Source organism: Flavobacterium johnsoniae, from assembly GCF_030388325.1.
Classification (GTDB): domain Bacteria; phylum Bacteroidota; class Bacteroidia; order Flavobacteriales; family Flavobacteriaceae; genus Flavobacterium; species Flavobacterium johnsoniae_C.
Map to the genome: position 1 here is coordinate 1 of NZ_CP103794.1, position 461,373 is coordinate 461,373.

434 protein-coding genes, 11 tRNA genes, 3 rRNA genes and 1 riboswitch (1 of these 449 only partly in view) are annotated in these 461,373 nt (G+C 32.5%); of the genes, 193 read left to right on the forward strand and 255 right to left on the reverse strand.

Annotated features, from left to right (window positions below; all coding sequences use genetic code 11):
- From dnaA to scpA, 11 genes are all read left to right on the forward strand, one after another.
- Positions 1 to 1,428, forward strand: coding sequence for a chromosomal replication initiator protein DnaA (dnaA, locus tag NYQ10_RS00005; RefSeq protein WP_057116951.1), 1,428 nt, complete (start codon positions 1 to 3; stop codon positions 1,426 to 1,428).
- Positions 1,429 to 1,436: 8 nt separating this feature from the next.
- Positions 1,437 to 1,904 (forward strand): low molecular weight protein-tyrosine-phosphatase, encoded by a 468-nt coding sequence (locus NYQ10_RS00010; protein WP_289878355.1) that lies wholly within the window; start codon positions 1,437 to 1,439, stop codon positions 1,902 to 1,904.
- 60 nt (positions 1,905 to 1,964) lie between these two features.
- Positions 1,965 to 2,678 carry an SAM-dependent methyltransferase gene (locus tag NYQ10_RS00015; RefSeq protein ID WP_289878356.1) on the forward strand — a complete coding sequence of 238 codons (714 nt, stop codon included), beginning with the start codon at positions 1,965 to 1,967 and terminating at the stop codon, positions 2,676 to 2,678.
- A 19-nt stretch (positions 2,679 to 2,697) separates the two neighbouring features.
- Positions 2,698 to 3,141, forward strand: a complete 444-nt coding sequence (locus tag NYQ10_RS00020) for an energy transducer TonB (RefSeq protein WP_289878357.1) — start codon at positions 2,698 to 2,700, stop codon at positions 3,139 to 3,141.
- Between the two features lie 147 nt (positions 3,142 to 3,288).
- Positions 3,289 to 3,747, forward strand: coding sequence for an energy transducer TonB (locus NYQ10_RS00025; RefSeq protein ID WP_289878358.1), 459 nt, complete (start codon positions 3,289 to 3,291; stop codon positions 3,745 to 3,747).
- 58 nt (positions 3,748 to 3,805) lie between these two features.
- Complete coding sequence (locus tag NYQ10_RS00030) at positions 3,806 to 4,933, forward strand: methionine aminotransferase (protein WP_289878359.1); 1,128 nt, start codon at positions 3,806 to 3,808, stop codon at positions 4,931 to 4,933.
- A gap of 76 nt (positions 4,934 to 5,009) precedes the next feature.
- A complete protein-coding gene (locus tag NYQ10_RS00035) occupies positions 5,010 to 5,891 on the forward strand; it encodes an SDR family oxidoreductase (protein WP_289878360.1) in 882 nt (293 codons plus the stop codon).
- 249 nt (positions 5,892 to 6,140) lie between these two features.
- Entirely contained in the window at positions 6,141 to 6,749 is a 609-nt protein-coding gene (udk, locus tag NYQ10_RS00040) for a uridine kinase (RefSeq protein ID WP_289878361.1), read from the forward strand.
- 107 nt (positions 6,750 to 6,856) lie between these two features.
- Entirely contained in the window at positions 6,857 to 7,189 is a 333-nt protein-coding gene (locus NYQ10_RS00045) for an FtsB family cell division protein (RefSeq protein ID WP_289878362.1), read from the forward strand.
- 14 nt (positions 7,190 to 7,203) lie between these two features.
- Entirely contained in the window at positions 7,204 to 8,568 is a 1,365-nt protein-coding gene (locus NYQ10_RS00050; protein WP_289878363.1) for a methylmalonyl-CoA mutase subunit beta, read from the forward strand.
- 221 nt (positions 8,569 to 8,789) lie between these two features.
- Positions 8,790 to 10,922: a methylmalonyl-CoA mutase gene (scpA, locus tag NYQ10_RS00055; protein ID WP_289878364.1), complete on the forward strand. Its 2,133-nt coding sequence runs from the start codon at positions 8,790 to 8,792 to the stop codon at positions 10,920 to 10,922.
- A gap of 122 nt (positions 10,923 to 11,044) precedes the next feature.
- On the opposite strand, the gene NYQ10_RS00060 is transcribed toward scpA, so the two are convergent.
- From NYQ10_RS00060 to dapF, 4 genes are all read right to left on the reverse strand, one after another.
- Complete coding sequence (locus NYQ10_RS00060; protein ID WP_289878365.1) at positions 11,045 to 11,683, reverse strand: peptidoglycan-binding protein LysM; 639 nt, start codon at positions 11,681 to 11,683, stop codon at positions 11,045 to 11,047.
- Positions 11,684 to 12,167: 484 nt separating this feature from the next.
- Positions 12,168 to 13,208, reverse strand: a complete 1,041-nt coding sequence (gene mltG / locus NYQ10_RS00065; protein ID WP_289878366.1) for an endolytic transglycosylase MltG — start codon at positions 13,206 to 13,208, stop codon at positions 12,168 to 12,170.
- A gap of 10 nt (positions 13,209 to 13,218) precedes the next feature.
- Positions 13,219 to 13,752: a GNAT family N-acetyltransferase gene (locus NYQ10_RS00070; RefSeq protein WP_289878367.1), complete on the reverse strand. Its 534-nt coding sequence runs from the start codon at positions 13,750 to 13,752 to the stop codon at positions 13,219 to 13,221.
- Between the two features lie 35 nt (positions 13,753 to 13,787).
- Positions 13,788 to 14,570 carry a diaminopimelate epimerase gene (dapF, locus tag NYQ10_RS00075; protein WP_289878368.1) on the reverse strand — a complete coding sequence of 261 codons (783 nt, stop codon included), beginning with the start codon at positions 14,568 to 14,570 and terminating at the stop codon, positions 13,788 to 13,790.
- A 157-nt stretch (positions 14,571 to 14,727) separates the two neighbouring features.
- Here dapF and NYQ10_RS00080 point away from each other — a divergent pair, with 157 nt between their 5' ends.
- Together NYQ10_RS00080 and NYQ10_RS00085 are read left to right on the forward strand one after the other, a co-directional pair.
- Positions 14,728 to 16,128, forward strand: coding sequence for a trypsin-like peptidase domain-containing protein (locus NYQ10_RS00080; protein WP_289878369.1), 1,401 nt, complete (start codon positions 14,728 to 14,730; stop codon positions 16,126 to 16,128).
- Positions 16,129 to 16,339: 211 nt separating this feature from the next.
- On the forward strand, positions 16,340 to 17,788 hold the full coding sequence (locus NYQ10_RS00085; RefSeq protein ID WP_289878370.1) for a glyceraldehyde-3-phosphate dehydrogenase: 1,449 nt from the start codon (positions 16,340 to 16,342) through the stop codon (positions 17,786 to 17,788).
- Between the two features lie 60 nt (positions 17,789 to 17,848).
- Here the strand turns inward: NYQ10_RS00085 and NYQ10_RS00090 are convergent, their stop codons facing one another.
- Positions 17,849 to 18,307 carry an Lrp/AsnC family transcriptional regulator gene (locus NYQ10_RS00090; protein ID WP_053474073.1) on the reverse strand — a complete coding sequence of 153 codons (459 nt, stop codon included), beginning with the start codon at positions 18,305 to 18,307 and terminating at the stop codon, positions 17,849 to 17,851.
- Positions 18,308 to 18,508: 201 nt separating this feature from the next.
- Here NYQ10_RS00090 and ald point away from each other — a divergent pair, with 201 nt between their 5' ends.
- Complete coding sequence (gene ald, locus NYQ10_RS00095; protein WP_289878371.1) at positions 18,509 to 19,627, forward strand: alanine dehydrogenase; 1,119 nt, start codon at positions 18,509 to 18,511, stop codon at positions 19,625 to 19,627.
- A gap of 127 nt (positions 19,628 to 19,754) precedes the next feature.
- On the opposite strand, the gene pafA is transcribed toward ald, so the two are convergent.
- The 6 genes from pafA to NYQ10_RS00125 form a co-directional block, all read right to left on the reverse strand.
- Positions 19,755 to 21,374, reverse strand: a complete 1,620-nt coding sequence (gene pafA / locus NYQ10_RS00100; protein ID WP_289878372.1) for an alkaline phosphatase PafA — start codon at positions 21,372 to 21,374, stop codon at positions 19,755 to 19,757.
- Between the two features lie 181 nt (positions 21,375 to 21,555).
- Positions 21,556 to 21,665, reverse strand: a 5S ribosomal RNA gene (gene rrf / locus NYQ10_RS00105).
- 146 nt (positions 21,666 to 21,811) lie between these two features.
- Positions 21,812 to 24,693 (reverse strand): 23S ribosomal RNA (locus NYQ10_RS00110).
- Between the two features lie 129 nt (positions 24,694 to 24,822).
- Positions 24,823 to 24,896: transfer RNA gene (locus NYQ10_RS00115), tRNA-Ala, on the reverse strand.
- Positions 24,897 to 25,003: 107 nt separating this feature from the next.
- A tRNA-Ile gene (locus tag NYQ10_RS00120) sits at positions 25,004 to 25,077 on the reverse strand.
- A gap of 125 nt (positions 25,078 to 25,202) precedes the next feature.
- A 16S ribosomal RNA gene (locus tag NYQ10_RS00125) occupies positions 25,203 to 26,716 on the reverse strand.
- The 16S, 23S and 5S rRNA genes sit together here with 2 tRNA genes alongside, the layout of an rRNA operon.
- Before the next feature lie 1,104 nt (positions 26,717 to 27,820).
- On the opposite strand from NYQ10_RS00125, the gene thrS reads away from it, so the two are divergent.
- The 12 genes from thrS (at position 27,821) to NYQ10_RS00185 (ending at position 39,674) form a co-directional block, all read left to right on the forward strand.
- Positions 27,821 to 29,767 (forward strand): threonine--tRNA ligase, encoded by a 1,947-nt coding sequence (gene thrS, locus NYQ10_RS00130; protein WP_289878373.1) that lies wholly within the window; start codon positions 27,821 to 27,823, stop codon positions 29,765 to 29,767.
- A gap of 22 nt (positions 29,768 to 29,789) precedes the next feature.
- Positions 29,790 to 30,341 carry a translation initiation factor IF-3 gene (infC, locus tag NYQ10_RS00135; protein ID WP_317207159.1) on the forward strand — a complete coding sequence of 184 codons (552 nt, stop codon included), beginning with the start codon at positions 29,790 to 29,792 and terminating at the stop codon, positions 30,339 to 30,341.
- A 115-nt stretch (positions 30,342 to 30,456) separates the two neighbouring features.
- On the forward strand, positions 30,457 to 30,654 hold the full coding sequence (rpmI, locus tag NYQ10_RS00140; RefSeq protein WP_026727505.1) for a 50S ribosomal protein L35: 198 nt from the start codon (positions 30,457 to 30,459) through the stop codon (positions 30,652 to 30,654).
- A 173-nt stretch (positions 30,655 to 30,827) separates the two neighbouring features.
- Entirely contained in the window at positions 30,828 to 31,172 is a 345-nt protein-coding gene (gene rplT, locus NYQ10_RS00145; protein ID WP_008464948.1) for a 50S ribosomal protein L20, read from the forward strand.
- A gap of 140 nt (positions 31,173 to 31,312) precedes the next feature.
- Positions 31,313 to 31,885 carry a Crp/Fnr family transcriptional regulator gene (locus NYQ10_RS00150; RefSeq protein ID WP_289878374.1) on the forward strand — a complete coding sequence of 191 codons (573 nt, stop codon included), beginning with the start codon at positions 31,313 to 31,315 and terminating at the stop codon, positions 31,883 to 31,885.
- Positions 31,886 to 31,964: 79 nt separating this feature from the next.
- Positions 31,965 to 32,399, forward strand: coding sequence for a carboxymuconolactone decarboxylase family protein (locus tag NYQ10_RS00155; RefSeq protein WP_289878375.1), 435 nt, complete (start codon positions 31,965 to 31,967; stop codon positions 32,397 to 32,399).
- A 168-nt stretch (positions 32,400 to 32,567) separates the two neighbouring features.
- The gene (locus tag NYQ10_RS00160; protein ID WP_289878376.1) at positions 32,568 to 34,292 is read left to right on the forward strand and encodes a tetratricopeptide repeat-containing sensor histidine kinase; all 1,725 of its coding nucleotides are present in this window, start codon (positions 32,568 to 32,570) and stop codon (positions 34,290 to 34,292) included.
- A 29-nt stretch (positions 34,293 to 34,321) separates the two neighbouring features.
- Positions 34,322 to 36,061 carry an ATP-binding protein gene (locus tag NYQ10_RS00165; RefSeq protein WP_289878377.1) on the forward strand — a complete coding sequence of 580 codons (1,740 nt, stop codon included), beginning with the start codon at positions 34,322 to 34,324 and terminating at the stop codon, positions 36,059 to 36,061.
- Positions 36,062 to 36,067: 6 nt separating this feature from the next.
- Entirely contained in the window at positions 36,068 to 37,816 is a 1,749-nt protein-coding gene (locus tag NYQ10_RS00170; protein ID WP_289878378.1) for a hypothetical protein, read from the forward strand.
- 9 nt (positions 37,817 to 37,825) lie between these two features.
- Entirely contained in the window at positions 37,826 to 38,494 is a 669-nt protein-coding gene (locus NYQ10_RS00175; protein WP_289878379.1) for a response regulator, read from the forward strand.
- A 141-nt stretch (positions 38,495 to 38,635) separates the two neighbouring features.
- Positions 38,636 to 38,803, forward strand: coding sequence for a hypothetical protein (locus NYQ10_RS00180; protein ID WP_162789231.1), 168 nt, complete (start codon positions 38,636 to 38,638; stop codon positions 38,801 to 38,803).
- Between the two features lie 67 nt (positions 38,804 to 38,870).
- Complete coding sequence (locus tag NYQ10_RS00185; protein WP_289878380.1) at positions 38,871 to 39,674, forward strand: endonuclease/exonuclease/phosphatase family protein; 804 nt, start codon at positions 38,871 to 38,873, stop codon at positions 39,672 to 39,674.
- 1 nt (position 39,675) lies between these two features.
- On the opposite strand, the gene NYQ10_RS00190 is transcribed toward NYQ10_RS00185, so the two are convergent.
- From NYQ10_RS00190 to tgt, 10 genes are all read right to left on the reverse strand, one after another.
- The gene (locus tag NYQ10_RS00190) at positions 39,676 to 40,935 is read right to left on the reverse strand and encodes an asparagine synthetase B (protein ID WP_289878381.1); all 1,260 of its coding nucleotides are present in this window, start codon (positions 40,933 to 40,935) and stop codon (positions 39,676 to 39,678) included.
- A gap of 350 nt (positions 40,936 to 41,285) precedes the next feature.
- Entirely contained in the window at positions 41,286 to 41,951 is a 666-nt protein-coding gene (locus NYQ10_RS00195) for a response regulator transcription factor (RefSeq protein ID WP_289878382.1), read from the reverse strand.
- 117 nt (positions 41,952 to 42,068) lie between these two features.
- On the reverse strand, positions 42,069 to 42,860 hold the full coding sequence (locus tag NYQ10_RS00200) for a sensor histidine kinase (protein WP_289878383.1): 792 nt from the start codon (positions 42,858 to 42,860) through the stop codon (positions 42,069 to 42,071).
- A gap of 30 nt (positions 42,861 to 42,890) precedes the next feature.
- Entirely contained in the window at positions 42,891 to 43,508 is a 618-nt protein-coding gene (locus NYQ10_RS00205) for a hypothetical protein (protein ID WP_289878384.1), read from the reverse strand.
- Positions 43,509 to 43,510: 2 nt separating this feature from the next.
- Entirely contained in the window at positions 43,511 to 43,897 is a 387-nt protein-coding gene (locus NYQ10_RS00210) for a hypothetical protein (protein ID WP_289878385.1), read from the reverse strand.
- Between the two features lie 134 nt (positions 43,898 to 44,031).
- Positions 44,032 to 45,576, reverse strand: coding sequence for a replicative DNA helicase (gene dnaB / locus NYQ10_RS00215; protein WP_289878386.1), 1,545 nt, complete (start codon positions 45,574 to 45,576; stop codon positions 44,032 to 44,034).
- A 140-nt stretch (positions 45,577 to 45,716) separates the two neighbouring features.
- Positions 45,717 to 46,670, reverse strand: a complete 954-nt coding sequence (locus NYQ10_RS00220; RefSeq protein WP_289878387.1) for an acetyl-CoA carboxylase carboxyltransferase subunit alpha — start codon at positions 46,668 to 46,670, stop codon at positions 45,717 to 45,719.
- Between the two features lie 112 nt (positions 46,671 to 46,782).
- Complete coding sequence (locus tag NYQ10_RS00225) at positions 46,783 to 47,673, reverse strand: DMT family transporter (RefSeq protein ID WP_289878388.1); 891 nt, start codon at positions 47,671 to 47,673, stop codon at positions 46,783 to 46,785.
- Entirely contained in the window at positions 47,660 to 48,748 is a 1,089-nt protein-coding gene (locus tag NYQ10_RS00230; protein ID WP_276172382.1) for an LptF/LptG family permease, read from the reverse strand. The genes NYQ10_RS00225 and NYQ10_RS00230 overlap by 14 nt, the downstream gene beginning before the upstream one ends.
- Positions 48,749 to 48,835: 87 nt before the next feature.
- Entirely contained in the window at positions 48,836 to 49,966 is a 1,131-nt protein-coding gene (gene tgt / locus NYQ10_RS00235) for a tRNA guanosine(34) transglycosylase Tgt (RefSeq protein WP_179006428.1), read from the reverse strand.
- A 267-nt stretch (positions 49,967 to 50,233) separates the two neighbouring features.
- Between tgt and NYQ10_RS00240 the strand changes: the two genes are divergently transcribed.
- From NYQ10_RS00240 to NYQ10_RS00250, 3 genes are all read left to right on the forward strand, one after another.
- Positions 50,234 to 50,536 (forward strand): hypothetical protein, encoded by a 303-nt coding sequence (locus NYQ10_RS00240; RefSeq protein WP_289878389.1) that lies wholly within the window; start codon positions 50,234 to 50,236, stop codon positions 50,534 to 50,536.
- A 232-nt stretch (positions 50,537 to 50,768) separates the two neighbouring features.
- Positions 50,769 to 51,617, forward strand: coding sequence for a transketolase (locus tag NYQ10_RS00245; RefSeq protein ID WP_276172380.1), 849 nt, complete (start codon positions 50,769 to 50,771; stop codon positions 51,615 to 51,617).
- A gap of 73 nt (positions 51,618 to 51,690) precedes the next feature.
- Positions 51,691 to 52,644 carry a transketolase family protein gene (locus NYQ10_RS00250; RefSeq protein WP_289878390.1) on the forward strand — a complete coding sequence of 318 codons (954 nt, stop codon included), beginning with the start codon at positions 51,691 to 51,693 and terminating at the stop codon, positions 52,642 to 52,644.
- 138 nt (positions 52,645 to 52,782) lie between these two features.
- Here the strand turns inward: NYQ10_RS00250 and NYQ10_RS00255 are convergent, their stop codons facing one another.
- Positions 52,783 to 53,931, reverse strand: a complete 1,149-nt coding sequence (locus NYQ10_RS00255) for an FKBP-type peptidyl-prolyl cis-trans isomerase (RefSeq protein WP_289878391.1) — start codon at positions 53,929 to 53,931, stop codon at positions 52,783 to 52,785.
- A gap of 79 nt (positions 53,932 to 54,010) precedes the next feature.
- Between NYQ10_RS00255 and NYQ10_RS00260 the strand changes: the two genes are divergently transcribed.
- Positions 54,011 to 54,406 (forward strand): RNA-binding S4 domain-containing protein, encoded by a 396-nt coding sequence (locus NYQ10_RS00260; protein ID WP_289878393.1) that lies wholly within the window; start codon positions 54,011 to 54,013, stop codon positions 54,404 to 54,406.
- A 67-nt stretch (positions 54,407 to 54,473) separates the two neighbouring features.
- A complete protein-coding gene (locus NYQ10_RS00265; RefSeq protein WP_289878394.1) occupies positions 54,474 to 54,974 on the forward strand; it encodes a phosphoribosyltransferase domain-containing protein in 501 nt (166 codons plus the stop codon).
- Here the strand turns inward: NYQ10_RS00265 and NYQ10_RS00270 are convergent.
- Entirely contained in the window at positions 54,966 to 55,484 is a 519-nt protein-coding gene (locus NYQ10_RS00270; RefSeq protein ID WP_289878395.1) for a shikimate kinase, read from the reverse strand. The genes NYQ10_RS00265 and NYQ10_RS00270 overlap by 9 nt on opposite strands.
- A gap of 126 nt (positions 55,485 to 55,610) precedes the next feature.
- Here NYQ10_RS00270 and NYQ10_RS00275 point away from each other — a divergent pair.
- The 11 genes from NYQ10_RS00275 (at position 55,611) to NYQ10_RS00325 (ending at position 63,118) form a co-directional block, all read left to right on the forward strand.
- Positions 55,611 to 55,683 (forward strand) — tRNA-Lys (locus NYQ10_RS00275).
- 40 nt (positions 55,684 to 55,723) lie between these two features.
- Positions 55,724 to 55,796 (forward strand) — tRNA-Lys (locus NYQ10_RS00280).
- A 42-nt stretch (positions 55,797 to 55,838) separates the two neighbouring features.
- Positions 55,839 to 55,921 (forward strand) — tRNA-Leu (locus NYQ10_RS00285).
- A gap of 307 nt (positions 55,922 to 56,228) precedes the next feature.
- Positions 56,229 to 56,301, forward strand: a tRNA-Lys gene (locus tag NYQ10_RS00290).
- Between the two features lie 168 nt (positions 56,302 to 56,469).
- Positions 56,470 to 56,970, forward strand: coding sequence for a tetratricopeptide repeat protein (locus tag NYQ10_RS00295; protein ID WP_289878396.1), 501 nt, complete (start codon positions 56,470 to 56,472; stop codon positions 56,968 to 56,970).
- 220 nt (positions 56,971 to 57,190) lie between these two features.
- Positions 57,191 to 58,090, forward strand: a complete 900-nt coding sequence (locus NYQ10_RS00300; protein WP_289878397.1) for a MerR family transcriptional regulator — start codon at positions 57,191 to 57,193, stop codon at positions 58,088 to 58,090.
- A 39-nt stretch (positions 58,091 to 58,129) separates the two neighbouring features.
- On the forward strand, positions 58,130 to 59,596 hold the full coding sequence (locus NYQ10_RS00305) for a phytoene desaturase family protein (RefSeq protein ID WP_289878398.1): 1,467 nt from the start codon (positions 58,130 to 58,132) through the stop codon (positions 59,594 to 59,596).
- 3 nt (positions 59,597 to 59,599) lie between these two features.
- Positions 59,600 to 60,439: a phytoene/squalene synthase family protein gene (locus NYQ10_RS00310; RefSeq protein ID WP_289878399.1), complete on the forward strand. Its 840-nt coding sequence runs from the start codon at positions 59,600 to 59,602 to the stop codon at positions 60,437 to 60,439.
- A 270-nt stretch (positions 60,440 to 60,709) separates the two neighbouring features.
- On the forward strand, positions 60,710 to 61,150 hold the full coding sequence (locus NYQ10_RS00315; RefSeq protein WP_289878400.1) for a sterol desaturase family protein: 441 nt from the start codon (positions 60,710 to 60,712) through the stop codon (positions 61,148 to 61,150).
- A 43-nt stretch (positions 61,151 to 61,193) separates the two neighbouring features.
- Positions 61,194 to 61,664 carry an SRPBCC family protein gene (locus NYQ10_RS00320; protein ID WP_289878401.1) on the forward strand — a complete coding sequence of 157 codons (471 nt, stop codon included), beginning with the start codon at positions 61,194 to 61,196 and terminating at the stop codon, positions 61,662 to 61,664.
- A 158-nt stretch (positions 61,665 to 61,822) separates the two neighbouring features.
- The gene (locus NYQ10_RS00325) at positions 61,823 to 63,118 is read left to right on the forward strand and encodes a cryptochrome/photolyase family protein (RefSeq protein WP_289878403.1); all 1,296 of its coding nucleotides are present in this window, start codon (positions 61,823 to 61,825) and stop codon (positions 63,116 to 63,118) included.
- A gap of 301 nt (positions 63,119 to 63,419) precedes the next feature.
- Here NYQ10_RS00325 and NYQ10_RS00330 read toward each other — a convergent pair whose 3' ends face one another.
- Positions 63,420 to 64,724 (reverse strand): ABC1 kinase family protein, encoded by a 1,305-nt coding sequence (locus tag NYQ10_RS00330; protein WP_289878404.1) that lies wholly within the window; start codon positions 64,722 to 64,724, stop codon positions 63,420 to 63,422.
- Positions 64,724 to 65,383, reverse strand: a complete 660-nt coding sequence (locus NYQ10_RS00335; RefSeq protein ID WP_289878405.1) for a TetR family transcriptional regulator C-terminal domain-containing protein — start codon at positions 65,381 to 65,383, stop codon at positions 64,724 to 64,726. Before NYQ10_RS00335 ends, NYQ10_RS00330 begins: the two co-directional genes overlap by 1 nt.
- A gap of 98 nt (positions 65,384 to 65,481) precedes the next feature.
- Between NYQ10_RS00335 and NYQ10_RS00340 the strand changes: the two genes are divergently transcribed.
- Positions 65,482 to 66,393, forward strand: coding sequence for a TIGR01777 family oxidoreductase (locus tag NYQ10_RS00340; protein ID WP_289878406.1), 912 nt, complete (start codon positions 65,482 to 65,484; stop codon positions 66,391 to 66,393).
- Here the strand turns inward: NYQ10_RS00340 and NYQ10_RS00345 are convergent, their stop codons facing one another.
- The 4 genes from NYQ10_RS00345 to rmuC all read right to left on the reverse strand — a co-directional run bounded on the left by NYQ10_RS00345 (position 66,394) and on the right by rmuC (position 69,687).
- Complete coding sequence (locus NYQ10_RS00345) at positions 66,394 to 66,963, reverse strand: YceI family protein (protein WP_289878407.1); 570 nt, start codon at positions 66,961 to 66,963, stop codon at positions 66,394 to 66,396.
- A gap of 196 nt (positions 66,964 to 67,159) precedes the next feature.
- The gene (locus NYQ10_RS00350) at positions 67,160 to 67,555 is read right to left on the reverse strand and encodes a VOC family protein (protein WP_289878408.1); all 396 of its coding nucleotides are present in this window, start codon (positions 67,553 to 67,555) and stop codon (positions 67,160 to 67,162) included.
- Between the two features lie 41 nt (positions 67,556 to 67,596).
- On the reverse strand, positions 67,597 to 68,145 hold the full coding sequence (locus tag NYQ10_RS00355; protein ID WP_184167200.1) for an acyl-CoA thioesterase: 549 nt from the start codon (positions 68,143 to 68,145) through the stop codon (positions 67,597 to 67,599).
- 168 nt (positions 68,146 to 68,313) lie between these two features.
- Entirely contained in the window at positions 68,314 to 69,687 is a 1,374-nt protein-coding gene (gene rmuC, locus NYQ10_RS00360) for a DNA recombination protein RmuC (RefSeq protein ID WP_289878410.1), read from the reverse strand.
- A 185-nt stretch (positions 69,688 to 69,872) separates the two neighbouring features.
- Here rmuC and NYQ10_RS00365 point away from each other — a divergent pair, with 185 nt between their 5' ends.
- From NYQ10_RS00365 to NYQ10_RS00385, 5 genes are read left to right on the forward strand one after another with little or no spacing between them, the layout of a single operon-like run.
- Positions 69,873 to 70,748 carry a protease complex subunit PrcB family protein gene (locus NYQ10_RS00365; RefSeq protein WP_289878411.1) on the forward strand — a complete coding sequence of 292 codons (876 nt, stop codon included), beginning with the start codon at positions 69,873 to 69,875 and terminating at the stop codon, positions 70,746 to 70,748.
- A 7-nt stretch (positions 70,749 to 70,755) separates the two neighbouring features.
- The gene (locus NYQ10_RS00370) at positions 70,756 to 71,154 is read left to right on the forward strand and encodes a hypothetical protein (RefSeq protein ID WP_289878412.1); all 399 of its coding nucleotides are present in this window, start codon (positions 70,756 to 70,758) and stop codon (positions 71,152 to 71,154) included.
- 51 nt (positions 71,155 to 71,205) lie between these two features.
- Positions 71,206 to 71,757: an RNA polymerase sigma factor gene (locus tag NYQ10_RS00375; protein WP_184167212.1), complete on the forward strand. Its 552-nt coding sequence runs from the start codon at positions 71,206 to 71,208 to the stop codon at positions 71,755 to 71,757.
- Positions 71,754 to 73,379, forward strand: a complete 1,626-nt coding sequence (locus NYQ10_RS00380) for a hypothetical protein (RefSeq protein WP_289878414.1) — start codon at positions 71,754 to 71,756, stop codon at positions 73,377 to 73,379. Before NYQ10_RS00375 ends, NYQ10_RS00380 begins: the two co-directional genes overlap by 4 nt.
- Positions 73,380 to 73,427: 48 nt before the next feature.
- Positions 73,428 to 73,952: a MepB family protein gene (locus NYQ10_RS00385; protein WP_289878415.1), complete on the forward strand. Its 525-nt coding sequence runs from the start codon at positions 73,428 to 73,430 to the stop codon at positions 73,950 to 73,952.
- Positions 73,953 to 74,006: 54 nt separating this feature from the next.
- Here the strand turns inward: NYQ10_RS00385 and NYQ10_RS00390 are convergent, their stop codons facing one another.
- The 3 genes from NYQ10_RS00390 to NYQ10_RS00400 form a co-directional block, all read right to left on the reverse strand.
- The gene (locus NYQ10_RS00390) at positions 74,007 to 77,423 is read right to left on the reverse strand and encodes a T9SS type A sorting domain-containing protein (protein WP_289878416.1); all 3,417 of its coding nucleotides are present in this window, start codon (positions 77,421 to 77,423) and stop codon (positions 74,007 to 74,009) included.
- Positions 77,424 to 77,729: 306 nt separating this feature from the next.
- Positions 77,730 to 78,482, reverse strand: a complete 753-nt coding sequence (locus NYQ10_RS00395) for an SDR family NAD(P)-dependent oxidoreductase (RefSeq protein ID WP_289878417.1) — start codon at positions 78,480 to 78,482, stop codon at positions 77,730 to 77,732.
- A 155-nt stretch (positions 78,483 to 78,637) separates the two neighbouring features.
- The gene (locus NYQ10_RS00400) at positions 78,638 to 79,012 is read right to left on the reverse strand and encodes a hypothetical protein (protein WP_289878418.1); all 375 of its coding nucleotides are present in this window, start codon (positions 79,010 to 79,012) and stop codon (positions 78,638 to 78,640) included.
- Between the two features lie 152 nt (positions 79,013 to 79,164).
- Between NYQ10_RS00400 and NYQ10_RS00405 the strand changes: the two genes are divergently transcribed.
- The 4 genes from NYQ10_RS00405 to NYQ10_RS00420 all read left to right on the forward strand — a co-directional run bounded on the left by NYQ10_RS00405 (position 79,165) and on the right by NYQ10_RS00420 (position 81,135).
- Positions 79,165 to 79,371, forward strand: a complete 207-nt coding sequence (locus NYQ10_RS00405; RefSeq protein ID WP_289878419.1) for a hypothetical protein — start codon at positions 79,165 to 79,167, stop codon at positions 79,369 to 79,371.
- Positions 79,372 to 79,416: 45 nt separating this feature from the next.
- Positions 79,417 to 79,989 (forward strand): pseudouridine synthase, encoded by a 573-nt coding sequence (locus NYQ10_RS00410; protein WP_289878420.1) that lies wholly within the window; start codon positions 79,417 to 79,419, stop codon positions 79,987 to 79,989.
- A 68-nt stretch (positions 79,990 to 80,057) separates the two neighbouring features.
- Positions 80,058 to 80,516, forward strand: coding sequence for a tRNA (cytidine(34)-2'-O)-methyltransferase (locus NYQ10_RS00415; RefSeq protein WP_289878421.1), 459 nt, complete (start codon positions 80,058 to 80,060; stop codon positions 80,514 to 80,516).
- Between the two features lie 31 nt (positions 80,517 to 80,547).
- Positions 80,548 to 81,135 (forward strand): hypothetical protein, encoded by a 588-nt coding sequence (locus NYQ10_RS00420; RefSeq protein ID WP_289878423.1) that lies wholly within the window; start codon positions 80,548 to 80,550, stop codon positions 81,133 to 81,135.
- Here NYQ10_RS00420 and NYQ10_RS00425 read toward each other — a convergent pair.
- Genes NYQ10_RS00425 through NYQ10_RS00435 form a run of 3 tightly spaced genes read right to left on the reverse strand, consistent with a single transcriptional unit; the run spans position 81,122 to position 84,125 of the window.
- The gene (locus NYQ10_RS00425; protein WP_289878424.1) at positions 81,122 to 81,898 is read right to left on the reverse strand and encodes an ABC transporter ATP-binding protein; all 777 of its coding nucleotides are present in this window, start codon (positions 81,896 to 81,898) and stop codon (positions 81,122 to 81,124) included. The genes NYQ10_RS00420 and NYQ10_RS00425 overlap by 14 nt on opposite strands.
- 54 nt (positions 81,899 to 81,952) lie before the next feature.
- Entirely contained in the window at positions 81,953 to 82,981 is a 1,029-nt protein-coding gene (locus tag NYQ10_RS00430) for a FecCD family ABC transporter permease (protein ID WP_436836300.1), read from the reverse strand.
- Position 82,982: 1 nt separating this feature from the next.
- The gene (locus tag NYQ10_RS00435) at positions 82,983 to 84,125 is read right to left on the reverse strand and encodes an ABC transporter substrate-binding protein (protein WP_289878425.1); all 1,143 of its coding nucleotides are present in this window, start codon (positions 84,123 to 84,125) and stop codon (positions 82,983 to 82,985) included.
- A 94-nt stretch (positions 84,126 to 84,219) separates the two neighbouring features.
- On the opposite strand from NYQ10_RS00435, the gene NYQ10_RS00440 reads away from it, so the two are divergent.
- From NYQ10_RS00440 to NYQ10_RS00470, 7 genes are all read left to right on the forward strand, one after another.
- Positions 84,220 to 84,582 carry a DUF5522 domain-containing protein gene (locus NYQ10_RS00440; protein WP_289878426.1) on the forward strand — a complete coding sequence of 121 codons (363 nt, stop codon included), beginning with the start codon at positions 84,220 to 84,222 and terminating at the stop codon, positions 84,580 to 84,582.
- Positions 84,583 to 84,679: 97 nt separating this feature from the next.
- Positions 84,680 to 85,189 carry a bifunctional adenosylcobinamide kinase/adenosylcobinamide-phosphate guanylyltransferase gene (gene cobU, locus NYQ10_RS00445; RefSeq protein WP_289878427.1) on the forward strand — a complete coding sequence of 170 codons (510 nt, stop codon included), beginning with the start codon at positions 84,680 to 84,682 and terminating at the stop codon, positions 85,187 to 85,189.
- 129 nt (positions 85,190 to 85,318) lie between these two features.
- Entirely contained in the window at positions 85,319 to 86,998 is a 1,680-nt protein-coding gene (gene cobT, locus NYQ10_RS00450; protein WP_289878428.1) for a nicotinate-nucleotide--dimethylbenzimidazole phosphoribosyltransferase, read from the forward strand.
- Between the two features lie 64 nt (positions 86,999 to 87,062).
- The gene (locus tag NYQ10_RS00455) at positions 87,063 to 87,860 is read left to right on the forward strand and encodes an adenosylcobinamide-GDP ribazoletransferase (RefSeq protein ID WP_289878429.1); all 798 of its coding nucleotides are present in this window, start codon (positions 87,063 to 87,065) and stop codon (positions 87,858 to 87,860) included.
- A complete protein-coding gene (cobC, locus tag NYQ10_RS00460) occupies positions 87,845 to 88,378 on the forward strand; it encodes an alpha-ribazole phosphatase (protein WP_289878430.1) in 534 nt (177 codons plus the stop codon). The genes NYQ10_RS00455 and cobC overlap by 16 nt, the downstream gene beginning before the upstream one ends.
- Positions 88,379 to 88,447: 69 nt before the next feature.
- A riboswitch (cobalamin riboswitch) is annotated at positions 88,448 to 88,649 on the forward strand.
- A 28-nt stretch (positions 88,650 to 88,677) separates the two neighbouring features.
- Positions 88,678 to 90,513, forward strand: a complete 1,836-nt coding sequence (locus tag NYQ10_RS00465; protein ID WP_289878431.1) for a TonB-dependent receptor plug domain-containing protein — start codon at positions 88,678 to 88,680, stop codon at positions 90,511 to 90,513.
- 4 nt (positions 90,514 to 90,517) lie between these two features.
- Positions 90,518 to 91,549 carry a DUF5074 domain-containing protein gene (locus NYQ10_RS00470; protein WP_289878432.1) on the forward strand — a complete coding sequence of 344 codons (1,032 nt, stop codon included), beginning with the start codon at positions 90,518 to 90,520 and terminating at the stop codon, positions 91,547 to 91,549.
- 70 nt (positions 91,550 to 91,619) lie between these two features.
- On the opposite strand, the gene NYQ10_RS00475 is transcribed toward NYQ10_RS00470, so the two are convergent.
- On the reverse strand, positions 91,620 to 93,065 hold the full coding sequence (locus NYQ10_RS00475) for a S41 family peptidase (RefSeq protein ID WP_289878433.1): 1,446 nt from the start codon (positions 93,063 to 93,065) through the stop codon (positions 91,620 to 91,622).
- A 163-nt stretch (positions 93,066 to 93,228) separates the two neighbouring features.
- On the opposite strand from NYQ10_RS00475, the gene NYQ10_RS00480 reads away from it, so the two are divergent.
- From NYQ10_RS00480 to NYQ10_RS00495, 4 genes are read left to right on the forward strand one after another with little or no spacing between them, the layout of a single operon-like run.
- On the forward strand, positions 93,229 to 93,738 hold the full coding sequence (locus NYQ10_RS00480) for an RNA polymerase sigma factor (RefSeq protein ID WP_289878434.1): 510 nt from the start codon (positions 93,229 to 93,231) through the stop codon (positions 93,736 to 93,738).
- Complete coding sequence (locus tag NYQ10_RS00485; protein ID WP_289878435.1) at positions 93,725 to 94,198, forward strand: hypothetical protein; 474 nt, start codon at positions 93,725 to 93,727, stop codon at positions 94,196 to 94,198. The genes NYQ10_RS00480 and NYQ10_RS00485 overlap by 14 nt, the downstream gene beginning before the upstream one ends.
- Positions 94,199 to 94,214: 16 nt before the next feature.
- Entirely contained in the window at positions 94,215 to 94,742 is a 528-nt protein-coding gene (locus NYQ10_RS00490) for a DUF4252 domain-containing protein (protein WP_289878436.1), read from the forward strand.
- Position 94,743: 1 nt separating this feature from the next.
- Positions 94,744 to 95,283: a DUF4252 domain-containing protein gene (locus tag NYQ10_RS00495; RefSeq protein WP_289878437.1), complete on the forward strand. Its 540-nt coding sequence runs from the start codon at positions 94,744 to 94,746 to the stop codon at positions 95,281 to 95,283.
- 68 nt (positions 95,284 to 95,351) lie between these two features.
- Here the strand turns inward: NYQ10_RS00495 and carB are convergent, their stop codons facing one another.
- Both carB and rpmH read right to left on the reverse strand, forming a co-directional pair.
- Positions 95,352 to 98,207 (reverse strand): carbamoyl-phosphate synthase large subunit, encoded by a 2,856-nt coding sequence (gene carB / locus NYQ10_RS00500; RefSeq protein WP_289878438.1) that lies wholly within the window; start codon positions 98,205 to 98,207, stop codon positions 95,352 to 95,354.
- Positions 98,208 to 98,352: 145 nt separating this feature from the next.
- Entirely contained in the window at positions 98,353 to 98,514 is a 162-nt protein-coding gene (gene rpmH / locus NYQ10_RS00505) for a 50S ribosomal protein L34 (protein ID WP_008464848.1), read from the reverse strand.
- A gap of 168 nt (positions 98,515 to 98,682) precedes the next feature.
- On the opposite strand from rpmH, the gene NYQ10_RS00510 reads away from it, so the two are divergent.
- Entirely contained in the window at positions 98,683 to 99,198 is a 516-nt protein-coding gene (locus NYQ10_RS00510) for a DUF2892 domain-containing protein (RefSeq protein WP_289878439.1), read from the forward strand.
- Positions 99,199 to 99,456: 258 nt separating this feature from the next.
- Here NYQ10_RS00510 and NYQ10_RS00515 read toward each other — a convergent pair whose 3' ends face one another.
- Positions 99,457 to 100,116 carry an alpha/beta hydrolase gene (locus tag NYQ10_RS00515; RefSeq protein ID WP_289878440.1) on the reverse strand — a complete coding sequence of 220 codons (660 nt, stop codon included), beginning with the start codon at positions 100,114 to 100,116 and terminating at the stop codon, positions 99,457 to 99,459.
- 291 nt (positions 100,117 to 100,407) lie between these two features.
- Between NYQ10_RS00515 and NYQ10_RS00520 the strand changes: the two genes are divergently transcribed.
- Positions 100,408 to 100,710 carry a GNAT family N-acetyltransferase gene (locus tag NYQ10_RS00520; RefSeq protein ID WP_276172331.1) on the forward strand — a complete coding sequence of 101 codons (303 nt, stop codon included), beginning with the start codon at positions 100,408 to 100,410 and terminating at the stop codon, positions 100,708 to 100,710.
- Here the strand turns inward: NYQ10_RS00520 and NYQ10_RS00525 are convergent.
- From NYQ10_RS00525 to abc-f, 3 genes are all read right to left on the reverse strand, one after another.
- Positions 100,707 to 102,137 (reverse strand): anion permease, encoded by a 1,431-nt coding sequence (locus tag NYQ10_RS00525; RefSeq protein WP_289878441.1) that lies wholly within the window; start codon positions 102,135 to 102,137, stop codon positions 100,707 to 100,709. The two genes, NYQ10_RS00520 and NYQ10_RS00525, sit on opposite strands and share 4 nt — an antisense overlap.
- A 21-nt stretch (positions 102,138 to 102,158) precedes the next feature.
- A complete protein-coding gene (locus NYQ10_RS00530; protein ID WP_289878442.1) occupies positions 102,159 to 103,310 on the reverse strand; it encodes a porin in 1,152 nt (383 codons plus the stop codon).
- A 231-nt stretch (positions 103,311 to 103,541) separates the two neighbouring features.
- Positions 103,542 to 105,176, reverse strand: coding sequence for a ribosomal protection-like ABC-F family protein (abc-f, locus tag NYQ10_RS00535; RefSeq protein WP_289878443.1), 1,635 nt, complete (start codon positions 105,174 to 105,176; stop codon positions 103,542 to 103,544).
- A gap of 245 nt (positions 105,177 to 105,421) precedes the next feature.
- Here abc-f and NYQ10_RS00540 point away from each other — a divergent pair, with 245 nt between their 5' ends.
- Positions 105,422 to 105,865 (forward strand): PepSY-like domain-containing protein, encoded by a 444-nt coding sequence (locus tag NYQ10_RS00540; RefSeq protein ID WP_289878444.1) that lies wholly within the window; start codon positions 105,422 to 105,424, stop codon positions 105,863 to 105,865.
- 166 nt (positions 105,866 to 106,031) lie between these two features.
- Here the strand turns inward: NYQ10_RS00540 and NYQ10_RS00545 are convergent, their stop codons facing one another.
- Together NYQ10_RS00545 and NYQ10_RS00550 are read right to left on the reverse strand one after the other, a co-directional pair.
- On the reverse strand, positions 106,032 to 107,207 hold the full coding sequence (locus NYQ10_RS00545; RefSeq protein ID WP_289878445.1) for a GlmU family protein: 1,176 nt from the start codon (positions 107,205 to 107,207) through the stop codon (positions 106,032 to 106,034).
- A gap of 307 nt (positions 107,208 to 107,514) precedes the next feature.
- Complete coding sequence (locus tag NYQ10_RS00550; protein ID WP_007804523.1) at positions 107,515 to 107,769, reverse strand: type B 50S ribosomal protein L31; 255 nt, start codon at positions 107,767 to 107,769, stop codon at positions 107,515 to 107,517.
- Positions 107,770 to 108,019: 250 nt separating this feature from the next.
- Between NYQ10_RS00550 and NYQ10_RS00555 the strand changes: the two genes are divergently transcribed.
- From NYQ10_RS00555 to NYQ10_RS00575, 5 genes are all read left to right on the forward strand, one after another.
- Entirely contained in the window at positions 108,020 to 108,550 is a 531-nt protein-coding gene (locus NYQ10_RS00555; RefSeq protein WP_289878446.1) for a DUF4199 domain-containing protein, read from the forward strand.
- Positions 108,551 to 108,559: 9 nt separating this feature from the next.
- Positions 108,560 to 109,516, forward strand: coding sequence for a glycosyltransferase family 2 protein (locus NYQ10_RS00560; RefSeq protein ID WP_057117759.1), 957 nt, complete (start codon positions 108,560 to 108,562; stop codon positions 109,514 to 109,516).
- Positions 109,517 to 109,603: 87 nt separating this feature from the next.
- Positions 109,604 to 111,331 carry a phospho-sugar mutase gene (locus NYQ10_RS00565; RefSeq protein ID WP_289878447.1) on the forward strand — a complete coding sequence of 576 codons (1,728 nt, stop codon included), beginning with the start codon at positions 109,604 to 109,606 and terminating at the stop codon, positions 111,329 to 111,331.
- Positions 111,332 to 111,524: 193 nt separating this feature from the next.
- Positions 111,525 to 113,354, forward strand: coding sequence for an ABC transporter ATP-binding protein (locus NYQ10_RS00570; protein WP_289878448.1), 1,830 nt, complete (start codon positions 111,525 to 111,527; stop codon positions 113,352 to 113,354).
- 126 nt (positions 113,355 to 113,480) lie between these two features.
- Complete coding sequence (locus NYQ10_RS00575; RefSeq protein ID WP_276172320.1) at positions 113,481 to 114,182, forward strand: DUF2971 domain-containing protein; 702 nt, start codon at positions 113,481 to 113,483, stop codon at positions 114,180 to 114,182.
- A gap of 179 nt (positions 114,183 to 114,361) precedes the next feature.
- On the opposite strand, the gene NYQ10_RS00580 is transcribed toward NYQ10_RS00575, so the two are convergent.
- From NYQ10_RS00580 to NYQ10_RS00595, 4 genes are read right to left on the reverse strand one after another with little or no spacing between them, the layout of a single operon-like run.
- On the reverse strand, positions 114,362 to 115,081 hold the full coding sequence (locus NYQ10_RS00580; protein WP_289878449.1) for a hypothetical protein: 720 nt from the start codon (positions 115,079 to 115,081) through the stop codon (positions 114,362 to 114,364).
- Positions 115,082 to 115,112: 31 nt separating this feature from the next.
- Entirely contained in the window at positions 115,113 to 115,763 is a 651-nt protein-coding gene (locus tag NYQ10_RS00585; protein ID WP_289878450.1) for a hypothetical protein, read from the reverse strand.
- Complete coding sequence (locus NYQ10_RS00590; protein WP_289878451.1) at positions 115,760 to 118,225, reverse strand: TonB-dependent receptor; 2,466 nt, start codon at positions 118,223 to 118,225, stop codon at positions 115,760 to 115,762. Before NYQ10_RS00590 ends, NYQ10_RS00585 begins: the two co-directional genes overlap by 4 nt.
- 24 nt (positions 118,226 to 118,249) lie before the next feature.
- Positions 118,250 to 119,917, reverse strand: a complete 1,668-nt coding sequence (locus NYQ10_RS00595) for a M23 family metallopeptidase (RefSeq protein WP_289878452.1) — start codon at positions 119,915 to 119,917, stop codon at positions 118,250 to 118,252.
- Between the two features lie 180 nt (positions 119,918 to 120,097).
- Between NYQ10_RS00595 and NYQ10_RS00600 the strand changes: the two genes are divergently transcribed.
- The 3 genes from NYQ10_RS00600 (at position 120,098) to rny (ending at position 122,455) form a co-directional block, all read left to right on the forward strand.
- Positions 120,098 to 120,388 (forward strand): hypothetical protein, encoded by a 291-nt coding sequence (locus NYQ10_RS00600; protein ID WP_229355455.1) that lies wholly within the window; start codon positions 120,098 to 120,100, stop codon positions 120,386 to 120,388.
- A gap of 4 nt (positions 120,389 to 120,392) precedes the next feature.
- Positions 120,393 to 120,686, forward strand: coding sequence for a cell division protein ZapA (locus NYQ10_RS00605; RefSeq protein WP_095952165.1), 294 nt, complete (start codon positions 120,393 to 120,395; stop codon positions 120,684 to 120,686).
- Between the two features lie 209 nt (positions 120,687 to 120,895).
- A complete protein-coding gene (gene rny / locus NYQ10_RS00610) occupies positions 120,896 to 122,455 on the forward strand; it encodes a ribonuclease Y (RefSeq protein WP_091497308.1) in 1,560 nt (519 codons plus the stop codon).
- A gap of 70 nt (positions 122,456 to 122,525) precedes the next feature.
- On the opposite strand, the gene NYQ10_RS00615 is transcribed toward rny, so the two are convergent.
- The 5 genes from NYQ10_RS00615 to NYQ10_RS00635 all read right to left on the reverse strand — a co-directional run bounded on the left by NYQ10_RS00615 (position 122,526) and on the right by NYQ10_RS00635 (position 127,246).
- Positions 122,526 to 123,974 carry a sensor histidine kinase gene (locus NYQ10_RS00615; RefSeq protein ID WP_289878453.1) on the reverse strand — a complete coding sequence of 483 codons (1,449 nt, stop codon included), beginning with the start codon at positions 123,972 to 123,974 and terminating at the stop codon, positions 122,526 to 122,528.
- Positions 123,975 to 124,195: 221 nt separating this feature from the next.
- Positions 124,196 to 125,092, reverse strand: coding sequence for a site-specific tyrosine recombinase XerD (gene xerD, locus NYQ10_RS00620; RefSeq protein ID WP_289878454.1), 897 nt, complete (start codon positions 125,090 to 125,092; stop codon positions 124,196 to 124,198).
- Positions 125,093 to 125,196: 104 nt separating this feature from the next.
- Positions 125,197 to 125,778, reverse strand: a complete 582-nt coding sequence (locus NYQ10_RS00625; RefSeq protein ID WP_289878455.1) for a porin family protein — start codon at positions 125,776 to 125,778, stop codon at positions 125,197 to 125,199.
- A gap of 142 nt (positions 125,779 to 125,920) precedes the next feature.
- Positions 125,921 to 126,490 (reverse strand): porin family protein, encoded by a 570-nt coding sequence (locus NYQ10_RS00630; protein WP_289878456.1) that lies wholly within the window; start codon positions 126,488 to 126,490, stop codon positions 125,921 to 125,923.
- Between the two features lie 201 nt (positions 126,491 to 126,691).
- Positions 126,692 to 127,246: an outer membrane beta-barrel protein gene (locus NYQ10_RS00635; protein WP_289878457.1), complete on the reverse strand. Its 555-nt coding sequence runs from the start codon at positions 127,244 to 127,246 to the stop codon at positions 126,692 to 126,694.
- A 283-nt stretch (positions 127,247 to 127,529) separates the two neighbouring features.
- Between NYQ10_RS00635 and NYQ10_RS00640 the strand changes: the two genes are divergently transcribed.
- The 3 genes from NYQ10_RS00640 (at position 127,530) to NYQ10_RS00650 (ending at position 131,272) form a co-directional block, all read left to right on the forward strand.
- Positions 127,530 to 128,087 carry a porin family protein gene (locus tag NYQ10_RS00640; protein WP_289878458.1) on the forward strand — a complete coding sequence of 186 codons (558 nt, stop codon included), beginning with the start codon at positions 127,530 to 127,532 and terminating at the stop codon, positions 128,085 to 128,087.
- 123 nt (positions 128,088 to 128,210) lie between these two features.
- Entirely contained in the window at positions 128,211 to 128,624 is a 414-nt protein-coding gene (aroQ, locus tag NYQ10_RS00645) for a type II 3-dehydroquinate dehydratase (RefSeq protein WP_289878459.1), read from the forward strand.
- Between the two features lie 158 nt (positions 128,625 to 128,782).
- The gene (locus NYQ10_RS00650; RefSeq protein ID WP_289878460.1) at positions 128,783 to 131,272 is read left to right on the forward strand and encodes a DUF5686 and carboxypeptidase regulatory-like domain-containing protein; all 2,490 of its coding nucleotides are present in this window, start codon (positions 128,783 to 128,785) and stop codon (positions 131,270 to 131,272) included.
- A gap of 174 nt (positions 131,273 to 131,446) precedes the next feature.
- On the opposite strand, the gene NYQ10_RS00655 is transcribed toward NYQ10_RS00650, so the two are convergent.
- From NYQ10_RS00655 to NYQ10_RS00670, 4 genes are all read right to left on the reverse strand, one after another.
- A complete protein-coding gene (locus NYQ10_RS00655) occupies positions 131,447 to 132,325 on the reverse strand; it encodes a cation diffusion facilitator family transporter (protein WP_289878461.1) in 879 nt (292 codons plus the stop codon).
- Positions 132,326 to 132,412: 87 nt separating this feature from the next.
- Positions 132,413 to 133,726 carry a UDP-N-acetylglucosamine 1-carboxyvinyltransferase gene (gene murA, locus NYQ10_RS00660; protein ID WP_289878463.1) on the reverse strand — a complete coding sequence of 438 codons (1,314 nt, stop codon included), beginning with the start codon at positions 133,724 to 133,726 and terminating at the stop codon, positions 132,413 to 132,415.
- A gap of 103 nt (positions 133,727 to 133,829) precedes the next feature.
- On the reverse strand, positions 133,830 to 134,555 hold the full coding sequence (locus NYQ10_RS00665) for a DUF4290 domain-containing protein (RefSeq protein WP_289878464.1): 726 nt from the start codon (positions 134,553 to 134,555) through the stop codon (positions 133,830 to 133,832).
- 4 nt (positions 134,556 to 134,559) lie between these two features.
- Positions 134,560 to 134,856: a DUF493 family protein gene (locus tag NYQ10_RS00670; RefSeq protein WP_035649758.1), complete on the reverse strand. Its 297-nt coding sequence runs from the start codon at positions 134,854 to 134,856 to the stop codon at positions 134,560 to 134,562.
- A 264-nt stretch (positions 134,857 to 135,120) separates the two neighbouring features.
- On the opposite strand from NYQ10_RS00670, the gene NYQ10_RS00675 reads away from it, so the two are divergent.
- The 6 genes from NYQ10_RS00675 to NYQ10_RS00700 all read left to right on the forward strand — a co-directional run bounded on the left by NYQ10_RS00675 (position 135,121) and on the right by NYQ10_RS00700 (position 141,100).
- Positions 135,121 to 136,032 carry an alpha/beta hydrolase family protein gene (locus NYQ10_RS00675; protein WP_289878465.1) on the forward strand — a complete coding sequence of 304 codons (912 nt, stop codon included), beginning with the start codon at positions 135,121 to 135,123 and terminating at the stop codon, positions 136,030 to 136,032.
- A gap of 485 nt (positions 136,033 to 136,517) precedes the next feature.
- Positions 136,518 to 137,051: an ATP-binding protein gene (locus NYQ10_RS00680; protein ID WP_289878466.1), complete on the forward strand. Its 534-nt coding sequence runs from the start codon at positions 136,518 to 136,520 to the stop codon at positions 137,049 to 137,051.
- Between the two features lie 64 nt (positions 137,052 to 137,115).
- Positions 137,116 to 139,011, forward strand: a complete 1,896-nt coding sequence (locus NYQ10_RS00685; protein ID WP_289878467.1) for a RecQ family ATP-dependent DNA helicase — start codon at positions 137,116 to 137,118, stop codon at positions 139,009 to 139,011.
- Complete coding sequence (gene fmt / locus NYQ10_RS00690) at positions 139,011 to 139,958, forward strand: methionyl-tRNA formyltransferase (protein WP_289878468.1); 948 nt, start codon at positions 139,011 to 139,013, stop codon at positions 139,956 to 139,958. The genes NYQ10_RS00685 and fmt overlap by 1 nt, the downstream gene beginning before the upstream one ends.
- Positions 139,959 to 140,138: 180 nt before the next feature.
- Entirely contained in the window at positions 140,139 to 140,411 is a 273-nt protein-coding gene (locus NYQ10_RS00695; RefSeq protein ID WP_008464760.1) for an HU family DNA-binding protein, read from the forward strand.
- Positions 140,412 to 140,539: 128 nt separating this feature from the next.
- Positions 140,540 to 141,100: a YqgE/AlgH family protein gene (locus NYQ10_RS00700; protein WP_184167397.1), complete on the forward strand. Its 561-nt coding sequence runs from the start codon at positions 140,540 to 140,542 to the stop codon at positions 141,098 to 141,100.
- Here NYQ10_RS00700 and NYQ10_RS00705 read toward each other — a convergent pair.
- The gene (locus tag NYQ10_RS00705; RefSeq protein WP_289878469.1) at positions 141,097 to 141,933 is read right to left on the reverse strand and encodes an aminotransferase class IV; all 837 of its coding nucleotides are present in this window, start codon (positions 141,931 to 141,933) and stop codon (positions 141,097 to 141,099) included. The two genes, NYQ10_RS00700 and NYQ10_RS00705, sit on opposite strands and share 4 nt — an antisense overlap.
- 54 nt (positions 141,934 to 141,987) lie before the next feature.
- On the reverse strand, positions 141,988 to 142,380 hold the full coding sequence (locus NYQ10_RS00710) for an START-like domain-containing protein (RefSeq protein WP_184167403.1): 393 nt from the start codon (positions 142,378 to 142,380) through the stop codon (positions 141,988 to 141,990).
- A gap of 155 nt (positions 142,381 to 142,535) precedes the next feature.
- Between NYQ10_RS00710 and NYQ10_RS00715 the strand changes: the two genes are divergently transcribed.
- From NYQ10_RS00715 to NYQ10_RS00750, 8 genes are all read left to right on the forward strand, one after another.
- Positions 142,536 to 142,609, forward strand: a tRNA-Met gene (locus NYQ10_RS00715).
- Positions 142,610 to 142,702: 93 nt separating this feature from the next.
- The gene (locus NYQ10_RS00720) at positions 142,703 to 142,981 is read left to right on the forward strand and encodes a hypothetical protein (RefSeq protein WP_289878470.1); all 279 of its coding nucleotides are present in this window, start codon (positions 142,703 to 142,705) and stop codon (positions 142,979 to 142,981) included.
- A 100-nt stretch (positions 142,982 to 143,081) separates the two neighbouring features.
- Positions 143,082 to 143,798 (forward strand): type 1 glutamine amidotransferase, encoded by a 717-nt coding sequence (locus NYQ10_RS00725; RefSeq protein ID WP_289878471.1) that lies wholly within the window; start codon positions 143,082 to 143,084, stop codon positions 143,796 to 143,798.
- A gap of 225 nt (positions 143,799 to 144,023) precedes the next feature.
- The gene (locus NYQ10_RS00730; RefSeq protein WP_289878472.1) at positions 144,024 to 144,542 is read left to right on the forward strand and encodes an RNA polymerase sigma factor; all 519 of its coding nucleotides are present in this window, start codon (positions 144,024 to 144,026) and stop codon (positions 144,540 to 144,542) included.
- A gap of 46 nt (positions 144,543 to 144,588) precedes the next feature.
- Complete coding sequence (locus NYQ10_RS00735) at positions 144,589 to 144,798, forward strand: hypothetical protein (RefSeq protein WP_223709135.1); 210 nt, start codon at positions 144,589 to 144,591, stop codon at positions 144,796 to 144,798.
- Positions 144,799 to 144,807: 9 nt separating this feature from the next.
- Positions 144,808 to 145,650, forward strand: a complete 843-nt coding sequence (locus tag NYQ10_RS00740; RefSeq protein ID WP_289878473.1) for a FecR family protein — start codon at positions 144,808 to 144,810, stop codon at positions 145,648 to 145,650.
- Between the two features lie 101 nt (positions 145,651 to 145,751).
- Complete coding sequence (locus NYQ10_RS00745; protein WP_436836301.1) at positions 145,752 to 148,370, forward strand: TonB-dependent receptor; 2,619 nt, start codon at positions 145,752 to 145,754, stop codon at positions 148,368 to 148,370.
- A gap of 4 nt (positions 148,371 to 148,374) precedes the next feature.
- Positions 148,375 to 149,214, forward strand: coding sequence for a DUF4249 domain-containing protein (locus tag NYQ10_RS00750; RefSeq protein ID WP_289878475.1), 840 nt, complete (start codon positions 148,375 to 148,377; stop codon positions 149,212 to 149,214).
- Positions 149,215 to 149,292: 78 nt separating this feature from the next.
- On the opposite strand, the gene NYQ10_RS00755 is transcribed toward NYQ10_RS00750, so the two are convergent.
- The 7 genes from NYQ10_RS00755 to NYQ10_RS00785 form a co-directional block, all read right to left on the reverse strand.
- On the reverse strand, positions 149,293 to 151,098 hold the full coding sequence (locus NYQ10_RS00755) for a glycoside hydrolase family 2 protein (RefSeq protein WP_289878477.1): 1,806 nt from the start codon (positions 151,096 to 151,098) through the stop codon (positions 149,293 to 149,295).
- Between the two features lie 256 nt (positions 151,099 to 151,354).
- Positions 151,355 to 152,773 (reverse strand): hypothetical protein, encoded by a 1,419-nt coding sequence (locus tag NYQ10_RS00760; protein WP_289878478.1) that lies wholly within the window; start codon positions 152,771 to 152,773, stop codon positions 151,355 to 151,357.
- Between the two features lie 184 nt (positions 152,774 to 152,957).
- Complete coding sequence (locus NYQ10_RS00765; RefSeq protein WP_289878480.1) at positions 152,958 to 153,857, reverse strand: PKD domain-containing protein; 900 nt, start codon at positions 153,855 to 153,857, stop codon at positions 152,958 to 152,960.
- A gap of 119 nt (positions 153,858 to 153,976) precedes the next feature.
- Positions 153,977 to 155,068, reverse strand: coding sequence for an endo-1,4-beta-xylanase (locus NYQ10_RS00770; RefSeq protein ID WP_289878481.1), 1,092 nt, complete (start codon positions 155,066 to 155,068; stop codon positions 153,977 to 153,979).
- 87 nt (positions 155,069 to 155,155) lie between these two features.
- Positions 155,156 to 156,745 carry a RagB/SusD family nutrient uptake outer membrane protein gene (locus NYQ10_RS00775; protein ID WP_289878482.1) on the reverse strand — a complete coding sequence of 530 codons (1,590 nt, stop codon included), beginning with the start codon at positions 156,743 to 156,745 and terminating at the stop codon, positions 155,156 to 155,158.
- Positions 156,746 to 156,789: 44 nt separating this feature from the next.
- Positions 156,790 to 159,816 carry a SusC/RagA family TonB-linked outer membrane protein gene (locus tag NYQ10_RS00780; RefSeq protein WP_289878483.1) on the reverse strand — a complete coding sequence of 1,009 codons (3,027 nt, stop codon included), beginning with the start codon at positions 159,814 to 159,816 and terminating at the stop codon, positions 156,790 to 156,792.
- A 325-nt stretch (positions 159,817 to 160,141) separates the two neighbouring features.
- Positions 160,142 to 164,266 (reverse strand): hybrid sensor histidine kinase/response regulator transcription factor, encoded by a 4,125-nt coding sequence (locus tag NYQ10_RS00785; RefSeq protein WP_289878484.1) that lies wholly within the window; start codon positions 164,264 to 164,266, stop codon positions 160,142 to 160,144.
- A 320-nt stretch (positions 164,267 to 164,586) separates the two neighbouring features.
- Between NYQ10_RS00785 and NYQ10_RS00790 the strand changes: the two genes are divergently transcribed.
- Entirely contained in the window at positions 164,587 to 165,135 is a 549-nt protein-coding gene (locus NYQ10_RS00790) for an REP-associated tyrosine transposase (RefSeq protein WP_289878485.1), read from the forward strand.
- Positions 165,136 to 165,270: 135 nt separating this feature from the next.
- On the opposite strand, the gene NYQ10_RS00795 is transcribed toward NYQ10_RS00790, so the two are convergent.
- Positions 165,271 to 165,876, reverse strand: coding sequence for a phosphorylase family protein (locus NYQ10_RS00795; protein WP_289878486.1), 606 nt, complete (start codon positions 165,874 to 165,876; stop codon positions 165,271 to 165,273).
- A 180-nt stretch (positions 165,877 to 166,056) separates the two neighbouring features.
- Between NYQ10_RS00795 and NYQ10_RS00800 the strand changes: the two genes are divergently transcribed.
- The 4 genes from NYQ10_RS00800 (at position 166,057) to NYQ10_RS00815 (ending at position 168,408) form a co-directional block, all read left to right on the forward strand.
- The gene (locus tag NYQ10_RS00800) at positions 166,057 to 166,620 is read left to right on the forward strand and encodes a DUF6642 family protein (protein WP_289878487.1); all 564 of its coding nucleotides are present in this window, start codon (positions 166,057 to 166,059) and stop codon (positions 166,618 to 166,620) included.
- Positions 166,621 to 166,622: 2 nt separating this feature from the next.
- Positions 166,623 to 167,543: an AraC family transcriptional regulator gene (locus NYQ10_RS00805; RefSeq protein WP_289878488.1), complete on the forward strand. Its 921-nt coding sequence runs from the start codon at positions 166,623 to 166,625 to the stop codon at positions 167,541 to 167,543.
- Positions 167,544 to 167,613: 70 nt separating this feature from the next.
- Complete coding sequence (locus NYQ10_RS00810) at positions 167,614 to 167,814, forward strand: hypothetical protein (protein WP_289878489.1); 201 nt, start codon at positions 167,614 to 167,616, stop codon at positions 167,812 to 167,814.
- 21 nt (positions 167,815 to 167,835) lie between these two features.
- Positions 167,836 to 168,408, forward strand: coding sequence for a pentapeptide repeat-containing protein (locus tag NYQ10_RS00815; RefSeq protein ID WP_289878490.1), 573 nt, complete (start codon positions 167,836 to 167,838; stop codon positions 168,406 to 168,408).
- Between the two features lie 128 nt (positions 168,409 to 168,536).
- On the opposite strand, the gene NYQ10_RS00820 is transcribed toward NYQ10_RS00815, so the two are convergent.
- The 4 genes from NYQ10_RS00820 to NYQ10_RS00835 all read right to left on the reverse strand — a co-directional run bounded on the left by NYQ10_RS00820 (position 168,537) and on the right by NYQ10_RS00835 (position 176,951).
- Entirely contained in the window at positions 168,537 to 170,105 is a 1,569-nt protein-coding gene (locus NYQ10_RS00820; RefSeq protein ID WP_289878491.1) for a DUF5123 domain-containing protein, read from the reverse strand.
- Positions 170,106 to 170,141: 36 nt separating this feature from the next.
- Positions 170,142 to 171,923, reverse strand: a complete 1,782-nt coding sequence (locus tag NYQ10_RS00825) for a RagB/SusD family nutrient uptake outer membrane protein (protein WP_289878492.1) — start codon at positions 171,921 to 171,923, stop codon at positions 170,142 to 170,144.
- A 16-nt stretch (positions 171,924 to 171,939) separates the two neighbouring features.
- Positions 171,940 to 175,155: a SusC/RagA family TonB-linked outer membrane protein gene (locus tag NYQ10_RS00830; RefSeq protein ID WP_289878494.1), complete on the reverse strand. Its 3,216-nt coding sequence runs from the start codon at positions 175,153 to 175,155 to the stop codon at positions 171,940 to 171,942.
- Between the two features lie 629 nt (positions 175,156 to 175,784).
- Positions 175,785 to 176,951 (reverse strand): MFS transporter, encoded by a 1,167-nt coding sequence (locus NYQ10_RS00835; RefSeq protein WP_289878495.1) that lies wholly within the window; start codon positions 176,949 to 176,951, stop codon positions 175,785 to 175,787.
- A 102-nt stretch (positions 176,952 to 177,053) separates the two neighbouring features.
- On the opposite strand from NYQ10_RS00835, the gene NYQ10_RS00840 reads away from it, so the two are divergent.
- The 7 genes from NYQ10_RS00840 to NYQ10_RS00870 all read left to right on the forward strand — a co-directional run bounded on the left by NYQ10_RS00840 (position 177,054) and on the right by NYQ10_RS00870 (position 185,050).
- Positions 177,054 to 177,887, forward strand: coding sequence for an AraC family transcriptional regulator (locus tag NYQ10_RS00840; protein ID WP_276172277.1), 834 nt, complete (start codon positions 177,054 to 177,056; stop codon positions 177,885 to 177,887).
- 70 nt (positions 177,888 to 177,957) lie between these two features.
- On the forward strand, positions 177,958 to 178,317 hold the full coding sequence (locus NYQ10_RS00845) for a hypothetical protein (protein WP_289878497.1): 360 nt from the start codon (positions 177,958 to 177,960) through the stop codon (positions 178,315 to 178,317).
- Between the two features lie 100 nt (positions 178,318 to 178,417).
- Positions 178,418 to 178,945 carry a DUF3347 domain-containing protein gene (locus NYQ10_RS00850; RefSeq protein WP_289878498.1) on the forward strand — a complete coding sequence of 176 codons (528 nt, stop codon included), beginning with the start codon at positions 178,418 to 178,420 and terminating at the stop codon, positions 178,943 to 178,945.
- Between the two features lies 1 nt (position 178,946).
- Entirely contained in the window at positions 178,947 to 179,507 is a 561-nt protein-coding gene (locus NYQ10_RS00855; protein ID WP_289878499.1) for a helix-turn-helix domain-containing protein, read from the forward strand.
- Positions 179,508 to 179,974: 467 nt separating this feature from the next.
- Positions 179,975 to 182,506 (forward strand): heavy metal translocating P-type ATPase, encoded by a 2,532-nt coding sequence (locus NYQ10_RS00860; RefSeq protein WP_289878500.1) that lies wholly within the window; start codon positions 179,975 to 179,977, stop codon positions 182,504 to 182,506.
- A 7-nt stretch (positions 182,507 to 182,513) separates the two neighbouring features.
- On the forward strand, positions 182,514 to 184,754 hold the full coding sequence (locus NYQ10_RS00865) for a multicopper oxidase family protein (protein WP_289880986.1): 2,241 nt from the start codon (positions 182,514 to 182,516) through the stop codon (positions 184,752 to 184,754).
- A 137-nt stretch (positions 184,755 to 184,891) separates the two neighbouring features.
- Positions 184,892 to 185,050, forward strand: coding sequence for a hypothetical protein (locus NYQ10_RS00870; RefSeq protein WP_289878501.1), 159 nt, complete (start codon positions 184,892 to 184,894; stop codon positions 185,048 to 185,050).
- Between the two features lie 140 nt (positions 185,051 to 185,190).
- On the opposite strand, the gene NYQ10_RS00875 is transcribed toward NYQ10_RS00870, so the two are convergent.
- On the reverse strand, positions 185,191 to 185,643 hold the full coding sequence (locus NYQ10_RS00875) for a DUF4442 domain-containing protein (protein ID WP_289878502.1): 453 nt from the start codon (positions 185,641 to 185,643) through the stop codon (positions 185,191 to 185,193).
- 255 nt (positions 185,644 to 185,898) lie between these two features.
- On the opposite strand from NYQ10_RS00875, the gene NYQ10_RS00880 reads away from it, so the two are divergent.
- From NYQ10_RS00880 to NYQ10_RS00900, 5 genes are all read left to right on the forward strand, one after another.
- A complete protein-coding gene (locus NYQ10_RS00880; protein ID WP_289878503.1) occupies positions 185,899 to 186,354 on the forward strand; it encodes a DUF4870 domain-containing protein in 456 nt (151 codons plus the stop codon).
- Positions 186,355 to 186,472: 118 nt separating this feature from the next.
- Positions 186,473 to 186,805: a PadR family transcriptional regulator gene (locus NYQ10_RS00885; RefSeq protein ID WP_008464689.1), complete on the forward strand. Its 333-nt coding sequence runs from the start codon at positions 186,473 to 186,475 to the stop codon at positions 186,803 to 186,805.
- Between the two features lie 3 nt (positions 186,806 to 186,808).
- Complete coding sequence (locus tag NYQ10_RS00890; protein ID WP_289878505.1) at positions 186,809 to 188,536, forward strand: PspC domain-containing protein; 1,728 nt, start codon at positions 186,809 to 186,811, stop codon at positions 188,534 to 188,536.
- Positions 188,537 to 188,550: 14 nt separating this feature from the next.
- Positions 188,551 to 189,285: a head GIN domain-containing protein gene (locus tag NYQ10_RS00895; protein ID WP_289878506.1), complete on the forward strand. Its 735-nt coding sequence runs from the start codon at positions 188,551 to 188,553 to the stop codon at positions 189,283 to 189,285.
- A gap of 85 nt (positions 189,286 to 189,370) precedes the next feature.
- A complete protein-coding gene (locus NYQ10_RS00900; RefSeq protein WP_289878507.1) occupies positions 189,371 to 190,204 on the forward strand; it encodes a GIN domain-containing protein in 834 nt (277 codons plus the stop codon).
- A 152-nt stretch (positions 190,205 to 190,356) separates the two neighbouring features.
- Here the strand turns inward: NYQ10_RS00900 and trxB are convergent, their stop codons facing one another.
- Positions 190,357 to 191,304 carry a thioredoxin-disulfide reductase gene (gene trxB, locus NYQ10_RS00905; protein WP_289878508.1) on the reverse strand — a complete coding sequence of 316 codons (948 nt, stop codon included), beginning with the start codon at positions 191,302 to 191,304 and terminating at the stop codon, positions 190,357 to 190,359.
- Positions 191,305 to 191,559: 255 nt separating this feature from the next.
- Between trxB and NYQ10_RS00910 the strand changes: the two genes are divergently transcribed.
- A tRNA-Pro gene (locus NYQ10_RS00910) sits at positions 191,560 to 191,634 on the forward strand.
- 16 nt (positions 191,635 to 191,650) lie between these two features.
- Positions 191,651 to 191,935 (forward strand): GIY-YIG nuclease family protein, encoded by a 285-nt coding sequence (locus NYQ10_RS00915; RefSeq protein ID WP_289878509.1) that lies wholly within the window; start codon positions 191,651 to 191,653, stop codon positions 191,933 to 191,935.
- A 232-nt stretch (positions 191,936 to 192,167) separates the two neighbouring features.
- Here NYQ10_RS00915 and NYQ10_RS00920 read toward each other — a convergent pair whose 3' ends face one another.
- A complete protein-coding gene (locus NYQ10_RS00920; protein WP_289878510.1) occupies positions 192,168 to 194,330 on the reverse strand; it encodes a hypothetical protein in 2,163 nt (720 codons plus the stop codon).
- 229 nt (positions 194,331 to 194,559) lie between these two features.
- On the opposite strand from NYQ10_RS00920, the gene NYQ10_RS00925 reads away from it, so the two are divergent.
- From NYQ10_RS00925 to NYQ10_RS00955, 7 genes are all read left to right on the forward strand, one after another.
- Positions 194,560 to 194,964 (forward strand): septal ring lytic transglycosylase RlpA family protein, encoded by a 405-nt coding sequence (locus NYQ10_RS00925; RefSeq protein ID WP_289878511.1) that lies wholly within the window; start codon positions 194,560 to 194,562, stop codon positions 194,962 to 194,964.
- A gap of 208 nt (positions 194,965 to 195,172) precedes the next feature.
- Positions 195,173 to 195,940, forward strand: a complete 768-nt coding sequence (locus NYQ10_RS00930) for a ParA family protein (RefSeq protein ID WP_289878512.1) — start codon at positions 195,173 to 195,175, stop codon at positions 195,938 to 195,940.
- A 5-nt stretch (positions 195,941 to 195,945) separates the two neighbouring features.
- Positions 195,946 to 196,848, forward strand: a complete 903-nt coding sequence (locus NYQ10_RS00935; RefSeq protein WP_289878513.1) for a ParB/RepB/Spo0J family partition protein — start codon at positions 195,946 to 195,948, stop codon at positions 196,846 to 196,848.
- A complete protein-coding gene (locus NYQ10_RS00940) occupies positions 196,848 to 197,408 on the forward strand; it encodes a DUF5683 domain-containing protein (protein WP_289878514.1) in 561 nt (186 codons plus the stop codon). The genes NYQ10_RS00935 and NYQ10_RS00940 overlap by 1 nt, the downstream gene beginning before the upstream one ends.
- 41 nt (positions 197,409 to 197,449) lie before the next feature.
- A complete protein-coding gene (gene dapB, locus NYQ10_RS00945; protein WP_276172259.1) occupies positions 197,450 to 198,151 on the forward strand; it encodes a 4-hydroxy-tetrahydrodipicolinate reductase in 702 nt (233 codons plus the stop codon).
- 55 nt (positions 198,152 to 198,206) lie between these two features.
- Complete coding sequence (lepB, locus tag NYQ10_RS00950; RefSeq protein ID WP_289878515.1) at positions 198,207 to 199,787, forward strand: signal peptidase I; 1,581 nt, start codon at positions 198,207 to 198,209, stop codon at positions 199,785 to 199,787.
- Between the two features lie 101 nt (positions 199,788 to 199,888).
- Positions 199,889 to 200,503 (forward strand): WbqC family protein, encoded by a 615-nt coding sequence (locus NYQ10_RS00955; protein ID WP_289878516.1) that lies wholly within the window; start codon positions 199,889 to 199,891, stop codon positions 200,501 to 200,503.
- Between the two features lie 89 nt (positions 200,504 to 200,592).
- On the opposite strand, the gene NYQ10_RS00960 is transcribed toward NYQ10_RS00955, so the two are convergent.
- The 6 genes from NYQ10_RS00960 to NYQ10_RS00985 all read right to left on the reverse strand — a co-directional run bounded on the left by NYQ10_RS00960 (position 200,593) and on the right by NYQ10_RS00985 (position 206,842).
- Positions 200,593 to 201,609: an endonuclease/exonuclease/phosphatase family protein gene (locus NYQ10_RS00960; RefSeq protein WP_289880989.1), complete on the reverse strand. Its 1,017-nt coding sequence runs from the start codon at positions 201,607 to 201,609 to the stop codon at positions 200,593 to 200,595.
- A 45-nt stretch (positions 201,610 to 201,654) separates the two neighbouring features.
- Positions 201,655 to 202,518 (reverse strand): rhomboid family intramembrane serine protease, encoded by an 864-nt coding sequence (locus tag NYQ10_RS00965; protein ID WP_289878517.1) that lies wholly within the window; start codon positions 202,516 to 202,518, stop codon positions 201,655 to 201,657.
- Between the two features lie 44 nt (positions 202,519 to 202,562).
- Entirely contained in the window at positions 202,563 to 203,312 is a 750-nt protein-coding gene (locus NYQ10_RS00970; RefSeq protein ID WP_276172255.1) for a rhomboid family intramembrane serine protease, read from the reverse strand.
- Positions 203,309 to 205,243: a DNA mismatch repair endonuclease MutL gene (gene mutL / locus NYQ10_RS00975; protein WP_289878518.1), complete on the reverse strand. Its 1,935-nt coding sequence runs from the start codon at positions 205,241 to 205,243 to the stop codon at positions 203,309 to 203,311. Before mutL ends, NYQ10_RS00970 begins: the two co-directional genes overlap by 4 nt.
- A gap of 165 nt (positions 205,244 to 205,408) precedes the next feature.
- A complete protein-coding gene (gene ribH, locus NYQ10_RS00980; RefSeq protein ID WP_276172253.1) occupies positions 205,409 to 205,981 on the reverse strand; it encodes a 6,7-dimethyl-8-ribityllumazine synthase in 573 nt (190 codons plus the stop codon).
- Positions 205,982 to 206,062: 81 nt separating this feature from the next.
- Positions 206,063 to 206,842: a tetratricopeptide repeat protein gene (locus tag NYQ10_RS00985; RefSeq protein ID WP_289878519.1), complete on the reverse strand. Its 780-nt coding sequence runs from the start codon at positions 206,840 to 206,842 to the stop codon at positions 206,063 to 206,065.
- 241 nt (positions 206,843 to 207,083) lie between these two features.
- Between NYQ10_RS00985 and recF the strand changes: the two genes are divergently transcribed.
- From recF to NYQ10_RS01040, 11 genes are all read left to right on the forward strand, one after another.
- Complete coding sequence (gene recF, locus NYQ10_RS00990) at positions 207,084 to 208,163, forward strand: DNA replication/repair protein RecF (protein ID WP_289878520.1); 1,080 nt, start codon at positions 207,084 to 207,086, stop codon at positions 208,161 to 208,163.
- Positions 208,164 to 208,286: 123 nt separating this feature from the next.
- Positions 208,287 to 208,964 (forward strand): DUF2461 domain-containing protein, encoded by a 678-nt coding sequence (locus NYQ10_RS00995; protein ID WP_289878521.1) that lies wholly within the window; start codon positions 208,287 to 208,289, stop codon positions 208,962 to 208,964.
- 99 nt (positions 208,965 to 209,063) lie between these two features.
- Positions 209,064 to 210,122 (forward strand): glycosyltransferase, encoded by a 1,059-nt coding sequence (locus NYQ10_RS01000; protein ID WP_289878522.1) that lies wholly within the window; start codon positions 209,064 to 209,066, stop codon positions 210,120 to 210,122.
- A 3-nt stretch (positions 210,123 to 210,125) separates the two neighbouring features.
- Positions 210,126 to 210,548, forward strand: a complete 423-nt coding sequence (locus tag NYQ10_RS01005) for a hypothetical protein (protein ID WP_289878523.1) — start codon at positions 210,126 to 210,128, stop codon at positions 210,546 to 210,548.
- 121 nt (positions 210,549 to 210,669) lie between these two features.
- Entirely contained in the window at positions 210,670 to 211,683 is a 1,014-nt protein-coding gene (murB, locus tag NYQ10_RS01010; protein WP_289878524.1) for a UDP-N-acetylmuramate dehydrogenase, read from the forward strand.
- 73 nt (positions 211,684 to 211,756) lie between these two features.
- A complete protein-coding gene (locus NYQ10_RS01015) occupies positions 211,757 to 212,371 on the forward strand; it encodes an FMN-binding negative transcriptional regulator (RefSeq protein WP_289878525.1) in 615 nt (204 codons plus the stop codon).
- Positions 212,372 to 212,457: 86 nt separating this feature from the next.
- Positions 212,458 to 213,564 (forward strand): glycosyltransferase, encoded by a 1,107-nt coding sequence (locus NYQ10_RS01020; RefSeq protein ID WP_276172246.1) that lies wholly within the window; start codon positions 212,458 to 212,460, stop codon positions 213,562 to 213,564.
- Positions 213,555 to 214,106, forward strand: coding sequence for an RNA polymerase sigma factor (locus tag NYQ10_RS01025; protein WP_289878526.1), 552 nt, complete (start codon positions 213,555 to 213,557; stop codon positions 214,104 to 214,106). The genes NYQ10_RS01020 and NYQ10_RS01025 overlap by 10 nt, the downstream gene beginning before the upstream one ends.
- 156 nt (positions 214,107 to 214,262) lie before the next feature.
- Positions 214,263 to 215,099 (forward strand): energy transducer TonB, encoded by an 837-nt coding sequence (locus NYQ10_RS01030; protein ID WP_289878528.1) that lies wholly within the window; start codon positions 214,263 to 214,265, stop codon positions 215,097 to 215,099.
- Between the two features lie 95 nt (positions 215,100 to 215,194).
- Positions 215,195 to 215,932 carry a DUF4184 family protein gene (locus NYQ10_RS01035; RefSeq protein ID WP_289878529.1) on the forward strand — a complete coding sequence of 246 codons (738 nt, stop codon included), beginning with the start codon at positions 215,195 to 215,197 and terminating at the stop codon, positions 215,930 to 215,932.
- A 61-nt stretch (positions 215,933 to 215,993) separates the two neighbouring features.
- Complete coding sequence (locus NYQ10_RS01040) at positions 215,994 to 216,374, forward strand: PH domain-containing protein (RefSeq protein WP_184165795.1); 381 nt, start codon at positions 215,994 to 215,996, stop codon at positions 216,372 to 216,374.
- A gap of 60 nt (positions 216,375 to 216,434) precedes the next feature.
- Here the strand turns inward: NYQ10_RS01040 and NYQ10_RS01045 are convergent, their stop codons facing one another.
- Entirely contained in the window at positions 216,435 to 217,310 is an 876-nt protein-coding gene (locus NYQ10_RS01045; protein ID WP_289878530.1) for a M48 family metalloprotease, read from the reverse strand.
- Between the two features lie 325 nt (positions 217,311 to 217,635).
- Here NYQ10_RS01045 and lipA point away from each other — a divergent pair, with 325 nt between their 5' ends.
- The 3 genes from lipA (at position 217,636) to NYQ10_RS01060 (ending at position 221,774) form a co-directional block, all read left to right on the forward strand.
- Positions 217,636 to 218,502, forward strand: a complete 867-nt coding sequence (lipA, locus tag NYQ10_RS01050; RefSeq protein WP_289878531.1) for a lipoyl synthase — start codon at positions 217,636 to 217,638, stop codon at positions 218,500 to 218,502.
- A gap of 75 nt (positions 218,503 to 218,577) precedes the next feature.
- Positions 218,578 to 219,576: a type I glyceraldehyde-3-phosphate dehydrogenase gene (gene gap / locus NYQ10_RS01055; RefSeq protein ID WP_289878532.1), complete on the forward strand. Its 999-nt coding sequence runs from the start codon at positions 218,578 to 218,580 to the stop codon at positions 219,574 to 219,576.
- 26 nt (positions 219,577 to 219,602) lie between these two features.
- Positions 219,603 to 221,774, forward strand: coding sequence for a tetratricopeptide repeat-containing hybrid sensor histidine kinase/response regulator (locus NYQ10_RS01060; RefSeq protein ID WP_289878533.1), 2,172 nt, complete (start codon positions 219,603 to 219,605; stop codon positions 221,772 to 221,774).
- Between the two features lie 24 nt (positions 221,775 to 221,798).
- Here the strand turns inward: NYQ10_RS01060 and lpxK are convergent, their stop codons facing one another.
- Entirely contained in the window at positions 221,799 to 222,821 is a 1,023-nt protein-coding gene (gene lpxK / locus NYQ10_RS01065; RefSeq protein ID WP_289878534.1) for a tetraacyldisaccharide 4'-kinase, read from the reverse strand.
- 115 nt (positions 222,822 to 222,936) lie between these two features.
- Here lpxK and NYQ10_RS01070 point away from each other — a divergent pair, with 115 nt between their 5' ends.
- From NYQ10_RS01070 to rluF, 5 genes are all read left to right on the forward strand, one after another.
- Positions 222,937 to 224,031, forward strand: a complete 1,095-nt coding sequence (locus NYQ10_RS01070) for a Nif3-like dinuclear metal center hexameric protein (protein WP_289878535.1) — start codon at positions 222,937 to 222,939, stop codon at positions 224,029 to 224,031.
- A gap of 3 nt (positions 224,032 to 224,034) precedes the next feature.
- A complete protein-coding gene (locus NYQ10_RS01075) occupies positions 224,035 to 224,814 on the forward strand; it encodes a zinc ribbon domain-containing protein (protein ID WP_276172236.1) in 780 nt (259 codons plus the stop codon).
- Positions 224,815 to 225,006: 192 nt separating this feature from the next.
- Entirely contained in the window at positions 225,007 to 225,870 is an 864-nt protein-coding gene (locus NYQ10_RS01080; RefSeq protein WP_289878536.1) for an alpha/beta fold hydrolase, read from the forward strand.
- An 80-nt stretch (positions 225,871 to 225,950) separates the two neighbouring features.
- Positions 225,951 to 226,295 (forward strand): antibiotic biosynthesis monooxygenase family protein, encoded by a 345-nt coding sequence (locus NYQ10_RS01085; protein WP_289878537.1) that lies wholly within the window; start codon positions 225,951 to 225,953, stop codon positions 226,293 to 226,295.
- A gap of 212 nt (positions 226,296 to 226,507) precedes the next feature.
- Entirely contained in the window at positions 226,508 to 227,347 is an 840-nt protein-coding gene (rluF, locus tag NYQ10_RS01090) for a 23S rRNA pseudouridine(2604) synthase RluF (RefSeq protein WP_289878538.1), read from the forward strand.
- A gap of 37 nt (positions 227,348 to 227,384) precedes the next feature.
- On the opposite strand, the gene NYQ10_RS01095 is transcribed toward rluF, so the two are convergent.
- The 11 genes from NYQ10_RS01095 to NYQ10_RS01145 form a co-directional block, all read right to left on the reverse strand.
- Positions 227,385 to 228,776 carry a DUF4153 domain-containing protein gene (locus NYQ10_RS01095; RefSeq protein WP_289878539.1) on the reverse strand — a complete coding sequence of 464 codons (1,392 nt, stop codon included), beginning with the start codon at positions 228,774 to 228,776 and terminating at the stop codon, positions 227,385 to 227,387.
- A 58-nt stretch (positions 228,777 to 228,834) separates the two neighbouring features.
- Positions 228,835 to 229,125: a winged helix-turn-helix domain-containing protein gene (locus NYQ10_RS01100; protein WP_008464519.1), complete on the reverse strand. Its 291-nt coding sequence runs from the start codon at positions 229,123 to 229,125 to the stop codon at positions 228,835 to 228,837.
- 4 nt (positions 229,126 to 229,129) lie between these two features.
- Positions 229,130 to 229,744: a hypothetical protein gene (locus tag NYQ10_RS01105; protein WP_289878540.1), complete on the reverse strand. Its 615-nt coding sequence runs from the start codon at positions 229,742 to 229,744 to the stop codon at positions 229,130 to 229,132.
- Between the two features lie 312 nt (positions 229,745 to 230,056).
- A complete protein-coding gene (locus NYQ10_RS01110; RefSeq protein WP_289878541.1) occupies positions 230,057 to 230,983 on the reverse strand; it encodes a magnesium transporter CorA family protein in 927 nt (308 codons plus the stop codon).
- Between the two features lie 221 nt (positions 230,984 to 231,204).
- On the reverse strand, positions 231,205 to 232,092 hold the full coding sequence (locus NYQ10_RS01115; protein WP_289878542.1) for a bifunctional 5,10-methylenetetrahydrofolate dehydrogenase/5,10-methenyltetrahydrofolate cyclohydrolase: 888 nt from the start codon (positions 232,090 to 232,092) through the stop codon (positions 231,205 to 231,207).
- 166 nt (positions 232,093 to 232,258) lie between these two features.
- Positions 232,259 to 233,623 carry a signal recognition particle protein gene (gene ffh, locus NYQ10_RS01120; RefSeq protein ID WP_289878543.1) on the reverse strand — a complete coding sequence of 455 codons (1,365 nt, stop codon included), beginning with the start codon at positions 233,621 to 233,623 and terminating at the stop codon, positions 232,259 to 232,261.
- Between the two features lie 258 nt (positions 233,624 to 233,881).
- On the reverse strand, positions 233,882 to 235,564 hold the full coding sequence (locus NYQ10_RS01125) for an MBOAT family O-acyltransferase (RefSeq protein WP_289878544.1): 1,683 nt from the start codon (positions 235,562 to 235,564) through the stop codon (positions 233,882 to 233,884).
- Between the two features lies 1 nt (position 235,565).
- Entirely contained in the window at positions 235,566 to 236,894 is a 1,329-nt protein-coding gene (locus NYQ10_RS01130; protein ID WP_289878545.1) for a GDSL-type esterase/lipase family protein, read from the reverse strand.
- 89 nt (positions 236,895 to 236,983) lie between these two features.
- Positions 236,984 to 238,462 (reverse strand): SGNH/GDSL hydrolase family protein, encoded by a 1,479-nt coding sequence (locus NYQ10_RS01135; RefSeq protein ID WP_289878546.1) that lies wholly within the window; start codon positions 238,460 to 238,462, stop codon positions 236,984 to 236,986.
- A 278-nt stretch (positions 238,463 to 238,740) separates the two neighbouring features.
- A complete protein-coding gene (locus NYQ10_RS01140; protein WP_289878547.1) occupies positions 238,741 to 239,820 on the reverse strand; it encodes an HmuY family protein in 1,080 nt (359 codons plus the stop codon).
- 16 nt (positions 239,821 to 239,836) lie between these two features.
- Entirely contained in the window at positions 239,837 to 241,951 is a 2,115-nt protein-coding gene (locus NYQ10_RS01145; RefSeq protein WP_289878548.1) for a TonB-dependent receptor plug domain-containing protein, read from the reverse strand.
- Positions 241,952 to 242,056: 105 nt separating this feature from the next.
- On the opposite strand from NYQ10_RS01145, the gene NYQ10_RS01150 reads away from it, so the two are divergent.
- Positions 242,057 to 242,959, forward strand: a complete 903-nt coding sequence (locus NYQ10_RS01150; RefSeq protein WP_289878549.1) for a DUF6607 family protein — start codon at positions 242,057 to 242,059, stop codon at positions 242,957 to 242,959.
- Positions 242,960 to 243,103: 144 nt separating this feature from the next.
- On the opposite strand, the gene NYQ10_RS01155 is transcribed toward NYQ10_RS01150, so the two are convergent.
- The 3 genes from NYQ10_RS01155 to argS form a co-directional block, all read right to left on the reverse strand.
- A complete protein-coding gene (locus NYQ10_RS01155; RefSeq protein WP_289878550.1) occupies positions 243,104 to 244,603 on the reverse strand; it encodes a SusD/RagB family nutrient-binding outer membrane lipoprotein in 1,500 nt (499 codons plus the stop codon).
- Positions 244,549 to 247,740, reverse strand: coding sequence for a SusC/RagA family TonB-linked outer membrane protein (locus tag NYQ10_RS01160; RefSeq protein WP_289878551.1), 3,192 nt, complete (start codon positions 247,738 to 247,740; stop codon positions 244,549 to 244,551). The genes NYQ10_RS01155 and NYQ10_RS01160 overlap by 55 nt, the downstream gene beginning before the upstream one ends.
- Positions 247,741 to 248,105: 365 nt before the next feature.
- Positions 248,106 to 249,884 (reverse strand): arginine--tRNA ligase, encoded by a 1,779-nt coding sequence (argS, locus tag NYQ10_RS01165; protein ID WP_289878552.1) that lies wholly within the window; start codon positions 249,882 to 249,884, stop codon positions 248,106 to 248,108.
- A 335-nt stretch (positions 249,885 to 250,219) separates the two neighbouring features.
- Between argS and NYQ10_RS01170 the strand changes: the two genes are divergently transcribed.
- Complete coding sequence (locus tag NYQ10_RS01170; RefSeq protein ID WP_289878553.1) at positions 250,220 to 252,640, forward strand: TonB-dependent receptor domain-containing protein; 2,421 nt, start codon at positions 250,220 to 250,222, stop codon at positions 252,638 to 252,640.
- Between the two features lie 95 nt (positions 252,641 to 252,735).
- On the opposite strand, the gene NYQ10_RS01175 is transcribed toward NYQ10_RS01170, so the two are convergent.
- Positions 252,736 to 253,407, reverse strand: coding sequence for a copper homeostasis protein CutC (locus NYQ10_RS01175; protein WP_289878554.1), 672 nt, complete (start codon positions 253,405 to 253,407; stop codon positions 252,736 to 252,738).
- Positions 253,408 to 253,536: 129 nt separating this feature from the next.
- On the reverse strand, positions 253,537 to 254,544 hold the full coding sequence (locus NYQ10_RS01180) for a 3-oxoacyl-ACP synthase III family protein (protein WP_289878555.1): 1,008 nt from the start codon (positions 254,542 to 254,544) through the stop codon (positions 253,537 to 253,539).
- A 261-nt stretch (positions 254,545 to 254,805) separates the two neighbouring features.
- On the opposite strand from NYQ10_RS01180, the gene NYQ10_RS01185 reads away from it, so the two are divergent.
- Positions 254,806 to 257,217, forward strand: coding sequence for a S9 family peptidase (locus NYQ10_RS01185; protein ID WP_289878556.1), 2,412 nt, complete (start codon positions 254,806 to 254,808; stop codon positions 257,215 to 257,217).
- A gap of 52 nt (positions 257,218 to 257,269) precedes the next feature.
- On the opposite strand, the gene NYQ10_RS01190 is transcribed toward NYQ10_RS01185, so the two are convergent.
- From NYQ10_RS01190 to NYQ10_RS01200, 3 genes are all read right to left on the reverse strand, one after another.
- Positions 257,270 to 258,220 (reverse strand): ABC transporter ATP-binding protein, encoded by a 951-nt coding sequence (locus NYQ10_RS01190; protein WP_289878557.1) that lies wholly within the window; start codon positions 258,218 to 258,220, stop codon positions 257,270 to 257,272.
- Between the two features lie 106 nt (positions 258,221 to 258,326).
- Positions 258,327 to 259,022, reverse strand: a complete 696-nt coding sequence (locus NYQ10_RS01195; protein WP_276172194.1) for an OmpA family protein — start codon at positions 259,020 to 259,022, stop codon at positions 258,327 to 258,329.
- 19 nt (positions 259,023 to 259,041) lie between these two features.
- Positions 259,042 to 259,542, reverse strand: coding sequence for a lipocalin family protein (locus NYQ10_RS01200; protein ID WP_289878559.1), 501 nt, complete (start codon positions 259,540 to 259,542; stop codon positions 259,042 to 259,044).
- A gap of 202 nt (positions 259,543 to 259,744) precedes the next feature.
- Here NYQ10_RS01200 and htpG point away from each other — a divergent pair, with 202 nt between their 5' ends.
- The 4 genes from htpG to NYQ10_RS01220 all read left to right on the forward strand — a co-directional run bounded on the left by htpG (position 259,745) and on the right by NYQ10_RS01220 (position 264,884).
- On the forward strand, positions 259,745 to 261,628 hold the full coding sequence (gene htpG / locus NYQ10_RS01205) for a molecular chaperone HtpG (protein ID WP_289878560.1): 1,884 nt from the start codon (positions 259,745 to 259,747) through the stop codon (positions 261,626 to 261,628).
- Positions 261,629 to 261,790: 162 nt separating this feature from the next.
- Positions 261,791 to 263,056, forward strand: coding sequence for a patatin-like phospholipase family protein (locus NYQ10_RS01210; RefSeq protein WP_289878561.1), 1,266 nt, complete (start codon positions 261,791 to 261,793; stop codon positions 263,054 to 263,056).
- A 126-nt stretch (positions 263,057 to 263,182) separates the two neighbouring features.
- Complete coding sequence (locus NYQ10_RS01215) at positions 263,183 to 264,019, forward strand: hypothetical protein (RefSeq protein ID WP_289878562.1); 837 nt, start codon at positions 263,183 to 263,185, stop codon at positions 264,017 to 264,019.
- A 130-nt stretch (positions 264,020 to 264,149) separates the two neighbouring features.
- Complete coding sequence (locus NYQ10_RS01220; RefSeq protein WP_289878563.1) at positions 264,150 to 264,884, forward strand: DUF4369 domain-containing protein; 735 nt, start codon at positions 264,150 to 264,152, stop codon at positions 264,882 to 264,884.
- A gap of 68 nt (positions 264,885 to 264,952) precedes the next feature.
- Here the strand turns inward: NYQ10_RS01220 and NYQ10_RS01225 are convergent, their stop codons facing one another.
- From NYQ10_RS01225 to idi, 8 genes are all read right to left on the reverse strand, one after another.
- On the reverse strand, positions 264,953 to 265,411 hold the full coding sequence (locus tag NYQ10_RS01225; protein WP_289878564.1) for a DUF5362 family protein: 459 nt from the start codon (positions 265,409 to 265,411) through the stop codon (positions 264,953 to 264,955).
- Positions 265,412 to 265,604: 193 nt separating this feature from the next.
- A tRNA-Thr gene (locus tag NYQ10_RS01230) sits at positions 265,605 to 265,678 on the reverse strand.
- A gap of 104 nt (positions 265,679 to 265,782) precedes the next feature.
- Positions 265,783 to 265,856: transfer RNA gene (locus NYQ10_RS01235), tRNA-Thr, on the reverse strand.
- Positions 265,857 to 265,932: 76 nt separating this feature from the next.
- Positions 265,933 to 266,199, reverse strand: coding sequence for a hypothetical protein (locus NYQ10_RS01240; protein ID WP_289878565.1), 267 nt, complete (start codon positions 266,197 to 266,199; stop codon positions 265,933 to 265,935).
- A gap of 57 nt (positions 266,200 to 266,256) precedes the next feature.
- Positions 266,257 to 267,225, reverse strand: coding sequence for a type I phosphomannose isomerase catalytic subunit (locus tag NYQ10_RS01245; RefSeq protein WP_289878566.1), 969 nt, complete (start codon positions 267,223 to 267,225; stop codon positions 266,257 to 266,259).
- 53 nt (positions 267,226 to 267,278) lie between these two features.
- A complete protein-coding gene (locus NYQ10_RS01250; protein WP_289878567.1) occupies positions 267,279 to 267,737 on the reverse strand; it encodes a peroxiredoxin in 459 nt (152 codons plus the stop codon).
- 3 nt (positions 267,738 to 267,740) lie between these two features.
- Positions 267,741 to 268,151, reverse strand: coding sequence for a 6-carboxytetrahydropterin synthase (locus NYQ10_RS01255; RefSeq protein WP_248728184.1), 411 nt, complete (start codon positions 268,149 to 268,151; stop codon positions 267,741 to 267,743).
- A gap of 22 nt (positions 268,152 to 268,173) precedes the next feature.
- The gene (gene idi, locus NYQ10_RS01260) at positions 268,174 to 268,701 is read right to left on the reverse strand and encodes an isopentenyl-diphosphate Delta-isomerase (protein ID WP_289878568.1); all 528 of its coding nucleotides are present in this window, start codon (positions 268,699 to 268,701) and stop codon (positions 268,174 to 268,176) included.
- A gap of 333 nt (positions 268,702 to 269,034) precedes the next feature.
- Here idi and msrB point away from each other — a divergent pair, with 333 nt between their 5' ends.
- Both msrB and msrA read left to right on the forward strand, forming a co-directional pair.
- Positions 269,035 to 269,589 carry a peptide-methionine (R)-S-oxide reductase MsrB gene (gene msrB / locus NYQ10_RS01265; protein WP_289878569.1) on the forward strand — a complete coding sequence of 185 codons (555 nt, stop codon included), beginning with the start codon at positions 269,035 to 269,037 and terminating at the stop codon, positions 269,587 to 269,589.
- A gap of 8 nt (positions 269,590 to 269,597) precedes the next feature.
- On the forward strand, positions 269,598 to 270,206 hold the full coding sequence (msrA, locus tag NYQ10_RS01270; protein ID WP_289878570.1) for a peptide-methionine (S)-S-oxide reductase MsrA: 609 nt from the start codon (positions 269,598 to 269,600) through the stop codon (positions 270,204 to 270,206).
- Positions 270,207 to 270,431: 225 nt separating this feature from the next.
- On the opposite strand, the gene NYQ10_RS01275 is transcribed toward msrA, so the two are convergent.
- Positions 270,432 to 270,869: an META domain-containing protein gene (locus NYQ10_RS01275; protein ID WP_276172174.1), complete on the reverse strand. Its 438-nt coding sequence runs from the start codon at positions 270,867 to 270,869 to the stop codon at positions 270,432 to 270,434.
- A gap of 250 nt (positions 270,870 to 271,119) precedes the next feature.
- On the opposite strand from NYQ10_RS01275, the gene NYQ10_RS01280 reads away from it, so the two are divergent.
- On the forward strand, positions 271,120 to 271,773 hold the full coding sequence (locus NYQ10_RS01280) for a hypothetical protein (protein ID WP_289878571.1): 654 nt from the start codon (positions 271,120 to 271,122) through the stop codon (positions 271,771 to 271,773).
- 42 nt (positions 271,774 to 271,815) lie between these two features.
- Here NYQ10_RS01280 and NYQ10_RS01285 read toward each other — a convergent pair whose 3' ends face one another.
- Positions 271,816 to 272,904, reverse strand: a complete 1,089-nt coding sequence (locus tag NYQ10_RS01285) for a DUF6630 family protein (protein WP_289878572.1) — start codon at positions 272,902 to 272,904, stop codon at positions 271,816 to 271,818.
- Positions 272,905 to 272,990: 86 nt separating this feature from the next.
- Positions 272,991 to 274,550 carry an NAD(P)/FAD-dependent oxidoreductase gene (locus tag NYQ10_RS01290; RefSeq protein ID WP_289878573.1) on the reverse strand — a complete coding sequence of 520 codons (1,560 nt, stop codon included), beginning with the start codon at positions 274,548 to 274,550 and terminating at the stop codon, positions 272,991 to 272,993.
- Positions 274,551 to 274,834: 284 nt separating this feature from the next.
- Here NYQ10_RS01290 and NYQ10_RS01295 point away from each other — a divergent pair, with 284 nt between their 5' ends.
- Positions 274,835 to 275,071 (forward strand): hypothetical protein, encoded by a 237-nt coding sequence (locus tag NYQ10_RS01295; RefSeq protein ID WP_289878574.1) that lies wholly within the window; start codon positions 274,835 to 274,837, stop codon positions 275,069 to 275,071.
- 91 nt (positions 275,072 to 275,162) lie between these two features.
- Here NYQ10_RS01295 and recQ read toward each other — a convergent pair whose 3' ends face one another.
- Complete coding sequence (recQ, locus tag NYQ10_RS01300; RefSeq protein WP_289878575.1) at positions 275,163 to 277,358, reverse strand: DNA helicase RecQ; 2,196 nt, start codon at positions 277,356 to 277,358, stop codon at positions 275,163 to 275,165.
- Between the two features lie 86 nt (positions 277,359 to 277,444).
- Between recQ and NYQ10_RS01305 the strand changes: the two genes are divergently transcribed.
- The 4 genes from NYQ10_RS01305 to lptB all read left to right on the forward strand — a co-directional run bounded on the left by NYQ10_RS01305 (position 277,445) and on the right by lptB (position 280,453).
- Positions 277,445 to 278,410 carry a KpsF/GutQ family sugar-phosphate isomerase gene (locus NYQ10_RS01305; RefSeq protein WP_289878576.1) on the forward strand — a complete coding sequence of 322 codons (966 nt, stop codon included), beginning with the start codon at positions 277,445 to 277,447 and terminating at the stop codon, positions 278,408 to 278,410.
- The gene (gene tatC, locus NYQ10_RS01310) at positions 278,410 to 279,225 is read left to right on the forward strand and encodes a twin-arginine translocase subunit TatC (protein ID WP_289878577.1); all 816 of its coding nucleotides are present in this window, start codon (positions 278,410 to 278,412) and stop codon (positions 279,223 to 279,225) included. The genes NYQ10_RS01305 and tatC overlap by 1 nt, the downstream gene beginning before the upstream one ends.
- A complete protein-coding gene (locus tag NYQ10_RS01315; protein ID WP_289878578.1) occupies positions 279,218 to 279,568 on the forward strand; it encodes a carboxymuconolactone decarboxylase family protein in 351 nt (116 codons plus the stop codon). The genes tatC and NYQ10_RS01315 overlap by 8 nt, the downstream gene beginning before the upstream one ends.
- Before the next feature lie 144 nt (positions 279,569 to 279,712).
- Positions 279,713 to 280,453, forward strand: a complete 741-nt coding sequence (gene lptB / locus NYQ10_RS01320) for an LPS export ABC transporter ATP-binding protein (protein WP_031455966.1) — start codon at positions 279,713 to 279,715, stop codon at positions 280,451 to 280,453.
- 64 nt (positions 280,454 to 280,517) lie between these two features.
- Here the strand turns inward: lptB and NYQ10_RS01325 are convergent, their stop codons facing one another.
- Together NYQ10_RS01325 and NYQ10_RS01330 are read right to left on the reverse strand one after the other, a co-directional pair.
- The gene (locus tag NYQ10_RS01325; protein ID WP_289878579.1) at positions 280,518 to 281,372 is read right to left on the reverse strand and encodes a glycoside hydrolase family 25 protein; all 855 of its coding nucleotides are present in this window, start codon (positions 281,370 to 281,372) and stop codon (positions 280,518 to 280,520) included.
- A 9-nt stretch (positions 281,373 to 281,381) separates the two neighbouring features.
- A complete protein-coding gene (locus NYQ10_RS01330) occupies positions 281,382 to 282,092 on the reverse strand; it encodes a CDP-alcohol phosphatidyltransferase family protein (RefSeq protein WP_289878580.1) in 711 nt (236 codons plus the stop codon).
- 275 nt (positions 282,093 to 282,367) lie between these two features.
- Here NYQ10_RS01330 and NYQ10_RS01335 point away from each other — a divergent pair, with 275 nt between their 5' ends.
- Both NYQ10_RS01335 and NYQ10_RS01340 read left to right on the forward strand, forming a co-directional pair.
- A complete protein-coding gene (locus NYQ10_RS01335; RefSeq protein ID WP_276175664.1) occupies positions 282,368 to 283,351 on the forward strand; it encodes a PorV/PorQ family protein in 984 nt (327 codons plus the stop codon).
- Positions 283,352 to 283,386: 35 nt separating this feature from the next.
- Positions 283,387 to 284,523 carry a lipoprotein N-acyltransferase Lnb domain-containing protein gene (locus NYQ10_RS01340; RefSeq protein ID WP_289878581.1) on the forward strand — a complete coding sequence of 379 codons (1,137 nt, stop codon included), beginning with the start codon at positions 283,387 to 283,389 and terminating at the stop codon, positions 284,521 to 284,523.
- Here NYQ10_RS01340 and NYQ10_RS01345 read toward each other — a convergent pair whose 3' ends face one another.
- The 74 genes from NYQ10_RS01345 to NYQ10_RS01710 form a co-directional block, all read right to left on the reverse strand.
- Positions 284,524 to 285,918: a sugar transferase gene (locus NYQ10_RS01345; protein WP_289878582.1), complete on the reverse strand. Its 1,395-nt coding sequence runs from the start codon at positions 285,916 to 285,918 to the stop codon at positions 284,524 to 284,526.
- A 59-nt stretch (positions 285,919 to 285,977) separates the two neighbouring features.
- The gene (locus NYQ10_RS01350) at positions 285,978 to 287,327 is read right to left on the reverse strand and encodes an O-antigen ligase family protein (protein ID WP_289878583.1); all 1,350 of its coding nucleotides are present in this window, start codon (positions 287,325 to 287,327) and stop codon (positions 285,978 to 285,980) included.
- 12 nt (positions 287,328 to 287,339) lie between these two features.
- Positions 287,340 to 288,428 (reverse strand): glycosyltransferase family 4 protein, encoded by a 1,089-nt coding sequence (locus NYQ10_RS01355; RefSeq protein WP_289878584.1) that lies wholly within the window; start codon positions 288,426 to 288,428, stop codon positions 287,340 to 287,342.
- Positions 288,425 to 289,543 (reverse strand): glycosyltransferase, encoded by a 1,119-nt coding sequence (locus tag NYQ10_RS01360; RefSeq protein ID WP_289878585.1) that lies wholly within the window; start codon positions 289,541 to 289,543, stop codon positions 288,425 to 288,427. The genes NYQ10_RS01355 and NYQ10_RS01360 overlap by 4 nt, the downstream gene beginning before the upstream one ends.
- Before the next feature lie 13 nt (positions 289,544 to 289,556).
- Complete coding sequence (locus NYQ10_RS01365; protein ID WP_289878586.1) at positions 289,557 to 290,555, reverse strand: hypothetical protein; 999 nt, start codon at positions 290,553 to 290,555, stop codon at positions 289,557 to 289,559.
- Positions 290,552 to 291,583, reverse strand: a complete 1,032-nt coding sequence (locus tag NYQ10_RS01370) for a glycosyltransferase family 2 protein (RefSeq protein WP_289878587.1) — start codon at positions 291,581 to 291,583, stop codon at positions 290,552 to 290,554. The genes NYQ10_RS01365 and NYQ10_RS01370 overlap by 4 nt, the downstream gene beginning before the upstream one ends.
- Positions 291,584 to 291,587: 4 nt before the next feature.
- Entirely contained in the window at positions 291,588 to 292,457 is an 870-nt protein-coding gene (locus NYQ10_RS01375; protein ID WP_289878588.1) for a hypothetical protein, read from the reverse strand.
- Positions 292,458 to 292,463: 6 nt separating this feature from the next.
- Positions 292,464 to 294,077: a hypothetical protein gene (locus NYQ10_RS01380; RefSeq protein WP_289878589.1), complete on the reverse strand. Its 1,614-nt coding sequence runs from the start codon at positions 294,075 to 294,077 to the stop codon at positions 292,464 to 292,466.
- 4 nt (positions 294,078 to 294,081) lie between these two features.
- On the reverse strand, positions 294,082 to 295,611 hold the full coding sequence (locus tag NYQ10_RS01385) for a glycosyltransferase family 2 protein (RefSeq protein ID WP_289878590.1): 1,530 nt from the start codon (positions 295,609 to 295,611) through the stop codon (positions 294,082 to 294,084).
- The gene (locus tag NYQ10_RS01390) at positions 295,611 to 296,771 is read right to left on the reverse strand and encodes a glycosyltransferase family 4 protein (RefSeq protein WP_289878591.1); all 1,161 of its coding nucleotides are present in this window, start codon (positions 296,769 to 296,771) and stop codon (positions 295,611 to 295,613) included. The genes NYQ10_RS01385 and NYQ10_RS01390 overlap by 1 nt, the downstream gene beginning before the upstream one ends.
- Before the next feature lies 1 nt (position 296,772).
- A complete protein-coding gene (locus NYQ10_RS01395; RefSeq protein ID WP_289878592.1) occupies positions 296,773 to 297,654 on the reverse strand; it encodes a hypothetical protein in 882 nt (293 codons plus the stop codon).
- Positions 297,654 to 299,087: an MBOAT family O-acyltransferase gene (locus NYQ10_RS01400; RefSeq protein WP_289878593.1), complete on the reverse strand. Its 1,434-nt coding sequence runs from the start codon at positions 299,085 to 299,087 to the stop codon at positions 297,654 to 297,656. Before NYQ10_RS01400 ends, NYQ10_RS01395 begins: the two co-directional genes overlap by 1 nt.
- Positions 299,088 to 299,090: 3 nt before the next feature.
- Complete coding sequence (locus NYQ10_RS01405; RefSeq protein WP_289878594.1) at positions 299,091 to 300,053, reverse strand: hypothetical protein; 963 nt, start codon at positions 300,051 to 300,053, stop codon at positions 299,091 to 299,093.
- A 14-nt stretch (positions 300,054 to 300,067) separates the two neighbouring features.
- Positions 300,068 to 301,495 (reverse strand): MBOAT family O-acyltransferase, encoded by a 1,428-nt coding sequence (locus tag NYQ10_RS01410; RefSeq protein WP_289878595.1) that lies wholly within the window; start codon positions 301,493 to 301,495, stop codon positions 300,068 to 300,070.
- Between the two features lie 22 nt (positions 301,496 to 301,517).
- Positions 301,518 to 302,915 carry a UDP-glycosyltransferase gene (locus NYQ10_RS01415; RefSeq protein WP_289878596.1) on the reverse strand — a complete coding sequence of 466 codons (1,398 nt, stop codon included), beginning with the start codon at positions 302,913 to 302,915 and terminating at the stop codon, positions 301,518 to 301,520.
- On the reverse strand, positions 302,908 to 304,035 hold the full coding sequence (gene neuC, locus NYQ10_RS01420; protein ID WP_289878597.1) for a UDP-N-acetylglucosamine 2-epimerase: 1,128 nt from the start codon (positions 304,033 to 304,035) through the stop codon (positions 302,908 to 302,910). Before neuC ends, NYQ10_RS01415 begins: the two co-directional genes overlap by 8 nt.
- 10 nt (positions 304,036 to 304,045) lie before the next feature.
- Complete coding sequence (gene neuB, locus NYQ10_RS01425; RefSeq protein ID WP_289878598.1) at positions 304,046 to 305,086, reverse strand: N-acetylneuraminate synthase; 1,041 nt, start codon at positions 305,084 to 305,086, stop codon at positions 304,046 to 304,048.
- A gap of 46 nt (positions 305,087 to 305,132) precedes the next feature.
- Positions 305,133 to 305,930: an SDR family oxidoreductase gene (locus NYQ10_RS01430; RefSeq protein WP_289878599.1), complete on the reverse strand. Its 798-nt coding sequence runs from the start codon at positions 305,928 to 305,930 to the stop codon at positions 305,133 to 305,135.
- Positions 305,920 to 306,612, reverse strand: a complete 693-nt coding sequence (locus NYQ10_RS01435) for a cytidylyltransferase domain-containing protein (RefSeq protein WP_289878600.1) — start codon at positions 306,610 to 306,612, stop codon at positions 305,920 to 305,922. Before NYQ10_RS01435 ends, NYQ10_RS01430 begins: the two co-directional genes overlap by 11 nt.
- A 3-nt stretch (positions 306,613 to 306,615) precedes the next feature.
- Positions 306,616 to 307,596 carry a Gfo/Idh/MocA family protein gene (locus NYQ10_RS01440; protein ID WP_289878601.1) on the reverse strand — a complete coding sequence of 327 codons (981 nt, stop codon included), beginning with the start codon at positions 307,594 to 307,596 and terminating at the stop codon, positions 306,616 to 306,618.
- Positions 307,597 to 307,618: 22 nt separating this feature from the next.
- Positions 307,619 to 308,713 (reverse strand): glycosyltransferase family 4 protein, encoded by a 1,095-nt coding sequence (locus NYQ10_RS01445; RefSeq protein WP_289878602.1) that lies wholly within the window; start codon positions 308,711 to 308,713, stop codon positions 307,619 to 307,621.
- Between the two features lie 42 nt (positions 308,714 to 308,755).
- The gene (locus NYQ10_RS01450) at positions 308,756 to 309,832 is read right to left on the reverse strand and encodes a glycosyltransferase family 2 protein (protein WP_289878603.1); all 1,077 of its coding nucleotides are present in this window, start codon (positions 309,830 to 309,832) and stop codon (positions 308,756 to 308,758) included.
- A gap of 41 nt (positions 309,833 to 309,873) precedes the next feature.
- Entirely contained in the window at positions 309,874 to 310,623 is a 750-nt protein-coding gene (locus NYQ10_RS01455; RefSeq protein ID WP_289878604.1) for a glycosyltransferase family 2 protein, read from the reverse strand.
- 48 nt (positions 310,624 to 310,671) lie between these two features.
- Entirely contained in the window at positions 310,672 to 311,694 is a 1,023-nt protein-coding gene (locus NYQ10_RS01460; RefSeq protein ID WP_289878605.1) for a glycosyltransferase family 2 protein, read from the reverse strand.
- Complete coding sequence (locus NYQ10_RS01465) at positions 311,685 to 312,827, reverse strand: glycosyltransferase (protein ID WP_289878606.1); 1,143 nt, start codon at positions 312,825 to 312,827, stop codon at positions 311,685 to 311,687. The genes NYQ10_RS01460 and NYQ10_RS01465 overlap by 10 nt, the downstream gene beginning before the upstream one ends.
- Positions 312,827 to 313,672: a glycosyltransferase family 2 protein gene (locus NYQ10_RS01470; RefSeq protein ID WP_289878607.1), complete on the reverse strand. Its 846-nt coding sequence runs from the start codon at positions 313,670 to 313,672 to the stop codon at positions 312,827 to 312,829. The genes NYQ10_RS01465 and NYQ10_RS01470 overlap by 1 nt, the downstream gene beginning before the upstream one ends.
- Before the next feature lie 54 nt (positions 313,673 to 313,726).
- On the reverse strand, positions 313,727 to 314,587 hold the full coding sequence (locus NYQ10_RS01475) for a hypothetical protein (RefSeq protein ID WP_289878608.1): 861 nt from the start codon (positions 314,585 to 314,587) through the stop codon (positions 313,727 to 313,729).
- 22 nt (positions 314,588 to 314,609) lie between these two features.
- On the reverse strand, positions 314,610 to 315,548 hold the full coding sequence (locus NYQ10_RS01480) for a glycosyltransferase family 2 protein (protein ID WP_289878609.1): 939 nt from the start codon (positions 315,546 to 315,548) through the stop codon (positions 314,610 to 314,612).
- A 6-nt stretch (positions 315,549 to 315,554) separates the two neighbouring features.
- Positions 315,555 to 316,631: a glycosyltransferase family 2 protein gene (locus NYQ10_RS01485; RefSeq protein WP_289878610.1), complete on the reverse strand. Its 1,077-nt coding sequence runs from the start codon at positions 316,629 to 316,631 to the stop codon at positions 315,555 to 315,557.
- Between the two features lie 67 nt (positions 316,632 to 316,698).
- On the reverse strand, positions 316,699 to 317,730 hold the full coding sequence (locus tag NYQ10_RS01490; RefSeq protein WP_289878611.1) for a glycosyltransferase family 2 protein: 1,032 nt from the start codon (positions 317,728 to 317,730) through the stop codon (positions 316,699 to 316,701).
- Complete coding sequence (locus NYQ10_RS01495) at positions 317,715 to 318,596, reverse strand: alpha-1,2-fucosyltransferase (protein ID WP_289878612.1); 882 nt, start codon at positions 318,594 to 318,596, stop codon at positions 317,715 to 317,717. Before NYQ10_RS01495 ends, NYQ10_RS01490 begins: the two co-directional genes overlap by 16 nt.
- On the reverse strand, positions 318,587 to 319,339 hold the full coding sequence (locus NYQ10_RS01500) for a methyltransferase domain-containing protein (RefSeq protein WP_289878613.1): 753 nt from the start codon (positions 319,337 to 319,339) through the stop codon (positions 318,587 to 318,589). The genes NYQ10_RS01495 and NYQ10_RS01500 overlap by 10 nt, the downstream gene beginning before the upstream one ends.
- Before the next feature lie 33 nt (positions 319,340 to 319,372).
- The gene (locus tag NYQ10_RS01505) at positions 319,373 to 320,089 is read right to left on the reverse strand and encodes an FkbM family methyltransferase (RefSeq protein ID WP_289878614.1); all 717 of its coding nucleotides are present in this window, start codon (positions 320,087 to 320,089) and stop codon (positions 319,373 to 319,375) included.
- A gap of 2 nt (positions 320,090 to 320,091) precedes the next feature.
- Positions 320,092 to 320,856 (reverse strand): FkbM family methyltransferase, encoded by a 765-nt coding sequence (locus NYQ10_RS01510; RefSeq protein WP_289878615.1) that lies wholly within the window; start codon positions 320,854 to 320,856, stop codon positions 320,092 to 320,094.
- Positions 320,849 to 322,123 (reverse strand): ABC transporter ATP-binding protein, encoded by a 1,275-nt coding sequence (locus NYQ10_RS01515; RefSeq protein WP_289878616.1) that lies wholly within the window; start codon positions 322,121 to 322,123, stop codon positions 320,849 to 320,851. Before NYQ10_RS01515 ends, NYQ10_RS01510 begins: the two co-directional genes overlap by 8 nt.
- A 61-nt stretch (positions 322,124 to 322,184) precedes the next feature.
- On the reverse strand, positions 322,185 to 323,204 hold the full coding sequence (locus tag NYQ10_RS01520; protein ID WP_289878617.1) for a glycosyltransferase family 4 protein: 1,020 nt from the start codon (positions 323,202 to 323,204) through the stop codon (positions 322,185 to 322,187).
- Between the two features lie 113 nt (positions 323,205 to 323,317).
- Positions 323,318 to 324,256, reverse strand: coding sequence for an FkbM family methyltransferase (locus NYQ10_RS01525; protein ID WP_289878618.1), 939 nt, complete (start codon positions 324,254 to 324,256; stop codon positions 323,318 to 323,320).
- A 56-nt stretch (positions 324,257 to 324,312) separates the two neighbouring features.
- The gene (locus NYQ10_RS01530; protein ID WP_289878619.1) at positions 324,313 to 325,182 is read right to left on the reverse strand and encodes an ABC transporter permease; all 870 of its coding nucleotides are present in this window, start codon (positions 325,180 to 325,182) and stop codon (positions 324,313 to 324,315) included.
- Positions 325,183 to 325,323: 141 nt separating this feature from the next.
- Complete coding sequence (locus NYQ10_RS01535) at positions 325,324 to 327,291, reverse strand: polysaccharide biosynthesis protein (protein ID WP_289878620.1); 1,968 nt, start codon at positions 327,289 to 327,291, stop codon at positions 325,324 to 325,326.
- An 86-nt stretch (positions 327,292 to 327,377) separates the two neighbouring features.
- Positions 327,378 to 328,262, reverse strand: a complete 885-nt coding sequence (gene rfbA, locus NYQ10_RS01540; RefSeq protein WP_289878621.1) for a glucose-1-phosphate thymidylyltransferase RfbA — start codon at positions 328,260 to 328,262, stop codon at positions 327,378 to 327,380.
- Positions 328,263 to 328,312: 50 nt separating this feature from the next.
- Positions 328,313 to 329,158 (reverse strand): dTDP-4-dehydrorhamnose reductase, encoded by an 846-nt coding sequence (rfbD, locus tag NYQ10_RS01545; protein WP_289878622.1) that lies wholly within the window; start codon positions 329,156 to 329,158, stop codon positions 328,313 to 328,315.
- Positions 329,158 to 329,706, reverse strand: coding sequence for a dTDP-4-dehydrorhamnose 3,5-epimerase (rfbC, locus tag NYQ10_RS01550; RefSeq protein ID WP_289878623.1), 549 nt, complete (start codon positions 329,704 to 329,706; stop codon positions 329,158 to 329,160). Before rfbC ends, rfbD begins: the two co-directional genes overlap by 1 nt.
- Positions 329,707 to 329,722: 16 nt before the next feature.
- Positions 329,723 to 330,856, reverse strand: a complete 1,134-nt coding sequence (locus NYQ10_RS01555; protein WP_289878624.1) for a DegT/DnrJ/EryC1/StrS family aminotransferase — start codon at positions 330,854 to 330,856, stop codon at positions 329,723 to 329,725.
- The gene (locus NYQ10_RS01560; RefSeq protein ID WP_289878625.1) at positions 330,849 to 331,286 is read right to left on the reverse strand and encodes a WxcM-like domain-containing protein; all 438 of its coding nucleotides are present in this window, start codon (positions 331,284 to 331,286) and stop codon (positions 330,849 to 330,851) included. The genes NYQ10_RS01555 and NYQ10_RS01560 overlap by 8 nt, the downstream gene beginning before the upstream one ends.
- Before the next feature lie 39 nt (positions 331,287 to 331,325).
- Positions 331,326 to 332,486 (reverse strand): DegT/DnrJ/EryC1/StrS family aminotransferase, encoded by a 1,161-nt coding sequence (locus NYQ10_RS01565; RefSeq protein ID WP_289878626.1) that lies wholly within the window; start codon positions 332,484 to 332,486, stop codon positions 331,326 to 331,328.
- Positions 332,483 to 333,073, reverse strand: a complete 591-nt coding sequence (locus NYQ10_RS01570) for a sugar transferase (RefSeq protein WP_289878627.1) — start codon at positions 333,071 to 333,073, stop codon at positions 332,483 to 332,485. The genes NYQ10_RS01565 and NYQ10_RS01570 overlap by 4 nt, the downstream gene beginning before the upstream one ends.
- Positions 333,057 to 333,668, reverse strand: coding sequence for a GNAT family N-acetyltransferase (locus tag NYQ10_RS01575; protein ID WP_289878628.1), 612 nt, complete (start codon positions 333,666 to 333,668; stop codon positions 333,057 to 333,059). Before NYQ10_RS01575 ends, NYQ10_RS01570 begins: the two co-directional genes overlap by 17 nt.
- Before the next feature lie 92 nt (positions 333,669 to 333,760).
- On the reverse strand, positions 333,761 to 334,888 hold the full coding sequence (locus NYQ10_RS01580; protein WP_289878629.1) for an N-acetyl sugar amidotransferase: 1,128 nt from the start codon (positions 334,886 to 334,888) through the stop codon (positions 333,761 to 333,763).
- Positions 334,889 to 334,906: 18 nt separating this feature from the next.
- Positions 334,907 to 335,668 carry an AglZ/HisF2 family acetamidino modification protein gene (locus NYQ10_RS01585; RefSeq protein WP_289878630.1) on the reverse strand — a complete coding sequence of 254 codons (762 nt, stop codon included), beginning with the start codon at positions 335,666 to 335,668 and terminating at the stop codon, positions 334,907 to 334,909.
- Entirely contained in the window at positions 335,668 to 336,300 is a 633-nt protein-coding gene (gene hisH / locus NYQ10_RS01590; protein ID WP_289878631.1) for an imidazole glycerol phosphate synthase subunit HisH, read from the reverse strand. Before hisH ends, NYQ10_RS01585 begins: the two co-directional genes overlap by 1 nt.
- Positions 336,301 to 336,311: 11 nt before the next feature.
- Positions 336,312 to 337,556 (reverse strand): glycosyltransferase family 4 protein, encoded by a 1,245-nt coding sequence (locus NYQ10_RS01595; protein ID WP_289878632.1) that lies wholly within the window; start codon positions 337,554 to 337,556, stop codon positions 336,312 to 336,314.
- Complete coding sequence (locus NYQ10_RS01600; protein ID WP_289878633.1) at positions 337,556 to 338,659, reverse strand: DegT/DnrJ/EryC1/StrS family aminotransferase; 1,104 nt, start codon at positions 338,657 to 338,659, stop codon at positions 337,556 to 337,558. The genes NYQ10_RS01595 and NYQ10_RS01600 overlap by 1 nt, the downstream gene beginning before the upstream one ends.
- A gap of 1 nt (position 338,660) precedes the next feature.
- On the reverse strand, positions 338,661 to 339,116 hold the full coding sequence (locus NYQ10_RS01605) for an acyltransferase (protein ID WP_289878634.1): 456 nt from the start codon (positions 339,114 to 339,116) through the stop codon (positions 338,661 to 338,663).
- Positions 339,117 to 339,530, reverse strand: a complete 414-nt coding sequence (locus NYQ10_RS01610) for a sugar 3,4-ketoisomerase (protein WP_289878635.1) — start codon at positions 339,528 to 339,530, stop codon at positions 339,117 to 339,119. It abuts the gene before it with no gap.
- A 1-nt stretch (position 339,531) separates the two neighbouring features.
- Positions 339,532 to 339,939: a sugar 3,4-ketoisomerase gene (locus tag NYQ10_RS01615; RefSeq protein WP_289878636.1), complete on the reverse strand. Its 408-nt coding sequence runs from the start codon at positions 339,937 to 339,939 to the stop codon at positions 339,532 to 339,534.
- Between the two features lie 6 nt (positions 339,940 to 339,945).
- Positions 339,946 to 341,157 (reverse strand): glycosyltransferase family 4 protein, encoded by a 1,212-nt coding sequence (locus tag NYQ10_RS01620; protein WP_289878637.1) that lies wholly within the window; start codon positions 341,155 to 341,157, stop codon positions 339,946 to 339,948.
- Positions 341,158 to 341,209: 52 nt separating this feature from the next.
- Positions 341,210 to 342,337, reverse strand: a complete 1,128-nt coding sequence (gene wecB, locus NYQ10_RS01625) for a non-hydrolyzing UDP-N-acetylglucosamine 2-epimerase (protein WP_289878638.1) — start codon at positions 342,335 to 342,337, stop codon at positions 341,210 to 341,212.
- A 9-nt stretch (positions 342,338 to 342,346) separates the two neighbouring features.
- Positions 342,347 to 343,204, reverse strand: coding sequence for an SDR family oxidoreductase (locus NYQ10_RS01630; protein WP_289878639.1), 858 nt, complete (start codon positions 343,202 to 343,204; stop codon positions 342,347 to 342,349).
- A 6-nt stretch (positions 343,205 to 343,210) separates the two neighbouring features.
- Entirely contained in the window at positions 343,211 to 344,254 is a 1,044-nt protein-coding gene (locus tag NYQ10_RS01635; RefSeq protein WP_289878640.1) for a polysaccharide biosynthesis protein, read from the reverse strand.
- A gap of 19 nt (positions 344,255 to 344,273) precedes the next feature.
- Positions 344,274 to 345,572: a glycosyltransferase family 2 protein gene (locus NYQ10_RS01640; protein ID WP_289878641.1), complete on the reverse strand. Its 1,299-nt coding sequence runs from the start codon at positions 345,570 to 345,572 to the stop codon at positions 344,274 to 344,276.
- Between the two features lie 46 nt (positions 345,573 to 345,618).
- Positions 345,619 to 346,917, reverse strand: coding sequence for an O-antigen polymerase (locus NYQ10_RS01645; protein WP_289878642.1), 1,299 nt, complete (start codon positions 346,915 to 346,917; stop codon positions 345,619 to 345,621).
- Entirely contained in the window at positions 346,914 to 348,455 is a 1,542-nt protein-coding gene (locus NYQ10_RS01650; protein ID WP_289878643.1) for a lipopolysaccharide biosynthesis protein, read from the reverse strand. The genes NYQ10_RS01645 and NYQ10_RS01650 overlap by 4 nt, the downstream gene beginning before the upstream one ends.
- Positions 348,456 to 348,647: 192 nt before the next feature.
- Entirely contained in the window at positions 348,648 to 349,718 is a 1,071-nt protein-coding gene (locus NYQ10_RS01655) for a Wzz/FepE/Etk N-terminal domain-containing protein (RefSeq protein ID WP_289878644.1), read from the reverse strand.
- Positions 349,719 to 349,727: 9 nt separating this feature from the next.
- Positions 349,728 to 352,160 carry an SLBB domain-containing protein gene (locus tag NYQ10_RS01660; protein ID WP_289878645.1) on the reverse strand — a complete coding sequence of 811 codons (2,433 nt, stop codon included), beginning with the start codon at positions 352,158 to 352,160 and terminating at the stop codon, positions 349,728 to 349,730.
- Between the two features lie 60 nt (positions 352,161 to 352,220).
- Positions 352,221 to 353,267 carry a dTDP-glucose 4,6-dehydratase gene (rfbB, locus tag NYQ10_RS01665; protein WP_289878646.1) on the reverse strand — a complete coding sequence of 349 codons (1,047 nt, stop codon included), beginning with the start codon at positions 353,265 to 353,267 and terminating at the stop codon, positions 352,221 to 352,223.
- 10 nt (positions 353,268 to 353,277) lie between these two features.
- The gene (locus NYQ10_RS01670; RefSeq protein WP_289878647.1) at positions 353,278 to 354,285 is read right to left on the reverse strand and encodes a mannose-1-phosphate guanylyltransferase; all 1,008 of its coding nucleotides are present in this window, start codon (positions 354,283 to 354,285) and stop codon (positions 353,278 to 353,280) included.
- Positions 354,286 to 354,314: 29 nt separating this feature from the next.
- Complete coding sequence (locus NYQ10_RS01675; RefSeq protein WP_289878648.1) at positions 354,315 to 355,595, reverse strand: nucleotide sugar dehydrogenase; 1,281 nt, start codon at positions 355,593 to 355,595, stop codon at positions 354,315 to 354,317.
- Between the two features lie 284 nt (positions 355,596 to 355,879).
- Complete coding sequence (locus tag NYQ10_RS01680; RefSeq protein WP_289878649.1) at positions 355,880 to 356,344, reverse strand: UpxY family transcription antiterminator; 465 nt, start codon at positions 356,342 to 356,344, stop codon at positions 355,880 to 355,882.
- Between the two features lie 86 nt (positions 356,345 to 356,430).
- Complete coding sequence (locus tag NYQ10_RS01685; protein ID WP_289878650.1) at positions 356,431 to 357,822, reverse strand: UDP-glucose 6-dehydrogenase; 1,392 nt, start codon at positions 357,820 to 357,822, stop codon at positions 356,431 to 356,433.
- Between the two features lie 28 nt (positions 357,823 to 357,850).
- Positions 357,851 to 358,834, reverse strand: a complete 984-nt coding sequence (locus tag NYQ10_RS01690) for an SDR family oxidoreductase (RefSeq protein ID WP_289878651.1) — start codon at positions 358,832 to 358,834, stop codon at positions 357,851 to 357,853.
- 11 nt (positions 358,835 to 358,845) lie between these two features.
- Positions 358,846 to 361,299 (reverse strand): GumC family protein, encoded by a 2,454-nt coding sequence (locus tag NYQ10_RS01695; protein ID WP_289878652.1) that lies wholly within the window; start codon positions 361,297 to 361,299, stop codon positions 358,846 to 358,848.
- 13 nt (positions 361,300 to 361,312) lie between these two features.
- Positions 361,313 to 362,104, reverse strand: coding sequence for a polysaccharide biosynthesis/export family protein (locus NYQ10_RS01700; protein ID WP_289878653.1), 792 nt, complete (start codon positions 362,102 to 362,104; stop codon positions 361,313 to 361,315).
- Positions 362,105 to 362,176: 72 nt separating this feature from the next.
- Positions 362,177 to 362,797 (reverse strand): recombination mediator RecR, encoded by a 621-nt coding sequence (gene recR, locus NYQ10_RS01705; protein WP_289878654.1) that lies wholly within the window; start codon positions 362,795 to 362,797, stop codon positions 362,177 to 362,179.
- A 138-nt stretch (positions 362,798 to 362,935) separates the two neighbouring features.
- The gene (locus NYQ10_RS01710) at positions 362,936 to 363,301 is read right to left on the reverse strand and encodes a CoA-binding protein (RefSeq protein ID WP_289878655.1); all 366 of its coding nucleotides are present in this window, start codon (positions 363,299 to 363,301) and stop codon (positions 362,936 to 362,938) included.
- Between the two features lie 152 nt (positions 363,302 to 363,453).
- Between NYQ10_RS01710 and NYQ10_RS01715 the strand changes: the two genes are divergently transcribed.
- Positions 363,454 to 364,080 carry a MarC family NAAT transporter gene (locus NYQ10_RS01715; protein WP_179002214.1) on the forward strand — a complete coding sequence of 209 codons (627 nt, stop codon included), beginning with the start codon at positions 363,454 to 363,456 and terminating at the stop codon, positions 364,078 to 364,080.
- A 78-nt stretch (positions 364,081 to 364,158) separates the two neighbouring features.
- On the opposite strand, the gene ctlX is transcribed toward NYQ10_RS01715, so the two are convergent.
- The 37 genes from ctlX to rpsL form a co-directional block, all read right to left on the reverse strand.
- Positions 364,159 to 365,094 carry a citrulline utilization hydrolase CtlX gene (ctlX, locus tag NYQ10_RS01720; protein ID WP_289878656.1) on the reverse strand — a complete coding sequence of 312 codons (936 nt, stop codon included), beginning with the start codon at positions 365,092 to 365,094 and terminating at the stop codon, positions 364,159 to 364,161.
- Between the two features lie 95 nt (positions 365,095 to 365,189).
- Positions 365,190 to 366,104 (reverse strand): dimethylarginine dimethylaminohydrolase family protein, encoded by a 915-nt coding sequence (locus tag NYQ10_RS01725; protein WP_289878657.1) that lies wholly within the window; start codon positions 366,102 to 366,104, stop codon positions 365,190 to 365,192.
- A 62-nt stretch (positions 366,105 to 366,166) separates the two neighbouring features.
- The gene (locus tag NYQ10_RS01730; RefSeq protein WP_289878658.1) at positions 366,167 to 367,444 is read right to left on the reverse strand and encodes a citrate synthase; all 1,278 of its coding nucleotides are present in this window, start codon (positions 367,442 to 367,444) and stop codon (positions 366,167 to 366,169) included.
- Between the two features lie 153 nt (positions 367,445 to 367,597).
- The gene (gene eno / locus NYQ10_RS01735; protein ID WP_229354983.1) at positions 367,598 to 368,890 is read right to left on the reverse strand and encodes a phosphopyruvate hydratase; all 1,293 of its coding nucleotides are present in this window, start codon (positions 368,888 to 368,890) and stop codon (positions 367,598 to 367,600) included.
- A gap of 111 nt (positions 368,891 to 369,001) precedes the next feature.
- A complete protein-coding gene (carA, locus tag NYQ10_RS01740; RefSeq protein ID WP_289878659.1) occupies positions 369,002 to 370,111 on the reverse strand; it encodes a glutamine-hydrolyzing carbamoyl-phosphate synthase small subunit in 1,110 nt (369 codons plus the stop codon).
- Between the two features lie 247 nt (positions 370,112 to 370,358).
- Positions 370,359 to 370,850 carry a 50S ribosomal protein L17 gene (rplQ, locus tag NYQ10_RS01745; protein ID WP_095931493.1) on the reverse strand — a complete coding sequence of 164 codons (492 nt, stop codon included), beginning with the start codon at positions 370,848 to 370,850 and terminating at the stop codon, positions 370,359 to 370,361.
- Between the two features lie 62 nt (positions 370,851 to 370,912).
- Positions 370,913 to 371,905, reverse strand: a complete 993-nt coding sequence (locus NYQ10_RS01750) for a DNA-directed RNA polymerase subunit alpha (protein ID WP_008464329.1) — start codon at positions 371,903 to 371,905, stop codon at positions 370,913 to 370,915.
- 21 nt (positions 371,906 to 371,926) lie between these two features.
- Positions 371,927 to 372,532, reverse strand: a complete 606-nt coding sequence (rpsD, locus tag NYQ10_RS01755) for a 30S ribosomal protein S4 (protein WP_008464326.1) — start codon at positions 372,530 to 372,532, stop codon at positions 371,927 to 371,929.
- 92 nt (positions 372,533 to 372,624) lie between these two features.
- Positions 372,625 to 373,008, reverse strand: a complete 384-nt coding sequence (gene rpsK / locus NYQ10_RS01760) for a 30S ribosomal protein S11 (RefSeq protein ID WP_026727866.1) — start codon at positions 373,006 to 373,008, stop codon at positions 372,625 to 372,627.
- A gap of 8 nt (positions 373,009 to 373,016) precedes the next feature.
- The gene (rpsM, locus tag NYQ10_RS01765) at positions 373,017 to 373,391 is read right to left on the reverse strand and encodes a 30S ribosomal protein S13 (protein ID WP_229354985.1); all 375 of its coding nucleotides are present in this window, start codon (positions 373,389 to 373,391) and stop codon (positions 373,017 to 373,019) included.
- A gap of 2 nt (positions 373,392 to 373,393) precedes the next feature.
- Complete coding sequence (gene ykgO / locus NYQ10_RS01770; RefSeq protein WP_002987490.1) at positions 373,394 to 373,510, reverse strand: type B 50S ribosomal protein L36; 117 nt, start codon at positions 373,508 to 373,510, stop codon at positions 373,394 to 373,396.
- Positions 373,511 to 373,522: 12 nt separating this feature from the next.
- Entirely contained in the window at positions 373,523 to 373,738 is a 216-nt protein-coding gene (gene infA, locus NYQ10_RS01775; protein WP_007136545.1) for a translation initiation factor IF-1, read from the reverse strand.
- Between the two features lie 7 nt (positions 373,739 to 373,745).
- Positions 373,746 to 375,092 (reverse strand): preprotein translocase subunit SecY, encoded by a 1,347-nt coding sequence (secY, locus tag NYQ10_RS01780; RefSeq protein ID WP_007803669.1) that lies wholly within the window; start codon positions 375,090 to 375,092, stop codon positions 373,746 to 373,748.
- A gap of 13 nt (positions 375,093 to 375,105) precedes the next feature.
- Positions 375,106 to 375,558 (reverse strand): 50S ribosomal protein L15, encoded by a 453-nt coding sequence (rplO, locus tag NYQ10_RS01785; protein ID WP_109190654.1) that lies wholly within the window; start codon positions 375,556 to 375,558, stop codon positions 375,106 to 375,108.
- 11 nt (positions 375,559 to 375,569) lie between these two features.
- Positions 375,570 to 375,752, reverse strand: coding sequence for a 50S ribosomal protein L30 (gene rpmD, locus NYQ10_RS01790; protein ID WP_008464315.1), 183 nt, complete (start codon positions 375,750 to 375,752; stop codon positions 375,570 to 375,572).
- A gap of 10 nt (positions 375,753 to 375,762) precedes the next feature.
- Positions 375,763 to 376,287 carry a 30S ribosomal protein S5 gene (rpsE, locus tag NYQ10_RS01795; protein WP_085949269.1) on the reverse strand — a complete coding sequence of 175 codons (525 nt, stop codon included), beginning with the start codon at positions 376,285 to 376,287 and terminating at the stop codon, positions 375,763 to 375,765.
- A gap of 3 nt (positions 376,288 to 376,290) precedes the next feature.
- The gene (rplR, locus tag NYQ10_RS01800) at positions 376,291 to 376,641 is read right to left on the reverse strand and encodes a 50S ribosomal protein L18 (protein ID WP_109190655.1); all 351 of its coding nucleotides are present in this window, start codon (positions 376,639 to 376,641) and stop codon (positions 376,291 to 376,293) included.
- Between the two features lie 11 nt (positions 376,642 to 376,652).
- The gene (gene rplF / locus NYQ10_RS01805) at positions 376,653 to 377,195 is read right to left on the reverse strand and encodes a 50S ribosomal protein L6 (protein WP_276172072.1); all 543 of its coding nucleotides are present in this window, start codon (positions 377,193 to 377,195) and stop codon (positions 376,653 to 376,655) included.
- An 18-nt stretch (positions 377,196 to 377,213) separates the two neighbouring features.
- The gene (gene rpsH / locus NYQ10_RS01810; protein ID WP_008464306.1) at positions 377,214 to 377,612 is read right to left on the reverse strand and encodes a 30S ribosomal protein S8; all 399 of its coding nucleotides are present in this window, start codon (positions 377,610 to 377,612) and stop codon (positions 377,214 to 377,216) included.
- A gap of 105 nt (positions 377,613 to 377,717) precedes the next feature.
- The gene (rpsN, locus tag NYQ10_RS01815) at positions 377,718 to 377,987 is read right to left on the reverse strand and encodes a 30S ribosomal protein S14 (RefSeq protein WP_008464305.1); all 270 of its coding nucleotides are present in this window, start codon (positions 377,985 to 377,987) and stop codon (positions 377,718 to 377,720) included.
- 3 nt (positions 377,988 to 377,990) lie between these two features.
- Positions 377,991 to 378,542, reverse strand: coding sequence for a 50S ribosomal protein L5 (gene rplE / locus NYQ10_RS01820; RefSeq protein WP_012022484.1), 552 nt, complete (start codon positions 378,540 to 378,542; stop codon positions 377,991 to 377,993).
- A gap of 2 nt (positions 378,543 to 378,544) precedes the next feature.
- Entirely contained in the window at positions 378,545 to 378,859 is a 315-nt protein-coding gene (gene rplX / locus NYQ10_RS01825) for a 50S ribosomal protein L24 (RefSeq protein WP_007803650.1), read from the reverse strand.
- Between the two features lie 12 nt (positions 378,860 to 378,871).
- Positions 378,872 to 379,240 (reverse strand): 50S ribosomal protein L14, encoded by a 369-nt coding sequence (gene rplN / locus NYQ10_RS01830; RefSeq protein ID WP_007803649.1) that lies wholly within the window; start codon positions 379,238 to 379,240, stop codon positions 378,872 to 378,874.
- Between the two features lie 2 nt (positions 379,241 to 379,242).
- Complete coding sequence (gene rpsQ / locus NYQ10_RS01835) at positions 379,243 to 379,503, reverse strand: 30S ribosomal protein S17 (RefSeq protein WP_012022485.1); 261 nt, start codon at positions 379,501 to 379,503, stop codon at positions 379,243 to 379,245.
- A 17-nt stretch (positions 379,504 to 379,520) separates the two neighbouring features.
- Positions 379,521 to 379,712 carry a 50S ribosomal protein L29 gene (gene rpmC / locus NYQ10_RS01840; RefSeq protein WP_008464297.1) on the reverse strand — a complete coding sequence of 64 codons (192 nt, stop codon included), beginning with the start codon at positions 379,710 to 379,712 and terminating at the stop codon, positions 379,521 to 379,523.
- A gap of 12 nt (positions 379,713 to 379,724) precedes the next feature.
- Entirely contained in the window at positions 379,725 to 380,150 is a 426-nt protein-coding gene (rplP, locus tag NYQ10_RS01845) for a 50S ribosomal protein L16 (RefSeq protein ID WP_017495016.1), read from the reverse strand.
- 19 nt (positions 380,151 to 380,169) lie between these two features.
- Entirely contained in the window at positions 380,170 to 380,928 is a 759-nt protein-coding gene (gene rpsC / locus NYQ10_RS01850; RefSeq protein ID WP_008464292.1) for a 30S ribosomal protein S3, read from the reverse strand.
- 5 nt (positions 380,929 to 380,933) lie between these two features.
- Positions 380,934 to 381,347: a 50S ribosomal protein L22 gene (rplV, locus tag NYQ10_RS01855; protein ID WP_007803631.1), complete on the reverse strand. Its 414-nt coding sequence runs from the start codon at positions 381,345 to 381,347 to the stop codon at positions 380,934 to 380,936.
- Between the two features lie 8 nt (positions 381,348 to 381,355).
- Positions 381,356 to 381,634, reverse strand: a complete 279-nt coding sequence (gene rpsS, locus NYQ10_RS01860) for a 30S ribosomal protein S19 (protein WP_008464288.1) — start codon at positions 381,632 to 381,634, stop codon at positions 381,356 to 381,358.
- A gap of 6 nt (positions 381,635 to 381,640) precedes the next feature.
- Entirely contained in the window at positions 381,641 to 382,465 is an 825-nt protein-coding gene (gene rplB / locus NYQ10_RS01865; protein ID WP_008464287.1) for a 50S ribosomal protein L2, read from the reverse strand.
- A gap of 9 nt (positions 382,466 to 382,474) precedes the next feature.
- Complete coding sequence (gene rplW, locus NYQ10_RS01870) at positions 382,475 to 382,765, reverse strand: 50S ribosomal protein L23 (protein ID WP_289878660.1); 291 nt, start codon at positions 382,763 to 382,765, stop codon at positions 382,475 to 382,477.
- A gap of 7 nt (positions 382,766 to 382,772) precedes the next feature.
- Complete coding sequence (rplD, locus tag NYQ10_RS01875; protein WP_132989111.1) at positions 382,773 to 383,402, reverse strand: 50S ribosomal protein L4; 630 nt, start codon at positions 383,400 to 383,402, stop codon at positions 382,773 to 382,775.
- A complete protein-coding gene (rplC, locus tag NYQ10_RS01880) occupies positions 383,402 to 384,019 on the reverse strand; it encodes a 50S ribosomal protein L3 (protein WP_091496656.1) in 618 nt (205 codons plus the stop codon). Before rplC ends, rplD begins: the two co-directional genes overlap by 1 nt.
- A 405-nt stretch (positions 384,020 to 384,424) precedes the next feature.
- On the reverse strand, positions 384,425 to 384,730 hold the full coding sequence (gene rpsJ, locus NYQ10_RS01885) for a 30S ribosomal protein S10 (RefSeq protein ID WP_007803605.1): 306 nt from the start codon (positions 384,728 to 384,730) through the stop codon (positions 384,425 to 384,427).
- 10 nt (positions 384,731 to 384,740) lie between these two features.
- Complete coding sequence (fusA, locus tag NYQ10_RS01890) at positions 384,741 to 386,897, reverse strand: elongation factor G (RefSeq protein ID WP_276172067.1); 2,157 nt, start codon at positions 386,895 to 386,897, stop codon at positions 384,741 to 384,743.
- 11 nt (positions 386,898 to 386,908) lie between these two features.
- Positions 386,909 to 387,385 (reverse strand): 30S ribosomal protein S7, encoded by a 477-nt coding sequence (gene rpsG / locus NYQ10_RS01895; protein WP_026727879.1) that lies wholly within the window; start codon positions 387,383 to 387,385, stop codon positions 386,909 to 386,911.
- Positions 387,386 to 387,409: 24 nt separating this feature from the next.
- Positions 387,410 to 387,793, reverse strand: coding sequence for a 30S ribosomal protein S12 (rpsL, locus tag NYQ10_RS01900; protein WP_007136570.1), 384 nt, complete (start codon positions 387,791 to 387,793; stop codon positions 387,410 to 387,412).
- A gap of 176 nt (positions 387,794 to 387,969) precedes the next feature.
- Between rpsL and NYQ10_RS01905 the strand changes: the two genes are divergently transcribed.
- The 5 genes from NYQ10_RS01905 (at position 387,970) to NYQ10_RS01925 (ending at position 396,096) form a co-directional block, all read left to right on the forward strand.
- A complete protein-coding gene (locus NYQ10_RS01905) occupies positions 387,970 to 389,670 on the forward strand; it encodes a hypothetical protein (RefSeq protein WP_289878661.1) in 1,701 nt (566 codons plus the stop codon).
- A 291-nt stretch (positions 389,671 to 389,961) separates the two neighbouring features.
- On the forward strand, positions 389,962 to 393,027 hold the full coding sequence (locus tag NYQ10_RS01910) for a SusC/RagA family TonB-linked outer membrane protein (RefSeq protein WP_289878662.1): 3,066 nt from the start codon (positions 389,962 to 389,964) through the stop codon (positions 393,025 to 393,027).
- Positions 393,028 to 393,044: 17 nt separating this feature from the next.
- Positions 393,045 to 394,421, forward strand: a complete 1,377-nt coding sequence (locus tag NYQ10_RS01915) for a SusD/RagB family nutrient-binding outer membrane lipoprotein (protein WP_289878663.1) — start codon at positions 393,045 to 393,047, stop codon at positions 394,419 to 394,421.
- Between the two features lie 85 nt (positions 394,422 to 394,506).
- Entirely contained in the window at positions 394,507 to 395,241 is a 735-nt protein-coding gene (gene rlmB, locus NYQ10_RS01920; protein ID WP_289878664.1) for a 23S rRNA (guanosine(2251)-2'-O)-methyltransferase RlmB, read from the forward strand.
- Positions 395,242 to 395,289: 48 nt separating this feature from the next.
- Positions 395,290 to 396,096: a DUF2490 domain-containing protein gene (locus NYQ10_RS01925; RefSeq protein ID WP_289878665.1), complete on the forward strand. Its 807-nt coding sequence runs from the start codon at positions 395,290 to 395,292 to the stop codon at positions 396,094 to 396,096.
- A 1-nt stretch (position 396,097) separates the two neighbouring features.
- On the opposite strand, the gene NYQ10_RS01930 is transcribed toward NYQ10_RS01925, so the two are convergent.
- Positions 396,098 to 396,604, reverse strand: a complete 507-nt coding sequence (locus tag NYQ10_RS01930) for a hypothetical protein (RefSeq protein WP_289878666.1) — start codon at positions 396,602 to 396,604, stop codon at positions 396,098 to 396,100.
- A 64-nt stretch (positions 396,605 to 396,668) separates the two neighbouring features.
- The gene (locus NYQ10_RS01935; protein WP_289878667.1) at positions 396,669 to 397,433 is read right to left on the reverse strand and encodes a rhomboid family intramembrane serine protease; all 765 of its coding nucleotides are present in this window, start codon (positions 397,431 to 397,433) and stop codon (positions 396,669 to 396,671) included.
- A 168-nt stretch (positions 397,434 to 397,601) separates the two neighbouring features.
- On the opposite strand from NYQ10_RS01935, the gene NYQ10_RS01940 reads away from it, so the two are divergent.
- Positions 397,602 to 398,879, forward strand: a complete 1,278-nt coding sequence (locus NYQ10_RS01940; protein WP_289878668.1) for a replication-associated recombination protein A — start codon at positions 397,602 to 397,604, stop codon at positions 398,877 to 398,879.
- Between the two features lie 14 nt (positions 398,880 to 398,893).
- Here NYQ10_RS01940 and NYQ10_RS01945 read toward each other — a convergent pair whose 3' ends face one another.
- Genes NYQ10_RS01945 through radC form a run of 3 tightly spaced genes read right to left on the reverse strand, consistent with a single transcriptional unit; the run spans position 398,894 to position 401,064 of the window.
- Positions 398,894 to 399,682 carry a hypothetical protein gene (locus NYQ10_RS01945; protein WP_289880992.1) on the reverse strand — a complete coding sequence of 263 codons (789 nt, stop codon included), beginning with the start codon at positions 399,680 to 399,682 and terminating at the stop codon, positions 398,894 to 398,896.
- A 2-nt stretch (positions 399,683 to 399,684) separates the two neighbouring features.
- Positions 399,685 to 400,371: a YjjG family noncanonical pyrimidine nucleotidase gene (locus NYQ10_RS01950; protein WP_289878669.1), complete on the reverse strand. Its 687-nt coding sequence runs from the start codon at positions 400,369 to 400,371 to the stop codon at positions 399,685 to 399,687.
- Positions 400,372 to 400,374: 3 nt separating this feature from the next.
- Positions 400,375 to 401,064, reverse strand: coding sequence for a RadC family protein (gene radC / locus NYQ10_RS01955; protein ID WP_289878670.1), 690 nt, complete (start codon positions 401,062 to 401,064; stop codon positions 400,375 to 400,377).
- Between the two features lie 106 nt (positions 401,065 to 401,170).
- Here radC and NYQ10_RS01960 point away from each other — a divergent pair, with 106 nt between their 5' ends.
- A complete protein-coding gene (locus NYQ10_RS01960; RefSeq protein ID WP_289878671.1) occupies positions 401,171 to 401,800 on the forward strand; it encodes a DUF1287 domain-containing protein in 630 nt (209 codons plus the stop codon).
- Between the two features lie 92 nt (positions 401,801 to 401,892).
- Here the strand turns inward: NYQ10_RS01960 and NYQ10_RS01965 are convergent, their stop codons facing one another.
- From NYQ10_RS01965 to hpt, 6 genes are all read right to left on the reverse strand, one after another.
- Positions 401,893 to 403,248 carry a UDP-N-acetylmuramate--L-alanine ligase gene (locus NYQ10_RS01965; protein WP_289878672.1) on the reverse strand — a complete coding sequence of 452 codons (1,356 nt, stop codon included), beginning with the start codon at positions 403,246 to 403,248 and terminating at the stop codon, positions 401,893 to 401,895.
- Positions 403,249 to 403,447: 199 nt separating this feature from the next.
- On the reverse strand, positions 403,448 to 405,592 hold the full coding sequence (locus tag NYQ10_RS01970; protein ID WP_289878673.1) for a S46 family peptidase: 2,145 nt from the start codon (positions 405,590 to 405,592) through the stop codon (positions 403,448 to 403,450).
- Between the two features lie 231 nt (positions 405,593 to 405,823).
- Positions 405,824 to 406,825, reverse strand: a complete 1,002-nt coding sequence (gene obgE / locus NYQ10_RS01975; protein ID WP_289878674.1) for a GTPase ObgE — start codon at positions 406,823 to 406,825, stop codon at positions 405,824 to 405,826.
- Positions 406,826 to 406,927: 102 nt separating this feature from the next.
- Complete coding sequence (locus tag NYQ10_RS01980; protein WP_436836302.1) at positions 406,928 to 408,202, reverse strand: hemolysin family protein; 1,275 nt, start codon at positions 408,200 to 408,202, stop codon at positions 406,928 to 406,930.
- A 209-nt stretch (positions 408,203 to 408,411) separates the two neighbouring features.
- The gene (locus NYQ10_RS01985) at positions 408,412 to 408,984 is read right to left on the reverse strand and encodes an adenylate kinase (protein ID WP_289878676.1); all 573 of its coding nucleotides are present in this window, start codon (positions 408,982 to 408,984) and stop codon (positions 408,412 to 408,414) included.
- Positions 408,985 to 409,050: 66 nt separating this feature from the next.
- On the reverse strand, positions 409,051 to 409,581 hold the full coding sequence (gene hpt / locus NYQ10_RS01990) for a hypoxanthine phosphoribosyltransferase (protein ID WP_289878677.1): 531 nt from the start codon (positions 409,579 to 409,581) through the stop codon (positions 409,051 to 409,053).
- Positions 409,582 to 409,767: 186 nt separating this feature from the next.
- Between hpt and NYQ10_RS01995 the strand changes: the two genes are divergently transcribed.
- The 9 genes from NYQ10_RS01995 (at position 409,768) to NYQ10_RS02035 (ending at position 420,826) form a co-directional block, all read left to right on the forward strand.
- On the forward strand, positions 409,768 to 411,048 hold the full coding sequence (locus NYQ10_RS01995; RefSeq protein WP_289878678.1) for a PQQ-dependent sugar dehydrogenase: 1,281 nt from the start codon (positions 409,768 to 409,770) through the stop codon (positions 411,046 to 411,048).
- Positions 411,049 to 411,289: 241 nt separating this feature from the next.
- A complete protein-coding gene (locus tag NYQ10_RS02000; RefSeq protein WP_289878679.1) occupies positions 411,290 to 413,380 on the forward strand; it encodes a TonB-dependent receptor in 2,091 nt (696 codons plus the stop codon).
- Between the two features lie 26 nt (positions 413,381 to 413,406).
- A complete protein-coding gene (locus NYQ10_RS02005; RefSeq protein ID WP_289878680.1) occupies positions 413,407 to 413,958 on the forward strand; it encodes a hypothetical protein in 552 nt (183 codons plus the stop codon).
- Positions 413,959 to 414,176: 218 nt separating this feature from the next.
- Positions 414,177 to 415,334: a 5-(carboxyamino)imidazole ribonucleotide synthase gene (locus NYQ10_RS02010; RefSeq protein ID WP_289878681.1), complete on the forward strand. Its 1,158-nt coding sequence runs from the start codon at positions 414,177 to 414,179 to the stop codon at positions 415,332 to 415,334.
- Between the two features lie 74 nt (positions 415,335 to 415,408).
- Positions 415,409 to 416,713, forward strand: a complete 1,305-nt coding sequence (locus NYQ10_RS02015) for an AAA family ATPase (RefSeq protein ID WP_289878682.1) — start codon at positions 415,409 to 415,411, stop codon at positions 416,711 to 416,713.
- Between the two features lie 2 nt (positions 416,714 to 416,715).
- Positions 416,716 to 417,291 carry a hypothetical protein gene (locus NYQ10_RS02020; RefSeq protein ID WP_289878683.1) on the forward strand — a complete coding sequence of 192 codons (576 nt, stop codon included), beginning with the start codon at positions 416,716 to 416,718 and terminating at the stop codon, positions 417,289 to 417,291.
- 87 nt (positions 417,292 to 417,378) lie between these two features.
- Positions 417,379 to 417,861: a 5-(carboxyamino)imidazole ribonucleotide mutase gene (gene purE, locus NYQ10_RS02025; protein ID WP_008464237.1), complete on the forward strand. Its 483-nt coding sequence runs from the start codon at positions 417,379 to 417,381 to the stop codon at positions 417,859 to 417,861.
- A 128-nt stretch (positions 417,862 to 417,989) separates the two neighbouring features.
- Entirely contained in the window at positions 417,990 to 420,017 is a 2,028-nt protein-coding gene (locus tag NYQ10_RS02030; protein ID WP_289878684.1) for a M3 family metallopeptidase, read from the forward strand.
- A 149-nt stretch (positions 420,018 to 420,166) separates the two neighbouring features.
- A complete protein-coding gene (locus tag NYQ10_RS02035) occupies positions 420,167 to 420,826 on the forward strand; it encodes a SanA/YdcF family protein (RefSeq protein ID WP_289878685.1) in 660 nt (219 codons plus the stop codon).
- 194 nt (positions 420,827 to 421,020) lie between these two features.
- On the opposite strand, the gene NYQ10_RS02040 is transcribed toward NYQ10_RS02035, so the two are convergent.
- Complete coding sequence (locus NYQ10_RS02040) at positions 421,021 to 422,283, reverse strand: cation:proton antiporter (protein WP_289878686.1); 1,263 nt, start codon at positions 422,281 to 422,283, stop codon at positions 421,021 to 421,023.
- Between the two features lie 137 nt (positions 422,284 to 422,420).
- On the opposite strand from NYQ10_RS02040, the gene NYQ10_RS02045 reads away from it, so the two are divergent.
- The 7 genes from NYQ10_RS02045 to NYQ10_RS02075 all read left to right on the forward strand — a co-directional run bounded on the left by NYQ10_RS02045 (position 422,421) and on the right by NYQ10_RS02075 (position 426,827).
- The gene (locus NYQ10_RS02045) at positions 422,421 to 422,924 is read left to right on the forward strand and encodes a GbsR/MarR family transcriptional regulator (protein WP_289878687.1); all 504 of its coding nucleotides are present in this window, start codon (positions 422,421 to 422,423) and stop codon (positions 422,922 to 422,924) included.
- Between the two features lie 68 nt (positions 422,925 to 422,992).
- Positions 422,993 to 423,328 (forward strand): hypothetical protein, encoded by a 336-nt coding sequence (locus NYQ10_RS02050; protein WP_289878688.1) that lies wholly within the window; start codon positions 422,993 to 422,995, stop codon positions 423,326 to 423,328.
- Entirely contained in the window at positions 423,325 to 424,065 is a 741-nt protein-coding gene (locus tag NYQ10_RS02055) for a YqjF family protein (RefSeq protein WP_289878689.1), read from the forward strand. Before NYQ10_RS02050 ends, NYQ10_RS02055 begins: the two co-directional genes overlap by 4 nt.
- A 27-nt stretch (positions 424,066 to 424,092) precedes the next feature.
- Positions 424,093 to 424,911 (forward strand): hypothetical protein, encoded by an 819-nt coding sequence (locus tag NYQ10_RS02060; RefSeq protein WP_289878690.1) that lies wholly within the window; start codon positions 424,093 to 424,095, stop codon positions 424,909 to 424,911.
- A 39-nt stretch (positions 424,912 to 424,950) separates the two neighbouring features.
- Positions 424,951 to 425,859, forward strand: a complete 909-nt coding sequence (locus NYQ10_RS02065) for a TIGR01777 family oxidoreductase (RefSeq protein ID WP_289878691.1) — start codon at positions 424,951 to 424,953, stop codon at positions 425,857 to 425,859.
- Positions 425,860 to 425,907: 48 nt separating this feature from the next.
- Positions 425,908 to 426,363, forward strand: a complete 456-nt coding sequence (locus NYQ10_RS02070; protein ID WP_289878692.1) for an SRPBCC family protein — start codon at positions 425,908 to 425,910, stop codon at positions 426,361 to 426,363.
- 68 nt (positions 426,364 to 426,431) lie between these two features.
- The gene (locus tag NYQ10_RS02075; RefSeq protein WP_289878693.1) at positions 426,432 to 426,827 is read left to right on the forward strand and encodes a DUF1090 family protein; all 396 of its coding nucleotides are present in this window, start codon (positions 426,432 to 426,434) and stop codon (positions 426,825 to 426,827) included.
- Between the two features lie 200 nt (positions 426,828 to 427,027).
- Here NYQ10_RS02075 and NYQ10_RS02080 read toward each other — a convergent pair whose 3' ends face one another.
- Positions 427,028 to 427,840 carry a hypothetical protein gene (locus NYQ10_RS02080; protein WP_289878694.1) on the reverse strand — a complete coding sequence of 271 codons (813 nt, stop codon included), beginning with the start codon at positions 427,838 to 427,840 and terminating at the stop codon, positions 427,028 to 427,030.
- 223 nt (positions 427,841 to 428,063) lie between these two features.
- Between NYQ10_RS02080 and gcvP the strand changes: the two genes are divergently transcribed.
- From gcvP to NYQ10_RS02110, 6 genes are all read left to right on the forward strand, one after another.
- Positions 428,064 to 430,913, forward strand: a complete 2,850-nt coding sequence (gene gcvP, locus NYQ10_RS02085; protein ID WP_289878695.1) for an aminomethyl-transferring glycine dehydrogenase — start codon at positions 428,064 to 428,066, stop codon at positions 430,911 to 430,913.
- 404 nt (positions 430,914 to 431,317) lie between these two features.
- Positions 431,318 to 432,376, forward strand: a complete 1,059-nt coding sequence (locus NYQ10_RS02090) for a 3-oxoacyl-ACP synthase III family protein (protein ID WP_289878696.1) — start codon at positions 431,318 to 431,320, stop codon at positions 432,374 to 432,376.
- A 236-nt stretch (positions 432,377 to 432,612) separates the two neighbouring features.
- Positions 432,613 to 433,140: a methyltransferase gene (locus NYQ10_RS02095; RefSeq protein WP_289878697.1), complete on the forward strand. Its 528-nt coding sequence runs from the start codon at positions 432,613 to 432,615 to the stop codon at positions 433,138 to 433,140.
- A 94-nt stretch (positions 433,141 to 433,234) separates the two neighbouring features.
- The gene (locus NYQ10_RS02100) at positions 433,235 to 434,083 is read left to right on the forward strand and encodes a glycosyltransferase (RefSeq protein ID WP_289878698.1); all 849 of its coding nucleotides are present in this window, start codon (positions 433,235 to 433,237) and stop codon (positions 434,081 to 434,083) included.
- A gap of 79 nt (positions 434,084 to 434,162) precedes the next feature.
- Positions 434,163 to 434,909: an MlaE family ABC transporter permease gene (locus NYQ10_RS02105; protein ID WP_229355045.1), complete on the forward strand. Its 747-nt coding sequence runs from the start codon at positions 434,163 to 434,165 to the stop codon at positions 434,907 to 434,909.
- Positions 434,909 to 435,676 carry an ABC transporter ATP-binding protein gene (locus NYQ10_RS02110; protein WP_276172017.1) on the forward strand — a complete coding sequence of 256 codons (768 nt, stop codon included), beginning with the start codon at positions 434,909 to 434,911 and terminating at the stop codon, positions 435,674 to 435,676. The genes NYQ10_RS02105 and NYQ10_RS02110 overlap by 1 nt, the downstream gene beginning before the upstream one ends.
- Positions 435,677 to 435,756: 80 nt before the next feature.
- Here NYQ10_RS02110 and NYQ10_RS02115 read toward each other — a convergent pair whose 3' ends face one another.
- The 5 genes from NYQ10_RS02115 to NYQ10_RS02135 form a co-directional block, all read right to left on the reverse strand.
- Positions 435,757 to 436,359, reverse strand: coding sequence for a SprT-like domain-containing protein (locus NYQ10_RS02115; protein WP_289878699.1), 603 nt, complete (start codon positions 436,357 to 436,359; stop codon positions 435,757 to 435,759).
- 45 nt (positions 436,360 to 436,404) lie between these two features.
- Positions 436,405 to 437,658: a hypothetical protein gene (locus NYQ10_RS02120; protein ID WP_289878700.1), complete on the reverse strand. Its 1,254-nt coding sequence runs from the start codon at positions 437,656 to 437,658 to the stop codon at positions 436,405 to 436,407.
- Between the two features lie 44 nt (positions 437,659 to 437,702).
- Positions 437,703 to 438,380, reverse strand: coding sequence for an SDR family NAD(P)-dependent oxidoreductase (locus tag NYQ10_RS02125; RefSeq protein ID WP_289878701.1), 678 nt, complete (start codon positions 438,378 to 438,380; stop codon positions 437,703 to 437,705).
- A 25-nt stretch (positions 438,381 to 438,405) separates the two neighbouring features.
- Positions 438,406 to 439,383: a M28 family peptidase gene (locus NYQ10_RS02130; protein WP_289878702.1), complete on the reverse strand. Its 978-nt coding sequence runs from the start codon at positions 439,381 to 439,383 to the stop codon at positions 438,406 to 438,408.
- Between the two features lie 139 nt (positions 439,384 to 439,522).
- A complete protein-coding gene (locus tag NYQ10_RS02135) occupies positions 439,523 to 440,665 on the reverse strand; it encodes an acyl-CoA dehydrogenase (RefSeq protein WP_289878703.1) in 1,143 nt (380 codons plus the stop codon).
- Between the two features lie 485 nt (positions 440,666 to 441,150).
- Between NYQ10_RS02135 and NYQ10_RS02140 the strand changes: the two genes are divergently transcribed.
- From NYQ10_RS02140 to NYQ10_RS02150, 3 genes are all read left to right on the forward strand, one after another.
- Positions 441,151 to 441,726, forward strand: coding sequence for a chalcone isomerase family protein (locus NYQ10_RS02140; protein WP_276172009.1), 576 nt, complete (start codon positions 441,151 to 441,153; stop codon positions 441,724 to 441,726).
- Positions 441,727 to 441,868: 142 nt separating this feature from the next.
- Positions 441,869 to 443,095, forward strand: coding sequence for a Glu/Leu/Phe/Val dehydrogenase dimerization domain-containing protein (locus NYQ10_RS02145; RefSeq protein WP_289878704.1), 1,227 nt, complete (start codon positions 441,869 to 441,871; stop codon positions 443,093 to 443,095).
- 528 nt (positions 443,096 to 443,623) lie between these two features.
- Complete coding sequence (locus tag NYQ10_RS02150) at positions 443,624 to 444,529, forward strand: energy transducer TonB (protein ID WP_289878705.1); 906 nt, start codon at positions 443,624 to 443,626, stop codon at positions 444,527 to 444,529.
- Positions 444,530 to 444,783: 254 nt separating this feature from the next.
- On the opposite strand, the gene NYQ10_RS02155 is transcribed toward NYQ10_RS02150, so the two are convergent.
- Both NYQ10_RS02155 and NYQ10_RS02160 read right to left on the reverse strand, forming a co-directional pair.
- Positions 444,784 to 445,179, reverse strand: coding sequence for an ExbD/TolR family protein (locus tag NYQ10_RS02155; protein WP_229355061.1), 396 nt, complete (start codon positions 445,177 to 445,179; stop codon positions 444,784 to 444,786).
- A gap of 3 nt (positions 445,180 to 445,182) precedes the next feature.
- Complete coding sequence (locus tag NYQ10_RS02160) at positions 445,183 to 445,875, reverse strand: MotA/TolQ/ExbB proton channel family protein (protein WP_276172006.1); 693 nt, start codon at positions 445,873 to 445,875, stop codon at positions 445,183 to 445,185.
- Between the two features lie 130 nt (positions 445,876 to 446,005).
- Here NYQ10_RS02160 and NYQ10_RS02165 point away from each other — a divergent pair, with 130 nt between their 5' ends.
- The 3 genes from NYQ10_RS02165 to NYQ10_RS02175 all read left to right on the forward strand — a co-directional run bounded on the left by NYQ10_RS02165 (position 446,006) and on the right by NYQ10_RS02175 (position 447,981).
- On the forward strand, positions 446,006 to 447,229 hold the full coding sequence (locus tag NYQ10_RS02165; protein WP_289878706.1) for a bifunctional folylpolyglutamate synthase/dihydrofolate synthase: 1,224 nt from the start codon (positions 446,006 to 446,008) through the stop codon (positions 447,227 to 447,229).
- A 178-nt stretch (positions 447,230 to 447,407) separates the two neighbouring features.
- A tRNA-Val gene (locus NYQ10_RS02170) sits at positions 447,408 to 447,482 on the forward strand.
- A gap of 79 nt (positions 447,483 to 447,561) precedes the next feature.
- On the forward strand, positions 447,562 to 447,981 hold the full coding sequence (locus NYQ10_RS02175) for an NUDIX domain-containing protein (RefSeq protein ID WP_289878707.1): 420 nt from the start codon (positions 447,562 to 447,564) through the stop codon (positions 447,979 to 447,981).
- Positions 447,982 to 448,073: 92 nt separating this feature from the next.
- Here the strand turns inward: NYQ10_RS02175 and NYQ10_RS02180 are convergent, their stop codons facing one another.
- The 8 genes from NYQ10_RS02180 to mobA form a co-directional block, all read right to left on the reverse strand.
- Positions 448,074 to 448,433: a MerR family transcriptional regulator gene (locus NYQ10_RS02180; protein WP_289878708.1), complete on the reverse strand. Its 360-nt coding sequence runs from the start codon at positions 448,431 to 448,433 to the stop codon at positions 448,074 to 448,076.
- A 254-nt stretch (positions 448,434 to 448,687) separates the two neighbouring features.
- Positions 448,688 to 449,776 (reverse strand): acyltransferase family protein, encoded by a 1,089-nt coding sequence (locus NYQ10_RS02185; protein ID WP_289878709.1) that lies wholly within the window; start codon positions 449,774 to 449,776, stop codon positions 448,688 to 448,690.
- Between the two features lie 741 nt (positions 449,777 to 450,517).
- The gene (locus NYQ10_RS02190) at positions 450,518 to 451,729 is read right to left on the reverse strand and encodes a GIY-YIG nuclease family protein (RefSeq protein WP_289878710.1); all 1,212 of its coding nucleotides are present in this window, start codon (positions 451,727 to 451,729) and stop codon (positions 450,518 to 450,520) included.
- Complete coding sequence (locus tag NYQ10_RS02195) at positions 451,722 to 453,689, reverse strand: DEAD/DEAH box helicase (RefSeq protein ID WP_289878711.1); 1,968 nt, start codon at positions 453,687 to 453,689, stop codon at positions 451,722 to 451,724. Before NYQ10_RS02195 ends, NYQ10_RS02190 begins: the two co-directional genes overlap by 8 nt.
- Positions 453,690 to 453,788: 99 nt before the next feature.
- Entirely contained in the window at positions 453,789 to 456,494 is a 2,706-nt protein-coding gene (locus tag NYQ10_RS02200; protein WP_289878712.1) for a class I SAM-dependent DNA methyltransferase, read from the reverse strand.
- Positions 456,494 to 456,700: a helix-turn-helix transcriptional regulator gene (locus tag NYQ10_RS02205; protein WP_289878713.1), complete on the reverse strand. Its 207-nt coding sequence runs from the start codon at positions 456,698 to 456,700 to the stop codon at positions 456,494 to 456,496. Before NYQ10_RS02205 ends, NYQ10_RS02200 begins: the two co-directional genes overlap by 1 nt.
- A gap of 220 nt (positions 456,701 to 456,920) precedes the next feature.
- Positions 456,921 to 458,183 carry a conjugal transfer protein MobB gene (gene mobB, locus NYQ10_RS02210; RefSeq protein ID WP_289878714.1) on the reverse strand — a complete coding sequence of 421 codons (1,263 nt, stop codon included), beginning with the start codon at positions 458,181 to 458,183 and terminating at the stop codon, positions 456,921 to 456,923.
- 4 nt (positions 458,184 to 458,187) lie between these two features.
- Complete coding sequence (gene mobA, locus NYQ10_RS02215; RefSeq protein ID WP_289878715.1) at positions 458,188 to 458,613, reverse strand: conjugal transfer protein MobA; 426 nt, start codon at positions 458,611 to 458,613, stop codon at positions 458,188 to 458,190.
- Between the two features lie 545 nt (positions 458,614 to 459,158).
- Between mobA and NYQ10_RS02220 the strand changes: the two genes are divergently transcribed.
- From NYQ10_RS02220 to NYQ10_RS02235, 4 genes are all read left to right on the forward strand, one after another.
- Positions 459,159 to 459,650 (forward strand): DUF3408 domain-containing protein, encoded by a 492-nt coding sequence (locus NYQ10_RS02220; RefSeq protein ID WP_289878716.1) that lies wholly within the window; start codon positions 459,159 to 459,161, stop codon positions 459,648 to 459,650.
- Between the two features lie 57 nt (positions 459,651 to 459,707).
- A complete protein-coding gene (locus tag NYQ10_RS02225) occupies positions 459,708 to 460,025 on the forward strand; it encodes a DUF6922 domain-containing protein (protein ID WP_289878717.1) in 318 nt (105 codons plus the stop codon).
- 698 nt (positions 460,026 to 460,723) lie between these two features.
- On the forward strand, positions 460,724 to 461,020 hold the full coding sequence (locus NYQ10_RS02230; protein ID WP_289878718.1) for a helix-turn-helix domain-containing protein: 297 nt from the start codon (positions 460,724 to 460,726) through the stop codon (positions 461,018 to 461,020).
- A complete protein-coding gene (locus tag NYQ10_RS02235; RefSeq protein WP_289878719.1) occupies positions 461,017 to 461,316 on the forward strand; it encodes a helix-turn-helix domain-containing protein in 300 nt (99 codons plus the stop codon). The genes NYQ10_RS02230 and NYQ10_RS02235 overlap by 4 nt, the downstream gene beginning before the upstream one ends.
- Here NYQ10_RS02235 and NYQ10_RS02240 read toward each other — a convergent pair.
- Positions 461,297 to 461,373: the end of a hypothetical protein gene (locus NYQ10_RS02240; RefSeq protein WP_289878720.1), read on the reverse strand. 3,700 nt of this gene lie beyond the right edge of the window; 77 of the gene's 3,777 nt are visible here — the last part of the coding sequence; the start codon falls outside the window, past its right edge; its stop codon occupies positions 461,297 to 461,299. The genes NYQ10_RS02235 and NYQ10_RS02240 overlap by 20 nt on opposite strands.

Here is a 461,373-nt window from a genome sequence, read left to right on the forward strand (position 1 = left end):
ATGACTAAAACTGCTCAATCGGTATGGGAAAACTGTTTGTCCTTTATAAAGGATAATATTCAAGATCAAGCATACAAAACTTGGTTTGAACCAATCAAATCAGTTGAGCTAACCGATAACGCGTTATATATTCAAGTTCCAAGTAAATTTTTCTACGAATGGCTCGAAGAGCATTACGTAAAATTGTTGAAAGTTGCGCTTACCAAAGAACTGGGAAAAAACGCAAAGTTACTCTATAAAATTAAAATGGAGAACACTTATGGAAATAAACAGCCGTTTACCGAGCAGCTGCCAAGTTCTAACAGAGTTCCGATGAAACCGCAAGAAGTTGACGCTCCATTTAAAAATTTAAATCCTGAATTAAAAAATCCATTTGTAATTCCTGGAATCAGAAATTTAAAAATTGAGTCTCAATTAAACCCGAACTATAGTTTTGATAATTTCTTAGAAGGAGATTCTAACCGTTTGGCTCGTTCTGCGGGTATGGCTGTTGCCAACAAACCAGGAGGAACTTCATTTAATCCGTTATTGATTTTTGGAGGAGTTGGTTTAGGAAAAACGCACTTAGCGCATGCTATAGGCGTAGAAGTAAAAGATAAGTATCCGGAAAAGACCGTTTTATATATTTCTGCTGAGATTTTTACACAACAATATATTGATTCTGTAAAAAAGAATAACCGTAACGATTTTATTCACTTTTACCAATTAATTGATGTTTTAATTATTGATGATGTTCAATTTTTATCTGGAAAATCAGGAACACAAGATGTATTCTTCCATATTTTCAATTATTTACATCAAAACGGAAAGCAAGTAATCTTAACTTCAGATAAAGCTCCTGTTGACATGCAGGATATTGAGCAAAGATTATTGTCTCGTTTTAAATGGGGATTATCAGCAGAATTGCATCAGCCTGATTACGAAACTCGTATTTCGATCTTAAAAAATATCTTATATCGCGATGGTGTTGAAATGCCAGAAGATATCTTAGAATATGTTGCTCGTAACATTAAAACAAATGTTAGAGAACTTGAAGGCGCTATTATTTCTTTAATTGCTCAATCTTCTTTCAACAAAAAAGAAGTTACAATCGAGTTAGCAAAAAGCGTTGTAGAGAAATTTGTTAAAAACGTAAAGAGAGAAATCTCAATCGATTATATTCAAAAAATCGTTTCAGATTATTTCCAGTTAGATATTGAAACGCTTCAATCTAAAACTCGAAAGAGGCACGTTGTTCAAGCAAGACAATTAGCCATGTTTTTTGCCAAGAAATTCACAAAAGCTTCTTTAGCCAATATTGGTTCACAAATTGGAGATCGCGATCACGCAACTGTTCTTCATGCTTGCAAAACAGTCGATAACTTAGTTTCTACCGACAAACAATTTAAAAAGTTTGTTGAAGACATCAATAAAAAACTAACGCTTTAATAAACCCAATGCCTGTAAAAATCTTAATGGTTTGTTTAGGAAATATCTGTAGATCTCCTTTAGCCGAAGGAATTTTAGCATCGAAATTACCTAAAGATAAATTCTTTGTTGATTCCGCAGGAACAGGCTCTTGGCATGTTGGTCATTGCCCTGACAAACGTTCGATTGAAGTTGCCAAAAAAAATGGAATTGACATTAGCTCTCAAAAAGGCAGACAAATTAAAGTGGCTGATTTTGACGAATTTGATTACATCTTTGTAATGGACAATTCTAATTTTCACGATGTTAATCTACTTGCTCAAACACCCGAACACAAGCAAAAAATTCATTTGATTTTAAATGAATTATTTCCAGACGAAAATGTCGACGTTCCAGATCCTTATTTCGGAGCATCAAACGGATTCAAGAATGTATATCAAATGCTTGATGAAGTGACCGATTTGATCGCAGAAAAACTTATCAAGAAACACTCATAATCTAATTCAATTATTTCAGTAAATGAAATGATTGAATTTTTTAATTTTAAATACTTACACATGAAACTTCTCGGAAAACTATATTTAATTCCAACTACAATGGGCGAAAGCGATCCGATGGATGTTTTACCTCAAACCGTTAGAAGAACGATAGAAGTTATCGACCATTATATTGTTGAAAATGATAAAACGGCGAGAAAATCAATAAAAGCTGTTTATCCTGAGAAAAAACAATCAGAATTAGTGCTTTTTACATTAAATAAACGAACAGAACCAAGCGAACATTTAGATTTCATAAAACCTTTATTAGAAGGGAAAAATATGGGATTAATGAGTGAAGCAGGCTGTCCAGGAGTTGCAGATCCAGGTGCTGTGATTGTAAAATTGGCACATGAAAAAGGGATTCAAGTTGTTCCTTTAGTCGGACCTTCTTCTATTCTATTGGCAATGATGGCTTCAGGAATGAACGGTCAGAGTTTTACTTTCAACGGTTATTTACCAATTGACAAAGATGAAAAAAAATCGGCAATTCGTCATTTTGAGAAATTATCTTACGATAAAAATCAATCGCAATTATTCATTGAAACTCCATACAGGAACAATAAACTGATTGAAGATCTTTTGCAGATTTTAAGTCCTGCAACTCATCTTTGTATCGCTACAGATATAACTTTACCAACAGAATTTATTAAAACTTTGAAAGTAGCTGATTGGAAAAAATTAAAAATAGACATTGACAAACGTCCAACTATTTTTATTATTCATAAAATGTAAACCTACTATTTAAATGCACATGAAAAAGTTAAAAATTCTGATTTTAATTTGTTTCGCACAAACAATTTGCGCACAAACTGCCAAAACAACAACCACAAAACCAGCCGTAAATAAAGAATCTCAAAATGTAGATAAAAATAAAGTCTACAATATAGATGTTGTAAATGTAAAACCTGAATTTGAGGGAGGGTTAAAGAAATTTCAAAAATTTATCAGCAATAATACGAGGTATCCAGATGAAGAACTTCAGGTAAAAGGAACAGTTGAAGTAAATTATATAGTAGAAAAAGATGGTACATTAAGCAACATAAAAGTTACCAAAGATGTTGGTTACGATACAGGAGCAGAAGCAGTTCGTGTTTTGAAAAAATCTCCAAAATGGATTCCAGGAACCCATAACCACAGACTTGTAAGAGTACTTTATTATTTATCGATACCTATACCTGCAAATAATCCAAACTAAATTTCTGTTTTTTAATTCCTAAAAAAAAAAAAAAAAAAACACTCAATAAACTTTTTTTAGGCTAGCAAGTTTCAAAATTTAATGACAAACTGTTTTTACAACGACTACAAAAATGGCAACTGGGTTTAATATTCATATCTGATAATCATGAAAAAGTTTTTAATTCTGATTTTAATTTGTCTTGTTCAAAGTGTATTTTCTCAATCTAAAAAAAACCAGGTAACTCCAGATAACTTAAAAGATAATTTAGAAAATTACAAAAGTGAAGAAGTTATTATTGATGAAAATCAGATCTATAATACTGCCGGACTAGAAATTCTTCCTTCTTTTCCCGGAGGAAAAGATGCCCTTGATCGTTTTATTAAAGAAAATTATAAAAACCCAAAAGATAAAACGCTTAAAGGAAACGTATATCTTACTTTTATAATAGAAAAAGATGGTTCTTTAAGTGACATCAAAGTACTAAGAGATATCGGTTTTGGAACTGGAGCTGAAGCTATTAGAGTCTTAAAAACATCACCTAAATGGATTCCTGGAAAACAAAACAACATAGTGGTTAGAACTTTGTATTCATTACCAATTTCTATAAATAATTTCTTAAAGTAATTATTCAATAAAATTTGCCTTAAATTGTATTCACAAGTTCTACAAATCAAGCTTTATCATGAGTAAACTCCCAAATGTAACCACAAGCATTTTTACGGTAATGTCAAAAATGGCAGTAGAATACAATGCGATAAATCTTTCGCAGGGATTTCCAAATTTTCCTGTTGATGAAAGATTGACTGATATTGTTGCAAGATTGTCAAAAGAAAACGTGCATCAATATACACCAATGGCAGGTTATCCGCCGTTGATGAACAAAATTGCTAAACTAATTCTGGATTCTTATCATAGAAAGATCAATCCCGAAACAGAACTTTTGGTTACTGCTGGAGCAACTCAGGGAATTTTTACTACAATTCTGGCTTTGGTAAAAGAAAATGACGAAGTAATTATTCTCGATCCGAGTTACGATTCTTATGAATCTCCCGTTTTACTTTGCAAAGCAAAACCTGTTCGTGTGGCTCTGAACGATGATTATACGCCAAATTGGGAAACAATTGAAAAAGCGTGTTCTGGTAAAACCAGAATGGTGATTATTAATAATCCGCATAATCCAACAGGGAAAATTTTAACTGAAAATGATTTTGTTCAGCTAAAAAACCTTCTTGAAAAATATCCTGACATTATCATTTTATCTGATGAAGTTTATGAATATATTACTTTCGAAGAAAAACATATTTCGGCGCATACTAAAGATTTCCTTTTAGATCGTTGTGTTATGGTTTCTTCTTTCGGAAAATCATTTCATATTACAGGCTGGAAAATTGGATACACTATTGCCCCTGAACATTTAATGAAAGAGATTAAAAAAGTACATCAATTTTTAGTTTTCAGTGTAAATAGTATTTCGCAATTTGCAATAAGTGAATATTTAGATGTTGTTGATGTCAATTTACTTGGAAAATTCTATCAGGAAAAAAGAGATTATTTCCAAAAACTCCTTAAAAACAGCCGATTTGAATTAAAACCTTGCGAAGGAACTTATTTTCAAGTCGCTTCTTATGCTAATATTTCAAACGAAGACGATGTTACTTTCTGCAAAAACCTAATTATCAATCACGGCGTTGCTGCAATTCCTATTTCTACGTTTTATTCCGATCATAAAGACCAGAAACTAATCCGTTTTTGCTTTGCTAAAGATGACTTTACATTAGAGTCAGCAGCAAAAAAATTATGCCATATATAAAGTTTTTTAAAATTTTACAACAATATTATGCATGCATCCTATTTTATTTAATTAATATTGCAAAAAAAGAAAAAGTATGAGCTACACAGATAAAATGTTACGTGACGATGCTTTAAAAGGCAAAGTCATTGTCGTTACAGGCGGCGGAAGTGGTTTAGGTAAAGCTATGACCAAATATTTTCTCGAATTAGGAGCTCAAGTAGCGATAACTTCTAGAGATTTAGAAAAGTTAAAAACTACAGCTGCTGAACTGGAAAGCCAGACTGGAGGTAAATGTCTTCCACTACAATGTGATGTACGTCATTATGAAGAGGTCGAAAATATGCTTCAGGAAACTTTAAAAGCTTTCGGAAAAGTAGACGTTCTTTTGAATAATGCGGCAGGGAATTTCATTTCGCCAACAGAAAGATTGTCTGCAAATGCTTTTGATACTGTTATAGATATTGTATTAAAAGGTTCTAAAAACTGTACACTTGCGTTTGGAAAACATTGGATTGACACGAAACAAACTTCGGCAACAATTCTAAATATAGTAACTACTTATGCTTGGACAGGATCGGCATATGTTGTTCCTAGTGCTACAGCAAAAGCAGGAGTTTTAGCAATGACCAGAAGTCTTGCTGTAGAATGGGCTAAATACGGAATTCGTTCTAACGCAATTGCACCAGGACCATTCCCTACAAAAGGAGCTTGGGACAGATTATTGCCTGGAGATCTTTCAGAAAAATTCGACATGGCTAAAAAAGTGCCATTAAAAAGAGTTGGAGATCACCAAGAATTGGCAAACTTAGCTGCTTATTTAGTTTCAGATTTCTCTTCATATATTAATGGAGATGTAATTACAATTGACGGAGGAGAATGGCTGAAAGGCGCTGGACAATTCAATTTATTAGAAGCAATTCCAGAAGAACTTTGGGATCAGCTTGAAATGATGATAAAAGCAAAAAAGAATAAATAATTACAAGTGCTTACTAAATTCAGAATATTTTTTTAAACTATACTGATTGCACGAAATCCCGAAGGTTTACTTTCGGGATTTTTTTTTATTTTAACCATATAAGTGATATAAACTCAGTTAAGTAGTGTTTTACTTAAATATTTCGTCGCTTAAATTTACTTACATTACTTATATGGTTAAATAAATTAATATGTTTAGCAATTCAGTTAAATTATTATTTTTGCGAAACAAATATCAAACAAAAATTTTATGCTCATTATAGGAATTGCAGGAGGAACTGGAAGCGGAAAAACAACGGTAGTACACCAAATCATGAACGAATTGCCACATACAGAAGTTGGAGTTATTTCTCAAGATTCGTACTATAAAGAAACAAGCAATTTATCTTTTGACGAAAGAGCATTAATCAATTTTGATCACCCCAGAGCGATTGATTTTGAGTTATTGGTAAAACATTTAAAAGCGCTAAAAGCTGGAGAAACAATTGATCAGCCAGTTTATTCTTTTATTCAGCATAACAGAACAGATGATACTATTTCAACTCATCCTAGAAAAGTAATGATTGTGGAAGGAATTTTAATTTTGACTAATCCAGAATTACGCGATATGTTCGACATTAAAGTTTTTGTGCACGCAGATTCTGACGAAAGATTAATTCGTCGTTTAAAAAGAGATATTTCAGAACGCGGACGTGATATTGATGAAGTTTTAAACCGTTACCAAACGACTTTAAAGCCTATGCACGAGCAATTTATTGAACCATCTAAAGCTTTTGCAGACATTATTATTCCAAATGACAAATACAATACGGTAGCAATTGATGTAGTTCGCGCTGTAATTAATCAGAGAATTTCATAATTTTTATCGTAAATTTAAACCATAGAATTATAAGATCCCGACCATTTGTCGGGATTGATTTCTATCACGTCTAAAAAAACAACACAATTCAAAAGAAATTATCTTATATGAAATTTAAAAATCCATACAAAGACAAAAAATGGTTTAAATACCTAGGCAACAAATACGTTTGGGTTTTGCTGTTTTTTATTGTTTGGATGTTATTTTTAGACAATTACTCCTATTTTGATCATCGCTTTTTAGACGAACAAATTCATGAACTTGAGGATAACAAAACGTATTATCAGGAAGAAATAAAAAAAGATCAGGAACAGATTAAACAATTAAAAAATCCTGAACAAATTGAGAAATACGCCCGCGAGAAATATTTCATGAAAAAAGACAGCGAAGATATCTATATCATTCAATTTGAAGGAGACACCATTCAAGAAAAAGAATAATCAAACAAAATAAAATGGCCACTAACCTATTCGACGATTTTAATCCGATTTCATCCAAACAATGGAAACAAAAAATTCAGTTTGAATTAGATGGAGCCGATTACAATCAGACTGTTATTTGGAATTCGCCAGAAGATATTCAGGTAAAACCTTTTTATCATATTGATGAATTTACAAAAGCAACAAATGTAAATACTCAAGCCTCCGATTTTAAAATCTGCCAAAATATTTTTGTTTTCGATGTAGAAAAATCTATCGAACGTGCTTTGAATACTTTAGAACGAGGTGCAGAAAGTCTTCGTTTTACAATTCAGAATGACAAAACTGATGTTCAAAAATTACTAGAGAATCTTCCTTTAGAGAACAAAATCGTTTACTTTAATTTCAATTTTATCTCAATCGATTTCGTTAAAAAATTAGACACAATTTCGATTCAGAAAAAAGCTCAATTTTATTGTAATTTTGATCCAATTGGTCAATTGGCAAAAGATGGAAATTGGTTTACGACTTCAGAGAAAAATAACTTTGAAACTTTAGATTTGCTTTTTAAAAACACCAAAAATTTAAATTTTCTTAGTGTAGATTTAGGTTTATACCAAAATTCTGGTGCCAATATTACACAGCAAATAGCTTACAGTTTAGCGCATGCAAACGAATATCTAAATCGTTTTTATGCCGAAACAAAATCAATTGTTTTTCAAATTTCTGTTGGAACCAATTATTTCTTCGAAATTGCTAAACTTCGTGCACTTAGAATGCTATTTGATTTAATTGCTAAAGAATATAATCCAGAAATAAAATGTCATTTTTTGGTAACGCCAACAAAACGAAATAAAACTATTTACGATTATAATGTCAATATGCTCCGCACTACAACCGAATGTATGTCGGCAATTTTAGGCGGTGCAGATGTAATTGCTAATTTACCTTATGATGCATTATATCACAAAGACAACGAATTTGGAGATCGAATTGCACGAAATCAACTTTTGATTTTAAAACACGAAAGTTATTTTGATAAAGTAAATAATCCATCTGACGGAAGTTATTATATAGAAAGCTTAACAACACAATTGGCTGAAAAAAGTTTGACTTTATTTAAAGAGATTGAAGCGAATGGAGGTTTTCTGAAACTTCTAAACGAAGGTACAATCAAAAAGAAGATTCAAGAAAGTGCCAATAAAGAGCAAGAATTATTTGATTCGAAGAAAGAAATTCTTTTAGGCACAAATAAATATCCTAACAAAGAAGACAGAATGAAACATGATTTAGAATTGTTTCCTTTCGTAAAAATCAAACCAAGAAAAACATTAATTACACCAATTATCGAAAAGAGATTGGCGGAGAAAATGGAACAAGAAAGATTAGAGCAAGAATAGATGGGATTTTATTTCATTATTTTTTGGATCTTATCATTAGTGATGATAGTCACTTGTCTAATTTTTTTCATAATTGGAATTACATATAAAAACTATAAACAGATTTTGATAGCGATTTCAGCCATGCTTTTAGCCGTATTGTTTTATTATTTACCTTTCTATTTAATATTGAACGATATGATTAATTCACTTAAAAATCTTCATTAGTCATTTGATATAAAATGAGAAAAGACCTTAAACATATAAACCTGCAAAATCAAAAGTCGAAAATCGAAAGTCAAGAATTAGAAAACTTGGCAGATAACTTTACGACCGCGGAAGGAATCGAAATCAAAAAAAATTATTCAGAGAAAGATATCGAAGATTTAGAATTTCTTGATTTTGGAGCTGGTTTTGCCCCCAATTTACGTGGACCTTACGCTACAATGTACGTGAGACGTCCATGGACAATTCGTCAATATGCAGGATTTTCGACAGCAGAAGAAAGCAACGCTTTTTACAGAAAAAATTTAGCCGCGGGTCAAAAAGGGCTTTCAATTGCTTTTGATTTACCAACTCATCGTGGTTACGATTCAGATCATGAAAGAGTTGTTGGTGATGTTGGAAAAGCTGGAGTTGCAATTGATTCAGTTGAAGACATGAAAGTGCTTTTTGATCAGATTCCGCTAGATGAAATGTCCGTTTCCATGACAATGAACGGAGCTGTTTTACCGATTATGGCTTTTTACATAGTTGCTGCAGAAGAACAAGGCGTTAGTCCAGAAAAATTAGCAGGAACAATTCAGAATGATATTTTAAAGGAGTTTATGGTGCGAAATACCTATATATATCCGCCAACTCCTTCCATGAAAATAATTGCCGATATTTTTGAATTTACGAGCAAAAAAATGCCAAAATTCAACTCTATTTCTATTTCTGGTTATCATATGCAGGAAGCTGGAGCAACTGCCGATATCGAATTGGCTTATACTTTAGCCGATGGTTTAGAATATATTAGAACTGGCTTATCAACAGGAATGACAATTGACGAATTTGCTCCTCGCCTATCTTTCTTTTGGGCAATCGGAATGAATCATTTTATGGAAATTGCTAAAATGAGAGCTGGTCGAATGATTTGGGCAAAATTATTACAGCAATTTAATCCAAAAAGTGATAAATCTTTGGCTTTACGAACGCATTGTCAAACCAGCGGATGGAGTTTAACAGAACAAGATCCTTTTAATAACGTGGCGAGAACTTGCATTGAAGCTTCGGCAGCTGTTTTTGGCGGAACACAATCTCTTCATACAAATGCTTTAGACGAAGCAATTGCGCTTCCGACAGATTTTTCAGCGAGAATTGCTAGAAATACTCAAATATTTCTTCAAGAAGAAACGAAGATTACTAAAACTGTAGATCCTTGGGCGGGAAGTTATTATGTAGAAAGCCTGACAAATGAAATTGTCGAAAAAACTTGGAAATTAATTGAAGAAGTCGAAGAATTAGGCGGAATGACAAAAGCTATTGAAGCTGGAATTCCGAAACTCAGAATTGAAGAAGCCGCAGCAAGAAAGCAAGCACGAATTGACAGCGGACAAGATATTATTGTTGGCGTTAACAAATATCGTTTAGAGAAAGAAGACCCGCTAGACATTTTAGATGTTGATAATCAATTAGTACGTAAGCAGCAAGTCGAACGTCTCGAAAAAATAAAACAAACAAGAGATTCTAAAAAAGTAAATAGTTCACTAGAAAAATTAATCCTTTGTGCAAAAACTGGAGAAGGCAATTTATTAGAAATTGCAATTGACGCTGCTAGAAACAGAGCAACACTTGGCGAAATTAGTGATGCCTTAGAAACTGTTTTTGGTCGTTTTAAAGCACAAATTAAATCTTTTAGCGGAGTGTATAGTGCAGCAATAAAAAACGATGAGAATTTTGAGCGTGCCAAACAATTAGCTGATAATTTTGCTCAACAAGAAGGAAGACGCCCAAGAATTATGATCGCCAAAATGGGACAAGATGGTCACGATCGAGGTGCAAAAGTAGTAGCAACAGGTTATGCCGATGTAGGTTTTGATGTTGATATTGGTCCATTATTTCAAACTCCAGCAGAAGCAGCTAAACAAGCGGTCGAAAATGATGTCCATATTTTAGGTGTTTCTTCACTTGCAGCGGGACATAAAACATTGGTTCCACAAGTTATTGAAGAATTAAAAAAACATGGTCGAGATGATATAATGGTAATTGTAGGCGGTGTAATTCCGTCGCAAGACTATCAATTTTTGTTTGACGCTGGCGCTGCGGCTGTTTTTGGACCTGGAACTAAAATAAGCGAAGCGGCTATAAAAATTTTAGAAGCCTTAATTGATTAAGTTTGCAGTCACAGTCTCGGTTTTCAGTCATTAGAGTTTTTGAGATAGCGTTTAAATTCATGAAAGAACATAAAAAATAGAAAAAGAGGTTGTTTCACAATTGTGAAACAACCTCTTTTAATTTAGTCGTTTACTGTTGCGTTATCATCTGCTTCTATAAAAGAAAGATCATAACCTGCAAAATCTTTCATATAGCTTTTTAAAGAAGTTCCGAAAGCATCTCTAAAATGTCTGCTTCCGTTGTTTTTAAAAAAGTTCTTTACAGAACCAGCACCACCTAAATGCGCAGCTGCTAAAATTCCAGATTCGGTAATTTCGATACCATTGATGATTTTACCGTTGTACTTTTGAATTTCGTAACGTAAAATCCATTTGTTTTTGGCTAACAAAGCCATAAAAGCTTTTTCTTGTAGAGCAGGATCTTTTAAAAAGGCTTTATTATCATTAATTCCGATTGCTCTTAAAGCTTTAGAACCAAATTGATATTTACCCATGTAACCAAGAGAATTAACTAATCTGTATTTCCCTTGTGATTCTTTAAAAGCTACAGCTTCTTTAAATCCTATAAGATGATTTCCTGTGTATGGGACGTTGGTGTTTGGATAATCATTCTTTTGTTCTGATGGAAAAATGTATTCTGATCCATCTGTTTTTTCAACTAAAAACCAAGGTTTGGCTTCGTGATTTGAGGGAATAAATCCCAAACTTAAAAATGTAATAATAACGACTAAACTCGCATAAAAATACCATTTCTTTATCATAAATTGTTTTTCTTCAAAACGCTGTCACCCTCTTGAAATTTCTACGGTGCAAAGATAAGACATTTTCAAAATATGCTATAAACCAGCGTTTTAACATTTTCAAACAAAAAGTTAGATTCGCTTTAATCCTAGATATAGTAATGGATTCCGAAAGATTTTGATAACGATTTTTTAACCTTAAAAATGAAAAAATTAGGTCGAAAAAAAATCAATTTTATATTAATTTTAAGCAAATTCATTAAAAAAGAAAGAAAAAGACTACAGTAAAATAGCCATTTTTATGCCAATTTTGAAAATCAGTTTTTGAATTTTATAAAATTTGCCACTAAAAATTATGTAAATTTTTAAAGCTTTCTACTCAAAAATTATTCAAAATATTAATTCAATAAAATTTAAAGCTAAAAATAATTTCGAGTTACAATAGACACAAAAAAAACCGAAGTTAAATTAAATTCGGTTTCTTCATTTTTATTTTGAAAGTAAATTATCTCGTTACGCCTTGACTTGCGATCCAGTCAGAATATTTTTTTGCATTTACATTATGTTCTGCCAAAGTTGCCGCAAATTCATGATATCCGAAACGATCTACACTTGCACAGAAATAGATAAAATCATTTTTCTCAGGATTTAAAACCGCTTCCAAAGCCGTAATATCAGGCATTGCAATTGGTCCTGGAGGAAGCCCTTTATTTACGTAAGTATTATATGGAGATCTCATTACCAAATCGTTATAAAAAACTCTTTTTATAACTTGATCAAAATTATTGTCTCGTAATTTTAAAGCATAAATTACCGTTGGATCTGCTTGTAAAGGCATTTCTAAACGTAAACGATTCAAATAAACGCCTGCAATACGAGGTCTTTCGTCTTTTTTAACAGATTCTTTATGAACAATTGAAGCCAAAATTGTTGCTTGAACTGGAGTTAAACCTTGTTTTTTTGCTTTCTCAATTCTTTCTGTTGTCCAGAAATTATGATATTCTTTTATCATTTTATCTCTGAATTTTTCTGCCGATGTATTCCAATAAATCTCATACGTATTTGGAATAAACATTGCAAAAACGTTCTCTTCATTAAATCCGTTTGCAGCTAGAAACGTAGAATCTTTAATGGCTTTTAATAAAGATAAACTATCAGCTTCTATTTCAGAACCAATTCTTCCAGCAAAGTTTTCCAAACGCTCCTGATTATTAAATACCAATTTAACGGGAACATTAGATCGCATTGCTCGCACTAAGTCAATATTATTCATGCCTTTCTTTAAAAGAAAACGGCCCGATTTTACATTTTCAGGATAGTCACGTTTTTCTGCGACCAATTCAAAGTTGTCAAAGTTTTTTACATAAGGAGCCAATATCTTTTTAACATCGGCATAATTAGCGTCTGTTGGCACATAAACATAGACTTCTTTTTCTTCGAATTTTGTATTTGCACCAAAAATTCGGCTTATTAATATAAAACCATAAATCAATAAAACTGAAATTATGGCTACGGCACTTATCGTGATTATTTTTTTTAGACTCAAAGCTTAAAATTTAAATTTGTTTATTAATTAGCTGGTAAATTGCTTCATCTTGATAGTGGTTATGATACAAAATCCAGTCTTTTTTTATTCCGATTTTCTTAAAACCAAATTTAGTAAAAAGTGCGACACTGGCTACATTTTGCACACCAATATTTGCATATAATTGATGGAGATTTAAATTGTAAAAAGAATATTTTATTAAAAGCTCTAAAGCCTCAGAACCAATATTTTTGCCTTGGTTTTCTTCTTTTTGAACAACAATTCCAATTCCTGCCCTATTATTTCTCGGATCAAAATCAAACAAATCTATCAATCCGATAGCAGGAAAATCTTCATACTTACAGATTGCCAAACGAAGTTGTTTTGCTTCATAAATATCCTGATGAGCATTTTCTAAATATTGTTTAATCAAAAAACGACTGTAAGGAGTTTGCGTATTGCTGACTTCCCAGATATTTTCGTCATTTTCTATAGAATAAATAAATTCTAAATCTTGGGGTTCAAGTGCACGCAAATAAATTGAATCTCCTTTTAATGTTATCATTTTACAATTTTAGATTTTGATTGTAGATTTTAGATTTAAATCTCAATTGTGCCTTTAAATACGAATTTGGCAGGACCTGTTAAGAAAACATTTGTATAACCATCATTATTTTTATCGAAAGAAACGACAAGTTTTCCGCCTTCCACATTTAAATTAATTGAAGTTTTATCTGTTTCTCCAATCGCATTCATAGCAATTGCAACGGCTGTAGCTCCAGTTCCGCAAGCAAGAGTTTCGTCTTCAACTCCTCTTTCATAAGTTCTTAAAGAAAAAGTGTCGTTATCTACTTTTTTTACGAAATTGATATTGCTTCCTTTTTCTCCATATAATTCTCCGTAACGAATGGCAGCGCCATTTTCTTTTACATTATAATGTTCTAAATCCTCAACGATTTGAACATGATGAGGAGAACCTGTATTTAAGAAAGTATAAGAATCTTTTTTCTGTATTTCATTCACATCAATCATTTGCAAAGAAACAATTGAATCGTTGTTTACTGAAGCATGATGCAATCCGTCGGTTGCAATAAAAGTAGTTTTGTCATCAATTACTCCTAATTGATTGGCAAAAGCAACAAGGCAACGGCCACCATTTCCGCACATCGAACTTTGATTTCCGTCTGAGTTATAATACACCATTCTGAAGTCGGTTTCAGAATCATTTTCTAAAAGTATTAATCCATCAGCTCCAATTCCAAAACGCCTGTCACACAAGCGTTCAATAAGTTTTACATCTTCTTTTGGAAAGAAATTTGAGCGATTATCAATCATTACAAAATCATTTCCTGTTCCTTGATATTTATAAAATTCTATTTGCATTTTTTAGTCATTAGAAGTACAAAAGTACGAACTATTAATTAATGAAATGTTAATCATTGTTAAAGAGCGTTAAACCATTTTTACGAATAATTTTTTGAAGTAAATTTACGTTAAATAACATGACATAAATTCTAATAACTTAATTACAAATTCTGATATGAAAAGATTTTCATCCTTATTTTTAGTTTCACTTTTAAGTGGTGCTATTACTCTTGGTGCTTACAAGTTATTATTTGAAAGCAACAATTCTATTTTTGGAAAAGGAAATTCTGTAGTAACTCTTGCCCCTAACTCATATGGAAAAAATGTTGGCTTAGGAGCGGAAACAGTTGATTTTACCGAAGCCGCAGACAAGACAATTCATACCGTTGTTCACGTAAAAAATGTTTCTAGAAGAACCGTAAGCAATCCAATGCTTGAGTTTTTCTATGGATATGGCGGACAACAGCAACAAGAACAAGTAGGGACTGGTTCTGGAGTCATTATTTCTGAAGACGGATATATTGTCACTAACAATCACGTAATTAAAGATGCTACAGAAATCGAAATTACTTTAAACAATAAAAAATCATACAAAGCGAAGTTAATTGGTACAGATTCTAAAATGGATATTGCCCTTTTAAAAATCAATACCGACGAAAAATTGCCTTACACTGCTTTTGCAAATTCAGATAATGTAAAAGTTGGTGAATGGGTGTTGGCAGTCGGAAATCCGTACAACTTGACTTCTACTGTAACGGCAGGAATTGTTTCCGCGAAAGCGAGAAATTTAGATCAAAGCGGAATTCAATCTTTCATTCAAACTGATGCTGCTGTAAATCCAGGTAATAGCGGTGGAGCGTTAGTAAATGCAAGAGGAGAATTAATCGGAATAAATACTATGATTTCTTCTATGACGGGTTCTTATGTTGGATATTCTTTCGCAGTTCCTTCAAATATCGCTCGAAAAATTATTGAGGATATTATGGAATACGGAAATGTTCAAAGAGGTATTTTGGGCGTTGAAGGCCGTGAATTAAATAGTAATGCTTCTAAAGTATTAGGTATCTCTGAAACACAAGGTTTTTATATAGATAAAGTTTCTAGAAATTCAGGAGCTGAAAAAGCGACACTTACAAAAGGAGATATTATTGTAAAATTGGATGATCAGAATATTTCAACTTTTGCAGATCTTTCCGGTTATATCAACACTAAACGTCCAAATGATGTTGTAAAAGTAACTTATATTAAAGACGGAAAAACTAAAACTGTTCCTGTAACTTTAAGTAAAAATGAATTTTACAGCGCTGAATTTAAAGGAATTGAATTAGAAAATATTGATGCTGTAGACAAAAAGAAATTCAGAATTGATTATGGTGTTAAAATCAAAAACATTACAAATGAGAATTTAATGCAATATCAAAACGAATTGCAAGGAAATATCATTTTAAGTATTGATAATGTAAAAGCAACAAATGTTGAAACTGTTTCTAAACTTTTAAGTAAAAAAGACGAAGGTCAAAGCGTTCGAATTGAAATGATCAATAGAAACGGAGAGATTTTTAGAATTATTATTTAAGTCTCAGTTTTCGGTGACAGTTTCCAATTACTAAAAACTGTAAACTGAGACTGCGACTGAAAACTAAAAAAAAAGCCATCTTAAGAAATTAAGGTGGCTTTTTCTTTTTAAAAAATAAATGCTAAAATAGTTTACGAAATCGATTGAAATAGATACTTTTGCGCCAAATTATAAAATAAGTGAGCGTTTTATTATTTCAATTTAATCCATTATGAATAACAAATCATTGTACCAAAAAGAGGTATCATTACAAGTCGACCGAAGAAGAGCTGGGGTCGAATTAATCAAAATTATAAGCGATTTATGGTATGACAAATCTATCGAGATGGTTTTATTTAAAAATCAATTATTAGATAAAAATGTCAGCGACATAATTAATTTGCATCAATATGCAGGAGAATTTGTTGGAAAACCAGTCACTATTTTTGATTCAGTAGAAATTGCAAAAGTCGTTTTAACCTTAGATCTTCCGCCTGCAAAAATAGATTTAGGCAAACTAACTTATGAATATCAGTTAGAAGATGAAAAATATCCTGATGCGAGATATTTTGTAATCGAAAAATTAAAAAAATCAAAATCTTCCAAAGAAATTCAACCAAAAGATGTTGTTTTATATGGTTTTGGAAGAATCGGAAGATTATTGGCAAGAGAGTTAATGTCTAAAACTGGAAAAGGAAGTCAATTGCGTTTGAGAGCCATTGTAACCCGAGATAAAAATGACGCTGTAACTTTAGAGAAACGTGCTTCTTTATTGCGCTATGATTCGATTCACGGGGATTTTCATGGTTCTGTAATTGCCGATTCTAAAAATAATGCTTTAATTATCAACGGAACTACAGTTCATGTTATTACAGCAAATTTACCAGAAGAAATAGATTATACGCAATTTGAAATTAATGACGCTTTAGTTATTGATAATACTGGCGCATTTACAACCGAAGAAGCTCTAAAAAGACATTTAAAGTCAATTGGAGTTAGTAAAGTTTTATTGACAGCACCAGGAAAAGGAGTTCCAAATATTGTACATGGCGTAAATCAGAACGATTTTAATCCCGATGAACTTGATATTTTTTCTGCGGCATCTTGCACAACAAATGCTATTACTCCAGTTTTAAAAGTTATAGAAGAAACATTTGGAGTTGCAAAAGGACATTTAGAAACGATTCATGCTTACACAAACGACCAAAATTTGGTAGACAATATGCATAAAAAATACCGTCGCGGAAGAGCTGCGGCTTTAAATATGGTCATTACAGAAACTGGAGCTGGAAGTGCTGTTTCAAAAGCAATTCCATCCCTAGAAGGAAAACTAACTTCAAATGCCATTAGAGTTCCTGTTCCAAATGGATCTTTGGCGGTTTTAAATTTAGAAGTTAAAAAAGCAACTTCAATTGCTGGAATAAATAAAGCGATGAAAAAATATGCTTTGGAAGGCGAATTGGTCGAACAGATAAAATATTCTTTGAATAATGAATTAGTTTCTTCTGATATTGTTGGCACATCTGCTCCATCAATTTATGATAGTAATGCAACAATTGTTTCAAAAGACGGAAAAAATATTGTACTCTATATTTGGTATGATAACGAATACGGTTACAGTCATCAAGTAATTCGCTTAGCAAAATATATTGCCAAAGTAAGACGTTATACTTATTATTAATTCAACCAAACTAACTTTTTTTCTTTAAACCATCGAGATTTATCTTGATGGTTTTTTGTTTTAAATTGGTAAAACTGTTGTGCTTTTTACTTCAGAAATAACAAAAACAGTATTAATTAAAGAAACCTCAGGCAAAACAGATAATTTTTTCTGATGAAAATGATGATAACTTTCCATGTCTGGAATTATAATTTTAAGCATATAATCGAAATTACCTGAAACATAATTACATTCTACAACTTCAGGCAAATTCAAAATCGACTGATTAAAACCTTCAGATGTATCATAAGTTTGTTTTGTGAGTGTAACTTGACAATAAACTGTGAGATTATTTCCGAGTTTTTTCTTGTCTAAAATCGTTACATATTTTTCTATAATACCATCTTTCTCAAGACGTTTCACTCGATCATGAACTGGAGTTAAAGACAAATTTATTTTGTTTGCAATGTCTTTTAAAGTATAATGCGCATCTTCCTGCAAAAGACGTAAGATTTTTTTGTCAATTTCATCTAAAGCCATAACGAAAACGTTTTATTAGATTAATAATTTTTAGTCTTTTTTTCTTTTTGAAGATTAAATTTCAATTCAAAACAGAATATTTTTCTGTAAAAATAAAAAATAAAATAATATTTTCTTATTTAAGTATCGTTAAACCATAATTTATTCTCTCTCTGTAGATTTGTAATAACAAATTTCTATAAAAACAAAAAATATAAAAAGATGATAATAGGTGTTCCAAAAGAAATAAAAAATAACGAAAACAGAGTTGCATTAACTCCTGCGGGTGTTTCAGAAATGAAAAAACATGGACATACAGTTTATGTTCAATCTACGGCAGGTTTAGGAAGTGGTTTTGCTGATGAAGAATATGCTGAAGCTGGTGCGGTAATTTTACCAACTATTGAAGAAGTTTATGCTATTGCCGAAATGATTATTAAAGTAAAAGAACCAATTGCTTCTGAATATCCTTTAATTAAAAAAGATCAATTATTATTCACTTATTTTCACTTTGCATCTTCAGAAGAATTAACTCATGCAATGTTAGAAAAAGGAGCTGTTTGTTTAGCTTACGAAACTGTTGAAAAAACAGACAGAAGCTTACCATTATTAGTTCCAATGTCTGAAGTTGCAGGTCGTATGGCAATTCAACAAGGAGCAAAATACCTTGAAAAACCATTAAAAGGTAGAGGAATTCTTTTAGGTGGTGTTCCAGGTGTTCCACCTGCAAAAGTTTTAGTTTTAGGTGGAGGAATCGTAGGAACTCAAGCTGCAAAAATGGCTGCAGGTTTAGGTGCTCAAGTAACTATCATGGATTTAAGTTTACCACGTTTACGTCAATTAGATGACATTATGCCCGCTAACGTAAATACAGAAATGTCTAATCACTACAATATTACAAAAGCAATTAAAGATGCTGATTTAATTGTTGGGGCAGTTTTAATTCCAGGAGCAAAAGCGCCTCACTTGATTACTCGTGACATGCTTAAATTAATGCGTCCAGGAACTGTTGTTGTTGACGTAGCTGTAGATCAAGGTGGTTGTATCGAAACTTGTACTCCAACAACTCACGAAAACCCAACTTTCATCATTGATGATATCGTTCATTACTGTGTAGCTAATATGCCAGGAGCCGTTCCTTATACTTCTACTTTAGCTTTAACAAACGCAACTTTACCATATGCAGTACAATTAGCTAACAAAGGATGGGAAAAAGCATGTGCTGAAAACGAAGAATTGAAAAAAGGATTAAATGTTGCTAACGGAAAAATCCTTTACAAAGGAGTTGCTGAAGCTTGGAATCTTCCTTTTAACGAAGAAATAGTATTAGCAAACGCATAGTGCTATTACTTAAATAAGTGCTTACTATTATTATAAGTCACTATAAAAAGGCTTTTCTTTATTGAAAAGCCTTTTTTATGCATAAAAAAACCTGTACTTTTCAGTACAGGTTTTTAGTTCTATTATTTTACTTTTTAGCATCTAAAACCTCTTGCAATACTTTTGCTTCAGTTCCATTAGGAAAAGTAACTTTTATTTTTTGAGCTATTGTTGGTGCAATTTCAGTAATAGACTTTTTATCATAAGATTCACCTTTTTTAATATGCCATCCATAAAAAATGGCTGGAACATGAGTATCATAAGTATAAATCGTTCCGTGTGAAGTCCCCGTAGTTGAATATTCAATATCTCCAGGTTTATCTACAATTACTAAATCTCCATTTTGAGTAACATCATATCCTTTTGCAACAAAATTTAAAGAATAGTCATTTCCTGCATTAGCCAAAATTTCTTCTTCCGTGTAGACTTTTTTAACTTGTGGCTGTGAGATTAGAAACTCTTTAAAAGCTTGTTTTACCTTAGTTAATTCTAAACCTTTGTCTTTAATAATTTGTCTGTTAAAGAAAACATTGAAATTAGAATAATTTTGAATTATATCAACTCCAAAAGTTTTAGTTGAAAAGTCTTGTAAGCTTTTCTTAACTTCCTTTGAAGGATAATTGTCAACATTATACTTACGATCTTTCAAATAAATCACATTTTCCGCACCAGCATGATCAGCTGTTAAGAATAGTAAGTAATTACCTTTTCCTACTGTTTTATCAAGATAAGCTAAAAAATCAGCAATTGTTTGATCTAATCTTAAATAAGTGTCCTGAAGTTCCATTGATCTTGGCCCTAATAAATGACCAACATAGTCTGTAGAAGAAAAACTAACTGTTAAGAAATCGGTAATATTATCTTTTCCAAGTTCCTCTTTTTCTATTGCTCTCTTTGCAAATTCTGCTAATAAATCATTTCCAAAAGGAGTTGCACGGATAATTCCAGCATCATTCTTTTCATACATAGTTTTTAAATCGTATGGAAAAACTGGTGCTGCACTGCCATATAATTTACCTTCGTAAGGATTGTTGTCTGGAAGACTTTCGTTATATACAGAAGCTGGCTTATATAAATCCCAGCCTTTATTGATATATTTTAAGTAGTTTTTTTCATTGTTGAATTCAGAAACCCATTCTGGCAGTTTTTCGCCGTAAAATGTACTAGAAATAAACGAACCCGTTTTACTGTACCAAAATGCCCAGTTTGCAAAATGACCAGCTGGAAGAATCGCACCACGATCTTTAAGGCTCATTCCGATTACTTTACCAGTAAAGTTTGTAGCCATTCTTACTTCATCTGTAATTGTTGTACTTTGAAGGTTTTTAGGAGACATTGCACCTTCTTCTGCTGTGCCATCACCAATTGTTTTCACACCGGCATCATCTGTACAATACATTTCTTTTCCAAGACTTCTACTGAACCATTCGTTCCCAACAATTCCATGTGTAGCTGGGGTTGTTCCAGTATAAATTGAAGCATGTCCAGGAGCAGTGTAAGTTGGCATATAGTTATAGTGCATATTCTGGAAAGTAAAACCATCATTCATTAATCTTTTAAAGCCGTTTGGAGAAAAATCATCTGAAAAACGGTATAAATACTCCATTTTCATTTGATCGACAACTATACCTACAACTAATTTGGGACGTTGTTGTGCACTTAAATTTGTGATAACAAAAAGTGCAAACAGTAAAATACTTTTCTTCATGTTTAATAAATAATTTAAACACAAAAATACTCATTCAAATTCTAAAATTCTAAAGTATTGAACCATAAGACCGACAATTGACCATAATTTAACAAAAATTGAATGTTAGAAATAAGCATTCAAATTTCCGAAAATCTATAAAAACAGAAAACCCCATCCGATTAGGATAGGGTTTTCAAAAGAAAGGCGACGACATACTCTCCCACATGACTGCAGTACCATCTGCGCAGGCGGGCTTAACTTCTCTGTTCGGGATGGGAAGAGGTGAGCCCCGCCGCAATAACCACCTTAAGGTCATTCGCTGCAAGCAGCTTTTTAATTAATAATTGATAATTGACAATTAATAATTAAAACAATATTTTAACATACTGAGATAAAGAAACAAATAAGTGTTTTTAGAAAGTTCTCTCCTCCCGATTGCTCGGGAGGAAAAGGGTGTGCATAAGCTTACGGATTATTAGTACTACTCGACTGTGACATTACTGCCTTTACATCTGTAGCCTATCAACGTGGTCATCTTCCACGATCCTTAAAAGAAATCTCATCTTGTGGTGGGTTTCGCGCTTATATGCTTTCAGCGCTTATCCCTTCCCAACGTAGCTACTCTGCGGTGCCCCTGGCGGGACAACAGATACACTAGAGGTTAGTCCAATTCGGTCCTCTCGTACTAGAATCAGATCCACTCAAATTTCTAACGCCCGCAGTAGATAGAGACCGAACTGTCTCACGACGTTCTGAACCCAGCTCGCGTGCCACTTTAATGGGCGAACAGCCCAACCCTTGGGACCTTCTCCAGCCCCAGGATGTGACGAGCCGACATCGAGGTGCCAAACCCCCCGTCGATATGAGCTCTTGGGGGAGATCAGCCTGTTATCCCCGGCGTACCTTTTATCCTTTGAGCGATGGCCCTTCCATGCGGAACCACCGGATCACTATGCTCTACTTTCGTACCTGATCGACCTGTATGTCTCTCAGTCAAGCTCCCTTATGCCATTGCACTCTACGCACGGTTACCAAGCGTACTGAGGGAACCTTTAGAAGCCTCCGTTACTCTTTTGGAGGCGACCACCCCAGTCAAACTACCCACCAAGCACTGTCCCCCACATCGCGGGGTTAGGCCTCAGATAAACAAAGGGTTGTATTTCAACAATGACTCCACAACGCCTGGCGACGCCGCTTCAAAGTCTCCAACCTATCCTACACATCATTTATCCAAGGTCAATACTAAGCTATAGTAAAGGTGCACAGGGTCTTTTCGTCCCACTGCGGGTAAACGGCATCTTCACCGTTACTACAATTTCACCGAGCTCATGGCTGAGACAGTGTCCAGATCGTTACACCATTCGTGCAGGTCGGAACTTACCCGACAAGGAATTTCGCTACCTTAGGACCGTTATAGTTACGGCCGCCGTTTACTGGGGCTTCAATTCAATGCTTCTCCGAAGATAACATCTCCTCTTAACCTTCCAGCACCGGGCAGGTGTCAGGCCCTATACTTCATCTTACGATTTTGCAGAGCCCTGTGTTTTTGATAAACAGTCGCCTGGACCTCTTCACTGCGGCCCCGATTGCTCGGGGCGACCTTTCTCCCGAAGTTACAGGTCTATTTTGCCTAATTCCTTAGCCATGAATCTCTCGAGCACCTTAGGATTCTCTCCTCAACTACCTGTGTCGGTTTACGGTACTGGTTCTTATTGCCTGAAGTTTAGAGGTTTTTCTTGGAAGCCCTTAGGCGCACTATCTCTTTGTCCGAAGACTCCGAGTACTATCGCATTTCACCAAACTCTCCGGATTTGCCTAGAGAGCCTATAGCTAGGTGCTTTAACGAACTATTCCGTCAGTTCGCGGCGCTTTCATCACTCCGTCACCCCATCACAGCAATAAGAAGTACGGGAATATTAACCCGTTGGCCATCGACTGTCCCTTTCGGGTTCGCCTTAGGACCAGACTAACCCACAGCTGATTAGCATAGCTGTGGAAACCTTAGTTTTTCGGTGTGCGGGTTTCTCGCCCGCATTATCGTTACTTATGCCTACATTTTCTTTTCTGACCGGTCCAGCATACCTTACGATACACCTTCTGCCCTGTCAGAATGCTCCCCTACCACTTTGCATTGCTGCAAAATCCATAGCTTCGGTAATATGTTTATGCCCGATTATTATCCATGCTCGTCCGCTCGACTAGTGAGCTGTTACGCACTCTTTAAATGAATGGCTGCTTCCAAGCCAACATCCTAGCTGTCTGGGCAGACAAACCTCGTTCTTTCAACTTAACATATATTTGGGGACCTTAGCTGATGGTCTGGGTTCTTTCCCTCTCGGACTTGGACCTTAGCACCCAAGCCCTCACTGCTGTGAAACATTATATAGCATTCGGAGTTTGTCAGGAATTGGTAGGCGGTGAAGCCCCCGCATCCAATCAGTAGCTCTACCTCTATATAACTGTCATCAGCGCTGCACCTAAATGCATTTCGGGGAGTACGAGCTATTTCCGAGTTTGATTGGCCTTTCACCCCTACCCACAGGTCATCCGAAGACTTTTCAACGTCAACCGGTTCGGTCCTCCACTGTGTGTTACCACAGCTTCAACCTGCCCATGGGTAGATCACACGGTTTCGCGTCTAACACTGCCGACTAAAGCGCCCTATTCAGACTCGCTTTCGCTGCGGATCCATGGCTTAACCACTTATCCTTGCCGGCAACGTTAACTCGTAGGCTCATTATGCAAAAGGCACGCCGTCACCCCACGAAAGGGCTCCGACCGCTTGTAAGCGCATGGTTTCAGGATCTATTTCACTCCGTTATTCACGGTTCTTTTCACCTTTCCCTCACGGTACTGGTTCACTATCGGTCTCTCAGGAGTATTTAGCCTTAGCGGATGGTCCCGCCAAATTCAGACAGGGTTTCACGTGCCCCGCCCTACTCAGGATACCACTATCTATTATGCTCGTTACCCATACGGGGCTGTCACCCTCTATGGCGCTCCTTTCCAGAAGCTTCCGGTTCCTTGCACATAAAATGCCGTGGTCCTACAACCCCAGCTATGCCGTAACATAACTGGTTTGGGCTAATCCGCGTTCGCTCGCCACTACTTACGGAATCACTTTTGTTTTCTTCTCCTCCGCCTACTTAGATGTTTCAGTTCAGCGGGTTTGCCCACCTATCGGTGTGCTATGCCTTCAGCATAGCGGGTTGCCCCATTCGGATATCTGCGGATCGATCTGTGTGTGCCAGTCCCCGCAGCTTTTCGCAGCTTATCACGTCCTTCTTCGCCTCTGAGAGCCTAGGCATTCCCCATGCGCCCTTATTTTGCTTATTGCACCAATCATAAAATCAATTATGACCGTTTTTTTTGTTTTTCCTATCTGTTAGAATCAGAAAAACGCTTTCTACTTTCTTATTATTTTCTTATCTCAATATGTCAATGAACTTTTTTCCTTTCGGAACTGTGGAGAATAACGGAGTCGAACCGTTGACCTCCTGCGTGCAAGGCAGGCGCTCTAGCCAGCTGAGCTAATCCCCCATTTTGAATCTTAGATTTTAGAATTCAGATTTTAGATTTCTAATTCTTCTCTAATTTCCTTTGGTGAATCCCAGCTTCCAGAATTTCCTTCAAATCAAGCCAAATAGTAGTCCCGGGCAGACTCGAACTGCCGACCCCTACATTATCAGTGTAGTACTCTAACCAGCTGAGCTACGAGACTCTGTTTTACTTAATTTTCATCATTTTTTTAAATTAACAGCAAGAGTAATGCAATCACGATTCCAAACCTACCGTCCGGCATCTTATTTCCCAATCGTGCCTTGCGGCTAACGGATTGGGCTCTAGAAAGGAGGTGTTCCAGCCGCACCTTCCGGTACGGCTACCTTGTTACGACTTAGCCCTAGTTACCAGTTTTACCCTAGGCAGCTCCTTGCGGTCACCGACTTCAGGCACCCCCAGCTTCCATGGCTTGACGGGCGGTGTGTACAAGGCCCGGGAACGTATTCACCGGATCATGGCTGATATCCGATTACTAGCGATTCCAGCTTCACGGAGTCGAGTTGCAGACTCCGATCCGAACTGTGACCGGCTTTATAGATTCGCTCCTGGTCGCCCAGTGGCTGCTCTCTGTACCGGCCATTGTAGCACGTGTGTAGCCCAAGGCGTAAGGGCCGTGATGATTTGACGTCATCCCCACCTTCCTCACAGTTTGCACTGGCAGTCTTGTTAGAGTTCCCGACATGACTCGCTGGCAACTAACAACAGGGGTTGCGCTCGTTATAGGACTTAACCTGACACCTCACGGCACGAGCTGACGACAACCATGCAGCACCTTGTAAACTGTCTTGCGAAAGATCTGTTTCCAAATCGGTCAGTCTGCATTTAAGCCTTGGTAAGGTTCCTCGCGTATCATCGAATTAAACCACATGCTCCACCGCTTGTGCGGGCCCCCGTCAATTCCTTTGAGTTTCAAACTTGCGTTCGTACTCCCCAGGTGGGATACTTATCACTTTCGCTTAGCCACTGAAGTTGCCCCCAACAGCTAGTATCCATCGTTTACGGCGTGGACTACCAGGGTATCTAATCCTGTTCGCTACCCACGCTTTCGTCCATCAGCGTCAATCGATTGGTAGTAACCTGCCTTCGCAATTGGTATTCCATGTAATCTCTAAGCATTTCACCGCTACACTACATATTCTAGTTACTTCCCAATAATTCAAGTCCTGCAGTATCAATGGCCGTTCCACCGTTGAGCGATGGGCTTTCACCACTGACTTACAAGACCGCCTACGGACCCTTTAAACCCAATGATTCCGGATAACGCTTGGATCCTCCGTATTACCGCGGCTGCTGGCACGGAGTTAGCCGATCCTTATTCTTACGGTACCGTCAAGCTCCTTCACGAAGGAGTGTTTCTTCCCGTACAAAAGCAGTTTACAATCCATAGGACCGTCATCCTGCACGCGGCATGGCTGGTTCAGGCTTGCGCCCATTGACCAATATTCCTCACTGCTGCCTCCCGTAGGAGTCTGGTCCGTGTCTCAGTACCAGTGTGGGGGATCTCCCTCTCAGGACCCCTACCCATCGTCGCCTTGGTAAGCCGTTACCTTACCAACTAGCTAATGGGACGCATGCTCATCTTTCACCGTTGTGACTTTAATTATAAGATGATGCCATCCTATAATGCTATGAGGTATTAATCCAAATTTCTCTGGGCTATCCCTCTGTGAAAGGCAGATTGCATACGCGTTACGCACCCGTGCGCCGGTCTCAGATTCCGAAGAATCCTACCCCTCGACTTGCATGTGTTAAGCCTGCCGCTAGCGTTCATCCTGAGCCAGGATCAAACTCTTCATCGTATATTTTTATATTATTATGCGATGCTTTTCCAGTCGGTTCTTTTCGAATCTCTCGATTCCATTACTCTTATTTTTTCTGTTTTGAAATCTCTTTCAAAACGGCTGTCAATTCAATATGTCTACGAACGTGTCTTCTTTTGTTTTTCGCTTATCTCTCAAAGCGGGTGCAAAACTAAAACTTCTTTTTATTTCCTGCAAGAAAAAATTCAAAAAATTTGAAACTTTTTTTTCGTTTCCATTTTCCCATTTTCCCTTCCAATCTATCAATGAACCTTCCCTGTTTTGCGGGGTGCAAATGTAAAACCCTTTTTCTTTTCCTGCAAGCTTTTCCGAATCTTTTTTTTCGAAAATCTCTTTTCTTTCGATTCTTATCCCTTTGCAGTATTTCGATGAGCATCTTGCTGATTGCGGGTGCAAAAGTAGAACCTTTTTCCAGTTATACAACACTTTTGCACCTCTTTTTTTCGCCTTTTCTCAAATTATTTTTTAACTTATTGATAACGGCTTCTTTACGTTTCGAAGTTTTTCCATCCTTTGTGGCGTTTTTCTGAATCCGCATGCGTTTTTGGTTATTTTCCGGGTTTTCCCGACAGCGGTTCTGGGGATTTCCCAACCTTTAAGGCTCTTTTATTGGAAAAGCCTAAATCCTGAAATGCGCTTTTAATCCCTATCTGCTCCCGAAATGGATCTTCAAGCCTCTTTTTCCGCTGATGTATCTTCCCAAGACGCGATCCATAGCCCCGATAGGAGCGGAAATCCTTTTTATGGCGGGGTTCGCCATAAAAAGATTGGAGCGGATAGCGGGAAACAGCTCCTTATAAACATTAAACCAATCAAAATCTTTCCTTTTCTGTTTTCCATATGCTTTGCGCATAAGACGCACTGCGGTGCGCCTCTACGGAAAATCGGGATTTAATTTCTTCCTTATATATATGTGTAAAAACAAACCCGACAGGTTTTCAAAATCTGTCGGGCTGTGCAAGCAAGAAACCACTCATATATACAACATCTTTTCAGCACTCATATAATAAAGCAATCTTATACATATATATATTGTATGTATTTTTGTAATCATGTATATTTGCATTCACAAAATTATAAACAATGATTAAGATTACTTTACCCGATGGGTCAATTAGAGAGTTCGCTTCGGGCGTAACTCCAATGGAGGTCGCTAAAAACATTAGCGAAGGTTTTGCTAGAAACGTGATTTCAGCATCTTTTAATGGTACAACTATTGAAACCGAAACTCCATTGACGACCAATGGTAATCTTATACTATATACTTGGAATGATGCTGAAGGTAAAAAAGCTTTTTGGCATTCTACTTCGCACGTAATGGCACAAGCTCTTGAGGAATTGTATCCTGGAATTAAATTAACTCTTGGACCTGCAATTGCTAATGGATTCTATTATGATGTAGATTTTGAAGATCAGAAAATTTCTGAAGCGGACTTTAAAAAGATCGAAGATCGTATTCTTGAAATTTCAAGAGGAAAGTATGATTTCAAAATGCGTCCTGTAAGCAAAGCAGAAGCTTTAGAAATGTACAAAGACAATGTTTACAAAACAGAATTGATTTCTAACCTTGAGGACGGAACGATTACTTTTTGTGACCATGCCACTTTTACTGATTTATGCCGTGGGGGACATATTCCGAATACTGGAATTATCAAAGCTGTAAAAATCATGAGTGTTGCTGGTGCTTATTGGAGAGGTGACGAGAAAAACAAACAGTTGACTCGCGTTTATGGAACTTCTTTCCCTAAACAAAAAGATTTAACTGAATACCTTGAACTTCTTGAAGAGGCAAAACGTCGTGATCACCGTAAATTAGGAAAAGAACTTGAATTGTTCGCTTTTTCTCAAAAGGTTGGTCAAGGTTTACCTTTATGGTTGCCAAAAGGCGCGGCGCTAAGAGAGCGTTTAGAGCAATTTTTGAAGAAAGCTCAAAAGAAAGCGGGTTACGAACAAGTTGTAAGTCCACATATTGGTCAGAAAGAATTATATGTTACTTCTGGTCACTATGCTAAATATGGTGCTGATAGTTTTCAGCCAATTCATACTCCAGCAGAAGGTGAAGAATTTTTATTGAAACCAATGAACTGCCCGCACCACTGTGAGATTTACAATGTTAGACCTTGGTCATATAAAGATTTACCTAAGCGTTATGCTGAATTTGGAACTGTATATAGATATGAGCAATCTGGTGAATTGCACGGTTTAACTCGTGTTAGAGGGTTTACTCAGGATGACGCACATATTTTCTGTACTCCAGAACAATTGGACGAAGAGTTTAAAAAAGTAATTGACCTTGTACTATACGTATTTGGTTCATTAGGCTTTGAAAACTTTACTGCTCAAATTTCTTTAAGAGATCAAGAAGACAGAGAAAAATATATTGGAACAGATGAAAACTGGGAGAAAGCTGAAAATGCCATCATCAACGCGGCAAGAGACAAAGGTCTTAATACTGTTGTTGAATATGGTGAAGCCGCATTCTACGGTCCGAAACTAGATTTCATGGTAAAAGACGCTTTAGGAAGACAATGGCAATTAGGAACAATTCAGGTAGATTACAACTTACCAGAACGTTTTGATTTGACTTACAAAGGCGCTGATAATGAATTACATCGTCCTGTAATGATCCACAGAGCTCCTTTTGGATCTATGGAACGTTTTATAGCAATTTTACTAGAGCACACAGCAGGAAATTTCCCACTTTGGCTAATGCCTGAACAGGCTATTATCTTGTCTTTGAGCGAGAAATACGAAAATTATGCTAAAAAAGTTTTAGATTTGCTAGAAAATCACGAAATTCGCGCCCTAATTGACAATCGAAATGAAACAATTGGCAAGAAAATTAGAGATGCAGAAATGCAAAAAATCCCATTTATGCTGATTGTAGGCGAAGAAGAAGAAAAAAACAACACAATTTCTATTCGTCGCCACGGGCAAGAAGGAAAAGGTAACATTACCGTTTCTATCGAAGAATTTGCTTCGATTGTAGACGAAGAAATAAAAAAGACATTAAAAGTATTTACAGTTTAACTTAAATTAGAAAGTCATAGCAATAAGAAGCAACAGAGGTTTTCAACCTCGAGTAGAAAAAAAAGATGCACACAGAATAAACAACCTTATTCGTGGCGTACAAGAAGTAAGATTAGTAGGTGAGAACATCGAACCAGGTGTTTTTAAGCTTGCTGATGCTTTACGATTGGCAGATCAATTTGAATTGGATTTGGTTGAAATTTCACCAAATGCTGAACCGCCAGTTTGTAAAATTATGGATTACAAGAAATTTGTTTACGAACAAAAGAAAAGAGATAAAGCATTAAAAGCTAAATCTTCTCAAGTTGTTGTAAAAGAAATTAGATTTGGTCCTCAAACTGACGAGCATGATTACGAATTTAAAAGAAAGAATGCTGAAAAATTCTTAAAAGAAGGAGCTAAATTAAAAGCTTTCGTATTCTTTAAAGGTCGTTCTATCATTTATAAAGATCAAGGTCAGATTTTATTGTTGCGTCTTGCTCAAGATTTAGAAGAACACGGTAAAGTTGAAGCTATGCCTGTTTTGGAAGGAAAGAGAATGATTATGTTCATTGCTCCGAAGAAAAAGAAATAAGTCGAAAGCTTAAAGTCTTAAAGTCGAAAGTCATAAACTGACTTTTGACTTTTGACTTTTAAACTTTAAGACTAAAGATATAAGTAAGTAAGAATAAATTAAAACACTAGGAAAAATGCCTAAAATGAAAACAAAATCTAGCGCTAAGAAACGTTTTAAAGTTACTGGCTCTGGAAAGATTAAAAGAAAGCATGCTTTTAAAAGTCACATCTTGACTAAAAAATCTAAAAAACGTAAATTAGCTTTGACACACTCAGCGCTAGTTCACCAAACAGATATGAAAAGCATCAAACAACAATTAAGAATTATCTAATAAGTCCAAAGTTAGAAAGTCATAAAGTCCAAAGTAATTTCTTTCGACATTTGACCTTCGACATTTGACTAATAATTCTTTAGGTTAAAAAATTATTTATATAACCTTGGAGTATGGCTTTGAAGTTCCTTTGATTTAATTCAGGACGCCTGCTACAAAAACACATTAAAATTATGCCAAGATCGGTAAATTCAGTTGCTAAAAGAGCAAGAAGAAAAAAAATAATGAAGCAAGCCAAAGGTTTCTTTGGAAGACGTAAAAACGTTTGGACAGTTGCTAAGAATGCAGTAGAGAAAGCGATGAGCTACGCTTACCGCGATAGAAAACAAAATAAAAGAAATTTCCGTTCATTATGGATTCAACGTATTAACGCTGGAGCTAGATTAGAAGGAATGTCTTATTCTCAATTCATGGGGAAAGTTAAAGCTAACGGAATCGAATTGAACCGTAAAGTTCTTGCAGATTTAGCTATGAACCACCCAGAAGCTTTCAAAGCTATTCTTAATAAAGTAAAATAAACGTTTTATAAACTCAATTTAAGATTACTTACTTATTATAAAGAAACCATTCGTTAATTCGGATGGTTTTTTGTTTTTATAACTTTTTCAAAATAACTATAGCATTAAAAGAATTACATTTACATAAAGTAAATTAGCAAATGCAAGACACTATACTAAAACACATTCAAAAGTTTATTGATCTCGAACCTTCAGAAATTGATATATTAGAATCTGCACTTAGCATTTCAAAAGTAAAAAAGAAAGATCATGTTTTACAAGAAGGTCAAATATGCAATACAATGTATTTTATTGTAAAAGGCTGTATGCGCCAATATATTATTAATTCTAAAGGAACTGAGCAAACTCTTCAATTTGGTGTAGAAAATTGGTGGATAACCGATTATTTAAGTTACCACAACCACACTCCTTCTCACTTCTATATTCAAGCCGTTGAAACAACCGAAGTTATTGCGCTAGAAAAATCAGTTTTAGAATCTATATTAATTCAAATTCCAAGTCTTGAAAAATACTTTAGAATTGTTGCTCAAAAGGCATTTGGTGCTGCTCAAATGAGAATTAAATTTTTGTTTACGATGTCGGCCGAAGAACGATACAATCATTTTAAAAACCAACAGCCCGACTTTGTGCAACGTGTCCCACAATATATGCTTGCCTCCTATTTGGATTTTTCTGCAGAATTTATGAGCAAAATTAGAGCTGGAAAAGTCTAATTTGTATTTCTTGAAGTAGTTCAAGTTTTTAGAAGTATTGATTACTGACCTTTGTAATGAACTTTTAAAACATATAAAAATGAAATCAAGAATTGTTATCCCGAATGTTGCCCCAGAAGCATATCAAGCTTTAATGAATTTAGAAAAGTATATTTCTTCAACTTCATTAACTCCGGTTCATAAAGAATTAATTAAAATCCGCGCTTCGCAAATTAATGGTTGTGCATTTTGTATCAATATGCATACTGCAGATGCCAGAAAACATGGTATTTCTGAACAAAGAATTTACTTGATAAGTGCATGGCGTGAAGCCGATGTTTATACTGAAGAAGAAAAAGCAATTTTAGCTTTGACTGAACAAGTAACCTTAATTGGAAATCATGTTTCTGATGAAGTTTATCAAAATGCAGCACAATTATTTGACGAAAAATATCTTGCTGAAATCATTCTTGCCATTATCACAATTAACTCTTGGAACAGACTTGCAATTACAACTGGATTGAGAGCTGTATAATTTTATAAGGATAAATTCTACAACTTCATAATGCTCTAAAGCCCTTATTTATAAAGGGCTTTTTGTATTTATCTATAAATGAGAATCAAAAAATTCTTGTTTTAAAAATAATTAAAAATACCGTATTTATACTCTTTTGAGATTTCTGGAAATATTTATTTTTGGCGCATGATACCAAAAAGAATACCGTTTTCCTTATACTTACTAGTCACATTTTTAGTACTTTTCTCTTGTGGGAAGAAGAAAAATATTTCGGAAATAAAGAATACCAATAAAACTGAAATTACTAGACTAATAGCTATTGCGGATACTTTATTTCATAAAAATAAATTTGACAGTGCTTTTTACTACTATAATGAGGTTACAACGATATGTTCACCTTCAAAAGATCCTGAAAATTATATAAGTTCTCTAAACCGAATGGCGATTATCCAAGAAACGCATGGAGATTATGCCGGAAGTGAAGCCACCATTACCAAAGCACTTCCTTACACCAAATTGGTCAAAAACCAAATACATATTTGGAATCTGTATACTACATTAGGACTTAATTACTTAAATACATTTGATTATAAAAATGCCATTTTATACCATCAGAAAGCATTGGAATTGAATGTAAAACCATGGAAAAAATTAGCTTCTAAAAACAATCTTGCTATTACATTAATTCAAAGTGAAAATTATAACAAAGCTCTTGATCTTCTGCTGCCTTTAGAAAATAAAGACGAAGTTATTAAAGATCAAGAATTTTATGGTGCTTTATTGGATAACATCGGAATTTGTTATCTACATATGAATAACTATGAAATCGCTTTAGATTATATGATGAGAGGTTTAGAGATTAGAAAGAAGCTAAAAAATCCGTTTGAAATGGGAAAAAGCTATATTCATCTTGCAGAATTGCATGAATTCAAAAATCCTTCTCTAGCAAAAAAATATATGATTTTGAGTTATAAAGAATTCAATAAAATAAATCATACTGAAGGACGATTATCTGCATTAAAGATGATAATTAAAAATAGTTCTGGTACTGAACTTAAAACCAACTCCGATATTTATATCAACTTAATTGATAGTACTTTTGAAATTACTCAAAAAGCTAAAAATCAATTTGCGCGAATAAAATACGATTCTAAACGAGAAAAAGAGGAAAATCTTAGATTAAAAACTTATAAAGCAGAGAATGAATTAAAACTTGAAAGACAAAAAAACAGAAATATTGTTTCTTACATTATCATTGTTATTAGTCTATGCTTGATTTTAATCTTATATTATTATCTGACTTCTAAAGCAAACCGCGAAAAAATCGAAGCCGAGTATAATAGTGAAACTAGAATTTCTAAAAAACTGCACGACGAATTAGCAAACGATATCTATCATACAATGGCTTTTGCCGAAAATAGAAATTTGTCAATTAGCGAAAACAAAGAACAATTACTAAATAATTTGGATGCGATTTACTCTCGAACTAGAGATATTTCGAAAGAAAGCTGTACAATTATAACAGATCAAAATTATATTTCTTCTTTAAAAGAAATGATTTCTGGTTTCAGCACTTTAAATATTAATTTGATTTTAAACGGTCTTGATACTATTTCTTGGGATAAAATAAATAAACATAAAAAGATTACTATTTACAGAGTTTTACAAGAACTGCTTGTTAATATGCGCAAATACAGCGAAGCTTCGTTGGTCGGCATTAGTTTTAAACAAACCGAAAAAAACATTTTAGTTAATTATACGGATAATGGAAAAGGTATTAATAGCGAAAAAATTATATTCAAAAATGGTCTTTATAATGTAGAAAATCGCATTCATAAAATAAAAGGGCAAATTGATATTGTTTCCAGTCCTCATCAAGGATTTAAAGTTTTTATCAAACTTCCTTTATAATTTACAGAATTACTTTTCAAAATCCCCAAATGAAAATTTCTCCTTTAATCAAAATTTTGTTCTTTTTAGTGACATTACTTTTTCTTATCGCCTCGTGCGAAAAGAAAAAACACGTCTATTCTAAAAATACAGAAAACACGGCTGAAATATATCAATGGGTAAAAAAAGGCGAAAGATTAAGCAATACTTTTCAGGACGATAGTGCTGTTTTTTGTTTTAATAAAGCGCTTTCGCTTTGCGTTCCTAAAAAAGATTATGCCAATCAATACGTTTATATTTTAACACAGAAAGGATATATTTATAATAGAATCGAAGATTATTACACAAGTGAAAGCATTGTTTCGAAAGCACTTCCGTATCTAAAATACACTTCAAGACCGCGATTTTCCCAGATGATTTACAAGTTAATTGCTGATAATTATTATGGCATGTATGATTATGACAATGCTTTAATATATCATCAAAAAGCTCTAGAGACTGCTATTTCACAATTTAGAAAAGCACAAATAAAATGTGATATCGCGTTTATTTATCTTCAACAAAAAAAATATTCAAAGGCAATAAATCTGCTAGAAGAACTAGCGAAGAAAAAAACAGAAGACAAAACTGATTCTTTAAATACTGAGTATCAACATGCATTCGTATTATACGATCTAGGACTTTGCTACCTGAGAACTGACAAACCCAAAGAAGCTTTGGAAAATCTCACTAAAAGCTTAAATATAAATCTGAAAGCGAATGATGAATCTTTCCTTGTCGGTAATTATCATTCTCTTTATTTGTATTACAAAAAATACAACAATCCTAAACTCAAAAAGTTTTATGCACAGAAAGGATATTTTTCTGCAAGCAAAGCAAAGTCATACGAATTAAATGCTCTAGCCGAATTAATTGAAGCAGAAGAAGGCAAAAACTTAAAAAAATATATAAATCTGTATATCAAACTTACCGACAGCATAACTATAAGTAAGAGAAAAGCAAAAAACCAATTTGCCACTAAAATATATGATTCACAAAAAGACAAAGAAGAAAATTTACAACTAAAAAAAGAAAAAGCAGAAAACGAATTACAATTGGCAAGACAAAAAAACAGAAGTAAAATATTATATATCGTCATTTTTGTTAGCCTTTTTGCGTTGCTTTTTTTGATTATTCATATCCGATTAAAAGTTAAAAGAGAAAAAAACGAGATTATTCTTAAAAGTGAAATTCGAATTTCGAACAAATTACAAGAGGAACTTTCAAAAAATGTTTATCAAACTTTTCTATTGGCAAAAAATAATGATTTGGAAAATGCTGATAATAAAGAAAAATTTATTTCAAGCTTAAATGACATCTATTCAAAAACAAGAAATATTTCTAAAGAAAACAGTAAAATCTCGACAGATGAAAAATATCTTTCTTCTTTAAAAGAAATGATTTCAGAATACAAAACACGAGATGTAAATATTTTACTGAATGGTTTTGATAATGTTTCTTGGAATACCATAAATAAGAATAAAAAAATAGTTCTATTTAGAATTTTACAGGAACTTTTTCTGAATATGAAAACTCATAATACTGCAACTTTGGTGAGTATCTCGGTAAAATCACAAGATAAAAATTTAGATCTGGTTTACATTGATAATGGAAACGGAATAAAAAGCAACAGTAGATTTTTAAAAAAAGGTTTACAAAATATAGAAAATCGCATTAAATCAGTCAAAGGACAAATAGACATCCACTCTTTAGACAACAGTTTTAAAGTTTTTATTAAACTACCGATGTAAAATAAAATGAAAATTTTGCTTATTATTAAAATTTCGCTTCTTTCTATACTCCTTCTTATCACATCTTGTGAAAAGAAGAAGGAAAAAAGTGCCGTAAAAATTGATAATACAGCCGAAATAAAAAGATTAACAGCTATTGCCGATGCTGATTTTGACAAAAATGAATATGAAAAAGCATATAAAAACTACCAAAAAATAATACAACTTTCTGATCCAGAAAAAAACAGAATCGATTATGTCGATGCGTTAGTTTCAATCGCGCTTATTCAACAATTTGAAGGCAATTATCTTAAAAGCGAAATCACCGCTACAAAAATATTACCTCACCTAAAATATTTTAAAAAACCAAGATTTGCTTGGGAAACTTATAAAATCTTCGCAGATAATTATTTAGCAACAAAAGATTATGACAACGCTCTTATATATGCAAAAAAAGCTTACGCATTAAACGCAAGCCCAAGAAGAGAAGCAAATGCATTGGCTAATATTGCATTGGTTTATATGCATAAAGGCGAGCACAAAAAAGCTATAGAAATCTATAAAAAAGTTACAACTACCGGATATTATGGCGACAAGAAAAAAGCAAAAACTTTAGAAAGTTTTGAATTAATGGATTATGCTATAATGACAAGCAACATTGGCGTTTCTTATTTTGAATTACGTGATCCAAGAACTATAGATTATTTTAATGAAGCTTTAAAAATTAGACTTAAAGTAAATGATCGACAAGCATTACCCGATAGTTACTCCAATCTTTCTGACTATTATTTTGACAAAAATCCACGTTTAGCTAAAAAATATGCCGAAACAGCCTATAAACTTGCCTGCGATGTAAATACTTATAGTCAAAAAAGATATGCCATGCTGTGCTTAATACGAACAAGCACCGGAAAAGATTTAAAGAGATATACTAATCTTTATATCAAATTTTCTGATAGTATTGCTAAAACAAGATTAATAGAAAAAAATCAATTTGCTAATATAAGATATAATTTCAAAAAAGACAGAGACGAAAATTTAGAACTCAAAAAGCAAAAAGCTGAAAATGAATTACAATTAGAAAGACAAAAAAGCAGGAGTTATATTTTATACTTCATCATATTTCTAAGCATTTTTAGTTTAGTTTTTATAGTTTTTCATATCACTGCGAAAGGAAAAAGAGAAAAAAATCATGTTGCCTTTAGGAGCGAATTGCGAATTTCTCAAAAACTCCATACCGAATTAACCAATGAGGTTTTTAAGTTGTTTTCTAAAATTCAAAATTCCGATATCGAAACCCCTGGCAACAAAGAAGAAATATTAACTGGTTTAGATCATATTTATATCAAAACTCGAAAGATTTCTAAAGAAAACAGTACTATCCTAACTAATCAAAATTATGTTGAAGGCTTAAAAGAAATGATTTCTGATTATGCCAATGCCAATTTAAATATAATTATAAATGGTATAAACAGCATTTCGTGGTCAAAGATAGATCGAATTAAAAAAATTACAGTTTTCAGAATCTTTCAAGAATTGTTTGAAAACATTCAAAAGAATAATAATGCCACTTTAGTAAGTATTAGTTTTAAAAAAGATCAAAAAAATATTCAGATAATTTACATTTACAACGGCACAGAAATCAAGGAAGAATCTATCAATTTAAAAAAAAGACTACAAAATGTGGAAAACCGTATTAAAACAATTAAAGGAACTCTTAATTTTGAATCAAATCAAGAGAGTGGTTTTAAAATAAGTTTCACATTCCCATTATAAGACAATAATATGTTTAAGAAAGTTTTAGTTGCAGAAGATTTAGACAGTATAAGTATTGCAGTGGTACAAGTACTAGAAGACTTAAAAGTTCCAGTAATACACCATGTAAAATACTGCGACGAAGGTTTGCTCAAAATAAAGAAAGCGGCACAAGAAAATGAGCCTTATGATTTACTAATTACAGATTTATCATTCAAACAAGATCATAGAAAAGCCAATCTTACAAGTGGAGATGAGCTTATTGAAGCTGTAAACAAAGTGCAACCTGATTTAAAAAAGATTGTTTTTTCTATTGAAGACAAAAGTTACCGCATTAAATCTCTATTTAATGATTTGGGTATCAATGCATATGTTTCTAAAGGAAGAAATAGCATTACAGAATTAAAGAATGCAATTGAATCAACATTCAACAACGAAGAAAAAATACTTTCTTCAGATTTATCTTTTTCATTTAATGATAAAACTTTAATTGAAATAGAATCTTATGATATCTCAATCTTGAAACTTTTGTCACAAGGATATATTTTAGAAAGCATTTCAAAAGAGTTTAAAAATTTATCGATTACCCCAAACGGAACAAGCAGTATAGAAAAAAGAATTAATAAATTAAAAATATATTTCAAAGCTAATAACAATGTCCATTTAATTGCCATTGCAAAAGATTTTGGACTAGTATAATAACATTCCTTACGGGTTTCCGTAAGGAATTGCAATTCAATAATTTTAATTTTGATCAAATCTATTAACCTACTAATGAGACCAAAAACTAAAACGGCAATTTTTTTGTCGAAGATTAACACAACCCAAAATAAAATAATTATGAAAACAATGTTTCTTTGTCTTTTTTTATCTATCAGTTTTGCTTTTGTATCAGAAAAAACGGGCTGGCTTGAAATCGATTGGAAAATAATTTTTATTCCAGCGCTATTAGTTTTACAAATTATAATTATCGGAACTGCCTTAAAAAACAGATACAAAAAGCACTAATTAATTCTAATTAGACTGAAATTGCTGGAACGAAAATTGCTTATATTTGACCTTTTTAAAATATTGCATGAAAAACGTTCTAAGCCTTCTTTTTCTATTAATTACATTTTTATCTTTTGCACAAACCAAAGTTTTATCTTGGAATTTGCAAAATTTTGGTAAATCGAAATCAGCCGTTACTTTAGATTATATCGCCAAAAAATCTTCGGATTATGATATAATTGCGATACAAGAAGTTGTTGCTGGCGACGGCGGTGCTCAATCTGTTGCTAAACTTGCGCAAATATTAAATGAAAAAGGTTTTAAATGGGATTATAAAATTAGTGATCCTACTACAAGCAGCAGTTACAAAACTGAACGCTACGCCTTTATTTGGAAAACAAGTAAAGTCAAATTAAAAAACAAACCTTGGCTTGAAAGAAAATACAATTTAGAAATTGATCGAGAGCCTTATTTGGCAACCTTTGAGGTCAATAAAAAGAGTATTACACTGGTCAATTTTCATGCGATTACGAAAAGCAAACAACCAGAAACTGAAATTAAATATTTTAAGTTTTTCCCTTCTGAATATCCAGATTTAAACTTAGTTTTTTTAGGAGATTTTAATTGTCCTGAAAAACATACTGTTTTTAATCCACTTAAAAAAATGGGTTTTGTACCTGTTTTGAAAAATCAAAAAACCACTTTAAAACAAAAATGCAAAAACAATATTTGTCTTGCATCTGAATTTGACAATATATTTTACAAAACTTCTAACCTAAAAGTTCTTAATTCTGGCGTAATTAAATTTTACGAAGATTTTGATTCCCTTCAAGAAGCTCGAAAAATCTCAGATCATATTCCAATCTGGTTCGAATTCTCTTTAAATTAAGCTATGTTTTAAGCTTCTTTTTTCTTGCAGCAGGAAATAAAACATTATTCAAAATCAATCGATAACCTGGTGAATTGGGGTGTAAATCTAAAACAGTCGGCGGATCTCCAACTTGGTGCTGAAAATCTTCAGGATCATGTCCTCCAAAAAAGGTAAACATTCCTTTTCCTTTTTCTCCATGAATATAGCGAGATTCACCATTCAACTCGCAAGTTCCCATAATAAGAACATTAGATTTTATCAGCGAAGTATCAAATGAAGTAGTTTGCCCCATAAAACCTTTTACTAATTGTGTATGATTTTGACAAAGCATACTTGGAATTGGATCCCATTTTGCAGAAAATTCCATTAATGTAAAATAATCTTTTTCCATAGCGACACGCCTTTTAGTCGTCATATCGATATCTGAAAATTCATAAACTTCAGGTCTTCTTTCTAATGTAAAGTTTTTAAACGCAAAAGAATTATTAAAATTCAATTTTGACTGATAATTAGATTCACTAGGATCTCCATCAAACATTGTTTCGCATATATCTACTCCGTCTGCAGAAAGTGCTATATCAAAACTATCTGTAGCAGAACACATTGCAAACATAAAACCTCCGCCAACTACAAAATCTCTAATTTTTTTTGCCACAGCTCCTTTTTCTTGAGAAACTTTTGCATATCCCAATTTTGAAGCCAATGCTTCTGAATCTCTTTTTTGATCAATATACCAAGGAGTATTTTTATACGCTGCGTAGAATTTTCCGTATTGTCCTGTAAAATCTTCATGATGCAAATGCAGCCAATCGTACATAAGTAATTGATCGCTTAAAACTTCTTCATCGTAAATTGGCGTAAACGGAATTTCAGCATAAGTTAAAACCAAAGTTACAGCATCGTCCCAAGGCTGTTTCCCTTTTGGCGTATAAACGGCAATTTTAGGAGCTTTCTCTAGAATTACAGATTCCATATTCTGCGAAGGGCTCGAAATTTCATTTAAGATTTCTGCTTGTTCGCTATCAGAAATAACCTCAAAACTAACACCTCGTATTTTACATTCTTTTCTAATTTCTTCAGCATCAGGAAGCAAGAAAGAACCACCTCTATAATTTAAAAGCCAGCTTGCTTTATAATCACGACTTAAACACCAATATGTTATGCCATAAGCTTTTAGGTGATTTTGCTGTGTTGTTTCGTCCATCGGAAGTAAAATAAACGATGCGCGAACATTAAATGTAATTAAAAGTATAAAAATGTAGAATAAACTCTTATTCATCCGAAAAAATATTTTAGTAAAGATATAAAGGAAGAATCTAAAAAAAGAATTGCAAGAATCTTTTCTGACATAATAGAATGTTAAATATAAAAACAGGGGTAAATACCTGATTTACAATACTTCAAAAAACAGGTAAAAACACCTATAGTGTCATTAAATATTCTATCTACATTTGCTATCCCAGGTCATCAAACTAATCAATGTAAAAAAACAACCACCATGAAGTTTAATGATAGTAATAATCAAGATAAGGGTATGAATGTAATTCAGAAAATAGGTTTATGCGTTTTAGTGTTAACAATTATAGTTTATTATGTATTGTCAATCCAGTTTTTGACAGCATAAAAAAATTAAATTGTTAAATCGGCTAGTTCATTTTGAATGGCATAGACAACTAAACCAGCGATATTTCGCGATTCTGTTTTAAGCAGAAGATTATTTCTGTGCCCTTCAATAGTTCTAGGACTTAAAAAAAGCAGTTCTGCAATTTCGGCAGTAGTTTTCTGCTGGCAGATTAACTGAAGAATTTCAATTTCTCTAGGCGAAAGAAAATTAGTTTCTAATCCGCCTCTTGAGTTTTTTGGAGACACTATGGTTTCCTGAATTGTTTTTAGAACATTATCGTTATAATAGAAACCTTTAGCCGCTACTTCATTGATAGTAAGCACTAAATCTTTTGGAGTAGTATTCTTTATCAGATAAGCTACAGCACCAACCTGAATCATATTGGCTATAAATGACTTCGTATCATAACTTGTCAATGCAATAATCTTTATCTCTGGGAACGATTTTCTAATAATTTTTGTGGCCTCGACACCGTTTAAAACAGGCATCTTCAAATCCATAATAATTATATCTGGTTTTATTTCATTATTACTAATCTGAGTAATAAGTTCTTCACCATTTGAAGATTCGAAGAGAACATCTATATTTTCTTCTCTTTGCAATAAAAAAGAGATTCCTTTTCGAAACAAAATTTCATCATCGACTAGTGCAATTTTAATAGCGGGATTCATCTTATTTGATTTTGGTCGTTTGTTTTGGTCTGCCGAATTTACGAAATTATGGTTTACAAAATACTCGATCAGCTTATTTTATTGACTAAACACTTGTTAAAAATCACTTGGCTTAAATTAAAAGGTGAAATTAACTGCAATTCCATTATCAATTTCTGAAGTAATTTTGATAGTTCCCTCCAAAAACGATATACGGCTGTCAATATTTTTCATTCCAAGACCTTTTTGATTTTCAGCATTTGTACTATCAAAACCAATTCCATTATCCTCATAATTACACGTATTTACGCCATCTTTTTCAGCAAAAGAAATCCAGACTTCGGTTGCTTTTCCGTGTCTCAGAGAATTATTCATCAACTCTTGCAAAATTCTAAAAACATGCAAGTGTCTGTCGATATCTTTTTGGTCAAAATCGATATCATTTTTATAATGTGTTTTAACCGATTTACTGGTTTCAAATTCTTCGCAAAGCTCTTCTATTCCAGCATTTAATCCAAATTTTTCAAAAACTGGAGGCAACAAGTTATGTGCTATTTTTCTAGAATTATCTAACGCTTTTGTTGTTAAATTGATTATGTTCTCTGTTATTTCTGCCGTTTCTGCTTCTGTAAGATTTGGAGCAGTAAGCAAATGACTATTTAGAGAAACGATATTTAACTTCGAACTAATATCGTCATGCAGATCCTGTGCAATTCTCTTACGTTCTTCTTCTTGCGTAAAAACAATGGCATGCAATTGTTCTTTTTGATATTGTAATATTAAATCTTTCTTTTCTAATTCTTTCTGAATAATTTTCTTTCTAGAAAAATAAAAGAACACAATTAAGACTACCGACAAAATCATTAAAAAAAGCGAAGTGTACAAAATAATTGCAACAATTTCTTTTTCTGGTAATGAATGTACATCCATATGTTTTTGAAATAATTCTAAGTATTCGGTTTATTTTGAAAAACTCTTTTTCCATTCATACAAAATGAAAAAGTAATAAATGATAATTAAAAACGCATTAAGCTCCCAACTCAAAAATTTAAATTCATTACTCAAATTATGAGTTAAATTACCAATAAAATAAAGCACTGTACTTGCCAACAAGTAAAATACCACCCCGATACTTGCGTAATAATAGCTTTTAGTTTCAGTTAGCATATTGTAGAAATGAATTAGCGCATACACCACAATCAGCAATGATGTCAATGCAATCGCAAACAGATTAAAACGTAAAAATTGGCTCCAATCCATCATAAATTGTATTGCTAACACAAGTAATGCAGCACTCAGACTAATTCCGACAAATCTTTTTTGGCTTTTTAATGTAAATAGCGAATTATAAAACAACCCCAATAAAATCAGCTGACCGATAATAAATACATTCGACAAAAATAAATTACTCTTGTGCAGGTGATACATTACCTCCATTGAATATTGCATTAAAGCCGAAAATGCAAGATAGCATACAAAAAGACCATTTACATTTTTCTTTCTAAAAAAGCTAAATGAATAGAAAATCAGGTTAATTAATAAAATTAAATAACCTGAATATATCAAAAAATCAGACATTCTTATGGATTTAAAGGACTTTCTGGATCTCCATAAGGTGGAACTGGACGAGTACCATCATAAACTAAAGGATCATCATCATCACCATCTTCAACTCCATCTCCTTTTTTATCTTTGAACACATCAACATAGATTTGTTTTTCAGCGTCCCATTTTGCTCCAACAAGTATTAGAGTTTGTTCTCCAGCTTTATTGATTCCTTTGTAAGCACGGACAGCTTGAATATCCTGATCCATAACTAACTTTAAAGATTCTAAAGGAATTAAATAACCATCAACCTGTTTTTTTCTTCCTTCTTCAGTTTGAATGGATTTACGGTATTTGTCTGCCCACACAATACCTTCTGACAACGGGATTTCAACACTTCCTAAATCTAATTTTTCACTCATAATTAATTTTGTTATTGGTTAATAATTTAAAAATTTGTCGGTTCAAAATTTGGTTACGCTAAACTAGTCATTTTTATTAAAGAATTAACTTTCAAACAAAAAAAAAGCCTTAAAAATAAGGCTTTTATAATTTATTAAAATGGAACATCGCTGTCGTCATCGTCATCGTTAAGATTACTTCCAAAAGCCTCGTTAGCCGATGGTAAATTTTTTGTTATGAATGGGTTATCATCATGATTCATTTTCGAAGGCAAATCGTCATAACCACCTGTAAAGTCTTCTAGATTATCAAATTTACCTAGATGTCCTAAGAATTTCAAACGAATATTTTCTAGTCCACCGTTACGGTGTTTTGCAATAATAAACTCTGCTTGACCTGCTGTCGAAGAAGCCTCATCATCATCCCATTCTTCAATTTTATAGTATTCAGGACGATAAATAAACGATACAATATCGGCATCCTGCTCAATCGCTCCAGATTCACGAAGATCCGAAAGAAGCGGACGTTTACTAGATCCACGGGTTTCTACGGCACGCGATAACTGAGAAAGTGCAATTACGGGAACGTTCAACTCTTTTGCCAAAGCTTTTAAGTTTCGGGAAATTGTCGAAATCTCTTGCTCACGGTTTCCTCCTCCTTTTCCGCTTCCTCCCGCAGTCATTAACTGCAAGTAGTCAATAATAATCAATTTAATTCCGTGCTGAGAAGCCAAACGACGACATTTTGCACGTAAATCGAAAATCGAAAGCGAAGGTGTATCATCAATAAATAATGGTGCTTTTTCTAAGTTTTTAACTTTTGTACTTAATTGCTCCCATTCGTGTTTTTCTAATTTACCCGTTCTTAACTTTTCTGAAGACAAACCTGTTTCAGAAGAAATAAGCCTCGTAATTAACTGAACTGAAGCCATCTCCAGAGAGAAAATCGCTACTGCATGTCCAAACTGAATACTCACGTTTCTTGCCATCGAAAGTACGAAGGCTGTTTTACCCATACCAGGACGAGCCGCAATAATAATCAAATCCGAAGGTTGCCATCCAGAAGTTACTTCATCCAGTTTTTCAAATCCGGTTGCAACTCCACTCAAACCTTCTTTACCCGCAATTTCTTCAATACGTTTTTTCGCCTGGAGAACCAAACTCTGAGCAGTCTCAGAACTACGCTTGATATTTCCCTGAGTTACTTCGTATAATTTAGATTCGGCTTTGTCCAACAAATCGAAAACGTCTGTTGTTTCATCATAAGACTCTTCGATAATTTCAGAAGAAATTCTAATCAAACTTCTTTGAATGAATTTTTGAAGAATAATACGCGAGTGAAATTCGATGTGCGCAGAAGATGCAATTTTTTGCGTCAGCTGAATTAAATAAAAATCTCCTCCTGCCAAATCTAATTTTCCGTTCTTTTTCAACTGAGTCGAAACGGTCAATATATCGATTGGCTGTGTTTCTGTAAAAAGCTGTAAAATAGCTTCAAAAATATGTTTGTGTGCGTCTTTGTAAAAAGCATCAGGCTGCAAAATATCAATTACATCATCTACCCCTTTCTTATCAATCATCATCGCACCAAGTACAGCCTCTTCCAAGTCAATTACTTGAGGAGGGAGCTTACCTTTTTCTAGATTGATAATTGTGGTTTTGTCGACCTTTACAGGGCTAAAGTTTTTGAAATTTTCCATAAAGCGAAAGTAGCAAAATTTAAAAAAAATATGCTATCGAGTTATAACTAAAAATTGTTTATAAATAATATTATTTTGTTGATAACCAAAAAAAAATCCGAAACTGTAAGGCTTCGGATTGTAAGTTGTTTTTTATGAATTTACTCTTTATACTCGCCCATATTACTGTATTTGTCCATTCTTTGGGCAATTAAGTCGGCTGTTGATAAGTCTTTCAATTCATTATATCCTTTAGTGATGTATTCTGCTACTGTTTTAAAAGTAGTTTCTCTGTCATAGTGCGCTCCGCCTAGTGGTTCAGGGATAACATCATCAACTAATTTTTGTTTTTTCATGTCAGAAGAAGTCAATTTTAAAGCTTCTGCTGCACGCTCTTTATATTCCCAGCTTTTCCATAAAATAGAAGAGCAAGATTCTGGAGAAATTACAGAATACCAAGTGTTTTCTAACATATATACTTTATCTCCAACACCAATTCCTAAAGCTCCTCCCGAAGCACCTTCACCAACAATAATAGTGATAATTGGCACTTGCAAACGAACCATTTCGAAAATATTTCTAGCAATCGCTTCTCCTTGTCCTCTTTCTTCTGCTTCCAATCCTGGATATGCACCCGGAGTATCTACTAAAGTTAAAACTGGAATTCCGAATTTCTCTGCCATTTTCATCAAACGAAGAGCTTTACGGTATCCTTCTGGATTAGCCATACCAAAATTACGGTACTGACGTGTTTTTGTATTGAAACCTTTTTGCTGACCGATAATCATAAACGATTGACCGTTTATTTTACCAAGACCACCAATCATCGCTTTATCATCTTTAAAACCTCTGTCTCCATGAAGTTCTAAAAAAGTATCTCCGCAAATTGCTTTAATATAATCTAAAGTATAAGGTCTATTTGGATGTCTTGACAATTGTACACGCTGCCAAGCTGTAAGGTTTTTGTATATTTCTTTTTTAGTTTCAACTAATTTTTTGTTGATTTCCTTGCAGGTTGGGGTTACATCAACATCAGATTCTTTCCCAATAACAACACACTTTTCTAACTGTTCTTCAAGTTCTTTAATGGGAAGCTCAAAATCTAAATATTCCATGGATTTTTGAATTTTGTTTGTAAATCGAACCGCAAATATAAAAATATTATATCATTGGCGAAGTTAATTGTTATTTAAAGTATAAAAATGCATTTTAAAAATAAGGAAACTATTACAAGTTCTCTTTCTTATTCTGATAATGTTTAAAAACACCATTTAGAATAACTGTGATAATAATTATGACTGCTCCTATATAAAATTCGACGCTCATTTTCTCTTTCCCGCCTAAGATAAAATATGCCAAAACGATTCCGTAAACAGGCTCTAAATTAGTGGTTAACATTACTGTATAAGGCGTTAATCGCTGCATCACTTTTACCGAAGCGGTAAACGCATACGCCGTACAAATTGAAGCTAGAATCAATAATAAAATCCAGTTATTTAGCGACATTTCGAAGAAATCTGCCGTAAATTTTCCTTGAAACAAAAAATAAATTGTAATAAAAAAAACTCCCGCGCCAAACTCATAAAACGTAATGACAGAAGGTTCATGATCTGAAATTAATTTCCCATTCATTAAAGTAAATAAAACTCCTAAAATAATGGCAGCTAAAGCGTAATAAACTCCTGTAAGATATTTAATTTCCACCTGAAGAATTAATCCTAAACCAGCTATAATTATAAGCCCGAAGAAAACTTCGTACCAAAGTACTTTTCTTCCGTAAAATAATGGCTCTAACAAAGAAGCAAAAAATGCTCCCAAAGAAAAAATGGAAAGCGTAATTGAAACGTTGGAAACATGAATGGCTTTAAAGAAGAAAATCCAGTGAAGCGCAATCAGCAATCCCACAAAAATTAGTTTGAAAAGCTCTTTTACAGGAACCTTAAAAGATTGTTTTTTAAAAGCAATAAATCCGCCAAGAAAAACCATGGCGATCAACATTCTATACCAAACCAAATTATCGGCATCAATAGTGATTAAAGCGCCTAAAATGGCTGTAAAACCCCAGATAAAAACAATTAAATGAAGATTTAAATAACTTTTTAAATTATCGTTTCGCATTACGTAGTAGGTAAACTGCTAAAATTCCGAAAACAATGTTCGGGAACCAAACAGCTAATAAAGGTGAAAAGGTAGATTTTTCGGCAAGGGTACCAAATATTTTATCAAAAAACACAAATGAGAAAGCAATTGCAATACCAATTGCCAAGTTCATTCCCATTCCTCCGCGTCGTTTCATAGAAGAAACTGCAACGGCAATTATAGTTAAAATAAATGCTGAAACTGGCACACTATATTTTTTGTAAAGAACAACTAAATAAGTATTGATATTTCCTGAACCTCTTTTTCTTTCTTTTTCAATAAAATCAATTAATTTTCCTAAAGTCAAAGTTTCGGCGATATAAACTACTGGCGTCAAATCGGCCAATTCAAATTTAAAGGCTACATTTTTTTCTGGGACTTTTTCTATTACATCATTTAATTCGCCAAGAGTTCTCTTTGTGTAATCATATAAAACGTAAACTTTTTTCTTAGGATCCCATTTAATACGGCTTGCAGTGATTTTATAGGTCATTTTCTCTTTCTCAAAATGCTCTAATGAAAAATTGAAAGCGGTTTTGGATTCTTCATTAAAACTATTTACGAAGATAAAATCATTATCATTAATTTGTCTGTAAACATTAGTATTCTCGCCTCGCATGAGTTCCTTTCCGTTTCCTTTTAAATAAGTGTATCGAAAATTATTGTATCCTTCACTTGCCGCAGGAACAATAAAAAATCCCATTAACAATACAAAAAGCGAAACAATTGTTGCTCCAATAATATAAGGACGCAGGAATCTAGTATATGAAATTCCTGAACTCAAAATCGCAATAATCTCGGTATTGTTAGCCAATTTCGAAGTAAACCAAATTACCGACAAAAACAAAAATATCGGAAAAAGAGAATTGATAAAATAGATGGTGAAATTGTAATAATAGAACGCAATATCTCCAAACGGAATCTTGTTTTCTAGCATTTTATTTACTTTTTCAGAAACGTCAATAACAATCCCGATCGGTGCAAATAAAAGCAACATCACAGAAAAAGTTCCGAGATATCTTTTTAAGATGTATTTATCTATTATTGAAAGCATATAGTTTTTTTGTTTTTATTGTTTCAGGTTTCAAGTTTCACGTTCTGCAGAGAACTTGAAACCTGAAGCCTGAAACTTGAAACTTTTTTATAGTCTTTGACTCATATTTTTAACCATCATTTCTTTCCATGGTCTAAAATCTCCGGCTAAGATATGTTTTCTCGCTTCACGAACCAACCACATGTAGAATCCTAGATTATGAATTGTTGCAATTTGTTTTCCTAAATATTCATTAGCCGCAAATAAGTGACGTAAATATGCTTTAGAATATTCTGTATCAACAAAAGTGTGTGCCATTTCATCTATCGGAGAAAAATCAGCTTCCCATTTTTTATTCTTTATATTGATAGTTCCGTTTGCTGTAAATAACATTCCGTTTCTTGCATTACGAGTTGGCATAACGCAGTCGAACATATCAATTCCTAACGCAATATTTTCTAAAATATTAATTGGAGTTCCAACACCCATTAAATAACGAGGTTTATCTTCCGGAAGAATTTCACAAACAACCTCAGTCATTGCGTACATTTCTTCAGCTGGCTCTCCAACAGAAAGTCCACCAATTGCATTTCCTTGCTGTCCAGAATTTGCTATATATTCAGCCGACTGGCGACGTAAATCTTTATAAGTACTTCCTTGAACAATCGGGAAAAAAGTCTGCTCATAACCATATTTATAAGGAACTTTTTCTAAGTGATTAATACAACGATCTAACCAACGATGTGTCATGTGCATCGAACGTTGTGCATATCTATAATCGCAAGGATAAGGCGTACACTCATCAAAAGCCATAATAATATCGGCTCCAATGGTACGCTGAATTTCCATTACATTTTCTGGAGTGAAAAAGTGGTAAGAACCGTCAATATGAGATTTGAACTTTACACCTTCTTCTTTAATTTTTCTGTTTGAAGAAAGAGAATAAACTTGGTATCCTCCAGAATCAGTCAAAATATTACGATCCCAATTCATGAATTTATGCAATCCTCCAGCTTTTTCAAGAATTTCTGTTTGCGGACGTAAATATAAATGGTAAGTATTTCCAAGAATAATATCTGGATTAATCTCTTCTTTAAGCTCACGCTGATGCACTCCTTTTACAGAAGCAACCGTTCCAACCGGCATAAAAATTGGCGTTTCAATTACGCCGTGATCAGTAGTTATACTTCCCGCTCTTGCTTTAGATTGCGGATCTTTTTGTAATAAATCGAACTTCATTTGTTTCTTTTTTCAGAGCGCAAAGATAGTTTAATTTCAGGGAAATTTTATTAATTAGAAAATTTGTCAATTGAAAATTAGCTAATGTTTTCTTAATATTTAATTTTCGATTTCTGATGTTATATTTCGAAATTGAATTTCTTATTTAAAATCAAATGTAAAAACTACAAGATCAGACCAACAAAGTGTAACATAACACAATATGAAGTTTCGTAATTTTAGATAAATCAAAATGAAAACATTTTCACAATTAAAATTATAGAAATCATGATAAATGCAGAAGAAAAATTAGATCAAATCAAAGATGACCAAATTGAAAAAAATCTTGAAAACATGGATTATCCAGCAAACGAAGATATTTACAATCAAGACAATAAACTAGAAGATATCAACCCTGAAGAAATTTCAGGCGAACGCATTATCAACCAGAACAATCACGAATGGAAACAAAACAGCGACAAAATCGGAAACGACCTCGATGTTCCAGGTTCTGAATTAGATGATGAACAAGAAGAAATTGGTTCGGAAGACGAAGAAAATAATTTTTACAGCGAAAGCGATACTAATTAAAACACAGTCACTTTTATAAATTAAAGAATAAGCCCTTTTTATTAAGGGCTTTTTTTTTATTTTAAAACTAAATCATTTTTATCTAAAAAAGCCTCAACCTGATTTATTTTTCTCATTTCTTTAAAAAAAAGAGTAAAAAATTTAACAATTGAAGCAAACTAAAGCAAAAAATGATTTGTCTTCCCGCAAAATAACCTTTACTTTTGCTTCAGTTTAAACTTTTACATATAAAATGAAGCCTAACACACAACAATTAAGCGATTTAACGATCCAAGTAAGAAGAGATATTCTTAGAATGGTACATGCTGTAAACTCTGGACACCCAGGTGGTTCATTAGGTTGTACTGAATTTTTGGTAACACTATATCAAAATATTATGGACCGAAAAGAAGGTTTTGATATGGACGGAATTGGAGAAGATTTATTCTTCCTTTCAAACGGACACATTTCACCTGTATTTTATAGCGTTTTAGCAAGAAGCGGTTATTTTCCAGTTTCAGAATTGGCTACTTTCAGATTATTAGATTCTCGTTTACAAGGACACCCAACAACTCACGAAGGTTTACCTGGAGTTCGTATTGCATCTGGTTCATTAGGACAAGGTTTATCTGTAGCTCTTGGAGCAGCGCAAGCTAAAAAATTAAACGGAGACAATCACTTAATCTACACTTTGCACGGTGACGGAGAATTGCAAGAAGGTCAAAACTGGGAAGCAATTATGTACGCATCTGCTAAAAAAGTAGACAATATTATTGCAACTATCGACCTTAACGGAAAACAAATTGACGGAACAACTGACGAAGTTTTACCAATGGGAAGCCTACGCGCTAAATTTGAAGCTTTTGATTGGGATGTTTTAGAAATTAAAGAAGGAAACAGTATCGACGCTATTCTTGCTGGTTTAAATGATGCTAAATCAAGAACAGGAAAAGGAAAACCAGTTTGTATTTTATTACATACAGAAATGGGTAACGGTGTAGATTTTATGATGCACACTCATGCTTGGCACGGTAAAGCGCCAAACAATGATCAGTTGGCAGCTGCTTTAGCTCAAAACGTTTCAACTTTAGCCGATTATTAAAAAATGCTTTAAGCTTTAAGCAGTAAGCTTTATGCCTATTGCCTACAGCCTATTGCATATAGCAAAATATACAATGAAAAAATACGAAAATACAGGAAGTAAAGATACTCGTTCAGGTTTTGGAGCGGGAATGACTGAACTAGGTCAAAAAAATGAGAATGTTGTAGCATTATGTGCTGATTTAATTGGTTCATTAAAATTTGATGAATTCAAAAAAAATCACCCAGAGCGTTTTTTCCAAATCGGAATCGCAGAAGCTAACATGATCGGAATTGCTGCAGGTTTAACAATTGGAGGAAAAATTCCTTTTACAGGAACTTTTGCAAACTTCTCTACAGGAAGAGTTTACGATCAAATTCGTCAATCTGTTGCTTATTCAGATAAAAACGTAAAAATCTGTGCTTCTCACGCTGGTTTAACTTTAGGAGAAGATGGAGCAACTCACCAGATTTTAGAAGATATTGGTTTAATGAAAATGCTTCCAGGAATGACTGTAATCAATACTTGTGATTACAACCAGACTAAAGCAGCAACTATTGCATTGGCAGATCATCACGGACCTGCTTATTTACGTTTCGGACGTCCAGTTGTACCTAACTTTACTCCTGCTGACGAACCATTCGTAATTGGAAAAGCAATTTTATTAAACGAAGGAACAGATGTTACTATCGTTGCTACAGGTCACTTAGTTTGGGAAGCTCTTATCGCCGCTGAAGCTTTAGAAGCAAAAGGAATTTCTGCTGAAGTAATCAACATTCACACAATCAAACCTCTTGATGAAGAAGCTATCCTTAAATCGGTTGCTAAAACAAAATGTGTAGTTACTGCCGAAGAGCACAACTACCTTGGAGGTCTTGGAGAAAGTGTTTCTGGAGTATTAGCTTTAAACAATCCAGCTCCTCAAGAATTTGTTGCTGTAAAAGATAGTTTTGGTGAATCTGGAACTCCTGAGCAATTAATGGAGAAATACAAATTGAACAATCAAGCAATTGTTGAAGCCGTAGAAAGAGTTATTAAAAGAAAATAATTTTTACATCTTCCTACTTATAGAAAAACCTCGAAAAGCAATTTTCGAGGTTTTTTATTTGAATTAAAAAATCGTCCGAACAGAAAATCCAAGACAAAAAAACCTCGAAGTTTTAATTCGAGGTTTTCTTTATTTCAACTATTTCTTTTGATAAGGATAAGTATTATCCAAATGAATTCTTTTTCTACCTGGCGCTGTATAATCTTCAGGAACAAATGCGCGAGGATTCGTAATTGACTCAGGCTGACTTTCATCTTTAAGCTTACCTGTTGGTCTTCTAGGAACTCCCCATATTTCCGTTTCGTCTACATTTGGGGTAGCTGGATTATCGCCAATTGGATCCCAAGGATAATACAAGCTTATGCCTGTCACTGGAGCTCCTGCTGGTTTTGTAACCTCATATCTAGTTGCAAAACCATCTCCATCGTCATCAAAGTCGACAAAATCAGCAATACCATCACCGTCTGTATCATCAATCAATTCTTTTGGAGGGTTTGGATATTTAGTTGTGTTTCTAAAGTCATACAAATAGCCATCTCCATTAATATCTTCCAAATAATCAGGAATACCATCACCAACAAATACCGCTCCATTGCCACTTACATTATACTCATTATCCATTCTCTGCAGATCGAACAATTTAAAAGTAAAATATATTGGAGTGTATGCAGGAATACTCCCTTTACCTGTATAATATGCCATTCCAGAAGGCAAAAACATTACTCCAGCACCATAATCCTTATAAGTGATCACACCAAATTCATCTGCCGGCGAAGAAATCCCAGTTTTAAATTTTGGAAAAATCTCTGACCAGCCCTGAATTACCGTATTTGAATTTGCATATGGAAATAAATTAGCAGTAAATGGAGTTCCGTAAGATGAGTCCGAAAGTGTACCATCTAGAAGATAACAACTGTAAGCGGTAGAAATCTTATCCGTATTAGTAGGAGATTGACCAGAACCTTCTCTTAAAACTAAATAATAAACCTTATAAGTAATAGCATCACTATAAATATCTCTGCTCAATAATTTGTAAGTTTGCTGATCCCAAATAGAAGTTTGTGTGCCACCAACAGGAATTTTTGATATCTTAATATCAAAATCAGCTGTAACATTCTCAATATAATTAGTTTTCAAAAATTTTACAATTGAATCATTATCTGCGTTAAACTGCTCTTGATAGTCTCTCAGTGGAGTTACCACTGCACCGTCATCATCCTTTTTACTACAAGAAACGATGGCAATACCAGCAAGCAATAAAACAAAATAATATTTAAATTTATTCATTATTATCTTTTTTTTAGGTGCGCAAGATACAATATTGATTTATTTTTGTAAAGAATTTAACTTCTATTTTAGAAAAATTATGAGAATCGATAAATACTTATGGTGCGTTCGATATTACAAGACCAGAAACATGGTTACAGAAGCTTGTAAAAAGAATCACATCACTGTAAATGGGCAGATTGCAAAACCATCAAAAGAAGTTTTCCCTACAGACAAAATTACTTTTAGAAAAGATCAAATTACGCAGATAATTACAGTTTTAGACATTCCAGAAAGTCGTGTTGGTGCAAAACTCGTAGATATTTATCGCAAAAACGAAACTCCGCCAGAAGCATACGCACATTTAGAATTATTAAAACTATCTAAAGAACACTATCGCAAAAGCGGAACTGGTCGCCCAACAAAGAAAGACAGAAGAGATATTGATGAATATGGAAATGAAATTTTTGATGAAGACGAAGAAAACGAAATCTAAATTTTAAAAATCTATTATTCTAAAAGTCTAAATATCTAAATTTGTACATTAGCAAAAAAAATACATTATGAGCAGCAATACTATCCTTACCCATCAAGAAATCGAACATAAAATAAAGCGTATAGCTTATCAAATCTACGAGACTTTTGTTGACGAAGAAGAAGTTGTTATTGCAGGAATCGCTTCTAACGGATTTGTTTTTGCCGAAAAAATCGCTTCAGCACTAAGCAGTATATCAACTTTAAAAGTTTCTATTTGCGAAGTCACAGTAAACAAACAAAATCCGCAAGAAGCAATACAGACATCATTAAGCCCAGAAGAATACAAAAACAAAGGATTAGTTTTGGTTGATGATGTTTTAAATTCAGGCACGACATTAATCTATGCTGTTCGTCATTTCTTAGATGTTCCGCTTAAGAAATTCAAAACAGCAGTACTTGTTGACAGAAATCACAAAAAATACCCTGTAAAAGCAGATTTTAAAGGAATTTCTCTTTCAACATCATTATTAGAACATGTACAAGTTGTTTTTAATTCCGAAAATGGTGATTCCGCTTCTTTAAGCTAAAATCTCCAAAATATCCTGAACCGTTTCTTCGACAGATTTATCATCCACCACAACTTTATATTGTGCTTGATTGTAATAAAAACTTCTGTCGAATAAATGCTTCGCGATAAATTCTCTCATTTCTTCTTCATTCATATTTGCAATCAATGGACGTTTACTTTTATTGTAGACTAATCTACTATATAAAGTATCAATAGACGCTTTTAAATATATTGAAGCAACATTCTCGCCTTTCAGCAATTCGTGATTATTAGCATAACATGGGGTTCCTCCGCCCAATCCGATAATTATATTTTCTGGAGAGTTTAGTAATTCTACAAACATTTCATGTTCTAATTTTCTAAAATACACCTCACCATGTTGAGAAAAAATCTCATTTATAGATAAATTTGCTCTTTTTTCGATGCAATGATCCAAATCCAAAAACGGAATTTTGGTAATTTTTGACAAATTTTGGGCGATTGTAGACTTTCCGCAACCCATATAACCTAACAAGACAATTTTTCTCATATTAATAAAACCTTATAAACTAAGCAATTGGAGATTTTTCCAAAAAAAAGACAAATTTATGATAAAATTGCTTGGAAACTTCAAAAAAAACTCCTTATATTTGCACCCGCATTCAAGAAATTAAATGACTCGATAGCTCAGTCGGTAGAGCACATCACTTTTAATGATGGGGTCCTGGGTTCGAGCCCCAGTCGGGTCACAAATTTTGTGATTAACAAATTAAATTTCTTGAAAGCAATGACTCGATAGCTCAGTCGGTAGAGCACATCACTTTTAATGATGGGGTCCTGGGTTCGAGCCCCAGTCGGGTCACAAAAGGTCGAGTAATTTAATTACTTGACCTTTTTTATTTTCGGCCATGTGGAGAAACGGTAGACTCGCCATCTTGAGGGGGTGGTGCTCGCAAGGGCGTGAGGGTTCAAATCCCTCCATGGTCACAAAAAAACCTGCAAAATAGATTTTTTGCAGGTTTTTTTTTATGGTTTCAAAATTTCTTTACCTCTCGAACTTCAAGCATTTTCTTTCACAATTGATCAAAAATGGAGGTATTTATTGGATAGTATTCTTTAAATTCTAAATCTTCCAGTACTTACTTTGGATTTTTCGCACAAAAACAAAAACACTTATTACGTTGTGATATAGACCTTTATCATTTTTCTTTCAATTTATTGCAAAAATCATTTGAAAAAAGAGGCTACAAGCTAAATAAAGTCCTTATATTTGCACCCTCATTGAAGAAATGAAGACTCGATAGCTCAGTCGGTAGAGCACATCACTTTTAATGATGGGGTCCTGGGTTCGAGCCCCAGTCGGGTCACAAAGGTCAGGTAATTTTTTACTTGACCTTTTTTTTATTTCAAAACTTATCTTCATACAATTATTTTTTCGATTTGCTAACTTTAATTTTATCGAGAAGATTCTCTTACAAAACAAAACTTTCTTAAATTCGTTTGGAAATAATTAATCACTAATCCCAAATTAGTTTATGAAAAACCTACTACTGGCATCTCTAATGATGCTTACGTGTTCTATCTGGGCACAATCTGCAACTGGCTATTTTGATAGAGCCATGAAAAAAGCTGAAGCTGGAAATACCAAAGGCGCTATAGCCGATTACACCAAAGCCATCAGTATGAATTCTAAATTTGTAGAGGCTTACCAAAATCGTGGCGTTGCCAAATACAAACTAAACGACTTAAAAGGAGCTCAAGCCGATTTCAGCAAAACTATCGAATTGGACAACATGAATTCTGATGCTTTTACGGGCAGAGCCAATGTTTATTACAAACTGAAAAACTATCAAGGAGCGATTGAAGATTGCACAGCATCTTTAGGTTTAAATCCGAAAGATTATATCGCTTACAATTTAAGAGGTTTAGCATATAACGACAACGGCGACAAAAAAAATGCTTGCAAAGATTTTACAAAAGCAATAGAATTAGGAAGTCAAAGCGCTATTAAAAACAAAGCTACTTTTTGCAAATAGTTTCTATTAATTAAAAATAAAAACAGTCTGTATCGATTTTAATTCTTATAGACTGTTTTGTTTTTTTATCAAAGTAATAATTTTCCTAAAAAAACATACCCTTTTTTTATCTTAAAAATATATTTTAAATACTAAAACAACCAAATCCCTATCTTTTTAATGTAGTTTTAAGGATACATCTCAGATTTTGTTTTACATTTGTTGACCTTAATTGCAAAAAATGATAAACAATATTAAAACTGTTTTCAGTATTAAAGATCTGGAGAACTTATCTGGAATTAAAGCACATACCATTCGCATCTGGGAAAAGAGATATAATATCCTTGAGCCAATGCGTACTGATACTAATATCCGATTCTATAATCTTCAGAATCTACAGAAACTTTTAAATATTACATTGTTGCATGAATATGGTTATAAGATTTCTAAAATAGCAACATACCCTGAAGAAAAAATACCGCAATTAGTACGTGAAATAATTTCTAAAAAGAATTCTCAAAACTATGCCATCACCTCTTTTAAAATGGCAATGATGAATTTTGACCAAGAATTATTCTTCAACACTTTTGATTGGCTTATTTCTGAGAAAACTTTTAAAGAAGTTTTTAAAGAACATTTTTTGCCGCTTTTAAAAGAACTAGGATTATTATGGCAGTCTGAAACAATCACGCCGGCAAATGAACATTTTATGAGTCATTTGATTAAACAAAAAATCCTGATTTATACGGAAGCCCTTCAAATTAGAAAACCAACTAAAACAGATCGCATTTTTGTATTATCACTTCCGTTAAACGAAATTCATCAAATTGGATTATTGTATCTGCAATACGAAATTCTGGACAAAGGATATAAAACCATTTATTTGGGAGAAAGTATGCCAATTGAGAATTTACAAGATTTAACGAGACATTTTGAAAACATCACATTCGTTTCTTTCATGACAATTCAGCCAGACAGAAGCGTAATCAACCAGTATGTAAAATCGATGGGACAGAAATTATTGCAAAAAAATAATGAAATCTGGCTTATGGGACAAATGGTTGAACACATCGACCAAAAAGCTTTAAACGAAAGAATCCGAATTTTCGATTCGATGGAAGAAACTATTAACATGATCTAATTTTATTTTGTTTAAGTTTTTCTTATATTTGTTAAACAAATGAGAAAAACTATCCAAATAATAGGTTCTGGCTTCTCTTCTTTAGCAGCCGCGTGTTACCTTGCTAAACAAGGAAACGATGTTACTATCTACGAAAAAAACCAAACAATAGGAGGTCGTGCAAGACAATTTAAAAAGGACGGTTTTACTTTTGACATGGGACCAAGCTGGTACTGGATGCCAGATGTTTTTGAACGTTTTTTTCAAGACTTCAACAAAAAACCTTCTGATTATTATGAGCTTATAAAATTAAATCCAGCTTACAGAGTATATTTTGGAATTAATGATTTTATTAGCATCTACGATAATCTTGAAGAAATAAAATACACATTTGAAACCATCGAAAAAGGAAGCGGTCAAAAACTGCAAAACTTTATCGATCAAGCCAAAAGCAATTATGATATTGCGATTAAAGATTTGGTATATCGTCCTGGGGTTTCTCCTCTCGAATTAATTACTAAAGAAACAGCCTTAAAACTCAATCAGTTTTTTAGTAATGTTAGTTCTGATATACGCAAGAATTTCAAAAACGAACGTTTAATTCAGATTTTAGAGTTTCCCGTTTTATTTCTTGGTGCAAAACCAAGCAAAACTCCCTCTTTTTATAATTTTATGAATTATGCCGATTTTGGTTTAGGAACTTGGCATCCGAAAACCGGAATGTTTGATGTTGTTCGAGGAATCGAGAAATTAGCTCTAGAACTTGGCGTAACAATTAAAACCAATTCATTAATTGAAAAAATAATCGTTGAGAACAAAACCGCAAAAGGAATTGTTATTAACGGCGAAACCATAAAAGCAGATATCGTTTTAAGCGGTGCCGATTATCAGCATTCTGAAACTTTACTCGAAAAAGAACACAGAATGTACGGAGAAAAATATTGGGAAAGCAGAATTTTTGCTCCATCTTCTCTCCTATTTTTTGTTGGTTTTGATAAAAAAGTAGAAAACATTTCGCATCACGCTTTGTTTTTTGATGTCGATTTTAATCAGCATGCTGTTGATATTTATGACAATCCAAAATGGCCCGACTCTCCTTTGTTTTATGCCAATTTTCCGTCGAAAACGGATAAAACTGCTGCTCCAGACGGAATGGAATCTGGATTTTTCCTAATTCCGCTTGCGCCCGGAATTGAAGATAACGAAACAATAAGAGAAGAATATTTTGAAAAGATAATTACTCGTTTTGAACAACTTACACAGCAAAAAATAAAAAATAACATTATCTTTAAGAGAGCATTCTGTAAAAATGATTTTGTGACAGATTATAATGCCTACAAAGGAAATGCTTACGGAATGGCGAATACATTAATGCAAACGGCTTTTTTAAGACCAAAATTAAAAAGCAAAAAAGTCAAGAATCTGTTTTTTACAGGACAATTAACGGTTCCTGGACCAGGTGTTCCGCCTGCTTTAATTTCAGGAAAACTAGCAGCTGAATTAATTCAAAAATCATTAAGATCTTAAAAAATGAAATCACTATTCGACGCCGTTTCTTTCAAATGCAGCAAACTTGTTACTAAAAGTTACAGTACTTCATTTTCACTTGCTGTAAAAATGCTTTCGCCAAGTATTCGTGATGCTATTTACAGTATTTACGGGTTTGTACGTTTTGCAGATGAAATTGTTGATTCATTTCATGATTATGAAAAAGAATATCTAATCGATGATTTCGAAAAAGAATATTATAAAGCAATGGAATTGGGCATTAGCTTAAACCCAATTCTAAATTCTTTTCAGCATACTGTAAAAGAATACAATATAACAGATGATTTAATTCAGGCATTTTTAAAAAGCATGAAAATGGATCTCATAAAATCAAATTATCAAACGCAAACAGAATATATTGATTATATCTACGGTTCTGCTGATGTTGTCGGATTAATGTGTTTGAAAGTTTTTGTTTCTGGAAAAGAACATAAATACGAACAATTAAAAAACGAAGCCATGCGTTTGGGTTCTGCTTTTCAGAAAGTAAATTTTCTTAGAGATTTAAAAGATGACAATACGATCTTAAACCGAACTTATTTTCCTGGAATTAATTTGAACAATTTCAACGAAGATTCTAAAAATCAAATCATTAAAGAAATCGAAGAAGATTTCCGAATTGCATATCAAGGAATTGTAAAATTGCCGATCGAAGCAAAATTTGGTGTTTACACGGCTTATGTTTATTATAGAAAATTACTCAAAAAACTAAAAAACACACCATATTATGAAATCGGAAATTCGAGAATTCGGGTTTCTAATTATACAAAAGCGGGACTTTTAGCGCAGTCTTTTGTGACTTATAAATTGAAGTTGGTATAAATTAATTCACTTTTGCCATTTCTATTACGCCAAGAATTTCACCGCGGTAAAAGCAACAGTTTGTCATTCCGAGGAACGAGGAATCTTCGCGAGAAGCTCGACAAAGATTATCACCTAAGATTACGGAGTTACTTGTGAAGATTCCTCGTTCCTCGGAATGACAAGATTGGAGAAAACCAAATAAAAAAATCTTTAGAGTCAAAATCTTTTAATCTAAAGCTAAACTCAAAAACAATTAAATAATACTTTTAATAATTCAACATATATAAAATGATTTCTTTTTTAATCTTTTTAGGCGTTTTTCTTTTTATGGAATGTGTTACGTGGCTGACGCACAAATATGTCATGCACGGATTTATGTGGTATTTTCACGCCGATCATCATCAACCGAAATACGAAAATACTTTTGAGCGAAACGATATTTTCTTTGTCATTTTTGCCACTCCGAGTATTATCCTATTTTATTTTGGAGTTCAAGGCGGATTTAATTATTTGTTTTTTATAGCCTGCGGAATTACACTTTACGGTATTTGTTATTTCTTAATTCACGACGTATTGATTCATCAGCGTTTTAAATGGTTTAAAAACACCAAAAACAAATACCTCATCGGACTTAGAAAAGCGCATAAAATCCATCATAAACATTTACAGAAAGAAAAAGGAGAATGTTTTGGAATGTTGTTCGTGCCTTTTAAATATTATAGGATGTAAAACTATTTGTGTTTATCGTCTAAAAACAATTGACTTTACAAAGATGAAATTATATAAAATAGTAACCATACAACATATTAATGCAAGTGTAGAAGACTGTTGGGACTTTTTTTCTAGTCCAAAAAATCTGCAAACCATTACGCTTGATAACATGAATTTCGAAATTCAGGATTATGATGATAAACGAATGTATCAAGGACAGATTATTACGTATACTTTAAAACCGCTTTTCGGAATAAAAATTTCATGGGTTACCGAAATTACCGCCTGCCAAGAAAATGAGTATTTTGTAGATATTCAGCAATTTGGACCTTATAAATTATGGCATCATAAACACTTTTTTGAACGCACTGAAGATGGCGGAACCAAAATGACAGACATTGTTCATTACGCACTTCCATTCGGATTTCTTGGAAGAATTATGAATAGATTAGTTGTTAAAAACAAACTAAAAAGCATTTTCGATTATCGATACAATAAAATCGAGGAATTATTTAATTCTAAAAACGCTTAAAAATTCAAACACATAGAAACATAGATTGTAAATCTATAAAAGGCGTTTCACTTGCATACAAACACATAGCTATGTGTAAAGAAACTAGTTTCTTTTTAATTAACTTCTAAAGAAAACAAAATCTATGTCTCTATGTGTTTAAAAAATTATAACCAACAATGACAAAACAAAAAGTTACCTTTTTCTGGTTTAGACGCGATTTGCGTTTAGAAGACAATACCGGATTATTTCATGCGCTACAATCAGATTTTCCAGTAATTCCAGTATTCATTTTTGATGAAGATATTCTGGAACATCTTCCTAAAAATGATGCAAGAGTAACTTTTATTTATGATTCGTTAGAAAAAATAAATTCTGAATTAAAGAAATTTGATTCTTCAATCTTGATTAAAAAAGGAAAAACAAAAGACGTTTGGAAATCGCTTATTGACGAATTTGACATTCAAAACGTATTTTTTAATAAAGATTACGAACCTTTTGCTATAAAACGCGATGAAATAATTTCAGATTTATTAAAAGAAAACAACATCGAATCTTTTTCATTTAAAGATCATGTAATCTTCGAAGAAAAAGAAATTACAAAAGCAGACGGACTTTCGTACACGGTTTATACGCCTTATAAAAATAAATGGTTAGAAAAATATCGTTTTTCAGGTTCGATTCCAGAAAATGATTCGACCTCATTTCAAACAAATTTTGCAAAAAATAATTTCAAATTTCCTGATTTATCTGAAATCGGTTTTGAGAGAAGTTTGATTAAAGTTCAGCCACATAATTTAACGCAAATTGCCAATTATAAAGAAACAAGAGATTTTCCTGCTTTAGACAGCACGTCTTATCTTTCACCACATTTGCGTTTTGGTACAGTCAGCATTCGAAAATTAGTGAATTGGGCAAACAGAAAAAATCAGACTTTTTTAAGCGAATTGATTTGGAGAGAATTCTTTATTCAAATATTATTCAGTTTTCCGAATTGTGTTAATCATAATTTCAAATCTAGTTATGACGGAATTCAATGGCGAAATAACGAAGAAGATTTTAAACGCTGGTGTTCAGGAACAACTGGATATCCAATGGTCGATGCTGGAATGCGTCAACTAAATGAAACGGGTTATATGCACAATCGTGTTCGTATGGTCGTTGCAAGTTTTTTATGCAAACATTTACTAATTAACTGGCAATGGGGCGAAGCGTATTTTGCCGAAAAATTATTAGATTTTGAATTGGCTTCTAATGTCGGAAACTGGCAATGGGCAGCAGGAACGGGTTGCGACGCGGCGCCGTATTTCAGAGTTTTTAATCCAGAAATTCAGCAAAAGAAATTTGACGAAAAAGGAGAATACATTCGCAAATGGATTCCAGAATTTGATTTCGGATATGCAGAGCCTATGGTCGATCATGCTTTTGCAAGAGATCGAGCGATTGCAACTTACAAAAAAGGGATTTTGAAATAAAGTTTTTTGTTTCAGGTTTCAGGTTTCAGGTTTCAGGTTTCAGGTTTCAGGTTTTTACTGGATGCTTAATTATTGTTTCACGCAGATTTATGCACAAACTTGTCATCCTGAGGAACGAAGGATCTTCGCAAGTAGCTCCTCAATCAGAATCGACAATCTTTGTCGAGTTACTTGTGGAGATTCCTCGTTCCTCGGAATGACAAACTGGACGAAAAAAAAACTTTGTCAAAGTTTTAAACTTTGACAAAGCTCTATACATAAAGTTGAACCAACTTGAAACTTGAAACCTGAAACAAAAACCTTAATATTTCAAATAAGCGTCAACAACGATTTTAGCTTTCAAGTCGAACATTAAATTATAAAGTCCGAAGAAAGTACGGTTCATGTAGATGAAGTGCTTAGAACCACGATTTCCATTCATTTTTTTCAAGTTTGTATCTGCTGAGAAACGTTTTCCTAATTCGGCAATTGCGTTAAAGAATTCTTCATCAGCAAAATCGAAAGTTTCATTTTGGAAAGGTTTCGTAAAAAGTGATAATAATTCATGAAACATTTCGGTAAAATATTCAATTTCCGCAGGCGTATCATCTGGACGAAGAATTTCTAATTCGAATAATTTATCGTTGAAAAGCTTTGCGTCGGTAATTACATTTTTATTAATTAATTCGAAATATGGCGTATAAAATTCTTCAGGAATTTGTTTCATACAACCAAAATCTAACGCAATTAATTGATTTTGATCATCAACCAAAAAATTTCCAGGATGTGGATCTGCGTGTACTTTTCGCAAAACATGAATTTGATACATATAAAAATCCCAAAGTGCCTGACCTAACTTATCGCCAACTTCTTGATCTGTATTTTTTGCAGTAAATTCAGAGAGATGAATTCCCGTCATCCAATCCATTGTAATGATTTTCTCTGATGAAAATTCTGGATAGTAATTTGGAAAAGTAATATTTTCAATTTTACCGCAAGCGTCAACAACTTCTTGACTTTGTTTTAATTCTAACAAATAGTTAGTTTCTTCAATCAGTTTGTCTTCAACTTCTTTAAAATATTTATCAGAATCTTTTCCTTGCAGGTTAAACATTCTAATGGCAATTGGTTTTACCAAAGCTAAGTCTGAAGAAATACTATTGGCGACACCCGGATATTGAATTTTAACAGCCAGTTTTTTGCCATTTTTCTTTGCCAAATGAACCTGACCGATACTCGCCGCATTTACCGAATTCGGATTAAACTCATCAAAAATTTCGTAGGGCGTTTTACCAAAATTAGTTTTGAATGTTTTTAAAACCAAAGGAGCCGAAAGCGGCGGAACAGAGAACTGCGAAAGCGAAAATTTCTCCACATAAGCCTGCGGAAGAAAATTCTTGTCCATACTCAGCATTTGCGCTACTTTTAGTGCGCTTCCTTTTAAACTTTTTAGTCCGTCGTAAATATCTTCTGCGTTATTTTCGTTCAATTTATCACGGCTCAAGTCTGGATTTACAACTTTCTCAGCATAATGTTTTATGTAATTTACGCCAATTTTTGCTCCAGTTTGAACCAATTTTCCTGCTCTTTCTATTTTTGAGGTCGGAATATAATCGATTGTTTTCATTATCTGCTGTGTATTTTTTCTTTAAATAGAAATTTTCCAAAATCTATTAAATGATTCATTGGTGCAACATTCATCAATTCAAATGAAGCGTTAACCGATTTTTCGATAAAAATATCTGTTTTTTCAAAAGCTGCAGATTCATCTTCCATCCAGAATTTAATTGTTAGCATTAACTGCAACCAGGAAGATTCTTGAATAGCTTTTTCCTGAAATTTCTGAAATCTTTCTTGTTCTAATCTGTAATCGTCAGTTAAAATTTCAGCAACATATTCTTTAAAACTATTTCTAAGCGTAGTTAATTGCACCAAGTTTTTCAGCGGATTTCTATCGATTTTTAGTGTTTGCAAAACATAACTTCTATTTGCAGTAAGAATTTCGAAGAAAGTAAAATAAAAACTTAGCATTTTATTTTTCATATCATATCCCTGATATTCTTCATTTTTGTGAAGAAGATTGACTGTGTTTTCAAAAAACAATCGAAATATTTCTTTTTCTAAACCTTCCAATGTTCCAAAAAAAGAATAAAACTCAGCTTCAGTAAAATCATTTTCTTTAGCAAAATGATAAACCGATTTTGGTTTTTGACCTTTTTCTAAAACCTCATCCATATATTTTGAAACGATATCATCTTTGGTAATTACCTTTTTTTTAGTCGTCATTTTATTAAAATTTAGAATTTGGTATAAAGGTAAACATTGTTTAACTACCTTTACTCATAACCAAACGCAATACACTGTTAAATATATTATAAACTATTATGTCTCAAAACGTTCTATTAACTGGAGGAAGCGGCTTCATTGGAAAATATCTAACAGATATTTTAATTGAAGCTGGATTTTCTGTATCCGTTTTGAGTCGTTCTGATAAAGAAGATACTGCAAGAGTAACCTTTTATAAATGGGATTTAAAGAAGAATTATATTGACGAAAATGCAGTTTTAAACGCAGATTATATTATTCATCTTGCCGGCGAAGGAATTGTAGATAAAAGATGGACGAATAAAAGAAAAAAAGCAATTTTAGAAAGCCGCACAAAACCGGTCGATTTAATTTTTTCTGTTTTAGAAAAACACAATAAAAAACTCGAAGCTTTTGTTTCAGCATCTGCTGTTGGAATTTACGGCGCTTTTACTAGTCATAAAATTTGCAAAGAAGAAACGCCTCCAGCAAATGATTTTTTAGGAACCGTTTGCCAAAAATGGGAAAGCGCCGCAGATAAAATTGGTTCATTAAATATCAGAACCGTTAAAATAAGAACTGGCATCGTTTTAGGAAAAGACGAAGGTTTCTTAAAAAAAATGACTCCATCTTTTAAATCTGGTTTTGGTGCCATTTTAGGTTCGGGCAAACAATACCTTCCTTGGATTCATGTTGAAGATTTATGCCATATTTATTTAAAAAGCCTTCAAGACACACAGCTTGAAGGCCCCTATAATGCTTGTATTACAGACAATACAACAAACTCTAGGCTTTCTAAAATCATTGCCAGAATTTATGGATATTCAATCTGGCTTCCTAAAGTTCCTCCTTTTGTACTAAAAATTCTTTTAGGAGAAATGAGCATCGTAATTCTGACTGGACAAAGAGTTTCTTCAGAAAAAATTCAGCAAATTGGTTTTGAATTTCAAGACTCCGATTTAGAAAAGACTTTAATAAATTGTTTGAAATAGTTATTTTAAAACCGCAAAACGTACCTCATCGCTATGCACAATTCCCGTTAATGCGGTATTTGCCGTTTTAGAGATTTTAGCCGCGATAGAAGCTGGAATACGAATATTAAAATCGGAAAAAGAAATTGGAAAATCTGAAATTACCTGAATTCCTTCTGGAACACGTTTAATTAAAGCATTTACTATAATCTCTTTTGATTTTCCTTTTAAGTTTAATTTCCCTTTAATTTGATAAGGCTTTTCAATTTCATTGATATCTTTCAAATCAAATTTTTCTATTTTGCCTTTAAAAACCGCTTTAGGATAGCGATTACTTTCCATATAATTTTCGTTAAAATGCTCTTGCATTAAATCTAGCTTAAAACGAAAATCTTTGATGGCAACAGTACAGATAAAAGTACTGGATTTAGGTTCTAAAAGAATAGAAACCTGTCTGTTTACAGCTTTTACTTCTTCAAATAACGGAACAGAAGCTTCGAAATTTACAGTTCCCGAATTGGTAAAAAATTTGTCTTGGGCAAGGACAGAAATAGCGGTAAAAAATAAAAGTAAAAAGGTAGTTGTTTTCATAATCGTCTACAGTTAAACAATTATGTCATTCTATTTGTTTTCATTAAATGAATTTAAAAAAAATAGAACGGCAGTACTCAGTGAAAAAATTCCGTAACCCAATTGTTATACTTAAAGTTACGGAATTTTTGCTTGCAAAGTTTTGAAACTAATGCTAAATATTTGTGAATATTTTTTGAGTGAAATGTTTCTCTAACTAACCTTTTACTTCTGTACAAATCTCAATTAAAAAACCATTTAAATCTCTCACATAAGCCACAACTTGTCCCCAAGGTTTTTCTACAGGTTCTGAAACAATTACTGCTCCAAATGAAGTTGCTTTCTGTAAAACTTCTGGAACATTTTCTACAATAAAACCTATTTCTATTGCAAAAGGTTTATCTTCTAAACTGCTTTCGATAAAACCATCTTTAAAATTGCTTTCTGCTAGTTTTTTTGAAGCAAAAGAAAGTGATGTTTCTCCAGTTATCAATTCGCCATAATCATTGTCTGGCGAGATAAATTTTCTCGAAAAACCAAAAGCATTTTCATAAAATGAAATCGATTCTTCGACATCTTCAACGTATAAAATTGTATATCCAAACTTTATCATAATTTCTAGTCTTTAATGTGTTTCACATAAATATAAGAAATTTAACTGATTTCTAGTAGCACATTATACTTTTCTAAACTTGCTAAATCTTCGATAGAATTAATACTCGCCAATTTTTCGTGTTCTTCGACTTCCTTTCTAACTTCGATATGCTTAATTGCTTTTCTAAAACGGCGAACTTCTTGTAAATTAGATAAAATCAGTCCAGGAACTTGCACACTTTTTCCTTCTTTGTCTTTGGCAACCATTGTAAAATAAGACGAATTACAATGCTTAATCACACCTGTTTGAATGTTTTCTGCTTCAACACGAATTCCGACAACCATAGAACTTCTTCCGACATAATTTACAGAAGCTTTCATGGTTACTAATTCTCCAACTTCAATTGGTTTTAGAAAATTTACCGTATCTACCGATGCCGTTACGCAATAATTACCACTAAACTTAGATGCCGAGGCAAAAGCAATTTGATCTAGCAATTGCAAAATATATCCTCCGTGAATTTTTCCGCTAAAGTTAGTGTGCGACGGAAGCATTAATTCTGATATGCTCACTTTTGATGAAGAAACGGGTTTAAAATCTGTACTCATGTTTTTGTTTTTTTGGTGTGTAGTTATTTTTAAACACATAGAATCATAGCTTTTCTATACCATTAAAGGCGTTTCAATTGTATTAACAAACATAGCTATGTGTTAGAAACTAGTTTCTTTTTTAATTCTTTAACAGAAAAAACATCTACGTTTCTATGTGTTTAAATTTTAATTTAATAATTCATTTTCATCTGAATTTATGGCTCTTGCAATAATATTTTCAGGAAGCGATTTTTTTGCCTTTGCTCCCATTTTTTTCAATCTTTCTACGCTCGAAATCAGATTTCCTTTCCCGTCAACCAATTTGTTCATCGCGCTTTCGTATTCTGTTTTAGTGTCTTTAATTTTATTTCCAATACGAACTAAATCAGACACAAAACCTTCAAATTTATCGTATAATGCGCCGGCTTGTCTTGCAATCTCAAAAGCATTTTCCTGTTGTTTTTGATTCGTCCACATACTGTCAATCGTTCTTAAAGTTGCTAAAAGTGTACTTGGCGTGACAATAACAATATTTCTATCGAAAGCTTTTGTGTATAAAGCGGGATCTTCGTTTAAAGCAATGGCAAATGCAGGTTCCATCGGGATAAAAAGCAGAACAAAATCTGGACTTTCTATTTGATATAAATCGTGATAATTTTTGCTTCCAAGCTGTTCTACGTGTCTTTTTATAGAAATTACGTGTTCTTTTAATAATTCTATTTTTAATAATTCCGATTCTTCATTTACCCATCTTTCATACGCAACAAGCGAAACTTTCGAATCGACAATCATTTTTTTACCGTCTGGAAGATTGATTACAACATCTGGAAAAACGCGATTTCCTTCGGCATTGGTAAAACTTTGCTGTACTTCGTATTCTCTTCCCTTTTCTAAACCAGATTTTTCAAGAACACGTTCCAGAACTAATTCGCCCCAATTTCCTTGCATTTTAGTATCGCCTTTTAATGCTTTTGTTAGATTTAAGGTTTCTTTGCTCATTTGAGCGTTCATTTCGCTCAAACCAATAATCTGCTGACGAAGCGCGGCGTGATAATCGATACTTTCTTTATGAGTTTGATCGACTTTTTGTTCGAAAATGTGAATTTTGTCTTGAAGTGGCAACAGAATATTTTTCATATTCTCGCTGTTTTGTTCGGTAAATTTTGCCGATTTTTCTTCGAGAATCTTGTTGGCTAAATTTTCAAATTCTTTGGTAAATTTTTCCTGAAGTTCGTTGATTTCGTTTTTTTGCTCTTTATGTCTTTCCCATAAATTTTCAAAATCAACTTCTTTTTTAGAAAGCTGAATTGCTAAACTGTCTTTTTCTGTTCTAATGTTTTCTTTTTCAGTATTATTTAATTGCAATTGTTTCTGAAAATTATTTTTTTCATTCTCAAATTGCTCTTTTAGCATTAACAATTGATTGTTTAATGCCTGTAATCTTTCTTCAGAAATTGCCTTTTCTGATTGGTTTTTAGACGCAGAAAGCAACTTTCCTACGTACATTCCGATGAATAACGCAATTACAAAACCCAACAAAAACGGTAGATAATCTAACATAACTAAGTTTATTTTACGTAAAAGTACGCAATAATACGTAGTACTTAGTTTTTAAAATAGAAATTTCACGAATTAAGAATTAATCCAAACTAAATCAACAATTTATTTTTCAAAAAAAATTATTCCGCAACGCAACCTTTTTTCAAAACGCTTATCTACAAGATATAACCTATTACAAAAGATTCATGAAAAAATTAATGCTTGGCTTATTTGTAGCCTTTGGAATTAGTGCTTGCTCTCTTGGAGATGACGCTAAATATGCAGATTGTGGTGACAATACAATTGTAGAGTTTACAGGATTTCCTTTATTGTGTAACTATAATGTAAAAACACCACCGCCTACTGCTGCAGTAGCTGTAGTTAATACTCAAAAACAAATGGACGCTCTTTTTGAAAAACACGACAATAGCTGTGCTGTTAGCAGTGATCCAAATATAGATTTTACAAAAAACTTTTTAGTTGGTGTTTTTGCAGGTCCAAAGCCTACAACAGGTTTTGCTTTAAAAATCATTTCTATTATAGAAAACAATTGCCAAATCATAGTTAATTATTATGAAAAATCGCCTGCTCCAGGAGAAAACGTGTCACAAACAACAACAAATCCGTTTGATGTCGTTTTAATTCCAAAAACATCAAAACCATTTATTTTTATTAAATCAACTGAAAGTCCTGACAATATGATTATTGGAAATTACTCTAATCAATGTACTGGTGCAGATTGTCAAAAATTCTTCCAAATAAATGATTATAACACTTTGAAATTCTTAAACGTTGCAGCTGGACAATACGATTTTAGCCAATACAAATACACTCCAACTATCAAAAAAGGTGAATATACTTTATTGTTAAAAGATGTTCCTGGAGAAATTCTAGCACTTAAAGGACAAACTAAAACATACGGTAATCCAAATGAGTCTGCTCAAGGCGGTGTTTATTTTGAGTTGAATCAAAGCGCTGTTATTACGAGAGTTTATATTGATAATGCAGATACTGCAGATCAGAGCGCAGCAATTAAAGCTTTCAAAAAAGTAATCCAAGATAAAATAACTAGCTTAAAATAATCCAATTATGAAAAAACTTTTTATATCATTTATCGTCTGTTTTCTTTTTACAACAGTATATTCTTTAGATGCTTCTAAAGTGGCTTCAGGATCAATAGTAAATACTTGGACTTGGGAAAAATCTATCGGCGGAAATGAAAACCCGTATGTGGCAACTCCAAAAACGATTGGATTTAATAAGAAAATCATCTTTACATCTGAAGGAAGGGTAATTACTTATAAAAATAATGTTGAAATTAGAAATAGTGCTTATCAAGTAGAAAAAGGAATTGGTATTTCGGATCAGTCAGAACATGATCTAATTTCGTTCGAGGGTAAAACTTATGTAATAGAAAACCTTGACAATCAAAACCTAACAATTGTGTCAAACGATCAAGATGGTGCTCGAACTATTTTTAAAAGATAGTTTTGTAAACTATTATAAACTATTTTTGCAAAATCAAATTTGAACCATTTCTTGAAAGACGACGTAGAAAAATATATCAAACTGTGCATGAAAAATGACAGAGAGGGACAACTGAAAATATATCAGTTGTTCTCTCCTGTTTTGTATGGAATATGTTTGAAATACATGAAAAATGAAGACGATGCCAAAGACGTTTTTCAAGAAGCTTTTGTAATTGTTTTTCAGAAAATAAGCCAATATAAATTTGAAGGAAGTTTTGAGGGTTGGATGAAACGAATTTTCATTAACAAACTGATCGAAACTTTGAACAAAAAGAAAAAAGAAAGTTTTTTTCTGGATGTTTTTGATCCTGATACCGATTTTGTCGAAGAGGAAGAACTAGAAGTTATTCCGATGGAACAAGAAAAGTTACTGGAATATATACGGGATTTGCCAGATCAATATCGAACGGTTTTTAACTTGTATGTTTTTGAAAAAATGAAACACAAGGAAATAGCCGAATTACTGAAAATCTCAGAAGGAACATCAAAATCAAATCTAAACCGCGCCAAACATATTTTACAAAAGCGAATTTTGAGTATCAAAAATTTTAAGACAGCATGAAGAAGCACAAAATAGAAGATATTTTTTCATCAATGGAAGACTTTTCGAGTGTTCCGCCGCCAGAATTATGGGGGCAGATTGAAGAAAAATTAAACAAACCTAAAAAGAAGAAGAGAGCAATTCTTTGGTGGTCGGCTGCTGCATGCTTATTATTGGGGCTGCTTCTGCCTTCAATTTTACATTTTACTGGTTCACCTCAAAATAATAACCTAAATAATGGCGGTTTCGAAAATAATAGTGTAGTTCTTGACAACAATAAAAATCAGAATAACAAAAAAACATCTGATGAAAATGCTGACAAAACTTTAGATACAACAGCAAATGAGGTTTTATCGACAAAAAAACAATTAGATAATAAACAGCTTAATCAAAACCAAGAAACTGCTGTTGCTCATTCGGATTCAAAAAATAAGGAAAAAAATAGCAATTCTAAATCAGAAGATAAAATCAATAGAAATACTCCAAATCAAAATTTCTCAAATCAGAATTTTATCGCTTCAGAAGAAAAGTCAACTGCCAATTCTTCTGCAAAATCTCCTTTAGAAAAAAACAAAAAAACTGCTGCTAAGGGAATTTCTGAAGAAAGAATTGCTTTTGGAAAACCTAGTAAATTTAATTCGACAACACCGAAACAGCTTCCAAATTCGATTTTTGAAGAACAATTGGCTTCAAAAAACAACAAAAATTTTACTCTTAATAGCAATAATGCTTTTGCAAGCAACAATGCTGCTAACCAGAATTTGAATAATCTTAAAAACAATGCTGCTGATAAAACTGTAAACGGTATTATAAAAGAAAATTCAAAATTTGGAATGCCTTTAACCAAACAAGATTCTGTACAGCTTGCAGAACTTCAAAACTTAGAAAAAGGAATTTTGCCTTTGGAAGAGAAAAAGGACAAGAAGGACAAAAAAGATAAAAAACTGAATTTAAACGAAAGATGGGCCGTGGCTGTTTTTGCTGGTGTTGCTAGTTCTGAAAACACTAGAAATGAAAAAACTTTAGGTAACGTAAATGATTCTAAACAATCGAATTCATACGGAGTTAAAACGAAATATAACATTAGCAATAAATGGGCGGTTAGCTCGGGACTTAAGTTTAATGAGTTAGGACAAAGTGTTGCCAACGTTTCTTATGTAAGTGCTAAAAACAATACTCTTTTTGTACCAGATGCAAGCGCTACAAGTTACACTAATGCTGCGCCAGCGGGAACAAATTCAGAGTATATTTTAATCTCAAACAGTACCAAAGAAGCTTTAAAAAGTGATAATGTGCAAAGCGGAAAATTAGATCAGAATTTAAGATATATCGAAATGCCTCTTGAGGTTTCTTATTCTATTTTTAATAGAAATAAAGCGAGCATAAATTTAAATACTGGAGGTTTTGTTGGAAGGTTAATTTCGAACAATGTTGCTTTAGATGGTCATAATATTGGACAAAATACAACTGCAAACGATTATGTTTATGGTTCTACTTTGAGCAGTACGGTTCAATACCGTGTCTACAAAAAAACCAATGTTTTTGTTGAACCTGCGGTGAATTATTATATTAATCCATTAAACAATCAGTCTTTCAACCAGTTTCAGTGGGGTTTAAATTTTGGTTTAAATGTTTCTTTCTAAACTTAATTTGTAGTACTTTTCAGAAAAAAAAAATAAAATTCATTTTTCATGGACTTTACAATTTCTGAAATAAATTCAAAATCAATTTCAAAAGACTTATTTAATGCTAAAGAAGTTGTTTTTGATAAAGCAAGTTTAGAATTGGCTAATCTTCAAAAAGAAGACGAAAGTGACGAATATAGTGCCTTTCGCTTTTCTTTAAACAATAAAAAAATCTGTTATAGAGAAGCCAAAATAACGCCAACTAAAACAGGGCAATTTGTTACTTTATGGAAAAGAAATAAAACAGGAATTATCGAACCTTTTGATTTTTCTGATGCAATAGATTTTGTAATTGTAAGTGTTCGAAAAGGAGAGAATTGGGGACAATTTATTTTCCCTAAAAAAACTTTACTAGAAAAAGGTATTTTTTCAACAGAAAAGAAAGAAGGAATTAGAGCAACACGCGTTTATCCATCTTGGGACGAAACGACAAGCAAACAAGCTCAAAAAACACAAAAATGGCAATTGGATCACTTTTTTGATTTTAGAAATGAAGTTGATTTCGATAGACTAAAAAAAATATTCGCATAAAAAAAGGCAGTCTTAAAATGACTGCCTTTCTTTTTTATCCTAAATCAGAGATTATTATTTTTTGATAATCTTATCTTTAAAAATTACTTTGTTATTTTCGGTAACTGTGTAAATATAAAATCCAGAAACTAAATTATGAACAGACATTACCGCTGTACTGATTTCAGATTCGTTTGTAACATTAATTGGACTTCCAATTACGTGTCCGTTAATATCGTAAAGTTTGATTTTTAAATCTCTTCCTTGTGTCGTTGGCACATCAAAATTAACAACATCTGTTGCAGGATTTGGATAAGCACGCACGACATATTTGTTTTTACCTCCAAAATCAGGAACAGCCAGAACATCTTGTTTCAATTCAAAACGCGCAATTACAGGTCCGTGATCTGACGTTGTTGTGGTATAACTTGCAATATCATTACGAGGATCATAAACCGCAGTTGAATTTGCAATATAATCGTCTAACAATTCATTAGAAATTGTAATGTGATCTAAGAATCCGCCTGAACTTAAGAAACTGTAAGCACCAGCTTGGCTGATTTCTAAAGTAAGGGCTTTGTAATTATTAGTATCATTTACAAAAGCTTCATAAGAAGAAGGTTGTCCGGCAATTACAGAAGCTTTTACATCGTCATTATAATCTCCTAAAAGAATAATATTTGAGTTTGCATAATGTGCATCTAAACTGTCTTTAAGAACTTGTGTATCGTATTTACGCATGTTATAACGAGAAATATCTGTTCCGCTGTTGGCACGTGCGTGAAGATCAATTAACTGAATTTCATTTTTAACTCCATTAAGATTCGTTTCTAAAGTTACCATATAAGGCAAACGTCCAGATGAGAAGAAACTGCTGTTTGTACCTCCAGGATAATTCGCAAGCGTTTTTGTTCCAGCGCGCAACTCATCATAAAAACCTTTAAACATTACTCGAGTTTTCTTTAATGTTGTTGTTTTTGTATTATAAAGAACAACTAATTTTTGTGGTGGAAAAGTTGGATCTGAAGTTGGATCCCAAGAATACGACCAAGAAGTTGAAACCGTTTTTTCGAACGTTTTTCCGTTTACGTTTATTTTCGTAATTAAAGCATCAATCTGAGCATCGCTAGAAACCTCTTGAACAACATAAACATCTGCGTCTAATTTATTCATCACCTTAGCTACGTTTTCTAACTGTAATGTTTTGTCGGCTGGACCGTAAGCTGCTGTTGGCGCACCAAAGAATTCTAAATTATAAGTAACAACATCAAAAGTATCTGCTTTTGGTAAAGAAGAACCTGTTAGTGAACCAATTTGTTTACTTAAAGAAGTTCCTGTCACGGTAAGTGTTCCAGCAATTTTTAATTCTTTTGTAGTTGGAATAAATCTTGCATAAAGAGTTGTTCCTGCTGCAGCGTTTGCAGACGAAATTAGTATACTTGAAGCAAAAGAAATATTATCTAATGATAGTTGATATGAAGCTGGAGCTGTTAATGTTAAATCTCCGTAACCATCTGCTTTAAAAGCAAAAGATTGGCTTGTAGAAACTGTATTCTGAGCTACATCGCCAAAATCTAAAACAGGATTTGAAGCCACGTAACCCGATTCGTTGGTAATGGCAAAATCGTCAAAAGACCATTCAGAAGCATTATTAGTTCCGCCAGCTGTAGTTTCGTAAACCCAAGCCAAATAAGTATGATCTGTTTTATAATTTCCTAAATTGATAAACTCAGATTTCACATAACTTCCTGTAACCGTTGGGAAATTTCCATCAATTTCTGTCCAAGTTGCTAAAGCAGGATCACTTACACCATCATAATTTGTAGAAACCATTAATTTTAAAGATGGTCCAGCATAAAATTTACGAGAATAGAAAGACAATAATGGGAATTGCCCAAAGCTGTCTAAACGCATTTTTGGAGAAATCAACCAATCTTTACTTGGTACATTCGTATCTGAGAAACCATTTACAAGAACTGCACCAGTTCCTGAATTTACATTTCGTGTTACATTTGTGTATGTCCATTTATTTAAAGGTCCAGAAACATTATATTGTGTCCATCCGCTGTTTGAAAGCACATTTGGATCGTCAAAATTTTGAATGTAAGGATTGGTTCCAATTCCAGAAACAGCAACCGTTTTACTTAAAGCACCAGTTGTTTCTTGAGTTATTGTTCCTGATAAAATACCAGCAGCACTTGGCTTAAAACGTACATATACTGTTGGAGTTGCATTTGAAGCAAAATCTACAGCATCATAAGAAACAGAAGACTGAAAAGTATTATTATCTTTTGAAACTGTATAATTAGCCGTTGCTGTTACAATTACTGGAGCATTAATATTTGTTCCTTTAATTTGATAATTTAAACTAGCCGAATCTAAATTTTGTTCTACACTTCCAAAGTTAAGCGTTGCACTCGTAGTTCTTATAGATGGTATTAAAATACTTGCCGTTGTTACATCTAATTTATTAACTGTCGCTTGAAGATTTTCAGAAGCATCTTTAGAAACAGAATAAACTGTATAAGCTGTATTTAAAGTTAAACCTGTAAAGATTTTAGAATATTCTAAAGATTTATCTGCAATATTCAGAGATCCAGACTGTAAAGCCACAGCTCCAGTTGCATCTAAACCAGCTTTTACTTGCGCCACAGTTGGTTGTGCGCTTCCAGAAGCAGTTAAAACGAAATAGGTTTTACCTGTTTCATTTAATTTACTAACAAAGTCAAAACCATCAGATAAAACTTCAGCAATTTTCGGATAACCAGATTCGTTAACTGGAGGAGTTGTATCTCCTCCAACTTTAATATTATCAATTGCAAAAGATGGTCTAGAACCTGCACCAGAATCTTGCCTTGAAATCCATCTGATTTGAACCACTTGCTGATTATCACAATCCGCAGGCAATGTAATTTTAATAGTTTTTAAATTTTGAGGTGTAGTAATCGCAGTAATCTGCTGATCGACAGTATTACTGTAAACCGTTTCTGCTATAGAAGTAAAAGCAGCTGTTGTTCCTACACGGTATTGTAATACCAATTCGTTAATACGGCTAGAAACAGGGCTTCCAGGCAATCCATAAGGATTACGAATTGTCATCGCATCATACTGAACCTGAACAGCAGTTTGTCCTGTAGTAGAAAATGCTAAAGCAATAGTTAAATCTAAAGAGCTACTATTTAAGAATCCAATTTTACCATCATAATTATGAAAATTTCCACTTGTAGTTGCAGCGGTACTGCTCGCATTAAGTTGTCTGTCTGCTCCAGGCGTAGCACTTGTATTGAAGCTAGCGCTAGGACTTGTAGAAGCTGTCCATCCTCTAAATCCAACTGGCAAAGCCGTAGCCGTCGCTAGCAATCCAGTAAAGTTTTGAGAATAAGGTAATGTTTGAACTTCTGGCATGGTTCCCTGAGCAAAAATATTTCCAGAAAAGCAACCTATCAAACATAAAAAAGCCAAGAGTTGGCGCGAAAAGTAAAGTTTTTTCATACTGTTAAGGAATAGAGTTTTTAGAAGTCAAATTTATCGCCTTTAAAGTTAAGCCAACATTATAAAACTATAAACTTAATGCATACTGTTTTATCAATATTATCTAAAAAAGCTTAACACTATATTAAAGATACTAAAATAAAATCAACCAAAAAGCCTATAAACCAAATAATATTCAAAACAGCACAACTACCAAACCTTTCGTAATGATTCCGTTTTTCTTACAAAAAGACAAACCTCTATTCAATAAAAAAGCAGTAAACTTTTGCTTACTGCCTTCTCACTTTGTTATGTAGTCTAAAAAAATTACACTGCTGTATAACCTCCGTCGGCTATAATATAACTTCCAGTTGTAAATGATGATTTATCAGAGTTTAAGAAAACTACCAATTCGGCAATTTCTTCGGCAGTTCCTAAACGGTTCATTGCCGATTTCGCCGCAACGGCATTCATCATATCTTTATTTAAATTGTCTTTTAAAAGCGCTGTTTCAATATAACCGGGTCCAACGGCATTACATCGAATATTTTTTTGAGCATATTCGACTGCAATATTTTTTGTCAAACCCACAACACCATGCTTACTTGCTGTATAAGCAACACTATTTGGAGCTGCAACTTGTCCGTGAATAGATGCGATGTTCACAATGCTTCCTCCTCCATTTTTTTCCATTTGTTCTAATTGGTAACGGCAAGCATAAAAAACACCGCTTAAATTAAGCGCTATTACTTTATCCCAAGCTTCTGGCTCATATTCTCCGGTTGGTTTCGCTGGCCCGCCCATTCCAGCGTTGTTACACGCAATGTCAAGTCGCCCATATTTTGAAACCGTAACCTCAACCATATGCTTATTATCTGCTGCGCTCGACGAATCTCCTTTTACAAAAAAAGCTTCTCCGCCTTTGTCTTTTATATTTTTTACGGTTTCTTCACCGTGCTCTACATTAATATCAGATACCACAACTTTTGCTCCTTCTCGAGCGTATGCTTCTGCAACTGCGCGTCCGATTCCTGAACCGCCGCCAGATACAAATGCTACTTTGTTTTCTAAAAGTGACATATTCTTAAAATTTAAATTGTTCCCTCTAATTTACGAAGATTTAAAGGGATACTGAAGTCTTAAGAAGAGTTTACAATAAGATTAACGCTTACCGCTAATGTTATGTTATTTGATATTAAAATGACCTGATTTTGATGAAAATTTCGTATTGTATATTAATCCTCTTCATCCAATTTCATATTCCCTCTGTCTTTATGACTTTCTGGATTTGAATTCGGATATCGATTTGGTGTTATATCAGAATTTCGATCTTTGTTTTCTACAGTCTTCTTGGCTTCTTCTTCTGTAGAAACACCTCGATTTGCATTTGGATTTTGAGAATCCGTTTTTGATATTTTTGATTTAATATCTTCGTTTTCGTTTCTTGCCCTTTCTACAATTTTTTTATCGCCGTCTTTATCGCTAACCAATTCTTTATTCAGTTTTGCGTCTTTTAAATCTTCATCGTGCGAAACGTTTTTTCCTTTAGATTCATCTATATTTTTTTGCGTTCCGTTTATCTTTTTCGTTCCTAATTTATTTGTTTCCATGGCATTATTCTTTTGAGTTTCTTACATAATATTACGAATTAAAATTTTTAAAACTAAGTGCTTTAACATTGCTTTTAGTTTATAATGGCTCGTTTTTCATAATTCACTATCTTTATTTACAACATTTTACGATTTAACCTAAATCTTAACTTATGAATTTCTTCCAAATCAAAACCAGCTGGTCAAATGCCGAATTCATTCTAATCAAAATTTGTATGGCTTCTATCTACATTTTTGTTGGAAGTTATTTTCATGAATTCTTCCAAAATTATTATTGGGCTTTAATCGAAATTTTTGCTTTTACAGCAATTTGGTTTGTTTATCAATGGATAAAGAAAATGAAATCTCAAAAGCAGTAATTCGTTTTAATTTGAGAAACCAACTATCTTTGCAAAAAATTAAAAATGCACAGACACTTCATTCTTTTTAAACCTTACGGCTATTTAAGCCAATTTATTTATGAATTAAAAAGAAAGAAAAAGCTTTTGGGCGAATTACACGATTTCCCGGAAGGAACAATGGCAATTGGAAGATTAGACGAAGATTCTGAAGGTTTGCTCTTACTGACGACTGACGGAAATATGAGTGAACTTGTTCGAAGCAAAAAAGTCGACAAAGAATATTATGTTCAAGTTGACGGCATTATTACTCCCGAAGCAATTGAAGAATTGCAAAAAGGTGTAAAAATCGGACTTGACGGAGGAAAATACAAAACAAAACCCTGCAAGGCCTTTATTGTAACAGAAATTCCTGATTTTGGAGCAAGAGCCAAAAAAATTAGAGACGAACGTCATGGTCCAACTTCTTGGGCATCGATCACAGTTAGAGAAGGAAAATTTCGTCAAGTTAGAAAAATGACCGCCGCAGTTGGTTTTCCCACACTTCGCTTGGTTCGCGTACGAATAGGAAATGTATATTTGCAAAACTTAAAAGCCGGAGAAGTTCTTGAAGTTTCCGATTTTAAATTAGATAATTAGAAAATGTGCCTATTTAGATAATTTTTGAAACTTGAAACCTAAAACTTGAAACCTAAAAACTCAAAAAAATGCTAAACGTAGTTCTTGTAGAACCTGAAATACCAAATAATACTGGAAATATTGGAAGATTGTGCGTAGGTACAGAAAGCCGACTTCACTTAATTCATCCGTTCGGATTTGTTATTAATGATAAAAATCTAAAACGTTCTGGATTGGATTATTGGGTGCATCTTGATGTAACCGAATATCAAAATGTAGAAGAATGGATTGCGCAGATTCCTGATCATTCTCGCGTGTTTTTAATGAGTTCGCATTCTGATAAATCCTATTTAGAAAATGAATTTCAGGATGGAGATTGGTTAGTTTTCGGAAAAGAAAGCGTTGGTTTAAGCAAGGAATTCATGGCGAGATTCGAAAATCATTTAACGATTCCGATGTCGCCGCTAATTCGCTCTTTTAATATTGCTAATTCTGTTGCTTTTGTAGTTGGCGAAGCGAAGAGACAAATTGGATTGAAAAAGATTTAATTGTTTAATCGAGAATAATAAACTTTATATCATGATTCAAACATTATTGTTTAGCTTGGAATTTATATTAGTAGATTTTTTTTCTACTTATGGAATAATTATTATCATTTGCTTACTTCTTTCAATATTTATTAAAAATCCAATTCTTCAAAAAATTAATGATCAATCAAAGCGTTTCATTACATTTATTGGAATTGCTTATTTAATTGTCTTCCTTCTCGCAACAATTATTGAATTAAACATTTCAGATGAGGAAAGTAATTTTTTTTTGCTAAACAGAATGTTTGGTAAATATTGGTTTGGATTTTGGCTTCAACCGTTACTTTGGTTCTCTATGAGCCAACTTCTTAGAATTAAATCAATCCAAAAAAGTATTCTTTTAAAACTAATTTTCAGCTTTTTCTTTATTATATCAATTGAGAAAATAGTAATCATTGTCACATCTTTCCATAGAGACTACTTGCCAAGCTCCTGGACCATGTCTACATATTCTTATTCTTCAAATCTATTTCTTGAGCTATTAATTAAATTTTCAATCTTTCTGATTTCTGCTGTTTTTTTTATGATGATTACTCAAAAAATCAATGATTGGAAAACAATAAAAACTAACTCACAATAAACTTCCCTTTTTCAGCATCAAAAACAATATTTTCATCTTTAAATAAATTGCTGAAACTTCCATTAGAAATTAAATTACAAGGCTGATCTTGTGTAATATTTTCTGGCGTCATCATAATCATTTCATCACTTAATTGAATGGCAAGATCAATATCGTGCGTAGAAAACAAAATGCATTTTTGAGTTTCTTGCGTTAGCTTTTTCAATAATTTGAACAAAGAAACTTTATGAAGTAAATCTAAATGTGTTGTTGGTTCATCTAAAATAATTAGCGGCGTATCTTGTGCCAAAGCTCTTGCAATTAGCACTTTTTGTAATTGTCCGTCGCTAATTTGAAAATGCTTCTTTGAAGCTAAATGTTCAATTTGGGTTAATCGCATTGCTTCTTGAACTTTTGCAACATCTTCTTCAGATAATTTGTCAACCCAATTTGTGTAAGGCTGACGACCAAGTGCCACTAATTCAAAAACCGAAAGATTACTTGGAGGCAGTTTTTCTGTTAAAACCAAACTTAAATTTTGTGCTAATTCTAAAGGTTTATAATTCGAAATCTCTTTTTCATTCAAATAAACATTTCCTGATAATGTTTTTTGAATTCCGGTAATGGTTCGCAATAAAGTTGATTTTCCAATTCCGTTTGCTCCGATTAATGTAATTAGTTTTCCCGAAGCTAAACTTAGATTCAGATTCTCAGCAATAGTCGTAACACCTTTCTTGGATTTGTATCCGATATTTAGATGCGACGTAGTTAGAATTGATTTCATTTTAAAGGTGCTAAGGTTCTGGGATGCTAAAGTTCTAAATTTTTATTTATCTAATTATTGAAAATTTCTCTTTCTAACCAAAAGCCAAATAACAACAGGCGCCCCAATAATAGACGTTATCGCGTTAATTGGAAGCGTAACATCGAATCCTGGCATTTGTGAAACAATATCACAAAACAACATGATAATTGATCCGAAAAATAAAGTACTCCAAAACAATATAGTATGATTACTGGTTTGAAAAGTCAGTTTTGCGATATGCGGAACTGCTAATCCGATAAAAGCAATTGGTCCAGCAAATGCCGTTATCGCTCCAGATAAAATACTTGTTGCAAATATGATTATTAATCGAGCTTGTTTAAAATTTAATCCCATGCTTTTTGCATAGTTTTCTCCTAAAAGTAAAGCATTTAATGGTTTAATGCTTTTCGCGCTCAAAAGCAATCCGATTAAAACGCAGAAAGTCAGAATTCCGATTGTCGACCACGAAAGATTTCCTAAACTTCCCATTGACCAAAATGTAAATTTCTGAAGCTGTTCTGCCGTGCTAAAATAAGTTAAAACACTTACAATCGCGGTTGTAAAACTTCCAAACATTAATCCAACAATCAAGATTGCCATTGTGTCGCGTAATCGCTGCGAAACGACTAAAACCAAAAGCAATACCAAAGTACTTCCGAAAGTAGAAGCCAGAACAATTCCGTACGATGATAATGCAATTACACTTAAAAACGAAGGCAGAAATCCTGCGCCCAAAATAACAAAAGCAACTCCTAAACTCGCGCCCGAACTTAATCCTAAAACATAAGGTCCAGCAAGCGGATTTCGGAATAAAGTCTGCATTAAAAGTCCGCTTATTGAAAGTCCGCTTCCGACTAAAACAGCCGTAATCGCTTTTGGCAAACGATAATTAATGATAATATATTCCCAAGTTGATTTTGTTGCTTGCCCTCCAGTTAAACTGACAAAAACATCTTTTAGCGGAATCGTAACAGAACCTAAACTAATGCTCGCAAAAAACATCAGCAAAAGACCTAAAGTCAAAACAGCAAATAAAATGGTATTTCGTTTTTTATTTGCCAAATTAATTCAGTTTTGATGCAAAAGTAAATTCGTAACTTGACAATAAATCAGGATGAAAAATTTTGATATAATCTTTCAAAACTAGATCTGGACGGCTTGGTGCTAATTCGTAATAAACCGTTCCGCCAGTTGCGCCCAATTTACCTTCAAAATTGTAAACGCTTTTATTTTTAAAAGCATCAAATTCTCCATAATGCGGATTCGCTTTTTGCAATTCATCTAAACTTTTAAATGAACCAGAAGCAATCCAAACATTGGCAGTTTTAGCTTTATCCAATACTTTTTCAAAAGACAAACCTTCACTTCCACTTCCTTTTAAATCTGCCCATAAATAATTTGCCTGAGCATCTTTCATAAATTGTGCAACCCAACTATTTCCTTTTGCAACATACCAAACATCTTCATACATAGAGCCGTATAATACTTTTGAAGTCGCAGGTTTATCTTTAACTAACTTTAAAGCTTGATTATAACTTTCTACAATTTTATCAAAAAGCTCTTTTGCTTTGTCTTCTTTTCCAAATAAAGCCCCGTAAAGCTTGATCCATTCTGCTTTTCCAAGTGGAGATTGCTCCATCCAATCGCCTTGAATTAAAACATTTAAGCCGCTTTTTTTCAGATTATCCAACATCGGATTGTTATTATCAACTCCAAAAGTCACTATCAAATTTGGTGCTAATTCTATTAATTGCTCGATATTCAATTTTTCATTTTGTCCAACATTTTTCACAGAACCTTTGTCAATTAAAGCTCTTGTTTTTTCTGAAGAAATATAGTCTGTGTGCGGAAAACCAACTAATTTGTTTTCTACTTCAAGCATTTCTAAAAACGGAATATTTGTCGTAGAAGTTACTACGACAGATTCTAGTGGAACTTGAATAGAAGTGTAAGACAGAAGACTATCTGGAACTTTTGCATCTTTTTCTTTTAAAATATACTTGAAATCTTTATCTGAATTAGGCCATGGATTTGAGACTGTTACAACAGAATAATCATCATATTTTAAAATTGAAAGTCCTGATGCATATTCAATACTATTTTTAGTATTCTCTATTTTTACGGTTTCAACTTTTTCATTCTTCTTACATCCAATAAGGATAAAAAAAGTTGCTGTAAAAATCATTTTAGGAAAAAAATATCTCATGGTTTCGGTTTTGGATGGCACAAAGGTAAAGTATTTTTATATTTTTTTTGTTTACCTTTATTCTTACAAATTTAAACAATTGTATCTTTGCGATATGAATACCACAAAAAAGAAAATTTGCTCAAGCTGTGATTCTGAATTCAGCTGCGGAGATATATCTATAGTAAATAAATGTTGGTGTAATGATTATCCACCAATATTTAATCTTTCTGAAGGAGGCGACTGTCTCTGTCCAAGTTGTTTTAAAGAGGCTTGCGAAGATAAAATTGATGCCTATGTCGAAACTCTTTCTAAAGAAAAAGCACTTCAAAACAAAGCCAAAGATCTACCCAAAACAGAAATCTTAATTGAAGGAATCGATTATTATCTTGAAAATGGAAATATGGTTTTTAAAACTTGGTACCATTTAAAAAGAGGAACTTGTTGCGGAAATAATTGCCGACATTGCCCTTATTAATTGTTAATTATAAATTGTTAATTATAAATTGTTAATTATAAATTGTTAGTTGTTAATTATTAACTTGGCTGCCACAATCTAACAATTAATAATTACAATGCTTCACTTAATCATTGGCGGTGAGCGTTCTGGAAAAAGTAGTTATGCCCAAAAACTTGCTTTAGAACTTTCTAATTCACCTTTATATATTGCAACGGCTCGAAAATGGGATTCTGATTTTCAAACCCGAATTGATCGTCATCAAAACGAACGCGACGAACGCTGGACCAATATTGAAGAAGAAAAACATCTGAGTAAAATTGATTTTTCTGGAAAAACAGCATTAATTGACTGCGTTACACTTTGGTTGACAAACTTTTTTGTAGACAACAAAAATGACGTTGCTTTGAGTTTGGAAGAAGCTAAAAAAGAATTTCTTGCTATTGCGAAAAATCAAAACTCCAATATCATCATTGTAACAAACGAAATCGGAATGGGCGTTCATGCAGAAACTCATATCGGCAGAAAATTTGTTGAACTTCAAGGTTGGATGAATCAATTTCTTGCCGAAAATGCTGACGAGGTTGTTTTGATGGTTTCGGGAATTCCGGTAAAAATTAAAGGATAACCAAATTCAATGTCAATCACAATTACAATATCAAAAAACAAATTCTAAACTTTTAAATTCTAAATTCCAATATCGTGAAGTATCTTTACATAAAGAGCAAATTGATATTGATTTTTGAAATTGAAAATTATGAGCAATCTAGACGATATATTAAAATCCCGCCGCGATACCCGACATTTTACAACCGATGAAGTTCCTGATGAAGTAATTCAGAAAGCTTTACAGGCTGGACATTGGGCGCCTTCTGTCGGGTTAACTGACGCGACTAGATATTTCCTCATTAAATCGGATGAAGTTAAAAGTTCTATAAAAAATCTGTTTTTAGATTACAACAAAAAAGCAGCTGAACTTACTGATAACGAAGAACAAAAAGAACTATATAATTCGCTAAAACTAGAAGCAATCGAAGAAGCTCCAATCGGACTTATTATTGCTTATGACCGTTCTGTTTTAAACCAATTTACAATTGGAACGATTGGAAGCAATGAAGCCGTGAAATTCAGTTCGGTTTGTGCGGCGCAGAATATCTGGCTTTCGCTTACAGAACAAGGTTACGGAATGGGATGGGTTTCTATTTTGAATTATTATCAGTTTAAAAAAATCCTCGATTTACCCGAAAATATTGAACCGTTGGGTTATTTCTGTATCGGAAAACCAGCAACAAATTATAACAATCAGCCAATGCTTCAGCAATTGCATTGGAAACAGAAATCGGAAGCTCCAATTTGTAAAGAGATTAACGAAATTCATAAAATAAATATTCCTGATTTTACAGTTAAATCTGAAAATGAAATCGCCGACAAATCTGATTTTTGTAAACTTTTGCAAGAAAAAATAGATTCGAAAACAAAACCTGTTGGTTCTTTGGGAACTCTTGAAACTTTAGCTTTTCAAATGGCTACTGTTTTCGAAACTTTAAATCCGAAAATTACAAATCCGAATATTGTAGTTTTTGCGGCAGATCACGGAATTGCAAATCATGACGTAAGCGATTATCCGCAAGATGTTACACGCCAAATGGTTACTAATTTTCTGGATGGTGGAGCCGCAATAAATGTTTTCTGCAAACAAAACGATATTGAATTATCTATTGTAGATGCTGGCGTAAATTACGATTTCCCAACCAATGCAAAATTGATTAATTCGAAAATTGCTAAAGGAACTCAGTCATTTTTACACGTTCCAGCAATGAGCGAAACTGAAGTTCAATTATGTTTTGAAAAAGGAAAATCGATTGTTGATACTATTGCAAAATCAGGCGCAAACTGCATCGGTTTTGGCGAAATGGGAATTGGAAATACTTCTACAGCTTCTGTTTTAATGAGTCTTTTAACTGGTTTTTCTATTGAAGAATGTGTCGGAAAAGGAACTGGAGTTTCTGATGAAAAGCTCATTCAAAAACAAAATATTTTAAAAAAAGCTATCGAAAATTATTCTGGCAAAACCGATTTAATGTCACAGCTTGCTTATTTTGGAGGTTTTGAAATTCTACAAATGGCGGGCGGAATGCTTTCTGCTTTTGAAAACAAAATGCTGATTTTAGTTGATGGTTTTATTTGCACTGTCGCCTTTTTAATCGCTTCAAAAATAAATCCGAATATTTCAAAAAATGCTATTTTTTGTCATTGTTCTGCCGAAAAAGCACATCAAAAATTATTAAATTATTTAGATGCAAAAACAATTTTAAATTTAGATTTACGCTTAGGCGAAGGAACAGGCTGCGCGGTTGCTTTTCCAATTTTAAAATCGGCTGAGGCTTTTTTGAATGAAATGGCTAGTTTTGAGAGCGCGGGAATAAGTCGAAAGTAGTATTTAGTCTCAGTCACAGTTTTCAGTTTTGCACCAATAAGTCTTGATTAATCAATCATATTAAATGAAAAAAGAACTACACATTTTCTTTACCTGTTTAATGTTCTACACCAGAATTCCCTGTCCAAAAAACATTACGCATGATCCGGATTATTTAAATAAAGCTACAAGATATTTTCCTTTTATTGGATGGATTGTTGGTAGTATTTCTTTTATAGCTTATTCTCTATTTGCTCAATTTCTTTATACAGAAACAGCCGTGATTTGTTCGATCGTGATTTCCGTTTTAACAACTGGGGCTTTTCACGAAGACGGTTTTGCAGATGTTTGCGATGGTTTTGGCGGAGGCTGGACAAAAGAAAAAATCTTGATGATAATGAAAGACAGTGTAATTGGCGCTTATGGAGCAATTGGATTGGTTTTGCTTTTTTTATTAAAATTCAGATTGTTATCAGAATCTATTATAATATTTCAAGTTTATGATGACATGGCAGTTTTTAAAATTTTCCTCTTATTTATTTCTGCGCATTCTATAAGTCGATTGGCAGCGATCAGCATTATTTTCACGCATGAATATTCTCGCGAAGACGCTTCAAGCAAAAGCAAGCCAATTGCCAAACAATTTACTTGGAAAGAAGTTTTTGGCTCTTTCTTTTTTGGTCTAGTTCCTTTAATTGTATTTTCTCTTTTTGATTTTAGATTAATTCTAGCCGTAATTCCTGTTTTTATAACGAGATATTTTTTAGCTCGATATTTCCAAAAATGGATTGACGGTTATACAGGAGATTGTCTAGGAGCGACGCAGCAAGTTTGCGAAATTATATTTTACCTAAGTATTCTACTTATATGGAAATTTATCTAGTTCGTCATACCGAAACCATTTGCGAAAAAGGAATTTGTTACGGACAGTCAGACGTAAATATTGCAGAACCTTTTGATGAAATTTTCGATAAAATTATTTCCGAATTACCATCCGAAGCTGTTATTTTTTCGAGTCCGTTAAAGCGTTGTGTAATTTTAGCAAAACATATTCAAGAAAACATAAATGCAATTTCTTATCAAGAAGACGATCGCTTAAAAGAAATGAATTTTGGCGATTGGGAATTGAAAACTTGGAATGAAATTCCGCCTGAAGAACTCAATCCGTGGATGGAAGATTTTGTAAATATTAAAGTTTCAAACGGCGAATCTTTTACAGAACTTCATGAAAGAGTTGGTGATTTTTTAACGAATGAAATTTCAAAAATAAAAGAACCCATTATTATCGTTGCTCATGCAGGAATAATTAGGAGTATTTTGTGCCATCAAACTTCACTTCCTTTAAAAGATGCATTTAATAACAAAGTTGATTTTGGCGAAGTTATCAGAATTGAATTATAAATCTGATGTTTGTTTGATTATTAAGCCTTAAAAGTGAAACAAATTTGAAAATTCAATATTTTTAACTTTATCTTTGCAGCAAATTAAGGTTGTGTTTAAACAAACACATTAAAAGGGAATCAAGTAAATTCTTGAGCTGTACCCGCAACTGTAAGCTTAGTTCTTAAACGAATGCTTGTTGTAAACTGCAAAACCACTGCCACGCACTGCGTGATGGGAAGGTAAACAACAAGACGCAAGCCAGGAGACCTGCCTTTGTAACAAATTATCGAGCTCTCGGGAAAAAGAGTGTAGAAATTATGACTATAAAACTAAGGTTTGCTTTTTGTTTACTGTTGTTGTGCCAGATTATTTCGGCGCAGAATGATTCTATTAATAAATTGAAAGAGGTTGTCGTTTCTGATAACAATCTTAAGAATTTCTCCAATACACAATCGATACAAAGGTTAAGCGATTCTATTATAAGCAAAAACCAATCTTCATTAACTTCTCTTTTAAATTATAATACTATAATCTATTTTAAAGAAAATGGATTAGGAATGACTTCTTCGCCTTCCTTTAGAGGAACTACTTCTCAACAGACTGTAGTAGTCTGGAATGGAATAAATATCAACTCTCAGTTATTAGGACAAGCAGATTTTAATACTATTTCAACACGAGGTTTTAATTCGATAGATGTAAAAGCAGGCGGAGGAAGTGTTGTTTACGGAAGCGGTGCAATTGGAGGAACTATTCATTTAAATAATGATTTGAAATTTACAGATACATTCAAAAACGATTTTCAAATTTATTATGGAGAATTTAATACTGTAAGTGCAATTTATGGCATTACGGCAGCAACCAAGAAATGGAGTTTTGATGCCAGTTTTACTAGAAATAGCTCTGATAATGATTTTAAATTTGTCGGTCAAGAAGTTTGGAACAAAAACGGACAATACTACAATAATACTCTTGATGCAGCAATTGGTTATAAAATAAATGACAAAAACAGCATCAAATTTTATAGCGAAATTTATGATGGCGAACGTCACTTTTCTCTAACATCGCCAAATGCAACCAAAACAAAATACCAAGATTACAACACTCGTAATTTATTAACATGGAGCAGTTCTTTTAGTAATTTCAATTCAAATGTGAGACTTGCTTACATAACAGAACATTACAATTATTTTGAAGACATCAATCTAGACGGATATACTTCTGGTGGAGTAAAAAGTTTCATTGGAAAATATGATCTTGATTACACGATTTCTTCTACAATGAAAATAAGTACCATTTTAGATTACACTAAAAATGACGGTTTAGGCTCTGGTATTGGAAGAAGTACACGTCAAATTGGTGGCGCAAGTTTATTATGGAAACATACGCTTACAGAAAAATGGAATTATGAAATGAGCGCTAGAAAAGAAGTTTCAGATGTCTACAAAAGTCCTGTTCTTTTCTCTGTTGGCTCACGCTACAATTTTTCAGATTTCTATAAGCTTAAATTTAACTTTTCGAGAAATTTCAGAATTCCAACTTTTAATGATTTGTATTGGGAAGGAAGCGGAAATCCGGATTTAAAACCCGAAAGTTCGTTTCAGGCAGAAATTGGAAATGAATTTACTTATAAAGATTTTCGAATGACCATTACGGCATACGGAATGAAGATTAAAGACATGATTCGTTGGTTACCAAACAATACCGGAAATTGGTCTCCAGAAAATACAGACAGAGTTACTATTTATGGCGCTGAAGCACTTTTAGGATGGAAAAAAAGTTTTGGCAAAAACACTTTCGATTTTAGCGGTACTTATGCTTACACCGTTTCATTGGACGACAGAACAGATAAACAGCTTTTTTACGTGCCTTATCATAAACTAACTGGTTCTTTATCTTATTATTATAAGAAACTTTCTGCCTATTATCAAATTATGTATACGGGCGAAATTTTTACAACATCAGATAATAATCCAAAATATATACTTGACGCTTACAATGTTTCGAACATTGGTGTTGATTACAATTTTAGCAAGAAAAACATTTTCAAATTGGGAGTTAAAGCCGCTAATCTTTGGAATGAAAAATATGAAGCTCTACCTAGCCGATTTATGCCTGGGCGAAATTTAACTATTTATTTAAACCTTAATTATTAAAAACATGAAATTAAAAAATCTTTATTTAGGAATTATTGCCTCTGCATTTTTATTTGCTTCTTGTAGCAGTGATGATGACGACAACGACGTTCCGTTGGGAGTTTATGACAATGGTGTGCTTATTTTAAATGAAGGAAATTTTGGAACGCCTAATGCATCAGTTTCTTACGTTTCAAATGATTTGGCTACTTTTCAAAATGATATTTTCAAATTGGTAAATACTCCAATGATTCTTGGAGATGTTGCTCAATCAATGTCTTTTAGCAATGAAAAAGCTTTTATTGTTGTAAACAATTCTAATGAGGTAGAAGTTGTAAACCGTTATACTTTTAAAAGTTTGGGAACAATTACAGAAAAACTTCAAAACCCACGTTACAGTGTTGTTGTAAATGACAAATTATATGTAACAAATTCAATTTCTCAAGCTGTTACCGTTTATGATGCAAAAACTTATGCTTACATAACTTCAATTTCATTAGGAAAAACTGCTGAAAAAATTATTGCTGCAAACGGAAAAATTTATGTAACAAATGCAGCTTACGGAAGCGGAAGTGAAGTGACTGTTATTAGCCCTTCAACAAATACTGTAACTAAAACAATCACACTAGAAAATGGTATTAATTCGATTGAAGAAAATAATGGATCTGTATATGTATTAGCAGGAACTAGCACTAAAAGTAAATTATTCAAAATTAACACTTCTACAGATACTGCAACATCTTTCGAATCGACTACAGTAAAAAATGCTATAAACATGGATATTGATGGAGATAAAATCTATTACACTCAAGGAACTGGTGTTTATGCAATTAACTTATCTGCAACAGCTTTTTCAGACAAAGCTTTATTTTCTGTAAAAGATAGCAGCTGGTCTACTTTTTATGGTTTTGGAGTAATCGATGGCAGAATATATTCTGGTGATGCAAATGCATTTACTTCAGACGGAACTGTTACTGTATATTCTTCAACTGGAACAGTATTAAAAACATTAACTGTTGGCGTAGGACCAAATGGTTTTTATTCTAACAATAATTAGAATTTATTTTTTTTTTTGGAATAAAAAAGGCTTTCATTTCTGAAAGCCTTTTTTAATATATTTAATTTTCTTAGAATACTTTTGGTGCAGTTTTAAGATACATTCCGTGTCTTAATCCGTTTAAGATTTTTGAGTCTGTTACATAAGGACGTAAAGGCTCAGAATCTGTTTGGATTTTCTTAGCTGCATTTCCAGTTATTTTCGAAATTGCATTACTAAGCAAAGGTTCTGTAGTTTCTCCTAAAACACCATAATTAAGAACCGATTCAAACTGTTGGTAAGTTGGCACTAAACCTTGTGTATAATCTCCAAAATTAACAGAGTTTGTAATTTTAAGAACCAAAGGCTGCATTGCATATTTATGATTTGGGTTGATTCCTTTTTTAGTCGTCAGAGTTTCTGAATCATAAACTGTAAACGATCCAACATTTTTTCCAACTGTAGTTTCTCCGATTTGAACAACATTAATGTACGGTTTTAATCCGTTGATAATTAATTCACTTGCAGAAGCTGTACTTGCAGTTGTAATAACATAAACAGTAGTCATATTCAAGCTGTTTAAGTTTTTAACGAATCTAACGTTTAAATCCTCCAAATCAGCTGTACTAAGACCTTGCATTTGTTTGCTATTAAAAGTCATTTTTGAGAAGATTTGTGTATCGAATTGTCCAGTAATCATACTAGCCAGTTTCGCAGATGTTGCAATAGATCCTCCTCCATTATAACGAAGATCTAAAATAAAATCTGTAACTCCTTGTCCTTTCAATGTACCAAAAGCTTGATTCAATCTATCATCATAATCAGCATAGAAACCGTTGTACATTAAATAACCTATTTTATGGCTTCCAGAAGTAATTACTTTATTGATGAAAATTGGATTTTCTTCTAAAACCGTTTTCGTTAAAGAAACCGATTTTCCATTCAAAACAAAAGCACTTCCGTTATAATCAGCTAAATTTAATGTGTAAGTATCTTTGCCTATTAACTCTTGATAATTAGAAACAGTAAGTTTGGTTCCGTTAATGCTTGTAAACAAATCACCACGTTTAATAGCTTTTGTTGAAGCATCAGAATTTGGAATAATATAGCGAACATAACCAACCAAATCATTTGATCCTGAAGCAACTCGGCTTAATCTAAAATCTACTCCATTGTTTTTTGAGATTCCGCTTAATTCTTGTTCCAAAACAGTATAATCATCAACAATCCAGCTAAAACGGTCAATTGCATCTCCGTTTGGATATTTGCTTTCTGGTTTATTCAATAAATCTTGAAACAAATCTTCTGGTTTTGCATAACCTTTTAAGAAATTATTAAAGTCATTTTCAGTTGCAAAACGGTTATCGGCTAAATTCGGAACATCGGCTTGCCATAAATAAACTTCATTTAATCCTTTCCAGATAAAACTATTAATCTGTACGTCTGCTGGAGCGGCAACATCGTCATTATCTTCACATGACTGCAAAGAGAAAGCGAATAAAAAAAGAAAAAGAGCACTCTTTAAAATTGTTTTCATATCATTTAAGTATCTTAGTAGTATAGTGTAAAAGTAGCATCTTTAATATTAGCTTGGTCATAAAAGCAATATTTTTTTTACATAAAAAAAAATTATTTTTTGTTGTAACAAATCTAATTGTGCTTCGTCTTGAATATATAAGCTAACGATTAACCATCAGATAATGAACCAAGTTGTATTTATAGAATTAATAAATCCTTTTAAAGACAAAGTTTTTCGTCTGGCAAAAAGATTGCTTACAAGTACTGAAGAAGCCGAAGATGCAACTCAGGAAGTAATGGTGAAATTATGGAACAAAAAAGAAAGTCTGGAAAGTTACAATAGTGTTGAAGCGCTTGCAATGACAATGACTAAAAATTATTGCTTGGATCAGTTAAAATCTAAACGAGCCAGTAATCTTCAAATTGTTCATAATAATTTTACTGACCGACAGCCGCAATTGGACAAAAAATTAGAAGATGAAAACAGTTTAGAATGGGTTGAAAAAATAATAAATCAAATGCCAGAACAAATGCAAATGTTAATTCAGCTTCGAGATGTAGAACAATATGAGTTTGACGAAATAGCCAAAATCGTTAATATGAATGAAACGGCAATACGAGTTGCACTTTCGAGAGCAAGAAAAAAAATTAGAGAATCAATGACAAATACACACCTTTATGGAACCAAATAAAATAGAAGATATATTAGAAAAATACTTTGAGGGAGAAACTTCTGTTGCCGAAGAAAATCAATTAAGAGAATACTTTTCTTCACCAAATGTTGCGCAGCATTTGGAACAGTACAAACCAATGTTTGGTTATTTCTCTCAAGCAAAAGAACAGAAGTCGACGCACGAGATTCCACTACTCCCGAAGTCTCGGGATAAAAAACGCAACGTAGCGTGGTTATCTATTGCAGCTTCAGCTGTTGTTTTAATGGGAATTGGAACTTACTTTTTCGTTAGCGAACAAAAAGAGACTACTGCAGTAGCTTCGCAAACAGAATTAGGAACTTACCAAGATCCCGAAGAAGCGCTAAAAGCAACTCAAAAGGCTTTAGCATTATTATCAAACAATGTTAATGTAGGTATCGAAAGTGTACAGTACATTAAAGAATACGAACAATCAAAAAACAAAATTTTTAAACAGTAATTAAATTCAAATAAAAATGAAAAATTTCATCATAACTTTAGTATTCGCATTCGTTACAAACGTTTTTTATGCACAAGGTGCTTTTGACAAATTTGACGGTCAAGACGATGTAACTTCTGTAATTGTAAACAAGAAAATGTTCGATTTAATGAGCAAAGTAAACGCTGACAATTCAGACAAAGAAACGCAGCAATATATCAAACTAATTAAAAAATTAGATTACTTAAAAGTCTTTACAACCAAAAATCCTAAAATCGAAGCCGAAATGAAAGCTTCTGCAGATAAATACATAAAAACTGCTGGTCTTGAAGAATTAATGAGAGTAAATGACAGCGGTAAAAATGTCAAAATTATGGTTAAATCTGGTGCAAGCGACACACAAATTAAAGAATTATTAATGTTTGTAGACGGCGCAAAAAATGACGAAACTGTTCTTTTGTCTCTAACTGGTAATTTTGATTTGAACGAAATCTCTGTTTTAACAGATAAAATGAATCTTCCTGGTGGTACAGATTTAAAGAAAGCTTCTAAAAACAAAAAATAAAATGAAAGCAACTGTTTTTATCTCAACCCTATTCTTCTTACTGACTTTGGTAAGTTGCAATTCTGAACCTTCACTTCAAAAATATTTTGTTGAGAATTCGGAGAAAAAAGACTTTATTGCCTTAGATGTTTCGCCAAACATTCTAAATGTTGACAAAGCAAAATTATCCGCAGAACAAAACGAAGCTTTAAATTCTTTTGATAAAATGAATATTCTGGCTTTTAAAGCAGATCAAAAAAATCAGACTGAGTTTGAAATTGAAAGAAATAAGGTAAAAGCCATTTTAAAAGATTCGAAATATCAGGAATTAATGAAATTTGGTTCTGGTAAAGACGGCGCTTCAGTAAGCTATGTTGGAAGTGACGACAATATTAAAGAGTTTGTCATTTTCGCCAACAGAAAAGAAAACGGTTTTGCTGTAGTTCGTGTTTTAGGCGAAGATATGAATCCGAACAATATTATTACTTTAATGTCTGTTTTACAAAAATCAAAAATAGATATGGAGCAACTAAAACCTTTACAAGAATTACTTAAAAAATAATACATCTTACTTTTATACTTAAAAAAGCTCCAGAATTGGAGCTTTTCTTTTATAATACAAGTCTGAGATTATTTACTCAAATACATTTTTCTTCTAGAGTACAATTCGTAGAATTGATCGTCTTTTAAATCATCAATAAACAAGATGCTTTCTCCTGTTGATTTCATTTCTGGTCCTAACGCTTTGTTTACGTTCGGGAATTTGCTGAAAGAGAAAACTGGTTGTTTGATTGCATATCCGTTTAACTGTGGGTTGAAATCAAAATCAGTTACTTTATTATGACCTAACATTACTTTTGTAGCGTAATTTACGTAAGGTTCTCCGTAAGCTTTTGCAATAAACGGAACCGTTCTAGAAGCTCTTGGGTTTGCTTCGATGATGTAAACTGTATCATCTTTAATTGCAAACTGAATGTTGATTAAACCAACCGTTTTTAAAGCTCTTGCAATTTTATGCGTATGATCTTTAATTTGCTGCATTACAAATTCTCCTAAGTTGAAAGGAGGCAATGTTGCGTTACTATCTCCAGAGTGAACACCGCAAGGCTCGATGTGCTCCATAATTCCGATGATGTAAACATTTCCATCAGCATCACAAATTGCATCAGCTTCAGCTTCGATTGCTCCAGCCAAATAGTGATCTAGTAATAATTTGTTTCCTGGAATTGCTTTCAACAAATCGATTACGTGCTCTTCAAGCTCTTTTTTATTGATTACAATTTTCATTCCCTGACCTCCTAATACATATGAAGGACGAATTAAAAGTGGGAAATCTAGAGTATCAGCCAATTTTGAAGCTTCGTCTGCCGTTTCAGCGATTCCGAATCTTGGGAAAGGAATATTTAATTCAGTTAATAAATCTGAGAATCTTCCTCTGTCTTCTGCTAAGTCAAGTGCGTCAAAACTAGTTCCGATGATTTTCACACCGTATTTAGATAATTTATCTGCTAATTTAAGAGCCGTCTGACCACCAAGCTGAACGATTACACCTTCTGGTTTTTCGTGTTGGATAATATCATAAATATGCTCCCAGAAAACTGGTTCAAAGTATAGTTTATCAGCAGTATCAAAGTCTGTAGAAACTGTTTCAGGATTACAGTTAATCATGATTGTTTCGTAACCGCATTCTTTAGCAGCTAAAACTCCGTGTACACAAGAGTAATCAAACTCGATTCCTTGTCCGATTCTGTTTGGTCCAGAACCTAAAACAATCACTTTCTTTCTATCTGTTACGATACTTTCGTTATCTACATAACGTTCTCCGTTTGCTTTTTCAATTTGAGCTTCGAATGTTGAGTAGTAATAAGGCGTTTTTGCTTTAAACTCTGCTGCACAAGTATCTACCAATTTAAACACACGGTTGATTTTTTGATCCATACGTAAAGTGTGTACTTCACTTTCTAAACAACTCATCATATGCGCTAATTGTCTGTCTGCAAAACCTTTTTGTTTTGCTTCAAGCAATAATTCTTTAGGAAGATCAGAAACTTTGTAGTTTGAAATTTCTTTTTCTAAAGTATAAAGTTCTTCGTATTGTTTTAAGAACCACATATCGATTCTTGTAATTTCGTGAATTGTGCTCAACGGAATTCCCATTGCGATAGCATCGTAGATTACGAAAACACGATCCCAACTTGCGAAAGTTAGTTTTTCAATGATTTGCTCGTAATCCTTGTATCCTTTTCCATCAGCGCCTAAACCATTTCTCTTAATTTCAAGAGATTGAGTTGCTTTATGAAGCGCTTCTTGGAAAGAACGTCCGATTCCCATAACCTCACCTACAGATTTCATCTGAAGTCCTAAAGTTCTGTCTGAACCTTCAAATTTATCGAAGTTCCAACGTGGTATTTTTACGATAACATAATCTAAAGTTGGTTCAAAAAGAGCCGAAGTAGATTTTGTAATTTGATTTTGTAATTCATCTAAGTTGTATCCTAAGGCTAGTTTCGAAGCGATTTTAGCGATTGGATATCCAGTTGCTTTTGATGCTAAAGCAGAAGAACGAGATACACGAGGGTTAATCTCGATTGCTACGATATCTTCTTTTTCGTCTGGCGAAACTGCGAATTGTACGTTACATCCTCCAGCAAAATTTCCGATACTTCTCATCATTAAGATAGCGTAGTCACGTAATTTTTGGAAAGTTGTATCAGATAAAGTCATCGCTGGCGCAACTGTAATCGAATCTCCAGTGTGGATTCCCATTGGATCCATATTTTCGATAGAACAGATAATTACAACGTTGTCATTTTTATCTCTTAAAAGCTCTAATTCGTATTCTTTCCATCCCATTAAAGCTTTGTCGATCAAAACTTCGTGAATTGGAGAAGCTTCTAGTCCGCGAGTTAAAAGCTCATCAAAATCTTCTTTTTTGTAAACCACAGCTGCTCCAGTTCCTCCAAGTGTAAACGAAGGACGAATAACAAGCGGAAAACCAAATTCTTGAGCAATTTCTTTTCCTTCTAAATAAGAAGTAGCTGTTTTTGCTGGTGCCGTTGGTACATTTATTCTTTCTAAAAGCTGTTTAAATTGCTCTCTATCCTCAGTAATATTAATTGCATTAACATCAACACCGATTAATTTTACTCCGAAATCTTGCCAGATTCCTTTTTCTTCAGCTTCCAAACACAAGTTCAAAGCTGTTTGTCCTCCCATTGTTGGTAAAACAGCATCAATTTGTGGATGTTCCTTAAGAATTTCAATAATCGATTTTGTAGTTAAAGGTTTCAAATAAATATGATCGGCCATAGATGGGTCGGTCATAATAGTCGCTGGGTTTGAGTTAATCAAGATAACCTCAATTCCTTCTTCACGGATCGAACGAGCAGATTGTGATCCTGCATAATCGAATTCGCAAGCTTGGCCAATAACAATAGGTCCTGAACCTATAATTAAAACTGATTTTATTGATGTGTCTTTAGGCATTTTGTATGTATTGTGTAGTTATTTAAGATTTTAAAAAACTTTTCTAGTGTACTAAAAACTAGAAAGTTGAGAAAATTTTTACCGACAAGGTATAAAAAAAGGCGATACTAAAAAAGTAATCGCCTTATGTATGTTTATACAAACATTATTTTTTGTGTCTAGGCTCGCTAGAAACAGTTAATTTATGTCTTCCTTTTGCTCTTCTACGCGCTAGAACTTTTCTTCCATTCGCAGAAGCCATTCTGTCCATAAATCCGTGCTTATTTCTTCTTTTTCTTTTCGATGGTTGAAATGTTCTTTTGCTCATTGCTTTGTATCTTTAAAAATGGTATCTAATTAACTCTTTATTGGTTTTGGATATCGTTATTCAAAAACCGAGTGCAAATATACAAAGACTTTTTTTTCTGGCAAGTACTTTTATAAAAATATTTTTAATTCCTTTTACTATCTTTGCAATCACAAATTTACATTAATTATGTTTCACAAAAATATTAAACTTATTTTAGCCGGACTTCTAGTAGTGGCGGGCATTTGGCAATTTACAGAAAGTAATATCGGAAACGGAATTTTCCTTATTTTATTGACTGCAATTCCAATTTTTCTTTATTTTAAAAATGAATGCATCCTTTTGGCTTTCCTTAAATTAAGAAAACAAGACTTTGCAGGAGCCAGTAAATGGTTATCATATATTAAAAATCCAGAAGGTGCTTTAGTTAGAAAACAACAAGGATACTTAAATTACTTACAAGGTATTATGCTTTCTCAAACAAATATCAATCAAGCTGAGAAACATTTCAAAAAAGCGATCGAACTTGGACTATCAATGGATATGGATTTGGCTGTAGCTAAATTAAACCTTGCTGGTGTTGCAATGTCACGCAGAAGAAAACTAGAAGCGACGAATTTATTAAACGAAGCTAAAAAGTTAGATAAACAAGGTATGCTGAAAGAGCAAATCACAATGATGAAAGAACAAATGAAGAAAATCTAAACTTTCTTTAAATATTAAAATATTAAAATCCCAAATTCTAAAAAGAGTTTGGGATTTTTTTATTTTAGATTGTTGAGTTTAGATTTTGCTCATTTTATGTCTTCCTGAGCGAAGTCGAAGGACACATAGTAAAGACACACTGAATGGATTTAGCATGCGATCCTTCGACTTCGCTCAGGAGGACAAAACTTTGTGGTTACTTTTTGTAAATCTTTGTCAAAGTTCGAACCTTTGATTTTGGAGTTTCTAAATTGGAATTTAATCTTCTAAAATAATAGAAGGCAAATTCTCATTCAGCCATTTGTATTTGTTGAGAATCATAATATGAGTTCCTCCTTTTACCAAAATGCATTTATCAATATATTTAATCGGAAAAACATCATCTTTATCTCCGTGAATGTGTACAACATTTTCGTCGATTTTATCTCTTTCCCAAAGAATTACACTTTCTACAGCCCATTGCAAATATCCTAAATCACGAACAGACAAAAACTTTTCATATAATTTGATTCTTTTGTTGACCTTTTCTCCAAAAGAAAATTTAGCCAATTTCTCTACATTCAAAATCAATTGCATCGGAATGAGTTTATAGGCCTTTGTTCTCTTCCCTATTTTCATTCTTCTCGGGAATTCCAAATTACTTCGAACACTCGATATAATAATGACTTTTCGTGTTTTTATATGTTTGGAAATTTCCTGCACCAGAATTCCTCCAAAAGAAACGCCTATTAAAACTGGATTTTCATCTTTTATTTTTTCACTAATTCGAATTGCGTAATCAGATAAGGATTCTTTTTGTTTTGGAATTTCCCATTCTAAAAGATGTGTTTCAAAAATAGTTTCATCCAATTTTATTCTTTCAAAAATAGATGAACTTGCTGCCAGACCCGGCATAAAATAAACTGGAATTTTACTCATAACATTTAAATGAAATTACCATTGCGATATTTATTTAAAAAAAAATAAAGTTACTTTTTTTAATCTCATGATAATCAAATTTCAGACCGAATTGTACTACCAAACCAAAAAAATCAAATTAGAAATAATTGTTTAAAACACACATCTTAAAAAAAATAATTCGATATTGAAAATCAAATGATTACCTTTGTATTTCGGAATTTTTCTGTTTTAAAATGTTATAAAGAATTTTCTCTCAGAATATTTCGTTTCCCAAATTCACCATTTACCAATAATCTTAAGAAACAAATTATGGAAGCTTCTGCAACTATGGAAATCAAAGACAACACTTTTGCGCGCCAATTTGAAACTGTGATTCCTGAAGGAATGCTGGCAGTTGAATATTCATTTCAAGAAAAGAAAATCTTTTTGACAAAAATCAATAAACCCGAATCATACGAAAATGAAGAAATAATAAATACTTTACTTAAAAATGTTCTGGATTTAAGTGCAGAGAAAAACTATAGAGTTGTTCCAATTCATCCAAAAATTGTTTCGTTTTTCAAAAAAAATCCTAGATACAAAGAACTTCTTCCTCCGGGAATTAGAATTTAAAAATCTCCAATAACACGGAGCCACAATCCTCCTATTACCATATAAATAAAGAGCATAACCAATCCTGTTATAAGTCCTTTTACCCACCAGCTCTTTAAATCTACGTAACCGCTCCCAAAAAATACAGGTGCCGGACCGTGACCATAATGCGTTAAAGTTCCGTACAAAGAACCTATAAATCCTAGCATAAAAGCCAACAATAAACCTGGAATTCCGAGTGAAACTCCAACACCAAGAAGTGCTGCGTACATTGCAGCTACGTGCGCAGTTGCACTCGCAAAAAGGTAGTGACTAAAGAAATAAACCAAAACTATTATCGGAAAAGCCATTTGCCAGCTTAATCCGCCAATTTTTGCTTTTACCAAATCACTAAACCACGCAATAAAACCCAATTCGTTGAGCGAACTTGCCATCATCACTAAAACTGAAAACCAAACTATTGTGTCCCAAGCTCCTTTTTCAGCTTTTACATCATCCCAAGTTAAAACTGAAGTTAAAAGCAAAATCACTAATCCGATGAATGCTGTTGTGGTTGCATCAATAGAAAATAAATCGCCAGTCATCCAAAGAAAAAGCAAAATGAAGAATGTCAAAAGCATCATCCATTCGTTTCTCGTTATTGCTCCCATTTCTTTTAATTTTTGGGCTGCAATCTGCGGAGCATCTCCAGTTTTCTTTAATTCTGGCGGATAAATTTTATACAACACAAACGGAATTACAAAAAATGCACATAATCCTGGCACAATTGCCGCTGCCGCCCAAGACATCCAAGTGATTTTAATGCCTAAATTCAAAGCAAATTTTTGACACATCGGATTACTTGCTGTTCCGGTTAAAAACATTGAAGATGCAATCAAATTCATATTATAACTATTTAGAGTTAAATACGAACCTAATTTTCTATGTGTTTCGGGCTGATCTGGCATCGAACCAAAACTCATCGACATGGATTTCATAATCGGGTAAATAATCCCTCCTCCTCTTGCTGTATTACTCGGAACAGCTGGCGCTAGAACTAAATCTGCCAATCCTAACCCATAAGCTAACCCTAAAGAGCTTTTTCCGAATATTCTAATAAATAAAAATGCGATTCTGTTTCCTAAACCCGTCTTTATAAAACCTCTGGCGATAAAAAAAGAAATTCCTATAAGCCAGATTACTTTATCTCCAAATCCTTTTAACGCCAATGTTATTGATTTACCTGGATCTCCTGGCGCTAAAACTTGCGTAAAAGCCGTTAAAGCAATTGCAATCATACACATGGTTCCCATCGGAGCTGCCTTTAAAATAATTCCAAGAATTGTTGCAACAAAAATGGCAAACAAGTGCCAAGCTTCTGCAACAACACCATTTGGAGCTGGAATAAGCCAAATTGCAATTCCAACAGCAAGCGTAATCAAGGTTTGAGGAATCTGTACTTCTTTCATAATAAATGGTTTTATATTAAATTAAAGTCGGAGCTGTAATTGAATTAAAAATAATTCGTCATTGTAGGTTGACGAATCAGGCACATTTCTATCAAATCGATCAATTTCAAATCCCATCTCGATTCGACCTGTGTAAGCTTTACCAAATTCTAAACTGATCATTGGCGTATAAGTCTGCCTTACATTTGAATTTACTTTATAACTTGGATCGAAGGTTTCATAACGACATGACAATTCAAACGCCGTTAATTTTTTATAATTCACCATATATCTTAGATTAGGCAAAAAATAAATTCCTCGCATTTGATAATTAGAAACATCTCCAACTCTGTTTGCAGCAGGAAGAGAAAAATACAAATTATGATTTGTTCCTTGTTTATATTCGATTTGAAGATCAAAACTCATTCGGTCTGTCAACTTAAAATCACTTGTTATATCGGCTCCAACCGCAAATACGTCTTCTTTAAAAACTTTTCCAAAACCACCGTTTAAACCTAGATTTATTTTATGCACTTTAGACAATTCGAAAACCCAGCGTGTTGAATATTGCTTACCGTTATCTTTGTCCATTTCTACATTTTTTCCATTTCCATTTAAAACAGAAATCGCATAATTGACTGGAATTTTTCCAATATCGAAAGCTCCGGTTGCAGAAGCTCCGATCTGGAAACTAGTCCAGCCATTTTTTCCGAATTCATAATATTGATTCGAGAAATCGAAAGATTTAATGATATCTACAGGAACAAGTTCTTCTATACCGAAAGCTGGACGAAACTGACCTCCTGTTAAAGCAATGTATTTACTAAAAGTATATTTTCCGTAGGCATTTTCGAGAACTTTACCTTTGGTATCCGATTTAAAATCGGCTAAGTTGACTAAGATTACAACTTCTGTGGCTTCGCTCAATTTTGTATTCAATCCAACGCGCATTCTTTTAATATCGAAAGACTGTTGAGTAACATCTCCAGTTGAATGATGCACTCCCAATACATCAACATTATCGCCAAAGCTTTCTAGATATCTCGCTTGCAGCAGACCTTTTATTTGATATTGAGGATATTTAACTTCAGCTTCTTCCGTTTTTTCTCCTGCATTTACGTCGCCTTGAGCATGGAGAAAAACTGGAGTTAAAAGAAAGAAAAAAACAATCGGAATTAGTAGAATTTTACTCATAGACTTCAAATAGATAAAAGGTTATTTTTATATAACTGAATTCAAAATCGGTATTCCACTTTTTGAAAACCAAAAAGCAACTACTTATAGTCAATGCGAAATGGGATTACTAAAATAACAAAAAAATGCTTGAACTGTAAAAAAAATTGCATTAAAATTCTGTTATCAAAATACAGAAAACAAAAAAGGCACAAGAATTAACTTGTGCCTTTTCAAATATTTATGCAAAAATTATTTTTCGATTTCTCTCATCGAATCCATTTTCTTATGAGCAAGGAAACCTGCAACATCTTCAAAATGTTCTTTTACTCTTTTGTTTCCAAATTCAAAAACTTTAGTTGCTAATCCGTCAAGGAAATCACGGTCGTGAGAAACCAAGATTAAAGTTCCGTCAAAATCACGTAAAGCATCTTTGATAATGTCCTTAGTTTTCATATCTAAGTGGTTCGAAGGCTCATCCAGAATCAACAAGTTAACTGGTTCTAACAATAATTTGATCATTGCCAAACGAGTTTTTTCTCCTCCAGAAAGCACTTTTACTTTTTTAGTAATATCGTCTCCTTGAAACATGAAAGCTCCTAAAATATTTTTTATCTGCGTTCTAATATCTCCAACCGCAATACCGTCAATAGTTTCAAAAATAGTTGCATTTTCATCTAATAACGCTGCTTGATTTTGAGCGAAATATCCAATTTGTGCATTATGTCCGATTTCAACACTTCCAGAATCAACGCCGATTTCTTTCATAATTGCTTTAATCATCGTTGATTTACCTTCACCATTTTTTCCAACAAATGCTACTTTCTGACCGCGTTCGATTACAATATTCGCATCTTTAAAAACTACATGATCACCATACGATTTAGACATTTCTTTTACAACAACAGGATATTGCCCAGAACGTGCCGCTGGTGGGAATTTTAAACGCAATGCAGATGTATCTACTTCATCAACTTGAACAATTTCTAATTTTTCAAGCATTTTTACACGAGATTGAACTGCATCTGTTTTTGAAAAAGTTCCTTTAAAACGCTCAATAAAAGCACGGTTTTCAGCAATCATTTTTTGCTGTTCATCGTAAGCTTTCTGTTGGTGAATACGACGATCTTTTCTCAATTCTAAATAATGAGTGTATTTTGCTTTATAATCATAGATTCTACCCATTGTAACTTCAATAGTACGGTTTGTAATATTATCTACAAACGCTCTATCGTGAGAAATAACCACAACTGCCTTGGCTTGATTCAACAAGAAATCTTCTAACCATTGAATACTTTCAATATCCATGTGGTTTGTTGGCTCATCCAGCAAAATTAAATCTGGTTTTCTCAATAAAATCTTAGCCAATTCGATACGCATTCTCCAACCTCCAGAAAATTCTGAAGTCTGACGCGTAAAATCTTCACGTTCAAAACCTAAACCAACTAATATTTTTTCAACTTCAGCTTCGTAATTTATTTCTTCGATAGCATAAAATTTTTCGCTTAAGTCTGAAACTCTTTCGATTAATTTCATGTATTCGTCACTTTCGTAATCCGTACGAACAGTTAATTGCTCATTGATTTCGTCAATTTCAGCTTTCATTTTAAAAACTTCACTAAAAGCTTTAGATGCTTCTTCCATAACAGTTGCGCCATCTTCAGTAAGCAAATGTTGTGGCAAATAAGCAATTACAGCTTCTTTTGGAGCAGAAATACTTCCAGTTGAAGGTTTATTTACACCAGCAATTATTTTTAAAAGTGTAGATTTTCCTGCACCATTTTTACCCATAAGGGCAATTTTATCATTTTCATTAATAGCAAAAGAAACATCGCTAAAAAGTGTAGTTCCACCAAACTGAACCGAAATATCGTTAACTGTAATCATTTGTTTTTGTGAATTTTGTTTTATCGGTTAATCGTTAAGCTGACTACCCATTTTTTTTGTGGTGCAAAGATAGATTTAATTAGATAATGTGCCAATTTGAAAATTAGATAATTTTGAGAATCTGTTAATTTGAAAATGTGACGATTAGATAATTATTCAAACCCGCAGAAAATGAAACCTGACTGATTATATTCTATTTCCAAATTTTAATATTAACTTGTACAATAATTCAAAAATCAGCAAATATGAAAGCGAACTTAAATCTAACCTTTTATTTAATTGCAGGATTACTATTTGGACTTTCTGCAAATGCACAAAAAACTGTAATTAAAAAAGAAGCGCTTCCAGCAAACGCACAAACATTCTTAAAAACTCATTTTGGATCGAAAAAACCGAGTTATATATTAGAAGAAAAAGAATTTCTTTCTACAGAATACAACGTTCAATTTGACAAACAGCTTGAAATTGAATTTGACAAGAAAGGAAACTGGAAAGAAGTCGATGGCAAAAATTCCAGAATTCCAAAATCTATTATTCCTAAAAAAATTGCTTCTTACATCAAAATAAATTTCCCTAAAGAAAAAGTTACCAAAATAGAAATTGAAAGTTCAGGTTACGAGACAAAACTTAGTAACGGTTTAGAATTGAAATTCAACTTAAAAGAAGATTTTATTAAGATTGACAAATAATATTAGCCACAGATTAAAGGATTAAAAAGATTTTTTTTCAAGGCTTAAAAATAACAATCCGTGAAAATCCTTTTAATCTTTGGCAAAAAAAAATAAACCCAACAGGTTTTAAAAACCTGTCGAGTTTGCAATAATTATCTAATTTTCAAATTGACTAATTATCTAATTAATCTTTTCTCCATTTTTTAGTTTCTTCAAAAATGTGCTCCATAATAGCTTGTTCAGTTGCATCGAATTCAATATTTCTTCGACTCATAACTAATCTAGCCGTTTCAAAAGCTTTTTTGGTTACATAAGTTGTAAATCCTGCAGCACCGCCCCAAGAGAAACTCGGAACAAAGTTTCTAGGAAATCCAGAACCGAAAATATTAGCACTTACGCCAACAACGGTTCCTGTATTAAACATCGTATTGATTCCGCATTTACTATGATCTCCCATCATTAAACCACAAAACTGAAGTCCAGTTTTTGCAAAACCTTCTGTTTCATAGCTCCATAATTTAACTTCTTCGTAATTGTTTTTTAGGTTCGAATTATTAGAATCTGCTCCAATATTACACCATTCACCTAAAACAGAATCACCTAAAAATCCTTCATGCCCTTTATTTGAATTAGCAAAAAGAACTGAATTTTTTACTTCGCCGCCAATTCGAGATCCAGGACCGACAGTTGTTGCCCCATAAACCTTAGCAGACATTTTTACCATTGCATTTTCACATAAAGCAAAAGGCCCGCGAATTACAGTTCCTTCCATTATTTCAGTATTCTTACCTATATATATAGGACCGTTTGATGCATTTAGAGTTACAAACTCTAATTTTGCACCTTCTTCGATAAAAATATTTTCTGGCGCAATTACATTTACACTTTTAGGAATTGGTTGCGATTTTCTGTCTTCGGTTAAATAAGCAAAATCCTGACGGATTGCCGCATCATTTTTAGAGAAAATATCCCAAGTATGCTCAATCGTAATACAATTGTCGTTGTAATGAATAATTTCGTAAGAATCAAAATCGACTTCTTCCTGATTTTCGCTTGCAAAAAATGCAATTACATCTTCACCTTTAAAAATGGCTTGATTTTCTGTCAGATTAGAAACCATCTCTGCAAGAGTATCATTTGGCAAATACGCTGCATTGATCATCACATTTTCTTCCATTTCAACCATCGGAAATTTTTCAGACAAATATTCCTCGGTGATAGTAGTAATTGTAGATCCTAAACGTCTTTCCCATTTTTGACGAATAGTCATAATTCCAACCAAAATATCAGCCACAGGCCTTGTAAAAGTAAATGGTAATAAAGCATTCCGAACGGGACCGTCGAAAAGAATGTAGTTCATAAATATTTGAGTGTTTATTAAAAATTGATTTGGTTACCTAGCCCCAAAGTTACAAATATTTATGCGTTACATTAAAATATGTTTTTTCTTATAACCATAAATTAACGCATTTTTCTCTTCGAAGAAGAAAACATAGCCATCGATTTCAAGCGCTGGAACACCATACACCGCTTATCAAACATACGTTCCACGTGATTGAAAACACGGACTATATTTAAAATCAGGCTCTTTTCTTTTTTTACAATAAAATTAATGCATAAAAAAAGCCTCCCGAAGTGGAAGGCTTTTGTATAATTTAAAACAGCTATTATTTTTTAGCGTGTTTAGCGTATTTAGTTTTGAATTTATCAATACGTCCTGCAGTATCGATAAGTTTAGATTTACCAGTATAAAAAGGGTGAGATGTTCTAGAAATCTCCATTTTTACAACTGGATACTCAACTCCGTCAACTTCAATTGTTTCTTTTGTATCTGCAGTAGATTTAGTGATAAAAACGTCATCATTAGACATGTCTTTAAATGCAACTAATCTGTAATTTTCTGGGTGAACTCCTTTTTTCATCTTTTCTTTTTATTTATTGTTTAAAGCACTTTCATTTTGAAGCTTTTTCATGGTTAGAAAAAGGTATAAACAAACAATGCTCTTTTTTGTTTAAAATTTTAATTATTTTTGAGTGTGCAAATTTACAATTCTTTTTTAATAAACAAACAGTTAGCCTATTTTTTTTTAGTTTATTTCGAAAAGCTTTTTTTATATCCGTATATAGTGGGAATTACTATATTTGTGGATTAATTTTAAAACATATAAAAATATGATTAATGAAGTTATAAAAAAGAATGGAGTTACGTATGGCATAATGATCGGAGTTGCATCAGCTTTGGTGACCGCTACAATCTATGCAATTGATTTAAACCTGTTTACAGCTTGGTGGATGGGAATTATAGGAATCGTAATAAGCCTTACAATTAGTATTATTTTACTTTCTAAAACCAAGAGAGAATTAAATGGCGTTTTTACTTTCAAAGATGCTTTTACTACCTATTTTATAGCTGCAGTAATTGGTATTTTAATTTCTACAACTTTTAACATAGTATTATTTAATGTTATTGATCCGGGAGCAAAAGACACCCTAAACGAAATTATGATCAAATACACAATAAGTATGATGCAGAAATTTGGTACGCCAGCTTCGGCAATTAACGAAGCTATTGCTAAAATGAAAGAAAGCAGCCCATACTCTACTTTTGAATTATTAAAAGGATCTGTTTTCGCTATCGTTATCAGTGCTATTTTCGGATTAATTTTCGCAGCATTTTTCAAAAGCAAATCTACACAAGAATAAAAAACATAAATGAATTTATCTATACTTATACCGCTTCTAAACGAGGAGGAATCACTTAAAGAACTCTACACATGGATTATTAAAGTGATGCAATCTAACAATTACTCTTATGAAATCATTTTTGTAGATGATGGCAGTACAGATAATTCTTGGCAGATTATTGAAGGTTTTTCTAACGAAAATCCGAATGTAAAAGGCATTCGTTTTATGAAAAACTTTGGGAAATCTCAAGCTTTACACGCTGGTTTTGCAAAAGCAAAAGGCGATGTAATTATTACGATGGATGCCGATTTGCAAGACAGTCCAGATGAAATTCCGGAATTATACGAAATGATTACAGCTCAGAAATACGATTTGGTTTCTGGATGGAAAAAAAAGCGTTATGATTCTGTCGTAGCAAAAAATCTTCCTTCAAAATTATTTAATTGGGCAGCTAGAAAAACTTCTGGCGTAGAATTAAACGATTTTAACTGCGGATTAAAAGCGTATAAAAATGTTGTAGTTAAAAACATCGAAGTTTCTGGCGAAATGCACCGATATATCCCTGTCTTGGCTAAAAATGCTGGATTCGGAAAGATTGGCGAAAAAGTAGTTATTCACCAAGCTAGAAAATACGGCGAAACTAAATTTGGAATGGAACGTTTTATAAACGGATTTCTAGATTTAATTACTATCTGGTTTTTATCAAGATTCGGAAAAAGACCTATGCACTTATTTGGAGCAATGGGTTCTATCATGTTTATTATCGGATTTTTGTCTGCTGGGTATATTGGAGTTTCAAAATTATACCATATGTATAATGGAATGAAATATACTTTGGTTACAAATAATCCGTGGTTTTATATCGCTTTAACAACAATGATTTTAGGAACTCAGCTTTTCTTAGCTGGATTTTTAGGCGAGATTATTTTAAGAACCAAAAACAATGAAGAAAGATACAAAGTAGCACGCGAAGTGAATTTTTGATACAAATCAGGAAAAAAAAATCTTTTTGCGTCAAATTAACCTTTGAAGAAAAACTATCTTTATTTTAAAATATAAAAGAACATTTACATGAACATTGCACCTAATATTTTAAACGCAGTAAACGAATGGCTGACACCGACGTTTGATCAAGAAACGCAGGCAGCAGTAAAAGAATTAATGACCACTTCACCGAAAGAACTTGAAGAAAGTTTTTACAAAAACCTAGAGTTTGGTACTGGCGGTATGCGTGGCGTTATGGGCGTTGGAAACAATAGAATCAACAAATACACACTTGGAAAAAATACTCAAGGATTATCAGATTACCTGCATAGAGTTTTTCCAAACGAACCTTTAAAAGTAGTTATTGCTTACGATTGCCGTCATAACAGCAACACTTTGGCAAAAACTGTTGCTGATGTTTTCTCTGCAAATGGAATTCAGGTTTATTTGTTTTCAGACTTAAGACCAACTCCAGAATTATCTTTTGCTCTTAAATATTTAAAATGCCAATGCGGAATTGTTTTAACAGCATCTCACAATCCGCCAGAATATAACGGATACAAAGTTTACTGGCAAGATGGAGGCCAAATTGTTCCTCCTCAAGACAAAGAAATTGTCAATGTAATCGAAAGTTTAAGCTACGACAAAATCAAATTCAATGCTAACGAAAGTTTAATTCAATATATTGATACTGAAATTGACAAAGAATTTGTAAAATCTTCAATCGAAAACGCAAGTTTTAATACTCCTGCCGAGGCTAAAGACAATCTTCAAATTGTTTTTACTTCATTGCACGGAACTTCTATAAAATCAGTTCCAGACGTATTAGCGCAAGCTGGCTACAAAAATGTTCATATTGTACCTGAACAAGCTGTTCCAGACGGAAATTTCCCAACTGTAAAATCTCCAAATCCAGAAGAACCAGAAGCTTTAACAATGGCTTTGGCTTTGGCAGACAAAACAGATTCTGACATCGTAGTAGGTACAGATCCTGATTGCGACCGTTTAGGAGTTGCTGTTCGTAACAACGACGGCAAAATGATTTTGCTAAACGGAAACCAAACTATGGTTTTAATGACTTCTTTCTTATTGAAACAATGGAAAAAAGCAGGTAAAATTAACGGAAAACAATTTGTAGGTTCAACAATTGTTTCTACTCCAATGATGATGGAATTAGCATCAAATTATGGTGTTGAATGCAAAGTTGGATTGACTGGTTTTAAATGGATTGCAAAAATGATCGTAGATTTCCCTGAACTTGAATTTATCGGTGGCGGTGAAGAAAGTTTCGGATTTATGGTTGGTGATGCCGTTAGAGATAAAGATGCCGTTGCCGCTACTCTATTAATATGCGAAGTTGCTGCACAGGCAAAAGCTGCCGGAAGCTCAGTTTACAAAGAACTTTTGCAACTTTATGTTGAAAATGGCTTCTATAAAGAATTCTTAGTTTCTTTAACTAAAAAAGGTATGGAAGGTTTAGAAGAAATCAATCAGATGATGATTAATTTACGTGAAAATCCTTTGAAAGAAATTAATGGACAAAGAGTTATTATGGTTGAAGATTATCAATCATCTAAAGCTTTGAACTTATTGACAAATGAAGAAACGTCAATGGATATTCCAAAATCTAACGTTTTGATTTATTACACTGAAGACGGATCTAAAATCTGTGCAAGACCTAGCGGAACTGAACCAAAAATTAAATTCTATATCAGCGTAAATGCTGCAATAGAATCTGTTTCAGAGTTTGACGAAGCAGAAAAATTCTTAGATGATAAAATCAAGAATATTATTGCGGATATGCAATTGAATTAAATCTTCAACATATTATAATAAACTCTGATTTACATTCTAGAAATGCAAGTCAGAGTTTTTTTTATAAAAAAAAGCAAAAAGAAATTGAAAAGTCCTCAATTGGATTAATTTTGTGCATTGAAAATTGCTTTATCAAATAGTTAAATATTAGAAAAGCCATCAAAACAAAAAGAAAACAACATCAAAAAAATAAATGAGTAATTTTAAAAAAATAGTTCCTTTTATATATCCATATAAAAAATACGCATTCTTAAACATTTTCTTTAATGTTCTGTATGCACTTTTTAGCACACTTTCTTTTGTATCATTAATTCCAATGATTCAAGTTTTATTTGATCAAACCAAAAGAAATACTATAAAACCTGTATACACTGGAATAAGCGAAATCCAAACATACGCACAAAATTCTTTGAGCTATTTCATTACAACTACAACCGACACATACGGATCTGGACATACTCTAGGTATAATGGTCGCTGGTATTATCAGCATCTTTTTATTAAAAAACTTATGCGATTATCTTGCAATGTTTTTTATCAATTTCTTGCGAAATGGAATTTTGAGAGACATGCGAAATGCGATGTACAAGAAAACACTTGAACTTCCTTTGGCATTTTATTCTGAAAAAAGAAAAGGCGACGTTATTTCAAGAATATCTGGAGACATTAATGAAGTTCAAACTTCTTTTCTAGCTATTCTGGAACTTATCGTAAAAGAGCCATTGACTATAATTTTTACGGTTTGCGCAATGCTTTACATCAGTGTTAAACTGACTATTTTCGTTTTTATTTTTATTCCTATTTCAGGTTATTTAATTTCTTTAATTGGAAAACAATTAAAAAAACAATCTACTAAAGCGCAACAAGAACAAGGAACTTTTTTATCTACAATTGAAGAAACAATTGGCGGATTAAAAGTGGTTAAAGGATATAATTCTGAAAACTATTTCAATAGTGTTTTTCAAAACTCTACAGAACGATTCTTCAAATTATCTAATAATATCGGAAACAGACAGAATCTTGCATCTCCAGCAAGCGAATTTATGGGGATTTTGGTTATTACTGTTTTATTGTGGTTTGGAGGACAAATGGTTTTAATTGATAAATCATTGGATCCAGCATCTTTCATCGGATATATGTCTTTAGCCTATAATATCTTAACTCCAGCAAAAGCAATTTCTAAAGCTTCTTACGGAGTAAAAAGAGGTAACGCTGCGGCAGAACGTGTTTTAGAAGTTCTAGAACAAGAAAACACAATTACAGATAAAGAAAATGCAATTGAAAAAACTTCTTTTGACAGCGAAATCAATATTCAAAATATCACCTTTAAATATGAAGAAACTAGTGTTCTAAAAGACTTTTCTCTTCAAATTAAAAAAGGACAAACAGTCGCTTTGGTTGGTCAATCTGGAAGCGGAAAAAGTACAATTGCAAATTTATTAACTCGTTTTTACGATGTAAACGAAGGAATAATTTCTATTGATGGAATTAACATCAAAGACTTGACTCTGCACTCGCTTAGAGATTTAATGGCGTTGGTTACACAGGATATTATTTTATTCAACGATACCATTAAAGCAAACGTTGCATTAGGAAAACTTGACGCAACCGATGACGAAATTATCGAAGCCCTTAAAATTGCCAATGCTTACGAGTTTGTAAAAGATCTGCCAAAAGGAATCTACACCAATATCGGAGACAGCGGAAGCAAAATTTCTGGCGGACAAAAGCAACGTTTATCAATTGCTCGTGCAGTATTGAAAAACCCGCCGATTATGATTTTAGACGAAGCAACTTCGGCATTGGACACAGAAAGTGAAAAATTTGTTCAGGTTGCCCTTGAAAACATGATGCAAAATAGAACTTCAATTGTAATTGCTCACCGACTTTCGACTATCCAAAAAGCAGATTTGATTGTGGTAATGCAAAAAGGAAAAATTGTTGAGCAAGGAACTCACGAAGAGTTAATTGTTAAAAACGGAACTTACAATAAATTGGTAACGATGCAGTCTTTAGAATCGTAAAAACATATCCAAACTAAATCTATACACAGATTAAGGAAATATTAAAACTCAGTTTAATTTCTTTAATCTGTGTTTATTTTTATAACTTTAGGTTCGTTAAAGAATAAATCATTTAATTACCTCAAAATGTATCTTAACAACCCCAACATTACACTGCCCGAAGATCCCAACACAATAGTTTGGAAATACCTTGACTTATCTAAATTTCTGGATTTGTTGCTTTCTAAGAAACTATTCATGTCGCGTTCTGATAAATTTGAAGATCAATACGAAGGCACTTTTAGCGAACCGACTTATGAAGAGATTAAAAAGTTAGCAATTGATAATCCAGACTTTTTAAGACACTATAAAACACAACGCGAACAAGTCGCTATAAGCAGCTGGCATATTAACGAATATGAATCGTTTGCCATGTGGCAGATATTTACTCAAAATAGCGAAGGACTAGCCATTCAGTCTACAATTGGAAGATTGCAGAAAGCTTTAAAACCTGAAAATAATTTTGACCAATATATTGGCGAAGTAAATTACATCGATTACAGAAAAGAATACATTCCGTTTGATGATTTGTTTTTTCCATTTCTATTCAAAAGGAAAAGCTTTCAATATGAGCGTGAAGTGCGCATTCTTACCGACACCTCTAAAAGTGATATTAAACTAAATGACGGACTAAAAATCAATGTAGACATCAATCAATTAATTGAAAAAATATACATTCACCCAAAATCTGAAAACTGGTATAAAAAACTGGTAATAGAATTAGTTGAACGCTTAGATTTTGGTTTCGAAATTGAAAAATCAGATTTAGAAAGTGATATTTTGATTTAGAAGGCGCTAAGAGGCTAAGGTTCTGAGGTGCTAAGGTTTTCCAATCTTTGGTATAAAATTAAAAGCCTGCTAAAAATTATATTTTAGCAGGCTTTTAATTTTATAATATTTTTAAATATTTTAATCTGTGGCTAAAAAAAGAGAACTTAGCGCCTCAGAATCTTAGCCCCTTAGTACCTTTAAATAGGCTTATAAGCTTTCACTTCCCATTTTTTAGAAGCTAAGTCAATATAATTGTAGTGAAGCACGTCGTTTTTATCAAACTGACCATTTTGATTCGTGTCTTCGATTGTTCTAAAATACAAACGGTTTTTAGATTCAATCAAACTCCAATCTACCAATTCTTCTAAATCGGCAGAAACTTTAGTAAAGTTTTCTCCGCTGATATCACTTAGATATAAAGTTTTAATATCGCTCGTGTCAATTTTTCCGTCTTTATTAGTATCAGAATCCGTCAGAGTATAAACCATAACTTTATTCTGTGTTTTATCTGCAACGGGTTTTAAATAAGTTGCCGTTAAAATCAAAATTGGCTTATCTGATAAAGGACGAATAGAATCTGAATCGACAGCTTGAAACTTTAGATTCTGCAAATAGCCTGTTATTTCGTATTCACCCAAATTAGAAATTGTAAAACTTACATCGTTTACACTAGATGATCCGTAACGTGCTTTCGTACCTCTTTCGTAAACTCGCAAATCTCCAACTGGATGAATTAAATAATTTGTTCCTTCCATTTGAATTGGCAAATCTGCGATTTCGATTTGCGATGAATCTGCTTTCGTAATACTTACTTTATTCGAAACATCATAACTTACTTTTGGCTTTTTAACTTCTTCTCGGCAGCTAATTACAGTTCCGACAACAACTAGGGCGATATATTTAAAATACTTTTTCATCTACACGGATTATATACGATTATCAAATATACTATTTTTGATTGTATTTTTTGTTTTTATTGAATTTTACTAAAGTAAAGATGCTAATTAAAACAATACCGAAATAGCCTAAAAAAATAAGCCATTGCTGTTTTAAAAATGCTTTTTGAAAAATAAGAAGTTCTTTCTTTCGATTTTCTTCTTCCATTAAACGCGAATTCCTTAAAGAATATTCTGCTGTTCCACAAAAAAATGGACGTTTTGTATTAGGATTTGGTTTAGCACTTGCAATTACATAAATATTATCTTCAAATAAAGCCCAAGTCGGGACTTTCTCTTCATTTATAATATTCAATATACCAACAAAAGTATCATAATCTGTTTTTGGTCCTAAATAAACTTTAGCTCCATTAATGGTATCAAAACTTTTAACTAAACTACGAGCAAAAAGTCGCAATTCTCTTAGCTTTTGTTCTTCTTTTGATTTCTGATTATTGAAATAAAATGCCTTATATTTTCTTAATTCTCCAATTTTATAATTTTCAAAATCTTCTTTATTCGGAAGAGACAAATCTACATAACTATAAACCTTAAATGCGCCTGATTGATAAAAATAAAAAACACAAAACAAAGGAATCAAAACCAAAGAAATCATTCCTGGAACGTAAAAAATCTTTTTCCTTTTTTCACGTTTTTCAATCATAACCTCGCATTAATCTTAACGTTAAAAACTCTTGAAGTCATATAATTCGGAATCGCGTATTGATTTTTAGAATACACATCGCGAACCCAAGTATTTGTAATAGCATTTTGATTATTAAAAAGATTAAAAATCTCTAAACCAACCGCCAATTCTTTAAAGTTTTTCAGCCAACCTTTTTTTGTATTCTGCGTATTACTGTCTACAAAAACTTTGGCAAAACCGATGTCAGCCCGTCTGTAGTCATTCAATCTATTTTGATACAAATAAGGATCTGTGTACGAAGGCGCACCTCCAGGCAAACCAGTATTATAAACTAAATTTAAATAGACTTTTACACTCGGAATATTCGGCATATAATCCTGAAAAAGCATTGCAAATTTCAAACGCTGATCTGTCGGACGCGCAATATATCCTTTGTTTTCGTAATTTTCTTCGGTTTTCAAATAGCCAAAACTTACCCAAGATTCTGTACCCGGCACAAACTCGCCATTCAATCTAAAATCAAGACCTTGCGCGTAGGCTTTTGCGTTATTATTGGCAACGTAGCGAATTCGGACATTATCAATCGAATACACATTTACGTCTGAAAGTGATTTATAATAAATCTCGGTAACCCATTTAAATGGGCGGTTCCACATTTTAAAATTATAGTCATTTCCTAAAACAACATGAATTGCTTCCTGTGCTTTAACATTTTGATTCACAACACCTTCTAAATCTCGAAGTTCTCTATAAAATGGAGGTTGGTGATACAATCCTCCCGAAATTCTGAAAACCATATCCCGATCCCAATCGGGTTTTATAGCAAATTGCCCACGCGGACTTACCACAAATTGTGTTTTTCCTTCTTCCAAAGCGCCTTCAACATTCCAACCTTGAAAACGCGCTCCTAAATGATACCAAATTTGGCTAGAACCAATTTCAGATTGTTTATTCCATTGCGCGTAACCTGAAAAACGATTTATGGTATTAAAATTTGTCGCACGAATATCATTATACGGCAAAAGCGGTCCCGTGTAAGGCGTATATGGCTGATTATTTTGAGGCAAAGTAATTATCGGCGGATTTATAGAAAATCCAGCAGAATCAATCATTTCCCATTCTACAATTCTATCTCTTATCGATTCTCTGGTATATTTTAAACCAAATTCTAATTGGCTTTCTTTCCATTCTTTTGTTCCTTTCAATTCGATATTAGCAATTAAAGCATCAAGATCATTTCTTGCATGATTTAATTGAGAACCGATTCCGCGAGTAAAATCAATTACTGAACTATTTGTGGGATCTTCTGTATCAACATTTCCTAAACGATATTGCGCCAAAATATCGAAATGTTCTTTTTCTTTCGTATGAAATAAAGAACCAATTAATTTTAAAGTCAATGTTGGAGAAGCTTTGAAAGTAGTTTTTAAAGCGCCGAAATAAGTATCATATTGATCTTTTTCTTGACCGTCATAATAAACCGCAAGCGCCATTGGCTGATCAACAGTTCCGAATTTTGTCTGGCGAACCAAAGGCTCGTATAAATATTTATTTTGAGAAATATTTCCCAAAAAACTCATTTGCCATTTTGAAGAAATATCATAATTAATATTCGTTTGAATATCGGCAAAAGTCGGTGTATAATTCGTCTCAGTATCCTGACTATTAACAAGCAAACTATTATTTCGGTAACGAACTCCCGTTACGGCAGACCATTTTTTATTTTTAGAAACCAAATCAACAGAAGCACTTCCTCCTAAAAGACTAGCTTCAAAAGAAGCGCCAAACTGAGTTGGTTTTCTATAAGTAATATCTAAAACTGAAGACAATTTATCTCCGAATTTTGCTTGAAATCCACCTGCCGAAAAATCTACATTCTGAACTAAATCTGTATTGGTAAAACTCAAACCTTCTTGCTGTCCCGAACGAATTAAAAACGGACGATAGACTTCGACTTCATTTACATAAACTAAATTTTCATCAAAATTTCCGCCGCGAACCATATATTGCGTACTCAATTCGTTGTTTGAATTTACGCCCGGAAGTGTTTTCAGAATGTTTTCAATTCCCGCATTTGCACCTGGAATCTTTTTTATCGTTTCGGTATCAATTGTCGCAATTCCCTGAACTCGTTTTCTATTTTTAGAAGAAACAAAAACTTCTCCCATTTGTTCTTGAGAATTATTCATAATCGGATTAAAAACAAAAACTTCATTAGTTTTCAGATTAACCGTCAAACTGATCATTTTCAAAGAAACATGGGTAAATATCAGCGAAACTTTTTTATTTGCTGGAACGATGATTTCAAAAAAACCATTTGAATCTGATTGCACAACATTTCCTTGCGAAGCAATATTTACACTTGGAACCACATGTTTATCTGCGTCTAAAATCACTCCTTTTACACGAGCGTTTTGAGCCAAAGCAACACAGCTAAAAAATAAAAAAAGAAAAGCGAATATAAACCTATTGTTATTCAAAGATTTGGATTTTATTTTTGACTTCTAAAAAAAATGAGTTTCAAAGATAGTAGTATTTCCTACATTATCTACTACTTCAATTTTTAAAAAGTTTTCACCTTCAACCAAATATTGCGGATCAAAAGTATGTGTAATTCTTCTTGCTTTATTTTCATATTCAAACAAAACCCAGCTTCCATTTAAATATCCGTTATAAGATTTTATTCCAGATAATGAATCACCAATTGTAAAATCAATTTTCTTCTGGTCGCTAATCCATTTTCCTTCAATCGGCTTAGCAATTTTTATTACAGGCGGAATAGTATCTAAAACCAAACCGTATGTACCTAAGATTTTTGCTTTTGCAGTAAAAACATTCCCTTTTCTAATCGTTCCGTTGTAGCTTGTGCCTTTTCCGATATAAAGTTTATCTCGCAAAGATTCTGGATAAATCGTGTCTTTTATTGTAATCGTAAAATTGGAATGAGCAGGAACGGTATCGTCATGAATATAAATTTTATTATTTCTGACATCAAAATTCATATTGAAATCTTCATAGAAAGTTCCAGCCGGAAAGAAGACCGACATATTTCCTTTCTCAAAATTAGCATCTTTGTTATATCTCACAAAATATTTAGAAGTAACAGGCTCAGGCTGAACAAGTGTTGTAGCGCTATCATATTCAATTGGAACTGTAATTGAATTTAAATTTCCGAAATAATCTGAAACCTCAATTTTATAGTTAGACGTCAAATTTGGTTCTGCTTTTACAATTCCGCGTAAAGAATCTGTTTTTATGATGCTTAACGCGAAAGGTGTTTTCATAAAAAGTTTCTGCACACGCTGACTCGTTTTTTTGTATCTCGAATAATCTATAAAAGCATTGATATAACGCATTTCATCAAAAGAATACGTATTAAACTGATAATTATAATTTTGATTTCCGTTTAAAAAAGTAGAAACATTAAAAACACCATTTTTATTAAAAGAAACATTATCAGTATCAGTAGCATTAATTCCGAAACCAATTTTTCCGTTTGTTTTAACTTTACTTGCAAGATAAGTTCCGTCTTTTTGCAGCGTCATATTAACAAGCAATGGCTGTTTAGACTGATTTACCGTCCCATTATCTAACGGATAAACATACAAACTAGACAAAGTTGGTTTTTTAGTATCTTTTATATTTTGGTCAAAACCAAAGAAAATCGGATTGATAACAAATTCCGTTTTAGTATCGCGGATTTCAAAATGAAGGTGCGGTCCTTCTGAAGAACCTGTATTTCCTGAAAGTCCAATTATATCTCCTTTTGTAACAGGAAGTTCTCCAGGTTTTGGAAACATTTCGATTTCATATGCTTTTTCTTTGTAATGAGTCGCTTTTACATAATCGAGAATGGCTCCAACTGGAGTTTGCAAATGTCCGTAAACAGAAGTATAACCATTTGGATGCGTAATGTAAATACATTTTCCGTTTCCAAAAGTCGAAATTTTAATTCTAGAAACATAACCATCGGCAATCGCATGTACACTTAAACCTTCTCTCTGGTTGGTTTTTAAATCAAAACCAGCATGAAAATGATTGGGTCTAAGCTCTCCAAAATTACCGGAAAGTTGCATTGGAATATCAAGCGGAGGTCGGAAATAATCTTTAGGATATTGCGTTTGGGCAAATACAGAATTACAAATTAAAAGGGCAAGTAAATAGAATCTCATAAACAACATTTTTGCTAAGATAAGCAAAAATAAGCCAATAAAAGCAAGAAAAAAGATACAAAAACACAATTAATTGAAATACATCTATTTATCTATTTTAATGCAAAAAAATCGATAAAAAATTGCATTAATAAAAAGGAATATTAACTTTGTAGGATTAAGTAATGAATAGGATGTATAATGAGTGTAATTGCCGAAATAATTGATACTCTTGAATATAAAGTCGAAAAGCTTTTTGAAAAATCAAAAGGTTTGGAGAAAAACAATCAAGTATTACGATTAGAATTAGCCAAAGCTGCGCAAATTATCCAGAAACAATCTGAGGAAATAGAAGCTTTGAAAAAGCAACAAGAAACACTTAAGATCGCCAATTCGTTGCTTGGCAGCGACAATAACAAGAGAGAGACTAAGCTTAAAATAAATTCATTAATTCGCGAAATTGATTACTGTATAGCACAATTATCAGATTAATAATATGGACGGAAAGCTTAAAATAAAAATATCAATTGCAGATCGCGTTTACCCGCTAACGGTTGAACCCGCTCAAGAAGAAGGACTTAGAAGTGCTTCTAAAAAAATTGATGCCATGATAAAGCAATTCGAAGAAAATTATGCAGTTCGTGACAAACAAGATGTATTAGCCATGTGCGCTTTGCAATTCGCATCGCAAGTGGAACAAAAACAAATTGATAACGCAATCGATGGAGAAGATACTATCGAGAGAATTAAAAAATTAAACCTGCTTTTAGATCAATATCTCGAAAATTAAACGTTCTTTACAGAAACTAAGATACTGCCTACATTAGTTCACAATTGGTAAACTCAACACTAACAATTTAGAATGAGCAAATCGTCGCTACTATAGTATGCCCTCCTTTTGGCTGGGAAACTTGAACAGTGAGTTAGCTCAAAACTTGTCTTTACGAGTTTATACAAGCAATTAATGTAGGCTTTTTTTATATATAAACCCTAACAAACATGGACATCATAACGATCATTATTGGTATTGTAGGTATTGCAGCAGGATTCGCAATAGCTAAAATTATCGAGAAAAGTAATATTTCAAACCTAATCAAAAACGCTAAAAAAGAAGCAGCTTCAATCTTAAAAGATGCTAATTTAGAAGCAGAAAATATTAAAAAAGATAAAATTCTTCAAGCAAAAGAACGTTTTATCGAACTTAAATCAGAACACGAACAAGTTATTTTAGCAAGAGACAAAAAAGTTGCCGAAGTAGAAAAACGCGTGCGCGATAAAGAATCTCAAGTTTCTAATGAACTTTCTAAAGCTAAAAAAGTTAATGACGACTTTGAAGCTAAAACGGCTGAATACAACAATAAAATTGAAGTTTTAGACAAAAAACAAGCTGAAGTTGACAAACTTCATAAAAGTCAATTACAGCAATTAGAAGTAATTTCTGGACTTTCTGCTGAAGAAGCAAAAGAGCAATTGGTTGAAGGTTTAAAAGCGGAAGCTAAAACCAAAGCAATGTCTCATATTCAAGAAACTATTGAAGAGGCAAAATTGACTGCACAGCAAGAAGCTAAAAAAATCATCATCAATACAATCCAAAGAGTTGGAACGGAAGAAGCTGTTGAAAACTGTGTATCTGTTTTCAACATCGAATCTGATGATGTAAAAGGTAGAATTATCGGTCGTGAAGGACGTAACATTAGAGCTTTGGAAGCTGCAACTGGAGTTGAAATCATTGTTGATGACACACCAGAAGCGATTATTCTTTCTTGTTTTGATCCTGTTCGTAGAGAAATTGCTCGTTTGTCTTTACACAAATTAGTAACAGACGGACGTATTCACCCTGCAAGAATTGAAGAAGTTGTTGCTAAAACAGCCAAACAAATTGACGACGAAATTATCGAAGTTGGAAAACGTACTGTTATCGACTTAGGAATTCACGGTTTACACCCAGAATTGATTAAAGTTGTGGGTAGAATGAAATACCGTTCTTCTTACGGACAAAACTTATTACAGCACTCAAGAGAAGTTTCTAAACTTTGCGGTATCATGGCTGCAGAATTAGGATTGAATGTAAAATTAGCTAAAAGAGCAGGTTTACTACACGATATTGGAAAAGTGCCAGATACAGAAAGTGATTTACCACACGCACTTTTAGGTATGCAATGGGCTGAAAAATATGGTGAAAAAGAAGAAGTCTGTAACGCTATTGGAGCGCACCACGACGAGATCGAAATGAAATCATTACTTTCTCCAATTATTCAGGTTTGTGATGCTATTTCTGGAGCAAGACCTGGAGCAAGACGTCAGGTTTTAGATTCTTACATTCAGCGTTTGAAAGATCTAGAAGATGTAGCTTACGGATTCAGCGGTGTTAAAAATGCCTACGCAATTCAAGCTGGTAGAGAACTTCGTGTAATTGTAGAAAGCGAAAAAGTTTCTGATGACAATGCAGCAAACTTATCTTTTGAAATTTCACAAAAAATTCAAACAGAAATGACTTACCCTGGTCAAGTAAAAGTTACAGTTATTAGAGAAACTAGAGCTGTTAATATTGCTAAATAATCAGGATATAAATAAACAAGAAAGGCTGTCGATTGACAGCCTTTTTCTTTTTGTATACTATTTCAAGTTTTTACATATCATTAAAAACGATTTTAAAGCTTGTCCCTACTCCTACTTCACTTTCTACTAAAACAGTCCCTTTCATCGCTTCAATTTGATTTCTGGTAATATAAAGCCCAATTCCGCGAGCTTCTTCATGTTTATGAAACGTTTTGTACATTCCGAATAACAATTCGCCATACGTCTTCAAATCGATTCCTAGACCATTATCTGTAATCTTAAGCGATTTAAATCCTTCTGATTCGATTGCAAAATCGAAAATAATAATCGGATCTCTATCTGGATGTGCATATTTTATTGCATTTGTTGTAAAATTCAACAAAACACTTTCCATATAAGCCGGATTAAAATTAACCGTCAAATACTTCGGCACATTGTTTACAATAGTTACTTTACGCTGTTTATCATAACCTTTAATTGTCGAAATAGTCTTTTCGATATATTCGCAAAGCATTAACGGAACAACAGCAATATTAATATTACTTTGCGTTTTTACAATTTGAGTCAAATTAGAAATTGTTTCATTCAAATCGTTTGAAACAGTTCTTAAATGTTCTAGCATTTCTGCCACAGTTTGCTTGTCTACATCGGCATCAATAAAATCCAGAATTGATTTTATATTTCCTGCCTGCGTGTTTAAATTATGCGAAACAATATGTGAGAAATTCAACAAACGACTGTTTTGGTCGCTGTATAATTTCATTGTTTTTATCAGTTCAAGCTCTTTTTCTTTTTGAGCAGAAACATCTGTATGTGTTCCAATTACTCGCAAAGGCTTTCCATTTTCATCACGTTTTATTACTTTTCCGCGATCCAAAATCCATTTATAATTTCCACTCGAAGTCATTACGCGATGGTAATTTTCGTAATACGGAATCTTATTATCAAAATGCTCCTGAATATCCGAATAATATTTTGGCAAATCGTCTGGATGCACAATTTTATCCCAACGCTCTGGATCATCAAAGATATCAGTCGATTCTAATTCTAAAATCTTAAGAGATAAAGAAGAATAAAAAACACTGTTTGTAACCATATCCCAATCCCAAACACCTGCTGTAGATGCATCAAGAGCAAACTGAAAACGCTCCTCAGAAATACGGAGCTTTTCTTCCTTGTCTTTTAAATCTGTAATATCTGAAACATGTCCGTAAAAAATAACCTGTCCATCTAACGCCGACTCTGTTTTAGACGAAATTTTAAACCAACGAATTCCCTTTTTAGGAAGAACCGCTCTAAACTCAATATCCCAAGGTTTAATCTCTTTTCTAGCTGTTACTAAAGATTGAAAAAACAACTCGCGATCTTGCGGTAAAATTCGATCATAAATAACAAATTTTATATCATTGGTAAAGTCTGCAGCGGTAAGTTCAAATATTTCATCGGCTGATTTACTCACAAGGGGAAATGAATAATTATTGCCAGCATCAATAACAAATTGAAAAAGTAAGTCAGGCATTTCGGCCAACAATTTTTTATAAAAATTATTTACCTCCAAGCAGTCGTCATTCCCATATAAATCAAAAACCATATAATACTTTTTTATGTAAATAAAATATTTAGAATTTTCTTTTAAAACAAAGAGAAAAATCACAACTTTTTATCCTTTTGTTTTTATTACAACAAAATTTTAACACAATATATTAATTTTTGCAATATTACATATAAAATTGCTAAAAATTATTTTCTGGGATGAAAAGTATGCATTACTTCTTTTAAAAAACTTCGATCTAAATGAACATAAATCTCTGTCGTTGTGATTGATTCATGTCCGAGCATTAATTGAATAGATCGTAAATCTGCTCCGTTTTCTAACAAATGTGTAGCAAAAGAATGACGCAAAGTATGGGGGCTTATACTTTTTTTTAGTGAAATTTTCTGCGCAAGATCTTTAATTATAGTAAATATCATGGCGCGTGTCAGCTGATTTCCTCGTCTATTTAAGAACAAAGTATCTTCAGCACCCTTTTTAATATTTAGATGAACACGAATTTCATTTCTGTAAAGATCGATATATTTTTGCGTTAAAGGACCAATCGGAACAAATCGTTCTTTATTTCCTTTTCCGGTAATTTTAATAAATCCTTCGTCAAAAAATAAATCGGAAATCTTAAGCGTAATTAATTCTGAAACACGAAGTCCGCAACCATATAAAGTTTCTAACATTGCGCGATTGCGTTCGCCTTCATTTGTACTTAAATCTATACTTTCAATTAGCGCATCAATTTCTTGAAGAGACAAAGTATCTGGCAATTTTCGCCCTGTTTTTGGCGCTTCTATTAATTCAAGCGGATTATCATTTCTATAATCTTCAAAAACCAGATAATTAAAAAAACTTTTTAATCCAGAAATAATTCTTGCCTGAGATCTTGGGTTTACTTCTTTGGCAACAGCATAAATAAATTGCTGCAAAGTTTCGACGGTAATTTTTATTGGAGAAACATCTATTTTATTGTTTTCTAAAAAAAGACACAAACGCTCGATATCGAAGCCGTAGTTTTCAATCGTATTTTTAGACAAGCCTCTTTCTATCCTCAAATACGACTGATAATCTTTTATATATCGAGTCCAATTCATATTTACAAAGTAAGTGATTTTTTAGCATAAAAGTGTCTCACATAACGATGTAAAAAAAAACCTTTCTCAAAAGAGAAAGGTTTTTAGAATATTAAATATTGAATTTACAATTTATATCCAAAAGCCAAAGAAAACATATTGCTTTTAATTTTATAATTAACATCATCAACATGAAAATCTAAGGCATTTGACAAACCTAAGTTATAACGAAGATCTACCGAACAATCTTCCAGAAAATTAATGCCGATACCAAAATTCAAACCAAAATCTATAGTTTTAGTATGATCTGTAATATTTACACCATTTTCTTCAGCTTTCATTAAAAAACCAACTTGAGGACCTGCTTGAACACTTAATCCCTGAATGACAAAATATTTAGCCAAAATAGGCAAATTTAAATAGCTCAATTTAACCTCATTATCGTACGCTATTCCATCGTTTACAAATTTATTTTTAACTCCGTGAGTTGAGTATAGAAGTTCAGGTTGAATACCAAATCTTTCATCTGTTTTAATTTCCGAAAAAATACCCACCTGATATCCCATTAAATTTTCATTTTCATGGAAATCAGAAGAGTTATTTGGAAAATTAATTCCTCCTTTAATTCCAAATCTACTCCCAGTTCCTTGAGCATTTGCATAACAAAATGCCATAACTACAAGAGCAGATAAAATATTTTTTTTCATTATGTCTTAAGATTAAATTTGTCTGCCAAATATAAAAACATACTTAGAATATATTGACTTTTATTTTAATAATAAAAATACTATACAAACAAAAAAACCTTTCTAAAAGAAAGGCTTTTTTTTATATTTTTTTATAAAAAACTTAGAATTTATAAGCTAAAGAAAGAGCTAAAACGCTATTTTTTGGACTATCAAAATACTCATCAAAATCTTCCGCATTATAATCTGCGATATTAGATACACCAACAGTATAGCGTAGATTTACCGAAAGATTATCTGTAAAATTATATCCTCCACCAAAGTTAAAACCAAAATCAGTTGATTTGTAGGCATCTTTAGCGTCGTCTCCATCAACTTTAGCAGAAACTAAAAATCCGATTTGAGGACCTGCTTCTACTGTCCATTGTTTAGTAATAAAGAATTTCGCTAAAACAGGTACATTGATATAATTTAATTTTGCATCTACATTTAAATCATCAAGCTTAGCTCCTTGCATCGAAAACAATAATTCGGGTTGAATTGCTAATCTTTCAATAACTTTAATTTCAGCAAAACCTCCAACATGAGCACCAACTAGAGATTTAGCATCCCAATAATTTCCTCCAGCAAAAGTTGTAAGGTTCAAACCTCCTTTTACTCCAAATCTTGTTTCCTGAGCATTAGAAAATGCAAAAGCCATAATTGCAATGGCAGATAAAATTATTTTTTTCATTCTAATTTGTTTTGGGTTAAAATTAATTTTCGTAATCAAATATAAAACTATACTTATTAAAAATATATTTGCAATTTAACAAAAAAAATAGTAACATATTTACAAATCGTTAAGGAGATAAAATTTCACAAGGTTTCAATTCACAAAAAAAAGCCCTTCTCAAATGAGAAAGGCCTTAAAAAACTAACTAAATGTTTTTTATTAAAACTTGTAAATTACTCCGAAAGTAACAGCACGTAAGTCAGTACCTAAACCAAAGCTATTAGTTTTTTCAGCACCATTTCCTCCATTATTGTTTACACTATACCCTAAACCAACCCAAGTAGCTTCGATAGCAAAATGATTAGACAGGAAGTAGCTTAGACCTAAACCAACATTTGCTCCAAACTCATTCTCTTTATAATCTCCACTTTTTGAGTTTGTTAAATCAAGTCCAGCTTGACCATATACAGAAAACTGAGAAGCAGGCGTGAAATAGTATCTACCAAATGCTCCAACAGTAAAATCATTAGTTTTGTCATCACCAATTTTTGTTGTTCCAAAACCTAATTTTGCTCCAATAGCAATATTCTCAGATACAAAATATCCTACACTAGGAACAAGGGTAAAGTTATTTGATTTTGCCTCTCCAGTTTTTTCAGAACCTACATTGAAAGCTCCAGAAACAAACACATCACCTTTAGAAAACCCTGTTGTCTGCGCACTAGCAAATCCAAACGTCATTACTGCAATAGCAGCTAAAATTACTTTTTTCATGTTTTATTTTTTTAATTACGAATGCCAAAACTAAGATTAGACTTACAAAAAATAATCCGCTATAAGTTTAAAAAGTATTAAAATAAGACAGAAAAAAATTACTAAACAGAAGTCTGATATTCAGAAGGATAAAAGCAATTTTAATATCAAAAAAACTTAAATTTCACATTTGAGTGGGAATTTTATTAATTATTTAATCGAAAATATAATGCAATAAAATGCTAAATCTGTAGTTTTGAACTTTAGATAACATTTAAAATACCAAATTTTAAAAAACCTATTTATGAAAAAAATACTTTTAGTAGCTGTTTTGTTCATTGCAACATCAGCAGCAGTACAAGCGCAATTATTGAAAATCGGAGTTAAAGCCGGTGTTAACTTTGCAAGTCAAACGGGAGATTTTCCAGATCAAATTAACAAGGACGGAATTACTAGCTACCATGCAGGTTTAGTTGCAGAAGTAAAATTACTAGATAAATTTTCGATCCAACCTGAGCTTTTATATTCTACCGTAGGAGCGTCATATAAATTTGACGATGTAAGTGATGATATTAAAAACGAATTGGGATATATCTCAATTCCTGTAATGGCTAAATTTTATTTAAATAACACTTTTAGCATCGAAGCTGGTCCACAAGCATCTTTCCTTGTAAGTGAAAGAAATGATTTTGATGTAAAAAATGGCGAAACTTTTGAATTTGGTCTTAACGCTGGATTAGGAGTAAAACTAACTGAAAGCATCTTTTTACAAGGAAGATATGGTATAGGATTAACGGAAGCATCAAAAAATGCTGACATTAAAAACTCTGTATTCCAAATTTCTGCTGGATTCATGTTCTAAAAAATATATCACATACTTTTACAAAAACCGTTCTATTAATTAGAGCGGTTTTTTTATTTTTACAACATTCAATGACAATTGCAAAAATCATTGCAATGCCAACATTTCAAAATAAAAAATAATATGAAAATCTGCATTATCAACGGACCAAATTTGAATCTTTTAGGAAAACGCGAACCTGAAGTATACGGAAGTCAAACTTTTGAAGATTATTTTGAAACGTTGAAAACGAAATTTCCAAATGTTGAACTTTCTTATTACCAAAGTAATATTGAAGGCGAATTGATTGGTAAAATTCAAGAATGCGGTTTTACTTTTGATGGAATTATTTTGAATGCAGGCGCTTACACACACACTTCTATTGGTTTAGGCGACGCTATGAAAGCCGTTACGACTCCAGTTATTGAGGTTCATATTTCGAATACCTATGCTAGAGAAAGTTTCAGACACCAATCTTACCTTTCTGGAAATGCAAAAGGCGTTATTTTAGGCTTCGGACTTAAAAGTTATGAATTAGCAATTCAATCTTTCTTATAATTAATTCACAATAGATGTCATCCTGAGCGAAGTCGAAGAGCTTATCACTTGTGAAGGCTTCGACATCGCTCAGAATGACAACAGCATTTTGTAATTTAACAAATTATTAATAGGCTCGCTTTTAAGTTATTTTATTTTTGTAGGAGAAAACTACTTCCATGAAAAACTTTACCTTATTTGCCTTCTTACTTTTTTCCATTTCCAATTTTGCCCAAATTAAAGGGACTATCACCGATGAAAAAGGAAATCCTCTTCCTTTTGTATCTGTTTTTGAAGAAAACACATACGCTGGCACCACTTCAAACGAACAAGGAAAATATCAGCTGAATGTAAAAGAAATTGGTCAGAACAAAATTATTTTTCAATATCTAGGTTTTAAAACACAGAAACTGACTGTTGCATCTGGTTCAAAAACAATCACTTTAGATGTTAAACTTCAGGAAGAAAGTTTTGCTTTAAATGAAGTAGTTATCGATCCTAAAAACAATCCTGCAAATGCCATAATTAGAAGTGCGATTGCAAACAAAAAAGAGAATTCGGATAAAACTGGGCGCTTTACAGCCGATTTTTATTCGAAAGGAATGTTTAAAGTTAAAGATCTTCCTAAAAAAATTCTCGGTCAAAAAGTAGATCTTGGCCCAGATATGGCTTCTAATTTGGATTCAACTGGAACAGGAATTTTATATTTATCTGAAACCATTTCGAAAGTTACTTTTGAAAAACCTTCCAAATTAAAAGAGAAAATCATCGCCTCAAAAATTTCTGGAAATAATAGAGGTTATAGCTATAATACCGCAGCTTTATCTACTTATGATTTTTATGATAACACTCTGGATTTTGATGTCAAAATGATTTCTCCTATTGCCGATAATGCTTTCAATTATTATAAATATAAGTTAGAAAGTACATTTTATGACGAAAATAAACAGCAGATTAATAAAATTAAGGTAATTCCGAAACGTGATAAAGAACCCGTTTTTGAAGGCTACATTTATATTGTAGACGATAGTTTTGCCATTTATGCTATAGATTTAGATATTAAAGGCTACAGAATGAAAAATGAATTAACTGAGACGATGAGTTTAAAACAAAGTTTCAGCTATAATGCCAAAAATAAAATCTGGTCTAAAAACGCACAGACACTTTCTTTTAATGCAGGCCTTTTTGGAATAAAGTTTTCTGGAAATTTCAATTACGTTTATTCTAATTATGAATTTCCTGCTGCTTTCGAAAAGAAAACTTTTGGAAATGAAATAGTTGCTTTTGAAGAAAATGCGAATAAAAAAGATGATGCTTTTTGGAATGAAATTCGTCCAATTCCGTTAACTATTGAAGAAAGCAACGATTATGCAAAAAAAGACAGTCTTCAAACTATCAGAAAATCAAGAAAATATACTGACTCTATTGATGCCAAAAACAATAAATTTAAAGTTTGGGACATTTTAATGGGCTATGATTACAAAAATACTTTTAAAAAATATTCTTTTGAATATAAAGGTCTTCTAAATATTTCTTCTCTAAGTTTCAATACCGTTCAAGGATTCAACTTAGATTCTGGTTTCTCTTTTAGAAAATGGGACGAAGAAAAAGGAAAAAGCACTTCCATTAGCACAACTTTTAATTATGGTTTTTCAGACGAACGTTTCCGAGTGATTGGCGAATTTAGCCATCGTTTTAATAACATCAATTATGCAACAATTTGGGCGTCTGGAGGAACTAAAACCGTACAATTTAATAACGCTGAACCGATTACCAAATTTGTAAATTCAATTAGTTCTTTATTTTTTAAAGATAATTATATGAAACTATACAATTTGGAGTTTGCTCAGATAAATTACGGTCAAGATATTGCAAACGGAATAAATCTTACCGGAAGAATTGGTTATGAACAGCGAAAACCGCTTTTCAATACGACTGATTATTCGTTCTTTAAAAAAGATGATTTTTACAGTTCTAACAATCCTTTAGCGCCAAATGATTTTACAACGCCTGCTTTTAATCAGCATCATTTATTTAAAGCGCTTATAACGACAAGAATTAATTTTGGGAATAAATATATTTCTAGACCCGACGGAAGATATAATTTCAAAAACGATAAATATCCAACTATTTATTTAGCGTTTGAAAAAGCTTTCGCGGCAAGCGAAAAGAAATACGAATATGAAAGACTTGGCGCCTCAGTACAATATGATTTGCCTTTAAACAATAAAGGTGTTTTAGGAACAAATTTTAGAGCTGGAAAATTCTTTAATGCGGAAAACATTTCGTTTATCGACTACAGACATTTTAACGGAAACCAAACCCATATAGGAACAAGTGATCGTTATTTAAATGTTTTTAATCTGATGCCTTATTATTCAAACAGCACAAATGATAGTTATTTTGAATTGCATTCAGAATATAACGACACTGGTTTTATTATGAATAAAATTCCACTTTTAAATCTTTTAAAATCGACTTTAAATCTTGGCTTTCATGCTTTGGCAATTCCAGACAGAAAACCTTACTCTGAATTTACGGTTGGTTTAGACAATTTAGGTTTTGGAAAATTTAAATTATTCCGAGTAGATTATGTACATTCTTACCAAAGCGGAATACAGCAAAATGGAGTTGTATTTGGGTTGAAGATTTTGAATGTGTTAGATTAAGGTACAAAGTAGCAAAGTAACAAAGGAACAGAGTTTTTTTATTGAAACTAAAAAACCCGTTTATTCTTTAATAAAAGAATAAACGGGTTTTTATATTAATATTTTCTCTATTTGAGCAAAGTAGAAAATCTCATTAAGCAGAAACCTTTGTCCCTTTGTTACTTTAAACCTTGTTTAACAATGATAATCATCTGGTTCAATGTGTATCAAAACATTTCCTAACTGTGGAATTTGTTCTTTTAAAGTATCTTGCAATTTATGAGATAAATCATGCCCTTCTTTTACCGAAATTTTTGCCGAAACAATCGCGTGTAAATCTACATGATAACGCATTCCCGCTTTACGGATAAAACATTTTTCGGTTCCAAGAATCCCTGGAACTTGTAAGGAAACAACACGAATTTCTTCTACTAAATCATCGTTTAGATTTTCGTCCATGATTTCACCAAGCGCAGGTCTGAAAATTTTATAACTATTATACAAAATAAAAAACGCTGCGAAAAGTGCCGCCCAATCATCTGCAGATTCGTAGCCTTTTCCCATAATCAAGGCAATCGAAATTCCGATGAAAGCCGCTACAGAAGTTATTGCATCACTTCTATGATGCCAAGCGTCTGCTGCTAGAGAAGAACTATTGGTTTGTTTGCTTCGTTTCATGACAATTCGAAAAGAGTACTCTTTCCAGATAATAATCGCGCCTAAAACGTACAATGTCCAAGACTTAGGCAAATCGTGCGAAGTTCCAATATTAGCAATACTTTCGTAACCAATAATAGTTGCAGAAGTGATTAAAAATCCAACAACTAAGAAAGTAATCAAAGGTTCTGCACGTCCGTGACCATACGGGTGATTTTCATCCGCAGGCTTATTAGAATATTTGATTCCGAATAAAACCAAACACGACGAAAATATATCTGTAGTCGATTCAATCGCATCTGCAATGAGGGCATATGAATTGCCAAAAAAACCTGCGAGACCTTTTATAAGGGCCAGGCAGGTATTTCCTATTATACTAAAAATAGTAGCTTTTACAGCTTTTTGTTCGTTTGTCATTCAGACTATTTTTTTACCACGAATTCACGAATTTTTATTTTCAAAGATTATAAAAAAATAATTCGTGAATTCGTGGCTAATCAACTTTTAAGCTCTTACGATTTTTGCACCGATTGCTCTTAAACGCTCATCGATACGCTCGTATCCACGGTCGATTTGTTCAATATTTTGAATCGTACTTGTTCCTTTTGCAGAAAGCGCCGCAATCAATAATGAGATTCCTGCACGAATATCAGGAGAAGACATTGTTGTTGCTTTCAATTGAGATTCGAAATTATGCCCCATAACAACAGCTCTGTGCGGATCGCATAACATGATTTTTGCTCCCATATCGATTAATTTATCCACGAAGAATAAACGGCTTTCGAACATTTTTTGGTGAATTAAAACGTCTCCTTTTGCTTGAGTTGCTACAACCAAAACGATACTTAATAAGTCAGGTGTAAATCCTGGCCAAGGTGCATCTGCAATTGTTAAAATAGAACCGTCGATATCTGTTTTTACTTCGTATCCATTTTTGTGAGCAGGAATGTAAATATCATCATTACGTTTTTCGATTGTAATTCCAAGTTTTCTAAAAGTATTCGGAATCAAACCTAAATTTTCCCAGCTAACATTTTTGATTGTGATTTCGCTTTTTGTCATAGCCGCAAGACCAATCCAAGAACCGATTTCGATCATATCAGGAAGAATTCTGTGCTCGCAACCACCAAGACTTTCAACACCTTCAATAGTCAACAAATTAGAACCAACTCCAGTGATTTTTGCTCCCATAGAGTTTAGCATTTTACACAATTGCTGTAAATATGGCTCACAAGCAGCATTGTAAACTGTAGTTTTTCCTTTTGCTAAAACAGCAGCCATTACAATGTTTGCAGTTCCAGTTACAGAAGCTTCGTCAAGAAGCATATCTGTTCCTTGCAATCCTTCTTCTGGAGATTCTACTCCATAAAAATGATCTTCTCTGTTATATCTAAATTTTGCTCCAAGGTTAATAAAACCTTCAAAGTGAGTATCTAATCTACGGCGCCCAATTTTATCTCCTCCAGGTTTTGGAATATATCCTTTTCCGAAACGAGCCAAAAGAGGTCCAACAATCATGATAGAACCACGAAGCGCTCCACCTTCTTTTTTGAAAGCTTCTGTTTCTAAATATCCAACGTTAACTTCATCAGCTTGAAAAGTAATTGAACCTGGTTCGTTACGTTGAATTTTCACACCTAAATTCCCCAACAAAGTGATTAATTTATTGATGTCTATAATATCAGGAATGTTATTAATTTTTACTTTCTCTCCTGTTAGAAGCACGGCACATAAAATTTGTAATGCCTCATTTTTTGCTCCTTGCGGAGTGATTTCTCCTTTTAAAGGAGTTCCTCCTTCGATTTTAAAAATTCCCATAGATCTTTGTTAAGGTTCTTTTAAAGTTTCTAAGATTCTGAGATTCTAAGACCATAAGTCAAAAACTTAGCATCTTAGCAACTTAGTAGCTTAGCAGCTTTTTTTATTTTTGATTATTATTTTTTTGAAAATTCTTTTTTTGTCCGCCTTTGTTGTTATTGTTCTTGTTATTCTGAGTTTTAGGCTGAGTTCCAGAAGCTGTTTTATTAGACATACGCTTGTTTGTACGCATTAAATCTGTTGTGTTTAACAATTCTTCTGTACTGTGCAACAGGTTTATTTTTCCTCCAGACAATTCATATAAATGCTCAAAAATCACATCATCTTTTACGGTGTCTTTGTTCCAACTTAAAAACGACTTTTTCATGTGGTTGGCAATTACCATCACCAATGCATTTTTCATTTCACCTTCTTCCCATTTATTGGCAACATCAATCATATATTTGATGTTATTTCCATAAAACCTGTATTTCGGGAAGTTCTGCGGATATTGTAATATCTCTGGTTTTAGTTGCAAAACATCTCTTGACGGAATTGGATAAGGAGATTCTACATTAAGCTTAAAATCAGACATTATAAAAAGCTGATCCCAAAGTTTATGCTGAAAATCTGGCACGTCACGCAAATGCGGGTTTAAGCTTCCCATAACCTGAATGATATATTTTGCCGCTTTATTACGTGTTTCATCATCTTCGATTGCGGTAGCCTGATCGATCAATTTTTGTAAATGACGACCATACTCTGGAATAATTAATCGCTGTCTTTCAGAATTATATTCTAAATTGTAAACAACGTCGCTTGCGGCTTCTCTTTTATATTTTTCGATCATAAGTTTATAATGAAACTATACCTTCTATTGTAGAAACTTCTTTGTATTTACTGATCACATCGTCTGAGCTGTGCATTGTAACATCTACAGAAACGCTGGTAAATTTACCTGTTTTTGATTTTGTTGTTTTGATAACAGCTCCCATTCTGTCAAAAGCTTTTTCGACACGCTCCACATTATCGGCTACAGACGGAACAATAAATTTGTATAAATATTCTGCTGGCCAAGTATTTGCGTTATCTAGTTCTAATTTTAATCTTTCGTAAAATTCGGCTGTATTTTTTTCTTTATCGTTCTCCATTCGTAATTAAAAATAAACGCAAATATACGTTTTTGATTTCAGATTTCAGATTTTAGATTTTAGATTTTTTGACTCTAAAAATAACGATGTTTTTTTGCCACGAATTACGCTAATTAACACAAATTATTCAATCCTAAAATTCAATTTCATCAATTTTAAGTAACTTGGCGAATCAAAAAAAATAAAAATTAGCGAAAATTCGTGGAATTCGTGGCAAAAAAACTTTGCGACTCCGCGACTTTGCGAGATTAAAAACACAACAGAATGAAAAAACTCCTTTTACTTTTTATCGTACTTATATTTAATACTATTCAAGCACAAGAAGTCAAAACTCTGACTTATTTCCAAAACGACACTTTAAAACTAGATTTAGATTTATATCTGCCAAAGAAAAAAGCTGGTGAAAAAATTCCGTTAATTATGTTCGCTTTTGGCGGCGGATTTTCTGGCGGAGAACGTACAAGTGAAAAAGATTTCGGAAAATTTATGGCACAAAATGGTTATGCTGTTGCGAGTATTTCGTACAGTTTATACATGAAAGGAAAAGATTTTGGTTGCAAAGGAACTTTAACTGAAAAAATAAAAGCGATACAAATTGGTGTGAGTGATATGTGGCAGGCAACAGCTTTCTTAATTGAAAATGCTGATAAATATAATTTAGACACTTCAAAAATCTTCATTTCTGGAATTAGCGCTGGTGCTGAAATTGGTTTTCAAGCTTCTTTTTGGGATTATAAATTGATGAATTTATACAAAAGTAATCTTCCAGAAAATTTTAAATACAAAGGTTTTATCGGCGGTTCGGGTGCGATTCAGGATATTAATTTGATTACGAAAGAAAAAGCAATTCCGATGTTATTGGCTCATGGAAGCAATGATGATACCGTTCCATACGCCGCAGGCTCTCATCGTTCTTGCCCAACAAATGCTTCGGGTTGGTTGATTCTTTTTGGCTCTTATGCGGTTTATAACCAAATGAAAGATTTGCATAAAGACATTGAACTGATTACTTTTTGCGGCGGCGGACATGAATTCTCAGGTTATCTTTTTCACGAAGGACAGCAATATGTTTTAGATTTTGTGAATGATGTTTTGAATGGGAAGAAATTTGAATCGCATTTGATTGTGCCTTCTAAAAAAGGAAAAGGTTCTGCGAGATATTCATTTTGTGAATAATTTGTTTGGCTAAAGCCAATATCCAAAATCATTTAATCCGTTGGTTAAAACCAACGGCAATTCAAATCAAAACTGCTCCAGCGGAGCAAAATATTTATAGCAAATATAATTTTCCAGCATCAGAAAGCTCCAGCGGAGCGGCATATAAATTATTCAAAAATATGTCGCTCCTCCGGAGCTTTACACTTTTGATTATTATTTTTTTCTATAAATATTTCGTCCCGCCGGGACTTTGTTATTTCTAAAAAACTAATTTTCAAAATAATTCCAAAAACAAAACCATGCCTCTCTTCTAGCCCTGATGGTCCCGAAATTTCGGGAGGAAATCCTTTTGCTTTTTCCTTTAAATAGCAAAAGATTGCAGCGGACAGCAGTCCCGAAGTCTCGGGACATGACTATAAAAAATGCCAAATCTTTCGCTTCAAGTAAAAATTCTTTTTAATTATGAATAAGTTTAGGTAAATTTGCCCTTTATTTTTAGAATAGTGCAAAAAGAAATTATAGTCCTACTTGGCGGACCTGGTACTGGAAAATCAACACTTATTAACGAATTGGTAGCTCGTGGCTTTTGTTGCTATCCTGAAATTTCTAGACAGGTTACTATGAAAGCGCAGCAGGAAGGTATTGAACAACTGTTTCTGGAACAGCCGCTTTTGTTTAGCCAAATGCTTTTGGAAGGACGTATTGAACAATACAAAAATGCTCTTGACGAACCTGATAATGTGGTTTTTATTGACCGAGGAATTCCAGACGTTGTAGCTTATATGGATTATATTGGCGATGAATACCCGGAAAATTTCACAAAGGCTTGTGAAGACTATAAATATACCAAAACTTTTATTTTGCCGCCTTGGGAAGAAATTTACCAAAGTGATGCCGAACGCTATGAAAATTTTGATCAAGCAGTTAAAATTCAGGAACATCTTATTGAGACCTATAAAAAATATGGGTATGAACTGATTGAGGTTCCAAAAGATACGGTTGAAAACAGAATTCTTTATATCTTAGACAAAATTTAGCGAAAGGTTTTAAAGTTGCAAAACTAGAACTGTTTTCTAAATTTTTAACTTTAAAACTAACGCGATGCTTGGAGCGCAGGATATCCTTCTAAAATACTGGAAACACGACAGTTTTAGACCTTTGCAAAAAGAAATTATTGATTCTGTTCTTGAAGGACAGGATACTTTTGCTGTACTTCCGACGGGTGGCGGAAAATCGGTTTGTTTTCAGGTCCCCGCTATGATGCAGGAAGGAATTTGTCTCGTAATTTCGCCTTTGATTGCCTTGATGAAAGACCAGGTAATGAATTTGCAGAAAAGAGATATTAAAGCAATTGCGCTTACGGGCGGAATTCATACAGAAGAATTGATTGATCTTTTGGATAATTGCCAGTACGGTAATTACAAATTTCTTTACTTATCTCCAGAGCGCTTGCAATCGGATTGGATTTTGGAACGCATTAAAAATCTCCCGATAAACTTAATTGCTATAGATGAAGCGCATTGTGTTTCGCAATGGGGACACGATTTTAGACCCGCTTATCTGAAAATTTCGGAACTTAAAAAGTTTTTTCCTAAAATTCCGTTTTTGGCTTTGACTGCGACGGCTACTCCTAGAGTTATTGAAGATATTAGAACGCAATTAGAATTAAAAAATCCGAGACATTTTCAGCAATCTTTTGAACGTAAAAATATTGCTTACATGGTTTTTGAAGTAGAAGATAAACTTTATAGAACCGAACAAATTCTTAAAAAAAATCCGCAACCTTCTATTATATATGTTCGAAATAGAAAGGCATGTTTGAATATTTCTTCGCAATTACAATCTTTAGGATTTACAGCAACCTATTACCATGGCGGTCTTTCTGCAAAAGAAAAAGATAAAAACATGGAATTATGGATGTCGGAGCAAGCACAAGTTATTGTGGCAACGAATGCTTTTGGAATGGGAATCGATAAAGACAATGTAAAAACCGTTATTCATACACAGCTTCCAGAAAATTTAGAAAATTATTACCAAGAATCTGGGCGAGCAGGACGAAACGGCGCTAAGGCTTTTTCGGTTTTGCTTTATAATAATTCAGATGCAATTCAGACCGAAGAGCAGTTTTTAAACATTCTTCCAGACAAAAAATTTCTAAAAACGATGTACAATAAATTGTGCAATTATTTTCAGATTGCGTACGGCGAAGGTTTAGATGAATCTTTTTCTTTTAAAATGAATCATTTTTGTAATAAATACGATTTTCCGACTTTAAAAACATATAATGCTTTACAGTTTTTAAATCAGCAGGGAATTATTACGATGTCTCAGGAATTTTCGGAAAAAATCAATATTCAGTTTTTAATTGAATCCAAAGAAGTGATTCGATACATGAGTTTGAATCCGAATGATGAGGAAATTATTTTAGCAATTTTGAGAACTTATCCCGGAGTTTATGAAGTAAAATCGAATTTGAATCTGGGTTTAATTGCAAAAAAATCTAATCGCTCTGAAGAACAAGTCATTGCGCTTTTAGAAAAACTGAAAGAGAAAGAAATTATAGAATACAAATCTAAAAACAACGACGCTACCATATTATTTAATGAAGTTCGCGAAGACGATCATACTATTAATAGAGTTTCGAAATATTTAGAAAAACAAAATCTAGTTAAAAAAGAACAGCTTTTATCTGTTTTGCATTATATAAAAGAAAACAAAACGTGCAAAAACAGATTGGTTTTGGATTATTTTGGAGAAGAAACCAGCGAAAATTGCGGTATTTGTTCTTACTGCATTACTCAAAAAGGAAAAATTACGGAAGCCGATTCGATCGCAGATAAGATTTTATCTTTGCTAAAAACTGCTTCTTTGACTTCGAGAGAAATTGAAAACCAGATAAAAATGGACGCAAAAGACATTATTTCGGTTCTTCAGGAATTGCTCGAAAACAATCACATCGTTATACAAGCGAATAATAAATACACTTTAAAATCATAATGGAGAAATTGAGAATTATTTTTATGGGAACGCCAGAATTTGCTGTAGGCATTTTGGATACCATTCTTAAAAACAACTACGAAGTTGTCGGCGTGATTACTGCTGCAGACAAACCAGCAGGACGCGGACAAAAAATAAAATATTCAGCAGTAAAAGAATATGCGCTTGCAAACAATCTTACTTTATTACAGCCAACCAACTTAAAAGACGAAAATTTCTTAGCAGAATTAAAAGCTTTAAATGCCAATTTACAAATTGTAGTGGCGTTTAGAATGTTGCCAAAAGTAGTTTGGGAAATGCCAAGTTTAGGAACCTTCAATCTTCACGCTTCATTATTACCAAATTATCGTGGTGCTGCGCCAATTAACTGGGCAATTATTAATGGAGAAACAAAAACGGGCGTTACGACTTTCTTTATCGATGATAAAATTGATACTGGCGCGATGATTTTAAATTCTGAAATTGCAATCGAGCCAGAAGAAACAGCAGGACAATTGCACGACCGTTTAATGGAATTGGGAAGCACTACTGTTATTGACACTTTAAAAATTATTGAAAATGGAAATGTAACCACAACCATTCAAGAAGATAATGACGATATTAAAACAGCTTACAAATTAAATAAAGAAAACTGCAAAATAGACTGGACAAAATCTGGATCAGAAATCAATAATCTGATTCGAGGTTTAAGTCCATATCCTGCTTCTTGGTGCTTTTTGAAAGATCAAGGCGAAGAGTTAAACATCAAAATTTACGAAGCAAAACTAGTCTCAGAATCACATTCTTATGAGATTGGAAAGTTAATTAGTAGTAAAAAAGAAATCAAGATTGCAATAAAAGATGGCTTTATTCAGTTATTAAGTCTACAATTTCCAGGAAAAAAGAGAATGCTAGCTTCCGAAATATTAAATGGAGTTAGCTTTTCCGAAGCTGCAAAAGTCTATTAAGCTCAGTAAAACAGGGGTTTGTACTTGCTTTTCATCGATGAACAACATCGTTTATGAACAAAAAAAGCAAGTTATTAACAATTTTTGCTAAAATTAAAGAAAACACTTGCACGCAACGGATTTCCTACTAAATTTGTGTATTAACAATTTTTTTTAACCAACAATTAATAACTAATTATTATGAACAAATCAGAATTAATCGATGCTATCGCTGCTGATGCAGGAATCACAAAAGCTGCGGCGAAATTAGCTTTAGAGTCATTTTTAGGTAATGTAGGAACTACTTTGAAAAAAGGTGGAAGAGTTTCATTAGTAGGATTTGGATCTTGGTCAGTTTCTTCAAGAGCGGCAAGAGATGGTAGAAACCCACAAACAGGAAAAACTATTAAGATCGCAGCTAAAAACGTTGTAAAATTCAAAGCTGGAGCTGAATTAGAAGGTGCAGTGAACTAAGTAAGAAAGTTCTCTAAACTTATAATATAATTAAAACCTTCCTTATGGAAGGTTTTTTTTTGCGGTTTAACGATTTTTTTTGTGATTTTAATTTTTTTATGACTAAATTTAATAAAAATTGTAACCGTATGATTTCAGAAAAATTAAAAAAAGGACACCTGCTTATTGCCGAGCCTTCAATAATTGGAGATTTATCTTTTAACAGATCGGTAATTTTATTAGCAGACCATAACAAAGAAGGATCAATAGGTTTTATAATTAATAAGCCATTAAAATATACCATTAATGACTTAATACCTGAAATTGAAGCCAACTTTAAGATATACAACGGAGGACCTGTAGAACAAGACAACCTTTATTTTATTCATAATATTCCAGACTTAATTCCGAACAGTGTTGAGATTTCTAATGGAATTTATTGGGGAGGTGATTTCGAGTCAACAAAGGATCTAATCAACAGCGGAGCTATTAGCAAAAATAATATTCGCTTTTTCTTAGGCTATACAGGTTGGGACGAGAATCAGCTTGAAAACGAAATGCAAGGTAACTCCTGGATTATTGCTGATAATAATTATAAAAATAAAATTATCGGAAAATCTACTACTCATTTTTGGAAAGAGCAGATTATAGAACTTGGAGGCGATTATCTTATTTGGTCTAACGCACCAGAAAATCCATATCTGAATTAATTTTCAGAAATGGATTCATTAAGTTTCTGCACTAATAAATGAGCCAGATTCGTTGTAAAATCTTTTTTTCGATATTTAGTTATCGGCTGTATTCCTGTGATTACATTTGTTAGAAATAATTCGTCTGCTTTTTGAAGATCAAACGGTGAAATTATCTCTTCTAAAACCTCTATACCTTCTATTTTTTTCGCTAATGCTAGAATTTGTTTACGCATTATACCATTTAAAGCTCCTTCTGAAATTGGAGGCGTAATCAGTTTTTTTCCAGAAACCATAAAGATATTTCCTTGAAGCAACTCTACCACATTTTTACTGTCATTCAGTAAAATACAATTTGCTAAGCCGTTTTCGTCTGCGAAAATACTTCCTGTTATATTAATCATCTTATTTGTTGTTTTAAGAGATGATAACAGTTGTTTTGTTACATAGAAATCTTTATATAAATCTACTTCGTATTCGTTTGCATTTATACTGTAAGCTTTATTTGGAAGAGAAATAGCATTTATTAAAAACGAAATTTCATTGCTTTTAGGAAGATACAAACCACCATCATTTCTAAAAACAGTAATTCTAGCTCTTGCCGAAGATGCAATATTCAATTGATTAACTAAATTGAGAATTTGTTCTTCAAAATATTCCATTGTAAAATTCATCGGAATCATCATTCTAACCACACGCATTGAAGCCATTAATCTAAAATAATGATCTTCAAGAAACAAGATTTTTCCGTTGACAATTTTTACTGTTTCAAATACTCCGTCACCATACAAAAAAGCGCGGTTTAGAGTTAGTATATTATCTTCTTGCGCTATGTTTCCGTTAAAATTAATCATAAAAAAACCCTGAATTTTGTTCAGGGCAAATATAAGGTATAAAATAGACTTTTACTAAACAGAACCGATAAGATGTTTAAGATCAGAAATCTGATTCTCCCACAATTGTTTAGCCTCGCCAATTTCTTCTTTCTCAGCAAAATCAACTACCATAAGCGATACATCTTTAGTTAATTCATCAACTAAAATATGCAATTCGAAAAAATATTCTGTGTCTTTGCTGCTGTCATCAACCCATTTGAATTTTACTTTTTCTCCAGATTTTTTTGAAGCAAGACGTGCTTTTTCTTGTGAATCATTCCAGATGAACGTAAAAAATTCACCTCTTGAATTAACATTGTCAGCAAACCACTCTGATAAACCTGACGGTGTTGATATATATTGATACAATAATTGCGGCGAAGAATTGATCGGAAACTCGATTTCGTAACGTATTTTTGAATCCATGTGCTACTTTTAATTTTTTTGGAAATATAAGAATATATGTCCAAAAACAATGCGTTTTTAAAAATATTTTTTTTTCTTCAAAATATTCTTGTGTGCTTTAATATTATTTCTATCTTTGCACCCGCAATGAAGGAAACAATCCTACTAGCAGTCCAGGCGAGGTAGCTCAGTTGGTTAGAGCGCAGGATTCATAACCCTGAGGTCACGGGTTCAACTCCCGTCCTCGCTACGAAAAGGCAAAACCCTTAAACAGAAATGTTTAAGGGTTTTTTAATTTGAATTAATGCTTTTTTTAATAAAGATCTTTATTAAATTAGCATTTTTGAAGAAAGTAATTTGGAAATGTATGGATATAGTTAAATTTAAAATCACATCAAAAACAATAAAAGTGGAAGTAAGAAATTCCAACAATTATGTTTTTAATTTTAATACTGCTTTAGAAATCGAAAAAGCAGATAAAGATGTTCTATTAAAACTTTACAACGCTTTAGACTTGCTTTTTAAAAAAGAAAATACGCCTGAAATAAAAAACTACATTTCACCAAATCAAACTAATATTTTAGATCAGATTTCTGATGCAGACAATTTAGAGCAGAAATAAAATATCAGTTCCGTTAAGCTGGACTATTATTTTAAAATTAAAGCTGGACCAGTAAAAATGTTCTTTATCAAAATAAATTTGATATAATTTATTAGACAAAATGAACATACACTTTATACAACACGAAACTTACGAAGCTCCAGGCGCATATCTTTCTTGGGCAGAAAGCAGAAACTGCAAAATTTCTTTTTCTAAAGTTTTTCAAAAAGACGTTTTGCCCTATTCAATAGAGTTTATAGACATGCTCATTATAATGGGAGGACCTCAAAGTCCAAATACTACAATTGAAGAATGTCCTCACTTCGACGCTGATGCTGAAATCAGATTAATACAAAAATGCATTTCTGCAGGAAAAGCAGTTGTTGGTGTTTGTTTGGGTTCCCAATTAATTGGAGAAGCTTTAGCAGCAAGATTTAATCATAGCCCCGAGAAAGAAATTGGTGTATTTCCGATAACCTTAACCGAAGACGGAAAAAATGACGAGAAAATAAATCATTTCGGAAATATCTTAAATGTCGGACATTGGCACAACGATATGCCCGGTTTAACAAAAGAAAGTAAAGTTTTGGCTTTTAGCGAAGGCTGTCCAATTCAAATTGTTTCTTATTCTGATCTTGTTTATGGTTTCCAATGCCATATGGAATTAACAACGGAAGTCGTTTCTCTTTTAATTGAAAGCGAAACGGATTTATTGGACAAAAGCACAAAACATCTATTTGTTCAAAATCCTGAAACTATTTTATCTCATAATTATAATGAAATGAATGAAAAACTGTTTCAATTTTTAGATAAACTAATCTTTACTTACAAAAACTAAAATTTATCATTTTAATAAAACACAAAACCCTTAAGCAAAATGTTTAAGGGTTTTTAATTGAAATAAATTGTAACATTTCTTCAACACTTACGTCTAATCTTGAATAAAAATGCGGTTCTTTGTAACTTATTACATTCAATATTTAAAATTCTCTAAATTTTGAATGCAATAATATTGAAACCAATGAGTTTAGATTAGTTAAAAACTGGTCGCGATATTTTCGTTATGGACAATAAAAAGTTTATTTTAAGTTTAAAAAAAGGTAATGAAGCAGCTTTTAAAGAAGTTTACTTCAACTATTACGATAAACTTATCAATATTGCCCGCCGGTTTAATTCTTCTGTCTTAACTCCCGAAGACTTTGTTCAGGAAACTTTCATCAGATTATATAATAAACGAGAATTATTGCACGAAGATGTTTTGCTAGACAAACAATTATTTACCATTTGCAAAAACATTATTCTCAACCACATTAATAGAGAAAACAAAATAATTCAGCTTGATCCTCAAGTTGATATCTTACAGGAAGAAACTGATTCTGGAATTTTTGATGAAAGGAAAGAAAAACTCCACAACTTCATTAGTCAGCTTCCTGAGCAACAGCAAAAAATATTTACTTTACACAAACTGGAAAACCTTAGCTATAAGGAGATTGCAGAAATAACGGATCTTTCTGAAAAGACCATTGCCAATCACATTTATCTTGCCAGCAAATTTATTCGAAAAAAAATCGAAAACCATTAGGAACTTTTCTGTTCTCGTTTGTTATCTATAAAAAACAAGGACAGAAATGCATATTGAAGCATATAAAACTAATGTAAGAACTAAAAAAGAGGCAAGTTTACTTGTGGCTCATTTACAGTTCATCATTTCAGATTGTATTATCAATTTTGATAAAAAAGGCCGTGAAAATATCCTTAAAATCGAAACCAATCGTGAAATCAAGGAAATGGTTTATGGTGTTTTTACCAAACAAGGATTTCATTGTCAAATTATTTAATATCAAAAAATGGATAAGAAAAAACTTGACGATGCATTTGAAAAAGCATGGAATGAAACTCCAACTTCACATTCAGAAAATGAGAAAGAAGCTTCTTGGGAACAATTTCATGCCGCAACTTTTGCTAAAAAGAAAACAAAATCTAAACCTTGGCGTTATTACGCTGCGGCTTCGGTTTTGCTTTTTGTACTTATTGGAACTGGAATTTTCTTAAATAAAAATTCTCTAACCGAAAGTAATGTTATTGCCGAAACGATTATCGAAAATACTTCTTCGGCAATAAAATATGTGACTTTACCAGATAGTTCAAAAGTAGAATTGAGTCCAAATTCTAAAATTTCTTACGGAGCAAATTTTGCTTTAAATAGAAAAATTGAAATAGATGGTGAAGCTTATTTTAAAGTTAAAAAAGACAAACAACATCCTTTTCAGGTTTTCTGCGACGAAACTACAACGACAGTTTTAGGAACATCATTTATTGTAAAAGAATCTGAAAATGAACAAATAACCGTTGAACTTTTTGAAGGAAGCGTTCAGATGAATGTAAAAGGTCAAAACCAAAAATGGATTTTAAAACCTGGCGAGAAATTTACATACGGAAACCATACCGCAGCCGTAACCGAATTTAGTCGTTTTGTAGATTTTGACAACGAAAAACTTTCTGACGTAAGTAAATATATCGAAGAAAATTATGGTTATAAAGTGATTCTTCCTAATGAAAATCTAAATCAGAAAATTACAATCCGAATCAATAAAAAAGAGGATTTAAAGATAATTGTACAATTAATATCAGAAATGTATAACCTAAATTTTGAGATCAATGAAGATTTAAAACAGATTACTTTTCAATAGAAAAGAAAAAAGGATGTAAGCCGCGAAACTCCACATCCTCCTCATATTCAGGATAACACGAGGTTATTCCATTTAATAATAATTCAAAAATACAAAATTTCATGAAGCATATAATTTCAGCATGCTTTTTTTTACTCAGTTTATCTATGACTGCGCAAAAGGTCACGGTAACTGTAGATCAAAATGTAACTTTAAAAGATTTTTTTAAGCAGATCGAAAATCAGTCTGATTATAAATTTGCCTTTACGGAGCAATTCGATACTAGCAAAAAATATTTTACCAAAAAAAGCACTTTTAAGCAAATCGAAGTCGAAAAGCTTATTGCGGAATTAAACAAAACTGCATCTGTACAATTTTCTATAGTAGGCAACAATATTTTTGTAAAACAGAAATCTCAATCTCAAAAAGCAACTAAAAAAAAAAGCAAGCTAAAGGGACAGATTTTTGACAATGAAAGACAACCTGTTATTGGTGCCAATGTTTTTATTAAAGAATTGGAAGCCGGCACGATAACAGATCTTAACGGAAAATATAGCTTTGAAATTCCAAACGGAACTTACACTCTTACAATAAGTTATGTTGGCTCTAAAAATCAGGAAAAACAAATTACCGTTTCTGATGATGTAACGATGAATTTCAGCATAGAATCTGACAGCCAGCAATTGGGAGAAGTTATTGTAATGAACAATAAAGCTACTGATATCAAAACTACTCAAATGAGTGTTAACAAGCTTTCGATGCAGGAAATCAAAAAAATTCCTGTTGCAATGGGAGAACCAGATCCGTTGAAATCGATTCTAACTCTGCCTGGAGTTACCAACGCCGGAGAAGCTTCTTCTGGTTTTAACGTTCGAGGCGGAGCTGCAGATCAGAATTTAATTCTTTTAGATGGCGCGCCAGTTTATGCAGATTCGCATATGTTTGGTTTTTTCTCGATTTTCAATGCTGACATTGTCAATGGTTTAGATTTATATAAAGGTGGAATTCCGTCTAAATTCGGCGGGCGTGTTTCTTCTGTTTTGGATGTAGCACAACAAACTGGAGATTTTCAAGATTATAAAGTAAATGGTGGAATCGGAATTATTTCGAGCCGCCTTTTGGTTCAAGGACCAATACAGAAAGAGAAAAGTTCGTTCATCCTTTCCGGACGTACTTCGTATGCGCATTTGTTCATGAAACTGGCGGACAATAACAACTCCGCCATGTTTTATGATTTGAACGCTAAATTAAATTTCCGTTTTGATGCCAATAATACGTTATCGTTTTCTGGTTATTTTGGAAATGATTTGTTTGATATAAACGACCGTTTTGCGAGTACTTACGGAAGCACAATGGGAATTTTAAGCTGGAAACATAAATTTTCTAATAGTTTAAATAGCAATTTATCTGCTTTTTATAGCGATTATAGATTTAATCTTGAAATTCCGATTGAAAGCTTTAAATGGGACAGCAATATTCAGAGTTACGGTTTGAAATACAATTGGAATTATCAGAAAACTGAAAAATTTAAAATCAATTACGGTATCGACGGTTTGTATTATAATTTTAATCCAGGAGTTGTTGCTCCTACTGCTTCAGATTCTCAGTTTAATTACAAACAACTGGATAAAAAATATGCTCTAGAAGCTTCTGCTTTTATTGATTTTGAAAATCAGATTACAGAAAAACTGAATTTCCGTTACGGACTTCGTTATAGTTCTTTTTATCGTTTCGGACCTGAACCAATTAGTACTTACGAAAATGGTCAGGCAGTTGTATACAATCCTTTATATAAAATTTACGAAGAAGGAACGCCGACCGGGACAATCAATTATAAAAAAGGACAAGCAATTAGTACTTTTAATAATTTAGAACCTAGAGCTGCTTTGTCTTATGCTTTTAATGACGAAACTTCTATAAAAGCGAGTTACAATAGAATGGCGCAATACATTCATATTTTAGCCAATACGCAATCTCCGTTACCAATGAGCATCTGGACTCCAAGCGGACCTTTTACAAAACCTCAGCTTTTAGATCAGTATGCAATGGGTTATTTCAGAAATTTCAAAGACGGAGATTACTCTTTAGAAACCGAATTATTTTATAAAAATGTCCAAAATCGTATTGATTATATTGACGGAGCTGATGTTCTGGCTAACAATAATATTGAACAAGTAATCTTGAACGGAAAAGCGAGATCGTACGGAATGGAATTATTATTTAGAAAAAACGTTGGTGTTTTCACAGGATGGATTTCGTACACTCTATCTCGCGCTGAGCAAAAAACTCCAGGAAGAACAGCTGAAGAACCAGGCATTGCAAATGGCAATTGGTATTTATCAGGATATGACAAATTGCATAATTTAAGCGTTGTTGGAAGTTATGAATTAAATCCGAAATGGTCTTTTAATGGAAATTTCACTTTGCAATCTGGTCAACCTGTGACTTACGCAAATGGGTATTATGAAATGGGAGGCATTCATGTTCCGAATTATTCATTGAGAAATGAAAACCGTTTACCGCTTTTCCACCATTTAGATCTTGCCGCGACTTATACTCCAAAACCAGACAAAAAGAAAGGCTGGCAAAGCTATTGGGTTTTCAGTCTTTACAATGTTTACAACAGAAAAAATGCTGCTTCAGTAAGTTTTACAACTAATGAAGATACAGGAGCAAACGAAACCAGAAGACTTTCTATTTTCGGAATTGTTCCTGGAGTTTCTTATAATTTTAAATTTTAATGCTATGAATAAATTGAAAAAAAATATGGTAATGAATAAAGCGCTGGCATTAATAAGTCTTCTTTTTGTTTTTTCTTTTGCTTCATGCGAAGATGTTGTAAATCTTGATTTAGAAACAGGAGAAACGAAACTTGTAGTCGATGCCGAAATTTTATGGAAAAAAGGAACAGCTGGAAACGAACAAACAATCAAAATAAGTAAAACGGCTCCTTATTACAGCGGTTCAACACCAAAAGTTTCTGGCGCACAAGTTAGAGTAGAAAACAGTAATGGAGATGTTTTTACTTTTAACGAAACTGAAGCTGGAGTTTACAAATGCAATAATTTTGTTCCCGTTATCAACATGGATTATAAATTATTTATTGATGCCGAAGGACAAAGTTACACGGCAACAGAAAAGCTAACAGCTTCTACTCCAATTAACAAGATAGAGCAGAAAATTGTTCCAGATTTTGGCGGTGAAGATGTAATCGAATTGACTTTTTATTACAATGATCCAGCAGATCAAATCAATTTTTATGTAACCGATTATCAAAGTGAATTTTTGATTTACCCAGAATACGAAATCACAAATGATGATTTTTATAACGGAAATGAAATCAGCACAAGGTTTTCTCATGAAGACATGAAAGCTGGAAATACCGTAAAAATTACACATAGAGGCGTTTCTAAAAACTTTTTTAATTATTGGAAATTAATCTTAGAAGCTTCAAGCTCAAATCCTTTTCAGGTTCCGCCTGGAAATATTAGAGGAAATATTATAAATTCTACCAATGCTAATAATACAGCTTTTGGTTATTTCAGACTTTGCGAAGCCGATCAGGTTGATTATTTGGTGAAGTAAAAAAGAAAACCCTTAAACAACAATACCGTTTAAGGGTTTTCTTTTTTATATTAACAATTCATAATTTACAATTGACAATTAATTTCCATATTCTTTTTCTTTCTGCGCATACCAATCTCTCATCACATAAAAAGCTTTCTTTTTAATTCCTTGATCTGAAATTAAACCTTTACGGTTAAAGAAATCCTGAATGTTTGGCAACTGTCTTCTTGGTGATCTAAAGTCGACTAAAATCCAAGGTGAAACTCCCGCTAAACCTTCAATTCTGTTGAACATTTGCGTATTTTGAATGTATAATTCTTCTTGATATTCTTCGTTCCAGCGTTCTTTTTTATCTCCGTGAAGACCTTGTAAAGCTTCGCCACCAAATTCGCTAATAATAACGGGTTTGTTATACGGAATAACCCATTGCATGTCTTTGCAAGATTCGTTTGTTCCTCTGTACCAGCCTAAATATTGGTTGAAACTTACAATGTCTACATATTCATTCATATTATCATGCAGCGTATTGACATTGTTCGGACTTTTGGTTACTTCCATCGCCATACTAATCAAACGAGAATTGTCTTGCGTACGGGCGTATTTTGCCAATTTGCTTAAGAAAATATCCCTTTCGTCGCTGTGCGGCGTTTCATTGGCGATTGACCAAATTACGATTCCGCAGCGGTTTTTATCCCTGTAAATCATGTCGTGCAATTGGCGTTCTGCATTTGCGTAGGTATCTGGATTTGTCCAAGAAATGGTCCAATAAACTGGAACTTCAGACCAAATCATAATTCCCATTTTTTCGGCTTGTCTGACCATATTTTCGTTGTGCGGATAATGCGCCAGACGAACATAATTACAGCCTAATTCTTTTGCCCAGTTCAATAAAGTAATTGCATCGTCTTCAGACCAGCCTCTTCCTGATCTGAAAGGTGCTTCTTCGTGAATACTGATTCCGCGTAAAAATACTTTTTTTCCGTTTAGCAGAATTTCTTTTCCTTTGGCTTCAATAGTTCTGAAACCAATTTTATCGACAATATTTTCATCTGCTTTAGCAATTACAACATCATACAGTTTTGGCTTTTCTGGCGTCCATAAAATTGGATTCGCTTTAATTTCAAAATACGCCATTCCTTTTGAGTCTGTTGTAACGCTTTTTTTGATTTTCAGTTCTGGAATAGAAACCGAAACCGATTGATTGGCACTTTCATTATTCAATTTTATCCAGCCAGAAATTTTCCCTTTTTCTTTTTTATCCAATTGAACCAAATAATCTTCAATATACGTATTCGGAACTTGCGCCAAAGTAACATCTCTTGTGATTCCGCCGTAATTCCACCAATCCATGTTTACCGTTGGCACATTGTCTTTATGGCGTTTGTTATCTGCTTTTACTACAACGAAGTTATTTCCATCGACTAATAAATCGGTAACATCAAAGTTGAAAGGCGTATAACCGCCAACGTGAGTTCCTGCCAATTTTCCGTTTACATAAACTTTCGCATCGTAATTAACGGCTCCAAAATGTAGAATTCCTTTTGTTTTAGCATCTTTTTTATAATTGAAGTCTTTTTGAAACCAAACCGTTCCTTCGTAAAAAAACAATCTTTCGTCTTTCGAATTCCAATCAGACGGAATATCCATTGTGGCAGAAGTAGCGAAATTATATTCGGTTAAATCTGTGGTATTCCATTTTTTATTTTCGAAAAATCCATTGTTTTTAAAAGGCATTAAACGGTAATCGTAATATCCATTTTCTAACGGATCTACAATATAACTCCATTTTCCGTTTAAAGTAATATTGTTTCGGGCTGCAATATTTGTAACTAACGGAACTTCCTGTGCCATCATTTTTCCCATAAGCAGAAAAGTACAACACAGCATTACAATTTTTTTCATAGTTTTTATTTTTAATTATATAGGGTCTAATTAATTTAAACTTTTCTTTTTTTAAGTTATTTTAATCTGTTCTTCACGACGATAACCACAATCTTGTCATTTCGACGAAGGAGAAATCTTCGATGCTGAATCGACAAAGAGTGGAAATCCTTTTGAGGAGCTATTTGCGAAGATTTCTCCTTCGTCGAAATGACAATATCATGGATAGTATTTTGAGGTTGAGCTGATTTTAGTTCCTTTTATCTAAAAACAATAATTACATTTTATCAAAATAACGAGTCAGTTCGTAAGCATTATCATTAATCACTTTCATTTCTTTTAATAAAGGCAAATACGGTTCGAAATTGCTATTTACAATTCCTTTGTTTGAATCTCGGTTGGAATAATCGGTGCTTAAATCCTGTGGATCATTATCCATATATTTGAACCAATGCCAACCGACCGAGTTTTTGTTTTTAAGCAAATCCAATGTAAAGTTCTGATAGAAAAGTCCTCTCTCTTTTTGCGTTCGAACAAGCCATCCTGCACCAGTATTGTTTGGCAAACCAGAATCTTCACCTTTTGTATACCATTCTGTAATTAAAAATGGTTTTCCTGACCATTCGCCCCAATTGTTCATTAAATCCTGACTTGGTTCCCATTTTCTGTAATGATTGATCGAAATGATATCCATGTACCTTCCCGCCACTTTAAAAATCTCAGGATTAGTCAATTCTTGCTCTTTATCCTGATTGAAACGACATCCCAAATACAGATGATTTGGATCTGCTTTTCTAAGTGCTTCGGTTACTTTCTTCATGTAAGTTTCAAAATAAAATGCTGTAAATGCCATTCTATCTTCCTGATTAACATCAGATAATGATGCATTAAATCCTTTTCTTTCGTCTAACCAAGCTTTTGCAGCAATATACCCCTGCTCATCTTTGGCCAATAAAGTTAAATGTTTATCTAATGCGTCATTATACCAAGGAAGCTCATTATCAGTAAAATAACCCATCAAATACTTATCATTTTTGTATTGAGAAACTTCTTCTACCGCTTTTTGGACATAAGAATCAAATTCTTTATCGAAAACCATTACTAAATCGAAACGGTAATTTTGCCAGCTGGCTTGTTTATATTTTCCACCATATTTTTTAATATGATCTGAATGATACATTCCCATTGGCGAAATAATTACGGTATAAACCAGCGGATTTTCTGCATTTCGAACCAAATCAACATTTGACCACGCTCCTACGCCATTGAATCCGTTGTCGCGCAATAGTTTAGATTCTTGTTTTACCCAATTTTCTTTGCTTCCGTATTTTTTATCAAATGCTTTCTGCTGATTTACAGAACGTCCGGCATTAAAAACAGCAATTCCTTTATAAATAAAAGGATAACCTTCTGGATCAATTATCCACCATCTATTGTCTATTTTTTCGGTTCTAAAAAATCCCGTTGCTTCTTTTTGCCAAATTTTGGAACCCCCGAAAATCGAACTCGGCGACTCCTTTTTTATTTTAAATCCAGGCAATTTATCAATGGTTTTCGCATCATAAGCGACCCATTTCGGGTCTAAAGCATTTTGTCTTGCTTCAACTTTTTGGTATGTAATTTTATTCTGTGCATTCAACGATATTAGGCTTGTAAAACAGAACAATGTGCAAATAGAATGTTTCTTTAAATTCATTTTTAATTGTTTTTGAGAGGAAATATTGTCTCTAATTTTAACACATAGAAACATAGCTTTACTTTGAGGATAAAGGCGTTTCACTAGTTTAAATTCACATAGCGTATCTATGTTTTAGAAACTAGTTTCTTTTTACATTCTTTTTCAAGTTTAAAAAATCTATGTTTCTATGTGTTTAGAAAAATTATTTAGATAAATAGATATGATCGATATCGAAAGAGTAATTATTTAATGCTCTAACATCTTCTGGATCGACACTTCTTAAAACCAAAATATCTTTGATTTTTGTTAAATCTAAAGCCGCATTTTGTTTTTTGTAATCAGCAATCGGAATTTTAACCATGTTCCAGCTTCCGTCTCTTTTTAATCCGTAAAGGTTACTTGTAGCATCAAATTCTACATAACCCGTATTGGTTGCGTCTTTCATTCTGAATCTGATTTTTCCAGTACTTGTAGTTCTTACCGCCAAATTCAGGTACGTGTAAGATGAAATATCTGTAAAATTTACAAACTGTAAAATTGCCATTGCCCATTTTGCTTCTGCTGCCGGCGGTGTCGCTGGAAGAGTGAAGTTTCTATAAGCATTTTCATAACCTTCAGTTGCCACTTCTTTGATTACAAACTGATTACTTGAAACCCAATTTAAAACAGGCGCTGTTTTAGTAAAATCAGGATTTTCAGAGTAAATTTTTAAAGCATCGGCTGGAATAACAATTGGCGGAGTTGGCGGTGCTTCAACCACAACTGTAAAAGTTTTCTTTTGAACTGTATTATCAACATGCGTTATTTCTAGAGTTGTTGTAAAAGTTCCCGCTTTGGTATATTTTACTTCAACAACTGGTTCGATAGAAGCTCCAGGAGAACCGCCTTGAAAGGTCCATTTTATAGCTCTAATTTTTGTTGACGAATCGGTATACGTAACTGTTTCTCCGCCTTTAATAGCAGTATTGGTTGAAGTTGCTTCTATAGTTCCTTTTTTATAAAGATATACTTCGCGTACATCATCCTCGCAGGAAAATAAAACGGCAATAAGTACAAAAAATAAATATTTTAATTTTGATATATAATTTAGTTTTATGGTCATGATTTCAATGTTTTTGGTTAATTTTTTTTGAAGAGAGTAATAGATGCAAGAAGCAAGAGGAAAGACTTCTTATCTTGTTTCTTATTTCTTGCTTCTTGCCTCTTTCTTCTACACCTCTCTTACTTCAATCCATCTAAAAATCCTTGGTAAGCTGGCTTTTTATTGTAATCAGCATCTAATAGCAAAGGATATTCTTTTGAGTGCCAGAAGCTTGTCAACCACGTATATTTATCGGTTACACCCCAAGTTGAAATGGCAAATTTTTGAGTTTGAGGCAATTCTTCATACATCGATGTAATGTATTTGTAGGTTTCAGATTGTTTTTGAGCTTCGGCATCATTAAAAACATACGAATCTGATTTTGCTGTATTTACCTTGATATCTAATTCTGAAATGTGAATTAGCAATCCTGTCGAAGCCATATCGGTAAAACCCGTCTTCATCGTCTGTCTGTTGGTATCTGTTGCGTAATGAAACTGATCTCCAATACCATCAATCGGCACTCCGTTAGCTTTAAATCTGGTTACCATTTTTTTGATGGAAGCTCTTTTTCCTGCGTCTAAAACTACGCTGTAATCATTGTAAAATAATTTCGCATCTGGATCTGCTGCTTTTGCATAACGGAAACATCTTCCATAAAATCCGATTGGATCTTTAAATAAAGAATTAATTACGGTTTCATTTCGCATTGCACCGCCATCGGCAAAAACTTCGTTTACAACATCCCAGCTTTTTACTTTGCCTTTGTAACGTCCTACAACATCTGTAATGTAAACTTTGACTTTCGATTCGAAAGCAATTGAATCGTATTTGGCATTTTTAAACCATTCTGGAAAAGAATCGTACCAAACCAAAGTATGTCCGTGAACTTCTAATTTATTATCCTGCGCAAAACCAACTAGATAATCGGCTGCGGTATAATTGTAAGCTGTTGAAGAAGTCCAGATACTTGCCATTTTCATTTCGAATTCGGCTGTAATCTGACTGTAATGTTTTAAAACTGCATTTTTAAAATTGGCTTCATTTTGCAAATCTCTCATTTTGACTGCAGCTCCAATTTTAAATTTTGCTTTTTCCTTTAAAGTCTGCGTAATCGGATTTGGATTTCCTGAATCGCCTTCTTCAGCATTAATAAAAACCACTTTTTCGTCGTTGCTGCAAGAAGCAAACATCAAAGCGGTTAATGCTCCTAAAATATATTGTTTTATCATCGTGTTAATTTTTAATAGATCTGGAAATCAAAACCAAAAAAGATTTCCAGATCGGTTGTTACAAAAAACGTATTCTAAAAAAACTAATTAATAACCAACGTTAAATCCTGCAGGTTTTCCCATCAAATCGATTTGAGATTGCGGAATTGGCATGTTTACCATTACAGGAGTCATTTTCAATTGCACTTCACCAGAAATAGTTCCAGATGGACTTGAACGGAAATACAAATTCTGTCTTTCTACCAGAAGTCCTAATCTTTTTAGTAAAAACCATCTGTTATTTTCAAAAGCTAATTCTCTTGCAGATTCATCTAAATAATTATTTAAAGTCCAAGCTGTTAAATCGTAAGTTGTTACCGTGCTTTCAGGATTTCCTGTGTAACCTCTTCTTCTTACTTTATTTAAATAAGCCAATGCTTTTCCGTCATTACCTAAATTATGGTACGCTTCAGATGCCAATAGATAAGTTTCAGCCAATCTGTAATACATATAATCTTTATAACTGTTTGAAGTCATTGGCAATTTTTCGGTATCGTGATATTTTTTCAAACTCCAATGCCAAGCTCTGTAATTTCCGTTTGGAGCTGCAATTGCTGGATTAGTTATAGGTTGTCCAAATTTTGGATTTCCCGGAACATTGATTTTATAATCTTGATAATTATCAGAATAATAATAGGTTTTGAATCTTAAATCGTTAGTCTGATCGTAAAGTGATTTCAGGTAATTGTTTGGATAAAACCATCCCAAAGCCTGACCTCCGTAAGCAACATCTTGAATCAATTCGCTTGTATTTAATTCATAAGTTCTATGTGTAAAAACACTACTCAACCAAGAACCACCGCCACCAGCTAAGTCGTCGCTTGGTCCTAACAAAAAGTCTTTTTGATAGGTAAAAAGAGATTCTTTATGATTTCCGTTTTGTCCCCAAACGTCAATAAGATTTACTAAACCATGAGTTCCGTCATTAATAATAGCATCAAATTGTGCCGCTGCTCCAGCCCAATCTTGTTGCCACAAAGCACTTTTTCCGCGAATGTGTCTTGCAACACCTTGTCCGTAACGTCCTGGATCTACTTTGAACGGAAGATTTGCAATTGCATAATCCAAATCGCTATCAATCAATTTGTAAACATCGGCATCGCTTGCAACTTTATATTCTACAGGATCGTTGATGTTTTGTGGAGTTGTTGGAATCGTATCAATTAGAATTCCACCATACATTTGTTTTAAATCCAAATACAATTCACCTCTAATTACACGAGCCTGTGCAACTAATCTTTTTTTCGCAGCTTCGTCCATTTGTATTGATCTTGCAGCTGTAATAATTGCCGAACATCTGTCGATAATTTTATAGCCTTGAATCCATTTTGAACCTGTAAAAGCTTGCGGATTATGCCCCGTTCCATAAGGCGTATTCCAAGTTCTGTGCAAACCTAAATCGGTTGCTACCATAAAGAATACATTCGCCCACAAATCGTTATTATCTCCAGATGGTAAATTATAAAAACGCATCTGATTGTAAAGTGCATTTACTCCAACTTCTAAACCTGCTGGAGAATTGTAGATATAATCTACAGATACTTGATCTTTTACAGTTTCTTCTAGAAATTCTTCGCATGAAGTAAGTCCCAAAGAAAGTCCGAAAACCAAAAGAAATAGAAAATTTATATTTTTCATGATCTTGTTATTTTTTATTTTATTGAATGTCTCAAACTGTGTTATTAAAAACCTACTTGTAAGCCAATAACACAAGTAACAGGTTCTGGATAATCGTAAACTTCTTTTTCTGGACTATACGATTGATAATCTGTAAGTGTAACCAAATTACTTCCTGTAACATAAAGTCTCATATTGGTCAATCCTAAAGATTTAAGCGTGTTTTCTGGGAATTTAAATCCAACTGAAACGTTTTGTAAACGAATGTATGATGCATCTTGAAGTCCTAAAGTATTGATGTACGGCGGATCATTTCCATCTCTTGGTCTCGGCCAATTTCCTCCTGGGTTTTCTGGTGTCCAATAATTTTGTTTGATACCGTTTTTCACTCCTCTTAAAGATCCTCCTCTTACATAATCATATAAAAATGGATTATCTCTTGTAATTCCTTGAACTGTATAAATATCTGCCGAGAAATCAAATTGTTTGTATTCTAAAGCCAAAGAGAAAGTTCCGAACCAATCTGGCATTTTTGAAGTGATAACTCTGTCTTGATCTGGATTTGGATTAGCACCATTTGACGGATCTGCATCATATAATTTAATGTCTCCAGGATATAAAGTTGTTCCTGTTACAAGCGGAATATTTTCTCCTTCCTGATAAATTCCAACTGCTTTATAGCGATAGTAAACATCAATTGGTTTTCCGATGAACCATAAGTTTCCAACAGCATCATCTTCTCTTCCATCTCCATCTGCATCTTTTCCGTAAATACTCACAATGCTGTTTTTGTTTTTAGTGAAAGTTGCGCCAAGATTCAATCTAAAATCTTTCTTTTTAATTAAATCACCGTTTAAAGTAACCTCCAAACCTTTGTTGTTTACTTTTCCGATATTCGAAAGTTTCAAGGTATAACCTGTATTCGCATTTAAAGTCTCATAAATCAATAAATCTGAAGTATCTGTATTATAAACCTCAACAGTTCCCGTTAATCTGTTTTTAAACAAACCGAAATCTGCTGCAAGGTTCAATTGCGTAGAAGTTTCCCATTTTAAATCTGGATTTGACAATTGTGTTCCTGGCACATATCCCGAAACTTTTACACCGTTGATAATATAATCTCTTTGTGTAGCTGTTGCCATACTTTGATATGGATCTTTTGGCTGATTTCCCACTTTACCATAACTCGCTCTTAATTTTAAATTGCTCAAAACAGGAACGTGTTCTTTCATGAATTCTTCGTTAGAAACATTCCATGCCGCGTTAACCGCTGGAAAGAATCCCCACTTATTATTGGTTCCGAATACAGAAGATCCATCAGCTCTTCCTGAAACTGTAAAGTAATATTTGTTATCAAAATCATATTCTAATTTTCCTGCGAAAGAAACTAACGATCTTTCATTTCCTCCAATTTCGGGAGTATTTAAGAAAGCACTTTCTAAACCATAAATTCCAAGAATATCACTCGGAATTCTGCTTGCCGAATTTCTGAAGTCATTATATTCTGACGAAGTAATCTCATAAACTCCAGTTACGTTAAAATGATTTTTTTCGGCAACATTTAAATTATAATGCAAAATATTACTCAATTGATATTCTACATTATCCTGAAAACGGATAAAACCACTTCCTTGTCCTGAATTGGCAATTCCAGAAAGAGATTTTGAAGAATTAAAAGACATCGCTTTGAAATTCCAAGATCTGCGGCTGGCATTCATTTTATAAGTAAAACCTTTTGCAAGATTGATATCTAGAAATATGTTCATGATATCGTTACGATTCAACTCGTTTGTAGTCGTTTCATAAACATCAATAAGCGGATTTGGTGTTTCTTGAATTCCTCCAGGCAAATAACGGAAAGAACCGTCTGGATTATAAACCTCTCCTAATGGTGATGTATTAATGGCATTGTTTAAAATGTTCCCAACATTTGGACGATTTGATTCTGAATACTGAAGCGAAACATTCATTCCGATTTTTAGCCAATCTGTAACTCTTTGGTCCACATTTACTCTCATCGCAACTTTATCATAATCTGAGTTTGGAACAACTCCCGAAGTATTAATGTAGTTGATACTTGAAAATATACTCGTTTTATCAGTTCCAGAAGAAACACTTAAACTGTGGTTATTCGTTACACCGGTTCTTAAAACCAATTTTTCCCAATCAATATATTTTCCAGATTGAATAGATTGCAATTCTAGTGGAGTAAAAACTTGATCGTCTGGTCTGTAAACTCCTCCATTGCTCGTTCTGTAAGCTTCTCTTTTAAGCTGTGCAAATTCTTCTCCGCTATAAACATCAAAGTTTCTGTTTACTGTTTGAACTCCAGAAAAACCATTATAAGAGATTTTTGCTTTTCCTGTTTTTCCTCTTTTCGTAGTAATCAAAATAACTCCGTTTGAGGCTCTTGCTCCATAAATAGATTGTGCAGCGGCATCTTTTAGAATTTCTAACGAAGCAATATCATTCGCATTAATATCATTAATATTTCCGATTACGATTCCGTCTGCGATTACGATTGGTTCGTTACTTCCGTTAATGGATTTTTTTCCTCGAATTTGGATTGAAGACGAACTTCCTGGTCCACCATCATTTAAGCTTACTTGAACTCCCGCAGCTTTTCCACGAAGCATTTCTCCAACATCAGAAGTGGCTACTTTTGTTAAATCGCCTGGTTTTACCGAAGCCACAGAACTGATTACGTCACTTTTCTTTTTCGTGCCGTAACCTACCACTACTATCTCATCAAGTGCTTGAGAACTTTCTTTAAGAACTACTTTTAGATTTTTCTTGTTTTCGATATCAACAGACACTTCGTCCATTCCGATAAAAGAAAAAACTAATATGCTTTTTGGAGCTGTATTAATACTGAAGTTACCGTCAAAATCGGTTTGAGTTCCTTTTGTGCTTCCTTTTACGTGGACATTTACGCCTGGCAAAGGCAGTCCTTTAGTATCTACTACTTTTCCGCTAACGGCGTTTTCCTGTGCTTGCATATTCGTGGACAATATGCACATCAAAAGAATCAAAACTAGTTTTAGATAATTTCCACCAAGAAAAAGCATCTTTTCGGGTTTGTTGTTTTTCATTGTAAATTGGTTTGGTTAGTTAATTAATAAATCGTGTGATTACATTGCAAAAGTGCTTAATTAAAGGCGTCTGCAAGGGAGGGTGTTATTCGTATTTAGGGGTGTGAACATTTTTCTTTGAGGATTTTATATTATTTAAAGCATTAAAAAATGGTATTCGTAATAAAAAACTTAATTTTTATCAGACAGTTAATTTCTTAGCTTTATAAAAATTTAACCGCAAAGAACGCAAGGAAAGAAAACGCAAAGTCCGCAAAGTTTATTAAATAACCTTGCGGACTTTGCGAAAAATCTTTGTGCACTTTGCGGTTAAATAATCTAAAAGTTAATTCACCTGAGAACTTTTATAATCGCTTGGAGAAAGATTGTAGAATTTCTTAAACTCTTTGCTGAAATGTTTTCGATCATTAAAACCAACCATATACGTTACTTCAGAAACAGAAAAACTCGTATTGGCTAAAAGACTGGCGGCTTTCTTCAATCGCATATTTTTGATGAAACCTGCAACTGAATGATTAGTCAAAGTTTGGACTTTTTTATAAAGTACGGTTCTACTCATTCCGATTTCGTTAACCAAATCGTTTACATCAAAATCCGTATTATCGAGATTGTTTTCGATAATATGCGTTAGTTTTTTTAGAAAGATTCCTTCGGGTGTGTTTATGTTTTCTTCTTCAACCGCCGCAATGAAACCTTCTCCATATTTCTGACGCATGATTTCTTTAGCTGAAAGCAAATTAGCAATCGTCAGTTTTAATTCTTCAATACTAAAAGGTTTCGAAATATAAGAATCTGCTCCAGTCGAAAGTCCTTCAATTCTATTTAAAGTAGACGATTTTGCCGTCAATAAAATAACTGGAATATGATTCGTGTTTAGACTTGTTTTTAAAATTTTACACAATTCAAAACCATCCATTTCTGGCATCATGACATCGCTGACAATTAGATCTGGAATTTCAGAATCCATATATTCTAAGGCATTTAAGCCATTTGTGAATTTTAAAACACGATAATCGGCATGAAGTACATCAAAAATAAACGACAAAACTTCTTCATTATCATCAATAACCAAAATGGTCTTTTTATCGCTATTGTCTTCTAAATATTCTGGCTCATAAATGTCAATTTCTGTTTTTACATCAGAAATCGGATTGGCATTTTCATTAATAGAAATCGCATTTTCGACAATTTGAGATTTTTTAAAATGCTCTTTTCCTTTCTTTAATTTGATGGTGAAAATGGTATTAAAGTTCGGATCTTCTTCCGTCTGCACTTTTATTTCTCCGTGATGCAATTCGACAATACTTTTACTCAAAGCCAAACCAATTCCACTTCCCAAATTGGCGCTTCCGCGATCGTCCAACTGGAAAAAGTTTTTGAAAATCTTCTTTTTACGATTATCTGGAATTCCGATTCCGTTATCTTTTACTTTAATTTCGATACAATCAGAATTGTCTTTTTGCTCCACCGCCAAAGTAATTTTACCGCCTTTGCTTGTAAATTTAAAAGCATTCGAAAGCAGATTGTAAATCACTTTTTCCATCTGATTTTTATCGAAATAAATCAAAGCCGTATTGATATTTAAAACGAATTTGTAATCGATTTTTTTCTCAACGGCAATTCCGCGAAACGATTCATAAATATCAAAACAGAAAGAAACAATGTCTTGTTGTTCACAATAGATTTTCATACTTCCTTTTTCGGCTTTTCTAAAATCCATTAATTCATTGACCAATTTCAATAATCGATCAGAATTGCTTTTTATGGTTTTTAATTTATGTTCGAAATTCGAATTCTTTTCGGCGCTGTTTAAAAGTTCTTCAACCGGTCCGCTAATTAAAGTCAGCGGCGTTCTGATTTCGTGCGAAACATTGGTAAAGAAATCCAGCTTCATTTTATACAATTCTTCCTGTCTTTCTTTTTCTACTTGTTCCAAATAATACGCTTGTTTTAATAATTCTCTATTTCTAAAAAATCGGAACAATAAAACCGAAGCACCAGCCAATAATGCCAAATAAAATAAATAAGCCCACCAAGTTTTCCACCACGGCGGCAACATGATAATTTTTAAGGTTTTAATAGTCGGATTCCATTCTCCTCCCCCATTTGAAGTTTTTATTTTTAGCGTATAAGTTCCCGAATTCAAATTGGTCAAGTTGATATAATGCTGCGAACCAATAACATGCCATTCGTCTTTATTAAACGAGCTTTCTAGTTTATACGCGTATTCATTTTTTTCTGGTGAAATAAAATTCATCGCGCTGAATTCTAAACCAATATATCCTTGGTCGTGTTTTAAAGTGATTTCAGTAGTTTCGCTGATACGTTTTTCTAAAGAAACTTCCTTGTTTTCTGGTCTAATTTCTTCATTATTAACAATCAGCTTTGTTAAAACAATTGGCAATTTATCTTCCGTTTTAATCAATTTTGAAGGATTGAAAACGATTAATCCATTTGAACAGCCAAAAACAAGTTCTTTTGCATTTAAATTTGAACTGCAATTATTTGAGAATTGTTTCACTTTCAATCCGTCTTTCGAAGAAAAAGAAGTAATCTCAAAATCCTTAATATTAAAAACTGCTTTTACGTTTTTAGTTTTAATTTTATAAAGCAGATTATTATCGCTAATCCAGATATTTCCTTGGGCATCTTCCGAAATGCTTTTGATGGTTTCGTCTGTAAAACCCATAGATCGGTTGATTTCAAAAAAGCGTCCTTTCTTTTCATCAAAAAGATTCACGCCGCCGCTTTCGGCGCCGACCCAAAATCTGTTTTTAGAATCGGTAAACATGACCGTCAAACTATTATTTGACAAACCGCTTTTTGGACCCGCTTTGAAAACTCTTGTAACTTGTTTTAGCTTTTTATCAAAATAATTTAAACCATATTGTGTGGCAATCCAAAGTCCGTCTTTTCGCTTTACGATATCGGTAATAAAATTATCGCTAAGTGAGTTTGAAGAACCGTCTGCCATGTAAATTTCTACAGTTCCGTCTGGCATTACTTTCTTTAATCCGTTTCCGTTTGTTCCAACCCATAAATCTTCATTATCCATTAATAAAGACGTAATCGGACGTTCTCTTTCTTTAGAATCCTTTCGCGAAAGCGAGATAAATTGAAACGATTTACTGCTTTTATTAAATTTGAATAATCCGTTGAAAGTCCCGCAAAACAAATTCTGCTCATTCTGATTTACTAAAGCCGTTATCATGTTTACGCTTTTATCAGAATCATAACCTTGAACAAAATACGAAGCGCTTTTATTATTTTTAAAATCCAGATAATTTAAACCGCCGCCGTTTGTTCCAACCCAAACTGAACCGTCATTTTCTCTTGAAACAGCGTTTACCGTTGCGTTATTTAATCCGAAATTTGGTCGAACAACTTCTCTTACATTAACAAAATTGGTATTTGTTTTTTGAAAAAAGTTGACTCCGCCTCCGTTTGTTCCGATCCAAATATCGTTGTGGCGATCTTTCAAAAAGCATTTTACATCATCGTCAGAAAGGCTGTAATTCTGCAACGGATTATGTCCATATTTACTAAATTCGTTTCTATCTTTTTTGTAGACACACAAACCATTTTTTGTGGCAAACCAAATTGTATTGGTGTCGACAGTAACAATATCATTTACCCAATTTGAAGATAAACTGTTTCGATTATTAGCATTAAGCACAAAATTGGTTACGGTATTTTTGTCGACATCAAAACGAAAAACGCCATTTGCTTCAGTTCCAAACCATAAATCGCCATTTTTTTCTTTTACAACTTTCCAGATTTTAGATTTAAGTAAAGCATCGTTTTCGGCAAGAGCTTTTGGCAATGCTTTTTTTGAACCATTTTTAGGATCAAAACATTCTAAACCTTTAGAAGTTCCGACCAAAACGCCGTAATTTTTATCATAAAACAAAGACAAAACCCTGCTTTTTCTGAAAGGAGAATTATGATCATTGGAGATTTCTTCTAATAAAAATTTCTGTTTGTTTAGTTTTTTGATTCCGCCAAAAGTTCCAATCCAGATTCTGTTTTGATCGTCTTGAATTATGGATGAAATATAGTTTCGTCCGCCTTTTATTTTTTGAATATCAATTCGTAAAAAACTTCTTTCGTTTTTATTAAAAAGATTCAGTCCGTTATTAGTTCCAATCCAGATTTGTCTTTCGCTATCTTCCAAAATCACATTCACATGATTATTGCTGATGCTGTTTAGAATGTCTTTATTATAAACATATCTCAAAAAATTGTAGCCGTCATAACTGATCAAACCATTTGCAGTCCCGATCCAAATAAAACCTTTTTGAGTCTGATGAATGCTCGAAATCATACTTTGCGAAAAACTCGTATCGTAATTGATATGATCGAAATACAAGTCAGATTCTTGCGCCTTTGAATTTAAGGGAAGAAAAAGAAATAAGATAAAACTTAAAAAGTAGCTTCTAACGTACTGCATAAAGGAAATGGAATAAAGCCCGAAATAATTAATTGTGATAAACCTATGAAAAAAATCAATCGATTGCGGTGCAAAATAGGCTTTATTCTGAAAAAAGAAGAGGGAGTTTTTTCTTTTTATGGGGTGTAGATGTACTTTATTACAACTATTTTTACTCGATCACGTAAATATCTCTCCGTAATGATAGCGCGGATTTGCAATCCGTGCCCGCAAAGTGATTTCTTCAAAACCTATGAATATAAAGTAAAAATTTCCTAACGCTAGCGCGAGCGTCCCGCTCGTGAACGCAAAGTATTTCTTACATTAGCAAAAAAAACATAATGAGCCGAAAATATAAATTTTGGGAAAAAACTGGAGCATATTTTATAAGTTTTGCAACAGTTTATTGGATAGACGTTTTTACGCGTGAGGAGTATTTTGGAAATATTATTGAATCATTAGATTATTGCAGAAAAAATAAAGGAATGGAGATTTATGGATATTGTATAATGCCAAGTCATATTCATTTAATTTTTAGATCTGAAAAAGGAGATCCTTCTGGGCTTATAAGAGATTTTAAGGGTTTTACTTCTAAAAAAATACTCAAAGCAATTGAAGAAAATCCGCAAGAAAGCAGAAAAAAATGGATGTTATGGATGTTTGAAAAAGCAGGAAATAAAAACAGCAATGTAAAATTCAGGCAATTTTGGCAACAGCATAATATGCCGATTGAAATTTGGTCATTAAAAGTTTTCGAACAAAAACTGAATTATATTCATAATAATCCATTAGAAACTGGTTTTGTTACTAATCCTGTCGATTGGAAATATAGTTCTGCAAGAAATTATGGAGATAATGATCATACTATTTTACAAATTGATGTTAATTAATATGCTGTGTGTGCACGAGCGAGACGCTCGCGCTAGCGAATGTAACTATCATGATGTAGATTTTCCTGCTAGCGCGAGCGTCCCGCTCGTGAATACAAAGTAAATTTATAAACTTAATAAAAAAACCACTTCAAACTAAGAAATAGCTTCAGTTTCCTCAATCAAACCTAAAATTTTACCATAAGCAATCGCCGCTTTATGAACCTGAACCGACCAATCTTCTGCGGCATTATCATCGGCGCCATCAGAAATATATTTTAAACTCAAAAACGGAATATTTTCTTTCATAGCAATCATGGCTAAAGCGTAGGCTTCCATGTCTACAACATTATACGCGTCTGAACAATGTCCCATTTCGAAGTTATCGCCTGTTCCGCAGATTCCTTCTTGGAGATTATCCATCAATAAACCATATTCTAAAACTGGCGGTAATCCAGAAAGTGGCGTTTCAAATTGTGCAAACCCTAAACCGCGAACATCCATATCTCTTTGTACAAATTTCGTACAGCAAATTACGTCGCCTTTTTGAAAACAGCTGCTTCCCGCCGATCCTAAATTTACAATTACTGCTGGTTTTTTCTTTTGAACTGCTTTTGATAATTCGTAAGCCGCATTTACTTTTCCTATTCCGGTAAATAAAACGTTTTGTCCTTTAAAAACTTCTGCTGCTTCAGATTCTAGAGCAAAACAGAATAATATATCTTCAATAGCAAAAGATGCTGTTTGGTTAATTTGTATCATGCGTAATTTATTTTCGGTTTACAAAAATACGCTTTAAAATTTACGTGACTCTAACCTAAATTTAAAATCTAAAAAACACGTTAAAGTCTGTTTTCTATGCTGAATTTTGTTTCAGAAAAAATACTTTTGTTAAAATCAAAAAGAAGAATTTCAATCCTTAAAACCAGAAAGAAAAATTGCATGGATAATGAAAAATTTATTTTCTGCCTTGAAGGCGTTCGAGATATAGACGATCATAACCCAACTCATGTGGTTAAATGTCTGGAAGAATTGGCAATTGACCAAGGTATTTCTAGCATTCATAAAACGTGCGATACTATTGAAGGTTTAGAAGAAAGTTTAAATATTTTGCTTTATGAAGATCATAATTTTAAAGATTATGAAATCATTTATTTAGCTATGCCTGGACAGCAAAATAATATTTGTCTTCATGATTATTATTACAGCCTAGAAGAAATTGCCGAACTATTTGAAGGTAAAATGAAAGGTAAAATCATTCATTTTGCTAATCTTAAAGTTTTAGATTTGAATGAAGAAGAGGCACAATATTTCTTAGATATTACCGGAGCCAGAGCGATTTCTGGTTATGGTTCGACTTATAATAAAATTGCCAGTTGCAGTACAATTGACAAAGCATTTTTTAGTTTGTATCAGGAAAATGACAATCTTTTTGAGGTTGTCGAAGATCTGTATGCCAAACATTATAATTTATGCAAATTGCTCGATTTTAGATTATATTATTAAGGATGAAATCAAAGTCAGCTGAAAAAATAAAAACGTATGAAGCAAAAGGTTTCCGAGAAAAATTTCTGGGAGAAGACAATCCTATTCATTTACTTTTCAAATCCAATTCGGATCATTTTTTCTGTCTTGAAATCGAAGCGGTTATGCATATGCAACATCCAGTTCCGCCTTCTAAACATTCTTGCCATACCTTAATTTTTATTTCTTCTGGTCAGCACGTTATGAAAATGGGCGATCAGGAATATATTACGACCGATAATCAAATGATTATGGTTCCTGCTGGTCAGATTTTCTCACTTGATAATGTAAATAATATTCATAACGGTTATATCTGTCAGTTTCATCCCGACGTTTTAATTAGAAAATATGGAAGTCGCGAACTTCTGAATGATTTTGATTTTTTGAAAATTTCTGGAAATCCAAAAATCGAATTGGCTCCAGAAGATATTGGCGCTATTACGAATATTTTGGAACGATTGAAAAAGGAATATTCTGAAACTGCCTTTACGGATTTAAATATTGTACAATCGTACCTGATTACGCTGTTTTACGAAATGAATAAAAATGCTGTAAAAACTTCTAAAAGTATTTCGGCGGCAGAAGTAATTACTGGAAAATTTAAAGAACTTATTCACGATCAAATCAAAGCCCAGCATCAAGTAAATTATTATTCTTCTTTATTAAACATCACTCCCAACCATTTAAACAAATGTGTAAAGACTGTTACAGGAAAAACTGCCGTAAAATGGATTGATGACAGCATATTATTAGAAGCCAAATATTTACTGTATCAAACCACGCTTTCTGTTGGCGAAATAGCCACGCAAGTAGGCTTTGAAGATCAATCTTACTTTAGTCGTTTTTTTAAAAAAGCAGAAGGAATTTCGCCTATTCGATATCGGAAATTGATTGATAAGTCCTAATTATTGATTACAGAATCCTAACAAATAGGTTGTCTTTTTTCAGAAATTTGTGTCCTCAAAAATGCAAATTATGATTTATGTTTTTAAAACTTCCGTTGATAGCCAAACCAAATTTGAGTCGGCTTCTGCATATCTAGATCAATTGTTACCAGAATCTCAGTGGAATTTTGATCTTGAAGATTGCGACAATATTTTAAGAGTAGACAGCGAATTAAACGTTGCTGAATTACTTCAAAACAATACCATTTTCGATTGTATCGAATTAGAATAAACTTATACGCCTTTAACTTTTATGGAATCCAAATTATACCAAAATCGAACTTTTGAAACCATTGATTATTCGGAACAAAATTTAGCTAATACCGAATTTGTGAACTGCGAATTCATCAATTGCAATTTTTCTAAAAGCGATTTGAGTAACAACGATTTTCTAGATTGCAGTTTCAAAAACTGTAATCTTTCTTTGGCTGTTTTACGAAATACAGGTTTAAAGAATATCAAATTCATCGGCTGTAAATTGATGGGATTGGATTTTAGCGCTTGCAATAGTTTTTTATTTTCAATGAATTTTGATGATTGTCTTTTGGATTATTCTACTTTCATTTATAAAAAACTAAAGAAAACCAACTTTACAGACTGTTCCTTAAAAGAAACTGACTTCTCGAATACGGATTTATCTCTGGCTATTTTTAAAAATTGTGATCTTTCTAGTGCCACTTTCGTGGAAAGTGTTTTAGAAAAAACAGATTTCAGAACGTCTCGAAATTATGCTTTTGATCCATCAGAAAATAAGATTAAAGGAACTAAAGTTTCGCACACAGCGCTTGCGGGTTTATTGCAAAAATTTGATTTATCGATTGAATAGTTATTTCAGTCGCGGTTTTCAGTCACAGTAAACTGCAAACCGTGACTGAATACTGCGACTAAAAAAAAAGCGGAATACAAACTTAATTGTATTCCGCGTTTCCTATTTATTAACCATGAATTTTTATTTTATCTCCAACGTGGATCTCCAATTTTATTATCAATCATTGTTTGATTTTTGATTGTGAAATCTCCTCCCGCAGGATTTGTAAATTGAGGATCTGCTGTTGTACCAGAAGCATCAATTTTGTTCGCCGCAATTGTAGCATCCATAAAACTTGGAGCACCAGAGTAATAGTTTTTACTAAATGTTGGCATTGTTGTTCCAGACTGATTTGTATAAATTGCTGTTGTAGATGTAATCAACGTATTTCTTACAATAGACGCGTTAGAAACAAAACGAACATATAGAATTCTTTTTGGTGCAACAGTATTAGAAACTTGATAAAGTGTACAGCTGTCAATTAAAACATTTGTAGTTAATCCAGTTCCAGTTAATCCAGTTCCAGCATCTACTCTAACAAAATCACGTCCAGTTGAACAAGTATCAAATGTGCTGTTCTTAATTACAATATCAGCAACATATGTAAGTCTAAAATCAATAAAATCAGCACTTGCAGTTGTATTTACGTTTTTCACGATAGTATTTTCAACTGTAAATGATTTTACTTTTGCTAAACTTGCGTTTCCATACACTAATGCTTTTGCAACATCATGAACTTTACAGCCACTAATTAATACATCTCCAAAAATAGCACTTGCACCAGTAAACGTAATTAAACCATTTGATACTGCTGCCGGATCTGTTAATCCCGTTCCGTCAAGATCTAAATCAATTAATGAGAAATTACTAGCTCCTGCACCAAGTACAAAATTAAGTTTTACAAGCGGTTTGCTGTAACTTCTTAAACCTCTTAAAGTGATTGATTTATTTAATGTTACAATACCACTTTGTGCAGTATAATCTCCTTGTTCTAAGACAAGAACTGCACCTGAAGCCGCATCATTAATTTTCTGAATCAAGTTATCTGTCGTTTTCACTAAAATACCATTTCCGATGTCAATAGCAGTTGTAAAAGCTTTATTTCCTCTTTTCTTTGTTCCGTTAAATAAATCTGCTGTATACGACGTTTCACCTGTTAATCCGGTTACAACCGCGATACCGCTAGCTTTTTCTGCTGGAGTAATCACATGTGTAATCGCCCCTGGATTAACCACAATTTGTGTTACATTACTGTTAGGAGTCCATCTTAAAGTAACTTGTTTAGCTTCAATATCTCCATCAACAGAAGCAAGAAATATTTGCTCTGCTAAAGTCGTTGCAGTTATAACTGACCATTTTGAATCTTCTAAACCTGGAGTAACCGCTTTTACTCTAATTGAGTATGTTGTTTCTCCTTCTAAAGCAACTCTTATAGGTAATTGATTTGCGGTAACATTTACTGTTTTAAAAATGGTTTTAAATTCTGGATCATCTGCACTAAATTCTACTACATAATTATTTTCTCCTTCTTTAACAGTCCAATTTAATTCTACTGTGGTCTGACTTCTAATTATAGCCGTAAGTCCGATTGGCGAAAACTCTCTTGTATTGCCTAAACCATCTAATAATTCCTCATTATAACTTTCGCAGCTCGAAATTGAAAAAGCAAGCAGTAATGTGGCAATTAATCCTCTTACTATATATTTTGTTTTCATTTTTATAATAATTTATAAATTAATATTTCTAAGATTTTAATAACCGTAATCGTTGGTTAATTTTCCATTACTTCCGTCGATAAAAACTTGCCAGATAGGCCAGAATTGTCTGTTATCTGGGTTAACTCCAGCTTTGTACAACGAAGCAATCTTAGTATCAATTAAATTATTCCAAGCAACAGCAGTGTAATCTGCCCCAGGATTTGCTGTTTCGCCTCTGTTTAATCCGTAGATATCTAGAGATACGTTATCTGCTTTAAATTTGTAATATAATGTTGCAGGCACATCGGCATATTCGCCTGTGTGAGCAGCAAGATTTGTCATTTTTTGTTTAGCTTCATCTAATTTAGCTTTAAGCAAATTCCAACGAATAAGCGCTTGCTTACGCTCCATTTCTCCCGTAAATTCAAATTTATTCTCGTCAACAAGAGCTTTAAACATTGCATCTTTGCTTGTTAAAGCATTTACGTAGTTTTCTACTTTTACAGGCTGATCTGCTGCAGCAAATGCTCTTCTACGGATTTCTTTCAAATAAGGCATTGCAGATGATGGTCCTTCTAATTCGTTTGCTGCCTCAGCTGCAATTAAAAGTACCTCAGCGTAACGCATATAAATTTTATTTACTCCATCATCATTTGTAGATGTCACGTAACGAGTCATCCACTCATAACGATATTTACCAAAATACCAAGTATTTAAAGCCCCTAATTCTTGTTTTGCAATATTATTTACAGCTGTACCATATTTATAAGGCACACAAGTTACATCTCTACGAGTATCTGCTCTATCATAATCGTAGAAAACAAAAGGAAGTGGTCCTGCAGTTCCTCCACGATTAGCTCCATTGCCTTGAAACTGGTCAATAGAAGTATGGCGAACAGCAAAACTAAACAACATTCTACCTCTACCATCTGCAAAAGGAAGTTCCCAAAGTGATTCTCCTCCAGCAGTAGTAATTTCTTGATTGTATTTTTTCCAGAAAGTCTCAAAAGAAGATTCTAATTTTGCTTTACCGCTTGAAATTACAGAACGAGCTTCAGACAAAGCCAAAGCGTACATATTGGCAACAGAAAGTTCTGGATCTGTACTTCTTCTGATACCATCAGGATATTGTTGAAATCCGCTTGCTGCTAAAGCTAAACGTGCACGGAATCCTTTTACAAAAGCTTTATTAATTCTTTCTACAGAATTTGTTGCAGCCGTTTCGTTTGGCCAAGGAACCAATGTTGAAGCTTCTCCAAGATCTGCTATTATTTGTTTGTAAACTACATCACGGCTAGATTTTGCTATGTATAATGTTTCTGTGCTAATTGGCTCAAAACGAGCTGGAACATCTCCCCAAGCTTTAATTAAATCTGCATAATAAATGGCTCTTAATGTCAAGGCTTCTCCTAAAAGATAGCCTAGATCTGTTCCCGGACGCGGATCTCCGTATTTACGCAAACCACGAATACATATATTGGCACGTTCAATTCCAGAATACATCATTGCCCAAGCATTGTTTGTAGTATTCATTTGTCCGTTAATTGCTTTCGCATCGTACACACATAAATCGGCTGCATCTCCAGCAGTTTGCGATGTATTGTACCATTCAACATCTGTGTTTAATCCGTAAAAAGGTAAAAAACGACCTCTATAAGAGTTAGTTTCAGCAAATGGAACTTTAATTCCATCTATCGCTCCTGCAGCCAATCCTGCCGTAGAAAAAATCACTGATTCATCTAAAGTTGATTTTGCTGGAGCATCTAAGTAATCGTCTTGACAAGAAGTAAATAGACCTGCTAAAATAATTCCTGCTATTAATATTTTATGTTTCATCTTGATCATTATTTAATTAAAAACTTAGGTTTAAACCAAAAACCAATTGTCTGCTGCGTGGGTACGCTGAGTAATCTACACCAGGAGTAAGAGGTGTATTTCTTCTTGTAGAAACCTCTGGATCTGGCCCTGAATAGTTTGTAATAATAAACACATTCGTAGCAGTCATGTAAAATCTAACTTTAGAAGCTCTAATAGCATCATTGAAAGATTTTGGTGCAGTGTAACCTAAAGTAAGCGTGTTAAGTCTTAAGAAAGAACCATCTTCAACAGCCCAATCACTAAAAACAAAACGATTCATAAACGGAGACCACATTGTAGTGTTAGCATTCATAGCTGCCAAAGTTGTTGGATCTGTTACCAACTGACCTGATTCTGGATCTAAGTTTGTCCATCTTTTTCCATCAGCCATTTCTGAACTTAAATTTCTATATTGTCCATTTTGATTAGAAGTTGTAAATTCAATTTTGTTTGCATTATAAACATCATTTCCAATGCTATAGTTAAATGCTGCAGAAAGATCAAATCCGTAAGCATTAGCATTAATTGCAAAACCTCCAGAACTTTTCGGGTTAGAATTTCCAATAATAGTCATATCACTGTTATTTACAACTCCATCTCCATTAAGATCTTTTAACTTCATATAACCTGGCTGTACTTTTCCACTGCTTACTACAGTAGAAGCATCAGCAACACCAGATTTTAAAGTATAAACTCCTGCATTGTAATCAAAGTCAGACACTTCATAACGCCCGTCGCTTTTGTAACCATACATTAAACCAATTGGAGATCCAACGTTTACAGCATAATCATTACCAATTTGTGTTGATGCCCAGTTTGTATTAGTTCCAAAATTGTTCATTACTCCTAAAGAGTTAATTCTGTTTTCATTCACACCAATATTGAAAGAGAAATTCAATCCGTAGTTTGGTTTTTCGATTGCTACCACATTCAATGTAGCTTCAAAACCTTTATTTTGAGTTTCTCCCATATTTCTGTATTGAAAGTCATAACCAGTTCCAGGAATTGGGAAATTGATTAAAAGGTCTTTTGTTTTGTTTTTATAAACCTCTAAAGATCCTGATAAGCGCCCTTTGAAGAAATCAAAGTCAAGACCAATATTCTGAGTTACAGTTGTTTCCCATTTTAAATCAGGATTTGCCATTGTTTTAGAAGCTGCCCAGAAACTACTAACTCCATTAATCCATGTTGTAGTTGTAGAATCAAAACTTTGAACCGTTTGTCCAACAGGAATATTGTTGTTTCCTGCTTCTCCATAACTAAATCTAAGTTTAAGTAAATTGATCCAAGAAACATTTTTCAAAAATCTTTCTTCAGACATTTTCCATGCTGCCGCTGCCGCTGGAAAATAACCCCAACGATTATTCCCTAAAAATCTGCTAGATCCATCAGCACGATAAGTTGCTGTAAAAAGGTATTTATCTTTAAAATCATAATTAGCGCTTCCAAAGAAAGACAGTAATTTATCGTCTGGTAAATAATAATTATCAACTGAATTTGGTTTTCCTTGAGTTGTTAATTTTCTAGCCTGATCGAAGTCAAAGAATTTTGGAAAACCATGAATTACAGTCATTTCTTGATTAGAATGTGTATTGATCATCTCTTCTCCAACAAGAACTTTTAAATGATGCTCATCACCTAATAATTTTTTGAAATCATAAGAAAGCGTATTTGCATTTCTGAATCTGTCATCTCTACGATCTCCAAGTGTTAATGCTGGCATACCTTGATTTGTAGAAGCTGGTACGTTGTTTACATAATATGTGCTACGCCCGTAGAAACGTTGATCTTGATAGTAAAAATTATCTAAACCAAATTCTGATTTGAATTGAAGATCATTAATGATTTTCCAAGAAAAACTTCCAAGCATATTAAATACTTTTCTGTTTTGTTCACGATCTGTATCTGCAACAGCTACAAAAGGGTTTACTAAATAACTCGAAAGAGCTTCGTCAGTATTATCTGTTGTTAAACCTGGCAACGGAATCGGAGAATATCCAACGCTGTGACGTAAACGTGCATCTGCAGAAGAAACCTCTCTTTGTTCATTAAGTCCACCTCCATTGATTTGTGTATCAGAGTAACGCATTGTAAAAGAAAGATCAACTTTTTCTGAAGCTTTACTGTTTAAAGCCAAAGACAGGTTATTTCTTTTGAAATCTGAACCAAGCATAATTGCTTTTTCATCATAATGCGCATAATTGAAGTTAAAATTGATTTTATCAGAACCCCCACGAATTCCTAAATCACGGCTTTGTACTTCGCCAGTGCGTCCATAAATTTGTTTTTGCCAGTTGTCGCCTTTTACACCATTGTATAAATCTCTATCTTGCCAGTTTCCAAAATATTTTTGATACGTAGTTACATCTCCGTCCATCAACGCGTACTCATATTGCCATTTTACGAAATCTTGAGCTGAAAGAACATCAATTTGTTTCGCTAATTTTTTCATACCGTAGAACATATTATAGTTCACAGATATTGCACCATTTTTTCCTCTTTTTGTAGTAATAAGAATTACCCCATTTGCTCCTCTAGAACCATAAATTGCAGTTGAAGAAGCATCTTTCAAAATAGTTTGAGACTCAACATCAGCTGCTGGAACATCATTCATACTGTTAACAGGAAATCCATCAACTAAAATTAGAGGAGCACTATCTTGAGTTAATGAACCACCTCCACGAATTCTAATTTTAATATCCGAATCAGGTGAACCTTCAGAAGAAGTAACTTGAACCCCAGCCACACGACCAGTTAGCGCTTCAGCTAAGTTCGCAACAGGATTTTTTCTTAAATCATTACCCGAAACTACCGCTACCGCACCAGTCAAATCAGATTTTTTTACACTGCTGTATCCCACTACAACAACTTCATTTAAGTTATTTGAGTCTTCAGTTAAAGTTGCATTTACTTTTGTTTTCCCATCAACAGCAACGTCGATAGTTTTAAATCCAATGAAAGAAAAGCTTAGTGTAGCTTTCGGATTGGTTAGTTTAATTTTGTAATGACCGTCAAAATCGGTAGAAGTTCCGTTCTTAGTTCCTTTCTCTAAGACATTTACGCCCGGAAGAGAAAGTCCCGCAGCATCCTTCACGGTTCCCTCTACAGTTGTACCCTGTGCATGTAATTGACTGCCGATCAATAAGCACAGTAAGAAAACAAGTTTAAAGCAAAAATTTGCTCCTTTGTTTAATAATTCTTTAAAGTTCATGGTTGATTGTTTAAGTTATTAATTGTTTTTAGTCGTGGTTTAAGTGGTTTTTTGTGGTTACTTTCAATTCATTTTTTAATTATTATAGGCATTTAGGTTTATTATCCGTTTTTTAAATTTCTTAACAATTCAGGTTAATTTTTAATACTGTTTAATTTCCGATTACTTAATCGATTTCGAAGATGAGAAACAAAGTTGTAATCGATTACACAAACATAGATATTTTTTTTAAACGAAAAATAATTTTTCATAAAAAAGTCATAAAAAAAATTATATATCAAAAAAAATACTTGTTTTTTATATGAGATATATAATTTTAATGAATATAAAATATTAAATATATTATTATTAATCGCTCATTTGATTCTATTTTTATAAAAAAAACAATCGATTACATGAATATTAGTTACGAAATTTTTAGGTGTTATTTTTACACTTAAAAAGTTAAAATGATCCTAAAAAAAATGAAAATATTTCGTTTAGATTTTAAAAATTATACTGATTTTACCTATAAATAAGATCAAAAAAGCGATAGAAAAAGTAATTTTGACTATAAGATTAGGTATTTTGAAGCACAAAAAAGCCCTTAAACAAAAGTTAAGGGCTTTAAGAATTTAATTATTTTGAGCTTATACTGGCTGAACTTGAACCTGTTTTTGATGTAACTTCATCAATATGAATGTAATAATCATTCCAATAATCGACATGGCAACTCCAATAAGATTTGGTGAAGAATAACTAAGTCCTGCCGCCAAAGGCAATCCGCCTAGAAAAGCTCCTAAGGCATTACCAATATTAAAACTTCCTTGAAGCGATGCAGAGGCAATCATTTCTGCTCCTTTCGCAGTACGGATCATAAGCATCTGAATTGGCGCAATTACCGAGAATGAAATAGCTCCAGTTAAGAAAGTCAGAAATAAAGACACATATTGGTTGAATGAAAAGAAATAAACCAAAACCAAATCTAAAGACATTACCATTAATAAAGCTAAAGTAGTTGGAGCCGGCGAAAAACGATCTGCCAATTTTCCTCCAACAAAATTACCAACAACCATTCCTAATCCTGCTAAGATCAAGATTGAAGAAACATCTTCTGGCGCAAATTTGGATACATTAATTAATAAAGGTGCGATATAACTAATCCAAGCAAATAAACCTCCAAAACCAATTGCTGTAATTCCGATAATTAGCCATGCTTCTGTACGTTTAAAAAACTGAAGCTGGGTTTTCATATTCACACTTTCTCCTTTTTCAAGATTGGGCATCCATAAGTAAATTGCCAAAAGCGTTAATAATCCAACAATAGCAATTAATACAAATGTATAGCGCCAAATAAAATGATGACCTATATAAGTACCAATCGGTACGCCAATTAGATTTGCGATTGTTAACCCGGCAAACATTGTAGAAATGGCTTGCGCTTCTTTTCCTTTATCTGCCAAACGGCTTGCAACTACCGCTCCTACTCCAAAGAATGCACCATGTGGCAAACCTGAAAGAAATCGAGAAGCGAATAAAACATTATAATCTGGAGCAATAATAGAAAGCGCATTAAAAACCGCCAACATTAATGCTAAAATTAAAAGCATTTTTTTTGGCGCATAATTTCTGCCTGCGATTACTAATAAAGGCGCACCAATAACAACTCCTAAAGCGTAAGATGAAATTAAATATCCAGCAACAGGAATCGAAACTTTCATATCTGAAGCAATATCTGGGAGTAATCCCATCATTACAAATTCTGTAATTCCGATAGTTAACCCTCCTAAAGAGAGTGCAATAAGACTTTTTTTCATTTTAATAAAAGTAGAAAGGAATAGATTTCTACGTTGCAAAATTAATATCAGCAACCCGAAAATAAATTGTAAATTTGCGATATAAAATTGTACAATTAAGTTATGCCGAAATTAAATCAGTTTAAAACGCTAGTACTTGATGAGTTTGAAGAAGAGAAATTTCATCTTCCGCCGCATACGCATACCTATTATGAAATCATTTATATTAATAAAGGAAGCGGAATTCATCATTTGAATAATAATCTTTTACCATATAAAGCTGGCGATCTGTTTGTAATTTCTCCAGATGATGAGCATTATTTTGATATAAAGAAAAGTACGCGTTTTACTTTTATAAAGTTCACAGACAATTATTTCAACTCTAAACAGAATCTTACTTGCGATGAATTTTTAGTAAATACTCCAGAAAGTTTCATGCGTGATAAAATCCTAAAAGAAACAGTTTTGAAGTTTGATGAACCTTGTAAAACGATTCTAAAAAACACTGTAGAAAATATTGTAACTTATGGTAAATATATTGATGTAACTTCTTCTCCAATTGTTTTTTATCAGATTCTTTCGATTTTTGGTTTAATCAAAGAAACGATTCGAGGCATGAATCTTCAGATGAAATCGACTCATTTGGATAATGAACAAATTGCAAATTACATTCACCAAAATATTTATCAGCCAAAATTGGTTCAGATAAAAGTTATTGCAGAGCATTTTAATATTGCCCAAACGTATTTTAGTGCTTATTTTAAAAGAACATTCAGTATAAGTTATCGAGAGTATATCCATAATTTGAGAACGACTTTAATCGAAAAGAGATTTCACAATAATCAATTGCCGATTAAACAAATTGCGTACGAGTTTGGCTTTACCGATGAAAGTCATTTGACGAATTATTTCAAAAAACGAAAAAACATGAAACCGACCGATTTCAAAAAACTGTAGTTATTGAAATCTTAAAATATAATTTGCTCGAACATTTTTAACTAAATTTGTGCTACTAAAAACAATTTCTTTGAAAAAGAAAATCCACATAATAATGCTTTTTATAACACTTAGTTTCTTTTTGAATCCAAGTTATACCTTTGCATGCAATATGGAAAATCATAAAGAAGTTGTTGCCAAAAAAGAAAACAGCTGTTCTAAAAAATGTCATGAAAAGAAAACTTCAAAAGAAGAAAAACACAATTGTGATGGAAAATGTCGTCATTCTGGATGCAATACTTCAACGTTTTCAAGCATTATTTTAACTTCAAATGAATTTGATTTAGAAAATAATGTTTTCAATTTTTCCGTAAAAAACACATTTACTTATTATCCTGAAGTGATTATTTCTTCGGGTTTTACTTCTATTTGGCTGAAGCCGAAAATATAATTTTTGTATTTTTAATAGCCCATATTGGGTCTTTTTCGAATCGAAATCTTTAAATTAATCTAAAGGAAATTTGAAAATCCTTTATCAAATATAAAACACAATGAAAAAATCAATTATAGCTTTAACAGCGACAATCGCAATATTATTTTCTGCAAATAACATTCAAGCAAACACTCCTAAATCTGAATCAACAAACATCGAAATTGCAGATACTCAATTGCAAAGCGTTTATGATGCTTATTTTACTGTAAAAGATGCACTTATAAAAAGTGACAGCAAATTGACTTCGGCGAAAGCCAAAGACTTACTGGCAGCGATTACAGCAGTAAAAATGGACAAACTAAAAAGCAACGAACATACGGTTTGGATGAAAGTGGTCAAAAAATTAACTGCCGATGCTAAAAGTATTTCAGCAACAACAGATCTTAAAAAACAGCGTGATACTTTTAAATCATTATCTAAAAGCACTTATGATTTAATAAAAGTTTCTAGCCCAGAACAGCCAATCTACAAACAATATTGCCCAATGGCAGACGCTGATTGGTTAAGCAAAGAAAAAGCAGTTAAGAATCCGTATTACGGCTCTTCGATGCTGACTTGCGGAAACGTGGTAGAAACGATTAAATAATATGAAGCTTTACATCAAGAATATGGTGTGCAGCCGATGCAAAATGGTGGTGAAGTCTGAGTTTGAAAAACTCGGACTTCAAACTATTGCTGTTGAATTAGGAGAAGTTGAGTTACAAAACGAAATCAATGATTCGCAAAAAGAGGTTTTATTAGAAAATCTTCAAGCTTTAGGTTTTGATTTAATAGATGATAAAAAAACAAAAACCGTCGAGAAAATAAAAAACTTGATTGTGGATTTGGTTCATCATAAAAACAACGAACTTAAAATCAACTTATCTGATTACTTAGCAGAAAATTTAAATCAAGATTATAATTCTTTGAGTAATCTTTTTTCCGAAATTGAAAATACAACAATCGAAAAATATTTTATAAGCCAGAAAATTGAAAAAGTAAAAGAGTTATTGATTTATAATGAGCTTTCGTTAAGCGAAATTGCAGACATTTTAAATTATAGTAATGTGGCGCATTTGAGCAATCAATTCAAAAAAATTACGGGCTTTACTCCTACTTCTTTCAAACAATTGAAAGATAATAATCGTATTCAAATCGAGAATTTGTAGTTATTTATTTAAACGCAAAGAACGCAGAGATTTACGCAAAGAGCACAAAGTTTTTAGCCACAGATTAAAAGGATTAGAAGGATTTTAAAATCTGTGTTAATCTTTTTAATCTGTGGCTAACTTTTTTTACAAAAAATTCACAAAGATGATAAACATAGCCAGTGGTTTCAACCACTGGAACGCAATCATTGACAAATACTAATTACCTCACAACAAATCCATTACAATACGTTTCCCAAGGTTGAAACCTTGGGCTATGTTTAAATACATTTCGCAAAGTGATCTGTATAAAGCTTTGTGAACTTTTTAAAAATCTCAACTAAAAAACTTTGTGCTCTTTGCGTAAATTCCTTGCGCCCTTTGCGTTAAAAAAAAATAGTAAATCTTACAAATCATTCCCAAAATTCTACAAACCGTTGTAACTTGTACTTCGGAAATTTGCATTGTAATACTTTAAAACCAATACAATGACTCATCAATATATAATTTCAGGAATGTCTTGCAACGGATGCCGAACCAAAGTCGAAAAAACTTTGAATGAAGTCGAAGGCGTTCAGGCAGAAGTAACTTTGAATCCACCAACGGCTACGATAACAATGGACAAACATGTTCCGACAGAAAAATTTCAGAAAATTTTATCAGCGGTTGGAAATTATACTATTGAAATGGATTCTCCTAAAAACCATTCTGAAACAGTTAAATCTTGCTGTTCAGGTCATAAAAAAGAACATCACAATCATCATAAAGCAGAAACTAAAAAAGTGCATCAGCATAGTGCAAATGGCGTTTATTATTGTCCAATGCATTGTGAAGGCGATAAAACATATAACAAACCCGGAGATTGTCCAGTTTGCGGAATGGATTTAGTTCCGCAAGTTGCCGTAACTGCAACACAATTTATTTGTCCGATGCATCCTGAAATTGTATCAAACGAACCAGGCGATTGTCCGATCTGCGGAATGGATTTGGTTCCGATACAGGCTTCTGAAAGCGAAGAAAACAAAACTTATACTGATTTATTGAAGAAAATGAAAATCGCGATTTTGTTTACGCTTCCTATTTTCATTATTTCAATGTCAGAAATGATTCCGAATAATCCGCTTTACAATATAATGTCAATCGAAAAATGGAATTGGGTCCAATTCCTGTTTTCACTTCCAGTCTTATTTTACGCAGGATGGATGTTTTTCGTTCGCGCTTACAAATCGATTGTAACCTGGAATCTGAACATGTTTACTTTAATCGGAATTGGAACCAGCGTTGCGTTCCTATTTAGTATTGTCGGAATGTTTTTTCCTCATATTTTCCCTTCTGAATTCAAATCGCATCACGGAACCATTCATTTATATTTTGAAGCTGCAACTGTAATTATCACTTTAGTTTTATTAGGACAATTATTAGAAGCCAAAGCACACGGGCAAACTAACGGCGCAATCAAAGAATTATTAAAATTAGCTCCAACTGAAGCGACTTTGGTAGAAAATGGGATGGATAAAGTTATCTCCATTCACAACATCAAAAAAGGCGATTTACTTCGTGTAAAACCTGGAGAAAAAATTCCCGTTGACGGAAAAATAACTTCAGGCGAAAGCAGTATCGACGAATCGATGATTACGGGAGAACCAATTCCAGTTGACAAAAAAACAGGCGATGCTGTGATTTCTGGAACAATAAACGGCACAAAATCTTTTGTAATGATTGCTGAAAAAGTAGGATCAGAAACGATGCTTTCACAGATTATCCAAATGGTAAATGATGCTAGCAGATCTCGCGCACCGATTCAGAAATTAGCCGATCGCGTTTCTAAGTATTTTGTACCGACCGTAGTTATCATTTCGATTTTGACATTCTTACTTTGGGCAAAATTCGGTCCAGAACCTGCTTACGTTTACGGTTTAATCAATGCGATTGCCGTTTTAATTATTGCCTGTCCATGCGCACTTGGATTGGCAACACCGATGTCAGTAATGGTCGGAGTTGGAAAAGGCGCACAAAACGGAATCTTGATTAAAAATGCCGAAGCATTAGAAAACATGAATAAAATTGATGTTTTAATTACAGATAAAACAGGAACAATTACGGAAGGAAAACCATCTGTAGAAAAAATCTATGCTATAAATAATGACGAAGACTTTCTGCTTCAAAACATTGCTTCCTTAAATCAACATAGCGAACATCCTTTGGCGCAGGCCGTAGTACAATTCGCGAAAGCAAAAAATAGTTTATTCAAAGAAGTTCAAGGTTTTGAAACTATTGCGGGAAAAGGAGTTTTAGGAACTACAGAAGGTAAAAAAGTAGCTTTAGGTAATAAAAAATTAATGCTTGAAATCGGCGCTTCTGTTTCTGAAGATTTAGAAAAACAAGTTATTGCCGAACAAAATTTAGGCAAAACGATTTCTTATATTTCAATTGAAAAAGAAGTTTTAGGCTATGTTGCCATTACCGATGCGATCAAAGAAAACAGTGCAAAAGCCATTAAAGAATTAATCGCTCAAGGTGTTGAGGTTATCATGATGACGGGCGATAATTATAATACCGCAAAAGCAGTTGCTGAACATTTACATTTAAGTTCTTTTAAAGCAGATTGTCTTCCTGAAGATAAATTAAAAGAAATTGAACGTCTTCAAGCACAAGGAAAAATTGTGGCGATGGCGGGAGACGGAATCAACGATGCACCTGCTTTGGCTCAATCCAACATTGGAATCGCAATGGGAACAGGAACGGATGTTGCTATTGAAAGTGCAAAAATAACTTTGGTAAAAGGTGATCTTAACGGAATTGTAAAAGCCAAAAACCTCAGCCATGCTGTAATGTCAAATATCAAACAGAATTTATTCTTTGCTTTTATATATAACACTTTGGGCGTTCCGATTGCAGCAGGAATTTTATATCCGTTTTTAGGAATTTTACTTTCGCCTATGTTGGCTGCCGTTGCCATGAGTTTGAGTTCTGTATCTGTAATCGTAAATGCTTTGCGATTGAGAAATTTAAAATTATAAGCTAATGATGAAAATTAAATATATACCTATACTATTTCTAATCGCTTTTCAGCTAAAGGCACAAAAAGTAGTGCGTTACGATTTGCATGTTCGTGATACAATCGTCAATTTTTCGGGTAAAGAAAAACGTGCGATTGCTGTAAACGGACAAATTCCGATGCCTACGCTGACTTTTACCGAAGGCGATATTGCAGAAATTTATGTGCATAACGAACTCAAAAAAGAAACAACTTCAATGCACTGGCACGGATTATTTCTCCCAAATAAAGAAGACGGAGTTCCGTACTTGACTCAAATGCCGATTGAGCCTGGAACAATTCATAAATATACATTTCCAATTATTCAAAATGGAACGTATTGGTATCACAGTCATTCTGGTTTACAGGAACAAATTGGTTTGTACGGACTTTTTATTATCAATAAGAAAAAAGACGATGCAACGATTCGAAAAGGAATTGACGATTTACCAACAATTCCAGTTATTTTAAGCGAATGGTCGGATTTGAAACCTGAGAATATTCAGCGAATGCTGCACAATGCTAACGATTGGTTTGCCATAAAAAAAGGAACAACGCAAAGTTATTTTGAAGCTTTAAAACAAAAACATTTTTCGACGAAAGTGACCAACGAATGGAAACGTATGAACGCGATGGATGTCAGCGATGTTTATTATGAAAAGTTTCTACTTAATGGAAAAAATGAGCAACAGATTTCAGACCTTAAACCTGGCTCAAAAGTTAGATTACGAATTGCAAATGGGGGTGCTTCAAGTTATTTCTGGCTGACATACGGCGGAGGAAAAATTACAGTTGTAGCCAGCGATGGAAATGACGTTGAACCTGTAGAAGTTGATCGTTTGATTATTGCCGTTTCTGAAACGTATGATGTTGTTGTTACTATTCCTGAGAATAATAAATCTTTTGCTTTTTTGGCTACAGCCGAAGACAGAACTGGGTCTGCATCTTTGTTTTTAGGAAATGGAGAAAAACAGCCCATTCATCATCTTTCGAAATTAAAATATTTTGAAGGAATGAAAATGATGAATGATATGATGAAAATGAATGGCGAAATGAACGACATGGGCATGAATATGTCTTTGAACAAAATGGACATGAATGCCGTAATGTATCCTGAAATTTCGGGTGAAGATGAAAATTCTAAACCAAAAATGGATCATTCTAATCATAATATGGAAGAGATGAAAATGGAAAGCGACAGTACTGAAACCTCCGAAATTGTGACTTTGAATTACGGAATGCTGAAATCTCCGTTTAAGACAAATCTTCCAAAAGAGGCTCCTGTTAAAGAATTACGTTTTACATTATCTGGAAATATGAATCGCTATGTTTGGAGTTTGGATAATAAAGTAGTTTCTGAAACCGATAAAATTCTAATTAAAAAAGGAGAAAACGTTCGTATTGTTTTATATAATGGTTCGATGATGCGCCATCCAATGCATTTACATGGACATGATTTTAGAATTCTGAATGAACATGGCGATTATTCTCCGTTAAAAAATGTGATTGATATTATGCCAATGGAAACCGATACGATCGAATTTCAGGCAAATGCTGATGGTGACTGGTTTTTTCACTGTCATATTTTATACCACATGATGGCAGGAATGGGAAGAATTTTTACTTATGAAAACTCTGCACCAAATCCTTTGATTCATCATCCTGAAATGGCTTATAAAATGCTAAAAATGGATGATAGAATGTTTCATTTTATGGCTGAAAATGATTTTGCGTCTAATGGAAATGATGGTGAAGCGATGTACAGCAATACTCGTTGGAGCATCGGAACCGAATGGAGATTGGGTTATAACGACAAACATGGTTATGAAACCGAAACTCATATTGGGCGTTATATTGGAAAAAATCAATGGTTAATGCCTTTTATTGGTTTTGACTGGCGCTATCGAAAAATGGGAATGGACGAACAGGAACAGAATCTTTTCGGACAAAAAAATACCAAGGACAATCGTTCGGTTTTTAGTGCGGGTCTTGAATATACTCTACCAATGCTCATAAAAGCGCAAGTTGAGGTGTATACCGATGGAAATGTGAGATTACAATTTGAACGAAAAGACATTCCACTTTCGCAACGACTTCGAATGAATTTAATGTGGAATACGGATAAAGAATATATGGCAGGATTAAAATATATTGTTGCGAGAAACTTTGGAATTACAACACATTATGACAGCGATATGGGAATTGGATTTGGTGTTAATCTTAACTACTAAATGCAATCGTCAAGTCTTTACAACTCATTAACAGATTTTACAAAAACATTAACTTTTTGTAAGAATCAGGCTAAACAAATGTTGCTATATTTGATTCACTCAATTATAATTTTCTAACAAAAAACAATTAAAACAAAATGACAAAAGTAATTACAATCATTACCATAGCGTTATTTACAATTGGCGTAAACGCTCAGGAAACAAAACCAGTTTCTAAGGATAAAGCTAAAAAAGAATCATGTTGCAAAAAGACAACAGATAAAAAAGATAAAAAAACTTGTTGCTCTAAAAAATAATTGAAATATCATTTCAACAAAAAAGGCTTCAAAATAATTGAAGCCTTTTTTATGTTTTTTCGACACGAATTTCACCAATTAACACCAATTTTATATTTTTTAATTGGTGTTAATTGGTGAAATTCGTGGCAAACAAAACTCTATTTCACTCGAATACTCCATTCAAAATCCATCTCCGAAACCTGCACACCTTCTTCATTTGTACCAATAGATTTCATCCAGAAAGTCTGCCCTTCTCCTGTTTCGATAGTTTTTTTGATTGCGTCTGCAATTAGATGTCCATCTTTACAAACAAATGTTATTCTTCCAGTAGCTTTTTTAGTAAAGTTTCCTTTATTATTGGCTACTAACATCGAAATCTCTTTTCCGCTTTGCTGAATTTGAGAAATGACCAAAGCTCCAGTTGTTAATTCTGCTGCCATTGCCTGAACTGCAAAATACATCGAATTAAATGGATTCTGATTAATCCATCTGTGTTTAACCGTTACCGTACAGCTAGAATCGTTTATATCTTTAACACGTACCCCACAGAAGTATGCAGAAGGAAGTTTAAACAGAACGAACTTATTAAGTTTTGATACCGAAAGTGCCATGTGATTTATTTTTTTATGTAAAAATACAAAAAAACTATGCACGCACAATAAATTATTAAACTATCAAAACAACCTCAATAAAATCAACACTTTCGAATGGTTTCCAGCGATTTAAATTAAAATTCTTACTTTTAAATTTGTTAAATTTTTGTTAATATTTGGTACTATGCAAAACAAGATACTGTTTTTTAGACATATATTTGCATAAGAAATTACTATATACTTTTAATCATGGAAACAACAACACCACTCATCATGGAAAAAACATCAGAAAAGAATACAGCAGCATTTACTCATTTGAGTACATTAAGTCAATATATAATTCCGTTTGGGAACTATATTTTTCCGCTAATCATTTGGACAAACTACAAAGATAAATCTGAATTTGCAGATCATCACGGAAAACAGGCTTTGAATTTTCAGTTAAGCTTATTGCTTTATACTTTGATTTTAGCACTTATCGCAATACCAATTTTTGTATCAGTAGTTTTACAGAACATTCCAATTGAAGCCTTTTTTAACGATCATAATTTTGTGATTAGAAACTTTGACTTTCAATCGCATATCGGAATGCTAAGTGTCGGAATTACAGCTGTAGTACTTTTTGGATTATTAAAATTTGTTGAATTCTTTTTAGTGATTTATGCTACGATAAAAGCTTCAAACGGAGAATTATACAAATATCCGCTTACGATTCCTTTTATAAAGTAACACAAATCAAGGTTAAAAGTTATTTTCGAATCAATCATCAATCATCATCAATCATCATCAATCAATCATCATCAATCAAAAAACGAATTGTTCAATCAAAAAAAAACAAAATGAAATTATGAACATTGAAAACACAAAAGCACAGATGCGCAAAGGTGTTCTTGAGTTTTGCATCTTATCTGTTCTAAAAGAAAAAGACGCATATACATCTGAAATATTAGACACTTTAAAAAACGCAAAATTACTAGTTGTAGAAGGAACTGTTTACCCGTTGTTAACTAGATTAAAAAATGACGGTTTACTTAATTATCGCTGGGAAGAATCGACCTCAGGTCCGCCGCGAAAATATTATGGATTAACCGAGATAGGACAAACTTTTTTAAACGAACTTAGCGGTACTTGGACAGAATTGTCTGACGCTGTAAACTTAATCACCAATCAAAATCAATAAGTCATGAACAAAACAGTAAATATTAACTTAGGCGGGATGTTTTTTCACATAGATGAAGACGCATACTTAAAATTAACACGCTACTTTGACGCTATAAAACGATCACTTAACAACTCTTCTGGACAAGATGAAATTATTAAAGATATCGAAATGCGTGTTTCTGAATTATTGACAGAAAAACAAAAAAGCGAGAAACATGTTGTTGGACTGAAAGACGTTGATGAAGTGATTGCGGTTATGGGACAACCAGAAGATTACAGAATTGAAGACGAAGAAAATACGAACCAATCATTCAGTAATTACGGTGCAAGAAAACACAAAAAATTATACCGTGATAAAGAAAAAGGATTAATTGGCGGTGTAGCTACAGGTTTAGGTCATTACTTCGGAATTGACGCTGTATGGATTAAAATCTTATTCTTAGTATTCGTTTTTGCAGGTTTTGGAACAGGAATTTTAGCTTATTTCGTTCTTTGGATTGTAACTCCAGAAGCGATTACAACTTCTGAAAAATTAGAAATGACCGGAGAACCAGTAACAATTTCAAACATCGAAAAAAAAGTTCGCGAAGAAATTGATACCCTTTCTGATAAATTTAAAAATGCAGATTATGACAAAATGGGAAACCAAGTAAAGTCGGGAGCTGAGAGAATAAGTAGTTCATTTGGAGACTTTATAATGACGGTTTTTAAAATTTTCGCAAAATTTTTAGGCGTAATTCTAATCATAAGCGGAATCTCAACTTTGATCATGTTATTGATTGGCGTTTTTACTTTAGGAACAAATATCTTTATTGATTTTCCTTGGCAGAATTTTGTCGAAGCAGGAAACTTTACAGAATATCCGCTTTGGTCATTTGGATTATTAATGTTTTTTGTAGTTGGAATTCCGTTTTTCTTCTTAACACTTTTAGGATTTAAATTGTTATCTCCAAACTTAAAATCAATCGGAAACATTACAAAATATACACTTTTAGCTATTTGGATTATTTCTATTGCAATTTTGGCAAGCATTGGGATTAAACAAGCAACTGAAGTTTCATACGATAATAAAGTTGTAGAAAAGAAAGAAATCGCAATTCGTCCGCAAGACACTTTGTATATCAAATTTAAACATAGCGATTACTATGCAAAAAGCCTAAATGAAAGAAGAGAATTTGAATTTGTACAAGATTCTGCAAACAATGAATTGATTTATTCTAATGATGTAAGTTTACATATTTTGCACACAGATGAGGTTGCTCCTTTTATTCAAATCGAAAAAAGCGCAAGAGGAAATTCTTTTACAAATGCGAAAAAAAGAGCAGAAAAAATTAATTACAAGTTTCAAATTGTCGGAAATCATTTAATTTTGGATAATTATTTTCTGACAGATGTTAAAAACAAATTTAGAGGTCAAGAAGTTGACATCTACATTTACCTACCAGAAGGACAATTAGTTAAACCAGATTCTTCTGTTAGAGATTATTACAATTCTGACGAAGGTTTCTTTAACCTAAATTACGATGGAGATTACAATTATAAAGTTGAAAATTCTAAAGTAAAATGTCTAAACTGCCCTGCAGACCACGACAGCGATTACGATTACGACACAGAACAAGTAGACACGATTGTTAATGATACCGTAAATGAAGTTTCTGTTAAAATTAATGGAAAAGAAATTATAAACGGAAAAAAGACCAAAGGGAAGCTAACCACTGACAAAAACGGAGTTATAATTAAAATTAACTAATAATACCAAAAGCCATGATCAAAATAATCATTCATATTACGAAATTTATAATTGCAACTGTAACCGCTTTGTTATTTGCTTCTTGTAATTTTAATGTAAATGCTATAGAAGGCAGCGGACACGTTACAAAAGAAAAAAGAATTGTTCAAGGAGACTTTAAAAATGTTTCTGTAAGCAATGCCATTGATGTCGTTATCGAACAATCTGATGTAACCGAAATCACAGTTGAAGCGGATGATAATCTTCAAAATGAAATTGTTACAAAAGTTGAAAACGGAACTCTAATTATAAAATGTAAATTCAGTTCTTTCCGTAATATTACTGCTAAAAAGGTAACCGTAAAAATGCCAGTTGTTGATAAGATTGAAGCTTCTAGTGCATCATCAGTTATAACTAAAGGAGTTGTTGAAGGGCAAGATATTACGTTGGAAACTTCTAGCGCCGGATCGATGAATGTGAATATTGAGTCTGATAAAATTTCAGCAGATGCAGGAAGCGCAGGTTCTATTAACATCGAAGGTAAAGCTTTGAGTTTTAATTCTTCTGCGTCAAGCGGAGGAAGTATCGATGCCGAAAAACTAATGGCAAACGAAGTAGAAGCAAAAGCAGCTAGCGGAGCAACCATTTCTGTAAACCCAATTGTAACCTTAAGAGCAAAGGCTTCAAGCGGAGGAAGTGTAAACTATAGCGGTTCTCCAAAAACAATTGAAAAAGAAGCAAGTTCTGGAGGAACTATTAGCAAAAACTAAAAACAGTTAACTGTTAAATATAAAAGAAATCATTCATCAAAAGTGGATGATTTTTTTATATTTGTCAAAATCAAATCTAGAATTAATGAAAAAAAGTACAGCGCTACTCCTATTATTATTTGTTACAACATTGACTTTTGCTCAAAAAAGAGAAAAAATTAAAGGTTCTAAAGTTGTAACGACTTCGGTAAAAGAAGTTGGAAGTTTTGACGCCATTGAAGTCGATGATAATTTGGAAGTTTATTTGGAACAAGGAGAAAAAAATGAGATTAAAATCGAAGCCGATGATAACTTGCACGATATTATTGGAATGGATTTAAGAGAAAAAACGCTTCGATTGTACACCAATAAAGAATCTACTATTTTCAAGAAATTAGCAGTTAAGGTTACTTACACGAAAACATTAAATAAAGTAATCACTAAAAATGAGGCTGTAGTTTATGCCATTCAAGAATTGCAATTGGATGATATTACGATGAATTGTCTTGATTTTTCTAAGTTGTTTTTGAACGTAAATGCAAAAAAATTCACTTTAATTGCTGATGACAAAACAAGAACAGAACTAAACTTAAAAGCCGACGACGGAACGATACAATTGAGTAAAAATGCGGTTCTTAAGACTTTGGTTTCTGCTATAAAATTCAAATGTGATTTGTACCAAAGAGGAAATGCCGCAATTGAAGGTATTGCTGAAAAAGCAACTATTCGATTAGATAATAATTCGGTTTTTACTGGAACAAAATTCACATTGAAAGATGCAAATGTTACTGCCGAGAATTTTGCTGTAGGAAGCATTTTTGCAGAAACAACTGTTTCTTTAGCAATTGGAGATAAAGCAGAAATTTCTCTTTTAGGCAGTCCTGCTATTACCTTAACTCGTTTTTCTGAAGAAGCTAAGTTGATTAAGAAGATAAAATAGTCTCAGTGTTCAGTATTCAGTTTACAGTCTGAAACTTAAATAAACAAAAAGTCCCAATCATAGAGATTGGGACTTTTTGTTTATTTGTTGTTTACAGCCTTTTTCACATTCCAATAGAAAACTGAATACTGCGACTGAACACTGAATACTAACTATTCTTTAGAAGCCAAATATCTTTCAGCATCTAAAGCTGCCATACAACCTGTTCCAGCAGCAGTAATAGCTTGGCGATATACATGATCTGCAGCATCTCCAGCTACGAAAACACCATCAACATTTGTTTTAGATGTTCCTGGAGTGTTTACGATATAGCCAGTTTCGTCAAGAGTAATATAGTCTTTAAAAATATCTGTATTTGGTTTGTGACCAATTGCTACGAAGAAACCAGTTGCTGGAATTTCGATAACTTCTCCAGTTGTTTTATTTAAAGCTTTAATAGCATGCACAACATTTGAATCTCCTAAAACTTCAACTGTATCGTGATTCATTAAAATCTCAATATTTTCTGTTTTACGAACGCGTTCTTCCATAATTTTAGAAGCTCTGAATTTCTCGCTTCTTACTAACATCGTTACTTTTTTGCAAAGTTTAGATAAGTAATGTGCTTCTTCGCAAGCAGAATCTCCAGCACCAACAATTACAACTTCTTGGTTTCTGTAGAAAAATCCGTCGCAAACAGCGCAAGCAGAAACTCCTCCACCCATATTTAAATAGTGTTGTTCTGATGGTAATCCTAAATATTTAGCCGAAGCACCTGTAGAAATAATTACAGTTTCACAGTGTAATTCGATTGAATCGTTAATCCAAACTTTATGAATATCCCCAGAAAAATCAACTTTTGTAGCCCAACCATCACGAATATCAGCACCAAAACGTTTTGCTTGATCTTGTAACTGAATCATCATTTCTGGTCCAGTAACTCCATCAACATAACCTGGAAAGTTTTCAACTTCATTAGTTGTAGTCAATTGACCACCAGGCTGCATTCCTTGGTATAATACTGGATTCATATTTGCTCTGGCTGCATAAATAGCCGCAGTATAGCCCGCTGGACCAGAACCTATAATAAGGCATTTAATTTTTTCAATTGTATTTGACATAGTATCTATAGTTTTTTTGAGTTGCAAATGTAAACTTTATTATAAAAAATTAGGACTAAAATAAATCCTAAATAACTATGTTCAAATAAGTTTTATTTATTTTCATTTTTTCCTTTTGTAAACCAAATTTATTTATATCTTTGCATCCGCTTTCGGGCAGTACAGCAAATACATCTTCGGGGTGTAGCGTAGCCCGGTTATCGTGCCCCGCTCTAGGCGGGAAGACCACAGTAACGATCAATAAGCATAATGCTACGGGGTGTAGCGTAGCCCGGTTATCGCGCCTGCTTTGGGAGCAGGAGGCCGCAGGTTCGAATCCTGCCACCCCGACAAAAGCCGAACAGAAATGTTCGGCTTTTTTCTTTTAATTCCAATTTCTATGTTTTTCGTTTATATTCTTTACAGTACTACAAAAGAAAAGTTCTACATCGGTCAAACAAATGATATCGAAGATAGACTTAGAAGACACAATAGCGGACAATCATTATCTACAAAAAATGGTATTCCATGGAAAATCATTTACACAATTCAACTAGAATCAAGATCTGAAGCAATGAATTTAGAATCTAAAATAAAAAAACGCGGTGCTAAAAGATACCTACAAGATCTTAATTTTGAATATCAATTGTAACAAAGAACGATTATCGCGTCCCGCCTTAAAGCGGGAAGGCCGCAGGTTCGAATCCTGCCACCCCGACAAAAGCCGAACATTTCTGTTCGGCTTTTTTGTTTTTATACAATTTCCAGAAATTATCGCATTTTAAAACATAGCCCGTGGTTTCAACCACGGGAAACGTATCGCAATATTATAATACGTCCCCTGTTGTTGAAACCACAGGCTATGTTCAAAAAACTATCTCGATCTATTTCTCCATACTTATATAAGCAGGATAAGATTCTTTATTCGGCAAAATAAATTCTTCATCAAAAGGTTGCGTTCCATTATCGTTATTATACAGTTTCACGCGTTTTACGCCAGTAGCGGTACTTCCTCCTGTACTATTTATTACATTTTGAATATTCCCTGGACCAGCAAAACGAGTAATACACATTTTTTCAAGTTTCACAGTCGGGCTATTCGGCGCTTCAAAGCCATTTTTCTTGTTTACATTTCCATCTGTTCCTGTAAAAACAGCATAAGATCCTAGTCCTATTGTATGATGTTCTTTTACAGAATTTGCAACCTTAAATGCCGCATAACCATCAACTTGACCACCTTGACTACTCCAACTTTTTTGATTTGGAGCATCGTATGGAGGTTCATTTTGAAAGAAAAAAGTTCTTCCTCTTTCACCAAGCCACAAAACCTCATATTCCTGAAAATGTTCCACAAATAAACCGTAGAGGGTAACATCATTACCAGCAACAATAAGTCCGTTTTTGCATCTATCTCTTGTCCAGCGCAAATCTCCACCTTTTTGTGAACCATGATCGGCACGCCAAAGCCAAAAATGATCTCCCACAACATTATTGCTATTTATTTGCATAGAAGCTTCTATCTGAATATTTTTAGACTGTACACCACCTACTCTGCAAGTAATATCCGCAAGAAGAATAGGATCATTGGCATGATTATTTTTTGCTCCTTCATTACCAATTCTAATCTGATAAGTCGTACTATTAAAAGAATCCATCAATAATCCTGCAATGATAATTCCATCTTTATCATCAGCATAAATACATCCCCAAGTATTTTTCTCGGTTGGTTCTAATGTTACAGAAGCGATTCCAGCTCCAAGAAGAATTGCATCTTTTCTGTTGGCTTGAATCGGAGCATTCAAGGAATAATGCCCTGGAGTAAAAAATATATTTTTGCCTGCTTTTAGCGCAGCATTTATTTCAACATCTGTATCACCTTGTTTTGCAATATACCAATTTGCAATTAAATCTTGAACTTTTCCTTCACCCATATTTTTTGAACTCCAAGAAACTCCTACTCTATCTTTTTGCCAAGCTGGAACAAATACTTTATATTCTCCATCTTGATCTATAAAAAGAAAAGGCTTTTCTCTAATAATAGGTGTAGTTGCAATTGGAGAATTAGAATCATCTGCTTGTGGAGGGTTTACACAACCTTGCCAAACCATATTATAAGAACCGCCCATAGCTCCCGAGCCAGACGGAAACACAGTATTTCTTGTATACCATTGCTGTTGTCCTTTCCAATTCGGTCTATCTGATTGGTAATGAGTATCAGCAATAAAACCTCCACTTCCCCAGAAATTAGTATCTCCAATATCTGAAATATATTTTGAAGTACTGTCAATCAATAATCTTCTTGCGCTTGTTGATTGAGAAACTGTCCAAGCAAAATCACGCATTATTTCTACATTTTCTACAGAACGCCAAAATGTACAAGTTGCATTTGCTCCTCCCGAAAGATGAGGTCTTGTAAAAACCGAACCTAATTTAACATCTGATGGCACTTTTCCCAAACCTCCTATATGAGAATAAAATCCTAATTCAATTGAATTCGCTTCTTTTGATGAAGCAGAACCTGATCCGCCAACATCATAAGTCTGACCATTCACATTTGGTTTAAAATAATAAGCCTGACGTTTTGTAGTCCATTCGCCATTTGCGCCACCTAAACCAATAGCAGGAAATTGAGTATTAATGTCATTTCTGGCGCTTTCTATTTTTTCATATTTTCTATCATAGAAATACATATTGTCACCAAAAATCTGATTTTCGAGCGAAATTATTATGCTAATATCATTACGCGAAACTTTATAGTAATTCTCATATTTATCTGCATTTGGTTTATTATCGATGAATACCAATTTAGAAGTTGATCCAACCGAAACAAAATCTGATGCAAGACGACTTCCTCCTCTTGTAATTACATAATTGCCTGAAGAGCCAAAAGGTGACCATGACAATGTAATGTTATGTTTCTTTTTATTGTAAACAATTTTGCGCTCTATTTTTTTACTTTCCTCTGTTTTTTCGTTAATCGGATAAGGCGAAATAAAACTGCATAAAAGCAAAATAAATGCAAATAATGAGATTACTTTTTTACTCATAATAATGTTCGTTTTTGTGGTTTGATAGATAGTAATAATTGTAATTTTAAGAAAGTCCAAAATAGCAATAATCTTCAACCTTAGAGTCCGTTTTAGAATCCAATTTTCTTATCAAAAACACTACAAAATCTAAAAAAAATGTCTTTTTCTAACACAAATAAAGCTTATCGAACATATCCATTTTTCTTTAATAGCTTTTTTTTGCCCACAAATAGAATGAGAAAATAAAATGAAAGAGATTATACTATTTATGGCTTTAATTTTTTCTGCCATTACATTCGCACAACAAAAAAACATCACTTCGATTGATTCTTGCGCAGTAATCAAAGAAAGCATATTGTACAAGAAAAACGCACATGCTTCTTATTATCATGATAAATTTAACGGCAGAAAAACAGCGAGCGGAAAAAGATTCAACAACGATGATTTTACCGCAGCACATAAAAAATTCCCTTTTGGCACATTATTAAAAGTAACAAACGAATTAAATAAGAAATTTGTAATTGTAGAAATAACAGATCGCGGGCCTTTTGTTAAAGGAAGAGAAATCGATCTCAGCAAAAGAGCTTTTATGGAAATTGCATCAAATAAAAAAAGTGGTTTGGTTTATGTTACTATTGAAATTTTAAAATAACCATCTTTTCTAAACTAAATTTAGGTTTCTGTCCTTTTAAAGGAAAACAACAATGAAAATTCTGTCGAATATTTTATTCATAACTAAAATAATTTTCTGCCGAACACCTATAAAACCACGAATAGCCAAACTTTCACAAATGTTAACAAAATAGATTTTCAAAAACCATAAATAATTGTATTTTTACGGTTCAAAATTCAGAAAATAAATGGGCAAAATCATTGCTATTGCTAATCAAAAAGGAGGCGTTGGAAAGACTACTACATCAGTAAATCTTGCAGCCTCATTAGGTGTTTTAGAAAAAAAAGTATTGTTAATCGATGCTGATCCTCAAGCCAATGCTACATCTGGTCTTGGAATTGATGTAGAAACTGTTGAACTAGGGACTTATCAAATTCTTGAGCATACTGCAACACCAACAGAAGCCGTTTTAAAATGTACAGCTCCAAATGTAGATGTGATACCTGCTCACATTGACCTTGTTGCTATCGAAATTGAATTGGTTGACAAAGAAAACCGTGAATACATGCTTAAAAAAGCATTAGAAGAAGCAAAAGAACAATATGATTATATCATTATCGACTGCGCTCCTTCTCTAGGTTTGTTAACCCTGAATGCTTTAACAGCCGCAGATTCTGTAGTTATTCCTATTCAATGTGAGTATTTTGCACTTGAAGGATTAGGAAAATTATTGAATACTATTAAAAGTATACAGAAAATACACAACCCTGATCTAGACATCGAAGGTTTATTATTAACGATGTACGATTCAAGATTACGTTTATCAAATCAGGTTGTAGAAGAAGTTCAAAAACACTTTAACGATATGGTTTTTGATACTGTAATTCAGCGAAATGTAAAATTAAGTGAAGCACCAAGTTTTGGTGAAAGTATCATTAACTATGATGCTACAAGCAAAGGAGCTGTAAACTATATTCATTTAGCTCAAGAAATTATAAAGAAAAACAGCAAATAGTTTTTATGACAAAAGCAATTAAAAAACAAGCCTTAGGAAGAGGATTATCAGCATTATTAAAAGATCCGGAAAACGACATTAAATCAGTAGATGACAAAAATGCTGATAAAGTTGTTGGAAACATCATTGAGCTTGAAATAAGTGCTATAGAAATAAATCCGTTTCAGCCTAGAAGCAATTTTAATGAAGAATCGTTACGTGAATTAGCCACTTCTATTAAAGAATTAGGTGTAATTCAGCCTATTACTGTTCGTAAATTAGATTTCAATAAATACCAATTAATCTCTGGAGAACGTCGTCTTCGTGCTTCGAAGTTAGTAGGACTTACACATGTTCCTGCTTATATTCGTATTGCCAATGACAACGAATCTTTGGTTATGGCTTTGGTTGAAAATATTCAGCGTCATGACTTAGATCCAATTGAGATTGCCTTATCATACCAGCGTTTAATTGACGAAATTCAATTAACGCAAGAACAGATGAGTGAAAGAGTTGGAAAAAAACGTTCAACAATTGCCAATTACTTACGTCTCTTAAAATTGGATCCGATTATCCAAACCGGAATTCGTGATGGTTTTATCAGTATGGGACACGGTAGAGCAATCATCAATATTGACGATTTAGATGTTCAGACTGATATTTACCAAAAAATTGTAAGTCAGAATTTATCTGTTCGTGAAACTGAAACTTTAGTTAAAAATTACCACGAAGGATTACAACCTAAAGCAGAAGGAAAACCAAAAGCTGATTCTGCATTTGTGGTAAGAGAAACACAAAAAAATACTTTTAACGATTACTTTGGTTCAAAAGTTGATATAAAAGTCGCTGGTAACGGAAAAGGAAAAATCACAATTCCATTTAATTCTGAAGCCGACTTTAATAGAATTATAAAATTAATAAACGGATAGTGAATAAAATTGTCCCCATCAGTCTATTGTTCTTTCTAATAGGAACCGTTTCTCTTTTTGCCCAGGTAAAAAAAGACACGGTTTTGGTCGTAAAAGACACTACTGCATATCAAGAAATAGACCCGCTTACACCAGCAAAAGCAGCTTTTTATTCTGCAATTTTACCTGGTTTAGGTCAAGCATACAACAAAAAATACTGGAAAATTCCGTTAGTTTATGGAGCTATCGGAACCAGTTTATATTTTTACATTGACAACAATAAAAAATACCATGACTATCGTGATGCCTACAAACGCAGGTTAGAAGGATACAATGACGATAACTATCAATTTTTGGACGAAAGCAGATTGATTGCCGGACAAAAATTCTATCAAAGAAATAGAGACTTATCTGCTCTATTTGTCGTTGGTTTTTATGTCTTAAATATTATTGATGCCAATGTTGACGCCGCATTAATTCAGTTTAACGTAAACGAAAGACTGTCATTGCGTCCAGAAATTTATCCCGCCGATGTAACATTTAAACCAAATGTCGGACTAACTTTTAATTACAAGTTTTAATAGATTTAATTCTATTTAAAAAAATCAAAAAAATAATCATAATGAAAATTGCGCTTTTAGGATACGGAAAAATGGGTAAAGTGATCGAAAGAATTGCTTTAGAAAGAGGTCATGAAATAGTTTTAAAGAAAGATGAATTCAATACTTATGACGGGCTTTCAACAGCAGATGTTGCCATTGATTTTAGCGTTCCTTCAGCAGCAGTAAGCAATATTTCTGCTTGTTTCAATTCTAACGTTCCAGTAGTTTCTGGAACAACAGGATGGCTAGAACATTACGACGAAATGATTGCTCTTTGCAATGAGAAAAAAGGTGGTTTTATTTCTAGTTCAAACTTCAGTTTAGGAGTAAATATTTTCTTTGGATTGAATGAATATTTGGCTAAAATCATGAATCAATTTGATTCTTACAAAGTTTCAATGGAAGAAATTCACCACATCCATAAATTGGATGCACCAAGCGGAACAGCAATTTCTTTAGCTCAAGGAGTTATCCAGAACAGTAATTATGCTGAATGGACTATGGAAGAAGCAAAAAACAATCAAATTCATATTGAAGCAAAAAGAATTGGAGAAGTTCCAGGCACTCACACAGTAAACTACGATTCAGTTATTGACAGCATCGAAATTAAACATACTGCTCACAATCGTGAAGGTTTTGCTCTTGGAGCCGTTATCGCTGCAGAATGGCTTGCTGGAAAACAAGGAATTTTCACTATGAAAGATGTATTAAATTTACAATAATTGAATAAAATTCAGAATTGATTCAATCTGAATTTAAAATTTAAAATACAATATTATGACACTTTACTCTTGGTTCGTATTTTTCTTAGCTGTCCAAATAATTCATTTTCTTGGTACTTGGAAATTGTATCAAGCTGCAGGAAGAAAAAGCTGGGAAGCAGCAATTCCTGTATACAATTCTATAGTTTTGATGAAAATGATCGGACGCCCAACTTGGTGGACTTTGCTACTTTTTATCCCAATTATCAATCTAATAATGTTTCCAGTTGTATGGGTAGAAACTTTAAGAACATTCAATAAAAGATCAACATTAGATACGATTTTAGGTCTTTTTACTTTAGGTTTTTATATCTATTATGTAAATTATACACAAAAATTAGAGTATCGTTCAGAACGTCAATTAACGCCAGAAAACAAAACTGCAGACACAATCAGCTCATTGCTTTTTGCTATAATTGTTGCTACTTTAGTACACACTTATGTTGTACAGCCTTATACAATTCCGACATCATCTTTAGAAAAATCATTATTAATTGGTGATTTCTTATTTGTGAGTAAAATAAATTACGGTCCAAGAGTTCCGATGACAACCGTTGCCTTACCAATGGTTCACGACTCTATTCCTTTAACAAAGAAAAAATCTTACTTAAGCTGGCCACAATTACCTTATTTCAGATTACCTGCAATTGAGAAGATAAAACGATGCGATATAGTTGTTTTTAACTGGCCTGTAGATACTGTTCATTATTTCTTTGAACCAAAAGGAAGACCAGGTGTTATCAAACCTATTGACAAGAAATCAAATTATGTAAAAAGATGCGTTGGTATTCCGGGAGACAGTTTATCAATAAAAGATGGTTATGTTTTCATTAATGGTAAAAAATTAATTTTACCAGAAAGAGCTAAACCACAGTTTTCTTATGCAGTTGCTTTAGACCAAAAAACGCCAATTGACCTTGAAACAATAATTAAAGAATTAGATGTTACAGACGGTTATGGTTTTAGAATTGAAGCTGATTCACTAGGCAATAGAGTTCAAAAAAGAGACACTCTTTATTTCGGTTCATTAACAGAAGCTGGAGCAGAAAGATTCAAAAATACTCCTGGCGTTACTGCTGTAGTCAGAAAGATTGACAAAGGAAATGACAATGCGATTTTTCCTCATATAGACAAATGGAGTCAGGACAATATGGGACCAATTTATATCCCTGAAGCTGGAAAAACGGTTGCATTAAATAACGTATCACTTCCTTTCTACAAAGAAATTATTACAAATTATGAAGGAAATAAATTAACGATTGAGGGTTCAAAATTCTTAATTAATGGAAAACCTGCAACCACATACACCTTCAAACAAAACTATTACTGGATGATGGGAGATAACCGTCATAACTCTGAAGACAGCCGTTATTGGGGTTACGTTCCAGAAAATCATATTGTTGGAAAACCAGTTTTTATCTGGATGAGCTGGGACACTAACGGAAAAGGCATCAACAAAATACGTTGGAACAGAGTCTTTACAACTGTAGACGGCGAAGGTCAACCGCAATCCTACTTTAAATATTTCCTAATAGTTCTTGCCTTATATTTTTTGGGAGATTTTATTTGGAAAAAAAGAAGAGAAAATAAAGCATAATTAAAAAAGAGTTATTTTTGTTTCAGGTTTCAAGTTTCAAGTTTTACGTTCTCGCAAAACTTGAAATTTGAAACCTGAAACTTTTAAACAAAAATAAAAACATGAATTCCTTAATACTTCCAACTTATTTTCCATCAATTAGTCATTTTGCTGTAATTGCACAATCTGACAGCATTACTTTTGAAATGGAAGATAATTTTCAGAAACAGACTAATAGAAACAGAACTTACATCTATAGTCCAAACGGAATTCAGTTATTAAATATCCCTGTTAAGCACTCAAAAGAAGCACATCAAAAGACAAAAGACATTTTGATAGAAAATGAATTTGATTGGCAGAAACAGCATTTTAAATCGCTTGAAGCAGCATATAGAAGCTCTCCTTTCTTTGAATATTTTGAAGATGACTTATTGCCTATTTTCGAGAAAAAACACACTTTTTTGATGGATTTAAATTTCGAAGTTTTAGACATCGTAACTAAATGCTTGCGTATGAAATTTGAGTTTGGAAAAACCACAGAATATTTCCACGAAACACCCAATTTTGCTGATTTCAGGTATTTAGCAAATGGAAAAAAAGATACCAATTCTTTCGAAAAATATACTCAGGTTTTTGATGACAAACATGGTTTCATCAACAATTTAAGTGTTTTAGATTTACTTTTCAATGAAGGTAAATTTGCAGTAGATTATTTAAAAACCCAGAAAATAATTTAAATTGTGAGTTGTAAATTGTGAGTAGTAAATTATAAATTAACAACTTTCAACTTTCAACTTTTGACTTTTGACTTTTGACTAAAAAAAAATCATTCCATTGAAAGCCTTGTCATAATTGGATAATGATCTGAATTTTCAAAATCTGAAAAACTTTCAAACTCCTTTACTTTCATTTTACTGTCTGTAAAAATATAGTCAATTCTGGCAGGATAATATTTAAATTTATAAGTAGCTCCAAAACCTCCGCCCGCTTCTTCAAAGGCATCTTTTAGTTTTCCTTTAATATTTCTATAAACATAAGAAAAAGGACTATTATTCATATCTCCACAGATAATCATTGGAGTTTTGCATTTTTTGATATGCTCTTTAAAAATCTCGGCTTGCTCTTGCTGCTGAGAAAAACCTTTGCTGATTCTAGCATAAATACGTTGCGACTTCTTCTGATTTACATTATCAATATCATCTGAAATTTCGCTGACATCTGGAGAAATTTTAATGGATTGCAAGTGCATATTATAAACTCGAATAATATCTTTTCCGCGTTTAATATCAGCATAAACCACATTGTTATCTGATTTTGGAAAAATAATATTTCCTTGATCAATAATTGGGAATTTTGAAAAAATAGCTTGTCCTGTTTTTACCTTTTTACCATCTATAAAAATATAGCGATGTGGATACACTTTTAAATCAAGATGTGCTGAATTAGAATATTCCTGAATACACAGAATATCTGGATCTTTTTCATCAATAAAAACTTTGATGTTTTCTGGAATATCATCGCGATCTAACCATTTAAAAACATTAAAAAGACGGACATTATAACTCATTACAGAGAAATCTTTCTCGTCTTGAATATATTGTTTGGCAGAAAATTTATAAAACTTATTAATAAAAGTAATTCCGATTAATAAAACCAGCCCAGACAAAATAAGACGTTTTTTAAACTGAATTGCCCAATAAACAAAGAAGAGTCCATTTGCCACAAAAAAGGCAGGCATAAACAGCGTAAGCACCGATAAAAGCGGAAAACTTTTAGGTGCTAAAAAAGGCAGAATATAAATACTAAATGTAAGCACAGTTAGCACTATATTCAAAAAGAACATTATTTTATTAAACCAAGAAAGGTTCTTCATATTATTTCCTACAAGTTATTTTCCAGCCTTAAATAAAAACTCTTTTTCTTCTTTCGTCAGGCAATCATATCCCGATTGGCTGATTTTATCTAGAATCTCATCAATTTGCTGTTGCGTTTTGTCTTTGGTGACAATTCTTGATGTCGTTTTTTCTGTAGGTTTCTTGTAATTCTTATGAACTTTTGTGAATGGGGTTGTAGGAGATTTTCTAAAGAGATTGGCAAAGAAATCTAAAGTTTTAGAAACAATTTTACTTAAATCTGTTCCGTTTTCAAGCAACTTAATATAGGCAAATCCGAAAGAAGCGCCTGCAAGATGCGAAATATGACCTCCCATATTTCCAGAACGCAGTTGCACCAAATCCAGAACAAGAATTACAGCCGTTATATGCCATAGTTTTACATTTCCGAACAAGAACAAACGAACATCCATTAATGGAGAATATGTCGTAGAAGCAACTAGAATTGCCATTATTGCCGCAGAAGCACCAACTATGGAGCCGTAGATATTAGAAAAATAAAAACTTAAAGCAAAAACTACTCCTGCAAAAAGCGCACTTAAAATATACAAACCTAAATATTGTTTCTGAGTAAAAAACGTCAAAAACAAATTACTTGCAAAATTCAAAACCATCATATTGAATAACAAATGCCAGAAATCGAAATGAAAAAAAGCATATGTCAAAAATGTCCAAGGCTTGAACATGAAAACTTGAGGATCTGACGACAAAGCCAACCAATTTGGATAATCGAATGCTCCAACAAATTTTGGCCAGAAAAAAAGTAAAGAAATTATAAAACAAGCTACATTCCAATAAATCATGCGCATTGCTATACCACCCAATCTATATTGAAGTTTTAAATCATCAAGAATATTCATAAAGTCTTCTTTTACTTTTTAAAATTAATTATTAAAGTTAAAAATTAATTCCATCGATTGTTATTAAACTGATTTTTTTTCCAGTACAACATCATTAAAAACCCAGCAATTGCTCCTCCAATATGAGCAAAATGGGCAATTCCTGTTCCTCCACCTCCAAATAAAGAGGTTCCTTTGAAACCAAAAAACAAATCTATTGCTAAAATTCCAGGAACAAAATATTTTGCTTTTATAGGAACTGGAATAAACATTAAAGCTAATTCAGCATTTGGAAACATAAAAGCAAAAGCAGTAAGCAGACCATAAATAGCCCCTGAAGCTCCGACTACAGTACCAATATAAGCACTAGTAAAGCCATTAAATTGAGAAACCGAAACCAGATTCTGCCATCTTGTATCAATTTTTCCCTCAGACAAAAGTTTTAAAATCTCAGCCTTTTGAAATCCATTTGCCATTAAGGTATTTAAAGTATCTTGAAAAAAGTAATAATTGACAGCAGTATGAAGTAAAGCTGATCCTAATCCGCAAGAAATATAAAAAAAGAGGAACTTTTTACCGCCCCAAAAATGTTCTAGCGCAGATCCAAAAGAAACCATTGCAAACATATTAAAAGCAATGTGCATTATTCCGCCATGCATGAACATATGCGTTATAGGCTGCCATGCTTTAAAATTTGGATTTTCAGGAAAAAACATCGCCAGATATTCATACGAAACTGGAACCAATTGAGATCCAATAAAAAATATAATATTAATAATAAGCAGTTGTTTAACAACCGGAGTCATATTCATCATAAGGCAAACTTTTTATCTATATCTTCCACACGCATAGTGATGAAAGTTGGTTTTTGAAAAGGTGAAATATTTGGATCTTTGCAAGCAAACAAACCGTTTACTAAATTATCTTGTTCTTTTTCGGTTAAATAAGATCCTGTTTTAACCGCTAAACTTTTCGCCATCGATTTGGCAATCGTATCATTTTGACTGTAACTGCTTGCTGGAATTCCGTCTTGCAAGTCACTCAACAATTGTTCTATTACTAGAGAAACTTCGCTTTCTGTAATATTTACAGGAATTCCCGAAACTACAATATGATCAGTTTTACTTTCATCAAAGACAAAACCTGTTGTTTCTAATGAAGGTTTTAATTCTTCAATCAATTTCATTTCGGTTGCCGAATAAAATAAATCTAACGGAAAAAGCAATTGCTGGCTCGACGCTTGATTAACCGTCATATTCAACAAAAATTGTTCGTACAAAATTCGTTGATGCGCACGTTGCTGATCAACAATAACCATTCCCGATTTTATTGGTGAAACAATGTATTTTTTATGAATTTGATATGTTTTTTGTGGCGATTGTTCTACTTCGTCATCATTAAACAAAGAAGAAGTAACTTCTTCATTTTCGAATGTAAAAGGTGAACTTTCTATCGTTTCAGGATTTTCTGTATCCAAACCAACATATAAACTTTCCCAACTTGCAGTCGGTTCTACACGTTTGGAATATCCCGAATATGAAGACCCCGAATAAGACGAACCTGACGAAGAGGAAGAAGAACCTGAACTATAACTATTTCCAGAGCTAGATTTTGCATAATGCTGATTAGTCTTATCATCCGTAAAAGGATTAAAAGTTCCATCTACTTGAATAGTTGGCGTTTCTGCTTCCATATCTTTATAATGATATGGCGTATCCAAATTAGCATCTCGATCAAAATCTAAAACTGGAGCAACATTAAATTGCCCCAAACTATGTTTGATTGAAGCTCTTAAAATTGCATACAGAGCCGATTCGTCATCAAACTTAATTTCTGTTTTCGTCGGATGTATATTGATATCAATTGTGTTTGGCGGAACTTGCAAATACAAGAAATAACTTGGCTGAGAACCATCTTTCAATAAGCCGTCGTAAGCAGCCATTACCGCATGATGCAAGTAACCGCTTTTTATAAAACGATCGTTTACAAAAAAGAACTGTTCTCCTCTATTTTTCTTTGCAAATTCTGGTTTACAAACAAAACCTTGAATACTTATAATATCTGTTTCTTCACTTACAGGCACTAATTTCTCATTGGTTTTACCAGACATAATTCCCACAATTCTCTGGCGATATCCAGCCGCTGGAAGATTATATAATTCACTTCCGTTATGATAAAAACTAAAATGAATATTTGGATGCGCCAATGCCACACGTTGAAATTCATCCATAACGTGACGAAATTCGACTGTATCTGATTTCAAGAAATTTCGACGAGCAGGAATATTAAAAAACAAATTTTTAACCGCAAATGAAGTTCCTTTTGGCAAAACCGCTACTTCTTGCGAAACAAATTTACTTCCTTCGATAACAATGTGCGTTCCGAGTTCGTCCTGATCTTGTTTGGTTTTCATTTCCATGTGCGCAATCGCCGCAATAGAAGCCAAAGCTTCTCCACGAAAACCCTTCGTTCCAAGCGAAAACAAATCTTCTGCCTGACGAATTTTTGAGGTTGCATGACGCGCAAAACACAAACGTGCATCTGTAACGGTCATTCCGACACCATTATCTATAACTTGAACCAAAGATTTACCAGCATCTTTGATGATCAATTTAATATCAGTTGCTTTTGCATCAACAGCGTTTTCTAACAATTCTTTTACTACAGAAGCTGGTCTTTGAACCACTTCTCCAGCAGCAATTTGGTTAGCAACGTGATCAGGAAGCAATTGAATAATACTCGACATTAAGCAAAAAAAGTTTTAAAGATTAGTTTAGGTTTTAGAAACCAAGAAGTACAAATTTAGTAAATTTTGATTGGCTTTCAGAATAAGAATAATCATAAAAAAAACAAAAAAACCTATACCGTTATGACACAGTATAGGTTTTAATATTTTTAAAACAAATGTGTTTTATTCGTTCTCTATTTTTCTTGGAGAATCTTCAATTTGAAGCGCCCCTGAAGTTAATAACGGCTGATTGTAAGCATGTGCTATTGAAGCTTGCTGACGAATATAAGCCATTTTAATTGCTGCAATTGCCGCCTCAGTTCCTTTGTTTCCGTGAACACCGCCACTTCTGTCAATCGACTGCTGCATGTTGTTGTCTGTTAAAACACAGAAAATAACGGGAATATCTGTTTGAACATTTAAGTCTTTTATTCCTTGTGTTACGCCTTCGCAAACAAAATCAAAATGTTTCGTTTGTCCTTGAATAACGCATCCAATTACGATAACCGCATCAACATTTTGTGTTTGAAGCATTTTTTTTGCTCCGTAAATTAACTCGAAACTTCCTGGAACATTCCAGCGGATAATTTGCTGAGCAGGAACTTCGCAATCAATTAATGCATCAAATGCACCATTGTAAAGTCCTTCTGTTATAGTATCATTCCATTCAGAAACAACAATCCCAAATCGAAAGTCTTTCGCATTTGGGATTGTGTTTTTATCGTATTCTGATAGATTTTTATTTTCAGTAGCCATCTGTAATATTTTAGATTTTTGATTTTAGAATATAGATTCGTAACTACAAATCTACAATCTTAAATCTAAAGTCTAAAATTTTTATTGTGCTAATCCAATCAAAGCATCAACTGATGCTGCTTCTGGTGCAGTATCGTAATTGTCTTTGATATCATTTAAATATTTCAAAGCATCTTCTTTCTGACCTAAAGCTAAAGCAGTTTTAGCCGCTTTTAATAAGAAACGAGGCGTTGTAAAATCATTTTTATTAGATTCAGCAGCTTTTACATAAAAATCTAAAGCTTCTTTTTGCTGATTTTTTTGAGAATAAGCATCACCCGTTGCACCTTTAGCTAAAGCGCTTAAGATTACGTCTTCAGATTTAAATTCACCTAAATATTTAATTGCCTCATCGTATTTACCTGTATTCAAGTAAGCGATACCAGCATAGTAGTTTGCTAAATTTCCTGCATCTGTTCCAGAATATTCGTCTGCGATTTTGATAAATCCGAATTTACCTTCTGAACCATTTAATGATAATTTGAACAATGAATCGCTAGAAACACCATTTACAGCTTTTTCAAAGTTTTGTTGCGCAACAAACATTTCACTTGCAGCTTCTTCTTGTTTCGGATTAGCAATAAATCTTTGGTAAGCCAAATATCCAATTGTAACAACAGCAAAACCAGCCACTAAACCAATAATGATTTTTTGATTTTTAGCCACCCAATCCTCAGTTTTTGAAGCTGTCTCATCTAGTTTTGAGAAAACACTAGCTGTTGTGCTGTCTTTTTCGTCAATAACCACTTGTTGTTCTTCAGTAACCTCTTTTACTTCCTTCTCTTTTGGTGTCTTATATCCTCTTTTATTGTAAGTTGCCATTTAAAATTTATTTAGTGAACGGCAAAAATAAAATTTTTCTTGAAACTGAGGTAAAAAATTTCAATTTTATCACTTATTTAAAGGAATTATTTTTGTTATTCGTTTTTCCTTTCGCGAAAGCGCTAAAATAAATGAGCCGAGAATTGCTCTAAAGCCAATTATATCGATATTTTTCGGTAATTTGCACCCTCAAATTTTTACTGGTTCAAATCAGTAAATTTTATCTATTGAGTTCCAAAAAATGCATTTAAACAAGATATCTTTATTCAATTATAAAAACTTTTCTGAAGCGAGTTTTGATTTCGACATCAAAATCAACTGTTTTGTGGGAAAAAATGGTATTGGAAAAACCAATGTGCTCGATGCTATTTATCATTTGGCATACGGAAAAAGTTATTTTAATCCGTTGGCTATTCAAAACATCAAACATGGCGAAGAGTTTTTTGTAATTGATGCTGAACTGGAGAAAAATGAAAGAGCGGAGCAAATTGTTTGCAGTTTAAAAAAAGGACAAAAAAAGGTTCTGAAGCGAAATGGAAAAGCTTACGATAAATTCTCAGATCATATTGGTTTTATTCCGTTAGTTATTATTTCGCCCGCCGATAGAGATTTAATTGTAGAAGGCAGCGAAACCCGTCGCAAATTTATGGACAGCGTTATTTCGCAATTAGACGCTAATTATCTTCACGAATTAATAGCGTATCAAAAGGTCATTACGCAGCGAAATGCCCTTTTAAAATATTTTGCTTTGAATCATGTTTTTGACAACGACACCTTATCTATATATAATGAGCAATTGCAAGGTTACGGAAATTCGATTTTTGAAAAACGAAAAGAATTCTTGGAACAATTTATACCTATATTTAATAGACATCATCAAGCGATAACGGGATCTGAAGAAAGTGTACAATTGGTTTACGAAAGCCATCTGTTCGAAAAAGATCTTTTAACGCTTTTACAGGAAAACATCAATAAGGATCGTGCGCTTCAATATACATCGGTTGGAATTCATAAAGATGATTTGTCTTTTGAAATTGATTCGCATCCGATAAAAAAATTCGGATCGCAAGGACAGCAGAAATCTTTTTTGATTGCGTTGAAATTGGCTCAATTCGAATTTCTAAAAAAACAAAGCGGTGTAAAACCAATTCTCTTATTTGATGATATTTTTGATAAATTGGACGAAACTCGCGTTGCCAAAATTGTAGAAATGGTAAATAGCGAAACATTTGGACAGCTTTTTATTTCAGACACACATCCAGAAAGAACCGAAGCGATTGTAAAATCGACACATCAGAGTTATAAAATATTTAATTTGTGATTTTTTTGATGAATGAAAATTGATATAATTTGTATCAGTTTTCAGTATTAATTCAAAAATAGAAATCACTAAATTAGCCTGAATTAAATTAAAAAATAACGGCAATAAATATAAATTAAGGATATGCTAACGAAAGAATCATTGCAATTTTTAGACGATTTAAAAAGAAACAACAATAGAGAATGGTTTCAGGAAAATAAAAAACGATATGAAGTTTTCAAGAAAGACTATCATCAATTGGTAAGTGATTTTTTGGATGCAATGAAACCACTCGATCCTTCATTAGAATTACTTGAAATTAAAGATTGTACCTTTAGAATTAATCGCGACATTCGTTTTTCTAAAGACAAATCTCCGTACAAAGCACATTTGGGCGTTTGGCTTTCTGCTGGCGCGAAAGGAGCAAATCGCTCAGGATATTATGTTCACATCGAAAAAGGCGCAAGTTTTATTGCTGGCGGATTTTATTCGCCAGAAGCGGAAGATTTGAAAAAAGTACGTAAAGAAATTGCTTTTTTCTATGATGATTTACAAGAAATCTTAAATGATAAAAACTTCAAAAAAGAATTCGGAAACTTAGATATCAATGAGAATAATTCTCTAAAAAGCATGCCTCGCGGTTACGAAAAAGACCATCCAGCAATCGAGTTTTTAAAATTGAAAAGCTTCACCGCAACGCAAGTTTATGACATTTCTGAAGTAACGAAGAAAGATTTTGTAAAGAAAATGAGCGAGAAACTTATTTTGCTTAAACCTCTAAATCACTTTATAAATCGCGCTTTAGAAACTGAAGAATTTTAATTTTATTTGCCACAGATTAAAAAGATTGTCACAGATTATTTTTCTCAACAGCAAAAATCCATTCAATCTTTTTAATCTGTGGCAAAAAATAATAACCGAATGAAAAGAAAAATACTTTTTCTTGGAGAATCTTATCGCGCCGACGCCATAACTTGGATGAAAGGTTTGAAGGAATTTGGCGATTTCGAAATTATTACCTGGGAACTTCAAACACCAAACAATTCCAAAATCAATAGATTCAAACGCATTTTAGAGTATCTTTTCTCTCCTTTTGCCATTCGAAAAATAATTAAAAAAGAAAAACCAGATATGGTTATTGCAGAAAGAACCACAAGCTACGGTTTTCTTGCTGCCTTATCTGGATCTAAAACAATTGCGATTGCTCAACAAGGACGAACCGATTTATGGCCTGAAGGTTCTGTTTTATATCCTTTAAAAAAATTCATTCAGAAATATGCTTTTAAAAAAGCGCATTTAATTCACGCGTGGGGACCTGTCATGGCAATCCACATGAAAGCAACTGGAGTTGATATGAGTAAAGTTCTGGTTCTCCCAAAAGGAATTGATTTATCGATTTTCGCTCCATCAACGAACAATTCAAACAAAATTGAAGCGATTGTAACACGCTCTTTAATGCCTGAATATCGACACGATTCTATTTTAAAAGCTTTCGCAATTTTACATCAAAAAGAAATCGATTTTTCTTTAAACATTGTTGGCGACGGAACAAGATTGCAACATTTAAAAGATTTAGCAAAAGATCTTCAAATAGAAAAAAAAGTCATTTTTACAGGAAGAATTCCGAATACAGAACTTCCTAAATTGTTACAAGAATCGAATATTTACATCAGTATGCCCATTACCGAAGGCGTTTCGGCATCTTTATTTGAAGCAATGGCTTGCAATTGTTACCCTGTAGTTTCTGATATTCCTGGAAATCAAAGCTGGATTACGCATCGAAAAAATGGTCAATTAATTGAAATTGATAATATAGAAATGCTAGCCGAAGAATTAATCTGGTCTTTTGAAAATCCAGAATTTCGAAATCAAGCTATTATTCAAAACAGAAAATTTGTGGAAGAAAATGCGAATTACGATATTAATATGAAAGTTATTTCAGAGAAGTATCATACAATATTGAATAGAAATTCAAATTAGAGAATGGAAAAAATATTATCAATTACATCTTTATTAGTAGCTTTTGGATATATATTCTATTTGCTATCGGGGAAAGATTTAAATCCGAAAAAATTCAGATATAATGAACTTTTTGAGAACAGTAAATTTATAAAACACTTTGTTTTTTTCCTCATCTTTTTTGCTATTGGTATTTTTAGATTCTATTCAAATCCAATGGAAATATATTATACGGCTCCATTAAATTTCATTCTACTAATTACACTTTTCAATCCACTTTTTCGAGCTTTATATAATCGTAATATTATAATTGCAACTCGATGGGACAAACCTCCTAAAGGAAAAAATGGAATAAAAATTTTAGATCGAATAATTGGTGCATTAATTTTAATAATCTCACTTCTCTCTCCTATATTTCTAAGTGCTTTTTTAAAAAAGTATTTTTAATTAAACCTAACACGTTCATAAAACCGATCAAGCTTTTAGAAATACCGAAAAACTTTGCCTTTACGATCAAACCAAAAATTATAATTCATACTTTTGAACTATATTAAAAAGCCTATTATTTATGGAAATTCAATCCAATTTTTCTTTAAAAAAACATAATACTTTCGGCATTGAAGCCACTGCAAAACAATTTGTTGCCGTTCATTCTATTGCTGAATTGAAAACAGTTTTAACAGAAAACAAAAACGAGAAAAAATTCATTTTGGGCGGCGGAAGCAATATGCTTTTAACGAAAAACATTGACGCTTTGGTTATTCATATCGATTTAAAAGGAAAAAAAATCACAAAAGAAGACGACGATTTTGTTTGGGTCGAAAGTCAAGCTGGAGAAACTTGGCACGATTTCGTTCTTTGGACAATTGACAACAATTTTGGCGGATTAGAAAATATGTCGCTAATTCCTGGAAATGTCGGCACAACTCCAATACAAAATATTGGCGCTTACGGAACTGAAATTAAAGACACATTTGTTTCTTGTGAAGCTATGAATATTGCAACTCAGGAAATAAAAACTTTCGACAACGCTGAATGTAATTTTGGCTATCGCGAAAGTATTTTCAAACACGAAGCAAAAGACCAATATATTATTACTTCGGTTATTTTTAAATTGACCAAACGCAATCATAAAATCAATACTTCTTACGGAGATATTTTGGCTGAATTGGTTAAAAATAATATTGCAGAACCAACATTAAAAGATGTTAGTAACGCAGTAATTGCCATTAGACAAAGCAAATTGCCAGATCCGAAAGAACTAGGAAACAGCGGAAGTTTCTTCAAAAATCCGATTTTATTGAAATCTGATTTCGAGAAAATTCATCAGAAATTCCCAGAAATGAAGTTTTATGAAGTTTCAGAAACCGAAGTAAAAGTTCCTGCAGGCTGGCTTATTGAACAAGCTGGTTTTAAAGGAAAACGTTTTGGCGATGCGGGAGTTCATAAAAATCAAGCTTTGGTTTTGGTAAATTACGGAAATGCAACTGGACAGGAAATTTTAGCGGTTTCTAAAGAAGTTCAGAAAACTGTTTTTGAGAAATTCGGAATTCAGATTGAAGCGGAAGTGAATGTGATTTAAAACACAAATTTTACTAATTAGCACAAATTTAATTCGAGGAAATTTGTGAAATTCGTGGCAAACATCAACAATAATGTATACACGAGATTTATACAAAAACGAAAATCAAGAAGAAATCAAAGCTTTTTTAAAAGAGAATAGTTTTGGAATCTTGATTAATCAGACAAACGGAAAATTGTGTGCAACTCATATTCCGATTGAGCTTGAAATTAATTCTGACGGAAAAGAAATTTTACAAGGACATATTTCAAAACTGAATCCGCAAGCAGAAGGTTTTAAAGAGAATGATCAGGTTTTAGCAGTTTTTACTGGTCCGCATAGTTACATTTCTTCTTCTTGGTACGATCACGAAAATGTTCCAACTTGGAATTACATAGCCGTACATGTTTATGGAAAAATTAAAATTGTTGATTACGAAACTTCGGTAGAGCAATTAAAAAAGCTAGTAGACAAATACGAAGCAAATTCTGAAAATCCTGTTAGAGTTGAAGATTTATCGGCAAAAACAATGCGCGAAGCCAGAGGAATATTTGGTTTTGAAATAGAAATTGACGAAATTCAAGCCACAAAAAAACTCTCTCAAAACCGAGACGATCACAATTATAAAAACATTATTACAGAATTAGAAAAGACCGAAAACCCTCAGTCTATAGCTGTTGCAAAAGAAATGTCAAAATGCCGAAAGTAAAATCGGTTTAGCTATTGAATTTAGCGAATTCATAAGTACATTTGCAGTCGCAGAACGTAAAAAATTAATAGAACCAAATAAATCAGATGCTTATATACATATTTTACTTTTTTATTGCTATTGTCGTAGTTCAATTATTTTATTATTTAGGTGTTTTTGGAAAATTTGCTTTTGCAAAACCTCAACATGTAAAACCTAAAAATCTTCCTGTGTCTGTAATTGTGTGCGCTAAAAACGAAGAAGAGAATGTAAAAAAATACATTCCGCTTTTAGCACAGCAAGATTATTCAGATTTTGAAATCGTCTTAATTGACGATGCATCTAGCGATGAAACTCTTGAAGTTTTTGAAGAATTTGAAAAAGAATTCTCCAACATTCGTTTGGTAAAAGTAGAAAATAACGAAGCTTTCTGGGGAAATAAAAAATACGCTTTAACTCTTGGAATTAAAGCAGCAAAAAAAGAGTATTTATTATTTACAGATGCCGATTGTTTTCCGTCTTCTAAAGACTGGATTACTTCTATGACTTCGCAATTTACAATGAATAAAACTATTGTTTTGGGTTACGGAGGTTACGAAAAAGTAGAGCGTTCTTTCTTAAATAAAATCATTCGTTTTGAAACAGTTTTAACTGCTATTCAATATTTTTCTTGGGCAAAAATAGGTTCTCCATATATGGGTGTCGGACGTAATTTGGCTTATAAAAAAGAAGAATTTTTTAATGTAAATGGGTTCATCGATCATATTCAAATTCGTTCTGGCGATGATGATTTATTTATCAATCAGGCGGCAAATAAAACTAATACTACAATTTCTTATACTCCGGAAAGTTTTACTTATTCGAAACCTAAAAAAACATATAAAGAATGGTTTACACAGAAGAGAAGACATATTTCTACGGCAGAACATTATAAGTTTTTTGACAAAATGCAGTTAGGATTATTTTTCCTTTCACAATTATTTTTCTTTTTATTAGTTATAGTTTTATTGGCTTTCCAATTTCAATGGATTGCCGTGTTAGCAATTTTAGCAACTCGTTACACCGTTGTTTGGACAGTAATTGGATGTTCTGCGGGAAAACTGAAAGAAAATGACCTTAAAATTTGGTTTCCAGTTGTCGAGATAGCGCTTATATTAACACAAATTAATATCTTTATAACTAATATCTTTTCAAAACCAGTATATTGGAAATAAATTCTAAAATAGAAAAAGCAAAAAAAGGCGATCAAATCGCCTTTACTTTTTTATTAGATCATTACTGGAATGAGGTGTACTCTTTTATGCTCAAGCGAACCGAAAATGAAACAATCGCAGAGGATATTACAATAGAAACTTTCTCAAAAGCTTTTGACAAAATAGCTTCTTACAATGCCGAATTTCAATTCAACACTTGGCTTATTGCAATAGCAAAAAACGTCTATATTGATTTATTACGAAAAAAGAAAACCAGTCTTTTTATAGAAATAACGGACAATGAAGACCAGCAGGCTTACAATATTGCTGATCCTACTCCATCAGCAGAAGATGCTTTAATTAAAGAACAGAATCTTTCTCGTCTGCTCTTATGCATCAAAGAACTTAAACCACATTATCAAGAAGTAATTCAGCTTCGTTACTTTCAGGAAATGTCTTATCAGGAAATTGCCGTTAAGATTAATGAACCTTTAAGCAGTGTAAAAGTTAAACTTTTACGCGCTAAAAAATTATTAGCAGAAATTATTGAACGTAATAGATAATTTATTATCTTTAGGTAAAGAATAAACTATTCGTATTTTTATTCTTAAAAAAATATATTTCTACAATACTAAAACTACAACTTTTGCGTTGTTAGCTCAAACCCAAACCCTTTCTGCGTATGATTTAAAGTTACTTAACCTTAAAACCCAAAAATTATGTCTAAATTAAGCATTTATGAAAGCAAGTGGACTGACCTTGTTTTCGAGAATAAGAACAAAGAGTACGGCGCGTATCAATTACGCCAAGAGAGTTCCAAAAATTCTGTTACAGCTCTGTTTATGGGTTTATTGTTAATAACGGTAATAGGAAGTGCATCGGTACTCATTAACAAACTTAAACCTTCGGTTTCTGACCCTACGGTAGAAACGCCACCTCTTTATGAAGATCCTAGGACTATTGTCAATATTGATCCGAATGTTGCGCCGCCACCGCCAGCGCCACCAGCTCCAGTAATGGAACAAAGTGCAGCAAGTGCAACAGAAGCAATTCAGCTGACTAATCCTGTGGTTGCAACGGCAGAAAACGCAGTTGAAAACATTGCGCCTAACACTGAAAACGCTCCAGCTCCTGTAAATGCTACTGGAAATGGAACGGCAGTTAACGCGATGCCAACAACTGGAGGAGGAGGAGGAAATGGTGAAGCAGCATCTGTAGCTCCACCTACAAATGAGGTACTTCCTTTGGCTGTTTTGGACAAACTTCCTGAATTTCCAGGTGGGATTGCTCAATTCTACAAATATGTAGGAAACAATTTCCGCAGACCTGATTTGGATGCAGAAAGAACTTTAAAAGTTTATGTTTCTTTTGTAGTTGAAAAAGATGGATCCCTAACTGATATTATCGTGAGAAACGATCCAGGCTACGGAATGGGAAAAGAAGCTATCAGAGTTTTAAAATCATTAAAAACAAAATGGAATCCAGGAATTCTAGATGGAAAACCTGTGAGAACAGCATATAGTCTTCCGATTACAATAAAAACAGAATTGGAATAATTCAAATTATTATTAAACACACAAAAAGCAGGACTTCGGTTCTGCTTTTTTGTTTACTTTTATTTATCAATCACAAAAAAATTAAACTGAATTAAATGCCTTTTACTTTTTCGCATCCTGCTATAATTCTTCCATTAAGATATCTACCAAAACCATGGCTTTCACTAACAAGCCTCATTATTGGCAGTTTAACTCCCGATTTTGAATATTTTATAAGAATGAAAGTTAAAAGCAATTACAGCCATACTTTTGTTGGTATTTTTTGGTTCGATTTACCACTTGCGCTTTTGCTGGCATTTATCTTTCATAACATAGTTAGAAATCTTTTGTTTGAAAATCTCCCCACATTCATAAGAAACAGAATTTTAATTTACACTGAATTTAATTGGAATAATTATTTCAAAAATAACTGGCAAATTGTTTTAATATCTTTGTTAATCGGAATAATTTCTCATTTATTCTGGGATGCTTTTACTCATAATCACGGTTATTTTGTAAATAAAATTGATATTTTTAGAAATACACTGTTCCTTTTTCATACCGAAATTCCGTTTTGGAAAATTGCACAACATGGAAGCACAGTCCTTGGAAGCATTATTATAATCGTGACTTTTCTGAAACTTCCGCAAGATTTTAGTTTTAAAACTACTAGGAAAAAGTCTTATTGGAAATTCATCATTTTATCCGGCTCGGTAATTTTATTCATAAGATTCGCAATCCAGATTAGAGATCTAAATATTGGAAATTTCATAGTAACTTTTATTTCTTCTTTTTTGATTTCAACAATTTTAACTCCGCTTATAATTAAACTAAAATCAAGCATTAAAAATTAACAAAATCACTACTTTTACTGCTTCAAAACGAAATTCATTTTAACTAATTAAGAACAAAATAATGGGAATATTTTCAGCAATTCTTGGTAACGCAGGTTCTGTAAGTCAAGAAGATTTAATTAAAAAGTACGGACAGCTTTTAACTACAAACGAAGAAATCGAAATGGGTTTTAAACTTATTCGTGATACTTTTATATTTACCAACAAAAGATTAATCTTAGTTGATGTACAAGGATTAACTGGAAGCAAAACAGAGTACAAATCTATCGCTTACAAAAACATCACAAGATTTAGCGTAGAAACCGCAGGAACTTTCGATCTTGATGCTGAGTTAAAAATTTGGATTTCTAGCGAACAGCAACCAAGTATTGTAAAACAATTCAACAAATCGGTTAACGTTTACGAAGTACAGAAGATTCTAGCTTTTCATGTTTTAGGATAAAAAACAAAAACCCGACAAATTAAAAATTTGTCGGGTTTTATATTCGCTAAAAACAACTTATTATTTCTTTTTTGTCGTTGTTGTTTTCTTTGTAGTCGTTGCCTTTTTTGTTGTAGTAGCCGCTGGAGCAGTGTTTACAATTTTTTGATGCACATAAGGTTTATATACGCCATCTTTTTCTGCTCTTTTTTTAGCATCGTCTGCTCTTTTCTTAGAATCAGGATGCGAACTCATCATTTGATCAATAAATGAAGCCTGAGATCCTTCACTCATTTTTGCCAAAATTCTAAAAGCCGATTCCTCAGCATTTACATCGTAACCGTTTTTCTTCATAAAATTGTAAGCAAATAAATCTGCTTCAGATTCTTGTTTACGGCTGTATTTACTATCGATAATAGCGCTTCCAATTTTACCAAGCTGACTATCTGTAACCGTCGCTAAAGTTGCAGATTGAGAAGATGCTCCATCCATCAAAGCTTCTTTTTGGTAAGCTGCACGAATAGCATCTCTTGAATCATTATTGGCAACGTGTCCGATCTCGTGTCCGATTACAGCAATTAATTCATTATCATCCATAATATCCATCAAACCTGAATAAACACGAACACTTCCGTCTGCAGTTGCAAAAGCATTTACTTCTTTCAGTTTATAGACTTTATAATTTAAAGTAAATCCGTCGCCAGAAGCATGTTTTCCAAAAACTCGATTTAATCTTAGAGTATAGCCGTCTGTTGGCCCTGCAATTTCATGTTCTGCATCTAATTTATCGACAGCTTCTTTAGATAATTTAGCTGCATCTGCATTACTAAAAGTAAAACCAGTAACTCCTTTTTGAACAGCCCCAATGGCTTTCTCTCCAAAATTAATCTGTGCATTCATTTTAGAAACCCCAAAAGATGCTAATAAAATTCCTAATACAATAAATTTCTTTTTCATTTTTACCTATATTAATTTAACACCAAATGTACTACAAAAGAATCGTGCCAGTATTATATAAATTCGTTTTTTTTAACATTTAAAGATATAAATTTTAAAGCATTAAATATCAAAACATTGCCATAATTATTCTTTAAAGCAGATTTTTTAAACGGAAATATATTTTTAAAATTCAAATAATAACTTAAGTGCACTTATTTAACTTTTTTATTACATATAATTAAACCGTACTAATACTTGTTTTACTATTCAATCATTAAATTAAATCCTAAAGAAATCTTCAAATAAACTACATTCCGTATCTTTGTGTTTTGAATATTGATATATGGAAACAGTCGCTGAAAATATACAGACCACAAAACCTAAGTGGTTAAAAGTAAAATTACCCATCGGACAAAAATATACTGAACTTAGAGGTTTAGTTGATAAATACAGTTTAAATACCATTTGTACTTCAGGAAGCTGCCCAAATATGGGAGAATGCTGGGGAGAAGGAACAGCGACTTTCATGATTTTAGGAAATGTTTGTACTCGCTCGTGCGGGTTCTGCGGCGTAAAAACAGGCAGACCTGAAACGGTAGATTGGGACGAACCTGAAAAAGTAGCGCGTTCTATCAAAATAATGAACATTAAACACGCTGTTGTTACAAGTGTAGACAGAGATGACTTGAAAGATGGAGGTTCTATTATTTGGATGGAAACCGTTAGAGCTATTCGTAGAATGAATCCGCAAACTACTCTTGAAACTTTAATTCCTGATTTTCAAGGAATGGAAAGGAATCTAGATCGTATTGTTGAAGCTAATCCTGAAGTGGTTTCTCATAATATGGAAACGGTACGTCGTTTAACTCGTGAAGTTCGTATTCAAGCAAAATATGACAGAAGTTTAGAAGTGTTGCGTTATTTAAAAGAAAAAGGCATCAACAGAACTAAATCTGGAATTATGCTTGGTCTTGGAGAAACTGAAGAAGAAGTTTTTCAGACCATGACCGATTTAAGAAATGCAAATGTTGATGTTGTTACTATTGGACAATACTTACAGCCAAGTAAAAAACATCTTCCTGTAAAAGAATTTATTACGCCTGAACAATTTGCTCGATACGAACAATTTGGCCTTGAGTTAGGTTTCAGACATGTTGAAAGCGGACCTCTTGTTCGTTCTTCATATAAAGCACAAAAACACATTTTATAAAAAAAGTTTAATCGTTTGATCGTTTAATTGTTAAACCGATTAAGCGATTAAACTGTTAATCGAATAAATTAAAAATTGAAAACAAGAATTGCCATTAATGGATTTGGAAGAATTGGAAGAAATCTATTCCGTCTTCTTCTGAATCATCCTGAAATCGAAGTTGTTGCTATTAACGACATTGCCGACAATAAAACTATGTCGCATTTAATTAAATATGACAGTATTCACGGAGTTTTACCATTTGAAGTCAGTCATGACGAAAATAGCATTATTGTAGACGGAAGGCATTTTTTCTTTTTTCACGAAAAGAGTATTTCCAACTTAGATTGGAAATCGCATTCAATTGATATCGTTATCGAATCGACAGGAAAATACAAAACTCACGAAGAATTAAACGCGCATCTTGAGGTTGGAGCTAAAAAAGTTATACTTTCTGCACCTTCAGAAGTTGACACCATAAAAACCGTCGTTCTTGGAGTTAATGAAAATATTTTGGATGGAAACGAAAACATAGTTTCTAATGCAAGCTGCACAACAAATAATGCCGCTCCGATGATAAAAATAATCGAGGAATTATGCGGAATTGAGCAAGCTTACATTACAACTATCCATTCTTTTACAACAGACCAAAGTCTTCACGACCAGCCCCATAAGGATTTAAGACGTGCAAGAGGCGCAAGTCAGTCGATTGTTCCAACAACTACGGGTGCGGCTAAGGCTTTAACAAAAATTTTTCCTAAATTGCACAACAAAATGGGCGGATGCGGTATCCGTGTTCCGGTTCCAGATGGTTCATTAACAGATATTACCTTCAATGTAAAACGAGCGGTTACTATTGAGGAAATAAATAAAGCATTTAAAGAAGCTTCCAAAACAAATTTAAAAGGAATATTAGATTACACAGAAGATCCTATTGTTTCGGTTGATGTAATTGGCAACAGACATTCTTGTTTATTTGATGCTCAGCTAACTTCGGTTATCGATAAAATGGTAAAAGTTGTGGGTTGGTACGATAACGAAATTGGCTATTCATCTAGATTGATTGATTTAATTTTACTAATAAGAAAAAAATAAGGTTCATTGTAAAAGCATTGCCATACATGAAATACTATCTATTTATTGTTGTTTGTTTTTTTAACTCGTTTTTGTATTCTCAAACCAAAAAGAATACGGATAGTGTTACCTATTATAACAAGCTAGCCAATTACAATCTCAACAATAAAAAATTTAGTCAGGCAGTTTTTTACACTCAAAAATCAATTAATTTCTGTGAGATAAATGGCAAAAAAGAAAATTTAGCCGTACAGACTTTGAAACTTGGCAAAATCTACTACAATCAAAGAAAGTTTGAAGATGCTTTAAAGAATTTTCATAAAACAGTTTCTCTATTTGATACTTTAAAACCTAGCTGTACAAAAGTTTTAGCGCTTCATTATATTGGCTTAACAAATACCGCTAAAGGCGATTATAAAACAGCGGCTGTTTATTACGAAAAGGCACAGCAACTATTAAAAGAATTGAATATTGAAGATCACGCTGATGTTTTGAATTATCAGATTGCAATGGCTTTAAAAACCAACAACAATCTTCCTTTAGCAGCAAAAACATTTCAAAAAATTGTAAAAAAACCAGACAACAGCGCTTTAATAAAAACCAAAACAGATTCTTATTATCAATTAGGTTTAATAGAAACGCAACTCAAAAGAAACGATTCTGCTATTATTTATTTGGATAATGCACTCGAATACAATGCTAAAAACAATGATTTTGTAAAGAAATCTAAAATTGTTTTAGCAATAAGTCAATACTACAAGCAAAGCAAAAATTATGATTTGGCTTACTCGTATTTAGACGAACATTATCAGCTGGAAAATTATCTTTTAAAATTAAAAAATGCTAAAGTTGATTTGAATGAATTCGAAAAATTCAAGAAAAACCAATCTTTAAACAATTCGATAAAAAAGGAAAGCGAAGAGAAATTTCAATTAAAAACCTATCGCTATTCTAAACTGGTAAGTATTTTGGCAATTGCTTTAATTTCTATTTTATCGCTTTTGAGTTTAGCTTTATACAAAAATAATATCATTAGAAATCAGAACAATTTACTTCTTAGAGAAAAAAACAAAGAATTAATTTTAGCCAAAAACAAAGCCGAAAAAGCATCAAAAGCCCGATCTGAGTTTTTGTCTACGGTAAGTCACGAATTGCGTACGCCGTTAAATGCGATTAACGGAATTACTCATATTTTACTAGAAGACAACCCAAAGAAAAAGCAGTTAAAATATTTAGAATCTTTAAAGTTTTCTGGAAATTATCTGACGACTTTTATCAACGAAATTCTTGAAGTTAATAAAATCGATTCGACCAAAGTTGAAGTAGAAAATATCAGCTTTAATCTGAAAGAATTGCTTTTTAATATTCAAAGTTCGTTAAAAGAATTAGCTACAGCCAATAGAAATTATTTCAATTTAGAAATAGACAATTCGATTCCAGATAATTTAATGGGAGATCCAACCAAATTATCTCAAATTATATTAAACCTAATTAACAACGCTTTAAAATTTACGCAAAACGGACACGTAAATGTTATTGCAAAATTGTATTCGCAGGAAGAGGAAAATGCTACAGTTTATTTTGAAATTGTAGATACCGGAATCGGAATTCCAGAAGACAAACTTCAAACTGTTTTTGAGAGTTTTTCGCAAGGATCTATAGAAGTGAATAGAAAATACGGCGGAACAGGTTTAGGTCTTACCATCGTAAAAAAACTAATTGAACTGTTAGGAGGCGAAATAAAATTAAAAAGTGAAGTTGGTAAAGGATCTACTTTTACCTTCAAATTAAATTTTAAAATTAACAACGAACCTTTGGAAGTAATTGAGGAAGTAAAACCATACAATGACAAACAATTGATGGACAAGTCTATTTTATTGATTGAAGACAACAAAATCAATCAAATGATAACTAGAAAAATGCTCGAAAACAAAAACATTACCTGCGAAATTGTAGATAATGGAGAAGATGCTGTTGAGCTTTTAAAAATCAAACGTTTTGATATGATTTTAATGGACGTTCACCTTCCTGGAATTAACGGAACAACGGCTACGAAATTGATTCGCGAATTTGATAAAACAACTCCTGTTATTGCATTAACCGCAATTTCGCTAGACGAAAATAGAGATATGCTTCTTTCTTTCGGAATGAATGATGTTATAACAAAACCTTTCGTACCAGACGAATTCTACTGCACGATTGCTAAGTTTTTTGATTAATTTTTTTTTGAAGGTTCTGAGGTTCTAAGATTCTAGGTTTGATTTGACATAGTTCAAAACTACCGAATCAAAAACTTGAGCATCATTTATAAAAGTACTTTTAATTGGAAGATAATAGAGTTGAGAAACCAATTTTGAATCTTTTAAGCGAACATAATCTTTTTCGGTTGTAATTATTTTTTTTCCATTTGCTTTACTTAAAATAGCGTCTAAATCTGAATCAGAAAAATGATGATGATCAGGAAAAGTCAAACATTCGTCATTTTCATTTTTCAAATAATCAAAAAATGGTTTTGGTTTTGCAATTCCAGCCAAAAGAAGTTTCGATTCTGATTTGATTTCGGAAACTTCAATATTTTTATCTTTTCCATAAATTACATTATCGTAATCTATAAAACTAAAAAATATCTGTTGAGAATAATTCAACTTTAGCTTCAATTTAATTTCGGCTTGCTTTTCTTCTGATAGATTTTTAGAACATTTAGTAACTACAACAATATTAGCTCGTTCTGCTCCACTCCTGCTTTCGCGCAGATTTCCCGTCGGAAGCATAAAATCATCTGCATATAAATCGTCGTAAGAAGTCAATAAAATATAGAATCCAGCTTTTACTTTTCTATGTTGATAAGCATCGTCCAGCAGAATAACTTCTGGCGTAATTTGTTGCGAAAGCAATTGTTTAATTCCATTTGTTCGATTGGCATCCACCGCAACCATAACAAACGGAAATTTTTGATAAAACTGAAAAGGTTCGTCTCCTAAAATTTCGGCATTAGAATTTTCATCAGCCAAAACAAAACCTTCAGATTTTCTTTTATAACCACGACTCAAAGTGGCAATTTGAAATTTATCCGACAATAAACGAATTAAATACTCTATTTGAGGGGTTTTTCCAGTTCCGCCAACACTCAAGTTACCAACAGCAATTACAGGAACATCGAATGAAGTTGATTTTAAAATTCCTTTATCAAAAAGAATATTACGAATTGAAGTAATAAATCCGTATAAAATAGCGAAGGGAAAAAGTATTTTTCGAAGTAAGTTCATTTTACGAAAGTATAATTTTTTTCGTTAATTTGTTTAAGCTTTCAAGCTTCTAATTGTTTTCATTGAACAAAAATCTGAAACTTGAAACAAATAAAACTTGAAACAAAAATCAAAAATGAAAATCAAAAATATAATATCTGTTCTAGAAAAAATGGCTCCTTTGGCTTATGCAGAAGATTTTGACAATGTTGGACTTTTAGTCGGAAATTCTGAAACTGAAAGCACTGGTGTTTTAGTCTGCCATGATGCTTTAGAAAATGTAATTGATGAAGCAATAGCTAAAAATTGTAATCTGGTAGTTTGTTTTCATCCTATATTATTTTCTGGAATTAAAAAAATCACGGGCAAAAACTATGTAGAACGAGCGATTTTAAAAGCAATTAAAAACGACATCGCGATTTTTGCAGTTCATACAGCGCTTGACAATCATTCACAAGGCGTAAATAAAATTTTCTGCGATGCATTAGGGTTAGTCAATACTAAAATATTAGTTCCTAAAAATAATTTCATTCAAAAACTAGTCACTTTTACAGTTCCAGATAATGCAGATAAAGTTCGAAATGCCATGTTTGAAGCTGGAGCCGGAACAATTGGAAACTATAATAATTGCAGTTTTAACACACAAGGATTTTTCACTTTTCAAGGAAATGAAGACAGCAATCCGGTAATTGGAGAAAAAGGAAAATTGCATACGGGAGAAGAAATAAAAATTGAAGTTGTTTTTGAAAAACACCTGCAATCACGAATTTTAAAAGCGCTTTTTGCAAATCATATATACGAAGAAGTTGCTTATGAAATTTACAATCTCGAAAATTCTCATCAGAATATTGGTTTAGGAATGATTGGAGAATTAGAAAATGAAATGGACGAAAAAGACTTTCTTCTTTCTGTAAAACAAAAAATGATTGCTGACGGAATTCGCCATTCTGCTTTTTTAGGAAAAAAAATAAAAAAAGTAGCCGTTTTGGGTGGTTCTGGAAGTTTTGCCATAAAAAATGCAATTCAGGCTGGAGCCGATTCTTTTTTGACTGCCGATTTGAAGTATCACCAGTTTTATGAAGCTGAAAATAAGTTACTTTTGGCAGATATTGGTCATTTTGAGAGTGAACGCTATACAAAAAATTATATTGTTGATTATCTTCGAAAAAAAATTCTTAATTTTGCAATCATTTTATCGGAAGAAAATACAAATCCAGTTAAGTACTTATAGAATATGACGAATACGAAAGAATTAAGTGTTGAGGACAAGTTAAGAGCAATATATGATTTACAGCTTATTGACTCTAGAATTGACGAAATCAGAAACGTTAGAGGAGAACTTCCTTTAGAGGTTGAAGATTTAGAAGATGAAGTTGCAGGTTTGAGCACTCGTTCAGAGAAACTGAAAGGTGAACTTGAAGTGATTGAGGAGCAAATCAAAGCAAAGAAAATTGCTATTGAGGAGCATAAAGAGGTTATCAAAAAGTACACAAAACAACAAGAATCAGTACGTAATAACAGAGAATTTAATTCTTTGACAAAAGAAGTTGAGTTTCAAGAATTAGAAATTCAATTGGCTGAAAAGCAAATCAAAGAAATGAAAGCTTCTATCGAGCACAAAAAAGAAGTTATTTCTAACTTGAAAGAAAAACTTGATGCTAAAAGCTCTCATTTAAAACATAAAAAATCTGAATTAGATGCTATCATGGCTGAAACTCAGAAAGAGGAAACTTTCTTAACAGAGAAATCTGCCGAGTTTGCTGCACAAATCGAAGACAGATTATTAGCTGCTTACAACAGAATCAGAAGCAGTGTTCGTAACGGATTAGCTGTAGTTTCTATCGAAAGAGGAGCTTCTGCTGGATCTTTCTTTACAATTCCACCTCAAACTCAGGTTGAAATTGCTTCAAGAAAGAAAATCATCACTGATGAGCACTCTGGAAGAATTTTAGTTGATACTGCTTTAGCAGATGAAGAAAAAGAAAAAATGGAACAATTGTTCTCAAAATTCTAAATAACAAGTCCCGATTTAATCGGGACTTTTTTTTTGCTTTTATTTTCGCCACAGATTAAAAAGATTAGCACAGATTTAATATCTCAAGATTTCGAGATTTAAATCCTAAAAATCATTTTAATCTGTGGCAAAACATTTTTTAGCAAGTTTCAAATCATATTTTTTTACCTTTACTAAAATAAAATTTAAGTTTTGAAAATTAAAAAAGGAATTCGTTTCATCACATTAAAATCCGTTGGATCATATATAAACTTTTTGAGTTATGTTCGTCCGCAAAGAGCCATGGAACTTTCTTATGCTCTTTTTAGCCAACCTCGAATTGGAAGATTAAAAAAAGAAAAACTTCCAAAAGTCTTAAGAAATACCGAAACAGAAATTTTTCATCATGACGAACATCATTTTCAAACTTACATTTGGAAAGGAAATGAAACCAAAATATTATTAGTTCACGGCTGGGAAAGCAATGCAGCACGATGGAAAAAAACTTTACCACATCTTCAAAAATCAGGAAGTACAATTATTGCCATCGATGCACCAGCTCATGGACAAAGCAGCGGGAAAGAATTTAATGTTCCGCTTTATGCGGAATTCATCAATAAAGCTGTAGAGAAATATCAGCCTGAAATTATTATCGGACATTCTATTGGAGGCGCGGCTTGTGTTTATCATCAATATTTATTTCCAAATACGAGCATTAATAAAATGGTTATCTTGGGAGCGCCGTCTGATTTAAAAACATTAATTGATAATTATATCTCGATGTTAAGTTTGAACAGAAAAATGCTTCCGCTTTTAGAAACTAAATTTATAAATCGTTTCAACTTTAAATTGGAAGATTTTTCAGGACAAAAATTTGCATCTCAATTTACTATTCCCGGTTTTATCGCTCACGATACGGCAGATAATATTGTGGCTTTCGCCGAAGGAAAAAAAATAGCCAGCAACTGGAAAAACAGCCAATTTATTGAAACAAGCGGTTTAGGTCACGGAATGCACGATGACGATTTGTACAATAAAGTAATTGAGTTTCTTTTTTCTTCTGAAGGAACAAAGTAACAGAGGTTCAAAGGGACAAAGTTTTTTTCCAAAAATCTAAAATCTGTCCCGAAGCTTCGGGGCTAAAATCTAAAATTAAAATGATCGCAGTAATTTTTGAAGTAATTCCGAACGAAGGAAAAAAAGAAGAATATCTTGATATCGCTGCAAATCTGAAACCCGAATTAAGCCATATTGATGGTTTTATTTCTATTGAAAGATTTCAAAGTTTAGCTGATTCTGGAAAAATTTTGTCTTTATCTTTTTGGAGAGATGAAGAAAGTATTCAGCAATGGCGAAATCTAGAAATGCATCGCGCTGCACAGTCAAAAGGCAGAAATGAAGTTTTTAAGGATTATCATCTAAGAATTGCAACTGTAGTTCGCGATTACGGAATGTTCGAAAGAAAAGAAACTCCCAAGGATAGTACTGAATTTCATAAGTAAGTTACAGATATTCAAATGTTTTCTTTTGATAGTATATGCCCAGTTTTGTCATTCCGAAGAACGAGGAATCTCCACATGTAGCTCCGCATAGAAAAGCGGATAAACTTTGTCGAGTTACTTGCGGAGATTCCTCGTTCCTCGGAATGACAAGATTGTAGGAAGTCTAAAATCGAAAATTCTAAGAAGTCTAAACTTTTGCCTACTTTTGCAATATGGAAGAAAATTTAAAACGTCTTAATAAATTTATTGGAGAAACAGGATATTGTTCTCGTCGTGAAGCCGATAAACTTATCGAAGAAGGACGCGTAACAATAAATGGCGCCGTACCAGAAATGGGGACTAAAGTTTCGCCGAATGATGAAGTGCGAATAGACGGAAAATTAATTGTTGAAAAAAACGAAAAACCAATTTATCTGGCATTTAATAAACCAGTTGGAATTGAGTGTACAACTAATTTAGAAGTTCAAAATAACATTGTAGATTACATTAATTACCCGAAACGTATTTTTCCGATTGGAAGATTGGATAAAGCCAGTGAAGGATTAATTTTCATGACAAATGATGGCGATATTGTAAACAAGATTTTACGCGCTAGAAACAATCACGAAAAAGAATATACAGTTACAGTAGACAGACCAATTACAGATCGTTTTATTCAGAGAATGGGAAATGGTGTTCCGATTTTGGATACTGTTACCAAAAAATGTAAAGTTGAGCAAATTAGTAAATATACTTTTAAGATTATTCTAACGCAGGGATTAAACCGTCAGATTCGAAGAATGGCTGAATATTTGGGTTACGAAGTTACGGCGCTTAAACGTATCCGAATTATTAATATTTCTTTGGATGTTCCAGTTGGAAGATACCGAGATCTAACTGATGCCGAAATAAAAGAATTGAATCAGTTAATTGAGCCTTCGAGTAAAACTGAAGAAGCGAGTCTTCCGAAAGTTGAAAGTCCTAACCGAAATTCAAACGTTAGTCCGAGTAGAAGAACTCCTTATATTTCTAAAAACGATCCTCGATTTAGAAAAAGAGGCGATAATAAATAAAAGAAATCCCATTCACTAAAATGAATGGGATTTTTCTTTATTTGTCTTTTTTACTTAAAAATTCATAGTAAAGTGCTTTACCTAAGAACTTTTCATTTTGATAATACGAGATTAATTGTTCTCTTATATGTTCTGATTCTTTTCCATCTAAATTATTTTTTAGAAAATATTCTCTTCGAGTATCATCATTAAAATTTAATCCGCTTAAAAAAGTTGGCTCCACTCCTTTGTTTACCGAAATATTGTAATTAGTGATCAAATTTCCCCAATTGACATAACTGCATAGAAGAATTGTTCCGTAGAAATACCAAATCATTTGATTAAACAAATATGCATTGGTTTTTTGTTTGCTTATTTTTTGAAAAGAAACGATCAACCCGATGATTGCCAAAATTAAAAAAGCGTAAACTCCAAGCCTTTTATATGTTAAACCAAAGAAAGAAACATATTCTGAATTTTTAATAATAGCGCTTATTATTAAAACAACATTCAATCCAAGCCAGATTTTAGCCAAATTCTTTAAAGTTTTTGCTTTCTCATCAAAATTAAATCCGCCCTTGAAATAAAAGAGTATTACTCCAACTGCCATCAAAATTGAAAAAATTACTGCATTTACGCGTTCATGAGTATCTGAGCTTAAATTGGCTTTTTCTACAACTTCAAAAAATTGTTCGTAATTGTATGTTCCGATAAAAACCAAAAGCATAATGTTTAGCAAAAACAACGTAATTTCTCCACTTTTTCTTTCGAAATCCAAATCTAAAAAAGAAAATGTATTTTGATTTTTTACTTCAGAAACATCCGTAAAATTATTATTTAAATTAGAATTGTATTCGTAACAAACGTCTGGAACCCAGTAATTCCAAAAACTAAATGAAATATAAAACCCAAGTATGGTGATTAAGATTAATTGAAAAATATCGATATCTAAAGTATAATCAGTAAATAATGAAGAGAAATGATCGCTTCCGAAAGAATAAACGATAAAAAATAATCCTAAAAATATTATCGGAATTACTACAAAAGCAACCAATTTCTTGGCAAAATCATTATGAATTTTTCTTTCTGGAAGCCATTGACTAAACATAAAAACTCTGCCTAGAGATGTAATTCCGTTTAAAATTATTAACGGAAAAACCTGTATAGTTTTGAGTTCTCCGTCTTGTGTTTTGAATTGTAAAATTAAAATTGACAAAGCCAAAGAAAAAAAGGAAGCTGCATCTCCGTACCACGCAAAAGCGAAACAAGATAATATGGAAGTCATTACGAGAAGTAAATGTGATCGGTCTACAAATTTCTCCTGAAAGAAATAACTAATTAATAATGTTAACGTTACTCCAAATATAGAAATATTGATTCCAGGAGCTTGATTGTAAAAAAGCAGTGCAAAAACTGCTGTACATGCTAAGATAATTTGGTGTTTTTTCATTGTTTTTAATTTTAAAGTACTTTGCATTTCAAAGTGTTTAGATAAAAAAATTTAGTTCTTACGATTTCATTAATTTTTCAAGATAAGAAAGGTGCTCTTTGAACGCCGCGCGGCCGAGCGGTGTTACCTGATAAGATGTTTTTGGCTTTTTACCAACAAATTCTTTCTTAATCTCGATATACTCAGATTTCTCAAGAGCAGAGGAATGACTCGCTAAATTACCGTCGGTGATATTTAAAAGCGTCTTCATCTCGGTAAAATCTACCCAGTCGTTAACCATCAGAACGGACATAATACCCAATCTGACACGGCTTTCAAAATCTTTATTTAGTTTATCAATAATTCCCATTGGGTTATTTGTATTTTTTGAACATCACTAATCCGTAAACGATATGCAGAATTCCAAATCCTAAGATCCAAAATAATAATCCATATCCAATATAAAAAAGTGAAATACATCCTAAAATTAGTTCAGAGAAGCCTAAATATTTAATATCAGAAAAAGTATATTTTTCAGCATTTATAACTGCTAATCCGTAAAATATTAAAGTTGTTGGCGCTACTAAACCAAAATGTCCGTGATACATTAAAGCTAAACAAAATATCCCTCCAACTGCAAGTGGCACAGCCAAATTAAACAACATTTTCTTAGTGGCAGAAGTCCAAATTGGTAGATTGTATTTTCGGCTTTTTCTAACTGTAAAAAAAGTTCCAAATACAAATGCACAAATTAGAATTATTACACCAATCCAAATTAATTCTGAAACAAGATTTGTTGAGTAAAGCTTATGCTCATCGCTCAAATAGTCCATTCCATTTGCTTTGAATAATTGGTAAACATAGATTCCGCCAATTAAAGCCGAAAGTCCAGCGAAGACTCCCGAAAGTCCGCTTAATGATATAAATCTTGAAGAACGCTCCATCATGGAACGAATATGTGCTAAATCTTCTTGGTGCTTTTGATTCATAATTAAAGTACTTTGCGATACAAAGTTATTATTTATTTTGAAATGGCAAATAAAAAATGAAAAATATTTTTGAAATAATTTAGTCTTCTACAAGGTTTAAAACCTTATAGAAAAAAAAATCTCTTCTTACACGAGACTGCGTGAGGGATAGGAGCTAGCTACCGAAGTAGCGCGGATAGCCCGACCCCGACCCGTTGAGAGGGCGTGTAAGCGTAAAGTATGTTTGCCCTCTCGACGGGTCGGGGTCACGCCCAGATTATAAAAAAAAGCCCATTCTTAACGAATAGGCTCTTATTATTATGAAATTTTGAATTAAAACCATCTTCTTCTTTTGAATAGAAGAACTCCGAAAGTAGATAGAATTATGGAAACTAAAAGCAGAATCCAGATTCCGTATTTGCTTTCTTCTAAACCGTTTGGTACGTTCATTCCGTACAAACTTGCAATTAGAGTTGGAATCATTAAGATGATTGAAATGGAAGTCATCTGTTTCATGATTGTATTCATATTGTTTGAAATTACAGAAGCGTAAGCATCCATCATTCCAGTTAGGATATTGTTGTAAATATTGGCTGTGTCTTGCGCCTGATTTAATTCGATTTCGACATCTTCTAATAATTCTGGATCGTAATTGGCTTTGTGTGCTTTTAGATTTTTGATTCTTTGAAATAAAACATCATTTGCTTTTAATGAAGTGATGAAGAATACGAAACATTTTTCGATTTGAAGCAAGGCTTGCAATTCTTCATTTTTGATCGATTTCTCTAAGTTATCTTCGGCAAGTTTTATTTTCTGATTGATTTGTTTCAGGTATTTTAAATACCAAACGCTTGATGACAAAAGCAATCTTAATACAAGATTGAAATTATCTTCGATTTCAATGTTTTTACGTTGTGAATATGACACAAAATCGGCAATAATTTCTGTTTTATAAAAACTAATTGTTACGCATATATCATCTTTAAAAATGATTCCGAGCGGAACGGTATGAAAAGGAATTTTGATATCGCCACTTTTAACTGGAATACGCATAATAATAAGCGTCCAGCCGTCTTCGATTTCGATACGAGGTCTTTCGTCGATATCCTCGATATCATTGTAAAAAGCTTCAGGAACCTGAAGTTCTTCTAGTAAGTAATTTTTATCTGATTCTGTTGGAGATTCGATGTGAATCCAGCAATTTGAAGTCCATTTTTGGATTTCTACCAATCCGTTGTTGTTTGTGTAAAAGGCTTTCATTTCAAAATACAGGGTTTTAACGCAGCATTTTGAAATTTCAAAAGCTGCTTAATTTAATACTAACGAATAATAATAATCGTCCATTTGGAGAAGTGTTATTTTTTAAAGTGCTGCAAAAGTATCCTTTATTTTTAAGAACCAAAACTTTAAACTATTAATAATATATTAAAAACGACAAAACCCGTTCAAATGAACGGGTTTTGAATATTTTGAGGAAGAAATTATTGATTTCTAGCGCTTCTCATTTTACGAGCTAAAAGTGTGTTTTTAAGTAACATCGCAATTGTCATTGGTCCTACTCCACCTGGAACTGGTGTAATGAATGCAGCTTTTTTACTTACTCCGTCAAAATCAACGTCTCCTTTAATAACGTATCCTTTTGCGTTTGAAGCGTCATCTACACGCGTAATTCCAACGTCGATAACTGTTACACCTTCTTTTACCATATCTGCTTTTAAGAACTCTGGAACTCCTAAAGCTGTAATGATGATATCTGCGTTTTTCGTGAATTCTGCTAAATCTTTAGTTCGGCTGTGCGTTAATGTAACTGTAGAATCTCCAGGATTTCCTTTACGGCTCATTAAGATACTCATCGGGCGACCTACGATATGACTTCTTCCAATTACAACGGCATGTTTTCCTGACGTTTCAACTTTGTAACGCTCTAACAATTCCATAATTCCGAATGGTGTTGCTGGAATAAAACTTTCCATTTCAAGCGCCATTCTACCAAAATTTGTTGGGTGAAATCCGTCAACATCTTTATCAGGATCAATTGCTAATAAGATTTTTTGCTCATCGATATGTTTTGGCAAAGGCAACTGAACGATGTATCCGTCAAGATTATCATCTTCGTTTAATTCTTTAATTTTCGCAAGCAGTTCGTCTTCAGTAATAGTTTCTGGCAGACTTACTAAAGTAGAATCAAATCCGATTTCTTGACAAGATTTTACTTTACTTCCTACGTAAGTTAAACTTGCTCCATTGTTTCCAACTAAAACCGCTGCTAAATGAGGTACTTTTCCTCCAGCTGCTTTTATAGATTGAACTTCGGCTGCAATTTCGTTTTTAATGTCGTTAGATGTTTTTTTACCGTCTAGTAGCTGCATTGTGTGTTGTTGTTTTGTTTCAGGTTTTATTGTTGTTTGCTTCGCCAATTCGGCTAAAGCCTCGTGTCAAGTTTCACGTTAAAACGAAACTCAATTTATTTATTGAAAAAAGTTTCAAACTTCTGTTTCATAACCTGAAACTTGAAACTTGAAACTTTTAATTTTATTATCTCGGCATTCCTCCTGGCATACCACCCGGCATCCCTTTCATACCTCCCATCATTTTCATCAGATTTTTTCCGCCTGGGCCTTGCATCATCTTCATCATCTTGCTCATTTGGTCAAACTGTTTCATCAGCTGATTTACTTGCTCGACTTTTGTTCCCGAACCTTTTGCGATTCTGGCTTTTCTTTTTACGTCGATAATCGCTGGTTTGCTTCTTTCGGCTGGCGTCATTGAATAAATAATCGCTTCGATATGTTTGAAGGCGTCGTCTTCGATTTCTACATCTTTCATGGCTTTTGAAGCTCCTGGTATCATTCCAACCAAGTCTTTCATGTTACCCATTTTTTTCACTTGCTGAATCTGCGTTAGGAAGTCATCAAAACCAAATTCGTTTTTAGCGATTTTCTTTTGAAGTTTTCTTGCTTCTTCTTCGTCAAATTGTTCCTGAGCTCTTTCAACAAGAGATACAACGTCTCCCATTCCTAAAATACGCTCAGCCATACGTTCTGGATAGAAAACATCAATTGCTTCCATTTTTTCTCCAGTACCAACAAATTTGATTGGTTTGTTTACAATCGATTTGATTGAAAGTGCTGCTCCACCACGAGTATCACCATCTAATTTCGTTAAGATAACTCCATCGAAGTTTAAGATATCGTTGAAAGCTTTTGCTGTATTTACAGCATCTTGCCCTGTCATAGAGTCTACAACGAACAATGTTTCTTGTGGTTGAATTGCTTTGTGAACACGTGCAATTTCATCCATCATTTCCTGATCTACGGCCAAACGTCCTGCTGTATCGACGATAACAACATTGAATCCGTTTGCTTTAGCGTGCTTAATTGCATTTTGAGCAATTTCTACAGGATTTTTATTTTCTGGTTCTGAGTAAACCTCAACACCTATTTGATCTCCAACAACATGCAACTGATTAATCGCCGCTGGACGGTAAATATCACACGCTACAAGAAGTGGTTTTTTACTTTTCTTTGTTTTTAGAAAATTAGCTAATTTTCCTGAGAAAGTAGTTTTACCAGAACCTTGAAGTCCTGACATCAAAATAACAGTTGGATTTCCTGATAAGTTTACACCAGCAACATCTCCACCCATTAATTCTGTCAACTCATCTTTTACCAGTTTTACTAATAATTGTCCTGGCTGTAAGGTTGTTAATACGTCTTGACCAATTGCTTTGTCTTTTACTCTAGCAGTAAAATCTTTGGCAATTTTAAAGTTAACATCGGCATCAAGTAAAGCACGACGAACTTCTTTTAAAGTATCGGCAACGTTTACTTCTGTAATTTTACCGTGTCCTTTTAATATATGGAACGCTTTATCTAACTTATCACTTAAATTATCAAACATATTATTTTCTTTATTTGAAGTGCAAAGATAATCTAATTAGATATTTCAGGCAATTTTTATTTAAGTTGGATTGCGTTTGAATTTTAACGCAAAGAACACAAAGATTTACGCAAAGTTCGCTATGTTTTTTGCTCGCAAAGTCGCAAGGTCGCAAGGTCGCAAAGTTTTTAATTCTATAAATCTGTGGCTATATATAAAAAAGCGCAAAAGAAATAAACCTTTGCGCCTTTGTTACTTTGTCTCTTTGAACCTTAAAGATTAAAATTGGAAATATATGAAAGGTTGTGAACCTGCAACTGCTGTTGCGTAAACAATCCAATAAACGAATCCCAGAATTATTGCTTTTACTACTATTGGTGTTTTATCAAAAACAGATTTCATTCCTGTTGTGAATGATTCTGGTAAGAAATGCCAAACGTAACCGAATAACATTAATCCGAAAACATTTTTGTAACCTAGAATAATTGTTTTCCAAAGTTCTGGTTCGAATGTCAATTGTCCGATATTATTAATTACTTGCAAAGCTGTTTCGAAATCTCTAGCACGGAAGAAAATCCAACAGAAAACTACAAAATGGAAGGTAATTACGATAGAGAAAAATCTCCACAAGAAATTTGGACTTTTATCTTTTTTGGAAGGAAAAAATTCCATGAATATTTTGTGAACAGCTAAAGCCAATCCGTGTAATGCTCCCCAAACAATAAACTGTGCTCCTGCTCCATGCCACAAACCTCCTAAAAGCATTGTGGTAAACAAATTGAAATTGGTTACTAAGGTTTGTTTTATTTTGCTTGAAAGTAAAAATGATAAACAGAAAACAAAAATACTGCTTCCAGCAATAATTAACGGAATTATACTTTCATTAAAATTGGAAATTCCCCAAAGCAATAATCCAAAGAAAAATAAACTTGGAAATAAATATCCTGCAAAAGATCCGCTACGGTTTCCACCAATAGAAATGTATAAAAAGTCTTTTAACCAAGTTGAAAGTGAAATGTGCCATCTTCTCCAGAAATCGGTAATAGAAGTTGATTTATACGGCGTTCTAAAGTTTTCTGGCAATTTAAATCCTAACAATAATGCGATACCAATTGCCATATCTGAATATCCAGAGAAATCGCAATAAATCTGAATCGCATATCCGTAAGATGCCATTAAATTTTCAAACGAAGTATAACTCAACGGCGTATCAAAAACTCGGTCTACAAAGTTTACTGAAATGTAATTTGATATTACTGTTTTCTTTATTAAACCTCCAATAATTAAGAATAAAGCATTGTTTACATCTTGTCTTGTAAGGTTTAATTTTTGGTAAATCTGCGGCAAGAAATCTTTCGCACGCACAATTGGTCCAGCCACTAACTGCGGGAAAAACGAAACGAAAAATAAATATTCAATATAATTTTTGGTTGGTTTAATTTCTTCTCGATAAATTTCAATAATATAACTCATTGATTGGAAAGTGTAGAACGAAATTCCGACAGGAAGAAAAACATTATGAAGTGCAAAATTACCATGAAACATATCATTGTAAGTTACAATCAAAAAGTTCATGTATTTGAAATAGCCTAAAAGTGCCAAATTCAAAATAACACTTATAACCAAATACAATTTCTTGACATTATCGCGACTTTCTCTATAAATAATCTGGCTCAAGCCATAATCTACAACAGACGAAAGCAATAATAACAGAAAATAAATTCCGCTTGATTTATAGTAAAAGAATAGCGAAAAGAGAATAACATATGTTAATCTCAAATAAAATGTTTTGCGTAAAAAACCATACACAAAATAGAAAACCAAAAATAGGCCTAAGAATAAACCGGTATTGAATAAAAGTTTTTCGTCTTCATTGTAAACGAACCAACTTTTAACTTGTTCTATTGTAATTGCACCAAAATTTTGAATGAACCAATTATTAATGCTATCTATTGTTGTCAACTTAATTCTTTAATTTAAAATTATCGTATGCTTTTAAAAACGCCTGTGTAAACAAATTTCCTTGTTTCTCGTATCCTTTTTTAGAATAATGAACCCAATCTGGCCCAATTAATCCTTGTATTTTTAGTTGTTTAATTCCGCTCATTCCACCAAATTCATCGTATAAATCCCAAACGGCAAAACCGTCTTTTTGAGCTATATCGATAATTTGTCGCGTGTAATCATCAATATAGGTATTTGGTTTTCTTCTCAATAATGATGGCGGCGGTGTCATTACAATTATTGGCGCATTTATATTTTGTGCTTTAATTTTTGCAATAAAATCTCGAAGTTCTTTAATATAATTTCCAGAATCTAAATGATCGTAACTTTCATTTGTTCCTAACGAAAAAACCAACAAATCTGGATGTAATGCTTTTAATTGTTCAAAGAATAAAGGATATTTATTATAATCTGAAAACTTAGCGCCATTTACGCCAATTCCGCTGTAAAGAATTCCAGGATTATCTTTTTCTAAAACAATTCCGTTTAACTCGAAATCTTTTGCTTCTTTGTTTGGAATTAGAAAAATTCGACTTAATGCATCATTAGAATTGTAATAATGAGTATAAGAATCTGATTCTATTGTTAAAGGCACAAACTCTGACATTGAAACTGTTTTTGCTCTTGTTTCATTTGTTGCAATTTTAAGAGTTCTTCCAGCGCGAATATTATTCCCTTTTAAATGATTATCTCTTTTAATTTCTGCAATCGAAACATTGTATTTATCTGCAATGCTTCCTAAAACTTCGCCTTTTTTAATTTTATGTGTAATGACTTTTCGCTCTGTCGTTTGAATCGAATTGATTTTAGACGAAACAGCCAAATCAAACATATTCTGATTTTGAGGCGTAATAATTTTTATGGTATTGAATTTATACGCTGGATCTTTTATGTTCATCTCCATAACAAATCCTCCAGAATCTCTCCATAGTCCAATTCCGCTTAAGCCAACTGGATTGCTTTTAAAAGGAAGAATGTTTCTATAACTTTCCCAAGTTCTATTTGATTTGAAACGCTCATTGTAAGATCCGTTTGTTCTTGCTAATTGATATGGAAAAACCAAACCGCGTCCAGCATTTCCAAATTTTTGTTGCAGATTCTTTCTGATTTCATTAGTCATCAAATCTCCTTGAATATGAGAATCGCCAATATGTACAATATTGATTTTTTGATTTTTCTGATTTTCATTTTCTTCTAATTTCTTAAAGAAATCTTCTAACACTTTCGCATTATAAATCTGACCATCAGAAGGCGCTTCAATCGCTGCAGTATCCACTTTTTGAATCATACTTTTGGGTATTGGATGTACATTTCTTTTTGGAGGTTTTTCATTTGTTGTAAAAAAAAGACAACAAAAGAATACTATTAATTTATTCATCATAAGCTGTCTTGTGTTATGGATACGGAATCGGATTTGGCTCTTTTTACTGGTTTTGGCTTAGTCCCTTCTGCGTCTCTTTTTTGTCTGAGAACTTTATATTCTTCGTATCCTTTATTCAATTGTCCGTACAATAAATTTCCAATTGCTTTTGCTCCACGCTGGTTAAAGTGCGTGTAATCTTTATTGGCTTTTGCTGGCGCTTCATCAACCCATTTTATCATCGAACCATCGCCTCCCATTAAAGTATATAAATTTACAAATCCTGCTTGAGTTTCAAGAGCGTAATGTTTTTGTGCTTTCATTAAAGGAACTACGGCAGAATCGGTTTTCATTTCCATGTCATATTTGGTCGATTTATCTGCTGTAGAAACAATTAAAATCGAAACTCCTGGAAAAGATTCTTTAATTTTATTTACGGTTTTTGTCATTCCTTTTTCATACCAAGAATAATTTTTGGTTCCGTAATTCAAAACGTTTGTTCCGTAATGAAGAATAATCAAATCGTATTTCAGATTATTATTAAAAGCTCTCATTACATCGGCATTGAACATTGAAATAGGAAGTCCTGAATTTCCTCTTTGAGAGAAATTGTCAACGTGAACTCCCGCTCCGTTATCAAAATTAAATCCGTAAATCGGAATAGAATCTGCTTGAACAAAATTGGCTTTAAATGCTTTTAAATTTCCAGAAGAAACTTTTAATGTATTCACTAAATTATTTGGCGAAAGGCTTTTTTTGATGGTATCTTTTCCGATAATAAAATTCACTTTTCCTGTTTTAGATGCACGACCGTAAAATAAAGTGGCATTATCTAAAGAAGTAGAATATTTGCTAAGACCTGCTTCATACTGAACCCAAGTCGGATTCGATTTATCATTTGCAAAAAATACATGACCATTTACACCAAACGGACTAGTTGGTCTTTTTACATTTAAGTATGATTGTGTTTTCCAGTTTTTAGAATAAGTTGATTTTACAGAACCCCTAGAAGCGGCAGATTCTGAAGTAATCGGAACAAAACCAACTCCATTTCCTCCAAAACGTTCTTGATAATTGGTTCGAACGTCTTGAACGATTAAATCTCCATCGGTCATAGAATCTCCGTAATAAGCAATTCGAACTTTGTTCTGCGGATTTTTTTCTAACTGATATAATTTTTCATAGAAAGAAATCAGGTATTGATAACCTTTATAATTTTCGAAAGTTTCGGCAGGAAATTCGATTCCTTCTGTCTGATCAAAAACAATTTTCTGATTGTTTAATTCTCTTTCGCTTTCAGCAATACTATCGTCATCCAAAGCAATTGAATCTTTAGCCACAGACTCTAAAAGCAGACTATCTATTAATATGTTTTTAGAATCTAATTTACTGTCTGAAAATATTTTATCTGGAAGGATTTGTTTGAACCCAATAAAAGCAACAAGCGCTAACGCAACAATTGCAAAAGACTGAAAAAAATAAGATTTTGTATTCACTTAATTATTATAAAAGTATAAAGGTCTGCATTCAAAAATTAAACCAATTAAATAATTGTTAACTTATTGCAGAAAAAATTTGTGCAAAGATAGAATAACATTTTGTTTCTAATTCAATTTAGTAAGAAAGTAGAACAAAAAAAAGAGGTTAGATAAATCTAACCTCTAAATCAAAAAAAAATAAAAAAAACAAAGCTAATGATTAACTAAATTTTAATGCGTTGCATTATATATTAGAATGAATAATCTTTATATTTTTTTAGATTTTCATTTTAAAATTATTTCAAGATAGCGTATTCTAGAGTAACATATCCTCTAACACCTGCTTCATTAGACATTGCTAAGAATTTAACTTTATAATAGTTTCCAGCTGCATCTTTAACAACATAAAAACGATCTGTTCTAATACTTGGTAAAGTAGATGGTCCTCCGCCACTTCTCCAGTTTGCTCCAATTATTCTTTGATCTGTTGCAGAAGCAGTAAAATTACCCTCAACAACATTTGCTTTTGTAAATCCTGCGTAAGTTACATCAGCTGTTGCTAAAACTTGGTATGCTTGAGTACCGCCTTTCATATTTGTAACGATGAAATCAGAATATCCGTAAGTTACTTCTGTACCTGCATTTAAGTAGTTAGTGAAAACTGTGAAATTTAAATCCCATTTATCTTTTTGAGGCTCAACAGAAACTGTATTACCTGATGTCATACTAAAGAATGTAAAGTTGTAAGCAGCATCTTTAGAGATTGTTTTTTCTGTGAAAGTTGCAGAAGCTAAATCAGCGTATTGAATTTTATATCCATTACCGCTTCTTAAAATTCTAACTTTTTTCCATCCTCTTGCATCACCATCAACAGCAACAGAACCTACACTAGGCGCAGCAGTACCAACAGCATATCCTAAATTCACTAAGTAAACTTTATTGTCTGCATCAGTTGCAGAAATTTCAGCAATTGCAGTTCCAATTCCAGCACCAGCACCAGCTAAAACACCTGTTGGATTATCTACAAAACCGTTAGAAGCAGCCGTTGTACCAGCTCCAACTGTTACATCTGTATTAATTGTTTGAGTTAAAGTAATATCAGAAGTCTCTAATTTTTTAACTGCCATTTTTAGAGATCCGTTTATCACAACTCTAAAATCTGTACCACTAGAAAATCCAAAATCCCAAGCTGCTCTATTTACAGATTTTAATTCTTCAGAACTTAAGTCTAGATAAACTTGATTAGGTTGGTTCGGTCCGCCAACAGCTGGTTGCAAAGTAGCTCCTACTGTAGGAATTTCAACTTGAACATCGTCATCACTTGAACAAGCTACAAGAGATAAGAATGCGAATGATAGTAAAAATAATTTTTTCATTGTATTTTGTTTTATATTAAAGATTAAGGTTATACGCTAATTTTAAAAAGTAAGAACGACCGTAAGCTAGCATCGTAGTTGACGCCGTTGCGTGTCCCGCTCCTTCACTTGATCGTGTACGGTTAACATCTGTTATGTTAAAAATATTTCTAGCTCCCAATGTAACTTCAAACTTGTCTTTAAAGAAATTCTTTCTTACAGAAGCGTCAAGCCAATTACTCGGATCTATTTTAGACAAAACATATTCTGATGTTCCTGCAACAAATTGTTGTGTTTGTCCATTATATTTATAGTATGCTGAAAAGATTGTTTTCCATTTTGGGATATTGTATGAAAAACTAGCATTTAGATTAAATGTATACAAGAATCGATCGTCTGAAACCATTATAGCATTATCAATTCGCTGAGAAACTCCAACTAATGCAGCACCAACATTCACTGTTAAATTATTTAGTCGGAATTGATTCATTGTCGAAAAATTCCACATTCTATACTTACTAATATTGATGTATTGATTTTCGGGAGTACCCGTATCTGGATTATTACGGATAAAGGCCATGTCAATTCTGTCATCAACATCTAAATAACTTCCAGAAAATGTATTTGAAATCTGTAAACCTGATGATAATGACGTATATTTTTTGACACTTGCTTCATATGAAGTACTTGTTTCTGGAATTAGATTTTCATTTCCAGCAAAGAAATGTCCGTCAAAAATTTGGTTGGCATACAATTCCTCAAAATTTGGAGTTCTAAAACCATTTCCATAAGAACCTCGAAGTTCAAGTCCTTTATCAAATAAATATCTTAACGCAACTGAAGAAGCATATTGATTATCGAACTTAGATTGTGCAGAAAACCTCAATCCTGGCTTTATCGAAAATCGTTCTGTAGCCATAATCTCTGAAGACACAAAAAAGTCATAATTTTCTAATGTCTTACTAACTGGTGTTATGATATTATTTTCTTTCTGCACTAAGGCAAAACCTTTATTATTTACAAATTCGTATCCTATTTGTAAATCAATTCTTTTATCATTAAAGAAGTTATTTAAAGTTCCTGTAGACGAAAGCACCTCCATCGATTGGTCTTTTTCGGAAACATTCATTCCTTCGGTTCTAGTGTACAGATAATATCTGAAGTTTTCAATTTCTCTCTGTTGCTTCTGCTGTGTAACAGAAACATTATAAGTCAATTGAGAAAACATTAAACCCGTTAAATTTAAATTATGAAAATATCTGTTGGTAAAATATCTTTTATCGTCAGCATACAAATAAGATCCTAAAGTTGGGCTATAATTAGATTGGACTGTACTATTATAGTAATCCACATCTTCATCAAGAAATTCAAATTTATAGAAGAATCTAAAATTATCTTTATGATAAGAAATTAAAGCATTTCCATTTAGTTGTTCTTTTGGCAACCAACTATATCCGCGAGTAAAATCACTTACAAGATAATTCTTCCCATTTCGGTCATTTAAAAACCCCTGAAGATCATTTCTGGTAGCTCCTACACTTACAAACCAATTTTGATCAAATGAATGGGCAACACGTAAAGACTGGATGTGGCGTCCTTTATCAAAAAGAGAAAATTCCTTACCTACAGTTTCTTCTTGTACCGATGCGTTTATATCCCATTTATATTTTGATGATTTTTTTGTAATTATATTTAAAACCCCACTTACTGCATTAGCTCCATAACTAACTCCCATTGAACCTTCAACAATTTCTATATGATCAACATCATTTAGATTAATTTGAGACAAATCTGTATTATTCCCCAAACCAGCTTCATTTACTAATGGAATATTATCTACTAAAATTTTAAAGTATTGCGCATCTAATCCAAATAATGAAACTGTAGAACGTCCTGTTGTACCGCTTGGCCTAACTGTAATATTTAGATATTGATTTAAAACATCTGCTAAGTTATTAGCCGCTAAGTTCTTGATGTCTTGATTCGAAATCACACGAACATTAAAAACCGATTTCTTTATCGATTGCGGCTCAAACTGTCCTGTAACAACAACTTCCGACAATTTTTCTTGCGATTTTATAGTATCTCTCTGCTGAGCGAAAGAATAAGCGCTTGATAATAGCACAGCAAAAAGGGTAAATTTAATTTTCATTATTTTTATTGAGTCTTAATAATCGATGCAAATATATAACTATTTTTAACTATTCTAAATTAATTTTATATATTTGCAAAAAATTTAAAAACAAAACAATAAGTTATGATTTCGAAAAGTCTTTTAATGTCAGCCGCTGTGGCTTTAACATGCAGTCTTGGTTTTAGTCAGGACAAGAAACAACAAGATATTAAGTCTATTAAATCTATGTGTGGTTGTTATGAAGTGAAATTTAATTTCACCGAAACTTTTTCATACCCAAAAGATTCACTTACATACAAACCATCTGAAACAAAACACGAATCTGCTTTAGAATGGGTAGAATTATTAGAAGATACTCCGAACAAAATCGTAATGCAACATTTATTGATTGTAAGTGATGATATGATTATCAAACACTGGAGACAAGATTGGTTATACGAAAACACAGACTTATATTCTTTTGACAAAGGAAATTCTTGGAAATACAAAAAATTAGACAAAAAAGCTGTTAAAGGTCAATGGACTCAAAAAGTATATCAAGTAGATGATAGTCCTAGATATGAAGGATCTTCGACTTGGGTTCACGTTGATGGAAAAGATTATTGGGCAAACGTTGCAGATGCACCACTTCCTAGAAGAGAGCAAACAAAACGTAACGATTATAATGTTTTAAAAAGAAGAAACATTCACGAAATCACTTCTACAGGATGGAATCATGAGCAAGACAACGACAAATTAGTTCGTGACGATGCTGGAAAAGATGCTCTATTAGCACAAGAAAAAGGATTTGATGTTTACACTAAAGTTCCAGATGTAAAATGTATCGCAGCTCAAAAATGGTGGGTAGCAAACAATGTACTTTGGAAAAATGTTCGTGACAAATGGCAAACTCTTTTCGACAGACACAAAGACTTAAACTTAGAAGCTAAAGTGGACAGAAAAGCACTTTACTCTTTATTATTTGATTTGAAACCAGATACTGCAAAAGCAGAAACAGATAAAATCATTGACAAATTTGTTAAGTAATTAGAATTAGTTGTTATAAAAAAGCCGGAAGTTTTGAGACCTCCGGCTTTTTTTATGATTTATTATTTTTTAATGTTTAATCTTTAAATAGGGTTTAAATCAAGTAGCTTTTACCTTACATTAATGATTTGTTGACAAATATTTTTACCTAGTACCTCCTGCCCACCAAACATTTTCTTTATATACATATGATCCGTCTCCATACAGATCTTTTATATATGAATTCGAAGCAACATCTGATTGACCGTAAGCAAATCTTAGAGGAAATAATTCAGGTTTCGCATTTACCATTGGAATAAAATTTCCATTCCCCATTGCTTGCAAACGTCTAATATCATTATAAGATTCAATACCTTCATTTTCGTAGAAAGAAATATGTTTTTCAATCATAACCTTTTTCAATAATGCATCACCTGTCAGCGTTCCAATAGAAGCTATGTAAGCATCCGCTTGAGCCGCGGTAAATGTTACTACTTGTTTTTTTGTGTAAGATGCTTTTATCGCAGCATTCATGGTAGTTTGCGCTTGAGGCAAACCTAACCTAGCTTCAGCTTCAGCTTTCAAGAATAATAATTCATGGTAACTTAATAAATAAATTGGATTTTTCTCACTCATTAGAGCCGAGATAGAATAAATACCTTGTCCTTCTAAATCTTCTTTTGAGTTGTCAAAAGGAACAACTACACCTTTTATTTTGGAAAAAAACGCATCAGTTCGCACATCAGCTGGTCCATTAGCAATCATGGTATTATAGAAACTTTTAGCCACACATATAGCTCCCCTGTCTAACTGAAATCTGGCATAAGGATTTGGCACCCCGTCATTTACAAATTTCAATTCATCATCTGCATTAGCAAAAGAAGCATTAACGTAATTAATTACACCTTGATAGTCAGCTTTTCTAAGAGAAAGCCTCATAGTATATCTAGCTAATAAACCATTTGCTGCTTTTATCCATTTCGCAGAATTTCCCCCATAAATTAAGTCCTGATTTCCTAAACTTGAATAAGTAGTTGTTTTTTTTAAGTTAGCAATACCTTGATTTAATTTAGCAAATATATCTAGATAAATTGCTTCTTGTTTGTCAACCTTAGGTTGAAAAATTACTCCTGGTTTTACAGCTTCTTCGTAAGGAACATCGCCGAATAAATCTGTCAGAACGGCTAAATTATAAGCAAGTAATATCTGAGCTATTCCTAATGTCTGAAAGTTTCCTTTTTCTTCTCCTGTTGTACACTTATCAATAATAATGTTTAGTGTTTTTATTTGTTCATAACTATTATTCCATCCATTATTATAAGTAGAAGATAATTGAGGTTCAGCACGTCTAACCTGTGCATTATACATTTGGTTATGATTTCCTGCATTTAATTCAGAATATATTCCAGCATAAAAAGAGGCATCAGAACCAGTCACAGAAAAAGCACAATTAACCATTACATCGGTAATAATTAAACGACTTGCCATATCTGTTGGATTATTGACATTCTTGTTTATCTCATCCATCTTATCTTCTGAACAGGACTGAAATAAAAATAAAGTTACTAAAGCTGTTATTGCTATTTTTATATTTTTCATTTGATTGTTAATTAAAATGTAAAGTTCATTCCAAAACCAATGCTCTTCGTTTGTGGCATTGACCATTGTTCAAATCCTCCTGAGAAGTTATTATTACCCTGTGTAGCTTCTGGATCAAGGTTAGGCATTTTAGACCACAATAAAATGTTTCTTGCAAAAACAGAAGCTCTAAGATCAAGAGAGTTTTTTAATAATTTAGGAAATTGATATCCCAGAGTAACTTCTCTTAATTTTACAAAACTTGCATCAAAAACTGCAGATTCTGCAATGCCATTTAATGCTGCTTGCAATTGTTGTTGTGCATTTGGATCTGAAGCACCTCCTCTAACAATATCATTTGGAGTTCCGTCTTGTTTAACACCTGGAAATACAAATTCAGAAGTTCGATCAGCTGTTCTTGCATCTACGCCATAGTAACTCATTAAGTTATTCGATCCGCTATAAATCTTTCCACCATTTTTCCAATCAACAACAGCTCCCAATGAAATTCTTTTATATGCAAATTGAGTAGAACCTCCCAAAGTAAATTTTGGCGCAACTTCTCCCAATACTTTTAATTCACCATCAGCCACAGGAAGTCCTTGAGAATTTACTAGAATTTTATTTTGAGCATCTCTAGCATAACCTGTACCATAAATAACAGGAAAGCGATCACCCACACTAGCCCTAAGTTGCGGAGTTGTAAATCCACCTAAAAAAATGTTATCTACACCATTTGCTAATGCTTCGACGTAAGAGTCAATTTTCGAGAAGTTTGCATTTAAAATCCAATTAAAATCTTTTGTACGTACTGGATTTAACATTAAAGTTAATTCGTGTACCTCATTACGCATTTTTCCTCCATTTGTTACAAGTGAACTAGCTCCTGTTGAACCAGCTAATGGAACGCTAAAAATTTGATCTGTTGAATTTTGTTTAGAAAAAGTGTATTCAATTCCAACTCTGTTATTGAAAAATTTTAAATCTGCTCCGACTTCGTAAGATTTCGTATTTTGCGGTTTCAAATTTGGATCGTATTGTACATTGTTAGAAATATACGAACTAATACCTCCCAAAGGATATTGTATTGGTTGTCCTGACCAAAATCCACCGCCATAAGATGGAGTAGTGTAATAATTTCCTATATAATTTCCTGCTTGCCCAACTTGAGCAATTGACCCTCTAAGTTTTGCATACGAAAGAAATGAATTTTCTTTTAAGCCTTCTAATTCTGTTACAACAAAACCTAAAGAAGCTGATGGATAAATAAAATCTCTATTTCCTCTAGGCATATTAGATGCAATATCTTTACGAATTGTACCACTTAAGAAAAGCATATTCTTGAAGGATAATTCAATATTACTAAAAAAACCAACTGTACGTATTTGTCTTCTATATTCTTCAGCAGTTATAGTTCTCGCATTCGCAATTGTTGGCCAGCCACCAAAGTTAAAAGCGGTTCCCACTTCATCGTATTCTTTAGTGTTTTGGTGATTATATTCATTTCCAACTAAAACATTTAAATTAATATCCTTTGTTATATTTAAATTGTAATTTAAAGTAAACAAAGAGTTAATTACATCGTTTGTTGTACCAAAAAGATGTGCACTACTGCTTTGTCCAGATAAATCAAGTTTATTTCCAAACTCAAAAATATTTCTGTAATTGGTAGTCCACGAATCTACACCTACCTGATATTTAACTGTTAATTTTTGATTCCCATCTGAACTTATAATTGGAGAATATTGAATATATGTATTCCCAAAAGCACGATTTGTTTTTTCACTAAATTCGTTGTTGTTGGCAGCCCAGTAAGGGTTATTAAAAACACTTGGTCTATAGTAAATTTGATCGTATGAATTTGCTGGATTAGCGTAACCAATTCCTTTTAAATCGTAACTTCTTGGAGCAGCAAAAACACCAACTATAGCACCATCATTAGCGGAAGTACTTTTATTTATTTTAGTTTGAATATAATTAAATGAAAAACCTGTTTTCCACTCATTATTTAACTTTGTATCTACTACGGCTTTAGCAGTATATCTATTCATACCCGTTTCAGGGATAATTCCATCTTGTTTTGATGTACCTATACCAAATGAATAGTTAGTTTTTTCTGTCGATTGAGAAATATTTAACGAGTTATTGATCGTAATTCCAGTATTAAAAAAATCGTTAATATTATTATAGGCTCTAGGTGTAACCCACGGATCTAAGCCAGCTTTTGCTCTTTGGGGCACATAATATTTACCTTGTTTTAATACTCCTCCATTCAACGCATTAGCTACATTTCCACCATAAGTAGGATCATTAGGTAATTCTGAAATTTTTGGTCCCCAGTTTGTTGAAGCATTTGGATTAAATACGCCATTTGAACCTTGAGCATATTCATTTTGAGTACTTGGCTTCTTCGAAATTGTTTCAAAACTTGTAGAAGTATTAAAAGTAATAATAGGCTTTCCGTTCTGACCAGAATTTTTTCCGCTTTTTGTAGTAATCACAATTACTCCGTTTGAAGCTCTCAATCCATATAATGCAGATGCAGCTTGCCCCTTTAAAACATTTATTGACTCGATTTCGTTTGGATCAATATCTACAGCTCTATTAGCAATATCAGATCCTGTAACTCCATTACCAGTACTAAAATCTGGTTGAGAGGCTACAGGCATACCATCAATCACATACAAAGGACTATTATTTCCTGTAAAAGATCGAGCGCCACGAATTACTATTTGTGAAGAGGCACCTGGAGCTCCACTCGAAGGAGTAATTTGAACTCCTGCCAATTTACCCTGCAAAGCACCAGAAAGACTATTATTATTTCCTCTTGTAATGTCAGCAGCTTTTACTTCTTGAGTAGCATATCCAATAGCACGAGCACTTTTCTTAACTCCTAATGCTGTAACAACTACAACTTCTTCCAATTGTTCTCCACCTTCTTGCATTTTAACATTTACAGCAGATGCATTTCCAACTGTAATGGTTTGGTCTTTCATACCCACATAAGAAATAACTAAAACATCTCCTGTTTTTGCTTTAATCTTATACTTTCCATCAAAATCGGTTTGCACTCCATTACTAGTTCCTTTTACCACAACATTCGCACCTGGAATTGGTCCGCTTCCATCTGATACAATTCCAGAAATTGTTTTTTCCTGTGCAAAAAATATTTGAACAGTAAACAAGAATACAAGAATTGCAAACCCTTTAATTTTCTTTTTCATTTATAGCTTTTTTTAATTAAGGGGCGCAACTTAGAAAATTAAATTAATTTTAACAAGATTTTAAATACATTTAACATTAAATATTATAAAATAAAACTTACAAATAAATACAAAATAAAAAACCGCCTATAAAATAGACGGCTTGTTTATCCAAACCATTTTCACTAAAAGCGTACTAATTCAAAATAGTTAAAAATGAATATTTGGAAATATTTCTAAAAGTATTTAAGAGTTTAAAGCATATAATTAATTTTAGACAAAAGTATTAGCAAATCCAACTTAAAAAAGGTCATTGAGGTCATAAAAACAATAAAAAAAGCCAATAGTTAAACTATTGGCTTTTCATTTCTCTTATTCTTGTTCTCTTACATTCTCTCAGGAACCTCAATCCCTAATAATTGGAATGCTGAGTTGATTACCTCAGCAACTTTTTGAGAAAGCTGTACTCTGAATATTTTTTTAGTCAAATCAATTTCTCCAAGAATATGAACAGACTGATAGAATGAATTATATTCTTTTACTAAATCATAAGTATAATTAGCAATTAACGCTGGACTATGATTTTGTGCCGCATTCTGAATTATTTCTGGAAAAAGTTCGATTTGTTTTACCAATTCTTTTTCTTTTTCATGCAATTCTCCGATTTCGATTTTGTTAGAAAAATCAAAATCAGCTTTACGGATAATTGATTGAATTCTCGCGTATGTATATTGAATAAACGGACCTGTATTTCCTGCAAAATCAACAGATTCTGCTGGATTAAACAAAATACGTTTTTTAGGATCTACTTTTAAAATGTAATATTTTAAAGCTCCAAGACCAATTGTTTTATACAATTTTGCTTTTTCTTCATCAGAATAGTAATCTAGCTTTCCTAAATCTTCTGAGATTTGTTTTGCTGTATCTGTCATATCTTGCATCAAATCATCTGCATCTACGACAGTTCCTTCACGGCTTTTCATTTTTCCAGAAGGTAAATCAACCATTCCGTATGATAAATGATATAAACTTGAAGCCCAATCAAAACCTAATTTTTTTAAGATTAAGAATAATACTTTAAAATGATAATCTTGTTCATTTCCAACTGTGTAAACCATTCCCCCAACATCTGGCATGTCTTTTACACGCTGAATTGCGGTTCCGATATCTTGGGTCATATAAACCGCAGTTCCGTCAGAACGCAATACGATTTTACGATCCAAACCTTCGTCAGTCAAATCAATCCAAACAGAACCATCTGGATCTTTTTCAAAAACACCTTTATCTAAACCTACCTGAACAACATCTTTTCCTAATAAATAAGTGTTGCTTTCGTAGTAATATTTATCAAAATTAACTCCAAGATTTGTGTAAGTTGTTGCAAAACCTTCATAAACCCATTCGTTCATTTTTTTCCAAAGCTCAATTACTTTTTCGTCACCTGCTTCCCATTTCTTCAGCATATCTTGCGCTTCAATAATAATTGGCGCTTGTTTTTTAGCTTCTTCTTCAGTTTTACCAGTTTCGATTAAGCTGTTAATTTCATTTTTGTAAGCTTTATCAAACTCAACATAATATTTCCCAACCAGTTTATCACCTTTTAAACCTGAAGTTTCTGGAGTTTCTCCGTTTCCGAATTTTTCCCAAGCCAACATCGATTTACAGATATGAATTCCTCGATCGTTGATAATTTGAGTTTTGTATACTTTTTTTCCAGACGCTTTTAAAATTTCAGCAACAGAATATCCTAACAAATTGTTACGAACGTGGCCTAAATGCAGAGGTTTATTGGTATTTGGAGAAGAATATTCTACCATTACCGCTTTTTCGTCTGGATTTGGAGTTACATATCCAAATTTCTTGTTATCTCTAATTCCATTAAAGAAATTCACATAATAACTATCAGAAATTACAATATTCAAGAATCCTGAAACTACATTAAAGCGTGCAACTTCAGAAACATTTTCAACTAGATAATTTCCAATTTTATTTCCTAATTCAGCTGGATTACTTTTAATTACTTTCAACAATGGAAAAATAACCATTGTAATATCGCCTTCAAACTCTTTTCTGGTAGTTTGAAACTCAATTTTATCAACAGTAACATCAAATAATGCTTGTATTGCTTTTTGTATAGAAGGTGTAAGAATTTGTGATAATGACATGTAAACTTATTTTAAAGTGAGCAAAGATACTGCTTATTCATCAATTAGAGAAAATCAAAAACATATTAAATTCAGGAAAAGGATTAGAATTTATCAAAAAAACAGTTTTTTGAATTGTTAAAATTATCAAAAAGTCAAAAGCTTAATCTCCTACAAAACAAGGGATGTGAAAATTTTCGAAATATTTTTTTGCAATTTGTTGTAACATATTAAACACAAAAGAGTCTTAATAGAGACTTCAAATTCATTTTTAAAGTCGCAAGAAAACAAAAAAACAAAAAAAAGTAACTAACACAATCATCATCAATCAAATCAAAAAATAATCAGTAAAAATCATGAAATTAAAAATCTTTCTGTTTGCGTTATTGGGGGTAATCGCAACAGCACAAGCCCAGAATACAGGAAATGTATCTGGGAAAATTACAGAGAAATCAAACGGTATGCCTGTTTCTTATGCAACAGTTTCTCTTAAAGAAAATGGAAAAGTAGTATCTGGAGTTAATACAGATGACAATGGAGAATTTTCATTTAAAAATATAGCCTTAAAAAGTTATACTATCGAAATCCAATATATTGGTTTTAGAAAATATGTAGGTTCTGTTCTTTTGAGCGAAAACAAAAAATCTGCAACTGTAAATGTTTCTCTGGAAGAAGAAGCTACACAATTAAAAGGCGTAAACATTATTGCTGAACGTTCTACAATTGAACAAAAAATCGACAGAAAAGTAGTTACGGTTGGTAAAGATTTGACAACTGCTGGAGCTTCTGCATCGGATATTATGAATAATATTCCTTCTGTGAATGTAGATCAGGACGGAAAACTTTCGCTTCGCGGAAATGATAATGTTCGTGTATTAATTGACGGACGTCCATCGAACATTGATCCTGCGCAATTGCTGAAACAAATTCCATCAACTTCTATCAAAAAGATTGAGTTGATTACAAATCCAAGTGCAAAATATAACCCAGAAGGAATGTCTGGAATTATTAATATCATTTTGCATAAAAACGCTAACACTGGTTTTAACGGAACTTACAGCGGAGGAATCACTTTTGGAGAAACTGCAAAATACAATCAGTCTTTAGATTTAAATTATAAAACTGGAAAAGTAAATTTCTTTGGAAATGTGGGACAAAACTTTGGAACGTACTATAACGATGGTTTTATTAAAAGATTTGACCAAGACATTGTTCAAAGAATTGATGTGATGAATGATAATGATTCATATTTATACAAAATCGGAATGGATTTTTTAATTGACGATCATAACACATTATCGATTTATACAAATCAGAATAAATCTAACGGAAAAGGTTTTGTAGATACTGATATCGATTATAATAACGTAACTAATTCTGATATTTCGAACATTTTTCAGAAATCAAGATATTGGGGACCAGATCAAGTTGGGACTTATAATTTGGCATACAAACACATTTTCAAAAAAGAAGGCCACACTTTAGATTTTGAAGGAAATTATAGTGATAATAAAGAATCTCAACATGCTTCTTTTGATACTGAAACAACAAAAACAGACAATACAAGCTCTGATATTTTGTATAATGATTTCTTGAAAGGTACTCGAAAACTAACCACTTTAAATGTTGATTATGTTAATCCGTTAAACGAAAAAACAACTCTTGAAGCTGGTGCCGAAGCAAGAATTACAAGAACAGGAAATGATTACACAACAGGAAATCCGTTGCTTCCGGTTGCAGATAGAACTTCTCATTATACTTATGATACCGATATTTATTCTGCATATGTAACATTTGGTCAGAAATTCAAAAAAATAAGTTATCAGCTTGGAGCGCGTTTTGAAAGCTATAAAGTTCAGGCTAACTTAAATTATGGACAGACTATGTTTGATGATGATTATATCACATTATATCCTTCTGCTTATTTAACTTACAACATTACTGAGAAAAACACTTTACAGTTTAGCTACAGCCGTCGTGTTGACCGTCCGAGTTTAGAACAGACAAAACCTATTCGTGAGTTTGCAACTCCTTTGGTTACATCTTTAGGAAATCCTGAATTAAGACCACAATTCACTAATTCTGTTGAAGTAAATTATACTAAAACATTAGAAAAAGGAAGTTTTTCTGCAGGTGTTTTTGTGAGAAGCATTAACGACCAAATTAGCAGAATTTTATATCCAGATCCAGCAGATCCGAGCAAAGAAAAGCAGATTATGTCTTTTACAAACTACGATCATAATACAGCGTACGGATTTGAAGCTTCTTTCAATTATAAAATTACAAAATGGTGGGATATTCAGCCATCTATTGATTTTTCAAGCATCAACCAGCAAGGTATTGTGTTTCAATACAATGCTGCTGACAATAGCAGTAATCCAATTGAAAGAAAAATTACTGTTGCTGCTTTCAACGGACGTATGAATTCTAATTTTAAAGCCAACAAACGCTTAAGCTTCTTATTATTCGGATTTTACAGAGGTGCAGTTGATGGACTTCAAAACAATAGTCACGAAATGTATAAAATGGATATTGGTTCGCGCTACACTTTGTTAGACAACAAAATGAACATCAGCGTACGTTTTAATGATGTTTTCAAAACTATGAAATATGCTTTTGACACTCAATATCCTTATCCACAAGCTGGACAGTTTACTTGGGAAAGCCAAACAGTTTATGTAGGTTTAACATACAACTTTGGTGGCGGAAAAATCAAAAACTTACAGCGTAAACAAAGAGATGACAATACGAATAAAGACGGAGGCGGAATGTTCTAATCGTCTTATTGCAAGAATTTTTTAATAATTTTAGAATAATTTTTTGTAGAAGAAAAGTCTGGAGATGCCAACTCCAGACTTTTTTTATTTTAGGTTTATAAAAAATTACGAATTTCTTTTATTTCTTCAGGATTCGCAATTTCAGTATTATTTGTGATTGCTGACGAATGATAAAAAGTCAGATCTAATTTTTCTTGAAGCAATTTTATATTTGAAGATCTTAAACCGCCGCCAGGCATAATTTCGATTCGGTCTCCAGCTAATTCTTGAAGTCTTTCTAATGCTGAAATTCCTTCTTCTACATTTACGCCTTGACCAGAAGTCAAAATTGTTTTGAAACCACAATTAATAATGGTTTCTAATGATTTTTCAGGATTCTTAACCACATCAAAAGCACGGTGAAAAGTACAAGATAACGGATGCGCTAAATGCACCAATTCTTTGTTTTGCTTTTTATTTACTTTTCCATTTTCTTTTAAGATTCCGAAAACAAAACCATCAACACCCAATTTTTTAAATTGTTTAATGTCTTGTTTCATTTCTGTAAGTTCTTCATCAGAATAAACAAAATCACCGCCTCGAGGTCTAATAATAACATGCATTTTAATGTTTAGACTTTCACGGACTTTAAGCACCAAAATAGAATTTGGTGTTGTTCCTCCTAATTTCATGTTCTCACATAATTCAATTCTGTCCGCACCATTTTCCTGTGCAATTAAGGCAGATTCATAATTAAAGCAAGCTATTTCTAGTTGATTTTTTTTCATTTCAATTCAAATAATTTTCTTCAAAGAAGACCTAACAGGTTTTAAAAACCTGTCAGGTCTAATGCGAATTTATAAAAAAAACCTGCTCCAAAATGAAGCAGGTTAAAATATAATGTAAGATGAATTATTTTACCATTTAATAATAGAACTTGCCCAAGTAAATCCACTACCGAAGGCTGCTAAAACTACTGTATCTCCAGATTTGATTTTTCCTTGCTCCCAAGCTTCAGTTAAAGCAATCGGAATAGATGCAGCCGTTGTATTTCCGTATTTCTGAATATTATTATGAACCTGATCGTCTTTTAATTTGAATTTATTTTGAATGAATTGTGAAATTCTCAAATTCGCCTGATGCGGAATCAACATATCAATATCTGAAACTTGAAGACCGTTTGCTTCCAATCCTTCGTTGATTACTTCTGCAAAACGAACAACCGCATTTTTGAATACAAATTGTCCATTCATATAAGGATAATAACTTTCGTCATTTGGGTCGTTGTCTGCAATAATATCTGTAACCCAACGAGCTCCCATTCCAGGCGCTTGCAAAGCTAGTTCTTCAGCATGTTCACCTTCAGAATGCAAGTGAGTAGAAAGAATTCCTTTTGTTAAATCTTCTTCACGGCTTAAAACAGCTGCTCCTGCTCCATCTCCAAAAATTACAGAAACACCGCGCCCGCGAGTTGTCATGTCTAAACCTGTAGAATGAACTTCTGAACCAATTACCAAAATGTTTTTATACATTCCGGTTTTAATATATTGATCTGCTACAGAAATTGCGTAAACAAATCCTGAACATTGATTTCTAACATCTAAAGCTCCAACCGTTCTAAGACCTAAATCTCTCTGAACCAAAACTCCAGGTCCTGGAAAATAATAATCTGGACTTAATGTAGCAAAAACTACAAAATCAATATCTTCTTTGGCAACACCAGAACGCTCGATTGCAATTTTAGCTGCTTTCACTCCCATCGAAGTTGTGGTGTCTTCTCCCCGAATAATGTGTCTTCTCTCCTGAATTCCTGTTCTTTCCTGAATCCATTCGTCATTGGTATCCATTATCTTAGACAAATCATCATTAGTCACCACATTAGAAGGAACATAATATCCTAAACCAGCTATTTTTGAATGATACATATTCTATTATTATTTATTAAAAATTGGAATGCAAATTTACGCATACTTTAAAATATACGTATACAAAATACTATTTTTTTCGTAATTAGCAATTTAATATATTTTAATAATAAGGCAAGATAGCATCAATTACTTCTTGAAAAGACAATTTTCTGTTACAAAAACCGAAAAAAATTAAAAAACAGACTTAAAATGTAACAAGATGAAAGTATCTTAGTCAAACATTTTGAATCCCATTTATAAATCACTAAAATTCAAACTATGAAATTAAAGGTTACGCTGTTGTTATTTTTAAACATAAGCTTCTTCTCTTATGCTCAAGAGAATTTAACTTATCAAAAACCTTCTAAATCTATTTTAGATTTAGCAGATTATCAGAGACCTCCTTCTGTATCTATGGATACAAAAAAGGAAAATATGCTTTTAACTTATAGAAATACGTATAAAACTCTTGACGATTTAAATCAAGATGAAGTTCGTTTGGCAGGTTTGAGAATTAATCCTGTAACTAATATTTCAAGCACAGTAACTTACGTTACTAATCTTAAACTTAGAAAAATTAGCGGCAAAGAAGATGTTCAAGTAAAAGGTCTTCCTGAAAATCCTAAAATTGCCAATATTCTTTGGTCGCCAAATGATAAAAAAATTCTTTTCTCTCACACCGCAGCTTCTGGTGTAGAACTTTGGGTTTTAGATGTAGCATCGGCTCAGGCTGCAAAACTTACAGAGGCGAATGTAAATGCAAATCTTGGAAATCCATTTAGCTGGTTATTAGACAATGAAACTATTTTAGTTAAAATGCTTCCAAAAAACAGACCAGCACTTTTAGATTCAAAAAAGGATTTGCCAACTGGTCCAATTATTTCTAACACTTCTGGAGAAAAATCACAAAACAGAACTTATCCTGATATGTTGAAAAATAAAAATGACGAAGCGAATTTCGAAAATAGCGTCACTTCTGAACTATATAAAGTTAAACTAAATGGTGATGCCGTTTTATTTAAAGAAGCGGCAATGTTTGCTGGAGAAAGAATTTCACCAGATGGAAATTACATTATGCTGACTACAATTCAAAAACCATTTTCTTACGTAGTTCCTTTAAATAGATTTCCATCTAAAACCATTGTATACAATATAAACGGAAAAGAAATCAAAACTGTAAACGAAGTCCCTCTAAATGAGATTATGCCAAAAGGTTTTATGGCTGTTCGTAAAGGAAAAAGAGATATGGCATGGAGAAATGACAAACCAGCAACATTATCTTATGCAGTAGCTTTAGATGAAGGTGATCCAGCTAAAAAAGTAGATTTTAGAGACGAAGTTTTTCTTTGGGATGCTCCTTTTGATAAAGATGCTACATCATTAGTAAAATTGCCACAGCGTTTCAGCAATATTATGTGGGGTAGTGATAATTTGGCGGTTATATCAGACGAATGGTATGATACTAGAAACACTAAAACTTATTTGATTAATCCATCAAATCCTAGCCAACAGCCAAAACTTATTACAGATAGAAATTCTCAAGATGTTTACTCAGATCCAGGAAATTTCGAAACAAAGAAAAATGCTTACAACAAATATGTTTTAGCTATTGAAAAAAACAATCTTTATAGAATTGGAGATGGCTATACTAAAAACGGTCAATTTCCTTTTGTTGATGAATTTAATCTTGAAACTTTAAAATCTAAACGTATTTATACTTCACCTTATAAAGATAAAAAAGAAGATATTTATGAAATTGAAGATTTTAAGTCTGGAAAAATTTTGGTGCAGGTTCAATCTAAAACCGAATATCCAAATTACTATTTTAAAAACATCAAAAAACCAAACAGCTTAACGCCAATTACCGATTTCAAAAATCCGTTTGAAAGCATCAAAAACGTAAGCAAAGAAGTTATAAAATACAAACGTAAAGATGGTTTAGAACTTTCTGGAACTTTATATCTTCCTGCTGGTTATGACAAAACTAAAAAAGAAAAACTTCCTTTATTAATCTGGGCTTATCCAGCAGAATATAAAGACAGAAATAGTGCTTCACAATCGACTCAAAACTCAAATGAATTCACATTTCCATATTATGGATCATTTGTATATTGGGTAACAAAAGGATATGTCGTTTTAGATGATGCAGCTTTCCCAATTATTGGAGAAGGAACAACGGAACCAAACGATAACTTTATTTCGCAATTGGTAGATAATGCGGCCGCGGCTATAGATGCTGTTGATGCTTTAGGATATATCAATCGTAAAAAAGTAGCCGTTGGAGGACACTCTTATGGAGCATTTATGACTGCAAATTTATTAACTCACTCGAATCTTTTTGCATGCGGAATTGCAAGAAGCGGTGCTTACAACAGAACTTTAACGCCTTTCGGGTTTCAGACAGAACAAAGAAATTACTGGGAAGTTCCTGAAGTATACAACACAATGTCTCCTTTTATGAATGCTGATAAAATGAAAACTCCGATTTTATTAGTTCATGGTGAAGCAGATAACAATCCAGGAACTTTTACTTTGCAGACAGAAAGATATTTCCAAGCTTTGAAAGGATTAGGAGCGCCAGCTAGAATGGTTATTCTTCCGAAAGAATCTCATGGATATGCTGCCAAAGAAAATATTCTTCACTTACTTTGGGAACAAGATCAATTCTTAGAAAAATATTTGAAAAATTAATTTCAATCTTTCATAAAAAGAAACCCGATAGCAAATACTATCGGGTTTCTTTTTATAAATAATTTAAAACTAAAAACACTTCTTGTTCCAGCGGTAAATCGATTTCACTTTCAAAGAAAATCAATTGTCTTTTATGAACCGTTTCAATTAGAAAATGACTTCCTCTAAAATAAGTTCTTCTAATTTTTACCTTCAATCTAGATTCTGAAACCATTTTAAACTGATGCGGATAAACTAATGTTTTATGCGTTTCATCTTCATAAGGAAGCAACAAATGCGTTGCCACTTCATTGACTTCACCAAATAGAGAAGCTACATATTTTATCTGCGGATCTTCGTATATTTTAGTGGGATTATCTTTTTTAATCACTTCACCATAACGCATTACAATAGCTTCGTCTGCAAAAGACAAAGCATCTGTACTATCGTGTGTTGCAATAATACAGGTAATTCCTTTTTGTTTTAAATAGCGAAATAAATTTCGTCGCAAAGCATTTTTTCTAAAAGCATCAATTTGACTAAACGGTTCGTCTAACAAAATAACTTCTGGTTCTAGAGCTAAAACTCTAACTAGTGCAACTCTTTGCTGTTGTCCTCCACTTAAGAATTTTGTTTTTACATTAGAAAATTGTTCCATTTCGACCATTTCTAATAATTCCTGAACACGGAGTTTTTTCATGTTCGCAAAACCATTCGAAAGGAATTTCCCAACATTTTCTGCCACCGTTTCATATGGAGACAAATCAAAGTCCTGAGCCAAATATTTCATGTATGGCATTCCGGGAATCAAATTAAACTTTGGTCCCAGAATAGGTTTATCATTATAAAATATTTTTCCTTCGTCTAAATCATACAAACCATAGATAAGTTTAAGCAGCGTACTTTTACCGCAACCACTTTCTCCAATAATAGCAATATTATCACCTTTATTAATAGTGAAAGAGACGTTTTTGATAACTGGCGTATCGGTATATGAAAAAGATATATTTTGAATGTCAAGCATGAGTTGTAATATGAGAGGTCAAATTTACAATGTTTAATTTCTAATGTCAAAAAAAAGCTGCTTCAATTATGAAACAGCTTTTTTTATATTTTATTTTGTTTTGAAATTATTTTCCAGCTTCTGCTTTAGCGTCATTTACCATTTTGTCATTCGCAGTAATTGAGAATTCAACACGACGGTTTTGCGCTCTTCCTTCTGGAGTATCATTTGTTGCAATTGGATCTGCAATTCCTAAACCTGAAGTTTTGAAACGGCTAGATTTTAATCCTTTAGCAACTAAATAAGCTTGTACAGAAGCAGCTCTTTGTCCAGAAAGTGTTAAATTATATTCTGGTTTTCCTGTATTATCAGTATATCCAAAAATTTGAATATCAGTATCTCCGTATTCATTAAATACTGGAACCAATTTATCTAAATTAGCTTTTGCTGTAGAAGTCAAAGTAGATTTGTTTGTATCAAAACGAACTGAGTTTTCATTCAAAGTTAAATGAATACCTTCTCCAACTCTTTCTACAGAAGCGCCTGGTAAAGCTTGATCGATTTCACGAGCTTGTTTATCCATTTTGTTTCCGATCAAAGCTCCAGTTCCACCACCTACAGCAGCTCCAATTGCAGCTCCTAAAGCAGCGTTTCCGCCTTTTCCTAAATTATTTCCTAATACAGCTCCGATAACACCTCCAGCAACTGCACCAATTCCGGCACCTTTTTGCGTGTTATTTGCATTTTTTACTGAATCACAACTAGTAAAAAAACTAGCAATAACCATTAAACTACTTAATCCTAAAACTGTTATCTTTTTCATATTCTTATATCTTTAAATATTAATTGGCTCTTTGAAATTGGTAAGTCACATCTTTAACCTGACCTCCAACATTTATATTATCAATTAACTGAAATGAACTTTCAGTCACACTTCCCACTTTTAGCAAGTAACCATCTCTTACTTTTTTAGCTTTTTCTCCCGCATCAAGAATTTTAAGCACAAACATACCTTGATTATTGATACTCCAAACAATTGGCGAAGAAAATGCTGTACAGCTTGGCGATGTTAAAGCCATATTTCCTTTGTTGTTATTTGAAATAAAACTCCAGTTACTTCCAATAAAACATTTTGAATCTGCCAAATCAAATGAATTTACTTTGATATAATCTGAACCAGGATAAGTTACATTTGTAAGTACCCAATTTCCTTTTAGAGCTACTTGGGTTTTCTTGTCAAGTTTAGTCGAAAGTGTAGTCGCTTCAGATGAAGCTGTTGTCGAAGCTGATTTACACGCAAAAAACATCGTGGCTATCAGACAAATAAAAAATATTTTCTTCATTTTGCTTATTTTTTTTAAGTTAATACTTACAAGTTTAACAATTATTATACCACAAATATACGATTCGTAGAAATATGTTTGGTTTTAAAATCTAATTATTTTCTTTCAAAATTAACATTTAAGACATTTTGTCACCCTAAAAACAATTGGTATTCTATTTGAATAAATGAAAATCATCACATTAAATAAAAATTTAAAAAATATGGCAACAGGTAAAATTAATGTTTCAGTAGAAAACATTTTTCCCTTAATTAAAAAGTTCTTATACAGCGACCACGAAATTTTCTTGCGCGAGCTTGTTTCTAATGGTACTGATGCTACTTTAAAATTAAAACATCTTATTAGCATCGGAGAAGCTAAAGTAGAATACGGAAACCCAATTATTGAAGTTAAAGTGGATAAAGAAGGTAAAAAAATCCACATTATCGATCAAGGTTTAGGTATGACGGCTGATGAAGTTGAAAAATACATCAATCAGGTTGCTTTTTCTGGAGCTGAAGAATTTTTAGATAAATACAAAGATTCTGCTAAAGATTCTGGAATTATCGGTCACTTTGGTCTTGGTTTCTATTCTGCTTTTATGGTAGCTGAAAAAGTTGAAATCATTACAAAATCATATAAAGACGAACCAGCTGCACATTGGACATGCGACGGAAGTCCTGAATTTACTTTAGAACCAGCTGACAAAACTTCACGCGGAACTGAAATTATTCTTCATATTGCTGAAGATTCTTTAGAATTTTTAGACGATTCTAAAATCAGCGGTTTATTGAATAAGTATAACAAGTTTATGCCTATTCCAATTAAATTCGGAACTAGAACAGAAACTCTTCCAAAACCAGAAGACGCTCCTGAAGATTATGTTAATGAAACTGTTGAAATTGACAATTTCATAAACAATCCAAACCCAGCTTGGACAAAACAGCCTTCTGAATTATCTGATGAAGATTATAAAAACTTCTACAGAGAATTGTACCCAATGCAGTTCGAAGAGCCATTATTCCACATTCATTTAAATGTAGATTATCCGTTTAACTTAACTGGTATTTTGTATTTTCCTAAACTAGGAAACGACATGCAAATCCAGAAAGACAAAATTCAATTGTATCAAAACCAAGTTTACGTTACAGATAACGTAGAAGGAATTGTACCTGAATTCTTGACAATGTTAAAAGGTGTTATCGATTCTCCAGATATTCCGTTAAACGTTTCTCGCTCTGGTTTACAGGCAGATGGCGCTGTTAAGAAAATTTCTAACTACATTACTCGTAAAGTTGCAGATAAATTAAAAGCATTATTTAACGAAAACCGTGCTGATTTTGAAGAAAAATGGAACGATATTAAAATTGTTTTAGAGTACGGAATGCTTTCTGAAGATAAATTCTACGAAAAAGCTGGTGCATTTGTTTTGTATCCAACTGTAGATAATACTTATTTTACTCTAGAAGAATTAAAAGAAAAACTGAAAGAAAACCAAACTGACAAAGACGGAAAATTGGTTGTTCTTTATGCAGGAAATAAAGATGCACAGCACTCTTATATTGAAGCAGCGAAAGATAAAGGTTACGAAGTATTGCTTTTAGATTCTCCAATTATTTCGCATTTAATTCAGAAAATTGAGAATGACAATAGCGGATTAACTTTCGTACGTGTAGATTCTGATCATATCGATAATTTGATTAAGAAAGACGAAAACACGATTTCTAAATTATCTGAAGAAGAAAAAGCAACTTTAAAAACTTCTTTAGAAGCTTATATTCCAAAAGCTTACAGCGTTCAGTTAGAAGCTATGGATTCTCAAGCTGCTCCATTTATTATTACGCAACCAGAATTTATGCGTAGAATGAAAGAAATGAGCCAAACTGGCGGCGGCGGAATGTTCGGAATGGGCAATATGCCAGAAATGTACAATTTGGTTGTAAATACAAATTCTGATTTAGCTTCAAATATATTGAACACAGAAGACAAAACACACCAAGAACATTTGGTAAAACAAGCTTTAGATTTAGCTAAATTATCTCAAAATCTTTTAAAAGGTGAAGCACTTACTGCTTTCGTGAAAAGAAGTTTTGAAATGATCAAATAAGCATTCAAAAAAATAATATTTTTTAAAATCCTGCAAATTAAGTTTTGCGGGATTTTTTTTTGACTAAAAATACCCTTCAAAAAAGGGCAATTCTCCCCTTTTCTCAAAAACACTCTTTACATAATTTTGATAACCAACCAATTACAACAAAATCTAGAAATCATGGATAAAAGAAAGTTTACAGAAAATGGGACAGTTCTAGCAATTATAAAAGATTTAAAGGACCAACTTAAAGACAAAAAATTCTCAGATATCACAGATAAAAATAATTATCAATATGTTGATCTCGTGCAAGAAGGCGGAGGCGTACTCGGAATTGCTTTAATCGGATACGTGTACGTTTTAGAAAAAATGGGAATACGATTTTTAAGCCTTGCAGGCACGTCCGCAGGAAGCATTAACACAATGTTAATGGCGGCCGCAGGAACTTGCGATGTAGAAAAATCTGAATGGATTTTGGATTGTTTATGCAACAAAAACTTATATGATTTTGTTGATGGCGATAGAGATGCACGCGAATTTATTGATGCATTATTGAGCGATGCAGGAAATCTAAAATTGATCATTAAAGGAACTCAGGTCATCGATAATTTTAAAGATGATTTAGGACTGAATCCAGGAAATAATTTCCATCAATGGATGACCAATTTGCTTTCTCAAAAAGGAATAAAAAATTATGCGGATTTAAAAGCTTTAAGAGAAAAAGGAGTTTCAGACAATAATAAATTATTCCGCATTAATAGAGTTAATCTCGGCGATAAAGAAGAATATAAAAGAACAGATCATTGGAGCGAAATGGCCATAATTGCCGCAGATATTACAACTGAAAGCAAAATTGTATTTCCGAAAATGATGGATTTATTTTATGCAAATCCAAATGTTCAGAACCCAGCCGATTTTGTTCGAGCATCAATGTCTATTCCACTATTTTTTAGTCCTTTCAAAATTAAAAATATTCCAGGCGGCGTTGAATCTTGGAACAAATGGAATGAAGCAACTTGCTTAAGAACTTCCGTTCCTTCTGAAGTAATGTTTATGGATGGCGGAATTATTTCTAATTTTCCTATAGATATTTTTCATGAAAATTTAAATGTTCCTGCTTCTCCAACTTTCGGAATTAAATTGGGCTACGATAAAAATGAAATCAATAAAAATGAGAAGTTCTCCAATTTAATCAGCTCCATGTTTGACACCGCGAGATATGGCTACGATTCTGAATTTCTAAGAAAAAATCCTGATTTTAAAAATTTAATCGGATACATTGATACTGGAAGTCATAATTGGCTGAATTTTAATCTTACCGATGATGCTAAAATTGATCTTTTTATTAGAGGAGCACAAAATGCCGCCGACTTTCTAAACCGTTTCAATTGGGAAGAATACAAGAAAATAAGAAAGGCCAAAAGCGATTATTATAAATCTGTTTGATTATAATTTTTTCTCCAAAAATTCGTTATAATATCCTGTAACTAACCATTACAGGATTTTTCTATTGTAATTCATTTTTTATTACATTTGATTGCCTTATTTATCTAACTAAAAACAAATACCACTATGAAAAAAACTGCTATTTTACTTTCAACTATTTGTGCCACAGCATTTTTATATGTTTCTTGCTCAAGTAGTGATGATAGTAACGACAACAACTCTTCAACAGATTTAACAAACGTTGCGGCATCACTTGCTGTAGACGCATCGACGGCTATGGATGTTAATACAGGTCTTTTGGTTACTGCGAACTCCACAACTACTGCAAAAACTGCCGAAACACAACCAGGAATTTGCGCTGCAATTACAGTTACAACACCAGAAGGAACAGCCTATCCTAAAGTATTTTTATTAGATTTCGGAACAGCAGGATGTAAAGACGAAACTCTAACCAGAAAAGGAAAACTTAAAATCACTCTTACGGCACCAGTTACTACAACCGGAAGTAAAATGACTATCGAGAGAATAGATTATTACATCAATAACCTAAAACTGGAAGGAACAATCGAATATACAAATACAACAAGTACACCTTCTGTACCACAATGGACAAGAAAAGTAACTAACGGAAAATTAACAGACCTACAAGGCGGAGTTTATACAAATTCTGGAATTTACACAACAAAACAAACTGCTGGTGTTGACACTCCTTTTGTTTTAACTGACAATGTTTACGAAATCCCTGAAGGAACACAAACGATTACTTCTCCATCAGGAACTACTCTTACTTTAACAGTAACAGAAACATTAACTAAAAAATACTCTTGCACTTTTATTTCTAAAGGAAAATTAAAAATTCAAGGTGGAATAATAAATGGTGTAATAGATTATGGAAATAACGACTGTGACGCTATCTACACCTATACTCACGAAAACGGTTTGGTATTCAGTTTATCAATGTAAAACCTTTTATAACATTATTTTAAATCCCAATTTAGAAATAGATTGGGATTTATTTTTTTATAAAAATAAAACTTCAGGCTCATTACATTTAAACTATTTTCTTTATTTTGCAGCAAAATCTAAGAAACCAATGAAAAAAACATTAATTGCTTTTGCTACTCTTGCCTTACTTGCATCTTGCAGCAAAAAAGAAACTACTGACGGCTTACACCTGACAGGAAATATAAAAGGATTAAAGAACGGAACTTTATATATTCAAAGAATTGTTGACACATCGCTTGTTGCAATAGACAGTATCAAAATAGATGGAAACGCTACTTTTGAAAGAGATATCAAATTAGATTCGCCAGAGATGTTATATTTATTTTTAGATCGTGGTGTGACAAATTCTCTAGATAATAATATCTTATTCTTTGCTGAACCAGGAAACATAAACATTGAAACTAATTTAGATAATTTTATTGGAGGTGCTAAAATTACTGGATCAAAAAACCAAGAATTATACGAAGAATATAAAAAAATAAACTCTCGTTTTGTAGAAGAAAATCTTTCTATGGTAGAACCTCGTTTTAAAGCAATAAAAAGACAAGACCAGAAAGCCTTAGACAGTTTGATTAAAAAGGGAGAATCTAATATTAGGAGAAAATATCTTTACGCTACAAACTTCGCCTTGAACAATAAAGATCACGAAGTAGCACCTTATATTGCCCTAGCTGAAATTTATGACATCAACATTAAATTTCTAGATACTATTCAGAAATCTATGACTCCTAAAGTTGCAAAATCGCTTTACGGAAAGAAACTGACTAAATATGTTGAGGATTTGAAAAAACAACAGCAAACACCAGCACAAACTGCAGAATAATATTTCGTATATATCAACAAAAAGGCTCTGAAAATTCAGAGCCTTTTTTTATATGCAAATGTAAAGTTTTATCTTCCCATTAAACCTGCAAGAATAGCAAACACAAAAATAAGTGCATAAAAGCCAAGTAAAACAACCATTAAAACCCCAATAAATTTATAGTGCGATTTTAGATATCCTAATGAATCTGTAAGGGCACCAGAATCATTGTCTCTAAACGCTTTTTTTGTATTTGAACTAAATTTGTACAAATAGTAAACTGGAAAAAAATAAAGAGCCGCCATTAATAAGTAAATGAAAGTCATCATCGCTCCAAATGAACTACCATAAACTCCCATTCCTGGCACAGTATTTCCGATTGTAGAGAAAATTGCCCCTGCAAAAATGGCAATCAAAACTAAAAATCCTAGTCCAATAAACCCTAGTATAGACAAGAAATAAGCCCATTTAGCTGTTTCTTTTAAAAAGTCTTTTGCAGTGCTGTCTAACTGCAATTCAAATTTTTCAAATGCTGAAGTTTCTTCCATCGATTATAATGTTTTTAGGTTATCTAACAAACATAGGAAAAATATTTCTAAAAAAACATTAAATTAAATTAACAAAAAAGAAATTCTAAATTTGAATTCCTAAGACAACCTGAAACTTCAAACATGAAACCTGAAACGTAAAATTTCAATTTTGAGCAAAAAAAAAACCACTCACAAAGTGAATGGTTTTTTGAGCCGATAGAGGGACTCGAACCCACGACCTGCTGATTACAAATCAGCTGCTCTAGCCAGCTGAGCTACATCGGCGTTATTTCGGGTGCAAATATAAAATTGTTTTTTGATATTACAAAATAAATCTGCCTCTCATTTTTAAGTAAAAAACCATCACATTTCTGTGATGGTTTCCGTTGAGCCGATAGAGGGACTCGAACCCACGACCTGCTGATTACAAATCAGCTGCTCTAGCCAGCTGAGCTACATCGGCCTCATTACGGGTGCAAATATAAAGCGGTTTTTCAATTTCCCAAAATAAATTTGCACTTTTTTACACTTTTTTTTGCTTATAAAGCGTTGATTTTTTCAATCAATTGATTAGCAGTTTGTTCTAATTCAACATTGATTTGTTTGAAGTGGGCTTTTTTATTTTCAACGTTCTTTGCGTTCACTTTTGTAATCAAAGTATCGAATGCAGCAATAGCTTCATCGATCAAAGCATTCGTTTCTGGAGTTGGATTTCCTGTTGTTGACATCTCAAACAAGTAAACTGCCTCAATAATATCTCCTAATAAGAAGTTGATGTCTTTCTTTAAATTCTTAACGTTTGCCATTTTTATTATAATTTTAATTTGCGTCTGCAAAAGTACATATTATCTTTAGATTATGTGTTAAGAAATGTAAATTTCTAAAATTGAAGCTTTTCCGCTTAAATTAAATGCATTTATCGCAGCCGGAACCAAAACAGTATCCCCTTTTTTATATGCTTGCTTAAATCCGTCATATTCGATTTCGAAATTACCTTCAATACACATATATACTGTAAATGTTTCTCCGTTTTTGGCAACTTCTAATTTATTTTCTAAAGGAAGAAAGTTAGTTGTAAAATAAGGGCAATCTACAATTGTGTTTGAAGTATTTACTTTTGAGTCGTATTTTTTCTGCGTATCTACTTTATTATAGTTAATTGCATCTAATGCAAGATCTACGTGAAGTTCTCTTTTGTTTCCGTTTGCATCTACACGATCAAAATCGTATAATCTATAGGTAATATCAGAAGTTTGTTGAATTTCGGCAACCACCAATCCAGCGCCAATTGCATGAACAGTTCCTGTTTCTAAAAAGAAAACATCTCCTGGCTTCGCTTTTACATCATCTAAGATTGAAACCAAAGTATTGTCGTGCAAATGTTTTAAATATTCTTCTTTATTAGAATCTTCTTTAAAACCAACAATAATTCTAGCATCTGCATCTGCCTGAGTTACGTACCACATTTCTGTTTTTCCGAATGAATTGTGACGTTCTTTTGCTAATTTATCGTTTGGGTGAACTTGAATAGAAAGGTCTTCTCTTGCATCAAGATATTTAAATAGTAACGGAAATTGTTTCCCGAAACGCTCATAAACTTTAGTTCCTAAAATCGCATCTGGCGTTTCATTAATTAAATCCGTTAAAGATTTTCCTTTTAAATCGCCATTTGCAACCACACTTACATCTCCTTCTACGGTAGATAATTCCCAGCTTTCGCCTGTAATTTTCGAAACAATTGGTTTGTTTAGAATTGTTTTTAGTTTTTCTCCGCCCCAGATTCTTTCTTTCAAAATCGGTTCAAATTGCAAAGGGTATAAATTTTGGTTCATGTTTTTAGGCTAATATTTAGGTTTAATAATTGTGTTTGTGATACTATTTAAATTTATGATACTAATTCTTTAACGATTTCTAGCGCTTTCGGAATATGTTTTGCAGCATTTACGCTGTCAAATATCGAAATCACCAAACCATTTTTATCAATAATATAGGTTACGCGCCCTGGAAGCAATCCGAATAAATTATTACGGACTCCAAAAAGCTTTCTAAGTCTTTTATCTTGATCTGAAAGCAAAATAAAAGGCAATTGATGCTTAGCAGCAAATTTATGATGCGATTTTACGCTATCACTGCTAATACCGATTACCTCAGCTCCCAAATCTTTGAAATCTTCATATTGATCCCGAAAACTGCAAGCTTCTGTTGTACAGCCAGGCGTATTATCTTTTGGATAAAAATAAATTACCAATGGTTTTCTCCCTAAAATGCTTTGACTTTCAAAAAGTTCTCCATGATTGTCTTTCGCAGTAAAATTCGGAACTATATCTCCTATTTTTAATGACATTTTTTATTCTCCTTTATAAGTTACAAAATTGCGTTCCGTTTCGTTCAAAACGACTTCCAAATCAAAGTCGGTATGAATTCGTTGTCTAATTTTATTCCATATCACAACTGCAATATTTTCTGCAGTCGGATTTAAATCTGCAAATTCTGGAACGTCCAGATTCAGATTTTTGTGATCAAACGGAATTTCTACTTCTTCTCGTATAATGTCCGCCAATACTTTCACATCTAAAACAAAACCAGTTTCGGGGTCAATTTTTCCTGTAACGCTTACTGTTAAACCATAATTATGACCGTGAAAGTTAGGATTGTTGCATTTTCCAAAAACAGCGTCGTTTTTTTCAAATGACCAATCCTTTCGATGTAGTCGATGTGCAGCATTAAAATGTGCTTTTCTTGATATGGTTACTCTCATTTAGGCTTTTGGTTGGTCTGGATTAAAGTTTATGATCTTCTAAATAATGATAAAATTCATCAAAAATTATTTTAAACCAAACGGTGTAAATTTCGGGCTGTTTCTGAATATCGGTTTTTACATCTTCAATTTTCATCCATTTCCAAGCTTCAACTTCTTCTGTGTTGATGTTTGGTTTTTCATTATAATATCCAATCATTACATGATCTAATTCATGCTCTGTTAATCCGTTATCAAAAGGAGCTTTATAAATAAAATGAAACAGCTCTTTCAATTCCGTTCTAAAACCCATTTCTTCAAACAATCTTCTGCTTCCCGCCTCGATGTTCGTTTCACCTTCGCGTTGATGGCTGCAGCAAGTATTCGTCCAAAGTAAAGGCGAATGATATTTTTGATGTGCTCGCTGTTGCAGCATGATTTCATTTTGTTCGTTTAAAACAAAAACTGAAAATGCACGGTGCAAAAGCGCTTTTTCATGTGCTTCTAATTTTGGCATTAAACCAATCTGCTCATCATTTTCGTTAACCAATATTACTTTTTCTTCTGTCATAAGTCTTCTTAAGCAAACAAAAATACGAAAAAAGAAATGGCTTAAAAATCCTAATTGCAATTGCAAAAAATCTAAGCCTCAAACATTTTTATATCTTTCTGATTTACAATTAAATAAATTTAGTTCAAAATTAAAAGCTGTTAAAATTAAGACATAAAAACTACATTGACCTATTTTACGTAACTAATAAAAAGTTAAAACACACTTAAAAAAAACTGAATTCTTTGAAACTCAGTATTTCGAGGCTAAATCTAGTTGTATCTTTGAATTACAAAACTAAAGAAGCCTACAAATTTATACAGATCTAACACGTTAAACTTTTATTATTTGTTTATGAAATCTAAAACTCAACTTATTAGCCTTTGCTTTTTGTTACCGCTTTTTATTTTACAGGCTTGCGGACAAAACAACAAAAAGGATGCAAAACCAATTTCGATGGAAAAAAATATAATTACTAAACCGGGAAATCCATATTATTCAAATACAGACACCACAAAATTGAATGTTAGTAACGCCGAATGGAAAAAAGTTTTACCCGAAGATGTTTATGCTGTTATGCGTGAAGCAGATACAGAAAGACCTTTTACAGGAAAATATTGGAATACAGACGAAAAAGGAACCTATTATTGTGCTTCTTGCGGAAACAAACTTTTCAGATCTACTGCCAAATTCTCCAGCACTTGCGGATGGCCAAGTTTCTTTGAACAAGACAACAAAAAAAGCATTGTTTTTAAAGAAGATAATTCAATTGGAATGGAACGAATTGAAACACTTTGCGGACGTTGCGGCGGACATTTAGGACATATTTTCGACGATGGTCCAGAACCAACAGGAAAACGTTATTGCATGAATTCAATTGCGCTTGATTTTATTCCAGACAACAAATAATCTCATTTATGAAAAATATACTTTTAATATGTTTATTTGCGCTTTCGCTGAATGGCTTTTCGCAAAATAAAAAAGCGTCAAATCTAGAAACGATTACACTTGGCGGAGGCTGTTACTGGTGTGTAGAAGCCGTTTATGAGAATCTGGATGGAGTAAAATCTGTCGTTTCTGGATTCTCTGGCGGAAATGTTGCTAATCCTACTTACGAGGAAGTTTGTACCGGAGAAACCGGACATGCAGAAGTTGTTCAAATTACGTATGACAAAACCGTAACGGATATTAACGAGATCTTCAAAGTCTTTTTTACCGTTCACGATCCTACAACTTTAAACCGTCAGGGCGCAGATGTTGGAACACAATATCGCTCTGTAATTTTTTATAAAAATGCCGAACAGAAAAAAGCGGCAGAGAGCATTATTTCTGAATTGAATAAAGCTAAAGTTTATAAAAGTCCAATCGTGACTAAAGTGGAACCATTTAAAGCCTTTTACAAAGCCGAAGATTATCATCAGAACTATTATGCGAATAACAAAAATCAGCCGTATTGTAGAATGGTAATTCAGCCTAAATTAGAAAAATTTGAAAAAGTTTTTAAGGATAAACTGAAAAAGCATTAAACAAGGATTCTTCTAAACATCCCTAAAAGTTTTTTGATTTCCGAAAGATTGCTTCGGAGAAGCAAAATATTTATAGAACATATAATATTCATAGACAACAAAGCTCCAGCGGAGCGATATATTTTACCATTACAAAAAAATATATCGCTCCGCTGGAGCTTTTTCTATTGCGATATTTTTATTTCTACAAATATTTCGCCCATCTGGGGCTCACTTAAGAAGTAACTATTGTTTAGCTACTTTTTTGAATCGCATTACAGGTATATCGCCTTGAATTAAATTCAGTTTCCCATCTTTATCGACAGAATAACTTGTAATTTGTTTAATTTGTTTTAGAAATACTTGTTCTCCTCCACCTTCACAAAACATCATTGTTGTTGGACCAGCTTCTCCAAAACTTAAAGATTTCCCGTTTAAAGTATATGGCGCGCTGTAACCATTACATCCGTTATTTCCGTAAACTCTTGTTTCTTTTTGGTCGAAAGTTAATTGAGGTTTTTTATTCGGATACAAACCTTCAAAAGCAATTCTTGGTCCAGAAATATACTCCAGTTCCCAAGTTGTATCAAATAGATTTCCTGCGCTTTTTGTGTCTTTAGATGCCATACAAGAAGTTAATAATAAGGTTAAAACTGAAACGACTGCAAGTGTGTATTTTTTCATAAAAATGTAATTTTAAAGATTAATATAATTTGTTTTTTGAAGATTAAAATTGATCAGTAAACATTCGTTTCTCAATATTCATGCCCAGTTGCAGGTTTACGTTTTAAAATTTGGAGTTTTTTCTGTATCTAAGTTACTCTATTTTATTTAATGTTTTATAAGTCAAATCCTTAAAATCAATTTTGCAACTGCATTTTTTTTGTAATTTGCATCAATCAAAAAACCAAGAATCATAATCAAAAAACCAAAAATGAATTCCCAAAAACATCTTTTTAATAATAAAACATTTTTATTTTCCTCTCTATTATTTTTCTTTTTTGCTCTAACGGCAAATTCTCAAAAACAAATCTGCAAAATCTATTTTGATGACGGAACCGTATTGAGCGGTACCGGAAAAATCAGAATGGATAATAGCATCAAATTAAAATTGAATGAAAATGACAAAGGCACAGATTATGATCCTTTGATTATTGATCGAATTGAACTTGAAACTGATGGCATTTCGCAAGTTTATAAATACAAAAAAGAAGTCGATGGTTTCCATAAATGGCTAAAAGTACTTATAGAAGGTAAAGTTAGTTTATACAAATACGACATGTCTGGATTTAATTTTGGAACTATACCAGGTTCTGGATTTTCGGGAATGGGTATGGCTTCAACACCTGTCACATATTATTATGTTGCTCGCGGAGAAGATTTTGAAGTTTCTATAATTACTTCTTTAGGAAACATCAGTAAAAATTTCAAAAAAACAGCTTCAGATTATTTCAAAGATTGTCCTGTTTTAGTAGAAAAAGTCAATGCTAAAGAATTTAAAAAAGATGATATTTTTCAGGTTGTGAAATTTTACAACACAAAATGCGAAACAGAAAATGCAACTTCCGTAATTAAAGCAGAAAACTAAAGGCATACGCCCATTAAAAACTTACTTAATGGGCTTTTATTTTTACAACTGATTAATTTCAATCTTTGTCAATTCAGACAATTCTAAAATTCTTTCGACTTCGTCTTTATTAGCAACAAAAAACAAATAGTTGTCACCAAAAGTTTCATAGGTTAACAGCTCAAGATTTGATTTTTCTAATTCAGATTGAATGTAAGGAAAGAGTTCATGACTATAAGTTTCTTCGGGATAATCGAAAGTAAAATCTTCGCCAATTAAATTAGAAATAAAATATTCTGCATCTTCTGGATCAAATTTCCAATCGCTGTTCCAAGCGTCGATACTTTCAAAAAACGCAAAATGATCTCCGATAATATCATCGTATTCTTTTGCCTCTTTTTTATAATTTTTAAAAAGCTTTTTCGATTGTTTTTTTAGTTCATTTTCTTCAATATTTCCCCTTGAAACCAATTGAATAAACTCTTCAAAATCTTTTTCTGTTGCTTCTTCATTTGCTAATAAATTATCATTTGAAGGAAATTCTACAGTTTTTGGAATTTCAATATTTAAATACTGACAAATTCCTTGCAACACCAATTTAAAATCTCGAATTCCGATTTCTTCACTTTCATTCTTTGGATTATTTATATCTAAAACTTCACTTTCCAATAATCCTTTTGTGTAATCAAAGAAATGTTTTCCTGAATATAATATTCTGAAATCATTTATTTCTAAACTATTTGTGCAGCAAAAAAAGATAGTAAAGTTTTTTATAGAACGTTTAAACACTTTCTTTTCTTCGGGAGTTGGCTGCGAGTAAAATTGAATATGAATAAAATCGTATTCCAAACCTTCTTTAATTGCTTCTTCGGAAAGAGAACCAATATTCATTTTTTTATAAAGTTCATTTAAAACTTCATAAGCATTATTAAAACCAGCTTTTTTAATTTCTGCTATTCCTTCTTCATGATCAAATGAACTCGGAAAATAAAATAAATTTACAGACACATTCTCCTGAATTCCTTTCATTTTAAATTCAAGGCTAGATTGTTGGCTATATAAGTAATTATAAATTGGTTCAATTATATCGAAAGAAACAATCGATTTTGGATCATTATTACGACCGAATAAATTAGAAAAGAAGTTCGCCATTAGTTATTTAGTTTAAAATATTTGCGCTCTCAAATTAGAAAGCAACTAATATAAACTAAGATACTAAAGTTTTTTTCTGCAAAAAATTATTTCAAAGATTCCGCAATCATCAACGCACATTTTTCGCCGTCAATTGCTGCAGAAATAATTCCGCCAGCATAACCCGCACCTTCTCCACACGGATATAATCCTTTTATCTGCAAATGCTCGTAAGTTATAGGATCTCTCGGAATTCTAACAGGCGAAGAAGTTCTGCTTTCTGGCGCATGTAAAATAGCTTCGTTAGTCAAATAACCACGCATTGATTTTCCGAAATCCTGAAAACCTTGACGCATAATTTGCGTTAAAAATCCTGGAAAAACTTGCCCCAATTCAACTGAAGTTGTTCCTGGAACATAAGAAGTTTTCGGAATATCAGCAGAAACTTTACTTTGCGTAAAATCAATCATTCTTTGCGCCGGAACTTTTTGAGTTTGCCCTGCCAAATACCACGCTTTTTGTTCGATACTTTTTTGAAATTCCATTCCTGCTAAAGCGCCAAATTTTGCAAAAGGCTTAAAATCTTCCAATTTTAATTCGACAACAATTCCAGAATTTGCAGTAGATTGATCACGTTTAGATGGCGACCAGCCGTTTGTAACCACTTCTCCAGGACTTGTGGCGCATGGCGCAATTACACCACCCGGACACATACAGAACGAATACATTCCGCGACCATTAACCTGTTTTACAATAGAATATGGAGCTGGCGGCAAATGCTCTCCTCGATAATCACAGCTATACTGAATACTATCTATAAGTTCTTGCGAATGTTCTGCTCGAACTCCCAAAGCAAAAGGTTTTGCTTCTATTAAAATTTTCTTTTTATCTAATAATTCAAAAATATCACGTGCTGAATGTCCTGTCGCCAAGATCAATTTATTGGCGTGAATTTTATCTCCATTTTGAGTTACAATTCCCTCAACCTCATTATTCTTAACCAAAATATCATCTACACGAGTTTCAAATAAAACTTGACCTCCGAATTCGATAATTTTTTCACGGATATCTTCAATAATTTTTGGCAATTTATTGGTTCCAATATGCGGATGCGCTTCTACCAAAATATCTTCAGAAGCTCCAAAAGCTACTAAAAGTTCTAAAATTCGTGTTACATCGCCACGTTTTTTAGAACGCGTATATAATTTTCCGTCAGAATACGTTCCCGCACCGCCTTCGCCAAAACAATAATTAGAATCTTCGTTTACAATATGTTCACGGTTTATTGCCTTAAGATCGCGTCGACGGCCTCGAACATCTTTTCCGCGCTCTAATACAATTGGTTTTAAACCTAATTCTATTAATTGCAAAGCAGCAAAAAGTCCAGCCGGACCTGCGCCCACAACAATTACTTCTTGTGCCGAAGAAACGTCTTTATATATAGGAAGCTCAATTTTAGTTTCCTGAAAAGGTTCGCCTTTTAAGTAAATAAGAACTTTCAAATTGATTTTAATCGCTTTCTGACGTGCATCAATAGAGCGTTTTAAAATCGAAATATGCTGAATTTCTTGAGCAGAAACTTTAATCTGCTTAGACAAATGGTCTTTTAGCAATGATTCGTTTGCAGCAATTTCTGGTGTAACTTGAAGTAAAAGTTCTTTTGGCATTTTTTTGTTTTTATTCTATTAGCTTTTCTTTCTATGAAAAGAAGATGCAAAAGTACTATTTTGAAATGAGATTTTATCTTTGCTCTAAATTTTCACGCAGATTCATACAGATTTAAGCAGATTATGGGATTTTCAGCACAAAGAATATCGTAGAGACGCACTGCAGTGCGTTTCTACAGAAAAAAACTTAGTCCCGAAGCTTCGGGATAGCACCTCAGAATCTTAGAACCTTTAAGAAAGACTTTGTACCTTTGCGCCTCTGAACCTTTGCACCTTTAAAAAAAATGTCTAGAAAAATAAAACTAATTTGGGATTTTCGCGGACCAGCTTCTGCAAAAACTGCCGAACATCACGAAATTCATTTAAAAGAATATATAGCAATTGAAAAATTACCTTTAAATATTACAGGATTTTCAATTGTAAACGACATGCATGCCACCGCTTTTATGGTAGTTACCGATGAAAATATGATTCAAGTAAGAGATGCTTTGAAACCACATCGAGGAGAACTCTATGAGTAGTTTTCAGTTTTCAGTCACAGTTTACAGTTTGTACTGAGACTAATTTTAAGTCGCAGTTTACGGAGACTGCAAACTGCGACTGAATACTTTTTTAATTCGCTACTTCACTAATAAACTTTATACGCATTAAACGCAGTTCATCAATATCATAATCGCCATCGAATTCTTTTAGAGCGTCTTCGATTTTATCTGATTCTGATTCCATGAAGTAATCATGAATTTCTTCTTGCTGATCGTCATCCAAAATATCGTCTAACCAATATTTGATGTTTAGCTTTGTTCCAGAATAAACAATTTGTTCCATTTCTTTAATCAAAGCATCCATCGAAAGCCCTTTCGCGGAAGCGATATCACTTAAAGGTAACTTTCTATCAATATTCTGAATGATGTATAATTTGTTGGCAGAATTTACTCCTGTTGATTTTACGACTAAATCGTCTGGACGAATAATATCGTTATCTTCAACATATCTGGCAATTAAAGCCACAAATTCACTTCCGTATTTTTTAGCTTTTCCTTCTCCTACTCCATGAATATTATATAATTCGGTAATAGAAATCGGATATTTAAGTGCCATATCTTCTAAAGAAGGATCTTGGAAAACAACAAATGGAGGAACTCCAAGTTTTTTGGCTACTTTTTTACGAAGCTCGCGTAGCATTCCTGTCAAGACTTCATCAGCAGTTCCAGAAGATTTGCCTCCTGATACAATTGTTTCGTCATCAGCTTCTGTATACTCATGATCTTCAGACATCATAAATGAAACTGGATTTTTAATGTAATCTAATCCTTTTTCGGTGATTTTAATTACACCATAAGTTTCGATATCTTTAGACAAATAAGCGGAAACTAAAACTTGTCTTAATAAAGCCATCCAATATTTTTCGTCATGATCTGAACCCGAACCAAAATAAGGCTGCGTATCTGTTTTGTGTGCTTTAATTACGGCATTAATTCGCCCAATTAAAGTGAACACAATTTCTTTTGATTTGTAAATGTGTTTAGTATCACGAACAACTTCAAGCAATTTTACCACTTGTTCTTTTGCTTCGACCTTATGTTTAGGATTACGAACGTTGTCATCCATATCGGCACCTTCGCCAGTTTCGCTGTCAAATTCTTCACCAAAATAATGCAGCAAGAATTTTCTACGTGACATAGACGTTTCGGCGTAAGCCACAACTTCCTGCAAAAGTGCAAAACCAATTTCTTGCTCAGCAACTGGTTTTCCTGACATGAATTTCTCTAGCTTTTCTACATCTTTATAAGAGTAATAAGCTAAACAATGTCCTTCTCCGCCGTCGCGTCCTGCACGACCAGTTTCCTGATAATAACTTTCAAGAGATTTTGGAATATCATGGTGAATTACAAAACGAACGTCTGGTTTGTCGATTCCCATTCCGAAGGCAATTGTTGCCACAACAACATCTACGTCTTCCATCAAAAACATGTCTTGATGTTTCGCTCGTGTTTTGGCATCTAAACCTGCGTGATATGGAACAGCGCTAATTCCGTTTACTTGCAAAACTTCGGCAATAGATTCTACCTTTTTACGGCTTAAGCAATAAATAATTCCAGATTTGCCTTTATGCTGTTTTATAAATCGAATAATATCCGATTCGATGTTTTTTGTTTTTGTTCGAACTTCGTAATATAAGTTCGGTCTGTTGAATGATGCTTTAAAAGTGTTCGCATCAGACATATCCAAATTTTTCAGAATATCTTCCTGAACTTTTGGCGTTGCAGTTGCGGTAAGTCCGATAATTGGCACTTTACCTAATTGCTTGATAATATTTCTTAGATTTCTGTATTCAGGTCTAAAATCGTGTCCCCATTCTGATATACAATGGGCTTCATCAATAGCAACAAAAGAAATTTTGACACTTTGCAAAAAGCTTACATATTCTTCTTTTGTTAACGATTCTGGGGCTACGTACAAAAGTTTGGTTAAACCAGAAGTGATATCTTTTTTAACCTGAGCAATCTCCGTTTTGGTAAGAGAGGAATTCAATACATGAGCAATTCCATTTTCCGACGAAAGACTTCGAATCGCATCAACTTGATTTTTCATCAAAGCAATCAATGGTGAAACAACAATTGCTGTTCCATCCTGAATTAAAGCGGGTAATTGATAACAAAGAGACTTTCCACCGCCTGTTGGCATAATTACGAAAGTATTCTTATCATTTAAAATACTCGTAATGACTTGCTCTTGCAAGCCTTTAAATTGGCTAAAGCCGAAATACTTCTTTAATTCTTTATGTATTTCAATTTCGTTTGAATTCATTCTTTATATTAACTGTATTTTGTATAAATTTGCAACACATAAAGATACAACTTTCTTTTATACATACAAATTTTAAATATTCTGATTTGATCACAAAAGAAAATATATTGGCGATCGCCAAGAAAACAATACTCTCTGAAAGTGAAGCAATTACAAAACTCATTGATTTTTTGGACGAAAATTTTCACGAAGCTGTCCAACGTATCTATGAAAGCAAAGGTCGACTTATTGTAACTGGAATTGGAAAAAGCGCGATTATTGCTCAAAAAATGGTTGCCACTTTTAACTCTACAGGCACTCCTTCTATGTTTTTACACGCCGCTGAAGCAATACACGGCGATTTAGGAATGATTCAGAATGAAGACGTTATAATTTGTATTTCTAAAAGCGGAAATAGCCCAGAAATAAAGGTTTTGGTTCCGTTATTAAAAAGATTCGGCAACACCTTAATTGCAATTACAGGAAACATTACTTCTTTTTTAGCAAAAGGTTCAGATTATGTTCTAAATGCAACTGTAGATACAGAAGCTTGCCCAATCAATCTGGCACCAACAAATAGTACGACTGCGCAACTTGTTATTGGAGACGCATTGGCAGTTTGCTTAATGGAAATGCGTGATTTTAAACCTGAAGATTTTGCAGTTTATCATCCTGGCGGCGCTTTAGGAAAGAAGCTTTTACTTCGCGTAAAAGATATGATCGAAAATTCATTAAAACCCGCAGTTACACCAGATACTTCTGTTAAAAAAGTCATTTTTGAAATTTCTGAAAAAAGACTTGGAGTTACAGCAGTTATTGAAGATGAAAAAATTATTGGAATTATTACGGATGGAGACATCCGAAGAATGCTAAATGACGTAGATACTATTGCGGACTTGACTGCAAAGGATATTATGTCTAAAAATCCGAAAGTAGTTTCTTCGGAAACTATGGCGGTTGACGCATTAAATATTTTAGAAGACTTCTCGATCACGCAATTAATAGTTGCTGATAATGGAGAATATAAAGGAGTTTTACATTTACATGACATTTTAAAAGAAGGAATCGTATAATGGCAAAGAAAAACCTTGGCGAGATGTCATTTTTAGATCATCTTGAAGAATTAAGATGGCTATTGGTTAGAAGTACATTTGCAACATGCATCATGGCATTTGTTACTTATTTTATTAGTGATTATTTATTTGATCAAATTATTTTAGGTCCGATTAGACCAACGTTTTTTACTTACGTTTGGTTTTGCGACTTATCGCACCAATTAGGATTTGCAGACAGCATTTGTATTACAGAACTGAATTTCATTATTCAGAATACCGAAATGGAGGGTCAGGTAAACATCTTTGTATGGATGTGTCTTTTGGCTGGTTTTATTTTAAGTTTCCCTTATATTTTATGGGAAATCTGGAAATTTATAAGTCCGGCACTTTATGAGAAAGAAAGAAAAAATGCGAAATTATTCATTTTCGTTTCTTCATTACTTTTCTTTTTAGGAGTGTTGTTCGGGTATTTTGTAGTAATCCCGATGTCTGTAAACTTCGTTGCCACTTTCTCTGTGAGTGATGTGGTGAAAAACCAATTTACATTAGAATCTTATATGGGAATGGTTAAAACGAGTATTCTAGGAAGTGCTATATTTTTCGAATTACCAATTGCTATCTACTTCTTAACTAAATTAGGATTAGTAACTCCTGAATTCTTAAGAAAATATTGGAAATATGCTGTGGTAATTATTCTAGTTATTGCCGCAATTGTTACGCCACCAGATGTTGTAAGTCAAACTATTGTAGCAATTCCGATGTTAATTATCTACGAAGTCAGTATTCTGATTTCTAAGATTGTTTATAAAAATAAATTGAAAGAAAATGTCTGATATCATTCAAGAATTTAACGACTATCGTTCTAAAATGAACGAAAAATTATTAGCTGACAATAACAAAATTGTAAAGCGAATTTTTAATCTTGACACTAATGCTTACGCAGAAGGTGCTCTTGATGTAAAAACAAAAGAACTTTTAGGTTTAGTTGCTTCAACAGTTTTACGTTGTGATGACTGCGTAAAATACCATTTAGAAACAAGTTACAAAGAAGGTGTTTCTAAAGAAGAAATGATGGAAGCAATGGGAATTGCAATTCTTGTTGGAGGAACAATCGTAATTCCGCATTTAAGAAGAGCTTACGAGTTTTGGGAAGCTTTAGAAGAGCAAGGCAAATAATTAGAAAATTTGATAACTAGTCAATTAGATAATTTCTTGACAATATGTTAATTCATTTATCTCGTTGATTTATTTTCATTTATTTTGCCAAAGCGAGATATAATTATCTCATTATCAAATTGACACATTATCTAATTAAAAAAAATGAAGCTAAGAGCCGATAATTTAATCAAAACCTATAAAGGACGTAGTGTTGTAAAAGGAATTTCTGTTGAAGTAAATCAAGGAGAAATCGTGGGACTTTTAGGACCAAATGGAGCGGGAAAAACAACGTCTTTCTATATGATTGTAGGATTGGTAAAACCAAATCAAGGGAACATTTATCTTGACGACTTAAACATTACCGATTATCCGATGTACAAACGTGCACAACAAGGAATTGGTTATTTGGCGCAAGAAGCTTCGGTTTTTAGAAAATTAAGTATTGAAGACAATATTTTGAGCGTTTTGCAATTGACAAAACTTTCTAAAGAAGCACAGATTGCTAAGATGGAAAGTTTGATCGAAGAATTCAGTTTAGAACATATTCGCACTAACCGAGGCGATTTACTTTCTGGAGGAGAGCGTCGTCGTACAGAAATTGCACGCGCATTGGCAACCGATCCGAAATTCATTTTATTAGATGAGCCTTTTGCAGGAGTTGACCCAGTTGCGGTTGAGGATATTCAGAGAATTGTAGCTCAATTAAAAAATAAAAATATCGGAATCTTAATTACCGATCACAACGTTCAAGAAACTTTAGCTATTACCGATAAAACATATCTAATGTTTGAAGGAGGAATTCTGAAAGCAGGAATTCCAGAAGAATTGGTAGAAGATGAAATGGTTCGTAGAGTATATCTAGGACAGAATTTTGAACTTCGTAAGAAAAAATTAGAGTTCTAGAAAAAGTATTCAGTCTCGGTTTTCAGTAACAGCAAATACTGAAAACTGCGACTGTGACTGAAAACTATTCTACAGTAATAAACTGCAACTGCTCTATATCTCCGTTATAAATATTAACATCAACTCGATGTTTGATTCCTGGCAAAGAAGCTTTTTCTGTAAACTGCCAGAACAGCCAATCGTCTTCGATTTTTTCTCTATAGAAATTATAGTTCGCAATCCAAAATAAATAATCTCCAAATTCTTCTTTTAAGAAATCAGAATAATACCTTTCTCCCGAATAAATTATTGGGCGAACCTGATAATGTTTTTCAACTTTATTCAACCAACGCTTCAAACCTTTTTTTAAACTGTCTAAAGGCTGATTTTTGGGTAATTTTTCGATATCTAAAACTGGAGGGAGATCTCCTTTTTGCAATTTTACCGTTTTAATAAAAAGATCGGCTTGTTCGATAGAATTTTCATTAGGACGATAATAATGATAAGCGCCTCGCATTATTTTATTTTCTTTTGCTCCTTCCCAGTTTCTTTTGAATTGCCTATCAACACGATCATTTCCTGCTGTTGCGCGAATAAAAACAAATTGTACAGGATATTTTTCGTCTAGGATTTCTACTTCCTCCCAATCGACTTTTCCTTGAAATTCAGAAACGTCAATTCCGACTACTTTTCCTTTATGATTTTCGAGAACACGAATATTTCGCACATCCGAAAGATGTTTATCAACCTCATCTTCGTCTAAAACTTTTTCCGATTTAAAACCTAAATAATAAGCAAGTCCTTTACGATAATGGTAAATTATTCCGATAAATAAACACGAAAAAAATAGCAACAAAAGTCCTCGAAAAACCTTGCTTAAAAGAGATCTTCCAGCGGGTTTTCTAGAATATGTTTTACGGTAAGTTGTTTTTCTCGCCATCAAACAGAATTACTTTTTCAAAAACAGATTATTGATAATTGAAAGCAATACATAAAAAACAATAATCAACGGAATTGCAATGTAATGCAGTAAAATAACCATTAAAACCGAAACGATTAAAAATATGATTTGAAGTGCATTTTCTTTAAAACTAAATTTTTTAATTTTTAAAGAAAATAACGGGATTTCGGCGTTCAAAATGTAAGCGCTACATAACGTGATTATTAATAAAACCCATTGATTGGTTAAGATTTCCAAGATCATTAATGAATCTGAAAAAGAAATAACTAGCGGAAGACTTAAAATAAACAATGCATTGGCAGGCGTCGGCAAACCAATAAAAGAATCCGTTTGGCGTGTATCGATATTAAAATTAGCAAGACGATAGCAAGACCCCAAAGTAATGATAAAGCCTAAAAACGGAATTGCCGGATGAGTTCCTAATTCATGTGCACTGTTATTAAACATACTATACATAACATATCCAGGCGTTACACCGCTTGTTACCATATCTGCCAAAGAATCTAATTGCAATCCAAGCGGGCTAGAAACTTTGAATAATCTCGCAAAAAAACCGTCGAAAAAATCGAAAAAGATTCCTAAGCAAACCATGTAAAATGCCATTAAATAATTATTTTGAGAAACATAAACAATTGCTACACAACCACAGAAAAGATTAATTAATGTGATGAGATTTGGAATGTGCTTTTTAATATTCATAGTTTGAAATTTTGATAATGGCAGAGAACAAATTTAGCATAATAACTCGATGCAAAACGAGTTTTTCTAATAGTTTTTTATTTCTAATTCCGACTTTCAGAATATTTGAAGAAACGAACTTAATAGCTGAGTAAAATATTATATTTTTGATAAAAATTTAAAAACTGTTTAGGACTGTAAAAAAAGAGCTTTTGAAAAAACTTTTAGCATTTATATTATTTTGGAGTTTTACTTCTCAATATGCACAAACCGTTCGAAAATATTCGAATGAATTTATGAATATTGGAGTTGATGCCGCGGCACTTGGAATGTCGAGCGCAGTTACGGCTTCTACAAATGATGTGAATGCAGTTTACTGGAATCCAGCGGGTTTAACAAATCTAGAAGATCATCAAATTGCTTTAATGCATGCCAGTTATTTTGCTAATATCGCACAATACGATTATATCGGTTACGCTAGTCCGATTGATGACCGAAGCGCTTGGGGAATTTCGATGATCCGTTTTGGTGTTGATGACATCATGGACACTACTCAATTAATCGACAGCCAAGGAAATATTGATTATAATAGAATTCGTCTGTTCTCTACAGCAGATTACGGTTTTACTTTTTCTTATGCCAGAAAACTTCCTGTTGACGGATTTCAATACGGCGTAAATGCAAAAGTTATTCGAAGAGTTATTGGAAAATTTGCCAATTCTTGGGGATTTGGATTTGACATCGGACTTCAGTTTGAAAGAAACGATTGGAAATTTGGATTAATGCTTCGTGACATTACAACCACTTACAATGTTTGGAATATTGACGAAGAAGAATATGCTAAAATCGCAAATGCAATTCCAGGAGAAAACAATACTTTACCAGAAAGCACGGAAATTACGTTGCCAAAAGCACAATTAGGAGTTTCAAAACGATTTGATTTTCATAACGATTATAGTCTTGTTACTTCTGCAAACTTAAATATGAGATTTGAACAAACCAACGATATTATCTCATCAAAAGTAGCAAGTATAGACCCAGCTCTAGGGTTTGAGTTTGGTTATACTGATTTAGTTTTTGTGAGAGCTGGAGTAGGTAATTTTCAGAATGTAACGCAATTAGATAATACAGAAAAATTAAATTTCCAACCCAATATCGGATTAGGTTTTAGATATAAAGGCATTCAAATTGATTACGCTTTGACAGATTTAGGAAACCAAAGCACCGCCTTATATTCTAATATTTTTTCACTAAAAGTAGATTTAGGAATCTTTAGATAATTTTTCTAAATCATAAAATTCAAAAAAATTAAATCATGAAAACTGTCATGTTCAAAAAAACACTTTTTATTTTATTTTTATTGATGAGTTTCATCGGTTTTAGCCAAAGTTTACCTTTATCTAAAGATGCTAAAATAAGTGTTCTTACGTGTGGACTTGGCAACGAAACTTATTCTTATTTTGGACATACTGGTCTTAGAGTTTCTGATCCAGGCAACAATTTTGATGTTGTGTATAATTACGGAACTTTTGATTTTAGAACACCAAATTTCGTTTTAAAATTCGCAAAAGGAGATTTACAATATTTTGCAACTGTTCATTCTTACTCCGATTTTTACAATGAATACACTTATGAGAAAAGAAGCATTTTTGAACAGGAATTATTGATTCCGCAAGATTTAAAACAAAAACTTTTTGACGAATTAAATGCTGTTTTAGCTTCTGAAGAACGCTATTATACTTATAAATTTATTGATAAAAACTGTACTTCAATGGTTGTTGATGTTATCAATAAATCTTTAGGACTGACTGTAATTACTAAAAAAGAAGATACCGATAAAACGTATCGTTCTATTTTGTTTCCATATTTTAATGGTCATTTTTACGATCAATTAGGAACAAGCATCATTTTCGGAACAAAAGTAGATCAAATGGGAACTAGAATTTTTCTGCCATTTGAATTAAAAAATAGCTTAGAAAAAACAACTTTTCAAAATAAGCCATTGGCTGGAAAAAGCAAAACATTATTAGAATTTACTAAAGAAACTCCAACATCTTGGTGGAATAATATTTATACTTACTTGTTTATTTTGCTGTTTGTTATTTTCGCGAGAAGCAAAGGAGTTGACAAAATATACTTTTTGATTTTATCTTTAATCGGAATATTTTTTGTTGTTATGGGATTTTATTCTTTTCACCAAGAACTGGCAATGAATTATAATGTTTTACTTTTCAGTCCGCTTTTATTGGTTTTAGTTTTATTCTCTGCTTTCAAAAACAAATTATGGACTTATCGATTTTCGTTAATCAATTTTGTTCTTTTAGTGATTTACTTTTTGTTTTTAATCAACAAAGCTCATTTCTTTATCACATTGCCATTAATTATTACCAGCGGTGTTGTTTTGGTTAGAACAGCCATTCGAAATAAAAGACCGATTCCTATAATAATTTAATTATTGACCGCGATAAAACAAAACAGTTGTAATCGTTTTTAAAGTAATACTCAAATCTAGAAACACACTTCTATGTTTGATGTAATATAAATCGTATTGAAGTTTTATCAAGCTTTCTTCTATCGATTCTCCGTAAGAATAATTTACCTGCGCCCAACCTGTAAGTCCAGGTTTGATTACGTGGCGTGTTTCATAAAAAGGCATTACACTTGCAATTTCTTCAACAAAAAAAGGTCTTTCAGGTCTTGGCCCAATTACGGCCATATCTCCTTTTAAAACATTAATAAACTGAGGAAGTTCATCAATTCTAGATTTTCGCATAAATTTACCAAAAGGAGTAACTCTTTTATCGTTATGCATTGCAAAAACTGCTCCATCAGTTTCTGAATTTGAAGTCATAGTTCTAAATTTATAAATCTTGAAAACAACGCCGTTTTTGCCAATTCGCTCTTGCGTATAAAAAAGGCTTCCTTTATTTGCAAAGTAGTTGGCGATTAAAATTATTGGAATAAAAACTAGGCAAATCATCAATCCGAAAAGAGAAAAGAAAAGCTCCATTAATCGAATCAATAACAAATATAATCTGTTATTGTTGCTTCTGCTAAATGGAAAAAAACGATAAAAATCTCGTCCGATATATTGTACCGGAATTCGCTGTGTTTTACTTTCGTAAACTTGTGTATATTCTCGAATTATATTTCCGTTTTCTAATAAATGAAGCAGTTGCTGATATAAGTCTGCCGTAATTCCGTCTGTTTTTTGTGATGCAATAACAATTTCTGAAACATTATGTGTAATAACAAAAAGTTCTAAATCTTCTTTTTTTATTTCTTTTACATAATGAAAATCTAAATTTTGATCTGCTAAGGAATCTGAGTTTACAAAACCTATAATTTTATAATGTGGATCGACATTTTCGAGTCCTAAAACTAATTCTTCGACCTCATTTTGGTCGCAAATTAAAACTACATTTTGAACAAAACGATAAGAAGCTAGAAAATACACATAAAAAAATCGCCACAATAACAAAGAACTCAAGACAACAAAATAGAAAATTATGATAATTAATCGCTGTTTAGGAAGTTCTGGCGATAAAATCGGTGTCAGTAAATATACTGTTATCGAAGTTATTGAGGTTAAAACAATGCTTCGTAAAATCTGAAATTGATTACTTGCAGTTTGCAGATTATAAATTTCGAAGATATTTCCAAAAATATAAATATAAGCAACTAACAAAAAAGATTTTAAATATCTCCCGTCATCTAAAACATAATAATGATAGTCGAATAGGATGCTCAGAAAATAAAGAGCGGCAAAAACAAATATCGCGTCAAAAAGATAAAGAAGAACTTTTCTTTCTGAAATTTCGAAATGCATTTTGCTTACTGTAGGCATGTACTCTTTTATTTTTTAGAATCAATTTGGTTAAGGCAAATGTATTGTAAAAAAAGAATTTAGCTATTAGCATTTTCTATTTTTTCTGGAATCTTAATTTTAACAGAAAGCAAACATAATGCATATACAAAAGCTGGAGCCGCCGTTCGCATTGCTGCATGATTTATGGTTAATAGCCAAAAAACAAAGCACGAGAGAAAATATAAATGCTGGCGGTTGTTGACATATAAAATAAAAGGAGTTACAAATAATATTAAAAAACCTAAAATTCCAAACAAGCCATGTTCAGAAAGCATTCTTGTAATCTCATTATGAGATGCTGCTTCCTCTTTCATTAGTTCTAAGCGTTTATATTTACTTAATCCTACACCAACACCTAATACTGGATCATTAAGAAATAGTTTTATTTCGGCACCCATTATTTCTTCTCTTCCTCCTAAACGGTCCTTTTTTTCTCTTCCTAATGCATCTTTATTAGCATATCTTTTCTCAATTAATCCAGAAGTTTGAAAATAAGAATAAGTCCAAACTCCAACTCCCATTAAAGCGGTCATCGCGAATATTAATACAAATTTACTTCTGCCTTTTGCATTTGAATTTCGATATAAGAAATACAACAAACAACAAATCATTGCCACACCAGTAATAATTCCGCCTCTAGAAAAAGTTACCAATCCTCTATATGTTATAAAAATTAGTAGACTGGCATTTAAAATCATCAGTTTTTTTGACTTTGAAAACAATATCAACTGACTAAAAAACACAAACATTCCTAAACCTAAAATAGTCGAAACCTGATTTGGACCAAAACCTCCAGAAGTTTCAAAATTTGATTGCGTACCTGTTACAACATCTTTAACACTAGGATTATATAAAAATAAATATACTGTAGTTGAAATGACAGGCAAGCCCATCGAAATTAATATATTTTGAAAATCAGAAAACAATATATTTCTTTTAATTGTGTATATGGCTGCTATTGCCAAACACACAGGTCCCGATAAATTAAAAAACAATGCTTTTTTTATGTCTGTAGAAGGATCTGAAAAAGCAGTGGCCATTAAAATAGCTGGGACTAATAAAACCAGAAAAAAACAATAAATTAATCCAATGCTAGAAAAATTGCTGTAGAACATTCCCATCAACATAAAGAAAGTTACAGCGAATTTTACATATTCATTATTAAAATTCCCTCCCGTCATTCTCAAAAAAACCTCAGCTCCAACCAGATATGCGGCAACCAATAAAACTTCGTTATTTCTATTTTTTGTCTGGTAAACGATAATAAAACCTACAATAAGAATTAATGCACTGTATATTTTTGACAGAAAAGGAACAACGAAAACAGCCATCGCTATTAAAGCATGAATAATGATTAAGGCTAAGTAGCTGAATTTTGTATTTTTCATTGATACGTTTATTTACTTTGCAAAAGTAGTCAAAGATTTTAACCACTGTAAATAGTCTTTTAAAATTGACTTTTCGCTGAAATGTTGTTCTACAAAAGATTTTAAACAGCTTCCTTTTTCTTTTCGCAAATATTCATCTTCGATTAATTTTTCGATTGAATTTACTAATTGATTTACATTATTTGATTCAATTAAAAACCCCACATTTTCTGAATAAATTATTTTTGGAATCTCGCCCACGTTTGTTGCAACGACCGCCAATCCTGACAAACCATATTCGAGAACAGCCAACGGAAGTCCTTCAGAAAGTGACGTTAAAACTCCTATTTCAGATTTTTCAAGCAGCTTTTGAGTATTATCTAAAGCTCCATAAAAGAAAATGGTATCATTGAGTTTCAGCTTATTTACTTTATTTCTTAATTCTTCACTATAAGAGTCATTAAAATCTTTTCCGACTAAATGAAAAGTCCAGTCTGGAAATTTTTTCTGGATATGAAAAGCGCTTTCAATTAATAATTCGTGATTTTTTTGAGGACGTAAATTAGCGATGCAAATAATTCTTTTTCCATCTATACCTTTCAATTTTACTGGTTTTGCAACTGTATTTGAGTTCTGGATAAAATTAGGAAGATAAATTACTTCTGAACATTTTAAATAATTTTCAGCCCATTTTTTAAGTGATAAATTAACAGAGACAATTCCTGAAAAAAAATAGGAACTCCATTTGAGAACTAGATTTTTTCTTAATTCTAAATTTTGCGAAATTCCATAATGATCATGCCATACAATTTTAATTTTAGGCATTATAAACTTGATCAAAACAGCAATAAAAAATGAGGAACTATGCGCATGAATTATTTCAATCCTATTACTTTTCAAATAGTTTTTTAATTTAGAAATAGCCCTTAAATCAAAACTTGATTTTTTTTCTAGAAATAAATAAGAAACATTTTCATTAATATAATTTCGAAGCAAACCCTCTTTTCGAGTAGCAATTAAACCCGAAAATTCAATATGCCCTGAAAGCGAATTTGCATAATTAACCGCCATTCTTTCTGCACCCCCAGTTTCTAAAGAATCTATAATTTGAACAATTCTCATTTCAATAAAAGTTTTTTTACTTCGGTTTCAAAAAATTCCAAAGTATAATATTGAGACCAGTTTTGCGCGAGAATACTTTTGTTTCTAAAATTATTCTCATCAGAAATAATGTTTTCAATTTGATTAATGTCTTGATTTAAATCCATTTCTAATAAAACACCTCGATTTCCAAAATCAAGCATAAAAGGAACACATGAAATTTTTGTTGCCAATGGAACGCATCCCCAAAACATTCCTTCCGCAATAGCTTTTGGCCAGCCTTCACTTTTTGATGGTAAAATCACAAAATGACTTTTCTGATAGGCAATCTTAATTATTTCTTTATTTTTATTTCCATGAAGGAAGATAAAATCGTGCAAATTATTTTTTCGAATATAATTTTGTAAACTTTCTTTTTCTGCGCCCTCGCCGTATAAATTTAAAATTACCGATTTACCTTTCTTTGCTAATTTTTCAACTAGCTTTATTGCATACAAAGGATTTTTGCCAAAAACCAAACTTCCAACAAAGACAAAATTAATTACTGAATTTAAATTTGTTTTAGCAACAACCTCTTTTTCTGAATCTGAATAAGTTGCTGTAAAAAATGGTTTTATATTTTTAGATTGATTTTTCCAATTTCCATAAACAAGCACTTGCATATTTCGAGTTAAAAAGGTGTTGCTTAAAATCCATTTTTGTAGATTATAGGTAAATGGCTGTTTACTTTTAGAATCCCAATTACCGGCGTATTTTGCGGTTTTAATTTTATTAGGAAACAAAATCTGGACAAAACAGCCAATTAATCCCATATTTCCTGGGCAACGTAAATGTATGTGATCTGCGTCTTTCATTGCAAAAAACACTTTCCAAAAAATAATTGGCAACTTCAAAATCGAACTGAATATTCTGCTAAAACTAGTAAAGCTAAAATCGGGTACTTTTATAAAATCTATTTTCTCATGTTTATAAGAACTATCAATGGCGGTTGATGCCCCTTTTTTTATTGGAGCGACAATAATTACCTCATCAACATACTTAAACCAAATATTCATTTCATGAACATAAGGAGCATAGCCAAAATAATTATTAGCTTGCTGAATATGATTGACATGTGTAATTATTGCAAATTTCATTTATTTATTAAATCTATTTTGCTATTATAGACAATATTCTTTTTATGTAATTTTTAGGATGCAGGTAATTCTCGCTCCAAAGTAAATTATTTTGTCCCATTTCTAGATATTTTTTTCCCGAAAGCAGATATTCTATTTTTTCAGGCAATTCTTGATACGCATTACGGTTGCTAAGTTTTTCGTAATTAATGTGTTCTTTAAAATCATCAACAGCTATATTGAGAGGCGTTGAAACTACCGATTTTCCAAACAATAAATATTCTCCAATTTTCCAGCCTGGAGTATCTTTAAGTCCATCATCGGCTACACAAATATTAAATTTACTCAACATTTTAAAATAATTATTTTTATTCGAATGTTTTGAATCTAACATTAAATCCGGCGCTAGCTTTTCTGCAAATTGATCAGCAAACAATCCAACCGAAGCATTTTTGTATTCTTTCTTTAACAGACGACAAGCGTTAATTCTAAATTCATTTTGAAATTTTCTGCGTTCTTTTTCATCAGTATCAGCATGATTATCGGGGTTCCATAATCGGGTATGAAAAATTATGTTTCCTCCAAAATCTTCTACTTTCTTCGGATATCTTTTAACATCTAAAACAGCATGTGAAGAATTTGTGAATAATGAAAATCGATCTATTGCCCTAATCACTTCTGTTCTACTATCTTTATGAAATAATAGATCTGATTTTAAATTCTTTACCAATAAATGACTTTTATATGCTAGTGGAATATTAAAATTTAAAGGATGAATATTTTTCTTATGGTTTTCTTCTCGAAGTGATCTCTTAAAATAATAATCGTACAAATCAGGCGAATCTATAAATTCTGGCGAATCAGAATAATCAAAAAAAATACGTTTACTCCCAACAGTCAATATGGCTCCACTATGTAATACTCCCTCATTTCTAACAATATTTACTGCTATTTTTTCGCTTTTGCAAAAGTAAAAATAACCATATATCAGCTGATTTAAATGATGTGTCCAAATTGATATTTCTAATTTCATATATCTTTTTCTTTAGATAAGGCGCTTAATTTTTTTCTATTTGGTTTATAAAAAAATAAACTCCACCAGCCTACAGTTCTACCTATTGCTTCTCTTAAAGCTGCCTTTTTATCATTTTCAGTTAGCACATTACTAAATCTAATAAAGGTTAACAAAATAGTTATAGCATGCCACTTCAAGAAATCTTTAAAATTGGGGTTCGGATTTTTAATCCTCCATACATACCAGCCATTTCGAACAACCATTTTGCCATATTTGTAATGATTTGGTCTTCCTGATGGATCATGAAAATGACTTAATCGGGCATTTGTATTCACTACATTTTTACCAAATTTTAAGGCTCTCAAGCTAAAATCTGCATCTTCATATAAACCATAACCTTCGAAGAATTTAGAAAATTTAATCTCGTTAAAAACTGTTTTTCTAAAAGACATTGACATTCCAATCAATAAATCAACTTCGTATGTTTTGCCTGTTAAAGGAAACCCACAAGTTCTTCCATGCGAATATAAAGGCATTTTTCCTGGTCCTAAATTAGAAGCGAGACCAAGATAATTTCGAACGACGTTTCTTAATCCTTCAGGGTAAAAATATCCTTCAAATAAATAGTTCTTCTTTTTGTTGTATTGAATACCGTTTATTTGTGGTTTCCATTTATTTTCGTTGATTGCAATTCCGCCTACTCCACCAACAGCATCATCGCTTTGAAATGTTTTAATAATTTCTTCCAAATAATTTTCTTCCAAAATAGTATCATCATCAAGAAAACATACAATTTCTGAATCTTGATTTACTTTCGAAATTCCAAAATTACGTTGTTTGGTTAAACCTCGATCTTCATCTTTTACTTTAAAATATTTAAGATTTAGAAAAATATTTTCTTGTAAAAGAATCTGTGTTTCATTGTTTGTTGAGCCGTCAATTATTAAAATTTCATTGGGATATAAAATCTGTTTTCGAACAGACTGAAGTAACTTAAACAGTGGTTCTGGTCGTAAGTATGTACAAATTATTAATGAAAACTGCATCTTATTATACTTTTAAAACAACTAGAATATTTCCTGCGGTCAGTTCTTCATCTGAATATTTTGCAAAATCTTCATGAAGTTTTACTTGTTTAAATAAATCATATCTTTTATTTCCTTTCTGCAGACTTTCATAATCCAGATGCAATATTTCATAATTGTATTTCTTAAATATCTCAATAAATTGTGGCAATCTTAATCTATTATGATAGTCGAATTTGGTTCTGATTTTAGCCCACTCTTCTTTACTATATTGTAGAAAATCCTGTAGTGATAAAGAATTATCACCATGTTGCCTTAAATCGCTCGGAGAAATAAAATGAACTACAATTGAACCTTCCTTAAGTTGTGTTTTCATTTTTTTGTGCAAATCGTCAACATCGTTTTCATTCATGTGTGACAAAACATATCTTGAAAAAACAAAATCAACTTCTGGAAAATCTTCTTTAACAATATCATAATTAGGAAAATATACCACATCTTCAGGAAGTCCATATTTATTATTTAATTCTGGAGCTATTGAGACATCATATATATTTGAAAAAAGACCATTTAGTTCTAAAACAGTTTCTTTTTTAAAATGTTTATTAATATCAATCGTAATTACTTTTTCAGTTTGAAACTTATATTTAAAAAAATAAGGCATCGCTGGAAACCATCCAGAACCTATTTCAAAAACAGTTTTATCTTTTAAATCAACATTTAAATCTTTTAAAACTTTAGAAAGTCTCAAATATGTTGAGTCGACACTTTTTAAGCGACCTTCTAAAGTAGACTTATCAAAAAAACTTTGAATTTTATGATAGCAATAATCGTCAATTTTGCTTGGCAACAATGCTATTGTCTTAAATAAAAGCGTTTTAATTTTATGATTCATTTATTTTTAGTTTAATTTTCTGTAGTGCAAAATCGAGTTCTCTGTAAATAAATTACCATTCTTATCGATATTTAACACTAGTGTTTCAAAAATTTTCCAATACTCAACTAATTCACTTAACGTCGGATTCCAGATTTCTTTATTTTGAATTTTTGTCCCTAATAACTTAAAATTTTCAAAAACCTTTTCATTAATTTTTTCAGGAGTTGAGAATAATTTTCCAACATGATAATGCATCGGAACCGAGAAATAAGTGTGTGCAATAAAAACTCCTTTTTCGTTTATCAAAGTCTCAATATTAGAACTAGAAAGCGATTTCTGAAAATCGAGCATTTCTAATGTTTGAAAGATATAAACCTCTTTTTCGTTAATGATATGTTTAAAAACAATTGGCGAATATTTGGCTAATTTGTAAGGTTTGTTTTTAACTCTATTCCAAGAAAAGACTATTGAAAAAATTGATGTCCCAAGATCAAAAGTGTTTTTTAGAAAAGGAAAAATGACCTTAAATTTTTTCTGAAAGACAATTTTCTTAAAATTTCCCGCTGTATTCTGATATCTGAGAATCATATTTTCATCATTATAATAATGGAAAATAATATTCTTTATCATAAGCTGAATTTTCTTCACTAAACCTAAATCTTTATTTCCTCTTAGAAAACTCGACAAAGTAAAATGTTGATTATTTAATTGATTTATAACTCCTTTTGACGAAGTTCCAGAATCAATATAATTCCAAAGGACATTAATGTTTTTATTATTTAAAATTTCCTCAAACCTTTCATTTGTCAGTTTGTTTTTCTTTAAAAGAGAAAAATTATAAGGCTGAAAACCGTGATCGATCCAAACTTTTAAATCTTTTAATGGCGGTGTAAATTTTTCAAAATTTTCAAAACTTTCTGTTTCGCTTTTTATGGATTGTGAAAGAGAATGATAACATAATTCATGTCCATCTTCCTCCCATTTTAAAAGCTCTTCTTTATCATTTTCAAAAGACGCATTGTCTGCACGTTTTGAAAAATGATTTAGAAAAAAACCTTTTGTAACCTTAATACCATTCTCTTTAAAAAAACCTCTCTGTTTTTCTAAATTATCTGCTGTATCAAAATCACAATGATCTGTAAAACATGTAATTGCTGTAAACGGGTATTTGGATCTGCTAAATTCAATAGCACTTAATGGAAATAAAAGAGCCGGATTTTCTGAAAAAAATTGTTTCCTATCTGCAGCGACGATCTTTTTCATGTTTGCCGAACCAGTATAATTGGTTAATGGCGCCGAATATTCAGGATTAAAACGCCACAGCAAAACATGAGGTTTATTTTTATTTATTTCCCAAATTCCAGAAGCAATATTAGATTGAACCAATTGTCCGTTTTGCAGTTTTAGAATTTTAGGACAAAAATCATTTGCAATTCTTTCTTGTTTGCAATTTACCCAAGTATAATCGTGATTTCGAAACTCACTAATTGGCAATTCAAATACAATTTCAATATCGAAAGAATTACAATCTGAAAATTGTATTTTACTCATATCGATTGTCAGCTTATGCTTTTGATTATTATCAAAAATATAAACTTGTTTTTCAGAAGAAGAACTGATGAAAATCGATTTTATCATTCTTTTAGTTTAATTTTTCTGCCCAGAAAATACTAGCTTTCCATTGCTTTTGAAAGTTAAAAAAATATTTTACTGGATTTTTTATTTGCTGTACTTTATAAAACTTTATAAAAAGTACCGTTTTATACCCCATCAATTGCTGTGAAGTAAGGTTATTTAATTTAAAAAACATTATTGTCGGAGAAGGTTTAGGCTGAATGATTTCATCTTCCCATGCTAAAATCGGTTTGGTGCGAAAACCTCCCATCGGAGCTCTTAAATGATTAATGACAAGATCGGGAAAATAAATGACATCAAAACCCGCATTACGCAGCTGAAGTCCAAATTCTGTATCTTCACCATAACCAAATTCTAAACTTTTGTTGAACTTAACAGTTTCTAATGCGGTGGCTTTAAAAAAGCTATTTCCTGACCCAAAAATAGATGCTTGACACACTTTTCTTTCAATTAATTTTTGTCCAGAAATAGGATAAAATGTTAGCACTGCAGAACATCCGTAATTCTTAATGTTTTCAAATGTTTTCTCTATTAAATCAGATTCAAATCGATTATCGTCATCATTTAAAAAAACCCATTCGCTTGCAACTTCAGCTAAAGCTAAATTTCTAGCATTACAAGCTCCTGTTTGATGCGTAAAAGTATGTTTTATAGTAAAAGGCCAGTTTTCGTTAGTTACAAAATCCAATTCTGAAACAGCATTTACATCGGGATTTTGTTCAACTATGATAACATTCTCTGGCAAATGACTCTGTTTTGATAGATCTTTTAAAACATCGTATAAATAAGTTTTTCTTCCAATTGTTGGAATAATAACATCGATTGTTTTTTTATCGATTATTCTCTTAGTTGACCGTACTTTAATATTATCTAATGAATTTTCATTTAGAAACCGTGTCTTGAAACCAAGACTGAAGATAAATGGAAATATGGCGAATTTCTTTTCGTAGACTAATAGATCTAGAAACAACAGCAAAGTCCAACGCGCTCTGTAATGGTGTTTTACAAAGCGGAAAATTAAAAAATTATTATTCTTTTTAGTTTCAATCTTCTTAGAAGAATCTTTAACTAATAATGGTTCCGAATAACACAAAAGCCCGATTAGCGAAGCCAATTTTGCCATTGAATGCAAAAAGTAATCAAAATTTGAATCTTTTTTAACTTGATTTTTTAAAGCATTTAAAACTTCCGAATAAATTCCGCCAATGTCTCCGCTTAACCTCCAAGTTGGATAACTAACCTTTTCTTTCACATTCAGCATTGGCGACTCGTCTATATAACCAATTGTTTCTGGCAAAAAAGGATTTGTAGATAAATTGTAAGATGCCGCGATTTTTTTATGATGAAAAATTTCTTGAAATTTCTCTTTATTCATATTTGTTTTCACATCCAACAGACACCAAACAATAAGCTCTTGAGGATATTTTTCGGCTAATTGAAATAAATTTGACGCAATATTTTTTGAGGAAAACGGAATGTTTTTTCCTTCAAAATCAACTTCAACAATTTTATTATTTTGATGATAAACTACAATCATTATTTAACCAAATTAGAATTTATAATTTCGGCATAAAACGTCATATTATCTTTTGCAATTTTCCGAATATCAAATTTATCTTCAACTTTTAATCTTGCTTTTTTTCCAATTTCTAAAACTAAATTTTTATGCTGTAAAAGTTCTACAATTCGATTAGCGTATTCAACATGATTGGTTGGATGAACTAGAAAACCGCTTTCTTTGTCTTCAATTAACTCTTGCGCCCATCCTATATTCGTATTTACAACTGCTTTTTGCAAAGCCATTGCTTCTATAGTAACCATTCCTAATGTTTCTGCAAAGCTTGGAAACACACAAACATTTGCCTCTTTAATATGTTTTTGAACTTCCTGATACGGAATTTGCCCTAAATAGAAAACATTTTTTAGATCTTCAATATCAAAAGTATTTTGCATTATTTTCCAAGTTGAATCTGATCCTGTTTGTATGTCAAAAGAATCTCCTCCAATTAAAATCAATTTTGCATTCGGAATTGTTTTTCGAACTTGAGAAAAAACTTCTGGCAATTCTAAAACGCCTTTTTTTCTAATTAATGTTCCAAAGTAAAGCAATGAATTTTCAGTATATTCTTGAGGGAATTCATTTTTAAATAGCGTCAAATCTATACCATTCGGAATGACTTTGGTTTTTACTTTCTGATTTTTAAAAAGTGAATTGGTCAATTTTCCAGCAAAATCTGTTGGTGCAATAAAAGCATTTGCATTTTGCAAAGACAATTTTTCGAACCAAAAGTTTTTCTTTTTTTGCTTCCGTTTTTCTAAGTGACAGAAATAAGTATCACTTCCGTGAAAACGAATTACTAAAGGCACTTCGAATTTCATAAAAGCCGTAATACCTGTCCAATCTGGAGCTTCAAGAATTTCGATCTTTTCTCTTTTTATAACAGAATTGCAATAATTCTGAATGTATTTTCTATGTAAATACCATCCAAAGAATGGATATTTTTTGTTTTTAATAAGATGAATTTTAACTCCATTATCATCTACTATTTCCTGAACAGACTGTCCGTAAGCAAAAACGGTAATATCATTTCCTTGCTTTTGCAATGCAATCGCCAGATTTTTTATACTCGTGCCTATTCCTGCTGCATGCGCAACTTTAGGGTGTGAATATTCTGGTGTTAGAAATGCTATTTTCATCTTACTTATTAAAAAAATCTTTTATAATTTTTGCTGTAAAAATTCTTGCTCCAGCATCAGTCATGTGTCCGCAAGACGAAAAATATTTGTCTTCTATAACTGTATTTTCATAATTGTATATCTCTGGGTAAGCTTTTTTAACTTTATCAAAGTAATTCATTCCAGTAACATTCTCGCACATTGGGGTCATTACTGCAATAAAATTAATATTGTTTTTTTTACAGATATTTTTAATTTCCTCATAATATTTATTGTGAGGCAACGGATTTAAATTGACAATATTATTTTTCATATTGCCATTTTTGTGCTTTTCTAATGGGTAATAACCCAAATTATCTTGAGCATTTGTTTTCTTATGAATAGCACTAAAAAAAACTTCTCTTATACCTATTTTTCCATCGTATTTTATATATCTATAAAATGGAATATAATACAGCTCGTTAAAATCACTTTCATCCTTAAAATGATCTTTTATAATTGTAGAATTATGAATAAAAGGAATAAACAGAGATCCTATTCCTTCTGCCTTTTTTTCGCTTGATAAATTCAAGTCGGCTTCAAGAATTACATTTTTAATTTCGTATTTTCTTTCTATCATTAATTTTAACATTAATGATGCTTCGAACAAATGTCCGCCGCTCATTCCGTAATTAAATGTTTTTAGTCCTTTGTCTTCAAACATTTGAGAAACAAAATGATTATTTGCTCTAGAAGATCCTAAAATAACAACATCATATTTTTTTTCTTGCGAGTTTACAACCTGCTCAATTTTTCCACGATTTTTAGATTGCATAAAAATATAGGTATATAAGCCGTCTAATACTAACGCAACCAAAACTGTTAAGAGAAAAATTTTGAATATGTAGAATAAAAACTTTTTCATTAAAATTGGAAATAAATAAATTCTTTGTAATCTGAGTAAGTTCCTAAAGCAATTATAGCCATAATAGCAAGTGCCATTTTAAGCATACTTCTTTTTCCTGAAATTGGTTCTACTTTTGTTCGATTGTTCCATTCTACCAAAACAAACAAACCAATCATAAATAGTAATTCATAATTATATCTTTCGTTTTCAAGATATTGAAACCCAAAATTTTTATCTGTTACTATACGTTTTAAATACAAAAATGCATCCGTAATAGTTCTTGCTCTAAAAAATACCCACGCAATGCAAGTGAGTAAAAAAGTCGTTAGAATACTAAATAAGGTTTTTACAGAATCTAAATTCCACTTTAAAACAAAAGAATCTAAATTGTTTCTATTACTGTTTGACAATAATAATGGAAGAAAATAAACGGCATTTATAAATCCCCAAACGATATAAGTCCAATTGGCTCCGTGCCAAAATCCGCTGACAATAAAGATGATAAAAGTATTTCTGATTTTCATCCATAGTCCGCCTTTACTTCCGCCTAAAGGAATATAAAGATAATCTCTAAACCAAGAAGAAAGCGAAATATGCCAACGACGCCAAAACTCTGCAATATCTCTTGAAAAATAAGGATAATTGAAGTTTCTCAATAAATCTAAACCAAACAATTTTGAGACACCAAGCGCAATATCCGAATATCCGGAAAAGTCTCCGTAAATCTGAAAAGCAAAGTAAATGGCTCCCAAAATCAACGAGAAAGAATTCATTGAAGTATAATGATCAAAAATAGCATTTGCATAAACCGCACAAGTATCGGCAATAACCACTTTTTTAACCAAACCCCAAACAATTTGATAAACGCCTTCTTTTGCTTTTTCTAAATTAAATTCACGTTTTACTTTTAATTCAGGCAATAAATGTGTTGCTCTTTCGATTGGTCCTGCCACTAAAAGCGGAAAATAACTCACAAACAAAGAGTAATCAATAAAATTATATTCGGCTTTGATTCTTTTATAATAAATATCAATTACATAAGATAAACCATGAAAAGTGTAGAATGAAATTCCAACCGGCAGAATAACATTTAGTAAAAACGGACTTACTTTGAACCCAAAAGAAGTGAACATCTCTGCAAATGAACTTGCAAAGAAATTATAATATTTAAAGATTCCAAGAAAACCTAAATTGACCAAAATACTAAGCCAAAACCAAAATTTTCGCTTTTTATCAGAATCGCTTTTCTCAATTTGTATTCCGGTGAAATAATCTAAAAATGTAGAAAAAACCAATAGAAAAAGAAATCTCCAATCCCAACAAGAATAGAAATAATAACTTGCAACAATCAATAAAGCATTTTGACTGTTTTTATTTTTGTTGAAAACGAACCAATAAAGAAAAAAAACGATTGGTAAAAAAATGGCAAAAGCCAAAGAGTTGAAAAACATAAATTAATTTAATTGTTCATTAATTTTCACCGAAACTTTTTTTGAAAACAAACTTGCACCAGTTTCATTTAAGTGAAATGTATCATAATAGTATTGACTATGATTTGATATATCGTCGTAAGCCATATCAATGAAGGTGAAGTTTTTATATTTTTTTTGAATCAAATATAACTCCTCAACTATTGTTTGTCTTTTCAGATCATAGCTTTTGCTTAATCTCATTTTATATTCAGGCATCCAGACAAATATAAGTTTTGAATCTTTATCTAACCTCGAAAAATAAAAAGAAACCATTTTGTGCAAAAGATCTATTTCTCTTTCATTTTTTGATTTTACTTTAGTTTCTGGCATCTTTTTTAAGTTATGATAATCTATTTTAAAAATTCGGTCTTGCGGACAATAGCCTTTAAATGTTGTCGCATTTTTTTTTGTCGAATTTGAAAAATTAGCCACTATTCCTTCTTCAAGCATCTTAAAACTTTGGTTGTATTTCAATAATGGCATAATCTTAAATAGATTAAATTTATTTTCATATTTATCTACTAACCAATTAATATCTTCATCATACAAGAAAGGATAAAACTGTGCTATTTCTGGAATTTCTGTATTCTCTCCAAAATGCGCTAAATCTATATTTTGTATAACGATTTTAGGTTTTTTATTTCTTTTAATGTACATATCAAATTTATATTGCTGCAATTTATAGCATCCTGCATTAAAACTGATATTGAAACAATCTGCTTTTAATTTTTCTTCTAAAATTTGAGAATTGTAACCAAAAAATCCGCGAGAAGATCCATTAATAATAATGTCACTATTTATTTTTCCTTTAATAATATTTTCCCAATCATTATACTGAGTATTTTTAAGATTTCGCAAACCATAATCTGCCAAAAATTGAATTCCGAAGGAAACAATAAAAGTCATGCTTATAATTCCGAAAATATATTTGAGAAAAAATTTCATGCAAATAAAAATATTTAAAACTGAAAATAAATGAATTTACTCTGAACATCAAATTGTCCAAATAACAAAATAAATACTAATGTTATGATGGTTTTAATTCCTGAATATCTATCAAATAAAGGGCATTCTTTTTTTCTGTTATTCCACTCAAGTAAAATTAAATAAGGAAGAATAATTAAAATGATATAACTTATCTGTTCTTTTAAACCATCCAGATTAAAGGTAAAAAACGTAATTCTTTTAATATATTCAGACGCCATATTTATACTATCGGATCTAAAAAAGATCCAAGCAATACAAGTAAGACCAAAAGTAAATAGTATACTGCAAATCATTTTTAAAGAAGAAAAACTAAATGAAATAGACTTTTCTTCAATATTATTTCGGTTGATTTTTATTAAAAGTAGCGGTAAAAAATAAAAAGCATTTATTGCTCCCCAAACTATATAAGTCCAATTTGCTCCATGCCAAAATCCACTTAATAGAAAAATAATAAAAACATTTCTTATTTGAATAATTTTAGAGCCTTTACTTCCGCCTAAGGGAATGTAAACATAATCTCGAAACCAAGAAGATAACGAAATATGCCAACGACGCCAGAATTCTGCAATATCTCTAGAAAAGTATGGATAATTGAAGTTCTTTAATAAATCAATGCCGAATAATTTAGATACACCTAAAGCTATATCTGAATATCCTGAAAAGTCTCCATAAATTTGAAAAGCAAAATATACAGATCCCATTATGAGAGAAACCGAATCCATAGATGTATAATTATCAAAGATATTGTTAGCGTAAACAGCACAATTATCTGCTATCACTACTTTTTTAAATAATCCCCAAATAATCTGCAAAAATCCTTCTTTTGCTTTCTCTAAATTAAATTCACGTTTTATTTTTACTTGTGGCAATAAATGTGTCGCTCTCTCAATTGGACCAGCAACCAATAACGGAAAGTAACTCACAAATAAAGAGTAATCAATAAAATTATTTTCTGCTTTTATTCTTTTATAATAAATATCGATTACATACGATAAACCATGAAAAGTGTAGAATGAAATTCCGACTGGCAAAATGACATTGAGCAATAACGGACTTACTTTAAACCCGAAAGAGGTGAACATTTGTGCAAATGAAACTGCAAAGAAATCATAATATTTAAAAACTCCTAAAAATCCCAAATTGACCGATATGCTTAGCCAAAACCAGAATTTCCTTTTACTATTTGATTCACTTTTTTCAATTTGAATTCCTGTAAAATAGTCTAAAAATGTAGAAAAGACTAACAAGAATAAAAACCTCCAATCCCAACAAGAATAGAAATAATAACTTGCAACAATTAATAAAGCATTTTGAGTGTTTTTATTTTTGTTGAAAACAAACCAATAAAGAAAAAAAACTATTGGTAGAAAAATGGCAAAAGCTATAGAATTGAAAAACATTAATATTCTATTTTTTTCTTAGTTAGTGTAAAATTTTCATTATTGTTTCCCAAATTCTTTTCGAAGAATCTTGAGCCGGATGCTGATTAATAATTTTGAACCATTTTTGTGCATTTTCGATTGTTTCATCAGATTGTTTTAATGCCAATTTTATTTTATCTGCAATTTCATCTGAAGAGTTTAACCAAATAACTGCATTTTTATTTGGCATAGAACGAAAATGAATATAATTATAAATTTTTGAAACCGACCAATCTACTTGAATTTTATCTGCAACATCGTAGTTTAAATAAGCACAAGGCTTTTTAAAACAAGCATAATCAAAGACCATTGATGATCCTAGATTTACAACCATTTCAGAATGAAAAATAGTGTTGGATAGTAATTTCACATCTTCTTTAGTAGGCAAAATAGTGTCCCAATCTTCACCTATTTTTTCCCATATTGGATCAATAGAGGTAATAAGATCTTTGTTTTTTTGCAGAACATCGTCGTAACGACTAGAAAAATCTACTGGACAACGCCTGAATATGATTCCTAATGAACTATTCTCTTCTTCGTTCAGTTTTCTAAGAGCATCTGCTGTGTCAGATAAATATTGAGGATCATCTGGACAAGTAACAAAATCATCCCCAGAATAACAGATGTATTTTTTATTCAGATCCAAATCATATTTATTGAAAAACTGATTTTTATCAATAATGCTTTCTTGATCAAAATGACATTCAAACTGAGGCGTTCCAACAACAAAAATCTGATTTTCTTTTATATAAGAATAATATTTTTGAAGCTCTGTTTTCATATGTTCACTCCAAACAAAATAATAATCTGTTTCAATAACCATTGTTGCTTTTGGCAGATTATCCCAAGAAAAAATGAAAGTTCCTGTTGGTATTTTAAGCTCTTGTGCAGCCAAAATTGGTGCGATTGCTAATAACGGCCTTTGATTTGTACAGAAAACGAAATCGGGTTTGTTGTTTTGAAGAGTCTTGATACATTGCGAAAAAAAATCTGTTTTTTTCTCGTTATTTACCACTCGCTCTCTAACTTTTTTTAATCCTTTTTCTGAATTATAGATCGTAATTAAAAATCTGGTCAAATAGCTTTTTACTGCGATTTTTAATGTTCTATATGAAAACGGAAATCTATAATTATCGTAAGAAGAATCGTTTTCTTTTTTAATATTTAGATTGAGTTCTATATGTTTTCGGGCATTTTTATAACCCTCCGTTAAAGGATATGATCTGGCATTTTTGATTTTAATTTCATTAAAACCTAAACTAGTAAGATCAAATGGAGTATTATTCCAATAAGTAATATCAAATTTCTTTTCTATTCCTATTTTATAAAAATTAGAAAACGCAAAATTTCGGAGCCCTACTCCGTCTGGCAGTAAAATAAATATTTTTTTTTTAGGCATTACTGTCTCTGAATTGTTTTTGATGATTGAGCTGCCAAATATCCGATTTCTGCAGACAATTAAGAAATAATTCTGCACTATTTCCTTGCCCAAAATCATCATCAGATTTTTGCACTTTATGAGAATCTATAATAGAAAGTGATTCTGTTATTTCTTTTTCAGAATAATCTACGTTTATAATATCTGCATGAATTGCTCTATTTTGCTGTCTTGTCCCAATGTTTATAATTGGAATACCATAATACGGAGCTTCACGAATTCCTGCGCTACTGTTTCCTATAATGAATTGACTATTTTTTAAGAGTGTTAGAAAATATTCAAATCGAAGGGAAGGGAAAACTCTAAATCGGTCATTCAATTTTAATCTTTCGTAACTATCTAAAACAAATCGACTTCCTAAATCATTGTTTGGATAAATAACAATATAATTGTGATTGTCATTTAGTAAAGCATTTACAAAGTTTTCTGCATACTGTTTCATATTCTGAATCTCTGTAGTAACAGGATGAAACATCACTATAGAAAAGTTTTCGAAAGGAATTTTATAATATTCCTTAACGGTATTCAAATCTGGGAGTTGATCGGAAAACATAATATCTATATCTGGCGAACCAATTTTAAATACAGATTCTTTTACCTCACCCATCTGAATCAATCTTTTTGCTGCTTCTTCATTCGAGACAAAATGAATATGACTTAATTTGCTTACGCTATGTCTTATCAATTCGTCTACAGTTCCAGACACTTCACCCCCTTCAATATGAGTTACCAAAATATTATTTAGTGATCCTACAATAGCACCTGCAAGAGTTTCTAGACGATCTCCATGTACTACAATCATATCTGGTTTTACGGTATTGCAATAAGCAGAGAAACCTTCAATAGTTTTGGCCAGTGTCAAATCCATTGTAGTTTCGTGAGTATGATTCACAAAAGTGTGAATATTTTTAAAATTACAGCGCTCAATTTCTATTAAGGTATAGCCATATTCTTCTTGTAAATGCATACCTGTAACAAAAACAAAAACCTCAAATTCTCTTTGTTTTTCAAGAATTGAGATTAATGATTTTATTTTTCCGAAATCGGCTCTTGTGCCAGTTAAAAAAAGGATTTTCTTCATCAATATTTTTTTATTGAATATCTTCCCAAATTAATTGTTCGTCATTCAGAATATCTCTGGTTGCTGTTTTACCAATTATATCATTAAAGCTTTCTGCTAAAATTTTTCCAGTGCCAGGGCGTTTTACCCAGATATTTTCTTTGGTAAAGATTTCACCTTTCTTAATTGGAGCAATAGAACAAACTGTTGCAAAAGCAAAATCAATTGTTACCTGTTCTTCAACTGCTGGTTTTTTTGTTCCGCCGCGCATTTGAGCAATTTCAGCACTTGAAATGATTAATTCACGACAAGCATTTTCATCCATACTGCACACAATATCTGGACCTGTACGCTGCATATGATCTGTGAAATGTCTTTCTAAAATGCTTGCACCTAAAGCAACAGCTCCCAAACAGGCATTGTTATTTAAAGTATGATCACTTAAGCCAAAAACTTTATTTGGAAAAGCTTGATTCAATTCGACCATAGCTCCAAAACGAACTAAATGAATTGGAGTTGGATACAAGTTTGTTGTATGCAATAAAGCTACAGGAACATTATATTTATCAAAAACAGCCACTGCTTTTTGAATACTTTCAATCGTATTCATTCCTGTACTTAAAATTACAGGTTTTCCAAAAGAAGCAATATGTTCTAAAAGAGGGTAATTATTACATTCTCCAGATCCGATTTTGTAGGCTGGAATATCGAACTTTTTTAACCTATCAGCTGCAGCTCGAGAAAAAGGTGTTGAAATAAAAATCATGCCTTTGCTTTCTACATAATTTTTAAGTTCTAACTCTTCTTCTTCATTTAAAGAACAACGTTCCATAATTTCATAAATCGAAACGTCTGCATTTCCAGGAATTACTTTTTTTGCAGCACCTGTCATTTCATCCTCAACAATATGCGTTTGATGTTTTACCACCTCAACACCAGCTCTTTGTGCAGCGTCTACCATTTCTTTTGCAACTTGAAGCGAACCTTCGTGATTAATTCCAATTTCGGCAATTACTAATGGAGGATAATCTTGACCTATTTTGCGACCTGCTATTTCGATATATGGATTCATAAAAAACTTTTATTCTATATTATATTCTTTTATTTATTTTTAAAAATTACCAGGCTGTCCATCCTCCATCAATAATCAAATTGTGCCCCACAACATGACTACTGGATTCGCTTGCCAGATAAACTATTCCTCCGCGAAGTTCCGATTTATCACTCATCCTTCCAATTGGATTTAATTTTTTAAATCGTTCCAAAAACAATCCATCATGACCGTTCCAAATTCCTCCTGGTGTCAAACTATTTACCCTAACACCTTCTTTTGCCCAAAGCGTTGCCAAATATTTAGTTAACGCTATTACTCCGTGTTTACTAACACTATATGCAACGGGCTGAGAAATTCCTGTTTCAGGATATATATTGTGATTCGGACTTACAACTCCGTAAAGTGAAGCAATATTAATTATAGAACCTGATTTTTGCTTTAACATTTGGCTTCCCACTACCTGACAGCCCAAAAAAGCTCCTGTTAAATTAACATTCATAATGGCATTCCAGTCTTCTAGAGGAAAATTTTCGAATGATGCATCAAAATTTTTAGATTTGCTCTGATTTGTAAATCCAGCATTATTTATTAATATATCTACTTTTTGATATTTATTTAAAATAAAATTTAAAGCTTCTCCCCAACTCTCTCTTGAAGTAACATCGCATTTTATAAAATCAATTTCACAATCTTGCTCTTTTAAAAGTGCTGTTATTTCTTTTGCTCTATCCAAGTTAATATCGGCCAAAATCACTTTTGCGCCGTATTCGCTTAAAGCAAGTGCGTGCTCTGTGGCAAGCAAGCCCGCTCCTCCTGTTACGAGCGCAACTTTACCGGTTAAATCAAATAAATTATTTTTCATTTAGTAAAAACTCTATTAATTTAAAATCTAATTCTGTATCAATATCAACAGCTCTTTCTCTAGGCATTTCACTTATCATGCACCTTGCTTCACTCCAATGTTGATAATTATATAACGCTTCTTTTTTTATTACATAAGCTGCTGGTGTTAAGCTAAATACTTTAGGAGCGTCTTGACGTCTAACAATCGGTTGAGCTGTTTTTTTCACCATCTCTGCAAAACCTGATTCTTTAATTTCCATCATATTAAAATATGGATTTCGTTCAGGTTCATAACCCGTTATAACCACATCAATTTCTGGCGATTGCAATGCTAGTTCAATGGCTTTGTCAATATCTTCAGTCGTTTTCAAAGGTACCGTAACATCCATATCTACAATATAGCTGACTTTTTTTCCTGAAATCCTTTCATATTCTTCAACGGCATTAATAAAAACTGGCCATTTACTTGCAGTGTCTGTGGCTAATTCTTGAGGTCGGACTAGAGTATTTTCTATACCATTTTCTTTTGCAATATTCAAAATATCATCGCTATCAGAAGAAACCACTAAATCATTGAGATATTTGCTTTTCCTTGCCGCATTAATAGTGTAAACTATTAAAGGAATACCTTTAAGCGGTTTGATGTTTTTTCCTAAAACACCTTTAGATCCTCCTCTGCAACATATTGTTCCTAATATCATTTCTTAGTTTATTGAAATAAATTGTTTGTTTATTGAAGAGTCTTTGGCCGCGATTACCATTTTTAAACTGATTAAAGCTTCTTTAAAAGTTGTTAGCCTATAATCAAAATCAGCATCGTTCATAAAAGCTTGAACACTATCAACATAGCGTTGATTTCTTTCGAAACCAGCGTAAGAAAAAATTTCTGTTTCTTGATTATGCCCCACTATTTTAACTTCAGACTTTGCTAAATCCCAAAAAAGTGTTCCTTTTTCGCAGGTAATCATGCAATTTCTAACCAATTCTTTTTGATGATAATCTAAGTGAATTGTAGCCGTCGAGTTATTTTCAAATTGTATGAGCACATCTGCAACATCTTCTGTTTCTATTTCTAAATTTGGATTATTCTGAAAAAAACAAGCAACAGTCGCTGGATTGCCAATTAACCATCTTAGATAATCAAATTCATGAACCAGATCTAGCATTACTCCGCCACCTTTTTCGATTTTAGCACTCATGCTTTGTTTATAATCTTGTTCTGGTCTCCAATCTGGAAGATATTGTCCGACCAAAGCATTAATTGAAAATATTTTTCCGAATTTTTCTTCGCAAATTAATTCCTTTATTTTCATTAATCCTGGATCAAAATGCAAATCATATCCAACTACAATTTTTTTAGAATTCTCCAATAAATGGCCAACTTGTTCTATATTATTTAAGTTGTTACTGATAGGTTTTTCTAAATAAATATTCGCAACGTAGTGCTTTAATAAAAGAATTAAATCTGAAATGTGATTTGAAGTCGGAGTACAAATAAAAGCATGCGAAAACGTATTTTCTTTCAGCGCTTTTTCCGTATTTGCATATATTGCAAAACTCTTAAACTCTAGAGGAATATTTTCAGAAGTACTAACTATGCTAATATTCTTTTCTCCTAAATAAATAAGATTTCTTAAATGTCTTTTGCCAATAGAACCAAGTCCAATAATTAAAATATGATTCATTTTAAAAAAGCATTTTTATTTATTACTCTATACATTTTTTAGCACTTTCTATAATTTTATTCATGCCCAAATTCCATTTCTTGGATGAGTAGAGATCTTCTGGAAAAGAAACAGAAGGATTTTCATTATTTGCTAAAAATTCTAAAATAGCATTCTCCCATTCTTCTACAAAATTCGGATTTTCAATCAGTTTGCCTAATTTTCCATATTGTAAAACTTCTGGAACTCCTCCATTTGCAGAGGCAATGCAATAACAACCACAATGTAAAGCTTCAACTAAACTCAAACCAAAACCTTCATGGCACAATGTTGGAAATAAATAACAATCTGCAATTTGATAATATTTTGGCAATTCGTTATTTGGAATTCTGCCTAAAAAAGAAACACCTTCTATTTTAGTTTTCCTATCTGTACCAATTACTAAAAGAATAGCTTCTTTATCTTTTTCATTTATTCTCTTCCAAACATTTAATAGCAAATCTAACCCTTTTTTTGGGCGATCTTGCGAGCACCAAATAAATACTTTTCTGTTTGTAATTTGTAATTGTCTCTTTAAATTTTCTTTTTCCCCAGTCGTTATTCTATAGAATTTAGAAGTATCAATTCCGTTATGTAAGACTGAAAACTTAGTTGGAAGAATCGTGTACTGTTGTTTATGAACTTTATACGAATCATGGGTTAATAAAACCATTTCATCAATACTTTCAAAAAACCATCGTCCATAAAAATTTTCATAAAAGGGCGGAAAACCATGATAAAAAAACTGAAGATAGCATTTATCTCTTTTTCCAATTTTTTCTAAAAACCCGATAAGAGGTTTTACGATACCAAAATTGTCAAGAATTTGAATGATGAATTTATCTTCACTTTCAAGGATTTTCTTGAGTTCTTTGAAATATCCTAAATAATTGTTTTTCGAAATTTTTTTTTGAATTTTCAGAAAGTTCGTATTTTCAACAATACAGTACTTTACTTCAGGAAAAAAGTATTCTGGTTTCTCACAAACTATATAATCAATTTGATGATTATCAGCCAAGTAATTTTGATACAATGTCGTCCAGCTCCCGATTTGAGAATAAGGTAATGGAACTTGAGAAATCAGAATTACTTGAGGCATTTATAGTGAGATTTGAGTAAAAATAAGAAAATTAAATTTTATTTATTTTTTTATTCTGAAAGTGATGCTTTTTAAATCTTTACTGATCTTATAGAAATATGGATGAGTATGATAAAAAGAAATTATATGTAATAAAACTTTATCATTTATTTCTTTTAAACTATAATAATTAGGGACTTTTTTCCCTGTTGCTTTTTTTATTTTATATTTTAATGTTGATTGAAAATCATCTTGAATAAATCGTACCGATAATATCCCATTTTGAAAATTTGGAAGTTGAACAAATAAAAAATGATCAATGACATCCGATTCATTTTTTAAAATCACTTCATCTTTAAAAGTTTCTAATTCTATAAAATCAGATTCTGAAATAAGTTCGCCCCACTTTTGAGAGTTAACAATTACTTTTTCATTTTCGGCATTATATTTTAAATGAATACTGTTAAGCTCTACAACACGAGATAATTGTAATTCTAAATTAAGTTTTTGAGTTTCTCTTTGTCTGTAATTTTTATGCCACTGATGAAGCATTAATAATTTTGACTTATAGAATTCAATTTCACATCCCAGTTTTTTCAACCGATTGTGAATATCAGTATCTTCAGATCCCCAAAAATGGAAGAATTCATCAAATCCCTTAATATCTCTTAACTTTTGAACAGGAAAAAGTGTCATTCCAGTCGCCTCTTCATTAGTCAAAAATTTTATTTTATAGTCGTCGAAATTCAAATCCTTCGTACTTTCTTCTTCTGACAAAAAGCCAACTTGAAAATAAATCAACTTATTTATATCTTTATTTTTTTCAAGTACAGCTGTAAATTCTGGATGAAAAATCATATCAACATCAGCATTGAAACAAAAATCTGTATTAATTGTTTTTACAGCATAATTGAGCGCTTTAGATTTATTCCAGGGTTGATATTGGGTAAATAAGTATTGATATTTTGCAAAATTATAATTAGCAATCAATTCTTTTACCTTAAGTGCTAAATCCTGCTCAGAACCATAATCAATAAATAATACCTCGAAATTTTGATTTGATTGTTTTTTCAATGAATCTAAGGAACGTTTTATTCGCTCTAGATTTCTATTTCGATAAGTATATAAAATGGTAATCATTTCAATTATTGCTTCGTTACAATTTTACAAGTATATAAAATCTATTTTATTTTAAGAACCATCTTTAGCAATCTTAAAAACACTCTCTTATTTGTGCCATAATATTTGAAAAAATAAAATGTAAATTCTAAAAATTGTGTTTTTAATCTCTCTCGGTGTGCATTATATTTTGTTTCTCCTTTACTCGTAAGCCCATTAATATCATAAAGTGCAAAAGGAACATTGAAATGAATAAATTCTATCTTATTCTTAAACAAAGAAAAATGCATTTTCCAATCTGAAATAAATTTTAAGCTCTCATCAAAAAAATTATTATGAAAGACTGAAGAATGATAAATTATAGCTTGTTGGCATAATGTGTTTGTAAATGCAAACTTCTCATCTATCCTTTTTGGATATTCTACCAAATGCTTTGTTGTTTCATTATTTTCCAAATATATTGGTGCGTAATAAACAGCCGTTTTTTGCAAATTTAAAACTACTTTTTCAAGTATATCTTTATCTTCTAATAAAGAGTCTCCACTATTCAAAAATAAAACAAAGTCTCCTGTAGCTTTAGAGATGCCTTTATTCATCGCATTATAAATGCCTTTATCTTTTTCACTTACCCAATATGAAATATGTTTTTCATGATCAATGATGATTTGTTTGCTTTCATCTGTACTTGCTCCATCTATTACAATAAATTCAAATTCTTTATACAACTGACAAACAACACTCTGAATTGTTTTTTTTAACCCTTCAGCGTTATTGCGGTTGATAGTTATAATAGATAAAGAATATTTGTTCATAATGCTTTTAAGTATGTTTATAAAGAATAGTCTTTGGTTTTAGTCCAATTATTTTAAATAATTTTCGGCTTCATCTTTTGAAAGTCCCTTATAGCGAATGAAATATTTCATAACTTTTTTATTCAATATAATTTTACCAAAGAATTTACTTTTGACAAAATAAGTCCATTTAGAACCTAATTTTATAGGTTTAAGGACAAAATCACTTTCTATTTGATTTAGTTCTAATTTAGAAACCTCCTCTTTCATCCAATCCTCCATGACATTACCCATGTGGTAAGCGTAATTATCTGAAGTAGACAAGCGCCATAGATCATTTTGAACTACAGGAATATCTAAAATTTTACTTTCACTGTCTCCGCCTAATTTATAATTTGAATATTTAATTTTTAAATCATTAAAAATTATTCCTCTATAAGTTCCCGCAAAATGTCCAGCTCCTACAACAGCTTTTTCATTCTTATTAGAAATCGTAAAATATTTTTCTAAATGAGCTTTATTATAAAAATCGGGGCTTCCTATACTATTTGCAAAGTTTTTTAATGCTAAAGGATTTTTAACTTTTGAAAAAGAAAGATCTTTGGATAAAATTTTATCCCAATAAATATTGGATGTAAAAGTTCTTAAAGAACGTGATGAAGGCGTCGGGCAAACAATACCTGCTTTCTGAAAATTATTAAAAACAGAATATGTTGCGTCTTGCCATCCATTTAGAAATAAAACATCTGAATCTGTAATTGTAATTAACGGAAAATTATGACCTACAACACCTTTTAAAATAGCATTTAACTTACCAATATTTGTGGTGTCTAAAAGTTCATGTATTTTTTCATTTAAATACAATTCTTGCAAATAGTTTTTTACTTCCGCACAGCTTCCATTATTAACAATAGTTATAAAAGTCTTTTTATGAACTGTTAGAAATAACGATTCTAAACATAATTTCAGAATAGCTAAACTGTTTTTAAAATAGCTTTCTTGATTGGGAATATAAACAGGAATTATAATTTGATGAAAATAAACCAAATTATCATTTTGCTGATCTTTATTCGGATTAAAGCCTATTCGCATTGCAAAATTGTTTTATACATCTCCAATACCTTTAATTTATTACTTAAATAGCCTAGTTTTTCTGCTGCTATTTTTTCATTTGTAATCGCTGCGGCTTCTATGAGCTTTAAATTTGAAAGCCCGTTTAAGATAATTTCTTTAATTTCTGATACTGATTCAGGGTTATGAATTAAAAATCCATTTTCACCATCTCTGATTATTTCTTCGGTAACCCCACCAGGATTAGACTGAATAGGAAATGTCCCCATTACAAGAGCTTCCAAAAGTGTATTTGGCATTCCATCTGAAATACTGTTTCCAATGTAAATGAAAGATTTTCCCATCAGGCGAATTAATTCACTATGAGAGAGATCATGTCTTCCAAAAAAAGTAAAATCTAAATTATTACTTTCTATATAATCAATTATTTTATCGTGTGATCCAAAAACAATTACTTTATAATTTTTAATTTCTTCTGATATAGAGTGAAGTGCTTTTACAACATTTAAACCTCGACCAAAACTATGCTCATATCCTTTGACTAAAATAATTTTTCTCTCAGAAATGGGCAACTTAAAAGAAGCCAATTCTTCTAATTTGTATCCTGTTCCTCCAGGAATTACACCTAAAAACTTTCCTGAGAAATTTAGTTTTTTAGCCAAATCGAAATCCCTTTTACAATCTGTATGCAAAAAATCTACTCTCTTTAGCACATTCTTAATTTTTGATTTGTGTTCTTTAAAATTACTAAAATAAAACAGATCGTTACCCCAGCAAGAATAAAGCCATTTCACTTTTGGAAATTTTTGCATTGTTTTCAAAATCGGATAGGAACAATTCTGCATTTCAAAACTATGAACTATGTTTGGCTGTATCTCTAAAATTATTTTTTCTAGAACTTCATTTGCAGTCACCTCAAGATAGGGACGAATTTTTTCATATAAATCAGGATATTTTTTACTTAAAAAATATTCTCCTTTTATATAAGGCAATTTTCTTTTTTCCCATCCATAAAACTGATGTAGAGAATTGAAAGTTTCCAGTTTTCCTTTTCCCAAAACATCAAACCAATACAATTCATAATTTGTATCTTTTAAATTTTCTATCCATCGAATGGCATGAATAGAGGGCATGGAGACAAAAAGAATTTTCATTATAAAATTATTCTATTAAAAAATCCTAAATGAAATTTTATACAAAGATCCGCTATTCTATTTTTCTTATACAACAAAGATGGACTGCCCCATTTATTATGAAACTTTATATAATCGTCCAAAACTTTTTTGTCTTCTAAAAGATATCTATTAGCTTCCGTAAGTACATAATTTGGTAGTTTATTTAAATCTAAATCAACGCTTTCTCTAAGTTTTTTAAATCCAACATTTAGTCCCTCTCGATTTTTTTTTGATTTTTCTCTTTCAAGGTGTTCTACTTTAGAAGAATTAATCAAAGCATGCTTAATATTATATTTTTTTAAAGTCATCGCATAGTCATTATCTGCATAGCCAAGATTAAATGTCTCGTCAAGATAACCAATTCTTTCTATAACTTTTTTAGTTGTAACTAAACACCATCCTAAAACATGTGTTCTTACCTTATATCCCAGCTCAAATTGGTTTACAAAATCGAAGTCGTTTATTTTACCGCTTGGCGAAAATGATTCGATATGAGAATTATTTTTATGTACTTCTAAAATTTTACTAAACCAATTTTCATAAAAAATTAAATCATTATTACATAAAGCAACAAAATCACCTTTTGATTCTTTTACACCAATATTAAGAAACTTATGAAAATTAAAGTCTGATTCCGGAACAATAACTTTTACATATTCTGGATATACAAATCCTGAATTAAAATAATCTTTATTTGATTCTACTAAAATCACCTCAATTTGAAGAGAGTTTTCAGATGCAATTAGAGAATTAATACAATTAGAAGTCATTTCAAACAATCCTTCTGTAGTGGTATATGATAATATTATGACTGATAATTTCATGCTAACAATTATAGCTAAAAAAGATATCTTTTTTAGAGCTAATTTTTTTACAATTTATTTTTTTGTTCTTCTAATAAATGCTTTTATTAATTGAAAAAAACCAATACCAGTTAAAACTTGTTTATTTTTTTCTGCATATGATTGTATAAAATCTTCTATTGAGGAAGATGGCAGATAATGTAATTTATCCCACATCTCAGGTCTCTGCGGATGTATATTTGAAAAACTCTCATAATTGTCGGCATTCAAATTTTTCCAAAATTCAAAATACTTTTTTGTATCAAAATCATCGCGATGTCCCCAATTGGATAACTTTAAAAAAACCTGTTCTTCTGATCTTGCCCAAGATTGATGAATTACTTTAGCACGCATAAGATGGTTACTAATACTATGATTTGCTCTCGCTCCTTCATAATGTTTGCAGTTTGTAATAAAAGAAAATTTCTCATTATTTTCTATGTATAAATATCCGCCTGGTAATTTTTTAAATAGAGTTATAAAATAACCTTGAAAAACAATTGGTGTAAGTTTCGGAAAAACAGTTAAATACCAATGCTGTTTCAAAAACTTTTTAACTTTTACAAAATCATAGAGATATTCATCAACATCTAACTGCATTAGCCAGCCTTTACCCATCTTTTTTAAAAGCATATTTCTTTCCCTAGTTTCACATTCCATTGGAGATAATCCGGGTATATAAAAGTCGTCAAAGTAAAATTCAATTTTTTTTTTAACATCAAAAAGTTTTACTTCTTCATAAAAATCACTTTCAATTTCAAAATAATTTCCGCTCCAAGTTTGATGATTCTTATCAATTGCTACATAAATTTTATCTACATAATTATAGACCTGCTTAACCGAGGTAAAAAACATTTCGTAATCATACGATACTACATAACCAACTTTTATTCTCATTCTATTACTATCAAATTAGATTTTACAAGAGTTTGTAACCTTTTTTAAAAATACTATAAACAGTAAATCCAATTAGTGTTTTTATCATTTCTGAAAATTGAAAGAGCTTTACTTCTGCAAGTAAAAGTTGTTTAAAATAGTAAAATTTATGCTCATTGTTCTGAACAACTGCATCTCGAAATATAAACTTGCAACGATTTTTTAAATGTATTTTCAGAACATTAGTATTTGCTGCTTTGTTTTGTTTTACTAATGATATATGTTTTTTAATTGCTTTAAATTCTGACTTTATTTCATTAAAGTTTAATTTACCGATTTCATGAGACAAAGATTCATTATGTACTCGATATTGAATATGTTCTTCATCTAAATAAATTACTGCAGGATTCTGATATAACATTCGAAGATTAAAATCCCAGTCATCCAAATTTGTAATTGTTTCATCAAAAAGATTTGGCTGTAGATTTAAAAAACTCGTTTTCCATGTTGGTGTAAAGGTATAGTAAGTAATCTTAGCAGTCATGTAATCTCGAATTACATTCTCCGATCTAAAAGCGTGTTTTTTATTCAAGATCTTATTGTTAAAATCAATATACTGTAATGAAGATACAATTAAATCAGGTTGTTTTAAGAAATTGTTACTTATACTTTCAAGAGCTTCCGGCAATAAAATATCATCACTATCAAACCACTTTATATAATCTCCTTTGCTTAACTCAAAACCGTAATTTCTGCAAGAATTAGGACCTTTTAGTCTTTCTTCTGGTCTTTTATAATATTGAAATCTGTTATCTGACGAAAGATATGCAGCTAATAGTTGTTCTGTATTATCTGTAGATCCATCATCAACTATTATACATTCCCAATTTTTGTAGGTTTGCTGTGCAATACTATCGAGCGTTTCTATTATTAGATTTGCCCTGTTATATGTCGGAATTATAATTGAAATTAATTTAGACATATTACATCATTTCTTAATTTTTAATTGAATGCTTTTTAAATCTGAACTAATTTTATAGGTATATTGATAATCTCTATAATAGACTAACAATTGTCTAACAAGTAAATCATGGATTTCTTTTAGAGAATAATATTGGTGCATTTTTACTCTAAAAATTTTCTTTATTTTATAATTTAATGAAAGTTGATATTGATAATCCTTGAAAATAACATTCACAACATCGGCATGCGTATTAGGCAAAATGATATTAATAAAATTTTCTACAAGTAGTTTTTTATTGGTTATTACGGTAGAATCTTGATGAGAATTTAAAAACTGAAATTCTTCTTCAGTCATTAGTTTTCCCCAATTTTCATTATTAGGCTTTAGTATTTGTTTTTGCTTATTAAACATTAACTTTTGCTTATTCAAACCAAATGCCTCTGAAAAATAGAGTTCTTCTCTTAATTTCTCTTTATTTATATTAGTAAAAGTTTCATGCCATTGGTGTAAAAGCAAAATAGTATCATTGTAGAATCGCGAAGAATAACCAGCCATTTCAAGTCTAGCATAAACATCTTCATCTTCAGCACCCCAAAAATGAAAAAACTCATCAAATCCGCCTACAGTTAATAAAGTTTTTAAACTAAAAAGAGACAATCCTTGCCCTTCGGGTATACTTTTTGAAGAAATTTTGTATTGATTAAATTCTTTAGATTGCTTGCTCTCCTTTTCATCTAAATAGCCTACCTGGAAATATACATTCTCTTGTTCATCTTTTAATTTGTGCAATGTAGCAACAAAATCAGGATGAAAAATAATATCTATGTCTGCAATAAAAACAAAATCAGTTTCTGCAAATCGAAGGCCAATATTGATTGCCTTTGAACGAGACCAAGGCTGATTATTATGAAATGAATGAATATATTTTACACATTTATATTCTTCTACTATTTTTTTTACAGAACTTGATATATCAAAATCAGATCCGTAATCGACAAAAACAACACAAAAATCTTTACTAGATTGCAAGACTAACGAATCAAGAGATTTCTTGATTCGAGATAGTTCTCTATTTCTATATGGATATATTATTGTGATCATTTCAATAAATAAAATTTGAAAAACTTATTTTTTATCTTTTTACAAAAATAATTCTCTTATTCTTTTTTTAATGAACTTTATGGCAAACGAATGATTTAATCAATAGTTTTATTTCATTGATAAAAGTCAATCTAAAACTCCTTTTATATTTTAGATATTGGAAAAAAATAGCAGGTGAATATTTTTGTCTAGCAATAAAGTATTTTTTCAATATCCCAATTTCTAATTCTGTTAAATATTTTTTTAACTCATCATTATTAAAAAATAGTTTAGAATTTCCTGCAACTAATTTTTCTTTTAGAGTAAATATCTTTTGAACTTCATCGTAGCCAAAATCTGTATCACATGAGACAAACTTTTTCAATAACAAAGTTTCTTCCTTATGAAAAGAAAAATTTAAATAATCTATCATTTTTATACGACATTCTAATGCAGACTCATTTTGTTGTTTTTGTCTCTTTTTCGAAATTTGCATTTCATGGACTCTATATTGCAACAAAAAATCTTGTAAATTATATAGTTTTCCAAATGCTAAAAGTCTTACCCACAAATCATAATCTTCTGCTGACTCTTTAATTGGATCATAAAGCACTGAAGACTCAATTAATTTTTGTCTTCTCATCATTACCGAAGGATGTGCTATACAATTATCTCTAAGCAGTCTAATCTTTATGCTCTCATTACATTCAGGAAGAATTATATTTTCATTTTTGCCAATTACTTTATAATTGGTACCACATAAAATAATTTCGGGATTAGCATCTAAAAAAGCAACTTGTTTTTCAAAACGTTCAGGAAATGATATATCATCACCATCCATTCTGGCAATATATTCACCTCTTGCGATAGATAATCCATAATTTAGACTATTTGTAATTCCTGAATTTTTATCCTTTTCAATTAATCTTAATCTAGAATCATTATAGTTTTTTATAATTGAGACCGTAGAATCTGACGATGCATCATCAATGATTAATAATTCAAAATCTGAAAAAGTCTGGTTTAAAATACTTTCAAGAGCTTCTTTTATATATAATTCACAATTATATACTGGCATCAAAACTGTTATCTTGGGCTTTCTATCTAAAGTCGAATCCATTCTTCTGGAATTAAATCAGTAGTTTTTTTCTGCTCATCATTAAACCATTTTTTAGGAGAAATAATAATTTTGTTTGAATTGTTATTAAGCCAAGCCGCCCACCAACTAAAAGAACTGTTAGCAATAATATTGTGATTGCAAGAACTCATTAAAAACATATCTTTCCAACTGTCTGATTTTATGTTATGATCAACAAATATTTTAGGATATTTTACCTCTTTGAAATGCATTTTTACCCATTCTAGATCATCAGAAAAAAAGAATAATGTAATATTATCGATTTTATGAGAAATCTTCGAAATTGCTTCGCTGTAATAACTTATACTGCAATTACCATGAAAACTTTGAGTTACTAAGTCATTTACATAATCTCCTCTTCGAACATGAATTGAAACTGAATTTGTATTCCTAATTTTTACTAGTATTTCTCTATTTAAGGTATCCAATTTTTCTTCAGGAAAAGAAAAAGCTTTTTTGATGTATGATTCATAACCAGAAAAATATTTATAGCTTTGGAAGTATCCACTTAGATATATTGACGAAGTAAGAGATAATATTTTTTTATCGAAACCAAATTCTTTTTCTTGATAAACTTTCTTATTACGTAGTCCTAATTTATTTTTTATTTTTTCAATAAATAACAGCCGATAAAAGGAAAGAATATTTGATTTAGTAGCAAAAGAATAGTTATTATTAAAAATTAAAAGTTCAAAATCTCTTGGTGTAAAACCTTCTTTTTTCTCCTTTTGATCAAAAAAAGTGTCATCGATCAATACTGCTGTATTATTCTTTTTTGCTAGAATAGAAGCAACAGCATACTGAAACATTTGGTTACCAAGACCACCTTCTAACTTTACTATAAGCATTTTTTTCTCGCTTTGACATGTAGACCAAAACATAAAAGTTCTGAAGAATTAGTATCATTGTCTGACAACTTTTGCAATATTTTTTTTAACTGCTCTATATTATCAAGCTCTTTTTTTTCTAATTGTATATTACTGTATTGTTTAGCAACACTCGATAATCTTCCAACTTCTTGAGCGATATATTCAAAATAGTTTCCATTAGCAGTTATTACAATATCCGTAAAGCCATTTTTAGCCAATTCTTCTTCATAAAAAAACTTATTAAAACCGGTATAAAAATGATAGGGTGCAAAATGTGTTAAACTACAAAAAGGAGCTGTTATAATTAAATAGCCATCATCTTTTAATAATCTTGAAAATTCTTTTATAGCCTCTCTTGGATTGATTATATGTTCGAAAACTTCAGTACACATAATAGCATCAAAGGAATTATCGTTTTCTGGAATTGATGCGATATCCGAAATAATATCCAAATTACCATAATCCCATTTTCCCATTTGTAATCCAGAATCTAGCTGTTCGGGTTTGTATTGCGCAAAATCTTGTGAAACATAGTTCAAATGACTGCAGAATTTTTTAAACTGCTGCTCTCCTGCCCCAGCGTCTAATATTCGTTTGCCCTCAGGAATTTCTTTTAGCGTTTTTTCTAGCCAAGAGATGCGAGTGGCTTCATTCAAAGTTCCTACTTTCGTTTTGTGCTTAGATCTTGAAAAAATATTTTTTATGCTCTTTTTTATATTCATTTTGCTATACCCTTGCTTAATATTGCTCCAATTTTATTTTTGCCATTGATCTTTTTTTACAAATATCGTATTGATGTAAGTATCCGCGTACGCAAGGTATCCTTTACTTGTAATGTAATTAATTAATTCTACATTTTTAATACCATTTCCTGTTGTTGAAAATGAAATAGTTTCTAAACAAATAACTAATGGAAAATTCTTTTCAAAATCAATTTCTTTAATGATTACCTCGTCAACTCCTTCTGCATCTATACTCAAAAATTGGGGAAATATACCTTTACAAAATTCATTTAGAACATTTGATAATGTTTTTACTTTAATCTTTTCAATTCTTTCTATTTTATAATCGCCTTCTTTCTGATAATTATGCGCTTCTTCTTTTGAAAAGGTATTTAGAGTTGGCGAAGAAATTATAAAAAAATCGAGAACATCTTCCTTGTTAGAAATTCCAATATTTAAGTTCTGATCTTTTTTTCTTTCTCTAATAAAAGCTTTAAAAAGTGTAGGATCTGGTTCAATATTTATTCCGACCGATCCATTTTGATAAAATAAAGCTGTGTTACTGATATAAAACGGATGATGAGCGCCAACATCAAGATAACTTGGCTTTGTAATTCCTAAATTATCAAAAATATATTTTACAATTAAATCTTCTCCAGATTGAGAATAAGAGATTTTTTGAAAATTATTTACACTTTCTTCTGTTTGTGCAAGGAGATTTCTTTTTATTTTTTTTAAAAAAGTTTTCATTTCTAATCTCGATTTGATTTCTTAAAATAGAATTGAATCTTTCCCCAAAAAAGAGAAAAAGTATAATAATATTTTTTATTTAAATAAAATTGATCCCCAAATTGTCCTGAAAATTCAGATTTTATCAAATAAAAATTGTTTTCTATCATAAATAATTCAATCTCATTTCTCAATGGCTGATTTTTATAAAGTTCAATGTCTGAAACCTCTAGCCATATAGATTTAATAGAACTAATTTTTTCTCTAGCTCCCATAAGTACTTTTAATTCTGCACCTTGAACATCCATATGAACAAAATCAACATTTTTTATGTTTTCCTTTTCTAAAAATGAGTTTAACGTTACCGTTTCAACATTGATTACATTGCTAAATTTCAGCCATTTAGGCAAGTGCTCGATTTGTGGTTCTAATAACGAACTTGACTTGTTACCAAAATCCCAATCAAAATTCTTTTGTAACTCTTCAGGCTGTCCAGAAGAAATGTAAAAATCAGTAAAACCATCTTTATTTGATAATGCCAAAGGAACTAATTTTACATTATCTAGATTATACTTTTTAATATTTTGAAAAATTAATTCCTGATTTTTAGGTAACGGTTCAAATAAAAAAATAGAAGCCTCTGAAAACATTTTTTTATATCTAATAGATTCTTCACCCTCACAAGCTCCAACATCAAATATGATGATTGGTTCATTTTTTTTAAATAGCTTTAAAAGTACATTTTTAACAGGCGATTCCTCTTCTATATATTCCTTTCTATCAAACATTTTCCTGTTTTTTAACATTGATTTTCATTTGATTACCGATGATTCCACTTTTATTATTGATAATTGTTTCATCTTGTTTTTCTACAACATCAGAAAAAACAATAAACATCTCGTTATCAATATATTCAAGTGATTCATTACCTCTAGAAATTCCCACAAGTACTTTAAATTGACCTGTGTTAAATTTAATCGTTTCCTCAGTAAAAGTTGCTGTATAATTGCCCACTTCTAACTGCTGCGGTAAAGACCATGAAGTTGATATCGGAGTTTCATGAATATCCATCATTCCTAAACCAATCACGACATTATCGATATTTTCATTGACAGTAAAACTAACTTCGATTTTCCATGGCTTACCTAAGGGAATTTCATTCATTAAATTGTTATCCAAATCTTTTACTATCAAACTATTTGCAAATACTGCTTTATGTTTTGAAATTGAAGTATCAAAATAATATTCTGATGTATTCTCACCAGTTTGCTCCAAATAATAATTAATTACATCTTCCGTTTTTCCTTGCATAATAAATTTTCCATTTTGCAACAAAATACATTTTGTACATAATTTTTGAATAGCTGCCATATTATGACTAACAAAAAGTACAGTTCTCCCTTCTCCCTTAGAAATATCCTGCATCTTCCCAATCGCTTTTTTCTGAAATTCAGCATCACCAACAGCCAAAACCTCGTCTACAACCAAGATTTCAGGTTCTAGAAAAGCAGCAACAGCAAAAGCTAAACGAACTGTCATTCCAGAGCTATATCTCTTTACTGGCGTATCAATATAACGTTCGCAACCAGAAAATTCCATAATTTCATCCAATTTGGAAATGATTTCTTTTTTAGTCATTCCTAAAATAGCACCATTAAGAAAAATATTCTCTCGACCAGTCATCTCCCCGTTAAAACCCGTTCCAACTTCTAATAAAGAAGCGATACGTCCGCGAGATTTAATACTTCCGGTTGTCGGAGCTGTAACTTTCGAAAGAATTTTCAAGAGTGTTGATTTCCCTGCGCCATTTTTTCCAATAATACCTAAAACTTCGCCTCTTTCAACTTCAAAATTAATATCCTGTAAAGCCCATACATAATCTGAAGTTCCTTTTGTAGAGCGATCATTTACATCTCCAATTTTCAAATATGGATTTTCTTTCCCTCTTATTAAATGCCACCAACGATTTAAATCGTGACTTAAAGTCCCAGTTCCTACTTGTCCTAAACGATATTGTTTGGAAATATTTTCAACTTTTAAAATAACATCTTTCAATTTAGAAATAGTTTAAAATAATTACGACTTTTAAAATTATATTTTACTATCACCCTGTGCTTTAATTATTAATAGATGCACAAGCTTTTTCATAAACATTTATACATTGTCTGGCTGCACTTTCCCAAGTAAATTTTTTTGCTTGCTCTATACCTTTTCTCGAAAATTCGTTCCGAAGGTTTTTATCATTAATTAAATTAGAAATTTTGATAGCTAAATCTTCTGAATTGTTTAATTCAAAATAGACGCCTGCACTTCCTGCAACCTCCGGAAAAGAGCTATGATTCGCCAAAACAACTGGACAACCAGATGCCATTGCTTCTAAAACTGGTATTCCGAAACCTTCATAGATAGAAGGAAAAACAAAGCACTGAGCATTTTTATAGTAAAAACCTAGTTCATTATCTTCAAATGTTTTAAAAATTATCTTATCCGTTAGACCTAATTTAGCAATGTATTCATTTTCTGACTTGCTAAAACTACCGCCTCCAGCACAAACTAAATAAAGATTTTTTTTCTCTTTTAAAAGTTTAGAAATGGAGTCAACAAAGAAATTAAAATTCTTATAAATTGCTCGAGTTCCAACAAATAAAAGGTATTTTTCAGGAAGATCAACCTTCACTTTTTTTTTCATTTTGATAGAAGCACCGTGATAAACAACATCTATCTTTGCCGGATTTATATTTGGATAAATTTTTAAAATATCTTTTTTAGTATTTTCTGAAACTGCAATTATTCTATTGGCTTTTTCTATCAACAGAAGTTTGTTCTGAACAAGGATTTCAGAATTAGAAAAATACTCAGGAAAAAGTTCATGAATCATATCATAAACCGTTAAAACGAAAGGTTTTGTCCCTATATAATTAAGAAAATTTATATCATAGTAAGTTGGTATAAATAAATCATAATCTTGTTTGGATAATATTTTTTTAAACCTACTTTTTCCAATATTGTAAATTTTTAGCCTTTTATCTAATCTGATTTTTTTTAAGATTTCAATTAAAAACTTAAAAAGTTTCTGCTGAAATGAAATTAGATGACTATTATTAAAATAAACATTTGTCGAATTATTTAAAGGCACAACAATTTGATGATTGCTGTCATTAGAAATTAATTCAAATACTTCTGTATAATACCTGGAGATACCTCCGTATCTTTGCATATTATAAACCTGCGGATCAAGTACTATTCTCATTATCGTTTGCTTTTATTTAAGAAACGAAATACAGAATCATTAACATAATTCAAATCTTCACTTGTAAAAGCTAAAACGTCTAAATAATAAATCGTAGCATTAGAATTGAAAACTTGTGATCTTTTGATGTATTCATTTATTTCAAAAATGTCTTCTATAGACTTTGTAATTTTTAGAGGAGTTCCAAAATTATCAAATACACCAAAATAATTATATCCAACTACAGCTAAATTTTCGATAGCTAATTTATACCTCTCACTTATTTTGTCTCGATTTTTATCATGAAAACCTATGTTATTCATGTAAGTTTGCATTTCAAAAAAAATAAATCTCGGTTTAAGATCTGAAGTTTTTGAATAATCTAAAAATGAATTTATGACATCCCAATCAAATCCATCAGTGTCAATTTTAAGTAAATCAAATTTCGCTCTTTTTTCAAGAGGAATCAATTTTATTACTTCAGCAAATGAAATAGTATTTATTTTAGATTCGTCATTTAAGTTTTCAAAGATAGCACCAGTAGATTGTGTGCTACTTTTTTCTAATGAAAAACTACCTTTATTAGTAGTTAAAAACTTTTGTATTCCTAAAAATCTATGATTTAATTTATTAGTATTTATATTGTATTTACATTCTGTAAAAAATAAATCGTCTGGTTCAATACCAACTATAAATGATTGCTTATTCTGATCAAAAATCGAGATAATTGTGTCTCCAATATTTGCTCCCACATCTATTATTAGGCCATCAAGATTACTACATAAGACAGGCAAAAATCGATCATATAGTGGAAACTTCTTTTGGTAAACAGAAAGGGCATGATTATTCTTCAATCGAATATTTAAATTTTCAAAAAAATACTCGGTGTATTCATCTGAACTAGACAGATTAACTTTAGAGAGCCTTCTATTTATTTTATTTATAATTTTTTTTATCATTAAAATTTCATTTGTATAATATCAAAATGAATTATTAATAATCGTATAGATTAATTTTATACCGTATCAATAAAGCTTTTTTCTGTTTTATTAAAGACAAGAAGACCCACAAAAAATGTGATAAATGTAATTAAAAATGTATACACCAATCCTTCAATTGATATTTCTCCCACGTTTAAAAGCATATATCTAGAACTTTCGATAATATACGCAAGTGGATTATATTCAACAATCCAGCCTAGTTGAGGCAGTTTTTCTTTAATTAATTTCATCGGATACATTACTGCAGAAACATACATAAGTAACTGTATACCGAAACCAATTAAATTATTCAAATCACGATATTTTGTTACCATTGAAGAAATTATCATACCTAAACCAAGCCCTAGAATTCCCATAAATGCTATCAATATAGGAAAGAAGATTAATGTTCCATTCAAAGTTAATTGTGCTCCTTGAAAATAATAGAAAATATAAAAGATGACAAATATTAAAAATTGAATTCCAAATTTGACCAGGTTCGAAATCACTATAGACAAAGGCGTTATAATTCTTGGAAAATAAACCTTACCAAAAATTCCTGCATTAGCTTTAAAAGTGTCTGAAGTTCCACTAAGACATGATGTAAAGTAGTTCCATACCATTATACTTCCGAGATTAAACAAAAATGGCGGAATTGCCTCTGTTTTGATTCCTGCTACATTATTAAAGATGATAGTAAAAGTTATAGAAGTAAATAAAGGCTGTATTAAATACCATAGAGGCCCTAACACAGTTTGTTTGTAAACAGTTATAATATCCCTTTTAACAAAAAGCACTAGTAAATCTCTATATTGCCAAATTTCTTTAAAATTTAGAGTTAAGAACTTATTTTTGGGTGTTATTTCAAACAGCCATTCATTTGTCTTATCAGCTTGATTATTCATTGGGTGGGAGAAAATATTACTTTAAAAAAGAATCAAAAATTAACAGGATTTTTAACATTTTAGAATTTGTTTAAAAATGCCAAAAGGTGTTTTTATAAAAAACACCTTTTCATTACATTCTAAATATATTAGTAAATGAGATTATTTGTCTAAAACCTCAAACGTGGAATTCATACTCTTAAACTCTGGAACTATTTTTTTCATTTTAGCTACTATATCATCATTTTCATAAAAATCTGCAATTCCGATAAGTTCGTCTACATCAATATGTAAATTTTCGTATTCATCTTGAATTTCCTGCGCAATCATAATCTTGTTATGATACGTCGGAAGTGTTTTAGAAGTATCATTTAATAATTCTTCATAAAGCTTCTCTCCAGGTCTTAAGCCAACAATCTTGATTTTTATTTCTTTATCAGGAATAAAACCTGCCAGTTTAATCATTTTCTTAGCTAAATCAATAATTCGAACTGGTTTACCCATATCAAAAATATAGATTTCGCCACCATTACCCATCGCTCCGGCTTCTAATACTAGTTGACAAGCTTCTGGAATTGTCATAAAATAACGAATAATATCCTGATGTGTAATGGTTACTGGGCCACCTTCCGCAATTTGTTTGGTAAATAGCGGTACAACTGAACCGTTAGATCCTAAAACATTTCCAAAACGGGTTGTGATAAATTTGGTGCCGCCTTCTACATTTTCTTTTTGATTTTTCAAGAATAATGACTGAACATATTTTTCAGCGATTCTTTTACTGGCACCCATCACATTACTAGGATTCACTGCTTTATCTGTAGAAACCATTACGAATTTCTTCACATTATACTTGCAGGCTAAATCAGCTAGATTTTTAGTTCCTTTTATGTTGGTTTGAATTGCCTGAGAAGGATTCTCTTCCATAAGAGGTACATGTTTGTAAGCAGCCGCGTGGAAAACAACGTGTGGCGTGTAACTTTTAAAGACTTTTTCTAATGCTTTTTTGCTTCTAACATCAGCAATAACAGCTACAATTTTGGTATTTACGTTCATGCCTTGTGTCTCTAAGCATAAATTATGCAAAGGGGTTTCAGCATGATCCACAACAATAACTTTTTTAGGACTAAAGTTCAAAACCTGTCTCACAATTTCGCTACCAATTGAACCCGCAGCTCCAGTAATTAAAATTGTTTTGTCCTTTAATTGTTTAGAAATTGATTTACTATCTAAAACTATAGGTTTTCTCTCTAGTAAATCTTCAATTTGGATATTTTTTACTTTTTGAGAAATTTCTTTTTGGTTTTCCCAATCCGAAATCAATGGTACTGTGTAAACTCTATAGTTAAATTCAAGACATTGATCAACGATTATTAATTGCTCGTCTTTAGTTAAACTTTTATCTGCTATGATAACTCCTTCTGCCGCAACAGATCGCATAAGAGCAGGAAGTTTTTTTCTTAAGATTAAAATTGGAAGATCCAGCATACGCTTAGATGCATTCTGATTGTTTTTATCTACAAAACCTACAATTTTAAATCGAGAAGGAGTTTCAAATTTTAATGCATTTGCAACCGAGATTGCATTTGCATCAGTACCATAAATTACAGTTCTAACCAATTTTGTTGTAGCCTTTTCTGAAAAATACATTTCAAAAGTTTGCTTTACAATAACACGGTACAAAAACAACCCACAAAAAGAGAGAACTAAATTGATGAAAAGCGCTGTATTTAAAAAGGCTTTATGACCTGAATATAATTCAAAAACTAAATTGATAAACAAGAAAAAAACCAAAACTGACATTTGTGAAAACAACAGTTTTATGGCATCAATATAAGAAGAATGCCTAATAATTCCCGAATAGGTTCTAAAAAGCCAAAAGAAAAATATGTTGACTAAAATTAAACTTCCAACAAAATAAAAGTCATGGGAAGTTATGATATAACCAATGGCTGTTCCTTCAAAAAGTAAATATGTAAAAGAGAACGAGAAAAACAAAACCATTACATCAATAGCAATGATAATCCACCTAGGCAGATAACTCAAATTATTGATATTTGCCCTAAGATTTCGTGGCGAAAAATTTTTATATAACAAAGATGTTATATTATTTGGTTTGTCTGTATTCAATTTGAGTTATATTTTAAGTCTATAAAATTTGAACTTTATACAAAAATACAAATTAAAGGTTTTAAACAATTACTTAAAGGTGTAAATTAAATTTTAACACCTTTTTTCTTTTGTTTTAGAAATTCTATCAAGTATGTGCCATAGCCAGATTTAAGTAAAGGTTGAGCAAGTTCTTCAAGACGATCATCATTAATAAATCCTTGTCTCCAAGCTATTTCTTCAATACAGCCAACTTTTAATCCTTGTCTTTCTTCTAAAACCTGAACAAATTGTCCAGCTTGCATTAAACTATTAAAAGTTCCTGTGTCTAACCAAGCAGTTCCTCTACTTAATATACCAACTTTTAATCGCCCTTTTTCAAGATAAACTTTATTAACATCCGTGATTTCATATTCGCCACGAGCACTTGGCTTAATATTTTTAGCGATTTCAACTACTGAATTATCATAGAAGTATAACCCTGGCACAGCATAATTTGATTTTGGTTCAAGTGGCTTTTCTTCTATTGAAATTGCATTTTTCTCTCCATCAAATTCAACTACACCGTATCTTTCAGGGTCAGAAACGTGGTAAGCAAAGACAACACCTCCTTCTGGATCAGCATTATCTTTTAAAAGTTTTGGCATATTTGTACCGAAGAAAATATTATCTCCAAGTACTAAAGCCACTTTGTCTTTTCCTATAAACTCTTCACCAATTACAAAAGCTTGTGCCAATCCGTTTGGATTTGGTTGTTCAGCGTAACTAAACTTACAACCAATTGATTCCCCATCACCTAGAAGTTTCTTAAAATGTGGCAAATCATGAGGTGTTGAAATGATTAAAATTTCATTTATTCCTGCCATCATTAAAGTCGACAAAGGATAATAAATCATTGGTTTATCATAAACTGGCATTAATTGTTTACTTACCGCCAATGTTAACGGATGCAATCTTGTACCAGAACCTCCTGCTAATATAATTCCTTTCATAAAACTTAATTTTTAATTCAAAATTGAATACTGAATATGAAACTCTTTTTTTAAACAAATATTTTCTTTAAACTCTCTTTGTAACTTGGTATATCTAAATGATAGACTGATCTTATTTTTGTTTTATCTAACAATGAAAAACTTGGACGTTTTGCTGGATTAGGATAAGATGAAGATGGAATTCCAATTACTTTACACTTATAATTTCCTAATTCTTTAATATTTAGTGCAAATTCATACCAACTAATTTCGCCTTCGTTAGAATAATTATAAATTCCTGGAATCCATTTTGAAAATTTAACTATATCAATCATTGATTGTGCTAAATCAGCTGCATATGTTGGTGAGCCAATTTGATCATTGACAACCTTTATTTCATCTTTTTCTTGCATCAATCTTTGCATTGTTTTGACAAAATTATTTCCAAATTTACTATAAACCCATGAAGTCCTTATAATGATTGATTCAGGATTTTCTTTCAAACAAGCAATTTCGCCAGCCAATTTACTTTCTCCATAAATATTTATAGGATTTGTTTTTGCTTCTTCATTTAAAGCAATTGAAGAAGAACCATCAAAAACATAATCTGTCGAAATATGAATTAATCTGGCTTTATTTTCTGCTGTAAATTTTGCAATTAATGCTACAGCATCTTGGTTTATTGCAAATGCTAATTCTTTTTCCGATTCAGCTTTGTCAACTGCAGTATAAGCCCCACAATTAAATACAATATCTGGATTAATTTCTTCTATTTGAGTTTGAAGTAATTCTAAATTATCTAAAGTTACTTCCTTACGATCAGCTAATATCCATTCGTATTGAGGATAATTAGAAGCTAAAACTGAAAGTTCAGTTCCTAGCTGTCCTGTTGCTCCGGTAACTAAAATCTTTTTCATTAGAACAAACTATTACAATTTTCGATAAAGGGAAGTATTCGATCTTTTTCTGAAACAATAGCATCTTTTAGATCCATTCCCCACTCAATGTTTAAAGACGGATCATTGTATTTAATACCTCCTTCAGAAGCCTTGTTATAAAACTGATCACATTTATACATTACAGAGGCCGTTTCGCTTATCACGGAAAAACCATGAGCAAAACCTTGAGGAATAAATAATTGTTTTTTATTCTCAGCAGATAAGAGTATGCTAAATGCTTTTCCATAAGTTTCAGAATTTCTTCTCAAATCTACAGCTACATCAATAATCTCTCCTTGCAATACACTCAATAATTTAGTCTGTGCAAAAGGTGGATTTTGATAATGTAGTCCTCTTAAAGTATTTTGTTTTGAAAAAGACTGATTATCCTGAACATATTCAATATCAAGTCCAAAATCAGAAAATTTTGCTTTATTATATGATTCAAAAAAATAGCCTCTTTCGTCTTTGATAATAGAGGGTTCGACTATTAATAAATCTTTAATATATGTTTCTTTAATTTTCATATACACTAAAATCTTTTTATTTTTTAAAGAAATTAAAAATGACTTTTTTTATTCTTTTCTTTTCTTCCCTTGTTAAATTCGATCCAGATGGTAAGCATAACCCCATTTTAAATAAATTCTCTGCAACTTCCCCTCCATAATAAGGGTATTTTTCAAAAATTGGCTGTAAATGCATTGGTTTCCATAGTGGTCTACTTTCAATGTTTTCTTTATCAAGCTCAATTCTTAAATCTTCAGTTCTTTTTCTGCTTTGTGGCAATATTAGAATTGCATTTAACCAATAAATAGATTGATAGTCCTCATTAAAAACTTGTAAAAGTTCTACATCTTCTATCTGATCAAAAATTTCATTATAAAATTTGTGATTTTCTTTTCTTCTAAGAATATTTTCATTTAGTACTTTTATTTGCCCTAATCCTACTCCAGCACAAATATTACTCATTCTGTAATTATATCCAATTTCGCTGTGTTGATAATGTGCCGCTGGATCTTTAGCTTGAGTTGAGTAAAAAATTGCTTTCTTTTTTTGGGAAAGATTTCTAGTAACCAAAGCTCCTCCGCTTGAAGTAGTAATAATTTTATTTCCATTAAATGAAAATATACTTAAATCACCAAAAGTACCACATTTTCTGCCTTTATAGCTACTTCCTAAGGCTTCAGCGCTATCTTCTATTACAGGAATGGAGTATTTATCTGCAATTGCATGAATTTCATCAACCTTATATGGATTACCATATAAATGAACAGCAATAATTGCTTTTGGTTTCTTCCCTTTTCTAATTCTATCTTTAATTGCTAATTCCAATTGTTGGGGGCAAATATTCCAAGTATCCGACTCGCTATCAACAAATACAGGAGTTGCTTTTTGATATAAGATAGGATTAGCAGAGGCTGAGAATGTCATACTTTGGCAAATAACCTCATCATCTTTATCAACACCTAATAAAATTAAGGCAAGATGTATTGCAGAGGTCCCTGAGTTTAAAGCCGACACAAAAGATTTTTCTCCTAAGTAATTTTCCAATACATTTTCAAACTCGTCAACATTAGAACCTCCAGTAGTAATCCATTGCGTAGTTAAAGCCTTTGCAATGTATTCTTTTTCGAATCCACTTTCTTGACATAGCGATAAATATATTCTTTCATTCATTAATAAGCCAATAATTAGAGGGATAACGAACACTATCCTCTTCTACATTAGTCAAAGGTAATGTTGTAAATGATATTAATTTTGAATTTGATTCCAAAAATTCAATAGCATTAGCATAACCTTCTGGAATATGAAGTATATTACTTTCATCTGGAGTAAGTAATATGTTGTCTATCTGTAAATCTTTCGAAGGAGATTCCCAGTTATCAATCTTAACAAAATGTACCCTTACTTTTCCATGAACGCAATAAAAAAATTTATTATCGATTTTGTGCCCTTGCCAACCTCTTAATGGGTATTCGTCTGAATTGCAAATAATATAAAATCGCTCAATAATATCAAACTTAAAATCATTAACAAACGAAATCTGCCCTCGTTCATCTCTATGAATCCCCCCTTTTATTAAATGAGGAAGTTTAATCTGTTTCAAGATATAGTTTCTTTATTATAAATTTTATTTAAATAAGGACTAAGTTAATATATTTTTAACAGTATCCACAATGTATTGCAGTTCTTCATTAGTCATATAAGGATATAATGGCAAAGAAACGTTTCCTGACCAAGTTAGCTCTGCATTTGGATAATCTTCTTTAATCAAGTTGTATCTTTCTTTGTAATAACTTAATTGATGAATTGGCTTGTAGTGTACAGAAGTACCAACACCTTGTTCTGACATTTTTTCTATAAATTCATTTCTCGAAATTGAAGATTTTTCGTTCAGTACAATTGGAAATAAATGCCAAGCATGATCTTCTAATTTATCATTACATATTGGTAAATCTATCATAGATAAATCTTTCAATTTTTCATAATAAAACTCTACAGCTTTTTGTCTTTCGGATCTAAACAATTCCGCTTTCTCTAGCTGACCTAAACCAATTGCTGCAGCTAAATCAGGCATATTATACTTGTATCCTGCATCGATGACATCATATTCCCATGACGGGGTTTTCGATGTAAATCGATCCCATATATCCCTGTTGATTCCATGCAAACGCATAGTTTTTACTCTTTTATATATGTTTTCGTCATTAGTCACCAACATTCCTCCTTCACCTGTTGTTATTGTTTTATTTGCGTAAAAGCTAAAACAAGTTATATCTCCAAAATTACCAACCAATTGTCCGTCCTTTCGAGTTGGAAATGCATGAGCAGCATCTTCCATAATTTTTATTCCATGACGATTACAAATCTCAATTAATTCTTTAATTTGAGCAGCTTGACCACCATAGTGAACAACAATTAATAACTTAATATCTTTATGTTTTTCTAAAGCTTTTTCTAAAATCTCTGGTGTAATCAAATTAGTACCATATTCTGTATCTATCGGAATTATTTCAGCACCAATATATCTTACTACTTCTCCAGTTGCTGCAAATGTCATACTTGGTATAAGTACTTTATCTCCAGCTTTTATCCCTAATGCATCAATTCCTAAATGTAAAGCCGCAGTACAAGAATTTACAGCGCAAGCATATTTCGCACCAATAAAATCAGCAAATTTCTTTTCAAACTCAAGTGTTTTACCTGCTGTTGTCAACCAGCCAGAATCTAATACTTCATTTAAATATTTTCTTTCACTATCTCCAATGAAAATTTTAGAAAAGGGAATTTTTGTTATTGTACTCATTTTACGATTATTTCTTTGATTGTTGTTAAAATAATTTTAGCATCTATTAAAATAGAATGATTTTCTACATAATCAATATACATTCTAAGTTTTTTAGGCAAAATTTCTTCTTTATATGTAAGTGTAGGGTTTTGAGAATTTGCTAATATCTCCTCCTCATTCCTAAACATTATTGATGCATTATCTGTTATACCTGGACGCATTCTATGAACAATTTCCCATTGGTCAGGAAAAATTTGTGTCCATTGTTGTACTTCTGGTCTTGGACCAACTAAAGACATATCGCCAATTAAAACATTGATTAATTGTGGTAATTCATCCAATTTAGTTTTACGTAATATACGCCCTAAAGGAGTAATACGAGAAGAATCGCCAGCATCAAAACTACCGTTAGTTTTTCCAGAGGCTACACTCATTGTTCTAAACTTAAATAGCTTAAATGGCTTTCCTTCTTTACCTACTCTAATCTGAATAAAAAATACAGGTCCAGGCATTTTAATTTTGATTAATAGCCCAATTAGAGTAAAGGGTATAATCAGAATTATTAAACCAATTAAAGAAAACAAAAAATCAATTATTCGTTTCATCTAACTTTTTTATCAATTTATACATATGCCTATTTGGGTAAGCTATGAAATCGTAATATACTTCATAACCAGATTTGTTATAAAATTTTACGACATTATCATTATTATTATAATCTGTAGTTAAGGCTATTTTTGATGCTGAGTGGCATTTCGCTTTTTTTTCAAATTCATCTAATAAAATTTTGCCGTAGCCCGATCCTTTAAGATCAGGCAACATAGCTATGGATAATAATTCTGCGTATTGTTTGTCGTCTTTTTTATCCGATTTTTTATTTATATTTTTAAATAGTCTGAAGATAACTTTCGGTCTACTTAATGAAACAAATAAAAGACTTTTAAAAAAAAGAAAGCTATTTTGAAACAAAAGTGTTTTATGATATCCAAGTGATTTACTTGTTCCTGTAGCAAATCCACATAGTTTTTCTTCATTATCAAATAAACCGATTCCAATACTTGTGTTGTTATTGATAGAAGCAGCATAATAAGTTTCGAGAAATTGTCTCCCTAAAGATGTTAAGAAAAAGTCTTTAAATGATTTTTCATGAACTTCCGCAATTTTTTTCACATCTGAGATATTTAAATCTCTTATTTTCATTTCTATTAATTTAAAATGTTAATTCCCTTCTTAGCTTTTCTGATATTTAACCTTCAAATCTGTTTATAAACTTAAAAAAGATTTTCTTACTGTTAGCCAACTCGGATAATATAATTTCTAGCTATTCTAATTACACTATGAAATCGTTTCCATAAACTTTCATTGTTAGGATAATCTACATAAGTTTTATTTGGTGATTTCATAATTACATCAAATTCGTCTTCAGAAAGACCTAATTTTTTAATTACATAATCTCTATCCTGATCTAACATATCCTTAGGTGCTGGTGGCTTGCTAATTTCAGCTAAAGCTTCATCTCTAGAGATTTGTCCTGAACAAACTAATGCTGATAAATATGATTTCCTTAAATCGTAACCAAATTTAACTGGCAAATAGAAAGCATGAAAGAATCTTGTAAATATAGACTCATAGTGTTTTCCTCCATAATCTTGCCATCCAAGTTCATCAATAAGTGTTTGCTTTGCCTCAGCTTTGTTATAAGGTATATAATTTAAAATAGGCACCCATCTAATTCCTCTTACTAATAAATAATCTACATAATCTAATGTTGACAAACTTGGATAAGTTTTCATCTTAACTTTTCCAAACTGGCGATGAAGTGACTTAATTAATTTCGAATCTTTGGAACCATATAACCATGATTCCGGCATGATAGATTCTGTAACGACATTATTCCCCGCAATGATATAAGGAATTTTCATTTTAGCAGCAGTCTTAATTAAAAGTGCCCAAATTGCATGATCGGTAGGAATTTCAATATTTGAAATTGAAGATTTCAAAAATGATGTTTGAATATCTCTAAATTCTTTCCAATCTAAAACACAAGTATCGAGATCAATATCTAAGCGTTTTACAATTTGCTCAACATTTGCTACTGCTAATTCTGTATTCCATCCATTATCAAGGTGTATAGCAAAAGCTCGAAGACCATATTTCTTTTTAATTATATAAGCTACGTATGAACTATCTACACCTCCGCTTAATCCAATCAAACAATCATATCTTGAATTTTTACCTTTACGTTTTATTTCTTCAATTAATTTTTCTAGTTTTTCTTCACCACCTTTATCTGTATGCACATCATTAACAAGTACATTATCATAATTATGGCAAAAATTACAAACTCCATCGTTATCGAATGTTATTTCTTTTGCCGTTTCATCCATTATACAACGGCTACAAACTTTTACTGTATTCATTTTTTTTGATTAATATGATTATTCTTTTAATTCTTGTTCAAGTTGATCAGCAGTAATATAACTTATCAATACAGCCCTATGCACTCCTTGAAAGACAAACATTGATCCTGCTGCAACGGCAGAAACGCCTGCTTTTATAGCTTTTATAAAATCTGTAATAGTACCGGCTCCTCCCACAGAAACAACAGGTATATCGAGCATTGCAGTAACTTTTCCTATGAGATCCAAGTCATATCCCTGCATTGTTCCATCTTTATCTATATTATTAATTACTAATTCGCCAAAACCTATTTCTTGAATTAATCTAATACAGCTATCCAGACTTATATTTTGTTTCTTTTTTCCACTATTTGAATAAATTTTGTAACTCCCCCAAATATCTTTTTTAACATCTATTGATGCAACAATACTTTGACTACCGTAAATTTTTATAGCTTCTTCAATTAATTCTTTGTTCTCAAAAATAACTGAATTTAAAATTACTTTCTCTACTCCTATATTAAATAGTTGCTCGATATGTCCCATTTTTGAAATACCTCCTCCATATCCAACAGGCATAAATGCTTCCGAAACAATTTCTTTAATCTCAATGAAATTTGGAGGTGTTCCATTTCTACTAGCACCAATATCCAATAATACTAATTCGTCAACTTCTTTTTTATTAAAAATTCTAACAGCATTAATTGGATCTCCAATGTATCTGTCTTTCGAAAACTTCACTGTCTTAACTAATCCTCCATCGTTTAACAATAGAATTGGTATTATTCTTGTCCTAAGCATCAATATTTTTCTAAAAAGTTTTTAAATAGACTAACTCCAAAACGATGGCTCTTTTCTGGATGAAATTGTGCTCCTATCAGATTATCAACTTGAAAAGAAGAGACAAAATCAAATCCGTATGTAGTTTTTGTAAGTATATCAATTTCATTTTGGCATTTTACAAAATAGGAATGGACAAAATAAAATCTAGAATCATCATCTAAGCCTTCCAAAATATCTGACGGCTTATTAACATGAATCCTATTCCATCCCATATGTGGAACTTTAAGTTTGGAATCTGTTCCAAAATCAAATTTTTTAACTTCTGCGTTAATAAATGAAAGACCTGGTAATGATCCTTCTTCACTAGATTCACACATAATTTGCATCCCTAGACATATTCCTAAAAAAGGCTTTTTCTTAACCAAAGCCATTTCCTTAAGTACATCCATCAAACCCAATTCTTTGATATTCGTCATAGCTCGATCAAAATGACCAACTCCAGGTAGAATAATTTTATCTGCATCTAAAATAACATTTGGTTCTGAGCTTATGATAGCTTTTACGCCCAAATATTTTAACATATTATCAATTGATCCGATATTTCCCATACCATAATCAATGATAACAACTTTTTGATTTTTATATTCCATTAGATGATTTTCTAAATTTGGCTAATCAATTCAATATACCGTTCAGTTAGCAACTTGTAATCATAATTCTGAGAAGCGTTTCTAGCATTAACACAAATTGCATGATATTCACTCTTATCCATTTTATAAAAAGACAAGATTGCATCTGCATATTCTTTGGAATTTTTAAATTCCTTTGCTATTCCAATATTAAACTTTTTAATAGGACAATAACTCATTTCTACGTTAGCACAAATGGGTTTTCCACTTGCCATATATTGAAAGGATTTACTTTGACTGCCACCGTAACGAAGAATTGAACTAGGCTTATAATTGAGAATATTTAATGAGCTTTTACTCAAAATATAAGGAACATATTTAAGCTCCACCCATTTTTGCTTAAAAACAACGTTTTCAATTTGGTTATCTTTGCAATATTGCTCTAAGGTTAGTCTGTCTTCTCCATCACCGTAAATTAAAAATTTAATATCAGTTACATCCTTTAAATGCTGAGCAGCTTCTACTAATTGCATAACGTTGTTAGCAAGTCGAATTGATCCAATATAAACAACTTTAAAAACATGATCATTTTCTAAATCATCATCTGCTATTTTATAATTTACTTTATTATAATCAAAATCTTCTAAATCTACTCCATTATTAATATAATGCACTCTATCGATATCTATTTTACCTCCTTGATCTATATCCCATTTTCTTTCTTTGATGTAATCTTTTCCTCCTTCCATTGAGAAAATAAGCAAATTAGCTTTTTTATAGAGCCAATTTTCAGCCCAATATGCAAGTTTTACTAATGGATTTTTTTTTGATACTAATCCATAAGCTACAAAAGATTCAGGCCATAAATCAACAATATCAACAATAAATTTGGCCTTAACTTTTTTAGCAACAAAATAAGTGATGTTGCCGAAAGGAACGGCAGCTATATGAGAAATAAAATCTGGTTTTTCAAAACGTGATGTAAACCACCATAGTCTAAAATAAAATTGTAAAATACTATAAATTCTAATTAAGCCATTAGAATTGTAATTAGATGTTCGAATATGAATAAACTTTTGTCCATTTTCATATTCAGCAAATTTATAAGGAGACTTATCTTCAATTAAATTAATATTAGTATTATGCAAAAAACTTCCACTTATAATTGTTACATCATAACCGTTCAAACGCAAATATTGTGCACGCTTAAGAGTTTGAATTCTTGCCTCATACTTAGGAGGCATAGCAGCTGGATTAATTAACCATACTTTTTTCACTATAAAATCCAATTATTAATTGCGGTAATAATGGTCGTAATTTCTTCTTCTGTCATAACCGGACTAATTGGCAAACTTAGTTCCTCATTATGAATTTGTTCTGTTATAGGAAATGACATTTCATTGTACTCCTTATAACATAACTGTTTATGAGGAGGAATTGGATAATGAATTAATGTCTGCACCTCATTGGCTGTAAGATATTGCTGAAGCTCATTTCTATTTTTAGAAAAAATCGGAAATAAATGAAAGACATGACTATTCCAATCTGAAAGCGTTGGTATAACAACTAAAGAATTTTTTATTTCATTCATATACCTGCGAGCAACATGCTTTCTTGCTTCTACATCTCTATCGAGATATTTCAATTTTATATCTAGTACAGCTGCTTGAATTTCATCTAATCGACTATTCAATCCCTTGTACTTGCTTACATATTTTTCACTTGAGCCATAATTAGCTAAAGCCCTAATTGTTTTCGTTAGCTCATCATCATTAGTAGTAACGGCTCCTGCGTCTCCTAAAGCACCTAAATTTTTACCTGGATAAAAACTGTGTCCTGAGGCATCACCAATTGCTCCTGTTTTTATATTACCAAATAAACAACCATGAGCTTGGGCATTATCTTCAATAAGTTTTAAATTATGCTTCTTACATAAATTTCCAATTTTATCAGTATAACTACATCTTCCATAAAGATGCACAATCATAATCGCTTTAGTTTTATCTGAAATAACTTCTTCGATTCTATCATCATCTATCTGAAGTGTTATAGGATCTGGTTCTACAAAAACTGGAATCAAATTGTTATCGGTAATTGCAAGTACTGAAGCAATATAAGTATTTATTGGAACTACTACTTCATCACCTTCATTCATTATACCAAGTTCTATGTAAGCTCTCAGGATAAGTCTTAAAGCATCCAAACCATTTGCTACTCCAATTGTATGCTTTGTGCCTATATATTTAGAATAATTTTTTTCAAATGTACTGTTTGCTTCTCCTTGTAAATACCATCCAGAAGAAATTACTTTATTTATAGCAACTTGAATTTCATTTGAAAATTCATCATTTACTTTTTTTAGATTTAAAAATGGAATCATATTATTTTTCAATTTTTCTTATAAATTTTGCAGGACTTCCTAACCATAGTTCATTATCTGGAACATCTTTTGTAACCAAACTCCCAGCACCAATCATAGCATTTTCTCCAATTGTAACTCCTCCTAAAATTGTAGATGCAGCGCCTATTGAAGCATTTCTCTTGATCAATGTTCTTTGTAATTCAAATGGCATTTTTGCACGTGGATATTTATCATTAGTAAAAGTTACATTTGGACCAATTTGAACATTATCTTCAATAGTTATCCCATCCCAAAGATAGACTCCATTTTTAACCGTTACATTGTTTCCTATCACCACATCATTTTCTATAAAACAATGTGCACAAATATTACAATCGCTGCCAACTTTTGCATTTTTAAGTACCACGACATATTGCCAAATATTTGTACTCTCATGCACTTGTTCACTAATACATTCTGCTAATTTATGTATCATCTATTTTTTATAATTTATAAATTCTTGAAAATCTCTGATATAATCAGACTCATTATACAAATGCGAAGCTAGTACCAAACACACAGAACCTGAAGAAAAATCATCAAGTTCTCTCCAAATACCTGGTACAATTAACAAACCTACATTTGGATTATTTAAAAAGAAAGTTCTTTTAATATGTCCATCATTTAATGTAATGCTAAAACTTCCACTAGCTGCAACAATCAATTGATGTAATTCTTTATGACCATGACCACCTCTACTCTCATTTCCTGGAATATCATACAAATAATATATCCTTTCAATCGGGAACGGAACGCTTTTGTTCTCCTCTATAATAGTTATATTACCAGCTCTATTGTGGATTTTATTCAATTCAATTAAACCACAGCCATAAACAGTACTCTCTTTCATATTAAATTCCCTTTAACTTTAAAAATTGATCATAATCTCTAATATAATCATCATTAGAAAATATTGTTGAACTAGAAACCATAGCCAGCGAATTGGTTGAAAAGTTATTCATTTCTCTCCAAAGTGTTGAAGGAATGTAAAGACCATAATATGATCTATTTAAAGTAAAGGTTTTCTTTTCTTTTCCATCATCAACTATCACGTCAAAACTACCCGATAATGCAATTATGAATTCATGTTGTTCTAAAAATGCATGCCCCCCTCTTGCAAAACCTCCAGGCACATCATAAATCCAATATGTTCTTTTAATTTTAAAAGGAATATGATTGTTTGATTCCAAAAATGACAAGTTACCTCTCTGATCTTCAATTTTCGGAAGATTAATTATTTTGACGTCTTCTAAAAACATATAAAACTAATTATTAATAGTTATCTTTTCTAAATAATCTAATGCGACTTTACTATCAGTTAAAAGTGATGCTGTTTCAATGGCTTTATTTGCTACAAACATTTTATCCTCATAAGACATTTGATTTATCTTTATAAACAAGTCTCTTAATTCCTCTACATTTCTTGCCTCACAAAGAAATCCATTTTCTCCATGTTTTATAACCCCATCTATTCCTTGTCCAATCGTTCCGATAGTAATACATCCTTTGCTCATTGCTTCAACATATACTAAACCAAAAGCTTCAGGTTTACTTACCATTACAAAAACATCCTTCTCGATCATTTTCTTTTGCACTTCATCTCTAGATAATTTACCTAACATAGTAACGCATTGTCCAAGATCAAGTTCTACAATTTTCTGTGAAATCTTTTCCTTCAACATTCCTTCTCCAAGTATTTCTAAAGTGAAATTTCGATCCGGAAATGCCAAATTTACAGCTTCCAATAAAATATCAATATTTTTTAAAGGTATTAGCATTCCTACAAAACAAATTGAAATTTTATTTCCTTTAAATTTTGTTTTTGGCGTTTCTGATAAAATATAATTTTCAGGAATTCCAGATGGGCAAATAAAAACATTGTTTCTTTCCCCAAATAACCTTAAAAAATTGTTTTTCATTTCTTCAAAACGAAATCCTACATAATCTAAATTATTTAACAACTGTTTCGCACTTGAACCAAATAAATCAGAAATTACTTTTGGGTTTTCATGTAATACTAATGAGGTTCTTACATTTGGATAATATTTCTTAAGCTCAGTAATTAATGGCAATTGCGGATTTACAAAATGCGAAATAATTACATCTGGCATAAATTTTTTATTCAGATTATCATCGTGAATAATCTTAGCTTGTTTTTTTATGGTACTATTAAAAAACTTAAAATGAGGAAATATTTTAAAAATAGGCTGACTTATAACATTAATATCCTCATGAGTAAATTCAACTCTTTTATTTAATCGAACAAAAGGTATAAAATCTGTTTGGAAGATTTTCTTCAAAAGTGTCTGGAAAATTTTTGCAAAAAAATAGAAGAAACGAGGAAAAACTGATCTAAAATGGACAACACGAACCTCATGTCCTTGTTGAACCCATTCTTTTGCATAGTAATGTACAACTGGAGTATCAAAAGTACTATTGGGGTTAGGGTATTCAGATGTTAATATTAGTAATTTCATTTTTCACTTATCATTTTATTACAGAAAAAATAGAATAAAGGATTTAAAAAATCTATATTTTTTTCCATACCATTTTATTAATTATACCAGTATAACTTTGAATAAGTTTAATCACCTTAATTGATACATTTTCGTCTACATAAGCGCTAACTACACTTGATTTCTCTTCATTTTTATTCATTTCAACGGCTACATTAACAGCTTGCATAATTTGTTCAGATGTTATAGAACCAATTGTAAATACTCCTTTTTCTATTGCTTCTGGCCTTTCAGTTGAAGTTCGTATTGAAACCGCAGGAAAGCCAAAGTATGCACTTTCTTCTGGTAATGTTCCACTATCCGAAACTACGCAAAAAGCATTTTGTTGAAGTTTATTATAATCATAAAAACCCAATGGTTCATTCAAAATAACATTCTGATGAAATTTGAATCCAATTCTTTCAATATTCTTTTTTGAACGTGGGTGGCAACTGTATAATATTGGAAATTTATATTCTTCTGCCATTGCATTGATTGAATTCATAAGAGAATAAAAATTACTTTCAATATCTATATTTTCTTCTCTATGAGCAGAAAGCAAAATATATTTTCCAGCTTCTAATTTTAGGTCTTCTAATACAGAACTATCGTTAATTTCTTTAATACTATCACTAAGTATTTCTGCCATTGGTGAGCCGACTACATGAGTATATTCAGATTTTACACCAGATTCTAGAATATAACGTCTTGCATGTTCTGAGTAACATAAATTGACATCGCTAGTAACATCAACAATTCTTCGAATAACCTCTTCTGGCAAATTTTCATCCTTGCAACGATTTCCAGCTTCCATATGAAAGATTGGAATTTTAAGTCGTTTGGCAGAAATTACACTTAAACATGAATTAGTATCACCCAAAACAATAACAGCATCGGGCTTAACTTCATTAAGCAACTCATAAGACTTTGCAATTACGTTCCCCATTGTTTGTCCTAGATTTTCTCCAACAACGCCAAGATAATGATCCGGTTCTCTTAAACCTAAATCTTTAAAAAAAACTTCATTTAATGAATAATCGTAATTTTGTCCTGTATGGACTAAAATGTGGTCAAAATATTTGTCACTCTTTTTTATTATTGATGACATTTTAATTATCTCAGGACGAGTTCCAACAATCGTCATAAGTTTTAGTTTTTTCATATTGCTTAATTAAAATATGTTATAATGTGGGTACATTTCTTTATGATTTTTAATCCAATCTGCTAATTCAGCAATCATTGTTTCATAATCAGGAATTAAATAATCAAATTCAAACTTAGTACGTTTGAGAGATTTGTCTGCCAAAATTCCTTCAACGGGATTTATATCTAAAGAATCTCCTTTAAAATAACGATTGAAAAGTTTTAAAAGTTCAAATTTTGAAATAGAATGATCTGGAACAGCATTATACAATCCATAAACTTTTGCCATAGCTGCTTTTTCAATTGTTTTGGCTAATTGAAGAGTAGTTTGTCCTGTCCAAATAGATTTTGTATAACCATTAATTTCACCACTTTGTCCCATAAACCAATTCAAAAGTCCTATTCCTTTTTCATTAATATCTGGCCCAATGATTGAGTTTCTAAAAGTTATATTTTTCAAATCAGATAATTCTCCTAGAGCTTTAGATCTATCATAAAAAGTTTCACCATCACAAAAATCATTTTCAGTATAATTACCTCGTTTACCAGAAAAAACACAATCAGTACTCATATGAATTATTTGCGTTTCTTTATTTTCTGTACTTTCAGCTAAAAAATGTGGCAAGTACGAATTTAAGAATGATGAAGAAGCCTTGTCCTGCTCGGCAAATTGATTAAGCATTCCAATACAATTAACCACTACATCGAAGTTATTTTCTTGGATAATATTTTTTAACAATGCGGTATTAAATGCATCACCAACAATATTATCTACATATTTTGATTTAGTTCTTGCAAATCCAAGCACTGAATGCCCTTGTTCTTTCAAATACAAGGATATAATGTGACCTGCCATACCATTACAACCTAAAATAAAAAAATTCATATAAATTTAATTTTTATTAATAAGTTTATCTTTTATATAGTCAATTGAAAGCAATTTATCTTTTACCTGCTCAATATCTAAAAGTTTGGTATTATTACTATTGAATTCTGTCAATAAATTTCTTTCAGTATCTCCATCTACAAAATATTTAGCATAATTTAGATCGCGATTATCTGACGGCACTCTATAAAAATTTCCCATATCAACGGCATAAGCACATTCTTCATTAGTTAAAAGTGTTTCATACATTTTTTCTCCATGACGAATTCCAATATTCCTGATATTATCCTTATCATAATCAAATAACTCACATACAGCTTCTGCAAGAACTCTAATTGTACAAGCTGGTGCTTTTTGCACTAACACATCTCCTGTAACTCCATTTTCAAAAGCAAATAGCACAAGATCAATTGCTTCATCTAGCGACATAATAAAACGAGTCATAGAAGGCTCGGTCAATGTAATAGGTTGATTATTTCTAATTTGCTCAATCCATAATGGAATAACAGAACCGCGAGATGCAATTACATTTCCATATCGAGTACAGCATATCTTTATTTTTTCAGGGTTAACAGTACGTGACTTTGCAACAATCACTTTTTCCATCATTGCTTTAGAAGTTCCCATTGAGTTCACAGGATAAGCAGCTTTGTCCGTAGACAAACATATTACGGTCTCTACTTCTGCTTCTATTGCAGCAGTAAGTACATTATCTGTCCCTAAAACATTTGTTTTAACTGCTTCTAAAGGAAAAAATTCACAAGAAGGGACTTGCTTTAAAGCAGCTGCGTGAAAAATATAATTTACACCATGCATAGCATTTTTAAGACTCGCTAAATCTCTTACATCACCTATATAATATTTAATCTTATGAGCAACATCAGGCATTTTAGATTGAAATTCGTGTCGCATATCATCTTGCTTCTTTTCATCACGAGAAAAAATACGGATTTCACCAATATCTGTATGTAAAAATCGAGTTAATACTGTGTTTCCAAATGATCCTGTACCACCGGTAATTAATAGGGTTTTATTTTTAAATAATGACATATCTTGTTGAATATTTTTTTTATATTTTAGGAAGATCCTCTAACTTATATTTTTTGCTTCTTAGTAGTATTTGTCTAGTGTTCTTTAAAAGTAATAATAAAGTCTTAAAAGAAAATCTATTGTAAAAGTTGTAAACAAAATTAGTAGCAAGAGACGCATCAAAAATATTTTTGATTCCTAATTCTGTTCCTTCAAATCGAATTGAATTTGTAATTACAAATCCGTAAACATCTTCTTTTGTATAAACTTTTCGTTTTGTATTAGCTAATAATTTATTAAACAAATCAAGTAAATCGTGTTTTTTAGCAATTTCTCTTAATATATTCAATTCTCTCGCTAAAACTTCATTAGCAAATGTCCCTCCCTCAATTAATTTAAACGAAGCCCTAATTAATCCTTCATAAGAAATTGGATCAAATTTTCCTGGCCAACCTGGTAAATCTTGTGCTGTAAGCAAATAATCAGCCGTCATTAATGTAACTAAAGGCGAATAGTCTTGTGAAGCTAATTGTGGATGCATTTTTTTCTGAACATTATCCTTGAAAAATTGTTGAGCTTCTTCTTTGGATTTACTATCTGTTCTTTGATAATTTCTTCCTTGAGATTTAACAGTAGTACCACCTATCGATAAAGGTTCAGAAGTAAAAGCATAATCTTCAACTTCACCGGCTAAGACAACACCAGAAAATCCATCGGGCGTAGCGCAATAATAAAAACTATTATCACTTGTCCTTGATTTTACTCTTTCAATAAGCGATGTAGACACTACTGCCTTCATAAAAAGCATTGGACATTCATCAATTTGATACAAAAATGTTCGTGCTATCTTATTTAAAAAAATCGTTGAATTAATAAATTCTATTCCAGTATTTTTTTTTCTTTTGACATAAAATATATTTTTACCATTCTCATGATCTGGATACGTAAATCCTGCAGGAGTCCAGGTAAGTAATTCTCTTTTGGTACTAGTTAAAATTTCATACATACGCCATATACATCCTGGCGAAAGTCCATCATCTCCTCCTAAAGCCATAACATAACCGCTCCTTACTTGATTGAGAGCAAACTCAAAGTTTTCCCTCATCCCTAAATGATGATTATGTGCAAATAATTTAATACGCGAATCATTTTTCATTAATTCTCGAACAACTTCGACCGAGTTATCTTCGCTACAATCATCCGATATAATTACCTCAAAATTTGGATAATCTTGGATAGAACAAGTTCTTAGAGTATGAATTAAATATTCTGCTCTATCCTTTTGAGGTATGATAACCGTAAATAAAGGATATTCTATATTATTATTGTTATTATTCATTACGAAAAAAAAATATTAGTTATGTAGAATCTATCTGTTAAAAGAATTAAGCATTGTATTTCTTGCTTCTTCTAACAATATAAGCATGAATTAATCGAAAAAATAGGAAAGCTAAAAAATAAACAATAAGTTGTAAGTTTCCTCCAACATCCGAAAATGGATACAATTTCATTCCTCCAAGCATACAGAGACACATTGTAAAATGAAGAAGAATCAACTGATGAAAGAGAAGTTTTCCTCCCTTAACAATAGTGCTATTTAAAACAATTATTGTAAAAAAAATAAAAAATAAAGGAGCAATAATAGGGCCAAAATCTAAAGTAAAATCACCAACAAAGCCAATAAATACCTCATCATTTATTTGTAAATTAGGGTATTTAGACCTTCTTTCCCAAAAATTCTCTGGCACGTTTTCAAACCCTAGCATTCTTTTAAAAAATGGAAAAGTCCTATCTCCATATCTAATCCCTCCATTATCTAAACCATAATTATTAAAATATAAATTTTCTTGCCCTGCATAAAAAAACATAGATGATTCGGAACCAGCTTCACTTTCTCCAAATCGACTTACAGTTAATGCTACTATAGGTATAATTGTTGCTATCAACAAAATAACTCCAATGCTTCTAACTATTTTATTGATTTTGGGACTGTAAAATTTTCTTAGAGCAAAATAAGTGACAATCATTGATAGTAAAATTTCAAGAATAGGACCTCTTTGTCCCAGAGAAATATTACTCAAAATACTTATTATAGAGGATATAAATAATCCAATCATAATAAATTTATTTCTTTTCTCTAATGTTAAATAATAGAAAAATAAAAGAATACCAAAATTCCCATATGCATTAGAAATAATCGAAGAAAGGTTTGATATACTGCCATCTCCCAATGAATAACTATCAGCCATCGCATCATTATATAAATCTTGACCACCAGAAGAAACAAAAAGCAATTTAACGATATTGACCGCAAAATCAGAAATAATCGTTGGTAATTGCATCAAACAAGCAATAATGAATATTATGCAGACAAAATTCAAAAAAATAGAGGGCGGTTTTTGAATTTCACTTATCTTATTATAATTATATCTCAAAACTGGCGAAAAAGCCAACATTAACATTAAATACAAGTATATAAATGGGAATACTTGCATATCATTGAAACTATAATAAGGATTATTATATAAGAGCAATGACATGATTGCATACACTAAATATGAAAATAGTAGTATACTACCTGCGTCAAAACTCTTCTTTTTTATCTGGTATACAATAATTGTTATAATCCAAGATAAAATAAAGAAAATAATAATTACATTACTAAATATTTTCTGGATTGTCATGACAAGACCCTTTTTTTCTTGAAATAACTCACAATTTTTCTTACATCATTTTTTTCATTTCTTGATAAGCCAAACATTAGAACCAAAGCTAAAATACTTGTTAAAGATGTAAAGAAAACTATTAGCAATCTAAATAAGGTATTAAGATCACTTTTTGATATAACGTAAATAAAGAAGGAAGAAAAGAATGTGATAAAAACAGCAGGAATTAAAAATGATTTTATGTATTCTAAATAATCGAAATGATTATAAAACTTTTTAAGGCAAATAAGTCTGACGCAATGTGAAAGAATTGCAGCTCCAATCATTACAATATATGTTGAATACGCAGGAAAATTGAATTTAAACAAAACATACGTTATTGGCACACACAAGAGTGTAATAGTTTCAACAGGTATATGATATTCTTTTACTTTTCCAATAGCCTGAATAACTATTGAAATAGGATTATTTAGTGCCATTATTAAAGTATAAATTAAAATAAGGCGAGAAAACAAAATTGTTTGATAATCTGTTTTACCTAACCATATCATAAGTATTGCATTCATTTCAAAAATAAGAGGAAGAGAAACAATTAACAAACCGTAATAAATTAACTTATTGCTAAGATTGAAAATTTTATTTAAATATAAATATGATCCCTCTGCATATGATTTAATCATCTGCGGTCTAAGAGCCATTAAAAAACTAGCAGTTAATGAACTCAAAGCATAATTAAACTGAAATGATATTGCTCTTGCGGCATTAAATAATGGCCCAAAAAACACATTAATTAAAATTGTTGTCACTTGTGCCATCCCAACGCCAGCTAAAGAGCCAAACAATGACCATCCTGAAAAAGAGATTAATTCATGAAATAACTTTTTTTCTTTTTGAATTTTATATCGACACTCAGCATATTTATAATACCCTACCGTTACATAAGACATCAAAATCAGAAAAGAAATAAACAAAAGATTTGCGCCATAGACAATTAGTCTATCCTGAGGAACTATAAAAATCAAAAATGCAGCACCGAATTTTAAAAGACATTCAAAAGTACTAATAATTGTAAATATCCCCATATCTTCCCGGGCTATTACCGCTGCAGAATAAGGCACTTGTAAAAAAGTAAAAATAAAAGAAAAAATGGAAAATTGATAAATCCAATTTGCCGCATAAATTCTACTCTCAGGTATAACCAAATAATGATTGAGGAACCACAATCCTACCGTTTCCCCTATTATTATAACAATAAGAGACAGTATAAGATAAATATTTATACTCGTTGAAAAAATATCCTGTAATCGTGTTACTCTATCATCTCCAATTGTTGACGAATAGTATCTTTGTGTTGCTGTTGAAAGTACGCTAGATAAACTTATCAGCATGGTAATTACTCCGGCTACGACATCATTAATTCCATAATCAATAGCTCCTAAGGCTTTCAATACAACTCTTACAGTATATAAATTAATAATCATTACAACTATCATTCTTATATACAAAAGAATAGAGTTTTTAGCTAAACGATTACTTTTTAAATTTTCACTTTGCATCTGCTAACATTAAAAAACATTTAATCCCTAATTTTTAAGGTAAAATTTCCGAATTATAAATTAATAAAAATTAAAATATTGTTCTATTTTAAATCTTGAAATTTTCGCTTTAATATAATTCAAATGAAATTACAATAAGAAAAATTGAAAAAAATTAATACTAACAATAAAATTCTCATATAGAACTAGTAATTAACTACTTAGTTCTTCAAACATTTTTTTTAACAATAAATATAAAACCGCTAAAAAACCAAATATTACACCTCCAAATACAAATGCTGTAGCTTTTCCTAATCTATCATTCTTCAAAGGTAAAATAGGCCTGTCAATTATTTGAATCAAAGGAGTTTCTTTACGCAGAGTAACTTTTGCCAATTCAGACTGCTTAACAAGCTCAGTTAAAACTGCCGTGTTAGCCTGAACATCTACTTGCCTCTTAGCAGATGGGGCACGACGAACGTTGAGTGCGGGGTTTAAATTAAAAGTATTATCATTAGCAACAGCTACCCCAGTAATTGCACCGTTTAATTCATTACGCACAGAATCAACTTGACGTTCTAAAATTTTCATATTAATTCTCGCTTTTTTACTTTTAGTTTCTACGTAAAATTCACTAACCTGTTTGGCAAGTGCCTCACAGAAATAAAGCGAGAATAATTCACTATTAGACACCATATCCATTGAGATAATGGATATTTTTTTATCTTTTTGAGCAACAGATAAAGAGTTTTTTGATAAATCTTTATAAATTTCCCCCAATATGCTATCATGAACTCTAGTAAAATATTTTCTTTTAGTTTGAGGTAAAAACTGTATATCTTTAAATTTAGATTTGTTTTTCCATTTATCTCTCCATTCATTATTTTGAATGTACATTTCAGCTAAAGATATTTCCTTCCCGTCAATTGCAACTGGAGTTAATAAAGTTTGTTCTACCATCCTACGAGACTTAAATAGTTCAGCCAAATTAGAGCTAGTAAAAATACTTCCTCCCCCAGTTCCTAAATCAATACCGAAAGAACTGGCAAGACCTAAAGCACCACCTAAACCGCCACCGGCCTTTTCATCTTCTAAGGCAAATGTTAATGTCGCAGTATATAAAGGTTTTTTTACAAAAGAATAACCTAGTCCTAAAAATGCCCCTATTATTCCAATTAATACAATTATTTTCCATTTATTAAGTAAATGTTGGCTCCAATCTTTTGTCTTATCAATTAATTCCTTTAAAGAAACTTCATCATTAACATTCATTTTTTTCTCCATTAAGAAATATTATTTATTAAACGCAGTAACAATTAACAAAGCTAAACTAGAAATAACACTACCGATACCAACCCATTCACCTGTAGTCATTTTTCTTCTTTCGGGTTTTTCTGGAACAACAATCTGAGAATCAGGTTCTACTTTTGGATAAGATTTAAAAAACAAAAATGAAGTTGTAACATCCGCTTTACCATTTGGATAAATGATATATGCCTTTCTTTTCCAACCTTTATTATCAACACCACCTACCGCATCTAGATAATATTTAAATCCTTTCCCGCTTCTAAATGGAATTTCTGATGTCAATAAAACATTTCCTGTTACTTTTACACCCTCATTATATACTGACACTTCAATTTCATCACCAGGAAACAATGTTACATTCGAATAGTGATTTTTATCTTTTACAATCTTTTCCCAATTTACCGGAATTGTAGCAAATTTTAGATCTTCTTTTAATTTTTTAGCTAGTTTACCCTTTAATGTATCGTTTTTATCTAAATTCAAATCTACTCTTTCTAATGTTTCAATTTGTTCCTCTTTTATTGGTCTCTTAATTTTCATTCCATCAAGATTAGCAATAGAAGTTAATCCACCAGCCCTCATCACAACATTATAAACAGTTTCCTTTTTATTAGCTAAAACATATTTCCCCGGATATCCTACAGCTCCGCTTACAGTTACCATTTGAGGTTTTTCATAAACGGCCATTCGACGAATATTAATAACATCAAAAGGTTTTAATACAAAATTTTTAATTTGTTCATTATTATCTGCTGTAATTTCTAATTCGACCAACTCAATACGTTTAGGATCTGCATCGTCAATAGCGTCGGATTTTATCATTCTTGCAATTTCAACTCTTTTTGATGCTGAGCCAGTCAACCCACCAACTTGCACAACTAAGTCATTTAATGTAAGATTTTCAAAATACTCATATTCTCCAGGATTTTTTACTTCTCCATCGATTGTAACTTTATATTCTTCTCTAAAATCTAGAATAGAATATACAGTAACTATATCTTCTCTTTTTAATTCGATATCTGCATTTAAATCACCTGACAAAGCAGCACCTAAATCTACATTAACAATTTCAGTAGTTAAATCAGTTTTTAAACGTATAATTCTTGCTCGTTTGCTATATGCATCCTCTTTTAAGCCTTCCGCTCTAGTAATAAGGTCAGAAATTCTCATCCCATTTGAAAAAGAATAATAATCCGGTCTAAAGACAGCACCTTCAATTTTTATACGATTTTCAAAACGATTCAAAATTTTTGTTATTCTAAATACGTCTCCTGATAGTGGCTGATAAGAATTATATTCACTTTCATTTATGTCATGAACTTTAAATTCCTTTCCTGTTTTTTGTAATACGTTAACAGAAGCAGTATAAGCGAACTCATTAAATCCAGAAGCAAAATTTAATAAATCAGAAAACTTTTCTCCTTTTTTCATTTCGAAAATCCCAGGACGTTTTACTTCTCCCTCAACAGTAACTCTTTGGGTATACGCAGGAATCCTTATTACATCATTTTCTTTCAAACTAACATTATCAGATTGATCACCCTTTACTAAAAATCGATAAATATCAATATTTCGATAAACTTTATTATTTCTAATTAACTCAATATTCCTATAACTTCCATTCTTACCTGGCCCTCCTGCTAAATGCAACGCATTATACACAGTAGCTAAAGAAGATATTGAATAGTTCCCTGGTTGCTTACCTCCTACAATTGTAATCTTAATTGTTCTTATTTGATTTAAGCTTACACTTACTTGAGATTGTCCAGAACGAACAGTACTGTAAACCCTTGCAATAGCTCCCTTTATTTTTTGTGATGCAGCCTCTATTGACATTCCAGAAACTGCTATCTGTCCTACATAATCAATTGTAATCTTACCTTCTACACTCACTGGTATGCTTGCACTATATTCCTGAACACCATACACACTCACTTGCAACTCATCTCCAGGCCCTAAAACATAATTCATTGGAGTAGCTAATTTCAAATCCGGTTCAAAATTCAAAGTTGGATTATCAAATAATTCTGAGCCAAAAATTAAAGCATTGGCAGAGTCTTTTACTTTCTCATTTATAATTTTTTCTTGCCTTCTTCCTCCTTTTTCATTATCTTCTTTCTTAGGAGCAATATCTTTTTTAGAATCTTTTAAATTCTTCTTTTCGTATTCATTAAGTTTAACCTTTAACTTATTGAATTCTGTCTGACTCATTCCTTTAGCAATTGCCATAGGTTCTACCTGATCAATAGTTGCATTGTTGCTTTTTAATTGACTGCTAATCTTTGCTAAATCATCATCTGACAAATAATCTACTTTTACTGAACTTAAATCTTTACCTTTAAGCATATCCTGTGCACTTACTTGAAATGAAATTAGCAAAGTAAAAAATAGGATAAGAACGTATGTTATTTTTTTCATATCGTTGTTTTGTAATTTTAACTTCTTTTTTTAAAATTAAGTTACTTTAAAATTATTTGTTTATGAATATTGTTTTTTGTAATAGTCTTTATACGCACCCGAAGTTACATTTCCTAACCATTCTGAATTAGCTAAATACCAATTAATAGTTTTTTCTAAACCTTCTTCAAAAGTTACAGAAGGCATCCAACCTAGTTCTTTATTAATTTTTGAAGCATCAATTGCATAACGCAAATCATGTCCAGGTCTATCTTTTACATAAGTAATCAAACTTTCAGAAGCACCTTCTTCTCTTCCTAATTTTTGATCCATAATATTGCAAAGTAATTTTACTAAATCAATGTTTTTCCATTCATTAAATCCGCCAATATTATAAGTCTCTTGATTTTTTCCTTCATGAAAAACTAAATCAATTGCAATAGCATGATCTTCCACAAATAACCAATCGCGAGTATAATTACCGTCTCCATAAACAGGCAAAGGTTTGTTATTTATAATATTATTTATAAAAAGCGGAATTAGTTTTTCTGGAAAATGATATGAACCATAATTATTTGAGCAATTAGTCAGTACATATGGCAATCCATAAGTTTCGCCATATGCTCGTACAAAATGATCCGAACTTGCTTTTGAAGCTGAATATGGCGAATTTGGATCATAAGAGGTAGTTTCCGTAAATAACCCCTCAGCCCCTAAAGAACCATAAACTTCATCTGTACTAATATGATAAAATCTTTTTCCTTCAAAATTTTCTTTCCACTGATTTTTTGCAGCATTCAGCAAATTCATTGTTCCAATAACATTTGTTTTAACAAAAGCTAAGGGATCTTCAATTGAACGATCTACATGAGATTCTGCCGCTAGATGCAAAACCCCGTCAAAATTATGAAGCTTAAAAAGTTCATCAATAAAACTTTCATCCGCAATATCTCCTTTTACAAAAGTATAATTAGATTTGTTTTCAATATCTTTAATATTCTCAAGATTCCCCGCATACGTTAAAGCATCCAAATTGAAAATTTGATAATTTGGATATTTATTAACAAAGCGTCTTACTACATGGGAACCGATAAAACCAGCACCGCCAGTTATAAGAATTTTTTTCATTTTAACTTCTTTAATTTAATAAATTAGAGTTTTGTTTTTCCAATTCGTTGTATATATCTTTCACGTCCTGTGAACTTTCTTTTTGCAAAATAAGATTTGCATCATTAGTGTGAACAAATATGGTGTTTTTTAACCCTAAGAAAGTAGTGTGATTCTCGCATCCAATAACCATATTTCCATTTGCATCTATATAATGTCCTTTAGAAACTAAATACTCATATACTGATTCAAAAGAACCCAAATCTGACCATGAAAAAGAAGCTGGAACAACCTTTATTTTTTTACTTCGTTCCATAACAGCATAATCAATACTAATAGAAGGAATCTCTAAAGATGAATTCAGATCTAAAAATCCTTTTTCAGAAGATTCCCAAACTAATTTTGATTTTTCATACACATCTGACTGAAATTGTTTCAACTCATCTAAAAAAACACCTGCTTTAAAACAAAACATTCCGCTATTCCATAGGAAATTACCTCTAGCAATAAAATCTTTTGCTGTAGTTTCGTTCGGTTTTTCACGAAACGATAATACTTTATCACCTTTTGATTCTATATAACCATATCCAGTTTCAGGTTTCGTTGGTATGATTCCGAATGTTACAATAAAACCTTCGTTAGCTTTTGAAATGGCTTCATTAATGGCTTTATAATAATCTTCTTCTTTACCAATAATATGATCAGAAGGAGTTACAATTAAAACATCATCCTGATTAGATGCAAAAGCTGCAAATGCAATTGCAGCTGCAGTATTTCTAGGTGTTGCTTCTACAATATTTAAGTATGCTGTTTGAGTTTTATCCATAACTTTCCCACTCAAATGATGATTATCAACATTTCCAACAACCATTACTTTGTCTGCTAAATGACTATTTCGTTCAACTGTCATTTCAAATAAAGATTTCCCATCAAATATTTCTAAATATTGCTTGGGCTGACTTTTACGAGAAAGTGGCCATAATCGACTGCCTACACCGCCTGTTAAAATCACATGTATAATTGAATTGCTCTTTTCCATTTCCGTTTCAAACTAAAAGATTTTAAACATTAAAGTCTATTATCAGCTATGCCATTTAAAATTCCTTTTACGTCATATAATAAACTATTATCATTTTGCAATTGTGAAAAATCTAAGCTTAAAAATTCTGTATGTGCTACGCCTAAAACAATCGCATCAAATTTTATTTCTGGTAAAACATTTACAGTTTCCAATTTATATTCTTTTTTAACCTCTTCAACATCTGCTAAGGGATCAAATATTGCAACCTTAATCCCATACTCATGTAATGCTTTAACAACATCGACAATTTTTGTATTTCGAACATCTGGACAATTTTCTTTAAAAGTTATTCCTAACATTAAGAGATTTGCGCCATTAACTGAAATTCCTTTTTTTATCATCAATTTCACTACTTGAGAAGCTACATATTCTCCCATACTGTCGTTCAAACGTCTACCTGCTAGAATTATCTCAGGATGATACCCAAACTCTTGTGCGCGTTGTGCTAAATAATATGGATCTACACCTATGCAATGTCCTCCAACCAAACCAGGCTTAAAAGGTAAGAAATTCCATTTTGTTCCAGCTGCTGCTAATACTTCTTGAGTATCGATCCCCATTAAATTGAAAATTTTAGCAAGCTCGTTAACAAAAGCAATATTAATATCACGTTGAGAATTTTCAATCACTTTTGCTGCTTCGGCAACTTTTATTGTTGGTGCTAAATATGTTCCGGCAATAATAACTGACTTATATAAAGAATCTACCTTTTCTCCTATTTCTTTAGTAGATCCCGAAGTAACTTTAAGAATTTTTTCAACCGTATGTTCCTTGTCTCCAGGATTAATTCGTTCTGGTGAGTATCCTGCGAAAAAATCTTCATTAAATTTGAGACCCGAAACTTGTTCTAAAACTGGCACACATTCTTCTTCTGTTACACCTGGGTAAACTGTAGATTCATAAATAACAATATCACCTTTCTTTAGCACTTTTCCAACTGCTTCACTAGATTTATATAATGGAGTTAAATCAGGTTTATTATTTTTATCAACTGGCGTAGGGACTGTAATTATGTAATAATTACAATCTTCTATATCTTTTAAAGATGTCGTACAATACAATCCTTTATCTTCATTGTTGTTATTTATGAGAACTTTTTGCAAAATATCATCTTCAACTTCTAAAGTAGTATCTGTTCCTGATTTCAAAGAAGTAACTCTTGATTCGTTAATATCAAAACCTACAACTAAATATTTTGTAGAGAACAGGCGAGCCAAAGGAAGCCCAACATAACCCAAACCAATAACTGCAATCTTTATATTTTCCAATTTTACTTTCAATTTAATTCTGTTGTTAAAATTCACGGCTTCGCCGTTCCGAGTCCCAATATTGGTCTCAGCTACCTAAATTAATCATTTTCGGCAAATATAGTACAATAAGTCAACTTATTCAATACGGTTTCCCGTAATCATCAAAAACAAATTGTTAACAAAAACACACTCATGCACAACACCTTATTAATCAGGGTGTAAATAATTACTTTATAAAAAAAACAGAAGAAAAAAATCTAAAAAGACTTTCTCTTCTGCCATTTTCCTATTAAATAACGAGGTTATTTATATTTTATTTTCAAAACACAACCTAAAGTTTCTAACACAAGAGTATAATAATTATTAGATACTTCTTGTACGATTGCACTTTGATTACTAAATGCCCCCGATTCTAATTTGATTTTATCCCCTACTTGTAAAGTTGAAACTGAAACATCACTAATATTTGGAGATTCAAGATTTGTTTTAATAATGTTAATCTCTTCATCTTTTACAATAGCTGGTTTGCCAAGCCAAAATAAATATCGAATTACTCCCGCAACTTGAAAAACCGAACTTCTTTCTGTATCTGCTATTTGAACAAAAACATAAGAATTAAAAAGCGGCACTTCTACTTTCTTCTTTCTGTCTGACCATTGTTTAACCTGAGTAACTAAAGGACAATAACACTTTATTCCTAATTGTTGGAGCTTATCGGCAACTTTTTTTTCCCATTTCGGTTTTGTATAAACTACGTACCAATTCATTTTTTTATTTATAACGAAGTAAAACTAACTTACTACTTCACATTTTCACACCACTTTACTTTAACTTTACCTCACTACCAATTAAATTAAGAACCTATTCCGTGGTAAATAAAACCAATTGCTTCTAATTGCTTTGCATCCAGAATATTTCTTCCATCAAAAACAAAAGCCGGCTTGTGCATTGAATCGTAAATTTTCTTCCAATCGTAAGTCGTAAATTCATCCCATTCTGTTAGAACTGCAACAGCATGTGCATCTTTACAAGCCTCATAAGCAGTACTCAATACTTCTAAATAAGATGAATTTTCTTGACTTGTTCTTGTTTCCAAATAATCCAAATCACTAATCATTTTATTTCTTGCCACTTTTGGATCGTAAACTGAAATCTTAGCTTGTTCGTTTATTAAATCGTCTGCAACATAAATAGCAGCAGATTCTCTTGTATCATTGGTGTCTTTTTTGAAAGCCCAACCAAGAAATGCAATTTTTTTATCTGCGACAGTATTATATAATGTTTGAACAATTTTATTAGAAAATCTTCTTTTCTGATGATCATTCATAATAATAACTTGTTCCCAATAATCAGCTACTTCATTTAATCCGTATGATTTTGCGATGTAAACTAAATTCAAAATATCTTTTTGAAAGCAAGATCCACCAAAACCAACTGATGCTTTTAGAAATTTAGCTCCAATTCTGCTGTCCATTCCAATTGCTTTTGCGACTTCAGAAACATTTGCTCCCGTTTTTTCACACAATTCTGACATTGCATTTATTGACGAAATACGTTGTGCCAGAAAAGCATTTGCGGTAAGTTTTGACAATTCTGAAGACCAAACATTTGTTGTTAAAATTCGATCTTTGCTTACCCAATTTGAATAAACATCAACCAATGCATTTATAGCTTCTTCACCTTCTGGAGTTGTATCGCCACCAATCAAAATTCTATCTGGGTTTAACAAATCTGTTACAGCTGTACCTTCTGCCAAAAATTCGGGGTTTGATAAAATCTGAAATTGAACTCCATTTCCAGTATTATCTAATATACTTTTAATCGCTTCTGCTGTTCGAACTGGCAAAGTCGATTTTTCTACTACAATTTTATTTTGTTTTGCAACTCGTGCAATTTGTCTTGCGCATAATTCAATATACTTTAAATCGGCTGCCATTCCTTTTCCTTTTCCATAAGTCTTCGTTGGCGTATTTACCGAAATAAATATCATTTGCGCTTCATCTATTGCTTTGTCAACATCTGTTGAGAAAAACAAATTGCGTCCTCTCGCTTGCGAAACTATTTCTGAAAGACCTGGCTCGTAAATTGGAATATTTTCTGGATTTGGATCATTCCAATCTGCAATTCTTTGTTCATTTAAATCAACAACTGTAACTTGAATATCTGGACATTTTTGAGCAATAACTGCCATTGTAGGCCCGCCAACATATCCTGCGCCTATGCAGCAAATTTTTGTAATTTTCATTTGATCTATTATTATCTTGATCTTTATTTTATTTTAAATTATTCCAATACCATCCAACTGCTTCTTTCAAACCTTCTTGAAGAGAGTATTTAGGATTATAACCCAGCATTTTTTTTGCTTTTTCTATACTTGCTAATGAATGAGGAATATCGCCTGCTCTATTTTCTCCATATATAACTTGCACGTCATTTATTTTCGAATCAAATTCAGATAAATATTGTTTTAAATATTTCACTAAGTCATTTAATGTATTTCTATCACCAAAAGCAGTATTATAAACTGTATTAATTGCTTCTGGATTTTGGGAAGTGATAGCCAGTTCATTCATCTGAATTACATTATCGATATAAGTAAAATCGCGAGAATAATTTCCATCTCCATTAATCACTGGACTTTCATAACTCATAAACTGCTTCACAAATTTCGGAATAACCGCTGCGTATGCTCCGTTAGGATCTTGCTTTCTTCCAAAAACATTAAAATAACGAAGTCCAATAGTTTCTAATCCGTAAGTTTTACTGAAAATCTCAGCATACAATTCGTTTACATATTTAGTAATTGCATATGGAGATAATGGTTTTCCGATAACCTCTTCTACCTTAGGCAATCCTTGCGAATCTCCATAAGTTGATGAACTAGCGGCATAAACAAAACGTTTAACTTTAGCATCGCGGGCCGCCGTTAACATATTTAAAAATCCGGAAACATTAACATCATTTGTTGTAATGGGATCTTTTATCGATCTAGGAACCGAACCTAAAGCTGCTTGATGTAAAACAAAATCTGCTCCTTCAACAGCTAAAGCACAATCGTTAAGATTTCGAATATCGCCCTCAATTAATTTAAAATCTGGGTTCTCTAGAAAATCTCTCAAATTATGGCGATGTCCAGTAGAAAAATTATCCAAACAAACCACTTTATAATCTAATCCTAAAAAATACTCCGTTAAATTTGAACCGATAAAACCAGCACCTCCGGTAATTAAAATTGTTCTTTTCACCACGTTTTCCATTTATTCAAAGATTAGTTTTTTCTAAATCTATTTAAAAGTGTTTTCCAAAAGCCAAGTTTGCTTTCTTCTTCATGATAACCATTTGCATATGCTCCGTATCCGTAGCCATAACCATAGCCATAACCTGCTCCATATTTCGCCTTGTTTTCATAGCCATTCAAGACAATACTAACATTGCTTAACTCTCCACGTTTCATTCTGGTGTTTAACAACGTAATCATTTCTTTCTTCGTATAATTTTGCCTAACGATGTATAATGTAACATCTGCAAACTGATCTAATTCTAAAGAATCTGCAACCAAACCTACTGGTGGCGTATCCAAAATTATATAATCATATTTCTGCTTCAATTCGTCAATTAACTCTTTCATTGATTCTCCAAGAATAAGCTCCGAAGGATTTGGCGGAATTGGTCCAGAGAGAATGACATCTAAATTTGGAACAATAGTCGAATTTGTAATTTCTTCCAAACTATTTTGTCTGATAAGATAGTTAACAACACCTAAAGAAGAAGTTAACTGAAATTCGTCTGCCAATCTTGGTTTTCTTAAATCTAAACCAACAATTACTGTTTTCTTTTCGCTTAAAGCAAAAACGGTCGCAATATTTATAGAACAAAATGTTTTTCCTTCTCCGCTTATTGATGAAGTAATCATTAAAGTTTTAGAACCGTTAACTTGCTGTTTTTTATACAAGAACTGTAATGAAGAACGAATTCCACGAAAAGCCTCTGATAATGCAGATTTTGGTTTATCAAATACAGCTAAACTAACATCGCTTTTATTAACACCAATTATACCAAGCAACGGTATTTGAGTTAATTTACTGATATCGTCAGTATTTTGAATGGAGTTATTTATAAAGAAAATTCCAAAAACGAACAATAAAGGAATTAATATTCCTAGAAATAGAGCCAGAATGTAATTTGCTGAAGTTTTAGGACCAATTAATCCTCCGCCAATATCTTTTGCCGGATCTATAAAATGAATATCAGACAAATTAGACGCTTTTACAATCTCTGCTTCATTTCTTTTTTGAAGAAATTCGGTGTAAATATTATCATTCAAATCATATTTACGCTTGATTTTTAATAACTCTTGCTGTTCTTCAGGAAGCTTTTTTACTGTGCTTTCGGCTTGACCGATTTTAGCATTTATCATTGATAAATCAGAAAGCAATGAAACTTTTGCTGAAGCAATATTTTCTTGGAGCACATTTTTTATGGCTACCATTTGATTATCAAAATCCTTAAATATTTTTTCGCTTTTTACAGCATAAGCCATTTCAGATCTTTGTGTAGAAAGTGCTATTAATTTTGAAACATTTGATACGATATTTGGATCTTCAATTCCTGCCACAGAAGGCGCCGGAAGTCTTGAATAATCGGTACTACTATTTAAATAGGCTTTTAATGAATTGTAATATGCTATTTTTCGAGTAATTTGATCTTTTTCAACATCAAAAGTCATTATTTTCTCAGAAACCCTAGCTCCTCCATCTTCGATTTGATAAATATTCTTATCTTTTTGAAATGTTTTTAGCTCATTTCCCGTTTGCTTTAATTGGGATTCCATTGCAACCAAAGTACTATCTATAAACCTAATAGTATTTGTTGCAAATTGATTTTTGCCGTCAAGCTGTATTTTAATAAGCATTTTTACGGTCGCATTTAGATAATCAACCATTCTTGCTTTATTACCTCCTTGCATTGACAAAGTTAAAATTGATCCTCCATTTTTATCTCCATCAACACCTATTCCTCTATAGCCAGCAACAGTTCCGTCAAAATCATTAAATCTAACATAATATTCTTTTCCTTTATAAAAACCAGGATTATCTGTTATTTGCAGCTTCCAATTTAAAAAAGGCAAATTAACTTGATCACCAACTTTATATGTTTTAGAAAAATCTCCAGGCTGAACAGAAGTAGAGCTATATGTATTAGTAGTGTATGTTATAAGTGACACAGAATTACCTTCAAAAGGAATGCTAATCTTATACTGATTTTCACTTAAAAATGTAATCTTTATTAATGTGCCAGCAATTTGTCCTTTCGATTTATCAATATCAACATAAAAAGGAACCGCCCCGTAAGAGTCAATAAAATTATATTTCCCTTGTTCTAAATAATTAATATAAAATTGAAGTTTACTTACAACCAATTCATTATGAGATCTTGATTTAAGAATTGTCGAAATTCCATTAACTTGATCCGATACGCCTCCCCAATTAAAAACCAGACTCGTATTTGAGGTAAAGAAGGGATTACTTTCTTCTTTAATAGAAATCATGGTATCCATTGCGTAAACTTTTTCTTTACGAATGTTTATTTGATAAGCAATAGTAAAGGCAATAATCAAACTGATCAGAAACCATTTCCAATAACTAACAATCTTCAATAAAAGACCTTTGAAATCAAAATTGGCATGATTTTCAAAAATGGAAAAATCTTTAATATCTAACATTTTTCAAATCTTTTTAATTTCTAATAATAAGGTAAACCGTTGTTGCTAAAGACAATAATGTTATGATTGTTCCTATTGACTGGATTCCTGTTTGGCCTGTTCCCCAAGTTTTCTGTCTCAATGGCTTTACGTAAATATAATCGTTCGGCTGTAGATAGTAATAAGGAGATTTCATCACATTACGATCTGTAAGATCAATATCATGCATTTGAACCCCAGTTGGAGTCTGACGGATTATAGCTACTTCTTTTCTATTACCAACAACTGTAATATCTCCCGAATTTGCAATAGCCTCTAAAATAGTTACTTTATCTTTATATAACGTTTTTGTTCCTGTACTACCAACCTCGCCATTTATGGTATAACTAAAACCAGCTAATTTTACGGTTACAAAAATATTTGCATCTGTTTTAAAATATTCCTCAAGTAATTTTTTTTCAATTATTCCCCTAATTTCCTCGAGTGTATAACCGATAACATTTATCTCTCCTAAAATTGGCACTCTAATATTTCCATGATCATCAACTGTAAATCCGTCAAAATACAAAGACGAGTCTGATTTTCCTGTTTCAACTTCTACATTTGTTTTATTAAAAATAGAAACCAGCTTCGGGTCTATAGCTTTTATATCAATACTTATAACATCACTAACTTGTACTCTATATGGCTTGTTTTCTACTGAAGCAATTGTATTCTGCTCACTCGAAGTATTTTTGTCTTGAAGATAAACCAGATCTTTCATCGGTATACATGAAGTAAATAATACCGAAATTAGTAACAATAAATAAAAGCTGTTTTTTGTCATCAGTCAAATTTTATAGCAAATATAGTTTTTCTCGAATTGCTTAGAAAAACCTAAATTTTATTTGGGGTTTAGTTAATTATTTTTAAACGTTTTTTCAAAAGGAACCCGATGAAGAATACTTCTTCCGAGAGTGACTTCATCTGCATATTCAAGTTCGTCACCAACAGATATTCCTCTTGCAATTGTTGAAATAATAATTTCAGAATCTGCAATTTGTTTATAGATATAAAAATTGGTTGTATCGCCCTCCATTGTAGAGCTTAGCGCAAAAATAATTTCAACCACTTTTCCAGATTTAACTTTATCTACTAAACTTGAAATATTTAATTGATTTGGCCCTACACCTTCGATAGGCGAAATTTTACCGCCTAGAACATGATAAATACCTTTATATTGACCTGTATTTTCGATTGCCATTACATCTCGAACATCCTCAACAATACATATCGTTTCGTGATTTCGTGCAATATTGGCACATATTTCGCAAATTTTAGTATCCGAAATATTATGGCAGTTTTCGCAAAACTTAATATCCTCACGCATATTAATTAACGCCTGAGACAGAAAAGAAGTTTGTTCTTTTGGTTGTTTTAACAAATGAAGAACCAAACGAAGTGCTGTACGTTTACCTATACCAGGCAATTGAGACATTTCGTTAACTGCTTTTTCAATTAATTTTGATGAAAATTCCATGACGACAAAAGTAATACTTTTAATGGTTTAGCCCGCATGATGGCAATTAAATTCAATGTTTATTACCATTCCTGATTTATTCTTAAAAACAGAATTACAAACTGTCAATTATATAAATTTTGCTAAGTTTTTCTGTTTTTAATATTGACTCGTAGCCAGTAAAACTAAAGTACAAGCAACTTCAACCTGAATATCGTTTAATTCTAGTAACTGATACAACTCTGGATTTTCTGTACCTGGATTAAAAATTACTCTTTTAGGTTGCGCTTCAATGATATAATTATAATAATCTCTTTGGCGAGCAGGATTAAGATATAAAGTAATTGTATCAATATTTTTAACTGGAATTGCTTTAGTCTGAATTTTTACTCCAGCAACCTCTCCCGCTTTTTGACCTATAGCCAAAACTGAATGTCCTTTTCCAACCAACATATTTACAGCTCTATAAGAATAACGCTCTGGATTTGTAGATGCTCCTATAACTAATGTTTTTTTACTTTTCATTTTTTTTATTTAGACTGCAAAAGTAATCAAAAAGTACCATTTTACGCTATGTGTTTGATTCATAATCTGTAACATTCAAAACATTATCCTAACATTATTTCACTTAAAAACATCAAAAATTAACTACTTTTACTTCACTAACCCAAATTTATATGGAATTATTTATTTACTTATTTGCTGCTTTATTTTCTGTACTAAACCCAATTGGAACCGTCCCTATTTTCGTCGGATTAACGCAACACGATTCTCAAAAAGAAAGATCTAGAATTTCTCTCTGGACAGCCATTAATGTTTTTATCATTTTATTGGTGTCTTATTTTATTGGACAATATGTATTAACTTTTTTCGGAATTAGCATTGACGCTTTGAGAATTGCCGGCGGAATTGTAATTGTAAATTCTGGGTTTTCTTTACTTTCTGGGAAATTCAATAAAAAACGCGGAATCAATAAAAAAATTGAAAATGAAGCACAACAACGAAACGACATTGCCCTTACACCACTTGCAATTCCGATGCTTGCCGGCCCTGGATCAATGTCTCTTTTAATTGCTTTTTATCAGGAACATCACGAGTTAAACGAAATCATAATTTCTTCATTAGCAATTCTTGCAATTGCTGTTGCCATTTTTGCTATTCTAAAAAGCGCTCATTATTTAGCTAGAATTTTAGGTGCTTCAGGAATTGTTGCTATCTCTAGAATTGTTGGTTTTATAGTTATTTCTATCGGAATTCAATATATCGTAAGTGCGCTTGTAAATATTATCAAAGGAAATTTTTAACTAGAAGAATATTAAAAAACAAAAGGGATAAAATCTTAATATGATTTTATCCCTTTTGTTTTTATTAAATCTTTTATTTTAACTTCTTGGCAAGAAAACTTCGGCCATCATACATCTCGCGCTTCCCCCTCCGCAAGCTTCAATTGTATCTAAACTAGAACTTAAAATTTCAGCATGATTTTCTAATTGAGCTATTTGTTTTGGAGTTAAACTTTGATGAGCAGAAGCACTCATTACAATATATCGTTTATCATCTTCACCTCTAACCTCAAGCATATTTCCTGCAAAATTATTTACTTGAGCTTCTGTAATTAAGATAATTTCTTTTCCGTCTTGTTTAAGATTATCCAGAACCATTTTGCGTTCTTTCTTATCATCAATAGAATCTGCACAAATAACCGCAAAAGTTTCACCCAGACACATCATCACATTCGTATGATAAATCAGTTTTCTTTCTCCATCAACAGTTTGAAATGCTTCAAAAATAACTGGTGCATAATCAAAATCTTCGCAGAATTCTATAAACAATTCTTCATCTGCTCTTGGTGATAAAGCACAATATGCTTTTCCATTTGCACGATCCAATAATAAGCTACCTGTTCCTTCCAAGAAAATACCATCTTCTTCAGCCGAAGTATAATCCATTATATTGGTAATTTCAAATCCTTTTTCTTCCAAAGTATCCAAAATATCTTCGCGACGTTCTTGACGGCGATTTTCGGCAAACATTGGATATAAAGCGACATCTCCATTTTCATGAAATGAAACCCAATTGTTTGGAAAAATACTATCTGGAGTATCAGTTTCCAAATTATCATCCACAACCGTAACATCTACACCAACTACTCTCAATTTTTCTACAAAAGTGTCAAATTCCTGTTGCGCTTTAGCATTAACCGTACTTGGCAAAAGTCCGTCTAATACTTTTTGATAATAATTATTTACAGCCGTCTGTTCATTCATTCGAAATGCAACTGGACGAATCATTACGATAGCATTAGTAGTTTGTTTCATTTTTTATATTTTTTTTCAAGTTTCAGGTTTCAAAATTCAGGCTTCACGTCTTCTAAAACTTGAAATCTGAAAATTGAAATTCAAAAACTTTTTTTTTAATCTCTAATTAATGGTAAAGTTGAACATCTCAACAATCCTTCTTGTTTTGCAATTTCAGCGTATGGAATCTCTTCTACAGTAAAACCATTTTCGCGAAGCCAGTTATTCAAACGAGTAAAATTTTTCTCCGAAACAACAACATTTTCATCAATTGAAAACACATTTGAAAACATATTATACATTTCATTTCTTTCGATATGAAATAGATTTTCTTTTCCAAAAAGTTTCACTAAATAACGATAATCTGCTTCTTCTCTAAAACCTCTTTTATAGATAATTCCTTTATCTTTTCCAACAGGCTGAAAACAACAATCTAAGTGCAAAGCATTATCACGAGCTTCCAGTTTAGATTTAACCAAATCAAATTCTTTAACGATTTTGTTCGGAAATAATTCTTTTATATAATTAACGCCATGCATATTGGTTCTTGCAGTGATATAATCTTTATAGTCACTTCCTTTATATGTACCAATAAAAATATGATCATTCCAAAGCATAACATCTCCTCCTTCAATATGAACTTCTTCAGGAGGACGAACCACTTTTTTAGGATCAATTTTATCGATCACGTATTGAATAGCATCTAATTCACGTTCTCTATCTGGAAGAATGTTAGATTTCACAAAAACATCATCAATTACAAAACCAATATCTCTTGCAAAAATCTGATTGTAATTTTCTATCATTTCCGGACGATACACCGTTACATTATATTTTTGGAAAACAGCATTAAAAGCATCCATTTCAGGAACCATATCTTTTTCTAAAGGGTAAGTTCCTGCCTTAATATGTTCCAATGATTTAGGATCATAAGCTTCCTCTAAAGTTGGAGTAGGCCCATTATGAACAGCAGAACCCAAAACAACAGCCCGAAGCCTAGATGTTTCGTTCTTTACATTTAATTGCAACATAACATTATAATATTTTGAGCAAATATAAAAAAAGCTTCACAGTTAAGTGAAGCTTTCGTTTTTTATTTATTAGACTTGAACTCTCTTAATGGGTGTCCAGTGTAGATTTGTCTTGGTCTTCCGATTGGCTCTTTATTTTCACGCATTTCTTTCCATTGCGCAATCCAACCTGGTAATCTTCCGATAGCAAACATTACTGTAAACATATCAGTTGGAATTCCTAAAGCTCTGTAGATAATTCCAGAATAGAAATCAACATTAGGATATAAGTTTCTTGATTTGAAGTAATCATCTTCAAGAGCTGCTTTTTCTAATTTTCTAGCAATATCTAAAATCGGATCTTCAACACCTAAAGTTTCTAATACTTCAGTTGCCGCCTTTTTAATAATTCTAGCTCTTGGATCGAAGTTTTTGTAAACTCTGTGTCCGAATCCCATTAAACGGAATGGATCATTTTTATCTTTCGCTTTCGCTAAAAACTTATCAGTGTCTCCACCATCTTTGTTAATTTCTTCAAGCATTTCAAGTACCGCTTGGTTTGCACCACCGTGAAGAGGTCCCCATAAAGCAGAAACTCCTGCAGAAACTGAAGCAAATAAACCTGCGTGAGAAGAACCTACCATTCTTACTGTAGAAGTAGAACAGTTTTGTTCGTGATCAGCATGAAGAATAAATAATTTATCTAATGCATTTACGATAACTGGGTTTGCTGTGTAAGGTCCAGTTGGCAATTTAAACATCAATTGCATAAAACTTTCTACATAACCTTTTGTGTTATCATAATAGTTTAATGGATATCCCATTGACTTTCTGTAAGTCCATGTGGCAATTACAAGAAATTTAGCCATTGTTTTACAAATAGCTTCGTACATTTCTTTTTCGTTATCAACATTTACAGCTTTAGGGTTAAATGCTGTTAAAGCACTTGTTAAAGCTGACAATACCCCCATTGGATGCGCTGTTTTAGGAAAACCATCAATGATATTTTTCATTTCTTCGTTTACCAAAGAATGTTTTTTAATACCATTTTCAAAATCTTCTAATTGAGCAGTAGTAGGTAATTCTCCAAAAATCAAAAGATAAGAAACTTCTAAGAAACTAGCTTTTTCTGCTAAGTCTTCGATTGCATATCCTCTGTAACGTAAAATTCCTTCTTCTCCATCTAAGAATGTGATTTCACTTTTACAAGAACCAGAGTTTTTATAACCTGGATCAATTGTAATAACACCTGTTAAATCACGTAATTTGTTAATATCGATAGCTGATTCGTTTTCGCTTCCTGTGATTACCGGAAGTTCAATCTTTTTACCATCTATTTCTAATGTAGCTATTTTTGACATAATATCTTGGAAATAATTCTTTAAATAATAATTTACCAAATCTAATGAATTTAAGACTAATTAAAAAAAGAATACTGCTATGAATTTGTTAAAACTCCAAAAAAAAACCATTCATTAAAAAATGAATGGTTTGTCTTAATATAACTCTTATGATTATTTAATCTTGAAAGCTTTTAAACCAGGGAAGTAAGCAGTACTTCCTAATTCTTCTTCAATTCTTAATAATTGATTGTATTTAGCCATACGATCTGAACGAGAAGCAGAACCTGTTTTAATTTGACCACAGTTTAACGCTACAGCTAAATCTGCAATTGTATTATCTTCAGTTTCTCCAGAACGGTGAGACATTACAGATGTATAACCAGCATTTTTAGCCATGTTTACAGCAGCAATAGTTTCAGTCAAAGTACCAATTTGGTTCACTTTTACTAAGATTGAATTAGCAATTCCTTTTTCAATTCCAGTTGACAAACGAGCAACGTTAGTTACAAACAAATCATCTCCAACTAATTGAACTTTATCACCGATTTTTTCAGTTAAAGCTTTCCATCCATCCCAGTCATCTTCGTACATACCGTCTTCGATAGAGATAATTGGATATTTAGCAGCAAGTTCAGCTAAATAATCTGCTTGCTCTTCAGAAGTTCTGATTTTTCCAGTTTCTCCTTCAAATTTAGTATAATCGTATTTTCCGTTTACATAAAATTCAGAAGCAGCACAGTCAAGAGCAATCATAATTTCGTCTCCGAAAGTATATCCTGCTTTTTCAACTGCCAATTTAATAGTATCTAAAGCATCTTCAGTTCCACCAGCCAAGTTAGGAGCAAAACCTCCTTCATCACCAACAGCAGTACTTAAACCTCTATCATGTAATACTTTTTTCAAGCTGTGGAAAATTTCAGTTCCCATTTGCATAGCGTGTGTAAAAGAAGTTGCTTTTACAGGGAAAATCATAAACTCTTGAAATGCGATAGGCGCATCAGAGTGAGAACCACCATTGATGATATTCATCATTGGAACTGGCAATGTGTTAGCAGAAACACCACCAACATATCTGTATAATGGCAATCCTAATTCATTAGCAGCAGCTTTAGCAGCAGCTAAAGAAACACCTAAAATAGCATTAGCTCCTAATTTAGATTTGTTTGGAGTTCCATCTAAATCAATCATTAATTGGTCAATTGTGTTTTGTTCGAAAACAGAAGTTCCAACTAATTCTTCAGCAATAACAGTATTTACATTATTCACTGCATTCAAAACACCTTTACCTAGATAAGCTTTACCTCCATCACGTAATTCAACAGCTTCGTGCTCTCCAGTTGAAGCTCCAGATGGAACCGCAGCTCTACCTAAAACTCCATTTTCAGTTACTACATCTACCTCAATAGTAGGATTACCTCTAGAATCAAGAATTTGTCTTGCGTGAACTTTAATTATAATACTCATTATTTTTGTTTTTTATTAATAAATTATATTTTTTTTTCGAAATTATAAAAATATTTAATACTATAAACGCATTTTAGATATTAAACATCTTTATTTATTAACTACATCGTTTTAGGCTTTAGCAGTTTTGATGTTCTCCACAAATTGATCAAACAAATATGATGAATCGTGTGGTCCTGGACTTGCTTCTGGGTGATATTGAACTGAGAAACAATTCTTATTCTTCATTCTCATTCCAGCTACAGTACCGTCATTTAAATGCACATGTGTAATTTCCAATTCTGGATGATTATCCAATTGTTCTTTTTTAACAGCAAATCCGTGGTTTTGAGAGGTTATTTCTCCTTTACCAGTAATAATGTTTTTTACAGGATGATTAATACCTCGATGCCCATTAAACATTTTATAAGTCTCAACACCATTTGCCAAACCAATAACTTGATGTCCCAAACAAATTCCAAAAAGCGGCTTATTGTCTGCTAATATTTCTTTAGCAACTTGGATAGCTCCAAACAAAGGATCTGGATCTCCAGGCCCATTTGACAAGAAATAACCATCAGGATTAAACTCAGACATATCTTTGTATGTTGAGTTATAAGGGTAAACTTTAATGTAGCAATCTCTTTTAGCCAAGTTTCTTAAAATATTCTTTTTAATCCCAAGATCTAAAGCAGAAATTTTATAAGTAGCATTTTCGTCACCGAAAAAATATGGCTCAGTAGTTGAAACTTTAGAAGCCAACTCCAGACCTTCCATATTTGGCACATTTGCTAATTCTTTTTTCAAATCTTCTATTGAAGTACCATCTGTACAAATCACCGCATTCATTGCACCATTATCACGAATGTAACTTACAAGTGCACGAGTATCTACATCAGAAATACAGATTAAATTTTGTTTAGCAAAATAATCTTCCAAGCTTTCAGAAGCATTTACTCTAGAATAATTAAAACTGAAGTTTTTACAAACCAAACCAGCAATTTTAATACTATCAGATTCTACTTCTAACTCATTAACACCGTAATTTCCGATATGTGTATTTGTAGCCACCATAATTTGACCGAAATAAGAAGGATCAGTAAAAATTTCCTGATAACCTGTCATTCCGGTATTAAAACAAACTTCACCAAAAGTTTTACCGCTAATTCCGATAGATTTTCCGTGAAAAATTGTTCCATCACTAAGTAATAAAATGGCGCTTTTTCGTGTTGTGTATTTCATTATTTAATTTGTATTGTTTTTTTATCAAGTGTAAAAACCTAAAAAGCGGTTTTTAAATGTAATTAGATATTTTGCAAATTTACTTCTTTATAGAAGCTCTTCCAAGATTTTTTAAAACTTTCATTCGTAAAAATAAAACCTATCATTTTAAATAAGTTACATTTCTTTAGGCTTAAAAAAATCAAAAAAAAAGGATAAACTAAAAATTAGTTTATCCTTTAATATTATAGAATGATTACTCTCATAATTATTCAGAAGCTTCAGTAGTCGTTTCTGTTTCAGCAGCAGGAGCTTCTGGAGCAGCAGTTTCAGCTTTTTTAGCTTTACCACCACGACGGCTTTTAGCTTTTTTAACTTCTTTTTTACCTCCATTGTAAAGTTCATTGAAATCTACAAGTTCGATCATTGCCATATCAGCATTATCTCCCAAACGATTTCCAACTTTAATGATACGAGTGTATCCTCCTGGACGGTCTCCAACTTTAGCAGCTACATCTCTGAACAAATCAGTTACTGCATATTTACTGCGCAAGTAAGCAAAAACAATACGACGATTGTGAGTCGTATCCTCTTTTGATTTTGTGATTAAAGGCTCAACAAATTGTTTAAGCGCTTTAGCTTTAGCAACAGTAGTGTTAATACGTTTGTGCTCAATAAGAGAACAAGCCATATTAGCCAACATAGCTTTTCTATGTCCAGTCTGTCTGCTTAAGTGGTTGAATTTTTTTCCGTGTCTCATGACGTGTTTTTTTTATCTTCATCTTGCTACGATCCACTATGGAGAGCAAAATATGAAGTAAATTATTCTTTATCTAATTTGTATTTAGCTAAATCCATTCCGAAAGTTAAATTTTTAACCGCAACAAGCTCATCAAGCTCAGTTAAAGATTTTTTACCGAAGTTACGGAACTTCATTAAGTCATTTTTATTGAACGATACTAAATCACCAAGTGTATCAACTTCAGCCGCTTTCAAGCAATTTAATGCTCTTACAGATAGATCCATATCAACAAGCTTAGTTTTAAGCAATTGTCTCATATGCAATGACTCTTCATCATACGATTCTGTTTGTGCAATTTCGTCAGCCTCAAGTGTAATTCTTTCATCAGAAAACAACATGAAATGGTGAATTAAAACTTTAGCAGCCTCAGTAAGAGCATCTTTTGGATTAATAGATCCATCAGTTTTGATTTCAAAAACTAATTTTTCGTAATCTGTTTTTTGCTCTACACGGAAGTTTTCGATTGCATATTTTACATTTTTTACCGGAGTAAAAATAGAATCTGTAAAAATCGTTCCAATTGCAGCATTCTGTTTTTTGTTCTCTTCAGCAGGCACGTATCCTCTACCTTTTTCGATAGTTAAATCGAAATTCAATTTGATTTTAGAATCTAAGTTACAGATTACAAGGTCTGGATTCAAAACTTGAAAACCTGAAATAAATTTCTGAAAATCACCTGCTGTTAATTGATCTTTACCAGAAACAGAAATAGTAACTGATTCATTATCGATATCTTCAATTTGACGTTTGAAACGTACTTGTTTTAGATTAAGGATAATTTCGGTAACATCTTCAACAACACCTGAAATAGTAGAAAACTCATGATCTACACCTTCGATACGAACAGATGTAATTGCATAACCTTCTAATGCTGAAAGCAAAACTCTTCTAAGTGCATTACCAACTGTCAATCCGTAACCAGGTTCTAAAGGTCTAAACTCAAATTTACCTTCAAAATCGGTTGAATCGATCATGATAACTTTATCGGGCTTTTGAAAATTAAATATTGCCATAAATTTCGACTAAGTCAATTATTATTTGTTGTACAACTCTACGATTAATTGTTCTTTAATGTTTTCTGGAATTTGAAGTCTTGCAGGAACAGAAACAAAAGTTCCTTCTTTAAGATCATTGTTCCAAGTAATCCATTCATAAACATGACTTGAATTTGATAAAGAACGTTCGATAGCTTCTAAAGATTTAGATTTTTCACGAACTGCAACTTTATCACCAGGCTTAAGGTGGTAAGAAGGAATATTAACAACCTCTCCATTTACAGTAATGTGTCTGTGAGAAACGATTTGACGCGCACCTCTTCTAGATGGAGCAATTCCCATTCTAAAAACAACATTATCTAATCTTGCTTCGCATAATTGTAATAAAACTTCACCAGTAACTCCTTTAGTCGCTGATGCTTTTTCGAATAAATTTCTGAATTGTTTCTCTAAAATTCCATAAGAATATTTAGCTTTTTGCTTTTCCATTAACTGAACAGCATACTCAGATTTTTTTCCTCTTTTTTTAGCCATCCCGTGTTGTCCAGGTGGGTAATTTCTTTTTTCGAAAGATTTATCATCTCCGAAGATTGCCTCGCCAAATTTACGAGCGATTTTGGTTTTAGGACCAGTATATCTTGCCATTTTAAAAAAAATTTTAAGGTAGAAATTATGAATTCAGGTCTAATCCTTCGATAATCTATGTTCTACCTTGTTTATACTATAAAAATAAAAAATTAAACTCTACGTCTTTTTGGAGGACGACATCCGTTGTGCGGCATTGGAGTAACGTCGATAATCTCAGTAACTTCAATTCCACCGTTATGAATAGAACGGATAGCAGACTCACGTCCGTTACCTGGTCCTTTTACATAAACTTTCACTTTTTTAAGTCCTGCCTCAAGTGCTACTTTAGCGCAATCTTCTGCTGCCATTTGAGCTGCATAAGGAGTGTTCTTTTTAGAACCTCTGAAACCCATTTTACCAGCTGAAGACCAAGAGATAACTTCACCTTTCTTATTAGTCAAAGAAATAATAATGTTATTAAAAGTGGCAGAAATATGAGCCTCACCCGTTGATTCAACGATAACTTTACGTTTTTTTGCAGTTGCTTTAGCCATATTACTTATTATTTAGTTGCTTTTTTCTTGTTAGCAACAGTTTTTCTTTTACCTTTTCTTGTTCTTGAGTTGTTTTTAGTTCTTTGTCCTCTTAATGGAAGACCAGATCTATGACGAATACCTCTGTAACATCCAATATCCATTAAACGTTTAATGTTTAAAGAAATTTCAGAACGTAATTCTCCTTCAATTTTGTAAAATGAAACTGCCTCACGAATTGCTCCGATCTCATCATCATTCCAATCTTGAACTTTTTTATCTTGGCTAACTTGAGCTTTTTCTAAAATCTCAATAGCTCTACTTCTACCTAATCCGAAGATATAAGTAAGTGCGATAACACCTCTTTTGTTTTTTGGGATATCTACCCCTGCTATTCTTGCCATAATTATCCTTGTCTTTGTTTAAATCTAGGATTCTTTTTGTTTATTACGTACAGTCTCCCTTTTCTACGCACGATAATGCACTCGGCACTTCTCTTTTTTACTGATGCTCTAACTTTCATATTGAATATCCTTTAATATCGATAAGTAATTCTTGCTTTTGACAAATCATAAGGACTCATTTCTAGTTTCACTTTATCACCAGGTAATAATTTGATGTAATGCATACGCATCTTTCCAGAAATATGAGCAATTACGATATGTCCATTTTCTAACTCTACACGGAACATTGCATTTGATAATGCTTCAATAATTGATCCGTCTTGTTCTATTGCTGATTGTTTTGCCATAAATATATTAAGCTACCGCTTTTCTATTTTTACCAGTCTTCATTAAACCATCATAATGTTTGTTTAACAAGTATGAATTGATCTGTTGAATAGTATCTATTGCAACTCCAACCATAATTATTAATGAGGTACCCCCAAAAAACATCGCCCAAGATTGTTGTACATCCATAATACTTACAACAATAGCTGGGAACACAGCAATCAAAGCAAGGAATAAAGATCCTGGGAAAGTTATTAAAGACATCACTTTATCAAGGAAATCAGAAGTTTCAGCACCAGGACGAACCCCAGGAATAAAACCACCGCTTCTCTTTAAATCATCAGCCATTTTGTTAGTAGGTACAGTGATTGCAGTATAAAAGAATGTAAATACAATAATTAAAGTTGCAAAAACAAAATTATACCAGAAACCAAACATATTACTAAATGCACCAACAATTGATTGTGATGTATCTGATTTAGACAGCCCAGCTACAGCCGCAGGGATAAACATAATTGCCTGAGCAAAAATGATTGGCATAACTCCAGAAGCATTAAGCTTAAGAGGAATCCATTGTCTATTACCACCTGCTAAATCTTGCTCATAATCACCAGTTGTTGTACGACGAGCGTATTGAACTGGGATTCTACGTACTGCCATTGTAAGCAATACACAAGAAATAATTACTAATAGCCACACAATAATTTCAATAACTAATAACATTGGACCTCCATTGTTATTGGTAACACGAGTTGTAAACTCTTGGATAAAAGCTTGCGGTAAACGAGCTAAAATACCAACCATAATTAACAATGAAATACCATTTCCAATACCTTTATCTGTAATTTTCTCTCCAAGCCACATAGCAAAAATTGTACCTGTAACCAAGATTATAACAGACGAGAACAAAAATTCAGGTGAATTAAAGCCTAGCAAAAATGCATTACTAGGCAATGTTCTGTATAAATTATAGATATAAGTTGGACCTTGAACCAATGTGATAGCGATTGTCAACCAACGAGTGATTTGATTAATCTTTTTTCTACCACTTTCTCCATCATTTTGAAGTTTTTGTAAATATGGAATCGCAATTCCCATCAACTGAACAACAATAGACGCAGAAATATAAGGCATGATACCTAAGGCAAAAACTGAAGCCTTAGAGAAAGCACCCCCGGTGAACATGTCTAGAATAGATCCTAGACCATTTTTAGTTTGTCCCGCTAAACCAGTCAATTGCGTTGCGTCAATTCCAGGAAGCGTAACGTGTGCTCCAAAACGATATACTAAAAGTAATCCTAATGTAATTAAGATTCTATTTTTTAGTTCTTCGATTTTCCAAACATTACTTATTGATTCAATAAATTTCTTCATCTTAATAGATAAGTTATATAGTTACAGCTTCTCCACCAGCAGCTTCAATAGCAGCTTTTGCAGTAGCAGTAAATTTGTGGGCAGTTACTTTTAATTTTGCTTTCAATTCTCCTCTACCTAAAATCTTAACGATTTCATTTTTAGTAGCTAGACGATTTGCTACGAAATCTGTCATTGAAACAGAATCAGTAATTACACCGTTATCAACTAATAATTGAAGAGTATCTAAATTAACACCTTCGTATTCTTTACGATTGATGTTTTTGAAACCAAACTTAGGTACACGTCTTTGAAGTGGCATTTGACCTCCTTCAAAACCAATCTTTTTAGAATAACCAGAACGAGATTTTGCTCCTTTGTGTCCACGTGCAGCAGTACCACCTTTACCAGAACCTTCTCCTCTACCTAATCTTTTATTTTGATTGTGTGTAGACCCCTCAGCAGGTTGTAAGTTACTTAAATTCATAACAGTATTTGTTATTTAGCTTCTTCAACAGAAACTAAGTGTTTAACTTTGTTTATCATCCCAAGGATAGCAGGATTTGACTCATGCTCCACAACTTGTCCAATTTTACGTAGACCTAAAGCTTCCAATCCTCTTTTTTGAGAAAGAGGGCAGTTGATTTTGCTTCTTACTTGTTTTACTAATAATTTAGCCATAATTTCCTAATTAACCTTTAAAAACTTTCTCTAAAGAAACACCTCTTTGTTTTGCAACTGTATGAGCGCTTCTCATTTGCAATAAAGCATCAAAAGTTGCTTTTACTACGTTATGTGGATTTGATGATCCTTGAGATTTAGACAACACATCGTGAATACCTACTGACTCAAGAACTGAACGAACAGCTCCACCAGCAATAACTCCAGTACCATGAGATGCTGGAATTAAGAATACACGTGCACCACCAAATTTACCTTTTTGTTCGTGAGGAACTGATTGTCCATTCAAAGGAATTCTAACTAAGTTTTTCTTAGCATCTTCTACTGCTTTCGCAATTGCTTCAGAAACGTCTTTAGATTTTCCTAATCCATGACCAACTACTCCATTTTCATCACCTACAACTACAATAGCAGAAAAACCGAAAGCTCTACCTCCTTTTGTAACTTTAGTAACACGATTCACACTAACTAGACGATCTTTAAGTTCAAGACCACTAGGTTTTACCAATTCTACATTTTTGTATTTAGACATAATATATTAGAATTTAAGTCCAGCGGCTCTTGCGCCTTCTGCTAATGATTTAATACGACCGTGATATAAATATCCACCTCTGTCGAAAGTGATGGTATCAATCCCAGCTTTTAACGCTTTCTCTGCAACTAATTTTCCAACAGCAGCAGCGATTTCAACGTTAGTACCTTTTCCTATTTCTTTTTCTCTTGAAGATGCAGCTAATATAGTAACTCCATTTACATCATCAATAATTTGAGCGTAAATTTCTTTATTACTTCTAAAAACAGAAAGTCTAGGTCTTGCAGCTGAACCACTAACCGATTTTCTAATTCTGAATTTAATTCTCTGTCTTCTTTCAGATTTTGTTAATGACATAATCTTATCTTTTAAGCTGATTTACCTGCTTTTCTTCTTAATACTTCACCCACAAATTTAACACCTTTTCCTTTGTAAGGCTCTGGCTTACGGAAACCTCTGATTTTCGCAGCAACTTGACCTAAAAGTTGTTTATCAAATGATGTTAATTTTACGATAGGGTTCTTACCTTTTTCAGATATTGTTTCTAAAGATACTTCTGGAGCAATTTCTAAAACAATATTGTGAGAATATCCAAGAGCTAAATCTAATTTTTGACCTTGGTTTGAAGCTCTATAACCAACTCCAACTAATTCTAGTTCTTTAGTAAAACCTTCAGATACACCAACAATCATATTATTAACTAATGATCTGTATAATCCGTGTTTTGCTCTATGGTCTTTATGATCAGACGATCTTTCTACTAAAACTTGATCGCCTTCAACAGTTACATTTACGTCCGAAAACTCCTGAACTAGTTGACCTTTTTTTCCTTTTACTGTAATAATACCGTCTTTAACTTCAACAGTTACACCAGCAGGGATTACAATTGGGCTTTTACCTATTCTTGACATCTTATCTAGTGTTTAAAATTAGTATACGTAACAAATTACTTCACCACCTACATTTAATTGCTTAGCTTGTTTTCCAGTCATCAAACCTTTTGATGTAGAAACAATAGCAATTCCTAATCCGTTAAGGATTCTAGGTAATTTGGCAGCACCTGCGTACTTACGTAAACCAGGTTTACTAATTCTTTGGATATCTTTAATTACAGGCTCTTTAGTATCTTTATCATACTTTAAAGCAATTTTGATAGAACCTTGTACAGTATTCTGCTCAAATTTGTAACTTAAGATGTAACCTTGATCAAATAAGATCTTAGTTATCTCTTTCTTTAGATTAGATGCTGGAATTTCAACAACTTTGTGGTTTGCAGCCACAGCGTTACGAACTCTAGTCAAATAATCTGCAATAGGATCTGTATACATATGTATTTGATTGCGATTATGGTTTTCGGGAAACACCCGTTTCCCGAACCTTTAATCAATTAAAAATTATTTTTTGGTTTGCAAAAGTAATAACTTATTGCGAGATTACCAAGAAGCCTTTTTAACTCCTGGAATTAATCCATTATTAGCCATCTCACGGAAAGTTACACGCGAAATACCAAACTGACGGATATAACCTCTAGGTCTACCTGTTAATTTACAACGATTATGTAAACGAACTGGTGAAGCATTTTTAGGTAATCTTTGTAAGCCTTCATAATCTCCAGCTTCTAACAAAGCTTTTCTTTTTTCAGCATACTTAGCTACCGTTTTCTCTCTTTTCACCTCACGGGCTTTCATTGATTCTTTAGCCATGTCTTAATTCTTTTTAAAAGGTAATCCTAATTCAGCCAATAATGACTTTGCTTCCTTGTCTGTTTTTGCAGTAGTAACAAAAGTAATATCCATTCCTGAAATTTTATTTACTTTATCAATATCAATTTCTGGGAAAATGATTTGCTCTAAAACTCCAAGATTGTAGTTACCTCTTCCGTCGAAACCAGTAGCTTTAATACCACCAAAATCTCTAACACGTGGTAAAGCAGAAGTAATAAGTCTATCTAAAAACTCATACATTCTTTCTCCACGTAAAGTAACTTTTGCTCCAATAGGCATTCCTTTTCTCAATTTGAAAGACGCAACGTCTTTCTTAGAGATTGTAGAAACTGCTTTTTGTCCAGTGATCTTTGTTAACTCATCAACTGCATAGTCAATAAGTTTTTTATCAGATACAGCTGCACCAACTCCACGGCTCAAAACGATTTTTTCAAGTTTAGGAACTTGCATTACGTTTGTATATCCGAACTCTTCTTTAAGAGCAGAGATTACTCTACTCTTATACTCTTCTTTTAGTCTAGGTGTATATGCCATTACTATAGTACTTGATTAGATTTTTTTGAAAATCTTACTTTCTTATCTCCTTCTACTCTAATACCTACTCTAGTTGTTTCCTTAGTTTTAGGATCAATTAGAGAAATGTTAGAAATTTGAATAGAAGCCTCTTTCTTAACGATACCACCTTGAGGGTTTTTAGCACTTGGTTTTGTATGTTTTGAAACCATGTTTACACCTTCAACTATCGCTTTATTTTTCTCACGGTAAACACGTAAAACTTTACCTTCAGCACCTTTATGGTCTCCAGCAATAACTCTTACGATATCTCCTGATTTTATTTTTAGCTTTATCATCTTAAAAACGAATTAAAGCACTTCTGGTGCTAATGATACAATTTTCATGAATTGTTTTTCACGAAGTTCTCTTGCTACCGGACCAAAAACACGAGTTCCTCTCATTTCCCCTGCAGCGTTCAAAAGAACACATGCATTATCATCGAAACGGATATAAGAACCATCAGCTCTTCTCACTTCTTTTTTAGTACGCACAACAACTGCAGTTGAAACAGCTCCTTTTTTTACGTTTCCGTTTGGAGTTGCATCTTTGATAGAAACTACAATTTTGTCACCAACAGAGGCATATCTTCTTTTAGTACCTCCTAAAACACGAATAGTTAAAACTTCTTTAGCTCCCGTGTTATCTGCTACTTTTAGTCTTGATTCTTGTTGTACCATAATTATTTAGCTCTTTCTAAGATTTCAACTAATCTCCAACATTTTGTTTTACTTAAAGGACGCGTTTCGCTAATTCTTACAGTATCTCCAATGTTACAGTCGTTTGTTTCGTCGTGTGCAACATATTTCTTAGTTTTCAACACGAACTTACCGTATAATGGGTGTTTTACTTTTCTTACTTCTGAAATCACGATAGATTTATCCATCTTGTTTGAAGTAACAACACCTATTCTTTCTTTTCTTAAATTTCTTTTTTCTTCCATCTTTCAGCAGAATACAATTATTGTAACTCTCTTTTAGTTAACTCTGTAGCCAATCTTGCAACTGTTCTTCTAACGCTTCTAATTTGAAGTGGGTTAGCAATTGGAGAGATAGCGTGAGCCATTTTTAGGTCAGCATATACTTTCTTAGTTTGACTAAGTTTTTCTTGCAACTCCGCTGCAGAAAGATCTTTTATTTCTGATTGTTTCATAATAAATATAAATTATGCTTCGAAATCTCTAGCAACGACGAACTTAGTTTTTACTGGAAGTTTTTGAGCTGCAAGACGTAAAGCCTCTTTTGCAACTGACAATGGAACTCCTCCAACTTCAAACATAATTCTTCCTGGTTTAACAACAGCAGCCCAATACTCAACTGCTCCTTTACCTTTACCCATACGTACTTCAAGAGGCTTCTTAGTGATAGGTTTGTCTGGGAAAATTTTAATCCATAATTGTCCCTCTCTCTTCATATAACGAGTTGCAGCGATACGTGCAGCTTCGATTTGACGAGAAGTCAAGAACATTCCATCTTCATGTACAGATTTAATTCCAAACATTCCATTTGAAAGTTCATGCCCTCTTTGAGAGTTACCTTTCATTTTACCTTTTTGTACCTTACGGTATTTTGTTCTTTTAGGCTGTAACATTTTTCTTTAGTTTAAAAATTTACTTTCTTTTACGAGCATCTGGTTTACCGCCTTTGTTAAAGTTTGATTTGCCTCTAGGAGCATCTCCACCTTTACCACCACCTGTACCAGATTGTTTTTTGTCCATTCCAGCAAGTGGAGAAAGCTCTCTCTTACCGTAAACTTCACCTTTCATGATCCATACTTTGATACCCATTCTACCATAAGTAGTGTGAGCTTCAGCCAAAGCATAATCAATATCAGCTCTGAAAGTTGATAGAGGAATTCTACCTTCTTTGAAACCTTCCGAACGCGCCATCTCAGCACCATTCAAACGACCAGAAATCAAAACTTTGATACCTTCAGCGTTCATACGCATAGAAGCAGCAATAGCCATTTTGATTGCACGTCTATAAGAAATACGGCTTTCGATTTGACGAGCGATGCTTGTCGCCACAAGATAAGCATCTAACTCAGGTCTTTTAATTTCAAAGATGTTGATTTGAACCTCCTTGTCAGTAACTTTCTTAAGTTCTTCTTTTAACTTGTCTACCTCTTGCCCACCTTTTCCGATAATGATACCAGGTCTAGCAGTAGTGATAGTAACGGTTACAAGTTTCAAAGTTCTCTCGATGATTACTTTTGATACACTAGCTTTTGATAAACGAGCGTGGATATACTTTCTGATTTTGTGATCTTCGGCTAATTTATCACCGTAATCATTTCCACCATACCAGTTTGAGTCCCATCCTCTGATGATACCAAGTCTATTTCCAATTGGATTTGTCTTTTGTCCCATGCTGCTTAAGAATTGCTTTGTGTGTTATTGATAGCTCCAAGCACGATTGTAACGTGATTAGAACGTTTTCTTATTCTGTGTGCACGACCTTGTGGAGCTGGGCGAAGTCTTTTTAACATCATTCCACCATCTACTCTGATCTCTTTAACAAATAATCCAGCTTCTTCTAAATTACCTTCACTATTTTTTTGCTCCCAGTTATTGATTGCAGATAATAATAGTTTTTCTAATTTTCTTGAAGCTTCTTTAGAACTGAATCTTAAAATGTTAAGTGCTCTTTCTACCTTCTGACCTCTTACCAAGTCCGCTACTAAGCGCATTTTTCTAGGTGAAGTAGGGCAGTTATTCAATTTTGCGAAAGCGATAGACTTATTAGCCTCTTTTCTCGCATCTGCTGTTTCTCTTTTACGAACTCCCATTGCTTCTTTTATTTTTTACCTTTATTTTTTGCTCCAGCATGACCTCTAAAAGATCTAGTTGGCGAAAATTCTCCTAATTTGTGACCTACCATGTTTTCTGTTACGTAAACTGGTACAAATTGACGTCCGTTATGAACTGCGATAGTTTGTCCAACGAAATCTGGAGTAATCATTGAAGCTCTAGACCAAGTCTTTACAACTGCATTTTTACCACTTTCTACGTTTTCTTGAACTTTCTTGTCTAATTTATAATGAACGAAAGGTCCTTTTTTTAATGAACGTGCCATATCTTATTATTTCTTTCTACGTTCTACGATATACTTGTTACTCGGGTTTTTCTTAGAACGAGTTCTGTAACCTTTAGCTGGCAATCCGTTTCTTGAACGTGGGTGCCCTCCAGAAGAACGTCCTTCACCACCTCCCATAGGGTGATCAACTGGGTTCATCGCTACTGGTCTAGTTCTAGGTCTTCTTCCTAACCATCTTGTTCTACCTGCTTTTCCAGACACAACTAATTGGTGGTCAGAGTTTGAAACAGCTCCAATTGTAGCCGAACAAGTTAACAAGATTAATCTTGTTTCTCCAGATGGCATTTTAATTGTAGCGTATTTCCCGTCTCTTGCCATTAACTGAGCAAAAGTTCCAGCTGAACGAGCAATAACTGCTCCTTGTCCTGGACGTAACTCAATACAAGATATAACAGTTCCAAGAGGAATTCTGCTTAAAGGTAAAGTATTACCGATTTCTGGTTGAGATTCTGGACCAGAAACTAATTTCTGACCAACTTTCAATCCGTTTTGTGCGATAATATAAGTTTTCTCTCCATCAGCATAAGCTAATAAAGCGATAAACGCAGTACGATTTGGATCGTATTCGATTGATTTCACTGTAGCTGGAATTCCATCTTTAGTTCTTTTGAAATCAATAATACGATATCTCTGCTTGTGACCACCACCCGTATAACGCATGGTCATCTTTCCTTGACTATTTCTACCTCCAGAGTTTTTTATCGGCGCTATCAAAGAGCGTTCCGGCTTATCAGTTGTAATAGCGTCATAACCATTCACAACTCTAAATCGCTGACCCGGGGTAATAGGTTTTAATTTTCTTACTGACATTTTTCTATCTTAGATATTGTTGTAAAAATCAATTGTTTCTCCTTCTTGTACTTGTACAATTGCTTTTTTATAAGCATTTGTCTTTCCACTGATTAAACCACTTTTAGTGTATTTAGTAGATCTATCTGGTCTCACATTCATTGTGTTAACAGAAACGATAGTTACTCCATAAGCAGCTTCAACAGCTTTCTTAATTTCAACTTTGTTTGCTTTTCTGTCTACAACGAATCCGAAGCGGTTTAGAACTTCACTTTCTTTGGTTACTTTTTCCGTTACTATAGGTCTGATAATGATGCTCATATTCCTATTATTTACTTAAATTTTCTTCAATTAACTCTAAAGAACCTTCCAAAAGCACTAAATTATTAGCGTTTAATATTGCGTAAGTGCTTAATTCTGAGCTAGTTACGACGTTAGAAGCCTTTAAATTGCGTGACGACAAATATACATTTTTATTTGACTCACCCAACACGAATAGAGATTTTTTATTTTCTAACCCTAAAGCTTTCAAAACGTTAATGAAATTTTTAGTGTTTGGCACTTCAAAATTAAAGTCTTCAAGAACTACAATGTTTGACTCTTTTGCTTTAATTGAGAAAGCTGATTTTCTAGCCAATCTTTTCAAGTTTTTATTCAATTTAAATGAATAACTTCTTGGTCTTGGTCCGAAAACTGTTCCTCCACCTTTAAACAAAGGATTCTTAACACTTCCTGCACGAGCAGTACCAGTTCCTTTTTGTTTTTTAATCTTACGCGTACTTCCAGTTACTTCAGCTCTTTCTTTAGCTTTATGAGTACCTTGTCTTTGATTAGCAAGATATTGCTTAACATCAAGATATACAGCGTGATTGTTTGGCTCAATTGCGAATACTGAATCAGAAAGTTGAACTTTTCTACCAGTATCTTTTCCGTTGAAATCTAATACTTTTACTTCCATTACTTCTGAATGATTACGTAAGAGTTTTTGTGACCAGGAACACATCCTTTAACAACAAGTAGATTCTTTTCAGCAACTACTTTTAAAACTCTAAGGTTTTGAACTTTTACATTTTCTCCTCCCATTCTTCCAGCCATACGCATTCCTTTGAATACTCTAGACGGATAAGAAGAAGCTCCTACAGAACCTGGCGCTCTTAAACGGTTGTGCTGACCATGAGTAGCTTGTCCAACACCACCAAAACCGTGACGTTTAACAACACCTTGGAAACCTTTACCTTTAGATACACCTTGTACATCCACAAATTCTCCTTCTTCAAAAATAGAAACATCAATAAGATCTCCTAATTTTTGTTCAGTTGCAAAATCTTGAAATTCAACGACTTTTTTCTTAGCAACAGTTCCAGCTTTTTTAAAGTGACCTAAAGCCGCTTTAGTAGAATGTTTCTCGTTTTTGTCATCGAAACCAAGTTGCAACGCTTCATACCCGTCAACCTCGTTGGTTCTGACTTGGGTAACAACACACGGCCCAGCTTCGATTACTGTACAAGGAATATTTTTCCCGTTTTCGTCGAAAATGCTAGTCATGCCGATTTTTTTACCAATTAACCCAGACATAAATATTAATTATTAATTACTAAAATTCCCTTCAATTTGAAAATAACAGAAATTTCCAAACAGGGAGTGCAAAAGTAGATATTAAAATTGAATAAACCAAACAGTTATAAAAATTAAATCGCTCATTATCAAAATCCAAGCTCCAAACAACTATTAAAAACAAATTAATTCGCCTTAATTTTTAAAACATTTTTTAAAAGTTTCAAACTATTCGAGCTTAACATTTAATTAATAAAACCACAACAAAAAACATCGTCACCGCCTTAAAACAAAGGAATTTACACAAATCCGCAGCTAACTTAAGCTCTAAAAATCTCAATATTATCACCACCAAAACAACCTTTTTTAAAACAAAAAAAAGCGAGACATTTCTGACTCGCTTTTTATATAAAAAATATAATAAAATTATACTTTAATCTCAACTTCAACTCCACTTGGCAATTCAAGTTTCATTAAAGCGTCAATAGTTTTAGATGAAGATGAATAAATATCAATCAATCTCTTGTATGACATTACTTCAAATTGCTCTCTCGCTTTTTTGTTAACGTGCGGAGAACGCAATACAGTGAAAAGTTTTTTGTGAGTTGGCAACGGAATTGGACCTGTCACAACTGCTCCAGTAGTTTTTACTGTTTTTACGATCTTTTCAGCAGATTTATCTACCAACATGTGATCGTAAGATTTTAGTTTTATTCTGATTTTTTGACTCATTTTCTTAAAATTAAGCGTTACCTTTTGCTTTTTTGATTACCTCTTCTGAAATATTAGAAGGTGTTTCTGCATAGTGAGAAAACTCCATTGTTGAAGTTGCTCTACCAGAAGACAATGTTCTTAATGTAGTAACATAACCAAACATTTCTGATAAAGGCACGTCAGCTTTAATAGTTTTAGCACCATTTCTGTCACCCATATCATTAACCTGACCTCTACGACGGTTCAAGTCACCTACGATATCACCCATGTTTTCTTCAGGAGTAATAACTTCGATTTTCATGATAGGCTCAAGAATAACAGCTCCAGCAGCACGTCCTGACTCTTTATAACCCATTCTAGCAGCTAATTCAAAAGAAAGAGCATCAGAATCCACAGGGTGGAAAGATCCGTCTAATAAAGTCACTTTTAAACTATCAACAGCATATCCAGCTAATGGACCTGTTTTCATAGCTTCACGGAAACCTTTTTCAACAGCAGGGATATATTCCTTAGGAACGTTACCACCTTTTACCTCATTCACAAACTGTAATCCTACAGGAACTTTACCATCAACTTCATCAGCAGGCTCGATTCTAAATACGATATCACCGAATTTACCACGACCTCCAGATTGTTTTTTGTAAGTTTCTCTATGTTGAGCAGATCTTGTAAACGCTTCTTTATATTCTACTTGAGGCTCACCTTGATTAACCTCTACTTTAAACTCACGTTTCATACGATCAACTAAGATATCTAAGTGAAGCTCACCCATACCAGAAATAATAGTTTGACCAGAAGCCTCATCAGTTCTAACAGTAAATGTCGGATCTTCCTCAGCTAATTTAGCTAAAGCCATACCCATTTTATCAACGTCAGCTTTAGTTTTAGGCTCAATAGCAATACCAATTACCGGCTCTGGGAATTTCATAGATTCCAAAATAATTGGATTCTTTTCATCACACAAAGTATCTCCAGTTTTAATATCTTTAAATCCTACAGCAGCTCCAATATCTCCAGCCTCAATAAATTCGATTGGATTTTGTTTGTTAGCGTGCATTTGGTAGATACGAGAAATTCTCTCTTTGTTACCAGAACGAGTATTTAAAACATAAGAACCAGCATCTAAACGTCCAGAGTAAGCACGGAAGAAAGCCAAACGACCTACGAATGGGTCAGTAGCAATTTTAAACGCTAAAGCAGCAAACGGCTCTTTTACATCTGGGCGACGTAAGATTTTAGTTTGATCTTCTTCTAATAATTCAGCATCATCAGGGTGAATTCCTTCAATACCTTCTTTATCCAATGGAGATGGTAAATACTTACAAACAGCATCTAACATAAATTGAACTCCTTTGTTTTTAAAAGAAGAACCAGCAAGCATAGGAATGATTGCCATATCGATAGTAGCTGCTCTTAATGCATTGTTGATTTCGTCCTCTGTAATAGAGTTTTCATCTTCCATGTATTTATCTAAAAGATTCTCATCATAAGTTGCAATCTCTTCGATAAGGATAGAACGGTAGTGTTTTACATCATCAACCATATCAGCAGGGATATCAACGATATCAAAAGTAGCTCCTTGAGTTTCATCATGCCATACAATAGCTTGATTTTTCACCAAGTCAACAATACCTTTAAAATCTGCTTCATCACCAATAGGCAAAGTAATTGCAACCGCATTCGATTTCAACATATCTTTAACCTGTCCGCATACAGCTAAAAAGTTAGCACCTTGACGGTCCATTTTGTTTACGAATCCCATACGAGGAACTCTATATTGATCAGCAAGTCTCCAGTTAGTTTCTGATTGAGGCTCAACACCATCAACAGCACTAAACAAGAAAACCAAACCATCAAGTACACGCAGAGAACGGTTTACCTCTACAGTAAAGTCAACGTGTCCAGGAGTATCAATAATATTAAAGTGGTAAGGCAATGATTCTGGAAGAACTTTACCTTGCTCTGTTGGAAAATTCCAAGTACAAGTTGTAGCAGCAGAAGTAATTGTAATACCTCTTTCTTGCTCTTGTGCCATCCAGTCCATTGTTGCAGCACCATCGTGTACCTCACCAATTTTGTGTGATTTTCCAGTGTAAAAAAGAATACGCTCAGTTGTTGTTGTTTTACCAGCATCAATGTGAGCAGCGATCCCGATATTTCTTGTATATTTTAAATCTCTAGCCATTTCTTTACGAATTAAAATCTAAAGTGAGAGAATGCTTTATTAGCTTCTGCCATTTTGTGAGTATCCATTCTTTTCTTAACCGCAGCACCTTCTTCTTTAGCCGCAGCTAAACACTCAGAAGCTAAACGTTGTGCCATAGATTTCTCATTTCTTCTTCTTGAATAAAGTATCAACCACTTCATTGCCATAGAAATTTTTCTGTCTGGACGAATTTGCATTGGAATTTGGAATGTTGCTCCACCAACTCTACGGCTACGTACTTCTACGTGAGGCATAACGTTTGTTAAAGCATCTTTCCAGATCTCTAATGAAGTTTTCTCATCATTTTGCTTTTTAGTTTCGATGATATCAATAGCATCATAAAATACTTTAAAAGCTGTAGATTTCTTACCATCCCACATTAAGTTGTTCACAAAACGTGTTACTAATTGGTCATTAAACCTTGGATCCGGTAAAAGTGGTCTTTTCTTTGCCGCTCTTTTTCTCATGTCTTTTTCTTAAAAGTTTTTAAATTACTTTTTTGCTTCTTTTGGGCGTTTAGCACCGTACTTAGATCTTCTTTGCGTTCTTCCTGCAACACCTGACGTATCAAGCGCTCCACGAACGATGTGATATCTAACACCTGGTAAATCTTTTACCCTTCCACCTCTAACTAATACTATCGAGTGCTCTTGTAAATTGTGTCCTTCTCCAGGGATGTAAGCATTCACCTCATTACCATTTGTCAAACGCACACGCGCAACTTTACGCATTGCAGAGTTTGGTTTTTTTGGTGTAGTAGTGTAAACACGCGTACAAACCCCTCTTCTTTGAGGACAAGAATCTAAAGCAACCGATTTACTCTTCTTAGTTATCTGAGTTCTTCCTGTTCTTACTAATTGTTGAATTGTTGGCATAATTAATACTAAAAATTATTATGTTTATTAAATTCCCGCTTTTTACGGGGTTGCAAATGTATAAAATATTTTTCACTATACAAACGTTAAATCATTAATTTTCAATAACATTATTTATATGTATGATTTAACAAAGAAACATATGATATTTGCTTAACATTTAATAAACAAATCAATTGCAACCGAAACAATTACTATATATACTGTTTTTTCTCCTAGGCTCAAAATGTTTTGGACAATCTTTCTATTTAAACATCAAAGGAACAAATGAAAAACAAAACCAAACCATAGATTCTGTAAATTACAATAAAGCCCATACGAACTTAAAATCGCTTACCAACGAAATTGCCTCAGTCGCCGAAAAGCTCACAAAACAAGGCTACCTCGACATTATTACAATAGAGAATCGCAAAATTAACGACAGTTCTTTTACCGCTATTTTTGACCTAAAAACGAGAATAAAAACTATACATATATATATAGGTACAAATAACATATTTTTTGATACCAAAAAAACACCAAAAGACAGCTTAATTATTCCTTATTCTGATTTAGAAAATTTATTAAATCGAGAAATTGAAAATAAAGAAAAAGAAGGTTTTGCTTTTTCAAAAATAAAACTAGCAAACATCAAAAGAAAAAACTCAACAATTTATGCTGATTTAATTTTAGATTCTGAAAAAAAAAGAATCCTGAATTCAATTATTCTAAATCATACAGATTCGAAAGATTTTTTTCCAAAAGGTGCATTAAAACAATTAAATAAAAAATACACAAACAAAACATTCAACCAAGAAGCCATTAAAAATTTACATAGCGACATAAATAGCTTCGATTTTATTTCACAGACAAAATATCCAGAAATATTATTCACAACAGACTCGACCAAAGTATACACTTACATAGAAAAAAGAAAGGCAAACACTTTTGATGGTTATATAGGATTTTCGAATGATGAAAATAAAAAACTTAATCTAAATGGCTATGTCGACATTTCGCTTGTAAACACATTACGTGCTGGTGAAAAATTTTCTCTTTATTGGAAAAGTGACGGCAATCAGCAAAAGACTTTCAACACTAAAATTGAAATTCCGTATTTATTTCAATCTCCAATCGGAATAAAGGCACAATTAAACATCTTTAAACAAGACAGCACTTTTCAAAACACAAAAACAGATATTAATTTAGGCTATTATTTAAATTACAATTCCAAACTTTATCTTGGATACCAATCGACAGAATCAAGCGACATTCAAAACACAAACAATTCGACATTAAGCGACTTCAATAATTCGTACATTACTACCTCGTATGATTTTCAGAAAAGCGATTTTGAAAATACAATATTCTTCAACAAAGCATTTATCGCCGCTTCTTTTGGTTTTGGAAATCGAACTACAAACAATTCAATTGAAACAGCCGGCAAAAGCAACCAGTTTTTTACAAATCTAAATTTGAAGTATAATTTCGAATTAAATTCTAAGAATTTCATTAACATAAATTCACAGAATATTTTCTTAAAAAGCAAAAACTATATTTCAAATGAATTATTTCGTTTTGGAGGAATGAATTCTATTAGAGGATTTTTGGAAAACAGCCTCCAAGCGAACTTCGCAACAATGATTTTAACAGAATATCGTTACCTGATATCCCAAACTTTCTACATCAACTCTATTTTAGATTATTCACTTTACCAAGATCAAACCAGCATTTCAAATAAGAACAACATTAAAAAATTATTAGGAATAGGCATTGGCGCAACAATTCAGACAACGAGCGGAATTTTGCGCATAAACCTCAGTAACGGCGGAGAAAACACCACAAATTTACAATTTTATAACACTATCGTAAACATAAGCTATAATGTGAAGTTTTAGCAAAAATCAAAAAAGACACCTCCAATATCTAAGCATTTAGCAAGCAATAACAGTTTTAACACTCACATTCAACAACTGCTTTATCAATAGTTAGAAGTTTTCTCATTTTTTTAACATTGATTTGTATTACCAACAAAATAAACAGTATTGCAATGAAAAATTATGACTTATATAGCAAAATACGCAACAAAAGTTAAATTAACATAATTAGAAGGTAAAAAAAACGACAATAAGCTAGGATACTTAACAAAAAATTAAGATTTTTGCCACACTAATTCAAAATATTTAAAAATGAAACTAAAGTTCAATGGATTCTTAGCACTCCTTTTAGTGCTATTTGCGCAAATTTCGTTCGCGCAAGAAAGAGCGGTTTCTGGAACAGTTTCTGACAATGCGGGAATGCCTTTACCAGGCGTGAGCGTATTAGTAAAAGGAACTAAAACAGGAACTCAAACAGACTTTGATGGTAAATACACTATTAAAGCATCTCCAAACCAAGTGTTGGTATTCACCTATATTGGAATGAAGAGCCAAGAGAAAGCCGCTAGTTCTACTTCGGTAAATGTTCAATTAAAAGATGACTCAGTTGAACTTGAAGGTGTAGTCGTGACAGCTTTAGGTATCAAAAGATCTGAAAAATCACTTGGTTACGCAGTATCAAAAGTAAGTTCAGAAGAAATTGGAAGATCTGGAGAACAAAACGTTGTACAGGCATTAGCAGGAAAAGCAGCCGGTGTTCAAGTAATTGGATCTGGAGGTACACCTGGAGCATCTAGTAAAATCATTATTAGAGGTGTTAACACAATTACAGGTACATCTGACCCACTTATCGTTGTTGACGGTGTGCCAATTGATAACAGCACTACTCAAACAACTGCAGGTGACAACCCATTTAATGCAAACTTATCTGGTATCAATAACTCAAACAGAGCTTTAGATATCAATCCAGATGATATCGAAAGCGTATCGGTTCTTAAAGGACCTGCAGCAGCTGCATTATACGGTGAAAGAGCTGGTAACGGTGTAATTTTGTATACTACTAAAAAAGGTAAAGCTGGAAGAGGTCTAGGAATAGATTTCTCAACTTCAATGGCGATTGATAAAGTAAGCCAATTGCCTGCAAGACAAAACAAATATGTTCAAGGAACAAGCGCAACTGCAACTGCAATTAATCCTAATACACCTCAAAGCTGGGGACCTGCTGCATCTACTCTTGGAGCACCAATGTATGACAACGTAGGAAACTTTTTCCAAGAAGGTTTAACATATACCAACAATATCTCATTTCATGGAGGTGATGACAGAGCTACTTATAGAGCTTCCTATGGTAATGTAACACAGACAGGTATGATTCCTGAAACAGGTCTTAAAAGAAACACTTTAAGAGTTGTTGGAGATTTAAAACTAAATGACCAATGGAAAACTGGTGGTAGCTTACAATACACACATACTACTAACACATTGGCTCAGAACGGAAGTAACGTTTCTGGTGTAATGTTAAGTTTATTGCGTTCAGTAGGAAGTTACGACTTAAGAAACTACAAAGATGCTGAAGGAAACAATAAAAACTACTTTGCTTCTTATGACAACCCTTATTTTACAGTAAATGAAAACCCGGCTACAAGTGACGTAAACCGTGTTTTTGGAAATATGTTCTTAACTTACTCACCTGCTGAATGGTTATCTTTAACAGCAAAAGGAGGAATTGATGCATACTCAGATTATCGTAAACAAATATTTGCTATTTCATCAAACGGAGACAATCTAGCAGGTATCGGAGAAGTTGCTTTTAATAACATCAATAGTAAAGAATTCTATGGAGATTTTATCGCAACAGGTTTACTTCCATTAAAAACTGATTGGTTAAAAATTAACTATACTGCTGGTCTTAACTTACGTTCTTCTCAAAGTACAGACGTATTTTCAAGAGGAAAAGAGCTTGCAGTAAGAGGTGTTTACAACTTATCAAATGCAACACAATTATATACTTCTAACGCTGAACAGAATATAATGTCAAGAGCATTATTTGGACAGTTAGAATTTGACATTAAAGATCAGCTTTTCGTAACTGGTTCTGTTAGAAAAGAATGGTCTTCAACTTATGGTACAAATGCAAATAGCGCAATATTCCCTGCTGCTTCTGCTTCATGGGTGCTATCAAATAGTTTTACACTTCCAGAAGCTGTTAGTTTTGCAAAATTAACTTATGCTTATGGTGAAGTGGGTATTGCTCCTAGACCTTACCAAACAATTAGTACTTTCACACAGCCATTCATGACCGACGGTTTTACTGATGGTCTTAGTTTCCCTTATAACGGAGTTAACGGTATGGCGCCATCTGGAGGATTAGGAAACCAGGATTTAAAACCTGAAAGAGTAGTTGGACACGAAGTAGGTTTAAGCACTAAGTTCTTAGACAGCCGTTTATCATTAGATGTGAATGCATATTATAAAACATCTAAAGACCTTTTAATCACTCTACCATTACCACAATCAAGTGGATTTGCTTCTGTTTATCAAAATGCTGCAGAGTTAGTGAATAAAGGTGTAGAGGTAGAATTAGCATATGACATTTTTGCAAAAAGCAGTCCATTTCAGTGGAATGTAAACCTAAACTGGTCTAAAAACGAAAATGAAGTAACTGATATCTCTGGTAACTTAACTGAAATATCAATTGAATCTGCTTTTGGATCAATTGGATACTATGCTGTTAAAGGACAACCATTAGGAAGTTTCTACGGAAGAAAATGGGCTCGTGATGAAAATGGTAACAAAATCATCGGTAGTGATGGTTTAGCTGTTATTGCTGACGAGATTGGAAACTTAGGTAATTCAGCTCCAAAATGGACAGGAGGTATTAGAAATACTTTCTCTTACAAAAGAGTAACTTTATCAGGATTACTAGACTTCAGACATGGTGGTGCTGTATATAATGGAACTTTAGCAAGATTGCACAACTTTGGTGTGTCTGCAGAATCTGGGGACAGAGAGCGTACATACGTTATAGACGGTGTATTAGCTAATGGTACTCCAAACAATATTCCTATTAGTGCAAAAGATTACTACCAAAAATTCCTTGGAGATGGTGGTGGAGCTGAAGAGCAAGCTGTAACAGATGTAAACTGGATAAGACTTCGTGATGTAACTTTGAGTTACGATTTCAACGTAAAAAGATTCACAGCTATTAGTAACGCTCAAGTTTCGTTCACAGGAAGAAATTTATGGTTGAACACAAATTACAAAGGTGTTGATCCTGAAACTAGTTTAACAGGTGCTGGTTCAAGAATCAATGGATTAGACTACTTTAACAATCCAGGGAGTAAATCATTTATCATGACTCTAAAAGTAGGCTTTTAAATTTAAAACTATTAATGATGAAAAAATATATAAAAAGTATAATTCTTACAGGGCTTAGTATAGGTTTACTAGCTAGCTGTCAGTCAGAATTAGACAACTTTAATGAAAATCCGAACTCTCCAATAACAACGACTCCAAGTTTATTGCTGTCTGCTATGGAAGTTTCAACTTTTTCTACACACACAAGTGGTCTAATCAGAACTTCAAATATTTTTGACCAACATCTTGCTGGTACAAGTGTTGGACAATTAGGAGAACTTCAACGTTATATTCTTACAGAACAAGATGTAAATAACGAGTGGAATACCGTTTATGGAACTACTTTAATGAGTGGACATATCCTAAACCGTGATTTTGCAACAAACTATCCATATTACAATGGTATCGGTCAGATTTTAACTGCATTGAATTTAGGATATGCTACAGATCTTTGGGGAGATGTACCTTATGATGAAGCTTTTAGAGCTGAAGAAGGAAACAAAGCTCCAAAATACAACACTCAGGAAGAAATCTATGTGAGATTACAAACAATTCTTGATGAGGCAATTGTAAACTTAAAAAAGCCAGCTGCTAGTAATGTTTCTGTTCCATCAAACGATGATTTTATTTTCGGTGGAAATACTGCAAAATGGATTAAAATCGCTTATGTTTTAAAAGCAAGATATGCTTTAAGACTAACTGAAGTTGACACTAATGCTGCTCAAAAAGCTTTAGATTATGTTACAGCTTCAGGAATTACAGCAAACACGGATGATGCAAATACATTTTTCCCTGGAACTGCAAATGGACAAAATCAATGGTATGCATTTGATAACAGCCGTGCTAACTACCTAAAAACAGGTGCTTTCTTTGTTAACACTCTTAAAAACACTGCAGACCCTAGACTTACATTTTCTATTGCTGAAGATGCAAATGGAGGATATACAGGAAATGCTGCTGATGATTTAGATACTACAACATCTTCTTATATTGGATCTGCTTATGCTAGCATTGATTCTCCAATTGGAATGGTGACGTATGCTGAAGCTAAATTCATCGAAGCTGAAGCAAGATTCAGATTAGGTCAAAATGCAAAAACTGCTTTTGAAGCTGCAGTTACAGCTTCAGTTACTAAAGTTACAAAAGCACCTGCTGATCCTGTTTTCATAACAGCTGCAACAGCAACAGTTTCTTTAGCAAACATTATTCAGCAAAAGTATCTTGCACTTTTCCTGACTATGGAGCCTTACAACGATTACAGAAGAACAGGATTCCCTGCATTGGTTCCAAATCAATCATCTAACACTAAAACAATCCCTGTTAGATTCCCTACTCCTTCTGATGAGAGAAACTACAATCCAAATGCTACAGTAGTTAGTAATGTAACTACAAAAGTTTGGTGGGACAAAAACTAATATTATAGTTTCAATAAATAAATTTAAACCGCTCTGTTCATTCAGAGCGGTTTTTTTATAGAAACATATTAACTATATTTGTTGCATGGAAAAAGAACATCAAATATTTGGCATTAGAGCCATTATAGAAGCAATTCAGGCGGGAAAAGAAGTCGATAAAGTCTTCATACAAAAAGAAATTTCTAGTGAATTAATGAAAGACCTAATGAAGGTCATGAAACGTGCTAACATTAATTTCTCTTATGTTCCTGTAGAAAAATTAAACCGTCTTACTCCAAATAATCACCAAGGTGCAGTAGCAACTATCTCCCCTATCGGATTTATTGATTTAGAACATTTAGTAGAATCAACAATTGAATCAGGAAAAAAACCTTTGTTTTTAATCCTAGACCAAATTTCCGATGCAAGAAATTTTGGTGCCATTATTAGAACTGCAGAATGTACTGGTGTAAATGGAATCATTGTTCAAAAAGCTGGTTCGGCACCTGTAAATGGTGATACTGTTAAAACTTCGGCCGGAGCAGTATTTAATGTTCCAATCTGTAAAGTAGAACACATTAAAGATGCAATTTTCTATTTGCAAGGTTCTGGAATTAAAACCGTAGCTGCGACTGAAAAAACAGACCAAAATATTTATGAGGTTTCATTAGTTGATCCTGTTGCAATAATTATGGGATCAGAAGATCGAGGAATTAACCCTTCTGTCTTGAAAATAGTAGATGAAAAAGCAAAATTGCCAATGTTTGGCTCAATAGGATCTCTAAATGTTTCCGTTGCCTGCGGAGCATTTCTATACGAAACTGTTCGTCAAAGAAGTTAAGATATATTGAGAATTAAGATTAGAATGAATAATTAAAACCCTTAATTAATGCTTTCAAAATCTAATCCGAAACAAATAATTATCATAGTCCAATGTCTGTTTGTAATTTTATTAGTTACAAACAGCTACGGACAAAATACCACTTACAGTCAATTTTGGAATGAAATTCAATTTAATCAGACTATAAGCGAAAAATGGTCAACCGAAATAGACGTTGCTACATCTTACAGCAGTACAGAATCTTCTTCTAATCTATTCGACAATACAATCCAAAGATCTCTACGAGGCTGGGCGCATTACTACTACTCTCCTAGATGGAAATTTTCTACTTTCGTAGCTTATCTTAACAATAAAGATGTTCCCGAAATAGGACAATTTGAATCTCCCGAATGGCGTTTTGCTCTTCAAGGAATTTACTACTTTCATAAAACAGGTTACACTTTAAGCACAAGAATGCGTACTGAATTTCGTCATATGAGAAATCAAGATGATGAATATGAAAATGTATTTCGATATCGGCAGCAAGTAAAATACATACAGCCAATCAATAGCAAAATCTTGCGAAGTGGTGTAATATATGCAATCGCTTCAGATGAAATATACCTGAAATCTGGAGCGAAAGTTACTGGAGAAAATTTCTTCGACAGAAATAGGTTTAATATAGGTGCTGGGTATTTGTTTTCAGATGATATTCAGATAGAACTCACTTATTGCAATGAATATTTACCAAGAAACAATGGAAATCAAACAACAAATGCAGCTTCTTTAACTCTTAGCTTCAACAATCTCTTAAGAAATATACAGAAGAAAATTGCCAATAAACACAATCATGAAATAAAAGACGAGGAAGAATAATTTACTTCTCGTCTTCTTTCAAAAAGCATTGCAGCTGCTCTTTAATTGCATTTTTATGAAGTTTAAAATTATAACTTCGAACAAACTCCGTTCCTTGCATATTAATCTCAGCAGTTACAGCTCCGAAGTTTGAAAAAGCATTAAGATCTTTATCATCAATTAAATAAAGGACCTGCATAATAGAATCATTTCTTCTATATTGCGTATCATAATGTGCCAGCTTGTACGTATTATTATCTGCAAGATGAATAATTAAATCATCTTTTATCTTTTTTCCCGTTTTCTTATCAGGAAATGGCGTTGGCTGCAAGGCAACAAAATAATGTTCTTTATCTGTAACAATATTAATTTTTAATGATTTTGATTTAGTCGTATAAAATACAGCCGGCTCAAAATAATACAACATACTTCCGTCTGCTTGCACCCTATTTTTAATTTCACATTGAGCATTCACTATATTGTTAAAAACAAAATACAAGAACAAAACCAATATCTTTATTCTATTCATAACTCTAGAAATTAAATTGTTACATTAACAAATTTACTGATTTAATCTCAAAAAAAACATTAAACTAAATTTCGTCATCAGTTTCTGTTTTCTTTTTAAAAATATAATTGACCAGATGACTAGAAGAAAAATAATCCTCTAGATTTTCTTCATCTTCTTCTTCAGAAATATTTATAAAATTTCCGTTTTCATCAAAATGCTTCATAAAGGGATCTGTAGTTGGATCAAAATCTGGACGCTGCCAATCATAGACAATTGGCTTTACATATTCTGGCGCTTTATAAAATAACGTCAACGCAAAACCTGTTAAAAGTCCAGCCAAATGTCCTTCCCAAGAAATCGACTGATCTACATCTGGAAAAACATACCAAATCATTCCGCCATAAAGCAAAATTACTGTAAGTGACAAAGCCACTAATCTGTAATATCGAGTTTGAATTCCTTTAAAAAAAATAAAACTTACCAAAACATATATTAACCCGCTGGCACCAATATGAAAATTCTCTCTTCCAACAATCCAAGTAATTAATCCTGAAAAGAATATTCCAAAACCAATAACTCCAAAAGTTTGTTTTGGGTAAAAAAATTGCATCGCTGCTAATAATATTAAAAGCGGAATGCTATTATTGTATAAATGATCTAAATTTTCATGTATAAACGGACTAAATAAAATGCCACGCAATCCCAGAAAATCTCTTGGATAAATTCCATATCGGTAAAAATCAAAATCAAATCGAATCTGAAGCCAATAAATTACCCACAAAAAAAGCACAAAAAACAAAGGCAATCCAATAACGGCATTTGAGAATTTAAAATTATTATCGTTCATACTTTTATAAATATATTAGAAAGAACTCAAAAAACTATCCAAAAACATTTTACTGATAATTTGTCAGAGAAAAGAAAATTGTCTCAGATAATAACAATCGTTCTTGATATCAATCGTTTTAACTTTTTAGTGAATGAAATTTACATCTTAAAACTGTAATTTTGTAGAATGGAAGCACCTTTAGCAGAGCGTATTCGTCCGCAAAAATTAGAAGATTATATAAGCCAGTTACATTTGGTTGGGCCAACTGGTTCTTTAACACAACAAATTTCGAAAGGAATAATTCCGTCTCTAATCTTTTGGGGACCGCCTGGAACTGGAAAAACGACACTTGCCCAAATTATTGCACAAGAATCTAAAAGACCTTTTTATATTTTAAGTGCGATTAATTCTGGAGTAAAAGATATTCGCGATGTTATTGAAAAAGCAAAGCAAAGCGGAGGTTTATTTACCGCCAAAAACCCAATTCTTTTTATTGATGAGATTCATAGATTTAGCAAATCTCAACAAGATTCATTGTTAGCTGCTGTTGAAAAAGGATGGATCACATTAGTTGGAGCTACGACAGAAAATCCGAGTTTTGAGGTAATTCCTGCATTATTGTCACGTTGTCAAGTTTATATATTAAATGCATTTACTAAAGCCGATTTAGAAGCTCTTCTAGAACGCGCCATGAGAACCGATGCTTATTTATTGACAAAAAAGATAAATCTAAAAGAAACAGAAGCTTTATTGCGTATTTCTGGAGGCGATGGACGAAAACTTCTAAATGTATTTGAGCTTGTCGTTAATGCTTCTCCAGGCGACGAAATTACTATCACAAATGATCGCGTTTTAGAATTAGTACAGCAAAATACTGTTTTGTATGACAAAACAGGAGAACAACACTATGATATTGTTTCTGCCTTTATAAAATCGATTCGAGGAAGCGATCCAAACGGAGCGATCTATTGGCTCGCTAGAATGATTGAAGGTGGTGAAGATGTGAAATTTATTGCCCGAAGAATGCTGATTCTTTCTAGCGAAGATATTGGAAATGCAAATCCTACGGCTTTTATTATGGCAAATAACACCTTTCAGGCTGTAACTACAATTGGCTATCCTGAAAGCCGCATTATTTTAAGCCAATGTGCTATTTATTTGGCTACTTCTCCGAAAAGCAATGCTTCTTATATGGCTATTGGAAATGCACAGCAATTGGTTAAACAAACTGGAGATTTACCAGTTCCAATTCATTTAAGAAATGCGCCAACAAAATTGATGAAAGAATTAGGTTATGGAGACGATTATAAATATTCTCACGATTATGCCAATAATTTTGCGGAACAGGAATTCTTGCCAGACGCCATAAAAGAAACGGTTCTTTATAATCCTGGAAGCAATTCTAGAGAGAATAGCAACCGCGAATTTTTAAAGAACCGTTGGAAAGATAAATACGGTTATTAAACCATATTGTATATTTAGAATTTAACTACAATCTTCTCTGAAACTAATTTGTCATTCTGATAAGATTCAAAATACCATTGCCCGTCTTCTTTTAAGATTAACGAACCTTGAACATTGTCTTTTATTGCAATATAAACATTTGATTGAGAAGTTTTTAGAAGCTTCATAACCACTTTTGGAGTTTTATCAATTAATTGATATCCTGATTCAGTTGGCTGTGCATACAATAAATTTGGATCTTTTAAATCTGGCGATGGAGCAGCAGCTGCAACAACTTGTGCTGTTACTGCAGGCTTAGTAACTGCAGCTGTAGTAACTGCGGCAGCGGCAGGAGAAACTTTTGCAGTAACTGGAACATTAGAAGTTATAACAGGTGCATTACCGCTGTATTTGTAATTCAAAGCATAAACAGATTTAAAAGCATTCTCAAGTGATTCTTTATAAGCTACTTCATAATCCTTTTCCTTGCTTTTTCCTACTTCAGAAGTAAAAACTACCTGACCAAAACAATCTTTAAATTGAATAAAAAGTTTAGTTACTAAAAAAGCGTTGTCCTTTACAACATCAATATATAAAACCTGACAACGATCTGTATAACCTTCTGGAAGCTGTTGATTAGTATAAAATGCTTCAAAACCAGCTTTGTTCAAATTTTGTTTACTTAAAGTAGCCAAACGATATTGATTATCTGTTTTCATAAAATCATATTTCACAGGTACAATTACAGCTTTGTAATCATTAACAGACTGCGCGAATCCAACAACTGAACATAAAATTGCAGTAAGTAAAAATTTAATTTTCATCATTATAAATATTTTTTTAGTTCTAATAAATGGTTAATTTGTTTATAATCTCCGGAAACATCCAATTTTTTCTCATTAAAGAAAATCGCATCCAAACCAGCATTTAAAGCTCCGGTTACATCGGCTTCAAAATCATCGCCAATCATAATACTGTTTTCTTTAGAAGTTTTTGCTAAATTGATTGCATAATCAAATATAATACTATTTGGCTTTTTAACACCTGCCAATTCAGAATTTGTAATGGTGCTGAAATAACTTCCTAACGCAGCATTATTGATTTTCTTATCTTGTACGTTTGCAAATCCGTTTGTAATGATATGAAGTTTATATTTTGGTTTCAAATATTCTAAAACTTCAATAGCACCGTCAAAAAGATAATTGTTGTCGGTAAGAAATTCGATATAATCATTGGCAATCTCAAAAATACTTTCTTCAGAAATAACATACTTTAAAGCATCAAAAGAAAGTTTTAAACGATTATAGCGTAATTCCTGATGTGTGATTTGATCGTTTTGGTATAATCGCCAGCATTCCTGATTTATTGGAATATAAGCCCTGATAAAATCCTGAGTAACTATTTCTTGGTATTTTTCTTTAAAAATACGATCAAAAGCCATTTCTGAGTTTTTATCAAAATCCCAAAGCGTGTGATCTAAATCAAAAAAAATGTCTGTAATATTGGTATTCATGTGCTAAAAAATTCCTTCATCTACAAAACTATAATATTTTGATTCAGTAATAATCAAATGATCTAAAACTTTAACATCTAAGATTTCTCCAGCGGTTTTCATCTTCTTTGTAATTTGTTTGTCTGCATCACTTGGAATCAAACTTCCTGACGGATGATTATGACACAAAATCAGTGCAGTAGCTCCATTTTCTAATGCTAATTTAAAAACCAATCTTGGATCTACAACCGTTCCAGCAATTCCACCCTTGCTTAATTGTGACTTTGAAATTACTTTATTCGCATTATTAAGAAAAAGCACCCAAAATTCTTCGTGAGAGAGTTCTCCAATAATTGGCTGCATAATCTCAAAAACAGCTTTACTCGAAGTTATTTTTTTTAATTTTAATGTTTCTTCTGTTCGCTGTCTTCTTCCTAGTTCTAATGCCGCAACAATTGAAATAGCTTTTGCTTCTCCAATTCCTTTAAATTTCATTAATTGAGAAAGAGACATTTTTCCTAACGCATTTAGATTATTAGCTGTAGCTAAAATTCGTTGACTTAAAGCAACAGCAGATTCATTTCGGCTTCCAGAACCAATTAAAATAGCCAATAATTCAGCATCACTTAAAGAATCTTTTCCTTTAAGCATTAATTTTTCACGAGGCTTATCATCTTCTGACCAATCTTTTATAGCAAAATGACTTACTTCCATAATCATAAAAATTTAGGAAGCGAATATAAATTAAATACAAGAAAAATCTTTCAAATATTATTCTCGTTTTTAAAAAATTATTATCTTTAAAACAAAACTTCAGAAAATGAAAACATTACCAATTATTCTTCTACTTTTTGTTTTCATTTCATGTGAGAAAAAAGAATCAAAAGCTTTAGCTATTATAAATGATGCTGAAGCTAAAACTTTTTTGGAAAAATTATCTCAAGCCGCAATCTCAATAATTGATCCGTCGATTGATTATGATCCAGCATATTTTAAAATTGATTACCCGAATGGAGATGTACCAAAAGGAAAAGGCGTTTGTACAGATGTCATAATTCGCTCGTATCGCATTTTAAATATCGATTTGCAAAAGGAAGTTCATGAAGATATGATCGAGAATTTTTCACTTTACCCCAAACTCAAAAAATGGGGAATGACAAAAACAGACACTAATATTGATCATAGAAGAGTTCCGAATCTTGAAGTATTTTTTGAAAGAAAAGGAACTAAATTACCTGTAACTCAAAATGCAAATGATTATAAAACTGGAGAATTAGTCACTTGGATGATTAATGATAAATTGCCACATATCGGTATTGTAACCAACAAAAAATCTTCTGACGGAAAACGAAATCTTATCGTTCATAATGTCGGCGGCGGCCAAGTTTTAGAAGATTGTTTATTTGAATATAAAATCATTGGTCATTTTAAATATGAGAAAGAGAATTAGATAATGTGTCAATTTGATAATTTGATCTCAAAAAAAAAGTGCCAACGGTATAACAATTGGCACATTATCTAATTGACTAATTATCAAATTCTCTAATTAATCAAACCTTTTACTTCGTCAAAATTTAAACCTCCATAATTTCCTGAACTCATTAATAAAAGAGCAGAATTTTCTAAATTTAAGTTGAATAAATACTCTTTAAATTCAGCTGGATTAGTGTAAATAATCAAATCTTTTCTGTTGAATGAAGTTGCGATTTGCTCGTAAGTTACTTCTTCCAATTGCTTAATTTTAACTGCATCTGGAGAATAAAAAACAACTGCAACATCTGCATATTCTAAAGCGCCTTCGTATTCTTTCAAAAATTCAGCATTTAAACTGCTGTAAGTATGCAATTCTAAACAAGCCACCAAAGTTCTGTTCGGATATTGTTCTTTTACCGCTTTTGTAGTTGCAGCTACTTTACTTGGCGAATGTGCAAAATCTTTGTACGCCACTTTTCCTTTTCCTTCCGCAATTTTTTCTAAACGTTTAGAAGCGCCTTTAAAACTTGCAATTGCTTCGTAAAAATCGGCTTCATCAACGCCCATATTTTGGCAGATCCATTTTGCTCCAGCAAGATTATTTAAATTGTGTGCTCCAAAAACTTCAATTGGCATATCGCCTTCTGGAGTTTTTAAAAGTGTTACACCGTCACTCACAGAATATTCTGGAGTTGAATAAGCAATTTTTCTAATCGGATTTGTAGCCGCTTCAGAAACGCGTTTTACTTCTGGATCATTTTCGTTATAAACTAAAATTCCGCCGTTAGTAATTTTTTGGATGAAAATCTCAAACTGCTCCACATAGTTTTCATACGTTGGAAAAACATTAATATGATCCCAAGCAATTCCCGAAATCAAAGCAATATTGGGTTGGTATAAATGAAATTTCGGACGTCTGTCAATTGGAGAAGATAAATATTCATCGCCTTCTAAAACCATAAAATCGTTTTCTTCAGTCAAGTGCACCATTGTATCAAAACCTTCCAACTGTGCTCCTACCATATAATCAACTGCAATATTATGGTAATGCATTACATGCAAAATCATCGAAGTGATGGTTGTTTTTCCGTGCGAACCACCAATTACAACGCGGGTTTTATTTTTAGATTGTTCGTATAAAAATTCAGGATACGAATAGATTTTCAATCCCAATTCTTGCGCTTTTAATAATTCAGGATTATCTGCTTTTGCATGCATTCCTAAAATAATAGCGTCAATATCCGAAGTGATTTTTTCTGGAAACCAACCCATTTCTGCCGGAAGAATTCCCTTTTTCTCCAATCTCGATTTTGAAGGTTCAAAAATCGCATCGTCACTTCCTGTAACTTGATATCCTTTATTATGCAATGCTAATGCCAGATTGTGCATTGCGCTTCCGCCAATGGCGATGAAATGTGTCTTCATTTAAAATGTTTAATCGTTAAACTGTTTCATCGGTTAATCGAAATAGCAAATAACTAATAAAACGCTGTAATTATTTTTCAAAAATAAGGAAATATAAAATGCTCTATTTGGTTTTCGGGATAAATTAATTACAAGAAAATAAAAAACCCGACAAGTTATAAAAACCTGTCGGGTTAGATATTTAAATTAGAACTAAAGATTACTTAGCAATCGTCAATTCGTCGATTATATTTTTCGCTCCAGCGTATTTGTCGATAATCCAAAGTACGTAACGAATATCAACATTGATTGTTCTTTGTAATTTAGAGTCAAAAATAACGTCTCCAGCCATAGCTTCGATATTTCCATCAAAAGCAATTCCGATTAATTCTCCTTTTCCGTTAATAACTGGAGAACCAGAATTTCCTCCTGTGATGTCATTATCAGTTAAAAAGTTTACTGGCATATATCCCGCTTTATCAGCATATTGTCCGAAATCTTTTTTCTTGTTCAATTCTAACAAACGAGCTGGCAAGTCAAATTCTTGATCTCCTGCTTTGTATTTTTTAACCATACTTTCCATTGTAGTATAGTTATTGATTTTAGCGTCATTACGAGGATCTGCAGGTAAAGCACGAACTTTTCCGTAAGTCAATCTCAAAGTAGAGTTTGCATCTGGATACTGAATTGCATTCAACTTTGACTCTCTTAAACCTTCAACCAATTTGCGGTAAGCTGTTGCAAAACCGTCATCAGCTTTTGCTTGATCTTCAGTTTTAGAACGGTATTTTGTCATCAAATCATTAGAAATAATATATAATGGATCGTGTGTAATTGCTACAGGTTTTGGATCTGCTAAAAATGCTACTATTTTTTCTTTAGATGTAAAGTAACTTTGTTCAGTTGCTTTTGCTATATCAGCCGTAAAGTCACCATTATTAGCTGTTTTCATTTTTGCAATTTCTGGAGCAAGTCCATATTCAGCAGCTTTTGAAGCGTATAAATTCAATTGAGCCGTTAAAACATCTTTTTCTAATGGAGCGTAAAATTCACCATAGATTGCCTCAACCATTGCATTGATTTTAGGAAGCATTTCTGCTTTCTTTGCATCATTTTCTTTGTAGTATGCAATTAAAGCATTTCCTAAACTAGCAGGTCCGCTTGCATAACTAGAAGTACGCAAAAGTTGTGTCAAATAATTATCGTGACGCGCTTTTAAGTTTGTTTCTCTGTAATAATCGTTGATAGTCGGAATTACATTCTCGTATTTTTCTTTATTTGCAGGTTTGCTTGCCCACTCATAAAATTTATCTTCTTGCGCTGCTTTAGTATCAACCGTTCCTGCTTTTGTTAAAGCATCAATCATACCTTGACGGTTTTTCCAGTAATTTGCAGTCGAAGCATATTTAGAAGCGTACTGTAAACGAACAGTTGCATCTTTATCCATATACTTTTTCATAACGTCCATTCCGGTTTTTGCACCTTCAACCCACGCAGGATAAGCATATTTAATATTTTGCTCGATTCCACCAGCTGGCATCCAACGGTTTGTTCTTCCTGGATATCCTAAAATCATTGCAAAATCATTTTCTTTTACACCTTTTAAACTAACTGGTAAATGATGTTTTGGTTTTAAAGGCACATTTTCTTTAGAATATGCAGCGGGATTTCCATCTTTATCAGCATAAACTCTAAACATAGAGAAATCTCCAGTTTGACGAGGCCATTCCCAGTTGTCAGTATCTCCACCAAATTTACCAACGCTTTCAGGAGGAGTTCCAACTAAACGAACGTCTGTGTAATCTTGGTAAACAAAATAGTAATATTCATTTCCTTGAAAGAAAGGGCGAACAGAAACTGTATACTTTCCGTTTTCGCTATTTTCTTTTTCGATCAAAGCAATTTCTTGCTGAATGATTTTATTTCTTTCAGTTTCTGTCATTGTATCATTTACTTTAGACAAAATTCTTTTAGAAACGTCATCCATACGTACGAAGAAACGAACAAATAAAGATTTAGGTTTCAGTTCTTCTGAACGGTTTTTTGCCCAAAAACCATTTTTTAAATGATTTTGTTCTGCAGTTGAAAGTTCTGCAATCGCACTGTATCCGCAGTGATGATTAGTCAATACCAATCCGCTGTTTGAAACGATTTCTGCTGTACATCCACCATTGAATTGTACAATCGCATCTTTTAAACTATGATTATTGATACTGTAAATTTCTTCGGCTGTCAATTGCAAGCCCATTTTTTCCATATCTCTATGGTTCAATCTTTCGATAAACATCAAAAACCACATTCCTTCATCGGCTCTCATTGGGAAAGCCATAAGGCACATGGTCAAGAATAAAATTACTTTTTTCATGTTATTTTGTTTAAGTGATGCGAATATAGCTCATATTTATAATTATTCCGCTCAAAACAAATTCAAAATTGCACATGTTTTTGCTTTTTTAGCCTTTTATTAAGAATTTAACATTGTTTTTAAAAAAGAAAGGCGTTCTAAAAAGAGAACACCTTTCTTTTTTAAAAGTTACTAAGTTTCTAAGAGTCTAAGTTTTTTTCTTTGAACTTAGTAGCTTAGAAACTTAGAACTTTATTCGTTAAGCATTTTCCAAAGTCTATCTTTCAAGTCAGTCAAGCCTTGTTGCGCAACTGACGAAATAAACATATATGGAACATCTTTGAAAGAAACATCTAGCTCTGCTTTCAATTCTGCTTTTAGTTCATCGTCAAGCATATCGCATTTTGAAATAACAACAAGACGTTCTTTGTCTAACATTTCTGGATTGTATTTCGTTAACTCATTAACTAAAATATCATATTCTCCTTTAATGTCTGGCGTATCAACAGGAACTAAAAATAATAATGTAGAATTACGCTCAATATGACGCAAGAAATAATGCCCTAAACCTTTTCCTTCTGCAGCACCTTCTATAATTCCAGGAATATCGGCAATTACAAAAGATTGAAAATCTCTATAAGCAACAATTCCTAAATTTGGTTTTAATGTTGTAAACGGATAATCTGCAATTTTTGGTTTCGCAGAGGTTAAAACAGACAATAAAGTAGATTTTCCAGCATTTGGGAAACCAACTAAACCAACATCTGCCAGAACTTTAAGTTCTAGAATAACATCCATTTCTATTCCAAGCAAACCTGGCTGTGCATAACGAGGCGTTTGATTTGTTGAACTTCTAAAATGCCAGTTCCCTAAACCTCCTTTTCCTCCTCTTGCCAGAATTTGTTTTTCTCCGTGTTCTGTAATCTCAAAAAGTGTTTCACCCGTTTCTTTGTCTTTTACAACAGTTCCTAGCGGCACTTCAATGATTTTATCTTCTCCGTCTGCACCTGTACTACGATCTCCACCACCGTCTCCACCGTGTCCAGCTTTAATGTGACGCGCAAACTTTAAGTGAAATAATGTCCAAAGCCCTTTATTCCCAACTAAATATACATGTCCTCCACGACCTCCGTCTCCTCCGTCTGGACCACCTTTTTCAATAAATTTCTCTCTATGTAAATGCGTAGATCCTTTTCCTCCTTTTCCGGAAGAAACATATATCTTAACGTAATCTACAAAATTCCCTTCTGTCATTTTCTTTGTTTATGTAAAGTTTCAGGTTTCAGGTTTCAAGTTTCAGGTTATTGCGCTACGCAAACCTGAAACCTGAAACTTTAAACTTGAAACAAATTCTCTTTACTCTTTAAGCGCTTTTACAAGTACTTTATCAATTTTTACGCCGTCCATATCGACAACTTCTAGTGTAAATTTCTGCCAGATTAATTTTTCACCCTCTTTTGGTATACGTGAAAGTTCCGTCATAATCATTCCACTTACGGTGTTTACTTCGTAATCGTTTGTCAATTCGTCTAACTCAAAATAAGTTAAGAAATCGTGTAACGAATAATGTCCATCAACCAGCCATGAACCGTCTTCTCTTTCGATAAGCTGAAATTCATCTTTATAGAATTCAGCAGCATCTCCAACTAAAGCTTCTAAAATATCATTCAAAGTAATCAAACCTTGAAAAACTCCATATTCATCTGAAACTAAAGCGTAGTGAACACCTGTTTTCTTGAAATTCTCTAAAGCTTTGTAAGCCGTAGTTTGTTCCATTAAATAAGGTGCGTCAGACATAATTGCTGATAAGTCGAAATTATCTTTTTCGATATTTGCGAAGATATTTTTAAGTGTTACTACTCCAACAATATCATCGTAATTATCATTGTAAACCGGATAAACTGCATGCAAATCTTGAACGACTAATTCTTTGATTTTTTCTTTATTTTCTTTTAATGGCAACATGTCAACAGACTTGCGGTGTGTCATTAAAGAATTTACTTTTCTATCTCCAATATGAAAAACACGCTCCACAATATCTTGTTCAATTTCTTGAACTTCTCCAACTTCTGTACCTTCTTTAATAATGGCTTTAATTTCTTCTTCAGTAACTTTTCCGTCGGCAGTTGGTTTTATCTGAAAAACATTCAGTAAAAAATCTGTCGATGAAGTTAATAACCAAATAAATGGCGCCGTAATAATTGAAATTACTTTCATTGGCATTGCAACCATTTTTGCAATTGCTTCTGGATAATTTAATCCGATTCGTTTTGGAAGTAATTCTCCCAAAACCAATGAGAAAAAAGTTAAAACTACAACCACAATTCCAACAGCAATTGAATGTGCGTAAGGTTTAAGAACTTCAAAACCTGCTACAAAAAGTTCAACATCTGCCGTGATTTTGTCACCAGAATAAATACCTGTTAAAATTCCGATTAAGGTAATTCCGATTTGTACTGTCGATAGAAATTTGTTTGGCGAATTGGCTAAATCGAGTGCTGTTTTTGCACTTTTATTTCCTTTTTTCGCAGCAGTTTCTAACCTGTTTTTACGGGCAGAAATCAATGCGATTTCAGACATGGAGAAAACTCCGTTTAAGAGAATTAGAAAAAATATAATTAGTATTTCCAATTGATAGGGGATTCGTTATAAAATAGTCTTGTTAAATGCAATTTGTACTCGTAATTTAATAATGGCTGTTAATTAAAAAAACTAATTTTTCTAACCCGAAAACATTCATTCTCAAAAAGCATCTGAAAAAGCTCGTTTTAAAGTTAGAAAAATAGTTTTTTTTAGCGAGTCCCGACGCTTCGGGAGTAACGTACAGCTGGAAAAAGCTTCTACAAATTATCTATAACTGACGTTAAGCGCTCTGTAATTTCTTCAATTGTTCCGATACCGTCTACGGCGTGAAACTTGTTTTGTTCTTTATAATATCCAATAAGAGGAGCTGTTTTCTCATTGTATTCTTGATATCTTACACGAATTTTTTCTTCGTCTTGATCGTCAGCTCTTCCGCTTGTTTTTCCTCTTTCTAATAAACGCGCTACCAAAATCTCATCGTCTGCTTCTAAAGCGATTGTAGCAGTTACGCTAGATCCGATTGTTGGCAAAAATTTATCTAAAGCCTCAGCTTGGTTGATTGTTCTTGGGTAACCGTCGAATAAAAATCCTGCTGTGTTTGGGTGTTTTTTTACCTCATCAATTAACATTGCAGTTGTTACTTCGCATGGAACTAATTCTCCATTGTCCATAAAAACTCTTGCTTTTTTTCCTAGTTCAGTATCATTTTTTAAATTAAAACGAAAAATATCTCCAGTTGAAAGGTGTGTTAAATTGTATTTTTCTTTTAAAAATTCTGCCTGAGTTCCTTTTCCTGCACCAGGCTTTCCAAATAAAACGATGTTAATCATAATTGAAATGAGTGTTGTTACTTCTGTCTTTCAGAAGTTTTAAAATGAATATTTAGTTGTGTTTTGTTATTCTGCTAATTTGTAAATCTCGGTTAAGTTTCTTCCTAATCCATCATAGTCTAAACCGTAACCTACAATAAATTTGTTCGGAATTCTAACTCCGATATAATCTATTTTTATGTCTTTTTTATATGCTTCTGGTTTAAAGAACAATGTTGCAATTTTAAAATGCTTTACATTTTGTGCTTTAAACAAATGCTTTAATTCTTCTATTGTATTCCCAGTATCGATAATATCTTCAATAATTATAACTGTTCTTCCAGTCAAATCCTGATTGATTCCTATTAATTCTTTAACGGTATTTGTCGTTTCAGTTCCTTCATACGATGCCATTTTTATAAATGAAACTTCGCATGGTTTTTTATATTTTTTTAGAAAATCTGACACGACCATAAAAGCGCCATTCAAAACTCCAATAAAAATGGGTGTATCATCTCCAAAATCATCCTCTACCTGAGCCACCATTTTAGTTAAAGCAAAATCAATTTCTTTAGCCGAAATAAACGGAACAAATTGTTTATCGTGAAGTTGTATCATTATTTTTAAATTTAAAATAATGGACAAAGATACAGAATTACAACTTAACTGCTTCTATCAAAATGGACTGTATCGCGATATTTTTTAAGAATGTTAAATATCAGTTAATAATTACAAATTACTTTTTGATGCTGTTTTTAATTTCAGTAAATTGTTGTTAAATAATTATTTAACTCCAAAAAACCAATGAAAAAATCCTTACCGCTATTTTCAGTAGCATTATTAGCATTAATGACTTCCTGTAATGGACAAGTAAAAAAAGAAGAAAAAGAAGCGCTGGCTAAACAACCTAGTAACGTTGTAAAAACAGCAATTGGAAAGATTACGCTTCCTCCGCCCTACGCAACCGAATCAAAAACAAAGAACAGCAAGGTTATAGGCTGGCCAGAAGGCAAAACACCAACAGCGCCAGAAGGTTTTACGGTTACAAAATTTGCAGACGGATTTGAGAATCCGCGTTGGAGTTATATAGGTCCAAACAATGATATTTTTGTTGTTGAAAGCGGAACTAGAACAAGCAAAAACCAAATTATAGTTTTGCGCGACAATGATAAAGACGGAAAATATGAAACTCGAGAAGTTTTTATTTCTGGTTTAAACAGACCTTTAGGAATGTTAATTCTAAAAGACTTTTTTTATATTGCCAATACTGACGGACTTTACCGTTATCCTTATAAAAACGCACCATTAAAATTAGAAACTAAAGGAACTAAAATTGTTGAACTTCCTGCTGGCGGATACAACAATCACTGGACAAGAAGTTTGCTCGCTAATCCTGACGGAACAAAAATTTATATTGGTGTTGGTTCAGGAAGTAATGTTGGAGAAAACGGAATGGATAAAGAAATTCGCCGTGCCGCAATCTTAGAAATTAATCCTGATGGAACCGGCGAAAAAATCTATGCCGAAGGTCTTAGAAATCCAATGGGAATGGATTGGAATCCTGCTAACAAAAAAGAACTTTGGACTGCGGTAAATGAAAGAGATGAACTTGGTGACGACTTAGTTCCAGATTATATTACAAGTGTAAAAAGAGGCGGTTTTTATGGATGGCCTTATTCGTATTTCGGAAGTATTCCTGATCCAAGATGGAAAGGGAAAGGAGAACAAAAAGATTTAGTAGAAAAAGCAATTGTTCCTGATGTTCCAGTTGGTGCTCACACTGCTTCTTTGGGATTAGCTTTTTATACAAAAGATGCTTTTCCGGCAAAATACAAAAACGGCGCTTTTGTAGGCCAGCATGGTTCTTGGAATCGTTCTAAAATTTCGGGTTATAAAGTGTTGTTCGTTCCTTTTAAAGATGGAAAACCTTCAGGAAAACCAGAAGATTTTTTAACTGGTTTTATTTCCGACAATGATAAAGCTGAAGTTTACGGACGTCCAGTTGCGGTTACTGTTATGAATGATGGATCGCTTTTGGTAAATGATGATAGCGGAAATACGATTTGGAAAGTGACTGCAAAATAAATCGTTAAGATTAAGTTTTTTCCAACCACAAATTTTCGCAAATTAATTTGTGTGAATTTGCGCAATTTGCGGTTTAAAAAATATTTTCAAAATAAATATTTTAAACACATAGAGACATAGTCCCGAAGTTTCGGGATTGTTTAAAAAGAAGTTATTAGAGAATTCGAAACGCCTTTTTTGCCTCAATCAATGCTATGTTTCTATGTGTTAAAATAAAACCGCATTTTAATCAGCTCATTTTATGATTTTAAAAAAATGTTTTCTTCTTCTTTTAATTCTTTTTGTTTCTCAAAACATTTCAGCACAAGAAAATATTGATACTACAAAAACTCAAAAACTAAATGAAGTTTTAATTAGTCCGCTTCACATAAATCGTGATTTGCAAAACAGTCCCGCTTCGATTGGCATTTTATCCGAAAAAGAATTGCTTCGAAATAATACTACAGATATTAACAATGTCATTAATGCGATTCCGGGTGTTTTTATGCAATCTTCAAATATCACAACAACTCGAATTTCAATTCGCGGAATTGGCGCGAGAACTCCATACGGAACCAATAAAATTAGAGCTTTTTACGGAAGCATTCCGTTGACTTCTGGAAACAGCGAAACTGTTATTGACGATATTGATCTTCAAAACATCAATCAAATTGAAATTATAAAAGGACCGCTTTCGAGTGTTTACGGCGCAGGTTTGGGCGGCGCAATTTTGATTTCTCCTCAAACTTTAAAAAAAGGAAATTATAAAGCCGAAGTAAGTTCTGTTTTTGGTTCTTACGGATTATTGAAAAATAGAATTTCTTTTGATTTGAATGAAAAAGAATCTTCTTTAAGTCTGAGTTATCATAATTTAAAAACCGATGGTTGGCGCCAAAACAGCGCTTATAATCGGGAAGGAATTACGCTTGGCGGAGAATTATTTAGAAATAGAAATAGCAAACTGACGTATTTTTCGAATTATACTTATCTGAAAGCTTATATTCCGAGTTCGATTAATAAAACAACTTTCGAAAATAATCCGAAGGCGGGCGCACCGACTTGGGTTGCCGCAAAAGGTTTTAAAGAATACAAATCGACTTTGGGCGGATTGGCTTATGATTTTTCAATTAATGAAAATTTAAAAAATTCAACTTCTGTTTTCATCAATTATAAAGACAGCAACGAACCGCGTCCGTTTGATATTTTGCGTCAATATACTTTTGCTTCGGGCGTACGAACTCAGTTTTCGGGAGATTTTAATATCGGAAAAATCAAAAATCAATTTATTGCTGGATTGGAATATTTCAGAGATAATTACAGCGGAAATACTTTTCAAAATCTCTATCAGCAAAATAATGAAAACGGAAGTCTGCAAGGCGATCAACTTTCGGCAACCGATCAAAAAAGAGATTTTTACAATATTTTTTCTCAAATCAGAACTTTGCTTTCTGAACATTTTGAGATTCAGGCGGGTTTAAATTACAACAAAACCAAATTTGAATTGCAGAATGATTTTCCCGCTTCCGCGAATAATCAAAAGGAAAAATATAGTTATGACGGGATTTTTTCACCTCAACTTTCATTCTTATTCAAACCAAATGAAGTGCAAACTTTTTACTTTTCTGCCAGCCGAGGATTTTCTCTTCCCGCAACCGAAGAAACTTTAACTTCAACAGGAAATATTAATCAGAACATTAAACCAGAAACAGGTTATAATTTTGAATTGGGTGGAAAATTGCATTTTTTCAATAAAAAACTTTACACTCAAATTGCCATTTATAGAATGGAAATAAAAGATTTATTAGTTGCCAAAAGAATCGGCGACGATCAATACGAAGGTGTAAATGCTGGAAAAACTTTTCATGAAGGAATCGAAATTTCCTTAAATCATAATTGGCCAATAAATAAGATTTTCAATTTAAACTCCTATATCGGAGCTTCAATCGGAAACTATGAATTTAAAGAATTTGTAGACAACGGAAATGATTTTTCTGGAAACAAATTAACGGGAGTTCCTGCCAATACTGCAAGCGCAGGTTTTACTTTAAATACAACTTCTGGATTTTATTTTAGTGCCGATTTTCAGTTTACAGATAAAATTCCGATGAACGATTCTAATGCAAATTTTTCCGATTCTTATTCTTTATTAAATTTAAAAACGGGTTATCAATTTGAAATTTTTTCAGGTTTAACAACACATTTAGATGCGGGAATTAATAATGTTATGAACGAAAAATACGCTTCGATGATTTTAACTAATGCAACTGGCGTAGGAAATGCACAACCAAGATTTTATTATCCAGGATTACCTATAAACTTTTACGGAATTATCTCATTAAATTACGTATTTTAGCTAAGTATTTAAATACTTGGAAGAAGATGCTGTCTGAATTACAAAAAAAACTGGATTATGTAAATGCTTATAGAGAAAATCGTCTCAAAGCTGCGCAGGATGTTTTAGAAAATCCTTCACTTTTTAGCGAATTGGTTTCAATTTGTTTTTCGCCCGAAGATAAAAATAATCATAAAGCTTGCTGGATTTTAGAATTTGTTTCTTACGAAGAATTACATTGGCTTCAACCTCATCTTGATTTTTTCTGTTCGAATTTGAAAATATTAAAAGATGAAAGTTCGCTTCGGCCAATTGCAAAAGTTACTCAGCTTTTGGTAAAATCACATTATAAGAAAAACGAAAACGGAATTCAACTTTCGGAAGAAAATCTTCAAGATTGCATCGAAGCTTCTTTTGATTGGCTAATTAATGACACCAAAGTTGCCACAAAAGCGTATTCTATAAGAACTTTATATATTCTAGGAAATTATTACGACTGGATTCATCCCGAACTCAAAATCATAATCGATAAAGATTTCGCAGATCATTCTGCTGCCTATAAAGCCGTTGCCAAAGAAGTTTTGAAGAAAATAAAATAGTTTAAGTTGCCACGACCCGAGCGATAGCGAACAGGCGAAGCAATTACACTAATTTGCACGAATTTTTCTTTAACTCGATTTTTAAATTAATTAGTGAAAATTGTTGTAATTCGTGGCAAACAAAAAAAATCCTTTTTAATCCTTTTAATCTGTGGCAGAAAAACTAAATTTTGGCTAAAAAAAGATTAAAAAGTATCTTTGCAAAAACACAACACAAAATGAATTATTTTTCTTCTGATTTTAAATTAGGAATATTAGGCGGCGGGCAGTTAGGTAAAATGCTTTTGTTCGACACCAGAAAATTTGACATACAAACTTACGTTCTAGATCCAAGCGACGAAGCGCCGAGTAAAATTGCCTGCAATAAATTCTTCCAAGGTGATTTAATGGATTATGAAACCGTTTATAACTTTGGAAAACAAGTCGATGTTCTAACTTTTGAAATCGAATTGGTAAATCTTGAAGCTTTAACACAATTAGAAAACGAAGGTGTAAAAGTTTATCCGTCTCCAAAAACCTTAAAAGGAATTCAGAATAAAGGAACTCAAAAAGATTTTTATACCGAAAGCAATATCCCAACGGCATCATATTTACGATTTGAAAGTCCGGCGCATTTGCAGAAATCAGTTGGAAATAACGAAATCACAATTCCATTTGTTTGGAAATGCACCGAGTTTGGTTACGACGGAAATGGCGTAAAAGTTATTCGTCAGATTTCTGATATGGACGATTTGCCAAATGTAGAATGTATTGCAGAAACGATGGTTCCGTTCAAAAATGAATTGGCGGTAATTGTAGTAAGAAATCCATCGGGAGAAATTAAAACATATCCGGTTGTAGAAATGGAATTTCATCCAGAAGCAAACCAAGTTGAATACGTAATCTGCCCGGCAAGAATCGACGAAAAAGTAGCCGAAAAAGCCAGAGCAATTGCTTTGAACGTTTCTGAAAAATTCAATCACGTTGGACTTTTGGCTGTTGAAATGTTCCAAACCAATGAAGATGAAATTTTGGTAAACGAAGTTGCTCCTCGCCCACACAATTCAGGCCATTATTCTATTGAAGCAAGTTATACTTCACAATTCGAAAATCATTTACGTGCAATTTTAGATCTTCCTTTAGGAAACACAGACAGTAAAGTTGCCGGAATTATGGTAAATTTAGTTGGCGCTGAAGGTCATTCTGGAAATGTTGTTTATGAAAACATCGAAACCATTTTAGGCTGGGACGGCGTTACTCCCCATATTTACGGCAAAAAACAAACGCGTCCATTCAGAAAAATGGGTCACGTAACAATCGTAAATGAAAATATGCAAGAAGCGAGACGAATTGCTGAGGAAGTTAAGAATACTATTAAAGTGATTAGTGGTCAGTAATTTTTAGTGGTCAGTCGCAATTCACAGTATAAAATCACAATCGTTTTTTAATTAGCTTTGTAAAAATTCAATAAATGAAAATTTCAAAATTACATATCGATCAGTTTAGACATTTAGAAAATCTAGAATTTGATTTTACTTATCAAAGTGGTGAACGAAAAGGTGAATCTTTGGATAAAATATGTTTTATTGGACAAAGTGCTACTGGGAAGACTGGTTTATTACAACTGATTTATGATCATTCTATTAATCTTTTAAATTTAGAACTCATAAACGGTCAAATTTTCAGATTAAAAGATAATCTAAATAAAAGCGAAGTTACATTCTTACTGGGAAATGAGGTTTTTCATTTAAAAAACAATGAAGTTACTTTCAGAAACCAGAACTATCGACATGATTTCAATAGCGGCGGACTAGTAACCACTTTAATTCCAGAACAATACAGAAAAGATATTTTTTACTTTAAAGCGAATTTAGTGTCTGATCAAAACATAAATTTTCTTTCAACTAATCCAATCGAATTAATAGAAAAACATAGTAAAGAACTTCAAAATATTAAGCAAGAATTTCATAACAAAGATGACAATTTTTTAATGAACGAAAATTATGGTCTTTTATTTAATGGTGATGTTGATACTAAAATCTGGCTTAATTTATTAGTAGATTATCTTAATTATCGAAAAAACTTTACTCAAAAAATGTCTGAATTAATCCACCAAGGTTTTATTAAAGACATAAATAAATTAAGCTCTGAATTTAACAAATGGCAAAAACATAATCCAAATAGACTAGAATCATTTGCAAAAGAATTCAATTATATTTTAGAACGTTTAAATTTAGAGGTTGATCTGGTAAATACAGAATATTCAGTACCAATAAAAAAGAAGGGAAGAGAAGAAATCATTCCGTTTCAAGATACAAGTACTGGAACAAAACAACTTTTACTGACATCTTTACCATTATATTCACTAGATACTAAAGATTCAATAATTTTAATCGATGAACCTGAACGTTCATTATATCCAAACATTCAGATGGAAGTAATGGATTATTATAAAAAACTTGCTCCCGAAGCACAATTTATTGTCGCAACCCACTCTCCATTTGTTGCCGCCTCATTTGAACCTGACGAACGATTTATTTTATATTTTGATAACGAAGGAAAAGTTGCTGTTCGAAGAGGAAGTTCGCCAATTGGAGACGATCCAAATGATATGCTTTACAATGATTTTGGCATTAATTACATAAACAAATACGGTCAAGAAAAATATCAAGAATATTTAGATTTAAAACAAAAAATTTACTTCGAAAAAGATCCAAAAAAGAAAGAAGAAATTTCAGAACAGTTAGAAAAATTAGGTGATGAATACAATTTCTAAACATGAGAAGAGTTTTTAAAAATCCAAATTCAGAGATTGTCGTTCAAAAAATAGTTTATAAAAAAGGTAGCAATAAAAAATTATCGTCAATTCTTCTAAAAGAACAAAAAAGCTTTTGTGCCTATACAGAAGAATATATTGGATTTAACGATGCTGTCGATATAGAACATTTTAATCCAAATTTAAAATATCTAGAAACGGATTCCTATGAAAACTGGTTTATGGTAAAACATAAACCTAACAATCTTAAAACTACCAATTGGATCGAACCAATTCTTTATCCGATTGATGAAAATTTTGAAAACAGATTAATATATAATAATGGTTATTTTCTTCATAACCCCGAAGATATTGAAGCTAAAAACTTAATAGATCTTTTGAATTTGAATGATGAAATTTTTGTAAAAAACAGAAAAAGATTCATTCAAAGAAGAAAAGAAAGAATCGCTGAAAAAGGAATTACTCCTTTTGATTATTTTACTGAGAAAATAGAAAACGAAATAGATTCCTTAAAATATCTAAGAGCAATTCAAGAAGAATTCAAAATTGATATTTGGAATATGATTCCAGAAATGTAATAATTATAAAAAATGGTTTCAAATACAAGTTTACAGTTTCCAACAACTTGAAACTTTAAACCTGAAACAAAACAAAAAAAAAAACTCATGAGCAAAGTAGCTATTATAATGGGAAGCATCTCAGACATGCCAGTTATGCAGGATGCAATCGACATATTAAAACAATTTAATGTAGAAGTTGAAGTAGATATTGTTTCGGCACACAGAACACCGGAAAAATTATTCGATTTCAGTAAAAATGCACACAATCGCGGGATTTCGGTAATTATTGCCGGTGCGGGCGGTGCGGCACATTTACCTGGAATGGTGGCTTCAATGTCTCCGCTTCCTGTAATTGGAGTTCCTGTAAAATCAAGCAATTCTATTGATGGATGGGATTCTGTTTTATCGATTCTGCAAATGCCAGGCGGAGTTCCTGTTGCAACTGTAGCTTTAAACGGAGCAAAAAATGCCGGAATTCTAGCAGCACAAATCATCGGAAGCCATGATAAAAAAGTTTTAGATACTATTATTTCTTATAAAGAAGAATTGAAAGCTGCGGTTAATAAAGCGGCTGAAAGCCTTAAATAGTTTTCAAGTCACAGTCACAGTTTTCAGTCGCATTATAGACTGAAAACTGTGACTGAAAACTGAAAACAAAAAAAACAACTCTTAAGTCTCGGTTGACACTGAAAAACTGAGACTGAAAACTAAAAAACATGAGCGTATTAACCCAATATTTCAACACCAAACATAACACAGCGCCTTTTTCGCAAATTAAAATCGAAGATTATGTTCCTGCTTTCAACGAAGGAATTGCTTTGGCTAAAGCTGAAATTGATGCAATCGTAAATAATCCCGATGCGCCGACTTTTGAAAATACCATTGTTGCAATGGATTTTTCAGGCGATATTTTAGATCGTCTTTCGAGTATTTTCTTCAATTTGAATTCGGCCGAAACAAATGACGAAATGCAGAAAATTGCGCAGGAAGTTTCTCCTTTGCTTTCAGAATTTGGAAACGATATTCGTTTAAATGCTGATTTATTTGCAAAAGTAAAAGCCGTTTACGATCAAAAAGAAAGTTTAAATCTGAATCCCGAACAAACGACTTTATTAGATAAAAAATACAAAAGCTTTTCCAGAAACGGAGCCAATCTTCCAGAAGAGAAGAAAAACCAATTAAGAGAAATCGACAAAGAATTATCGAAATTGAGTTTACAGTTTGGCGAAAATGTTTTGGCAGAAACGAATAATTTTGAATTGCATTTAACTGATCAAAAGGATTTATCAGGTTTACCAGAAGGCACAATCGAAGCGGCAAGATTATTAGCTAAAAACCAGGAAAAAGAAGGATGGATTTTTACTTTAGATCATCCAAGTTATGTTCCGTTTTTAACTTATGCTGACAATCGTGAACTGCGTAAAAAAATGGCAATTACATTTGGTGCAAAAGCATTTCAGAATAACGAATTCGACAATCAGGAGAATGTTTTAAAAATTGCTAAACTTCGTTTTGAAAGAGCTAATTTATTAGGATATAAAACGCACGCACATTTTGTTTTGGAAGAAAGAATGGCTGAAAGTCCAGAGAAAGTTTTTTCATTCTTGAATGATTTATTAGCTAAAGCAAAACCAGCTGCTCAAAAAGAATTTGCTGAATTAACTGCTTTCGCAAAAGAATTAGACGGAATCGAACAACTTGAAAAATGGGACGGCGCTTATTATTCTGAAAAATTGAAACAACAGCTTTTTAATTTAGACGATGAAAAACTGAAACCTTATTTTCAATTAGAAAAAGTTTTAGACGGTGCATTTACAGTTGCCAAAAAATTATACGGTTTAACTTTTACGGAAGTTTTTGATATCGATAAATATCACGAAGAAGTTACAACTTATGAAGTAAAAGACGCTGAAAACAATTTGGTTTCTATTTTCTACGCTGATTTCTTCCCAAGAAAAGGAAAAAGAAACGGCGCGTGGATGACTTCATTTAAATCACAATATGTAAAAGATGGCGTAAACGAAAGACCACATATTTCTAACGTTTGTAATTTTACAAAACCAACAGAAACAAAACCATCTTTATTGACGTTTAATGAAGTAACGACTTTATTCCACGAATTCGGACACGGTTTACACGGAATGCTTGCCAATACAGTTTACCCAAGTTTATCTGGAACGTCTGTTTATTGGGATTTTGTAGAATTACCGAGTCAGATTATGGAAAATTGGTGTTACGAGCCAGAAGCTTTGGCTTTGTTTGCAAATCATTACGAAACGGGAGAAATCATTCCGATTGAATATGTGCAGAAAATTAAAGAAAGTGCAAGTTTCCAGGAAGGTTTGGCAACATTGCGCCAGTTAAGTTTCGGATTATTAGATATGGCTTGGCACGGACAAGATCCAACTTCTATTACAGACTTAAAAGCTTTTGAAACGGAACAATTTGCCAACACACAATTGTATCCAGATGTAAAAGAAAATGCAATGAGTACTGCTTTTTCTCATATTTTTCAAGGTGGATATTCTTCTGGATATTACAGCTACAAATGGGCAGAAGTTCTAGATGCTGATGCTTTTGAATATTTTCAGGAAAATGGAATTTTCAATGAAGAAATAGCGAAGAAATTCAAAGACAATGTTCTTTCAAAAGGAGGAACAGAACATCCAATGACTTTGTACAAACGTTTTAGAGGTCAAGAACCAAAACCTGAAGCTTTGTTGAAAAGAGCAGGACTTCTATAATTGCAGATTTCTGATTTTAGATTGTAGATTTTTGATCTCAATCATTAATAAATTTTAGATTAAACCGAAGCCGAAACGCTTCGGTTTTTTATTTGATTTTACTTTAGTTATCTTCGTATTTTTAAATCATAATCTTACAAATACAAGCCGTGAAAAAATATTTTAAAATAGCCCTTTATCTTGCAATTATTGGATTAATTGCTGTCGTTTCAGTAAATTACTATGTAAAATCTTCTACTAAGAAATACATTCATTATTCAATTAAAAAATTCCCTAAAAATGATGTCGGAATTATTTTTGGAGCTGGAATTAACGGAGATCAGCCAAGTAAATATTTGAAAGATCGTCTGGATGCGGGAATTATGCTTTGGAAGGCAAAACGAATCAATAAAATTTTACTTTCTGGAGATAACGGCCGCGAAGAATATGATGAATTAACTGTTATGAAAAACTATTGTTTTAATCATGGAGTTGACACTACCAAAATTTTTATTGACTATGCAGGTTTCGATACGTATTCAACAATGTATCGTGCGAAGCATATTTTTAAGATTAAAAAAGCAACATTAATTTCTCAGGAATATCATTTAAACCGCGCGATTTACATCGGACAAAAACTCGGAATTAAATCAGCTGGATATTCTGCAAACAAGGGAGAATATCTAGGTTATAAATATGTAACGTTTAGAGAATATGGTTCTGTTTTTAAATCCTTTTTTGATGTTTTGAGAAATCGTGAACCTCATTTTTTAGGCGAAGAAATTAATATTAACGGAGAATCTAATTATTCTAAAGAAGATAAACGATAAAAAATATCAAATAGATATATCGCTCCGCTGGAGCTTTTTTATATTGAAAACCATGTTTCCTATAAATATTTTGCTCCGCGGAGCATTAAAAAAATGGACTGCTTCAAAATTGAGTCAGTCCATTTTTAAGTTTTAAAATAAATTCTTTATTCTAGCATCTATTTTCTTTTCTCTTGATTCTTGATTCTATTTCTCTACTCTTTCTCCAAAACCCTTTTCGCCAATTTCCCCACAGTAAGTCCTTGCACAACAATTGAAAACAACACCACTATATAAGTTACTTCAAGCAAAAGGTTTTTGTATTCTCCTTCTGGCATAGAAAGTACCAAAGCAATAGAAACTCCACCGCGAATTCCTCCCCAAACCAAAACCATCAAAGAGCCTTTATTGTAAGCAGATCTTATTCCGAAGAACTTAAAAATGTCGAAGAATTTCCAAGGTAAAACGATCGAAGTGAGTCTTGAAAAAAGGACGATAAAAATAGCAACAAAACCTGTTAGTAGTTGTTTGTTCAAATCTGGAAGCAACAATAATTCGAAACCAATAAAAAGGAATAAAACTGCATTTAGGATTTCGTCTATAAGTTCCCAAAACTTACCTAGATAATCTTTTGTTACTTCGCTCATAGCAACTTTTTTACCATAATTTCCAATAATTAATCCAGCAACAACCATTGCCAGCGGACTAGAAACGTGCAGACTTTGAGCAATCAAAAATCCTCCCGTTACGATAGAAAGTGTTATTAAAACCGAAACCTTATAATCGTCAATTTTCTTCATTACATTCGATGCTGTAAATCCGAAAACAGCTCCTAATAAAAGTCCGCCAATTCCTTCTTTAGCAAAAAGCCAAGCGATAGAACCAAAACTCATATCAAATGTTGGATCGGTTGCCAATTTTAAAACAACAGCAAACATTACTACCGCTACTCCATCATTAAATAAAGATTCTCCAACAATTTTGGTTTCGATTCTTTTAGGAACTTTAGCTTCTTTTAGAACTCCTAAAACCACAATTGGATCAGTTGGTGAAATTAAGGTTCCAAATACCAAACAAAATACATAAGGGATTTTTATTCCTAAAAATGGTGCGATATAATAAAGTAACATCGAAATGATTAAAGCCGATAACACAACACTTACCGTCGAATAAATCATTATAGGAACTTTTTGTTCTTTAAGATCCGAAATGTTTACGTGTAATGCTCCTGCGAATAAAAGGAAATTCAACATTGCTCCCATTAGGATTTCGTTGAAGTCAAATTGCTTTATTAAATCAAAAAAATGTTTGGTGGTTGCAGGGAAATAAGAATCTCCTAAAAGGCGAATTCCGACAGAAACTAACATCGCAATAATCATAATTCCGATTGTTCCGGGAAGTTTTAAAAATCTTAAATTTAAATAGGCGAAGAAAGAAGCCAATACGATAAGTATTGAAAAGGTGTAGTATAATTCCATAAATGTGATTTTTACAAAAATAGCTGTATCATCAGTTAATCAAAAATTTCAAGGTTTGAATTAACATAACTTTATAATTCGTTAAATAACTTTCAATTATTTTTGAAAGTTTAAAAACTTTTGTTTACATTTGAACTATGGAATTCAAAGAAGCAAAAAATAAGTTCGTGCAAACTTGGGGAGCATTAGGTTCTCAATGGGGAATTAATAAAACGATGGCGCAGATCCACGCTTTATTAATGGTTTCGAACGAACCTGTTTCTATGGAAGATATTATGGAAGAATTGCAAATTTCGAGAGGAAATGCAAGTATGAATCTTAGAGGTTTGATGGATTGGGGAATTGTCTATAAAGAATATAAAGCGGGAGAAAGAAAAGAATTTTTCACGGCAGAAAAAGATTTAGACGAATTAGCAGTTAAAATTTCGAGAGAAAGAAGTAAAAGAGAAATTAAACCAACGCTAAAAATCTTAAAAGAAGTTTCGACTATTGAAGCAAAAGATTCAGCAGAAGAAAAACACTTTGTTGATCAAACTACTAAATTGTATGATTTCGTTTTAAAAGCTGATAATATGTTAGACAAAATAACAGAGTTTAATGATAACTGGCTTGGAAAATTGTTCATAAAAATGATGAAGTAAATCTTCAAACTAAAAAAATTTAATTCAAACTTTCAATTATTTCTGAAAGTTTAAAATAATCAATAACTATGAAAAACATTAATTACTTCAATTATTTTTTTGTTGGATTCCCATTATTCTTTTGTTTGCTCGCAACATTTAACATTGGCTTTATATCAATTGCAATGCTTGCACTAATACCTACTGGAATATTTCAAGTAATTATTGGAATAAAAATGTTAGTTGATGAACCTCAAGATAAAAATCTTAAAATATATGTAGTGAGTGTTTTTCTTTTCTTCATTTCCCTTGTAGTGATTTCTAAATTGGAGTTATATAATTTTTTAAACTATATACTATTCGGAGTACCTCCAATACTAGCCTTTTATCTATCAATACTAATCTATAAAAAAGCACACAAATGAACTTCTTAAAAGCAGAATGGAAAAATTTAGCACTTTTCAATTATGAAGTTGATGCTAAAATTTTAGAAAAATATCTTCCCGTAGGAACTGAGATTGATATCTGGAACAACAAATGTTATGTCAGCGTTGTTGGATTTATGTTTAAAAATACCAAAGTTTTAGGATTGAAAGTTCCGTTTCATGTCAATTTTGAAGAAGTGAATTTGAGATTTTATGTCAAACGTTTTGAAAACGGCGAATGGAAACGTGGCGTAGTTTTTATCAAAGAAATTGTTCCAAAAAAAGCAATCACTTTTATTGCCAATACTTTATATCAGGAACATTATGAAACTCAGAAAATGAGACATGAAATTCATGAACATGAAAACACTAATACTTTCATTTATCAATGGAAAAATTATAAAGAATGGAATACAATTGAAATTGAAACCAAAAAAGATTTAAGCAAAATCGAAATTGATTCTGAAGCTGAATTTATCACAGAACATTATTTCGGATATACTAAAATTAACGAAGAAACGACTTTTGAATATGAAGTAACGCATCCGAGATGGGAACAATTTGAAGTTTTAAATCATCGAATTGATATTGATTTCGAAAAAACTTACGGAAGTGATTTTGGATTTCTTCAAACTCAAAAACCGACTTCAGTTTTCTTGGCAGAAGGATCAAAAATTACGGTCAAAAACAAAAGAAAAATTGCGTTGATTCCTGTCGAAGAAAAATTATACGCATAAAACTATTCATCTTTAAAACCAAAAATCATGAAAACGTTAGAAAACCAAACCTTACTTTATGATGAAGATTGTCCGCTTTGCAGTTTGTACACAACTGGATTTGTAAAAAGCGGAATGCTTGATGAAAACGGTAGAAAATCTTATTGCCAATTATCTGCCGAAGAACAAAATTTTGTGGACTTGAAACGCGCGCCAAACGAAATTGCCTTGGTTGACAATAAAACGCAAACCGTCATTTATGGAATTGATAGTTTGATAAAAGTCGTTGGATTTTCTTTCCCTTTAATTGAAAAAATTGCAACGTTAAAACCAATTCATTTCATTCTAAAAAAAATGTATTCTTTTGTTTCTTACAACCGAAAAGTAATTATTCCAGGAAATGTAAAAGAAGAAAATAAACTGCAATGCACACCCGATTTCAATTATAAATATCGTTTTCTTTTTATTGGTTTTGCTTTAACATTGACAAGTTTTATTTTATTTGGATATTCTAATTTGATTCTGAATCTTCCAAAATCTAATATTACAAGAGAAATTATTTTGGCTTTTGGTCAGATTGTTTTTCAAAGTTTATTCCTTTTGAAATTCGACAAACAAACAATCCTAAATTACGCAGGAAATTTAATGACCGTTTCTTTATTTGCAAGTTTGATTTTAACGCCAATTTTAATTTTGAGTCAGTTTTTCCAGCTTCCGCAAGCAATTATTTTGGGTTGGTTTGGAGTTACGATTTTAATCATGTTTTTGGAACATTTTAGAAGAGTAAAAGTTCTAAAACTTCCTTTTTATTTATCTTTCACTTGGATTCTTTATCGAATTCTTGCTTTAGTTTTTATTCTTAATTAATTTCTCGTAAACCTAACAGGTTTAATAGGCAACAACAAAATGAAAAAACTCATAATCGCAGCTGGAACAGGTTTTCTTGGACAAGGTTTAGTCAATCATTTCAAAAATAAATTTGACGAAATTGTAATTCTAACAAGAGAAAAATCTCAGATAATTGAAGGAATTAAATATGTAAACTGGAACGCCAAAACTTTTTCTGGTTGGGAAAAAGAATTGGAAAACGCAACAGTTTTAATTAATCTCGCAGGAAAATCTGTTGATTGTCGCTATACGAAAAAGAACAAAAAAGAAATTCTTTGGTCTCGAATTGACAGCACAAAAATCCTGAACAAAGCAGTTTTGAATTGCAAAAATCCGCCAAAACATTGGCTGAATTCTTCAACGGCAACTATATATAGATTTTCTCTTGCCAAACAAATGGATGAAATTGATGGCGAAATTGGAAATGACTTTTCAATAAATGTGGCGCTTTCTTGGGAAAAAGCATTCTTTAAAACTGAAACTCCTAAAACTTTAAAAACAGCTTTGCGAACTTCTATAGTTTTAGGAAAAAATGGCGGTGCTTTTATTCCGTTAAAAACTTTGGCAAAAATAGGTTTTGGAGGAAAACAAGGAAATGGAAATCAGTTTGTGAGTTGGATTCATGAGGAAGATTTTGCAAATGCAATTGATTTTATAATTGAAAAAGAAATTACTGGTGTTATAAATGTTGTTTCTCCAGAACCAATTCGAAATACTGATTTTATGCAAAAACTACGAAAAGCCGTTGGTTTTCCTTTTGGAATTCCGATGAATAAATTCTTTCTTGAAATTGGTTCTTTCTTTATTCGCACAGAAACTGAATTGGTATTGAAAAGCAGAAATGTAATTCCGAAAAGACTTTTAGAAAAAGGATTTCGGTTTAAGTTTGGAGATCTTGAAAAAACTTTTAAAGATTTACTTCACTAGCAACTTTGTCAAAGTTTAAAACTTTGACAAAGTTAAACCCATCGTAAAATGACAACAATAAACCTCACGACCAAAATAAATGCATCAAAAAAAATTATTTTCGACGCTTCAAGAAATATCGACATTCACCAGCAATCTGCAAGTCCAACAAAAGAAAAAGCGATTGCTGGCGTAACTTCTGGTTTAATAAATTTGAATGAAACCGTAACTTGGCGCGGCAAACATTTCGGATTTTATCTCACACACAAAAGCCGAATTACGGCGATGAATTTGTATGATTATTTTGTAGATGAAATGGAAAAAGGCAAATTCAAATCGTTCAGACATGAACATTTTTTTGAAGAAAAAAATGATTTTACAATTATGAAAGATAAATTACTATATGAAACTCCTTTTGGGGTTTTTGGAAAATTATTTGATGTTTTGTTTTTGAAAAAGCATTTGACAAATTTTCTTTTGGAAAGAAATAAGGTTTTGAAAGAAGTCTCGGAAAAATTCGTTTAAGATAAATTGCTTAATTTTATAAGTATTACTCTTAAAACGAATGTATTACAAATCAAAAAAATACACCTATGAAATTAAAAACAATATTAACTCTAGTTGTCTTTTCCCTTTCTTTTATTGGTTTTTCTCAAAGCAATTGTGCAACTTTAAAAGGTTGCGAAAGAAAATTATGTGAATTGAACACAAAATTAGTTGCAGCAAAAAAAGCTGGAAATCAAAGTCAAATAAAAGGCGTTGAAGATGCAATTGCTCAGACTAAGAAAAATTGTACTACAAAAACCGTTAATAAAGATCTTGACAAAAAAGTAAAAGAAAAACAACAAAAAGTAAAAGAAAGAACTGCCGATTTAAACGAAGCTCTTAAAGACAAGGAAAGCAAAGAGAAAATCGATAAAAAAAGGAAAAAATTAAATGAAGCAAAAGCTGATTTGAATAAAGCGCTTGCAGAACAAAAGACGAAATAGATTATTATTTTTTGCTCTCGCAGACTTTAACAAATTAATTTGGCAAAGCCCAATATTTAAACGCAATCTTGTCATTTTATAGTTCGCGTGAGGGATTGAGGCGGTATCCTTTTATGAAGCGGAGCGGAATAAAAGATATAGCCGAAAGCCCGATTCGCCGCGGCGAACACGCCCAAATTATTTAGAAACTTTTACGTTTTTTATAAAAACACAATCATCAGCCACCAAAAAATCGGAACGCTTTCTACCCAAAAAGAAGTGTAGTATTTGGAACGATTTGTATTGGCAAACAGAATAAATAAGGTTAACATAATAACCATAACCAAATTAATTATGGCATCATGATAATTAAATGTTGATACAAAAATTTCCAGAAACCAAAACGGAACTAAAAGTGAAAGCCCTAAAATTTTGGTTCGTTTTACACCAATTGTCTGTGGAACGGTTTGCAAATGCGGATCATCGTTGGCTAAATCGATGATTTCGAAAACCAAAATCAGAACAAAAACCAGCACAAAACGCTGAATGCATTTGATAAAAAAATCTGTTGTAAACGGAATTTCGGCATTTATTAACGGCAAAACCAAAGTTGCACCAACCCAACAAAGTGCTACTATATAAATTTTTACGCCTGCCCAGTTGCGGGCATTTCTTCTATTTGGGAAAAATGGTAATGTATAAAGTGCCGTTATCAGAAAAATAACAACGGAGACGATTTGGGTAATTCTTTTTAAATGGAAAAAATAATATCCGACCAAAAGAAGCGAAATAAAACTCAAAACGGCGATAATTTTTAATTGAATTCCGATTGGATTTTTCTTCACTCGAACAAGTGCGTCATATTTTACGAAATTATATCCTACAATTGTTCCGAAAAAAACAAATAGCGCCATTGGTTCATCATATTGAATATGAAATACATGAAATGTAATTCGAACCAAAGCGTAACACGATAAAGCCACGTGAATGCTGCTGTTTAAATAAAAATTCAATATTTGTTTTAGAAGTTTCATATTCCGAAATCTAATCAATTGGTAACAAATCAACTCTTTAGTTAGAAAATTGACAAAAATTGAAGTTAAAAATACCCATTAAATTATTAATAATACTTAATTTTGCGCCACAAAAAAACAACACATTTACTTTAAAATGTAATAAACCTTGTGTTACATGAGATTAGCTCAAATAAAATGCTCGGCAAATTACTTTTGATCTTTAAAAAATAGACTGCTACAAATGAAAACAGATGCTTTTGCTTTAAGACACATTGGTCCAAGAGAAACTGATCTTCAACACATGTTACAAACAATTGGTGTTGATTCAATCGAACAACTTGTTTATGAAACCCTTCCGGACGATATTCGTTTAAAAGCGCCTTTGAATTTGGATCCTGCAATGACAGAATTCGAATTTGCAAATCATATTCGCGACTTAGGAAAGAAAAACAGAACATTTAAATCATACATTGGCTTGGGTTATCACCCAACTATCATTCCGGCTCCAATTCAAAGAAATATCTTCGAAAATCCTGGATGGTATACTGCTTACACGCCTTACCAAGCAGAAATTGCGCAAGGTCGTTTGGAAGCAATTTTAAATTTCCAAACTACTGTTATCGAATTAACAGGAATGGAAATTGCAAACGCTTCTCTACTTGACGAGGGAACTGCTGCTGCAGAAGCTATGGCTTTATTATTTGATGTTCGTACAAGAGATCAAAAGAAAAACAATACACATAAATTCTTCGTTTCTGAAGAAATTTTACCTCAAACTTTATCAGTTTTACAAACACGTTCAACTCCAATTGGAATTGAATTAGTTGTTGGAAATCACGAAACATTTGATTTTTCAAATGAATTCTTTGGAGCAATTTTACAATACCCAGGAAAATACGGTCAAGTAAATGATTACAGCGCTTTTGTTGCTAAAGCAAAAGAAAACGAAATTAAAGTTGCCTTTGCTGCTGATATTTTATCATTAGCGACTTTAACTTCTCCAGGAGAAATGGGAGCTGCTGTTGTAGTTGGAACAACTCAACGTTTTGGAGTTCCAATGGGTTACGGTGGTCCTCACGCTGCTTATTTTGCAACTAAAGATGAGTACAAACGTTCAATGCCAGGTCGTATCATTGGAGTTTCTGTTGATGTAAACGGAAACCGTGCTTTACGTATGGCTTTAGGAACTCGTGAACAGCACATTAAACGTGAAAAAGCGACTTCAAATATTTGTACTGCTCAGGTTTTATTGGCAGTTATGGCTGGAATGTACGCGGTTTACCACGGACCAGAAGGTTTAAAATACATTGCAAACAAAGTTCACGCCTCTGCAGTTACTACTGCCGAAGCTTTAAATAAATTGGGAGTTTTCCAAACCAACACGGCTTACTTTGACACGATTTTAGTAAAAGCTGATGCTCAAAAAGTGAAAGCAGTTGCTGAGAAAAACAAAGTAAACTTCTTCTACCCTGATGCTGATTCAGTTTCAATTTCATTAAACGAAACAACTTCAGTTTCAGACATCAACCAAATCGTTGCGATTTTTGCTGAAGCGTTAGGAAAAGAAACTGTTATAGTTTCTGAATTAAGTGAAGCTACTCAATTACCAGCTTCATTAGAAAGAACTTCTTCTTTCTTGACGCATGATGTTTTCAACAATCATCATTCAGAAAGTCAATTGATGCGTTACATCAAAAAATTAGAGCGTAAAGATTTATCATTGAATCACTCGATGATTTCATTAGGTTCTTGTACAATGAAATTAAACGCAGCTTCTGAAATGTTGCCTCTTTCAATGCCAAACTGGAACAGCATTCACCCGTTTGCACCAGTTGACCAAGTAGAAGGTTACCTTACAATGCTTAAAAAATTAGAGCAACAATTAAATGTAATTACTGGTTTTGCTGGAACAACATTACAGCCAAACTCAGGAGCTCAAGGAGAATATGCTGGTTTAATGGCAATTCGTGCTTACCACATGTCAAGAAACGAAGGTCACCGTAATGTTTGTTTAATTCCTTCATCTGCTCACGGAACAAATCCTGCTTCTGCAGCGATGGCTGGAATGAAAATCATCGTTACTAAAACAACTCCAGAAGGAAATATTGACGTAGAAGATTTAAGAGAAAAAGCGATTGAGCACAAAGATGATTTGTCTTGTTTAATGGTAACGTACCCTTCTACTCACGGAGTTTTCGAATCTTCAATTATCGAAATCACAAAATTAATCCACGAAAACGGCGGGTTAGTATATATGGATGGTGCAAACATGAACGCGCAAGTTGGATTAACAAATCCTGCTACAATTGGCGCTGACGTTTGTCACTTAAACTTACACAAAACATTCGCTATTCCTCACGGTGGTGGTGGACCTGGAGTTGGACCAATTTGTGTGAACGAGAAATTAGTTCCGTTCTTGCCAACAAACCCAATCTTAAAAGTAGGTGGTGAACAAGCGATTACAGCTATTTCATCAGCACCTTACGGATCTGCTTTAGTTTGTTTAATCTCTTACGGCTACATCACAATGATGGGGGCTGAAGGATTAAAAAGTGCTACAGAACACGCGATCTTGAATGCAAACTACATGAAATCTCGTTTCGAAGGTCACTACCCAATTCTTTATACAGGAGAATGCGGAAGAGCGGCACACGAAATGATCTTAGATTGTCGTTCATTTAAAGAAAATGGAATTGAAGTTGGGGATATCGCAAAACGTTTAATGGATTACGGTTTCCACGCTCCAACGGTTTCTTTCCCAGTAGCTGGAACTTTAATGATCGAACCAACTGAATCTGAAGATTTAGCAGAATTAGACCGTTTCTGTGATGCGCTTATTTCAATTAGAAAAGAAATCGAATCGGCTACTGCTGATGATAAAAACAATGTATTGAAAAATGCACCTCATACATTAGCAATGTTAACTTCTGATTCTTGGGATTTCCCTTATTCTAGAGAAACAGCGGCTTATCCATTAGATTACATTGCTGACAATAAATTCTGGCCATCTGTTCGTCGTGTAGACGATGCTTATGGTGACAGAAATTTAGTTTGCAGCTGTGCTCCAATCGAAGCTTACATGGAAAGCTAAAAATTAGCCTCCTAATAAATATCCAAACCCGACAGGTTTTAGAAACCTGTCGGGTTTATTTTTTGTTTCAAGTTTCAAGTTCTAGCATAACTTGAAACCTGAAATCTGAAACTTTTTTAAACCAAACAACAAAGAAGAAATCTTATTTAAAGAAACATAACTTTCCGCTAATCTTTTGTGAAATTATCATCCTAAAATTAAAATGAAAGCAAAAAAATTTCATTCTCGAAATTGCCTTCAATCGTTTGAAATCTAGGAAATATTAAAAAATCATTAGAAGAAATACAATATATCTTCCAAAAAATTGTTATTTCATAATTATATGCGTGCATACTATTTTTTATGATAGTTATCATAATATTATTTATACATTAGCACTAAATTTATCGGATAATTAAAAGGAAATGAAAATAAAGATTATTGGTATTGGGAGTTATATTCCTAATTTAGAAGTAAAAAACACAGATTTTGATAAGCATGTTTTTTTAAATGAGGATGGAACTCCTTTTGGTTATCCGAACGAAGTCGTTATAAAAAAATTTAAAGGTATTACTGGAATCGAAAATCGTCGTTATGCTGAACCTCAATATACAGCATCTGATTTAGCATTTTTTGCGGCCGAAAAAGCAATCGCAAATGCAGGAATTGACGCCGAAACTTTAGATTATATTATTTTTGCACACAACTTTGGTGATGTAAAAACAGGAACACATCAAACCGATATTCTTCCAAGTTTAGCTACTCGTGTTAAAAATAAATTAGGCATCAAAAATCCGAAATGTGTGGCTTACGATATTCTTTTTGGATGCCCGGGTTGGATTGAAGGCGTTTTACAAGCAAATGCTTTCATTAAATCTGGAATGGCAAAAAGAGTGATGGTTATTGGAGCAGAAACGCTTTCTAGAGTTGTTGACGATCACGATCGTGATTCGATGATTTATTCTGACGGAGCCGGAGTTTCTATTTTAGAAGCATCTACTGACGAAGCAGGATTATTGGCTTACGAAAGCGCAACTTACGCTAACGACGAAGCGAATTATCTTTTCTTTGGAAAATCTTATAATCCAGATTTAGATCCAGATATTAAATACATTAAAATGTACGGACGTAAGATTTACGAATTTGCTCTTAGCAATGTTCCGTGCGCTATGAAAAGCTGTTTAGATAAAAGTGGTATTTCAATTGATGAAGTGAAAAAAATCCTTATTCATCAAGCAAATGAAAAAATGGATGAAGCGATTATTGAACGTTTCTACAAATTATACGACAAAACTGCGCCTAAAGACATTATGCCAATGAGTATTCACGACTTAGGGAATAGTAGTGTAGCAACAGTTCCAACCTTGTACGATTTGATTCTTCAAGGAAAAATAGAAAACCACGAAATTAACAAAGGCGATGTTGTAATTTTTGCTTCAGTTGGAGCAGGAATGAATATTAATGCTTTTGTTTATCGATATTAAGTAGTACTAAAATAAATTAAGCTTTTTTAAAGCCGAGTTTAATCTCGCAAAGACGCGAAGTCGCAAAGTTTTAAAATAATTACTTTGCGACTTCGCGTCTTTGCGAGAGATTGATTTCAAACTTCCATTAAAACACATCTATTTTCATTTCAATTAAAAACAAGAAAGAAGATAACTTTGTATATTTGCGACCTAATTAAAATCAAGAACGAAAGATTGATTCGTTCGCAGCGACTATGTACGAAAAAACGTTTCCGAATAAAAGATTCAAACTTACTTTAGAGTTTTTACAAAAGCACGTTAGCACCTCTGAAACCATTTTTGATTTTGGTGTACCAAATCCGTTTTCTAAAATAATGGAAGAAAATGGCTATACCGTAAAAAACACAAAAGGAGAAGATTTAGATAACGATCAAACAGCCTTACAAACAGAAGATTACACTGTTTTTACAGCATTTGAAATTTTCGAACATTTACTAAATCCGTACACTATTTTACAAAATGTAAAATGTGATAAATTGTTAATCTCAATTCCGTTACGTTTATGGTTTTCGCCAGCATATCGTTCTAAAACAGATATGTGGGACCGACATTACCACGAATTTGAAGACTGGCAACTAGACTGGCTTTTAGAAAAAACAGGCTGGAAAATCACAGATCGTCTTCAATTTACACATCCAGTAAAAAAACTTGGACTTAGACCATTATTAAGATATTTCACTCCAAGATATTATCTTGTAGTAGCAGAGAAAGTTAAAAATTAAGATTGCTGATTAACGATTTTTGATTTATAGATGAATTTCACACAATCTAAAATCTAAAATCTAATCCCGAGGCTTCGGGACTAAAATTTTTTACATGAAATATTACATCGTCATTCCCGCGCATAATGAACAAGATTTAATCGGCTTGACTTTACAATCTCTGGTTACGCAAACTGTTTTGCCTTCTAAAATTGTAGTTGTCAATGATAATTCTACAGATAAAACCGAAGAAGTTGTATTGAGTTTTGCAAAAGAAAATCAATATATTTCAGTTGTAAACAAAACTTCAGATGCGATTCATTTACCTGGGAGCAAAGTGATTCAGGCTTTTCAGAAAGGTTTTGAAACTCTGGATTCAGATTACGATATTATTGTAAAGATTGACGGTGATTTAATTTTTCCTCCAAATTATTTTGAAACCATAATCAAACATTTTGAATCTGATCCAAAAATTGGAATGGTTGGCGGATTCTGTTATATTGATAAAAATGGTGAATGGGTTTTAGAAAATCTAACCGACAAAGACCATATTCGCGGTGCTTTGAAAGCCTATAGAAAAGAAACTTTTCAGCAAATTGGAGGCTTAAAACCTGCAATGGGTTGGGATACAGTTGACGAATTACTTTGCAAATATTACGATTGGAAAATTGTTACCGACGAATCTTTACATGTAAAACATCTAAAACCGACTGGAGCAAATTACAACAAAACAGCTCGTTATAAACAAGGCGAAGCTTTCTATACTTTAGGTTATGGTTTTTGGATTACTTCTATCGCTTCTGCAAAATTGGCAATGATGAAGAAAAAACCATTTCTATTTTTAGATTATATCAAAGGATTTTTGAAAGCAAAAAAGGCTAAAACTCCCTTACTGGTTAATCCCGAACAAGCTAAATTTATTAGAAATTATCGTTTACAGAAAATGAAACAAAAGCTTTTTTAATCTTAAAAAAAATTAAAAAACTGCAAACCGAAACGGTAAACTGTAAACTAATCCTTAATTTAGCCAATATTTAAAAATTATGATGCTAATTCGTTATTTATCCCAAATTGGGAGATATTTTTTAATGCTGAAAGAAATTTTCAATAAACAGACTAAATGGTCTGTTATGAAAAGTCTAATTCTTAAAGAAATCGATGATCTTATTATTGACTCTCTTGGAATTGTTTGCTTTATCTCTTTCTTTATCGGAGGAGTTGTTGCCATACAGACAGCACTTAACTTAACTAATCCATTAATTCCAAAATATTTAATTGGTTTTGCTACACGCCAATCTGTAATTCTAGAGTTTGCTCCTACTTTTATTTCGGTAATTATGGCAGGAAAAATGGGATCTTACATCACATCAAGTATCGGAACAATGCGCGTTACAGAACAGATTGATGCTTTAGAAGTTATGGGAGTTAATTCTTTAAACTATCTTGTTTTTCCAAAAATTATAGCCTTACTAATGTATCCTTTTGTAATCTGCATTAGTATGTTTTTGGGAATTTTTGGAGGCTGGTTGGCTTCTGCTTATGGCGGATTTTCAACTAGTCAGGATTTTATTGCTGGAGCTCAAATGGAATTTATTCCTTTTCATATCACATACGCATTTATCAAAACTTTGATTTTTGCTATGTTATTAGCGACAATTCCGTCTTTTCATGGTTATTATATGAAAGGTGGAGCGCTCGAAGTTGGTAAAGCAAGTACCGTTTCGTTTGTATGGACATCAGTTTGTATCATTCTTTTTAATTATATATTAACTCAATTATTATTAGGATAATGATAGAAGTAAAAAATATAGAAAAATCATTTGGTGATAGTAAAGTTTTAAAAGGCGTTTCGACGGTTTTTGAAACTGGAAAAACCAATTTAATTATCGGACAAAGTGGATCTGGAAAAACAGTTTTATTAAAAACGCTTTTAGGAATTCACACGCCAGATTCTGGAACAATCGAATTTGACGGAAGAGTTTATTCTGATTTGGACAAAGATGAAAAACGTGAATTGAGAACTGAAATTGGAATGGTATTTCAAGGTTCTGCATTATTTGATTCGATGACAGTTGCAGAAAATGTAGCTTTCCCGTTGAGAATGTTCACCAATAATACTAAAGCACAAATTAAAGAACGTGTTGATTTTGTTTTAGAAAGAGTAAATCTTGTTGAAGCACATAAAAAATTACCTTCTGAGATTTCTGGAGGTATGCAAAAACGTGTGGCAATTGCACGTGCGATTGTAAATAATCCAAAGTATTTATTTTGTGATGAACCAAACTCTGGTCTTGACCCAAATACTTCAACTTTGATTGATAATTTGATTCAGGAAATTACAAAAGAATACAATATTACAACGGTAATTAACACACACGATATGAACTCTGTGATGGAAATTGGTGAAAATATTGTTTTTCTAAAGAAAGGAATAAAAGCTTGGCAGGGAACGAAAGAAGAAATTTTTGTTACCGATAATAAAGATATCGTCAAATTCGTTTACTCATCTAATCTATTTAAGAAAGTTAGAGAAGCTTATTTGAAAGACATAAAATAATTAAGAAATTCCAATTCTTCGGAAATCTCAAATAAAAAATCCCAAATTCCAACATCATCAAATTGGAATTTGGGATTTTTTTATTGAACATTTATCAATTCAACTTCCGCATTGGGATTGAAAAGATAAGTCTTTCCTGAACTGATTTCTAAACACTCAAAACGTTTTGTTCTAACGGCTATCTTTTTAAAAATTTTACCATTTTTGATTCTAAAAACACTTCCATACGGAATTTCGAAAACGTAATTTTTATCATTATCCTTATCATATTGTTTTAATGCCAAAGACAAAGTTGTATCTGTATCACTGCTTGCAGACGGATTTTTGAAATGTCTCGCCAACAAAGGTAAAATCTGTCCCGGAAATATTTCTGGCCGTATAAACGGCACCATTAAACGCTGAAAAGTATATTTCCATTCATTTCCGTGTGGTTTTATATTTCGTCCGAATTTTTCGAAAGCAACCAAATGTGCAATTTCATGAATGAGCGTAATTAAAAAACGATACTTATTTAAACTTGCATTCACAGTAATTTCATGCTTTCCGCTCGGTCCACGTCTGTAATCGCCGTGGCGTGTCTGACGCTCGTTTACAATTTTTAAGTGTACCTGATTGGCCACAATCAAATCGAAAACAGGTTTTACTGCGTGTTCGGGAATGTATTTAGCTAAAGTGTCGCTCAAGTTTATAATTTTTTATTAGCGCCAAAAATACTTCTAAATATATTTCTATAAAGTTAAATATTTAAAATATTGGCTATTTACGTCTTTTTTAATTTCGCCGTTGGCAAAAAATACATTCATTTTTGTTTCTTTTGCCTTTACTTCTTCTTCCACATTTCTCACTTTTCCTTCTTGATATTTAAGAGCATATGCTTTTTGAAGATATTCTAGACTGCTTTTCGAATTATTTAAAACCTGAAAACTAGAAGCAATATTAATGTAACAAGCCCATAAAGCTGCTTTTTGTCCTTTATCGTTCTGATCTAATTCTTTTGAATATTGCTCCATTTTTAGAATAAAATCACTAAAAACTTTTTTCTTATTTAGGTAGTTCTTGTAATTTTTCAAACGAGTTTCGTCTTGAAAACGACCAGATTCGTCTTTAAGAACCAAATTATTTTTTTGAATGAATTCGGTATTTGCTGATAAAATAGCTTCATCGATTGTTGGCTCGGCTTTATTCTTTGACCATTTCTCCAAAACATCAACGTCTTGATTTAATTTAGCAAAAATTGGATTTTTATCTTCTTTAGAAATTCTAGAAAAATAAAAACTGTCCTGATAATATTCGACATCAATCCAAGAAACCAGTCTTGTTCGCATGTTTTCTTGAATATTTTTTACCAATTGATTAAAAAGCAAATCTTTATCAATATTTGCTGTTAGATAGCTTACCAATTCTGCTTTGGTTTTACCTAACGGTGAAGTATTGGTCAGCTCTTTAACATTGTATGTTTTTTCCATCACAACTTCCTTAGTCAGACTATTTATAATTTTATAGACAGCATCGTATCTATAATATATTTCACTAGAAAAAGGAGGGTCAACATTTTTTGTTTCTTTAATATTCGATGTATAAGCTATGTTTTTTATAGAAATATCTAAAACAAAATGGTCTTTTGCTTCTATATCACTTTGTTTATAAGCCAATTCCATAATTGTCGGAATGTGATACCCTTTCATATCAGGTTCAGTATCTGTACCGATAATGGCTCTCTTTAAATCTTTCTCTCTAAAAAACTCATTGTAAGACAATGGCGGACGAGTTCCTTTTTTTTCTCCATCAACAAAAACAACTATCAAATCTGGCGAAAGATGCAGTTTAACTCCATAACTATGATATCCTTCTGGAATATAACTTTCTGGATAAACAAAATTCGAAAAACTCAAAACCTCAGATTTGTAAGACTGAGCCGTTGTTTTCGAATTGAAAGAAATAAAAAATAAAGCAGTCAAAAGAATAGTAATTTTTCTTTTCATAAAGTTAGTTGGTTAGATTTGGGGTTGAAAATAGTGTTTTAATATCAAGGATTAGTCGAAGAAACTTCAAGTACTTTTCCGTTAAAATATTTATTGCCATTAAGCGTAAAATCATAAATATATGTTGCCATTCCTTCAGCAGAAATTGGCGCTTGATAACCAGGAAAAGCTTCGTTTAACATTTCTGTCTGAACAGAACCTAATGCTAAAACATTAAATGAAATTCCTTTTTCCTTGTATTCCTCTGCCAATAATTCTGTCAAAGTAATTACGGCGCCTTTACTTGAGCTATAAGCTGTCAATCCTGCAAATTTTAAACTTCCGCGAACGCCACCAATAGAACTGATCGTAACTACGTGACTTCCCTTTTCTAAATATGGAATACAAATTCGGGTTAAATTTGCAACTGCAAAAACGTTTACTTTGTAAATACTTTCAAAATCTGCTTGAGTTGTTTCTGCAAAAGGTTTTAAAAGTAAAGCGCCAGCGTTATGAACGACTGCATCTACTTTTTTCCAAGTGGAAGAAAGAAACTGATTCACTTCTTGCAAAGCATTTTCATCTGCCAAGTCGATAGAAAGGCAAATAACATTTTGATGTTCTAATAAAGATTGTGGAATTTTTCTAGAAATAGCCAACACTTGATGGCCGGCTTCAGCAAATTTCAAAGCTAATTCATAACCAATTCCTCTGCTTGTTCCTGTAACGATAATATTTTTCATGCAACAAAAATAATCAAAATGCTTCTTATTTATTCATCGTTATTTCTTGAGTTGGCGAAACCGAAATTTTGGTAACGGCCGGCAATAATTCTTGAGTAAATGCCGTGATATGTGGAATATCCATTAATTTAAATTCGTCTGAAACATGATGATAAAAATCAAAATTTTCAAAATCAAAAGTACTTATCGATTGGCAAGGTTTTTTGAAAACATCGTAAAATGAATAGTTATCTGATCTGTAGAATAATTCGTATTCAGCCTCTTTTGGCAAAAACCCAATAGTATTTTTTCCTGTATATTCATTAATTTTTGATGCCATATTTGATTTATCAAAACCAGTTATATATGCTAGATAATCTCTTTTCATCGGCACTCCGATCATTTCGATATTTAATTGAGTATAAAGATTAAAATCTTGTTTTTTCAATTTCTGAACTAAACTTTTTGAGCCTAATAATCCTTTTTCTTCTCCAGCAAAAAAGGCAATTAATATACTGCGTTTATTCGCTTTAGTTTTAGCAAAATATTTAGCCATCGCCGCAACAGACGTTACGCCCGAAGCATCATCATTGGCACCATTATTAATTTTATCTGCTTGTTCTTTTTTCTCCATTCCGATATGATCGTAGTGCGCACTTAAAACAACAAATTCTTTTTTAAGTTCTGGATCTGTACCTTCTATAACTCCAACAATATTAAAAGCGGGAGTTTTAAAGTTTGTCAACGTATCTCGATAAGTTTTAAAATACGGTTTAATATTATTCTTTTTTAGAAAATCTTCTAAAAATACAGCAGCTTTTTCTATTCCTTTTGTTCCTGTTTCACGTCCTTCTAATTCATCTGAAGAAAGATATTTCAAGAAATCTGAGATTTCAGTTTCGCTTACTTTGTAATTAACTTCTATTATTTTCGAATCTGATTTAGAATCTTTTTCAGCCACATTTGTGGTGCTAGATTTACAAGCTATGAAAATGAAAGGAAGCAAAAAGTATAATTTTTTCATGGTTTTATATGAATTTAGGATTGATTTTGGGATAAAATTAATTTGAAAGCATAAACTTATGAAAACTAAAAGAATATTCATAAAAAAACCCTTCCAAACTAAAAGTCGAAAGGGTTTTCAAATCTATTGCAACCTAATTTTATCCAGCGATAACGGCTCTTGAAATTACGATTTTCTGAATTTCAGAAGTTCCTTCGTAAATCTGAGTAATTTTTGCATCACGCATTAAGCGCTCAACATGATATTCTTTTACATAACCATTTCCTCCGTGAATTTGAACTGCCTCTACAGCAGTGTCCATTGCCACTTGTGAAGCAAATAATTTTGCCATCGCGCCGCTCACGTCGTAATTTTTATGATTGTCTTTATCCCAAGCGGCTTTCATACATAAATGACGAGCGGCTTCGATATTAACCGCCATATCTGCCAATTTAAAAGCAATTGCCTGATGATTACAGATTTCAATTCCAAATGCTTTACGCTCTTTAGAATATTTTAAAGCCAATTCATAAGCTCCAGATGCAATTCCTAACGCTTGAGAAGCAATACCAATTCTACCTCCAGCAAGAGTTTTCATTGCAAATTTAAATCCAAAACCATCCTCACCAATTCTGTTTTCTTTTGGAACTTTCACATCAGAAAACATTAGAGAATGTGTATCAGAACCGCGAATTCCCATTTTTTGCTCTTTTGGACCAACAGAGAAACCTGGCATATCTTTCGTCATAATCAAAGCATTAATTCCTTTATGCTTCAATTCTGGATGAGTTTGAGCAATTACTAAATATACAGATGCTGTGTTTCCGTTTGTAATCCAGTTTTTGGTTCCATTAACTAAATAATGATCGCCCATATCAATTGCTGTTGTTTTTTGAGAAGTTGCGTCACTTCCTGCTTCAGGCTCACTTAAGCAAAAAGCTCCGTGAATTTCTCCAGAAGCCAAACCTGGTAAATATTTTTGTTTTTGTTCTTCAGTTCCATATTCTTGTAATCCCCAGCAAACTAGAGAATTATTCACAGACATTACTACTGAAGCAGAAGCATCAACTTTAGAAATTTCCTCCATAGCAATAACGTAAGAAATAGCATCAAGCCCGCTTCCTCCATATTTAGGATCAACCATCATACCCATAAATCCAAGTTCTCCCATTTTTTTAACTTGCTCTGTTGGAAATATTTGTTTTTCATCACGTTCAATAACTCCAGGCAATAATTCATTTTGAGCAAAATCTCTTGCTGCCTGCTGAATCATTAAATGTTCTTCGGTAAGATTAAAATCCATAATAATATACTTTAATTGTTTTGCAACTTAAATTCGAAAAGATTCGATTAAGCTGATGGTTTTTATGTTTTTTGTGTTTTTTTCAGTGCCATTTTTTTTTAAGCAAAGGCTTCCAAAGATACTTTTTAAAAGTGTAATTTACAATGCATGCATATAAAATTAATAGATCAGCAATGATTGCGATAACGTTTTCGTAATTATTTAGGTTTTCGAGTAAATCAGCATTAATTATGCAACAAATTTTCTAAAATTTAAGAATCATATTTATCAAATTAAAGCATACAAAATTTGATTAAGTTTTGTGAGCTTCAAGTTAAACAAGTCTTAAAATGCGTAATACTACGTAAAACAAGTCTTACTAATTTGATTATTAATGCAATAGAAAAATTAAATGTAAATTCAACAGAAAAAAAACATCCAAAAAATGACACAAATATTGATAAATTAACATTATTTTTGACCAAAAAATAAATAATTGACAGAACATGAAAAAGATTTTACTATTCCTCACACTCCTTTTAAGCTTACAATTTTCTACCGTTTCGGCACAAACTCAAATCGATGTTAATGGTGTAACTGTTCCTAGAAAAATAGAATTTCTGGGCAAAACTTTACAATTAAATGGTGCGGGCGGAAGATCTAAAATGTGGATGGAAGTTTACGTGCAAGCACTGTATTTATCTCAATTAACGCAAGATCCCCAATTTATTATAGACAGCGATACCGAAATGGCGATCCGAATTGAAATCACTTCTTCAATGGTTTCTTCTAACAAATTGACTAAAGCAATGAACACTGGTTTTGAAAAATCTGCTGGAGCACAATTAGAACAATTACGCCCGAGAATCGAGCAGTTAAAAAGCTATTTGAGTGATGCCATTACAGAAAAAGATGTATTCATTTTAGCTTACAATCCTTTGGATCAAAATGTTTATGTTAGCAAAAATGAAGTTCTAAAAGGAAAAATTCCTGGATTCGATTTCAAAAAAGCATTATTCGGAATCTGGCTTTCAGATAAACCAGTGGACGAAACTTTGAAAAAACATTTATTAGGGCAATAGTCTTAATTTTTAAATATACAAAAAGCCGTCCCGAAAAATTTCGGGACGGCTTTTCTTTTTTGTTTTATATATTTGATGCAAAATACATTATTCGCATTATTCTATTTTATACATTTACGCAAAATAAACATATCACAACAAAATGAAAGATTTATTACAACAATTTGAAAACAAGGCACCTGAAATTGTTTTTAATTGGAAAGATTCAGAAACAGAAGCCGAAGGGTGGACTGTAATTAATTCACTTCGCGGAGGAGCTGCTGGTGGAGGAACAAGAATGAGAAAAGGTTTAGACATGAACGAAGTTTTGTCTCTAGCAAAAACTATGGAAGTTAAATTCTCTGTTTCTGGTCCTGCAATTGGTGGCGCTAAATCTGGAATAAATTTTGATCCAAACGATCCTCGCAAAAAAGGTGTTTTACAACGTTGGTACAAAGCGGTTTCTCCTTTATTAAAAAGTTACTACGGAACTGGAGGAGATTTAAATGTTGATGAGATTCACGAAGTAATTCCAATGACAGAAGAATGTGGAGTTTGGCATCCTCAGGAAGGTGTTTTCAACGGACATTTTAAACCTACAGAAGCAGATAAAATCAATAGAATTGGACAATTGCGTCAAGGGGTAATTAAGGTTATTGAAAACCCGAAATTCTCGCCAGACGTTACAAGAAAATATACGGTTGCAGATATGATTACTGGTTTTGGTGTTGCAGAAGCAGTTCGTCATTTTTACGCAACTTACGGCGGAGAAATAAAAGGCAAAAAAGCAATCGTTCAAGGTTTTGGAAATGTAGGTTCTGCTGCTGCTTTTTACTTAGCTGAAATGGGCGCAAAAGTTATCGGAATTATTGATCGCGATGGCGGATTAATTAAAGAAGAAGGTTTTTCTTTTGAAGAAATTAAAACGTTGTTTTTAAATAAAGACGGAAATAAACTAGTTGCTGACAATATGATTCCGTTTGAAGAAATCAATGCTAAAATCTGGACAATTGGCGCTGAAATTTTCACGCCTTGTGCAGCTTCAAGATTGGTTACTCAAGCTCAAATCGACAGCTTAATTGCAAACGGATTAGAAGTAATCTCTTGTGGAGCGAATGTTCCTTTTGCTGATAAAGAAATTTTCTTTGGCTCCATTATGGAGCAAGTTGACCAAAAAGTAAGTTTGATTCCTGACTTTATCTCAAACTGCGGAATGGCAAGAGTTTTTGCTTATTTCATGGAGAAAAAAGTGCAAATGACAGACGAAGCTATTTTTAACGATACTTCAGAAATTATAAAAAATGCGATTATAAAAGCTCATGCTTTGAATTCGTCTAAAACAAATATTAGTGCAACAGCTTTTGAAATTGCATTGAAACAGTTAGTGTAACATATTTTGCACTTTAATATATAAACGAGCCAGATTTCTATTTGGCTCGTTTTTTTGTGCAGTAGATTTTTTAACGCAAAGCACGCTAAGTTATTCTTATTCAGAGCGCAAATAGCATCTAAATATTAAGTCCGCAAAGCTTTGTGCACATCTAGCTTTGCGAACTTCAATCGGAGATTTACTCAAATTTGAGACAAATAAAACTTTGCGTAAACCTTTGCGAACTTTGCGTTATAATTACAAACATTTTTTTAACGCAAAGCACGCTAAGATATTTTAATTCAAAGTGCAAGCAATATCTATATTAAGTTCGCAAAGCTTTGTCTAGATAAAGCTTTGCGAACTTTAAATCTCAAAGATTTACTCCAATTTGAGATAAACAAAACTTTGTGTTTCTTTGCGTAAATCTTAGCGTACTTTGCGTTATAATTAAAAAAAACTCTTAGCGTTATTCTCTCTTTTATTGTAAACAATTTTTACTACTTTTAAACGTTTTTAAAATAATACACTTCAAAATTTAGAATTTAGATGAGTTCCTCAATTTCTTCAGATCAAAAGAAATCATTGCTATTCACAACTGCTATTTATGCAGCAATAATTCTATTGCTGTTTTTTATACGTTTTTGGCCACCATATAACCCAGAAAACAATGTCGCTCTTGCTGATGGCGGCGGTGGCGGTGGCGGCGTGACAGTAAATTTTGGTGACAGCGATTTAGGTTCTGGCTCTAATTATAAAAGTGAAGTTCTGAATGTAAAAAACAATGTAAAACAAGTTCAGGCAAAAGCTGCTCCAGAAGAAGCAATTGTCACTCAGGAAAATTCAGTTGCTGATAAAACAGATGTTGTAATTCCGACAAAAGAAAAACCTAAAAAACCTGTTCCTGTTACAAAACCAGAGACCAAACCCGCTCCTGAAAAACCAAAAGTTTCAAATTCAACAAACGATGCTTTATCAAGTATTATGAAAGGTTCCAACAAAGGCGGTGACGGAGATGATAAAGTCGCAGGAAATAAAGGAAAATCTAACGGAAGTTTAAATTCTAACGGATATTATGGTTCTGGTGGCTCTGGCGGAGGAACCGGAGGAGGTAACGGAACCGGAAATGGTATTGGAACCGGAAGTGGTTACGGCGCTGGAAGCGGTGGCGGTTCTGGCGGAGGCTCAGGATATTCTTTGGGGAATAGAAAAGCATTATCTAAACCTGCACCGAAATATACTTGCAACGAAGAAGGAAAAGTAGTTGTTGAAGTAAGCGTCGATCAAAATGGAAAAACGATAAGTGCAACTCCAGGAATTAAAGGAACTACAAATACTGCAAAATGCTTATTAGATCAAGCAAGAATTGCGGCAATGAATACCAAATGGGAATCTGACAGTGATGCTCCAGCAAAACAAGTTGGGAAAATTATTTATAATTTTAGTTTGGATTAAAACACGAATTACACAGATTTAAACTAAATCTGCTACTATAGAAAAAGGCTTTCAGAAATCTGAAAGCCTTTTTCTATTTTGTTTCGACTCGCTCACTTCGCCTAATTTGTCATTTCGACGAAGGAGAAATCTCCGCGAGAAGCGCTACAAAGATTGGATTTTCGTTGCGGATTTACTTGCGGAGATTTCTCCTTCGTCGAAATGACAAGATTGTGCCACATTCCTTAATGTGATTGCTTCGTTCCTCGCAATGACTACTTCGGACTTGTTGCAATTACAAACTTCAGATTGTTCCTTACTCCTATTTGTAAAACATCTACTAAATCCTGAACTTGCAGGTTAAATGGAATTCGAACGACAACGGTTTGCTCTTTATCTGTTCCTATTTTAGACATTAAACTAGTTTCTAGGTTTTCAAAATCAACTTGTTCTTTGTCAATGTAGAACTTTTTATCTTCTGTAACCGATAAACTAATTAATTGTTTATTGGTCTTTTCATTAGATTTTGCTTTTGGAAGCGTCATTTTGATCACATTCGGGTTTGCCAGCGTTGAGATAATTAAGAAAAACAACAACAGGAAGAACATAATGTCGCTCAAAGATGAAGTCGCTACTTCAGCATGAAATCTTCTTTTTCTTTTAATAGACATACCTTATGCTCTTTGAATTATGTTGACAAACTCTAAAATCTGTTTCTGAATTTTTAAGGCAAAATCATCAATTTTTCCGTTTAATAAATGGTATGCAGAATACGCAATAATACCAACAATTAACCCAGAACCTGAACTAATCATTTTTTCATATAAACCTCCAGAAATGTTTCCGATACTAATATTTTCTGTAACCGAAATACTGTAGAAAATTTTGATAACCCCAGAAATCGTTCCAATGAAACCAAGAGTTGGCGCAATACCTGCAATAAGTCCAAGATGACCTAAACGTCTTTCCATTTCGCCAATTTCGATATCGGCAGCACGGTCCATATTAGATTCAATTTCAGCGATTGGTCTTCCGATAACTAAAACTCCTTCTTTCAAAATATTTCCAGCGGCAGTATTATTTCTTTCAACAATTGTTCTTGCCAATTCAATATTTCCAGAATGCAATTTATCACCAACATCTTGCATTAATCTACCATCAATTTTAGATGCTCGGCTGATGTACATATAACGTTCAAAAATCACATAAATAGTATAAAACAATAAAATCGCGATCGGAATTAAGAAAACTCCCCCTTTCATTATAAACCCAAACATTGAAATTTCGTTTTCTGGTGCAATCTTTTCGATCACTACATTTGAAGCATTTGCGATTGTATCTGTTTGTAATTGAATAAAACTAAACATATATTAATTCTGGTTTTTAATAATTAATTCTAAAAAATATTTGAAATTTGCAATAAAGATAATTTTCGCTGTAATATTAAACTACAAAAATCGAAATTTATTTCAATCAACAACTATTTTATCCAAATAAATGAACTATCAAGAGACTACGGAATGGATGTTTAATCAACTTCCAATGTACCAATTGCAGGGAGCTTCAGCTTATAAAGAAGATTTAACGAATATCAAAATATTAACAAAGCATCTAGGCAATCCTCAAAATAAATTGAGATGCATTCATGTGGCTGGCACAAACGGAAAAGGTTCTACTTCGCATATGTTATCTTCGGTTCTTCAAGAAGCAGGCTACAAAGTCGGTTTGTATACTTCTCCGCATTTAAAAGATTTTAGAGAAAGAATCAAAATAAACGGTCAAGAAATCTCAGAAGAGTTTGTTATTGAATTCGTTGCAAAACATAAATCTTTTTTTGAAGATAATGATATGAGTTTCTTCGAAATGACTGTTGGTTTGGCTTTTGATTATTTCGCAACTGAAAAAACTGATATTGCGATTATTGAAGTTGGTCTTGGCGGAAGACTCGACGCAACAAATATTATAATGCCTTTGGTTTCGGTAATTACCAATATTGGTTTAGATCATACGCAGTTTTTAGGAAATACTTTAGAAGCAATTGCGGGTGAAAAAGCGGGAATTATAAAACCAAATGTTCCTGTTGTTATTGGTGAATATACCGATGAAACAAAACCAGTCTTTTTGGCTAAAGCCAAAGAAAACGCACCGATTTATTGGGCTTCAGATTTAATTGATCAAATTTATTTATCGGATTTAATTGGAGATTATCAGTTTCACAATAAAAAAACGGTTCAGCAGACGATTTCAATTTTGAATAATGAAACCGATTTTAAAATTTCGACCGAACAATTAAAAGAAGGTTTGCTGCATGTTGTAAAAAACACTGGTTTGCAAGGCAGATGGCAGCAATTGGGAGAAAACCCGAAAATAATCTGCGACACGGCACACAACAAACACGGATTAACGGTTGTAATGAATCAGCTGAAAAATGAGAAATACGAGAAACTGCATATTGTTTTTGGTGTTGTAAATGACAAAGATTTAGATTCTATATTGCCACTTTTCCCAAAAGAAGCACAATATTATTTCTGTCATCCCAATTCGTCGCGAGCTTTACCTGCCGAAACTTTAAAAAATGAAGCAGAAAAATTCAATTTAATAGGAGAAAAATATGACTCTGTAGAAATCGCTTTCGCGGAAGCAAAGAAAAACGCCTCAGAAAATGATTTTATTTATGTTGGCGGAAGCACTTTTGTTGTTGCCGAATTGCCTTTGAACTGAAATATACTTTTGATTTAGAAAAAACTTCAAAAAAATCATTTTAATAACAAATTCATAAACAAGTAGATATAATTTATTTTTAAAAAAGTTTTATTTTTTATTCAAAATTCTTTGCAGAACTCAAAAACTAGCGTATATTTGCACTCGCAATCACAAACGATAGCAACCTAGTAAAATAGGGCGATTAGCTCAGCTGGTTCAGAGCACCTCGTTTACACCGAGGGGGTCGGGGGTTCGAACCCCTCATCGCCCACAGAAAACTCCTTAAGAAATTAAGGAGTTTTTTTTATGCCTTTTTTAAAAATTGCTTTCTAAATCAAAAATTCAAAATCATGAGCGAATTAATCGGATTTAATGTTAGAGTTTATGCCTTTTGTATAAATGAAAATAAAATTCTTGCACTACATGAAAAATATGCAGGAACACAAATATGCAAATTACCAGGAGGCGGACTTGAATTTGGAGAAGGCACTATTGAATGTCTTCATCGAGAATTTGAAGAGGAATTAAACTTGAAAATCGAAATATTAGAGCATCATTATACACAAGAAGATTTCATTGAATCTCGCATAAAAGACAATAAACAGATTCTTAATATTTATTACACAGTCAAAATTCTTAATCTGGAAGATTTACACGTTCAAATTCCTGGATTGGAAAAATTAGAATGGATAAATATCGATTCAGAGAATCCGTTTGTTCTAAAAGCTGATATAATTGCATTTGAGAAATTACGAAAGAAAATCATCTAAGTATTTTAAGACTAGACAAATCGCTTAAATTATAAGGAAATTTGTTTAACGCCATATTCTTCCTGAAATTAATTTAACACAACCTATCATTATCAATCATTACTTTGTAATTTCTCGCATACTTTTTCGAGAAGTTGCTTAATCTGTTTAAAATATTTCATTTTATCATCAATCTCTTTTATTTTTGCCTGAAAAAGCTCAAGTGTCTCTGGTTTCGAATCAGTACTTTCGAACCAAGTTGTCAATATTTTTTTTATTTCTGCTAAAGTAAATCCAACTTCTCTTGCTTCTATAATGATTTCTAAACGCTCAATAGTATTACTATCATAGTGTTTATAATTATTAGATTTTACTTTTTCATCAGTCAATCCCTTAATCATTCCTAAATTTTCGTAATATCTAATTGTATGAATTGACAATCCTGTCTTTTTTGATAATTCGTTTACCAGCATAACTTTTTTTTTAAACAACCAATAAAGTATAGAGTATAGTATATACTTTGTTGTTACAAACATACTAATTGTTTTGCTTTAAACACAAAAGAAGAAGAGATTTAGCAATTTCAACAAAAAAAAAAGACTTCAGAAAAAATTACAAAAAATTATCCATTAAAAAAGCTTCAAATTTCTTTGAAGCTTTTTGTTTCTTGATTTAAAGGAATAATTCCATATTTAACCTAGAAGTATTCATGATTTAAGATTTAGTTTTACTTTTTTTTCAATCTTTTAATATTCAGATAATTTCTAAATGGCACATCATAAAGAACCATTACCAAATATGCAAAGCCAACAAGCAAAAACACAGAAGCTACGACAATGAAAGTCAATTGCATTGTATCTGGTTTATAATTGGTATAATAATTTCCAAACATCCATAAAACAGCGTAATGCGTCATGTATAAAGGATAAGATATTTTTCCAGACAATACACAAGCCTTTTTCAATTCAGGTTTTAGCACAGCTCCAGCTCCTAGCGAAATTAATAACGGAAAATAAAACAACACTATCAAAGGTTCTGCTATCCAATTCCATTTCGAAAACGGCATAAAAAAGGCTAACAACAATAAAATGATAAGTTCTGCAAAACCAAACCTATTTTTTATGATCCAACTAGATCTATAAATAAGCAATCCTGCCAAAAAAGAATATGATATTCTAGCACATCCATCCCAAAAAGTTGGCCCGCTCCAGCCTCCTAATAAATTACCTGAATTATATCCAACATAACAAATAGCTACCGCAGATAACATTGTTAATAGCAATAAAAAACTTTTTCCGATTCTATAAAGAAAAAATGCATAAACGACATTGGCAATATATTCCCAAAAAAGTGACCAAGCCGGTGCATTAAAACTAAACAGATTAAATCCACGATCAGCGATTACTGGGAACGGAATAAGAAATAGCGAACAGATAAATGTCAAAATGATTTTTCCTGTACTATATAATTCTAAATGTCCCCCGAATGGATCAAATAAAAAAGCTAGTAATCCTAATATAGATCCCGCTATGACCAAAGGATGTAATCTTATAACTCTTGAGATGAAGAAGTTACGAAGTCCCATTTTTTCGATACGGTCATCGTAAGCATATCCAATTACAAACCCCGAAAGACAAAAGAAAAAATCGACAGCCAGAAATCCGTGTCCAATAAAATTTTGACTTGGATCGGTAAAAATCCATTCCATAAAATGAAATACGACAACAGCAAAAGCTGCAATTCCTCTTAATCCATCTAAAATTTCAAAATGTTGTTTTGTTTCAAGAACTGCTGTAGTTGGCTGGCTTGTATCCATTAGTTTATATTATAAAAATAAGGTGATTTGGTAACGTTGCAAGTTCTACAAATAAATATTCAAATCAAAATCAGATCTATTCAATTCAACTGTTAAATTGTTTAAAGTTTCACATTTAAATAACTTTTTTCACTTTTTCATTCAACATCATTTTTATAAGTTTGCTAAAATCCAAATTTAAATATGCACGTAGCAGGTTGTCTTTCACCACCAGAAAATTAATACTATTTCATTTAGTATTGACACTTGACTGAATCTTCAGTCCAATTTCTCGTGTCTTTACCTCAATCAACATTATTAATATTCAAAATTATATCCTCAAAAAGGATAGACAACTTCTTATGAAAAAATCTTATTTGATACTGCATATTGCAGTTTTACTTGCTGGTTTTACTGGCGTTTTCGGAAAACTCATTTCTCTTAACGAAATTACTCTTGTTTGGTACAGAGTCCTGTTTTCTTCAATTATTCTTTTTTTTATTTTAAAGTTTTCAGGAAAAAGCCGTATCTCTTGAATACTAAGCTTTTATAAGGATAATCAAAAAAGTCAGGTAACGATTTGGTAACGGTGCTTATTGCTTTGCTTTTCAACGTGTTTCCGTTTGCTCATAGCAAATATAAATATTTTTATGTGTATTTCGCAACATCTAAAAACCTAATTGTTTTTATCAACGTCAGTTCGTAAACGAACTGACGCTGTATATCTGATAGAAGTACTGTTATTTGATTTTTTTTTTTGCTCTATTTCAATTTAATTCTTTTCGCAACAGGGTCGTATTCGTAATTCACAATATTTTCATTTAAAATCAATTGAATTGTTTCTTCTATTATGACAAATGGAACTACAAACCATTCTCTAGGATTCAGCCTTTGACCTTTTTCATTAAATAAGTCAATGTCTAAACAAGCATTGGCGAAAAATCTATGTAGAAGACTTTCTAATTTATCGGCATTTCTGTTATACACTTTATATGTCGCAACTTTTTGAACGTCTGCAAATAAATATGTCGCTTCGTATCGAGCATTTTTTATTCTTTCATCTACTGAACTACTTGCAAATCCAACTTTATACAAGTCTTTAATATTTGCTATTTGTGAGTTGGTTGATTTTGATTTCAATACATAAATCCAACCTGAATGAATATCTTCTTCCTTTACAAGTCCTGTATTGACAAACAAGTCTTGTTCAATTTTTTCATAAGTATTAGTAATAAGTTTTCCATTTTTTTGGATTTGTTTACCTAACGAACGATAAAGCATATTACTGAATGTCCCATTTTCAAAAATTGTTCTTGTGCGTCCTTCAGTTCGCACTCTGTTTCCTGAAACTAATTCTTTTTCTGCTGTCTCCAAATTCGCAGACTCCAAGTACAGAAGGATGCCATCCATTAAATAAAAGTCTCCTACGTGTAGGTTTTTTTCAATATTTGTAAAAGGCAAAATTTTTCTTCTTCCCTCTTTAATTTCTTTATGAACTTTTTGAAACATTGCTTCATATTTCTCAAACTCTTTTTCTTTAATAGGCTTCCTTTGCGCAACAAAATCAGCATCCGCTCTATCTTCTGGTTTTGGAGTATGTTTGAATTTAAAAATATCTAAATCTTTATCCGAATCTAACAAGCCCAACTCATCCTCTTCATTAAAAATATCTTCTATTGTTTGCCCTTCCATTTCAACATAACCTAAGAGGTTATTCCTGTCAAAAGGTTTTAAGATTTTCTTTTGCGCTTCGTTTTCTCTAAAGTTTTTCAATTTTGCCAACAAGCCATATTCCGACATACTTGATTTATTTGGTTCTCTTTGGTTCTTATCAAAAAAAATGTTTATTTCTTCAAAGGAATCAATCAGTCTTTCTTCATCTGTTTTTACAGTCGAAGTTTTGAGTTTTGAATCTAATAATCCAAAGTCGTCATCATCAAAAATATCTTCTATTGTTAGTTTTTTCTTAGCCATTTGCAAGTGCTTTTTTTCGTTTCAACTCTCTTAAAAATACTAATGCTTCTGCCATTCTTTTTTCTTTATGGTCAAATGCTTGAATGTTGGGCTGTTCTCCATTGTTGTTTTTTACCCATTCTTTGATTTTTGGCCATAACAAAATCGCTTCATCCTCGGTCATTTCAAACTTGGTAGATTGAATATGCTCGTCAATTAGTCTTAAAACTTGCGTTGTTACCGATTTTGATAATATCTCAAATGCTTTTTGAAAAGGATTTATTTGATCTATCAAGTCTATATGAATATCATCGATATTTACAAAACTACCTGCCATTCTAATAAATTTCTTATCGCCTTGTTCCTCAATAGTGCTGTTTTTTATTACTGAATCAACCACTACATATTGCCTAACTGCTTCAACATCTTCATCACTTAAATCAGGATAGATTTCTCGTATGATTTTTGGAATTAGAACAGTATTAATAACTTCTGGCTCAACATTACCTGGCATTGCTTTAAGCATTTGAGGATCTTGCAATAACTTTGCCTTCAAATCATTTATGTCCGTATCAATGATGTCTTTGGCTCGTTGAGAAGTTGGAAGTTTAAATCCTCTTATTTTAATAGTGGTTTCATCATCCGTATCGTCGTCTTCATCATCTTCATCCTTTTTTAGTTTAAATTTGAAGTTTGGTGCTAATACTTGTTCCATTAATAAAGATGCTGTAATAGCTTTCAACATATTGTTTACAGATAATTTCACATCCTCATTTTCTGCATCAGGTTGAGCAATTAGGTTGGTAAATTGAGCGTGTGATTTATTGTTGCTGTCTCTCGTAGCCCTGCCAATAATCTGAATAATCTCTGTCAACGAGCCTCTGTAGCCTATTGTTAAAGCGTGTTGACAATAAGGCCAATCAAAGCCTTCTTTTGCCATTCCTAAAGCAATAATAATATCAATATCATCTGCCGATTTTACTTCACGTAAATATCCACTTATTTTATCCCTTGATTTTGGATTATCTTGAACTAAGTCAGCAACTTTTAAAATCTTACCTGTTTTGTGACTTTTTATGTGTATAACTCCTGTGGTTTCATCTTGATATTCTATTGTTCCTAAAACATCAATAATATGGTCAACTTCATCGTGTTTAAGCTTTGAAGATTCAGCAGAGTTTACACTTGGAATATGAATAATTGTTTTTTGATTCTCATCTAATATTTCTGCCAAAGCAGAAATTCCTGTCTCAATATTCTTCTTAAAATACTTTCCTGTGTAAAAATGATATCCAATACCCAATGATTTTAAAAATTCATAACCATTTAATTGTTGGTAGTAGGTATAAGTTACTTTAGTAAATTTTGCTTCCTCTTCTGGCATTAAAACAGGAACATTATCTCCTCTAAAATAGGAACCTGTCATAGCTACAATATGAGCAGTCGAATTAGCCATAATGCTTTTTAAAACCTGTCCTAAAATATTGTCACCTTCTGCTGACACGTGATGAAATTCATCAATAGTGACCAAAGTGTCATCTAATTTTTTTACGTCTAAACCATCGAAGGCAAAACGCAACGTAGCGTGTGTGCAAATCAATATTTGTTCTTCAGAATCTAAAAAGTTTAAGAAAGCTGTTACCTTACTTTTTTCTTCTCCCGGTGTACAGAGATTGTATTTTGGATTTGGATTCCAATCGGCAAAAAAGCCATATTTTTTTAGTTCTGTTGTGCCAAAAGATGCTCCAATAGACTTTTCAGGAACTGCAACAATTACTTTTTTTATGCCTTGATGTTGTAATTTATCTAAAGCAATAAACATTAAAGCTCTAGATTTGCCTGAAGCGGGAGGCGCTTTTAGCAATAAATATTGTGCAGTTCTACCTTCATACGCTTTCTCCTGCATCTCTCGCATTCCAAACGCATTGGTACTTTTACTTTTTCCTGTCTGGTCGTATGTTACGTGTACTAAATTTGGCATTGGTTATTTCTTTATTTTTTTGATAGTCGTCTATATTTGTTTGGGAAAGTCTTTTTCGGCTTTTTAAAACTCATTTTCACTTGTTTTTTTATTTCTAAATCATTTCACTGTCTTTTTTCTTGACGGCTTTTGTTTTGCAAAAAGTGTATCCTTTTGCAACGTTTCTTCATACTGCTTAAACAAATACTCCAAACGCTCGGTATCGCTTTTAAAAGGTTGCAGGCGGTAACATTGCTCTATAGCAGTATCGAGTTCTTGATGTGCTTGAAGTAAACCTTTGGGCATTGTGGTTGGATTATACAATTGCGCCATTGTTTTGCTGGGATGCTTGGCTCGCTCATCTAAAATGGCAAAAACATAAAGATTTAAATTTTCCTTTTGTTTGATAGTGATGTCTGGAAAAGGGAAGGTATTGTAACAGAGCTTTGCTGAATACCTTAGACGTTCTTCTAACTTACCACCCACATTTCTCACCCAAACCATATGCATACGAGAGGTTAAAACGGCAAATTCTAAAGGAGTTGCATTTGGAAGAATAAATGAAGAATAATTCGCAATTACTTCTTTGTTTAAAAATCCAATGGGTATATAAGTTCTGTTTTCCGAAGAAACAACTGGTATCATTAAATATTCACTCTCAGGCTGTCTATCCTCCATAAAAAGTGTTGGCTTTTCGGCATATTTCCTCGTTTGAGCTTTAGGACTTTTTTCTCTAAATAACATTACCTTTTCTACACGTTGTTTTATTTCGGGATTAGAAGTTATATCATTTTCTTTGGCTTCCTTTAGCCACAAACAAAACCTTTTATTCCCGTTAATTAGTTCATTTGAGCCAATAAACTCACGCACCAAATATGATTGTTCCGGATATTTTGTCTTAAAATTTACTGCCTCTTCTTCTGTGTTAAACAGAAAATTTCCATCATCGATTGCTGCATTACCTTTCATCATTGGCTTGAGAAGAGAACTGGGTTTAGCGAGTTCCTTTATATAATAATTATTTGCATCCAAAAGATAAGCATTTATATTTTTAGCTTCTTTTCGTAAATTGTCATTAAACAGATACTTTGGCTTTATACTCTTATTTCGTAATCCTAAAATAATAACTGTAACTCCTGCATTGCCTTTGGCGTTATTTATCCATTTAAATGATTGATGAGCAAAGTCAATTTCAATTTGGTCATTAAGTATTCTTGGCCAATTCATTAAAACTGATAATCCTTGACAAATTGAATTTGTAGACACAAAAGCACATTTAGCATTATATCCCTCTATATATTTAGCTCCTTTATAAAACCAAGCAGCGATATAATCTAGAGTTTTGTAATCTTTGCTGAATACAATTTTTAAATCATCTTTTTGATCTCTGGTTTGATTTCGACTACCCAAATAAGGCGGATTTCCAATAATATAAATTTCGTCTTTTTTGCTAATTGGGCACACCTCATTCCAATCTTTTCTAGTTGCATTGCCTTGTTTTATTTGTCCTGCCTCCTTAAGTGGTAATATTGGTTTCGATTTTCCGTAATCAAACAATCGTTCTTCAAACACTTTGTTCATTTGGTGCTCTGCCAACCAAAGGGAGAGAATTGCCATTTCGTGGGCAAAATCGTCAATTTCTATACCGTAAAACTGTGAAAGTTGGATTTCAGTCCATTTTATAGTGGGGCTTTGTCCTTCAAAATCCGTAATTTTTTCTAAAATAAGTATTTCCAGTAATCGTATTTCTTTGTAGGTAATAATCAAGAAATTTCCACTACCACAAGCTGGGTCAAAGAATTTGATTTTTGAAATTCTTTTGATAAGTGCTCTTAAATGGTTTACTGTTGTTGCATTTTCATAAACTTCATAGAGTTCATCAAGAAAGAGAGGTTTTATCAGTTTTTTGATATTTTCTACAGAGGTGTAGTGCATTCCTAAATCGCTTCGGTATTCAGGAATTACCACCGCCTGTATCATTGACCCAAAAATATCTGGGTTAATATCTTTCCAATTTAGTTCGCCGAGTTCAATTAATGTCTTTCTCGCTTTGAAATTAAATAGTGGTGCATTTATTTTTTGACCAAATAAACCACCGTTTACATATTCAAACTTTCTAAGGTATTCTGGAAGATGTTCTACATTTTCGGTATTTAAACGGTCAAACAAATCATCTAAAAATAAATTTGTGTCTAAGCCATCTTGAGTAGTGTGTTGAACAAGTGTATTTGTAAAAATGCTTTCATCTTTAAAAATCTCTGTGTCTTCTGCAAAAAAACAAAATAATAAACGAGATAAGAAAATATTAAGGCTGTGTATGCTTTCTTTTGAGTTGTAAATAGTTGGGTTTTCATCAATCAACAAATCATACAAAGAAGCCATTTTATAGGAAGCATTTCTATCGGCTTCATTGTTGTTGCCAGAATTGTAAACTTCGCTGCCAGCAAGGGGCAAAAAGAAATCGTGATAATTGGGTAACTCTTTTAGTTTAATATCTAAGTTCTTACCTAATTTCAGGTCTTTGGCAACTATTTGTTTATTGTCGGTAAGAATTGCAAATCGTGGCTGTTGTTTTAAAATCCGCTCTTCTTTTGTAATGGATTCAATACTGCTTAACAGTTTGTCAGTGGCTTCAACTTTAAAGAATATTTTCTTTTTGTATAATATTTCTCCATCAACTTTGGATAGATTGTAATCTCCTTTTTTTAGTCGGGTTACAGACGTTTTAGAGATGCCGTATGCAATCAATAAATCAAAGACAAATTCATCTTTTGAGAAGTTGTCAATCAGGTTCTGAACGTTATGCTTTATTTCGGTTGATTTCATTATTTATTTTGTTCAGGTTTATTCGAAACTAGCAATTCTTTCACGTCTATATCCAAAATATCCGCTATTTCCAGTAAAGTTTCCAATCGTGGTTGTTGTCTGTTTTTAGCATAAGCGTTTACCATATTGTAGCTTTTTCCGAGTCTTTCAGCCAACCAAGTTTGCTTAATTCCTTTTTGTTCCAACACTTCCTTAATTCTGTTCATTGTAATTCGGTTTTGTCCATTTTAGAAGGTCTCATTGAATTGCTTCGCTTATTGCATAAATTAATTTGTCTGCCGCTAAATTAATTAAATTATTTAACGGTATCTCAAAAAACTGTGTATATAATGTAGATATTCTGCTCAAGTGAGTTGCAAAAGGACTGGACCTAGCTTTGGCTTTTACAATGACGTAAAATGAAGAAAAAATAGGGAAAGTGCCCGATTATCTTCTTTGTCGAGGATATTTCTTTTTTTTTATTTGTTTGGCAAACTGGTCTTCTTCGTAATCCTCTCCCTGTGCATCTGGTAGCAAACTGAATAATCCTAAATCAGAACTATCCGAATGCTCATTTGAAATAATTTCAAATAGGTCTTTTGTCGGCAGATTGTCTATCGTGTTCGTATTAGAAGGACTATTCTGCATTTTTAATTCGCGCTTATTTCCATTGTTCCACCATTCGTTAAAGACATTTGCTGATAGGTTTCTATCCAAAGCTGAACCGTTCCAAACACTACGGCTTTCGTGGTCAATAAAGGTCATTCCGTAAATTCGTCCTTCATTATTACGTCTTACAACCGTATTGATGCCTTGTTCAGTCAATTGCTTTTTAAATTCCGTTTCGCTGTTTGTGGTGTGTATAGCCAATTCTATGGTGTTCTTTAATACAGACCTTACAGGCGTGGTTTTCATTTTCTCTTTGGACTGCTCAAAGTGTTTTTGCAGGTGTGCCATGCCTGCATCTTTCCCGAAAATCGATGCTTTGAACGGATTGCTTGCCTTGTTTCCGTTCTCGTCCAATGCCACGTAGACCAATCCGTTTACGGTCTGACCGTTCCGCTCGCCTTTGACTTCTTCCGCTGTGATGTTGAAAAGTGATAGTAAAGCATTGTAACTACCCATAGTAGAAAAGTTATAATACTTTGGTAAATGCCGTACTACCGAAGCAATCTGACTTTTGATGTCGCCATTTTTATGACTTACAGGCTTAAAAACTTTATTGGTTTGTTTCTGCTCCTGCTCGGTGGCTTTGTTCAAATTATATTTGGTTTCCAAATCCCGACAGATAGCCATTGAGCGTGGGTGGTCGTAATCATCGGGGATTTTCTTTCCGTCAATTCCCACGCAGGTCGAAACGATATGTATATGCGTGCGGTCTATATCGGTATGCTTGAAAACAATATAGGGCTGATTGCCGTACCCCATACGTTCCATATATTTCTGTGCCATATCCGCAAACTGCTCATCGCTGACCTTATCCGCAGGATCTGGGTTCAGCGATATATGCCGAACCGTCTTTTCCGTTTTGATATTGGCAGACAGATACGGCTCAAAACATTTATTGAAATATTGGGTGGAATACCTGCCGTCTATAGTATCAGGTATCTTATTTAGCAACAGAACCGCTCCGTTTTCCTTTTCCACTTTCTGCTGATTGTACAAAATAGCTCCATACATATTGCTTCCCTTCCCGATTTTTGCAATCATTTCTTTACTCTTTGTTTAGATGTTTTTGCTCAAATTCTTCGGTAAGAATTAAAACCTTAAGCAATAATTCTTTCATTTCGGCGGTCTGTTTTTCCAATTTGTAGAGGTATGCAGATGCCTTTTTATCCGAAAAATTAGAGTTCAACAGCTTTACAATCTGATTATAATTAGTGGTGAACTGTCCGAAAAATTTGGTCAATCCTGCGTGGTATTCTACTGCATCCATATTAATTTTGACGGTCTTTACCGTCTTCTGGAAGATGCAAGCCGTAATAAAATGAGCTATTACTTTCATTCCTGATTGGTCAAAGAGGGCAAGGAACTTGGCATTGTCTTCTGCATTCAGGTTAATGGAATACCGATTGACCGCAGGGTCGTTCTTCGGTTTTCTTCCTGTTTTACTAATCTTTTTTCTGTCTTTCTCTTCCATAATATCCATTTTTAATTTTTAATAAACGTGCGACTTCGGAGCCGTTTCCAGCCCCCTGCAAGGGCAAGTGCTTTTGAGGTGCCGAAATTCATTTCGAGTACCTCAAAAGATAACTTGCTCTGAACAGGAGTTCAGAAAATCCGTTTTGCAAACGGATTGGAGTTAGCAGGGAAATACCATCGCTTCTATTACAAATTTCGGCAAGACTCTTTAAATATCAGTCATTTATAGTCACACCAATGAACGCCAAATAGTTCCTCTGAATGCCACTACAATGCATATTGGGACTGCTTTTATTTCCTTTGTATACGGCTAGCTGGCTGATTGGTTATATCCTTAGTTAGTTAACTAATTAGCATAAAGTCCGACAGCAAATCATCATAATTGATTGCAAGCGAATTGCAGATTAATGAAACAGCTAATTATGGGTATGCAGTTGTATAAGTAAATAGATAGGTAGTTAGTTACATAGTTACAGTAGTATATATAACTGGCTGTTCAGCTAACCAGCCAGCTAATTTGTGATAACATTATTAACAACAGATATGATACAAGAAGAAAACAAAAATCAGCAACCCGAAACAGAGGGTTTTATTGAAAATTTCATGACTGATAAAATGAAGCAATCTTCGACAGGACAACAGGCGGTAAAGCATCGGGAAGACTTTGCCAAACCCAAAGTGGATGAGGAAGCGATTATGCGTGTAATGGCAGGTGAAGAACCTGCGGAAACTGTAACGGAACGCAAAAGACCGTCCGTTAACAATAATAAAAAAAGTAATTCACAGCAAAAGAAGTTGACCCAAGAAGATTACTGTGGACAGTTCTTTAAAATCCCTACGACAACGGCAAGCAGGGGCAAATCGGTCTATGTACGGCAGGAACACCACGAAACGTTCAACAGACTTACCAATATTATGGGCATTGACAAACTCACCATTTATGCATATTTGGATAATATTATCGAATACCATTTTCAAGAGTTCGGGGAATTAATTAAGGAAATTTATAATGAAAAGCACAAGCCGTTGTTTTGACTATGGCTTAAACGATAAATAATCAATAAAAAAGGTTAAAAATCGTATCTTTATTGTATGGAATGGAGAGGGCAAAATAAAAATATTCCAAATCTTGAACCTGTCTTTTTTTGGGATTTCGACATTGATGCAATGGACTTTATGAAAGCCCATAAGACCATTATTGCCCGAATTATCGAACGTGGCGGTCAGGAAGATATCGATGAAATTATCCGTTTTTATGGGTATAGTAAAGTAGTCACGGCTATCCGTGACGAAATCTATTTCCTGCCCAATTATGCTATTGACAAAGCGCTGAAATTCTTTCCCGAACTTAAAAAGGAAGAAATGTACTGTTACCTGAACCGTAAGGGCAAGCCCTATCATTGGATATAAAAATCCAATACTAAAAGCGGTGTTCTTTTTGCTTCTTTTTCTTGCTCCGCAAATTCTCCCAAGAAAAAGAAGTCACGGCTAACCGGTATTAGGACAAACAAAATACCCTATCCCTCTAAAGATTGCATATAGCCGTAAAATTCTCAAAAAATGTTTCCAAAAGAAAAAACAAGAAAAAAAGAAAGCAGATAAACGGGAAGGGCAATCCAGAGCCAAAAGGAAACGGAATAAGTCCCGAAGGGTGAAAAAGAAAAAAATATTTGGCGGAGTTTTTTTTCTTTTTCATTATGCCGTAAGCTTTTGGCTGGCAGGTGTGTGGGATGCCCTTCCCAACTTAGCTGTCTTTTTCTCTGTTTATTTGGAAACCTATCTTTCCTAACCGTTCCGCTTTTCAAAAGCGGAATAAATTCCATTTATAAATGATCTGGCTTTGAAAGCCACAGAAAGGATAGCGGAAAATACTATTGGTTATGTGGATGGGGGTATTTTTTGTTATGCTTTCCTATATCTTCCAAAACTCTTTAATAGGCTGAGGAAGAAGCGTCAGCAAATTAATGTGTTTTGAGGATTAAAATCTACTTATAAAATTTGTAAATAGTACTGTATTTGGTATGTGTACGCCAAATACTACCTCTGGATGCAAGGTTATAACAACTGATATGAGTAACATATATTTTTGAACTCTAAATTGTAAAAATATGGACGTAGCGGTTTTAGATATTCAGATTTTAAAAGCACTGTATAGGGAAGTAAAGGAAGTTTCCAATTTGATTGCGGAAATTACTGCACCCTATAAAGCACTTCAACAGGCAACGAAATGGCTTGACGGGCAGGAAGCCTGTCAATTACTTAATATCAGCAAGCGAACGTTGCAGACGTACAGAACAAAAGGTATTCTCGCGGCAACGGAAATCAATCGTAAGAATTATTTCAAACTGAATGATGTGGAATCGCTGATGCAGACCGAGCAATCATTAAAAAAGCAAAAGAAATGAAACAGATTGGAGATTCAAACGAGGATATGCTTGCACTGCTTGAAGCTGTGGTAGGCATCAAAAACGAACTGTTATATATCAGGGAATATTTCCACCCACTGTTAAAAGGAGAAATCTACCTGTCAGGCGAGCAGGTTTGCGAGATGCTACACATCAGCAAACGTACTTTGCAACAGTACAGGGATGACGGACTAATACCGTTTATCAAACTTGAACGGAAAATCCTCTTCCGTGAAAGCGACATTATAAAAGTGTTGGAAGATAATCATACTAGAATTAATAAAACTCTTCCATAAAATCTCGTTTCTGTTCTCTTTCAATGTCTTTTCTCTTCCAAATGATTTTTTGCTCGA

What these genes read in the sequence shown, in the direction of transcription:
- NYQ10_RS01465 (WP_289878606.1), bottom strand. Translation starts at nt 312,827, where the DNA reads ATGAAAATTCTTTTTGTCTCCATGCCCTCTATTCATGCCATTCGATGG.
- NYQ10_RS01650 (WP_289878643.1), bottom strand. Translation starts at nt 348,455, where the DNA reads ATGCAAAGTGAAAATTTAAAAAGTAATCGTTTAGCTAAAAACTCTATT.
- NYQ10_RS00300 (WP_289878397.1), top strand. Translation starts at nt 57,191, where the DNA reads ATGATAAACAATATTAAAACTGTTTTCAGTATTAAAGATCTGGAGAAC.
- NYQ10_RS01290 (WP_289878573.1), bottom strand. Translation starts at nt 274,550, where the DNA reads ATGCCAAAAGAACTTTTACTTCAAGTTACACCAGAAATTGCTGCAAAC.
- NYQ10_RS00965 (WP_289878517.1), bottom strand. Translation starts at nt 202,518, where the DNA reads ATGAATATTCTTGATGATTTAAAACTTCAATATAGATTGGGTGGTATA.
- NYQ10_RS01295 (WP_289878574.1), top strand. Translation starts at nt 274,835, where the DNA reads ATGTCTAGAAAAATAAAACTAATTTGGGATTTTCGCGGACCAGCTTCT.
- NYQ10_RS02120 (WP_289878700.1), bottom strand. Translation starts at nt 437,658, where the DNA reads ATGAAAAGAAAAATTACTATTCTTTTGACTGCTTTATTTTTTATTTCT.
- fusA (WP_276172067.1), bottom strand. Translation starts at nt 386,897, where the DNA reads ATGGCTAGAGATTTAAAATATACAAGAAATATCGGGATCGCTGCTCAC.
- NYQ10_RS01555 (WP_289878624.1), bottom strand. Translation starts at nt 330,856, where the DNA reads ATGAATGAAAGAATATATTTATCGCTATGTCAAGAAAGTGGATTCGAA.
- NYQ10_RS00670 (WP_035649758.1), bottom strand. Translation starts at nt 134,856, where the DNA reads ATGGAGAACGATAAAGAAAAAAATACAGCCGAATTTTACGAAAGATTA.
- NYQ10_RS02220 (WP_289878716.1), top strand. Translation starts at nt 459,159, where the DNA reads ATGATACAAGAAGAAAACAAAAATCAGCAACCCGAAACAGAGGGTTTT.
- NYQ10_RS00520 (WP_276172331.1), top strand. Translation starts at nt 100,408, where the DNA reads ATGGAAGCTTCTGCAACTATGGAAATCAAAGACAACACTTTTGCGCGC.
- rpmC (WP_008464297.1), bottom strand. Translation starts at nt 379,712, where the DNA reads ATGAAACAATCAGAAATAAAAGATCTTTCTGCAGCGGAGTTGCAAGAA.
- NYQ10_RS01490 (WP_289878611.1), bottom strand. Translation starts at nt 317,730, where the DNA reads ATGGATTCGACTTTAGATAGAAAGCCCAAGATAACAGTTTTGATGCCA.
- NYQ10_RS01655 (WP_289878644.1), bottom strand. Translation starts at nt 349,718, where the DNA reads ATGGAGAAAAAAATGAATGTTAATGATGAAGTTTCTTTAAAGGAATTA.
- NYQ10_RS02175 (WP_289878707.1), top strand. Translation starts at nt 447,562, where the DNA reads ATGAGCGAATTAATCGGATTTAATGTTAGAGTTTATGCCTTTTGTATA.
- NYQ10_RS01175 (WP_289878554.1), bottom strand. Translation starts at nt 253,407, where the DNA reads ATGAAAAAAAATCAACTAGAAATAGCTTGCTTTAATTATGAATCTGCC.
- NYQ10_RS00730 (WP_289878472.1), top strand. Translation starts at nt 144,024, where the DNA reads ATGGACAATAAAAAGTTTATTTTAAGTTTAAAAAAAGGTAATGAAGCA.
- NYQ10_RS00710 (WP_184167403.1), bottom strand. Translation starts at nt 142,380, where the DNA reads ATGGATTCAAAAATACGTTACGAAATCGAGTTTCCGATCAATTCTTCG.
- rplX (WP_007803650.1), bottom strand. Translation starts at nt 378,859, where the DNA reads ATGATAAAGCTAAAAATAAAATCAGGAGATATCGTAAGAGTTATTGCT.
- NYQ10_RS01110 (WP_289878541.1), bottom strand. Translation starts at nt 230,983, where the DNA reads ATGAAAGCCTTTTACACAAACAACAACGGATTGGTAGAAATCCAAAAA.
- NYQ10_RS00255 (WP_289878391.1), bottom strand. Translation starts at nt 53,931, where the DNA reads ATGAATAAATTTAAATATTATTTTGTTTTATTGCTTGCTGGTATTGCC.
- NYQ10_RS01750 (WP_008464329.1), bottom strand. Translation starts at nt 371,905, where the DNA reads ATGGCAATATTTAATTTTCAAAAGCCCGATAAAGTTATCATGATCGAT.
- NYQ10_RS01730 (WP_289878658.1), bottom strand. Translation starts at nt 367,444, where the DNA reads ATGTCAAAAATAGCTACATTAGAAATAGATGGTAAAAAGATTGAACTT.
- NYQ10_RS02075 (WP_289878693.1), top strand. Translation starts at nt 426,432, where the DNA reads ATGAAATTAAAAACAATATTAACTCTAGTTGTCTTTTCCCTTTCTTTT.
- carB (WP_289878438.1), bottom strand. Translation starts at nt 98,207, where the DNA reads ATGCCTAAAGACACATCAATAAAATCAGTTTTAATTATAGGTTCAGGA.
- NYQ10_RS00230 (WP_276172382.1), bottom strand. Translation starts at nt 48,748, where the DNA reads ATGCTTTCAATAATAGATAAATACATCTTAAAAAGATATCTCGGAACT.
- NYQ10_RS00605 (WP_095952165.1), top strand. Translation starts at nt 120,393, where the DNA reads ATGGACGGAAAGCTTAAAATAAAAATATCAATTGCAGATCGCGTTTAC.
- NYQ10_RS01210 (WP_289878561.1), top strand. Translation starts at nt 261,791, where the DNA reads ATGGATAAAAGAAAGTTTACAGAAAATGGGACAGTTCTAGCAATTATA.
- NYQ10_RS02180 (WP_289878708.1), bottom strand. Translation starts at nt 448,433, where the DNA reads ATGCTGGTAAACGAATTATCAAAAAAGACAGGATTGTCAATTCATACA.
- NYQ10_RS00310 (WP_289878399.1), top strand. Translation starts at nt 59,600, where the DNA reads ATGAAATCACTATTCGACGCCGTTTCTTTCAAATGCAGCAAACTTGTT.
- NYQ10_RS00410 (WP_289878420.1), top strand. Translation starts at nt 79,417, where the DNA reads ATGCACAGACACTTCATTCTTTTTAAACCTTACGGCTATTTAAGCCAA.
- mobA (WP_289878715.1), bottom strand. Translation starts at nt 458,613, where the DNA reads ATGGAAGAGAAAGACAGAAAAAAGATTAGTAAAACAGGAAGAAAACCG.
- dapF (WP_289878368.1), bottom strand. Translation starts at nt 14,570, where the DNA reads ATGCAAATAGAATTTTATAAATATCAAGGAACAGGAAATGATTTTGTA.
- NYQ10_RS01580 (WP_289878629.1), bottom strand. Translation starts at nt 334,888, where the DNA reads ATGAATACAGTAAAAGTTTGTAGCCGTTGTATAATGGATGAAACGGCA.
- NYQ10_RS00855 (WP_289878499.1), top strand. Translation starts at nt 178,947, where the DNA reads ATGAAGCTTTACATCAAGAATATGGTGTGCAGCCGATGCAAAATGGTG.
- NYQ10_RS01245 (WP_289878566.1), bottom strand. Translation starts at nt 267,225, where the DNA reads ATGAACCAAAATTTATACCCTTTGCAATTTGAACCGATTTTGAAAGAA.
- rplN (WP_007803649.1), bottom strand. Translation starts at nt 379,240, where the DNA reads ATGGTACAACAAGAATCAAGACTAAAAGTAGCAGATAACACGGGAGCT.
- rfbC (WP_289878623.1), bottom strand. Translation starts at nt 329,706, where the DNA reads ATGAAAATTAAAGAAACATATATTAAAGATTTATTAATAGTCGAACCC.
- msrA (WP_289878570.1), top strand. Translation starts at nt 269,598, where the DNA reads ATGAAAAATATACTTTTAATATGTTTATTTGCGCTTTCGCTGAATGGC.
- NYQ10_RS00060 (WP_289878365.1), bottom strand. Translation starts at nt 11,683, where the DNA reads ATGATAAAGAAATGGTATTTTTATGCGAGTTTAGTCGTTATTATTACA.
- NYQ10_RS01240 (WP_289878565.1), bottom strand. Translation starts at nt 266,199, where the DNA reads ATGGCAAACGTTAAGAATTTAAAGAAAGACATCAACTTCTTATTAGGA.
- NYQ10_RS01610 (WP_289878635.1), bottom strand. Translation starts at nt 339,530, where the DNA reads ATGAAAGAGAGTACTGTTTATGGCTGTGGTTTAATTGAATTGAATAAA.
- xerD (WP_289878454.1), bottom strand. Translation starts at nt 125,092, where the DNA reads ATGAATTGGACTCGATATATAAAAGATTATCAGTCGTATTTGAGGATA.
- NYQ10_RS02080 (WP_289878694.1), bottom strand. Translation starts at nt 427,840, where the DNA reads ATGAAACTTCTAAAACAAATATTGAATTTTTATTTAAACAGCAGCATT.
- NYQ10_RS01635 (WP_289878640.1), bottom strand. Translation starts at nt 344,254, where the DNA reads ATGTCATTATTTAAAAATAAAACCCTATTAATTACCGGTGGTACAGGA.
- NYQ10_RS01340 (WP_289878581.1), top strand. Translation starts at nt 283,387, where the DNA reads ATGAAAACTGTCATGTTCAAAAAAACACTTTTTATTTTATTTTTATTG.
- NYQ10_RS00960 (WP_289880989.1), bottom strand. Translation starts at nt 201,609, where the DNA reads ATGTTCTTTTTGAATATAGTGCTAACTGTGCTTACATTTAGTATTTAT.
- rplV (WP_007803631.1), bottom strand. Translation starts at nt 381,347, where the DNA reads ATGGGAGTTCGTAAAAGAGAAACAGCAGATGCGAGAAAAGAGGCTAAT.
- NYQ10_RS00195 (WP_289878382.1), bottom strand. Translation starts at nt 41,951, where the DNA reads ATGAATCCCGCTATTAAAATTGCACTAGTCGATGATGAAATTTTGTTT.
- NYQ10_RS01435 (WP_289878600.1), bottom strand. Translation starts at nt 306,612, where the DNA reads ATGATATTAGGAACAATATGTTGCAGAGGAGGATCTAAAGGTGTTTTA.
- NYQ10_RS01455 (WP_289878604.1), bottom strand. Translation starts at nt 310,623, where the DNA reads ATGAACAAATATTCTTTATCTATTATAACTATCAACCGCAATAACGCT.
- NYQ10_RS01670 (WP_289878647.1), bottom strand. Translation starts at nt 354,285, where the DNA reads ATGGAAAAGAGCAATTCAATTATACATGTGATTTTAACAGGCGGTGTA.
- NYQ10_RS02040 (WP_289878686.1), bottom strand. Translation starts at nt 422,283, where the DNA reads ATGGAATTATACTACACCTTTTCAATACTTATCGTATTGGCTTCTTTC.
- NYQ10_RS00315 (WP_289878400.1), top strand. Translation starts at nt 60,710, where the DNA reads ATGATTTCTTTTTTAATCTTTTTAGGCGTTTTTCTTTTTATGGAATGT.
- NYQ10_RS00850 (WP_289878498.1), top strand. Translation starts at nt 178,418, where the DNA reads ATGAAAAAATCAATTATAGCTTTAACAGCGACAATCGCAATATTATTT.
- mobB (WP_289878714.1), bottom strand. Translation starts at nt 458,183, where the DNA reads ATGATTGCAAAAATCGGGAAGGGAAGCAATATGTATGGAGCTATTTTG.
- NYQ10_RS00795 (WP_289878486.1), bottom strand. Translation starts at nt 165,876, where the DNA reads ATGATACAAATTAACCAAACAGCATCTTTTGCTATTGAAGATATATTA.
- NYQ10_RS00415 (WP_289878421.1), top strand. Translation starts at nt 80,058, where the DNA reads ATGCTAAACGTAGTTCTTGTAGAACCTGAAATACCAAATAATACTGGA.
- NYQ10_RS01020 (WP_276172246.1), top strand. Translation starts at nt 212,458, where the DNA reads ATGCTTATATACATATTTTACTTTTTTATTGCTATTGTCGTAGTTCAA.
- NYQ10_RS00265 (WP_289878394.1), top strand. Translation starts at nt 54,474, where the DNA reads ATGAGCAGCAATACTATCCTTACCCATCAAGAAATCGAACATAAAATA.
- NYQ10_RS00890 (WP_289878505.1), top strand. Translation starts at nt 186,809, where the DNA reads ATGAACAAAACAGTAAATATTAACTTAGGCGGGATGTTTTTTCACATA.
- NYQ10_RS00260 (WP_289878393.1), top strand. Translation starts at nt 54,011, where the DNA reads ATGAGAATCGATAAATACTTATGGTGCGTTCGATATTACAAGACCAGA.
- NYQ10_RS00510 (WP_289878439.1), top strand. Translation starts at nt 98,683, where the DNA reads ATGTTTCACAAAAATATTAAACTTATTTTAGCCGGACTTCTAGTAGTG.
- NYQ10_RS01930 (WP_289878666.1), bottom strand. Translation starts at nt 396,604, where the DNA reads ATGAATAGAATAAAGATATTGGTTTTGTTCTTGTATTTTGTTTTTAAC.
- rplB (WP_008464287.1), bottom strand. Translation starts at nt 382,465, where the DNA reads ATGTCAGTAAGAAAATTAAAACCTATTACCCCGGGTCAGCGATTTAGA.
- NYQ10_RS01075 (WP_276172236.1), top strand. Translation starts at nt 224,035, where the DNA reads ATGACGAATACGAAAGAATTAAGTGTTGAGGACAAGTTAAGAGCAATA.
- NYQ10_RS00020 (WP_289878357.1), top strand. Translation starts at nt 2,698, where the DNA reads ATGAAAAAGTTAAAAATTCTGATTTTAATTTGTTTCGCACAAACAATT.
- NYQ10_RS01475 (WP_289878608.1), bottom strand. Translation starts at nt 314,587, where the DNA reads ATGAGAATAAAAGTTGGTTATGTAGTATCGTATGATTACGAAATGTTT.
- NYQ10_RS00345 (WP_289878407.1), bottom strand. Translation starts at nt 66,963, where the DNA reads ATGAAAACAACTACCTTTTTACTTTTATTTTTTACCGCTATTTCTGTC.
- NYQ10_RS02145 (WP_289878704.1), top strand. Translation starts at nt 441,869, where the DNA reads ATGAAAGATTTATTACAACAATTTGAAAACAAGGCACCTGAAATTGTT.
- neuB (WP_289878598.1), bottom strand. Translation starts at nt 305,086, where the DNA reads ATGAATCCATATATCGAAATAGCAGGTCGCAAAATAGGTCAAGATTAT.
- NYQ10_RS01040 (WP_184165795.1), top strand. Translation starts at nt 215,994, where the DNA reads ATGGGAATATTTTCAGCAATTCTTGGTAACGCAGGTTCTGTAAGTCAA.
- rpsC (WP_008464292.1), bottom strand. Translation starts at nt 380,928, where the DNA reads ATGGGACAAAAGACAAATCCAATTGGAAATAGACTTGGTATCATCAGA.
- NYQ10_RS01315 (WP_289878578.1), top strand. Translation starts at nt 279,218, where the DNA reads ATGTCTGATATCATTCAAGAATTTAACGACTATCGTTCTAAAATGAAC.
- NYQ10_RS01325 (WP_289878579.1), bottom strand. Translation starts at nt 281,372, where the DNA reads ATGGCGAGAAAAACAACTTACCGTAAAACATATTCTAGAAAACCCGCT.
- carA (WP_289878659.1), bottom strand. Translation starts at nt 370,111, where the DNA reads ATGAAATACACAACACGAAAAAGCGCCATTTTATTACTTAGTGATGGA.
- NYQ10_RS00220 (WP_289878387.1), bottom strand. Translation starts at nt 46,670, where the DNA reads ATGGAATATTTAGATTTTGAGCTTCCCATTAAAGAACTTGAAGAACAG.
- NYQ10_RS01985 (WP_289878676.1), bottom strand. Translation starts at nt 408,984, where the DNA reads ATGATTAACATCGTTTTATTTGGAAAGCCTGGTGCAGGAAAAGGAACT.
- rmuC (WP_289878410.1), bottom strand. Translation starts at nt 69,687, where the DNA reads ATGTTAGATTATCTACCGTTTTTGTTGGGTTTTGTAATTGCGTTATTC.
- NYQ10_RS01605 (WP_289878634.1), bottom strand. Translation starts at nt 339,116, where the DNA reads ATGATACATAAATTAGCAGAATGTATTAGTGAACAAGTGCATGAGAGT.
- pafA (WP_289878372.1), bottom strand. Translation starts at nt 21,374, where the DNA reads ATGAAGAAAAGTATTTTACTGTTTGCACTTTTTGTTATCACAAATTTA.
- secY (WP_007803669.1), bottom strand. Translation starts at nt 375,092, where the DNA reads ATGAAGAAATTTATTGAATCAATAAGTAATGTTTGGAAAATCGAAGAA.
- NYQ10_RS01000 (WP_289878522.1), top strand. Translation starts at nt 209,064, where the DNA reads ATGAAAAGAAAAATACTTTTTCTTGGAGAATCTTATCGCGCCGACGCC.
- NYQ10_RS00485 (WP_289878435.1), top strand. Translation starts at nt 93,725, where the DNA reads ATGGAACCAAATAAAATAGAAGATATATTAGAAAAATACTTTGAGGGA.
- NYQ10_RS01160 (WP_289878551.1), bottom strand. Translation starts at nt 247,740, where the DNA reads ATGAAAAAGAAAATTAAAGGGTTTGCAATTCTTGTATTCTTGTTTACT.
- cobC (WP_289878430.1), top strand. Translation starts at nt 87,845, where the DNA reads ATGGAAATTTATCTAGTTCGTCATACCGAAACCATTTGCGAAAAAGGA.
- NYQ10_RS00370 (WP_289878412.1), top strand. Translation starts at nt 70,756, where the DNA reads ATGAAAAAACTTTTTATATCATTTATCGTCTGTTTTCTTTTTACAACA.
- NYQ10_RS00465 (WP_289878431.1), top strand. Translation starts at nt 88,678, where the DNA reads ATGACTATAAAACTAAGGTTTGCTTTTTGTTTACTGTTGTTGTGCCAG.
- NYQ10_RS00085 (WP_289878370.1), top strand. Translation starts at nt 16,340, where the DNA reads ATGAATAACAAATCATTGTACCAAAAAGAGGTATCATTACAAGTCGAC.
- recR (WP_289878654.1), bottom strand. Translation starts at nt 362,797, where the DNA reads ATGGAATTTTCATCAAAATTAATTGAAAAAGCAGTTAACGAAATGTCT.
- NYQ10_RS01410 (WP_289878595.1), bottom strand. Translation starts at nt 301,495, where the DNA reads ATGTTTTTCAATTCTATAGCTTTTGCCATTTTTCTACCAATAGTTTTT.
- NYQ10_RS00665 (WP_289878464.1), bottom strand. Translation starts at nt 134,555, where the DNA reads ATGATCGAAAAATATAAAAGAGAAGCCGCAAGCGACGTTGTTTACAAT.
- NYQ10_RS00815 (WP_289878490.1), top strand. Translation starts at nt 167,836, where the DNA reads ATGGAATCCAAATTATACCAAAATCGAACTTTTGAAACCATTGATTAT.
- NYQ10_RS02125 (WP_289878701.1), bottom strand. Translation starts at nt 438,380, where the DNA reads ATGAAAAATATTATCGTTACAGGAACAAGCAGAGGAATTGGTTATGAA.
- NYQ10_RS00355 (WP_184167200.1), bottom strand. Translation starts at nt 68,145, where the DNA reads ATGAGTACAGATTTTAAACCCGTTTCTTCATCAAAAGTGAGCATATCA.
- NYQ10_RS02020 (WP_289878683.1), top strand. Translation starts at nt 416,716, where the DNA reads ATGAGAAGAGTTTTTAAAAATCCAAATTCAGAGATTGTCGTTCAAAAA.
- NYQ10_RS01035 (WP_289878529.1), top strand. Translation starts at nt 215,195, where the DNA reads ATGCCTTTTACTTTTTCGCATCCTGCTATAATTCTTCCATTAAGATAT.
- NYQ10_RS01575 (WP_289878628.1), bottom strand. Translation starts at nt 333,668, where the DNA reads ATGAAAATAAGAGATTTAAATATCTCAGATGTGAAAAAAATTGCGGAA.
- rplF (WP_276172072.1), bottom strand. Translation starts at nt 377,195, where the DNA reads ATGTCAAGAATAGGTAAAAGCCCAATTGTAATCCCTGCTGGTGTAACT.
- NYQ10_RS01525 (WP_289878618.1), bottom strand. Translation starts at nt 324,256, where the DNA reads ATGATAAAAAAAATTATAAATAAAATAAATAGAAGGCTCTCTAAAGTT.
- NYQ10_RS00320 (WP_289878401.1), top strand. Translation starts at nt 61,194, where the DNA reads ATGAAATTATATAAAATAGTAACCATACAACATATTAATGCAAGTGTA.
- NYQ10_RS02095 (WP_289878697.1), top strand. Translation starts at nt 432,613, where the DNA reads ATGTACGAAAAAACGTTTCCGAATAAAAGATTCAAACTTACTTTAGAG.
- dapB (WP_276172259.1), top strand. Translation starts at nt 197,450, where the DNA reads ATGAAAATTGCGCTTTTAGGATACGGAAAAATGGGTAAAGTGATCGAA.
- NYQ10_RS02135 (WP_289878703.1), bottom strand. Translation starts at nt 440,665, where the DNA reads ATGGATTTTAATCTTACCGAAGAACATTTAATGATTCAGCAGGCAGCA.
- NYQ10_RS00045 (WP_289878362.1), top strand. Translation starts at nt 6,857, where the DNA reads ATGAAATTTAAAAATCCATACAAAGACAAAAAATGGTTTAAATACCTA.
- NYQ10_RS02090 (WP_289878696.1), top strand. Translation starts at nt 431,318, where the DNA reads ATGAAAATAAAGATTATTGGTATTGGGAGTTATATTCCTAATTTAGAA.
- NYQ10_RS00860 (WP_289878500.1), top strand. Translation starts at nt 179,975, where the DNA reads ATGACTCATCAATATATAATTTCAGGAATGTCTTGCAACGGATGCCGA.
- NYQ10_RS02190 (WP_289878710.1), bottom strand. Translation starts at nt 451,729, where the DNA reads ATGGCTAAGAAAAAACTAACAATAGAAGATATTTTTGATGATGACGAC.
- NYQ10_RS00025 (WP_289878358.1), top strand. Translation starts at nt 3,289, where the DNA reads ATGAAAAAGTTTTTAATTCTGATTTTAATTTGTCTTGTTCAAAGTGTA.
- murB (WP_289878524.1), top strand. Translation starts at nt 210,670, where the DNA reads ATGGAAATTCAATCCAATTTTTCTTTAAAAAAACATAATACTTTCGGC.
- ribH (WP_276172253.1), bottom strand. Translation starts at nt 205,981, where the DNA reads ATGGCTACTGAAAATAAAAATCTATCAGAATACGATAAAAACACAATC.
- NYQ10_RS00915 (WP_289878509.1), top strand. Translation starts at nt 191,651, where the DNA reads ATGTTCGGCTTTTTTCTTTTAATTCCAATTTCTATGTTTTTCGTTTAT.
- rplO (WP_109190654.1), bottom strand. Translation starts at nt 375,558, where the DNA reads ATGAATTTAAGTAACTTACAACCTGCTGAGGGGTCTACACACAATCAA.
- NYQ10_RS00630 (WP_289878456.1), bottom strand. Translation starts at nt 126,490, where the DNA reads ATGAAAAAAATAATTTTATCTGCCATTGCAATTATGGCTTTTGCATTT.
- NYQ10_RS01385 (WP_289878590.1), bottom strand. Translation starts at nt 295,611, where the DNA reads ATGATTGTAGTTTATCATCAAAATAATAAAATTGTTGAAGTTGATTTT.
- NYQ10_RS01280 (WP_289878571.1), top strand. Translation starts at nt 271,120, where the DNA reads ATGAATTCCCAAAAACATCTTTTTAATAATAAAACATTTTTATTTTCC.
- NYQ10_RS00090 (WP_053474073.1), bottom strand. Translation starts at nt 18,307, where the DNA reads ATGGCTTTAGATGAAATTGACAAAAAAATCTTACGTCTTTTGCAGGAA.
- NYQ10_RS00970 (WP_276172255.1), bottom strand. Translation starts at nt 203,312, where the DNA reads ATGATGAATATGACTCCGGTTGTTAAACAACTGCTTATTATTAATATT.
- rpsL (WP_007136570.1), bottom strand. Translation starts at nt 387,793, where the DNA reads ATGCCAACAATTCAACAATTAGTAAGAACAGGAAGAACTCAGATAACT.
- NYQ10_RS01400 (WP_289878593.1), bottom strand. Translation starts at nt 299,087, where the DNA reads ATGTTTTTCAACTCTTTGGCTTTTGCCATTTTTTTACCAATCGTTTTT.
- NYQ10_RS00985 (WP_289878519.1), bottom strand. Translation starts at nt 206,842, where the DNA reads ATGGCAACTTACAATAAAAGAGGATATAAGACACCAAAAGAGAAGGAA.
- NYQ10_RS02140 (WP_276172009.1), top strand. Translation starts at nt 441,151, where the DNA reads ATGAAAAAGATTTTACTATTCCTCACACTCCTTTTAAGCTTACAATTT.
- NYQ10_RS01390 (WP_289878591.1), bottom strand. Translation starts at nt 296,771, where the DNA reads ATGAAAATAGCATTTCTAACACCAGAATATTCACACCCTAAAGTTGCG.
- NYQ10_RS00615 (WP_289878453.1), bottom strand. Translation starts at nt 123,974, where the DNA reads ATGCCTGACTTACTTTTTCAATTTGTTATTGATGCTGGCAATAATTAT.
- ald (WP_289878371.1), top strand. Translation starts at nt 18,509, where the DNA reads ATGATAATAGGTGTTCCAAAAGAAATAAAAAATAACGAAAACAGAGTT.
- NYQ10_RS00585 (WP_289878450.1), bottom strand. Translation starts at nt 115,763, where the DNA reads ATGATTGAAAAACGTGAAAAAAGGAAAAAGATTTTTTACGTTCCAGGA.
- NYQ10_RS01495 (WP_289878612.1), bottom strand. Translation starts at nt 318,596, where the DNA reads ATGCTTATAGTAAAGTTAGAAGGTGGTCTTGGTAACCAAATGTTTCAG.
- NYQ10_RS01450 (WP_289878603.1), bottom strand. Translation starts at nt 309,832, where the DNA reads ATGATTACCATTTTATATACTTATCGAAATAGAAATCTAGAGCGAATA.
- NYQ10_RS00885 (WP_008464689.1), top strand. Translation starts at nt 186,473, where the DNA reads ATGAACATTGAAAACACAAAAGCACAGATGCGCAAAGGTGTTCTTGAG.
- NYQ10_RS00750 (WP_289878475.1), top strand. Translation starts at nt 148,375, where the DNA reads ATGAATAAATTGAAAAAAAATATGGTAATGAATAAAGCGCTGGCATTA.
- NYQ10_RS01255 (WP_248728184.1), bottom strand. Translation starts at nt 268,151, where the DNA reads ATGAGAGTAACCATATCAAGAAAAGCACATTTTAATGCTGCACATCGA.
- NYQ10_RS01480 (WP_289878609.1), bottom strand. Translation starts at nt 315,548, where the DNA reads ATGTCTAAATTAATTTCAATTATAATTCCGACATATAACAGGGCAAAT.
- tgt (WP_179006428.1), bottom strand. Translation starts at nt 49,966, where the DNA reads ATGAAGTTCGATTTATTACAAAAAGATCCGCAATCTAAAGCAAGAGCG.
- NYQ10_RS00495 (WP_289878437.1), top strand. Translation starts at nt 94,744, where the DNA reads ATGAAAGCAACTGTTTTTATCTCAACCCTATTCTTCTTACTGACTTTG.
- NYQ10_RS01030 (WP_289878528.1), top strand. Translation starts at nt 214,263, where the DNA reads ATGTCTAAATTAAGCATTTATGAAAGCAAGTGGACTGACCTTGTTTTC.
- rlmB (WP_289878664.1), top strand. Translation starts at nt 394,507, where the DNA reads ATGGAAAAAGAACATCAAATATTTGGCATTAGAGCCATTATAGAAGCA.
- NYQ10_RS00405 (WP_289878419.1), top strand. Translation starts at nt 79,165, where the DNA reads ATGAATTTCTTCCAAATCAAAACCAGCTGGTCAAATGCCGAATTCATT.
- NYQ10_RS01440 (WP_289878601.1), bottom strand. Translation starts at nt 307,596, where the DNA reads ATGAATCATATTTTAATTATTGGACTTGGTTCTATTGGCAAAAGACAT.
- NYQ10_RS00425 (WP_289878424.1), bottom strand. Translation starts at nt 81,898, where the DNA reads ATGAAATCAATTCTAACTACGTCGCATCTAAATATCGGATACAAATCC.
- NYQ10_RS01140 (WP_289878547.1), bottom strand. Translation starts at nt 239,820, where the DNA reads ATGAAAAAATTATTTTTACTATCATTCGCATTCTTATCTCTTGTAGCT.
- NYQ10_RS00600 (WP_229355455.1), top strand. Translation starts at nt 120,098, where the DNA reads ATGAGTGTAATTGCCGAAATAATTGATACTCTTGAATATAAAGTCGAA.
- NYQ10_RS00725 (WP_289878471.1), top strand. Translation starts at nt 143,082, where the DNA reads ATGAACATACACTTTATACAACACGAAACTTACGAAGCTCCAGGCGCA.
- NYQ10_RS00685 (WP_289878467.1), top strand. Translation starts at nt 137,116, where the DNA reads ATGCTTGGAGCGCAGGATATCCTTCTAAAATACTGGAAACACGACAGT.
- NYQ10_RS00250 (WP_289878390.1), top strand. Translation starts at nt 51,691, where the DNA reads ATGAAAAAATACGAAAATACAGGAAGTAAAGATACTCGTTCAGGTTTT.
- NYQ10_RS00330 (WP_289878404.1), bottom strand. Translation starts at nt 64,724, where the DNA reads ATGAAAACAATCGATTATATTCCGACCTCAAAAATAGAAAGAGCAGGA.
- NYQ10_RS00805 (WP_289878488.1), top strand. Translation starts at nt 166,623, where the DNA reads ATGAAATCAAAGTCAGCTGAAAAAATAAAAACGTATGAAGCAAAAGGT.
- NYQ10_RS00185 (WP_289878380.1), top strand. Translation starts at nt 38,871, where the DNA reads ATGAAAAACGTTCTAAGCCTTCTTTTTCTATTAATTACATTTTTATCT.
- eno (WP_229354983.1), bottom strand. Translation starts at nt 368,890, where the DNA reads ATGAGTATTATAATTAAAGTTCACGCAAGACAAATTCTTGATTCTAGA.
- NYQ10_RS00385 (WP_289878415.1), top strand. Translation starts at nt 73,428, where the DNA reads ATGGACTTTACAATTTCTGAAATAAATTCAAAATCAATTTCAAAAGAC.
- NYQ10_RS02045 (WP_289878687.1), top strand. Translation starts at nt 422,421, where the DNA reads ATGGAATTCAAAGAAGCAAAAAATAAGTTCGTGCAAACTTGGGGAGCA.
- NYQ10_RS00775 (WP_289878482.1), bottom strand. Translation starts at nt 156,745, where the DNA reads ATGAAAAATATAAATTTTCTATTTCTTTTGGTTTTCGGACTTTCTTTG.
- NYQ10_RS01145 (WP_289878548.1), bottom strand. Translation starts at nt 241,951, where the DNA reads ATGAAAATTAAATTTACCCTTTTTGCTGTGCTATTATCAAGCGCTTAT.
- purE (WP_008464237.1), top strand. Translation starts at nt 417,379, where the DNA reads ATGAGCAAAGTAGCTATTATAATGGGAAGCATCTCAGACATGCCAGTT.
- ykgO (WP_002987490.1), bottom strand. Translation starts at nt 373,510, where the DNA reads ATGAAAGTTAGAGCATCAGTAAAAAAGAGAAGTGCCGAGTGCATTATC.
- NYQ10_RS01375 (WP_289878588.1), bottom strand. Translation starts at nt 292,457, where the DNA reads ATGAATCATAAAATTAAAACGCTTTTATTTAAGACAATAGCATTGTTG.
- NYQ10_RS02015 (WP_289878682.1), top strand. Translation starts at nt 415,409, where the DNA reads ATGAAAATTTCAAAATTACATATCGATCAGTTTAGACATTTAGAAAAT.
- NYQ10_RS01225 (WP_289878564.1), bottom strand. Translation starts at nt 265,411, where the DNA reads ATGGAAGAAACTTCAGCATTTGAAAAATTTGAATTGCAGTTAGACAGC.
- NYQ10_RS01620 (WP_289878637.1), bottom strand. Translation starts at nt 341,157, where the DNA reads ATGAAATTACTAATATTAACATCTGAATACCCTAACCCCAATAGTACT.
- rpsG (WP_026727879.1), bottom strand. Translation starts at nt 387,385, where the DNA reads ATGAGAAAAAGAGCGGCAAAGAAAAGACCACTTTTACCGGATCCAAGG.
- NYQ10_RS01190 (WP_289878557.1), bottom strand. Translation starts at nt 258,220, where the DNA reads ATGCTTGACATTCAAAATATATCTTTTTCATATACCGATACGCCAGTT.
- NYQ10_RS00170 (WP_289878378.1), top strand. Translation starts at nt 36,068, where the DNA reads ATGAAAATTTTGCTTATTATTAAAATTTCGCTTCTTTCTATACTCCTT.
- NYQ10_RS00900 (WP_289878507.1), top strand. Translation starts at nt 189,371, where the DNA reads ATGAAAAAAAGTACAGCGCTACTCCTATTATTATTTGTTACAACATTG.
- NYQ10_RS00175 (WP_289878379.1), top strand. Translation starts at nt 37,826, where the DNA reads ATGTTTAAGAAAGTTTTAGTTGCAGAAGATTTAGACAGTATAAGTATT.
- NYQ10_RS01685 (WP_289878650.1), bottom strand. Translation starts at nt 357,822, where the DNA reads ATGAAAATTACAAAAATTTGCTGCATAGGCGCAGGATATGTTGGCGGG.
- trxB (WP_289878508.1), bottom strand. Translation starts at nt 191,304, where the DNA reads ATGTCAAATACAATTGAAAAAATTAAATGCCTTATTATAGGTTCTGGT.
- NYQ10_RS00565 (WP_289878447.1), top strand. Translation starts at nt 109,604, where the DNA reads ATGAACATTGCACCTAATATTTTAAACGCAGTAAACGAATGGCTGACA.
- NYQ10_RS00340 (WP_289878406.1), top strand. Translation starts at nt 65,482, where the DNA reads ATGTCTCAAAACGTTCTATTAACTGGAGGAAGCGGCTTCATTGGAAAA.
- rplE (WP_012022484.1), bottom strand. Translation starts at nt 378,542, where the DNA reads ATGGCATATACACCTAGACTAAAAGAAGAGTATAAGAGTAGAGTAATC.
- NYQ10_RS02105 (WP_229355045.1), top strand. Translation starts at nt 434,163, where the DNA reads ATGATGCTAATTCGTTATTTATCCCAAATTGGGAGATATTTTTTAATG.
- NYQ10_RS02195 (WP_289878711.1), bottom strand. Translation starts at nt 453,689, where the DNA reads ATGCCAAATTTAGTACACGTAACATACGACCAGACAGGAAAAAGTAAA.
- infA (WP_007136545.1), bottom strand. Translation starts at nt 373,738, where the DNA reads ATGGCAAAACAATCAGCAATAGAACAAGACGGATCAATTATTGAAGCA.
- rplT (WP_008464948.1), top strand. Translation starts at nt 30,828, where the DNA reads ATGCCAAGATCGGTAAATTCAGTTGCTAAAAGAGCAAGAAGAAAAAAA.
- NYQ10_RS01250 (WP_289878567.1), bottom strand. Translation starts at nt 267,737, where the DNA reads ATGTCATTAAAAATAGGAGATATAGTTCCGAATTTTACTGCGAAAGAC.
- NYQ10_RS02055 (WP_289878689.1), top strand. Translation starts at nt 423,325, where the DNA reads ATGAACTTCTTAAAAGCAGAATGGAAAAATTTAGCACTTTTCAATTAT.
- NYQ10_RS01940 (WP_289878668.1), top strand. Translation starts at nt 397,602, where the DNA reads ATGGAAGCACCTTTAGCAGAGCGTATTCGTCCGCAAAAATTAGAAGAT.
- NYQ10_RS01180 (WP_289878555.1), bottom strand. Translation starts at nt 254,544, where the DNA reads ATGTATCATTCAAAAATAGCTGGTTTAGGATATTATGTTCCTTCTAAT.
- NYQ10_RS01585 (WP_289878630.1), bottom strand. Translation starts at nt 335,668, where the DNA reads ATGCTTAGGACAAGAATAATACCAATTCTATTGTTAAACGATGGAGGA.
- rplP (WP_017495016.1), bottom strand. Translation starts at nt 380,150, where the DNA reads ATGTTACAGCCTAAAAGAACAAAATACCGTAAGGTACAAAAAGGTAAA.
- NYQ10_RS01405 (WP_289878594.1), bottom strand. Translation starts at nt 300,053, where the DNA reads ATGAAATTTTTTCTCAAATATATTTTCGGAATTATAAGCATGACTTTT.
- NYQ10_RS01970 (WP_289878673.1), bottom strand. Translation starts at nt 405,592, where the DNA reads ATGAAAAAAGTAATTTTATTCTTGACCATGTGCCTTATGGCTTTCCCA.
- NYQ10_RS01170 (WP_289878553.1), top strand. Translation starts at nt 250,220, where the DNA reads ATGAAATTAAAAATCTTTCTGTTTGCGTTATTGGGGGTAATCGCAACA.
- NYQ10_RS01505 (WP_289878614.1), bottom strand. Translation starts at nt 320,089, where the DNA reads ATGAAAACTTTTTTAAAAAAAATAAAAAGAAATCTCCTTGCACAAACA.
- NYQ10_RS00640 (WP_289878458.1), top strand. Translation starts at nt 127,530, where the DNA reads ATGAAAAAAATACTTTTAGTAGCTGTTTTGTTCATTGCAACATCAGCA.
- NYQ10_RS02065 (WP_289878691.1), top strand. Translation starts at nt 424,951, where the DNA reads ATGAAAAAACTCATAATCGCAGCTGGAACAGGTTTTCTTGGACAAGGT.
- NYQ10_RS00070 (WP_289878367.1), bottom strand. Translation starts at nt 13,752, where the DNA reads ATGATAACATTAAAAGGAGATTCAATTTATTTGCGTGCACTTGAACCC.
- NYQ10_RS00705 (WP_289878469.1), bottom strand. Translation starts at nt 141,933, where the DNA reads ATGATTAATTTTAACGGAAACATAGCGCAAGAAGATAATATACTAACT.
- NYQ10_RS02160 (WP_276172006.1), bottom strand. Translation starts at nt 445,875, where the DNA reads ATGTTTAGTTTTATTCAATTACAAACAGATACAATCGCAAATGCTTCA.
- NYQ10_RS02185 (WP_289878709.1), bottom strand. Translation starts at nt 449,776, where the DNA reads ATGGATACAAGCCAGCCAACTACAGCAGTTCTTGAAACAAAACAACAT.
- NYQ10_RS01005 (WP_289878523.1), top strand. Translation starts at nt 210,126, where the DNA reads ATGGAAAAAATATTATCAATTACATCTTTATTAGTAGCTTTTGGATAT.
- NYQ10_RS00015 (WP_289878356.1), top strand. Translation starts at nt 1,965, where the DNA reads ATGAAACTTCTCGGAAAACTATATTTAATTCCAACTACAATGGGCGAA.
- rpmD (WP_008464315.1), bottom strand. Translation starts at nt 375,752, where the DNA reads ATGGCTAAATTATTAGTAAAACAAGTAAGAAGCAAAATCAACTGCCCT.
- NYQ10_RS00695 (WP_008464760.1), top strand. Translation starts at nt 140,139, where the DNA reads ATGAACAAATCAGAATTAATCGATGCTATCGCTGCTGATGCAGGAATC.
- rplW (WP_289878660.1), bottom strand. Translation starts at nt 382,765, where the DNA reads ATGAGCATCATTATCAGACCTATAGTAACGGAAAAAGTAACCAAAGAA.
- NYQ10_RS00875 (WP_289878502.1), bottom strand. Translation starts at nt 185,643, where the DNA reads ATGGCACTTTCGGTATCAAAACTTAATAAGTTCGTTCTGTTTAAACTT.
- NYQ10_RS01965 (WP_289878672.1), bottom strand. Translation starts at nt 403,248, where the DNA reads ATGAAGACACATTTCATCGCCATTGGCGGAAGCGCAATGCACAATCTG.
- wecB (WP_289878638.1), bottom strand. Translation starts at nt 342,337, where the DNA reads ATGAAAAAACTAAAACTTATGACGATTGTTGGAACTCGTCCTGAGATA.
- NYQ10_RS01415 (WP_289878596.1), bottom strand. Translation starts at nt 302,915, where the DNA reads ATGCCTAAAAAAAAAATATTTATTTTACTGCCAGACGGAGTAGGGCTC.
- NYQ10_RS00545 (WP_289878445.1), bottom strand. Translation starts at nt 107,207, where the DNA reads ATGAACTACATTCTTTTCGACGGTCCCGTTCGGAATGCTTTATTACCA.
- NYQ10_RS01700 (WP_289878653.1), bottom strand. Translation starts at nt 362,104, where the DNA reads ATGACAAAAAACAGCTTTTATTTATTGTTACTAATTTCGGTATTATTT.
- NYQ10_RS00555 (WP_289878446.1), top strand. Translation starts at nt 108,020, where the DNA reads ATGATTAATGAAGTTATAAAAAAGAATGGAGTTACGTATGGCATAATG.
- NYQ10_RS00745 (WP_436836301.1), top strand. Translation starts at nt 145,752, where the DNA reads ATGAAGCATATAATTTCAGCATGCTTTTTTTTACTCAGTTTATCTATG.
- NYQ10_RS01195 (WP_276172194.1), bottom strand. Translation starts at nt 259,022, where the DNA reads ATGAAAAAGATAACAGTTTTAGGATTAAGTAGTTTAATGGTTATTGCT.
- NYQ10_RS00240 (WP_289878389.1), top strand. Translation starts at nt 50,234, where the DNA reads ATGATAAATGCAGAAGAAAAATTAGATCAAATCAAAGATGACCAAATT.
- NYQ10_RS00435 (WP_289878425.1), bottom strand. Translation starts at nt 84,125, where the DNA reads ATGAGATATTTTTTTCCTAAAATGATTTTTACAGCAACTTTTTTTATC.
- NYQ10_RS02100 (WP_289878698.1), top strand. Translation starts at nt 433,235, where the DNA reads ATGAAATATTACATCGTCATTCCCGCGCATAATGAACAAGATTTAATC.
- NYQ10_RS00955 (WP_289878516.1), top strand. Translation starts at nt 199,889, where the DNA reads ATGAATTCCTTAATACTTCCAACTTATTTTCCATCAATTAGTCATTTT.
- NYQ10_RS02070 (WP_289878692.1), top strand. Translation starts at nt 425,908, where the DNA reads ATGACAACAATAAACCTCACGACCAAAATAAATGCATCAAAAAAAATT.
- NYQ10_RS01095 (WP_289878539.1), bottom strand. Translation starts at nt 228,776, where the DNA reads ATGAAAAAACACCAAATTATCTTAGCATGTACAGCAGTTTTTGCACTG.
- lipA (WP_289878531.1), top strand. Translation starts at nt 217,636, where the DNA reads ATGGAAACAGTCGCTGAAAATATACAGACCACAAAACCTAAGTGGTTA.
- NYQ10_RS01365 (WP_289878586.1), bottom strand. Translation starts at nt 290,555, where the DNA reads ATGAAATTAGAAATATCAATTTGGACACATCATTTAAATCAGCTGATA.
- lepB (WP_289878515.1), top strand. Translation starts at nt 198,207, where the DNA reads ATGACACTTTACTCTTGGTTCGTATTTTTCTTAGCTGTCCAAATAATT.
- NYQ10_RS01115 (WP_289878542.1), bottom strand. Translation starts at nt 232,092, where the DNA reads ATGCAGCTACTAGACGGTAAAAAAACATCTAACGACATTAAAAACGAA.
- NYQ10_RS00770 (WP_289878481.1), bottom strand. Translation starts at nt 155,068, where the DNA reads ATGATAAAACAATATATTTTAGGAGCATTAACCGCTTTGATGTTTGCT.
- thrS (WP_289878373.1), top strand. Translation starts at nt 27,821, where the DNA reads ATGATTAAGATTACTTTACCCGATGGGTCAATTAGAGAGTTCGCTTCG.
- NYQ10_RS02130 (WP_289878702.1), bottom strand. Translation starts at nt 439,383, where the DNA reads ATGAAAAAATTATACTTTTTGCTTCCTTTCATTTTCATAGCTTGTAAA.
- NYQ10_RS00270 (WP_289878395.1), bottom strand. Translation starts at nt 55,484, where the DNA reads ATGAGAAAAATTGTCTTGTTAGGTTATATGGGTTGCGGAAAGTCTACA.
- NYQ10_RS00650 (WP_289878460.1), top strand. Translation starts at nt 128,783, where the DNA reads ATGAAAAACTTTACCTTATTTGCCTTCTTACTTTTTTCCATTTCCAAT.
- NYQ10_RS00830 (WP_289878494.1), bottom strand. Translation starts at nt 175,155, where the DNA reads ATGAACTTTAAAGAATTATTAAACAAAGGAGCAAATTTTTGCTTTAAA.
- NYQ10_RS01640 (WP_289878641.1), bottom strand. Translation starts at nt 345,572, where the DNA reads ATGAATAATAACAATAATAATATAGAATATCCTTTATTTACGGTTATC.
- dnaB (WP_289878386.1), bottom strand. Translation starts at nt 45,576, where the DNA reads ATGGAAAATTTCAAAAACTTTAGCCCTGTAAAGGTCGACAAAACCACA.
- rfbA (WP_289878621.1), bottom strand. Translation starts at nt 328,262, where the DNA reads ATGAAAGGAATTATATTAGCAGGAGGTTCTGGTACAAGATTGCATCCG.
- hisH (WP_289878631.1), bottom strand. Translation starts at nt 336,300, where the DNA reads ATGGAATATAAAAATCAAAAAGTTGTTATCATTGATTATGGTATGGGA.
- abc-f (WP_289878443.1), bottom strand. Translation starts at nt 105,176, where the DNA reads ATGATTACAGTTAACGATATTTCGGTTCAGTTTGGTGGAACTACACTT.
- NYQ10_RS00380 (WP_289878414.1), top strand. Translation starts at nt 71,754, where the DNA reads ATGAAGAAGCACAAAATAGAAGATATTTTTTCATCAATGGAAGACTTT.
- NYQ10_RS02235 (WP_289878719.1), top strand. Translation starts at nt 461,017, where the DNA reads ATGAAACAGATTGGAGATTCAAACGAGGATATGCTTGCACTGCTTGAA.
- NYQ10_RS02200 (WP_289878712.1), bottom strand. Translation starts at nt 456,494, where the DNA reads ATGAAATCAACCGAAATAAAGCATAACGTTCAGAACCTGATTGACAAC.
- NYQ10_RS00550 (WP_007804523.1), bottom strand. Translation starts at nt 107,769, where the DNA reads ATGAAAAAAGGAGTTCACCCAGAAAATTACAGATTAGTTGCATTTAAA.
- NYQ10_RS01380 (WP_289878589.1), bottom strand. Translation starts at nt 294,077, where the DNA reads ATGATAAAATCGATTTTCATCAGTTCTTCTTCTGAAAAACAAGTTTAT.
- radC (WP_289878670.1), bottom strand. Translation starts at nt 401,064, where the DNA reads ATGGAAGTAAGTCATTTTGCTATAAAAGATTGGTCAGAAGATGATAAG.
- NYQ10_RS01960 (WP_289878671.1), top strand. Translation starts at nt 401,171, where the DNA reads ATGAAAACATTACCAATTATTCTTCTACTTTTTGTTTTCATTTCATGT.
- NYQ10_RS00180 (WP_162789231.1), top strand. Translation starts at nt 38,636, where the DNA reads ATGAAAACAATGTTTCTTTGTCTTTTTTTATCTATCAGTTTTGCTTTT.
- NYQ10_RS01600 (WP_289878633.1), bottom strand. Translation starts at nt 338,659, where the DNA reads ATGATTCCATTTTTAAATCTAAAAAAAGTAAATGATGAATTTTCAAAT.
- NYQ10_RS01485 (WP_289878610.1), bottom strand. Translation starts at nt 316,631, where the DNA reads ATGATCACAATAATATATCCATATAGAAATAGAGAACTATCTCGAATC.
- NYQ10_RS00675 (WP_289878465.1), top strand. Translation starts at nt 135,121, where the DNA reads ATGAAAAAACTCCTTTTACTTTTTATCGTACTTATATTTAATACTATT.
- NYQ10_RS00205 (WP_289878384.1), bottom strand. Translation starts at nt 43,508, where the DNA reads ATGTCTGATTTTTTGATATATTCAGGTTATTTAATTTTATTAATTAAC.
- NYQ10_RS00530 (WP_289878442.1), bottom strand. Translation starts at nt 103,310, where the DNA reads ATGAGTAAAATTCTACTAATTCCGATTGTTTTTTTCTTTCTTTTAACT.
- lptB (WP_031455966.1), top strand. Translation starts at nt 279,713, where the DNA reads ATGAAGCTAAGAGCCGATAATTTAATCAAAACCTATAAAGGACGTAGT.
- NYQ10_RS00440 (WP_289878426.1), top strand. Translation starts at nt 84,220, where the DNA reads ATGAATACCACAAAAAAGAAAATTTGCTCAAGCTGTGATTCTGAATTC.
- NYQ10_RS02155 (WP_229355061.1), bottom strand. Translation starts at nt 445,179, where the DNA reads ATGTCTATTAAAAGAAAAAGAAGATTTCATGCTGAAGTAGCGACTTCA.
- rfbB (WP_289878646.1), bottom strand. Translation starts at nt 353,267, where the DNA reads ATGAAAAAAATTCTTATAACTGGCGGTGCTGGTTTTATCGGTTCCCAT.
- rpsH (WP_008464306.1), bottom strand. Translation starts at nt 377,612, where the DNA reads ATGTATACAGATCCTATTGCAGATTATTTGACTAGAGTTCGTAACGCT.
- cobT (WP_289878428.1), top strand. Translation starts at nt 85,319, where the DNA reads ATGAGCAATCTAGACGATATATTAAAATCCCGCCGCGATACCCGACAT.
- NYQ10_RS00335 (WP_289878405.1), bottom strand. Translation starts at nt 65,383, where the DNA reads ATGACGACTAAAAAAAAGGTAATTACCAAAGATGATATCGTTTCAAAA.
- NYQ10_RS01185 (WP_289878556.1), top strand. Translation starts at nt 254,806, where the DNA reads ATGAAATTAAAGGTTACGCTGTTGTTATTTTTAAACATAAGCTTCTTC.
- NYQ10_RS02050 (WP_289878688.1), top strand. Translation starts at nt 422,993, where the DNA reads ATGAAAAACATTAATTACTTCAATTATTTTTTTGTTGGATTCCCATTA.
- rfbD (WP_289878622.1), bottom strand. Translation starts at nt 329,158, where the DNA reads ATGAAAAAGATTTTAGTTACCGGAGCAACAGGACAGCTAGGAACTGAA.
- rpmH (WP_008464848.1), bottom strand. Translation starts at nt 98,514, where the DNA reads ATGAGCAAAAGAACATTTCAACCATCGAAAAGAAAAAGAAGAAATAAG.
- NYQ10_RS01015 (WP_289878525.1), top strand. Translation starts at nt 211,757, where the DNA reads ATGTATACACGAGATTTATACAAAAACGAAAATCAAGAAGAAATCAAA.
- NYQ10_RS00395 (WP_289878417.1), bottom strand. Translation starts at nt 78,482, where the DNA reads ATGTCACTTTTAGAAAACAAAGTAGCATTTGTATCTGGCGGCGGTTCA.
- NYQ10_RS00165 (WP_289878377.1), top strand. Translation starts at nt 34,322, where the DNA reads ATGAAAATTTCTCCTTTAATCAAAATTTTGTTCTTTTTAGTGACATTA.
- NYQ10_RS00810 (WP_289878489.1), top strand. Translation starts at nt 167,614, where the DNA reads ATGATTTATGTTTTTAAAACTTCCGTTGATAGCCAAACCAAATTTGAG.
- NYQ10_RS01360 (WP_289878585.1), bottom strand. Translation starts at nt 289,543, where the DNA reads ATGAAATTTGCAATAATTACACATGTCAATCATATTCAGCAAGCTAAT.
- NYQ10_RS01070 (WP_289878535.1), top strand. Translation starts at nt 222,937, where the DNA reads ATGAAAATCAAAAATATAATATCTGTTCTAGAAAAAATGGCTCCTTTG.
- NYQ10_RS01395 (WP_289878592.1), bottom strand. Translation starts at nt 297,654, where the DNA reads ATGAAAAAGTTTTTATTCTACATATTCAAAATTTTTCTCTTAACAGTT.
- rplD (WP_132989111.1), bottom strand. Translation starts at nt 383,402, where the DNA reads ATGGAAGTAAAAGTATTAGATTTCAACGGAAAAGATACTGGTAGAAAA.
- htpG (WP_289878560.1), top strand. Translation starts at nt 259,745, where the DNA reads ATGGCAACAGGTAAAATTAATGTTTCAGTAGAAAACATTTTTCCCTTA.
- rpsM (WP_229354985.1), bottom strand. Translation starts at nt 373,391, where the DNA reads ATGGCAAGAATAGCAGGGGTAGATATCCCAAAAAACAAAAGAGGTGTT.
- NYQ10_RS01085 (WP_289878537.1), top strand. Translation starts at nt 225,951, where the DNA reads ATGATCGCAGTAATTTTTGAAGTAATTCCGAACGAAGGAAAAAAAGAA.
- NYQ10_RS00365 (WP_289878411.1), top strand. Translation starts at nt 69,873, where the DNA reads ATGAAAAAATTAATGCTTGGCTTATTTGTAGCCTTTGGAATTAGTGCT.
- NYQ10_RS00735 (WP_223709135.1), top strand. Translation starts at nt 144,589, where the DNA reads ATGCATATTGAAGCATATAAAACTAATGTAAGAACTAAAAAAGAGGCA.
- NYQ10_RS02110 (WP_276172017.1), top strand. Translation starts at nt 434,909, where the DNA reads ATGATAGAAGTAAAAAATATAGAAAAATCATTTGGTGATAGTAAAGTT.
- udk (WP_289878361.1), top strand. Translation starts at nt 6,141, where the DNA reads ATGCTCATTATAGGAATTGCAGGAGGAACTGGAAGCGGAAAAACAACG.
- NYQ10_RS01200 (WP_289878559.1), bottom strand. Translation starts at nt 259,542, where the DNA reads ATGAAGAAAATATTTTTTATTTGTCTGATAGCCACGATGTTTTTTGCG.
- NYQ10_RS01710 (WP_289878655.1), bottom strand. Translation starts at nt 363,301, where the DNA reads ATGAAAAGTAAAAAAACATTAGTTATAGGAGCATCTACAAATCCAGAG.
- NYQ10_RS01715 (WP_179002214.1), top strand. Translation starts at nt 363,454, where the DNA reads ATGGAATTATTTATTTACTTATTTGCTGCTTTATTTTCTGTACTAAAC.
- NYQ10_RS01445 (WP_289878602.1), bottom strand. Translation starts at nt 308,713, where the DNA reads ATGCCTCAAGTAATTCTGATTTCTCAAGTTCCATTACCTTATTCTCAA.
- NYQ10_RS00870 (WP_289878501.1), top strand. Translation starts at nt 184,892, where the DNA reads ATGACAAAAGTAATTACAATCATTACCATAGCGTTATTTACAATTGGC.
- rpsS (WP_008464288.1), bottom strand. Translation starts at nt 381,634, where the DNA reads ATGGCACGTTCATTAAAAAAAGGACCTTTCGTTCATTATAAATTAGAC.
- NYQ10_RS01150 (WP_289878549.1), top strand. Translation starts at nt 242,057, where the DNA reads ATGATTTCGAAAAGTCTTTTAATGTCAGCCGCTGTGGCTTTAACATGC.
- NYQ10_RS01695 (WP_289878652.1), bottom strand. Translation starts at nt 361,299, where the DNA reads ATGTTAGATATTAAAGATTTTTCCATTTTTGAAAATCATGCCAATTTT.
- NYQ10_RS01570 (WP_289878627.1), bottom strand. Translation starts at nt 333,073, where the DNA reads ATGAAACGAATAATTGATTTTTTGTTTTCTTTAATTGGTTTAATAATT.
- NYQ10_RS00010 (WP_289878355.1), top strand. Translation starts at nt 1,437, where the DNA reads ATGCCTGTAAAAATCTTAATGGTTTGTTTAGGAAATATCTGTAGATCT.
- NYQ10_RS00835 (WP_289878495.1), bottom strand. Translation starts at nt 176,951, where the DNA reads ATGAAAAAAAGTCTTATTGCACTCTCTTTAGGAGGGTTAACTATCGGA.
- NYQ10_RS00700 (WP_184167397.1), top strand. Translation starts at nt 140,540, where the DNA reads ATGATTTCAGAAAAATTAAAAAAAGGACACCTGCTTATTGCCGAGCCT.
- NYQ10_RS01220 (WP_289878563.1), top strand. Translation starts at nt 264,150, where the DNA reads ATGAAAAAAACATTAATTGCTTTTGCTACTCTTGCCTTACTTGCATCT.
- NYQ10_RS01690 (WP_289878651.1), bottom strand. Translation starts at nt 358,834, where the DNA reads ATGGAAAACGTGGTGAAAAGAACAATTTTAATTACCGGAGGTGCTGGT.
- NYQ10_RS00825 (WP_289878492.1), bottom strand. Translation starts at nt 171,923, where the DNA reads ATGAAACATAAAATATTAATAGCAGGAATTATTTTAGCAGGTCTATTT.
- rplC (WP_091496656.1), bottom strand. Translation starts at nt 384,019, where the DNA reads ATGTCTGGGTTAATTGGTAAAAAAATCGGCATGACTAGCATTTTCGAC.
- NYQ10_RS00740 (WP_289878473.1), top strand. Translation starts at nt 144,808, where the DNA reads ATGGATAAGAAAAAACTTGACGATGCATTTGAAAAAGCATGGAATGAA.
- NYQ10_RS01355 (WP_289878584.1), bottom strand. Translation starts at nt 288,428, where the DNA reads ATGAGAATTGTTCAAATTATAGATTCTTTAGAAACTGGGGGTGCAGAA.
- NYQ10_RS01470 (WP_289878607.1), bottom strand. Translation starts at nt 313,672, where the DNA reads ATGAAATTATCAGTCATAATATTATCATATACCACTACAGAAGGATTG.
- NYQ10_RS00755 (WP_289878477.1), bottom strand. Translation starts at nt 151,098, where the DNA reads ATGAAAAAAATTGTAATGCTGTGTTGTACTTTTCTGCTTATGGGAAAA.
- NYQ10_RS02205 (WP_289878713.1), bottom strand. Translation starts at nt 456,700, where the DNA reads ATGAACAGAATTAAGGAAGTGTTGGAACAAAAAGGAATTAAGCAAACT.
- NYQ10_RS00225 (WP_289878388.1), bottom strand. Translation starts at nt 47,673, where the DNA reads ATGCGAAACGATAATTTAAAAAGTTATTTAAATCTTCATTTAATTGTT.
- NYQ10_RS01275 (WP_276172174.1), bottom strand. Translation starts at nt 270,869, where the DNA reads ATGAAAAAATACACACTTGCAGTCGTTTCAGTTTTAACCTTATTATTA.
- NYQ10_RS00150 (WP_289878374.1), top strand. Translation starts at nt 31,313, where the DNA reads ATGCAAGACACTATACTAAAACACATTCAAAAGTTTATTGATCTCGAA.
- NYQ10_RS02165 (WP_289878706.1), top strand. Translation starts at nt 446,006, where the DNA reads ATGAACTATCAAGAGACTACGGAATGGATGTTTAATCAACTTCCAATG.
- NYQ10_RS00785 (WP_289878484.1), bottom strand. Translation starts at nt 164,266, where the DNA reads ATGCAGTACGTTAGAAGCTACTTTTTAAGTTTTATCTTATTTCTTTTT.
- NYQ10_RS01105 (WP_289878540.1), bottom strand. Translation starts at nt 229,744, where the DNA reads ATGAATCAAAAGCACCAAGAAGATTTAGCACATATTCGTTCCATGATG.
- rpsD (WP_008464326.1), bottom strand. Translation starts at nt 372,532, where the DNA reads ATGGCAAGATATACTGGTCCTAAAACCAAAATCGCTCGTAAATTTGGC.
- NYQ10_RS00210 (WP_289878385.1), bottom strand. Translation starts at nt 43,897, where the DNA reads ATGAGTGAAAAATTAGATTTAGGAAGTGTTGAAATCCCGTTGTCAGAA.
- dnaA (WP_057116951.1), top strand. Translation starts at nt 1, where the DNA reads ATGACTAAAACTGCTCAATCGGTATGGGAAAACTGTTTGTCCTTTATA.
- NYQ10_RS01680 (WP_289878649.1), bottom strand. Translation starts at nt 356,344, where the DNA reads ATGAATTGGTACGTAGTTTATACAAAACCGAAATGGGAAAAAAAAGTT.
- NYQ10_RS02005 (WP_289878680.1), top strand. Translation starts at nt 413,407, where the DNA reads ATGCTGTCTGAATTACAAAAAAAACTGGATTATGTAAATGCTTATAGA.
- recQ (WP_289878575.1), bottom strand. Translation starts at nt 277,358, where the DNA reads ATGAATTCAAACGAAATTGAAATACATAAAGAATTAAAGAAGTATTTC.
- NYQ10_RS00790 (WP_289878485.1), top strand. Translation starts at nt 164,587, where the DNA reads ATGAGCCGAAAATATAAATTTTGGGAAAAAACTGGAGCATATTTTATA.
- hpt (WP_289878677.1), bottom strand. Translation starts at nt 409,581, where the DNA reads ATGATACAACTTCACGATAAACAATTTGTTCCGTTTATTTCGGCTAAA.
- NYQ10_RS00760 (WP_289878478.1), bottom strand. Translation starts at nt 152,773, where the DNA reads ATGAATTTAAAGAAACATTCTATTTGCACATTGTTCTGTTTTACAAGC.
- idi (WP_289878568.1), bottom strand. Translation starts at nt 268,701, where the DNA reads ATGACAGAAGAAAAAGTAATATTGGTTAACGAAAATGATGAGCAGATT.
- NYQ10_RS01995 (WP_289878678.1), top strand. Translation starts at nt 409,768, where the DNA reads ATGAAAAAATCCTTACCGCTATTTTCAGTAGCATTATTAGCATTAATG.
- NYQ10_RS02230 (WP_289878718.1), top strand. Translation starts at nt 460,724, where the DNA reads ATGGACGTAGCGGTTTTAGATATTCAGATTTTAAAAGCACTGTATAGG.
- NYQ10_RS01430 (WP_289878599.1), bottom strand. Translation starts at nt 305,930, where the DNA reads ATGAAAAATAATTTATTTGATTTAACCGGTAAAGTTGCGCTCGTAACA.
- NYQ10_RS00400 (WP_289878418.1), bottom strand. Translation starts at nt 79,012, where the DNA reads ATGGAAACAAATAAATTAGGAACGAAAAAGATAAACGGAACGCAAAAA.
- NYQ10_RS00325 (WP_289878403.1), top strand. Translation starts at nt 61,823, where the DNA reads ATGACAAAACAAAAAGTTACCTTTTTCTGGTTTAGACGCGATTTGCGT.
- rpsK (WP_026727866.1), bottom strand. Translation starts at nt 373,008, where the DNA reads ATGGCTAAAGCAACTGCAAAAAAACGTAAAGTTATCGTTGAATCAACG.
- NYQ10_RS01370 (WP_289878587.1), bottom strand. Translation starts at nt 291,583, where the DNA reads ATGCAGTTTTCATTAATAATTTGTACATACTTACGACCAGAACCACTG.
- NYQ10_RS00925 (WP_289878511.1), top strand. Translation starts at nt 194,560, where the DNA reads ATGAAAGAGATTATACTATTTATGGCTTTAATTTTTTCTGCCATTACA.
- NYQ10_RS01630 (WP_289878639.1), bottom strand. Translation starts at nt 343,204, where the DNA reads ATGAATTTTTTTATTTTAGGTTGTAATGGTATGGCAGGTCACATTATA.
- NYQ10_RS00930 (WP_289878512.1), top strand. Translation starts at nt 195,173, where the DNA reads ATGGGCAAAATCATTGCTATTGCTAATCAAAAAGGAGGCGTTGGAAAG.
- NYQ10_RS01350 (WP_289878583.1), bottom strand. Translation starts at nt 287,327, where the DNA reads ATGAAAAATACAAAATTCAGCTACTTAGCCTTAATCATTATTCATGCT.
- NYQ10_RS00035 (WP_289878360.1), top strand. Translation starts at nt 5,010, where the DNA reads ATGAGCTACACAGATAAAATGTTACGTGACGATGCTTTAAAAGGCAAA.
- NYQ10_RS00200 (WP_289878383.1), bottom strand. Translation starts at nt 42,860, where the DNA reads ATGGATGTACATTCATTACCAGAAAAAGAAATTGTTGCAATTATTTTG.
- NYQ10_RS00490 (WP_289878436.1), top strand. Translation starts at nt 94,215, where the DNA reads ATGAAAAATTTCATCATAACTTTAGTATTCGCATTCGTTACAAACGTT.
- rpsN (WP_008464305.1), bottom strand. Translation starts at nt 377,987, where the DNA reads ATGGCTAAAGAATCAATGAAAGCCCGTGAGGTGAAAAGAGAGAAAACG.
- recF (WP_289878520.1), top strand. Translation starts at nt 207,084, where the DNA reads ATGCATTTAAACAAGATATCTTTATTCAATTATAAAAACTTTTCTGAA.
- NYQ10_RS01500 (WP_289878613.1), bottom strand. Translation starts at nt 319,339, where the DNA reads ATGAATATAAAAAAGAGCATAAAAAATATTTTTTCAAGATCTAAGCAC.
- NYQ10_RS00515 (WP_289878440.1), bottom strand. Translation starts at nt 100,116, where the DNA reads ATGAGTAAAATTCCAGTTTATTTTATGCCGGGTCTGGCAGCAAGTTCA.
- rluF (WP_289878538.1), top strand. Translation starts at nt 226,508, where the DNA reads ATGGAAGAAAATTTAAAACGTCTTAATAAATTTATTGGAGAAACAGGA.
- NYQ10_RS01330 (WP_289878580.1), bottom strand. Translation starts at nt 282,092, where the DNA reads ATGAATATTAAAAAGCACATTCCAAATCTCATCACATTAATTAATCTT.
- NYQ10_RS02150 (WP_289878705.1), top strand. Translation starts at nt 443,624, where the DNA reads ATGAGTTCCTCAATTTCTTCAGATCAAAAGAAATCATTGCTATTCACA.
- NYQ10_RS01530 (WP_289878619.1), bottom strand. Translation starts at nt 325,182, where the DNA reads ATGAATAATCAAGCTGATAAGACAAATGAATGGCTGTTTGAAATAACA.
- rplQ (WP_095931493.1), bottom strand. Translation starts at nt 370,850, where the DNA reads ATGAGACACGGAAAAAAATTCAACCACTTAAGCAGACAGACTGGACAT.
- argS (WP_289878552.1), bottom strand. Translation starts at nt 249,884, where the DNA reads ATGTCATTATCACAAATTCTTACACCTTCTATACAAAAAGCAATACAA.
- murA (WP_289878463.1), bottom strand. Translation starts at nt 133,726, where the DNA reads ATGGGAATTTTTAAAATCGAAGGAGGAACTCCTTTAAAAGGAGAAATC.
- NYQ10_RS02030 (WP_289878684.1), top strand. Translation starts at nt 417,990, where the DNA reads ATGAGCGTATTAACCCAATATTTCAACACCAAACATAACACAGCGCCT.
- neuC (WP_289878597.1), bottom strand. Translation starts at nt 304,035, where the DNA reads ATGAAGAAAATCCTTTTTTTAACTGGCACAAGAGCCGATTTCGGAAAA.
- NYQ10_RS00190 (WP_289878381.1), bottom strand. Translation starts at nt 40,935, where the DNA reads ATGAATAAGAGTTTATTCTACATTTTTATACTTTTAATTACATTTAAT.
- NYQ10_RS00390 (WP_289878416.1), bottom strand. Translation starts at nt 77,423, where the DNA reads ATGAAAAAACTTTACTTTTCGCGCCAACTCTTGGCTTTTTTATGTTTG.
- NYQ10_RS00920 (WP_289878510.1), bottom strand. Translation starts at nt 194,330, where the DNA reads ATGAGTAAAAAAGTAATCTCATTATTTGCATTTATTTTGCTTTTATGC.
- rny (WP_091497308.1), top strand. Translation starts at nt 120,896, where the DNA reads ATGGACATCATAACGATCATTATTGGTATTGTAGGTATTGCAGCAGGA.
- NYQ10_RS00570 (WP_289878448.1), top strand. Translation starts at nt 111,525, where the DNA reads ATGAGTAATTTTAAAAAAATAGTTCCTTTTATATATCCATATAAAAAA.
- mutL (WP_289878518.1), bottom strand. Translation starts at nt 205,243, where the DNA reads ATGTCGAGTATTATTCAATTGCTTCCTGATCACGTTGCTAACCAAATT.
- gcvP (WP_289878695.1), top strand. Translation starts at nt 428,064, where the DNA reads ATGAAAACAGATGCTTTTGCTTTAAGACACATTGGTCCAAGAGAAACT.
- NYQ10_RS00475 (WP_289878433.1), bottom strand. Translation starts at nt 93,065, where the DNA reads ATGAAAACAATTTTAAAGAGTGCTCTTTTTCTTTTTTTATTCGCTTTC.
- aroQ (WP_289878459.1), top strand. Translation starts at nt 128,211, where the DNA reads ATGAAAATCTGCATTATCAACGGACCAAATTTGAATCTTTTAGGAAAA.
- NYQ10_RS00455 (WP_289878429.1), top strand. Translation starts at nt 87,063, where the DNA reads ATGAAAAAAGAACTACACATTTTCTTTACCTGTTTAATGTTCTACACC.
- msrB (WP_289878569.1), top strand. Translation starts at nt 269,035, where the DNA reads ATGAAATCTAAAACTCAACTTATTAGCCTTTGCTTTTTGTTACCGCTT.
- NYQ10_RS00995 (WP_289878521.1), top strand. Translation starts at nt 208,287, where the DNA reads ATGCTAACGAAAGAATCATTGCAATTTTTAGACGATTTAAAAAGAAAC.
- NYQ10_RS00880 (WP_289878503.1), top strand. Translation starts at nt 185,899, where the DNA reads ATGGAAAAAACATCAGAAAAGAATACAGCAGCATTTACTCATTTGAGT.
- NYQ10_RS00245 (WP_276172380.1), top strand. Translation starts at nt 50,769, where the DNA reads ATGAAGCCTAACACACAACAATTAAGCGATTTAACGATCCAAGTAAGA.
- NYQ10_RS01565 (WP_289878626.1), bottom strand. Translation starts at nt 332,486, where the DNA reads ATGAGTACAATAACAAAAATTCCCTTTTCTAAAATTTTCATTGGAGAT.
- NYQ10_RS01215 (WP_289878562.1), top strand. Translation starts at nt 263,183, where the DNA reads ATGAAAAAAACTGCTATTTTACTTTCAACTATTTGTGCCACAGCATTT.
- NYQ10_RS00580 (WP_289878449.1), bottom strand. Translation starts at nt 115,081, where the DNA reads ATGAAAAAGTATTTTAAATATATCGCCCTAGTTGTTGTCGGAACTGTA.
- NYQ10_RS01615 (WP_289878636.1), bottom strand. Translation starts at nt 339,939, where the DNA reads ATGTTTTTAGAAGACGTCAAAATAATTAATCTTCCGAAAATTGAAGAT.
- NYQ10_RS01950 (WP_289878669.1), bottom strand. Translation starts at nt 400,371, where the DNA reads ATGAATACCAATATTACAGACATTTTTTTTGATTTAGATCACACGCTT.
- NYQ10_RS01660 (WP_289878645.1), bottom strand. Translation starts at nt 352,160, where the DNA reads ATGAAAAAAATAACATACGTTCTTATCCTATTTTTTACTTTGCTAATT.
- NYQ10_RS00420 (WP_289878423.1), top strand. Translation starts at nt 80,548, where the DNA reads ATGATTCAAACATTATTGTTTAGCTTGGAATTTATATTAGTAGATTTT.
- NYQ10_RS00480 (WP_289878434.1), top strand. Translation starts at nt 93,229, where the DNA reads ATGAACCAAGTTGTATTTATAGAATTAATAAATCCTTTTAAAGACAAA.
- NYQ10_RS01045 (WP_289878530.1), bottom strand. Translation starts at nt 217,310, where the DNA reads ATGAAAAAGAAATTTATTGTATTAGGAATTTTATTAGCATCTTTTGGG.
- NYQ10_RS00865 (WP_289880986.1), top strand. Translation starts at nt 182,514, where the DNA reads ATGAAAATTAAATATATACCTATACTATTTCTAATCGCTTTTCAGCTA.
- rpsQ (WP_012022485.1), bottom strand. Translation starts at nt 379,503, where the DNA reads ATGGAAGAAAAAAGAAATTTAAGAAAAGAAAGAATAGGTGTTGTTACT.
- NYQ10_RS02010 (WP_289878681.1), top strand. Translation starts at nt 414,177, where the DNA reads ATGAATTATTTTTCTTCTGATTTTAAATTAGGAATATTAGGCGGCGGG.
- NYQ10_RS01945 (WP_289880992.1), bottom strand. Translation starts at nt 399,682, where the DNA reads ATGAAAATTAAATTTTTACTTACTGCAATTTTATGTTCAGTTGTTGGA.
- NYQ10_RS00525 (WP_289878441.1), bottom strand. Translation starts at nt 102,137, where the DNA reads ATGAAAGAAGTACAGATTCCTCAAACCTTGATTACGCTTGCTGTTGGA.
- NYQ10_RS01925 (WP_289878665.1), top strand. Translation starts at nt 395,290, where the DNA reads ATGCTTTCAAAATCTAATCCGAAACAAATAATTATCATAGTCCAATGT.
- NYQ10_RS00030 (WP_289878359.1), top strand. Translation starts at nt 3,806, where the DNA reads ATGAGTAAACTCCCAAATGTAACCACAAGCATTTTTACGGTAATGTCA.
- NYQ10_RS00160 (WP_289878376.1), top strand. Translation starts at nt 32,568, where the DNA reads ATGATACCAAAAAGAATACCGTTTTCCTTATACTTACTAGTCACATTT.
- NYQ10_RS00560 (WP_057117759.1), top strand. Translation starts at nt 108,560, where the DNA reads ATGAATTTATCTATACTTATACCGCTTCTAAACGAGGAGGAATCACTT.
- NYQ10_RS00935 (WP_289878513.1), top strand. Translation starts at nt 195,946, where the DNA reads ATGACAAAAGCAATTAAAAAACAAGCCTTAGGAAGAGGATTATCAGCA.
- NYQ10_RS02225 (WP_289878717.1), top strand. Translation starts at nt 459,708, where the DNA reads ATGGAATGGAGAGGGCAAAATAAAAATATTCCAAATCTTGAACCTGTC.
- NYQ10_RS01910 (WP_289878662.1), top strand. Translation starts at nt 389,962, where the DNA reads ATGAAACTAAAGTTCAATGGATTCTTAGCACTCCTTTTAGTGCTATTT.
- NYQ10_RS00305 (WP_289878398.1), top strand. Translation starts at nt 58,130, where the DNA reads ATGAGAAAAACTATCCAAATAATAGGTTCTGGCTTCTCTTCTTTAGCA.
- lpxK (WP_289878534.1), bottom strand. Translation starts at nt 222,821, where the DNA reads ATGAACTTACTTCGAAAAATACTTTTTCCCTTCGCTATTTTATACGGA.
- NYQ10_RS01155 (WP_289878550.1), bottom strand. Translation starts at nt 244,603, where the DNA reads ATGGTCAATGCCACAAACGAAGAGCATTGGTTTTGGAATGAACTTTAC.
- ffh (WP_289878543.1), bottom strand. Translation starts at nt 233,623, where the DNA reads ATGTTTGATAATTTAAGTGATAAGTTAGATAAAGCGTTCCATATATTA.
- scpA (WP_289878364.1), top strand. Translation starts at nt 8,790, where the DNA reads ATGAGAAAAGACCTTAAACATATAAACCTGCAAAATCAAAAGTCGAAA.
- NYQ10_RS01915 (WP_289878663.1), top strand. Translation starts at nt 393,045, where the DNA reads ATGAAAAAATATATAAAAAGTATAATTCTTACAGGGCTTAGTATAGGT.
- NYQ10_RS00635 (WP_289878457.1), bottom strand. Translation starts at nt 127,246, where the DNA reads ATGAAAAAAGTAATTTTAGCTGCTATTGCAGTAATGACGTTTGGATTT.
- NYQ10_RS00350 (WP_289878408.1), bottom strand. Translation starts at nt 67,555, where the DNA reads ATGATAAAGTTTGGATATACAATTTTATACGTTGAAGATGTCGAAGAA.
- NYQ10_RS02000 (WP_289878679.1), top strand. Translation starts at nt 411,290, where the DNA reads ATGATTTTAAAAAAATGTTTTCTTCTTCTTTTAATTCTTTTTGTTTCT.
- tatC (WP_289878577.1), top strand. Translation starts at nt 278,410, where the DNA reads ATGGCAAAGAAAAACCTTGGCGAGATGTCATTTTTAGATCATCTTGAA.
- NYQ10_RS00625 (WP_289878455.1), bottom strand. Translation starts at nt 125,778, where the DNA reads ATGAAAAAAAATATTTTATCTGCTCTTGTAGTTATGGCATTTTGTTAT.
- NYQ10_RS01510 (WP_289878615.1), bottom strand. Translation starts at nt 320,856, where the DNA reads ATGTTTGATAGAAAGGAATATATAGAAGAGGAATCGCCTGTTAAAAAT.
- NYQ10_RS00800 (WP_289878487.1), top strand. Translation starts at nt 166,057, where the DNA reads ATGGATAATGAAAAATTTATTTTCTGCCTTGAAGGCGTTCGAGATATA.
- NYQ10_RS00540 (WP_289878444.1), top strand. Translation starts at nt 105,422, where the DNA reads ATGAAAGCGAACTTAAATCTAACCTTTTATTTAATTGCAGGATTACTA.
- NYQ10_RS00575 (WP_276172320.1), top strand. Translation starts at nt 113,481, where the DNA reads ATGTATCTTAACAACCCCAACATTACACTGCCCGAAGATCCCAACACA.
- NYQ10_RS00155 (WP_289878375.1), top strand. Translation starts at nt 31,965, where the DNA reads ATGAAATCAAGAATTGTTATCCCGAATGTTGCCCCAGAAGCATATCAA.
- obgE (WP_289878674.1), bottom strand. Translation starts at nt 406,825, where the DNA reads ATGACAGAAGGGAATTTTGTAGATTACGTTAAGATATATGTTTCTTCC.
- NYQ10_RS01460 (WP_289878605.1), bottom strand. Translation starts at nt 311,694, where the DNA reads ATGCGAATAGGCTTTAATCCGAATAAAGATCAGCAAAATGATAATTTG.
- NYQ10_RS00765 (WP_289878480.1), bottom strand. Translation starts at nt 153,857, where the DNA reads ATGACCATAAAACTAAATTATATATCAAAATTAAAATATTTATTTTTT.
- NYQ10_RS01645 (WP_289878642.1), bottom strand. Translation starts at nt 346,917, where the DNA reads ATGACAATCCAGAAAATATTTAGTAATGTAATTATTATTTTCTTTATT.
- NYQ10_RS01285 (WP_289878572.1), bottom strand. Translation starts at nt 272,904, where the DNA reads ATGGCGAACTTCTTTTCTAATTTATTCGGTCGTAATAATGATCCAAAA.
- NYQ10_RS01725 (WP_289878657.1), bottom strand. Translation starts at nt 366,104, where the DNA reads ATGTTGCAATTAAATGTAAAGAACGAAACATCTAGGCTTCGGGCTGTT.
- rpmI (WP_026727505.1), top strand. Translation starts at nt 30,457, where the DNA reads ATGCCTAAAATGAAAACAAAATCTAGCGCTAAGAAACGTTTTAAAGTT.
- NYQ10_RS00080 (WP_289878369.1), top strand. Translation starts at nt 14,728, where the DNA reads ATGAAAAGATTTTCATCCTTATTTTTAGTTTCACTTTTAAGTGGTGCT.
- NYQ10_RS00050 (WP_289878363.1), top strand. Translation starts at nt 7,204, where the DNA reads ATGGCCACTAACCTATTCGACGATTTTAATCCGATTTCATCCAAACAA.
- NYQ10_RS01345 (WP_289878582.1), bottom strand. Translation starts at nt 285,918, where the DNA reads ATGCCTACAGTAAGCAAAATGCATTTCGAAATTTCAGAAAGAAAAGTT.
- NYQ10_RS00295 (WP_289878396.1), top strand. Translation starts at nt 56,470, where the DNA reads ATGAAAAACCTACTACTGGCATCTCTAATGATGCTTACGTGTTCTATC.
- NYQ10_RS00470 (WP_289878432.1), top strand. Translation starts at nt 90,518, where the DNA reads ATGAAATTAAAAAATCTTTATTTAGGAATTATTGCCTCTGCATTTTTA.
- NYQ10_RS01060 (WP_289878533.1), top strand. Translation starts at nt 219,603, where the DNA reads ATGAAATACTATCTATTTATTGTTGTTTGTTTTTTTAACTCGTTTTTG.
- fmt (WP_289878468.1), top strand. Translation starts at nt 139,011, where the DNA reads ATGGAGAAATTGAGAATTATTTTTATGGGAACGCCAGAATTTGCTGTA.
- NYQ10_RS01935 (WP_289878667.1), bottom strand. Translation starts at nt 397,433, where the DNA reads ATGAACGATAATAATTTTAAATTCTCAAATGCCGTTATTGGATTGCCT.
- NYQ10_RS01130 (WP_289878545.1), bottom strand. Translation starts at nt 236,894, where the DNA reads ATGATTCAAAAAGTGGATACTGCAGCGATTGAAGCGCCTTCTGATGGT.
- NYQ10_RS00820 (WP_289878491.1), bottom strand. Translation starts at nt 170,105, where the DNA reads ATGAAAACAAAATATATAGTAAGAGGATTAATTGCCACATTACTGCTT.
- ctlX (WP_289878656.1), bottom strand. Translation starts at nt 365,094, where the DNA reads ATGAAACAAACTACTAATGCTATCGTAATGATTCGTCCAGTTGCATTT.
- NYQ10_RS01100 (WP_008464519.1), bottom strand. Translation starts at nt 229,125, where the DNA reads ATGGGAATTATTGATAAACTAAATAAAGATTTTGAAAGCCGTGTCAGA.
- NYQ10_RS00780 (WP_289878483.1), bottom strand. Translation starts at nt 159,816, where the DNA reads ATGAAAAACAACAAACCCGAAAAGATGCTTTTTCTTGGTGGAAATTAT.
- NYQ10_RS01335 (WP_276175664.1), top strand. Translation starts at nt 282,368, where the DNA reads ATGAATATTGGAGTTGATGCCGCGGCACTTGGAATGTCGAGCGCAGTT.
- rpsJ (WP_007803605.1), bottom strand. Translation starts at nt 384,730, where the DNA reads ATGAGTCAAAAAATCAGAATAAAACTAAAATCTTACGATCACATGTTG.
- NYQ10_RS00595 (WP_289878452.1), bottom strand. Translation starts at nt 119,917, where the DNA reads ATGAGATTCTATTTACTTGCCCTTTTAATTTGTAATTCTGTATTTGCC.
- cobU (WP_289878427.1), top strand. Translation starts at nt 84,680, where the DNA reads ATGCTTCACTTAATCATTGGCGGTGAGCGTTCTGGAAAAAGTAGTTAT.
- NYQ10_RS00895 (WP_289878506.1), top strand. Translation starts at nt 188,551, where the DNA reads ATGATCAAAATAATCATTCATATTACGAAATTTATAATTGCAACTGTA.
- NYQ10_RS02060 (WP_289878690.1), top strand. Translation starts at nt 424,093, where the DNA reads ATGAAAACGTTAGAAAACCAAACCTTACTTTATGATGAAGATTGTCCG.
- rplR (WP_109190655.1), bottom strand. Translation starts at nt 376,641, where the DNA reads ATGTCATTAACAAAATCTGAAAGAAGACAGAGAATTAAATTCAGAATT.
- NYQ10_RS00840 (WP_276172277.1), top strand. Translation starts at nt 177,054, where the DNA reads ATGCCGAAATTAAATCAGTTTAAAACGCTAGTACTTGATGAGTTTGAA.
- NYQ10_RS00655 (WP_289878461.1), bottom strand. Translation starts at nt 132,325, where the DNA reads ATGACAAACGAACAAAAAGCTGTAAAAGCTACTATTTTTAGTATAATA.